This window comes from Pseudomonas sp. NY5710, from assembly GCF_013305665.1.
Lineage (GTDB): Bacteria > Pseudomonadota > Gammaproteobacteria > Pseudomonadales > Pseudomonadaceae > Aquipseudomonas > Aquipseudomonas juntendi.
Genome location: NZ_CP045554.1, coordinates 3081226 through 3530876, shown reverse-complemented (window position 1 = coordinate 3530876; position 449651 = coordinate 3081226). Strand labels below are relative to the sequence as shown.

441 protein-coding genes, 7 tRNA genes, 3 rRNA genes and 10 pseudogenes (2 of these 461 only partly in view) are annotated in these 449651 nt (G+C 62.1%); 271 read left to right on the top strand and 190 right to left on the bottom strand.

Translation table 11 applies throughout. The features are described from left to right. The 30 genes and pseudogenes from GEV39_RS16160 to GEV39_RS16015 form a co-directional block, all read left to right on the top strand. Nucleotides 1-100: the 3' portion of an Ntn hydrolase family protein gene (locus GEV39_RS16160; protein ID WP_173890400.1), read on the top strand. It extends 353 nt beyond the left edge of the window; the window shows 100 of its 453 coding nt (coding positions 354-453); its start codon lies beyond the left edge, outside the window; its stop codon occupies nucleotides 98-100. After that, nucleotides 75-698, top strand: a complete 624-nt coding sequence (locus GEV39_RS16155) for a putative metallopeptidase (protein ID WP_173890398.1) — start codon at nucleotides 75-77, stop codon at nucleotides 696-698. The genes GEV39_RS16160 and GEV39_RS16155 overlap by 26 nt, the downstream gene beginning before the upstream one ends. A gap of 31 nt (nucleotides 699-729) precedes the next feature. Beyond that, a complete protein-coding gene (locus GEV39_RS16150) occupies nucleotides 730-1206 on the top strand; it encodes a DUF2280 domain-containing protein (protein ID WP_173890396.1) in 477 nt (158 codons plus the stop codon). Next, complete coding sequence (locus GEV39_RS16145; protein WP_173890394.1) at nucleotides 1181-2500, top strand: phage terminase large subunit family protein; 1320 nt, start codon at nucleotides 1181-1183, stop codon at nucleotides 2498-2500. The genes GEV39_RS16150 and GEV39_RS16145 overlap by 26 nt, the downstream gene beginning before the upstream one ends. A gap of 2 nt (nucleotides 2501-2502) precedes the next feature. Continuing rightward, nucleotides 2503-3909, top strand: a complete 1407-nt coding sequence (locus GEV39_RS16140; protein WP_173890392.1) for a DUF4055 domain-containing protein — start codon at nucleotides 2503-2505, stop codon at nucleotides 3907-3909. Further along, a complete protein-coding gene (locus tag GEV39_RS16135) occupies nucleotides 3909-4985 on the top strand; it encodes a putative phage head morphogenesis protein (protein WP_173890390.1) in 1077 nt (358 codons plus the stop codon). The genes GEV39_RS16140 and GEV39_RS16135 overlap by 1 nt, the downstream gene beginning before the upstream one ends. Before the next feature lie 31 nt (nucleotides 4986-5016). Continuing rightward, nucleotides 5017-5883: a DUF6651 domain-containing protein gene (locus tag GEV39_RS16130; RefSeq protein ID WP_349306022.1), complete on the top strand. Its 867-nt coding sequence runs from the start codon at nucleotides 5017-5019 to the stop codon at nucleotides 5881-5883. A gap of 9 nt (nucleotides 5884-5892) precedes the next feature. Continuing rightward, complete coding sequence (locus tag GEV39_RS16125; protein WP_013972416.1) at nucleotides 5893-6861, top strand: major capsid protein; 969 nt, start codon at nucleotides 5893-5895, stop codon at nucleotides 6859-6861. 41 nt (nucleotides 6862-6902) lie between these two features. Beyond that, entirely contained in the window at nucleotides 6903-7265 is a 363-nt protein-coding gene (locus GEV39_RS16120; protein WP_173890388.1) for a hypothetical protein, read from the top strand. Then, nucleotides 7265-7636, top strand: a complete 372-nt coding sequence (locus GEV39_RS16115) for a hypothetical protein (RefSeq protein ID WP_173890386.1) — start codon at nucleotides 7265-7267, stop codon at nucleotides 7634-7636. Before GEV39_RS16120 ends, GEV39_RS16115 begins: the two co-directional genes overlap by 1 nt. A 1-nt stretch (nucleotide 7637) precedes the next feature. After that, nucleotides 7638-8024 (top strand): glutamate 5-kinase, encoded by a 387-nt coding sequence (locus GEV39_RS16110; protein ID WP_173890384.1) that lies wholly within the window; start codon nucleotides 7638-7640, stop codon nucleotides 8022-8024. Then, entirely contained in the window at nucleotides 8024-8443 is a 420-nt protein-coding gene (locus GEV39_RS16105; protein WP_173890382.1) for a hypothetical protein, read from the top strand. Before GEV39_RS16110 ends, GEV39_RS16105 begins: the two co-directional genes overlap by 1 nt. After that, nucleotides 8440-8853, top strand: a complete 414-nt coding sequence (locus tag GEV39_RS16100; protein WP_173890380.1) for a phage tail terminator-like protein — start codon at nucleotides 8440-8442, stop codon at nucleotides 8851-8853. The genes GEV39_RS16105 and GEV39_RS16100 overlap by 4 nt, the downstream gene beginning before the upstream one ends. A gap of 66 nt (nucleotides 8854-8919) precedes the next feature. Beyond that, entirely contained in the window at nucleotides 8920-10080 is a 1161-nt protein-coding gene (locus tag GEV39_RS16095) for a phage tail tube protein (RefSeq protein ID WP_173890378.1), read from the top strand. A 70-nt stretch (nucleotides 10081-10150) separates the two neighbouring features. Further along, nucleotides 10151-10624 carry a phage-derived protein YdaY family protein gene (locus tag GEV39_RS16090; protein WP_173890376.1) on the top strand — a complete coding sequence of 158 codons (474 nt, stop codon included), beginning with the start codon at nucleotides 10151-10153 and terminating at the stop codon, nucleotides 10622-10624. A gap of 47 nt (nucleotides 10625-10671) precedes the next feature. Next, the gene (locus tag GEV39_RS16085; protein ID WP_173890374.1) at nucleotides 10672-10881 is read left to right on the top strand and encodes a hypothetical protein; all 210 of its coding nucleotides are present in this window, start codon (nucleotides 10672-10674) and stop codon (nucleotides 10879-10881) included. Between the two features lie 10 nt (nucleotides 10882-10891). After that, entirely contained in the window at nucleotides 10892-11050 is a 159-nt protein-coding gene (locus GEV39_RS16080) for a hypothetical protein (RefSeq protein WP_173890372.1), read from the top strand. 63 nt (nucleotides 11051-11113) lie between these two features. Continuing rightward, nucleotides 11114-11524 (top strand): superinfection immunity protein, encoded by a 411-nt coding sequence (locus GEV39_RS16075; RefSeq protein ID WP_249414282.1) that lies wholly within the window; start codon nucleotides 11114-11116, stop codon nucleotides 11522-11524. Nucleotides 11525-11585: 61 nt separating this feature from the next. Then, entirely contained in the window at nucleotides 11586-15167 is a 3582-nt protein-coding gene (locus GEV39_RS16070; protein ID WP_173890370.1) for a phage tail length tape measure family protein, read from the top strand. Nucleotides 15168-15229: 62 nt separating this feature from the next. Continuing rightward, complete coding sequence (gene gvpU / locus GEV39_RS16065) at nucleotides 15230-15679, top strand: gas vesicle accessory protein GvpU (protein ID WP_173890368.1); 450 nt, start codon at nucleotides 15230-15232, stop codon at nucleotides 15677-15679. A 101-nt stretch (nucleotides 15680-15780) separates the two neighbouring features. Further along, entirely contained in the window at nucleotides 15781-16233 is a 453-nt protein-coding gene (locus GEV39_RS16060) for a transposase (RefSeq protein ID WP_173890367.1), read from the top strand. Beyond that, nucleotides 16230-16709, top strand: a complete 480-nt coding sequence (locus tag GEV39_RS16055) for a DUF1833 family protein (RefSeq protein WP_173890365.1) — start codon at nucleotides 16230-16232, stop codon at nucleotides 16707-16709. The genes GEV39_RS16060 and GEV39_RS16055 overlap by 4 nt, the downstream gene beginning before the upstream one ends. Before the next feature lie 2 nt (nucleotides 16710-16711). Further along, the gene (locus tag GEV39_RS16050) at nucleotides 16712-17116 is read left to right on the top strand and encodes a hypothetical protein (RefSeq protein ID WP_173890363.1); all 405 of its coding nucleotides are present in this window, start codon (nucleotides 16712-16714) and stop codon (nucleotides 17114-17116) included. Beyond that, a pseudogene (locus GEV39_RS16045) lies at nucleotides 17085-20141 on the top strand (host specificity factor TipJ family phage tail protein). Before GEV39_RS16050 ends, GEV39_RS16045 begins: the two are co-directional and overlap by 32 nt. A gap of 56 nt (nucleotides 20142-20197) precedes the next feature. Then, the gene (locus tag GEV39_RS16040; RefSeq protein WP_173890362.1) at nucleotides 20198-22375 is read left to right on the top strand and encodes a hypothetical protein; all 2178 of its coding nucleotides are present in this window, start codon (nucleotides 20198-20200) and stop codon (nucleotides 22373-22375) included. Next, the gene (locus GEV39_RS16035) at nucleotides 22375-23145 is read left to right on the top strand and encodes a hypothetical protein (protein ID WP_173890360.1); all 771 of its coding nucleotides are present in this window, start codon (nucleotides 22375-22377) and stop codon (nucleotides 23143-23145) included. The genes GEV39_RS16040 and GEV39_RS16035 overlap by 1 nt, the downstream gene beginning before the upstream one ends. Nucleotides 23146-23193: 48 nt before the next feature. After that, nucleotides 23194-23625 (top strand): lysozyme, encoded by a 432-nt coding sequence (locus GEV39_RS16030; RefSeq protein ID WP_054912382.1) that lies wholly within the window; start codon nucleotides 23194-23196, stop codon nucleotides 23623-23625. Continuing rightward, complete coding sequence (locus GEV39_RS16025) at nucleotides 23622-24137, top strand: DUF2514 family protein (RefSeq protein WP_173890358.1); 516 nt, start codon at nucleotides 23622-23624, stop codon at nucleotides 24135-24137. Before GEV39_RS16030 ends, GEV39_RS16025 begins: the two co-directional genes overlap by 4 nt. 67 nt (nucleotides 24138-24204) lie before the next feature. Further along, nucleotides 24205-24564, top strand: a complete 360-nt coding sequence (locus tag GEV39_RS16020) for a LexA family protein (RefSeq protein WP_173890356.1) — start codon at nucleotides 24205-24207, stop codon at nucleotides 24562-24564. Nucleotides 24565-24898: 334 nt separating this feature from the next. Beyond that, nucleotides 24899-26011: pseudogene (locus tag GEV39_RS16015) on the top strand (tyrosine-type recombinase/integrase); the annotation flags it as partial. A gap of 746 nt (nucleotides 26012-26757) precedes the next feature. On the opposite strand, the pseudogene GEV39_RS26570 reads toward GEV39_RS16015, so the two are convergent. The 3 genes and pseudogenes from GEV39_RS26570 to GEV39_RS15995 all read right to left on the bottom strand — a co-directional run. Then, a pseudogene (locus GEV39_RS26570) lies at nucleotides 26758-26860 on the bottom strand (IS5/IS1182 family transposase); the annotation flags it as partial. A gap of 92 nt (nucleotides 26861-26952) precedes the next feature. Then, complete coding sequence (locus GEV39_RS16000; RefSeq protein WP_173890354.1) at nucleotides 26953-27318, bottom strand: hypothetical protein; 366 nt, start codon at nucleotides 27316-27318, stop codon at nucleotides 26953-26955. Continuing rightward, complete coding sequence (locus GEV39_RS15995; RefSeq protein WP_457254493.1) at nucleotides 27315-28145, bottom strand: hypothetical protein; 831 nt, start codon at nucleotides 28143-28145, stop codon at nucleotides 27315-27317. Before GEV39_RS15995 ends, GEV39_RS16000 begins: the two co-directional genes overlap by 4 nt. A gap of 505 nt (nucleotides 28146-28650) precedes the next feature. Between GEV39_RS15995 and GEV39_RS15990 the strand changes: the two genes are divergently transcribed. Continuing rightward, nucleotides 28651-28839, top strand: coding sequence for a DUF1737 domain-containing protein (locus GEV39_RS15990; protein WP_173890352.1), 189 nt, complete (start codon nucleotides 28651-28653; stop codon nucleotides 28837-28839). 24 nt (nucleotides 28840-28863) lie between these two features. Here GEV39_RS15990 and GEV39_RS15985 read toward each other — a convergent pair whose 3' ends face one another. The 7 genes from GEV39_RS15985 to GEV39_RS15955 all read right to left on the bottom strand — a co-directional run bounded on the left by GEV39_RS15985 (nucleotide 28864) and on the right by GEV39_RS15955 (nucleotide 34358). Beyond that, complete coding sequence (locus GEV39_RS15985; protein ID WP_173890351.1) at nucleotides 28864-29172, bottom strand: chorismate mutase; 309 nt, start codon at nucleotides 29170-29172, stop codon at nucleotides 28864-28866. A gap of 185 nt (nucleotides 29173-29357) precedes the next feature. After that, nucleotides 29358-30056: an anti-sigma factor gene (locus tag GEV39_RS15980; RefSeq protein WP_009686312.1), complete on the bottom strand. Its 699-nt coding sequence runs from the start codon at nucleotides 30054-30056 to the stop codon at nucleotides 29358-29360. Further along, nucleotides 30053-30601 carry a sigma-70 family RNA polymerase sigma factor gene (locus GEV39_RS15975; protein WP_249414281.1) on the bottom strand — a complete coding sequence of 183 codons (549 nt, stop codon included), beginning with the start codon at nucleotides 30599-30601 and terminating at the stop codon, nucleotides 30053-30055. Before GEV39_RS15975 ends, GEV39_RS15980 begins: the two co-directional genes overlap by 4 nt. A 103-nt stretch (nucleotides 30602-30704) precedes the next feature. Further along, nucleotides 30705-31232, bottom strand: a complete 528-nt coding sequence (locus GEV39_RS15970) for a DUF3455 domain-containing protein (RefSeq protein WP_009686314.1) — start codon at nucleotides 31230-31232, stop codon at nucleotides 30705-30707. A 331-nt stretch (nucleotides 31233-31563) separates the two neighbouring features. Next, nucleotides 31564-33084, bottom strand: a complete 1521-nt coding sequence (locus GEV39_RS15965) for an NCS1 family nucleobase:cation symporter-1 (RefSeq protein WP_173890347.1) — start codon at nucleotides 33082-33084, stop codon at nucleotides 31564-31566. Nucleotides 33085-33361: 277 nt separating this feature from the next. Then, nucleotides 33362-34066 carry an SDR family oxidoreductase gene (locus GEV39_RS15960; protein WP_173890345.1) on the bottom strand — a complete coding sequence of 235 codons (705 nt, stop codon included), beginning with the start codon at nucleotides 34064-34066 and terminating at the stop codon, nucleotides 33362-33364. Between the two features lie 100 nt (nucleotides 34067-34166). Further along, nucleotides 34167-34358, bottom strand: a complete 192-nt coding sequence (locus tag GEV39_RS15955) for a hypothetical protein (RefSeq protein ID WP_173890343.1) — start codon at nucleotides 34356-34358, stop codon at nucleotides 34167-34169. 45 nt (nucleotides 34359-34403) lie between these two features. On the opposite strand from GEV39_RS15955, the gene GEV39_RS15950 reads away from it, so the two are divergent. From GEV39_RS15950 to GEV39_RS15905, 10 genes are all read left to right on the top strand, one after another. Continuing rightward, nucleotides 34404-35750: a glutamine synthetase family protein gene (locus GEV39_RS15950; RefSeq protein ID WP_173890341.1), complete on the top strand. Its 1347-nt coding sequence runs from the start codon at nucleotides 34404-34406 to the stop codon at nucleotides 35748-35750. A 67-nt stretch (nucleotides 35751-35817) separates the two neighbouring features. Continuing rightward, complete coding sequence (locus tag GEV39_RS15945; protein ID WP_173890339.1) at nucleotides 35818-36612, top strand: gamma-glutamyl-gamma-aminobutyrate hydrolase family protein; 795 nt, start codon at nucleotides 35818-35820, stop codon at nucleotides 36610-36612. Nucleotides 36613-36625: 13 nt separating this feature from the next. Further along, nucleotides 36626-37984: an aspartate aminotransferase family protein gene (locus GEV39_RS15940; RefSeq protein ID WP_173890338.1), complete on the top strand. Its 1359-nt coding sequence runs from the start codon at nucleotides 36626-36628 to the stop codon at nucleotides 37982-37984. A gap of 144 nt (nucleotides 37985-38128) precedes the next feature. After that, nucleotides 38129-38683 (top strand): helix-turn-helix domain-containing protein, encoded by a 555-nt coding sequence (locus GEV39_RS15935; protein WP_173890336.1) that lies wholly within the window; start codon nucleotides 38129-38131, stop codon nucleotides 38681-38683. An 83-nt stretch (nucleotides 38684-38766) separates the two neighbouring features. Beyond that, entirely contained in the window at nucleotides 38767-39276 is a 510-nt protein-coding gene (locus tag GEV39_RS15930) for a ProQ/FinO family protein (protein WP_173890334.1), read from the top strand. 120 nt (nucleotides 39277-39396) lie between these two features. Next, nucleotides 39397-39828 carry a GNAT family N-acetyltransferase gene (locus GEV39_RS15925; RefSeq protein WP_173890332.1) on the top strand — a complete coding sequence of 144 codons (432 nt, stop codon included), beginning with the start codon at nucleotides 39397-39399 and terminating at the stop codon, nucleotides 39826-39828. Between the two features lie 239 nt (nucleotides 39829-40067). After that, nucleotides 40068-40706: a response regulator transcription factor GacA gene (gacA, locus tag GEV39_RS15920; protein WP_003251380.1), complete on the top strand. Its 639-nt coding sequence runs from the start codon at nucleotides 40068-40070 to the stop codon at nucleotides 40704-40706. A 5-nt stretch (nucleotides 40707-40711) separates the two neighbouring features. Continuing rightward, nucleotides 40712-42538: an excinuclease ABC subunit UvrC gene (gene uvrC, locus GEV39_RS15915; protein ID WP_173890330.1), complete on the top strand. Its 1827-nt coding sequence runs from the start codon at nucleotides 40712-40714 to the stop codon at nucleotides 42536-42538. A 32-nt stretch (nucleotides 42539-42570) separates the two neighbouring features. Beyond that, nucleotides 42571-43131, top strand: coding sequence for a CDP-diacylglycerol--glycerol-3-phosphate 3-phosphatidyltransferase (pgsA, locus tag GEV39_RS15910; RefSeq protein ID WP_029885978.1), 561 nt, complete (start codon nucleotides 42571-42573; stop codon nucleotides 43129-43131). Between the two features lie 64 nt (nucleotides 43132-43195). Beyond that, nucleotides 43196-43271, top strand: a tRNA-Gly gene (locus GEV39_RS15905). Between the two features lie 102 nt (nucleotides 43272-43373). Here the strand turns inward: GEV39_RS15905 and GEV39_RS15900 are convergent. Continuing rightward, nucleotides 43374-43889, bottom strand: coding sequence for an autoinducer binding domain-containing protein (locus GEV39_RS15900; protein ID WP_173890328.1), 516 nt, complete (start codon nucleotides 43887-43889; stop codon nucleotides 43374-43376). Between the two features lie 188 nt (nucleotides 43890-44077). On the opposite strand from GEV39_RS15900, the gene GEV39_RS26565 reads away from it, so the two are divergent. After that, a complete protein-coding gene (locus tag GEV39_RS26565; protein ID WP_173890326.1) occupies nucleotides 44078-44323 on the top strand; it encodes a hypothetical protein in 246 nt (81 codons plus the stop codon). A 20-nt stretch (nucleotides 44324-44343) separates the two neighbouring features. Here the strand turns inward: GEV39_RS26565 and GEV39_RS26125 are convergent. The 23 genes and pseudogenes from GEV39_RS26125 to tssB all read right to left on the bottom strand — a co-directional run. Further along, nucleotides 44344-44663 (bottom strand): annotated as a pseudogene (locus tag GEV39_RS26125) (phage baseplate assembly protein V); the annotation flags it as partial. After that, nucleotides 44662-45177 (bottom strand): annotated as a pseudogene (locus GEV39_RS15890) (ParA family protein); the annotation flags it as partial. The pseudogenes GEV39_RS26125 and GEV39_RS15890, both read right to left, overlap by 2 nt. A gap of 11 nt (nucleotides 45178-45188) precedes the next feature. Next, nucleotides 45189-45407: pseudogene (locus GEV39_RS15885) on the bottom strand (AlpA family transcriptional regulator). A 602-nt stretch (nucleotides 45408-46009) separates the two neighbouring features. Next, nucleotides 46010-46399 (bottom strand): SMI1/KNR4 family protein, encoded by a 390-nt coding sequence (locus GEV39_RS15880; RefSeq protein WP_173890324.1) that lies wholly within the window; start codon nucleotides 46397-46399, stop codon nucleotides 46010-46012. Further along, entirely contained in the window at nucleotides 46396-47520 is a 1125-nt protein-coding gene (locus GEV39_RS15875) for a hypothetical protein (protein ID WP_173890322.1), read from the bottom strand. Before GEV39_RS15875 ends, GEV39_RS15880 begins: the two co-directional genes overlap by 4 nt. Nucleotides 47521-47524: 4 nt before the next feature. Beyond that, nucleotides 47525-47881, bottom strand: a complete 357-nt coding sequence (locus GEV39_RS15870) for a DUF4150 domain-containing protein (protein ID WP_173890320.1) — start codon at nucleotides 47879-47881, stop codon at nucleotides 47525-47527. A 1-nt stretch (nucleotide 47882) separates the two neighbouring features. Continuing rightward, nucleotides 47883-49238, bottom strand: a complete 1356-nt coding sequence (locus tag GEV39_RS15865; protein WP_173890318.1) for a DUF2169 family type VI secretion system accessory protein — start codon at nucleotides 49236-49238, stop codon at nucleotides 47883-47885. A gap of 14 nt (nucleotides 49239-49252) precedes the next feature. Further along, on the bottom strand, nucleotides 49253-49534 hold the full coding sequence (locus GEV39_RS15860) for a hypothetical protein (RefSeq protein WP_218581694.1): 282 nt from the start codon (nucleotides 49532-49534) through the stop codon (nucleotides 49253-49255). A 177-nt stretch (nucleotides 49535-49711) separates the two neighbouring features. Then, nucleotides 49712-50674, bottom strand: coding sequence for a hypothetical protein (locus tag GEV39_RS15855; RefSeq protein ID WP_173890317.1), 963 nt, complete (start codon nucleotides 50672-50674; stop codon nucleotides 49712-49714). Then, nucleotides 50675-51766, bottom strand: a complete 1092-nt coding sequence (locus GEV39_RS15850) for a hypothetical protein (RefSeq protein WP_173890315.1) — start codon at nucleotides 51764-51766, stop codon at nucleotides 50675-50677. A 2-nt stretch (nucleotides 51767-51768) separates the two neighbouring features. Then, complete coding sequence (locus GEV39_RS15845; RefSeq protein WP_173890313.1) at nucleotides 51769-52125, bottom strand: DUF4150 domain-containing protein; 357 nt, start codon at nucleotides 52123-52125, stop codon at nucleotides 51769-51771. Beyond that, entirely contained in the window at nucleotides 52125-53486 is a 1362-nt protein-coding gene (locus GEV39_RS15840) for a DUF2169 family type VI secretion system accessory protein (RefSeq protein ID WP_173890311.1), read from the bottom strand. Before GEV39_RS15840 ends, GEV39_RS15845 begins: the two co-directional genes overlap by 1 nt. A gap of 14 nt (nucleotides 53487-53500) precedes the next feature. Continuing rightward, nucleotides 53501-55543, bottom strand: coding sequence for a type VI secretion system Vgr family protein (locus GEV39_RS15835; protein ID WP_173890309.1), 2043 nt, complete (start codon nucleotides 55541-55543; stop codon nucleotides 53501-53503). Between the two features lie 71 nt (nucleotides 55544-55614). Beyond that, nucleotides 55615-56139, bottom strand: coding sequence for an Hcp family type VI secretion system effector (locus GEV39_RS15830; protein ID WP_173890308.1), 525 nt, complete (start codon nucleotides 56137-56139; stop codon nucleotides 55615-55617). A gap of 127 nt (nucleotides 56140-56266) precedes the next feature. After that, nucleotides 56267-57130: a type IVB secretion system protein IcmH/DotU gene (icmH, locus tag GEV39_RS15825; protein ID WP_173890306.1), complete on the bottom strand. Its 864-nt coding sequence runs from the start codon at nucleotides 57128-57130 to the stop codon at nucleotides 56267-56269. Nucleotide 57131: 1 nt separating this feature from the next. Further along, a complete protein-coding gene (gene tssK, locus GEV39_RS15820; protein ID WP_173890304.1) occupies nucleotides 57132-58469 on the bottom strand; it encodes a type VI secretion system baseplate subunit TssK in 1338 nt (445 codons plus the stop codon). A gap of 52 nt (nucleotides 58470-58521) precedes the next feature. Beyond that, on the bottom strand, nucleotides 58522-59316 hold the full coding sequence (tssJ, locus tag GEV39_RS15815; RefSeq protein ID WP_173890303.1) for a type VI secretion system lipoprotein TssJ: 795 nt from the start codon (nucleotides 59314-59316) through the stop codon (nucleotides 58522-58524). After that, nucleotides 59313-59867 (bottom strand): FHA domain-containing protein, encoded by a 555-nt coding sequence (locus tag GEV39_RS15810; protein ID WP_173890301.1) that lies wholly within the window; start codon nucleotides 59865-59867, stop codon nucleotides 59313-59315. The genes tssJ and GEV39_RS15810 overlap by 4 nt, the downstream gene beginning before the upstream one ends. Beyond that, nucleotides 59864-60880 carry a type VI secretion system baseplate subunit TssG gene (tssG, locus tag GEV39_RS15805; RefSeq protein WP_173890299.1) on the bottom strand — a complete coding sequence of 339 codons (1017 nt, stop codon included), beginning with the start codon at nucleotides 60878-60880 and terminating at the stop codon, nucleotides 59864-59866. Before tssG ends, GEV39_RS15810 begins: the two co-directional genes overlap by 4 nt. Then, nucleotides 60844-62610 (bottom strand): type VI secretion system baseplate subunit TssF, encoded by a 1767-nt coding sequence (tssF, locus tag GEV39_RS15800; protein WP_173890297.1) that lies wholly within the window; start codon nucleotides 62608-62610, stop codon nucleotides 60844-60846. The genes tssG and tssF overlap by 37 nt, the downstream gene beginning before the upstream one ends. 3 nt (nucleotides 62611-62613) lie before the next feature. Next, nucleotides 62614-63024, bottom strand: coding sequence for a type VI secretion system baseplate subunit TssE (tssE, locus tag GEV39_RS15795; RefSeq protein WP_173890295.1), 411 nt, complete (start codon nucleotides 63022-63024; stop codon nucleotides 62614-62616). Then, the gene (gene tssC, locus GEV39_RS15790) at nucleotides 63021-64511 is read right to left on the bottom strand and encodes a type VI secretion system contractile sheath large subunit (protein ID WP_173891717.1); all 1491 of its coding nucleotides are present in this window, start codon (nucleotides 64509-64511) and stop codon (nucleotides 63021-63023) included. The genes tssE and tssC overlap by 4 nt, the downstream gene beginning before the upstream one ends. Before the next feature lie 16 nt (nucleotides 64512-64527). After that, nucleotides 64528-65031 (bottom strand): type VI secretion system contractile sheath small subunit, encoded by a 504-nt coding sequence (gene tssB / locus GEV39_RS15785; RefSeq protein WP_173890293.1) that lies wholly within the window; start codon nucleotides 65029-65031, stop codon nucleotides 64528-64530. A 369-nt stretch (nucleotides 65032-65400) separates the two neighbouring features. Between tssB and vasI the strand changes: the two genes are divergently transcribed. The 9 genes from vasI (at nucleotide 65401) to GEV39_RS15740 (ending at nucleotide 76381) form a co-directional block, all read left to right on the top strand. Continuing rightward, the gene (vasI, locus tag GEV39_RS15780; RefSeq protein WP_173890291.1) at nucleotides 65401-65982 is read left to right on the top strand and encodes a type VI secretion system-associated protein VasI; all 582 of its coding nucleotides are present in this window, start codon (nucleotides 65401-65403) and stop codon (nucleotides 65980-65982) included. Beyond that, complete coding sequence (gene tssA, locus GEV39_RS15775; RefSeq protein ID WP_173890289.1) at nucleotides 65970-67421, top strand: type VI secretion system protein TssA; 1452 nt, start codon at nucleotides 65970-65972, stop codon at nucleotides 67419-67421. The genes vasI and tssA overlap by 13 nt, the downstream gene beginning before the upstream one ends. 8 nt (nucleotides 67422-67429) lie before the next feature. Next, nucleotides 67430-71017, top strand: coding sequence for a type VI secretion system membrane subunit TssM (gene tssM, locus GEV39_RS15770; protein WP_173890287.1), 3588 nt, complete (start codon nucleotides 67430-67432; stop codon nucleotides 71015-71017). Between the two features lie 228 nt (nucleotides 71018-71245). Beyond that, the gene (locus GEV39_RS15765) at nucleotides 71246-71824 is read left to right on the top strand and encodes a GNAT family N-acetyltransferase (RefSeq protein ID WP_173890285.1); all 579 of its coding nucleotides are present in this window, start codon (nucleotides 71246-71248) and stop codon (nucleotides 71822-71824) included. Between the two features lie 73 nt (nucleotides 71825-71897). Beyond that, entirely contained in the window at nucleotides 71898-72620 is a 723-nt protein-coding gene (locus GEV39_RS15760; RefSeq protein ID WP_009686353.1) for an iron-containing redox enzyme family protein, read from the top strand. Between the two features lie 22 nt (nucleotides 72621-72642). Beyond that, nucleotides 72643-73872 (top strand): MFS transporter, encoded by a 1230-nt coding sequence (locus GEV39_RS15755; protein WP_173890284.1) that lies wholly within the window; start codon nucleotides 72643-72645, stop codon nucleotides 73870-73872. A 45-nt stretch (nucleotides 73873-73917) separates the two neighbouring features. Then, the gene (locus tag GEV39_RS15750) at nucleotides 73918-75168 is read left to right on the top strand and encodes an aminotransferase class V-fold PLP-dependent enzyme (RefSeq protein ID WP_173890282.1); all 1251 of its coding nucleotides are present in this window, start codon (nucleotides 73918-73920) and stop codon (nucleotides 75166-75168) included. Continuing rightward, on the top strand, nucleotides 75161-75388 hold the full coding sequence (locus GEV39_RS15745; RefSeq protein WP_173890281.1) for a hypothetical protein: 228 nt from the start codon (nucleotides 75161-75163) through the stop codon (nucleotides 75386-75388). The genes GEV39_RS15750 and GEV39_RS15745 overlap by 8 nt, the downstream gene beginning before the upstream one ends. Nucleotides 75389-75454: 66 nt before the next feature. Then, nucleotides 75455-76381 carry a dienelactone hydrolase family protein gene (locus tag GEV39_RS15740; RefSeq protein ID WP_173890279.1) on the top strand — a complete coding sequence of 309 codons (927 nt, stop codon included), beginning with the start codon at nucleotides 75455-75457 and terminating at the stop codon, nucleotides 76379-76381. A 2-nt stretch (nucleotides 76382-76383) separates the two neighbouring features. On the opposite strand, the gene GEV39_RS15735 is transcribed toward GEV39_RS15740, so the two are convergent. Further along, nucleotides 76384-77355: a GlxA family transcriptional regulator gene (locus GEV39_RS15735; protein WP_173890277.1), complete on the bottom strand. Its 972-nt coding sequence runs from the start codon at nucleotides 77353-77355 to the stop codon at nucleotides 76384-76386. Nucleotides 77356-77507: 152 nt separating this feature from the next. On the opposite strand from GEV39_RS15735, the gene GEV39_RS26420 reads away from it, so the two are divergent. Both GEV39_RS26420 and GEV39_RS26115 read left to right on the top strand, forming a co-directional pair. Then, a complete protein-coding gene (locus tag GEV39_RS26420; protein WP_349306021.1) occupies nucleotides 77508-77969 on the top strand; it encodes a methyl-accepting chemotaxis protein in 462 nt (153 codons plus the stop codon). Continuing rightward, nucleotides 77887-78132: pseudogene (locus tag GEV39_RS26115) on the top strand (methyl-accepting chemotaxis protein); the annotation flags it as partial. The gene GEV39_RS26420 and the pseudogene GEV39_RS26115, both read left to right, overlap by 83 nt. A gap of 303 nt (nucleotides 78133-78435) precedes the next feature. On the opposite strand, the gene GEV39_RS15725 reads toward GEV39_RS26115, so the two are convergent. Beyond that, a complete protein-coding gene (locus GEV39_RS15725; protein ID WP_173890275.1) occupies nucleotides 78436-79128 on the bottom strand; it encodes a FadR/GntR family transcriptional regulator in 693 nt (230 codons plus the stop codon). A gap of 259 nt (nucleotides 79129-79387) precedes the next feature. Here GEV39_RS15725 and GEV39_RS15720 point away from each other — a divergent pair, with 259 nt between their 5' ends. The 4 genes from GEV39_RS15720 to GEV39_RS15705 are packed head-to-tail and all read left to right on the top strand — an operon-like array spanning nucleotide 79388 to nucleotide 82228. Next, entirely contained in the window at nucleotides 79388-80173 is a 786-nt protein-coding gene (locus GEV39_RS15720) for a transporter substrate-binding domain-containing protein (protein WP_009686363.1), read from the top strand. Nucleotides 80174-80196: 23 nt separating this feature from the next. Further along, nucleotides 80197-80862 (top strand): amino acid ABC transporter permease, encoded by a 666-nt coding sequence (locus tag GEV39_RS15715; protein ID WP_173890273.1) that lies wholly within the window; start codon nucleotides 80197-80199, stop codon nucleotides 80860-80862. Further along, nucleotides 80863-81510 carry an amino acid ABC transporter permease gene (locus GEV39_RS15710; protein ID WP_009686365.1) on the top strand — a complete coding sequence of 216 codons (648 nt, stop codon included), beginning with the start codon at nucleotides 80863-80865 and terminating at the stop codon, nucleotides 81508-81510. After that, nucleotides 81497-82228, top strand: coding sequence for an amino acid ABC transporter ATP-binding protein (locus tag GEV39_RS15705; protein WP_173890271.1), 732 nt, complete (start codon nucleotides 81497-81499; stop codon nucleotides 82226-82228). Before GEV39_RS15710 ends, GEV39_RS15705 begins: the two co-directional genes overlap by 14 nt. A 58-nt stretch (nucleotides 82229-82286) precedes the next feature. Here GEV39_RS15705 and GEV39_RS15700 read toward each other — a convergent pair whose 3' ends face one another. Further along, nucleotides 82287-82802, bottom strand: a complete 516-nt coding sequence (locus tag GEV39_RS15700) for a DUF4880 domain-containing protein (RefSeq protein ID WP_173890270.1) — start codon at nucleotides 82800-82802, stop codon at nucleotides 82287-82289. 433 nt (nucleotides 82803-83235) lie between these two features. Next, entirely contained in the window at nucleotides 83236-83547 is a 312-nt protein-coding gene (locus tag GEV39_RS15695; protein WP_173890268.1) for a DUF6124 family protein, read from the bottom strand. Between the two features lie 130 nt (nucleotides 83548-83677). On the opposite strand from GEV39_RS15695, the gene GEV39_RS15690 reads away from it, so the two are divergent. Further along, nucleotides 83678-84331 carry a LexA family protein gene (locus GEV39_RS15690; RefSeq protein WP_173890266.1) on the top strand — a complete coding sequence of 218 codons (654 nt, stop codon included), beginning with the start codon at nucleotides 83678-83680 and terminating at the stop codon, nucleotides 84329-84331. A 991-nt stretch (nucleotides 84332-85322) separates the two neighbouring features. Here GEV39_RS15690 and GEV39_RS15685 read toward each other — a convergent pair. From GEV39_RS15685 to GEV39_RS15670, 4 genes are read right to left on the bottom strand one after another with little or no spacing between them, the layout of a single operon-like run. After that, nucleotides 85323-87275 (bottom strand): acetyl/propionyl/methylcrotonyl-CoA carboxylase subunit alpha, encoded by a 1953-nt coding sequence (locus GEV39_RS15685; RefSeq protein WP_173890264.1) that lies wholly within the window; start codon nucleotides 87273-87275, stop codon nucleotides 85323-85325. Then, the gene (locus GEV39_RS15680) at nucleotides 87272-88087 is read right to left on the bottom strand and encodes a gamma-carboxygeranoyl-CoA hydratase (RefSeq protein WP_173890262.1); all 816 of its coding nucleotides are present in this window, start codon (nucleotides 88085-88087) and stop codon (nucleotides 87272-87274) included. The genes GEV39_RS15685 and GEV39_RS15680 overlap by 4 nt, the downstream gene beginning before the upstream one ends. A gap of 3 nt (nucleotides 88088-88090) precedes the next feature. Continuing rightward, nucleotides 88091-89698: a carboxyl transferase domain-containing protein gene (locus GEV39_RS15675; RefSeq protein ID WP_173890261.1), complete on the bottom strand. Its 1608-nt coding sequence runs from the start codon at nucleotides 89696-89698 to the stop codon at nucleotides 88091-88093. Nucleotides 89699-89713: 15 nt separating this feature from the next. Beyond that, entirely contained in the window at nucleotides 89714-90877 is a 1164-nt protein-coding gene (locus tag GEV39_RS15670; protein WP_029886664.1) for an isovaleryl-CoA dehydrogenase, read from the bottom strand. A 317-nt stretch (nucleotides 90878-91194) separates the two neighbouring features. Between GEV39_RS15670 and GEV39_RS15665 the strand changes: the two genes are divergently transcribed. Continuing rightward, the gene (locus GEV39_RS15665; RefSeq protein ID WP_173890258.1) at nucleotides 91195-92877 is read left to right on the top strand and encodes an AMP-binding protein; all 1683 of its coding nucleotides are present in this window, start codon (nucleotides 91195-91197) and stop codon (nucleotides 92875-92877) included. Nucleotides 92878-92964: 87 nt separating this feature from the next. Here GEV39_RS15665 and GEV39_RS15660 read toward each other — a convergent pair whose 3' ends face one another. Further along, a complete protein-coding gene (locus GEV39_RS15660; RefSeq protein WP_173890257.1) occupies nucleotides 92965-93126 on the bottom strand; it encodes a hypothetical protein in 162 nt (53 codons plus the stop codon). A gap of 141 nt (nucleotides 93127-93267) precedes the next feature. Here GEV39_RS15660 and GEV39_RS15655 point away from each other — a divergent pair, with 141 nt between their 5' ends. From GEV39_RS15655 to glgB, 3 genes are all read left to right on the top strand, one after another. After that, a complete protein-coding gene (locus GEV39_RS15655) occupies nucleotides 93268-95286 on the top strand; it encodes an alpha-1,4-glucan--maltose-1-phosphate maltosyltransferase (RefSeq protein ID WP_173890255.1) in 2019 nt (672 codons plus the stop codon). 101 nt (nucleotides 95287-95387) lie between these two features. Further along, nucleotides 95388-98708, top strand: a complete 3321-nt coding sequence (gene treS, locus GEV39_RS15650) for a maltose alpha-D-glucosyltransferase (RefSeq protein ID WP_173890253.1) — start codon at nucleotides 95388-95390, stop codon at nucleotides 98706-98708. Continuing rightward, complete coding sequence (glgB, locus tag GEV39_RS15645; RefSeq protein ID WP_173890251.1) at nucleotides 98705-100915, top strand: 1,4-alpha-glucan branching protein GlgB; 2211 nt, start codon at nucleotides 98705-98707, stop codon at nucleotides 100913-100915. The genes treS and glgB overlap by 4 nt, the downstream gene beginning before the upstream one ends. Nucleotides 100916-100970: 55 nt before the next feature. Here the strand turns inward: glgB and GEV39_RS15640 are convergent, their stop codons facing one another. The 8 genes from GEV39_RS15640 to GEV39_RS15605 form a co-directional block, all read right to left on the bottom strand. Further along, a complete protein-coding gene (locus GEV39_RS15640; RefSeq protein WP_173890249.1) occupies nucleotides 100971-101879 on the bottom strand; it encodes an autotransporter domain-containing protein in 909 nt (302 codons plus the stop codon). A gap of 1280 nt (nucleotides 101880-103159) precedes the next feature. Next, nucleotides 103160-105313: a glycogen debranching protein GlgX gene (gene glgX, locus GEV39_RS15635; protein ID WP_173890248.1), complete on the bottom strand. Its 2154-nt coding sequence runs from the start codon at nucleotides 105311-105313 to the stop codon at nucleotides 103160-103162. Nucleotides 105314-105468: 155 nt separating this feature from the next. Then, on the bottom strand, nucleotides 105469-105750 hold the full coding sequence (locus GEV39_RS15630) for a DUF2934 domain-containing protein (RefSeq protein ID WP_173890246.1): 282 nt from the start codon (nucleotides 105748-105750) through the stop codon (nucleotides 105469-105471). 17 nt (nucleotides 105751-105767) lie between these two features. Continuing rightward, nucleotides 105768-108542: a malto-oligosyltrehalose synthase gene (locus GEV39_RS15625; protein WP_173890244.1), complete on the bottom strand. Its 2775-nt coding sequence runs from the start codon at nucleotides 108540-108542 to the stop codon at nucleotides 105768-105770. Beyond that, nucleotides 108539-110620, bottom strand: coding sequence for a 4-alpha-glucanotransferase (gene malQ, locus GEV39_RS15620; protein ID WP_173890242.1), 2082 nt, complete (start codon nucleotides 110618-110620; stop codon nucleotides 108539-108541). The genes GEV39_RS15625 and malQ overlap by 4 nt, the downstream gene beginning before the upstream one ends. Beyond that, nucleotides 110617-112359 (bottom strand): malto-oligosyltrehalose trehalohydrolase, encoded by a 1743-nt coding sequence (treZ, locus tag GEV39_RS15615; RefSeq protein ID WP_173890240.1) that lies wholly within the window; start codon nucleotides 112357-112359, stop codon nucleotides 110617-110619. Before treZ ends, malQ begins: the two co-directional genes overlap by 4 nt. 14 nt (nucleotides 112360-112373) lie before the next feature. Then, entirely contained in the window at nucleotides 112374-113933 is a 1560-nt protein-coding gene (gene glgA, locus GEV39_RS15610) for a glycogen synthase GlgA (RefSeq protein ID WP_173890238.1), read from the bottom strand. 559 nt (nucleotides 113934-114492) lie between these two features. After that, the gene (locus GEV39_RS15605; RefSeq protein ID WP_173890236.1) at nucleotides 114493-117420 is read right to left on the bottom strand and encodes an aminotransferase; all 2928 of its coding nucleotides are present in this window, start codon (nucleotides 117418-117420) and stop codon (nucleotides 114493-114495) included. Between the two features lie 313 nt (nucleotides 117421-117733). Between GEV39_RS15605 and GEV39_RS15600 the strand changes: the two genes are divergently transcribed. From GEV39_RS15600 to GEV39_RS26555, 3 genes and pseudogenes are all read left to right on the top strand, one after another. Then, the gene (locus tag GEV39_RS15600) at nucleotides 117734-119515 is read left to right on the top strand and encodes a sensor domain-containing phosphodiesterase (RefSeq protein WP_173890234.1); all 1782 of its coding nucleotides are present in this window, start codon (nucleotides 117734-117736) and stop codon (nucleotides 119513-119515) included. A 37-nt stretch (nucleotides 119516-119552) separates the two neighbouring features. Next, nucleotides 119553-120128: pseudogene (locus GEV39_RS26560) on the top strand (PAS domain-containing protein); the annotation flags it as partial. Between the two features lie 30 nt (nucleotides 120129-120158). After that, nucleotides 120159-120662 (top strand): methyl-accepting chemotaxis protein, encoded by a 504-nt coding sequence (locus GEV39_RS26555; RefSeq protein WP_502708017.1) that lies wholly within the window; start codon nucleotides 120159-120161, stop codon nucleotides 120660-120662. Nucleotides 120663-120712: 50 nt separating this feature from the next. Here GEV39_RS26555 and GEV39_RS15590 read toward each other — a convergent pair whose 3' ends face one another. The 7 genes from GEV39_RS15590 to gloB form a co-directional block, all read right to left on the bottom strand. Beyond that, nucleotides 120713-122320, bottom strand: a complete 1608-nt coding sequence (locus tag GEV39_RS15590) for an ABC transporter ATP-binding protein (RefSeq protein ID WP_173890230.1) — start codon at nucleotides 122318-122320, stop codon at nucleotides 120713-120715. A 1-nt stretch (nucleotide 122321) separates the two neighbouring features. Continuing rightward, complete coding sequence (locus GEV39_RS15585; protein WP_029886648.1) at nucleotides 122322-123341, bottom strand: ABC transporter permease; 1020 nt, start codon at nucleotides 123339-123341, stop codon at nucleotides 122322-122324. A 1-nt stretch (nucleotide 123342) separates the two neighbouring features. Beyond that, nucleotides 123343-124416, bottom strand: coding sequence for a microcin C ABC transporter permease YejB (locus GEV39_RS15580; RefSeq protein WP_009686399.1), 1074 nt, complete (start codon nucleotides 124414-124416; stop codon nucleotides 123343-123345). A 1-nt stretch (nucleotide 124417) separates the two neighbouring features. After that, nucleotides 124418-126253 (bottom strand): extracellular solute-binding protein, encoded by a 1836-nt coding sequence (locus GEV39_RS15575; RefSeq protein ID WP_173890228.1) that lies wholly within the window; start codon nucleotides 126251-126253, stop codon nucleotides 124418-124420. Beyond that, on the bottom strand, nucleotides 126250-128079 hold the full coding sequence (locus GEV39_RS15570) for an extracellular solute-binding protein (RefSeq protein ID WP_218581693.1): 1830 nt from the start codon (nucleotides 128077-128079) through the stop codon (nucleotides 126250-126252). The genes GEV39_RS15575 and GEV39_RS15570 overlap by 4 nt, the downstream gene beginning before the upstream one ends. A 745-nt stretch (nucleotides 128080-128824) precedes the next feature. Next, nucleotides 128825-130255 (bottom strand): lytic transglycosylase domain-containing protein, encoded by a 1431-nt coding sequence (locus tag GEV39_RS15565; RefSeq protein WP_173890226.1) that lies wholly within the window; start codon nucleotides 130253-130255, stop codon nucleotides 128825-128827. A 100-nt stretch (nucleotides 130256-130355) separates the two neighbouring features. Beyond that, a complete protein-coding gene (gene gloB / locus GEV39_RS15560; protein ID WP_173890224.1) occupies nucleotides 130356-131135 on the bottom strand; it encodes a hydroxyacylglutathione hydrolase in 780 nt (259 codons plus the stop codon). 85 nt (nucleotides 131136-131220) lie between these two features. Between gloB and GEV39_RS15555 the strand changes: the two genes are divergently transcribed. Genes GEV39_RS15555 through dnaQ form a run of 3 tightly spaced genes read left to right on the top strand, consistent with a single transcriptional unit; the run spans nucleotide 131221 to nucleotide 133265 of the window. Continuing rightward, the gene (locus GEV39_RS15555) at nucleotides 131221-131994 is read left to right on the top strand and encodes a class I SAM-dependent methyltransferase (RefSeq protein ID WP_173890222.1); all 774 of its coding nucleotides are present in this window, start codon (nucleotides 131221-131223) and stop codon (nucleotides 131992-131994) included. A 15-nt stretch (nucleotides 131995-132009) separates the two neighbouring features. Continuing rightward, nucleotides 132010-132456, top strand: coding sequence for a ribonuclease HI (rnhA, locus tag GEV39_RS15550; protein ID WP_029886642.1), 447 nt, complete (start codon nucleotides 132010-132012; stop codon nucleotides 132454-132456). A 50-nt stretch (nucleotides 132457-132506) separates the two neighbouring features. Beyond that, nucleotides 132507-133265: a DNA polymerase III subunit epsilon gene (dnaQ, locus tag GEV39_RS15545; protein ID WP_173890220.1), complete on the top strand. Its 759-nt coding sequence runs from the start codon at nucleotides 132507-132509 to the stop codon at nucleotides 133263-133265. A gap of 61 nt (nucleotides 133266-133326) precedes the next feature. Here the strand turns inward: dnaQ and GEV39_RS15540 are convergent, their stop codons facing one another. Then, entirely contained in the window at nucleotides 133327-133545 is a 219-nt protein-coding gene (locus tag GEV39_RS15540) for a hypothetical protein (protein ID WP_009686408.1), read from the bottom strand. A 156-nt stretch (nucleotides 133546-133701) separates the two neighbouring features. Here GEV39_RS15540 and GEV39_RS15535 point away from each other — a divergent pair, with 156 nt between their 5' ends. Beyond that, nucleotides 133702-134262 carry an NADPH-dependent FMN reductase gene (locus GEV39_RS15535; RefSeq protein ID WP_173890218.1) on the top strand — a complete coding sequence of 187 codons (561 nt, stop codon included), beginning with the start codon at nucleotides 133702-133704 and terminating at the stop codon, nucleotides 134260-134262. A 71-nt stretch (nucleotides 134263-134333) separates the two neighbouring features. Here the strand turns inward: GEV39_RS15535 and GEV39_RS15530 are convergent, their stop codons facing one another. Further along, entirely contained in the window at nucleotides 134334-136406 is a 2073-nt protein-coding gene (locus GEV39_RS15530) for a TonB-dependent receptor family protein (RefSeq protein WP_173890216.1), read from the bottom strand. 219 nt (nucleotides 136407-136625) lie between these two features. Between GEV39_RS15530 and GEV39_RS15525 the strand changes: the two genes are divergently transcribed. The 3 genes from GEV39_RS15525 to GEV39_RS15515 are packed head-to-tail and all read left to right on the top strand — an operon-like array spanning nucleotide 136626 to nucleotide 137585. Next, nucleotides 136626-136874: a helix-turn-helix domain-containing protein gene (locus GEV39_RS15525; protein WP_173890214.1), complete on the top strand. Its 249-nt coding sequence runs from the start codon at nucleotides 136626-136628 to the stop codon at nucleotides 136872-136874. An 11-nt stretch (nucleotides 136875-136885) separates the two neighbouring features. Next, complete coding sequence (locus tag GEV39_RS15520) at nucleotides 136886-137230, top strand: head completion/stabilization protein (protein ID WP_173890213.1); 345 nt, start codon at nucleotides 136886-136888, stop codon at nucleotides 137228-137230. Then, nucleotides 137223-137585 (top strand): hypothetical protein, encoded by a 363-nt coding sequence (locus tag GEV39_RS15515; protein WP_173890211.1) that lies wholly within the window; start codon nucleotides 137223-137225, stop codon nucleotides 137583-137585. The genes GEV39_RS15520 and GEV39_RS15515 overlap by 8 nt, the downstream gene beginning before the upstream one ends. Here GEV39_RS15515 and GEV39_RS15510 read toward each other — a convergent pair. Next, nucleotides 137582-137950, bottom strand: coding sequence for a helix-turn-helix domain-containing protein (locus GEV39_RS15510; RefSeq protein WP_173890209.1), 369 nt, complete (start codon nucleotides 137948-137950; stop codon nucleotides 137582-137584). The two genes, GEV39_RS15515 and GEV39_RS15510, sit on opposite strands and share 4 nt — an antisense overlap. 200 nt (nucleotides 137951-138150) lie before the next feature. Between GEV39_RS15510 and GEV39_RS15505 the strand changes: the two genes are divergently transcribed. Further along, on the top strand, nucleotides 138151-138414 hold the full coding sequence (locus tag GEV39_RS15505; RefSeq protein WP_110676793.1) for an Ogr/Delta-like zinc finger protein: 264 nt from the start codon (nucleotides 138151-138153) through the stop codon (nucleotides 138412-138414). Between the two features lie 78 nt (nucleotides 138415-138492). Here GEV39_RS15505 and nuoN read toward each other — a convergent pair whose 3' ends face one another. The 13 genes from nuoN to GEV39_RS15440 all read right to left on the bottom strand — a co-directional run bounded on the left by nuoN (nucleotide 138493) and on the right by GEV39_RS15440 (nucleotide 153455). After that, nucleotides 138493-139962: an NADH-quinone oxidoreductase subunit NuoN gene (nuoN, locus tag GEV39_RS15500; protein ID WP_009686417.1), complete on the bottom strand. Its 1470-nt coding sequence runs from the start codon at nucleotides 139960-139962 to the stop codon at nucleotides 138493-138495. 7 nt (nucleotides 139963-139969) lie between these two features. Then, entirely contained in the window at nucleotides 139970-141502 is a 1533-nt protein-coding gene (gene nuoM / locus GEV39_RS15495) for an NADH-quinone oxidoreductase subunit M (protein ID WP_173890207.1), read from the bottom strand. Nucleotides 141503-141551: 49 nt separating this feature from the next. After that, a complete protein-coding gene (nuoL, locus tag GEV39_RS15490; protein ID WP_009686419.1) occupies nucleotides 141552-143405 on the bottom strand; it encodes an NADH-quinone oxidoreductase subunit L in 1854 nt (617 codons plus the stop codon). Next, nucleotides 143402-143710, bottom strand: a complete 309-nt coding sequence (nuoK, locus tag GEV39_RS15485) for an NADH-quinone oxidoreductase subunit NuoK (RefSeq protein WP_003251446.1) — start codon at nucleotides 143708-143710, stop codon at nucleotides 143402-143404. Before nuoK ends, nuoL begins: the two co-directional genes overlap by 4 nt. Before the next feature lie 3 nt (nucleotides 143711-143713). Further along, a complete protein-coding gene (gene nuoJ / locus GEV39_RS15480) occupies nucleotides 143714-144214 on the bottom strand; it encodes an NADH-quinone oxidoreductase subunit J (protein WP_054913411.1) in 501 nt (166 codons plus the stop codon). Nucleotides 144215-144224: 10 nt separating this feature from the next. Further along, complete coding sequence (gene nuoI / locus GEV39_RS15475) at nucleotides 144225-144773, bottom strand: NADH-quinone oxidoreductase subunit NuoI (protein ID WP_016488223.1); 549 nt, start codon at nucleotides 144771-144773, stop codon at nucleotides 144225-144227. An 11-nt stretch (nucleotides 144774-144784) separates the two neighbouring features. Continuing rightward, a complete protein-coding gene (gene nuoH / locus GEV39_RS15470) occupies nucleotides 144785-145792 on the bottom strand; it encodes an NADH-quinone oxidoreductase subunit NuoH (protein WP_029886631.1) in 1008 nt (335 codons plus the stop codon). Next, nucleotides 145789-148503 (bottom strand): NADH-quinone oxidoreductase subunit NuoG, encoded by a 2715-nt coding sequence (nuoG, locus tag GEV39_RS15465; protein WP_173890205.1) that lies wholly within the window; start codon nucleotides 148501-148503, stop codon nucleotides 145789-145791. The genes nuoH and nuoG overlap by 4 nt, the downstream gene beginning before the upstream one ends. A gap of 132 nt (nucleotides 148504-148635) precedes the next feature. Beyond that, a complete protein-coding gene (gene nuoF, locus GEV39_RS15460) occupies nucleotides 148636-149997 on the bottom strand; it encodes an NADH-quinone oxidoreductase subunit NuoF (RefSeq protein ID WP_009686424.1) in 1362 nt (453 codons plus the stop codon). Continuing rightward, a complete protein-coding gene (gene nuoE / locus GEV39_RS15455; protein ID WP_003251433.1) occupies nucleotides 149994-150491 on the bottom strand; it encodes an NADH-quinone oxidoreductase subunit NuoE in 498 nt (165 codons plus the stop codon). Before nuoE ends, nuoF begins: the two co-directional genes overlap by 4 nt. A 2-nt stretch (nucleotides 150492-150493) precedes the next feature. Then, a complete protein-coding gene (gene nuoC, locus GEV39_RS15450) occupies nucleotides 150494-152275 on the bottom strand; it encodes an NADH-quinone oxidoreductase subunit C/D (protein ID WP_009686425.1) in 1782 nt (593 codons plus the stop codon). 79 nt (nucleotides 152276-152354) lie between these two features. Continuing rightward, complete coding sequence (locus GEV39_RS15445) at nucleotides 152355-153032, bottom strand: NuoB/complex I 20 kDa subunit family protein (protein ID WP_003251429.1); 678 nt, start codon at nucleotides 153030-153032, stop codon at nucleotides 152355-152357. A gap of 9 nt (nucleotides 153033-153041) precedes the next feature. Further along, nucleotides 153042-153455, bottom strand: coding sequence for an NADH-quinone oxidoreductase subunit A (locus GEV39_RS15440; protein WP_003251427.1), 414 nt, complete (start codon nucleotides 153453-153455; stop codon nucleotides 153042-153044). An 885-nt stretch (nucleotides 153456-154340) separates the two neighbouring features. Between GEV39_RS15440 and GEV39_RS15435 the strand changes: the two genes are divergently transcribed. Continuing rightward, a complete protein-coding gene (locus tag GEV39_RS15435) occupies nucleotides 154341-155399 on the top strand; it encodes an IS110 family RNA-guided transposase (RefSeq protein WP_173891654.1) in 1059 nt (352 codons plus the stop codon). An 898-nt stretch (nucleotides 155400-156297) separates the two neighbouring features. Here GEV39_RS15435 and aceA read toward each other — a convergent pair. After that, on the bottom strand, nucleotides 156298-157623 hold the full coding sequence (gene aceA / locus GEV39_RS15430; RefSeq protein ID WP_054913919.1) for an isocitrate lyase: 1326 nt from the start codon (nucleotides 157621-157623) through the stop codon (nucleotides 156298-156300). Between the two features lie 489 nt (nucleotides 157624-158112). Continuing rightward, nucleotides 158113-158877 (bottom strand): secretin N-terminal domain-containing protein, encoded by a 765-nt coding sequence (locus GEV39_RS15425; protein WP_173890203.1) that lies wholly within the window; start codon nucleotides 158875-158877, stop codon nucleotides 158113-158115. Nucleotides 158878-159146: 269 nt separating this feature from the next. Between GEV39_RS15425 and GEV39_RS15420 the strand changes: the two genes are divergently transcribed. Beyond that, nucleotides 159147-160589, top strand: a complete 1443-nt coding sequence (locus GEV39_RS15420; protein WP_173890201.1) for a SulP family inorganic anion transporter — start codon at nucleotides 159147-159149, stop codon at nucleotides 160587-160589. 118 nt (nucleotides 160590-160707) lie between these two features. Here the strand turns inward: GEV39_RS15420 and fusA are convergent, their stop codons facing one another. Both fusA and GEV39_RS15410 read right to left on the bottom strand, forming a co-directional pair. Next, on the bottom strand, nucleotides 160708-162819 hold the full coding sequence (fusA, locus tag GEV39_RS15415; RefSeq protein WP_173890199.1) for an elongation factor G: 2112 nt from the start codon (nucleotides 162817-162819) through the stop codon (nucleotides 160708-160710). 73 nt (nucleotides 162820-162892) lie between these two features. Beyond that, the gene (locus GEV39_RS15410; protein WP_173890197.1) at nucleotides 162893-163318 is read right to left on the bottom strand and encodes a hypothetical protein; all 426 of its coding nucleotides are present in this window, start codon (nucleotides 163316-163318) and stop codon (nucleotides 162893-162895) included. A gap of 243 nt (nucleotides 163319-163561) precedes the next feature. Here GEV39_RS15410 and GEV39_RS15405 point away from each other — a divergent pair, with 243 nt between their 5' ends. Then, nucleotides 163562-163864, top strand: a complete 303-nt coding sequence (locus tag GEV39_RS15405) for a hypothetical protein (protein WP_173890196.1) — start codon at nucleotides 163562-163564, stop codon at nucleotides 163862-163864. Nucleotides 163865-163867: 3 nt separating this feature from the next. On the opposite strand, the gene GEV39_RS15400 is transcribed toward GEV39_RS15405, so the two are convergent. Next, a complete protein-coding gene (locus tag GEV39_RS15400) occupies nucleotides 163868-165118 on the bottom strand; it encodes a 2-aminoadipate transaminase (protein WP_173890194.1) in 1251 nt (416 codons plus the stop codon). Between the two features lie 125 nt (nucleotides 165119-165243). Beyond that, a complete protein-coding gene (gene gcvA, locus GEV39_RS15395) occupies nucleotides 165244-166140 on the bottom strand; it encodes a transcriptional regulator GcvA (protein ID WP_054914150.1) in 897 nt (298 codons plus the stop codon). A 256-nt stretch (nucleotides 166141-166396) separates the two neighbouring features. Here gcvA and GEV39_RS15390 point away from each other — a divergent pair, with 256 nt between their 5' ends. The 6 genes from GEV39_RS15390 (at nucleotide 166397) to GEV39_RS15365 (ending at nucleotide 173665) form a co-directional block, all read left to right on the top strand. Continuing rightward, nucleotides 166397-167779: an amino acid permease gene (locus tag GEV39_RS15390; RefSeq protein ID WP_009684211.1), complete on the top strand. Its 1383-nt coding sequence runs from the start codon at nucleotides 166397-166399 to the stop codon at nucleotides 167777-167779. Between the two features lie 57 nt (nucleotides 167780-167836). Next, on the top strand, nucleotides 167837-168334 hold the full coding sequence (locus GEV39_RS15385) for a PaaI family thioesterase (RefSeq protein ID WP_173890192.1): 498 nt from the start codon (nucleotides 167837-167839) through the stop codon (nucleotides 168332-168334). Nucleotides 168335-168562: 228 nt separating this feature from the next. Beyond that, complete coding sequence (locus GEV39_RS15380; protein WP_173890190.1) at nucleotides 168563-169045, top strand: formate dehydrogenase subunit gamma; 483 nt, start codon at nucleotides 168563-168565, stop codon at nucleotides 169043-169045. Further along, nucleotides 169039-170598, top strand: a complete 1560-nt coding sequence (locus GEV39_RS15375; protein WP_173890188.1) for a formate dehydrogenase beta subunit — start codon at nucleotides 169039-169041, stop codon at nucleotides 170596-170598. The genes GEV39_RS15380 and GEV39_RS15375 overlap by 7 nt, the downstream gene beginning before the upstream one ends. Beyond that, on the top strand, nucleotides 170595-173465 hold the full coding sequence (fdhF, locus tag GEV39_RS15370; RefSeq protein WP_173890186.1) for a formate dehydrogenase subunit alpha: 2871 nt from the start codon (nucleotides 170595-170597) through the stop codon (nucleotides 173463-173465). The genes GEV39_RS15375 and fdhF overlap by 4 nt, the downstream gene beginning before the upstream one ends. Continuing rightward, complete coding sequence (locus tag GEV39_RS15365) at nucleotides 173462-173665, top strand: formate dehydrogenase subunit delta (protein ID WP_009684206.1); 204 nt, start codon at nucleotides 173462-173464, stop codon at nucleotides 173663-173665. Before fdhF ends, GEV39_RS15365 begins: the two co-directional genes overlap by 4 nt. 53 nt (nucleotides 173666-173718) lie before the next feature. Here the strand turns inward: GEV39_RS15365 and GEV39_RS15360 are convergent, their stop codons facing one another. After that, entirely contained in the window at nucleotides 173719-174582 is an 864-nt protein-coding gene (locus GEV39_RS15360) for a universal stress protein (protein WP_173890184.1), read from the bottom strand. A 154-nt stretch (nucleotides 174583-174736) separates the two neighbouring features. Between GEV39_RS15360 and GEV39_RS15355 the strand changes: the two genes are divergently transcribed. Further along, the gene (locus tag GEV39_RS15355; protein WP_173890182.1) at nucleotides 174737-175354 is read left to right on the top strand and encodes a MiaE family protein; all 618 of its coding nucleotides are present in this window, start codon (nucleotides 174737-174739) and stop codon (nucleotides 175352-175354) included. Between the two features lie 26 nt (nucleotides 175355-175380). On the opposite strand, the gene GEV39_RS15350 is transcribed toward GEV39_RS15355, so the two are convergent. After that, nucleotides 175381-175701, bottom strand: coding sequence for an ElaB/YgaM/YqjD family protein (locus GEV39_RS15350; RefSeq protein WP_173890180.1), 321 nt, complete (start codon nucleotides 175699-175701; stop codon nucleotides 175381-175383). A 122-nt stretch (nucleotides 175702-175823) separates the two neighbouring features. Between GEV39_RS15350 and GEV39_RS15345 the strand changes: the two genes are divergently transcribed. Beyond that, the gene (locus GEV39_RS15345; RefSeq protein WP_173890178.1) at nucleotides 175824-176087 is read left to right on the top strand and encodes a hypothetical protein; all 264 of its coding nucleotides are present in this window, start codon (nucleotides 175824-175826) and stop codon (nucleotides 176085-176087) included. A gap of 11 nt (nucleotides 176088-176098) precedes the next feature. On the opposite strand, the gene GEV39_RS15340 is transcribed toward GEV39_RS15345, so the two are convergent. Beyond that, a complete protein-coding gene (locus GEV39_RS15340) occupies nucleotides 176099-176581 on the bottom strand; it encodes an LEA/WHy family protein (RefSeq protein WP_173890176.1) in 483 nt (160 codons plus the stop codon). A 134-nt stretch (nucleotides 176582-176715) separates the two neighbouring features. Between GEV39_RS15340 and GEV39_RS15335 the strand changes: the two genes are divergently transcribed. Together GEV39_RS15335 and GEV39_RS15330 are read left to right on the top strand one after the other, a co-directional pair. Further along, on the top strand, nucleotides 176716-177840 hold the full coding sequence (locus GEV39_RS15335) for a sigma-70 family RNA polymerase sigma factor (RefSeq protein ID WP_173890174.1): 1125 nt from the start codon (nucleotides 176716-176718) through the stop codon (nucleotides 177838-177840). Between the two features lie 124 nt (nucleotides 177841-177964). Beyond that, the gene (locus GEV39_RS15330) at nucleotides 177965-180391 is read left to right on the top strand and encodes a TonB-dependent receptor (RefSeq protein ID WP_173891715.1); all 2427 of its coding nucleotides are present in this window, start codon (nucleotides 177965-177967) and stop codon (nucleotides 180389-180391) included. A 121-nt stretch (nucleotides 180392-180512) separates the two neighbouring features. On the opposite strand, the gene GEV39_RS15325 is transcribed toward GEV39_RS15330, so the two are convergent. Beyond that, nucleotides 180513-181403: a LysR family transcriptional regulator gene (locus GEV39_RS15325; RefSeq protein ID WP_173890172.1), complete on the bottom strand. Its 891-nt coding sequence runs from the start codon at nucleotides 181401-181403 to the stop codon at nucleotides 180513-180515. A gap of 102 nt (nucleotides 181404-181505) precedes the next feature. Here GEV39_RS15325 and GEV39_RS15320 point away from each other — a divergent pair, with 102 nt between their 5' ends. The 5 genes from GEV39_RS15320 to zapE (GEV39_RS15300) all read left to right on the top strand — a co-directional run bounded on the left by GEV39_RS15320 (nucleotide 181506) and on the right by zapE (GEV39_RS15300) (nucleotide 186349). Next, nucleotides 181506-182585 carry an extracellular solute-binding protein gene (locus GEV39_RS15320; RefSeq protein ID WP_173890170.1) on the top strand — a complete coding sequence of 360 codons (1080 nt, stop codon included), beginning with the start codon at nucleotides 181506-181508 and terminating at the stop codon, nucleotides 182583-182585. Nucleotides 182586-182609: 24 nt separating this feature from the next. Then, nucleotides 182610-183575: an agmatinase gene (gene speB / locus GEV39_RS15315; RefSeq protein ID WP_173890168.1), complete on the top strand. Its 966-nt coding sequence runs from the start codon at nucleotides 182610-182612 to the stop codon at nucleotides 183573-183575. 142 nt (nucleotides 183576-183717) lie between these two features. Next, nucleotides 183718-184035, top strand: a complete 318-nt coding sequence (locus GEV39_RS15310) for a hypothetical protein (RefSeq protein ID WP_173890166.1) — start codon at nucleotides 183718-183720, stop codon at nucleotides 184033-184035. Between the two features lie 22 nt (nucleotides 184036-184057). After that, nucleotides 184058-185209, top strand: a complete 1152-nt coding sequence (locus GEV39_RS15305; RefSeq protein ID WP_173890165.1) for a PQQ-dependent sugar dehydrogenase — start codon at nucleotides 184058-184060, stop codon at nucleotides 185207-185209. 33 nt (nucleotides 185210-185242) lie between these two features. After that, a complete protein-coding gene (zapE, locus tag GEV39_RS15300; protein ID WP_173890163.1) occupies nucleotides 185243-186349 on the top strand; it encodes a cell division protein ZapE in 1107 nt (368 codons plus the stop codon). 23 nt (nucleotides 186350-186372) lie between these two features. On the opposite strand, the gene GEV39_RS15295 is transcribed toward zapE (GEV39_RS15300), so the two are convergent. From GEV39_RS15295 to trhP, 4 genes are all read right to left on the bottom strand, one after another. Beyond that, complete coding sequence (locus tag GEV39_RS15295) at nucleotides 186373-187371, bottom strand: alpha/beta fold hydrolase (protein WP_173890162.1); 999 nt, start codon at nucleotides 187369-187371, stop codon at nucleotides 186373-186375. Between the two features lie 74 nt (nucleotides 187372-187445). Continuing rightward, entirely contained in the window at nucleotides 187446-187883 is a 438-nt protein-coding gene (locus tag GEV39_RS15290) for a YqaA family protein (protein ID WP_173890161.1), read from the bottom strand. After that, nucleotides 187883-188311, bottom strand: a complete 429-nt coding sequence (locus GEV39_RS15285; protein WP_173890159.1) for a DUF411 domain-containing protein — start codon at nucleotides 188309-188311, stop codon at nucleotides 187883-187885. The genes GEV39_RS15290 and GEV39_RS15285 overlap by 1 nt, the downstream gene beginning before the upstream one ends. A 45-nt stretch (nucleotides 188312-188356) precedes the next feature. After that, nucleotides 188357-189691 carry a prephenate-dependent tRNA uridine(34) hydroxylase TrhP gene (gene trhP, locus GEV39_RS15280; protein ID WP_173890157.1) on the bottom strand — a complete coding sequence of 445 codons (1335 nt, stop codon included), beginning with the start codon at nucleotides 189689-189691 and terminating at the stop codon, nucleotides 188357-188359. Nucleotides 189692-189826: 135 nt separating this feature from the next. Between trhP and GEV39_RS15275 the strand changes: the two genes are divergently transcribed. The 13 genes from GEV39_RS15275 to GEV39_RS15215 all read left to right on the top strand — a co-directional run bounded on the left by GEV39_RS15275 (nucleotide 189827) and on the right by GEV39_RS15215 (nucleotide 208956). Then, entirely contained in the window at nucleotides 189827-190891 is a 1065-nt protein-coding gene (locus tag GEV39_RS15275) for an AI-2E family transporter (RefSeq protein ID WP_173890155.1), read from the top strand. A gap of 92 nt (nucleotides 190892-190983) precedes the next feature. After that, nucleotides 190984-192006 (top strand): AraC family transcriptional regulator, encoded by a 1023-nt coding sequence (locus GEV39_RS15270; protein WP_173890153.1) that lies wholly within the window; start codon nucleotides 190984-190986, stop codon nucleotides 192004-192006. Nucleotides 192007-192073: 67 nt separating this feature from the next. Continuing rightward, complete coding sequence (locus GEV39_RS15265) at nucleotides 192074-196573, top strand: NEL-type E3 ubiquitin ligase domain-containing protein (RefSeq protein ID WP_173890151.1); 4500 nt, start codon at nucleotides 192074-192076, stop codon at nucleotides 196571-196573. Between the two features lie 99 nt (nucleotides 196574-196672). Continuing rightward, nucleotides 196673-201166, top strand: a complete 4494-nt coding sequence (locus tag GEV39_RS15260) for an NEL-type E3 ubiquitin ligase domain-containing protein (protein ID WP_173890149.1) — start codon at nucleotides 196673-196675, stop codon at nucleotides 201164-201166. A 157-nt stretch (nucleotides 201167-201323) separates the two neighbouring features. Next, a complete protein-coding gene (locus tag GEV39_RS15255) occupies nucleotides 201324-202970 on the top strand; it encodes an acyl-CoA synthetase (protein WP_173890148.1) in 1647 nt (548 codons plus the stop codon). 14 nt (nucleotides 202971-202984) lie between these two features. Next, nucleotides 202985-203752 carry an SDR family NAD(P)-dependent oxidoreductase gene (locus tag GEV39_RS15250; protein ID WP_173890146.1) on the top strand — a complete coding sequence of 256 codons (768 nt, stop codon included), beginning with the start codon at nucleotides 202985-202987 and terminating at the stop codon, nucleotides 203750-203752. Between the two features lie 11 nt (nucleotides 203753-203763). Continuing rightward, nucleotides 203764-204957 (top strand): acetyl-CoA C-acyltransferase, encoded by a 1194-nt coding sequence (locus GEV39_RS15245; protein ID WP_173890144.1) that lies wholly within the window; start codon nucleotides 203764-203766, stop codon nucleotides 204955-204957. Between the two features lie 8 nt (nucleotides 204958-204965). Next, a complete protein-coding gene (locus tag GEV39_RS15240) occupies nucleotides 204966-206093 on the top strand; it encodes an acyl-CoA dehydrogenase (RefSeq protein WP_173890142.1) in 1128 nt (375 codons plus the stop codon). 13 nt (nucleotides 206094-206106) lie between these two features. Next, nucleotides 206107-206880, top strand: coding sequence for an enoyl-CoA hydratase (locus GEV39_RS15235; RefSeq protein ID WP_054911760.1), 774 nt, complete (start codon nucleotides 206107-206109; stop codon nucleotides 206878-206880). Nucleotides 206881-207162: 282 nt separating this feature from the next. After that, complete coding sequence (locus GEV39_RS15230) at nucleotides 207163-207567, top strand: TraR/DksA family transcriptional regulator (protein WP_003250099.1); 405 nt, start codon at nucleotides 207163-207165, stop codon at nucleotides 207565-207567. A gap of 178 nt (nucleotides 207568-207745) precedes the next feature. Further along, the gene (locus GEV39_RS15225; RefSeq protein ID WP_173890140.1) at nucleotides 207746-207940 is read left to right on the top strand and encodes a hypothetical protein; all 195 of its coding nucleotides are present in this window, start codon (nucleotides 207746-207748) and stop codon (nucleotides 207938-207940) included. Nucleotides 207941-208276: 336 nt separating this feature from the next. Continuing rightward, the gene (locus GEV39_RS15220) at nucleotides 208277-208747 is read left to right on the top strand and encodes a hypothetical protein (protein ID WP_033744322.1); all 471 of its coding nucleotides are present in this window, start codon (nucleotides 208277-208279) and stop codon (nucleotides 208745-208747) included. After that, the gene (locus GEV39_RS15215) at nucleotides 208744-208956 is read left to right on the top strand and encodes a hypothetical protein (RefSeq protein ID WP_173890138.1); all 213 of its coding nucleotides are present in this window, start codon (nucleotides 208744-208746) and stop codon (nucleotides 208954-208956) included. Before GEV39_RS15220 ends, GEV39_RS15215 begins: the two co-directional genes overlap by 4 nt. Nucleotides 208957-208968: 12 nt before the next feature. On the opposite strand, the gene GEV39_RS15210 is transcribed toward GEV39_RS15215, so the two are convergent. The 7 genes from GEV39_RS15210 to GEV39_RS15180 all read right to left on the bottom strand — a co-directional run bounded on the left by GEV39_RS15210 (nucleotide 208969) and on the right by GEV39_RS15180 (nucleotide 216126). Beyond that, a complete protein-coding gene (locus GEV39_RS15210) occupies nucleotides 208969-209334 on the bottom strand; it encodes a Na+/H+ antiporter subunit G (RefSeq protein WP_173890136.1) in 366 nt (121 codons plus the stop codon). Continuing rightward, nucleotides 209331-209609: a K+/H+ antiporter subunit F gene (locus GEV39_RS15205; protein ID WP_009684170.1), complete on the bottom strand. Its 279-nt coding sequence runs from the start codon at nucleotides 209607-209609 to the stop codon at nucleotides 209331-209333. The genes GEV39_RS15210 and GEV39_RS15205 overlap by 4 nt, the downstream gene beginning before the upstream one ends. After that, nucleotides 209606-210094 carry a Na+/H+ antiporter subunit E gene (locus tag GEV39_RS15200; RefSeq protein ID WP_173890134.1) on the bottom strand — a complete coding sequence of 163 codons (489 nt, stop codon included), beginning with the start codon at nucleotides 210092-210094 and terminating at the stop codon, nucleotides 209606-209608. The genes GEV39_RS15205 and GEV39_RS15200 overlap by 4 nt, the downstream gene beginning before the upstream one ends. Continuing rightward, entirely contained in the window at nucleotides 210091-211770 is a 1680-nt protein-coding gene (locus tag GEV39_RS15195; RefSeq protein WP_173890132.1) for a monovalent cation/H+ antiporter subunit D, read from the bottom strand. Before GEV39_RS15195 ends, GEV39_RS15200 begins: the two co-directional genes overlap by 4 nt. Further along, entirely contained in the window at nucleotides 211767-212111 is a 345-nt protein-coding gene (locus GEV39_RS15190; protein WP_003250128.1) for a Na+/H+ antiporter subunit C, read from the bottom strand. The genes GEV39_RS15195 and GEV39_RS15190 overlap by 4 nt, the downstream gene beginning before the upstream one ends. Continuing rightward, nucleotides 212111-215026 (bottom strand): monovalent cation/H+ antiporter subunit A, encoded by a 2916-nt coding sequence (locus GEV39_RS15185; protein WP_029885260.1) that lies wholly within the window; start codon nucleotides 215024-215026, stop codon nucleotides 212111-212113. Before GEV39_RS15185 ends, GEV39_RS15190 begins: the two co-directional genes overlap by 1 nt. Nucleotides 215027-215175: 149 nt before the next feature. After that, nucleotides 215176-216126, bottom strand: coding sequence for a DMT family transporter (locus tag GEV39_RS15180; protein WP_173890130.1), 951 nt, complete (start codon nucleotides 216124-216126; stop codon nucleotides 215176-215178). Between the two features lie 84 nt (nucleotides 216127-216210). Between GEV39_RS15180 and GEV39_RS15175 the strand changes: the two genes are divergently transcribed. After that, the gene (locus GEV39_RS15175) at nucleotides 216211-216774 is read left to right on the top strand and encodes a helix-turn-helix domain-containing protein (RefSeq protein WP_173890128.1); all 564 of its coding nucleotides are present in this window, start codon (nucleotides 216211-216213) and stop codon (nucleotides 216772-216774) included. Between the two features lie 78 nt (nucleotides 216775-216852). Here GEV39_RS15175 and GEV39_RS15170 read toward each other — a convergent pair whose 3' ends face one another. Beyond that, nucleotides 216853-217407, bottom strand: a complete 555-nt coding sequence (locus GEV39_RS15170) for a cysteine hydrolase family protein (protein ID WP_173890126.1) — start codon at nucleotides 217405-217407, stop codon at nucleotides 216853-216855. 82 nt (nucleotides 217408-217489) lie between these two features. Between GEV39_RS15170 and GEV39_RS15165 the strand changes: the two genes are divergently transcribed. Then, nucleotides 217490-218473 (top strand): GlxA family transcriptional regulator, encoded by a 984-nt coding sequence (locus GEV39_RS15165; RefSeq protein WP_173891714.1) that lies wholly within the window; start codon nucleotides 217490-217492, stop codon nucleotides 218471-218473. 90 nt (nucleotides 218474-218563) lie between these two features. Continuing rightward, nucleotides 218564-218944 (top strand): antibiotic biosynthesis monooxygenase, encoded by a 381-nt coding sequence (locus GEV39_RS15160; protein ID WP_173890124.1) that lies wholly within the window; start codon nucleotides 218564-218566, stop codon nucleotides 218942-218944. Here GEV39_RS15160 and GEV39_RS15155 read toward each other — a convergent pair. Together GEV39_RS15155 and GEV39_RS15150 are read right to left on the bottom strand one after the other, a co-directional pair. Then, on the bottom strand, nucleotides 218923-219693 hold the full coding sequence (locus GEV39_RS15155; protein ID WP_173890122.1) for an alpha/beta hydrolase family protein: 771 nt from the start codon (nucleotides 219691-219693) through the stop codon (nucleotides 218923-218925). The two genes, GEV39_RS15160 and GEV39_RS15155, sit on opposite strands and share 22 nt — an antisense overlap. Continuing rightward, complete coding sequence (locus GEV39_RS15150; protein ID WP_173890120.1) at nucleotides 219677-220789, bottom strand: DUF3182 family protein; 1113 nt, start codon at nucleotides 220787-220789, stop codon at nucleotides 219677-219679. The genes GEV39_RS15155 and GEV39_RS15150 overlap by 17 nt, the downstream gene beginning before the upstream one ends. Before the next feature lie 186 nt (nucleotides 220790-220975). On the opposite strand from GEV39_RS15150, the gene GEV39_RS15145 reads away from it, so the two are divergent. After that, nucleotides 220976-222784 (top strand): aminopeptidase P family protein, encoded by a 1809-nt coding sequence (locus GEV39_RS15145; RefSeq protein ID WP_173890118.1) that lies wholly within the window; start codon nucleotides 220976-220978, stop codon nucleotides 222782-222784. 39 nt (nucleotides 222785-222823) lie between these two features. On the opposite strand, the gene GEV39_RS15140 is transcribed toward GEV39_RS15145, so the two are convergent. Both GEV39_RS15140 and rhtA read right to left on the bottom strand, forming a co-directional pair. Further along, nucleotides 222824-223105: a hypothetical protein gene (locus tag GEV39_RS15140; protein WP_173890116.1), complete on the bottom strand. Its 282-nt coding sequence runs from the start codon at nucleotides 223103-223105 to the stop codon at nucleotides 222824-222826. Nucleotides 223106-223294: 189 nt separating this feature from the next. Further along, a complete protein-coding gene (gene rhtA, locus GEV39_RS15135) occupies nucleotides 223295-224182 on the bottom strand; it encodes a threonine/homoserine exporter RhtA (protein ID WP_173890114.1) in 888 nt (295 codons plus the stop codon). 538 nt (nucleotides 224183-224720) lie between these two features. On the opposite strand from rhtA, the gene GEV39_RS15130 reads away from it, so the two are divergent. The 5 genes from GEV39_RS15130 to GEV39_RS15110 all read left to right on the top strand — a co-directional run bounded on the left by GEV39_RS15130 (nucleotide 224721) and on the right by GEV39_RS15110 (nucleotide 232337). Next, nucleotides 224721-226258 (top strand): 16S ribosomal RNA (locus GEV39_RS15130). 281 nt (nucleotides 226259-226539) lie between these two features. Continuing rightward, nucleotides 226540-229432, top strand: a 23S ribosomal RNA gene (locus GEV39_RS15125). A 134-nt stretch (nucleotides 229433-229566) separates the two neighbouring features. Next, a 5S ribosomal RNA gene (rrf, locus tag GEV39_RS15120) occupies nucleotides 229567-229682 on the top strand. Together the 16S, 23S and 5S rRNA genes form the textbook arrangement of a ribosomal RNA operon. A 220-nt stretch (nucleotides 229683-229902) precedes the next feature. Next, on the top strand, nucleotides 229903-231711 hold the full coding sequence (locus GEV39_RS15115) for an ABC transporter ATP-binding protein/permease (RefSeq protein WP_173890112.1): 1809 nt from the start codon (nucleotides 229903-229905) through the stop codon (nucleotides 231709-231711). A 65-nt stretch (nucleotides 231712-231776) separates the two neighbouring features. Further along, nucleotides 231777-232337: a histidine phosphatase family protein gene (locus GEV39_RS15110; RefSeq protein WP_173890111.1), complete on the top strand. Its 561-nt coding sequence runs from the start codon at nucleotides 231777-231779 to the stop codon at nucleotides 232335-232337. Here GEV39_RS15110 and GEV39_RS15105 read toward each other — a convergent pair. From GEV39_RS15105 to GEV39_RS15095, 4 genes and pseudogenes are all read right to left on the bottom strand, one after another. After that, on the bottom strand, nucleotides 232319-233104 hold the full coding sequence (locus GEV39_RS15105) for a sulfite exporter TauE/SafE family protein (RefSeq protein ID WP_173890109.1): 786 nt from the start codon (nucleotides 233102-233104) through the stop codon (nucleotides 232319-232321). The genes GEV39_RS15110 and GEV39_RS15105 overlap by 19 nt on opposite strands. A gap of 132 nt (nucleotides 233105-233236) precedes the next feature. Then, the gene (locus tag GEV39_RS26550) at nucleotides 233237-233977 is read right to left on the bottom strand and encodes a methyl-accepting chemotaxis protein (protein ID WP_370593823.1); all 741 of its coding nucleotides are present in this window, start codon (nucleotides 233975-233977) and stop codon (nucleotides 233237-233239) included. Between the two features lie 114 nt (nucleotides 233978-234091). Beyond that, nucleotides 234092-235123: pseudogene (gene mcpA, locus GEV39_RS26545) on the bottom strand (methyl-accepting chemotaxis protein McpA); the annotation flags it as partial. Nucleotides 235124-235265: 142 nt separating this feature from the next. Beyond that, nucleotides 235266-236144 (bottom strand): LysR family transcriptional regulator, encoded by an 879-nt coding sequence (locus GEV39_RS15095; RefSeq protein WP_173890105.1) that lies wholly within the window; start codon nucleotides 236142-236144, stop codon nucleotides 235266-235268. A gap of 101 nt (nucleotides 236145-236245) precedes the next feature. Here GEV39_RS15095 and GEV39_RS15090 point away from each other — a divergent pair, with 101 nt between their 5' ends. Next, nucleotides 236246-236674: a PACE efflux transporter gene (locus GEV39_RS15090; protein WP_173890103.1), complete on the top strand. Its 429-nt coding sequence runs from the start codon at nucleotides 236246-236248 to the stop codon at nucleotides 236672-236674. An 86-nt stretch (nucleotides 236675-236760) separates the two neighbouring features. On the opposite strand, the pseudogene GEV39_RS15085 reads toward GEV39_RS15090, so the two are convergent. The 4 genes and pseudogenes from GEV39_RS15085 to folD all read right to left on the bottom strand — a co-directional run bounded on the left by GEV39_RS15085 (nucleotide 236761) and on the right by folD (nucleotide 240798). Further along, a pseudogene (locus GEV39_RS15085) lies at nucleotides 236761-237430 on the bottom strand (GntR family transcriptional regulator). A 16-nt stretch (nucleotides 237431-237446) separates the two neighbouring features. Next, nucleotides 237447-238151 (bottom strand): FadR/GntR family transcriptional regulator, encoded by a 705-nt coding sequence (locus GEV39_RS15080; RefSeq protein ID WP_173890101.1) that lies wholly within the window; start codon nucleotides 238149-238151, stop codon nucleotides 237447-237449. A gap of 44 nt (nucleotides 238152-238195) precedes the next feature. Continuing rightward, complete coding sequence (locus GEV39_RS15075) at nucleotides 238196-239506, bottom strand: C4-dicarboxylate transporter DctA (protein WP_009682642.1); 1311 nt, start codon at nucleotides 239504-239506, stop codon at nucleotides 238196-238198. Between the two features lie 437 nt (nucleotides 239507-239943). Next, nucleotides 239944-240798, bottom strand: coding sequence for a bifunctional methylenetetrahydrofolate dehydrogenase/methenyltetrahydrofolate cyclohydrolase FolD (gene folD, locus GEV39_RS15070; RefSeq protein WP_173890099.1), 855 nt, complete (start codon nucleotides 240796-240798; stop codon nucleotides 239944-239946). A 270-nt stretch (nucleotides 240799-241068) separates the two neighbouring features. Here folD and GEV39_RS15065 point away from each other — a divergent pair. From GEV39_RS15065 to GEV39_RS15015, 11 genes are all read left to right on the top strand, one after another. After that, a tRNA-Arg gene (locus GEV39_RS15065) sits at nucleotides 241069-241145 on the top strand. A 41-nt stretch (nucleotides 241146-241186) separates the two neighbouring features. Beyond that, nucleotides 241187-241262: transfer RNA gene (locus GEV39_RS15060), tRNA-His, on the top strand. 51 nt (nucleotides 241263-241313) lie between these two features. Next, nucleotides 241314-241398 (top strand) — tRNA-Leu (locus GEV39_RS15055). Nucleotides 241399-241434: 36 nt separating this feature from the next. Then, nucleotides 241435-241510 (top strand) — tRNA-His (locus tag GEV39_RS15050). A 196-nt stretch (nucleotides 241511-241706) separates the two neighbouring features. Continuing rightward, complete coding sequence (locus tag GEV39_RS15045) at nucleotides 241707-242006, top strand: DUF6388 family protein (protein ID WP_173890097.1); 300 nt, start codon at nucleotides 241707-241709, stop codon at nucleotides 242004-242006. 246 nt (nucleotides 242007-242252) lie between these two features. Further along, the gene (gene tig / locus GEV39_RS15040; RefSeq protein ID WP_173890095.1) at nucleotides 242253-243566 is read left to right on the top strand and encodes a trigger factor; all 1314 of its coding nucleotides are present in this window, start codon (nucleotides 242253-242255) and stop codon (nucleotides 243564-243566) included. Between the two features lie 92 nt (nucleotides 243567-243658). Then, a complete protein-coding gene (clpP, locus tag GEV39_RS15035; protein WP_009683825.1) occupies nucleotides 243659-244300 on the top strand; it encodes an ATP-dependent Clp endopeptidase proteolytic subunit ClpP in 642 nt (213 codons plus the stop codon). Nucleotides 244301-244408: 108 nt separating this feature from the next. After that, nucleotides 244409-245692: an ATP-dependent Clp protease ATP-binding subunit ClpX gene (gene clpX, locus GEV39_RS15030; RefSeq protein ID WP_173890093.1), complete on the top strand. Its 1284-nt coding sequence runs from the start codon at nucleotides 244409-244411 to the stop codon at nucleotides 245690-245692. Between the two features lie 163 nt (nucleotides 245693-245855). Next, entirely contained in the window at nucleotides 245856-248252 is a 2397-nt protein-coding gene (gene lon, locus GEV39_RS15025) for an endopeptidase La (protein WP_173890091.1), read from the top strand. A gap of 152 nt (nucleotides 248253-248404) precedes the next feature. Beyond that, the gene (gene hupB / locus GEV39_RS15020; RefSeq protein WP_173890089.1) at nucleotides 248405-248677 is read left to right on the top strand and encodes a nucleoid-associated protein HU-beta; all 273 of its coding nucleotides are present in this window, start codon (nucleotides 248405-248407) and stop codon (nucleotides 248675-248677) included. Nucleotides 248678-248857: 180 nt separating this feature from the next. Then, nucleotides 248858-250729, top strand: coding sequence for a SurA N-terminal domain-containing protein (locus tag GEV39_RS15015; protein ID WP_173890087.1), 1872 nt, complete (start codon nucleotides 248858-248860; stop codon nucleotides 250727-250729). Nucleotides 250730-250795: 66 nt separating this feature from the next. Here GEV39_RS15015 and GEV39_RS15010 read toward each other — a convergent pair whose 3' ends face one another. Further along, the gene (locus GEV39_RS15010; RefSeq protein WP_173890085.1) at nucleotides 250796-251836 is read right to left on the bottom strand and encodes a patatin-like phospholipase family protein; all 1041 of its coding nucleotides are present in this window, start codon (nucleotides 251834-251836) and stop codon (nucleotides 250796-250798) included. Between the two features lie 178 nt (nucleotides 251837-252014). On the opposite strand from GEV39_RS15010, the gene GEV39_RS15005 reads away from it, so the two are divergent. The 3 genes from GEV39_RS15005 to GEV39_RS14995 all read left to right on the top strand — a co-directional run bounded on the left by GEV39_RS15005 (nucleotide 252015) and on the right by GEV39_RS14995 (nucleotide 253962). Beyond that, a complete protein-coding gene (locus GEV39_RS15005) occupies nucleotides 252015-252293 on the top strand; it encodes a hypothetical protein (RefSeq protein ID WP_003259403.1) in 279 nt (92 codons plus the stop codon). 14 nt (nucleotides 252294-252307) lie between these two features. Continuing rightward, nucleotides 252308-253087, top strand: coding sequence for a CHAD domain-containing protein (locus GEV39_RS15000; protein ID WP_173890084.1), 780 nt, complete (start codon nucleotides 252308-252310; stop codon nucleotides 253085-253087). 77 nt (nucleotides 253088-253164) lie between these two features. Further along, the gene (locus tag GEV39_RS14995) at nucleotides 253165-253962 is read left to right on the top strand and encodes an acyl-CoA thioesterase (RefSeq protein ID WP_173890082.1); all 798 of its coding nucleotides are present in this window, start codon (nucleotides 253165-253167) and stop codon (nucleotides 253960-253962) included. Nucleotides 253963-253985: 23 nt separating this feature from the next. Here GEV39_RS14995 and GEV39_RS14990 read toward each other — a convergent pair whose 3' ends face one another. From GEV39_RS14990 to GEV39_RS14980, 3 genes are all read right to left on the bottom strand, one after another. Then, entirely contained in the window at nucleotides 253986-254354 is a 369-nt protein-coding gene (locus GEV39_RS14990) for an Mpo1-like protein (protein WP_173890080.1), read from the bottom strand. Nucleotides 254355-254428: 74 nt separating this feature from the next. Then, nucleotides 254429-255907: a methyl-accepting chemotaxis protein gene (locus GEV39_RS14985; RefSeq protein WP_173890078.1), complete on the bottom strand. Its 1479-nt coding sequence runs from the start codon at nucleotides 255905-255907 to the stop codon at nucleotides 254429-254431. 138 nt (nucleotides 255908-256045) lie between these two features. Further along, the gene (locus GEV39_RS14980) at nucleotides 256046-256840 is read right to left on the bottom strand and encodes a TatD family hydrolase (protein ID WP_173890061.1); all 795 of its coding nucleotides are present in this window, start codon (nucleotides 256838-256840) and stop codon (nucleotides 256046-256048) included. Between the two features lie 153 nt (nucleotides 256841-256993). On the opposite strand from GEV39_RS14980, the gene GEV39_RS14975 reads away from it, so the two are divergent. The 4 genes from GEV39_RS14975 (at nucleotide 256994) to greB (ending at nucleotide 259989) form a co-directional block, all read left to right on the top strand. Then, nucleotides 256994-258397: an MltF family protein gene (locus GEV39_RS14975; RefSeq protein WP_173890059.1), complete on the top strand. Its 1404-nt coding sequence runs from the start codon at nucleotides 256994-256996 to the stop codon at nucleotides 258395-258397. A 113-nt stretch (nucleotides 258398-258510) separates the two neighbouring features. Further along, nucleotides 258511-258948: a DoxX family protein gene (locus GEV39_RS14970; RefSeq protein ID WP_173890057.1), complete on the top strand. Its 438-nt coding sequence runs from the start codon at nucleotides 258511-258513 to the stop codon at nucleotides 258946-258948. A 248-nt stretch (nucleotides 258949-259196) separates the two neighbouring features. Then, complete coding sequence (locus tag GEV39_RS14965; RefSeq protein WP_173890055.1) at nucleotides 259197-259505, top strand: hypothetical protein; 309 nt, start codon at nucleotides 259197-259199, stop codon at nucleotides 259503-259505. A gap of 10 nt (nucleotides 259506-259515) precedes the next feature. Beyond that, nucleotides 259516-259989: a transcription elongation factor GreB gene (gene greB, locus GEV39_RS14960; protein ID WP_173890053.1), complete on the top strand. Its 474-nt coding sequence runs from the start codon at nucleotides 259516-259518 to the stop codon at nucleotides 259987-259989. A gap of 49 nt (nucleotides 259990-260038) precedes the next feature. On the opposite strand, the gene GEV39_RS14955 is transcribed toward greB, so the two are convergent. Next, nucleotides 260039-262546 (bottom strand): ABC transporter permease, encoded by a 2508-nt coding sequence (locus GEV39_RS14955; protein ID WP_173890051.1) that lies wholly within the window; start codon nucleotides 262544-262546, stop codon nucleotides 260039-260041. Beyond that, complete coding sequence (locus tag GEV39_RS14950; RefSeq protein ID WP_173890050.1) at nucleotides 262546-263229, bottom strand: ABC transporter ATP-binding protein; 684 nt, start codon at nucleotides 263227-263229, stop codon at nucleotides 262546-262548. The genes GEV39_RS14955 and GEV39_RS14950 overlap by 1 nt, the downstream gene beginning before the upstream one ends. 10 nt (nucleotides 263230-263239) lie before the next feature. Between GEV39_RS14950 and GEV39_RS14945 the strand changes: the two genes are divergently transcribed. From GEV39_RS14945 to GEV39_RS14935, 3 genes are all read left to right on the top strand, one after another. After that, nucleotides 263240-263845: an arylesterase gene (locus GEV39_RS14945; RefSeq protein ID WP_173890048.1), complete on the top strand. Its 606-nt coding sequence runs from the start codon at nucleotides 263240-263242 to the stop codon at nucleotides 263843-263845. 58 nt (nucleotides 263846-263903) lie between these two features. Further along, nucleotides 263904-264194 carry a hypothetical protein gene (locus GEV39_RS14940; RefSeq protein ID WP_009683845.1) on the top strand — a complete coding sequence of 97 codons (291 nt, stop codon included), beginning with the start codon at nucleotides 263904-263906 and terminating at the stop codon, nucleotides 264192-264194. A 113-nt stretch (nucleotides 264195-264307) separates the two neighbouring features. Next, a complete protein-coding gene (locus tag GEV39_RS14935; protein WP_173890046.1) occupies nucleotides 264308-265285 on the top strand; it encodes a L,D-transpeptidase family protein in 978 nt (325 codons plus the stop codon). A gap of 129 nt (nucleotides 265286-265414) precedes the next feature. Here GEV39_RS14935 and oprI read toward each other — a convergent pair whose 3' ends face one another. Next, nucleotides 265415-265666, bottom strand: coding sequence for an outer membrane lipoprotei OprI (oprI, locus tag GEV39_RS14930; RefSeq protein WP_003259780.1), 252 nt, complete (start codon nucleotides 265664-265666; stop codon nucleotides 265415-265417). A 507-nt stretch (nucleotides 265667-266173) separates the two neighbouring features. Here oprI and GEV39_RS14925 point away from each other — a divergent pair. After that, nucleotides 266174-266455: a GNAT family N-acetyltransferase gene (locus GEV39_RS14925; RefSeq protein ID WP_009683847.1), complete on the top strand. Its 282-nt coding sequence runs from the start codon at nucleotides 266174-266176 to the stop codon at nucleotides 266453-266455. Nucleotides 266456-266509: 54 nt separating this feature from the next. Here GEV39_RS14925 and GEV39_RS14920 read toward each other — a convergent pair whose 3' ends face one another. Beyond that, nucleotides 266510-267586: a 3-deoxy-7-phosphoheptulonate synthase gene (locus GEV39_RS14920; RefSeq protein WP_173890044.1), complete on the bottom strand. Its 1077-nt coding sequence runs from the start codon at nucleotides 267584-267586 to the stop codon at nucleotides 266510-266512. A gap of 232 nt (nucleotides 267587-267818) precedes the next feature. Here GEV39_RS14920 and GEV39_RS14915 point away from each other — a divergent pair, with 232 nt between their 5' ends. The 3 genes from GEV39_RS14915 to cysB all read left to right on the top strand — a co-directional run bounded on the left by GEV39_RS14915 (nucleotide 267819) and on the right by cysB (nucleotide 270492). Continuing rightward, a complete protein-coding gene (locus GEV39_RS14915; protein ID WP_173890042.1) occupies nucleotides 267819-268766 on the top strand; it encodes a putative 2-dehydropantoate 2-reductase in 948 nt (315 codons plus the stop codon). A 126-nt stretch (nucleotides 268767-268892) separates the two neighbouring features. Next, on the top strand, nucleotides 268893-269390 hold the full coding sequence (locus GEV39_RS14910; RefSeq protein WP_173890040.1) for a universal stress protein: 498 nt from the start codon (nucleotides 268893-268895) through the stop codon (nucleotides 269388-269390). A 127-nt stretch (nucleotides 269391-269517) separates the two neighbouring features. Further along, complete coding sequence (gene cysB / locus GEV39_RS14905; RefSeq protein ID WP_003250297.1) at nucleotides 269518-270492, top strand: HTH-type transcriptional regulator CysB; 975 nt, start codon at nucleotides 269518-269520, stop codon at nucleotides 270490-270492. Between the two features lie 52 nt (nucleotides 270493-270544). On the opposite strand, the gene GEV39_RS14900 is transcribed toward cysB, so the two are convergent. The 5 genes from GEV39_RS14900 to rloA all read right to left on the bottom strand — a co-directional run bounded on the left by GEV39_RS14900 (nucleotide 270545) and on the right by rloA (nucleotide 275938). Continuing rightward, complete coding sequence (locus tag GEV39_RS14900) at nucleotides 270545-271279, bottom strand: phosphoadenylyl-sulfate reductase (RefSeq protein WP_009683852.1); 735 nt, start codon at nucleotides 271277-271279, stop codon at nucleotides 270545-270547. A gap of 86 nt (nucleotides 271280-271365) precedes the next feature. Further along, entirely contained in the window at nucleotides 271366-272709 is a 1344-nt protein-coding gene (pabB, locus tag GEV39_RS14895) for an aminodeoxychorismate synthase component I (protein ID WP_173890038.1), read from the bottom strand. 171 nt (nucleotides 272710-272880) lie between these two features. Further along, the gene (locus GEV39_RS14890; protein ID WP_009683854.1) at nucleotides 272881-273861 is read right to left on the bottom strand and encodes an alpha-L-glutamate ligase-like protein; all 981 of its coding nucleotides are present in this window, start codon (nucleotides 273859-273861) and stop codon (nucleotides 272881-272883) included. Beyond that, a complete protein-coding gene (gene rloB, locus GEV39_RS14885) occupies nucleotides 273861-275396 on the bottom strand; it encodes an osmotic stress tolerance membrane protein RloB (RefSeq protein WP_029884945.1) in 1536 nt (511 codons plus the stop codon). Before rloB ends, GEV39_RS14890 begins: the two co-directional genes overlap by 1 nt. Nucleotides 275397-275401: 5 nt before the next feature. Continuing rightward, complete coding sequence (rloA, locus tag GEV39_RS14880) at nucleotides 275402-275938, bottom strand: retropepsin-like aspartic peptidase RloA (protein WP_029884944.1); 537 nt, start codon at nucleotides 275936-275938, stop codon at nucleotides 275402-275404. Between the two features lie 307 nt (nucleotides 275939-276245). On the opposite strand from rloA, the gene GEV39_RS14875 reads away from it, so the two are divergent. The 5 genes from GEV39_RS14875 (at nucleotide 276246) to prpF (ending at nucleotide 283159) form a co-directional block, all read left to right on the top strand. Continuing rightward, a complete protein-coding gene (locus GEV39_RS14875) occupies nucleotides 276246-276962 on the top strand; it encodes a GntR family transcriptional regulator (RefSeq protein WP_173890036.1) in 717 nt (238 codons plus the stop codon). After that, complete coding sequence (prpB, locus tag GEV39_RS14870; protein WP_173890034.1) at nucleotides 276959-277849, top strand: methylisocitrate lyase; 891 nt, start codon at nucleotides 276959-276961, stop codon at nucleotides 277847-277849. The genes GEV39_RS14875 and prpB overlap by 4 nt, the downstream gene beginning before the upstream one ends. A gap of 115 nt (nucleotides 277850-277964) precedes the next feature. Beyond that, the gene (gene prpC / locus GEV39_RS14865) at nucleotides 277965-279092 is read left to right on the top strand and encodes a bifunctional 2-methylcitrate synthase/citrate synthase (protein ID WP_173890032.1); all 1128 of its coding nucleotides are present in this window, start codon (nucleotides 277965-277967) and stop codon (nucleotides 279090-279092) included. A 123-nt stretch (nucleotides 279093-279215) separates the two neighbouring features. Then, entirely contained in the window at nucleotides 279216-281804 is a 2589-nt protein-coding gene (gene acnD, locus GEV39_RS14860; protein WP_173890030.1) for a Fe/S-dependent 2-methylisocitrate dehydratase AcnD, read from the top strand. Between the two features lie 164 nt (nucleotides 281805-281968). Continuing rightward, entirely contained in the window at nucleotides 281969-283159 is a 1191-nt protein-coding gene (gene prpF, locus GEV39_RS14855) for a 2-methylaconitate cis-trans isomerase PrpF (RefSeq protein ID WP_173890029.1), read from the top strand. A gap of 247 nt (nucleotides 283160-283406) precedes the next feature. Here the strand turns inward: prpF and acnB are convergent, their stop codons facing one another. Continuing rightward, nucleotides 283407-286016 carry a bifunctional aconitate hydratase 2/2-methylisocitrate dehydratase gene (acnB, locus tag GEV39_RS14850; RefSeq protein WP_029888008.1) on the bottom strand — a complete coding sequence of 870 codons (2610 nt, stop codon included), beginning with the start codon at nucleotides 286014-286016 and terminating at the stop codon, nucleotides 283407-283409. Nucleotides 286017-286422: 406 nt separating this feature from the next. Between acnB and GEV39_RS14845 the strand changes: the two genes are divergently transcribed. Both GEV39_RS14845 and GEV39_RS14840 read left to right on the top strand, forming a co-directional pair. After that, on the top strand, nucleotides 286423-286890 hold the full coding sequence (locus GEV39_RS14845) for a DUF1289 domain-containing protein (protein ID WP_173890027.1): 468 nt from the start codon (nucleotides 286423-286425) through the stop codon (nucleotides 286888-286890). Nucleotides 286891-287012: 122 nt separating this feature from the next. Beyond that, on the top strand, nucleotides 287013-287609 hold the full coding sequence (locus tag GEV39_RS14840) for a hypothetical protein (protein ID WP_173890025.1): 597 nt from the start codon (nucleotides 287013-287015) through the stop codon (nucleotides 287607-287609). A gap of 8 nt (nucleotides 287610-287617) precedes the next feature. On the opposite strand, the gene queD is transcribed toward GEV39_RS14840, so the two are convergent. From queD to GEV39_RS14795, 9 genes are all read right to left on the bottom strand, one after another. Then, the gene (gene queD / locus GEV39_RS14835; protein ID WP_009685940.1) at nucleotides 287618-287974 is read right to left on the bottom strand and encodes a 6-carboxytetrahydropterin synthase QueD; all 357 of its coding nucleotides are present in this window, start codon (nucleotides 287972-287974) and stop codon (nucleotides 287618-287620) included. Between the two features lie 63 nt (nucleotides 287975-288037). After that, nucleotides 288038-288250 carry a helix-turn-helix transcriptional regulator gene (locus GEV39_RS14830; RefSeq protein WP_012053046.1) on the bottom strand — a complete coding sequence of 71 codons (213 nt, stop codon included), beginning with the start codon at nucleotides 288248-288250 and terminating at the stop codon, nucleotides 288038-288040. 9 nt (nucleotides 288251-288259) lie between these two features. After that, the gene (locus GEV39_RS14825) at nucleotides 288260-288430 is read right to left on the bottom strand and encodes a hypothetical protein (protein ID WP_173890023.1); all 171 of its coding nucleotides are present in this window, start codon (nucleotides 288428-288430) and stop codon (nucleotides 288260-288262) included. After that, the gene (locus GEV39_RS14820) at nucleotides 288427-288660 is read right to left on the bottom strand and encodes a hypothetical protein (RefSeq protein ID WP_173890020.1); all 234 of its coding nucleotides are present in this window, start codon (nucleotides 288658-288660) and stop codon (nucleotides 288427-288429) included. The genes GEV39_RS14825 and GEV39_RS14820 overlap by 4 nt, the downstream gene beginning before the upstream one ends. Nucleotides 288661-288699: 39 nt before the next feature. Then, complete coding sequence (locus GEV39_RS14815) at nucleotides 288700-289122, bottom strand: hypothetical protein (protein ID WP_173890018.1); 423 nt, start codon at nucleotides 289120-289122, stop codon at nucleotides 288700-288702. A 56-nt stretch (nucleotides 289123-289178) separates the two neighbouring features. After that, complete coding sequence (locus tag GEV39_RS14810; protein ID WP_144188868.1) at nucleotides 289179-289463, bottom strand: hypothetical protein; 285 nt, start codon at nucleotides 289461-289463, stop codon at nucleotides 289179-289181. Nucleotides 289464-289506: 43 nt separating this feature from the next. Next, complete coding sequence (locus tag GEV39_RS14805) at nucleotides 289507-290064, bottom strand: hypothetical protein (protein WP_173890017.1); 558 nt, start codon at nucleotides 290062-290064, stop codon at nucleotides 289507-289509. Further along, nucleotides 290061-290312 (bottom strand): hypothetical protein, encoded by a 252-nt coding sequence (locus tag GEV39_RS14800; RefSeq protein ID WP_173890015.1) that lies wholly within the window; start codon nucleotides 290310-290312, stop codon nucleotides 290061-290063. The genes GEV39_RS14805 and GEV39_RS14800 overlap by 4 nt, the downstream gene beginning before the upstream one ends. Then, on the bottom strand, nucleotides 290309-290638 hold the full coding sequence (locus GEV39_RS14795; protein WP_173890013.1) for a hypothetical protein: 330 nt from the start codon (nucleotides 290636-290638) through the stop codon (nucleotides 290309-290311). Before GEV39_RS14795 ends, GEV39_RS14800 begins: the two co-directional genes overlap by 4 nt. A 144-nt stretch (nucleotides 290639-290782) precedes the next feature. On the opposite strand from GEV39_RS14795, the gene GEV39_RS14790 reads away from it, so the two are divergent. After that, nucleotides 290783-290944 carry a hypothetical protein gene (locus GEV39_RS14790; protein WP_173890011.1) on the top strand — a complete coding sequence of 54 codons (162 nt, stop codon included), beginning with the start codon at nucleotides 290783-290785 and terminating at the stop codon, nucleotides 290942-290944. A gap of 18 nt (nucleotides 290945-290962) precedes the next feature. On the opposite strand, the gene GEV39_RS14785 is transcribed toward GEV39_RS14790, so the two are convergent. The 11 genes from GEV39_RS14785 to GEV39_RS14735 form a co-directional block, all read right to left on the bottom strand. Then, the gene (locus tag GEV39_RS14785) at nucleotides 290963-292672 is read right to left on the bottom strand and encodes a DNA cytosine methyltransferase (RefSeq protein ID WP_173890009.1); all 1710 of its coding nucleotides are present in this window, start codon (nucleotides 292670-292672) and stop codon (nucleotides 290963-290965) included. 41 nt (nucleotides 292673-292713) lie between these two features. Further along, nucleotides 292714-293664, bottom strand: coding sequence for a phosphoadenosine phosphosulfate reductase domain-containing protein (locus GEV39_RS14780; RefSeq protein WP_173890007.1), 951 nt, complete (start codon nucleotides 293662-293664; stop codon nucleotides 292714-292716). 88 nt (nucleotides 293665-293752) lie between these two features. Then, nucleotides 293753-294349 carry a hypothetical protein gene (locus tag GEV39_RS14775; protein WP_173890005.1) on the bottom strand — a complete coding sequence of 199 codons (597 nt, stop codon included), beginning with the start codon at nucleotides 294347-294349 and terminating at the stop codon, nucleotides 293753-293755. A 58-nt stretch (nucleotides 294350-294407) separates the two neighbouring features. Beyond that, the gene (locus tag GEV39_RS14770) at nucleotides 294408-294971 is read right to left on the bottom strand and encodes a hypothetical protein (RefSeq protein WP_173890004.1); all 564 of its coding nucleotides are present in this window, start codon (nucleotides 294969-294971) and stop codon (nucleotides 294408-294410) included. Between the two features lie 97 nt (nucleotides 294972-295068). After that, nucleotides 295069-295800 (bottom strand): single-stranded DNA-binding protein, encoded by a 732-nt coding sequence (gene ssb / locus GEV39_RS14765; protein WP_249414280.1) that lies wholly within the window; start codon nucleotides 295798-295800, stop codon nucleotides 295069-295071. After that, complete coding sequence (locus tag GEV39_RS14760) at nucleotides 295797-296582, bottom strand: ATP-binding protein (RefSeq protein WP_249414279.1); 786 nt, start codon at nucleotides 296580-296582, stop codon at nucleotides 295797-295799. Before GEV39_RS14760 ends, ssb begins: the two co-directional genes overlap by 4 nt. An 85-nt stretch (nucleotides 296583-296667) precedes the next feature. Further along, nucleotides 296668-296814: a hypothetical protein gene (locus GEV39_RS14755; RefSeq protein WP_156357124.1), complete on the bottom strand. Its 147-nt coding sequence runs from the start codon at nucleotides 296812-296814 to the stop codon at nucleotides 296668-296670. 120 nt (nucleotides 296815-296934) lie between these two features. After that, the gene (locus GEV39_RS14750) at nucleotides 296935-297105 is read right to left on the bottom strand and encodes a hypothetical protein (RefSeq protein ID WP_167524235.1); all 171 of its coding nucleotides are present in this window, start codon (nucleotides 297103-297105) and stop codon (nucleotides 296935-296937) included. Next, nucleotides 297102-297347, bottom strand: coding sequence for a hypothetical protein (locus tag GEV39_RS14745; RefSeq protein WP_173890000.1), 246 nt, complete (start codon nucleotides 297345-297347; stop codon nucleotides 297102-297104). Before GEV39_RS14745 ends, GEV39_RS14750 begins: the two co-directional genes overlap by 4 nt. Beyond that, nucleotides 297344-297598, bottom strand: a complete 255-nt coding sequence (locus GEV39_RS14740; protein WP_054904603.1) for a hypothetical protein — start codon at nucleotides 297596-297598, stop codon at nucleotides 297344-297346. The genes GEV39_RS14745 and GEV39_RS14740 overlap by 4 nt, the downstream gene beginning before the upstream one ends. A gap of 321 nt (nucleotides 297599-297919) precedes the next feature. Next, complete coding sequence (locus GEV39_RS14735) at nucleotides 297920-298216, bottom strand: hypothetical protein (RefSeq protein ID WP_054914163.1); 297 nt, start codon at nucleotides 298214-298216, stop codon at nucleotides 297920-297922. 51 nt (nucleotides 298217-298267) lie between these two features. Between GEV39_RS14735 and GEV39_RS14730 the strand changes: the two genes are divergently transcribed. Beyond that, entirely contained in the window at nucleotides 298268-298480 is a 213-nt protein-coding gene (locus GEV39_RS14730) for a hypothetical protein (protein WP_044047313.1), read from the top strand. A 351-nt stretch (nucleotides 298481-298831) separates the two neighbouring features. Continuing rightward, a complete protein-coding gene (locus tag GEV39_RS14725; RefSeq protein WP_054914162.1) occupies nucleotides 298832-299149 on the top strand; it encodes a DUF1654 domain-containing protein in 318 nt (105 codons plus the stop codon). Nucleotides 299150-299197: 48 nt separating this feature from the next. Here GEV39_RS14725 and GEV39_RS14720 read toward each other — a convergent pair whose 3' ends face one another. After that, a complete protein-coding gene (locus GEV39_RS14720; RefSeq protein ID WP_054914161.1) occupies nucleotides 299198-299560 on the bottom strand; it encodes a hypothetical protein in 363 nt (120 codons plus the stop codon). Between the two features lie 58 nt (nucleotides 299561-299618). After that, nucleotides 299619-300500: a LexA family transcriptional regulator gene (locus GEV39_RS14715; protein ID WP_054914160.1), complete on the bottom strand. Its 882-nt coding sequence runs from the start codon at nucleotides 300498-300500 to the stop codon at nucleotides 299619-299621. A 105-nt stretch (nucleotides 300501-300605) separates the two neighbouring features. On the opposite strand from GEV39_RS14715, the gene GEV39_RS14710 reads away from it, so the two are divergent. The 53 genes from GEV39_RS14710 (at nucleotide 300606) to GEV39_RS14450 (ending at nucleotide 335349) form a co-directional block, all read left to right on the top strand. Continuing rightward, a complete protein-coding gene (locus GEV39_RS14710; protein WP_041925625.1) occupies nucleotides 300606-300800 on the top strand; it encodes a Cro/CI family transcriptional regulator in 195 nt (64 codons plus the stop codon). A gap of 30 nt (nucleotides 300801-300830) precedes the next feature. After that, on the top strand, nucleotides 300831-301037 hold the full coding sequence (locus GEV39_RS14705) for a hypothetical protein (RefSeq protein WP_019751332.1): 207 nt from the start codon (nucleotides 300831-300833) through the stop codon (nucleotides 301035-301037). A gap of 333 nt (nucleotides 301038-301370) precedes the next feature. Then, the gene (locus GEV39_RS14700; RefSeq protein WP_173889998.1) at nucleotides 301371-302213 is read left to right on the top strand and encodes a transporter; all 843 of its coding nucleotides are present in this window, start codon (nucleotides 301371-301373) and stop codon (nucleotides 302211-302213) included. Further along, nucleotides 302210-302395, top strand: a complete 186-nt coding sequence (locus GEV39_RS14695; protein ID WP_173889996.1) for a hypothetical protein — start codon at nucleotides 302210-302212, stop codon at nucleotides 302393-302395. The genes GEV39_RS14700 and GEV39_RS14695 overlap by 4 nt, the downstream gene beginning before the upstream one ends. After that, nucleotides 302392-302892 (top strand): DnaJ-like cysteine-rich domain-containing protein, encoded by a 501-nt coding sequence (locus GEV39_RS14690; RefSeq protein WP_173889994.1) that lies wholly within the window; start codon nucleotides 302392-302394, stop codon nucleotides 302890-302892. The genes GEV39_RS14695 and GEV39_RS14690 overlap by 4 nt, the downstream gene beginning before the upstream one ends. Further along, nucleotides 302889-303152, top strand: coding sequence for a hypothetical protein (locus tag GEV39_RS14685; protein ID WP_173889992.1), 264 nt, complete (start codon nucleotides 302889-302891; stop codon nucleotides 303150-303152). The genes GEV39_RS14690 and GEV39_RS14685 overlap by 4 nt, the downstream gene beginning before the upstream one ends. A 1-nt stretch (nucleotide 303153) precedes the next feature. Further along, the gene (locus GEV39_RS14680) at nucleotides 303154-304137 is read left to right on the top strand and encodes a phage replication protein (RefSeq protein ID WP_173889990.1); all 984 of its coding nucleotides are present in this window, start codon (nucleotides 303154-303156) and stop codon (nucleotides 304135-304137) included. After that, nucleotides 304124-304930, top strand: a complete 807-nt coding sequence (locus GEV39_RS14675; RefSeq protein ID WP_173889988.1) for a hypothetical protein — start codon at nucleotides 304124-304126, stop codon at nucleotides 304928-304930. The genes GEV39_RS14680 and GEV39_RS14675 overlap by 14 nt, the downstream gene beginning before the upstream one ends. After that, nucleotides 304930-305097 carry a hypothetical protein gene (locus tag GEV39_RS14670; protein ID WP_156357123.1) on the top strand — a complete coding sequence of 56 codons (168 nt, stop codon included), beginning with the start codon at nucleotides 304930-304932 and terminating at the stop codon, nucleotides 305095-305097. The genes GEV39_RS14675 and GEV39_RS14670 overlap by 1 nt, the downstream gene beginning before the upstream one ends. Further along, the gene (locus tag GEV39_RS14665) at nucleotides 305097-305333 is read left to right on the top strand and encodes a phiTE_015 family protein (protein WP_054904557.1); all 237 of its coding nucleotides are present in this window, start codon (nucleotides 305097-305099) and stop codon (nucleotides 305331-305333) included. Before GEV39_RS14670 ends, GEV39_RS14665 begins: the two co-directional genes overlap by 1 nt. Next, the gene (locus tag GEV39_RS14660) at nucleotides 305330-305644 is read left to right on the top strand and encodes a hypothetical protein (RefSeq protein ID WP_054904556.1); all 315 of its coding nucleotides are present in this window, start codon (nucleotides 305330-305332) and stop codon (nucleotides 305642-305644) included. Before GEV39_RS14665 ends, GEV39_RS14660 begins: the two co-directional genes overlap by 4 nt. 7 nt (nucleotides 305645-305651) lie before the next feature. Next, the gene (locus GEV39_RS14655; protein WP_437123815.1) at nucleotides 305652-306053 is read left to right on the top strand and encodes a recombination protein NinB; all 402 of its coding nucleotides are present in this window, start codon (nucleotides 305652-305654) and stop codon (nucleotides 306051-306053) included. After that, nucleotides 306053-306316, top strand: coding sequence for a hypothetical protein (locus GEV39_RS14650; protein ID WP_173889986.1), 264 nt, complete (start codon nucleotides 306053-306055; stop codon nucleotides 306314-306316). The genes GEV39_RS14655 and GEV39_RS14650 overlap by 1 nt, the downstream gene beginning before the upstream one ends. A 214-nt stretch (nucleotides 306317-306530) precedes the next feature. Further along, nucleotides 306531-307136 (top strand): recombination protein NinG, encoded by a 606-nt coding sequence (locus GEV39_RS14645; protein ID WP_173889984.1) that lies wholly within the window; start codon nucleotides 306531-306533, stop codon nucleotides 307134-307136. Continuing rightward, nucleotides 307133-307270 carry a hypothetical protein gene (locus GEV39_RS14640; protein WP_173889982.1) on the top strand — a complete coding sequence of 46 codons (138 nt, stop codon included), beginning with the start codon at nucleotides 307133-307135 and terminating at the stop codon, nucleotides 307268-307270. The genes GEV39_RS14645 and GEV39_RS14640 overlap by 4 nt, the downstream gene beginning before the upstream one ends. Continuing rightward, nucleotides 307267-307812, top strand: coding sequence for a hypothetical protein (locus GEV39_RS14635; RefSeq protein ID WP_173889980.1), 546 nt, complete (start codon nucleotides 307267-307269; stop codon nucleotides 307810-307812). The genes GEV39_RS14640 and GEV39_RS14635 overlap by 4 nt, the downstream gene beginning before the upstream one ends. 92 nt (nucleotides 307813-307904) lie before the next feature. Continuing rightward, nucleotides 307905-308438 (top strand): GIY-YIG nuclease family protein, encoded by a 534-nt coding sequence (locus GEV39_RS14630; RefSeq protein WP_173889978.1) that lies wholly within the window; start codon nucleotides 307905-307907, stop codon nucleotides 308436-308438. Between the two features lie 164 nt (nucleotides 308439-308602). Continuing rightward, the gene (locus GEV39_RS14625) at nucleotides 308603-309112 is read left to right on the top strand and encodes an acyloxyacyl hydrolase (protein WP_047595597.1); all 510 of its coding nucleotides are present in this window, start codon (nucleotides 308603-308605) and stop codon (nucleotides 309110-309112) included. A gap of 174 nt (nucleotides 309113-309286) precedes the next feature. Beyond that, a complete protein-coding gene (locus GEV39_RS14620) occupies nucleotides 309287-309598 on the top strand; it encodes a hypothetical protein (RefSeq protein WP_016711287.1) in 312 nt (103 codons plus the stop codon). After that, on the top strand, nucleotides 309598-309867 hold the full coding sequence (locus GEV39_RS14615) for a hypothetical protein (protein ID WP_173889976.1): 270 nt from the start codon (nucleotides 309598-309600) through the stop codon (nucleotides 309865-309867). Before GEV39_RS14620 ends, GEV39_RS14615 begins: the two co-directional genes overlap by 1 nt. A 48-nt stretch (nucleotides 309868-309915) precedes the next feature. Then, a complete protein-coding gene (locus tag GEV39_RS14610) occupies nucleotides 309916-310149 on the top strand; it encodes a hypothetical protein (protein WP_173889974.1) in 234 nt (77 codons plus the stop codon). A 299-nt stretch (nucleotides 310150-310448) separates the two neighbouring features. Continuing rightward, nucleotides 310449-311849, top strand: a complete 1401-nt coding sequence (locus tag GEV39_RS14605; RefSeq protein ID WP_173889972.1) for a DUF1073 domain-containing protein — start codon at nucleotides 310449-310451, stop codon at nucleotides 311847-311849. 67 nt (nucleotides 311850-311916) lie between these two features. Next, nucleotides 311917-312708 carry a putative phage head morphogenesis protein gene (locus tag GEV39_RS14600; protein WP_173889970.1) on the top strand — a complete coding sequence of 264 codons (792 nt, stop codon included), beginning with the start codon at nucleotides 311917-311919 and terminating at the stop codon, nucleotides 312706-312708. 3 nt (nucleotides 312709-312711) lie between these two features. Then, nucleotides 312712-313821 carry a DUF2213 domain-containing protein gene (locus tag GEV39_RS14595; RefSeq protein WP_173889968.1) on the top strand — a complete coding sequence of 370 codons (1110 nt, stop codon included), beginning with the start codon at nucleotides 312712-312714 and terminating at the stop codon, nucleotides 313819-313821. Next, nucleotides 313821-314336 (top strand): structural cement protein Gp24, encoded by a 516-nt coding sequence (locus tag GEV39_RS14590; protein ID WP_173889966.1) that lies wholly within the window; start codon nucleotides 313821-313823, stop codon nucleotides 314334-314336. The genes GEV39_RS14595 and GEV39_RS14590 overlap by 1 nt, the downstream gene beginning before the upstream one ends. Nucleotides 314337-314347: 11 nt before the next feature. Beyond that, nucleotides 314348-315325, top strand: coding sequence for a major capsid family protein (locus GEV39_RS14585; RefSeq protein ID WP_173889964.1), 978 nt, complete (start codon nucleotides 314348-314350; stop codon nucleotides 315323-315325). A 10-nt stretch (nucleotides 315326-315335) separates the two neighbouring features. After that, the gene (locus GEV39_RS14580) at nucleotides 315336-315728 is read left to right on the top strand and encodes a hypothetical protein (RefSeq protein WP_173889962.1); all 393 of its coding nucleotides are present in this window, start codon (nucleotides 315336-315338) and stop codon (nucleotides 315726-315728) included. Between the two features lie 45 nt (nucleotides 315729-315773). After that, complete coding sequence (locus GEV39_RS14575) at nucleotides 315774-315959, top strand: hypothetical protein (protein ID WP_173889960.1); 186 nt, start codon at nucleotides 315774-315776, stop codon at nucleotides 315957-315959. Between the two features lie 6 nt (nucleotides 315960-315965). After that, nucleotides 315966-316403, top strand: a complete 438-nt coding sequence (locus GEV39_RS14570; protein ID WP_173889958.1) for a DUF4054 domain-containing protein — start codon at nucleotides 315966-315968, stop codon at nucleotides 316401-316403. Then, on the top strand, nucleotides 316400-316897 hold the full coding sequence (locus GEV39_RS14565) for a hypothetical protein (protein ID WP_173889956.1): 498 nt from the start codon (nucleotides 316400-316402) through the stop codon (nucleotides 316895-316897). Before GEV39_RS14570 ends, GEV39_RS14565 begins: the two co-directional genes overlap by 4 nt. Then, a complete protein-coding gene (locus GEV39_RS14560; RefSeq protein ID WP_125920263.1) occupies nucleotides 316897-317316 on the top strand; it encodes a hypothetical protein in 420 nt (139 codons plus the stop codon). The genes GEV39_RS14565 and GEV39_RS14560 overlap by 1 nt, the downstream gene beginning before the upstream one ends. After that, nucleotides 317309-317866 (top strand): phage neck terminator protein, encoded by a 558-nt coding sequence (locus tag GEV39_RS14555; protein ID WP_173889954.1) that lies wholly within the window; start codon nucleotides 317309-317311, stop codon nucleotides 317864-317866. The genes GEV39_RS14560 and GEV39_RS14555 overlap by 8 nt, the downstream gene beginning before the upstream one ends. Further along, nucleotides 317850-318980, top strand: coding sequence for a DUF3383 family protein (locus tag GEV39_RS14550; protein WP_173889953.1), 1131 nt, complete (start codon nucleotides 317850-317852; stop codon nucleotides 318978-318980). The genes GEV39_RS14555 and GEV39_RS14550 overlap by 17 nt, the downstream gene beginning before the upstream one ends. Before the next feature lie 13 nt (nucleotides 318981-318993). Then, a complete protein-coding gene (locus GEV39_RS14545; protein WP_115293808.1) occupies nucleotides 318994-319398 on the top strand; it encodes a hypothetical protein in 405 nt (134 codons plus the stop codon). Continuing rightward, nucleotides 319395-319874, top strand: a complete 480-nt coding sequence (locus tag GEV39_RS14540; RefSeq protein WP_173889951.1) for a phage tail assembly chaperone — start codon at nucleotides 319395-319397, stop codon at nucleotides 319872-319874. The genes GEV39_RS14545 and GEV39_RS14540 overlap by 4 nt, the downstream gene beginning before the upstream one ends. A 148-nt stretch (nucleotides 319875-320022) precedes the next feature. Next, nucleotides 320023-321825, top strand: a complete 1803-nt coding sequence (locus tag GEV39_RS14535) for a phage tail tip lysozyme (RefSeq protein ID WP_249414278.1) — start codon at nucleotides 320023-320025, stop codon at nucleotides 321823-321825. After that, the gene (locus GEV39_RS14530) at nucleotides 321822-322454 is read left to right on the top strand and encodes a phage baseplate protein (RefSeq protein ID WP_054914212.1); all 633 of its coding nucleotides are present in this window, start codon (nucleotides 321822-321824) and stop codon (nucleotides 322452-322454) included. Before GEV39_RS14535 ends, GEV39_RS14530 begins: the two co-directional genes overlap by 4 nt. Then, nucleotides 322451-322753 (top strand): phage baseplate plug family protein, encoded by a 303-nt coding sequence (locus GEV39_RS14525; protein WP_115293816.1) that lies wholly within the window; start codon nucleotides 322451-322453, stop codon nucleotides 322751-322753. The genes GEV39_RS14530 and GEV39_RS14525 overlap by 4 nt, the downstream gene beginning before the upstream one ends. Beyond that, nucleotides 322746-323681 carry a baseplate hub protein gene (locus tag GEV39_RS14520; protein ID WP_173889949.1) on the top strand — a complete coding sequence of 312 codons (936 nt, stop codon included), beginning with the start codon at nucleotides 322746-322748 and terminating at the stop codon, nucleotides 323679-323681. The genes GEV39_RS14525 and GEV39_RS14520 overlap by 8 nt, the downstream gene beginning before the upstream one ends. Then, nucleotides 323678-324364: a Gp138 family membrane-puncturing spike protein gene (locus tag GEV39_RS14515; protein WP_173889947.1), complete on the top strand. Its 687-nt coding sequence runs from the start codon at nucleotides 323678-323680 to the stop codon at nucleotides 324362-324364. The genes GEV39_RS14520 and GEV39_RS14515 overlap by 4 nt, the downstream gene beginning before the upstream one ends. Beyond that, a complete protein-coding gene (locus GEV39_RS14510; protein WP_054904529.1) occupies nucleotides 324361-324726 on the top strand; it encodes a contractile injection system sheath initiator in 366 nt (121 codons plus the stop codon). Before GEV39_RS14515 ends, GEV39_RS14510 begins: the two co-directional genes overlap by 4 nt. Further along, a complete protein-coding gene (locus GEV39_RS14505) occupies nucleotides 324727-325986 on the top strand; it encodes a baseplate J/gp47 family protein (RefSeq protein ID WP_173889946.1) in 1260 nt (419 codons plus the stop codon). It abuts the gene before it with no gap. Further along, nucleotides 325983-326642 (top strand): baseplate wedge 1 family protein, encoded by a 660-nt coding sequence (locus GEV39_RS14500; protein ID WP_173889944.1) that lies wholly within the window; start codon nucleotides 325983-325985, stop codon nucleotides 326640-326642. The genes GEV39_RS14505 and GEV39_RS14500 overlap by 4 nt, the downstream gene beginning before the upstream one ends. Further along, nucleotides 326642-327517, top strand: coding sequence for a tail fiber protein (locus GEV39_RS14495; RefSeq protein ID WP_173889942.1), 876 nt, complete (start codon nucleotides 326642-326644; stop codon nucleotides 327515-327517). Before GEV39_RS14500 ends, GEV39_RS14495 begins: the two co-directional genes overlap by 1 nt. Next, nucleotides 327514-327705 carry a hypothetical protein gene (locus GEV39_RS14490; protein WP_173889940.1) on the top strand — a complete coding sequence of 64 codons (192 nt, stop codon included), beginning with the start codon at nucleotides 327514-327516 and terminating at the stop codon, nucleotides 327703-327705. Before GEV39_RS14495 ends, GEV39_RS14490 begins: the two co-directional genes overlap by 4 nt. A gap of 7 nt (nucleotides 327706-327712) precedes the next feature. Further along, nucleotides 327713-328156, top strand: a complete 444-nt coding sequence (locus GEV39_RS14485) for a terminase small subunit (protein ID WP_173889939.1) — start codon at nucleotides 327713-327715, stop codon at nucleotides 328154-328156. Further along, nucleotides 328153-329766, top strand: coding sequence for a phage terminase large subunit (terL, locus tag GEV39_RS14480; RefSeq protein ID WP_173889937.1), 1614 nt, complete (start codon nucleotides 328153-328155; stop codon nucleotides 329764-329766). Before GEV39_RS14485 ends, terL begins: the two co-directional genes overlap by 4 nt. A gap of 59 nt (nucleotides 329767-329825) precedes the next feature. Continuing rightward, on the top strand, nucleotides 329826-332219 hold the full coding sequence (locus GEV39_RS14475) for a hypothetical protein (RefSeq protein ID WP_173889935.1): 2394 nt from the start codon (nucleotides 329826-329828) through the stop codon (nucleotides 332217-332219). Between the two features lie 74 nt (nucleotides 332220-332293). Further along, entirely contained in the window at nucleotides 332294-333352 is a 1059-nt protein-coding gene (locus tag GEV39_RS14470; protein WP_173889933.1) for a glycosyltransferase family 61 protein, read from the top strand. Between the two features lie 342 nt (nucleotides 333353-333694). Beyond that, on the top strand, nucleotides 333695-334126 hold the full coding sequence (locus GEV39_RS14465) for a lysozyme (RefSeq protein ID WP_054913930.1): 432 nt from the start codon (nucleotides 333695-333697) through the stop codon (nucleotides 334124-334126). Further along, nucleotides 334123-334485 (top strand): hypothetical protein, encoded by a 363-nt coding sequence (locus GEV39_RS14460; RefSeq protein WP_054913929.1) that lies wholly within the window; start codon nucleotides 334123-334125, stop codon nucleotides 334483-334485. Before GEV39_RS14465 ends, GEV39_RS14460 begins: the two co-directional genes overlap by 4 nt. A 125-nt stretch (nucleotides 334486-334610) precedes the next feature. Beyond that, nucleotides 334611-334925, top strand: coding sequence for a hypothetical protein (locus GEV39_RS14455; RefSeq protein ID WP_371262919.1), 315 nt, complete (start codon nucleotides 334611-334613; stop codon nucleotides 334923-334925). A 79-nt stretch (nucleotides 334926-335004) separates the two neighbouring features. Beyond that, nucleotides 335005-335349 (top strand): LexA family protein, encoded by a 345-nt coding sequence (locus GEV39_RS14450; RefSeq protein WP_249414277.1) that lies wholly within the window; start codon nucleotides 335005-335007, stop codon nucleotides 335347-335349. Between the two features lie 5 nt (nucleotides 335350-335354). On the opposite strand, the gene GEV39_RS14445 is transcribed toward GEV39_RS14450, so the two are convergent. Beyond that, nucleotides 335355-336533: a tyrosine-type recombinase/integrase gene (locus GEV39_RS14445; RefSeq protein WP_173889930.1), complete on the bottom strand. Its 1179-nt coding sequence runs from the start codon at nucleotides 336531-336533 to the stop codon at nucleotides 335355-335357. Between the two features lie 236 nt (nucleotides 336534-336769). Beyond that, nucleotides 336770-337849 (bottom strand): patatin-like phospholipase domain-containing protein, encoded by a 1080-nt coding sequence (locus tag GEV39_RS14440; RefSeq protein WP_173889928.1) that lies wholly within the window; start codon nucleotides 337847-337849, stop codon nucleotides 336770-336772. Between the two features lie 201 nt (nucleotides 337850-338050). On the opposite strand from GEV39_RS14440, the gene GEV39_RS14435 reads away from it, so the two are divergent. The 5 genes from GEV39_RS14435 to GEV39_RS14415 all read left to right on the top strand — a co-directional run bounded on the left by GEV39_RS14435 (nucleotide 338051) and on the right by GEV39_RS14415 (nucleotide 342065). After that, entirely contained in the window at nucleotides 338051-338359 is a 309-nt protein-coding gene (locus GEV39_RS14435) for a PepSY domain-containing protein (RefSeq protein WP_173889926.1), read from the top strand. Further along, nucleotides 338359-338673: a PepSY domain-containing protein gene (locus GEV39_RS14430; RefSeq protein ID WP_009685937.1), complete on the top strand. Its 315-nt coding sequence runs from the start codon at nucleotides 338359-338361 to the stop codon at nucleotides 338671-338673. Before GEV39_RS14435 ends, GEV39_RS14430 begins: the two co-directional genes overlap by 1 nt. After that, on the top strand, nucleotides 338674-339342 hold the full coding sequence (locus GEV39_RS14425) for a response regulator transcription factor (protein WP_173889925.1): 669 nt from the start codon (nucleotides 338674-338676) through the stop codon (nucleotides 339340-339342). Continuing rightward, nucleotides 339339-340655: an ATP-binding protein gene (locus GEV39_RS14420; RefSeq protein ID WP_173889923.1), complete on the top strand. Its 1317-nt coding sequence runs from the start codon at nucleotides 339339-339341 to the stop codon at nucleotides 340653-340655. The genes GEV39_RS14425 and GEV39_RS14420 overlap by 4 nt, the downstream gene beginning before the upstream one ends. Nucleotides 340656-340907: 252 nt before the next feature. Further along, nucleotides 340908-342065 carry an HPP family protein gene (locus GEV39_RS14415; RefSeq protein ID WP_173889921.1) on the top strand — a complete coding sequence of 386 codons (1158 nt, stop codon included), beginning with the start codon at nucleotides 340908-340910 and terminating at the stop codon, nucleotides 342063-342065. Here GEV39_RS14415 and GEV39_RS14410 read toward each other — a convergent pair. After that, entirely contained in the window at nucleotides 342039-342905 is an 867-nt protein-coding gene (locus tag GEV39_RS14410; RefSeq protein WP_173889919.1) for a LysR family transcriptional regulator, read from the bottom strand. The genes GEV39_RS14415 and GEV39_RS14410 overlap by 27 nt on opposite strands. Nucleotides 342906-343085: 180 nt before the next feature. On the opposite strand from GEV39_RS14410, the gene GEV39_RS14405 reads away from it, so the two are divergent. Next, nucleotides 343086-344975 carry a propionyl-CoA synthetase gene (locus GEV39_RS14405; protein ID WP_173889917.1) on the top strand — a complete coding sequence of 630 codons (1890 nt, stop codon included), beginning with the start codon at nucleotides 343086-343088 and terminating at the stop codon, nucleotides 344973-344975. Here the strand turns inward: GEV39_RS14405 and zapE (GEV39_RS14400) are convergent. Both zapE (GEV39_RS14400) and GEV39_RS14395 read right to left on the bottom strand, forming a co-directional pair. Continuing rightward, nucleotides 344972-346048: a cell division protein ZapE gene (gene zapE, locus GEV39_RS14400; protein WP_173889915.1), complete on the bottom strand. Its 1077-nt coding sequence runs from the start codon at nucleotides 346046-346048 to the stop codon at nucleotides 344972-344974. The genes GEV39_RS14405 and zapE (GEV39_RS14400) overlap by 4 nt on opposite strands. 130 nt (nucleotides 346049-346178) lie before the next feature. Next, a complete protein-coding gene (locus GEV39_RS14395; protein WP_054913379.1) occupies nucleotides 346179-346421 on the bottom strand; it encodes a DUF465 domain-containing protein in 243 nt (80 codons plus the stop codon). 257 nt (nucleotides 346422-346678) lie between these two features. Between GEV39_RS14395 and GEV39_RS14390 the strand changes: the two genes are divergently transcribed. Continuing rightward, nucleotides 346679-346753 (top strand) — tRNA-Gln (locus GEV39_RS14390). 141 nt (nucleotides 346754-346894) lie between these two features. On the opposite strand, the gene GEV39_RS14385 is transcribed toward GEV39_RS14390, so the two are convergent. The 3 genes from GEV39_RS14385 to GEV39_RS14375 are packed head-to-tail and all read right to left on the bottom strand — an operon-like array spanning nucleotide 346895 to nucleotide 352034. After that, entirely contained in the window at nucleotides 346895-349294 is a 2400-nt protein-coding gene (locus GEV39_RS14385; RefSeq protein ID WP_173889913.1) for a hybrid sensor histidine kinase/response regulator, read from the bottom strand. Nucleotides 349295-349307: 13 nt separating this feature from the next. Next, nucleotides 349308-349769 (bottom strand): response regulator, encoded by a 462-nt coding sequence (locus GEV39_RS14380; RefSeq protein WP_173889911.1) that lies wholly within the window; start codon nucleotides 349767-349769, stop codon nucleotides 349308-349310. A gap of 6 nt (nucleotides 349770-349775) precedes the next feature. Further along, nucleotides 349776-352034, bottom strand: coding sequence for an ATP-binding protein (locus GEV39_RS14375; RefSeq protein ID WP_173889909.1), 2259 nt, complete (start codon nucleotides 352032-352034; stop codon nucleotides 349776-349778). 265 nt (nucleotides 352035-352299) lie between these two features. Between GEV39_RS14375 and GEV39_RS14370 the strand changes: the two genes are divergently transcribed. From GEV39_RS14370 to GEV39_RS14340, 7 genes are read left to right on the top strand one after another with little or no spacing between them, the layout of a single operon-like run. Then, nucleotides 352300-352827 carry a Csu type fimbrial protein gene (locus GEV39_RS14370; protein WP_173889907.1) on the top strand — a complete coding sequence of 176 codons (528 nt, stop codon included), beginning with the start codon at nucleotides 352300-352302 and terminating at the stop codon, nucleotides 352825-352827. A 30-nt stretch (nucleotides 352828-352857) separates the two neighbouring features. Beyond that, nucleotides 352858-353394 (top strand): Csu type fimbrial protein, encoded by a 537-nt coding sequence (locus GEV39_RS14365; protein WP_173889905.1) that lies wholly within the window; start codon nucleotides 352858-352860, stop codon nucleotides 353392-353394. Between the two features lie 18 nt (nucleotides 353395-353412). Then, nucleotides 353413-353943, top strand: a complete 531-nt coding sequence (locus GEV39_RS14360; protein WP_009685920.1) for a Csu type fimbrial protein — start codon at nucleotides 353413-353415, stop codon at nucleotides 353941-353943. Between the two features lie 3 nt (nucleotides 353944-353946). Then, the gene (locus GEV39_RS14355) at nucleotides 353947-354450 is read left to right on the top strand and encodes a Csu type fimbrial protein (protein ID WP_173889903.1); all 504 of its coding nucleotides are present in this window, start codon (nucleotides 353947-353949) and stop codon (nucleotides 354448-354450) included. Between the two features lie 39 nt (nucleotides 354451-354489). Next, nucleotides 354490-355266 (top strand): fimbrial biogenesis chaperone, encoded by a 777-nt coding sequence (locus tag GEV39_RS14350; RefSeq protein WP_173889902.1) that lies wholly within the window; start codon nucleotides 354490-354492, stop codon nucleotides 355264-355266. Nucleotides 355267-355278: 12 nt separating this feature from the next. Further along, a complete protein-coding gene (locus GEV39_RS14345) occupies nucleotides 355279-357669 on the top strand; it encodes a fimbria/pilus outer membrane usher protein (protein ID WP_502707944.1) in 2391 nt (796 codons plus the stop codon). Beyond that, entirely contained in the window at nucleotides 357666-358637 is a 972-nt protein-coding gene (locus GEV39_RS14340) for a Csu type fimbrial protein (protein WP_173889900.1), read from the top strand. The genes GEV39_RS14345 and GEV39_RS14340 overlap by 4 nt, the downstream gene beginning before the upstream one ends. 21 nt (nucleotides 358638-358658) lie before the next feature. Here GEV39_RS14340 and GEV39_RS14335 read toward each other — a convergent pair whose 3' ends face one another. The 4 genes from GEV39_RS14335 to GEV39_RS14320 form a co-directional block, all read right to left on the bottom strand. Next, nucleotides 358659-359807 (bottom strand): M14 family metallopeptidase, encoded by a 1149-nt coding sequence (locus GEV39_RS14335; RefSeq protein ID WP_173889898.1) that lies wholly within the window; start codon nucleotides 359805-359807, stop codon nucleotides 358659-358661. Between the two features lie 94 nt (nucleotides 359808-359901). After that, nucleotides 359902-360705 carry a 2,5-didehydrogluconate reductase DkgB gene (gene dkgB, locus GEV39_RS14330; protein ID WP_173889896.1) on the bottom strand — a complete coding sequence of 268 codons (804 nt, stop codon included), beginning with the start codon at nucleotides 360703-360705 and terminating at the stop codon, nucleotides 359902-359904. A gap of 262 nt (nucleotides 360706-360967) precedes the next feature. Beyond that, a complete protein-coding gene (locus GEV39_RS14325) occupies nucleotides 360968-361462 on the bottom strand; it encodes a DUF934 domain-containing protein (protein ID WP_009685913.1) in 495 nt (164 codons plus the stop codon). Beyond that, nucleotides 361446-363098 carry a nitrite/sulfite reductase gene (locus GEV39_RS14320; RefSeq protein WP_173889894.1) on the bottom strand — a complete coding sequence of 551 codons (1653 nt, stop codon included), beginning with the start codon at nucleotides 363096-363098 and terminating at the stop codon, nucleotides 361446-361448. The genes GEV39_RS14325 and GEV39_RS14320 overlap by 17 nt, the downstream gene beginning before the upstream one ends. Nucleotides 363099-363311: 213 nt before the next feature. Between GEV39_RS14320 and GEV39_RS14315 the strand changes: the two genes are divergently transcribed. Further along, nucleotides 363312-364388: an ABC transporter substrate-binding protein gene (locus tag GEV39_RS14315; RefSeq protein WP_173889892.1), complete on the top strand. Its 1077-nt coding sequence runs from the start codon at nucleotides 363312-363314 to the stop codon at nucleotides 364386-364388. A 276-nt stretch (nucleotides 364389-364664) separates the two neighbouring features. Here GEV39_RS14315 and GEV39_RS14310 read toward each other — a convergent pair whose 3' ends face one another. Continuing rightward, on the bottom strand, nucleotides 364665-364883 hold the full coding sequence (locus GEV39_RS14310; RefSeq protein WP_009685910.1) for a DUF2970 domain-containing protein: 219 nt from the start codon (nucleotides 364881-364883) through the stop codon (nucleotides 364665-364667). A 160-nt stretch (nucleotides 364884-365043) separates the two neighbouring features. Then, complete coding sequence (gene metH, locus GEV39_RS14305; protein ID WP_173889890.1) at nucleotides 365044-368751, bottom strand: methionine synthase; 3708 nt, start codon at nucleotides 368749-368751, stop codon at nucleotides 365044-365046. Between the two features lie 180 nt (nucleotides 368752-368931). Here metH and GEV39_RS14300 point away from each other — a divergent pair, with 180 nt between their 5' ends. The 5 genes from GEV39_RS14300 (at nucleotide 368932) to GEV39_RS14280 (ending at nucleotide 374416) form a co-directional block, all read left to right on the top strand. Beyond that, nucleotides 368932-371232 carry a fatty acid cis/trans isomerase gene (locus GEV39_RS14300; protein WP_173889888.1) on the top strand — a complete coding sequence of 767 codons (2301 nt, stop codon included), beginning with the start codon at nucleotides 368932-368934 and terminating at the stop codon, nucleotides 371230-371232. Nucleotides 371233-371345: 113 nt separating this feature from the next. After that, nucleotides 371346-372380: an acyltransferase family protein gene (locus GEV39_RS14295; RefSeq protein ID WP_173889886.1), complete on the top strand. Its 1035-nt coding sequence runs from the start codon at nucleotides 371346-371348 to the stop codon at nucleotides 372378-372380. Between the two features lie 58 nt (nucleotides 372381-372438). Then, nucleotides 372439-373023 (top strand): Fe-S biogenesis protein NfuA, encoded by a 585-nt coding sequence (gene nfuA / locus GEV39_RS14290; RefSeq protein WP_003250416.1) that lies wholly within the window; start codon nucleotides 372439-372441, stop codon nucleotides 373021-373023. A 301-nt stretch (nucleotides 373024-373324) separates the two neighbouring features. After that, entirely contained in the window at nucleotides 373325-373933 is a 609-nt protein-coding gene (locus GEV39_RS14285; RefSeq protein ID WP_054904128.1) for an SCO family protein, read from the top strand. Beyond that, nucleotides 373934-374416 (top strand): copper chaperone PCu(A)C, encoded by a 483-nt coding sequence (locus GEV39_RS14280; RefSeq protein WP_173889884.1) that lies wholly within the window; start codon nucleotides 373934-373936, stop codon nucleotides 374414-374416. Nucleotides 374417-374448: 32 nt separating this feature from the next. Here the strand turns inward: GEV39_RS14280 and GEV39_RS14275 are convergent, their stop codons facing one another. From GEV39_RS14275 to GEV39_RS14240, 8 genes are all read right to left on the bottom strand, one after another. Next, nucleotides 374449-374676 (bottom strand): hypothetical protein, encoded by a 228-nt coding sequence (locus tag GEV39_RS14275; protein ID WP_029884913.1) that lies wholly within the window; start codon nucleotides 374674-374676, stop codon nucleotides 374449-374451. A gap of 72 nt (nucleotides 374677-374748) precedes the next feature. Beyond that, nucleotides 374749-375582, bottom strand: coding sequence for an AraC family transcriptional regulator (locus GEV39_RS14270; protein ID WP_173889882.1), 834 nt, complete (start codon nucleotides 375580-375582; stop codon nucleotides 374749-374751). Then, nucleotides 375579-375893 (bottom strand): AzlD domain-containing protein, encoded by a 315-nt coding sequence (locus GEV39_RS14265; protein ID WP_009685903.1) that lies wholly within the window; start codon nucleotides 375891-375893, stop codon nucleotides 375579-375581. Before GEV39_RS14265 ends, GEV39_RS14270 begins: the two co-directional genes overlap by 4 nt. Further along, complete coding sequence (locus GEV39_RS14260; RefSeq protein ID WP_173889880.1) at nucleotides 375890-376582, bottom strand: AzlC family ABC transporter permease; 693 nt, start codon at nucleotides 376580-376582, stop codon at nucleotides 375890-375892. The genes GEV39_RS14265 and GEV39_RS14260 overlap by 4 nt, the downstream gene beginning before the upstream one ends. Nucleotides 376583-376703: 121 nt before the next feature. Beyond that, on the bottom strand, nucleotides 376704-377399 hold the full coding sequence (locus GEV39_RS14255) for an SEL1-like repeat protein (protein WP_173889878.1): 696 nt from the start codon (nucleotides 377397-377399) through the stop codon (nucleotides 376704-376706). A 139-nt stretch (nucleotides 377400-377538) separates the two neighbouring features. After that, on the bottom strand, nucleotides 377539-378621 hold the full coding sequence (locus GEV39_RS14250; RefSeq protein ID WP_173889876.1) for a hypothetical protein: 1083 nt from the start codon (nucleotides 378619-378621) through the stop codon (nucleotides 377539-377541). Between the two features lie 39 nt (nucleotides 378622-378660). Continuing rightward, on the bottom strand, nucleotides 378661-379299 hold the full coding sequence (locus GEV39_RS14245) for a LysE family translocator (RefSeq protein ID WP_173889874.1): 639 nt from the start codon (nucleotides 379297-379299) through the stop codon (nucleotides 378661-378663). A 2-nt stretch (nucleotides 379300-379301) separates the two neighbouring features. After that, complete coding sequence (locus GEV39_RS14240; protein ID WP_173889872.1) at nucleotides 379302-380090, bottom strand: YqcI/YcgG family protein; 789 nt, start codon at nucleotides 380088-380090, stop codon at nucleotides 379302-379304. A 160-nt stretch (nucleotides 380091-380250) separates the two neighbouring features. Between GEV39_RS14240 and GEV39_RS14235 the strand changes: the two genes are divergently transcribed. Next, the gene (locus GEV39_RS14235) at nucleotides 380251-381171 is read left to right on the top strand and encodes a LysR substrate-binding domain-containing protein (RefSeq protein WP_173889870.1); all 921 of its coding nucleotides are present in this window, start codon (nucleotides 380251-380253) and stop codon (nucleotides 381169-381171) included. A 118-nt stretch (nucleotides 381172-381289) separates the two neighbouring features. Beyond that, nucleotides 381290-381781, top strand: coding sequence for a GNAT family N-acetyltransferase (locus GEV39_RS14230; RefSeq protein ID WP_173889868.1), 492 nt, complete (start codon nucleotides 381290-381292; stop codon nucleotides 381779-381781). Between the two features lie 52 nt (nucleotides 381782-381833). On the opposite strand, the gene GEV39_RS14225 is transcribed toward GEV39_RS14230, so the two are convergent. Continuing rightward, nucleotides 381834-382922, bottom strand: a complete 1089-nt coding sequence (locus tag GEV39_RS14225; RefSeq protein ID WP_173889866.1) for an asparaginase — start codon at nucleotides 382920-382922, stop codon at nucleotides 381834-381836. A gap of 400 nt (nucleotides 382923-383322) precedes the next feature. Here GEV39_RS14225 and GEV39_RS14220 point away from each other — a divergent pair, with 400 nt between their 5' ends. The 7 genes from GEV39_RS14220 (at nucleotide 383323) to GEV39_RS14190 (ending at nucleotide 390265) form a co-directional block, all read left to right on the top strand. Continuing rightward, on the top strand, nucleotides 383323-384276 hold the full coding sequence (locus GEV39_RS14220) for a sugar ABC transporter substrate-binding protein (RefSeq protein WP_173889864.1): 954 nt from the start codon (nucleotides 383323-383325) through the stop codon (nucleotides 384274-384276). Nucleotides 384277-384302: 26 nt separating this feature from the next. Then, the gene (locus GEV39_RS14215; RefSeq protein ID WP_173889862.1) at nucleotides 384303-385856 is read left to right on the top strand and encodes a sugar ABC transporter ATP-binding protein; all 1554 of its coding nucleotides are present in this window, start codon (nucleotides 384303-384305) and stop codon (nucleotides 385854-385856) included. Next, nucleotides 385853-386845, top strand: coding sequence for an ABC transporter permease (locus GEV39_RS14210; protein ID WP_173889860.1), 993 nt, complete (start codon nucleotides 385853-385855; stop codon nucleotides 386843-386845). The genes GEV39_RS14215 and GEV39_RS14210 overlap by 4 nt, the downstream gene beginning before the upstream one ends. 4 nt (nucleotides 386846-386849) lie before the next feature. Next, nucleotides 386850-387872 (top strand): LacI family DNA-binding transcriptional regulator, encoded by a 1023-nt coding sequence (locus GEV39_RS14205; protein ID WP_173889859.1) that lies wholly within the window; start codon nucleotides 386850-386852, stop codon nucleotides 387870-387872. A gap of 15 nt (nucleotides 387873-387887) precedes the next feature. Beyond that, nucleotides 387888-388796, top strand: coding sequence for a ribokinase (gene rbsK, locus GEV39_RS14200; RefSeq protein ID WP_173889857.1), 909 nt, complete (start codon nucleotides 387888-387890; stop codon nucleotides 388794-388796). After that, complete coding sequence (gene rbsD, locus GEV39_RS14195) at nucleotides 388793-389191, top strand: D-ribose pyranase (protein WP_009685887.1); 399 nt, start codon at nucleotides 388793-388795, stop codon at nucleotides 389189-389191. Before rbsK ends, rbsD begins: the two co-directional genes overlap by 4 nt. A gap of 72 nt (nucleotides 389192-389263) precedes the next feature. Then, entirely contained in the window at nucleotides 389264-390265 is a 1002-nt protein-coding gene (locus GEV39_RS14190; protein WP_029884926.1) for a nucleoside hydrolase, read from the top strand. On the opposite strand, the gene GEV39_RS14185 is transcribed toward GEV39_RS14190, so the two are convergent. Beyond that, nucleotides 390237-390449: a hypothetical protein gene (locus GEV39_RS14185; RefSeq protein ID WP_009685885.1), complete on the bottom strand. Its 213-nt coding sequence runs from the start codon at nucleotides 390447-390449 to the stop codon at nucleotides 390237-390239. The genes GEV39_RS14190 and GEV39_RS14185 overlap by 29 nt on opposite strands. Before the next feature lie 275 nt (nucleotides 390450-390724). Here GEV39_RS14185 and GEV39_RS14180 point away from each other — a divergent pair, with 275 nt between their 5' ends. After that, a complete protein-coding gene (locus GEV39_RS14180) occupies nucleotides 390725-391054 on the top strand; it encodes an I78 family peptidase inhibitor (protein WP_173889855.1) in 330 nt (109 codons plus the stop codon). 443 nt (nucleotides 391055-391497) lie between these two features. On the opposite strand, the gene GEV39_RS14175 is transcribed toward GEV39_RS14180, so the two are convergent. Beyond that, complete coding sequence (locus GEV39_RS14175) at nucleotides 391498-391710, bottom strand: cold-shock protein (RefSeq protein ID WP_003250656.1); 213 nt, start codon at nucleotides 391708-391710, stop codon at nucleotides 391498-391500. A 162-nt stretch (nucleotides 391711-391872) separates the two neighbouring features. Further along, nucleotides 391873-392178 carry a hypothetical protein gene (locus GEV39_RS14170; protein WP_009685883.1) on the bottom strand — a complete coding sequence of 102 codons (306 nt, stop codon included), beginning with the start codon at nucleotides 392176-392178 and terminating at the stop codon, nucleotides 391873-391875. Nucleotides 392179-392512: 334 nt separating this feature from the next. Here GEV39_RS14170 and thrS point away from each other — a divergent pair, with 334 nt between their 5' ends. From thrS to GEV39_RS14120, 10 genes are all read left to right on the top strand, one after another. Beyond that, nucleotides 392513-394435, top strand: coding sequence for a threonine--tRNA ligase (thrS, locus tag GEV39_RS14165; protein WP_173889853.1), 1923 nt, complete (start codon nucleotides 392513-392515; stop codon nucleotides 394433-394435). Then, nucleotides 394435-394986 carry a translation initiation factor IF-3 gene (gene infC / locus GEV39_RS14160; protein WP_012052879.1) on the top strand — a complete coding sequence of 184 codons (552 nt, stop codon included), beginning with the start codon at nucleotides 394435-394437 and terminating at the stop codon, nucleotides 394984-394986. The genes thrS and infC overlap by 1 nt, the downstream gene beginning before the upstream one ends. A 60-nt stretch (nucleotides 394987-395046) precedes the next feature. Then, on the top strand, nucleotides 395047-395241 hold the full coding sequence (rpmI, locus tag GEV39_RS14155; RefSeq protein ID WP_003250667.1) for a 50S ribosomal protein L35: 195 nt from the start codon (nucleotides 395047-395049) through the stop codon (nucleotides 395239-395241). A 27-nt stretch (nucleotides 395242-395268) separates the two neighbouring features. After that, nucleotides 395269-395625 carry a 50S ribosomal protein L20 gene (gene rplT / locus GEV39_RS14150; protein ID WP_003250671.1) on the top strand — a complete coding sequence of 119 codons (357 nt, stop codon included), beginning with the start codon at nucleotides 395269-395271 and terminating at the stop codon, nucleotides 395623-395625. A gap of 109 nt (nucleotides 395626-395734) precedes the next feature. Next, nucleotides 395735-396751, top strand: a complete 1017-nt coding sequence (gene pheS, locus GEV39_RS14145; protein ID WP_173889851.1) for a phenylalanine--tRNA ligase subunit alpha — start codon at nucleotides 395735-395737, stop codon at nucleotides 396749-396751. Nucleotides 396752-396782: 31 nt separating this feature from the next. Further along, nucleotides 396783-399164 (top strand): phenylalanine--tRNA ligase subunit beta, encoded by a 2382-nt coding sequence (pheT, locus tag GEV39_RS14140; RefSeq protein ID WP_173889850.1) that lies wholly within the window; start codon nucleotides 396783-396785, stop codon nucleotides 399162-399164. Nucleotides 399165-399168: 4 nt separating this feature from the next. Next, entirely contained in the window at nucleotides 399169-399471 is a 303-nt protein-coding gene (ihfA, locus tag GEV39_RS14135) for an integration host factor subunit alpha (protein WP_003250679.1), read from the top strand. Further along, a complete protein-coding gene (locus tag GEV39_RS14130) occupies nucleotides 399452-399808 on the top strand; it encodes a MerR family transcriptional regulator (RefSeq protein WP_009685877.1) in 357 nt (118 codons plus the stop codon). Before ihfA ends, GEV39_RS14130 begins: the two co-directional genes overlap by 20 nt. Before the next feature lie 116 nt (nucleotides 399809-399924). Then, nucleotides 399925-400001: transfer RNA gene (locus tag GEV39_RS14125), tRNA-Pro, on the top strand. Nucleotides 400002-400095: 94 nt separating this feature from the next. Beyond that, entirely contained in the window at nucleotides 400096-400824 is a 729-nt protein-coding gene (locus GEV39_RS14120; RefSeq protein WP_173889848.1) for a YuaM family protein, read from the top strand. A 113-nt stretch (nucleotides 400825-400937) separates the two neighbouring features. On the opposite strand, the gene GEV39_RS14115 is transcribed toward GEV39_RS14120, so the two are convergent. Next, nucleotides 400938-401207 (bottom strand): DUF3077 domain-containing protein, encoded by a 270-nt coding sequence (locus tag GEV39_RS14115; RefSeq protein ID WP_173889846.1) that lies wholly within the window; start codon nucleotides 401205-401207, stop codon nucleotides 400938-400940. Nucleotides 401208-401367: 160 nt separating this feature from the next. After that, on the bottom strand, nucleotides 401368-401610 hold the full coding sequence (locus GEV39_RS14110) for a hypothetical protein (RefSeq protein WP_173889844.1): 243 nt from the start codon (nucleotides 401608-401610) through the stop codon (nucleotides 401368-401370). A gap of 481 nt (nucleotides 401611-402091) precedes the next feature. On the opposite strand from GEV39_RS14110, the gene GEV39_RS14105 reads away from it, so the two are divergent. Next, entirely contained in the window at nucleotides 402092-402808 is a 717-nt protein-coding gene (locus tag GEV39_RS14105; protein WP_173889842.1) for a hypothetical protein, read from the top strand. 195 nt (nucleotides 402809-403003) lie between these two features. On the opposite strand, the gene GEV39_RS14100 is transcribed toward GEV39_RS14105, so the two are convergent. From GEV39_RS14100 to GEV39_RS14090, 3 genes are read right to left on the bottom strand one after another with little or no spacing between them, the layout of a single operon-like run. Continuing rightward, nucleotides 403004-403522, bottom strand: coding sequence for a carboxymuconolactone decarboxylase family protein (locus GEV39_RS14100; RefSeq protein WP_173889841.1), 519 nt, complete (start codon nucleotides 403520-403522; stop codon nucleotides 403004-403006). 38 nt (nucleotides 403523-403560) lie between these two features. After that, nucleotides 403561-404325: an SDR family oxidoreductase gene (locus tag GEV39_RS14095; protein ID WP_173889839.1), complete on the bottom strand. Its 765-nt coding sequence runs from the start codon at nucleotides 404323-404325 to the stop codon at nucleotides 403561-403563. 25 nt (nucleotides 404326-404350) lie between these two features. Beyond that, nucleotides 404351-405145: an SDR family NAD(P)-dependent oxidoreductase gene (locus GEV39_RS14090; protein ID WP_173889837.1), complete on the bottom strand. Its 795-nt coding sequence runs from the start codon at nucleotides 405143-405145 to the stop codon at nucleotides 404351-404353. Between the two features lie 105 nt (nucleotides 405146-405250). On the opposite strand from GEV39_RS14090, the gene GEV39_RS14085 reads away from it, so the two are divergent. From GEV39_RS14085 to GEV39_RS14060, 6 genes are all read left to right on the top strand, one after another. After that, a complete protein-coding gene (locus GEV39_RS14085) occupies nucleotides 405251-406195 on the top strand; it encodes a GlxA family transcriptional regulator (RefSeq protein WP_173889835.1) in 945 nt (314 codons plus the stop codon). 253 nt (nucleotides 406196-406448) lie between these two features. Continuing rightward, entirely contained in the window at nucleotides 406449-407504 is a 1056-nt protein-coding gene (locus GEV39_RS14080; RefSeq protein WP_173889833.1) for a zinc-binding metallopeptidase family protein, read from the top strand. A 250-nt stretch (nucleotides 407505-407754) separates the two neighbouring features. Next, complete coding sequence (locus tag GEV39_RS14075) at nucleotides 407755-408447, top strand: lipopolysaccharide kinase InaA family protein (protein ID WP_249414276.1); 693 nt, start codon at nucleotides 407755-407757, stop codon at nucleotides 408445-408447. Nucleotides 408448-408642: 195 nt separating this feature from the next. Continuing rightward, nucleotides 408643-408906 (top strand): hypothetical protein, encoded by a 264-nt coding sequence (locus GEV39_RS14070; protein WP_009685869.1) that lies wholly within the window; start codon nucleotides 408643-408645, stop codon nucleotides 408904-408906. A 355-nt stretch (nucleotides 408907-409261) separates the two neighbouring features. After that, nucleotides 409262-409660: an NUDIX domain-containing protein gene (locus tag GEV39_RS14065; RefSeq protein ID WP_173889831.1), complete on the top strand. Its 399-nt coding sequence runs from the start codon at nucleotides 409262-409264 to the stop codon at nucleotides 409658-409660. 257 nt (nucleotides 409661-409917) lie between these two features. Next, complete coding sequence (locus GEV39_RS14060) at nucleotides 409918-410217, top strand: hypothetical protein (RefSeq protein WP_173889829.1); 300 nt, start codon at nucleotides 409918-409920, stop codon at nucleotides 410215-410217. A 20-nt stretch (nucleotides 410218-410237) separates the two neighbouring features. Here the strand turns inward: GEV39_RS14060 and GEV39_RS14055 are convergent, their stop codons facing one another. Further along, nucleotides 410238-410960, bottom strand: a complete 723-nt coding sequence (locus GEV39_RS14055) for a FadR/GntR family transcriptional regulator (protein ID WP_173889828.1) — start codon at nucleotides 410958-410960, stop codon at nucleotides 410238-410240. 176 nt (nucleotides 410961-411136) lie between these two features. After that, entirely contained in the window at nucleotides 411137-412870 is a 1734-nt protein-coding gene (locus tag GEV39_RS14050) for an IlvD/Edd family dehydratase (protein ID WP_173889826.1), read from the bottom strand. Between the two features lie 185 nt (nucleotides 412871-413055). On the opposite strand from GEV39_RS14050, the gene GEV39_RS14045 reads away from it, so the two are divergent. From GEV39_RS14045 to GEV39_RS14020, 6 genes are all read left to right on the top strand, one after another. Beyond that, nucleotides 413056-414363 (top strand): MFS transporter, encoded by a 1308-nt coding sequence (locus GEV39_RS14045; RefSeq protein ID WP_173889824.1) that lies wholly within the window; start codon nucleotides 413056-413058, stop codon nucleotides 414361-414363. Nucleotides 414364-414394: 31 nt separating this feature from the next. Then, on the top strand, nucleotides 414395-415384 hold the full coding sequence (gene araD1, locus GEV39_RS14040; protein WP_173889822.1) for an AraD1 family protein: 990 nt from the start codon (nucleotides 414395-414397) through the stop codon (nucleotides 415382-415384). A 35-nt stretch (nucleotides 415385-415419) separates the two neighbouring features. Further along, complete coding sequence (locus GEV39_RS14035) at nucleotides 415420-416994, top strand: aldehyde dehydrogenase (NADP(+)) (protein WP_173889820.1); 1575 nt, start codon at nucleotides 415420-415422, stop codon at nucleotides 416992-416994. A gap of 150 nt (nucleotides 416995-417144) precedes the next feature. Beyond that, nucleotides 417145-418053, top strand: a complete 909-nt coding sequence (glsB, locus tag GEV39_RS14030) for a glutaminase B (RefSeq protein ID WP_173889818.1) — start codon at nucleotides 417145-417147, stop codon at nucleotides 418051-418053. A gap of 115 nt (nucleotides 418054-418168) precedes the next feature. After that, nucleotides 418169-419242, top strand: a complete 1074-nt coding sequence (locus tag GEV39_RS14025; protein ID WP_173889816.1) for an aldo/keto reductase — start codon at nucleotides 418169-418171, stop codon at nucleotides 419240-419242. A gap of 279 nt (nucleotides 419243-419521) precedes the next feature. Then, nucleotides 419522-419746 (top strand): hypothetical protein, encoded by a 225-nt coding sequence (locus GEV39_RS14020; protein WP_173889815.1) that lies wholly within the window; start codon nucleotides 419522-419524, stop codon nucleotides 419744-419746. Nucleotides 419747-419795: 49 nt separating this feature from the next. Here GEV39_RS14020 and GEV39_RS14015 read toward each other — a convergent pair whose 3' ends face one another. The 3 genes from GEV39_RS14015 to GEV39_RS14005 all read right to left on the bottom strand — a co-directional run bounded on the left by GEV39_RS14015 (nucleotide 419796) and on the right by GEV39_RS14005 (nucleotide 422054). After that, complete coding sequence (locus GEV39_RS14015; RefSeq protein ID WP_173889813.1) at nucleotides 419796-420560, bottom strand: hypothetical protein; 765 nt, start codon at nucleotides 420558-420560, stop codon at nucleotides 419796-419798. Nucleotides 420561-420711: 151 nt separating this feature from the next. Then, complete coding sequence (locus GEV39_RS14010; protein ID WP_173889811.1) at nucleotides 420712-421482, bottom strand: SDR family NAD(P)-dependent oxidoreductase; 771 nt, start codon at nucleotides 421480-421482, stop codon at nucleotides 420712-420714. A 101-nt stretch (nucleotides 421483-421583) separates the two neighbouring features. Continuing rightward, nucleotides 421584-422054, bottom strand: a complete 471-nt coding sequence (locus tag GEV39_RS14005; protein WP_173889809.1) for a MarR family winged helix-turn-helix transcriptional regulator — start codon at nucleotides 422052-422054, stop codon at nucleotides 421584-421586. 198 nt (nucleotides 422055-422252) lie between these two features. Between GEV39_RS14005 and GEV39_RS14000 the strand changes: the two genes are divergently transcribed. The 5 genes from GEV39_RS14000 to GEV39_RS13980 all read left to right on the top strand — a co-directional run bounded on the left by GEV39_RS14000 (nucleotide 422253) and on the right by GEV39_RS13980 (nucleotide 429542). Continuing rightward, a complete protein-coding gene (locus tag GEV39_RS14000) occupies nucleotides 422253-423083 on the top strand; it encodes a p-hydroxycinnamoyl CoA hydratase/lyase (protein ID WP_009685852.1) in 831 nt (276 codons plus the stop codon). 72 nt (nucleotides 423084-423155) lie between these two features. After that, nucleotides 423156-424604: an aldehyde dehydrogenase gene (locus GEV39_RS13995; RefSeq protein WP_173889807.1), complete on the top strand. Its 1449-nt coding sequence runs from the start codon at nucleotides 423156-423158 to the stop codon at nucleotides 424602-424604. Nucleotides 424605-424678: 74 nt separating this feature from the next. After that, entirely contained in the window at nucleotides 424679-426562 is a 1884-nt protein-coding gene (locus GEV39_RS13990; protein WP_173889805.1) for a feruloyl-CoA synthase, read from the top strand. Continuing rightward, nucleotides 426559-427797 carry a thiolase family protein gene (locus tag GEV39_RS13985; protein ID WP_173889803.1) on the top strand — a complete coding sequence of 413 codons (1239 nt, stop codon included), beginning with the start codon at nucleotides 426559-426561 and terminating at the stop codon, nucleotides 427795-427797. Before GEV39_RS13990 ends, GEV39_RS13985 begins: the two co-directional genes overlap by 4 nt. A 14-nt stretch (nucleotides 427798-427811) precedes the next feature. Continuing rightward, complete coding sequence (locus GEV39_RS13980; protein ID WP_173889801.1) at nucleotides 427812-429542, top strand: acyl-CoA dehydrogenase family protein; 1731 nt, start codon at nucleotides 427812-427814, stop codon at nucleotides 429540-429542. Here GEV39_RS13980 and GEV39_RS13975 read toward each other — a convergent pair. Then, nucleotides 429526-430548: a formylglycine-generating enzyme family protein gene (locus tag GEV39_RS13975; protein WP_173889799.1), complete on the bottom strand. Its 1023-nt coding sequence runs from the start codon at nucleotides 430546-430548 to the stop codon at nucleotides 429526-429528. The genes GEV39_RS13980 and GEV39_RS13975 overlap by 17 nt on opposite strands. Next, complete coding sequence (locus GEV39_RS13970; protein ID WP_173889797.1) at nucleotides 430545-432227, bottom strand: arylsulfatase; 1683 nt, start codon at nucleotides 432225-432227, stop codon at nucleotides 430545-430547. The genes GEV39_RS13975 and GEV39_RS13970 overlap by 4 nt, the downstream gene beginning before the upstream one ends. 249 nt (nucleotides 432228-432476) lie before the next feature. Between GEV39_RS13970 and GEV39_RS13965 the strand changes: the two genes are divergently transcribed. Together GEV39_RS13965 and mhpT are read left to right on the top strand one after the other, a co-directional pair. Next, nucleotides 432477-433868, top strand: coding sequence for an alginate export family protein (locus tag GEV39_RS13965; RefSeq protein ID WP_173889795.1), 1392 nt, complete (start codon nucleotides 432477-432479; stop codon nucleotides 433866-433868). A gap of 33 nt (nucleotides 433869-433901) precedes the next feature. Next, nucleotides 433902-435134 carry a 3-(3-hydroxy-phenyl)propionate transporter MhpT gene (mhpT, locus tag GEV39_RS13960; protein ID WP_173889793.1) on the top strand — a complete coding sequence of 411 codons (1233 nt, stop codon included), beginning with the start codon at nucleotides 433902-433904 and terminating at the stop codon, nucleotides 435132-435134. A gap of 360 nt (nucleotides 435135-435494) precedes the next feature. On the opposite strand, the gene GEV39_RS13955 is transcribed toward mhpT, so the two are convergent. Together GEV39_RS13955 and GEV39_RS13950 are read right to left on the bottom strand one after the other, a co-directional pair. Next, nucleotides 435495-436472: a D-2-hydroxyacid dehydrogenase family protein gene (locus tag GEV39_RS13955; RefSeq protein WP_173889791.1), complete on the bottom strand. Its 978-nt coding sequence runs from the start codon at nucleotides 436470-436472 to the stop codon at nucleotides 435495-435497. A 58-nt stretch (nucleotides 436473-436530) separates the two neighbouring features. Continuing rightward, nucleotides 436531-437439 (bottom strand): LysR family transcriptional regulator, encoded by a 909-nt coding sequence (locus GEV39_RS13950; RefSeq protein ID WP_173889789.1) that lies wholly within the window; start codon nucleotides 437437-437439, stop codon nucleotides 436531-436533. Nucleotides 437440-437535: 96 nt separating this feature from the next. Between GEV39_RS13950 and GEV39_RS13945 the strand changes: the two genes are divergently transcribed. Beyond that, nucleotides 437536-438714: an MFS transporter gene (locus GEV39_RS13945; RefSeq protein ID WP_173889787.1), complete on the top strand. Its 1179-nt coding sequence runs from the start codon at nucleotides 437536-437538 to the stop codon at nucleotides 438712-438714. Between the two features lie 15 nt (nucleotides 438715-438729). On the opposite strand, the gene GEV39_RS13940 is transcribed toward GEV39_RS13945, so the two are convergent. Continuing rightward, nucleotides 438730-439353, bottom strand: a complete 624-nt coding sequence (locus GEV39_RS13940; protein ID WP_173889786.1) for a glutathione S-transferase family protein — start codon at nucleotides 439351-439353, stop codon at nucleotides 438730-438732. Nucleotides 439354-439545: 192 nt separating this feature from the next. On the opposite strand from GEV39_RS13940, the gene GEV39_RS13935 reads away from it, so the two are divergent. Both GEV39_RS13935 and GEV39_RS13930 read left to right on the top strand, forming a co-directional pair. After that, complete coding sequence (locus GEV39_RS13935; protein ID WP_173889784.1) at nucleotides 439546-439848, top strand: DUF3077 domain-containing protein; 303 nt, start codon at nucleotides 439546-439548, stop codon at nucleotides 439846-439848. Between the two features lie 79 nt (nucleotides 439849-439927). After that, entirely contained in the window at nucleotides 439928-440653 is a 726-nt protein-coding gene (locus GEV39_RS13930; protein WP_029886081.1) for a hypothetical protein, read from the top strand. A 30-nt stretch (nucleotides 440654-440683) separates the two neighbouring features. Here the strand turns inward: GEV39_RS13930 and GEV39_RS13925 are convergent, their stop codons facing one another. After that, a complete protein-coding gene (locus GEV39_RS13925) occupies nucleotides 440684-442435 on the bottom strand; it encodes a phosphoethanolamine transferase CptA (protein ID WP_173889782.1) in 1752 nt (583 codons plus the stop codon). Nucleotides 442436-442639: 204 nt separating this feature from the next. Here GEV39_RS13925 and GEV39_RS13920 point away from each other — a divergent pair, with 204 nt between their 5' ends. Further along, nucleotides 442640-442795: a DUF2986 domain-containing protein gene (locus tag GEV39_RS13920; RefSeq protein ID WP_173889780.1), complete on the top strand. Its 156-nt coding sequence runs from the start codon at nucleotides 442640-442642 to the stop codon at nucleotides 442793-442795. Between the two features lie 25 nt (nucleotides 442796-442820). Here GEV39_RS13920 and GEV39_RS13915 read toward each other — a convergent pair whose 3' ends face one another. From GEV39_RS13915 to GEV39_RS13905, 3 genes are all read right to left on the bottom strand, one after another. Then, nucleotides 442821-443195 carry a hypothetical protein gene (locus GEV39_RS13915; RefSeq protein ID WP_249414275.1) on the bottom strand — a complete coding sequence of 125 codons (375 nt, stop codon included), beginning with the start codon at nucleotides 443193-443195 and terminating at the stop codon, nucleotides 442821-442823. A gap of 173 nt (nucleotides 443196-443368) precedes the next feature. Further along, on the bottom strand, nucleotides 443369-443959 hold the full coding sequence (locus GEV39_RS13910; protein WP_173889778.1) for a biliverdin-producing heme oxygenase: 591 nt from the start codon (nucleotides 443957-443959) through the stop codon (nucleotides 443369-443371). 74 nt (nucleotides 443960-444033) lie between these two features. After that, complete coding sequence (locus GEV39_RS13905) at nucleotides 444034-444981, bottom strand: LysR family transcriptional regulator (protein WP_173889776.1); 948 nt, start codon at nucleotides 444979-444981, stop codon at nucleotides 444034-444036. A 92-nt stretch (nucleotides 444982-445073) separates the two neighbouring features. Between GEV39_RS13905 and GEV39_RS13900 the strand changes: the two genes are divergently transcribed. From GEV39_RS13900 to aroE, 5 genes are read left to right on the top strand one after another with little or no spacing between them, the layout of a single operon-like run. Continuing rightward, on the top strand, nucleotides 445074-446021 hold the full coding sequence (locus GEV39_RS13900; RefSeq protein ID WP_173889774.1) for a ketopantoate reductase family protein: 948 nt from the start codon (nucleotides 445074-445076) through the stop codon (nucleotides 446019-446021). Next, nucleotides 446018-446416, top strand: coding sequence for a VOC family protein (locus GEV39_RS13895; RefSeq protein WP_029886075.1), 399 nt, complete (start codon nucleotides 446018-446020; stop codon nucleotides 446414-446416). The genes GEV39_RS13900 and GEV39_RS13895 overlap by 4 nt, the downstream gene beginning before the upstream one ends. Further along, complete coding sequence (locus tag GEV39_RS13890) at nucleotides 446413-446868, top strand: MaoC family dehydratase (RefSeq protein WP_029886074.1); 456 nt, start codon at nucleotides 446413-446415, stop codon at nucleotides 446866-446868. The genes GEV39_RS13895 and GEV39_RS13890 overlap by 4 nt, the downstream gene beginning before the upstream one ends. Then, the gene (locus GEV39_RS13885) at nucleotides 446865-448097 is read left to right on the top strand and encodes a CaiB/BaiF CoA transferase family protein (protein ID WP_173889772.1); all 1233 of its coding nucleotides are present in this window, start codon (nucleotides 446865-446867) and stop codon (nucleotides 448095-448097) included. Before GEV39_RS13890 ends, GEV39_RS13885 begins: the two co-directional genes overlap by 4 nt. Beyond that, nucleotides 448094-448912, top strand: a complete 819-nt coding sequence (aroE, locus tag GEV39_RS13880) for a shikimate dehydrogenase (RefSeq protein WP_173889770.1) — start codon at nucleotides 448094-448096, stop codon at nucleotides 448910-448912. The genes GEV39_RS13885 and aroE overlap by 4 nt, the downstream gene beginning before the upstream one ends. A 352-nt stretch (nucleotides 448913-449264) precedes the next feature. Here aroE and GEV39_RS13875 read toward each other — a convergent pair whose 3' ends face one another. Next, nucleotides 449265-449651, bottom strand: partial view of an 8-oxoguanine deaminase gene (locus GEV39_RS13875; RefSeq protein WP_173889768.1) — the end only. Its footprint extends 987 nt past the window's final position; the window shows 387 of its 1374 coding nt (coding positions 988-1374); its start codon lies off the right edge, out of view; the stop codon is at nucleotides 449265-449267.

The following is a 449651-nucleotide window of genomic DNA, read 5'->3' as shown; positions in this document are numbered from 1 at the left end:
AGAGGCTGTGCGCGCCGCGATGAAGCGGGATATTTACACCGGCGGCAAGGTTCGGACTATGAGGATTGACCAGCATGGAAAGGCCAGTTCCTCCGGCTGATCTCCTTGAGCTGACCGAGCTATCGATGCTCGGAACCAGGCTTCAGCCAGCGCCCGAGGTGGGCGAATGGGTACAGGCAGCGATCCTCAGCGAGAGTGGCGAGCTGCACAACCCTGACCACGCGCACCTGATCGACGCGCCGCTACGCTTCCTGTGGGCGTCTGCCTGCTTCGAGAAGCAAGGTCGAACCGTGGTAGGCCAGGCCGAGGCTGTGATGTTTCGAACTGGCGGGTGGCAGAAGGCCAGGCAAGAGCAGCAGATGATCGACTGGTTCGGCGAGGTGCCGGGCTTCGTCATCACCCTCGCTGCGGATTACTGCTCCCAGTGCTCCGACACCGAGTTCTGCGCCCTCATCGAACATGAGCTGTACCACATTGCCCAGAAGCTCGATCAGTACGGCGCGCCGAAGTTCACCCAGGACGGGCTGCCCAGCCTGACGCTGCGTGGCCACGATGTGGAGGAGTTCGTCGGTGTGGTTCGCCGCTACGGTGCCAGCCACGACGTACAGCAGCTGATCGACGCTGCAAGCCGGCCGCCTGAGGTGGCCAAGATCAACATTGCGAGGGCCTGCGGAACCTGTCTGCTCAAGTCGGCTTGATCCTTGACAGCCCTTGACGGAACCCAAACCTATGGCAGCCCTGAAAAATGAGGTGAAGGCCTTTATTGTTCAGGCCCTGGCCTGCTTCGATACCCCGAGCCAGGTGTCGCAGGCCGTCAAGGATCAATACGGGATCGATGTCTCCCGGCAGCTGTGCGAACGATACGACCCGACGAAGTACTCGGGGCGCGATCTGGCGCAGAAGTGGAAAGACTACTTTCACGAGTGCAGGGCCAGGTTTCGAGAGGAAACCAGCGATATCCCGATCGCCAACCGTGCTTATCGACTGCGCGGCCTGAGCCGAATGGCAGAGAAGGCCGAGAACATGCGCAACCTAGCGCTGACCGCCCAGCTGTACGAGCAGGCGGCCAAGGAATGCGGCGACATGTACGTCAACCGCAAGATCGAACCCGACAAGCCCCTGGGCTCCCAGGCGGACCAGCAGCACGCCATTGCTGAGTACAAGCTGGAGCCAGACGAGAATGCCCCCGCTACCCCGTACCTATGAGGCGCCGGTCAAGCTGACGCCCAAGCAGGCGAACATCTACGTTTGGGGCTTCCAGCGTAACGCGCGCTTCCGCGATGCGGTATGCGGTCGCCGATTCGGCAAGACCTTCCTTGGCAAGGCAGAGATGCGCCGCGCGGCCCGCCTGGCTGCAGAGTGGGGCGTGAGCGTCGAGGATGAGATCTGGTACGCGGCTCCGACGCAGAAGCAAGCCCGCCGGGTGTTCTGGCGCCGGCTGAAGCAAGCCATCCCGCGAGAGTGGCGGGACTGCAAGCCGAACGAGTCGGACATGCTGATCACGCTCAAGAGCGGCCACCTGATCCGATGTGTAGGCCTGGAGAACTACGACGACCTGCGTGGTTCCGGCCTGTTCTTCGTGCTGGTGGACGAATGGGCGGACTGCAAGTGGGCGGCCTGGGAGGAAGTCCTGCGACCGATGCTGTCCACCTGCGAGTACTTCGTGCCTGGTGTCGGCAAGTGCAAGGGAGGCCATGCGCTGCGCATCGGCACCCCCAAAGGCTTCAATCACTGCTTCGACACCTACCGCGACGGCCAGACCGGTGGCGAGCCAGACCACAAGAGCTGGCTCTACACATCGCTGCAGGGCGGCAACGTCCCGGCCGAGGAGCTGGATGCGGCCCGCCGCAAGATGGACCCGCGGACGTTCCGCCAGGAGTACGAGGCCAGCTTCGAGAACTATGCCGGCGTCGTCTACTACACCTTCAGCCGCAGCGAGAGCCGCACAAGCGAGCGAATCAAGCCTGGCGAGGCCCTGCATATCGGCATGGACTTCAACGTCATGAAGATGGCCGCGGTGGTCTACGTCGTCCGCGACGGGCTGCCCCTGGCCCTAGATGAGTTCCACTCGGTGCGCGATACGCCTGAGATGATCGAGAAGATCAAGGCCAGGTTCCCCGGCCACGGCATAGCGGTCTATCCCGACGCCAGCGGTCAGAACACCAGTAGCAAGAACGCCAGCGAGTCTGACCTGTCCCTGCTGCGCAAGGCCGGATTCACGGTGATCGTGGACGCCCATAACCCGAGCGTCAAAGACAGGGTTAACTCGGTCAACGCCATGCTGCTGAACAGCTACGGCGAACGCCGGCTTAAGGTCAACATGGACCAGTGCCCACAGCTGGCGCTGTGCCTGGAGCGGCAGACCTATGACAAGCATGGCGAACCCGACAAGGACCCGAAGAAGGGTCATGACCACATGAACGATGCCGCAGGCTACTTCATCGCCAAGCGATACCCGATCAACGTGGCGACGACCACAAGCCAATCCCTGAGAATGTGACCATGAGCGATAACCCGAGCATCACGCTGCCCGCTGTCGACGCGATGCGCGCCTACTGGGCCGTGATCTCGCCGCTGATGGGTGGGACGATGGTGATGCGGGCCGCAGGGAAGGCCCTGCTGCCGCAGTATCCAGCCGAAGATGACGAGGCCTACAAGGAGCGCCTGCGTCTCTCGACCCTGCTGCCTGCGTACTCCGAGACTGTCGGCAACATGACCTCCCGCGTGTTCGCAGAGCCGCTGCAGGTGGGCGACGATGTGCCAGAGGCCATTGTCGAGATGACAAAGGACATCGACCACTCCGGCAACGACCTCAACTCCTGGGCGGTCGGCTTCTTCACCGAGGGCCTGAGCCACGGCCTGTGCCATGCCTTCGTCGATCACCCGCCAGCGGGAGAGCTGAAGACCCAGGCCGATGAGCAGGCCGCTGGTGTGCGCCCCTACGTTGTGATGGTGAGGCCTGAGCAGGTACTGGGCTGGCGCTCCAAGGGCGGTGTCCTGACCATGGTCCGCTACATCGAGGTGGTCGAGGAGGAGGACGGCGAGTTCGGCGCCAAGTGCGTCGACCAGATTCGCGTGCTGAAACCGGGCTCCTGGCGAACCTACCGCAGGTCGGCCAAGGCCGTGCGTGGCAAGCTGGCCTCAGCTGGCGGTACCTGGGAGCTGCACGAGGACGGCACCAATAGCCTGACCGCGATTCCGTGGGTCACCTTTTACACCGGCCGTACCGGCTTCATGACGGCCAAGCCGCCGCTGATTGAGTTGGCGCACCTGAACGTGAAGCACTGGCAGAGCCAGAGCGACCAGGACAACATCCTGCATGTTATTCGCGTGCCGATCCTGGTTCGCATCGGAATCCAGACCCAGTACGACAACCAGGGGAAGGTGATCCCGCCAGAGTTCAAGGTTGGCACCGGCCAGTTGACCGATCTGCCCAAGGATGGCGACCTCAAGTACGTCGAGCACACCGGCCAGGCCGTCGAGTCGGGACGAACCGCACTGCAGGACCTGATAAACGAGATGCGCATGGCCGGGGCCAAGCTGCTGACGCCGGACAAAACGGCCACTAAGACCGCCACCCAGGCGGAAGAGGAGGCGGCGCAGGAGTTGTCCCCACTGGCGCGCATGGCGCACCACTTCGCCGACTGCCTGGCGCAGCTGCTCCAGTTCATGGCCGATTATCGCGGCCTTGGCGATGGCGGCACGGTCGAGATGCGTGGCAACTTCGACGTGGACTACATGCCTGAGGTTTCACTGCCGACGCTGGTGTCCATGGCCAATGCCGGCATGATCAGCAAGGAGACGCTGTTCACCGAGATGCAGCGCCGAGGCGTGATCAGCGACGAATACAACTGGGAAGAGGAACTGGCGAAGATTGAGGCCCAGGGCCCGGCACTCGGTACGCTGTGATGAAGACGGCCAACGAGAAGCTGCTGGATGAGCTGATTGGGCATGAGGTAGATCTTGCGCACCTGAGCAATGCCCAGGTCGTTGAAATCATCAAGATCCTGAACAGCCAGGACCCTGAGTTGCGAGCCGCGCTCATCGAGGAGATCGACGGAATCGGCCAAGACCTGTCCGAAGCATCCGTAGCGCTGGCCTTGGCCGGCGTACTGGGAATCAACCGGGCTGTGTTCGCCCGAGTCCGGCAGGCCCTGACCCAGTCGACCGATGACCTGATTCGGTACGAGCTGTCGTTCGTGCACCGCGCGCTTCAGGCCGTGCTTCCCGCTCTGGTGCAGGATCAATTTCCTATCAAGGCGGCCGATTTCGCCCAGGTGCAGTCAGCCGCGAGAGCTCTGCCATTTCAGGGCAGGCTGATCAGCGAATGGCTGGCCGGCATTGAGTCTGGGCGTGCAGCCTCTATCCGCGATGCTGTGCGAGCAGGCGTTGTGAATGGCAAGCACGCTGCTGAAGTCGTCCGGTCAATCATGGGAACAAGGGCAGAGCGGTATGCCGACGGCGTCTTGCAGAAGTCGCGCCGTGATCTCGAATCGGTGGTGCGTTCAGCGGTATCGAGCGCAGCGGAAGTGGCAAGCGACAAGGTATTCGAGGCAAACAGCGTCCTCATAAGCCATGTCGAGTGGATCAGCATCCTGGATAGCAGGACCACGGTCATGTGCCGCATCCGTGACCGGCTGCCTTACACGCTGGGTACCTACAAGCCCATCGGTCACAAGATCCCATGGCTTGCCGGCCCGGGCAGGCTGCACTTCTGCTGTCGGTCATCCAAGTGGCCGGTGCTTAAGAGCGCAAAAGAGCTTGGCATCACCGACTCCGAGGCCATGGCATTGATGGACGGCCAGTCGCCCCAGCAGACGACATTCGGGGAGTGGCTGGAGCGTCAGCCAGCAGCGAGGCAGGATCGGATCCTAGGGCCTGAGCGCGGCAAGCTGTTGCGCCAGGACAAGCTGAAGCTGCAGGACTTCTACAACGACAAGGGCAAGTTCCTGACGCTCGATGAGCTGCGGGAGCGGATGTTGTAGCCCGCGCCACAAAACACCAAAGCGCCATTTCGTGGCGCGCAATTGCAAAGCCTCGCCCAGTGCGGGGCTTTTTCATGCCTGCGGTTCGGATGGACGGGGCGACCTGGGGCCGGATGGCTCACCAATAGGCCGGATGGCCCAGAGAGACGAAATGAAACTCAAGACTGTTGAAGTGGATGGCAAGCAGTACGCAGTTATCGAAGATGGTAAGCCCGTCTACACCGATGACGACGGCAAGGACGTCGCCTTCGATGCGGTCGGCACTCGCAACACCATCACCCGGCTGAATGCCGAGGCGAAGTCGCACCGTGAACGCGCGGACAGCTTCGAAAAAACTGCGAAGGCGTTCGAAGGCATCGAAGATGCTGCGGCCGCCAAGAAAGCCCTGGAGATCGTCGCCAACCTCGACGCCAAGAAGCTGGTGGATGCCGGCGAGATCGAGAAGGTGAAGGGCGAAATCAGCAAGGCCTTCCAAACCCAGCTGGACGAAGCCAACGGCAAGGCGCAGACCTTCGAGCAGCAGCTGTATGCCGAGAAGATCGGCGGCAGCTTTGCGCGCTCCCAGTTCATCGCCGAGAAGATGGCTGTTCCCGCTGACATGGTCCTAGCCGCTTTCGGCAGCAACTTCAAGATCGAGGAAGGCAAGGTCGTCGCGTACGACGCCCAGGGCCAGAAGATCTTCAGTCGCGCTCGCCCGGGCGAACTGGCCGACTTCAACGAAGCACTCGAAACCCTCGTCTCGCAGTACCCCCATCGCGACCACATCCTGAAGAGCTCCGGCGCCAATGGCGGCGGCGCGCCGAACGGCGGTGGCCAGCACAAAACCACGAAGGGCAACTTCGGTGGAACCAAGGCTGAACGCCTGGAAGCCATCAAGGGCCTGACCGCAAGCGAATAAGGAGGCCCAATGGCCCTTTCGAACATGAAGGTATTCAACGAATACCTCAAGCGCACCACCATCGAGACCCTGGCTCAGGATGTCGAGAAGTTCAACGCATCCTCGGCCGGCGCCATCCGCCTGACCACCCAGGGCATCGACGGCGACTTCCTGCAGGAATCGTTCTGGGCAGGTCTGCACGGCGCCCAGCGTCGCGTCGACCGCTACGCTGCCAACGGCGCCCAGGCGTCCACCCCGCTGGCCCAGAAGCAGTACGACTCGGTGAAGATCGCCGGCGGCTTCGGCCCGATCCTGTGGGAGCCTTCCCAGTTGTCCTGGATCCAGAAGAACCCGGAAGAGGCGCTGGAAGTGATCAGCCGGAACCTGTCTGAAGCCATCATGGCGGATCAGCTGAACACCGCCATCTCGGCCCTGGCCGGTGCCATTGGCAACCAGCCGACCGCCACCAACGACGTTTCGGCGACTGCTGGCGTGACCTACGTCGCGATCAACAACGCCCACGCGCTGTTCGGTGACGCTTCCCAGCGCCTGGTGGCCCAGGTCATGACTGGTGCCATGTACCACAAGCTGGTCGGCCAGAACCTCGCCAACGCCGAGCGTCTGTTCCAGTTCTCCGGCGTGCAGGTGGTCGACATCCTCGGCAAAGCCGTGATCATCACCGATGCCCCTGCGCTGTACGAGGCCGGCACCCCGAACAAGCAGAAGGTGCTGAGCCTGGCCGACGGCGCCGCGGTGGTGATGGATGGCTCTGACCTGATCACCAACATCGAGACCTCCAACGGCAAGGAACGTATCGAGACCACCATGCAGGCCGACTACACCTTCGGCCTGGGCCTCAAGGGCTACACCTGGGACACCGCCAACGGCGGCAAGTCGCCGACTAACGCCGAGCTGTCCACCGGTACCAACTGGGATCTGGTGGCGAACAGCATCAAGGCCTCGGCTGGCGTACTGACCATCGGTGACGCCACCAAGTAACCGGCACCGCGCCCTTCGGGGCGCCTTCCCAGGAGATCGCCATGAGCGAGAAAGTGATTTACGAGAAACACCCGGTCAGCCCTGAGCGAAAGGCCGAACTGCGTCAGAAGGGCTACAAGATCATCGATGCGCGCTTCGCGCCTGATGGCTATGAGCACCCGGAACCGGCGAAGGAGGAGAAATCCAAGGCCGGTGGTTCGCTGAAGGTGGATGAGATCCGTGCGGCGCTGGACGCCAAGGGTGTCACCTACGGCGATAAGGCTACCAAGCCAGAACTGCAGAAGCTGCTCGACGATGCCGTCAAGGCTGACGACCTGAAGGCCAAGCTGACCGAAAAAGGCGTCGAATTCGCTGCTGCCGTAACCCTGGAAGACCTCCAGAAGCTGCTGGACGAGGCCGCGTAATGACCACCTACATCACCGTCGAGCAGGTAGACACCCTGCTTGGGCCGACCTGGGCGCCCGACGACCAGAAGGCCCGGGCGGTGCTGATGGCCAACACCTGGCTTACCAATCTCGGCCTGCCTGAATTCGATCCGGTACCGGACGACGTAATCCAGGCCGGCGCCGAGATTGCACGAGAGGCTGCGGCAGGGAACATCTACGGCAGGAAGGAGACCGGCGTTCTGAGCAAGTCGGTTAACGCTGACGGAGTTTCCAGCAGCAAAACCTACTCCGATTCCTCCCGCGCCATCAGTGCAGGCGAGTCATTCGCCCTGGCGCTGCTGGCGCATTACCTGAATAGCAGCGGCCAGACCAAGATCGTGAGGGGCTGATATGGGACTTCGAGACGAGCTGCAGGCTGACCTGGCCGAGGCTTTCGATACAGACTTGGCTGATGCGGTCGTGGACTTCACGGGCGAATACATGGGGCCTGGCGATTGGGATCCGGTCGAGGAGGTCAGCACGGCGCAGCCAGTGACGTATGCGGGCCGTGGCGTGCTGTCTCGCTACGAAGACCGGAGGATCGACAATATCAACATCCTAGTCGGGGATCTTCGCCTGACTGTTCTCACCAATGAGATAAACGATGTTCCGGCTGTTGGTCACAAGGTAACCGCGCCTGACCTGATGGACCGTTCGCAGCAGCTCACTTACGAGGTCAAGACGGCCAGGGCTGACCCAGCATCGGCCACATACCGCCTGCAGCTCAGGAGGTCGTGATGGCCGGCTGGTCGCTGTCGCCCGTGTTGTTCGCCGATCAGGTCGAAGAGGACCTAGTGGAGATGCAGCGCAGCATCGTCATCGAACTGGTTCAGGAGATCACGATCCACGCGCCGATCGACAGCGGCAACTACATGGCCGACAACATTGTTTCGATCGGTGCTGAGGACTACAGCGTAAACACCAAGCTGGACATCCTTGGAACCGAGACCCTAAACGCGGCCCGTGCCGCACTGACAGATTTGAAACCTTTCAGCACGGTCTTCGTGCAGAACAACAGCGCGTACGGTGAGGTTATTGAGTTCGGGGGCTACCCCAGCGGCCCAAGTGTCAAGATCACGCCTGACGGATACAGCCGCATGGCGCCTAAGGGCGTGTACGGAATTTCCTTCATCGCCGTAACCGAGAAATGGACATGACCGTACTTTTCGAAACAGTCCACAAGACGCTCACTGCCAGGATGGCTTCGTTCACCGGCATCGAGCAGGCCCGGATTGAATACCCGAACGCCGAATACCCGAATGGGGGGGTGTTCAAGCCTCCCGCAACCGGCCTCTGGTGCGCCTTCGAAATCCAGTACGCCACAGCCGGGTTCGCTGGCATGGCAGAAAAGCCGCATTACCGCCGGCCTGGTCAGGTTGTGATCCAGTGCTTCTGCCGCCGATCAACCGGGCTGTCAGCCATCAACAAGCTGGCCGACGCCCTGTCTGAGCACTTCCAGTCTTGGCAGAGCGGTCATATCGAGTGCCTTGAGGCATCCCAGCATGTTGTGGGCGACTTCGAGAGCTACCATCAGATCAACGTGAACATCCGGTTCCGCGCCGGCTGACCCGCTACACCATGACCCACCCGCCGCGAGCGGGTTTTTTTATGCCCGCAGAAAGGAGACATGCGCATGTCCTCTGGCGCCCGCGTTACCAGTTACCTCATCCCCGAGGTCACCCCCGGCATCACCCCCACCACAGGCAACTGGGATACCCTGCGCCTGACCAGCAACACTCTGTCTCCGACTGTGAACACCCAAGTCAGTGACGAGATCACCGAATCCCGAATCAGCCAAGGCTCGGTGGCCACCAGTGCCGACATTCAGGGCGACCTGGTCGGCGAGCTGTCCTTCGGTTCGTTCGATAAGCTGCTTGAGGCAGCCTTCTACGGCACCTGGACCGGCAACGTCCTGACGGTGGGCGATACCCGTCGCACCTTCACCATCGCCAAAAACTTCAACGACGTGAACGTGTACACCCTGTTCAAGGGCATGCACGCGTCGGTCTTTGCCCTGGACATCCCTTCCGACGGCAAGATCACCGCCACCTTCACCATGGTTGGCCTGGACTACGCCGACGGCGACTCGAACACCGTAACCCCGGTCAATCCGCCGACGACTACGCCGTTCATGTCGAACATCAACGTCGGCACCCTGACGGTTGATGGCCAGTCTCTGGAAGGCGTGGCATGCGTTTCGGCGCTGACCGTGAATCTGGACAACAGCCTCCAGGCGCAGCGTTGCATCGGCACCAGTAAGCTCGGCCCGGGCGCGCAGATCGCCACCGAGGCGGCAATCACCGGCACCATCACCATGGCTTGGTCGAACCGCGCCTGGCAGATCTGGAAGAACACCTTCACCCGCCTGCCGATCGCGCTGTCGTTCCCTATCGAAGACAGCCTGGGCAACCAGTACATCTTTGATTTCCCGGCAATCGAGATCGACGGTGACCTGCCGAACGGCGGTAAGCGCGACCTGATCGAGGTCACGCTGAACTACACCGTGGCCAAGGTTGCACCGACCGTGACCCGCGTTCCTGTCGTTGCTGTGACTGCTGTCGATGTCTCGCCGGCCACCGCCACCTTGGATGTTGGCGATACCCAGCAGATGACCAAGACCGTCACCCCATCGGGTGCGCCGCAGAACGTTATCTGGTCGTCCAGCGCCCCAGGTGTTGCATCGATCAGCAGCAGCGGCCTCGTAACTGGTATCAGTGCCGGCACCGCGACCATCACTGCGACCAGCGTAGCCGACGGCACCAAGACCGACACCGCAACCATTACCGTTTCTTGATCCATTTCGGCCGCTCTGGCAACAACGCCGGCCGGGGCGGCCATTTTATGGCGTGGCGTGAGGATGATTCATGGCTCTCAAGCTGAAAAAGATCGACACCACCAAGAGCGCCGAGGCGCGCTGGGAAGAGTTCGATGCCGATACCAAGATTCTGCTGATGCCGCTGGACAACCAGCAGTACCAGATAGCCCTGGAGCGTATGCGCCGCCGCCTGGCGCGCAACGATGCCCAGTTCGGCCAGGAAGCAGTAGGCGTGATCGAGGGCGAAAAGTCTGAGCATGACAACCATTGCCTGCTCCTGGCGTCGTTTATCGTGCAGGACTGGCAGGGCGCCCAGGACGAGAACGGCAAGCCGCTGGCTTACAGCGAGAACACCTGCACCGAAATGCTGCGCGGTGATGCTGACTTCTTCTACTTCGTCCTGCGTCGCGCCGCAGCCATTGCTGCCGACAACCGGGCGGAGCTCGAGGAAATCAAGGGAAAGCAATCGCCCGCTTCGAATGGGAGCGGGAATGGGGCCAGCGAACAGCGAAGCGAAGCCTGATCTATCGGAAGCTCCGCATTGCTGTACCGGATGAGCCGGACCTGGATGTGATCACCGGCAGCCTGCTGAACGCTTTCCGTAACGCTGCCCGAGGCCGGCGCTATCTGGTTGGTGCCGCCGCAGTGCAGCCGCTGAGGCTATCTGCCCGCGAGATCACTGACTGGCTTGAGGTGCACCCGCTGCCGCTGCCCAGGCGCCTGGTCGACGAGGTGATATTCGCCTTGGATGAGGTCGCGCTGGCAGAAGAAGAGGATTAACGGAGGAGCCATGGCAGAACAGCAGGACCAGACTGGCGATCAAGCGGATCAAGACGATAGCCCGCTGTCGCCTGAGGCGATGATCGAGGAAAAGCGCAAGGCAGATGACTTGCTTGAACGCCGTCTGTCACGCCTTGAAGAGGCTGCGGGGCTGTCGAAGCTGACCTGATCTCTTCGCTGTGCGGCGAGTTGATGGTAAATTGCCGCATAGTCGAATACTTCGGAGTCAGGGATGTTCTTTGTCAGATTCGTAATTCTGGCCTTCTTCGCCGCATACAGCGTATCCATGGGCAGAGAGCCAGCGCTTAACTCTCTTGGCGTAGCCATTGCGTTCAGCGCTTTGTTCTTTGTGCCGGCGCTGTACCTGCTGCCGACGTTTGAGGCGTGGATCAGGAAGAAGAGCAATCTCCAGTCGATCGCCGTGCTTAACCTCTTTCTGGGATGGACCATCATCGGGTGGGTTGCCGCGCTGATCTGGGCGTTCAAGAAGCCAGAAGAGGCCGTAGTGGTCGCTCCTGCGATGGCAGAGCCAGTTACAGCTGCAGACACCCCTGAAAAGAAGACCTGCCCATTCTGTGCTGAGCAGGTGATGGCGGCAGCTATCAAGTGCAAGCATTGCGGCAGCGAGCTTCCAGCCACCTGACAAACAGCAGAACACCACAGAAACCCGCCAAGTGCGGGTTTTTTGTTGCCAGGAGAAAAGCATGGCACTCAAATCCCGCCTTGAGCTCGAGGTAGATGGGCGCAGCGCAGAGCAGCAAGTAACTGATATTCGAGCCGCCCTCGAAGCTCTTGAACAGGCTGGCATCAGGGCAAGCTCAACCCTACGTAAGTCTGGCGGGGACTACTCTAACCTTGCGATGTCCCTGGCAAAGGTCCAGGCGGCCAACGACAAGGCATCCTCTTCGACTGATACTGCTGCAAAAAGCGCAGATGCCGCGGCAAAGGCAGCCGCGAATCAGCGCAAAGAGCTCGACAGTCTGCTGGGCAAGATTGACCCTCTCACCAAGAAGCTCAATGACCTTGCCGCTCAGGAAACAGCTCTGGCCCAGGCTCGGGAATCAGGGCAGATTAATGGTGCAGCGTATGAGGTCTACAACAGAAAGATCCAAGAATCCTTGGCGTCACTGTCTGGCGTTTCTCGAGCGCAGACTGAAGTAGGTGAGACCGCTGAGCAGGCTCGGGCCCGGATCCTTGCGATTGCTGATGCTTCGGTTCGTGCAGCCCAGGAGCAGCGAAATCTCGCCAATGTTGCGACGGGCCTTTCGGAGGCAGAGCAGGGCTTGCTGTCTGGCAACATGGTCCTGTCGTCGAGCCAGGTGCGCCTGGCAGAGTCCACCCAGAAAGTCACAGCAGCGACCAAGCAGGCAGAATCTGCGACCGTCAGCCAGGTCGAAAGTCTGGAAGACCTTCTTGCCAGCATTGACCCAACCACCCGGGCGCTGAACAAGCTGGATGAGCAGGAGCGAAAGCTGGCCCAGCAAAACAAGCTCGGCAACCTCGATGCCGATACTTTCGCATCGTACAAAACACGTATTGACCAGTCGCGGGCCGCGCTCACCGGGTTTGACGATAGCCTCAATCGCACGGGCAACACTGCAAAGCAGAACGCAGCCGCTCTGCGGATGCTTCCCGCGCAGTTCTCTGACATTTTCATCAGCCTGCAAGGCGGTCAAGCACCGCTGACGGTCTTCCTTCAGCAGGGCTCGCAGATCAAGGACTCCTTCGGGGGTATAGGTGATGCAGCCAGGGCCATGGGCGGATACATCCTTGGTCTCATCACGCCTCTTAGCGTTGCGGTGGCAAGCGCCGCAGCACTTGGGTATGCCTTCTATAAGGGATCGGAAGAGGCTGACCGCTTCAATAATGCCCTCATCCTAACGGGGAGTGCGTCAGGGGTTACTGCCGACCGACTTGGTAGCATGGCCCGCCAGATCAGCTCAACCGTCGGCTCCACTGGTGCGGCAGCTGCCGCCCTCGCTGAAATAGCTGGTGGCGGGAAGATCGCCGGCGAAAGCTTCCAGCAGGTCGCCCAAGCTGCGGTATCAATGGAGGTTGCCACAGGAAAGGCCGTATCTGACACAGTGGCAGAGTTCGGCAAACTAGCGGATGAGCCGGTCAAGGCCTCGGCAGCGCTCAACAAGCAATATCACTACTTGACGGCAGCTGTTTACGCCCAGATCACGGCGCTTGAGCAGCAGGGAAAACACGCTGATGCGGTCAAGCTGGCGACGGATGCATTTGCTGATGCGATCAATAATCGCACCCCCAAGATCATTGAAAACTTGAGTTTTTGGGAGCGTGGCTACAACGCTGTGGCAAATGCTGCGGATCGCCTCAAGGATATCGGTCGTCCCAACATTGATGCAGATATCGCGCAGGCCCAAGCCAATCTGGCAAGCGCTCAGCGTGGTGATGTTGGGTTCTTCCAAGACAAAGACAAGATGGTGGAGTTCTACACCGACGAGCTCCAGTTCCTCAAGGACAAAAAGGCCGCCCAAGACGACATCGCTAAGTTCGACAAGGAGGCAGCTGATGCGAACGAGCGAACGGTTAGCGCGATGGCCAAGGTGGATGCGCTTGAAAAGTCTGCTTGGACGAATGCAAGGAAGCGCACTGAGGCCCTTAAGGAATACGAGAAGTCGCTTGAAGTTATCCGGAAAAACAACCCGAATGACTCGCGCCTCGCGCCAGAAACTGTGGCCAGGGTTAGAGCGAACATCTCCGAGCAATTCAAGGATCCAAAGGCACCCACGGTTCGCGATGACGCCGGTCAACGTATGCTGGACGAGGCCCGCCAGCGCTACGCCGTGCTGCAGCAGCAAAGCCGCGTAATCGCTGGCGAGGTAGACCAGACTCAGAGGCTCGGCACCGAAGCCAAAAAGCTGATCGAGCTCGAAACCGAGATCGCCAACCTCAAGGAGAAGAAAACCCTCACCACGTCGCAGAAGCAGGTTCTGGCGATGGCTGAGCTGAACCTGGCGCAGCAGAAGCAGAACGCTGAGCTTGAGAAGGCGAATCAGCTGACCCAAGTGCGGCTTGAGAATAATCGCAAGCTTGTAGCTTTCGCGGAAAGCCTCAAGGCCGAAACTGACCTTGCTCGCCAGGGTCAGGCGACCGAGTTAGCCGGAGCGGGTCAGAGCGACCGAGCCCGCAAGCGACTCCAAGATGACCTGAAAATCCAACAGGACTATCAGCGGAAGCTGGAGAAGCTGACCTACGACTACAACAAGATCAAGAACCCAACCGCTGAGGATTCTGACCTTTACAAGGGCGAGACGCAGGCCCTGCAAGCAGCCCTGGCCACACGCATGGTCGACCAGCAGAACTACTACGCCGCTCAGGATGCAATGCGGTCGGAGTGGCTCACTGGGGTATCGGAGTCGTGGCAGAACTACGTCGATCTCGCCACCAACTACAACGAGCAGGCCAGGAGCGCGACCGAGTCGATTCTGGGTGACGCCACCTCGTCGATTTCCGGCAGCATCCAAGGGTTGGTCAAGGGTACGGAAAGCCTAGGCGATGCATTCGGCAACCTGGCCGGCGACATTGCCAACTCGATGCTCAGCGCGTTCTCGGAAATCACAGCTCGGTTCCTTGTCATGCAGGCCCTCAAGCTTGCCGGGATCGAAGCTGAGGCAACCGAGACAGTAGCCGCGGAAGGCGTCAAGACCACGGCCAAGCTGACTACGGACGCGGTCACGACGGCCAGTAGCCTGTCGTCGATCGGCACTGTCCTGACCGCCAACCTGGCTGCAGCAGCTGAGACGCTGGCGTCGTGGGCTCCCGCCGCGCTTGTTGCCTCTATCGGCTCGTTCGGTGCAGCAGCTGTAGTTGGCGGAACTGCACTTGTGGCTGCATACGCTTTGCTCAAGGGATTCTCCGAGGGCGGCTATACCGGCGCAGGCGGTAAGTACGAGCCTGCAGGGGTGGTGCACAAGGGCGAGGTGGTCTGGTCTCAGGCCGACATTCGCCGCTTCGGTGGCGTGTCGGCTGTGGAGGCGCTGCGAACTGGCAATGTCACGCCGATCTCGTCGACGCGCGTGACCGGCGGCTCTCAGTCCGGAACCGCCAGCGCGTCTGGAATCCAGCAAAACATCAACGTCCACAACTACTCCAGCGCTCGGGTGGAGCAGCGCCGCATGCCTAACGGAGACATCGATTTCATTATCCGAGAGGCAACCGACAGGGCTGTGCAAGAGGTTGCTGGGCAGTTCTCCTCTGGCTACGGCGATGTTGTGGATGCTGGAGAGGGCGCCTATGGATGGAGGCGGAATGGCGGGTAACGTGGGTGGCATATGGCCACGTTTGGTGCATAGAATGCCTATCCACTCACGGAGGATGCTTCATGGAAAATGCAGTGAACCTGGCCGCTGAAGCGGCCAATGTAAATGACAAGGTGGACAGGGATTGGCTGCTGCAGCACCTCGTTACTCATGCGAATCTAGCAAAGGACTTCCATCAGCCGATCACCCTTTGGATGGCCGGAGGCATGATCTCCGGGGTGCTGGTTTCTGGGCAAGAGTACTTCGATGCTTATACCGAGCAGTTCGTGTCCCGCTTCACTCCTGAGGCAGCAGAGGGGACACGTAAAACTCTTCGCAATATTGGCAGCAGGTACTATGAAGAAGATGAATCCCCTGATGCCGGCAACACCATCTTTATTCATCTGATCAATGCTCAGTTTTGGACTCCGAGCGGGTCAATACCTTCGAGCAAGGGGGCAGGGATGGTTTGGCGTGGAAGGCTGAGCCAAGTAACAGGATTCAGCCTTGGCCAGCTAGAAAAAGCAGAGTAAGAAGTAGAAAGCCCCGTCAATCGGGGCTTTTTTATGGGCGCCATTGGGCGCAGGACCGCAGCCAGGCCCGCCCTGTCGGGCGGCTCCTTCGAGGAATGGCAATGATTCAATACCCGGCAGAGTTGCCGCTTCCTCTTCAGGAGGGGTATGGCCTGAGTACGGTGGACCCGATGCGGGCCACCCAAATGGTGACAGGGCGAACGCGGTATCGCGTCCGGCACCGCTACGTTCCCACTGAGGTTCGGTTCAACTTCAACTTCAGCCAGGCCGAGGCCGGACTTTTTGAGGCTTGGTACGCCCGCGCCATCAACAATGGGCTGGAATGGTTCGAGATCCAGCTCCAGACGCCTGCAGGTTTCATGACCTATCAGGCGCACTTCAAGGGGATGTACCAAGGGCCTGAACTCACCCAAATCACCCGCTGGCGCTATTCGGCAGTTGTTGAGCTGAAAGAGCGGCCGCTGATTCCGGCGCCGTGGGAGCAGTTCCCTCAGTACTGGCTAAGCAAAGAAATAATCGACCTCGCCATCAACAGGGAGTGGCCACAAGCATGAGCCTGATCGAGGAGTGCTATGCCTCGGGCAGGGGCGAACTGGTGGACACCATCGAAGCCAGGAAGGAGGGCGACACTGTCTCCCATCTGTACTGCTCTGGCTGGGAAGACCGGGTGTGCACAACCGAGGACGGTCGAACGCTGACGTTTGTGGCCATGGCCATGGACCTGGCCTTGCCGAAGAACGACAACAGCGCGTTCCAGAACCTGGTCCTCGGCCTGGACAACGTGACCGGGGAGGTGCAGGAGGTCGTGGAGGAGGCGAGGGAGGCCGGCGACCGCTTCATCATCACCTTCCGGCGCTACCTGGCTGAAGACCTGTCCTTCCCACAGGAGCGGTACCGGATGACACTGCTGAGCCGGGAGTATGAAGACGACGTGGCCAAGCTCACCGCTGGCTTCTTCGACCTGCTCAACACCAACGGTCTGCGCACCGTGCTGACCACCACCCTGGCACCTGGCCTCAAGTACCTCTAACCATGATCGAGAAATTCATGCGCGCCCCGTATCGCGAGGGTGCACGGGGGCCTATTGCCTTCGATTGCTGGGGGATGTGCATCGCCGTGCGCCACCAGGTATTCGGCCTGCCGCTGCTGCCCAGCCTGGGCGCCGTGGGCAAGAACAAGCCCAGGGCCAACACCGAGGCCTATCACGACCTGCGCCAGGGCATGGAGGAGTGCCAGCCCGAGCCCGGCGCGATCGCCGCCGTGTTCCGCGGCTCGCTGTGCCTGCACGTAGGCGTGGTGGTGGAAAGCGAAGGCAGGTTGAAGGTGCTGGACACAAACCCCGGCGGCGCATGCCTCCGGACAACCGGCGAGTTTGAAGCCGCTCACCCCAAGGTGGTCTATTACCGTGATCGAGTTCTACCCGAACAAGCTGAGTGATACGGCGCCTCTCGGCACCTGGAAGACCGACCGCCGAATGTCGATCGAGGAGTGGCTGAAGTCCCTGGCCCCATCGTACGAGCGCCGGGAAAGCCCGCCAATCAGCGTTGTGCTGAACGACGAGGTGATCGAGCAGCACCTTTGGCACAAGGTAAAGTTCAAGCCCGCTGACCTGCTGCAGATCTACCGCGAGCCGAAGGGCACTGACCCGTTCTCCATCACCTTCGCCCTGTTCAAAGGCGCCAAGGCGGTGCTGAAGTCCATCATGCCCAAGATGCCAGGCATGCCATCCAGCGCCGGCACCCAGCAGGGCGACCCCCTGACCGAGGCCAGCGCCAAGGGCAACAAGGTCAAACTGGGCGACCCTGTGCGGCAGATCGCCGGCCACCAGCGGGTTTACCCGTCGTACCTGACCCAGCCACGCCGCTACCACCTGGCTCCCCGTGACCAGCGCGTCGAAATGCTGCTCTACATCGGTGAGGGTGAATACGAAGTTCCATCGACCAAGGTGAAGGTTGGCGAAACCCCGCTGATATCCCTCGGCGCAGATGCTTCGTTCACGATCTATCCGCGCCAGGCGCTGACCTTTCGGCAGATCCGGCCCACATCAACTGGTTCAACGTGCCGGAAGTGGGGGCAAGCTCGAGCGGTTCGGCCGGCCTGGAGCTGACCATGGCAACCGAACTCACCCGTTCGGCTACTGCCTCCGCATACCAGTTTGTTGGCGACACCATCAGCGTTCCGGCCGGCTCCGGCCAGTTCCCGGCCCGACTGGTCGAACGGCATCATCATTCGGGTTCTGTCCCCCTACACCTACACGGTGATCGACGGCGGCGCCGGGCGCGACATCATCCGCGGCCCGCTGGAAATGCTGAACCCAACGGCTGGCATGCTCATCGAGGTTGCTGGTGCAAACGCCGGCCTATACGTGGTGCACAGCTATACGCCATACAGCCCGGGTGTGCCAGCCAATCCCGGAACTGCCTCAACCATGACCGGGTCGGCCGCGCCAAGTCGATACAACTTTGACGTTACGCCGCTTAGCTTCACATTGGTGCGCAACGCGGTCAGCTACCCGATCACGCTGAATACTGCCACAACCGACCTCAGCGGCCTTGTTTCCACGCTTAATTCACTGCTCGCAGGAGCGCCATTCCAGGCACAGCAGAGCAGTGGCCGTCTTCGCTTTGTGGAAACGACGCCGTTTCTTGGTTTGCCTATCAACCATACCGGGGCTTCGACCATTCTTGGCTCAGCGCCAGTTCGAACCACAGGCACTGCGACAACCAGCGCAATACCAGAGCAGCCAGCTGAAATGACGCTGGACTACGACGGCGGCGCGCCGGTGGTGGGCCTTGCACTTGGCCAAGGCCTGGCCACTATCGGCCCTCGCGGCCTGCGGTACCGGATCACCGCATTCAGCAGCAGCCTCATCGAGGTGGACAGGCTGACCTCGTCTGGTTCGACCGATGCGGGCTGGCCTGGCTTCAACAGCATGCAGACGGTCAATGGCTTGATCACGCTGGACGCCTCGAACCTGCAGGGTGGGTACCGCGGCCCGTTCGCCTGCTGCCCGGAAAACGAGAAGGTGACCGAGCTTGAGTGGACGGTAACCTACGCCAATGGCCTGGCAGGTATCGGCCGGGAAGGGCAGATTTACGAGATCCCGACCTACTACGTCTTCGAGTACCGCGACATGGACGTGGCTGGCGGGTGGACAGTCATCGAGAAGATGAACGTTGGCGGATCGCTGGATGCCCAGGGCTTCACCGAGCGCATCTCGCTCCCGTACGCAATGCGAGCCGAGGCGCGCATCCGCAAGCAGTATGTGGACCGGCCCGGCCGGATCAACGATGAGGCGCGGGATGACGCCACATGGACTGACCTGCGCGGGCGGATGCAGAACTCGCCCACCAGCTACCCAGGACTGACGGTGATCACCTGCAACATTCGGGGCGGTGACCGGCTCTCTGCGCAGTCGGAAAGCCAGGTGAGCGTGGAGGCCACCCGCATTCTTCCGCTGATGGAGGGCGGCACCGGGCCAACTCGCGACATCGTGCCCTGGTGCATCTACCAGCTGAAGCAACGCGGCTACACGGAAGACGACCTGGATATGCCTGAGTGGCAGGCATTCCACGAAATTTGCGTGGCCAGATGGGACACCTATGACGAGACATTGGATTCCACGATCACCGTCAAGGACATGGTCAACAACGCGCTGGCGTGCGGATTTGGTGAGCTGGTGACCTTCCGTGGCCTTCTGCGCCCGGTCCGTGACAGCGCGCGTGCAGCGTTCGATGTGACCTACGGACCGAAGACCCAGACCTACTCGCCACAGAACATGACCAAGATGCTGAAGATCAGCGGCGCCATGCCGTCGATCAACGACTTCGATGGCGTAGACGTGGAGTACTTCTCCCGAGAAACCTGGTCGTGGGAAACGGTCGAGTGCCGCTGGCCAGGCGATCTGGGCACCAAGGTCGAGAAGATCAAGATGCCCGGGTTCAGCGAAAAAGCCAGGGCCTGGCGCTTCGGCATGCGCAGGCGCGGTCACCAGAAGTACCGGACCGACATCTACACCTGGGAAACCGAGATGGACGGCAGCAACAGCGGCTATCTGAGCTTTGCGGCCGTTGCAGACGATGCGCCTAAGCGTTGCCAGAGTGCGATCCTGCTGGACTTCTCGATAACCGGGTCGGGGACCCTTCTGCACAGCTCTGAGCCCCTGGCTTGGTCCTTCACTGAGGCCAACCTGATTGGCTTGCGGCGCCTGGATGGAACCCTCTCCGGACCTTGGGATGCAGTGCGGATCGACGACTACACCGCCGTGGTCGCAGCATTGGACTTCACCCCTGACCTGAACAGCCCGGAGCCGCCGCACATACTGTTCGGCCAGGCGTCCCGATGGGCATACCCAACACTGATCACCAGCTCAGACCCAGGCAAGGACGGAAACGTGTCAATGAAGGGCATGCCATACGACTCCCGCGTTTACACCTACGACGACCTATTCCCGCCGGCCTGACCGGACCCTGACGAGCATGCCCGCCCAGCGCGGGCTTTTTTGTGCCCGGAGAAAACATGGCTAACAACACCAACAACCCACTCGGCTCAAGCGACCCGCGGGACTTGTTCGATAATGCGACGAATTTTGACGAGGGGATGAACAGCACGGCGGACTCGTTCCTTGACCGGTTCGGCAGGCCTCGGGTCACCTGGCAAAAATTCCATAACCTGACTATCGCCGCGGAAAACGAGATCGGAGCTACGGTCACGGATGCCCAGGAAAGGGTGAATACGGCCGCAGACTCTGCCATCGAGGACATGGAGCAGACCGCCGCCGACCTGGGAAGCGACATTGGCAACAAAGGGTTCGACACTTATGCCGAAATGCTCGCCTATGTGCCGATCTATGACGGCCAGCTGGCCTGGGTTCAGTCGGACGCCGACCTGACGAAGAACGGCTTCTACCAATGGAGCGCTGACACCTCTTCCTGGCGTAAACCGTCTCCTCAGCCAGCACTGAGCACAGACATCACGCCGCGCAAGCGGCCCCTTGGGCCTGTGACCGGTCAAGCACCCCTGATCTGGAGCATCGGCAACATGCTGGTATCGCTACCCGTGCAAAAGAAACGCCCGCTTGGTCCAGATCTTCGCCAGGGCCCTTTCCTGACCATGGGTGATTCGGTTCTCCAGCCGGTTGAAGCCCGCAAGCGCCCGCTGACCGAGGCTTACCAGCAAGCGACTCTGTTCCTTTCCGGTGAGTCGGTGATGATGCAATCTGGCGATGCCAGTCCGCCTACCCCGACAGTTAGCTACGATTCGAAGCTGATTCAGGAGCAGAACGACAAGCCATCAAGCAAGCGTCAGGCGGCTATTGCTGATGGGCAGGTCTGGGCCTATGACCCGCTTGGTGCCACCCAGTTGACCCAGGTAGGCACATGGCTGGCCGCCCATGCAGTGGCGTTCGATATGGTCAGGGCGCTCAAGTCCAGCGGTTCGAGCGCGCAACCGCACACGATCACTAAGGATGGGCACATCTACCGTGACGGTAACGTGCTTTTTCACAAGCTGGTCACAGGTCAGAGCCTTGCACTTGCCGCAAGAGGCATAGTTCTCGATGCCAACGGCGAGTACATCATTGAAGGAAGGCGCGGCAATCTGTTCTCGCCATTCACGCCCGCGGGGTATTCCGAATACCTGTTCACTCTTCCCGGCGGACCAAGGCCAACCTCATGGGTAGGCGCCACCGCTCTCGAGCCGGTTAGAGAATACGTTTCTGGAGTTCTGGGTGAAAGCCCGGCTACCTCCTACATGCTCGCCCTGCGCCGCTGGCATGAGAGAACCAGTTCGATAAGCCCGCGTCTGCTCTACAGCATTTCCGCGGTTGGTGGCGTGCCGTATGCAAGCCTGAAAAAGGGCACTACCACCTACAGCAACGCGCTTGCCCACGTGACTGCGGCAAAGAACATCGCAGAAGCAAACGGCTGGGATTACCAGGTGCCAAGTCTGTCGATTGTCCATGGCGAAAGCCAGAAGGACACAACTCAGGCCCAGTACGTGGCAATCCTGGCTGAATGGATCAGTGACTACCGGGCCGACGTGGTGGCAATAACTGGGCAGGCCATTGCGCCAGTTGCTTTCATTTCGCAAATGCTGACCGGTGAAAGCGGCACGATACCTGCCATCCCGCTGGCACAGATGCAGGCCCACAACGAAAACCCAAGCATTGTCATGGTTGGGCCCAAGTACGCTTATGGCTACTTCGACCAGTACCACATGACTGCCGACGGCTACATCAAGATGGGCGAGCTTGAAGCGCGCGCCGAACGCCTCACACAGGTCAGCGGCAAGTGGCAGCCCCTCAAAGTTGTTTCGGCAGTTCGCTCAGGTTCCACCCTGACGCTAAAGCTGAATAACCTGCCCAACGGCAATGCAGCCACACCGGGCCCAATCGGCAGGGTGGTAGTTGATGCGGTGAGTATCGTTGACCCTGGTAATGCCGGCTTCGAGCTATCCGCCGGATCTATTACCTCTGTAGTGGCTGGGGCTGACGGTGCGTCCATCGTTATTACGGCAACCGCAGAAATCGCAGCAGGAACCACCCTGACCTACGCGCTGCAACCAGGCCTCAACTCACCTCAATCTGGCGCAGGCCGGCGCGGCTGCGTGCGCGATTCCGATATGCGCGACTTCTCCCGATATGACAACAAGCCGTTGTTCAACTGGCTGTGTGCCTTCTCAATGGAGCTTCAATAATGCCTCTCTACGCCCTCCGCACCCCAGGTTCAGCATCGGTACCAGGTGCACCGAAGATCGACTATTCCCAGGCTGAGGATGAGGTGGTGAACATCCCGAGCATCAAGTTCTGGCCATGCCTGGCGCCATATGGAGCCAAAAGCGGGGTCGTTCTTGATCGCGTCGAGCAGTTCGCCATCCCGAGTTACGGCTCGTCCAACGCTCTGGCAAACTTCGTCACCATGGTCAACGGCAAGACGGGATACAAGGTCACAGCTATCGCCCAGGCGCTGGGCATGAACCCGTTTGTGAACTCCGGTTCCTTCACCATCGGCTGTGTGTGCGCTGACCAACTTGCATTCGGCAGCCTCACTTCTGGCGCTGCTTCCGATGCGTCGGCACCGTGGGGGGTCTATTCCAACCTCGCCGGATCGGGCGCAATCGTCGCCAACTTCGGCACCTTAGCTCTCTCAGAGGCCACGTCTGGCGCGTGGGCGAAGAAGCTGAGCGCTACCAAGCTGACGGCTGTGGTGCTCATCTTCGATCGAAACCTTGGGCGCATCAGCATCCGCTATGACGGTGTCGAGATGTGGAACTACACGAACGACCTCGTGAAAACTATAGGCCTGAAGCCTGAGCTGAACATGGGTGCGCTGCGGGTTGCAGGCCAGTCATCGGATGCCACCCGCCCTATGGTGAGCAACGCATTCACAGCCTTCGGTTCGGCTCTCGCCGGAACAGAGCTGGCGTCTCTCGAAAAAATGCTCATCGAGGCCGCAGCAGCGGCTTGATCAAATAAAGCCCGCCCAGCGCGGGCTTTTTTCGCCTGGAGAAAACCCATGCGCACATCGCAACGTGGCTTGAGCCTCATCAAGTCATTCGAGGGTCTGCGCCTGCAGGCCTATCAGGATTCTGTCGGCGTCTGGACCATCGGCTATGGCACCACCCGGGGCGTGAAACCGGGGATGACGATCACCAAGGAACAGGCCGAACGCATGCTGCTGAACGACGTGCAGCGCTTCGAGCCAGAAGTGCAGCGCCTGGTCACTGCACCGCTGAACCAAAACCAGTGGGATGCCCTGATGAGCTTCACCTACAACCTGGGCGCGGCCAATCTTGAATCGTCCACGCTCCGCCGTCTGCTCAATGCAGGTAATTACGCAGCTGCTGCCGAGCAGTTCCCGCGCTGGAACAAGGCAGGCGGGCAGGTGCTGGCCGGGCTGGTCCGCCGGCGGGCCGCTGAGCGGGATCTGTTCCTGGAGGCGTCTTGAACTGGCTCGTCACGGTGCCGGCCTGGTGCTGGTGGCTGATCGCGCTGGTGTTGGTCGCTGGCGGCCAGCAGTACCGCGTGGTGGTCGCCCAGGGCGATACGGCCCAGGCCCGAACCGAACTGTCCGATTACCGCCTGCAGGTAGCTGAGCGCGACCGGCGCGCTGCGGCCCAGGCCCGACAGGAAGAACAACGCCGCCAAGCTGTGGCGGACAAGGAGGGCGAAAGTGCACGACAACAACTGGAATTGGCCCAGGGCCGCGCCGCTGCTGCTGAGTCTGCTGCTGGTGGGCTGCGGGGTGAAATCGATCGACTGCGCGCCGGCCGAGCAGCCACCTGCGGTGCCATCGCTACCCAGCAGCGCCAGGCAGGAGCCTCTGCCGTCGTGGTGCTCGGGGGATTGCTTGAAGAAGCTGACCGAATGGCGGGTGACCTCGCAGCAGCGCTTGAGCGAAGCCGAATAGCTGGGCTGGCTTGCGAGGTAGTGATCGACGGCATGAAGGCGAGTCGCTGACCGGCTGTTGCCTGAGTGGGTAGGCCCATAAGATACTGTATCTATATCCAGTTATCGGCCAGCCACCATGCCTTCAACCATACCCTCAGAAACTGACCACCTGCAGGTCTCCATCGACGATCTTCTCCAGCTGCGCGCGCCAAACGTCTACCTGGTCAAGGTGGAAGGCGATAGCATGCAGGGCGGCGGCATCTACACCGGTGACCTGCTGGTGGTCGACCGCCTGGCTGAGCCAAAGTCAGGCAGCATCATCATCGCCGCGCTGAACGGGGAGGCCACCTGCAAGCGGATGGTGATCCGTGACCGCCAGGTGGTGCTGGTGCCGGACAATCCTAAGTTCCCGTCCAGGTACATCTTTGAGGGTGACCACTTCGAGGTTTGGGGCGTTGTGACCCACAGCATTCGGGATCATGACCGACGCCTGTGAGAAGCACCGGCAATGCCAGACCGGAGTGCCACAAATTCCTGACTAAAAAATGACCACTCAACGGGTCATCCTGCCTTACTTGCTGAATTTTTGCTTTAGCAAATCTTCACGCGCCATCAAAGCCCAGTAATTACTGGGCCATCCCGTTTAATCGACCCGATCCATCATGGGGGCAACGCTGAAGCGGCGTGACGGCTCAGGGCGCGTGGTTTGTGGCTTTGAGGCTGATTCTAGGGGCATTCTGGTCTACGCATTTTTGTGCCGTTTTTGGGCGTTTTTGGGGTGACAGTGGAGCGATGTACCACCGCCAATCACGCTTGTACCACCGAAAATCATGGCAACGATCAGAGCAAGGAAAAAGGCCGATGGGACGGTCAGCTACACCGTCCAGATCCGCCTCAAGAAAAAGGGTGTCATAGTTTACCAAGAAGCCCAGACATTCGCCCGTAAGCAGGCCGCTCAGGCCTGGGCGAAGCGACGAGAGACCGAATTGGCGGTTTCTGGCGCGATTGAGCGGGCCAGCCGCAAGGGGCACACGCTCAAAGAAATGATCGAGCGCTACCTGGTAGAAGCCGAGAAAGCCCGGCTGCTGGGGGAGACGAAGCAGCGAACGCTGAATGCCATCAAGAACAGCTACTTGGTCGAGAAGGCTGATTCCGACCTCAGCCAGCAGGTGCTGTTGGATTACGCGCTGTGGCGGATGAGTCCTGAAGGAGGAAGCATTAAACCGCAGACGGCCGGTAATGACCTGGCGCACCTGGGGTCGGTGCTGTCCCTGGCTAGGGCGGCGTGGGGGTATGAAATTGACGCGCAAGCAATGCCAGATGCGCGCCTCGTGCTGAAGAAATTCGGTTACAACCTGAAGAGCAGAGAGCGGGATCGGCGTCCTACGCTGGATGAGATCGATAAGGTGATGGAGCACTTCTTCGAGATGTTGCAGCGGCGTCCGAGCGTCATCCGCATGCCCAAGGTAGTAGCTTCGCGATTTTTTCGACCCGCCGGATGGACGAGATCACACGCATACGGTGGGAAGATTTGGATGAGCACCGGCAGGCAGTGAAGGTCCCGGACATGAAAAAACCCGGCCAGAAGATCGGCAACGATGTCTGGTGTTACGTGCCGGATGAGGCGTGGATCATCGTGCAGAGCATGCCCCGAGAGTGTCTCGAGATATTCCCGTACAACACGGATTTCAATCGGCACAGCCTGGTCGAAGGCATGCAAGATGAAAGGGATAGAGGATCTTCACTTTCATGACTTGCGGCACGAAGGGGTGAGTCGGCTGTTTGAAATGGACTGGGACATACCGAGGGTCTCAAGCGTATCTGGTCACCGTGATTGGAACTCGCTGCGGCGTTATACCCATTTGCGTGGGCAAGGGGATGGGTATAAAGGTTGGAAGTGGCTGGATCAGATCATTCAGGCACCGGTTAAAATCGGCGCCCGAGTGGGTACGCGGGTGGGTAACGGTGCTACCTCTGTTCAGCGCTTACTCGTGATAGGCATCGGCTTTGGGTCGATTGCCGTCAGTCGCGAACGGCTGCTTTCGACCCATTGCAGACACTCACGGAAAGGAGTACTGCAAACCGAGGCCTCCGATCGCCACTCCTGCTGGCTCTGGCTTGACAGCACTCTTCAAATTCACTGCAATGAAATGCGTTTACGGGACGAACCAAGGAACCAGCCATGGGCAAGACGCCATCCTGTTCCCGGGGGACAGCCTCCGTGCCTCGGTTTTCATTCCGGTGGGCTTGTTTCTGGTCTGCTTTACATTTTGGTTAGTTGAAGACCGCTTGGACCGCTTGGGCTTTGTAGTTCACGCCAACCGCGCCCGAGGCAATGTCAGCGCTGTGAACGCGGGCGGCAGTCATCCACAAATCGACTTTAGGGACGCCACTGGCAGAGTGATCAGCTCACCCGAAACTGGGTTGATGTTCGGCTACGCCATTGGCGACCGGGTTAACATGTTGTACCGCCCTGAAGCGCCCGCTACGACCGCACTCATCGATGACCGAGGCGCGCTGTGGGGCGCGAGCCTGCTGGCCGGTCTGTTCGCTTGCGTATTCGCGTTGGGAGGTAGCCGCTACCACTTGGCCGCATGGATTTACCGACGCCGGATGGCGCAACCAGTTAAAATGGTTTGCGACCACCGCCGGCCTTTGGGTAGTGCGCCTCAATCAATGCCACGAATCAGCTCCACTGCAGCATCTGCTCCATCTCGGCCATGAAACGCTCGCGAAGGGTTTGCTTGCGCTTACCGGCGTTACTCGAAATCGGAAAGGCTCATCTGACTCATGAGACGGAGGGCTTGTATAGGGCAGTGGACGGAGGGCTATTTCAGCACAGGTCAGACGGCCTGTGCTGACTTGATTGGAGAATCCCTAAGTTTCAACGATATACATAGTGGAAAATGGTTAGAGCAATGAGCAGTACCATTTGGATGGCTAACATGCTCACCAATAATCGTCTCATGTTGGGCGGAAAACGTTTGACTTCATTCAAGTCAATCAAGCCTCTGCGCAAAAAGATTGACGGTATCGCCAGCACCAAAGAGATCGACCCCGTGCGCATGACTTTGCCAAGTAAGCCTGCATGCTGGAATATTTTTTTATTGCCGGCCACGTACGTACAGTTCGAGAGTAACGACTCAAAGTGCTCAGTGTATTTATGTGCGATGTAACACAGCACGATCATAGACAGAACTATGGGCGCAAGGATCAACAGCGCAATCAATCCAGGGTCAATTGCATTCACTCCGATACCTCACGATATAAAAAATCACTCACCATCTCACCTCCCCAGCTCCCGATGTCTCCGAGGATTTTACCGCCAACTGCACCGCCTATCACAGCACAAACCAGCGCTCCAGGGCCGCCTGTAGTAGCCCCCAGAACGACTACACAAGCACCAGTTCCTGCCATACCTCCCGCATACCCACCGAGGCTGCCACCTCCCAGGCCGCCTAGCAACGCCGAGCTTTCAACGTATTTGGCGCGGCGGCACTGGTCCTCCCGGCCCATTGTGCAGGCTTGATGAATCGACAAGCCTGTGGCAGCCACATCCAGCGCAGTACCGATATACGTGCCTTTCTTGACCAAATTCGACGCTTTGGCAACACCAGACACCTTGTCGGCATAGCCGGCGATCTCGCCTGAGTGGAGGTAGCTGCGGGTCGAGATGCCCAATGCCTGCTTGACCTTTCCTTGGTTACGTAACCCTGAACCGTACGCGATGAAGTTACCCAGCTGCTTTTCGAGCTTCATGAACAAAGCGGTGCGCTTGGCATAAAACGCGTCGCGGGCACTCAAGGTGCCAGAGCCGAGGTAATCGCGATGAAATTTCTCGATCTCCTCAAGTGTGTCCTTGATATTTTGCAGATGCCTGCTCCAGCCGTCACCGACTGCACCAACTCCCATTGAAGCGTTGGCAAGAACGCTTTGCAGCAAGTCGAAGTGCTCCAGGAAAAAATCATCCGCGTCCACCCCACTAGTAAGCAAGCCAGCGTGCACCTGAGCAGCCTTGGCCATGCGAAAAGCTTCGTGGCTGGTGCAAGAGAGTGTATCGGGGTCGCCGACGATCACCAGCTCCCCGCCCATAACCACACTGTTAGCAATGTGCGCATTCAGAACATCGAATTTCCTTGGGCATGCCCCGATACCGGTGTGCTGGCTTTCAAAGACTGGTTCGAGGCGGTTTTACCCAGGCGGTTGGTACAAAGTACCAACCGACATACGACATGTACCAATCTTGGAAAAGGGTCGATGGCAGCACCCGCTACCTCGTCCAGTTCCGCACTGATCGCGACAAGGCGACAGTCTACCAAGAGAGCCGGGTGTTCGCCTGCAAACACGTCGCGAGGGCCTGGGCAAAGCGACGGTACGCCGAGTTGAAAGAGGCGAGGGTTATCGGGGGGCTGCCCCGGTAGCGCGCCTCGACCAGGAAGGCTGAAACGCTGGCGCGATCCACCGGTAGCCAAGCCCTGTTGGCGCGCATACAGTAGAGCACCGATGATCGATGCAACTGTTACCGAATGTCCAACAGGATCATCAGCCACAACGCGCGCCGCGTGAGCCAAGGAAGAAAGCGATGAGCCCACCACCCAATGATCTGCCCATTTACCGCGTGCTGACCGGCCCCGACAACGCCGCCTTCTGCCGGCGGGTCAGCGAGGCCTTGGAAATGGGGTGCCAGTTACATGGCTCACCTGCAGTCACCTTCAATGGCAGCGATGTGATCGTGGCGCAGGCCGTGCTCTGGCCTCGAACCGGTGACTGATCATCGGCCGCCTTGCATGCCTCTTCAATCCCCCGAAGGTGCAGTGGCCAGCTTCGCGTGGGTGGTCAGTTCTTCATTGATGAAGGCCGCGATCATCGTCCGGTAAACCTGCTCCACCACCTCCGCTGAAGCGCCGGTTTGCTCCGCCATTTCGCGAACCTTCGTTATCACCTGCTCGACCCGCGCAGGCGCCCGAACGTCATCGGTCGTCTTTTTGAAGGCGGCCGCTTGCGCCACGAGTCGGCCACGTTGGGCGAGAAGCGAAACCAGGCTGCGGTCGATTGCATCAATCCCGTGGCGGACTTCTTCCAGTGAGGTGCAACGTACTTCCATTGGCGCGACTTCCTTTTCATGAGACTGCGGTTGATTGGGGGCATCAATTGCGCTTACCCGGGCCGGCCAGCTCTGCCGGCTACGGCAATCGAGCAAGGGCCACCATTTAACTCGCTACGGCCCATGATTCCCAGGCTTTCTGTGGCGTACCGTTTCTGTCTCTCGCCGGCCGGCACGCAAAGGGGTCAAATCACTTTCACCGCCCGGCCTATGAACTTGACCGGCCCCGTTGGTAGGCCGGTAGGCGAGCCGCCGGCTTTCTCCAGTGTCAGCTCGAACAACTGGTCGGCTTCCAGCGGTGGCAGGCTCTGCAAGGGGACCCTGTAGGGTTCGCCGGGTTTCACCAGGCCCAGGGATACTGGCGCCCCCCACTGCGGACCCTTGGTCCAGAACTGCAAGGCCATGCCTTCAGGGAGCGCATCCTTGCCGAGCGGGAGAAGCTCGATGGTGCGGCTGTCGCTGGTCTGCACCACCCAACCCGGGGCCTGGCTGCTCGGTGCCACCAGCACCACCACGAATTGCGTCGCGGGTGGGGGCGTTGTCAGCAAGGTGAACGCCAGCACTACACTGGCCGCCAACCCGGCGGCCGTCAGTGCTTGCCACAGGCCCAGGCGTTGCCACCACTTGGCTCGCCGCTCGCTTGCCGGGGGCTCCAGCTCGTTCAGGCTGCGCTGAATACGGCCCCACAGGCGCAGGCTCGGTGGCTGCGGCGCGGCCAGCGCGGCCAGTTCCAGCAGGCGCGACTCCCAGGCATCCACTGCGGCGCGCAGGGCTGAGTCGGTACGCAGGCGCTCAGCCACTGCCGTGTGTTGCTCCGGCGGCAAGGTGCCCAATACGAACTCGCCGGCGAGGGTGTCCAGCGCTTCGTCAGTCTCCGGCTTCATTCCAGGCACTCCCGCAGTGCTTTCAGGCTGCGCTTGATCCAAGCCTTGACGGTGCCAAGGGGGGCGCCCAGCAGAGTGGCGATTTCGGCGTGGCTGCAGCCGTCCACATAAGCATGCAGGATGCAGTGCTGCGGGCCGGGCTGCAATTGTTCCAGGCAACGGTAAATCTTTGCCGAGCCTGACCACAGGGCCAGGTCATCCAGCCTGCCCGGCAAGGTGGGCACGGCAGCCATGTCGGCATCGTCCAAGACAGTTTCACGCCGAGTATCGCGTATCGAATTCAATGCCAGATGGCGTGTGATGCTGTAGATCCAGCCGCGGGCCGAGCCGCGCGCGGGGTCGTAGCTGGCAGCGCCAGTCCAGATGCGAATGAACGCATCGTGGACGATGTCTTCGGCCGTGGCGTTGTCACGCGCGATACGCCGGGCTACGCCCAGCAGGCGTGGCCCTTCGTGGTCGTACAGCGCTTGCAGGGCTCGCCGGTCACCCTGTGCGCAGGCCTCCAGGCACTGGTGGAAGTCGAATGGGGTGACAGGCGAATTCAAGGTGTACGGCTTCCTTGTGTCTGGCGAGGTACCCCGGCCATCCAGCCGGGGGCTTGCCATCGAGCTTAGATCATCCGCTGCTGGATGTTGGCGCCGGCGCGCGTTACCTGGCTGTCCAGAACACATAGTCGGCCTGGTACTGGACGACCTGCCTGGCCCCCTTGTTCTGGGCCGTGCAGTCGCTGGTAGGGGCCACGCCGCCGCGGGTGGCCAGGCGCTGGATGTAGCTGACGCCTTGCATGGCGCCTTTACCTTCGGCCGGGTTGGCCTTGACCAGTTGATAAGGAATGGCGCCTTTGTCTGCCGGGGCCAGCGCCAACTGGTTGCCGGTGACTTTCGAGCCATCCTTCGCTTGCCAGGTGGCGGGAGGACCAAAGTAGTCGCCCACTTGTTTGCCGCTACGGTCATTGAGCACGGCCTTGGGCCCAACGAAGGTCCATTCGGTCTGGCCGGCCGCATCGGCTTTGTCGCGGCACTCATAGGTGATCTCGCCGACCCCGACGGTCTCCAGCATAACGCGATGCCCCTCGGGCACCTGGACGGCAGTGGGCACGGCGGTTTGCGCGTGGGCGGTCTGCAGCGCCAGGGCAAGGCTGCAGGCGAGCAGGCAAGCGGAGTAGGTATGGCTCATGGGTAATGCTCCTGACAGGTCATTTGGCTGGGCGGTCATGGTCCACCCATCAGCAATACCCACCACGGGGCCTATTGGATGCACGGGGACAAAAAAATAGTTGCCTGCAAATGGCCGGCCGGCAGCGGGCAACCAAAGCTTGGGAGTAGGGTGGTGTCGTTTGGCGCGGTTACGCGGGTGGCCCTGCGGGTCAGGCGGGTCGTGGGGCATGCGCGCCGGGAAGGTGCCAGGGGGCCGCGCAGTGGAGGTGCAGACCTCTTTACACGCATGCATCCGTGCGGGCTAAGGGCCAGCATCACTGGCCCTCATCAGTCGGCTGATCGTGCCCCGGTCAGTGATGCGCGCTATCCACCGCAATGCTCTCGCCGCTCACCGCGAGGTAGCTGGCGTTGCGGTTGGCGAGGGCGTAGTGGATCAGCCCACCCAGGCCGGCGCCGAAGAACCAGGAGAACTGCGACAAGGTGTCGAAGGCTGGCACCAGCGCCAGCACGATGGCGATCAGTGCCGCCGGCACGAATGCCGCGACGGCACGCAGGTTGACCCCGCCGCTGTAGTGGTAGGCCGCCTGCCTGCTTTCGCTGTAGAGCTGCGGCAGGTTCACCCGGCTGCGGCGTACCAGGTAGTAGTCGGTGACGATGATGCCGTACAGCGGGCCGAGCAGGGCGCCCAGGCCACCGAGGAAGTACACGATCACTGAGGGGCTGTTGTAGAGGTGCCAGGGCAGGATCACGACCGCAATGGCAGCACTGAGCAAGCCTGCGCGGCGGAAGTTCAGCAGGTTGGGTGCCAGGTTGGTCAGCACGTAGGCCGGGGCGACGAAGTTGGCCATGATGTTCACTGCCACGGTCACGATCAGGAAAGCCAGGCAAGCCAATACCAGGCCGGCGGTGTTGGGGATGGCCGCAACGATTTCGGTCGGGCTCTGCACCAGCTTGCCATCGATGCTGAACTGCGCACCGGCCAGTACCACTGCAATCAGGGCAAAACCAAGCATGTTCACCGGCAGGCCCCAGAAGTTGCCTACGCTGATGGTGCGCCGGTCCGGGCAATTGCGGGTGAAGTCACAGAAGTTGAGGATCATGGTGCCGTACAGCGAGACCCACAGCGCAGCCGCGCCGAGCACCTTCAGCCACATGGCCGAACCGGTAGGGGCGTTGCCGCTGGACCAGGCGATCGACAAGCCGCTGCGCCAGTACATCCAGCCGGCCAGGCTGGCGAAGGCGACCAGAATGATCGGCCCGGCCAACGACTCGAAGCGGCGCACCATTTCCATGCCGTAGGCGAAAATTGCCACCTGCACGCACCAGATGCCGAGGAAGGTGACCCAGCCCAGGCTCGACAGCCCGAGGATGCTGTTCTGGTCGTAGGCCTTGAGGTCTGGGGCGATGGCGGTGAGCAGTACACGCAGCACCACCGAAGCCAGGTAGGTCTGGATGCCGAACCAGGCAATGGCGATCACCGCGCGGATCAGTGCCGGAACCTGGGCGCCATGGATGCCGAAGCTGATCCGGCACATGACCGGGTAGGGCAGGCCGGTTTTCTGACCCATGTAGCCGGACAGGTTCATCAGGCCGTAGATCACCAAGGCACCGAGGGCGAAGGCGGCCAGAATCTGCGCCCCGCTCATGCCCAGGGCGAACAGCCCGATGGCGAACGAGTAGTTGGCCATGTTGTGCACGTCATTGGTCCACAGCGCGAACAGGCTGTAGCGACCCCAGGTGCGCTTGGCGGCACGGGTCGGGGCCAGGTCGGCACTGTACAGGCGCGGGCTCAATGTGACCTGGCCGGCGTCGGCCGTGGCGGTGGGGCATGCATCAAGCTGGCTAACATCGGAACGCGAAATCGACGCCATCGGAACTCCATGATGGTTGTGTACTTTTGTTTTTGGATTTGTATACAAACAAGATTCGTACCAATCGATCAGGCGCAGGTAGTTGCAAGGGGTTCGTGGTGGATCGCCAATGCCTGCCTAGCGGGCGAGTACATGAGTTGGGAATTTTGTGCACATTTCAGGTGCGCAGTTGTTACCCCGTGCGCCAGCGCGAAGCGCTTGCCTGGTTGCCGCCCCAGTGTGGGAGTTGGTTATTCGACCACCAGCAAGTGAGCAAGCGCTTGTCTCGTCAGCGGTCTCAGACGCTACGCGTCAGGCCGCCATCGACCTTGATGTTCTGCCCGGTTATGTAAGCAGCACCCTCGCCGGCAAGAAACGCGATGGTGGCGGCAATTTCTTCGCGGGTGCCGTAACGTTTGAGCGGTACGCTGTCGCGGCGTTGCTCGGTGGCCGGCAAGCTGTCTATCCAGCCCGGCAGCACGTTGTTGATGCGCACGTTATCGGCGGCGTAGGTGTCGGCGAAGATCTTGCTGAAGGCCGCCAGCCCCGAGCGGAACACCGCAGAAGTGGGGAACAAGTCGCTCGGCTCGAAGGCCCAGGCGGTAGAAATGTTGATGATCACGCCACCCTTTTGCCGCTGCATGTGGGGCGTCACCAGGCGTGTCGGGCGAATGACATTGAGCAGGTAAGTGTCCATGCCTTTGTGCCAGTCCTCGTCGCTGATCTCCAGGATAGGCGCACGTGGGCCGTGCCCTGCGCTATTGACCAGCACATCGATGCGGCCCCATTTGCCGACCACAGCGTCTACCAGGCGCTGCAGGTCTTCAACGGATTGGTTGCTACCAGTGACGCCGATGCCGCCAAGCTCGGCCGCCAGGGCCTCGCCCTTGCCCGATGAAGAAAGAATGCCCACGTTAAAACCATCCGCGGCCAGGCGCCGGGCAGCGGCCGCACCCATGCCGCTGCCACCGGCCGTGATAATTGCAACTTTGTCTACTGTCATACTGCCTCCCAGGTTGGCGTTCATTGATTCCGTAAGTGCTTCCACCATAGCAGCGCTCTCGCGTGGCAAGGGAGACAGTCAAGCTTCTAAGAACCAGTAGTTAAGCTACTGGCTTGTTGCGCTTGACAGGAGCCAAGTCGCGCAGGCGCAGCCCGGCGGCACGCAGATAATCTTGACGCGTGAAATTTTTAATGTATTTTTTCATGAAAAATGTATTCGGAAATTTCACGAGCGCCCAGGCTATTGAAGGCGTGCCAGAGGTTGAAGCCCTTGCAAACGCGGCGGCATTCAAGGGCGGGTCTTCACTTGAGTTGGTTCACCTCACAAGGACAAGAACATGAGTGCCCCCTCTGCGGATTTGCTGCTTGAAGTGCGTGCGTTTCGAGCGCAGCACCCGGCCATACGTTATGTCGACTTGATTGCGCTGGACATTCCCGGGCATTTCTACGGCAAGCGCTACCCCATCGACATGCTGGAAAAGGTTGCAGCTGGTGCACCGCTGAAGCTGCCGCAGAACTGCGTGCTGCTGGGTACCCAGGGCGGTCTTTACCCGATAGGTGACTACTGCTTTGCCGACGGTGACCCGGATGCCGTACGGCGGCTGGTGCCAGGTACGCTGAAGCCGGTGCGCTGGGAAAAAGAACCAAGCGCCCAGATGCTGATCACTTCCGACGGCACCGCCAAACCGATCGAGTTCGAGCCACGGGAAGTGCTGGCCCGCGTGCTGCAGCGCCTGGCCAGGCGAGGCATACGCCCGGTGGTGGCGTTCGAACTGGAGTTCTACCTGTTTGATCGCGCGCTGGACAACGGCTTGCCCCGTTACCCGCGTGACCCTGCCACCGGCGACCCAGACGACCAGCCGAACATGCACATCGAGCGCCTCTCGCGCTTTTCCTCGGTGCTGCATGAAATGGTCGACGGCGCCAATGAGCAAGGCGTGCCGGCGAACGTGATCACTGCCGAACTGGGCCCAGGCCAGTTCGAGATCAACTTCTCGCACAGCGACGATGCCCTTGCCGCGGCAGACTGGTCGGCACTGTTCTGCCGCAGTACCCGGGGCATTGCGCTGAAGCACGGTTACCGTGCCAGCTTCATGAGCAAGCCTTACCTGGATGCGCCGGGCAGCGGCATGCACGTGCATGTCAGCCTATACGACAACGCCGGCGACAACCTGCTTGCCGCTGCCGAACAGCGCAAGCTGCGCCATGCGGTGGCGGGGTGCCTTGAGCTGCTGCCGCACTGTATGCCGATTTTTGCCCCCAACCACAACGCCTACCGCCGTTACGGTGCCATGGTCAACGCTGCGAGCAAGGCCAGCTGGGGGTTCGAGGACCGTGATGCGTGCATTCGCATCCCCGAGTCCGACACGCGCAACCTGCGCATCGAGCACCGCCTGGCAGGCGCAGATGCCAACCCTTACCTGGTGCTGGCGGCCATTCTCACCGGTATGGAGTACGGCCTGGAGCGGGGCGTCGAGCCCATCGCCCCGCTGAACGACGACCGCCAGAGCGGCATCGACTTCCCCAAGGATCCGCTCAGCGGCCTGGCCGCGATGCGTCATCACCCGGTGCTGGAGCAAGGCCTGGGCAGCGAGTTCGTGATGGTCTATTGCGAAAACAAGTACCAGGAGCAACTGGACTTCATGCGTCACATCGATGCCCGCGAGTATCGCTGGTTCCTGTAGCGCCTGCAGTTCGCCCCCATCCCTTGCCAACCTAAACCACGCGCAATACCCATTGCCGGAGGACGCTATGCCACGTGTGCCCGTGATCGGCATCACCGCTTGCACCACCATGAGCGGGCAGCATGCCACCCAGACCATTGCCGAGAAGTATGCACGTGCGGCAGCCAAGGCTGCGTGCGGCCTGCCCATCGTGATACCCAGCCTGGGCGAGCTGCTCGACAGCGCCGACATCCTTGAGGTGGTGGACGGGCTGATCTTTACCGGTTCGCCGTCCAATATCGAGCCGTTTCACTACCACGGCGCGGCCAGTGCCGAGGGCACCCAACACGACCGGCTGCGAGACGCCACCACATTACCGCTGATGCGCGCGGCGATCGCTGCCGGCGTGCCGGTGCTGGGCATCTGCCGTGGTTTTCAGGAAATGAACGTGGCACTGGGCGGCACCCTGCATCAGAACGTGCATGAGGCTGGCGCATTCAAGGACCACCGCGAAGGCGCGGGCGAGCCAATTGCCAAGCAATACGGCCCGCGCCACACCATGCATGTGCAACCAGGCGGTTTGCTCGAACGCCTGGGCTTGCCGGCAGTGTTCGAGGTCAACTCCATCCACGGCCAGGGCATCGATGTGCTGGCGCCGGGGTTGAGGGTGGAGGCATTGGCGCCCGACGGCCTGGTGGAGGCGATCTCGCTGGACAACGGCCAGGGCTTCAGCCTGGCCGTGCAATGGCACCCCGAGTACCAGGTCATGGACAACCCGCAGTACCTGACCCTGTTCCAGGCGTTCGGCGCGGCTTGCCGCCAGCGCTGGCTGCTGCGCCAGAACCGCAAGCAACCCACCGCGCAGCGCGCCTGCGCGACCTGATGGAGTGAAGACGATGAGTGCACAGAATTCGCAGAGCCAGGCTTGGCAAGCGCTTAGCCGCGACCACCACCTGGCGCCGTTCAGCGATGCTAAACAGTTGGCCGAGAAAGGCCCGCGCATCATCACCCAGGCCAAGGGCGTATACCTGTGGGATAGCGAGGGCAACAAGATCCTTGATGCCATGGCTGGCCTGTGGTGCGTGGCGGTCGGCTATGGCCGCGATGAGCTGGCGGAGGTCGCCAGCCAGCAAATGAAGCAGCTGCCGTACTACAACCTGTTCTTCCAGACCGCGCACCCACCGGCGCTGGAGCTGGCCAAGGCGATCGCCGACCTGGCCCCGCCAGGCATGAACCATGTGTTCTTCACCGGCTCCGGTTCCGAAGGCAATGACACCGTGCTGCGCATGGTGCGCCATTACTGGGCGCTGAAAGGCCAGCCCGACAAGAAGGTGATCATCGGCCGCATCAACGGCTACCACGGCTCTACCGTGGCAGGCGCTGCCCTGGGGGGCATGAGCGGCATGCACCAGCAGGGCGGGGTGATCCCGGATATCGTGCATATCCCGCAGCCGTACTGGTTCGGCGAGGGCGGCGACATGACCGAGGCCGACTTCGGTGTGTGGGCCGCCGGGCAGCTGGAGCGCAAGATTCTGGAGGTGGGCGAAAACAACGTCGCAGCCTTCATCGCCGAGCCGATCCAGGGTGCCGGGGGCGTGATCATTGCGCCGGACACTTATTGGCCGAAGGTCAAGCAGATCCTTGCCAAGTACGACATCCTGTTCGTGGCCGATGAAGTGATCTGCGGCTTTGGCCGTACCGGGCAGTGGTTCGGTACTGACTACTATGACCTCGAGCCCGACCTGATGACCATCGCCAAGGGCTTGACTTCGGGCTACATCCCGATGGGCGGCGTGATCGTGCGTGACGAGGTGGCGCGGGTCGTCAGCGAAGGTGGCGACTTCAACCACGGCTTTACCTATTCCGGCCACCCAGTGGCCGCGGCGGTGGCGCTTGAGAACCTGCGCATCCTGCGCGACGAGCAGATCATCACGCAGGTTCAGGAACAGACTGCGCCATACCTGCAGCAACGCCTGCGTGAGCTGGCCGACCACCCGTTGGTCGGTGAGGTGCGTGGCCTGGGCATGCTGGGCGCGATCGAGCTGGTCAAAGACAAGGCCAGCCGCACCCGCTACCCAGGCAATGGCGTAGGCATGATCTGCCGCCAGCAATGCTTCGACAACGGCCTGATCATGCGCGCGGTGGGCGACACGATGATCATCGCGCCGCCTTTGGTGATCAGCCTTGCCGAGATCGACGAGCTGGTAGCAAAGGCGCGCAAATGCCTCGACCTCACGTATGAGGCTGTTCGCTGAGCGGCAGGTAGCCTCAGCGGGGCTGCAAAGCGGCCCCGGTTCGCCTGGCGGGCACGCAGCAAGGCGTGGAAGCATTTTGCTTTGCAGGTTGAATCCTGTACTTTTCAGGGCATTGTTTTTCCGTCCGAACGTCGCGATTCAACTATGAAAGTGCACGAAGAAATCGAAGGTCTGGCAGTACTGATTCGCGACCTGCGCAAGTTCAAGGGCCTGACCTTGGGCGAGTTGGCCCAGCGTATTGGCCGCTCGGTGGGGTTCCTGTCCCAGGTCGAGCGCGGTGTTTCGCGCCCGACCGTCGCCGACTTGACGGCCATCAGCGAAGAGCTCGGTGTGTCGACTGCCTACTTCTACAAGCTGGCCAAGCCCCGCGAGCTCGACTGGGTCACCCGCCCGCACGAGCGCCGCACCTTGCACCTGGCCGGTGGCATCACCGATGTGCTGGCATCCCCCAGCATCAGTGGCGCATTCTCCATGCTCGACAGCCACCTTGAACCTGGGGCGAGCAGTGGCGAGGAGTACCTGAACGACAGCTCGGAGCAGGGGTGTTTCGTGCTCGAAGGCGAATTGACCGTGTGGCTCGACGGCGGTGAGCCCGTTACCCTGCGCGCCAATGACAGTTTCCAGCTGCAGCCACATGCCAGCTTTCGTTATGCCAACCTGACCGGCAAACCAACGCGGGTGCTGTGGGTGTTCAGCTGATGGAAAGATGACCTGCAAACACTGGGGTGGCTGCATGGGTTATCCTTGCAGCCCGCAATCAACCACAAGCAGTGAATTGAACGATGGGTTTTGAACAACTAGCAGAGCTACGCGACCGCCTGCGGGCGGAGAAACAGCAGGTAAAGGCCGAAAGCGCGAAACAGCCAAAGCGCAAGCCGTCCCCGCAGGCGAAGCCGCGCGAACACGATCCGGCGGTCGCTGCGATCTGGCCTTTGCAGAAGCATTTTCCCCTGGCCTTCCCGGTCAACCCGGCCCCCAAGGTGCCGCTCAAGGAAGGCATCTTCAAGGATGCCGAGCAACACCTGGAGCTGCTCGGGCTTACCCGTGAACAGCTGAAGCTGGGTATTTCCACTTGGTGTCGCGGCGCCCGGTACTGGGCCAGCATGGTCGAAAATGCACCGCGCCTGGACCTCAGCGGCCAAGCCGCGGGTACTGTGACTGCTGCACAGGCACTGCATGCCAAGCAGCAGGCTGCGCGGCACCGCAGCCAGGAACGCCGTAACCGGGCGAAGGCCAAGGCACAGGCTGCAGCCCCTGCCGCCGAGCCTGCTGCCGAGCAGCCTGAGGCCTGACCCAGCAGCCCCTCGCCAACCTGGCGAACCTACTGATCGCCTCCGTGCATCGGTGCCTGGGACTGCCCTGCTGGCCAGCCCCGGGCACAACGTCAACCGCGACCGCGAGCGTTGATTGACATGTGCCTGCAACTGATTCCTGCCACCACCAGCCACTGCACCTTCGCCCGCGACCTGACTCGCCGCGCCATGCTGCCTTATTACGGCCAATACGGTCTGCTATGGCTGGAAGACGCCTTCGACCAGGCCTGGGACTGGCGCGAACAGTGGCTGGTGGCAGATGGCACCGCGGTGCTGGGTTACTGCAGCCTCAGCCAGGACCGCCAGGCCCTGTTCATCCGCGAGTTGCATTTGCTCCCCGAGCACCGCGGGCGCGGTGTTGGCAGTTGGGTGCTGGAGCAGTTGGCACTGTGGGCCAGGCAGCGGCAGTTGCCGCTGCTCAGGCTGATGGTGTTTCGCAGCAATCCGGCACGCCGCCTTTACCAGCGCCATGGGTTTATCGAGATGGGCGAAGACGATTGCTTCGTGCGTATGCAGCGCGCTATCGAGTGATCGTCAGGCGCTGGCGTGTCCAGCGCGAACGGCGTAGGCATCAAGGATCCATATCGATGATCAGCTGGCGCGTTGCCCACCTGTTGGCGCGCTTGACGGGTCATGTTAAACCCCGGTAAACAGTATGGATTCTCACAGCTGAGTGTCGGACGTTTCTGACGGAAGTAATGCGTTAGGCCCACTGTGAAAAATTTTGTTAAGGTGGCGGGATCCAATCGCCCTGCTGATGAGGTGTGTGCTTGATTAGGGTCTTAGTCGTCGATGATCACGATCTGGTACGAACCGGTATTACGCGCATGTTGGCCGACATTGACGGCCTGCAGGTGGTGGGTGAGGGGGACTCGGGCGAGTCGGCGCTCAAGCTGGCCCGTGAGCTGAAGCCAGACGTGGTGCTGATGGACGTGAAAATGCCCGGCATCGGTGGCCTGGAAGCCACTCGCAAACTGTTGCGCAGCCACCCGGACATCAAAGTGGTTGCAGTCACCGTGTGCGAGGAAGACCCGTTCCCCACGCGCTTGCTGCAGGCCGGCGCTGCCGGTTACCTGACCAAGGGCGCAGGGCTCGATGAAATGGTCCAGGCCATCCGCCTGGCGTTTGCCGGCCAGCGCTACATCAGCCCGCAGATCGCCCAGCAGCTGGCGCTCAAGCCGTTCCAGCCACAAGGCTCGCCGTTCGACGCCTTGTCCGAGCGGGAAATCCAGATCGCCCTGATGATCGTCGGTTGTCAGAAAGTGCAGATCATCTCCGACAAGTTGTGCCTCTCGCCCAAGACCGTCAATACTTACCGTTATCGGATCTTTGAAAAACTCTCGGTCACCAGCGACGTCGAATTGACCTTGCTGGCCGTTCGCCACGGTATGGTTGACGCAAGCCTGTAAACCTCATGTCCCACGTTTTTTTTGATGCCAGCGCATTCCTGGCGACCTGCAGTGGTCGCCCCGGCGTTTATCGGATGTTCGACGTCGACGCCCGCCTGCTTTATGTGGGCAAGGCCAAGAACCTGAAAAAGCGCCTGGCCAGCTATTTCCGCAAGACCGGCCTGGCCCCCAAGACCGCCGCGCTGGTTGCGCGCATTGCCCAGGTCGAGACCACCATCACCGCCAACGAAACCGAGGCGTTGCTGCTGGAGCAGAACCTGATCAAGGAATGGCGGCCGCCTTACAACATCCTGCTGCGCGACGATAAGTCGTACCCCTACGTGTTCTTGTCTGACGGGGAGTTTCCCCGCCTGGGTATTCATCGGGGCGCGAAAAAGGCCAAGGGCCGTTACTTCGGCCCATACCCCAGCGCCGGCGCCATACGCGAAAGCCTCAGCCTGTTGCAAAAGGCCTTTTCCGTGCGCCAGTGCGAAGACAGCTATTACGCCAACCGCACCCGGCCCTGCCTGCAGTACCAGATCAAGCGCTGCAAAGGGCCGTGCACCGACTTGGTAAGCGCCCAGGAGTATGCCGAGGACGTGCGCCATTCGGTGATGTTTCTGGAAGGGCGCAGCCAGCAGTTGGGCAATGAATTGAATGCCGAAATGGAGAAAGCCGCCATGGCCCTCGATTTCGAAAAGGCCGCCGAACTGCGCGACCAGATCAGCCTGCTGCGCCGCGTGCAGGACCAGCAGTACATCGAAGGTGGCACAGGTGATGTCGATGTCATCGCTGCCTTCGTCAACCCGGGTGGCGCCTGCGTGCACCTGATCAGCGTGCGCGGTGGGCGGGTACTGGGCAGCAAGAACTTCTTCCCGCAGGTGGGCATCGAGGAGGACCTGGCCGAGGTCATGGCCGCCTTTCTTTCCCAGTACTACCTGGGCAATGCAGAGCGCGAACTGCCAGGCGAGTTGATCGTCAACGTTGTGCACGAAGACTTCACCGCCATTACCGAGGCCCTGCACACGTTGCGTGGGCGCGAGCTGACCATCAGCCACCGGGTAAGGGGCACCCGGGCCCGCTGGCAGCAACTGGCCGTGACCAACGCCGAGCAGGCGCTCAATGCTCGGCTGGCCAACCGTCAGCACATGGCGGCCCGCTTCGAGGCCCTGGCCGAGGTCCTGGGCCTGGACGAAGTGCCGCAGCGCCTGGAGTGCTACGACATCAGTCACTCCAGTGGCGAAGCCACCGTAGCCAGCTGCGTGGTGTTCGGCCCCGAGGGGCCGATCAAGTCCGACTACCGCCGCTTCAATATCGAAGGCGTCACCGCTGGCGACGATTACGCCGCCATGCACCAGGCCCTGACCCGCCGCTATGGGCGCATCAAGGACGGCGAGGGCAAACTGCCCGACGTGCTGCTGGTGGACGGTGGCAAAGGCCAGCTGAACATGGCCCGCGATGTGATGCAGGAGCTGGGTTTCAGCGAACTGACCCTGCTGGGTGTCGCCAAGGGCGTCACGCGCAAGGCCGGTTTCGAAACCCTGTACCTGAACGACGTGCACCACGAATTCACCCTCAAGGGCGATTCTGCGGCCTTGCACCTGATCCAGCAGATCCGTGACGAAGCCCACCGCTTTGCCATCACCGGCCATCGCGCCCGGCGTGGCAAGGCGCGGCGGGTGTCCAGCTTGGAAGATGTTGCCGGGGTAGGGCCAAAGCGCCGCCGCGACCTGCTGAAACATTTCGGCGGCCTGCAGGAGCTCAACCGCGCCAGTATCGATGAAATTGCCAAAGCGCCCGGCATCAGCAAAAAGCTTGCCGAATCAATTTATGCCAGCCTGCATAGCGAGTAGAATGCCGGCTCAACTTGCGGCCAGTCGTACCGATGAATATTCCAAACTTGCTCACCGTTCTACGCGTCCTGCTCATCCCGTGCTTCATTCTGCTGTTCTACATGCCGTACCAGTGGAGTTACATGGCCGCCAGCAGCGTGTTCGCGGTTGCCGCTGCCACCGACTGGCTGGACGGCTACCTGGCGCGTCGCCTGCAGCAAAGCACGCCCTTCGGTGCCTTCCTCGACCCGGTGGCCGACAAGCTGATGGTGGCGGTGGCCCTGGTGCTGCTGGTACAGACCCACGCCAATTTCTGGCTTACCCTGCCGGCGGCGGTGATCATAGGCCGTGAAATCGTGGTTTCGGCACTGCGCGAGTGGATGGCCGAGCTGGGCGCGCGGGCACACGTGGCCGTGTCCAACCTGGGCAAGTGGAAAACCGCAGCGCAGATGCTGGCGCTGGTGATCCTGCTGGGCAACCCGCCAGCGGTGACCTTCTGGGTGATTCTCGGCTATGCATTGCTGTTGGTGGCGGCGGGGCTCACGCTGTGGTCGATGGCGCACTATCTGCTGGCGGCCTGGCCGCACCTGCGCGAAGGTTCGGAGCAGAAGTAAAAGTTTTTTTGAATCAAGGGGTTGACGCGGTTTTTGAAACCGCTAGAATGGCACCCATCACGACGCGGGAATAGCTCAGTTGGTAGAGCACGACCTTGCCAAGGTCGGGGTCGCGAGTTCGAGTCTCGTTTCCCGCTCCAAATATCGATTTACAGGTTTCGATTGAGGTCTGTAAATCATCGAAAATAGACGCTTCGGCGTCTTTTTTCGTTTCTGCCAGCCACGAAATTCCAAGTACATTTTCAATTATAGCGATTTCGTAGAGCTGGGTTAAAGGCCGGCCCATGTTCGCGTTCAGCCAGGCTTGCCTCCCGGGCGGCGGCCAGATGCAGGCGTTCACCCAGCCACATGACCCACGCGGCTTTTTCGTAATGCTCGGTGATCGACACGCTGACGTGAGGGCGCAGCAGCGTCAGGCTGCTGTGGGCGCTACCGTCGTGAAGCGGCTGGATCCAGCCGTGACGTAGGCCCAGTGCATAAGCCGTCGCCCATGAGCCTGGGGCAGACTGCAATGCGTTTTCGCTCCACATCACGGGCATGTTCGAGTATTGGCGAGTGTCTGGTCGCAAGTCCAGAGCTGCCTGGACCAATTGCGTGCCCTGTGGCGGGAGGTTGCCTGCGCTGAGTTGATGGGTCTGGCTGCTAAAGGTGAAGCTGTAGAAGGGGAACGCCAGTTCTGCAGCGAGGGTAGGTAGCTGTTCAAGCAGCGCCGGCAGGTCTTGCAGGCGCTGCCAGTCAGCCGCTGTTCGGTTAATCATCGCACCTCCGTTCAAGGCCGCCCCGACGTGATCTGGAGGTGTTGTATCCAGGACGAAACTAGCCGTACAACGAGTATGAGCGTTAAATCCTACTCAATTGGTCAACTGTAGCGCCACAGCCGCGATCAAGCAAAGCGCCAGAATGTTGAACAGGGGCACATAACGCTGAGATCGCGGAGAGGCGGTTTTTGCCTCGGAGTGATTTGATCGGTGCCAGCGGCTTCCTCCTGCAAGCGGATGAACTGGCTGCCTTTGTGGAAGACACGGCTCACGCGCCAATGATTCTGGGCCAATTGAAACGCTGGCTGTACAACGTTGCGGAGCGTGCGATCGAGCCATGTGTCATCGGGCGCAGGGCACGGCTGTTCATCGCTGTGCCCAAGGCCGCCAAGGTCAACGGCCAGGAGCTCTATGCGGCTACACTACCTACCTGAGCGCCTGCCTTATGCGTCGTTGGTCGCTGACTATGCCCTTCTGCCTGGAACTGGATTACGTCCTGGCCGATACGCGGGATGGCCACCGCTCCCCAATTGCCACCGGCCCAACCCTGGGATACCCGCACCCAGCAAGAGCTGAGTTTGTTGTTCGTTGCTTTCCCGGTCCTAGGGGAAGCTGACCATGACCCGGCCCCATTCATCGCAATAGATCTCATCACCAGGCGGCCCGAGGACGGTCGCCATGTGCGGGCCGTCCACACGGGGCTTTTCGAGCGGATGGGGGGCACCACTCGGTTTTGGCGGGAACAAGTTGGGCGGTTTGCTCATAGCGCCTGCCTTAATGGACGCCAGGTTCCTGAGCACTGCAGGGTGCCCCGGCTCAGTCCGCGGGCCGCGAGGATTTCCGGCGTAACCGGCGACAGCACCAGGTCGGACGCCAGAATCGCCATCTCCCGCAGTACGCTGCGTGCGCCCTGGGTGTCGATCAACAACAGGTCGTAGTGTGGCTGGAACAATGACAACAGGTTACGCAGTCGCAGGCGGCCGTCCGGTGCATGCAAAAGCAGGGTGTTCAACTGGCCTTGCGCATCATTCGACACCACCAGGTCCAAGCCCTCAATGGCGGTGCGGCAGATCAATTGCGAGCGGCTGGATTCGTTGTAGGCCAGCAGCTCGTAACACCCAGCCGGGGCCCGATGGGGTAGGGTGTAGTAGCTGGACAGGGTAGGCTGCACATCCAGGTCCAACAGCAGCACTCGCAACCCGGCATCGGCGGCCAAGCCGCCCAGGTTGGCAGCGGTGGTGGTCTTACCCACCCCGCCTTTGGTCGAGGCGATCGCGGTCACATGCATGACAGCGCCCCTCAGTCGCGTGGTGAAACACGGTCGATCAGCCAGCGCTCGACCTCCAGGGAGTCCCAGCCGACCGCACGCACACCGAGCTAGATGGGCTTGGGGAACTTTCCCTGGGCGATCAGTGCGTAGATGTGTGCACGCTTGAAGCCGGTTTTGCGCTCCACGTCGGGTCGGCGGAGGATGCGGTGTTCAGTGTCGAGCATCAAGGCCTGGATGGGCTGGGTCATCTTTGACTCTCCTGGGCGACCGTTGACGTCGATTGAGGATGTGCCCGCATTCAGCGCTTGCCGCAGCCACTGCGCAGCAAACAATGCGGAGCACGCACTCACCGGATAGATGACCGCGCCGCGCTCACAAGACGTTAAGCAGAAATCCCCTACGACTTATCCCGTTGTCTTCTGGCATCGATGCGCCGCTATCCAGCGACGAATGCCCTATCCAGCGCCCGCAGCCATATCGCGGCAAGACAAAAGGCGTTTGCCTGATGTTTGTGGGTATGGGTAACGTTCGCCTGTAGCGAGAATAGTTAGTCGGTTGTACCGCACATTATCTATCCGGTCACCTTTTTTTCCTAATGGCAATGTAAGTGTGTAGGGAGTATCAACTTGTCGTCATCGGGCGACAAGTTGAATGAGGAGTATTTCTCTACTCTGGCTTGTTACGCAGGCTAGTGATAATTCGGTTCCAGTACCGCACAGCCTCAAAGTGCTGCTGTCTCGTTAACCAGGTTTTGTTTTCAGGGTTTATCGGATCACCACCAACGATAGCGGGTTTAATCTCGAAGAGCTCCATGCCTTTAGGTCGTGAGTGCTTATTCTTGTCAATCATTTTAGTCCGCCAATTGAGCAAATAGATCGGGAAGGTCACTCGCTACCGAGATGGCATACTGACGATCCATTCCTATAAAGGGAATCCGAACTATCGGCAGTGCTGCATTCAATGTGTCAAATCCATAACCTTCCCCTCCGCCGTTAGAGGCGAACAAAAATATACCTGGCGCATAAGTCTCGACCTCATATTCGCGATTGAAGTCGACTACTTCTTCTGCCTTCCAGAAAATTATGTAATTGTCGCCAATGAATCCTTCGCCACCATCGTGCTTTCTAAGGAATTCAATATAACTCTCGGGTAGTGTCGCTGCCAAGTTTTTTGATAGATTGTCAATGGTCGAGATTTCAGCTGGACCATTGAGTTGTCCCTCTGTTAGGTCGTATTTCATGGTTTTTCTCCTAAGTCTTTCTGCAATTGATTCCACCAAGGAGTTACCTGCTGCCGATGAACATCCCGAGGTAGGATAACTTTATTGGCCGGGTCCGCTGGACTTCCACCAAATTTTACTGGATTTATTTCATGCACGTCCACAGGCTTACCTACGAGGCCTTGTTCTCGGCGGAGAGCTCTATTGGCCTTATTGGCAGCCTCTCTGGCGGAATTGTACTCCGCGCCCTCCAGTAATCTGAATGGCCCTTGCGGTACGGGGACGCCCGTTGGATAGCCTGTCCAATCTGAAATTGAAAAACTTCCGTCCGGTGTATCGTTAGAAAAACGAGGCGAGGCATCTTCAGCAGCACTGGTAGCAGTAGCTTTTGCACCATCCTTGCTATTGGATGCCACGCCATCTGCGCGTTTTATAGCATGCTCGGAGCCTTCCTTAGCTGTCTTTTCAGCGGCTTCCTTAGCGGATCGGTTTGCCATTTCATTGGCGGCCTTGGCCGACGCTTCCGCAGCCGCTTTCGTGCCATATCGTCCGACTTTGCCTGCCGTACCCACGTAACCCACGAACGGAATAGCTGAAAGCAATGACAAGGCTGCGCCCGCATAATCCCCCCGAGAAAGGCTGATGCCCGCGTTGGCAACATCGGCAAACTCACCTATCACTGGAATCAGGCCAACAATATCCAGCCCCAGCTGAAGGCCGTCCAGCATCTGCGCGCCCGTTATGCCTTCTTCCGGTGTCTGGATCTCCACGTCAGCATTTGAGTCATCAGCAGTTTTACCCATCGCGGGCGTTTCCCCGTTTACGCGCCCCAGCGTGTTGCCGTTGGGCGACGTGATGGCGCCACTGTTGCCTGCGAATGGGTAAAGTTCAGTGTAGGTCGGTATGTCCTGTAAGTCTGCCAGTTCTCTGTGAAACGCCTCCTGGCGCAACGCTTCGTATTCTTCCTCGTTGAGTTCTAGGGCTTTGCCCCACTCGTTGGCCCCATCGGCAAAGTCCACCAGCACTTTGCCGGCGCCATCAGTCTGCACAAACATCCTGTCTGGGCCGTTTGGCAGCTTACGTAGCGATACTTCCTGTACCTGGACATGCAGCGTGTCCAGTTGAATGGGTTGCTCACTCATGGCATCAACTTCCATTCATCCAGAACAGGTCCCCATGGCGAACCAAGTGACAGCCTTCCGCACGCACTGAACTGCTGTGCTCCAACGGGTGGCATTTGCCTTCGACGGTATCGCTCTTGACGCCTTTGGCTTGGCCAGCGGCGTCACCGATGGTCTTGGGAGTGAAACTGCGCTTGTAGACAACCACCGGATGGCCATTAGCACGCACGCTTTTCGCCACACCGGTGCTGGTATTCAGCTCTGCCGTGACCGGATAAGGCACGGGTGGAACGCTGCTGCCCATCGGTGTTTTGCAAACGTCTGGCGCGATGCTGATGACCGTCCATTTAGTCTGCTGCCGAGCCATTACGTTATCGGCCATATCAGACGTGCTCCCCGCTGCGGTGTGGGGCGCGCCGAATGATGGGAGCGTCGGGATTGGTTTCAAAACGCGCTTCGAGCACGCGAATATCAAGCGAATTGGACAGGCTGATGCGGTGCGTCATCGACAGGGTCATGGCATCGGTGTCAATGCGCAATGTGTCGGTGAGCATTGGCAGCGGCAGCATTCCGCCGTTGGTCATGCGCATGAGCACGAAGGGGCGGTGACCTGGGAGCTGGACTTCACAGTGCCCATCCTGGCTCAGGGATGGATCAATCAGGTTGAATAGGGCAACGCGTGCATCTGGTGTAGGAAAAGCAACTTGCTGGTCAGCCGGGGCTCCGTTCCAATAGCCAAAATCGAAGTCCTGTGGCAGTCCCGGCCAGTGGTTGTCTTCCCAACTTTCGTCATAAGTGCCAGCAAGTGCCAAGCGCGGTGCCCAGGCGCGACCAACGATGCCGAAGCCGGCCGGCCTGCAGCCATAAGAGGCCGCCACCTCCGCCATGGCAGTGGCATTTAGCGGGCCAGCTGGATGCTGCGAGCGCAACAGGCGCTCGATGGGGGCGTCCAAATGCTCGATCTGGGGCGCCGACAGGCTGGCGAGCTTTTCGCCGGTCTGCTCGTAATGCAGCTTTTCATGGCGATGCTCCAGCCAGCCACAGCCCAGCGGATTACTGAAGCACACTTCGTTGAGCAGGAGCTCCGAGGCGTTGGAGTTATGCCTATATTCGGGATTGGCGAACTGGCTGGTGCCTCCAAAAGCATGTTCCCAGCGCAGAGGAACGCGCGTGGCAAGTTCTGGATCGGTGAGATGCCAGCCGAAGAAGTTATGATGAAACTCTCGTGGACCGTTGAAACGCAGGGTCTTGTCCAGTAACACGATTGGCGTGAGCTGTTCTCTGTTGCGACGGCGAACTTCCAGCACTTCTGCCTGGTGCGCCTGCAATTCATCGGCGGTCAGATAAACATTCGGCGCGCGCTTCGGGGAGGGCGGATCAGGGATTACTTGTTTGGGACGGGTCGATGTAACACGGACACCGGCTTCCCACGAAGTTACAGGTTGTCCTGCCGGTGCATGCGAATGGCCGACGATGATGACATCGCAGCGTGGTTTGAATGGCGCCAGGTCGCTCTCTTCGAATACAGAACTGCTGCCGATTTCTGCATAGTAGGTATCGGCCATGCAAAGCGGCGCGGGTTCGTCATCAATGACGATGGCTCGGAGTTTGCCAGGACAGCCCTCAAACGGTTCAAGTCGATAACCGACCTTCATGGCTATGACAGGATGTTCCTGACCGTCGGGCGCGAGCGCACTGAAGCACATGACGTCAAAAGGCGTCAGGTTGCGAAAATCCATCTTGGGTTATCCCTTCAGTTGAGGTCGACATCCTTGCCGTTGATTTGCACAGGCCCTGTGGCACTGAAGTCAAAGTTGCTGCCATTGATCAGCACGGTTCCGTCGGACTTCATGACCAACGAGGCCTTTCCTACCGTGATGCTGAGTTCGTCGCCTGCTGTGATGTTGAAGCGGTTGCCAACGATTACGGACTTGTGGATGCCTACCTGTTCGCTTTGGCTAAGACCAACTGTCGTGTTCATTGCCGCACCGACACTGACCTGGTAGCCCGCGCCAATGGTCAATGCCTTGGTCAATGCGATGGTCTCGGTCTTATGTGGATAAAGCCTGCTTTTCAGGAGTGAGGTCGTGCTGTTAATCGGGCGCCTACAGTGAGTAATGTTGTAATGTGGTTTGGTATTGTGAAATTATGGTGGTATTTGTACGTACTGCCAGTGCATAGTGATGCCTCTGCACTGGCTTGAAAGATAAGGTTAGTTGTTGTCAATGTGATTAATCAACTTCCAGGTGGTTCCATCGTATCTAATTAATTTTTTAGATCCTAATGCCCAAAGTGTTCCATTCTTTGTCTCTATTGAGTCGATCTCAATGATTTTCTCGGGCAGATTGACCTTTAGTATTTTGCCATAACGCATGTTGTATAACCCGTCGCTTGCGCCAATGTAATATTCATTCTCAAGATTTGCTATAGAATAAAAGTCACAGTCAAGCGTCTTTCGGTAAATTGCTTGAAAGCCATTTATGGCGTTCCCTTTTAGAATGGTGCCATTTGATCCGGCAACCCAGACCTCGCTCTCCGACTGAATAAATATGCCGTACAGGCATGCCCTGGTTACGGGGGGGAGTATTGACCAACTGATTCCGTTGTAGTGAGCAATGAAACCTTCGCTTCCAACAATGTATATATCAGATTGGTGCAGTCCGTGAATATCAATCAAGTCTAAGGGAGTAGCGATGGCAGTGAGGGAGCTGGGGCTTTTGTCTCTGATTCCGGCATCAAAGCGCTCCCACTTTTCTTTTTGCCTCTTGTATACCTGCCCGGCATACCCGCATGCGTATAGCGCATCTCCTATATGTCTGATGCGAGTCATATAGCCTCGGCTCTCCTCTATGTGACCGAGGCCGGCACCTTTGATTTTTTCTATTCTGATTCCTGCGGAGCTATAGAGTTCGACATCACCCTGCTCGCTTAGCGAACAAACGTGCCGGGGAGTTGTGGGATTCGCAGGAACTAAACAGGTAGATATCACTGCCCAACCCGGTAGGTCGTGATGGAACCATTGATTGGAGGGTGTCGCACTATCGTCATAAATAAACATTCTTGTGAAAATTATGTCGCTGGCTAGATTGTCTAGCGTGCCAGTCATGTAATATATGGTTTCGCTTATCGCGGTCCCGGCCAGCATCGTGATGCTGGAATTGTTTGTTTTTTTCATTCAAAGTGGTCCTGTGCCTGAATTGGATTTTGAGCCAACTGACTCTACAGGAATGGTTTTAGTAATATGTCCATATGGGTCGGCTCTGCCTATGAAGTCAAGCTGCAATCCTTTGGATTGGTGATAGCCTCTAAGCTGCGCTAATAGGTTGGCTTCATTGCATTTTGTTACTCTGCTGACTGCTCTGGCGCCAATTTCTTCTAATATAAGCAGTGGGGCGGTACCCCTCGGTGAGTTGAGTAGACCCACAGCCTGTTCTTCCGGATCGTAAATTCGATGAATTCTACCATGCTCACCTGTCCGATCTTTGCCCTGAACGCATATCACTAACCCATCATTTTTGGAAATCCCACCAGGAATTCGCGTCCTTGAGCCTAATCGAAAAACACGGTCTGGGACGACATGGTGGCCGGTCAGGGGCGGGGGACATGTCGGTCTTCCTTTAATTTTATATGGGCGGAGTATGCAGCGCGGGTCTATAACACGCTTGCCTTTTCCTCCATCTCGTAACCTAGCCGTTATTTTGCTGAATTTTCCGCCAGTTTTTCCAATGAGTACTCCACCTTTAATGAGTCCCCCAGCAAACGGAATCATTGCTGCGGCAGATGCCATTGCTTCAGTGTAATTCCCCCGTCCTATGCTCATGGCAGCGTTAGTGCCCCCAGCAATTGTTCCGATCCCAGGGATAATGCTTAACAAGTCAAGACTCAGTTGTATATTGTTGAGTGTGTTGTCTTCAGAGTTGAGCTCAGGATCTAATTCTTCATCGATAGGGGGGTTGTAGTCGCTGTTTTTCTTGTTGGATAAGTCGACTAAGCCTATGACTCGACCTACAGTGTTTCCATTGGGGGTTGTTCCTATATGCTCATCTTTCGTTGTTCTCGGCGGTGCGTAGTCGGGCAATCCATATTCTGGGACGTCTGCGCGAAATTTTGTATATTCTTCGTAAGACAGGTGCTCTCTGGTTGTTAGTATTTTTCCGTTCCAGAATTGAACGACTACGGCATTACCTTCTTGATAGGTGGCGATACTGTGCGTATCGCTTATGTATTGTTGGAACTTACTGATTTTAATTTCTAAAGGTTCGTCCATGACTACGACCCATTCATCCAAAATAGATCATTGTGGCGGACGACCAATTTCCCCTCGGCGCGCACTGTGCTGCTCTTTTCTTGCGGATAACATTTGCCACCAACGGTATTGCTCACGATCCCTTTCGCCGCACCTGCCTGATCCCCCTCAGTTTTAGGTACGAAGCTCATGTCATATACGACAATTGGTTTGCCGTTGACACGCACGGATTTCGCTACGCCAGTTGCTATCTTCAGCTCAGCAGTGACGGGATAGGGAACAGGCGGGGTCGCGCCACCCATGGGAGTTTTACAAACATCGGGGGCGATGCTGACGACTCTCCAGTTTTCTTGTTTACGAGCAAGTATATTCTCTGCCATCAGCCTCTCACCCCTTCAGTTAGTTTTGTGGGGCGGGCGCGTTTTATGAGTGGGGCTGTGGGGTCGATCTCGAACCTGGCTTCCAGTGCACGGATAGGTTCGGTAGAGGGAAGACTGATTCGATGAGTCAACGACAAACTCATTTCGTCTGTGTCGATAACCAGGGTGTCTGTGAGTAAAGGAATGGGAATCAGCGCACCGTTGTGAAGCCGTGCCAGCAGAAATGGACGATGACCTGGTAATTCAATGACCAGACGACCGTTGTGGCCGTTTTCATGTGAGGTCAGGTTGAACAATTCGATCTGTACATCAGGCCTCAAGAAGGCTGTTTGCTGATCTTCAGGAGCACAGTTCCAATAGCCAAACTCAAAGTCGGCAGGGAGGCCAGGCCAGCGAGTGTCCCGCCATTCATCATCATAGGTGCCCGCGAGGGCAAGGCGTGGCGCCCAAGCGCGCCCGACTACTCCAAACCCTGCTGGCTGGTGAGTGAGCGCTCTGGATATCTCGGCCATCTCTTTAGCCGTGACATCACCATCGGGCTGATGGCTACTTGCAAGTTTGGTAATGGGGTCATTGATTTGTTCAATCTGAGGAGCCAGCAAGGCCTCTATCGGCTGCTCAATTGAGTTCGCGAACTCTAAGTGACGAGGGTCGACCCATCCCTGGCCCAGTGGATTGCTATAGCAAACCTGATTAATGATATGAGGCTCAGAGGCACGATCAGGAAATTGAGGGTTATGCAAAATGCTTGAACCGCCAAAAGCGTATTCCCATTGCAGTGGTACGCGCTCGGCAAGTTCTGCTTCAGTCACATGCCACCCTGTAAACAGGCCTGGCTTGAAGATCCGAGGCCCGGTGAAGCGGAGCCGCTTGTTCAACAAGATATTGCGAGTTGGGGCATTAGCGCGGCGCAGTGTTGCCTCCGCTTGTGCATCCCGCCATGCATATAACTGTTGCTCGGTGGGAGGTCCGTCAGCAGTGGACGATTTTGGTGATGCAATATTTATCTCTACTGGCGCCGCAGGTTCGCTCAAGCGAATACCAGCAGTCCACGAGCGCGCAGCTTCCATGCCTGGTGCATAGGCATGTCCATTGACAATAACATCACAGCGAGGTTTGAAAGGTGCTAAATCACTCTCTTCCTTGACGCTACTGCGCCCTTCCTCGCCATAGTATTTATCGGCTAGGCAAAGTGGAACAGGGTCATCATCGATTACTTCAGCGGAAAAGCTCCCTGGTTTCTTGGCAATGGGTTGTAGTCGATAGCCAACTTTCATCACAATCACTGGGTGCTCTATATCCAGTTTGCTGAGCGCACTGAAGCACATGACGTCAAACGGCGTCAGGTTGCGAAATTCCATCCTGGGTTACCCCTTCAGTTGAGATCGACATCCTTGCCGTTGATTTGCACAGGCCCTGTGGCACTGAAGTCAAAGTTGCTGCCGTTGATCAGCACGGTTCCGTCGGACTTCATGACCAACGACGCTTTGCCAACCGTGATGCTGAGTTCGTCGCCTGCTGTGATGTTAAAGCGGTTGCCAACGATCACGGACTTGTGAATGCCTACCTGTTCGCTTTGGCTAAGACCAACTGTCGTGTTCATTGCGGCACCGATACTGACCTGGTAGCCCGCGCCAATGGTCAATGCCTTGGCCAATGCGATGATCTCGGTCTTGTTGGCACCGATGGTCACGCTACGGTTGGCGCCAATGCTGATGGTTTCGTTCTTGCCAACGTCTTCGGTGCGGTGGTCGCCGATGGAGATGGTTTCGTTATGGTCCACCCGCTCGCTGCGGTCATTGCCGACGAAGGTGGTTTCGTTGTGTTTGACGACGTTGTTCTGGTCCCTCTCCGCATGGATAAACACTTCCTGTCGACCCAGCTCGTCCTCAAAACGCAGCTCGTTGAAGCCATCACCCTTGTGGGTCTGGCTCTTGATGGTCATGCGGGTTTTGTGGTCGGGCAGGTCGTAGGGCGGCAGCTGGTTACCGCAATAGGTGCGCCCGGTGATCATCGGCTGGTCGGGGTCGCCGTTGACGTACTGGATGACCACGTCCTGCCCGATGCGCGGGATGGCCATCGAGCCCCAACTGCCACCTGCCCACCCTTGGGATACACGCACCCAGCAGGAGCTGAACTCGTCGTTGTTGCTCTCCCGGTCCCAGGGGAAGCTGACCTTGACCCGGCCCCATTCGTCGCAGTAGATCTCCTCGCCCGCAGGGCCGACCACGGTTGCCATGTGCGGGCCGTCCACGCGGGGTTTTTCGAGCGGAGCAGGGCGCCATTCGGTTCTGCCGGGTACCAGCTGGGCGGTTTGCTCATAGCGCGTGCTTTGATCGACGCCGGCTGCTTCTTCCTGGAGGCTGGTGAACTGGCTGCCCTTGTGAACCACGCTGTTCACACGCCAATGCACATTTAGGTCGTCGCGAGTGTGGCCTGTGAGTGTGAAGCTCAGGCCAGGCTGCAGCCTGACGTCATCGCCCTGCACCTGCGCGATGCGCACATCATGGCGCAGGGCGGTGATACGGTTTTCGGTGAACGGCTTGCCCACGGCATCGCGCTTGTAGCGGCCGGGGTAGTCGAAGCGCTCGTAGTCGCTGGACTGGTGTTCCAGGAAAGCGCCTGAAGCACGGTGTTCCTGGCGATACGCCGGGTTGGTGAAGGTGTAGTCGCGCTGGACCTGTCGCGAGGTTCTGACGTGCTCGCTGTAACGCAAGCGCCACAGGCAAGGCCTTGCCTGATCGCCGCCACTGTCGGACTGATACAGCACGGTGTCGGGGTCGATAACGTCTTCGCCGTCGAAGAACCCTTCGTCACCGTTGTCGGTCTTGAGCGCCCCATGGCTGATCAGCCCCAGGGATAGCAGCTGATCCGTGATGATCAGCTTATGCAGGGTTTCACTGTGCTCGAAGCGATAGACGAAGCCTTCTTCAGCCGCCAGGCGGGCGATGAAGGCAAGGTCAGTCTCGCCCGCTTGTACACAGAACTCGCGCACTTGGTGATCCATGCCCGAGCGAAGCTCGTATTGATCGATGCCCTGACGCTTGAGCATCAGCTCAAGAATCTGCGGGACGGTCTTTTGCTGAAAGATCCGCCAGTTTGAGCGAAGCCCGGCGCGCGCCAGGATGGGCTCTACCAAGGCGTGATAGTAGGTACGGTAGAAGCCGCTTTCGCCCTGGCTGAATCGGCTGACCAAGCCGTGCACGTAACGCACCGGTCGATCTATATCCCAAATAGTGAGCAGCACCGGTTTGTCGAGCAGGTGGCCGAAGTCGATATCGTTTTCGAAGCTGATCAATGTCAGCTCCAGTTCGAAAAGCGTGCTGATCCCCTCCCTGAGTTCAAATGACACCACTTCAAATTCAGCTTTGCCAACCAGAGGTTGGAAGCTGTAACGCAAATCAGATTGGTAGGACATGGGCATTCTAATCCGCAGTTCGAAGTTCTAAAAACCGGGCAGTATTACTGCCCGGCTTTCGCCTATTCAGGTCAAGCGGCGGACTCAATGGGTTTGCGCCAGTCGTCAATAGCCGACGTCCCGGCTACTTTGTGCTCCCAACTGATCTTGCGGTAACTGATCGATACCTCGATGAGCTGCGTGTAATTAGCGTTATCCGGATTCTGTGCATGCGGCAGCACGGAGTTAATGTCTACGATGACGCCGTCAACCAACTCGGTAGTGAAAAAGTGCTCCTGCTTTCCCTCACTCGATGTGCGATACCAACGAATGGTGGTTATTGGTAAAACCTCGCCCGTTACTAGTGCTTGATACAGCAACGGGACCGCCTTGTTCAGTGCGCATGTGAATTTGAACGGTTTGTGAACGCGCTGCCCGGCAGGCTGCCCACTTTGAGGGTCTGTCGGCACGGTTACTCTGTGATTTATTTCTTGAGCTAGAATTTCGTTCTCGTGGCCCTCCACGTAGACGTTTCCGACTGAGTCTGGTGTGAACGCTTTGGCAGTGATAAGGCCTTGAGTGGTGCCTTCAATTACGATGTAAGCGGGTGTTGGCATGGCAGTTTTCTCCTGCGTCCATGTGGAAAAGCACGCGCACAAGCGGCTGCGTGGCCATCGGAATCGATGGGCTTTTTCAACGGGGCAAATGCCCCATCAATTCATTGAATTCGCGTGTGCTGCTTGTTTACTGCTGCAAGATGCCGTTGAGTGACTGCAGCACCTCATGGGTGATCAGGTGCAGGCGGTAGCTGTAGATGCCGTAGGCCGTGGCCATCGCAAGGGCTGAAAGCACCAGAGGGCCCCACCAAGGCCATTGCCGGTTCATGCGGAAGTTTCGCGGGGCAACGTTGGTGTAAGGGTCGCAGACCGTTGTCGGGGTAGGCCCACGCAGCTCCCGGATGATTGCGTGGAGTTGGTGAATGAGGGTATTCAACGTTTCGTCGCCCTTAGGGGCGAGGGCATACTTGCCTTTAAGCCCCAGGCACAGAATGAAGTACATGAACTCCAGCACGTCCTGGTACCGCTGGGGTTCTTGCATCAGGCGCGAGATCACGGTGAAGATCTTTTCGCCGCCAAAGGTTTCGCTGTGGTAGATGCTGAGCAGGGGCTCCTGGCTCCAGAGGCTTGCCTGGCCCCACGGCCTTTCCATCACGGCTTCATCGATGAACAGGCACAGGCCATAGGAATACGCCAAAAGTGGCGTGGTCTCGTAGCCATGCTGACGCAGCTCTTGCTGGATATTTTCGATCTGGTTGCGCACCTGCCGGTGCACCTGTTCGAGGTTGGGCAGTGTATCGAGCGTGCGGATGCGCATGACCAAGCCGAGCAAAGGGGCGGCGGCGTCCAGCATCACGTTGCTGTAGCCGCCTCGCAGTTGGAAATCCGGATCGGCTGGGTAGCCTTCACCCGCCGGATCGGGTTCTGCCGTGGGTGTCGAGCATCCTGCACCCTTGGTGGCTGCAGTTTTTTCAAGCATCCAGCGCAGCTGCTCAGCTTTCATAGGTGCGCGGCCATCACCTGGTTGGTCGTTCGCGTTGTTCGCGTGCATTTCACTCGCTCCTGATCGCCCAGAACTGCAATTCGAGCCCCGGGAATTCCCCGGCGATATGAATCCCGAAACCGCTGGCCGTGTTCATGCAGGCCCAGGCCGGGTCGCGGCGGTCGAGCCCGAAATAGCTGAAGCCTGCATGGAAGGGCAGCTCGCGCGGCGCGACCGGCAGCGGCTGTAGCGCAATACCGGGCAGTTGCTTGTGCACCAGGTCATTCAAGGTTTCCAGGGACGTGACCTTGGCCTTCTGCATGAACAGTTGGCGCAAGGTCGGCGGCGGCATGTCTGCACGCACGGCAAGGATGAAGTCCGCGTCATCGATCAGGCGGCGGTCTTCGAGCGTCGTCGTCATTACCCCGTAGTCCAGCGCGTTAAGGGGTAGAGAGACCGCCCGCGGTTGCAGGACCGTACCCAGGGCGCGGCGCAACGTGTCCTGCAGGGGTTTGAACGACGCACGCAATGCGCTGTGCTGGTAGGCGGGGTACTCAGCAGGCAGCCGGCTTTCGTCGGTGAAGGTCACGAACTCGCCGCAGGCCTGGCTCATGTGCAGGTACAGCTGCTCAGGGTGTGTCTGCCCCTGCCTGGCCAGGTGCTGGAAGCACGGCCACCAGCGGTTCATGGCTTGCAACAGGTTGAAGTCGCGGATATCGGCGATGCCGGATTGGCCAGCAGCACCGATTCGGCTGGCCAGGTTGCGTGAGCGCTCGCGCAGGGTGTTGGTGATTTCTTCGAGGTAACGCTGCAGTGCGGGCACAGCCCGTACCGAGACGCTGGTTGGGTAGAACCCTTCGTCGAGTTGCAGGCTGCCATCGGCTCGCCGCTCCAGAATACGTGCCAGTGCCAGGCGGGTGTAGGCGCTGCTGTCGTCAGCCTTGCGCTTGAGTTGCAGGTTGGGCACTGCCAGATCGACCTGGGCCAAGTCGCCATCGGCGCTGTGGGTGTCCTTGATTTCCTGGGGCTGGGCGCTGTAGCGGAAATTGGCGGCGTTGTCGGGCCAACTCACCTCTCGACCGCCCTCGGTGCGCAGCGGCAGGCACAGGTAAACCTCGCTGTCCTTTGCGCCGTCGTCGTCGATTTCCAGCGGCGGCGGCGGCGGCAGGTCTGCCGGGATGTCGAACACCGTACCGTCCGGCATGATGCCGCGGGCGCGGGTGATCGCGACCTTGCCCAGGCTCAGGTATTCCTCGTTCAGTTGCAGCTCGCTGAAGCCATAAAAGGCCGCGTTCAGGCTGGCAAAACGTTGGTGCTGGGCTGCTTCAGCGGCGCGGGTAGCTTGCTGGAAATGCTGCGGTTTGACGAACAGGCCTTCAGGCCACAGGACGGGATTACGTGAACTCATGAGCGCTCCGTGTCAGCGTGAGTGAGCGAGAAGGGCAGGGTTGCAGGCGCCATCAGTCTTCTTCCTTGAGCAAAACTTGCGTGTCGTTGAGCAACACCGACAGGATGATCTGGTGGCCACGCGGTGGAATGCGCAGTACCTGGCGCCAGGTGGCATCGTCCTGGTTGCGGTAATCGGCGATCACGGCAACGAAGCGGGTCTCGGGCTCGATGGCGGTAAAGGGAATGAACTTGAACTGCCCAGGGTGCAGCAGGTAATCGTCATCGCGAATGTAGGTACTGCGCAGCGCCTTGGCGGGGTCTTTGTCCAACAGCTCATAAAGGCTGTTGCGCAGCAATGAGTCGTCACGCAGTTGCAGGATCTTGATAGCCATGGGCGTAGCCACCGCTTCGGTGGCCAGCGTGGTGTTGCGCGGTAAGGTCAGCACCATGTTCGCGTCTTCGTAGCGGCCGGGTGTGCTGTGCTCGAAGGGCGAGCGAAGCGGGAGATCGGCCTCTTCCTCTGGTAACTCGACAGGCGAGGCCGCCGGGTACTGCTCCTGAAGAAACTCGAAAAGGGTGCCGACCTTCTCGACTAGGGCGTAGGGGTCGCCCGCGCTCAAGGTGACTGCGTAGGGGCTGGGGGCCAGGCTGCTTTCTTGCTCGACCAGCACGTCCACACTGCTGGGGTTGCTGTTGAGTGTGGGGCTGGCGTTGATGCTGAAAGCAATTTCGGTAGGGTGATCCTTGGTCGGCCCGACGGGTATCGAAGGGTTCAGCGCCACCTGGCCCATTTTGCTCAGGGCGGTGCACCCCGTGAGCCCGATCAGTGTTGCCAGAAGCCCGGCCACCAGTGAATGACGCGTCATGGGCGTTCTCCTGCAACCAGGCGGTCCAGCGGGTTCTGCGCCGTGGCTTGCGTCACCGCGTCCAGTGCTGCCAAGGGATCGTTGCCCATACCTTGGGCGAATACCGAGCAAATTTCGGCGACCGGGGCCGTTGCGGGCTGGGCAGGCCAACGTTCTGCAGGTGCATCCAGGATGAATTGGTCGAGCACCCGTGAGTCGGGGTTGAATAACGCCTCCAGCGAACGGGCATCCGCTGGCGAGAGCTGGACCAACAGCCGATAAGCGCCGACACGAAGCCGGTCGCCCTCAAGCAGCCGCCTGGCTGACCGCGTGCCCAGGCTGCCCAGATTGTCGTTCAGGTAGGTGCGCCCGCAGCGGTCGATGACGCAGAAGCTGCCTTCCAGCCAGCGGATCTCGCAGTGGATCGGTGCCACGCTCTGTGCACCGTCATTGATCAGCCACGCGGCCCCCACGCTGCCGATGGTGCCGCCTACGCGATCGAATGTGTGCCGGGCCGTGACGTTGTGCTGCAACTGGTCGAGGTTGGTAATGTTCAAGGTCAATGTGCTCATGAGCGCCCCCGAAAGCGCACCACGGGGCTGATCTGGCCATGGCGGTCATCGGTGAAGCTGGTCCAGCCCAGGTGGGCGCCTTGGCTCGGGTGCAGGCAGAAGGGCGACAGCGCGTTCTGCTGCAGCCGCAATTCCAGGTCGTAGGCCAACCCATCGCGCAGCAGGAAGTCGATCAAGGCGCGCAAGCGATTGAAGTTGATGCCGCTGGGCAGCAAGCCACGCAGCTGGGTTTGGTCCAGCTCGCTGATCACGATGGTGAACTTGCTGCTGCGCGTTCGCGTGCGGCTGCCGACCAGAAACGAAGTGCCCAGCTCGCCGTTGCTGCAGCCAAGGCTTACCAGTTGCCGGGCTGTCGTAGGCACCGAGCGGGTCTCGAACTCCCTTATATGCACCTGTTTCAGGTCGAAGCAGTGGGCGATGATGCCCGCGACGGTGCCCGGTGCGCGGCTGCGGCTGGCGATGACACCGGCGAAGCTGAGCAGGCGGCTCCAGGGCAAAGGCGTGTCGCCGCGCAGTTGTTTGTCATTCAACCCCAGCAGGGCAAAGATGTACTGGGAGAAGCCATCGCTGGCACCTGGCTGGAAGCGAATGTAGTAGCGGTACTTGCGCCACACGCGGTGCAGCAGGCTGAGCAGGTAGTGGTTGAAGAAGTCGAAAAAGGCTGGCCGCACACCGATACCCTGCGCATGTTCGTAGGCCACCTGCTCCAGGTAGTAGGCAGGCAAGGGTGAGTCAGTGCCATGCAGGCCCATGAAGGTGGCGCACACGCGGTAGCGGTCTTCTGCCCCGGGCATGCGTTCGGCTTTGTACACGTCGGAAACCGGAAAGGTCAGCCGTGGGTCACAGGCCAGCCGCACGCGCAGCCGGGTGGCCTGGTCCGGCCAGCGCGGTTCCAGGCCATCCCCGTGCAAGCCGTGCAGACGCTCCAGCAACTGGTAGAAGTTGTACTGGTGTGCCTCGGCGAGCAGCCTGTTGGCTAGATCAGCGGTTGTTTGCCGGTCTGGATGGGCCATGTGTAGTGCTCGTTGTTGGTGATGTTGATCACTTCCAGTTGATGGAAGGAATTGATGCTGGCGTACAGGGCGAAGAAGTGCGCGAGCACGCAGCCGAACAGGTACAGGTCGCCTTCACACAGGAAGGCGGCCTGGTCCAGCTTCAGCCGTGTGCGCAGCCCGCGAATGGGCTGGCCCTTGATCAGCCAATCCAAAGGCTCGGTCTGAACATCGCGAATACCTTCCAGGCGCTTGTGAGTGGTGCGCGTCTGCTGCAGGTCGTGCAAGGCCACGAAGTCATAGGCACGGATCACCGCCTTCAGCGGCTCGGCAGACAGCAGCGAGAGGTAGTTGAGCGACATGTTGGAAACCAGCGCCCACTGCAACTGGCCATCCAGCACTGGCCGGTAGGGGCGGGTGGGTTTGCAGATGTTGGTGTAGGTGGTCAGCGCTGGCGTGGCTTCGCAAACCACATCAATGTCGTCGACGCCCAACGCCAGGGGCAGATCGCGGTTGGTGCAGGTCATGTCGATGGACGCCGTTTCCAGCTCACCGGTGTAAGCGTTGGCATCGGCACGCACGAAGGCGATGCGGTGCGTGACGCCTTCACTGCGCAAGGACTCCTCGAGGGTGTAGCGGTAGTACAACGCCGTGCGCCCTTGAGCATGCTCGATTTCATGGGCGAACGATTCGAACGGGCGGAACGTGCGTAGGTGTTCGCCGTTGCTGCCGTCTGTCGTGGTGCGGGTGCTGACCACCTTGTCGACACTGAAAATCTCATACGCATGCCGCTCTTTCCCTCTGGGGGTCAGCTCGGCAGGGGCCTGCCGGTTGGAAAGGTCGATAGGTTCGGCGCTGTGGCTGAACAGGTTGACCGCCGGCGTGCAGAACAGGCGCAAATCCGCCATGCCGATACGCAACGAGGCAGGTAGCTGGCGGGTGAAGTGAAGTTCGATGCTCACCTGCCGAGTCGCTTGATCGGGCCAGACTTTCTGCAGTGCGCTAACGCTGAAGAAGTGGAAGCGCTTCGCGAACACGAAGTATTCCTGCAGGATCCGATAGCCGTCGAAGACGTTCTGCGGGTACGGCAGCAGCCCTTCATTCGCGCTGAAGCCCGGAAAAATGATGCTGCTGGCCGGCAACCGGCGCACCTGGCCATTGATCGTTACCGCCACATGCTTGAGGTATTGAGCGAGCCACAGGTAGAGCGTGCGGGCTGTTTTGTCATCACCGCTCAAGTGAAAATCCAGGCTGTCGCAGCCGAGCGTGTTCAAGGGGCGCTCGACCAGGGTGCGCAGTTCGATGCGTGCTACCGAACTGTCGAGCGTCTGGGTAGCGCTGACCGATTCGATCTCGAACGGGTGGATGTCCACGGCCGTGCACGTGCGAAATTCACAAGGCACGCCATCCACAGGCCTGGAGAACAACGGTGAGCCCTTGGGAATGCGGTGTGATTGGCTGAGCGCTTGCTTGAGTGGCGTGAACTGAATGATCGTGGCGCTCGGCAGGGGCCGCAGGTAATTGGGCCACAGCAACTGCAGCATGGGGTGCGTCAGCTCTGGCAGGTCATCCTCCAGCTTGAGGCGCAACTTGGCGGTGAGGAAGGCAAAAGCCTCCATCAGCCGTTCAACGTCCGGGTCGCTGCCACCTTTGCCCAGCAGCCGGGCAAGTTGTGGGTTGTCGGTAGCGAAGTCGTTGCCCAGTTCATGCAGGTAACGCAACTCTTCGCTGAATCGATCCTTGAGTGACATCGGTCACCTCACTCGGGTATGGCGGCTATGGCCGTTGACCAGCAGCTCCAGTTGCAGCTGCTCGTGGTGGTTGTTGACCTGCACCTGGCAGTCCAGCCTGAAATGCAGCTCCAGCGGGGCGTGACACGCGGGCATGGCCTTGAGCGCGCGCACGTGCACGCGCGGCTCGAAGCGCTGAATGGTGCGGCGTATGTCGGCACTCACTTGTTTCAACAGGTCGCCACTGCTTGTGGCATGCCCGTTGAAGTCATGCAGGCCCAGTTCAGGGCTGCTTTGTGAGCAGCCCTGACGTGCATTGAGTAGCGTTTCCAGGTGGCGCTTGATGGCGGCAATCTTTTCGGCAGCATTTTCTTGCTGGGAAGGCGTGCGGGTTGCAGACGGGTCCGTCACCAAGCGATTGAAAAACCCACTCATTCGGTATCAAGCCGGCCGACCAGCGAGATTTCGAAGTTTGCGCCCATGTATTTGAAGTGCGGGCGCACGGCGAGCGAGACCTGGTACCAGCCCGGATCCCCGGCAACGTCTGAAACCACGACCTTTGCGGCCCGCAGTGGGCGACGGCTGCGCACATCGGCCGAAGGGTTCTCCTGGTCGGCGACGTACTGCCGGATCCATTTGTTCAGCTCGGCCTCAAGATCGCGGCGTTCCTTCCAGCTGCCGATCTGCTCGCGTTGCAGCACCTTGATGTAATGGGCCAGGCGATTGACGATGAACAAGTAGGGCAGTTGCGTGCCGAGCTTGTAGTTGGTTTGTGCCTGCAGGCCTTCCGGCGTCTTGGGGAACTGCTTCGGTTTCTGGACTGAATTGGCCGAGAAGAACGCGGCGTTGTCGCTGTCCTTGCGCATGGTCAAGGCGATGAAGCCTTCTTTGGCCAGCTCGAATTCCTTGCGGTCGGATATCAGCACCTCGGTTGGTATTTTCGCCTGCAACTGCCCCAGCGCCTCATACAGATGCACGGGCAGGTCCTCGACGGCGCCACCGGACTGCGGGCCAATGATGTTCGGGCACCACCGGTAGCGGGCAAAGCTGTCGTTGATGCAACTGGCCAGCAGGAAAGCGGAGTTGCCCCACAGGTAGTTGTCGTGTCGGCCGTCGATGTTTTCTTCGTAGTTGAAGGTTTTGATCGGCTGTTCCTGAGGGTGGTAGGCCGAGCGGAGCATGAAACGCGGCCCGGTCAGTGCAACGTGCCGAGCGTCTTCGCTTTCGCGGAAGGCGCGCCACTTGGCATGCCGTGGCCCTGCGAAGATGTCTTTGATCTCTTTCAGGTTGGGCAGCTCTTCAAAGCTGCTCAAATTGAAGAAATCCGGTGAGGGGGCGGCTAGGAAGGGGGCGTGCGCCATGGCACCGACAGACGCCATGTAACTCAACAGTTTGATGTCTGCAGCAGCGGGGCCGAAAGGGTAGTTACCCAACATGGCCGCCACCGGCTCACCACCGAATTGCCCATACCCTGCGGTGTAAACGTGTTTGTACATACCGCTGCACGTTATATCGGCCGCATTCTCAAAGTCATCGAGCAGGTCTGCTTTGCTGACATGCAATACTTCAAGCTTGATGTTTTCGCGGAAGTCTGTGCGGTCGACCAGCAGTTTGAGGCTGCGCCATGAAGATTCAAGTTCCTGGAATGCCGGTTGATGGAGGATGGTATCCATCTGCTGGCTGAGCACCCGGTCCAGCTCTGCAATCATCTGGTCGACGCGGTGTTTGTTGATGAGTTGATCTGGATCATTGCTTTTGAGTATTTCGGCAATAAAGGCCGATACACCTTGGCGAGCAACTTGATAGCCCTCTTGTGCGGGCACCAGTTTGGTTTCGGCCATGATCTGGTCGAGCAACGTGGCGTTGCTCAATGTTTCGCCCGACCGTTCAGCGGCGAGGGAAGTGTTGGTTGACTTTGCCATGGGACGCTCCGTTGTCTCAGTCTTCTTTTGGCGCTTCAAGCACCAGGTTCAACTCTTCGGCCAGTTGCTTGCGGGCCTGCTCGTTGCTCAGCAGGTTTTGCAGTTGCTTGCGGAACGCGGGCACGTTGCCCAGCGGGCCTTTCAGGGCCACCAGTGCTTCGCGAAGCTCCAATAGCTTGCTCAGCTCCGGTACCTGGCGAGCGATACCGTCTGGTGCGAAGTCATTGAGCGACCTGAACTGCAGGCGGACTGCCAGCTCCGCATCGGCAGCCGTGGTGAGCATGGAGGGCACCGACATGGCCAGGCGGACGTCGGCGTCATTCAACACATTGTTGAAGGTGTGTTTATCGATGCGCATGACCGTTCGGTCTTCCAGCGCGCGGGCGTCATCCAGGCCGAAATCGCCCATCACCAGCATCTTGTGCGGCAGCTCTACTTCGGCCTGTCCATCACCTGTGGCGGGCACGTATCGGATGTTGATTCGTTCTTTGGGTGCAACCGATCCTGTGGGCTTTGCCATCGCAGAATCTCTCCTTGGTTTGTGTGGGAAGTCCCTGATAGTTGTTCATGAGTTCTGATTTAGTTTGTAGGAAATTTCCTTCAGACTTGGTTATGATATAAACAAGAGCGGGGTAGTCATTGCCGCTTGCGTAAAAACCTTGCGCCTGAAATTGTTATTCGGTCGAGGGGCAAAGTGTAAAAAAATATTTGTTTGTATTCGCGATTTTTTATGAGCTAGGCTCTTGCCGTTCGCGGGTAGGAGTGCCCGTGAATGCGTTTAAGTATCAGCGGAGCTGATGCAGGGCATATGTACTATCGAGAGGGAATTTAATTGCGATGCCTGGCGAAACATACCTCTGGCGCAGGTCTTTTTCTGATAATCAACTGCATGCCACTGCCAGTGCATGCCGATCAGAATTGCTCGCGCATCGTATCCAACGTTGAGCGCCTGGCCTGTTTCGATCAATCCGCCGGAACACCTGCGCACCGCGTGGTCGCGCAGTGGTCGGCACCGGAGCAGGACTCACCCACGGTGCGTCGTGTGCTGGCCTATGAAACAGGCCGAAAGGCCGACGACTTGACGTTCCGGCTCACGCGTGAAAACGAGGGGCTGACGATCTCTGCACCCGCAATCGCTTCGGCTGCACCGCACCCCTACCTGGTAATCAGCTGTTTGCAGAACATCTCCCGGTTGCAACTGATCGCCGCACACCCCGTGGATGCCAGCCGGCTAACGGTGCGCTTGCAGGGGGAGCACGGCGCCACCGCCGCGACGCCCTGGCAGGTAACGGAGAACGGTCAGGTGCTCGATGCCGGCCGCGGCCTGCCCGGAATCGAGCAGATCAGGCAGCTGATCGGGGCCCGGCGCATCCAGGTGCACAGCGAAAACCCTGCCGTTGGCGGGTTGGTCTTCGACGCTCAGGGGCTCGACCCGCTTATCGGCGAGGTGCGCAAGGCATGTCGCTGGTAGCCGAGGTCAATGCACAGGAAATCGCCCGGTTGCTCACAGCCATCGACGCGCAGGCACCGGCCGGCCTGTTCGATGTGGAGGATGAAACCTACCAGGCCATCGACCAGGAAATGGTCAAGCTGGGTGGTCTGCAGGAGGCCACTATCGATTGGGTCTACATCGAGGAAGCGTCGCGCCAGTACCTGGGGCAGCAGTGCAAGCATCTGCGCATCGTGGCGCACCTGGGTGCCGCATGGCTTCGCAGTGCGTGTTGGGAACGCTGGGCGCTCACGTTGACCTTGCTGGCCGGCATGGTCGAGCGCTATTGGGAGACGGCTTATCCCAAGCCAGGGCCCAAGGGTTACCTGGGTAAGCGCAAGCTGGTTGGCTTGGTGCTCAACCGTTTGAACGAGGCCCTGCCGCACCTAGACCGCTTCACCTATAGCCCTGCGCATGCGGCCGGGGCGCAACAGGCCCTGCTGCGGTTGCAACAGCTGCAAGCCGTGGCCCTGCTGGACGACGCCATGCTCGAAGATGTGGCGCGACGGCTACGCAAGCACTCGGAACTGGCGAGTGGCGCAGGCGAGCCTGTTGCGGCCAGGGCTTCGGCGCCCGTCATCAAGCCCGCGCCACTGGCCGAAGTCATCGCCACACCCATGCCCCGCGTGTCCCTGGGCAACGAGCGTGAATCACGAAGGGCGGTACTGAGCATGGCTGAGCTGATCAACCAGCAGGACCCTTACGATCCAACGGGTTATCAGTTGCGTCGGTTCGGCTTGTGGGCTCACATCCAGGCCGCGCCTCAAGCGGGGCAAGGTCACCGCACCGAGCTGATGGCGGTGCCGCTGGAGATCGCCAGCGATTATGAAGAGGCCATTGCCGGCAGCGCGTTCGACGCGGCGTTGCTGCAGCGGATCGAAAAAAGCGTGTCGGCTTGCCCCTTCTGGATACGCGGCAGCTTCCTTGCGGCCACCGCCGCCACCCGGTTGGCAATGGCTGAGGTGGCTGAAGCCATCCGCGCAGCGACTGCCCGGTTCGTACAGCGTATCCCCGCCTTGCAGCAGTTGTGCTTCAGCGACGGCACGGCGTTTCTGGACGACCAGTGCCTGGCCTGGCTCAAAGGCGCAGGCCAGCAACCGCAAGCTGAAACGGCGCAAGAATTCGTGGGCCTGCGCGAAGAACTTGTCAGCCAGCTGGAAAGCGGTGGGGTAGAGCCGGTTTTGCTCAGGCTCCAGGCCATGCAGGCAGATATTCGCGCGCCGCGTGAGCGCTGCCACACCACCGTGATCGCGGCCGATCTGCTGGCCGCGCGCGGCGTCTCGTGGCTGGCCCAGGACCTGTGCGCCAGCGTTGCCCGAACCATGCAGCAAACCATGGCCAGTGCCTGGGAACCGGAGGTGTTCAAACGCCTGCAACAGCATGCCGCCCCTGATGCGTTGGCCGATCAGAACAAGGACTAGGACCCGCCATGAATCAACGATGGACGCTATTGAAACGTTGGCTTTTGCCCCTGGCCACTCGAGTCGGCCTGGCCATGCCTGTGCTGCTCGTGCTGGGCAGCGTGCTGATGCTGGTCGCCATCTGGTGGCTTGGCCCACAGTGGGCATGGCGCGAACAGCATCCGCTGGCGAGCATCGCGCACCGCAGTCTAGCCAGCCTGGTGCTTGTGCTGGTGCCGCTGCTGTGCTGGCTGTTGGTGCTGCGCAGGCGCTACGTGCGCCTTCAGGCAGAGCGCAACGAGGCGGCGGCCGCAGAGCTGGACAGCGTATTGCCGTTGCTTCGGGCGCAGGAAAATGCTTTGGACCAAGGGCTGGCGCGATTGCTTGGCAGTGCCGGAGGGCGGCGTGCCCTGTACCGATTACCTTGGTACCTGGTGATAGGCGACCAGCATGCGGGCAAGTCCAGTTTCATTGACCGTACGGAGCAAAGCTTTTCCCTGACCCGGATCGACACGGTGCAGGCGCGGGGTACACAGGCGCAGGCCCTGGCCTTCCCGATAGGCTGGTGGGTCAGCAACGAGGCGGTGATCATCGATCCGCCCGGGGCCTTTATCAGGCAGGACTCGCCGGCAGGCTCGCTCGCCGGGGCGCCAGGTGCCCCGCAAGTGCCACCGGCTACACCCGCCAGGCTCTGGCAGCACCTGCTGGGGTGGCTCGTACGCAATCGCAGCCAGCGGGCACTCAATGGCATGGTGCTGGTCGTGGACCTGCCTGCGTTATTGCAGGGTACGCCCGAGCAGCGTGTTGCCTTGGCCTACAGGCTGCGCACGCGGCTGTACGAAGTCAGCACCCAGTTGGGCTCGCGCCTGCCGTTGTATGTGGTACTGAGCAAATTCGACCTGCTGGACGGCTTTGACCAGCTCTATGCGGGCCTCCCCGTCGACCTGCGGGAAAACATGCTGGGCTTCACCTTCAAGCTCGATACGGTCGGCACCTTCGATGCCTGGCTGGAGGAGTATGGCGATCATTACCAGCAGTTGCTCAGCCGGCTGTTCGAGCAGGTGGTGGATCGACTCGATACCTTGGCCAGTGCGCCGCAGCGCGCGCGGCTGTTCTCGTTGCATGCCCAGTTGATCGGCTTGCGCCCGATACTGCTGGGTTTCCTGAAAGAAACGCTGGCGAGTGACCGCTACACCACACCCGCCCTGGTGCGGGGGGTGTACTGGTCTTCGGTCATTCAGCAAGGTGACGTGCTCAATGCCTTCGTGCGCGAGTCAGCCCAGCCCTACAACACAGCGCTTCCGTTGCTGGAGGGCAAGGCGCAAGGCAAAGCGTTTGCCTACTTCATCCAGCACGCGTTCGGGCGTGTCATCTACAAGGAGGCGGGGCTTGCCGGAGACAACATCAAGGTAGCGCGCAGCAAGCGCCAGTTGTTATGGGTCGGCTCGGGTGTAGGCGTACTGGCTTTCTGTGTTGCCATAGCCAGCTGGCAGCGCTTTTTCGACATCAATGGCGCCAAGGCCGCCAACGTGCTGGCCAAAAGCCGGGAGTACAGCCACCACCAGGTGGATCAGCGGCTGGACCCGACCGGGCGCAACCTGCTGGAGCCGCTGGACCAGATCCGCGATGCGGTTTCGGTGTTTGGCGACTACCGCGCCGCCTGGCCGGGTATCTCCGATCTAGGCCTCTACCAGGGGCGTATCATTGGCCCGCGTGTCGATGAGGCCTACCTCAGCTTGCTCTCCAGGCGATTCCTGCCGGCCTTGGCCAGTGGCGTGATCGACGCCATGGATGCCGCTACGCCAGGCAGTGAGCGGCAAATGGCTGCCCTGCGGGTTTACCGTATGCTGGAAGACCGCCAGAACCGGCGGCCTGAGTGGGTCGAGACGTGGATGGCCCGCCAGTGGCAGCAACAGTTTCCTGGCCAAGGGCAGCTGCAGCGCGACCTCATGCGCCACCTGAAGTACGCCTTGGCCTATGCCGACACCGAGTTGCCGCAGTACCGCCAGCGTATCGCCATGGTGCAGGCGGCGTTGCGCAAGGTGCCGTTACCGGAGCGGGTATATGCCGGCCTCAAGCAGCAGGCTCAGGAACACCTGCTCACGGGCCTGGATTTGCGTCAGCAGGTCGGCCCCGCGTTCGACGTGGTTTTCCAGCGCTCGGCTGGGGCCAGCGGCGAGGATGTGCGACTAGCGCCGATACACACCGCCAAGGGTTTCAAGGAGTACTTCGAGCCCCACAGCCAAGGCTTCGCCGACATGGCGATGATCGACCAGTGGGCGCTGGGTGAGCGCAGCCAGCTCGAGTACTCGGACGCTGACCGGGCGGTGTTGAACGAGCGTCTGCGCAACCTGTACAGCGCCGATTACATCAACAGCTGGCGGCGTGCATTGAATGCCGTTTCGGTGGCGGATTTTCACGACCTCGAACACGGCGTAATGGTCCTGCAGCAGCTGACCGGGCCCGCGGCGCCGTGGCATCGGCTGCTGGCTACGGTGAACGCCAACACTTCGCTGTCATCGGCTGAGGTACTCGACACGGGCAGCGCCAGCGACACGCTCATGCCCACAGGCAGCGAGCCCGAACGCCAGCAGGCCTGGGCCATCCAGCGGGCTTTTGCGGGGCTGAACGGGATGCTGCATGCAACGCAAGACAAGCCAAGCTACTACGATGAAGTGCTGGCGGCCATGGTGGCCGTGCACGATTACGCCAAGGCCGTGCAGGGCAGCCCAGACCGGGGTAAGGCCGCCCTGCAAGCGGTGCAGCAGCGTTTTGCGATGACCGGCCCGGACCCGATCGGCACCTTGCAACGGGTGGCCACCGGTTTGCCTGAACCGCTCAATCACCACGCCAGGAAAGTGGCCGATGAAACCGCCCGCGTGCTGCACATCGAAGCCCTGCGCGAGCTGGAGCGGCGCTGGGACACCGAGGTCTACAGCTTCTTCCAGCAGCGCCTTGCCGGGCGTTACCCTTTCGTGGCCAGGGCGCCGGATGCGTCGCTGGATGACTTCGAGGCGTTCTTCGGGCCGCAGGGGCGGTTGCAGCGCTTCAGTGATCAATACCTGAGGGCGTTCCTGCACGACAACCTCGAGGCGCTGCGCGCCGGCCCGCAAGGGCAGTCGCTGATTCGCAGCGATGTGATCGAGCAGCTGGCGCTGGCCAACCGCATTCGCGAAACCTTCTTCGACCAGCGTGGCAACCTAAGCGTGCAGTTCAGCATCGAGCCGCTGGGGCTCAGCGCTAACCAGCGCACCAGCCTGCTGGACCTTGACGGCCAGCTGATTGCCTACACCCATGGCCCGCGGCAGCTCACCGGCATCATCTGGCCGAACACGCTTGGCCGGCACGTGCGCAGTAACCTGACCCTGCTCAGGCAGAACGGCAGTAGCAGCCGCCTGGAGTACCGAGGCCCCTGGTCGATGTTCCGCTTGCTCAGCCGCGGTTCGCTCAATGGGCGAACCGCAACCAGCGTGGACCTGAGCTTCAGCACCGGTGATGGCGTGATGCGCTACCGGCTCAGCGCTGAAAAAGCGTTCAACCCCATTACCCAGGAACCGTTCAAGGGCTTCCAGTTACCCCGTGGGTTGCTGCAGCAGCCGCTTGAGGCCCGGCTGTAAGGCGGGGTTCGCAGGGGCGCAGGGATCGTTTGAAAAATGCCACGGCACCGGGCGGGGGCGCGACCCTGCCCGCCGAGCAGGCGGCGCGGTGCAGCACAGCGTCTGCGCCGCGGTTCCCGGGCAGGTTGAGGGTTGTCACTATCTTTCCGTTTTCTGTCCGATTGCCTGCTTACTCCACGTTACACCTAAACGGTTAAATCCCTGCCTGAACGTACACGGGATTTCACCATGAACACTTCCCTCTCCTTGGCGCCACAAGTTTCCACCGAGGCGCAGTTGCAATGGCTACAACGGGCTGACCGTACTGTTGCATTGGACATCATGAAGCTCATCAACAGCACGGTTGAGGATGGCGGGGTGCTGGGCTACGAGCAGGCGATGTCGGTCGACCAAGGTGTCGATTTCGCCGCGGCGTTGCAGGCGCGTATCGAGGGCGGGCATACCTACGCTTTGCTCGGCCGTGCACCTGCCGGCCCGGCGTGCCTGGTCATTCTGTCCCGTAGCAGCATGCCCAACTGCCGCCACATCGCTGACCTGAGCAAAGGCGTGGTACACCCAGACTACCGGGGCTCCGGGCTGGTGGCCCGGGCCTTCGCGGAAATCGTGCGGCTGTGCCAGGCGAAGGGTATCGAACTGCTGACCCTGGACGTACGCGAAGGCACCCGTGCCCACCGCCTATGGCAACGCTTCGGGTTTCAGACCTACGGCGTGCTCGACGACTACGCGCGGGTCAACGGTGAGAAGCACCGCGGCCACTACATGGCCCAGTCAGTACAAAGCCTGGCCCAGCGACTCAACCTGAGCTGAAGCGCCCTCAATCGTTCGCCTGCGGCCATCGCCGCCAAGGGCCCCCCTTTTTCATCATTCAAGGAACGCCACCATGGCCTTGTCGACTGCCGCCTTTCGCGATCAGCTGGAGCAGAAACTGCACCACCATCTGACGCTGTCTCACCCGATCTTCGAAGCACTGCTTTCACCTGAAGGCAACAAGCCGCTGCTGCGCAAGGTTGCGCTGCAAGGTTACCAACTCACCAAGTACTTCCTGACTTATGTGGAGCACCTGTTCTTCCATTGCCCGCTGCCTGCCCACAAGCGCGCGCTGATCACCAACTGCTTCGAGGAGGAGACCGGGCGGCTCTCGCGCACCGATAACCATGTGGTGCTCATGCAGAATTTCTTGCGTGCACTGGGCATCAGCGATGCCGAGCGCGATGCCGAGCAACCGCTGCCGGCCACCTGGGAGCTGATCGACTACCGCCTGCAGGCGGTACGTGACCCGGCGCGCTACCACGTGGGGGCGGCCGCGGTGATGATCGCCAGCGAAGGGCAAAACCTCGAGACCGTTGCCGGTGATGCACGTCACGTGCTGCTCGGCCGGGCGTACGGCCTGACCGAGCACGACTTGCTGTTCTTCTCCGTGCACCAGAAGGAAGACGTTGGCCACGTCAACGAAGGCCTGGATCTGGTTTCGCAGCTGTGCACCACGGCCCAGATGCAACAAGAGGCATTGCAAGCGGTCGATCACACCTGCCAGCTGTTCTACGCGATGTACGAAAACATGTACCAGGTGTATTGCCGGGCTCCCCAGGCCGAAGCGGTGTAATACCCCGCGCAGAGGATTGGCCATGAAACAGAAATTCAGCTCAACCCTGATCGTCTCGGTGCTGGTAGTCGGCTTCGTGGTGATGTTCCTGTCCAGCGCCCTGAAAGGGCTGTATCAAGTGTACTTCGTCGACCTGGCCACGCATTTCGGTGGCGGGCGTGCAGCCTTGGCCACGGCAGGTTCTTTGTTCGTGCTGACCATTGGCCTGGTGTCGCCGGTGGTGGGTTGGCTGAGCGACCGGGTTGGGCCGCTGAGCACGGTTGCCCTGGGCAGCGTAAGTGCAGGGGTGGTGCTGCTGGGGGTGACCTTGGTCGGCAGCCAGCTGATGCTGTTCACCCTGTTGTATGGCCTGCTGGGTGCCTTCGCCCTTGCCGCCATGACTTACGTACCCATGGGCATTCTGGTCGATCGCCTGGTCGCAGAGCGTTTCAAGGCCTTCGCCTTCGCTTTCGTGACCAATGGTACGTCGATCGGCTTCATCGTGCTTTCGCCGCTGTGGATCATGCTGCAGCAGCGCGTGGGCTGGCAGCCGGTGTTCTCCTGGGTCGGCCTGATCTTCCTGGTGCCGTTGAGCCTGGCGCTGTACTGGGTGGCGCGCACCGTTGCGCTCAAGCCCGACCCGCAGGCGGCGCTGGTCAAGCACTCGGTCGCGTTTCTGTTGCGTGATTCGCGGTTCTTCGTATTGGCCCTCAGCTTCGCCAGCTGTGGGGCCACCATGGCGTTCATCGACGTGCACCTGGTGTCGTTTTGGCAGGGCGAGGGGCTGCCTAGCTCGGTACAGGCCAGCGGCCTGAGCTTGCTGGGTGTGCTGGAACTGGTCAGTGGCCTGATGGCAGGGTGGCTGGCTACCCGTTACAACAAAGGGCTGCTGCTGATGATGTTCTACCTGCTGCGTACGGCGGCGGTGATCGTCCTGCTGACCACGCCCGGGCCGCTGGGTACGTACCTGTTTGCTGTGCTGTTCGGTGCCAGTTACCTGGGTACGGTGGTGCTCACGTCAGCATTCTGCTTTGCCCTGTATGGCGCCGAAATCAAAGGCAAGGTGTTTGGCCTGCTGTTCCTCGTACACCAGCTGGGTGCGTTGCTGGCCACACAGCTCGGCGCCCTGGATTTCGACCGGCATCAAAGCTACCAGTTGACCCTGGTTGGCCTGGCGACGGCCACCGTGATGGCTGCACTGGCCTCCCTGTGGCTGGTTTCGGCACGTGTAGTCGCAGAAGCCTCGGCCCCGCCAGTGGCTGAAGCGGAATAGCCCCGATCAACTGCGCATTGTTCAATGCAAACTAGGAGATGCACCATGCAATCGTCTGCGATTGGCCTGGACGGCTTTGACGCAACTTCGGCGCTGCACAGCAATCGGGTCAGCGATTTGTCCGATGTTTTCTGCGAGCCATTGGCCATGACGTCTGCTTATACCTTTGCGTCGGCGCAAGAGGCTGCAGAACGTTTCAGCGGGCAACAGCAGGGTAATGTGTACAGCCGCTTCACCAACCCCACGGTGCAAGCCTTCGAAGGCCGCGTGGCGGCGCTCGAACAAGCGGAAGACGCGGTGGCGTTCGCTTCCGGGATGGGCGCGTTCACCGCGCTGTGCCATGGGTTCCTGCAGCAGGGTGACAACATTGTCTGCAGCCGCGATGTGTTCGGTACCACCGCCAGTGCCTTCAGCGTTTACATGGCGCGGTTCGGCATCGAGGCGCGGTTCGTCGACCTTACCGACCTGGGCCAGTGGCAGCAGGCGATCGACGACAAGACCCGCCTGGCGGTGCTGGAGTCTCCCTCCAACCCGCTGCTGAAAATTGGTGACATCCGTGCCATCAGCCTTCTGGCGCACGCCAAGGATGCGCTGGTCGTGGTGGACAACACCCTGTTGACGCCGGTGCTCCAGCGCCCGCACAGCCTGGGTGCGGACTTGGTCATCCATTCGGCGGGCAAGTACATGGACGGCCAGGGGCGTGCGCTGGCCGGTGTAGTGACCGGTTCCAAAAGCCTGATGCAGGTGTTGAGGGGCGTGTTGCGCACGTTGGGTATTTCCTGCAGCCCGTTCAATGCCTGGTTGTTGCTCAAAAGCCTGGAAACCCTGGAAATCCGCATGCTGCGCGTGCAACAGGGCGCCCTGGAGCTGGCCCAGTGGCTTGGCGAACAACCCCTGGTCAGCGCTGTGCATTACACCGGCCTGGCGCAACACCCTCAGCATGCCTTGGCGTGCAGGCAACAGGACGGCCATGGCGGCTTGCTGAGTTTCGAGATCTGCGGCGGCCAGGCAGCGGCCTGGCAATGGATCGATCAACTGCAGTGCGTGGCGCGCTGCACCAATATTGGTGATACCCGCAGCATGGTCACGCACCCGGCCAGCACCACCCATGGCCGCCTGGATGCGCAAGCGCGGCGCCACGCCGGCATTTCCGACGGGTTGATCAGGCTGTGCGTCGGCCTGGAGCGGGTGAGCGATATCAAGGCCGACCTGCAACAGGCCTTCGATGCCGTGGCCTACCAACCCACGGTACAGGCAGCGCCGGGCCGCCCCCGCAGTGTGGTGGCCAATGGCTGAACTGCTCGCTTCCGGGTTCTCCATCGGGGTGTTTGCCGTGGGCATGCAATTGCTCGCCCTGGTCGCGGTGTATGGCGCGTGCACCGCCCGGCAAGTGCGCGGTTATGCCGTGGCGTTCGGCTTGGGGTGCTGTGTGCTGATCGCAATGGTGGTGCTGGACCCGATGGCGCTTGGCCGCTGGCCCATCGAGGGTGTGGCCGCGATGACGATGTGCGGCTGAGACGGGCGTCCGTTCTTTGTGAAACAGCAGCAATAAGAGCCCGTAGGGGCATTCAGGAGTCGTGAAATGTATAAAAAATTGGCCATCAGCCTGTTGTTGGGGTGTGCGCTGCCGTTTGCAGCGGCCCAGGCTGAGGTTGCATCCAACGCTGGCGAGACTGTGGCCAGCGTCAGCAAACGGCTGGTTTCGTTCTACAGCCAGCCCCTGCCTTCTGCCGGCAAACTGAAACCGATCAGGGTGCCAGCGGTACTGTCTATGCCGGCCAACCAAGCCGGGCCAGCACCGGCTGTGGTGATATTGCACGGCTCGGCGGGGATGGACTCACGCGGGCCGTTGCACGCGGCCGACCTCAATGCCCGCGGCATCGCCACGTTGGAACTGGACATGTGGGGCGCGCGCCGGCTGGCTGGCGGCGCACAGGGGCGGCCGCCCCGGGTTCACGATACCTTGCCGGACCTGGCGGGCGCCTTGTCTTACCTGGCCAATCAGCCAGGGGTCGATAGCGAGCGGGTAGGGGTGCTCGGGTTTTCATGGGGTGGCGCCCAGGCGATGCTCGCGGCGTCTGCGTCCATCGACGATGAGCTGCAACAGGCCTCTGGGGTACGCCCCGTAGCCTTGGCAGCATTCTATCCCGTGTGCTGGGGATACAACCGTGTGCCAGGCTATGACTTGAAGCACCTGGCGCCGGCCCGCCTGCTGGTGCTGGTCGGTGAAAAGGACCAGTACGATGATGACCCCAAGGCTTGTACCAAACTGGTTGCAAGCCTGCCTGCCGAAGACCAGGCACGGGCAAAGGTGCTGGTCTACCCTGGTGCCGAGCATGGTTTCAATGGCCTGGAAGCCGCGCAGGAATACAAGGACCCGTTCCTGCACCGTGGCCAGGGCGGCTTGGGGCGTTCGGCACCGGACCCAGCAGCCCGGGAGGCGTCGCGCAAGGCTGTGGTAGCGTTTTTCACAGACAGTTTCGCCACCCCCACCGTGAGTGGTCGCTGATACTAGGTGTTGTCTTGGGTGATCACGCTGCGAAACTGCAGTGGCGGTTGCGGCATTTCCCGCCGCCAGGCCAGGCGAAAGGCATGGCTGCTGCCGTAACCGCAACGTTCGGCGATTTGTTCCACATTCAGGCGGCTCCCGCGTAAGAGGTCACGGGCCAGGTCAATGCGTTGGGCGCGCAGGTAGTCCTGCAGGGTTTGCCCCGTGTTCTCGCGAAACAGGCGTGCCAGGTGCCGGTAGCTGACATTGAACTGGCTGGCCAGTTGTTCAAAGCTGAAACTGCTGCCCAGGTGCGTATCGATATAGTCCTGGGCCGCGTGTACCAGCGGGTGGATGTGGTTGCGTGCCAGGTCTGCCGCGCGCAGTTGCACATCTTCGCCGGCACGGCGACGGTAGATCACCAGTTCCTGGGCCACCTGGTTGGCCACGGCTTTGCCGAAGTGCAGCGACACGATATGCAAGGCCAGGTCGGTGCCGCTGGACACGCCCGCCGAGGTGAACACACCGTCGTCCTCCACGAAAAGGCGATTTTCCAGCACCCTGGCTTTTGGGTAGCGTGCCTGCAGCAGGCCGACATAGCGATGATGGGTGGTGCATTCACGGCCGTTCAACAGCCCGGCTTCGCCCAGCAGGAACGCGCCGGTGCAGATGGAACACAGTTGCACGGTTGGTGTTTGCCCCATCACGTTCGCCAGCCACTGCGCGGTTGCGGCCAAGGTCGCAGCATCGCTGGGGCTGGTAGACAGCTTGTTGCCGACCACGAACAGCAAATCTTCGGGCGAAAGCTGCTCTGGCAGGGGATGCAAGCCGCTCAAGGTCACACCTTGATAGCTGCTCATCTGTTGTCTGGCTGCGATGCAACGGACGCTGACCGGCGCCAACCGGAGCTCTTCCAGGCTGGCCATGATCTGCAACGGCCCGCCGAGGTCCAGAATGTGTGTGCCCGGGAGTAACAAGAACCAAATGGTGCGCATGACGGTATTCCTTTGATGTTCAAGCGCCTGACGTAAAGCGGCACCTCAGCAAAATAGCGTCAAAAGGCCATGCAGTGAAAGCCTGCCCCGATCGGATGCAGGCAATAGGGAAACGCCGTGAATAGCTGCTATTAATTCCGCATTCGCAACAATTGCTTCGATATTTGCATTTGATTGATTTATGTGACCCTGTCACGCTCTCGCGCTGCCTCAAATATCGCCTGAGCCCGGCCCGGTCCGCTTTATCGCCTGGACGGCGCGCCCAGCTGCCCATTCGCATTCATTTCATTGCGACCGCCTACCGGGCCTCGCTGGACACTCACCGCGCGGCGTTGACCCGCATCGACACCCTGCTCAAGGACATCCAGAAGCAGGGTGATGCATTGCTGCGGACCAGCCAGGCCCTGTACGACCAGCAGATGCAGATGCGCCAGGACGATACCCGTGATGCGGCAGGATGTGGCCCGCAACGCGGTCGAAACCGCGCGCTCGGTCAACCAGGCGGCGCAGGATGCTGTCAGTGGCGGCGACATCGTCAAAAGCGCGATTGCGCGCATCGAGAACCTGTCTGCCGAGGTGGAGCTGACCAGCGCAGCGGTGAGTACACTGGCTGAAGAAAGCGGGCGCATTGGCAGCATGCTCGACGTTATCAAGGCGGTGGCCGAACAAACCAACCTGCTGGCATTGAACGCGGCGATCGAGGCCGCGCGTGCAGGCGAGGCCGGGCGTGGCTTCGCTGTAGTCGCGGACGAGGTGCGTGCCTTGGCGCAGCGCACTGGCCCGCGATGCAGGCATTGCGCTCATCACCCACAGCATCGGCGGCATTCAGGGCATGACCCAGCAGATCGCGGCGGCTGCCGAACAGCAGGGTGCTGTCGCCGAAGAAATCAATCGCCATGTGCTGAATGTGCGCGACATCACCGAACAGGCAGACCGCCAGCGAACAGACCAGCAAGGCCAGCCTCGAGTTGGCCGGTTTGGGCAATTCACTGCAGGGGCAGCTGCGCCGGTTTCAGCTCTGACCAGGCCTGGTAAAGCTGCGGAAAACCACGGGCTCGGCGGCTGCAAGATGGCTGGGTGTCAGGCCGCAAATACCACACCGGTACGGGCAGCCGCATTGCGGATATGCTCTTGCATGGCACGCTGTGCACCGGCCTGGTTGCCACGGGCCAGCTGGCGCAGGATCTTGCGGTGTTCTTGCCAGGTTTCCATGGCCCGCTCTGGGCGAATGAAGGGCAGTTTCTGGCTTTCCAGGAAAATGTCCTGGCTGGCGGTGATCACCTGCAGCATCGCCAGGTTGCCGCTGGCTTCCAGCAGGCGCCGATGGAAGGCGTAGTCGAGGCGGGCGGCGGCGTCGAAACGGCCGGCACGCAGCTCCTGGCGCATCGCCTCGACATTCGCCTCCAGCGCATCGATATCCGCACCGGTCAGGTACAGGGCCGCCAGGCCTGCAGCGAACCCTTCCAAGGCATAGCGCAACTGGAAGGTATCGACCGCCGATACCTGTTCGGCGTATGGCCAGGAAAACGTGGCCGCCGGGGGTGCCGAGGGCGCCTGGACGAAAACGCCCTTGCCCGGTTGCACGCTCACCACCCCCAGCGCACTCAATGACGACAGCGCTTCGCGCAGCGACGCACGGCTGATACCCAACTGCTCGGCCAGGTCGCGTTGCGAGGGTAGGGCATCGCCGGGTTGATAGTCGCCTGCCTCGATCAGCTTGCGAATGGCCTGCAAGGCTATTTCCGGAACGGCGCGGGGGAGCGTGTCGAGCATCTGTTCAGACCAGTTGGTAAGCGGTCTGCGCTTTGTAAAGGCTTTACCGGGTGTCTGGCAAGCCTCGCTCCGTGCTGGCGCAAGGGCAGGGCAGGCTGCACGAAAGCGGGGCACGGCCAGGGCTGATGGGCTGACTGTTCAGACCAGTAAGACCGCAAACAGCCGCATGCCCAGGGCTTTTCCGGGGCCAGGCGCCAATGCTGGCACGGGCTGTGCAGTTTCAGCGCTAACGACCTTCTGCATACCCCGAGGCTTTCCCATGAAAAACATCCGCTCCCTGTTGCTGGCGACGCTGCTGTGTGGTGGCGCACTGGGCGCTGCCCAGGCCCAGGCCGACGCCCTGGCCGACATCACCGCCCGTGGCGTGCTCAAAGTGGCCGTGCCCCAGGACTTTCCACCGTTCGGCTCGGTTGGCCCCGACCTCAAGCCCCGCGGCCTGGACATCGACACGGCGCAGTTGTTGGCGGACAAGCTGGGCGTCAAGCTGGCCCTCACGCCCGTCAACAGCACCAACCGCATTCCGTTCCTCACCACGGGCAAGGTCGACCTGGTGATCTCCAGCCTGGGCAAGAATGCCGAGCGCGAAGCCGTGATCGATTTCTCCCGCCCTTATGCGCCGTTCTACCTGGCCGTGTTCGGCCCGGAGCAGACCTCGATCAGCGACATCGGTGCCATTGCCGGCAAGACCATCAGTGTGACCCGCGGCTCGATCGAGGACATGGAACTGACAGCGGTTGCCCCCAAAGGCGCGGTCATCAAGCGGTTCGAGGACAATAACTCCACCATCGCAGCGTACCTGTCTGGCCAGGTCGAACTGATTGCCAGCGGCAGCGTGGTGATGGCTGTCATCGCCGAGAAGAACCCGGCCAAGGTGCCGGTGATGAAGGTCAAGCTCAAGGACTCGCCCGTGTACGTCGGGCTGGCCAAGCAGGAGCCTGCCTTGCTGGCCAAGGTCAATGCCACCCTCGATGCCGCCAAGGCAGACGGCAGCCTCAACCGCAATGCTGAAAAATGGTTGAAGCAACCATTGCCGGCCGACCTCTGAACTGCCTCTGGATTCGCTGACTGATGGCCTACCAATTCGATTTCGCGCCCGTGTTGGCCCAAGGCGACCTGCTGCTCAAGGGGGCGTTGTTCACCCTCCAGCTGACCGCAGTGGGCACCCTGTTCGGGGTGGCCCTGGGCGTACTTGGCGCTGTGGCGCGTGCCTGGCGGCTCAAACCGTTCGATGTGCTGTTCGGCGTGTACGTGGAGCTGATCCGTAACACGCCCTTCATCGTGCAACTGTTTTTCATCTTCTTTGGCTTGCCCGCGTTGGGGGTGCGCCTGACAGAATGGCAAGCCGCGGTGCTGGCCATGGTGATCAACCTGGGGGCTTATTCCACCGAGATCATCCGCGCCGGTATCCAGGCCATTCCCAAAGGGCAACTGGAGGCGGCGGCGGCACTGGCCATGAGACGCGCCGAGGCGTTTCGCCATGTGGTCCTGCAACCGGCGCTGGCCAAAGTCTGGCCGGCCCTGTCGAGCCAGATCGTGATCGTCATGCTGGGCTCGGCGGTTTGTTCGCAGATCGCCACCGAAGAGTTGTCGTTTGCAGCCAACTTCATTCAGTCGCGCAATTTCCGGGCGTTCGAGACTTACCTGCTGACCACGGGCCTGTACCTGATCATGGCCATTGCGGTACGCCAGGTGCTGCTGTGGTTCGGGCAGCGCTTTCTGATGGGGAGGCGATGAATGGAGTTCACCTTATGGGACATCGTCCGCAACTTGCTGGTCGGCATGCAGTGGACCCTGCTGCTGTCGCTGGTGGCGTTCATCTGCGGTGGCGTCGCCGGCCTGCTGGTGCTGCTGGCGCGCCTCTCTGACAACTTCGTGCTGCGCGGGGCCGCCAAGGGCTATATCGAGCTGTTTCAGGGCACGCCACTGCTGATGCAGTTGTTCATGGTGTTTTTCGGCATTGCCCTGTTCGGCGTCGATATTTCGGCCTGGATGGCGGCGGCCATCGCCTTGACGTTGTTCACCAGTGCCTTTCTCGCCGAAACCTGGCGCGGCTGCGTCGAGGCCATTCCACGTGGCCAATGGGAAGCCTCCGGCAGCCTGGCCATGACCCGGCTGGAGCAGATGCGTTACGTGATCCTGCCCCAGGCGCTGCGGATTGCCGTGGCACCCACCGTTGGCTTCTCGGTGCAGGTGGTCAAAGGCACGGCGGTCACTTCGATCATCGGCTTTACCGAGCTGACCAAGACCGGCGGCATGCTCGCCAACGCCACCTTCGAGCCCTTCCTGATCTACGGCTTGGTAGCCGTGGGTTATTTCATGCTCTGCTACCCGCTCTCGCTGAGCGCCCGTTACCTGGAAAGGAGGCTGCATGCCCCTGCTTAGAGTGTCTGCGTTGCACAAGTACTATGGCGACAACCACGTGCTCAAGGGCGTAGACCTGAGCATCGAAGAGGGTGAAGTGGTCGCCATCATTGGCCGTAGCGGTTCCGGCAAAAGTACCTTTCTGCGTACGCTCAACGGCCTGGAGTCGATCAGTGACGGCGTGATCGAAGTGGATGGCGAGTACCTGGATGCCGCGCGCGCCGACCTGCGCACACTGCGGCAGAAAGTCGGCATGGTGTTCCAGCAGTTCAACCTGTTCCCGCACCTGACGGTAGGCGAGAACGTCATGCTCGCGCCGCAGGTGGTGAAGAAGACCAGCAAGGCCCAGGCCCGCCAACTGGCTGAGCAAATGCTGGCCAGGGTTGGCCTGGGCGACAAGTTCGACGCCTACCCGGACCGCCTTTCTGGCGGGCAGCAGCAACGGGTGGCTATCGCCCGCGCCCTGGCGATGTCGCCCAAGGTTTTGCTGTGCGACGAGATCACCTCGGCGCTCGACCCGGAACTGGTCAACGAAGTGCTCGGCGTTGTGCGGCAATTGGCCAAGGAAGGCATGACCTTGATCATGGTGACCCATGAAATGCGCTTTGCCCGGGAAGTGGGTGACAAGCTGGTGTTCATGCACCACGGCAAGGTTCACGAAACCGGTGACCCACGTGATGTATTCGCCGCGCCGCGTACGGCGGAGCTGGCGAATTTCATTGGCAGCGTAATGGGCTGAGGGGGCAGGCTTCAGAGGGGCTGCAGTTGGCGGGCCTGAAGTGAACCGGCAGCGGGCATCAGCTGCACCATGCCCACACCAGTAACGCCGCCAGCCCAGCCCCGACCGCCACCGAGCAGCCGCCTAGCGACAGCGCCGCCCGGCCTTGCCGGTACCAACCCTCCTGGCCAAGCTGGCGTGCCGGCCCCAGCAGGCTGCGCCAGCGTAATTCCGTTTGGTGAAACGCCTGCAAGTTCGCGGCATCTGCGTCCAGCCAGCGGCGGAAGTCGATGCGCTCGCATGCGGTCACCTGGGGGCTCTGCAAGCGCACGTACCATTGGCTGGCCACGCTTGCCAGCACATCCCGGCGCGAGCGCCCGGCCATCAGGGCCTGGTCCATGTTGCGTTCGACAGTGGCCAGTGGCAGGTCTAGGCGGGTGGCAATGCTGGCGAAGTCCAGCTGGTCGAGGCGGCTCAGCAGCATCACTTGCTGCACCCGGCGTGGCAGCCGCTTCAGCGCGTGCAGCAGGGCATTGTCGGCATCAGGGCCATTGACCGCGGTGGGATGTTCGAGGGGCAGCAGCAGACGGGTCATGACCGGCTCCTTGCGCTACAAAGGGGAAGGGGGGCATCTTCCGTGATGCGTGAGCAGCGTAGGCGAAACGAGATTGATTCTCAAGTGCTGATTGCGCAAAGTTTTGTAATGAGCGTTCACGCCCTGAAACACATTTGCTACCATGCGCGCCATCACGATCTTCATTAGCCTGAAGAGCCCAAAAAAAGACCCGGCAAAAAGCCGGGTCAAAAACCGTGATTAGCCTGATGAGGAGATAATCTGAAAGCGACCTAAGCTTTCAGGTTATCCAGCAGATCTCGCGATCAGCTGAGTGCAATAATAATCGTTATCATTTGCCAGTCAAATGAATTTTCATCATCCCGGTAAAAAAGTTTTACCGGTGCGCTTCCTTGTCCCGGCAATCGGGGCCTTTGCCGTTACGCGGCCATCACGTGCTCTCCCTTCCGTTTACCTACAAACCCCGGTCTTCACGTTGCTTGTGCTCCAGCAGCGCACGTGCCATGTCCATCATGTGCATCAGCGCGAAGGTCAGCTCGCGCTGGCTGCCGTGCTGGTGCGTGGCGGTTTCCTGTGCGGTGGCCGCAGCGCAGCGCAGCAGGGCGATGGCGTGTTCCTCGGCCTGCTCGCTGGTCACGCCTTCGTGCAGGGTCCAGATCTTGTTGTCCAGCGTAGGGCGCGGCGGGTTGGGGTTGAGGTAGTAGTCGAGGGCGCGGCGGGCTGCTTCGCTGTCGAGATCTGTTTCGTCGTTTTTCGGTAGTTTCATAGCGACACCTTCTGATTTCCCTTCAAGCACACTGGAATCACAGGATAGGTCAATCTGTACTATTATTTGTCGAATAAATAATTCAATTTGTGTATTGCTGCGGCTAATACAGTCCGTATTGTTGCCGCTCATGGAAAACTGGAACGCATTTCTCAAGCGCTATAAGCGCGAACACAACCTCAGCCAACTGAAGCTGGCTGAACGTCTGGGCATGACTCAGGGCGGCGTGGGTCATTGGTTGCGGGGCACGCGGCGGCCAACGTTGGAGACGATAAACGAGAAACTCGAGAAACTTGGGCTGGTGTTTCTGGAAGCACAAGTCATGGTTGTTGAGCGTGACATCGTTCGTGAAGCGCCTGGTCGCTATGCGGCCCAGCAGCCAGTGTCGGCCGAAGCGCTGCGCTATGCGAGCTTTCGCTTCCCGGTGCTGAGTTGGTCCGACTTGCACGGGCCTTTGCCTGAAACCAGCGAGATGCACGAGCAGACGGACTACATGCCTGCAGGTAATGCGTTCTGGCTGGTGGTTGAAAATGACTCGATGAATGCAACCAGCGGCAGGAGCGTGCCTGAAGGCATGCGTGTGCTGGTGGATACTGGCTTGCAGGCGGAGCCTGGCCGGCTGGTGATTGCGCGTCAGCCCGGGCGGCCAGCAGTGTTACGGCAGTTGGTCGAGGAGGGCGGAGACAAGATGCTCAAGCCGCTGAATACTCGATACCCAACGGTTCTGTGTGAAGACGGTTGTGAATTTCTGGGGGTGGTTGTGCGGGCGCACGGCTCCTTCTAGCTGTTTTTAGGTTGTTGTGAGGCTGGTGGGTGTAGGGCTTGGGTAGTGGGGCGCCTGTGAGATCGAGCGCCGCCCGCGCGGCGCTTCGCGGGTAAACCCGCTCCTACGTTTGTTTCGGGCCAGTATTGCCTGTGACAGGCGCGCGCGACCGCCTTGTTCGTACGACGCGATATCGTGGTGGGCGCCAAGGCGTTCGCGCGCAAATCCCACAGGCATAATTGGCCCGAAACAGATGTGGGAGCCGGCTTGCCGGCGATGCGCCGCGCGGGCGGCGCTCGGTCTCACAGGCACTGCAAAAGGTATGGCGAACACCTACGTTTGTTTCGGGCCAGTATTGCCTGTGACAGGCGCGCGCGACCGCCTTGTTCGTACGACGCGATATCGTGGTGGGCGCCAAGGCGTTCGCGCGCAAATCCCACAGGCGTAACTGGCCCGAAACAAACGTAGGAGCGGGTTTACCCGCGAAGCGCCGCGCGGGCGGCGCTCGGTCTCACAGGCACTGCAAAAGGTATGGCGAACACCTACGTTTGTTTCGGGCCAGTATTGCCTGTGACAGGCGCGCGCGACCGCCTTGTTCGTACGACGCGATATCGTGGTGGGCGCCAAGGCGTTCGCGCGCAAATCCCACAGGCATAATTGGCCCGAAACAGATGTGGGAGCCGGCTTGCCGGCGATGCGCCGCGCGGGCGGCGCTCGGTCTCACAGGCGCTGCAAAGAGTATGGCGAACACCTACGTTTGTTTCGGGCCAGTATTGCCTGTGCCGGACGCGCGCGACCGCCTTGTTTTTACGACGCGATATCGTGGCGGGCGCCAAGGCGTTCGCGCGCAAATCCCACAGGCATAATTGGCCCGAAACAAGCGTAGGAGCGGGTTTACCCGCGATGCGCCGCGCGGGCGGCGCTCGATCTCACAGGCGCTGCAAAGGGTATGGCGAACACCTGGCAGCCCCACCCCGGCGCCCCATCAACCAGCCAACCCCCGCTAGACAACTCACTCCGCCAATTCGACCAGCACCGTCCCTTCGCTGACCATATCCCCTTCCTGGCAGAACAACGCGTTCACCGTACCGCCATGAGGCGCGCGAATGCTGTGCTCCATTTTCATGGCCTCCAGCACCACCAGCGCGGTACCGGCCTCCACCGCCTGCCCCGGCGCCACCAGCACCCGCACGATACTGCCGTTCATGGGGGCACCCAAGCCGCCCTGGTGACCGTGGCTGGCCTCGGCCTCGGCGATCGGGTCGAAGGCTTCGATGGCATGCATCTCGCCGCCCCACTGCAAGTACAACGTAGCCCCGCGGCGCATCGCCAGGTGCTGGCGACGCACGCCGGCGTGGTCATGCACCAACTGCTCGCCCAGTAACTGCCAGGTGGGCGCCGCACTGTGCTCCAGGCCCACAGCGTGGTCCTGGCCAGCACTGACCAAGTGCAGGCTACTGCGCGCTGGCAGGCCCAGGCGCAGGCCGCTGCGCTCGGCCCATGGCGAACCGGGGTCATCTTCGCGCTGTTGCCCGGCCTGGCCCTGCCGCCAGGCTTCGGCTGCGGCCTCCCAGAAGCTGACCGGCAGCGGCTGTGGTGCCGGCAGCAAAGCGGCCTGGTGCCGCGCAATGAAGCCGGTATCCAGTTCCGCCGCGGCGAACGCCGGGTGCGCCAGAATGCGCCGCAGGAACGCGAGGTTGGTCTTCACCCCACCAATGGCGAATTCGTCGAGCATCGCCAGCAAGCGCAGGCGTGCCTGCTCGCGGTTTTCGCCCCAGGCAATCAGCTTGCCCAGCATCGGGTCGTAGAACGGCGACACCGCATCGCCTTCGCTCACGCCACTGTCCACCCGCCGGCCTTCGCCAGCTGCCGATTCACGGTACAGCGCCAGCGTGCCGGTCGCCGGCAGAAACTCGTTGGCCGGGTCCTCGGCGTACAGGCGAACTTCAATGGCATGGCCGATCAGCGGCACCTGATCCTGGGTGATCGGCAGGGCCTCGCCGCACGCCACACGAATTTGCCAGGCCACCAGATCCAGGCCGGTAATGGCCTCGGTGACCGGGTGCTCCACTTGCAGGCGGGTATTCATTTCCATGAAGAAGAACGCGCCACGGGCGTCGAGCAGGAATTCCACCGTACCGGCACCGACATAGCCAATCGCTTGCGCCGCCCGTACCGCCGCCTCGCCCATGGCCTGGCGCAGTTCGGCCGACAGGCCGGGGGCGGGGGCTTCTTCGACCACCTTCTGGTGGCGGCGCTGGATCGAGCAATCGCGCTCGTTGAGGTACAGGCAATGGCCGTGCTGGTCGGCGAACACCTGGATTTCCACATGGCGCGGCTTGAGCACGTACTTCTCCACCAGCATGCGCGCATCGCCGAACGACGCCTGCGCCTCACGCTGGGCCGACGCCAGGGCATCGGCCAGCTGGCTTTCCTCCTCGACGACCTTCATGCCCTTGCCCCCACCGCCAGCGCTGGCCTTCAGCAGCACCGGGTAGCCGATACGCCTGGCCGCATCGCGGAAGGTGTCGAGGTCCTGGGCTTCGCCGTGGTAACCGGGCACCAGGGGGACCCCGGCGGCCTCCATCAACGCCTTGGCCGCCGACTTGCTGCCCATGGCGTCGATGGCGCTGGCCGGTGGGCCGAGGAAAACCAGCCCCGCCTGCTCGATGGCGCGGGCGAAGCCTGCGTTCTCGGAGAGGAAACCGTAACCTGGGTGAATGGCCTGGGCCCCGCTGGCCTTGGCAGCAGCCAGCAGCTTGTCGACCAGCAGGTAGCTGTCGGCGGCCTTGGTGCCGCCCAGGTCCACGCGGATATCCGCTTCCCGGCTATGCCGCGCGTCACGGTCGATGGCGCTGTGCACGGCGACGGTGGTCAGGCCCATGGCCTTGGCGGTGCGCATCACGCGGCAGGCGATTTCGCCGCGGTTGGCGACCAGCAGGGTGGTCAAAGCGGGGCGGCTCATGGGCGCGGCTCCTTGGTCTCAGCGGTTTGCCAGGCGGGTGGGCGTTTCTCCAGGAAGGCGCGCAGGCCCTCCTGGCCTTCGGCGCTGACGCGGATGCGGGCGATGGTGTTTTCGCAGTAGCGGCGCAGCGCCGGGCTGAGTTCGCCGTCGTCCACTTCACGCAGCAGCTCTTTCGTGGCACGCAGGGCCAGCGGGGCGTTGTGCAGCAGGTTGTTCACCCATATCGCCACCTGTGCGTCCAGCTCGCTGGCGGGGTATACCTCGGCCAGCAAGCCCAGTTCGCGGGCCCGTGTACCGCTGAAGCGCTCGGCAGTCAGGGCATAGCGGCGCGCGGCACGCTCGCCGATGGCCTTGACCACGAACGGGCTGATCACCGCCGGGGCCAGGCCGATGCGCACTTCCGACAGGCACAACTGGGCGTCTTCGGCGCCAATGGCCATGTCACAGCAACTGATCAGGCCCAGTGCGCCGCCAAACGCCGCACCTTGGACAACGGCCAGGGTCGGTACCTTGAGCCGGTGCAGGGCGTACATCAGTTCGCCCAGTTCATGGGCGTCATCCAGGTTGGTGTTGAAGTCCAGCTGCGCCGACTGCTGCATCCAGGCCAGGTCGGCACCGGCGCTGAAGTGCCGGCCACGCCCGCGCAGCAGTACGAAGCGCAAGCCGGTATCGTCGGCCAGCCGATCGATGGCGACGATCAGCTCGCGGATCATCTGCGCGTTGAACGCGTTGTTCTTGTCCTCGCGGCTAAGCCACAGGGTGGCGAAGCCGCGCGGGTCGCGAATCACTTCGAGGGTGCTGAAATCGCTCATAGGTCACATCCGGAAAATGCCGAAGCGGCTCGCTTCGATCGGCGCGTTCAGCGCAGCGGACAGTGCCAGGCCCAGTATGTCGCGGGTTTGCGCCGGGTCGATGACGCCGTCGTCCCACAGCCGGGCACTGGAGTAGTAGGGGTGGCCCTGCTGTTCGTACTGGTCGAGAATCGGCTGCTTGAGCCTGGCTTCGTCTTCGGCACTGAACGGCTGGCCACTGCGCTCGCTTTGCTCGCGCTTGACCTGGGCCAGCACACCGGCGGCCTGCTCGGCGCCCATCACACCGATCCGCGCGTTCGGCCACATCCACAAAAAGCGTGGGTCGTAGGCACGGCCGCACATGCCATAGTTGCCGGCACCGAAGCTGCCGCCGATGATCACCGTGAATTTCGGCACCTGGGCGCAGGCCACCGCGGTCACCAGCTTGGCGCCATGCTTGGCGATACCGCCTTCCTCATACTTCTTGCCCACCATGAACCCGGTGATGTTCTGCAGGAACAGCAGTGGGATGCCCCGCTGGCAGGCCAGCTCGATGAAGTGCGCGCCTTTTTGCGCCGCTTCGGCGAACAGGATGCCGTTGTTGGCCAGGATCGCCACCGGGTAGCCATGCAGGTGGGCAAAGCCGCAGACCAGGGTGGTACCGAACAACGCCTTGAATTCGTCGAACAGCGAGCCGTCGACCAGCCGGGCGATCACTTCGCGCACATCGAACGGCTGCTTGGCATCGGCGGGCACCACGCCATACAGCTCGTCGGCGGCGTACAGCGGTGCCACCGGGGCCAGGCGTTGCAGCTTGCCCAGCTTGTGCCAGTTGAGGTTGGCCACGCAGCGCCGGGCAATGGCCAGGGCGTGTTCGTCGTTGTCGGCGTAATGGTCGGCCACGCCGCTGGTACGGCAGTGCACATCGGCCCCGCCCAGGTCCTCGGCACTGACCACTTCGCCCGTGGCGGCTTTGACCAGCGGCGGCCCTGCGAGGAAAATGGTCGCCTGCTGGCGCACCATGATCGCTTCGTCGGCCATCGCCGGCACGTAGGCACCACCGGCAGTGCACGAGCCCATCACCACGGCGATCTGCGGGATGCCCTGGGCGCTCATGTTGGCCTGGTTGAAGAAGATCCGACCGAAGTGCTCGCGGTCAGGGAACACCTCGTCCTGGCGGGGCAGGTTGGCACCCCCCGAGTCCACCAGGTAGATGCACGGCAAGCGGTTTTGCTGGGCGATGACCTGCGCACGCAGGTGCTTTTTCACCGTCAGCGGGTAGTACGAGCCACCTTTGACCGTGGCGTCGTTGGCCACGATCATGCATTCCACGCCTTCTACGCGGCCGATGCCGGCGATCACCCCGGCAGCCGGCACGTCCTCGCCGTACACCTCGTGGGCCGCCAGCTGGCCAATCTCGAGGAACGGCGAGCCCGGGTCCAGCAGGCGGTCGATGCGCTCGCGTGGCAACAGTTTGCCGCGGGAGGTGTGTCGTTCCTGAGCCTTGGGCCCGCCGCCCTGGGCGACCTGGGCCAGCAGGCCGCGCAGGGCCTGGACCTGGGCGGCCATGGCGGCATGGCTATGGGCATAATCCGCCGCCTTGGTATTGAGCTGTGACTTGAGAATCATCATGACCTCTGGCGCAGATCAGCGCGTCTCGTTGAACAGTTCGCGGCCGATCAGCATCCGACGGATTTCGCTGGTGCCGGCACCGATCTCGTAGAGCTTGGCATCGCGCAGCAGGCGGCCAGCCGGGAATTCATTGATATAGCCGTTGCCGCCAAGGATCTGGATGGCTTCCAGGGCCATTTGCGTAGCACGCTCGGCGGTGTACAGGATGACCCCGGCAGCGTCCTTGCGGGTGGTCTCGCCACGGTCACAGGCCTGGGCCACGGCATACAGGTAGGCGCGGCTGGCATTGAGCTGGGTGTACATGTCGGCGATCTTGCCCTGAATCAGCTGGAACTCGCCGATGCTCTGGCCGAACTGCTTGCGGTCGTGAATGTACGGCACCACCAGGTCCATGCAGCTTTGCATGATGCCGGTCGGCCCGCCCGACAACACCACGCGCTCGTAGTCCAGGCCGCTCATCAACACGCGTACGCCGCCGTTCAGCTGGCCGAGAATGTTTTCTTCCGGTACCTCGACGTTGTCGAAGAACAGCTCGCAGGTGTTGGAACCGCGCATGCCCAGCTTGTCGAACTTGTTGCTGCGGCTGAAGCCTGGCCAGTCGCGCTCGACGATGAACGCGGTGATGCCGTGGGCACCCTTGTCCAGGTCGGTCTTGGCATAGATCACATAGGTATTGGCGTCCGGGCCGTTGGTGATCCAGGTCTTGCTGCCGTTGAGTACGTAGCGGTCGCCGCGCTTTTCTGCGCGCAGCTTCATCGACACCACGTCGGAGCCGGCATTGGGCTCGCTCATGGCCAGTGCGCCGATGTGCTCGCCGCTGATCAGCTTGGGTAGGTACTTGAGTTTCTGTGCGTGGCTGCCGTTGCGGTTGATCTGGTTGACGCACAGGTTGGAGTGGGCACCGTACGACAGTGCCACCGACGCCGAGGCCCGGCTGATTTCCTCCATGGACACCACGTGGGCCAAATAGCCGAGGCCGGCGCCGCCATATTCTTCCGAAACGGTGATGCCCAACAGGCCCATGTCGCCGAACTTGCGCCACATATCGGCAGGGAACAGGTTGTCGTGGTCGATTTGCGCGGCACGCGGGGCCAGCTCGGCGGCGACGAAGGTGCGCACCTGGTCACGGAGCATGTCGATGGTTTCGCCCAGGGCGAAGTTCAGGGTGGGGTAATGCATGCTGGGGCACCTTGTTGTTCTTGAAATGGGTTAGACCGTAGCTCATGGAGCTGTCGGACCCTGTGGGAGCGGGCGCGACCGCGAATGCATCAGCAGGGCCGCCGTCATTTCCTGAATGATCGCATTCGCGGGCGCGCCCGCTCCCACGGGGTTCGGCTTCATGCCTGAGATCGGTATTGTTCATTACCTTTACGTTAACGTAAACCTGAGTGCAGTGGCTGTCAATCCAATCGTCACCTTTACGTAAACGTAAATCTACGCCAGAGTATCTCCGCTTGCTTCAGCCGTGCCCAGAACAACCACAAGAAGGGACACCCATGAGTCAACCAAGCTATACCCGCGGCCGCCAGGACCAACCGTTGCTGACCCAGACTATCGGCCAGGCCTTTGACGCCACCGTGGCGCGTTGCGCCGGTGGCGAAGCCCTGGTTTCGCGCCACCAGGGCGTGCGCTACAGCTGGCGGCAACTGGCCGAACAGGTCGACGCGTGTGCCCGCGCCTTGATGGCGCTGGGCCTGAACCGCGGCGACCGGTTGGGCATTTGGTCACCCAACTGCGCCGAATGGTGCGTGTTGCAACTGGCCAGCGCCAAGGTCGGGGCGATTCTGGTCAACATCAACCCGGCCTACCGGGTGGGTGAGTTGGAATACGTGTTGCGCCAGGCCGGGTGCGGCTGGCTGGTCTGCGCCGATGCTTTCAAGAGCTCCGATTATCACGCCATGGTTCAGGCGCTGGTGCCAGAGCTGGCGAGCGCCCCCGCGGGCGCACTGGCCAGCCAGCGCCTACCCGAGCTGCGCGGGGTCATCAGCCTGGCAGCCCGCCCCCCGGCCGGTTTCCTGGCATGGCAAGCCCTGGCCGGGCTGGCCGGGCAAACCTCGAGCGAAGCCTACCTGGCCCGCCAAAGCGGGCTGCAGTTCGACCAACCGGTGAATATCCAGTACACCTCCGGCACTACCGGTGCACCCAAGGGCGCCACGCTGAGCCACTACAACATCCTCAACAACGGCTTCATGGTCGGCGAAAGCTTGGGCCTGGGCGAGCGCGACCGCATGGTGATCCCGGTGCCCCTGTACCACTGCTTTGGCATGGTCATGGCCAACCTGGGTTGCATCACCCACGGCAGCACCATGATCTACCCCAATGATGCCTTCGATGCCGAACTCACCCTGCGTGCGGTGGCCGAGGAGCGTGCCAGCATTCTCTATGGCGTGCCTACCATGTTCATCGCCATGCTCGACCACCCGCTACGCGCCCAGGTGGACCTTTCCAGCCTGCGCAGCGGCATCATGGCGGGGGCGACTTGCCCGATCGAGGTGATGCGCCGGGTGATCGACCAGTTGCACATGGCCGAGGTGCAAATCGCCTATGGCATGACCGAAACCAGCCCGGTTTCGCTGCAAACCGGGCCGGAGGATGAGCTGGAGCTGCGTGTTACCACCGTTGGCCGTACGCAGCCACAGCTGGAAAACAAGCTGGTAGACGCTGACGGCTGTATCGTTTCGCGCGGCGAGATCGGCGAACTATGTACCCGCGGCTACAGCGTGATGCTCGGCTATTGGGACAACCCCGAAGGTACCGCGGCAGCCATCGACCCAGCCGGCTGGATGCACTCGGGTGACCTGGCGGTGATGGACGAGCACGGCTACGTGCGGATCGTGGGGCGCAACAAGGACATGATCATTCGCGGTGGCGAGAACATCTACCCGCGCGAGCTGGAAGAATTCTTCTATACCCACCCGGCAGTGGCGGACGCCCAGGTGATCGGTATCCCGTGCAGCCGTTATGGCGAGCAGATTGTCGCATGGGTCAAGTTGCACCCTGGCCACACGGCCACCGCCGAAGAGCTGCAATGCTGGTGCAAGGCCCGCATAGCCCACTACAAGGTGCCGCGGCATATCCGTTTTGTAGACGAATACCCGATGACAGTAACCGGTAAGGTGCAGAAGTTTCGCATGCGCGAGATCAGCATCGCCGAACTCTGCGCCGATGGCGCGAGTTGACTGACCGGGCTGTCCGGTTCGCCCGCACCCGCGGCTGCGCGCCCGTACCGACCTTGCAGGCGGCAAGGTCGGTAAGCTGGTCTACCCTTAGGCTTTCACCGGTGGTTCCTGGTTCGGCGGGTCGCCCACCGTCGGCGGTTCGGTTGGCTTGATCGGCAGCTCGTCCGGTTCTTGTTCCGGCACGGGCGGCGGCAAGCTCGGGTCGTCGATGTTCGGATCGGGGGTTTCCGGTGGCGTTGGAATGTTCATGGCCTGACCTCGCGTGGGTGGTTTGAAGAGGTACTGCAGGCTTGGACTTCGGCCAGCTGCGATTCGCTCAGTTTTTTTGAACCCTCACGCCCGCGCCCGGCTCTGAACCCTTACCGCCACCAGCCTGAGGGAGCAAGGTCGATGTCACGAAACGAGCTTTTTGAAAGCGTGCCAATGGCCAACGATCATCCTGACCAGGCCATCAGCCTGGCCCAGGCGCTGCTGGCCCCACGCATCGTGATCGAGGACACCCAGCCGGTGCTCGACGCCGGCACCTTCGCCGCCAAGGCGATCAGTGGTCAACCGGTTGCCGTCAGCAGTAAGGTCTACAGCGATGGCCACGACCGCCTGGCCGTGGTGCTCAACTGGCGCCCGGCGCACAGCCAGCGCTGGCACTCGGTGCCGATGCAGTCGGCGGGTAATGACCTGTGGTTGGCCGAGTTCACCCCCACCGAGCTGGGGCCGCACGTGTTCGGTATCCAGGCCTGGATCGACCCGTTCGCCACGTACTGCCACGACCTGGAAAAAAAGTACCATGCCGGCGTCGAGGTCAGGCTGGAGCTGGAAGAGGGGCGGCTGATGCTCGGCCAGGGCATTGCCCTGTGCGATGGCGCCGTGCGCAACGAGCTTGAGGCCGTGCTGCAGCGCCTGGCGCAGGTGGGCAGTGACGATCAGGTGGCGCTGCTGCTGGACCCGCGCACCGCCCGGCTGATGGCCGAGGCCGAGCACCGCAGCTACCTGGCCCGCAGTTGCGAATTCCCGCTCGATGTGGACCGCCCGGCAGCGCAGTTCGCCAGTTGGTACGAACTGTTCCCGCGCTCGATCACTGACGACCCGCAGCGCCATGGCACCTTCAACGATGTGCACCAGCGGTTGCCGATGATCCGTGACATGGGCTTCGACGTGCTGTACTTCCCGCCCATTCACCCTATTGGCCTGCAGCACCGCAAGGGGCGCAACAATGCGCTCACGGCCGAACCGGGTGACCCGGGTAGCCCGTATGCCATCGGCAGTGCAGAGGGTGGCCACGAAGCGATTCACCCGCAGTTGGGCAGCCGCGAAGACTTCCGCCGCCTGGTGGCGGCCGCTGCCGAGCACGGCCTGGAAATCGCCCTCGACTTCGCCATCCAGTGCTCCCAGGACCACCCCTGGCTGAAACAGCACCCGGGCTGGTTCAGTTGGCGCCCGGACGGCACCATCCGCTATGCCGAGAACCCGCCAAAAAAATACCAGGACATCGTCAACGTCGACTTCTATGCCCCCGACGCAGTACCCAGCCTTTGGTTGGCGCTGCGCGATGTGGTGGTGGGCTGGGTCGAGGAGGGCGTGAAGACGTTCCGCGTCGACAACCCGCACACCAAGCCGCTGCCGTTCTGGCAATGGCTGATCGCCAATGTGCGCAGCCAGTACCCGGAGGTCATCTTCCTCGCTGAGGCGTTCACCAAGCCCGCCATGATGGCGCGCCTGGGCAAGGTCGGCTATGCGCAAAGCTACACCTACTTCACCTGGCGCAACACCAAGCAAGAGCTGCGCGAATTTTTCGAGCAACTCAACCAGCCGCCATGGAGCCAGTGCTACCGCCCCAATTTCTTCGTCAATACCCCCGACATCAACCCGTTCTTCCTGCACACCTCCGGGCGTGCCGGTTTCCTCATTCGTGCAGCATTGGCGACCATGGGCTCAGGGTTGTGGGGCATGTATTCCGGTTTCGAACTGTGCGAAAGCGCCGCTTTGCCAGGCAAGGAGGAATACCTGGACTCGGAGAAATACCAGCTGCGCCCGCGCGACTTCAGCCAGCCCGGCAACATCATTGCCGAGATCGCCCAGCTCAATCGCATCCGCCGGCAGAACCCGGCCTTGCAAACCCACCTCGGCGTCGCGTTCTTCAACTGCTGGAACGACAACATCCTGTACTTCGCCAAGCGTACGCCCGAGCGCGACAACTACATCCTCGTGGCAATCAGCCTAGACCCGCACAACGCTCAGGAGGCGCACTTCGAGCTGCCGCTGTGGGAGCTGGGGCTCGATGACAACGCCCAAACCCATGGTGAAGACCTGATGAATGGTCACCGCTGGTCGTGGTACGGCAAGACCCAGTTCATGCGCATTGAACCTTGGCACCAACCATTCGGCATCTGGCGTATCGAAAAGGCCGGTTAGGGCATATGTACCGGGCCGCCTTGCGGCCTATCGCGGCAAATAGGCTGCACGGCAGCCGCAACGCCAGCCAACACGGTCCACAGACATGCAAGGAGTCACTCATGGCCAAGCGTTCCCGCCCGGCAGCCTTCATCGACGACCCGCTGTGGTACAAGGACGCTGTCATCTATCAGTTGCACATCAAGTCGTTCTTCGACTCGAACAACGATGGCATCGGTGATTTCGCCGGCCTGATCAGCAAGCTGGACTACATTGCCGAGCTGGGCGTCAACACCCTGTGGTTGCTGCCGTTCTATCCTTCGCCGCGGCGCGACGACGGCTATGACATCGCCGAGTACAAGGCCGTGCACCCGGACTACGGCAGCATGGCCGATGCCCGTCGCTTCATCGCCGAGGCGCACAAGCGTGGTTTGCGGGTCATCACCGAACTGGTCATCAACCACACCAGCGACCAGCACCCTTGGTTCCAGCGCGCCCGCCACGCCAAACGCGGCAGCAAGGCGCGCGACTTTTACGTATGGTCCGATGACGACCAGAAGTACGATGGCACCCGCATCATTTTCCTCGACACCGAAAAGTCCAACTGGACCTGGGACCCGGTGGCAGGCCAGTATTTCTGGCACCGCTTCTACTCGCACCAGCCAGACCTCAACTTCGACAACCCGCAGGTGCTCAAGGCGGTGATCGGGGTGATGCGCTTCTGGCTCGACCTGGGCGTGGACGGGCTGCGCCTGGACGCCATTCCTTACCTGATCGAGCGCGACGGCACCAACAACGAGAACCTCACCGAAACCCACGGGGTGCTCAAGGCCATTCGCGCCGAGATCGATGCCAACTACCCAGACCGCATGCTGCTTGCCGAAGCCAACCAGTGGCCGGAAGACACCCGCCCGTACTTTGGCGAAGGCGACGGCGACGAATGCCACATGGCCTTTCATTTCCCGCTGATGCCGCGCATGTACATGGCCCTGGCCATGGAGGACCGTTTCCCGATCACCGACATCCTGCGTCAGACTCCGGAGATCCCGGCCAACTGTCAATGGGCGATCTTTCTGCGCAACCACGATGAGCTGACCCTGGAAATGGTCACCGACCGCGAGCGCGACTACCTGTGGAACTACTACGCAGAAGACCGCCGCGCGCGCATCAACCTGGGCATTCGTAGGCGCCTGGCGCCCTTGCTGCAGCGTGACCGCCGGCGCATCGAACTGCTCACCAGCCTGCTGCTGTCAATGCCCGGCACGCCCACGCTGTACTACGGTGACGAACTGGGCATGGGCGACAACATCTACCTGGGCGACCGCGATGGCGTGCGCACCCCCATGCAATGGTCGCCGGACCGCAATGGCGGTTTTTCCCGCGCCGACCCACAGCGCCTGGTGCTGCCCCCGGTGATGGACCCGTTGTACGGCTACCAGACGGTCAACGTCGAGGCACAAAGCCATGACCCGCACTCGCTGCTCAACTGGACCCGGCGCATGCTGGCGGTGCGCAAGCAGCAGAAAGCCTTCGGCCGTGGCACGCTGCGCACGCTGAGCCCCAGCAACCGGCGCATCCTGGCCTACATTCGCGAATACACCGATGCCGATGGCAACACCGAGGTCATCCTGTGCGTGGCCAACGTTTCCCGCGCCGCCCAGGCGGCAGAACTGGAATTGTCACAGTACGCCGACAAAGTACCGGTGGAGATGCTCGGCGGCAGTGCCTTTCCGCCGATCGGTCAGCTGCCGTTCCTGCTGACTTTGCCACCTTATGGCTTTTACTGGTTCCTGCTGGCATCGCACGACCGTATGCCCAGCTGGCACGCCCAGCCCACCGAGGGGTTACCCGAATTGATTACGCTGGTATTGCGCAAACGCATGGAAGAACTGCTGGCGGCGCCTGCCAGCGACACTCTGCAAACCAACATCCTGCCCCAGTACCTGCCGAAACGGCGCTGGTTCGCGGGCAAGGAAGGGCCCATAGACCAGGTACGGCTGTGTTATGGCGTGCGTTTCGGCACCGCCCCTACACCGGTATTGCTCAGCGAGCTCGAAGTGCTCAGCGACGGCGTGGCCACCCGTTATCAATTGCCGTTCGGGCTGCTGCCCGAGGAGCAGATCAACAGTGCGCTGCCGCAGCAACTGGCGTTGTCCCGGGTGCGCCGGGCCCATCAGGTGGGTCTGATTACCGATGCGTTCGTGCTCGAGCCGTTCATCCGCGCCGTATTGCGTGCGTGCCAGGAACGCACGCGGCTGGCGTGCGGCGACGCTGATGGCGAGCTGCGTTTCGACTGCACCGAGCAACTGGCCGGCCTGGGGCTGAATGAAGAAAGCGAGGTGCGCTACCTCAGCGCCGAACAGTCCAACAGCTCGGTAGTCATCGGCGACCGCGTGGTGCTCAAGTTGATCCGCCGGGTCAATCCGGGCATTCACCCGGAGCTGGAAATGAGCGCCTACCTGACCGCCGCCGGCTTTACCAATATCTCGCCACTGCTGGCCTGGGTCAGCCGCGTGGATGCGCAGGCAGCCCCGCACCTGCTGATGATCGCCCAAGGCTACCTGAGCAACCAGGGCGATGCCTGGGCCTGGACCCAGAATACCCTGGAGCGCGCCATCCGTGACCAGATGGAGCCCACCCGGTCGGATGCCGAAGTACATACCGACGCCCTGGCCGAACTCACAGCCTTCGCCGCCTTGTTCGGCCAGCGCCTGGGCGAGATGCACGTGTTGCTGGCAGCACCCACCGATGACCCGGCCTTCCAGCCGTGGCCCAGCGATGCCCAGGACCGCGAACGCTGGGTGACCCAGATCAGTGCCGAGTTGACCCATGCCCTTGACCTGCTGGCGCAGCACCGCGATCACCTGGACCGCGACAGCCAGGCGCTGGTCGATGATCTGCAACAACAGCGTCATGGCCTGGTCGAGCATGTTCGCCAGCTGGCCGAGCAGGCCGAGGGCGGCTTGCTGATGCGTGTGCACGGTGACTTGCACCTGGGCCAGGTGCTGGTGGTGCAGGGTGATGCCTACCTGATCGACTTCGAGGGTGAGCCGGCCCGGCCCCTGGAAGAACGCAGGGCCAAACACAGCCCCTACAAAGATGTCAGCGGCGTACTGCGGTCGTTCGACTATGCTGCTGCGATGATCTTGCGCAGCGCGTCTACGGTGGACCTTTCCGAGGCGGCACGGCAGGCCCGGCAACGGGTGGCCCGGCAGTACCTGCACCAGTCGCGGCATGCCTTTATCGAGGCGTACGGCCTGGCCACCGCTGCCATGCCCCACGCCTGGCAGCAGGCGGAAGGCGAGCGCGCTGCGCTGGAGCTTTTCTGCCTGGAAAAGGCGGCCTACGAAATTACTTATGAAGCCGAGAACCGGCCGAGTTGGCTGGCCGTGCCTTTGCATGGCTTGCATGGACTGATCAGTACCTGGGGAGAGTCAGAATGAACGTAACAACGCGTGAAAACGGTGGCCTTCGGCAACGGGACCTCGACGCCCTGGCCCGCGCCGAACACGCCGATCCATTTGCGGTACTCGGCCCCCATGACGACGGCGCTGGCGGGCAGGTGGTCAACGCCTTCCTGCCCAGCGCCCTGAATGTGCGCATTCTTGCCCGCGAAGACGGGCGCATCCTCACCGAAATGGCGCAAGGCAGCCTGCCGGGCTTGTTCACCGCGCACCTCGATACAGCACAGCCTTACCTGCTGCAGATCGGCTGGGCCGGTGGCGAGCAGGTGACCGAGGACCCGTACAGCTTCGGTCCGCAATTGGGCGAAATGGATCTGCACCTGTTTGCTGAGGGCAACCACCGCGACCTGTCCGGGCGTTTCGGCGCGCAGCCGGTGCAGGTCGAGGGGGTCGACGGGGTGTGCTTTTCGGTGTGGGCCCCCAACGCCCGGCGGGTATCGGTGGTGGGGGACTTCAACAACTGGGATGGGCGCCGCCACCTGATGCGTTTGCGTCATGGTGCCGGGGTGTGGGAGCTGTTCATCCCACGGCTGGGCGTGGGGGAAACCTACAAGTTCGAAGTGCTCGGCAAGGATGGCATCCTGCCGTTGAAGGCCGACCCCCTGGCCCGCGCCACCGAATTGCCGCCCAGCACGGCGTCCAAGGTAGCGGGTGAGCTGGGCCATGCTTGGCAAGACCACGACTGGATGGCGCAACGGGCGCAGCGCCATGCGTACAACGCGCCATTGTCGATCTATGAGCTGCACCCCGGCTCCTGGCGCTGCGAAATGGACGAGGCCGGCGAGGTCGGGCGCTACTACAACTGGCGGGAACTGGCCGAGCGCCTGGTGCCGTATGTGCAGGCGCTGGGCTTCACTCATATTGAACTGCTGCCGATCATGGAACACCCGTTCGGCGGTTCCTGGGGCTACCAGCCACTGTCGATGTTCGCCCCCACCTCGCGCTACGGCAGTGCCGAGGACTTCGCCGCCTTCATCGATGCCTGCCACCAGGGCGGCATCGGGGTATTGCTGGACTGGGTACCGGCGCACTTCCCGACAGACGAACATGGCCTGGCGCGCTTCGACGGCACGGCCCTGTACGAGTACGACAACCCGCTGGAAGGCTACCACCAGGACTGGAACACGCTGATCTACAACCTGGGCCGCAATGAGGTGCGCGGGTTCATGATGGCCTCTGCGCTGCATTGGTTGAAGCATTTCCACATCGACGGGCTGCGCGTCGATGCGGTGGCCTCGATGCTGTACCGGGACTATTCGCGCAAGGCCGGCGAGTGGGTGCCCAACCGCCACGGCGGGCGCGAAAACCTCGAGGCCATCGACTTCATTCGCCACCTCAACGGTGTGGCGGCCCATGAGGCGCCGGGGGCGTTGATCATCGCCGAGGAGTCCACCGCCTGGCCCGGGGTCAGCCAGCCGATCGAGCAGGGCGGGCTGGGCTTTGCCTACAAATGGAACATGGGCTGGATGCACGACACCCTGCACTATATCCAGAACGACCCGGTCCACCGTGCGCACCACCACAACGAGATGAGCTTTGGTCTGGTGTATGCTTACTCCGAGCATTTCATCCTGCCCATTTCCCACGACGAAGTGGTACACGGCAAGCACTCGCTGATCGACAAGATGCCCGGCGACCGCTGGCAGAAGTTCGCCAACCTGCGCGCTTACCTGGCCTTCATGTGGACCCACCCCGGCAAGAAGCTGCTGTTCATGGGCTGCGAATTTGGCCAGTGGCGGGAGTGGAACCACGATAGCCAGCTGGACTGGTACCTGCTGCAGTACCCTGAGCACCAAGGCGTGCAACGCCTGGTGAGTGACCTCAACCGGCTGTACCGCGAAGTCCCGGCGTTGCATGAGCAGGACTGCCAGCCACAGGGCTTCCAGTGGCTGATCGGTGACGATGCGCAGAACAGCGTGTTTGCCTGGCTGCGCTGGAGCAGCAGTGGCGAACCCGTGCTGGTGGTCGCCAACTTCACTCCGGTTCCGCGTGAGGGTTACCGCATTGGCGTGCCGTTCGGCGAGCGCTGGCAGGAGCTGTTGAACAGCGATGCCGAGATGTACGCCGGCTCCAATGTCGGCAACCTTGGGCTGGTGCACAGCGAAGACATCGCCAGCCACGGCCAGCCGCAGTCGCTGGCCCTGAACCTGCCCCCGCTGGGTGTGCTGGTGATGAAGCCCGTCTGATGCATCTGCTGTGCTGGCCCCGCCGCTGGTTTGCCGGCGCCAGGGCCAGCGCAGGCTACCATCGCATGCGCACCCCAAGGCTGCCAATCAGCCCATTGAGGTCATTGCCATCCACATCGCTGCTGTAGTCGGCACTGACGAACATGGCCACCGAGGGCGTTACCCGCGCCACCAGCCCCAGGCCCAGTTCCACCGTTGTCGAAAAGCGCGAACTGGAGATCTTGTCGACCTGTTCCAGCTTCACTTCGTCAGGGTTGCTGAAGTCATACCACACGTTGGTCCGCACATAAGGCTCCAGGGGCATGCCGCGCATTTCATAGCGCCCGGACAATGTGGCGCCGACTCGGCCGCTCCAGCTGGGCTGGCTGTCGTAGGCCTGCCGGGTTGCGTGCTGCCCTTGGCTACCGGGGAAGAACTGCTGGTTCATCAATTGCGCCTGGGGTTCGATCACCCAACTGCCAGCCAGGGGGATCGGATAGCCGCCCTCCACCGAGAAAGTCATCGCGTGGCCGCTGTCGCCCGGCCGTTGGCCGGTGTCACCCCCGCCATCCACCTCGATGCGCGAACCCACGGCCACGGCATCCAGGTGCCAGCCCTGTGCGTGGGCCATGCTCCAGTACATGCCCAGGCTTTCCCCGCTCAGTTGCGTAGCATTGCGCGGCTTGTCGCCCAGCAGCGGGCGCATGCCATTGAAGCTGCCTTGCAGGTTGTTATGGCCGACCACCCTCCCGGCGCGTTGCACCTCGCCTGCTGGCGTTGCACGCACGAACAGCTCGGGGCCGGTCATCAGCTGCTGGTCGGGCGCTGCGAGCGGTTCGGGCGCTTGTGTGCCGTTGCGGGGTAGGGGCGGATAAAGCTGTGACCACTCATACGCGAACGTTTCCACCGGGGTTGCCAGAAGCAGCGACGTGGAAACCGCGTAGAAAAGACGGTCGATGCGCACGGGGCTCGAAGTGGTTTTCATGGCGGGTCTCCTTTGCTCTTGTGAAGTACAGCTTGAGGACCTGGTCTGTTGTCACAGGCTGTACGGCAAAACAGAGGGCGACCCAAACCAGCACGCCCGCTTCGGCACACGCGCCCAAAGGCGCGCGCTAGAGGCTCGGCGCGAGATTTTTACTGCTCGGTAATCTTCAGCTAAGGAGAGGGGAGGGCCTGCGTCAAGAAAACGTGAAAGGCCCGTTCACCTTTTGTGGGGGTGACCAAAGCGCTGATTCAAAAGAAAAACTGTGAGGCTATAGCGGCGTTCGCTATTTCCCGCGAGGGCGCTATGAAGAATGATTGCTAGCGCCACGCTCGGGCAGTGGCGGCGTGTTTGCCGCAGCATATGCGGCGGTTGTGAGATCGAGCGCCGCCCGCGCGGCGCTTCGCGGCTAAAGCCGCTCGTCGGGCGGGGTACACCGCCCAATGTAGGAGTGGCTTTAGCCACGAATACAGTGGTGGCGGCAACGGTGAATACCCAGAAGACATTGGCCAGCAGGCCCGGCCCCTTCGCGGGTGAACCCGCTCCTACATCGGGCGGGGTACACCGCCCCATGTAGGAGTGGCTTTAGCCACGAATACGGTGGTGGCTGCAACGGTAAATACCCAGAAGACATTGGCCAGCAGGCCCGGCCCCTTCGCGGGTGAACCCGCTCCTACATCGGGCGGGGTACACCGCCTCATGTAGGAGTGGCTTTAGCCACGAATACGGTGGTGGCTGCAACGGTAAATACCCAGAAGACATTGGCCAGCAGGCCCGGCCCCTTCGCGGGTGAACCCGCTCCTACATCGGGCGGGGTACACCGCCCCATGTAGGAGTGGCTTTAGCCACGAATACGGTGGTGGCGGCAACGGTGAATACCCAGGAGATATTGGCCAGCAGGCTCGGCCCCTTCGCGGGTGAACCCGCTCCTACATCGGGCGGGGCACCACCGCCCAATGTAGGAGTGGCTTTAGCCACGAATACGGTGGTGGCGGCAACGGTGAATACCCAGGAGATATTGGCCAGCAGGCCCGGCCCCTTCGCGGGTGAACCCGCTCGTTTGTTTCGGGCCAGTATTGCCTGTGCCAGACGCGCGCGACCGCCTTGTTTTTACGACGCGATATCGTGGTGGGCGCCAGGGCGTTCGCGCGCAAATTCCACAGGCATAACTGGCCCGAAACAAACGGAGCGAGCAAAGCATCACGATGCGCCGCGTGGGCGGCGCTCGATCTCACATGCACTCAAGAGGCCGCGGCGGGCACTGCCCACCGCGCCTACCCGGTTCACTCGTCTTCGCGTTGCAACACCATCAACACCATGGAGCGCCCCTTCACCTCGAAGGTGCTGTCGAACTGTAGGTGCTGGCCCTTGCGCAGTTCGGGCCGGTCAGTGTCGATCAGGCAGTTCCAGTGATCGCCATCCGGCACTGTCGGCAGCTTGAACGGCACCACATCATGGTGCGAGTTGACGATCAGCAGCACGGTTGCCTCGGCGCCGGGCCGGGCAATACCGCTGACCTGCGCGCGGCCATCGATCAGCATGCCCAGGCAGCGGCCGTGCGGGTCTTCCCACTGCTCCACGGTCATCTCGCCGCCATCCGGCGCCAGCCAGGTCACGTCCTTGACCCCGATCGCTTCGTTGTAATCGCCAACCAGGAACCGCGACCGGCGCAGTACCGGGTAGGTGAGGCGCAGGCGAGTCAGGCGCTTGACGAAGGCCAGCAGCTCTTTGCCTTCCTCGTCGAGGTCCCAGTTGATCCAGCCGATCTCACTGTCCTGGCAGTAGGCATTGTTGTTGCCGTGCTGGGTGCGGCTAAACTCGTCGCCCGCCACGATCATCGGCGTGCCCTGGGCCAGCAGCAAAGTGGCGAAGAAGTTGCGCATCTGGCGCATGCGCAGGGCGTTCACGGCCGGGTCTTCGGTCGGCCCTTCGGCGCCGCAGTTCCACGACAGGTTGTTGTCGGTACCGTCCTGGTTGTTCTCGTCGTTGTCCTCGTTGTGCTTGTGGTTGTACGACACCAGGTCGCGCAAGGTAAAACCGTCATGGGCGGTGATGAAGTTCACCGAGGAGTACGGCCGGCGGCCACGGTTGTTGAACATGTCGCCTGAGGCCGTCATGCGCGCGGCAAAGTCGGCCAGCTGGCCTTCATCGCCTTTCCAGAAGGCGCGCACGGTGTCGCGGAAGCGGTCGTTCCATTCGGCCCAGCCGGGGGCGAAGTTGCCCACCTGGTAGCCGCCTGGCCCGCAGTCCCACGGCTCGGCAATCAGTTTGACCTGGCTCAGCATCGGGTCTTGGCGGCAGGCCACGAGGAAGCCGTGGCGCTCGCTATAGCCGTCATGGTACCGGCCAAGAATGGTCGCCAAGTCGAAGCGGAAGCCGTCCACGTGCATTTCGCCGGCCCAGTAGCGCAGCGAGTCGGTGACCAGTTGCAGCACGCAGGGGTGGCTCAGGTCCAGGGTGTTGCCGGTGCCGGAGTCGTTGATGTAGTAGCGCTTGTCATCCGGCATCAGGCGGTAGTACGAGGCGTTGTCGATACCGCGCATAGACAGGGTCGGGCCGCGCTCGTTGCCCTCGGCGGTGTGGTTGTAGACCACATCGAGAATCACCTCCAGCCCGGCGTCGTGCAGGTGCGCGACCATCTCCTTGAACTCGGCGATCTTGCCGCTGGCCAGGTAGCGCGGGTGGGGGGCGAAAAAGGCAATGCTGTTGTAGCCCCAGTAGTTGTTCAGCCCCTTGTCCAGCAGGTGCTGGTCGTTGACGAACGCGTGAATCGGCAGCAACTCGATACTGGAAACACCCAGGTCCTTGATGTGCTTGAGCAATTCGTCGTTGGCCAAGCCGGCGAAGGTACCGCGCAGCTCCTCCGGCACGGCGGGGTGGCGCATGCTGATGCCGCGGGTGTGCGCCTCGTAGAGGATGGTGCGCTCCCAAGGTACTTGTACGCGCTCGTCACGGCCCCAGGTGAAGGCCGGGTCGATCACCTTGCACTTGGGCACGAAGGGGGCGCTGTCACGTTCATCGAACGACAGGTCGTCGTCGGGGTGGCCGATGGTGTAGCCAAATAGCGCCTCGGACCACTTCAGTTCGCCGACCAGCTGCTTGGCATAAGGGTCGATCAGCAGTTTGTTGGGGTTGAAACGGTGACCGTTTTGCGGCTCGTACGGGCCATAGACGCGGTAGCCATACACCAGGCCCGGGTGCGCATCGGGCAGGTAGCCATGGTAGATCTCGTCAGTGTATTCAGGCAGCTCGATGCGTTCGAGCTCATGCTCGCCGGTGGAGTCGAACAGGCACAGCTCGACCTTGGTGGCATTGGCCGAAAACAGGGCAAAGTTGACGCCCAGCCCATCCCAGGTGGCGCCCAGGGGAAAAGGTTGGCCTTCGCGGATGCGGGTTGGGGCAACCGAGCGGGTTTTCTTCGGGATACGGGGGCTCATGGCAATCCTCAAATGGCCGTGGTGGAAGGTATGGGGTGATGCTGTGCTGCCCTGGTGCCCTCTTGGTGGCGCCCGCTCCCCCTAAGTCAGCCATGACCGCCAGCCGTGTGGCAATCGTGGGGGAGCGGGCAGGCCGCGAAGTGGCCGCAACCGGTTTAACCGGCAGTAGGCTTTTTCACCGCCCGTGGTTTCTTCGCCGCAGCGGGTTTTACCCCCGGCAGGGCCGCTACCTTGGGCTCGGCCGGCGGCTTGGGCTGGGCTGCTGGCTTGGCTTTGGCAGGGGCCCGCTTGCGCGGTGCGGCTTTTGGCGCCAGGGCCTCGGCCTCGGCCAGCTTGCGGGCCATTTCCCAGTGACGGTCTTCCTGGCCGGCGGGTTTACCTTCTGACTCCCAGATCTGGTAGGCAAATTCGCGAATACGCTTTTCATCGACACTCATCGAAACGCTCCTGATGCTCAAGATTGTTGGATCAACAGGTTGACCGGAAACTCCGCCAGCACGGCGCTCAACATCAGCTCCCTTGATGAGCTGACCGCCGCGCATGGGAAAAGTCCCGTCGAATTGGCAGGTGATACGGCAAACGGTAAAACCAGCCGGGTGTCGTCCCAGTTCTGTGCCGGGATCAACGGTGTTGGCGCGCTGCCGAGCAGGCTGTTGGCCAGGCGTGGGGCCACGACGATGGCGCGTTCGCCTTCACCCAGCCGGGCGAAGGCGACGACCTTGTCGGCATGCCGGCCCTGTACCGTCAGCGGCAGGTAGGCACCGCGGCGGAACAGCTCGGCGTGCGCCTGGCGGCAGTCCAGCACACGGGCGACCAAGGCCTGCTTGAGGCGGCCGTCGCGCCAGTGCGACAGCAGCTCGGCCACGGGTGTGGCACTTTCCAGGGTGGCACGCCGCAAAGCGTAGTCCACGGCGCGGCGGTTGTCCGGGTCGACCAGGCTCAGGTCCCAGTATTCGTTGCCCTGGTACAGGTCGGGCACGCCCGGGGTGGTCATGCGCAGCAGGGCCTGCACCAGGCCATTGAGGGCGCCGGGGCAGGCGAGCAGTTGTGCGGCATCGGCCACCGATTGACGCAACTGCTGGTTTTCACTGCCCAGCAGCAAACCGTCCAGGTAGCGGGCACAGGCCGCCTCGTAGGCTTCGTTCGGTGCGTTCCAGCTGCTGCGCAGCTTGGCCTCGCGCAGGGCCTTTTGCTGCCACTGGCGCACGCGGTCGGCGTATTGGCGCAGGGCGTTGGCGTCGTGCAGGTCAAGGTCCAGCGGCCAACTGCCGAGCAGCGTCTGCAACAGCATCAGCTCGTCGCAAGGGCTGGGCGCCAGGCCGTCCTCCAGCGGCGCACGCAGCGGCGCCGCCAGCTCGCGCCAGTGCTCCACGCGGCTGGCCAGCCACGGCCCACGCTCGCTGAGCACGGCCAGGCGGGCGCGTGTGTCTTCGCCACGCTTGTGGTCATGGGTGGCGGTGGCCAGCAGGTTGTCGGGGAAGTCGCGCAGGCGCCGTTGCGCTTCGTTGTGGAAGTGCGCCATCGGGGCACTGAAACGCTCGGCCTCGAAGCCCACATCGTTGCGCGACAGCAGCCGCGCGCTGCGGTAGAAGGCCGTGTCTTCCACCGCCTTGGCGGCACTGGGCGCGGTCAGTTGCTGGAAGCGCACGCAGGCATGGCGCAACTGCTTGCGCGCGCGCCCCGGCGGCAATTGCCGCCAGCCTTGGCCACCCAGCCATTGTTCCAGGTGGTCGAGCAACGGCCAGTCGGCTTCGGCCAGGTCCTGGCGGGCATTGGTCAGGGCTTGCTGGAAAAACACTTCGTCTTCAGCCGGGCGCCCGCAAGCATTGAAGTAGGTGCGGTACACCGGATAGTGCGCCACCAGCGCCTGCAAGGCACGGCGGATCGCGCCCAAGGTCAGGTCGCGGGTCATCAGGTCGTTGCGGGCGACCTGCAACAGCGCCTGGGCTACCGACTCGCAGTCGCCTGCCAGGCTGGCGTTGAGCACCAGGTGGCGCGCCTGGCGCACTTCTTCAGCAAAGGCCGGGCGCTCGCTGATGTTGGCCCACAACTCGGTCAGCGGTGCCTCACCGGCCGGGTCGTGCTGCAGCAGCGACACCTGGTTCATGAACTCGTAGCCAGTGGTGCCGTCGGTGTGCCAGTCGAGGTGCAGGTGTTCGCCGCTGCCGAGAATCTTTTCCACGTAGATCGGGAAGTGTTCGACCGCCGCGTTCAGCGGCCGACTGGCCAGCAGGCCGTCGACGCGCCGGCGCAGTTTGCGGCAATAGCCGCGCGGGTCGGCCAGGCCGTCGATATGGTCAATGCGCAGGCCGTCTACCAACCCGCGTTCGATCAGCTCGAAGAGCTTGGCGTGGGTCGCCTCGAACACCACCGCGCGCTCAACCCGCAGGCCACCCAATTCGTTGATGTCGAAGAAGCGCCGCCAGTTGATGTCGTCGGCGGCGGTGCGCCAGCTGGCCAGCCGGTAAGTCTGGCGCTCCAGCAGCAGGTGCAGGCGTTTAAAGCCGCTTTCGGCACGGCTGTCGAACGCCACCAGCGCCGACTCTAGGTCGGCACCTTGCTGTACCAGGCGCGCCAGTTCGGCGTGCAACGGCAGGGCGTCAGCCAGTGGCGTGGCAGCCTCGCCCAGCGCGGTGAAGTGCTGCGCCAGGGCCTGCAAGGCGGGGTCCGGGCTCAGCGCCAGGATCCAGCCGTAGTCGATCGGGCAAATCGGGAAACGGTGCTGGTAGTGGGCGACTTGCAGCACCCCCCGGTCCTTGTCGAACTCCAGCGGGAGTTCGCCGTTTTTCAAGCACACGCCATAGTCGTTGCCCAGGAACGGCAACAGCAATTGCCCGGCCAGCAGCGGATCGCTGGAATGCCACTGGATGTCGAAGAATTCTGCGTACGGGCTACGCCGGCCCCAGGCCAGCAGGCATTGCCACCACGGGTTGTCCGCACCGCCTACCGCCATATGGTTGGACACGGTGTCGAGGATCAGCCCCATGCCATGCTGGCGCAAGGCCGCGACCAGGCGCTGCAACGCCGCCTCGCCGCCCAGCTCGGGGTTGACCTGGGTCGGGTCGACCACGTCGTAGCCGTGGCGTGAACCGGCACGGGCCTTGAGGATGGGTGAGGCATATAGGTGGCTGATGCCCAGTTGAGCGAAGTAGGGCACCAGCGGCACGGCGTGGTCGAGGGTGAAGTCACTGTGGAACTGCAGGCGCAAGGTGGCGCTCAAGGGCTTCATCGGTCACGCTCCCAGGCTTGTTCGCGGGCTTGGGCAAGCAGCTCCAGGCGCCGCGCGGCATCGTCGTCATTCAGCAGTTCATGCACCGGGCGGGCGAAGCGCCGGCGCCAGTTGGGGTGGCCGGTGGTGGTGCCTGGCAGGTTGGGTTGCTCGTCGCAGCCCAACAGGTCTTCCAGCGGTATTAGCACCAAGGGCGCCCGGGTATGGCCCACATAACGGATGGCGGCATCGATCACGGCGTCATCGTCCTTGAGCACGCCATAGTTGGCTTGCAAGGTGCGGCGCAGGCCGTCGTGTTGTTTCTGGCGGTCGTGGCGCCAGTGCAGTTCGGTGGCAGCGTCAATGAGTTGCAAGCGGTGGCTCCAGTCGATATCGCGGTTTTTCAGCCAGCCGGCCAGGGGCGCCAGGTCGTGTGTACCGGTAGTGGCCAGGGCGTTGTCGGGCCAGTCGAGTATGGGCGTGAACTGCCCAGGCTGGCGCTGCTCGAAAGGCAGCACGCGCATGCCCAGCACGGCTTTCTCGGCCAGGGCTTCGCGCAGGCCGGCGGGCACCGTGCCCAGGTCTTCACCAAGGATGATGGCCTGGTGGCGTAGCGATTCCAGCGCCAGTAGCCGCAGCAGGTCCTCCAGCGGGTAGTTGAGGTAGGCGCCTTCGCTGGGCTCGGCGCCTTGCGGTATCAGCCACAGCCGACGCAGGCCCATGACGTGGTCGATGCGCAGGCCGCCGGCATGCGCCAGGTTGGCCCGCAACATTTCGATGAACGCGCGGTAGCCGTTGCGCTTGAGGCCTTCGGGCGAAAAGGCGCAAATACCCCAGTTCTGTCCGGCCCGGTTGAGAATGTCGGGCGGTGCGCCCACATTCAGGCCCGACAGCAATTCGTCCTGGCGGCTCCAGGCCTGGCTGCCGGCACCGTCGGCGCCAACTGCCAGGTCGGCGATCAGGCCCACCCTCATGCCGTTGCCGCGGGCGGCCTCGTGGGCGCGTTGCAGGCCACGCTCGGTGAGCCATTGGCAGAACGCGTGGAACTCCACCTTGGCCGGGTAGGCCTCGGCGATGGCCTGGACTTGCGGGTGACAGGGGTCTTGCCAGGGCGCGGGCCAATGCCGCCAGTCGGCGCCCAGGCCATGCTCCACGGCATGGGCTTGCAGCACTTCGAAGCGGCAATGATGCTCCAGCGCTTCACCGGCGGCTTTGCGGAAGCTGTCGAAGTCCTCGCGCAGCGGGTGGCTGCCTTGGCTGAACCCTTGGTACAGCGCCTCCAGCACACGCAGCTGGGCGCTGGCGGCCCGGGGCCAGTCGACCAGCGGGCGCTGCTGCAGCTCTTCCAGCAGTTGTTCCAGGCCGCAGGCTTCGATGGCCATGCGCACTTCCCGTTCGCCCAGCAGGGCGGCGGGGCTGGCGTACAAGGTATTGAGCAGCAGGCGGCTGGAGGGCGAGTAGGGGCTGTAATGTTCTTGGTCGATGGCCGACAGGGCATGGATAGGGCTGATGGCCAGGGCATCGGCGCCGCGCTCTGCGGCCGAGCGGGCCAGTTGTTCAAGGGCCAGGCAGTCGCCATAACCACCGTCGCCAGGGCGGCGCAGGCTGTACAGCTGAACCGCCAGCCCCCAGCAGCGCGCGGGTGGTTGCTGCGCGCTGTGCTCAAGGCTGTCGTCAAGGCTATGGCAACGGGGCGGCGCTACGGCCACCGTGAAGCGGCGGCTGTCGATCTCGACCTGGTGGTAACCGACAGGCAGTTCACCGGGCAGGCGCGCCTGCCGGTCAAGTTCCAGCACAAGCGTGGCGCTGTCCTCGAGGGTGCAGCGGGCGACGCTGGCCGCGCTGAAATAGCGCGACAGGTCCAGCGGCTGGCCATGGTCGGCCGTCAGCAAGGGCGGCAGGTGTTCACTGTCGTCGGCGGCTTCCAGGGTCTGTAGGCTTGCGGCGATTGCCGCATCGTCGCCGGCCGGGTGGCCCAGGTTTTCGAGCAGGTTGCGCAGCACGTGGTCGCTCACGCGCTGAGGGCGGTCATTGGCGTCGATCCAGTCACGGCTAAGCCCGACGCGGTTCGCCAAGCGGTGCAGGGCGGTTTCGCTCATGGGCGCTCCTGGGTAGGGGGAAGCAGGCTGACCACGCAGCTGTACGCCGCCAGTTGGCTGTCGGGGTGGCGAGCATCGCCGCTGTCGAACAACCGCAAAGGCGGTGGCGGCAGCTCGACCAGCTGCGGGCTGTCGGCCAGGTTCAGGTCGATGCGCAAGGTGTTGCCATTGCCCAGTCGCCAGCGTGCGGTCACTGCCTTGTCACCGTGCACCTCGGCGCCCAGCGCGCAGCTGCCAGGCAGGTACGGGATCACATGGTGGCGGCGCAGGGCGAGCAACTGCTGATACAGACCGTGCCAGCCGGCCAGCACCTGCTTGCTGTGGGGGCGTGATGCCTCGAAGGTCTGTTTGGCATTGGGGTCAGGAATGTGCTCGCGCTGCTCGGGGTCAGCGAAGGCCTTGAAATGGGCGAACTCGCCACGGCGGCCTTCGCGCACTGCATCGGCCAGTTCGTCGTGGAAGTCGGTAAAGAACAGGAAGGGCTGGCAGCTGCCTTCTTCGTCCCCCATGAACAGCAAGGGGATCATCGGTGCCATCAGCAGCAAGGTGGTGGCAGCGCGCAGCGCCTGCGGTGGGCACAGGCGGGTCAGGCGCTCGCCCAGGGCGCGGTTGCCTACCTGATCGTGGTTCTGCAAGAACAGTACGAAGGCACTGGGTGGCAGATGCGCGCTGGGTTCGCCGCGCGGCGTACCGTGGCGGTTGGCCTGGCCCTGGAACACGAAGCCTTCGGCCAGGCAGCGTGCCAACTGGTCGATGGGGCGGTCCTTGTAGTCGGCATAATACCCTTCGGTCTCGCCGGTGAGCAGCACATGCAGGGCGTTGTGGCCGTCATCGTTCCACTGCGCGTCGAAGCCCTGTTGCAACAGGGTGGCCTGGTTGTGCTCGTTCTCCAGCACCAGCCACACGTGGCGGCCGGGCTCCACTGCGGCACGCACGCGGTCGGCCAGTTCCACCAGAAAATCGGGTTGGTCGATGGCATGTACGGCATCCAGGCGCAGGCCGTCGCAGCGGTAGTCGCACAGCCACATCAGTGCGTTCTGGATAAAGTATTCGCGCACCTGCGGGCGGCGGAAGTCGATGGCCGCGCCCCAAGGCGTCTGCCGATCTTCCCGGAAGAACGGGCTGGCATACTGGTGCAGGTAATTGCCGTCGGGGCCGAAGTGGTTGTACACCACGTCCACCAGCACCATCAGCTTTTCACCATGGGCCTGGTCGACCAACGCGCACAGTTGCTCTGGGCTGCCGTAGGTGTGCTGCGGGGCATAGGGCAATACGCCGTCGTAGCCCCAGTTGCGCTCGCCGGGGAACTGCCCCAGGGGCATCAGCTCTATTGCGCTGATACCCAGCGCGGCCAGCTTCGGCAGTTGCCGGGCTACGCCTTGGTAGCCATCGAGCAGCCCCACATGCAGTTCCTGAATGACCGCCTCGTGCCAGGGGCGGCCTAGCCACGGGTGCTGCCAGGGGTAGCTGGCCACATCCACCACCTTGCTGGGGCCGTGCACGCCAGTAGGCTGGTAGCGCGACGCCGGGTCGGCCACCTGCAGTTCATCATCAATTCGAAAGTGGTAACGGTCGCCGGCCTGGCAGGGCGCCACGCCGCTGAACCAACCGTCTTCATCGCGCTGCAGGGCGATAGCCGGCTGCTGCTCCAGTTCCACGCTCACGCTGCGCGCATCGGGTGCCCAGAGGGCGAAGCGCGCCGACGTGGCGTCCAGCAAGTGTGCGCCATGCCTGTGCATCTTACTGCCCTCGCTCAGTAGTGGCTCAGTTGTGCTTGCTTGACCAGGTCTTCGTACAGCCGGGCGTAGGGTTCCACCGCCTGGCACCAGTTGAACGGCTGGGTCATCGACAGGCAGCGCATGGCGTTGAGCAGGTCCTTCTTGCCATATACATAGAAGGCGCGGCCAAGCGCTTCGCGGTAGCTGTCGACGGTCGACTCGTTGAACAGGAAGCCCGTGACCCCGCACTCGATGGTGTCAGCCAGGCCGCCGGTATTGCGCGCCACTGGCAGCGAGCCAAAGCGCTGGGCATACATCTGGCTGAGCCCGCAGGGCTCGTAGCGCGAGGGCATCAGCAGGAAATCACTGCCGGCGAACATGCGCCGGGCGTCGGTTTCGTTGAAGCCGATGCGTACCCCGATACGGCCTGGGTGGCGCAGCGCAAGCTCACGCATGGCCTGTTCTTCCTCCGGCTCGCCACGGCCGATGATCGCAATCTGCCCGCCCTGTTCGACGATGTAGTCGGCCACGCCCAAGGTCAGGTCCAGGCCTTTCTGGTAAACCAGGCGCGAAACCACTGCGAACAGTGGGCCTTCGGAGTCGTCCAGGCCGAACAGTTGGCGCACTTCCTGGGTGTTGCGTGCCTTGCCTTCCCAGTCATTGATGCTGAAGTTGTGCTGCAAGTGCTTGTCGGTGGCCGAATCCCAGCTTTCGTCGATACCGTTGGGGATGCCGCCAAGCAGGCCTTGCTGGGCTTTGCTGGCGAGGAAGCCATCCAGGCCGCAGCCGAATTCCGGGGTGGTGATTTCCCGCGCATAGGTGGCGCTGACCGTGGTGATGTGGCTGGAGTAGGCAAGGCCAGCCTTGAGGAACGACAGCTTGCCGTAGAACTCCATCCCTTCCTGCTGCATGGCATGTTCCGGGATGGCCAGTTCGGGGCTGCACCCACGGCTGTACACGCCTTGGTAGGCCAGGTTGTGGATGGTGAACAGGGTTGGCGTGTTGAGGCCGCGCCAGTGCATGTAGGCTGGCGCCAGGCCGGCAGGCCAGTCATGCGCATGCACCACTTCGGGCTTCCAGTGGATCATGCCTTCGCCGGCTGCGATTTCCGCTGCGGCCAGGCCCAGGCGAGCGAAACGGATGTGGTTGTCTGGCCAGTCGCGACCGTTGTTGGCGCCATAGGGGGTGCCGTCGCGCTGGTACAGTTCGGGGCAGATGAGCACATAGATGACCAGGCCGTCGGGCATGTCCATGCGGCCGATCTTGCATGGCGGCAAGGCTGCGTGGCCGCCCAGTTCGCCGACGATATGGATCGGGTTGTCGCTTTCGACCACCTGCGGGTAGCCCGGGATCAATACCCGAACATCGTGCAGGTGCGCCAGGGCGCGCGGCAGCGCTGCAGACACGTCACCCAGGCCGCCTGTCTTGACCAGGTCGGCGATTTCCGAGGTCACGAACAGAATCTTGCGCTTGTTGGGGTTGTGCTGGCGCTGGGCGCCGGGTGCCTTGGCTGTCGTGGCGAAATCCGGGGTGAGCGGTTCGCGCTTATCGGTGGTGAAGGTGTTTACGTGTGGCTCGACAGCGGCACTGATCATACTTCTCTCCGTCCCTATGCTTGCCGGGTGCTGGCACCCGTGGCGTTGTTTCGTACTGGTTCTCTCTGCTTGCTGAATACGTACTGCTTTCCATGCCCCAAGGTCGTGCGCGCAGGCACCGCGCTCTCGGCGTTCCGGCCGAAGGCGTTTGAGCGGGTAGGGGTGGTGGCCGAAGCTGGGAGATCCCGTTGCGTTTGGCCTACTTAGTTCCTGACCTGCCCGCGTTCCGTAAAGTTCGACTTATTTTCGTCACTCTTCCATTGAGCAAATCGCGGGCCGAAAACCGAGTGTAGGAGAGAAAAGGCAGAAAAGGTGACCCACTGGTCACATTTGAGAGCATGCGGGCTAGACGCAAACGTTGGCGTTTGTGAATGGATGTGAACAAGCATGAAGCGGGGTGGGTAATTGCGTGCTGATGCCGCGCCTTTTTGTGGCGGGATGGAGTGCGTGCGCCATATTGGTGCGCCTGTGCTCGCCCGAAAAAGGGCCGCCAGGTGGGCGTGGAGTTTATCTGCGAAGCGCCGCTCGCGCGGCGCTCGATCTCGCAGAAGGTGAGCCGCTACAGCCCTTCACCCAGCACCCGGTCGATGCTATCGACGAAGTAATCCACGCTGGCCCGGCTGGTGCACATTGGCGGCTTGATCTTGAGAATGTTCAGGTGATCCCCTGTGGGTTGCATGAAGATGCCCAATTCCCGCAGCCTGTCGCAGAGCAGCTGGGTTTCCTGCGTCGCGGGCTCCAGTGTTTCGCGGTCACGCACCAGTTCCAGGCCCAGGTAGAAGCCCGAGCCATGCGCGGCGCCGGCCAGCGGATGCTTGTCGACCAGCGCCTGCAGGCGCGCCTTGAAATAGCGCCCGGTGTCGCGGGCGTTGTCCCACAGGCCTTCTTCCTGCATCACGTCCAGTACTGCCATGCCAATGCGGCAACTGACCGGGCTGCCACCGGCAGAGGAGAAGAAATAGCCCTCGGCCTCCAGTGCTTCGGCAATTTCGCGGCGGGTAATGACCACCCCCAGCGGCTGGCCGTTACCCATGCCCTTGGCCATGGTGATGATGTCGGGCACCACGCCTTGCTGCTCGAAGCCCCAGAAGTATTCACCCAGGCGGCCGTAACCGACCTGGACCTCGTCGGCGATGCACACACCGCCCCTGGCCCGGACCTTGGCATAGGCCTCGCGCAGGTACCCCGCTGGCAGCGCGATGCCACCGGCATTGCCGTACACCGGTTCGCAGATGATGCCGGCCAGCTGTCGGCCACGGGCATCGAGGTCGGCCAGCTTGGTGTCGACATCGCGCAGGTAGTCTGCTGCGCTGTCGGCGCCACGGTAGCGGCCGCGGAAGGTATTCGGCGCCTCGACCGGGTGCACCCAGTCCGGGCGGGTGTGCAACGCCTGCGGGTTGTCGGCGATCGACGTGGAGATGGCATCGGTGGCCACCGACCAGCCGTGGTAGGCCTCCAACACGCTGAGCAGGTCGCGCCCGCCGCTGTAGGCCCAGGCCAGCCGTATCGCCAGGTCGTTGGCTTCGGTGCCGCTGTTGACCATGAAAACCCGGTCGAAGCCTTCGGGTACCAGCTTCAGCAAACGTTCGGAAAATTCGGTGACGGCCGCGTAGTGAAAGCGCGAGTTGGTATTGAGCAACGACCACTGCCGCGCCGACTCGGCGACCATGCGCGGGTGGCCGTGGCCCAATACCGCAACGTTGTTGAGCATGTCGAGGTAAGCGCGGCCTTGCATGTCGAACAGGTAGTTGCGCCAGCCACGTTCGATGTGGGGTGGCTGCGCGTAGTAGTGTTTCTGCGAGCGCGCGAAGCTGGCGTCGCGACGGGCCAGCAGGGCCTGTGGGTCAGGCAGTGGCTCGGCATCGCAGTCCAGGCCCAGCAGCGGCGCGGGGGAAGGGCACAGGGCCAGCCAGGCATCGGCATGGGACGGGGTGGCGAAGAAAGGTGGCTGGGTGTCGGTGCCCAGGCACACTTGCACGCGAAGCACGCCGCAACTACGGCCCAGCGCCTGGCCCTGGGCCACGGCCTGGCCAGCGGCTGGCGCATCTTGCAGGCCTTGCAGCCACAAGGCCCAGCGCGCAGTACGCAGGCAGCCGCCAGTATCGCCATGGCGCTGCCAGGTGCCGGCCGCCGGTGCCTGGAGCAGGCTGGCGTGGGGCACATGCAGTTCAACGCCCAGGGCGCAAGTGGCCGGTTCTGCGGCGCGGTCGATATGGGTTTGCGACAGGCGATATTGCCCGTAGAGGGTGCAGGCCGGGGCAGGTTGCCGGGTGAGCAGGTGCTGGTCGAAGCCAGGTTGCTCCCAGTTGCCCGCCTCATAGTGCGCACTGAGCACGCCGAGGTCGAGCCGGTGCACCGCCTGCCCTTGCAGTTCGGGAAGCAGCGGCGCGCAGCCGCTCATGTCTGGCGTGGCGACCGGCAACCCGGCAGCCCGCAGGATCGCTGCCTGCATCAGGGCGAAGGGCACGGCGGTGGCGGTGTCGAAAATTTCCCACTCATGGGCGACATTGTCGCGGGTGTACTGGTTGTCTGGGTCCACTGCCAACTGCTGTGCGCTGCTCAGCACCAGTACGGCGGCGCGGTTCAGTACCAATGGCCACAGGGCGTGCAACTCGGCATGGGTCAGTGGGTTGAGGGCCTGGTAGGCACTGACCGCCGGGAGGATCCGCAGCGGGTCGCCTTCGGCGTGGTGCAGCAGCGCCGCACAGGTTACCGACAGGTCGGCGATGCGCCAGGTACGTAGCAGGTCGCCGAAGTCGATCAGCCCTCGCAGTTGCCACTGGCGCTGGTCGTCGCGCGCCCACACGGTGTTGTCGTCGGTGATGTCCAGGTGCACGGCTTGGCTTGGCAGGCTGCCGATCAGGGGGGCCAGGTGTTCGGCAGCCACGGCGGTGGCCTGTGCGATACGGCGGCGCTGGTCGGCATCGTTCAGCACGGGAAGCAAGTGCTCTATCAGCGTTTGCGCATGCTTGGGATCCCATTGCAGGGTGCGCTCAAGGCCAGGGTGGTCAAAACCGGCCAAGGCCTGGTCAAGCTTTGCGCAGAGGCCGCCCAGTTCGGCCATCAGTTGCGCCGGGAGGTGGGCAAGGCGCGTCAGCGGTTGCCCCTCGATGTATTCCAGCAGCCTTACCCGCAGTGGTTGCGCTTCGACGTCCAGGGCCAGCAAGGCTTCGCCGCTGAGTGCCCGGCGCACGCCTGGCACAGGCAGGCCATGCTCGCGCAGGTAGGCGAGGGCCGCATGCTGGGCCTCCAGTTCGACCTGGGCATAGCTGCCATGGCACGCCTTGAGCACGAAGCTGCCTTGCGGCGCGACCACGCGCAAGTTCAGGTCCTGTTGGCTGCCAAGGGCCGACAACTCGCCCGTCAGGCCGTAATGGGCCTGTAGCAGGCTTTGCGCCTGGGTGGTGCCGAGCACGGGGCCTGGCAAGCTGGAGCGCTGAACCAGCAGGTGGAGGGCAGGGGAGGCAGTTGGGTGGTGACTGGACATGGGCTCTACCGTTGAGGCGGGTGGACGGAGCGACTTTATGCGCTAGCTGGCTGATGACTAAAGACGATCGTCGTCAATTTTTCTGATGATCCTCAGCGTGGCTTGTACAACCTGAGCGCGGGTATTCCAGCCCGTGAAACGGGAGTGGTGAACTTCCCTGATGGCCTGATCTCTTAGGAAACAGGTGCTGCTGCCGCACCGTTTGTCGAAATATAATACGAATAGTTGTACAAAAATTTCTCTCTGTACAAGTATTGATGTAGCGTAGTGCTATTACTCTATGCTTGGGTCCGCGTGGGACAGGTGAGATGTCATGAAAGTTGCCCCCGTTCCGACCAATGAACCCGACCGTTTGGCGAAGATCGCCGAATGGTGCGTATTGCACCAGCCGCAGAGCTGCGAACTTACTGCGCTGGTCGAGATGGCCCGCCGCTACTTTTCCATGCCGATCTGCCTGGTTTCGATCGTAGGGGAGTGTGAGCAATGGTTCACGGCCAAGGCCGGGCTGGCCGCCGATGCCACCCCACGGGATGTTTCGTTCTGTGCACACACCATTTTGCAGGCGCAGCCACTGGAAGTGCTGGACGCTGCCCTGGATCCGCGTTTTGCCGACAACCCTCTGGTCACGGGTGAGCCCGGCATTCGCTATTATTGCGGGGCCCCGCTGCTGGTCGACAGCCGGGTGGCCATCGGCAGTTTCTGCATCATTGATACCGCCCCTCGGCCCGCCCTCGATGAGGCGCAACGGTCGATGCTGACATCCTTCAGCGAAATGGCCATGCACATCATCGCCGGCATGCGTCGCAACAATTTTCACGACCAGGCCACCGGCCTGTTCAACCGCCTAAAGCTCGAATGTGATGTGGTAGCGGGCCTGGACCGCGGCAAGTCGCTGACCCTGCTGGCGGTGGACATCATGGCCGCCGAGGCCCTCAGCGATATCATCCGCGGCCTGGGTTACAACTTCGCCCACGACCTGACGTTGCAGGCCAAGGCGCGCATCGCCAGCCAGTTGGATAACGGCCTGTCGTTGTACAAGATCAGCCCCACCCGCTTCGGTGTGCTGCTGGAAGACGCAGACGACGTAGAGCCGTTGTGCGAACGGATTGTCGACGCCCTTCAGGCGCCTGCGCAATGCCACCAGATTCCGGTGTTGCTGGACGCCGGTATCGGCATTGCCCCTATCACGCAGCAGGGCGAAGACCGTGACGGCATGGAGTGGATGCGCCGGGCAGTTGCGGCAGCAGATACCGCGCGGCGCAGGCCTGGCCGGCATGGGTGGTACGAGCCGGAAGTGGACGCTGCGCAACGCCGGGCGTTCCTGTTGCTGGCGTCGTTGACCCAGGCGCTGCAGAGCGACGATGAACTGAGCCTGCACCTGCAACCGCGGATCGAGCTGCCTTCGGGCCGATGCTGTTCTGCCGAAGCCTTGCTGCGCTGGCGCCACCCGTTGCTGGGCGAGGTGGCCCCGGCAGAGTTCATTCCTTTGGCTGAAAAAACCGCGCTCATGACCAGCCTCAGCCTTTGGGTGATGCGCGCAGCCTTGCGCGTGCTGGCCTGTACCCGGGACCTGGATTTCAGTCTCAGCTTCAACGTCACCGCGCGCGACCTGGAAAGCGCAGGGTTCATGGATGCACTGCTGCACAGCTTGCAGGCCCAGGCCATCGAGCCGCAGCGGGTACAGCTCGAGTTCACCGAGAGTGTCTTGATCGAACAGCCCGAAGAAGTGCTGCAGCAACTGCTGCGCGCGCACCAGGCAGGCATCGTCATTGCCATCGATGACTTCGGCACGGGCTACAGCAACTGGGTTTACCTGACGCAAATCCCCGCCAGCATCGTCAAGCTCGACAGGTCGCTGGTACACCGCGCCGCTTCGGGCACGCGTGAAGCATTGTTGGTCCAGTCGGTGGCAGGGCTGGCCAACGAACTGGGCTATCAGGTGGCCGCCGAGGGGATCGAGACCGCCGAACAGCTGGTCCAGGCCTGTGCCTGGGGCTGCGTTGAAGCGCAGGGCTATTTCATCGCCAGACCGATGCCTGTAGCCGTTTTCAAGGCGTGGTTTCACGACACTCAACAGAAAGTGTCTGTCGCTTGATTTCCATTCATGATGCATAACATCGCAGGTCTTATTGATGTTTAATCGCCACCTCAAAACTGCACTGGCAGCGCAACAGGCCGAGCTCGTGCAACTGCGTCAGCGCCTGGCCGAACTCGAGCAGGGTCCCATGCTGCGCCTGGACGCGCAGAACCGTATCGCGGAGTGCACCGCGGGTTTTGCCCAGGCACTCGGCGCCGCGCCGGGCGATGTCGTGGGCATGCCCCTGCAACAGTGGCTGGCCGCGCCTGGGCTGGAAAGCCAGGCGTTGCTCGAGGCCTTGCTGCGTTCCACGGCGATGATCCAGTTCGGCCTGGACGGCAGGGTGCAGGCTGCCAACCCGATGTTTCTCGCCGCCATGGGCTACCGCCTGGAGCAGCTGGTCGGCCAACATCATCGAATCTTCTGTGATGCCAAGGAAACCGCCAGTGCCGAATATACGGCGTTTTGGCGCACGCTCAATGCTGGCCGGTACGTGACCGGGCGATTCCGGCGTATTGACAGCCAAGGGCGCGAGATCTGGCTGGAGGCCAGCTACAACCCGGTCCATGATGCCAGCGGCAAGCTGGTGAAAGTGGTCAAGTTCGCCACGGTCGTGACCGCCCAGGTCGAGCGTGAACAGGCGGTAAGGCAGGCGGCCAACATGGCGCTGGACATTTCCCGGCGCACGGACGCCAGCGCCAGCGATGGTGTCACGGTGATGCAGGGCATGCAGCAGGCCATGCAAAACGTGGCGAGCCAATTACACTGCGCCGGCGATACCATCGCTGCCCTGGGTCAACAGTCGACGGTCATCAGTACGATCGTGCAGACCATTGGGGCCATTGCGTCGCAGACCAACCTGCTGGCCCTGAATGCCGCGATCGAAGCTGCGCGCGCCGGCGACCAGGGGCGCGGCTTCGCCGTGGTGGCCGATGAAGTGCGCAAGCTGGCCGGGCGCACCAGCACCGCCACGGCCGAGATCGATGCGGTGGTCGCGCACAATCACCTGCTGGCTAACCAGGCGGTCAGCGAGGTTGAGCGCAGCCGCCAGGAGGCGGCCAACGCGGTGGATTTTGTTACCCAGGCGAGTACGGCCATAGGCGGTATTCAGACCGGTGCCAGGCAAGTGGTGGCGGCCGTTGGGCGGGTGAGCGAAGACCTGTAGCCAGGCAGCGGGCAACTCGCCGCCCAGGCTCGCATCACCCCAGGGCGGCTTCACGAAGGCTCCACCTCCAGAAACGCCGCCTCCAATAGCTGCCGGGTATACGGATGCTGCGGTGCATGGAAGATTGCCTGGGCATCCCCTTGTTCAACCACCTGCCCATGCTTGATCACCATCAACTGATGGCTCAGTGCCCTGACCACCGCCAGGTCATGGCTGATGAACAGGTAAGTGAGGTTGTATTTTTGCTGCAGATTACGCAGCAACTCCACCACCTGGCGCTGCACCGTGCGGTCCAGCGCCGAGGTTGGCTCATCCAGTAGAATCAGCGCCGGCTTGAGCACCAGTGCCCGGGCGATGGCAATGCGCTGGCGCTGCCCACCCGAAAACTCATGCGGATAGCGGTGCCGGGTACCCGGGTCGAGCCCAACCTCCTCCAGCGCCGCAATGATGGCCGCTTCCTGCTCCTGGGCATTGCCGATACCGTGAATGCGCAAGCCTTCCCCAACGATGTCTGCCACGCACATGCGCGGGCTGAGGCTGCCGAAGGGGTCCTGGAAGACCACCTGCATCTCGCGCCGTAACGGGCGCACGGCTTTCTGGTTCATCCCCTGCAGGTCTTGCCCATGGAAGCGGATACCCCCCTGGCTGGCAATCAGCCGCAGGATCGCCAGGCCCAATGTCGACTTGCCCGACCCGGACTCCCCGACGATGCCCAGCGTTTGCCCCTGCGGCAAACTGAAGTTGACCCCGTTCACTGCCTTGACATGGTCGACGGTACGCCGCAGCAGGCCCTTCTTGATCGGGAACCAGACCTTGAGCTCATCGACTTGCAGCAGCGGCGCGCCTACCGGGTTATGCGCCGGCAGCCCGCTGGGCTCGGCATTGATCAGCATCTGCGTGTAGGGGTGTTGCGGCGCGCTGAACAGGGTCGCGCAGTCAGCCTGCTCGACAATCTGCCCGCGCTGCATCACGCACACGCGGTGGGCAATGCGCCGCACCAGGTTCAGGTCATGGCTGATCAGCAGCAGCGCCATGCCCAGGCGTGCCTGCAGTTCCTTGAGCAGGTCGAGAATTTTCAGCTGCACGGTCACATCCAGCGCCGTGGTCGGTTCGTCGGCAATCAGCAGTTCCGGCTCGTTGGCCAAGGCCATGGCGATCATCACCCGCTGGCGTTGCCCGCCGGACAGCTCGTGGGGCAGGGCCTTGAGGCGTTTGCGTGGCTCCGGGATGCCGACCATTTCCAGCAGCTCCAGGGTGCGCGCAGTGGCTTGCTTGCCGGTCAGGCCCTTGTGCAGCAGAAGGATTTCGTTGATCTGCTTTTCGATGCAGTGCAGCGGGTTCAGCGACGTCATCGGCTCCTGGAAGATCATCGCAATGCGGTTGCCGCGAATGCGCTGCAGGGTTTTTTCGTTCTGCTGCAGCAAGTCCTTGCCTTCATGGTGGATGCTGCCGCGGGGGTGCTGGGCCAAGGGGTAGGGCAGCAGGCGCAGGATCGAGTGCGCTGTCACCGACTTGCCCGAGCCGCTTTCACCGACCAGCGCCAGCGTCTCGCCTTTGCGGATGTCGAAACTGATGCCATCGACCACCCGGTTGACTTGGTCGCCGGTTACAAACTCGACGACCAGGTCGCGCACTTCGATCAGGTTCTGTTCACTCATGTCACTTCCTCGGGTCGAAGGCGTCGCGGGCGGATTCGCCGATGAATACCAGCAGGCTCAGCATCAGCGCCAGCACCGCAAAGGCGCTGATGCCCAGCCAGGGTGCCTGCAGGTTGGACTTGCCCTGGGCCACCAGCTCGCCCAGCGAGGGCGAACCGGCGGGCAGGCCGAAGCCGAGGAAGTCCAGGGCCGTGAGGGTACCGATGGCGCCGGTGAGAATGAACGGCATGAAGGTCATGGTCGAGATCATGGCGTTGGGCAGGATGTGCCGGTACATGATTGCGCCATTGCGCATGCCCAGGGCTCGGGCGGCACGCACGTACTCCAGGTTGCGGCCGCGCAGGAACTCGGCGCGTACCACGTCGACCAGGCTCATCCAGGAAAACAACAGCATGATGCCCAGCAGCCACCAGAAGTTCGGCTGCACGAAGCTGGCAAGAATGATCAGCAGGTACAGCACCGGCAGCCCCGACCAGATTTCCAGAAAGCGTTGCCCGGCCAGGTCGACCCAACCGCCATAAAAGCCCTGCAAGGCGCCGGCGAGGACGCCGATGATGGAGCTGGCCACGGTCAGGGTCAGGGCGAACAGCACCGATATGCGGAAGCCGTAGATCACCCGCGCCAGCACATCGCGGCCTTGGTCGTCGGTGCCTAGCCAGTTGTCCGCCGAGGGCGGTGCCGGGGCCGGAACGCGCAGGTCGTAGTTGATGCTCTGGTAGCTGAACGGGATCGGCGCCCACAGCACGAAGCTGTCTTTCTTGGCCAGCAGCTCGCGGATGTAGGGGCTCTTGTAGTTGGCTTCCAGCGGGAATTCGCCGCCGAACGTGGTTTCCGGGTAGCGCTTGAAGGCGGGGAAGTACCACTGGCCGTCGTAGCGCACGGCAATCGGTTTGTCGTTGGCGATCAGTTCGGCACCTAGGCTGAGGCCGAACAGGATCAGGAACAGCCACAGCGACCACCAGCCACGGCGGTTGGCCTTGAAGCGCTCGAAGCGTCGTCGGTTGAGGGGGGACAAGGCCATGTCAGTGCTCCCGGCTGGCAAAGTCGATGCGTGGATCGACCAGGGTGTAGGTCAGGTCGCCGATCAGTTTCACCACCAGCCCCAGCAGGGTGAAGATGAACAGGGTGCCGAAGACCACCGGGTAGTCGCGGTTGATGGCCGCCTCGAAGCTCATCAGGCCCAGGCCGTCGAGGCTGAAGATCACCTCGATCAGCAGGGAGCCGGTGAAGAAGATACCGATGAACGCCGAAGGGAAGCCGGCAATCACCAGCAGCATGGCGTTGCGGAACACATGGCCATACAGCACCCGTGGCCGGCTCAGGCCTTTGGCCTTGGCGGTCACCACGTATTGTTTGTTGATTTCGTCGAGGAAGCTGTTCTTGGTCAACAAGGTCATGGTGGCGAAGTTGCCGATGACCAGCGCGGTGATCGGCAGCACCAGGTGCCAGAAGTAGTCCAGCACCTTGCCGGTGGTGCTCAGCTCGTCGAAGTTGTTGGAGGTGAGGCCGCGCAGCGGGAACCAGTCGAAGTAGCTGCCGCCGGCGAACAGCACGATCAGCAGGATGGCGAACAGGAAGGCGGGGATCGCATAGCCGACGATGATCGCCGAGCTGGTCCACACGTCGAAGTGGCTACCATGGCGTACCGCCTTGGCGATGCCCAGCGGGATCGACACCAGGTACATGATCAGGGTGCTCCACAGCCCCAGCGAGATCGACACCGGCATCTTTTCGATGATCAGGTCGATGACCTTGGCATCGCGGAAGAAGCTGTCGCCGAAGTCCAGTCGGGCGTAGTTCTTGATCATGATCCACAGGCGCTCGGGCGGCGATTTGTCGAACCCGTACATGCGCTCGATTTCGGCGATCAGCGCCGGGTCCAGGCCTTGGGCTCCACGGTAGTTGGAGCCCGCCACGGACACCTCGGCGCCGCCGCCGGCGATGCGGCTGGTGGCGCCCTCGAAGCCTTCGAGCTTGGCGATCATCTGTTCGACCGGGCCACCGGGGGCAGCCTGGACGATGATGAAGTTGATGATGAGGATGCCGAACAGGGTCGGGATGATCAGCAGCAGGCGGCGCAGGATGTAGGCCAGCATCTCAGTTGGCCTCGTCCGCAGGGGTTGCGCTGACGGCCGGGCTTACCCCGGGCTTGATCCACCAGGTGTCGATGCCGATGTCGTACTTGGGCGACACTTTCGGGTGCCCGATGTGGTTCCAGTAGGCTACCCGCCAGGTCTTGATGTGCCAGTTGGGAATCACGTAGTAGCCCCACAGCAATACCCGGTCGAGGGCGCGGCAATGGTCGATCAGGCTCTGACGCGAGTCGGCATTGATCAGCTGGTCGACCAGTTGGTCGATGGCCGGGTCGCGCAGGCCAATGAAGTTGCGGCTGCCGGGGTTGTCGGCGGCGGCACTGGACCAGAATTCGCGCTGCTCGTTGCCGGGCGAGTTGGACTGCGGATAGCCGCCGACGATCATGTCGAAATCGCGCGAGCGCAGGCGGGTGATGTACTGCGAAACATCGACCCGGCGGATGTTCAGCTCGATACCCAGGTCAGCCAGGTTGCGCTTGAACGGCAGCAGGATGCGTTCGAACTCGGTCTGCGCCAGCAGGAACTCGATGCTTACCGGCTTGCCCTGGGCATCGACCATCTTGTCGTCGACGATCTTCCAGCCGGCCTCCTGCAGCAGCTTGTAGGCCTGGCGCTGCTGCTCGCGGATCATGCCGCTGCCGTCGCTGACCGGGTTGTGGAAGGCCTCGGTGAACACCTGGTCGGGTACTTTGCCGCGCAGCGGCTCAAGGATCTTCAGTTCGCTGGCGCTGGGCAAGCCACGGGCGGCCATTTCCGAGTTTTCGAAGTAACTGCCGGTACGGGTGTAGGCACCGTTGAACAGTTGCTTGTTGGTCCATTCGTAGTCCAGCAGCAGGCTCAAGGCGTGGCGTACGCGCACATCCTGGAATACCGGCCGGCGGATGTTGAAAATGAAGCCCTGCATGCCAGTGGGGTTGCCGTTGGGCAGCTCTTCCTTGATCAGCCGGCCCTCGCGCACGGCGGGCACGTCGTAGGCGGTGGCCCAGTTTTTCGCGCTGACTTCCAGGCCATAGTCGAACGCCCCGGCCTTGAGCGCTTGCAGGGCTACGGTAGTGTCACGGTAGGAGTCGAAGGTCATGACATCAAAGTTGTAGAACCCGCGGTTGATCGGCAGGTCCTTGGCCCAGTAGTCCTTGACCCGCTCGTAGCGCACCGAGCGCCCGGCCTTGACCTCGGCCACCTTGTACGGGCCGCTGCCCAGTGGAATTTCCAGGTTGCCGCGGTTGAAGTCGCGGTTTTCGTACCAGTGCTTGGGCAGCACCGGCAACTGGCCGAGGATCAGCGGCAGCTCACGGTTGTTCTGGTGCTTGAACTTGAACAGCACTTTCAACGGGTCTTCGGCGACCACCTCGGCGACGTCGGCGTAGTACTGGCGATACAGCGGCGCACCATCCTTGATCAGGGCGTTGAAGGTAAACACCACGTCGTCGGCACGCATGGGGTGGCCATCGTGGAAACGTGCCTCCGGGCGCAGGTAGAAGCGCACCCAGCTGTTGTCCGGGGCTTTCTCGATCTTGCCGGCGACCAGACCATATTCGGTGAAGGGTTCGTCCTGGCTCTGGCGCATCAGGGTGTCGTAGATGATGCTGATGTTTTCGGCCGGCACGCCCTTGTTGATGAACGGGTTGAGGCTGTCGAACCCGCCGAAACTGGACTGGCGGAAGGTGCCACCCTTGGGCGCCTCGGGGTTCACGTAGTCGAAGTGCTTGAAGTCGGCAGGGTATTTGGGCGGCTCGTCGTACAGGGTGAGCGCATGTTGCGGTGCGGCCAGGGCGGGAAGGCTCAGGCAGGCGAGCAACAGGCTGCCAGCCAGCCGGCGCAGGCGGTGCGTTGGCATCATTGGGCTTTCTCCGAAGTCTTTATCCACCAGCTGTTCAGCCCAAGGGTATAGGGCGGTGTGGTGACGAAGGCGAACCGGTTGCGGTAGGCCAGGCGATGGTTGTCCAGGTACCAATTGGGGATCATGTAGTACTGCCATGAGAGGACACGGTCCAGGGCGCGGGCGGCAGCCACCTGGTCGTCGCGGGTGCGTGCGGCCAACAGGGTATCGAGCAGGTGGTCGACCACTGGGTCCTTGACCCCCGCATAGTTCTTGCTGCCCTTGGTGCCGGCCTGGCTCGAATGGAAGTACAACCACTGTTCCAGGCCGGGGCTCAGGGTCTGATTGAGGGTCATCAGAATCATGTCGAAATCGAACTGGTCCAGGCGTTGTTTGTACTGGGCACGGTCCACGGTGCGCAAGCGCGCATCGATACCGATGATGGACAGATTTTCGACATAAGGTTGCAGGATGCGTTCAAGGTTGGGGTTTACCAGCAACAGCTCCATGCGCAACTGCTGGCCTTTGCTGTCGACCAGGCGCTGGCCGTTCAGCTTCCACCCCGCCTCGGCGAGCAGGGCCAGTGCCTGGCGCAAGGTTTCGCGGCTGACGCCACGGCCGGCGGTGTGGCTGACCTGGTACGGTTCGCTGAACAGTTTGGCGGGTAACTGGCCACGCAATGGCGCCAGCAGCAGCCATTCCTTGCCGGTGGGCACACCGCTGGCGGCGAACTCACTGTTGGGGTAGTAGCTGGTCGAGCGCCGGTAGGCGTTGCTGAACAGTGCGCGGTTGGTCCACTCGAAGTCGAGCATCAGCCCCAGTGCCTGGCGTACCCGCGGGTCGCTGAAGGTCGCCCGGCGGCTGTTCATGAACAGGCCCTGGGTTTGCGTGGGGATGCGGTGCGGGATCTGCGCCTTGATCACCTCGCCACGGCGCACGGCCGGGAAGTTGTAGCCGTTGGCCCAGTTTTTCGCCTGGTGTTCGATATAGATGTCGAATTCACCGGCTTTGAACGCTTCAAAGGCCACCGTGGCATCACGGTAGAATTCGTACTCCACGCGATCGAAGTTGTACTTGCCTCGGTTGACGGCCAGGTCCTTGCCCCAGTAACGCTTGACGCGCTCGAACACCAGCCGGCGCCCTGGCTGCACCTCGGTGATGCGGTACGGGCCACTGCCCAATGGCGGCTCGAAGGTAGTGGCCTTGAAGTCACGGTGCTGCCAGTAGTGCTTGGGCAGCACTGGCATCTCGCCCAGGCGCAGGATTAGCAATGGGTTGCCAGCGCGCTTGAACACGAAGCGGATGCGCAGCGGGCCGAGGATGTCGACCCGCTGCACCTCCTGGAGGTTGGTGCGGTAGATCGGGTGGCCGTCCTTGAGCAACGTGCGGTAGGAGAAGGCCACGTCTGCCGAGGTGATCGGCTTGCCGTCATGCCAGCGGGCTTCCGGGCGCAGGTTGAACACCACCCAGCTACGGTCCTCGCTGTATTCCACCGAGCGGGCAATCAGGCCGTAGCTGGAGGTGGGCTCGTCGCCGGACGGGTCGTATTGGCCGGTACCGATCATCAGCGGCTCGTTGAGCTCGCTGATGCCGTACTGCTGGAAGTTGGGCGTGGTAACCGGGCTCGACCCCTTGAAGGTATAGGGGTTGAGGGTGTCGAAGGTGCCAAAGGCCATCGCCCGCAATGTACCGCCTTTGGGCGCTTGCGGGTTGACCCAGTCGAAGTGGGTGAACGTGGCTGGGTACTTGAGCGTGCCGAACTGCGCGTATCCGTGGCTTTCGCTCACCATCGCGACTGCGGGAAAGCTCAAGGCCAGGCTGATTGACAGCAGGAGGGGACGTATCAAGTCGGCATCCGATCCAGAGGCGTTGGGCTTTTGTCGGCGTACAGTAACAGCTTGGGGGGGTGGGAAAAAGAGAGCGGCAAGCTTCAAGCTTCAAGCTTCAAGCTGCAAGCTGCAAGCTGCAAGAAAAAGCGGCGGTGTACGCGAATTGCTTTTTTCTTGCTGCTTGTAGCTTTCAGCTTGAGGCTTTCGGTGCCCGGGGAAAAGAGAGCGGCAAGCTTCAAGCTTCAAGCTGCAAGAAAAAGCGGCGGTGTACGCGAATTGCTTTTTTCTTGCTGCTTGTAGCTTTCAGCTTGAGGCTTTCAATGCCCGGGGAAAAGAGAGCGGCAAGCTTCAAGCTTCAAGCTGCAAGAAAAAGCGGCGGTGTACGCGAATTGCTTTTTTCTTGCTGCTTGTAGCTTTCAGCTTGAGGCTTTCGGTGCCCGGGGAAAAGAGAGCGGCAAGCTTCAAGCTTCAAGCTGCAAGAAAAAGCGGCGGTGTACGCGAATTGCTTTTTTCTTGCTGCTTGTAGCTTTCAGCTTGAGGCTTTCAATGCCCGGGGAAAAGAGAGCGGCAAGCTTCAAGCTTCAAGCTGCAAGAAAAAGCGGCGGTGTACGCGAATTGCTTTTTTTCTTGCTGCTTGTAGCTTTCAGCTTGAGGCTTTCAATGCCCGGGGAAAAGAGAGCGGCAAGCTTCAAGCTTCAAGCTGCAAGAAAAAGCGGCGATGTACGCGAATTGCTTTTTTCTTGCTGCTTGCAGCTTGCGACTTTCAATGCCCGACGTAGACGGTCAGGGTCTGCCCGGGCTTGAGGGCATGACCACTGCGCGGGTTCCAGCGCTTGAGGTGCTTCATTTCCACGTTGAAGCGCTTGGCCACCAGGTACAGCGAATCACCTTTGCGAACCTTGTACTGGGTGGAGCGCTTTGCAGAGGCGGCTACCCGGTTGCCAGCAGCGCTTGGTGCATTGCCACCGCGCAGCGCCAGTACCTGGCCGGCACGCAGGTTGTTGCCAGACAGACGGTTCCAGCGCTTGATGTCCTTGACCGAAACGCGGTTGGCCTTGGCGATGGCACCGAGGTTGTCACCCCGCTTGACCCGGTAGCTACGTGTGGCCATCGGTGCCTTGGCTTCTGCCACGGCGCGGGCGAATGCGGCTTTTGGCGGTTGCAGGCTGACCAGTTGCTCGGGGTTGAGGTTGGACAGGCTGGCACTAAGCAGCTGTGCTTTGGCGGTCGGCACCAGCAGCTGTTTCGGGCCATCGACGGTCATGCGTTTCTTGAACGCAGGGTTGAGCTGGATCAGCTCGTCCTCGTCGATGTTGGCGAAGGCGGCGACCCGGGTCAGGTCCAAGCGTTCGTTGATCGCCACTGCTTCGAAGTACGGTTCGTTGGCGATCGGGGTGAGATTGACGCCATAGGCTTCAGGCGTGGACACCACCTGCGACAGCGCCAGCAACTTGGGTACGTAGTCACGGGTTTCCTGCGGCAGTGGCAGGTTCCAGTAGTCGGTCGGCAGGCCAAGCTTCTCGTTGCGCTCGATGGCGCGGCTGACCGTGCCTTCGCCGGCGTTGTAGGCGGCCAGGGCCAGCAGCCAGTCGCCGTTGAACATGTCATGCAGGCGGGTCAGGTAGTCCAGCGCAGCATTGGTCGAGGCGGTGATGTCGCGGCGGCCGTCATAGAAATTGGTCTGCCGCAGGTTGAAGTGGCGACCGGTTGCCGGCATGAACTGCCACATGCCTGCGGCGCTGGCCCGCGAATACGCCATCGGGTTGTAGGCGCTTTCGATGGCTGGCAGCAGCGCCAGCTCCAGGGGCATGTCACGCTCCTCGAGACGCTCGACGATGTAGTGCAGGTACAGGCTGCCGCGCTCGCCGGCGCTTTCGATGAAGGTGGGGTTGCTGGCGAACCACAGGCGCTGCTGCTCGATGCGCGGGTTGACGTCGATGCTGTCCTGCAGGGCAAAGCCCTGGCGCATGCGCTCCCACACGTCCTGTGGCGCCTGCTCGGCCGGCTTGACCAGCAGCGGCGCGGGCTTGTGCTTGATCCGCGCCTGGTAGTTGTGCGCGCGAACGCTATCGGATTCGTCGAGCTGACGGGTGCTCTGGCAACCCACCAGAGTGGCGGCCAGAGCCAGCGCACTGATTTGGGCCAGGCGCGTCAGGGCGACTGAATGAGAGGTTCTGCGGCTACGGGAAGACATCGGCTGAGACAGGTATCCGGGCAAAAAATTTCGGCGATTCTAGAAACCGCTCCGGGCCGGGTCAACCGTTGAACACACATTGCGATATATCTTGCGGTTATCAGAAGGTGTCTTTCCAAGACCTCAAGGCAGCAAAAACAGCGACATGCGTAGCGTTTGAATGTCCCTTCCATTCGTCTGCTTTTTGTTTAACTAATGTTTCAGAGGTGCGCAAAAAAGGGTTGGTCAGGCGCTCCAGGCCAATCGTTGACGGCAAGGTGATGCGCTTCTCGGCGCGCAACCGGGTCACCTCGTCGAAGCGCTGCTGCACATGCGGGTTGTCAGGCTCGACGGCCCTGGCGAAGCGCAGGTTGGCAAGCGTGTATTCATGGGCGCAGTACACCTGCGTGTGCGCGGGCAGAGCCGCCAGGCGGGCCAGGGCGGGTTGCATCTGCTCGGGAGTGCCCTCGAACATGCGCCCGCAACCGGCCGCGAACAGGGTATCGCCGCTGAACAGGAGCGGGGTTGCCGGCTGCTCACTGAAGAAAGCGATATGGCCCAGGGTGTGGCCGGGCACCGCCAGCACCTGGAACACCACGCCCAGCACTTTAACCTCGGCGCCCCCGTCCAGCGCCAGGTCACGGCAGGGAATCTGTTCGTTGGCCGGGCCACAGACCCGTGCGCCGGTCAGTTGCTTGAGCCGTGCCACGCCGCCGACGTGGTCGTTGTGGTGGTGGGTAATGAGGATGTCGCTCAGCGCCCAGCCGGGATTGGCGGCCAGCCAACGCTCCACCGGGCCGGCGTCGCCGGGGTCGACCACCGCACAACGGCGTTTGGCAGTATCCTGTAACAACCAGATGTAGTTGTCGGAGAAAGCGGGAAGAGCATCGATCTGTATCATGGTGCGGATCCGATTCACCTAGCGTGGCACATGAAGGCATCTTAGCCGCGATGGCGCGGTGGGAGAACCTTCGAGGGAGATCGCAATGACCGACCAAGCCTTTGCCCAGGCCGATCCGGACTGGGTCGAGCTGATCAGCCTGGCCCGTGAGTGGTTCAATGGCCCACTCGGCCAACTGATGCTCAAGGAAGAAGACCAACTGCTGGAAGAAGAGCTGGGGCGCTTTTTTGGCGGTTACCTGGTGCATTACGGGCCCTGCGCCGAAGCACCGCCCAAGGCGCCCCAGGTGCAGCGCAATGTGCGCCTGGGTGCGCCGTTGCCGGGGGTTGAAATTGTCTGCGAGGAACAGGCCTGGCCGCTCAGCGAGCATGCTGCCGACGTGGTGGTGCTGCAGCATGGCCTGGACTTCTGCCTGTCGCCGCATGGCCTGCTGCGCGAGGCAGCCAGTGCCGTGCGCCCGGGTGGGCACTTGCTGATCGTGGGCATCAACCCGTGGAGCAGTTGGGGCATGCGTCATTTCTTCAGCCATGGCGCCTTGCGCAAGGCGCGCTGCATCTCGCCGTCGCGGGTTGGCGACTGGCTCAACCTGCTGGGCTTCGCGCTGGAGAAACGCCGCTTCGGGTGCTATCGTCCGCCGCTTGCCTCACCCGCCTGGCAGCAGCGCCTGCAAGGCTGGGAGCGGCTGGCCGGCGGCTGGCAAGGCTCCGGTGGTGGGGTATACCTGCTGGTGGCGCGCAAGATGGTGGTCGGGCTGCGGCCATTGCGTCAGCAGCGCCGCGAACCCATGGGCAAGCTGCTGCCGCTGCCGCTGGCCAAGGTCAACCGCACGGCAGCCAACCCTGAAACTGACAAGCACTGAATTCAAGAGTGGTACATGAGCGATAGCGTCGAAATGTTTACCGATGGTGCCTGCAAGGGCAACCCTGGCCCGGGTGGCTGGGGGGTGCTGATGATCTACAAGGGCGTCGAGAAGGAACTGTGGGGCGGCGAACGTGAAACCACCAACAACCGCATGGAGCTGATGGCGGCGATCCAGGGGCTGATGTCGCTCAAGCGTGAATGCGAAGTCGTGCTGACCACCGACTCGCAGTATGTGATGAAAGGCATCAACGAGTGGATGGTCAACTGGAAGAAGCGCGGCTGGAAAACCGCGGCCAAGGAGCCGGTTAAAAATGCCGACCTGTGGCAACTGCTCGATGAGCAGGTCAACCGCCACAAGGTCACCTGGAAGTGGGTGCGCGGGCACATCGGCCACCCCGGCAACGAACGGGCCGACCAGTTGGCCAACCGTGGGGTCGATGAGGTGCGCGCCCAGCGTTGAGCTGGGGTACAATCGCCGCTTTGTAACTGATGCAAGTTGGAGCGCCCGGCGTGGAGCAGCAGCAAGATAAACGGTACGTGATTCTCGATACCGAGACCACGGGTATGCCGGTTGGCGAAGGTCACCGGATCATCGAAATCGGCTGTGTCGAGGTGATCGGCCGGCGGCTGACCGGGCGGCATTTCCATGTCTACCTGCAGCCGGACCGCGAGAGTGACGAGGGGGCGATCAACGTCCACGGCATCACTGATGCGTTTCTGGTCGGCAAGCCGCGCTTTGCCGATGTGGCCGATGAATTCTTCGAGTTCATCCAGGGCGCTACCCTGGTCATCCATAACGCGGCGTTCGACGTAGGCTTCATCAACAACGAATTCGCCTTGCTGGGCCAGCAGGATCGCGCGGACGTTTCGCAGTACTGCACCATTCTCGATACCTTGCTGCTGGCGCGTTCGCGCCACCCGGGGCAGCGCAACAGCCTCGATGCCCTGTGCAAACGCTACGATATCGACAACTCGGGCCGTGAGCTGCACGGCGCACTGCTCGACTCGGAACTGCTGGCCGACGTCTACCTGGCGATGACCGGTGGCCAGACCAGCCTGTCGCTGGCCGGCCATGGGGCGGATGCCGAGGGTGACGGGCAGGCTGGCGGCGGCAGCGAAATCCGCCGGATCACCGGGCGAGCGCCGGGGCGCGTGATCATGGCCAATGCCGAAGAGCTGGAAGCGCATGCCGAGCGGTTGGCAGCCATAGCCAAATCGGCAGGCGGGCCTTCGATGTGGCAGGTGCTGACCGAATCAGCTGCCGGCTGATTGTGGCGATCTGTCTTGCTGCTGCCGGTTATCCATCACCGGCCATGCGCCACGGCTTGCTTCACGGAATGCGGATGAGCTCGACACCGCTGCGGGCCAGTTCGAAGCGGTTTTCGCCCAGGTAATTGACCTTGTCGCCGATGGCCAGGCGGTAGGTGGTGATGGGGGCGCCCAGTGTGCTGCCGTCAAGTTGCAGGGTCGACTCCTGAAACTCGTGCACGGGGTAGATGCGGCCTTCGGCGTCACGGGCGTGGAATTGGCCGACCATTACTGCTGCCATTTGGGTGGAAACCTCTGAAATACGTAGGAAATGTCTGTAGTCATAGACCGTGCAGGAGGGCTGGAAGTTTTCGCGTCGATGAAAAAAAACCAAAGCGGCGAGAAACGGTCATCTATAACTACAACGTCCTTTAACCCGTATAGGTAGGAAATTGCCATGAGCCAGGTGTATTCGGTTGCGGTTGTCGTCGGTAGCTTGCGCAAGGAGTCCTACAACCGTAAGGTCGCCCGCGCGCTTGCGGAGCTGGCGTCGTCCAGTCTAGCCCTGAAAATCGTCGAAATTGGCGATCTGCCGCTGTACAACGAGGATGTCGAGGCCGAAGGCGCTCCTCAGTCCTGGACACGGTTTCGCGAGGAGATCCGCCGCAGCGATGCCGTGCTGTTCGTCACCCCTGAATACAACCGCTCGGTCCCCGGCTGCCTGAAGAACGCCATTGACGTTGGCTCGCGGCCTTACGGGCAAAGTGCCTGGAGCGGCAAGCCCACCGCAGTGGTAAGCGTTTCGCCAGGGGCTATCGGCGGCTTTGGTGCCAACCATGCCGTGCGCCAGGCGCTGGTATTCCTGGACATGCCGTGCATGCAGATGCCCGAAGCCTACATTGGCGGTGCCGCCAACCTGTTCGAAGAGTCGGGCAAGCTCAACGACAAGACCCGGCCATTCCTGCAGGCCTTCATCGACAAGTTTGCTTCATGGGTGAAGCTGAACCGGTCGGTCTGAACCGCCAACCCACTATTGCGATGCCTCTTGCCGCAGTGGCCTGGCCCGCTGCTGCAAGGGGCACTCATGCGTCAGCGGAAGCTGTAGGAAACCCCGGCGTATACGCTGAAGCCTTCGCCCGGTGTGGAGCGCGCATTGTCATTACCGGCATCGTTGTAGGCGGGCGTCACCGTCGCTGCATAACGCTGGTTGGTGAGGTTGCGCAGGTCCAGCCAGGTCTGCCAGTCCTGGCGGGGTGAATCCCAACCGATGCGCGCGCCGAGCAGGGCATATTCATCAGCGTGGTAGCTGTTGGCATAGTCCACCTGCACCTTGGACGCCAGCTGGGTATTCACCCCGGCATGGAAACCGCTTGGCCAGTCGTAGCGCAGCTCGGCCTGGTAATAGTGCATGGGGATGCCGGGCATGCGATTGTCACCGAACGCCTCGTCATCGCGGTAGTGGAAGTCACTGAATGTATAGGCCTGGCGCAGGCTCAATTTGCCCGTGCCTGAGCGTTCCCACAACGTACTGACAAGGCCGGCTTCCACACCTTGGTGCACCGTGGCGCTGGCATTGAACTCGGAGGTGAAGTTCGGCACCACTTCCACGGCGAGCAGTTCGTGGCGCACCTGTGCATAGTACCAGGCCAGGTCCCAGCGGCCGATGGCCGAATCGCCACGTGCGCCCAGCTCCAGGGTAGTTGCAGTCTGGTTCTGCATTTCGATCGGCTGGATCTGTTTGCCGCCAGTACTCGGTGCGCTCCAGATCAGCGACCAGGGGTGTGGCGGCTCGACCGAACGGCTGAGGTTGCCATACACCTGCAGGTCCGGCCGGAGGTCGTAGCGCAAGCCCACACGGGGGGCGTAATCCCAGTCATGCATGCTCACTTTGCCGCCCTCGGCAGGGTAGGTGACGTCGCTTTCACGCCGGGTGTAGATCATCGCCAGGCCGGTGGTCAGCCACAGGTTGGGCACCAGTTCCAGGTCATTGCCGGCATGCAGCACGGTATCGGAGCCCTGGTACGTGAAGTCCCGCGTTCTTGCACCGAACACGTCGCCAGTGCGGGCGAACTGCGACGCGCCGCTGTTTGGCAGGTGTTTGGTGGTGCGCCAGCCGAGGGTGGTCTTGCTCTCGTGGCCGTACAGGCTGGCGCGGCGCGAATAGTTGAGCGTGCCGCTGACGTCGGTATAGGCCACCTTCAAGCGCATCGGCCCTTCGCGCAGGTCCATGGGGTAGTCGTGGTAAACCAGGCCGGCTTCCACCCGCGCGTCATCGTCGAGGTAGAAGGTAGTCTTGTTGCCTACCCAGGTGCTCCCCGGTTGCGGGCGGCTATCGTCACGGGCCAGGTAGGCCGGGTTGGCCGCCCGGGGGTGGTGTTTGATCTGGTCCTTGGTCAGGCGCCCGGCCAGTTCGTTCTCGGTTTCCCGGTAGCGCAAATAGAAGCGCGTTTCGAGGTTGGGGTTGAAGCGGTAGCCGACATTGGCAGCCACGCCCTTGGCACTGCCGCTGCTGTGAGCCTGGTAACCGTCGTATTCGGCATCGGTCAATGCGACGTAGTAGTCGAGGTTGCCCAGCACCTGGCCCGAACTGATATGCCGATGCTGGTAGCCGCGGCTGCCCACCTCGTAGCGTACCTGCAGCGGTGCAGCGTCATAGCCGGTGTGGGTGACGTAGTTGATCGCGCCACCCAGTGCCAGCGCGCCCAGATCGAAGCCGTTGGCGCCGCGCAACACCTCGGCGCGGCTTAGCCACAAGGGTTCGAACAGCTCGTAGGGGGTGCCCCCCGGGCCGGTCAATGGCAGCCCGTCGAACATCGTGTACACGCCAGAGCCATGTGCCCCCGGGGCACGATTGAGGCCTGAGCCGCGGATCGACAACTTGATCCCGTCGTTGCCTGCCGATTGTGCGAACACACCGGGCTGGTAGGCCAGCACGTCCTGGTTGCTGGCCACCCGGCCTTGGCCGACGCGTTGCATGTCCACCAGGTTGCTGGCGCCCGGTATTTCGCGCAGCCGCTGGGTTGCCGCCGTCAGTTCGGTCTGCTCCTCGTCGGTGATCAGGACCTGGTCGAGCTCGACCGAGGGTGCCGCCACGGCAGGCTGGGTGGCGCCGATGGCAGCCAGCAGGCCCAGGCAGGATGACAGGGGCAAAACGCGACGCATTGTACGACTCCAGGCGAAAGGCGAATGGACAACGGCGTTGAGACGAGCGAAATGCCGCCGGGAGCACGAAGAAAAGCACTAATTTTCCCGCTGCTTTCGTCAGACGCTTTTGTACGAAAGTTCTTTACAACCGGCGGCGATGGAGGCTGCTGCCCGGGCTTCGTAAGGTGAACGCAGATCGGCAAGCGTGCCGTGCTCATTCACCCGTGGAGTTCAAACATGACCGACAACGCTCGACATTCGCAGCACCCTCCGACGGACGCCCCGGTGCGCCTGACACCACGTGAACAGCAGGTGCTGCTGTGGTGCGCCTATGGCAAGAGTTCCTGGGAAATCGGGCAGATCCTGGAGTGCAAGGAGTCGACCGTGAATTTCCACGTGTCCAACATCCTGCGCAAATTCGATGTGCCCACCCGGGTAGCTGCAGTGATCAAGGCTATTCGTTACGGCATGCTGGCCGAGCAATGAGGAGGTGACACATGAGTACCGATCGCCTACCGCGCATTGCCGATAGCCACGACCCGTTCTGGCCACGGGTGGACTTGGGCAGGTTGCATGAACGCCTGAAGCTGCAGCAGCCAGTCAGTGATGCGGCGCTGGAGCTCGCCGCGCGCTGTGCCGTGATTGCCGCGGCAAGCGAGTTCGCCCGCTGGCGAGCGGCGCTGCGTGAGCGGGGCTACCAACGCCTCGAGGACGTGGCCGGGCATGACCATGGGCGCGCCTTGCGCGTGTGTTACACCCGTTTTGTCGAAGCCGCGATCCTGCACACCTTCGGTTGCACGCCTTGCCGGGATAAATCGCGACGAGGGCTTGAACATGCCTGAACAATGGTTCTGCGACCCCTTGGGTTCAACCTTGGCACAGATGCTGGGGGTGGAAGGCAACGTGTTGTTCGCCGCGCTGCTGGGGGCGTTGCTGGTCAGCGCTGCGCGCGACCGGTTGATCACCAACACCGCCAAGCGCCTGACACTGGCCAAGAAACTGTTGCTGGTGTTCGTCACCGTAGGCGTGGGCCATTTGTTCGAGCCGCTGATTTCGGAGTCGGTGCCTTTGCTGTCACGTGGCATGGCCGGTTTTGTGGCAGCGGTAATCGTCATTCCGGTGAGCCTGAAGGTCATGGTGCTGGTCGACACCCTCGACCCGCGTGAACTGATCCAGCGCTGGCGAAAACGGGGTTAGCCCGTCAGCTCGCTCAACTGCTGTTCCAGTTGCCGGATACGCTGCTTGTCTTCGATGAACAGCAAGATGGCTTGGCGGTCGCTGGGCGACAAGGTGCGCAGGCGCTCAAGCACATCGGCTTCCCAACCTCCCAACCCTCGGCTTGCCGGGGCCTGCTCGCCATGGCCTAGCAGAAGCCAGTCCAGCGAGCAGGCGTGTTGCCTGGCGATCTCGATGCAAAGGGAATAGGGAATGCTATCGCGCACCTTCCAACTGCTGAGCGTCTGCGGGCTCACCGACAGTGCGCGCGAAAGCTCGGCGTCGGACTGCGCGCCAGTTAGAAGCTTGAGCCGCGTGAGCACCGCAGCCAGTACGTGAGTACTCATAACAAATATCCATGACTGGTTTAATGATATTCCATGGGCTTAAACTACTCGTTATGAATACAGCCCTGCGTTTTAAGGAGCATTTCTGCAATGAGAAACACCAACCTGAAGAATAGTCCCGCTTTTGTGGCCAATACTGACACACTCCGGCGAGCATTCTCACTGAAGTTGAACCTGAACAGTGCTTGCAGGTATTTGCCGTGAGTACTTACAAGCTTGTCTGCCCGCACTGCCACAGCCGGATGCGCATACGCACCAGTGAAGGTCGCCATATTTTCCTGCGCATCGCTTATTTGCAATGCACAACCGAGGCCTGTGGCTGGTCGGTGCGTGCCGAATTCGAAATGACCCATGAACTGTCGCCCAGCGGCATGCCCAACCCGGAAGTCTACCTGCCTTCAGCCAATGGTGATTTGCGCAAGGCGGCCCTGCCGGGCGCAGGGCTGGGTAGCCCTGGTGAATGAGCTGGCATGCTCAGCGACCTAAAACGCGCACATAAAAAAACACCCCGCATCAGCGGGGTGTTTTCATTGCCAGGGCAATCAGCCGATCAATTGCAGGCCGGCTTGCTGGACCATTTCCAGCAGGGGTTGCGGGTACACACCCAGTACGAAAGCAAGAATGGCGATGGCCAGCAGCATGACGCCACCGGTGCGCTGCTCCCACTTCAGCGGTGCGTCGTGGCGACGCAGGTTCGGCTCGACCAGGTACAGGGTGACCATGACACGCAGGTAGTAGTACACGCCGATGGCGCTGCCGATCACCAGCGCCCCAACCAGCCACCACAGGTGCGACTCGACGCCAGTGGCGATGATGTAGAACTTGCCGATGAAACCGGCGGTCAGCGGGATGCCCGCCAGTGACAGCATCATCACGGTCAGCACTGCGGTCAGGTACGGGCGGCGCCAGAACAGGCCGCGGTATTCGTACAGGGCATCGGCGTCACGGCCACCATAGGGCGAGGACATCAGGGTGATGACCCCGAAGGCGCCCAGGCTGGTGATCACGTAGGTGACCAGGTACACGCCCATGGCTTCCAGGGCCAGGCCCTTGCTCGCGATCAGGGCGATGAGCAGGTAACCGAAGTGGGCGATGGACGAATAACCGAGCAGGCGCTTGAGGTTGCTCTGGGTCAGCGCCAGCAGGTTACCGACCAGGATGGAGGCAACGGCGATGACCGCCAGTACGGTGCTCAGCACGCCGCTGCTGGCAGCAGGGGAGAGCATGAACAGGCGCACGACCACGGCGAACACCGCGACCTTGCTGGCGGTTGCCAGGAACGCGGCAACCGGCGCCGGGGCGCCTTCGTACACGTCCGGGGTCCACAGGTGGAAAGGTACCAGCGACAGCTTGAAGGCCAGGCCGACCAGCATCATGCCCAGGCCCAGTTGGGCGACCAGGCTTGGCATGCTGGTAGCCGCCAGGGCCTTGCCGATCTGGTCGAAGCTCAGGCTGCCGGCGTCGGCGTACAGCAGGGCCATGCCGAACAGCAGGAACGCTGACCCGGCGGCCGACAGCACCATGTACTTGATACCGGCTTCCAGCGAGCGCTTGTTGAAGAACGCATAGGCCACCAGGCCGTAGACCGGCACCGACAGCAGCTCCAGGCCGATGAACAGCCCCGCCAGGTGGTTGGCGCTGACCAGCACCAGGCCACCGAGTGCCGACATCAGCAGCAGCAGGTAGAGCTCTTCACGGTTGCCCGGGAAGCCTTTGGAGCCTTCGCCCAGGTAGGCGTGGGCCAGGGTGACGCAAGCCAGCGTGGCCACCAGGATGATCGCCATGTACAGGCAGGCGAACTTGTCGATGGTCAGCAGCGGGGTGACCGCCAACGGTGCCACCTTCAGCACCGGCAGGATCGACAGCAGCGCCAGGTTCAGGCCCACGGTGGACAGCAGGAAGGTTTGCGAGTGGTTGCGCTTCCAGGCGATCGCCAGCATCACCACCACCGTGGTGATGGTGGTGATCAGCATCGGCGCCAATGCGATGAAGTGTTGAGTGGTGAATTCCATAGCGCTCTTACCGGGCCGAAGCGAGTTGAGTGAAAGCGGAGCCGAGCCACTGCTGCACACCACTCATGGTGGCGGCAGAGGTGTCGAGGAATGGCTGCGGATACACGCCCAGCAGGATCAGCAGGACCGCCAGGCCCAGCACCATGATCAGCTCGCGACCGTCCATGCCGGCCAGTACGGTGTCGCTCTTGGCCGGGCCGAAGTAGGCGCGGTGGATCATGATCAGCGAGTACACCGAGCCAAATACCAGGCCGGTGGTGGCGATCACGGTGATCCACGGTACATGCACGAAGCTGCCGAGCAGGATCAGGAACTCGCCGACGAAGTTGCCGGTGCCGGGCAGGCCCAGCGAGGCGGCGGCGAAGAACAGGCTGATGGCGGGCAAGTAGGCGATACGGTGCCACAGGCCGCCCATCTGGCGCATGTCACGGGTGTGCAGGCGCTCGTACAGCTGGCCCGACAGGATGAACAGCGCCGCAGCCGACAGGCCGTGGGCCAGCATCTGGATTACCGCGCCTTGCAGGGCCTGCTGGCTGCCGGAGTAGATACCGATCAGCACGAAGCCCATGTGCGAGACGCTGGAGAAGGCGATCAGGCGCTTGATGTCGGTTTGCGCGAAAGCCAGGAACGCACCGTAGAAGATGCCGATCAGGCCCAGGGTCATGGCAATCGGCGCGAACTCGGCCGAGGCGTTCGGGAACAGCGGCAGGGCGAAGCGCAGCAGGCCATAGGCCGCAGTCTTCAGCAGGATACCGGCCAGGTCCACGGAACCTGCAGTGGGCGCCTGGGCGTGAGCGTCAGGCAACCAGGAGTGGAACGGCACCACCGGCAGCTTCACCGCAAAGGCGATGAAGAAGCCCAGCATCAGCAGGTATTCCACGCCCGCAGGCAACTGGGCCTTGAGCAGGTCGCTGTAGTTGAAGGTCAGCACGCCGGTGGTGTTGTAGTTGACCAGGACCAGGCCAAGGATCGCCACCAGCATGATCAGGCCGCTGGCCTGGGTGAAGATGAAGAACTTGGTCGCCGCGTAGATCCGGGTCTTCTTGCCATCTGCCGAGCTGTGACCCCAGAGCGCGATGAGGAAGTACATCGGCACCAGCATCATTTCCCAGAAGAAGAAGAACAGGAACAGGTCCAGTGCCAGGAACACACCGACCACGCCGCCCAGGATCCACATCAGGTTGAGGTGGAAGAAGCCGACATGACGCTGGATTTCTTTCCACGAGCACAGGACCGACAGCACACCGAGCAGGCCGGTAAGCAGGACCATCAGCAGCGACAGGCCATCGAGGGCCAGGTGGATGCTGATGCCGAAGCGCTGGATCCACTGGACTTTGTATTCCAGGGCCCAGGCCGGTTCGGCGCCAGGCGCGGGGGCGAGGGTGTAATCGCCGTGAGCCCACAGCCACAGGCCGATGCCTAGCAGCAGGGACATGGTCAGCAGCGCGATCCAGCGTGGCAGGGTGGCGCCGAAGCGCTCACCCAGCCAGCACAGGAAGCCGCCGATGAAGGGGATCAGGATCAGCCAAGGCAAAATCATGACGGGTTCGTTTCCTTTTGCAGGGTCGCAAGGTTCGCAAAGTTCATGGTCATACCGCAGCCACTACCACAGCGCCGAGTACCAGCACTGCGCCAACGGCGATCGAGGCGGTGTACCAGCGCAGTTGGCCAGTCTCGGTCTTGCTCATGGCGACGTGGCCGCCGCGAGCCAGGCGAGGGATGAGGCCAATGCCGCGGTCAACCGGATCCTTGCGCAGCATGTGGCTGATCAGCAGGTAAGGTTTGACGAACAGCTTGTCGTAGATCCAGTCGAAGCCCCAGGCAGCGAACCACCAGGCCGAAAGCACGCGGCCGATGCTGCTGTTGGCCACCGCACTGACGAAGCTGCGCTTGCCCAGGAACAGCAGGGCTGCCAGCAGGATACCGGCAATGGCGATCGACCCCGAGGTGATTTCCAGCGCGTGCTTGGCTGCGCCACCGGCATGGCCGGCGCTTTCAGGCAGCACGCCGGCCAGCGGTGGGGTGATCCAGGCACCGATGAAGGTCGACAGCACGATCAGTACGCCCAGCGGCAGCCAGTGGCTGATGCCGTGGCCGGCATGCGCTTCGGTCTTGGCTTCGCCGTGGAAGGCGATGAAGATCAGGCGGAAGGTGTACAGCGAGGTCATGAACGCGCCCACCAGGCCGGCGTACAGCAGGCCGGTGTTGCCGCTGGCGAAGGCTTCCCAGAGGATCTCGTCCTTGGAGTAGAAGCCTACCGTCACGATCGGCAGGGCGGCCAGGGCCGCGCCACCGACCACGAAGCTGGCATAGGCCAGGGGCAGTTTCTTCCACAGGCCGCCCATCTTGAAGATGTTCTGCTCGTGGTGGCAGGCAACGATCACCGCACCGGAGGCCAGGAACAGCAGTGCCTTGAAGAACGCGTGGGTCATCAGGTGGAAGATCGCCGCGTCCCAGGCACCGACGCCCAGGGCCAGGAACATGTAGCCGATCTGGCTCATGGTCGAGTAGGCGAGGATACGCTTGATGTCGGTTTGCACCAGCGCGGCGAAGCCGGCCAGTACCAGGGTCACGCCACCGACTACGCCTACCAGGTGCAGGATGTCGGGTGCCAGCAGGAACAAGCCGTTGGTACGGGCGATCAGGTACACGCCCGCAGTCACCATGGTCGCGGCGTGGATCAGTGCCGAAACCGGGGTAGGGCCGGCCATCGCGTCCGCCAGCCAGGTCTGCAGTGGCAGCTGGGCCGATTTACCCACCGCACCACCCAGCAGCATCAGCGTTGCCAGCACCATCCAGGTGTCGCCCGCCTGGAATTTCTGTGGTGCCAGCACCAGCAGCTCCTGCACGTTCAAGGTACCCAGCTGGGCGAACAGGATGAACAGGCCGATGGCCATGAACACGTCGCCGATGCGGGTGACGATGAATGCCTTGAGTGCGGCATTACCGTTGTTGCGGTTGCTGTAGTAGAAACCGATCAACAGGTACGAGCACAGGCCCACGCCTTCCCAGCCGAAGTAGATGAACAGCAGGTTATCGCCAAGGATCAGGAACAGCATGCTGGCGATGAACAGGTTGGTGTACGAGAAGAAGCGCGAGTAGCCGGCTTCGCCACGCATGTACCAGGAGGCGAACAGGTGGATCAGGAAGCCGACACCGGTGACCACGCCAAGCATGGTGACCGACAGGCCGTCCAGGTACAGGGTGAAGTTCGGCGCGAAGCCGTCCACCGACATCCACTGCCACAGCAACTGGCTGTAAGCGCCGCCTTCAGGTGGGGCGACGTTGAATTGCCAGATGACGTAGGCGGCCGTGGCCGCCGACAGGCCTACCGAGCCGACGCCGATCAGCGCGGACAGGTTCTCCGAGAACCGTCCCCGCGAGAACGACAGCAGCAGGAAGCCGATGAGGGGAAAGACGAAAGTCAGGAAGAGAAGGTTCATCCGCGCATCTCACTGGCAGCATCGATGTCGAGAGTGTGGAACCGGCGGTACAGCTGCAGCAGGATGGCCAGACCAATGCTGGCCTCGGCAGCTGCCAGGCTGATCACCAGAATGAACATCACCTGGCCGTCGGGCTGGACCCAACGGGCCCCGGCGACGACGAACGCCAGGGCAGAGGCGTTCATCATGACTTCCAGGCTCATGAGCACGAAGAGGATGTTGCGGCGGACCATCAGGCCAACCAGACCTAAACAGAACAGGATGCCGGCGACTGCCAGGCCATGTTCGAGAGGGATAGCACCCATGATTTACTCCTTCGCCTCGTTGCGGCCCAGGTGGAAGGCGGTCACAGCTGCCGCCAGCAGCAGCATCGACGCCAGTTCGACCACCAGCAGGTAAGGGCCGAACAGGCTGACCCCCACGGCTTTCGGGCCCACGGTGGTACCGCTGATGCCAGCGCCGCTCGGGCTGACGAACAGCACATACAGCAGCTCTGCCAGCAACAGGGCGCCAAGGATGACCGGCCCGGCCCAGATGCCTGGCTTGAGCCAGCCGCGCTCCTGGGCGACCGAGGCCGGCCCTAGGTTGAGCATCATCACCACGAACACGAACAGCACCATGATGGCGCCGGCGTAGGCGATCACTTCCAGGGCACCGGCGAACGGCGCACCGAGGGAGAAGAAGATCATGGCCACGGAAATCAGCGAAATGATCAGGTATAGCAAGGCGTGCACGGGGTTGGTGCCGGTCACCACCCGAAGGGTGGAAACCACGGCGATCCCGGATGCGAAGTAGAAAGCGAATTCCATCTTTCTGTCCTTATGGGAGCAAGCTCTTCACGTTGATCGGCTCGGCTTCGTTCTGTGCAGCACCTTTCGGCTTGCCAGCGATGGCCATACCCGCAACACGGTAGAAGTTGTAGTCAGGGTTCTTGCCGGGGCCGGAGATCAGCAGATCTTCTTTCTCGTACACCAGGTCCTGACGCTTGAACTCGGCCATTTCGAAATCCGGAGTCAGCTGGATCGCGGTGGTCGGGCACGCTTCTTCACACAGGCCGCAGAAGATGCAGCGCGAGAAGTTGATGCGGAAGAACTCCGGGTACCAGCGGCCGTCCTCGGTTTCGGCTTTCTGCAGCGAGATGCAGCCGACCGGGCAGGCCACCGCGCAGAGGTTGCACGCTACGCAGCGCTCTTCGCCGTCGGGGTCGCGGGTGAGCACGATGCGGCCGCGGTAGCGCGGCGGCAGGTACACGGGCTCTTCGGGGTACTGCAGGGTGTCGCGTTTGCGAAACCCGTGGGAGAACACCATGGCCAGGCTGCGCAGCTGGGTGCCTGTGCCCTTAACGATGTCGCCGATATACTTGAACATGGGTCAAATCCTCACTGGGCCGCGACGGCTGGCGTGTTGTAGAGCACGAGCGCAGCGGTCACCAGCAAATTGATCAGGGTCAGCGGCAGGCAGAACTTCCAGCTGAAGTCCATCACCTGGTCATAGCGTGGGCGCGGGATCGAGGCGCGCAGCAGGATGAACAGCATGATGAAGAACGCGGTCTTCAATGCGAACCACAGGAACGGCAGTTGCGGCAGGATGCCGAACGGGCCGTGCCAGCCGCCGAAGAACAGGGTTACTAGCAGCGCCGAGATGAGGATGATGCCGATGTACTCACCGACGAAGAACATGCCCCACTTCATGCCGGCATACTCGATGTGGTAGCCGTCGGCCAGTTCCTGTTCCGCTTCCGGCTGGTCAAACGGGTGACGGTGAGTCACGGCCACGCCAGCGATGAAGAAGGTGCAGAAGCCGAAGAACTGCGGGATGATGAACCACAGGTTCTGCGCCTGGTACTCGACGATGTCGCGCATGTTGAACGAGCCCACCTGCACCACCACGCCCATCAGCGCCAGGCCCAGGAACACTTCGTACGACACGGTCTGCGCCGACGCCCGCAAGCTGCCCAGCAGGGCGTACTTGTTGTTCGACGACCAGCCGGCAAACAGCACTGCGTAGACCGACAGGCCGGCCATGGCGAAGAAGAACAGCAGGCCGATGTTCAGGTCGGCGACGCCCCAGCCCGGGGTGATCGGGATGATCGAGAAGCCGATCAGCAGGGCGCTCATGGCCACGACTGGCGCCAGGGTGAAGATCATCTTGTCGACGAAGGGCGGGTTCCAGTCTTCCTTGAAGAACATCTTCAGCATGTCGGCTGCGATCTGGAACATGCCGAACGGGCCGACACGGTTCGGACCGTAGCGGTCCTGCCACCAGCCCAGCAAGCGGCGTTCGACGAAGCTGAGCAGGGCGCCGCAGACCACCACGGCCAACAGCACCACGATAGCCTTGACGACCTGGATGATCACATCGATCACTTCGGGGGTGAACCAGCTCATTGTGCTGCCTCCTGCAGACCTTCGACGGGGGCACCGAAGATGGCAGGCGGAATGCCGGCCAGGCCTTTCGGCAGCGCGACCAGGCCAGCGCCCAGCTCTTCATTGATACGCAGCGGCAGGCGCAGGGCCACACCGGCAACGGTCAGGCTCAGCAGGGCACCTTCGTTGACGCCCAGGCGGTCGGCCTCGGACTTGGCCAGGGCCACGTAGGCCGCCGGAATACGCTGTTGCACCGGGGCGGCGCGCGAGGAGCTTTCTTCACTGCCGAACAGGTGGAAGAACGGCACCGCCGTCCAGGTGCCACGGGCCGGGTTGAAGGCGCCCGGAATGGCGCTGAACCAGTTCAGGCGGTCGCCTTGCGACTCGATCAGGCGCACGCCCGGGTCACCAGCACGCAGGTGGCCACCGACCTCGTCCTGGAACTTGTTCCAGGCTTGCGGCGAGTTCCAGCCCGGGGACCAGGCGAACGGCACCTGCTGGCGCGGTTCGGCCGAACCCGAGTAGCCTTCCATGGAGAAGGCGAACGCGGTGTCCTTGTCTTGCGGGGTACGTGGCTCGTGCACGCTGATGTTGGCGCGCATGGCGGTACGGCCGGAGTAGCGCAGCGGCTCGCGGGCCAGCTTCATGCCCTTGATGCGGAACGCGGCGCTTGGCGCCGCATTGACGATGCCGGCCAGTTGCGGCGCGGCAGCAGCACAGGCGCTGGTCACGTGGTCCAGTTGCGTCCAGTCGACCGGCTTGTTCAGCAGGGTGGCACGCAGGGCGTGCATCCAGCGCCAGCCTTCGTGGATCTGGATGCTGCTGTCCAGGTACTGCGGGTCGAACACCTGGAAGAAGCGCTGGGCACGGCCTTCCTGGCTGACCAGGGTACCGTCGCCTTCGGCGAACGAGGCGGCCGGCAACACCAGGTGGGCGCGGTCGACCGTCGGGGTTTTCGAGTGGTCGGCGACGATCACCACTTTGGCGGCCGCCAGTGCTGCGTCGACCTTGGCAGCCGCTACCCGGGCGTACAGGTCGTTTTCCAGCACCACGATCGCATCGGCTTTGCCGCTGATGACGGCGTCCAGCGCGGCATCTACCGACTCGCCACCGAGCATGGCCAGGCCGATGCTGTTGGCCTCTGGCACCACCAGGCTCAGGGAGCCGCTTTTCTCGCGCAGCTTCAGGGCCTTGGCGATGTTGGCGGCGGCTTCGATCAGGGCCGGGTCGGCCAGCGAAGTGCCCGCTACCACCAAGGGGCGCTTGGCGGCCACCAGGGCGTCGGCGATGCGCTGGGCCAGGGCTTTGGCTTCGGCGTCCAGGCCTTCGACGGCCGGGGCGCTCGGGTCGATGGCGTGGGCCACGGCGAAGCCGAGGCGGGCCAGGTCGGCGGGGGCTGCGTGCACACACTCTTGCGCCACGTCGTCCAGCTTGGTTTCAGCCAGCGAAGCGATGAACAGCGGGTACAGCGCGTGCTGGCCGATGTTCTTCACGGCAGCGTCGAGCCAAGGCTGCACCTTCATCGCTTCGGCCATGGCCTCGGCCTTGCCCTTGGTCGCCTGGCGCACAGCCAGCGCGACGCGGGCAGCGGTCTGGGTCAGGTCTTCACCCAGCACGAACACGGCGTCGTGGTCTTCGATGTCGCGCAGGGTCGGCACCGGCAGCGGGCTGTTGTTCAGCACGTCCAGGGCCAGGCGCACCCGGGCCAGCTCGCCAGCTTCCATGCCCGAGTAGAAGTACTCGGCACCGACCAGCTCACGCAGGCCGTAGTTGCTTTCGAGGCTGGCGCGTGGCGACCCGATACCGACGATGGTGCGGCCGCGCAGCAGGTCGGCGGCCTTGTCCAGGGCGGCGTCCAGGCCCAGCTTGGTGCCGTCGGCCAGTTTTGGCTGGCGCGGGCGGTCCGTGCGGTTGACGTAACCGTAGCCAAAGCGGCCGCGGTCGCACAGGAAGTACTGGTTCACCGAACCGTTGAAGCGGTTTTCGATACGGCGCAGCTCGCCGTAGCGCTCGCCCGGGCTGATGTTGCAGCCGCTGGAGCAGCCATGGCAGATGCTCGGGGCAAACTGCATGTCCCACTTGCGGTTGTAGCGCTCGGAGTGGGTCTTGTCGGTGAACACGCCCGTTGGGCAGACTTCGGTCAGGTTGCCGGAGAACTCGCTTTCCAGCACGCCGTCTTCGACGCGACCAAAGTACACGTTGTCGTGGGCGCCGTAGACACCCAAGTCGGTCCCGCCGGCATAGTCCTTGTAGTAGCGCACGCAACGGTAGCAGGCGATGCAGCGGTTCATCTCATGGGCGATGAACGGGCCGAGGTCCTGGTTCTGGTGGGTACGCTTGGTGAAACGGTAGCGGCGCTCATTGTGGCCGGTCATTACCGTCATGTCCTGCAGGTGGCAGTGACCGCCTTCCTCGCACACCGGGCAGTCGTGCGGGTGGTTGGTCATCAGCCATTCGACGACGCTGGCGCGGAACGCCTTGGACTCTTCATCATCGATGGAGATCCAGGTGCCGTCGGAAGCAGGGGTCATGCAGGACATGACGATACGACCACGGGTGTCGTTCTCGTCGGTGTACTGCTTGACCGCGCACTGCCGGCAGGCACCCACGCTACCAAGCGCGGGGTGCCAGCAGAAATAAGGGATGTCGAGGCCGAGTGACAGACACGCCTGTAACAGGTTGTCAGCACCGTTGACTTCGAGCGCTTTGCCGTCTACGTGGATAGTGGCCATTGTTCAAAGTTCTTCGTTGGCCCGCGTGAGCGGGCGTGGCTAATGGAAATCGGTGAGCCTGCGGCACGCCACGAGTCATTCGGGCCTGCCGGCGGGCTGGCGGGTGGCACGGACCACCCGCGTTCTATCTTTTTATGCGCCGACCACAATCGGCTTCGCCAGGTTCGGGCGCAGGGTGCCAGCGCTTTCAGGCGCCACACCGGCCTCGAACTCCGAGCGGAAGTATTTGATGGCACTGCCCAATGGCTCGACGGCACCTGGTGCGTGAGCACAGAAGGTACGGCCTGGGCCAAGGAAGTTGACCAGCCCCAGCAGCGTCTCGATGTCTTCGGCGCGGCCCTGGCCGTTTTCCAGTGCGCGCAGCATTTTCACGCTCCACGGCAGCCCGTCACGGCAAGGGGTGCACCAGCCGCACGACTCGCGGGCGAAGAACTCTTCCATGTTGCGCAGCAGCGACACCATGTTGACGCTGTCGTCGACCGCCATGGCCAGGCCCGTACCCATGCGGGTGCCGACCTTGGCGATGCCACCGGCGTACATCTGCGCATCGAGGTGCTCGGGCAGCAGGAAGCCGGTACCGGCGCCGCCTGGCTGCCAGCACTTGAGCTTGAAGCCGTCACGCATGCCACCGGCGTAGTCCTCGAACAGCTCGCGGGCGGTAACGCCGAACGGCAGTTCCCACAGGCCCGGGTTCTTGACCTTGCCGGAGAAGCCCATCAGCTTGGTGCCGTGGTCTTCACTGCCTTCACGGGCCAGCGACTTGTACCAGTCGTTGCCGTTGGCAACGATGGCGGGCACGTTGCACAGGGTTTCGACGTTGTTCACGCAGGTCGGTTTGCCCCATACACCCACCGCAGCAGGGAAGGGCGGCTTGGAGCGCGGGTTGGCGCGGCGGCCTTCCAGCGAGTTGATCAGCGCGGTTTCTTCACCGCAGATGTAGCGCCCGGCACCGGTGTGCACGAACAGCTCGAAATCGAAACCGCTGCCCAAGATGTTCTTGCCCAAAAGGCCTGCGGCCTTCGCTTCATCGATGGCGCGGTTGAGGTTTTTCGCGGCGGTGGTGTATTCGCCGCGCAGGAAGATGTAGCCGCGGTAGGCCTTCAGGGCGCGGGCGCTGATCAGCATGCCCTCCACCAGCAGATGGGGCTGTTGCTCCATCAGCATGCGGTCCTTCCAGGTGTTGGGCTCCATTTCGTCCGCGTTGCACAGCAGGTAGCGGATGTTCATGGATTCGTCTTTGGGCATCAGGCCCCACTTCACCCCGGTGGGGAAGCCGGCGCCACCACGGCCCTTGAGGCCCGAGTCCTTGACGCTTTGCACGATATCGTCGGCGGACATGTCTGCCAGCGCCTTGCGCGCGGCGGCGTAGCCGTTCTTCGATTCATACTCGGCCAGCCATACCGGTTCGCCGTCATCACGCAGGCGCCAGGTCAGCGGGTGGGTTTCGGCCGTGCGCGCGATGCGGTTGGCCGGGCCGAAGGAAGTAATGGTCATACGTAACCCTCCAGCAGTTTGGAAACGCCAGCCGGCTGCACGTCACCGAAGGTGTCGTCGTCGATCATCAGCGCCGGGGCTTTGTCGCAGTTGCCCAGGCAGCATACCGGCAGCAGGGTGAAGCGGCCGTCTGCGGTAGTCTGGCCAAGGCCGATGCCCAGTTCGCTCTGGATCTGGCTGACCACCGATTCGTGGCCGCCGATGTAGCAGACCATGCTGTCGCACACGCGGATGATGTGGCGGCCGACTGGCTGGCGGAAAATCTGGCTGTAGAAGGTGGCTACACCTTCGACGTCGCTGGCCGGAATGCCCAGCACTTCGCCGATGGCGTGGATGGCGCCGTCCGGCACCCAGCCGCGTTCCTTCTGAACGATCTTCAGGGCTTCGATGGACGCCGCGCGCGGGTCCTCGTAGTGGTGCATTTCGTGCTCGATGGCCGAGCGCTCGGTTTCGCTCAGGGCGAAACGGTCTGTCTGGATAAGCGTGCTGTTCATGCTTAGCGGTCCACGTCAGCCATAACGAAGTCGATACTGCCCAGGTACGCAATGAGGTCGGCGACCATGCTGCCTTTGATCACCGAAGGGATCTGCTGCAGGTGCGGGTAGCTCGGGGTACGGATCCGGGTGCGGTAGCTCATGGTGCCGCCATCGCTCGTCAGGTAGTAACTGTTGATGCCCTTGGTCGCCTCGATCATCTGGAACGACTCGTTGGCCGGCATCACCGGGCCCCACGAGACTTGCAGGAAGTGCGTGATCAGGGTTTCGATGTGCTGCAGGGTGCGCTCTTTCGGCGGGGGCGTGGTCAGCGGGTGATCCGCCTTGTACGGACCTTCCGGCATGTTGCGCAGGCACTGGTCGATGATGCGGATACTCTGGCGCATCTCCTCGACACGGACCATGCAGCGATCGTAGGCATCGCCGTTGTGGGCCAGCGGTACTTCGAACTCGAAGTTCTCGTAGCCGGAGTAAGGGCGGGCTTTGCGCAGGTCGAAGTCGCAACCGGTGGCGCGCAGGCCGGCACCGGTGGTGCCCCAGGCCAGTGCTTCCTTGGTGTTGTATGCAGCGACGCCGATGGTACGGCCCTTGAGGATGCTGTTCTGCAAGGCCGCTTTGGTGTACTCGTCGAGGCGCTTGGGCAGCCATTCGACGAAGTCTTTCACCAGTTTGTCCCAGCCGCGCGGCAGGTCGTGGGCGACGCCACCGATGCGGTACCAGGCCGGGTGCAGGCGGAAACCGGTGATCGCCTCGATCACGGTGTAGGCCCGCTGGCGGTCGGTGAAGGTGAAGAACACCGGGGTCATGGCACCCACGTCCTGAATATAGGTGCCCAGGAACAGCAGGTGGCTGGTGATGCGGAAGAACTCGGCGAGCATGATGCGGATCACGTCGACCTTCTGCGGCACCTGGATGCCGGCCAGCTTCTCCACCGCGAGCACGTACGGCAGGTTGTTCATCACCCCGCCGAGGTAGTCGATACGGTCGGTGTAGGGGATGAAGCTGTGCCAGGACTGGCGCTCGGCCATTTTCTCGGCGCCACGGTGGTGGTAGCCGATGTCCGGTACGCAGTCGACGATCTCTTCACCGTCCAGCTGCAGCACGATACGGAATGCACCGTGCGCCGAAGGGTGGTTGGGGCCGAGGTTGAGGAACATGTAGTCCTCGTTGGCGCCCTGACGCTTCATGCCCCAGGCTTCGGGGTTGAAGCGCGCCGATTCCTCTTCGAGCTGCTGCTTGGCCAGGGTCAGGCTGTACGGGTCGAACTCGGTGGCACGGGCCGGGTAGTCCTTGCGCAGCGGGTGGCCTTCCCAGGTGGGGGGCATCATGATGCGGCTGAGGTGCGGGTGGCCGGCAAAGTCGATGCCAAACATGTCCCAGACTTCGCGCTCGTACCAGTTGGCGTTCGGCCAGATGCTGGTCACCGATGGCAGGTTGAGGTCGCCTTCGCTGAGCGACACCTTGATCATCACGTCGCTGTTACGCTCGATCGACAGCAGGTGGTAGAACACGCTGAAGTCGGCGGCTGGCAGGCCGCGGCGCTGGGTACGCAGGCGTTCGTCGACGCCGTGCAGGTCATACAGCATGCTGTACGGCTTGGCCACGCCACGCAGGAAGCTCAACACTTCCTTGAGTTGGGCGCGCTTTACCCACAGCACGGGCATGCCGGTGCGGGTTTCCTGGGCGACGAATGCTTCGGCGCCAAAACGGTTGTGGAGTTCGACGACCACATCCTGGTCGTCAGCCTTGTAGGGCGGAATGAAAATAGCGTTGTCCGCTGTCATGGTCTCGGTCGCTTTGGGTCAACGTTAAGAATGAAGCCAGGCCGCCGGCTCCATGGGGAGCGGGCGGCAGGTCGCTGGATCAGACTTCGTCGGGGCTGCGCAGGTTGGTTACGGCAATGCGCTGCTCGCGACGCAAGTCTTTCTGGGCTGGCATCTCGGCACGGTAAATACCTTGATCACCAACAACCCAGGAAAGCGGGCGTCGTTCTTGGCCGATCGACTCCTGCAGCAGCATCAAGCCTTGCAGGAAAGCCTCAGGGCGTGGCGGGCAGCCAGGCACATAGACGTCCACGGGGAGGAACTTGTCGACCCCCTGAACGACCGAGTAGATGTCGTACATGCCACCGGAATTGGCGCACGACCCCATGGAGATCACCCACTTGGGCTCGAGCATCTGCTCGTACAGGCGCTGGATGATCGGCGCCATTTTCACGAAGCAGGTACCGGCGATGACCATGAAGTCGGCCTGACGCGGCGAGGCCCGAATGACTTCGGCGCCGAAGCGGGCGATGTCGTGGGGGGCCGTGAAGGCCGTGGTCATTTCCACGTAGCAGCAGGACAGGCCGAAGTTGTACGGCCACAGTGAGTTCTTGCGACCCCAGTTGACCGCGCCACGCAGCACATCTTCGAGCTTGCCCATGAAGATGTTCTTGTGGACCTGGTCCTCCAGCAGTTGATCGGTGACGGTTTCCCGTTCACCGACCGGGTACTGCTCGTTAGGCGCATCCGGATCGATTCTGGTTAGATTGTATTGCATGCCAAAGCCTCATTGTTTCAGCTTCGCTTGCCGCTTGCGGCGACCTTCGGGAGCCCAATCAAGTGCCCCGACGCGCCATAGGTAGACAAGACCTGCCAACAGAATTGCTATGAAAACGAGTGCTTCGACGAACCCGGTCCAGCCGCTTTCGCGGACGGACACAGACCATGCAAAGAGAAAGAGGGCTTCGATATCGAAGATCACGAACAGCATCGCGACCAGATAGAATTTGGCAGACAGGCGCAGGCGGGCGCTGCCGACGGGCAGCATGCCGGATTCGAAGGGTTCGTTCTTGGCGCGGCCCCATGCCTTGCTACCGAGCAGGCTGGACAGGCCGAGCATGAAGGCGCACAGGCCGACGACACCCAGGAGGAAGATGGCAAAGCCCCAGTTGTGGGCGATGAGTCCTGCCGAATCGGACATGCTAGAAATCCTTATACAGAGACCCAGCTCTGCAGTCTGAAATAAGTGTAGAGCGGCGACCTGGTGTCGCACATGCAGTGACCAAATGTCGCAGCTGAATCAATCGCGCTGATTTTATGGGTAAACCTGGTGCAAGTAAAATTTCTGTAGCAAATTTATCCGTAGGATTTAGTACAACAGCAGCGTGTAAATGGCTGAAAGCCTTGAAATTCGGGCATTGGGTGAGCTTTTGTTAATTATGTTTCTTGCGAGTGGTAACGAATTACTAGTTTCGGAATGATAATTGATATCATTTGGCCTGATGCCATTTAATTCGGCTGCTCTGAGCCTTGTAAAGTTCATCTGGCGAGTCGCCTCACTTGTAAATGCGAAAGGGCCGTGTTCTAGCAGCTTTGCGCAGCGGTTGCACCGCTCTGGGTCAATACTTTAGTGGTTGGGTCATGACTGGCTGATGAAGCGGCCGGCCAACGCTGCCGTGGGTGCGGTGCTGCCACAAGCATAGACGTGATTGTGGGGTTTGTTGGGCTGGCGTGGGTCGCGTGAGGGCGGCCATTTGCATGGCGAAAGGAATGCAGCGCCTGTGAGATCGAGCGCCGCCCGCGCGGCGCTTCGCGGCTAAAGCCGCTCCTACGTTTGTTTCCGGCCAGTCCATCCTGTGCCAGGCGCGCGCGACCGCCTTGTTTGTACGTCGCGATATCGAGGCGTGCGCCAAAGCGTTCGCGCGCAAATCCCACAGGCATAACTGGCCCGAAACAAGCGTAATCGATGGACTCGCCCCCGCCGAGGCATCACAGTGCCACGGTGGCGTTCGAAGAAGCCAACGGCAGCGAGGGCGAGACCATGAAAAAGCATAGTTCCAAGCAAGCTTCTCTGTCTTCCACTGATGTGGAATCTTGCACCACCATTGCGATCGACCTGGCCAAACAGGTCTTTCAATTGGCAGGTGAGGATGCTACTGGCAGGGTTATCTACGAAGATCGCATTAAATCGCGGCAAGCTTTCCACGATTTCCTGATCAGATTGCCCTCCACAATGGCCGTCTTGATGGAGTGCGGCCCTGGTGCACAAGCCTGGGCAAGGCTGTTGCAGACCCAAGGTAACCCAGTGCGTATTCTTCCTGCGCAGCGCGTTGCCGAACACCGCAGCGGTGCAAAGAACGACCGCAACGACACCCATGCCATTTTGCGTGCCGGCCGAGATAGCAGCATCGCGGCGATACCCATCAAGAGCACCGCAGCATTGGCCATCCAGGCCCTGCACCGTGTTCGGCGCGGCAGCATCAAGCGGCATACAGCCTTGGGTAATCAGATGCGTGGCTTGCTGCTTGAGCACGGCGTATCCATGCCGCAGGGCGATGCAGCGATCATCAAGCATGTGCCGCGGTGCCTGGAGGATGCTTCTTTGCCTTTGCCAGACTTGTTGCGCGAGCTGCTCGATGAGCTGTTGGCTGACTGGCTGTCCCTGGGTGAGCGCATCGCCCGGTTGAGTAAGCGGCTGGAAGCGACAGCTCGCGAGGACAAGGTTGCGCAGAGACTGATCACCATTCGTGGCGTCGGCGCCATCACCGCCACCGCGATTGTCGCGAAGCAGACAGAGCCCAGCCGTTTCGCCAGTGGCCGAATGTATTCAGCCTTCTTCGGCATCGTGCCCGACCAGCACAGCAGCGGAAACAAGGTCAGATTGGGCAGGATGAGCAAACGAGGTGATGGCTACATACGCAGCCTGATGATTCAGGGCGCGCATGCTGTCTTGAGTCAGCTAAAGCCTGATTCCGATCAGCCAGACGATCGCCGCCTCTTACGCTGGCTGTCTCGCCTTGGACGCAAGGAGGCGGCGATCAGACTGGCTAATCGGAATCTGCGCATCATCTGGGCGCTATTGCAGAGCGATCAGGTTTATCAACGCAAACCGAACAGCAAGCCGGAGGCGGCTATGAGCCTCTGACCAACCGAGTAATGCCACCGGGGCGCTAAGCGCTCCAACCCCTGCTAGTGAACATCGACCCTTGGTAAGACCGTCGCAGATTGATGCCTCCGCTCCTACAGGCCTGTTAGTGGCCTCAATGTAAACGGCACTCTGCGAGCTCACCACGATGGTGGCCAGAAGCAAAAAGCTTCCTCGAATAGGCCTGATACATAGATGCAACCGGGTTCCTATGTTCAAAAGCAGCTAGACAGTGTGGGCGAGTCCATACATAGGAGCGGCTTTAGCCGCGAAGCGCCGCGCGGGCGGCGCTCGATCTGCGCAACACCGCAAAAACCAAGGCAGGCACCTCGCCGCCCTGATGCGGTCCTTGCTGGTTTGTTGCCTCAACATAGACCTGATTATGGGGTTTGTTGGGGCTGCCGTTGGGTCGCGTGAGGGCTGCCATTTGTATGGCGAAAGGAATGCAGCGCCTGTGAGACCGAGCGCCGCCCGCGCGGCGCATCGCCGGCAAGCCGGCTCCCACATCTGTTTCGGGCCAATGATGCCTGTGTGATTTGCGCGCGCCCCCTCTGGCGCATGGCTCGATACCGCGCCGTATGTACTAGGCGGTCGCATGCGCTGGCCCAGGATGGACTGGTCCGAAACAAATGGGGAGCCGGCAAGCTGAACTGGCATGCAGCACAGAAGCACCCTTGATAGGCGCGATTCGTCTGTAGGAGCGGCCTTGTGTCGCGAAAGGGCCGCAGAGCGGCCCCGGCAATTTTGCGGTGGCGCACAGATCCCGGGGGCGCTACGCACCCCTTTCGCGACACAAGGCCGCTCCTACAGGGTTCATCCGCGAAAGGGCCGGTACCGGCAAAAACGAAGGCCCGGCGCTTTTACAAGCGCCGGGCCTTCGTTCAACCGCAAGCCACTATCAGTGGAATTGCTCTTCTTCGGTCGAACCCGTCAGGGCAGTCACCGACGATGCCCCGCCCTGAATCACGGTGGTCATGTCGTCGAAGTAGCCAGTGCCCACTTCCTGCTGGTGCGCGACGAAGGTGTAACCCTTGCTGGCGTCAGCGAATTCCTGCTCTTGCAGCTTCACATAGGCGGTCATGTCGTTGCGGGCGTAGTCGTGCGCCAGGTTGAACATGCCGTGCCACATGTTGTGGATGCCGGCCAGGGTGATGAACTGGTGTTTGTAGCCCATGGCCGACAGTTCGCGCTGGAACTTGGCAATGGTGGCGTCGTCCAGGTTCTTCTTCCAGTTGAAGGAAGGCGAGCAGTTGTACGACAGGATCTGGTCCGGGTACTCCTTCTTGATCGCTTCGGCGAAGCGGCGGGCTTCGTCCAGGTCCGGTTTGGCAGTCTCGCACCAGATCAGGTCGGCATACGGCGCGTAGGCCAGGCCGCGGGCGATGGCCTGGTCGAGGCCGGCGCGCACTTTATAGAAGCCTTCACGGGTGCGCTCGCCAATCACGAATGGCTGGTCGTAAGGGTCGCAGTCGCTGGTCAGCAAATCGGCGGCGTTGGCGTCGGTGCGGGCCAGGATGATGGTCGGCACACCCGACACGTCAGCAGCCAGGCGCGCGGCCACCAGCTTCTGCACGGCTTCCTGGGTGGGGACCAGTACCTTGCCACCCATGTGGCCGCATTTTTTCACCGAGGCCAGCTGGTCTTCGAAGTGCACGCCGGCGGCGCCGGCCTCGATCATGTTCTTCATCAGCTCGTAGGCATTCAGCACGCCGCCGAAACCGGCTTCGGCGTCGGCCACGATCGGGGCGAAGTAGTCGATGTAGCCGTCGTCGCCTGGGTTCTTGCCCGCTTTCCACTGGATCTGGTCAGCGCGGCGGAACGCATTGTTGATGCGCTTGACCACGGTGGGTACCGAGTCGACCGGGTACAGCGACTGGTCCGGGTACATGGACTCGGCCGAGTTGTTGTCGGCGGCAACCTGCCAGCCGGACAGGTAGATAGCCTGGATGCCGGCTTTTACCTGCTGGACTGCCTGGCCGCCGGTCAGGGCGCCCATGCAGTTGACGAAGTCTTTCTCGGGGCGGAAGGACGGGTGGGCACCTTCGGTGACCAGCTTCCACAGTTTTTCTGCACCCTGGCGGGCAAAGGTGTGCTCGGGTTGCACGGAGCCACGCAGGCGAACGACATCAGCGGCGGTGTAGGTACGGGTCACGCCTTTCCAGCGCGGGTTCTCGGCCCAGTCTTTCTCGAGGGCTGCAATTTGCTGTTCGCGTGTCAGTGCCATGGAAATAAACCTCGTCGCATCGATCTTGAGTTAATTGTGCTGATGCTCGGAGCAGATCAGGTGCCTGGCGGCTGTCCTGTTCGCAGGCGTGCGGCGGCGAACGCGAAGGCTCGAAGGGGAAGGAGAGTGCAGGCCAGGCGAAGGGCGCCCCGGCAGGTCGGCTCGTGGATGCCTAACTGCGGTGCTACGCGATTGCCAGTACTGCGGTGATGCGCTTCCGTCCTCGGGACAACTTCTTCGTTGCAGTCGCAATCCCGTCGAACCGCCTTGTGGGCCGTATAGACACAAGGCGCCTCCGGGGGTGGGAGGAGCGCGCCTCGAAGGCCCTTGCCAGGGCCCCTGATTAGCGGGAGCGAGGCCATCATGCCCTTGGGAAAAACACCCTGTCAAATGTTTTGTAGTGGTTTTTTGTGCTTACTACATCTTTGGTCTAATACGACTTGTCAGTCAGTTTCAAGGCCTTTGGTCGAGGCCTTGAATTGCCTAGGATCAGTCCAGAACGTCGACTTTTACCCGCACAGTCATGTTTTCACCGCGCTGGGTGCTGTAACTGCGGTTGGCGGGGCTGCGCTCGGCTTGGCTCTGCTGGTTGTAGCCTGCCAGTGGGAGCCACTCGCCGAGCTTGCCCGTGATGGTTGTGTCGGTGCTTTGCACTTTCACTACATCTGCACGTTCGTTGCTGATGCGGTCATTATTGCTACTGATTTGCAGGCGAACCGTATCGCCACTCACGCTTGGGGTTACATAGAAACCCTGGGTCACGTTGCGGTATTCGGTGTTGCTCTGGATACGCCCGTAGCTGTCGGTGCTGGTGCTGGTAACCGGAATGCTCTGGCCCACCTGGATGAGCGCCGGCTGGCCTTCGCTGGCCTGTACTTGCTGCATGCCCCCGTCGCGGTTGCTGGTGCCGTAGCGAATGACCCGGCCGTTGCCCCGGTTGTCCTGGAAGTTGCTGTCGGTGTTGTCCACGCTGATCAGCAGGCGTTTGGGCAGGGTGTCGAGCTGTTGCAGCAGGGCGCGCAAGTCATCGATGCGTGCCGGGCTGGCGTTGACGATCAACTTGTTCTCGAAGGCGCTGACCGTGCCGTCTTTGGCGATGAATGCCTGTGCGGCAGGCAGCAGTTCGGCACTGCTGCGGTGCTGCAGCGGCAATACCTCGGTGGCGGCCTGGGCGGTGAGGCTGGCGGCCAGCAGCAGGGCGGCGCATAGGGGGCGTAGCGGCATGTCCATGATCTCCGCAGGTGGGGTTGCCATGATGGCAAAGGCGTCCTGCCTGTGCTGGATGCACATCAAAAAACTGCCTTTTATCCTGGCTTTATCCAGTAAACTATAAATTATAGTCAGCGAGATAATTGCAGATAATCGCCCTCCACAGGCCCTGCCAGGCAGCCTGAGAGCCCTTCGGCTACATTGCGCGGTGGCTGCTGTCAGACAAATTCCGTAACATCCCGCCTCAGAATTTTGCCCGCTCTAAAGGCCGTACAAGTGCCCCAGGCTGTTGTCCGGCTAATTACAGGATGCCCATGAAACCCGCCCGACTTCGCGCCGACCTGCTCGCCGGCCTGACCACTTCGTTCGCCTTGGTGCCCGAGTGCATCGCCTTTGCCCTGGTCGCCCACCTAAACCCGCTGATGGGCCTGTACGGGGCGTTCATCATTTGTACCTTGACCGCACTGTTCGGCGGTCGGCCGGGGATGATATCCGGGGCTGCCGGCTCTATGGCGGTGGTGATCGTGGCGCTGGTGGTGCAGCACGGCGCGCAGTACCTGCTGGCAACGGTGCTGCTGGGCGGGGTGGTGATGATTCTTTTCGGCCTGCTGCGCCTAGGCAAGCTGGTGCGCCTGGTGCCGTACCCGGTCATGCTGGGCTTCGTCAACGGCCTGGCCATTGTCATTGCCATGGCCCAGCTGGAGCATTTCAAAAACGGTGAGCACTGGCTAAGTGGTACGCCGCTGTACCTGATGATCGGCCTGGTGGCGCTGACCATGGCGGTGGTCTACCTATTGCCGAAGCTCACCCGCGCCGTACCGCCGGCATTGGTGGCGATTCTCGGCGTTGGCTTGCTGGTGTACCTGCTCGGCTTGCCCACCCGCACCTTGGGCGATATGGCGCACATCGCTGGCGGCCTGCCGGGGCTGGCGCTGCCGGATGTACCGTGGAACCTGGAAACCCTCAAGATCATCGCCCCCTACGCGGTGCTGATGGCCATGGTCGGCTTGCTGGAAACCCTGCTCACGCTGAACCTGACCGACGAAATCACCGAAAGCCGCGGCTACCCGGACCGCGAGTGCGTGGCATTGGGCGCCGCGAACATGGTGTCGGGCCTGTGCGGTGGCATGGGGGGTTGCGCGATGATCGGGCAAACGGTGATCAACCTCAGCTCCAATGGCCGTGGCCGGCTGTCGGGTGTGGTAGCCGGGGTGATGATTCTGCTGTTCGTGTTGTTCCTGTCGCCGTTGATCGAGCGTATTCCGTTGGCGGCGCTGGTTGGCGTGATGTTCGTGGTGGCCCAGCAGACGTTTGCCTGGGCGTCCTTGCGGGTGTTGCACAAGGTGCCGGTCAACGATGTACTGGCGATCATCGCGGTGACCGTGGTCACGGTGTTTACCGACCTGGCCATGGCAGTGCTGTTCGGCATCGTGATCGCGGCGCTGAACTTTGCCTGGCAGCATGCCCGGGAGTTGTACGCCGACAGCCATGAAGACGCCGATGGCAGCAAACGCTATCAAGTGCATGGCACGCTGTTCTTCGCCTCGACCACTTCATTTCTCGACCAGTTCGATGCCGCCAGCGACCCGGCCCAGGTCACGCTGGACTGCCAGCACTTGAGCTTTGTCGATTATTCGGCGGTTGCCGCACTGCAGACCTTGCGCGAGCGCTATGCTAAGGCGGGCAAGCACCTGCGCGTGGTGCATTTGTCGGAGCGGTGCAAGAAGCTGTTGAAGCGGGCAGGGGAGCAGCACTGAGAAAGGTTATTGTCTGTGCTGGCCTCTTCGCGGGCATGCCCGCTCCCACAGCAATGGCGCAGGAGCTGTCCCTGTGGGGGCGGGCGTGCCCGCGAAGAGGCTGGCACAGGGGAATGAATCACTCCCCACGGTTCTTCTTGACGATGCCATCGGCAATGCTGGCTGGAGCCTCGGCATAGCGGGTGAACTCCATCGAGAAGCTGGCCCGGCCCTGGGTCATCGAGCGCATCGAAGTGGCGTAGCCGAACATTTCGCCCAACGGCACCTCGGCGCGGATCACCTTGCCCGCCGGGGTTTCGTCGCCGTCCTGGATCATGCCCCGGCGCCGGCTCAGGTCGCCCAGGATATCGCCCTGGTATTCCTCGGGGGTGACCACTTCCACCTTCATCACCGGCTCCAGCAGTACCGCGCCGCCTTTTTGCGACAGCTGCTTGGTGGCCATCGACGCTGCGATCTTGTAGGCCATCTCGTTGGAGTCCACATCGTGGTACGAGCCGTCATACACCGCTGCCTTCAGGTTGATCAGCGGGTAGCCGGCCAGCACGCCGTTCTTCATCTGTTCTTCGATACCCTTCTGGATCGCCGGGATGTATTCGCGGGGCACCACGCCGCCGACGATCTCGTTGACGAATTCCAGGCCTTCCTTGCCTTCGTCACCGGGGGCGAAGCGGATCCAGCAATGCCCGTACTGGCCGCGGCCGCCGGACTGGCGGACGAAGCGGCCCTCGATCTCGCAGGTATTGCGGATTTTCTCGCGGTAGGCCACCTGCGGTTTGCCGATATTGGCCTCGACGTTGAATTCACGGCGCATGCGGTCGACGATGATGTCCAGGTGCAACTCGCCCATGCCGGAGATGATCGTCTGGCCGGTTTCTTCGTCGGTGCGCACCCGGAATGACGGGTCTTCCTGGGCCAGCTTGCCCAGGGCGATGCCCATTTTTTCCTGGTCGGCCTTGGTTTTCGGTTCCACGGCTACGGAGATCACCGGGTCGGGGAAGTCCATGCGCTCAAGGATGATCGGCTTGTCCATGTCGCACAGGGTGTCGCCGGTGGTCACGTCCTTCATGCCAATCAGCGCAGCGATGTCACCGGCGCATACGTCCTTGATCTCCGCGCGCTGGTTGGCGTGCATCTGCACCATGCGGCCGATGCGCTCTTTCTTGCCTTTGACCGAGTTGAGCACGGCATTGCCGGAGCTGAGCACCCCGGAGTACACCCGGGCGAAGGTCAGGGTGCCGACGAACGGGTCGGTGGCGATCTTGAAGGCCAGGGCCGAGAACGGCTCCTTGTCGTCGGCGTGGCGTTCCAGGTGCTTGTTTTCGTCGTCGGGGTCGGTGCCCTTGATTGCCGGGATTTCCGACGGGGCAGGCAGGTAATCGATCACCGCATCGAGCATCAGCGGCACGCCCTTGTTCTTGAACGAGGAGCCGAGGATGGTGGGTACGATTTCGTTGTTCAGGGTGCGTTTGCGCAGGCCGGCCTTGATTTCGTCGATGCTCAGCGCTTCGCCTTCAACAAACTTCTCAGTCAGTTCGTCATCGGCCTCAGCCGCGGCTTCCACCATCTTCGCGCGCCATTCATCGGCCAGCACCTTGAGCTCGGCAGGTATCTCTTCTTCGCGATAACTGGTGCCGTTATCGGCATCGTTCCAGTAGATAGCTTTCATCTTGACCAAGTCGATCTGGCCGATGAAATGCTCTTCACTGCCAATCGCCAGCTGGATTGGCACCGGGTGGTGGCCCAGGCGCTGGTCGATCTGTTTGACCACCCGCAGGAAGTCGGCGCCTTGGCGATCCATCTTGTTGATGTAGGCCAGGCGCGGCACATGGTACTTGTTGGCCTGGCGCCAGACCGTCTCGGACTGGGGCTCGACGCCGTCGGCGCCGCTGAAGACCACAACGGCACCATCAAGTACGCGCAGCGAGCGTTCCACCTCGATGGTGAAGTCGACGTGGCCGGGGGTGTCGATGATGTTGAACCGGTACTTGTCGGCGAACTGCTTGGTCGAGCCTTGCCAGAAGGCCGTGGTCGCCGCCGAGGTGATGGTGATGCCGCGCTCTTGCTCCTGCGCCATCCAGTCCATGGTCGCGGCGCCATCGTGCACCTCGCCCATCTTGTGGTTGACCCCGGTGTAGAACAGGATTCGCTCGGTGGTCGTGGTCTTGCCGGCGTCGACGTGGGCGACGATGCCGATGTTGCGGTACAGCTCGATGGGCGTTGTGCGGGCCATGGCGGACTACCTGCGGCTGGGCGGATTCCACCACGTTAGCAGACCCGTGGAATCCTGCCGTGCCGCCGGGCTGTCAGTCGGCCTGGGCCTGCAGCAGCCACTGGCCATCCACTTCGCGAGCCAGGCCACACGCCGGTAGCAGGGCCAGCAAGCGTGGGTGCAGGCCGGCTTCGGTGAAGGTCTTGAGCGTGGCCAGGTCCAGCGCGCCGATCAGGTTCAGGTCAGCCTTGGTATAGGACAGCCAGGCTTTCTTCAGCACCTGGGCCACATCGCTGCCGGCGGTGCTGGCGAAACGGCGGTGCCACGGGCGGCCGTCGAAGGTGAAGGTGTGCGCGGGGCTATAGGTGCTGGGGTCGGCACCTTCGACGCAGCGGTGGCAGCGGCACGGGCCCTCGCCGAAAGCGTTGCGCAGGTAGCTGTTGAAGTCCACCACCGGCTTGAGGGACAGACGTTTGTCGACATCGAACAGGTCGGCGATCAGGGGTTCTTCGGCGCTCACTCGGGATCCTCGTGTGGTGTGGCGTGCATCGGCGGGCACCCTAACAGATCGGGGCGGCCAGATCACCTGTTGCAGGGCTGGCCGCTTCGCGGGTGAACCCGCTCCCACAGGGGCTGCAGCGTATTCAAGGGTTGTATACCTGTGGGCGCTGACTTGCCAGCGATGAGGCCAGTAGAGACAACAGGCAACGCCTGCCGTACTCTACGCGCCCGTACGCCCACCCACCCATTGAGGTAACCCCGCTTGAGCACCCAGTACCCGTACATCGCCACCGTCACCATCAGCGCCGAGGACCGTGGGGGCGATACCGAGGCCTCGGAGAACCCCAATATGCGCGTTGGCCTGGAGGCGGTGACCGAAAACCTGAAAAAGGTGCATTTCGTCGGTACGCTCGCGGCGCCTGAAAAGAATGCCACGCACATTTGCGTCACCCTGGAGAACGGCCTGACCTACTACGGCCCGATCGTCAATGGCCATGCCGAACTCGAAGGCGGCTGGATCGCGTTCGAGTCCGACATGCTCACCCCGGCAGAACTGGGCCTGTAACGCTCAGTTCAACTCCGCCAGGCACTGCTCGAGGATATCCAGCCCTTCTTCGAGCACCTCGGCCTCGATGGTCAGCGGTGCCAGCAGGCGAATGATGTGCCGCGCCTTGCCGCTGGGCATCAGCAGCAGGCCTTTGGCGCGCGCCGCGCCCAGCACCTTGGCCAGTTGCGCCGGGGCCGGGCTGCCGTCTGCATTGACGAATTCAATCCCGCGCATGGCGCCCACGCCGGTCAGGCGCCCGATGAACGGGTACCGGCCCGAGGCCGTCCAACGCTGGTGGCGGCTGACGATGGCCTGCTCCTGGCGCTCACCCCAGGTAGCCACGTTCTCGTCGGTCATCTGCGCCAGGCTGGCCAGTGCTGCCGCACAGGCAATGGGGTTGCCCGAGTAGGTGCCGCCGAGGCCGCCCTTGGGTAATGACCCCATCAGGTCCTTGCGCCCGACCACCGCACCCAAGGGCATGCCCCCGGCAATGCTCTTGGCCAGCAACAGCAGGTCGGGCTCGAGCCCCAGGCGCGGGAAGGCGAAGCGCTGGCCGGTGCGGCCAAAGCCTGACTGGATCTCGTCGATGATGATCAGGATGCCGTGCTGGTCGCAGAAGCGGCGCAGGGCTTGGGCGAAGGCAGGGTCGAGGGCCAGGAAACCACCTTCTCCCTGCACCGGCTCAAAAATGAACGCCGCCACGTCTTCCACGGCCAGCTCGACGCTGAACAGGCGGTCCATGGCTTTGAGTGCCTGTTCGCAGGTGACCCCGGTGTCGACGCTGGGGTAGGGCAGGTGGTAGACGGGCCCGGGAAGTTCGCCCACCCGTTGCTTGTACGGGGCGACCTTGCCGTTGAGGTTCAGGGTAGCCAGGGTGCGGCCGTGGAAGCCCCCGTCGAAGGCGACGATGGCCCGTTTACCGGTGGCGCCACGGGCCACTTTCAGGGCGTTTTCCGCGGCTTCCGCGCCGCTGTTGGTGAGCATGCCGGCCAGCGGGTAGCTGACCGGTACGAACTGGCTCAGTTGCTCCATCAGCGCCAGGTACGGACCATGGGGGGCGGCGTTGAAGGCATAGTGAGTGAGGCGGGTGGCCTGGGCCTGGATGGCCTCGACCACGGCCGGGTTGCAGTGGCCCAGGTTGAGCACGCCGATACCGCCGACAAAGTCGATGTAACGTTTGCCGTCAGTGTCCCAGACTTCGGCATTGCGACCATGGGAAAGTGTGATTGGGTGAACGATGGCAATTGATTGGCTGATACTTTCCTGGTTCATGGTGCACGCGGACCTTGTTCGAGTTTCTTATTATCCAAACGTGTTCGCAGGTTATTCCGCAAACGAATTATTCGATTGCGGTCATTCCATGGATTCGTGATCTGGCCGATACTTCGCCATTCAAATCAATCCCCCTCAGCTACCCGCTCCCGTATCCACTGCACAAAAGCCCTTATCTTGGGCACTTCGGCGGCATGTTCGGCATGGGCGATGAAGTGCCGGCCATTGCTTGGCACCGGGTGGTCCCAGGCCACCACCAGCTTGCCTTCGCTCAATTCCTCGGCCACCAGGTAGCGTGGGATCAGGGCGATGCCACAACCGGCGATGGCCGCGCGGATGCACAGGTAGAAGGTGTCGAAACGCGGCCCGTGGTAGCTGTTCTGGCTGTGCAAGCCCAGCCCCAGGAACCACTCATGCCAAGCTTCGGGCCGCGACACGCACTGCAACAAGCGGTGCTCGGTCAGTGCCTGGGCACTGTCGAAAGGGTGGCTGGCCAGTAGCTGCGGGCTGCACACCGGCACGACCTCTTCACTGAACAATTCGATGCAGGTTGCCCCGGGCCAGGTGCCCTGGCCGAAGAAAAAGGCGATGTCGGCCTTGGCCTGGACCAGGTCGAACGGCTCCAGCTCGTTGCGTATGTCCAGGTGAATACGCGGGTAGCGGTCGCCGAAGCCCTTGAGCCTGGGCACCAGCCAGCGCGCGCCGAAGGTGGGCTGGGTAGCGATGCGCAGCACTTCGGTTTCGTCGCCATAGCTGAGGATGTAGCGGCTGGAAATATCGATCTGGGTGAGGATCTTGTTCACTTCGGTGAGGTACAGGGCGCCGGCCGGGGTCAGGTGCAGGCGCCGGCGAATACGCTGGAACAGCGAGTGCGAGAGCATGTCTTCAAGCTGCGCCACCTGCTTGCTGACTGCGCTCTGGGTCAGGTGCAGCTCTTGCGCCGCACGGGTGAAGCTGAGGTGGCGGGCGGCCGCTTCGAAACACTGAAGGGCGGTGGTCGAGGGCATCAGGCGTTTGGACATGACGGGCGAATACCGAGCAAAAAAGTGAGGAGTTCATTCCAAAACGGAATCATGTGTTTCGAAAAGGTCGTTTGTTGACCCCGGCCTATAGATTAATACTGACCTGGATCAACAATGACAACCGGTCATGTAAAGAGGAGGTCGTTAACCCGCTTTTGGTCTTTGCAAAACAACAACAACGCGCATCAGAAATTTAAAAGAATTCTGCTCCGACCTTCAGCCGCCATGCCGCGGCCGACCCATTCGAGGGTTCTTCATGGCTTCTCACGACAACAAGAAACAGCGCTCCTTGCAGCACGGCCTGACCTCGCGCCAGGTGTCCATGATTTCCATCGCCGGCATCATCGGCGCCGGCCTGTTCATCGGCTCGTCCAATGCCATTGCCACCGCTGGCCCGGCGATCCTCATCTCCTACGCCATGACCGGCTTGCTGGTGCTGCTGGTCATGCGCATGCTGGGTGAAATGGCCATCGCCAACCCCAACAGCGGCTCGTTCTCGACCTATGCCAGCGAGGCCATCGGCCCGTGGGCTGGGTTTACCATCGGCTGGCTGTACTGGTGGTTCTGGGTGCTGATCATTCCGGTCGAAGCCATCGCCGGCGCCGACATCCTGCATGCCTACTTCCCAGGCGTGCCCTCGTGGCTGTTCGCCTTCCTGATCATGCTGGTGCTGGCGGGCACCAACCTGGTCAGCGTGAAGAACTTCGGTGCGTTCGAGTACTGGTTCGCCTTGGTCAAGGTGGTGGCGATCATTGCGTTCATCGTGGTCAGCGGGCTGGCGGTGTTCGGTTTCTGGCCGCTGGCCGAGGTGTCCGGGGTCAGCCGCCTGTGGGACCATGGCGGCTTCATGCCCAACGGCTTCGGCACCGTACTGGGTGGCGTGCTGATCACCATCTTCTCGTTCTTCGGTGCCGAAATCGTCACCATCGCCGCTGACGAAACCGCCAACCCGAAAGACAAGATCCGCCGTGCCACCAACCTGGTGGTCTACCGCATCGCCATCTTCTACCTGGCCTCGATCTTCCTGGTGGTGTCGCTGGTGGCCTGGAACGACCCGGCGTTGAAGGCGGTCGGTTCATTCCAGCGGGTGCTGGAGGTGTTGAACGTGCCGGGGGCCAAGCTGCTGGTCGACCTGGTGGTGCTGGTGGCAGTGACCAGCTGCATGAACTCGGGCCTGTACACAGCCTCGCGCATGCTCTATTCGCTGGGCGCGCGTGGCCAGGCGCTGAGCATGACCAAGCGCATTTCTGGCTCTGGGGTGCCGACCGTGGCCGTGCTGTTCTCCACCTTGGCAGGCTTCGCCGGTTGCCTGGTCAACTATGTATTCCCTGGCAAGGTGTTTGGCTTCCTGTTGTCTACCACCGGTGCCATCGCGTTGCTGGTGTACCTGGTGATCGCCGTGTCGCAGCTGCGCATGCGGGCGCGCGCCGAACGCGAAGGGCGCCCGCTGGAGCTGAAAATGTGGCTGTTCCCCTACCTTACCTGGCTGGTGATCGGCACCATTGTCATGGTGCTGGGCTACATGCTGTTCAGCGATGCCTACCGCTACGAAACACTGATGACCGCCGCGGTGACTGTGTTCATCCTGCTGGTGTCGCTGACCCAGCGGCGCGGCCGCGTGGTTGCGCAGGCCGCCTGATGTTTCTGCTTTAATGGGGGCGTTGCGCGCCCCCTTTTTCATCAGCACAGGAAGCGTATGAACGACCAGCCCCTTTCCCTCCAGGCCATGGCGGCACCAGACGGTACCTGCTACGGCTGCGGTTGCTCCCACCCCAGCGGGTTGCACCTGCAAAGCCATTGGCATGCCGATGGTATCCACCTGGTCTGCAGGCATGCCCCGGACAGCACCTTCAGCGGTTGGCCAGGCCTGGTCTACGGCGGCCTGCTGGCGATGTTGGTCGATTGCCATTCCAACTGGACCGCCATGGCCTACCACTACCGGCACGAAGGCCGCGCGCCGGGCAGCGTGCCGCGCATCGACTGCGTGACCGGCACTCTCAGCTTGACCTACCTGAAACCCACCCCGATGGGCATCGAATTGCTGCTCAAGGCCCGGGTAGAAGGTGAAGTAGGGCGCAAAAGCCGGGTGATCTGTGAAGTCTGGGCTGGCGATGTGCTGACCGTGACGGCGGACTCGGTGTTCGTCCGCGTCGATACCGAAAAACTCAAGCTCAAGGCCCACGGCCAGGGCTGACCAGCGTCGGTTTCAGGATGCGCCTGGTCGCTCGTACGCAACCCTTCGGCGGCATAAGTGCCATGCTTGCAGGATGCCGTCGGACCAGCGCACGCAGATGCGCGGCCGTCAGCGAGGAGGCCGCCGCCATCGCGCAACCGTGACGTTGCCGGCGTGCCGCAGCAGAACACGCTGGATACCTGCCATTACAAGAAAACAGGCAGGGTCCGTGATGCCGAGGTCCGCTGTATGCCTGATGAATTGCTCCAACTGCCCGTTATCCAGCGCATTCTGGCGCGCGACAAAGACACCCCGGGCGCCCTGTTGCCGATGCTGCATGCTATCCAGCATGACCTAGGCTACATCCCCGATGCCGCCGTTCCCGAACTGGCCCATGCCCTCAACCTCAGCCTGGCCGAGGTGCGTGGGGTAATCAGTTTCTATCATGATTTCCGCACTGCGCCGCCGGCACGCCATACCTTGCGCCTGTGCCGCGCCGAGTCGTGCCAGAGCCGTGGCGCCGAAGCACTCGCGGCGCAGCTGCGTGAACAGCTGGCACTCGACGACCATGGCACCAGCGCAGACGGCGCCATCAGCCTGCGCCCGGTGTACTGCCTGGGCGCCTGCGCCTGCTCCCCCGCGTTGGAACTCGACGGCCAGGTGCACGCACGGCTCACCCCCGAGCGCTTGCGCGCCTTGGTCAATGCCTGCCAGGAGGATGCAGCATGCTGACGCTGTTCATTGCCTGTGATTCGGTCGCCCGCGCCGTGGGCGCCGACCAGGTCGCCGAGGCCTTCCAGCGCGAAGCCGAGCGGCGCCAGTTGCCGCTGGAAATCCAGCGCACCAGCTCGCGTGGGCTGTACTGGCTGGAGCCGCTGGTCGAGTGCGACAGTGCGCAAGGCCGCCTCGGCTTTGGCCCGGTTACCGCACAAGACGTGCCGGCGCTGCTCGATGCCCTGGCCGGTGAGCCCGCCGAGCACCCGCTGGCGCTTGGGCCGGTCGAGGCCATCCCCTACCTCAAGACCCAGCAACGGCTGCTGTTTGCCCGCGCCGGCATTACCCGCCCGTTGTCGCTGGACGACTACCGGGCGCACGGCGGTTTCGCCGGCCTTGAAGCCGCGGTAGCGCTGGACGGCGCCGAAGTGGTCGCTGCCGTGCTGGACTCCGGCTTGCGCGGCCGCGGGGGGGCGGCCTTCCCGGCGGGTATCAAGTGGCGCACCGTGCGGGACGCTGGCGCAGGCCAGAAGTACGTGGTGTGCAATGCCGACGAGGGCGACTCCGGCACCTTTGCCGACCGCATGCTGATGGAGGGCGACCCGTTCCTGCTGATCGAAGGCATGATCATTGCCGGCCTCGCCGTGGGCGCCGACATGGGCTACATCTACGTGCGCTCGGAATACCCCGACGCCATCCGTGTGCTCGAGCAGGCGTTTGCCGTCGCCCGCGCGGCCGGTTACCTGGGGGCCAACGTGGCCGGTAGCGGCCGGGCCTTCGAGCTGCAGGTACGGGTGGGGGCCGGCGCCTACATCTGTGGTGAAGAAACCGCACTGCTCGAATCGATCGAGGGCAAGCGCGGCATCGTCCGCGCCAAGCCGCCACTGCCCGCGCTGCAAGGCCTGTTCGGCTTGCCGACATTGGTGCACAACGTGCTCACCCTGGCCTCGGTGCCGATCATCCTGGCCAAGGGCGCGGCGTTCTACCGAGACTTCGGCATGGGCCGCTCACTGGGGACCATGCCGTTCCAGCTGGCCGGCAATGTGCGCCACGGTGGCCTGGTGGAGCGGGCTTTTGGCCTGACCCTGCGCGAGCTGGTAGAGGGCTACGGGGGCGGCACGGCCAGTGGCCGGCCGCTGAAAGCTGCGCAGGTCGGGGGCCCGCTTGGCGCCTGGGTGCCGCCCAGCCACTTCGACACGCCGCTGGACTATGAAGCCTTCGCCGCCATGGGCGCGATGCTCGGCCATGGCGGTGTGGTGGTCGCCGACGACACCCTGAACATGGCCAGCATGGCGCGTTTTGCCTTGCAGTTCTGCGCCGAGGAGTCGTGCGGCAAGTGCACCCCGTGCCGCATCGGCTCGACACGGGGCATGGAGGTGGTCGACCGCTTGATCGCCAGCAGCGAGACGGGCGAGCGCCATGACCACGCCCTGTTGCTGCGCGACCTGTGCGACACCATGCAGTACGGTTCGCTGTGCGCCATGGGTGGCATGACCGCCTACCCGGTCGCCAGCGCCCTCAAGTACTTCCCCGCCGATTTCGGGCTGACCACCACGGAGGCCGCACAGTGATCAACTTCTTCGACCCGCAAACCGACCTGGGCACCCCGGCTCGCGACAGCGACGTGCAGGTCAGCCTGAGCATCGATGGCCGTGCCATCAGCGTGCCGGCCGGCACCTCGGTGATGCGCGCCGCGGCCATGCTCGGCACCAGCATCCCCAAACTGTGTGCCACCGACAGCCTTGAAGCCTTTGGCTCGTGCCGCATGTGCATGGTGGAAATCGAAGGCATGCGCGGCTACCCGGCGTCGTGCACCACGCCGGTCAGCGAAGGCATGGTGGTGCGCACCGAAACCCCGCGCCTGGCCGGCTTGCGCCGCAACGTGATGGAGCTGTATATCTCCGACCACCCGCTGGACTGCCTGACCTGTTCGGCCAACGGCAACTGCGAACTGCAAACCGTGGCTGGCCAGGTTGGCCTGCGCGAGGTGCGCTACGGCTACGAAGGCGCCAACCACCTGGCGGAGAAAAAGGACGTTTCCAACCCGTATTTCGACTATGAACCGAGCAAGTGCATTGTCTGCAGCCGCTGCGTGCGCGCCTGCGAGGACATCCAGGGCACCTTCGCCCTGACCATCACCGGGCGTGGTTTCGAGTCGCGGGTGGCGGCGGCCGGCGGGGACAATTTCCTGGCTTCGGAGTGCGTGTCGTGCGGCGCCTGTGTGCAGGCCTGCCCAACGGCGACCCTGACCGAAAAAAGCCTGGTGCAACTGGGCCAGCCCGAGCGTTCGGTGGTCACCACCTGTGCCTACTGCGGTGTGGGCTGCTCGTTCCGCGCAGAAATGAAAGGGGACCAGCTGGTGCGCATGGTCCCGGACAAGAACGGCGGCGCCAACCATGGCCACGCCTGTGTCAAAGGGCGTTTCGCCTGGGGCTACGCGACCCACCCGGACCGCATCACCAAACCGATGATCCGCAAGCGCCTGGAGGACCCGTGGCAAGAGGTCAGCTGGGACGAGGCGGTGAACTACGCCGCCAGCGAATTGCGCCGTATCCAGCTCAAGTATGGGCGTGACTCCATTGGCGGCATTACCTCCAGCCGCTGCACCAACGAAGAGGCGTACCTGGTGCAGAAGCTGGTGCGTACGGCGTTCGGCAACAACAACGTCGACACCTGTGCGCGGGTCTGCCATTCACCGACCGGTTATGGCCTGAAGCAGACCCTCGGCGAGTCGGCAGGTACGCAAAGCTTCGACTCGGTGATGCAGGCCGACGTGATACTGGTGATCGGTGCCAACCCTACCGACGCCCACCCGGTGTTCGGCTCGCAGCTAAAGCGCCGCCTGCGCCAGGGCGCGCGGCTGATCGTGATCGACCCACGGCGCATCGACCTGGTCGACGCGCCGCACGCCCGTGCCGAGCTGCACTTGCAACTGCGCCCTGGCACCAACGTGGCCATGCTCAACGCCTTGGCCCATGTGATCGTCACCGAGGGCCTGCTGGCCCAGGGCTTCATCGATGCCCGCTGCGAAACCGAAGACTTTGCCCGCTGGCGCGACTTCGTCAGCCGTGCCGAGAACGCCCCGCAAGTGCTTGGCCCGGTGTGTGGCGTAGCGCCAGAGCAGATCCGCGCCGCCGCCCGGCTGTACGCCACCGGCGGTAATGCGGCCATCTATTACGGCCTTGGGGTGACCGAGCACAGCCAGGGCAGCACCGCGGTGATGGCCATCGCCAACCTGGCCATGGCCACCGGCAACATCGGCCGTGAAGGGGTAGGGGTCAACCCACTGCGCGGCCAGAACAACGTGCAGGGTTCGTGCGACATGGGTTCGTTCCCCCATGAGTTGCCCGGTTACCGGCATATCTCCAACCAAGCGGTGCGTGAAGAGTTCGAGCAGGCCTGGGGCGTGACCTTGCAGCCCGACCCGGGCCTGCGTATTCCCAACATGTTCGAGGCAGCGCTGGACGGCAGCTTCAAGGCGCTGTACTGCCAGGGTGAAGACATTGCCCAAAGTGACCCCAACACCCAGCACGTCACGGCCGCCTTGCTCGCGATGGAGTGCGTGGTGGTACAGGACATCTTCCTCAACGAAACCGCCAAGTTCGCCCATGTGTTTTTGCCAGGCAGTTCGTTCCTGGAAAAAGACGGCACCTTCACCAACGCCGAGCGGCGTATTTCACGGGTGCGCAAGGTCATGGAACCGCTTGCCGGCAAGGCTGACTGGGAAGCTACCATCGCCCTGGCCGACGCCCTGGGCTACCCGATGCACTACCGCCACCCGTCCGAGATCATGGATGAAATCGCCCGCCTGACCCCGACCTTCCGCCGGGTCAGTTACGCCGAAATCGAACGCCATGGCAGCCTGCAATGGCCCTGCAACGAGGCGGCGCCGGATGGCACGCCAACCATGCACATCGACCAGTTCGTGCGGGGCAAGGGCCGCTTCATGCTTACCGGCTATGTGCCAACCGACGAAAAGGTCAACAGCCGCTACCCGTTGTTGCTGACCACCGGGCGCATCCTCAGCCAGTACAACGTCGGCGCGCAGACGCGGCGCACCGGCAACGTGGCCTGGCACGACGCCGACCGCCTGGAAATCCACCCTACCGATGCCGAAAGCCGGGGTATCCAGGATGGCGACTGGGTTGGCATTGGCAGCCGTGCCGGGCAGACGGTGCTGCGCGCCAAGGTCAGTGCGCGAGTGGCCGCGGGGGTGGTGTACACCACGTTCCACTTCCCCGAGTCGGGGGCCAACGTGATCACCACCGACAACTCCGACTGGGCCACCAACTGCCCCGAGTACAAGGTCACGGCGGTGGAGGTGGTCAAAGTGTTCCAGCCCTCGCAATGGCAGCAGCGCTATCAGGACTTCAGTGACGAACAGCGGCGCCTGCTGCAGGAGCGCCGCACAGCGGAGAAAGCCGAGGTACGCCAATGAGCAGCGCCAGCCTGGTCAAGATGGCTAACCAGATTGCCCATTATTTCGATAGCGAGCCTAACCGAGCGCTGGCCGTGCAGGGGGTACGCCAGCATCTGCAAAGCTTCTGGACGCCGGCCATGCGCAGGCAGCTGCTGGAGTGGATTGCAGCCAACGACGGGGAGGGGCTGGACCCGAAGGTGCGTGAAGCATTGGGCTGACGGGTACCTGCGCCCGTGTGCAGGCTCGCCCCCGTGGCGCGCCTGCAGGGGCGTCAACCCCGGACCCGTTCGGCCAGATTGGCGCTGGTTTCCTCGAGCTTGAGCACCAGCACGTCGCCCTTCAGCTTATCGAGTACCACCTCTGCAGTATTGCCAATCAACGCCCCGATAATCCCTGTGCGGCACACCGTACCGATCACGGTCACCACCGCATCCAACCCCTGCTCGGTGTGGGGGATGAGTACATCTGCCGGCCCTTCGGCCACGTGCAGGCATTGGTCGCTGATGGCGTACTCGGCCTGGAACGCCTTGCACGCTTCACGGTAGCGTTCCTCGATGGTTTCGCTCAACTGGTAGACCGGGTCGGCCGCCGACAGCATGGGCGACGGGTGTGCGCTGATGACATGCAGCTCGCCCTTGGCCAGCGCGGCGATGTCATGGCCATGGTCAATGATGCTGGCGTGCAGGCGGCGGTGATCCTCGTCCTGGTTGCCCACATCCACCGCGGCCAGAATCCTGCCGCCAGTCCACGGCCGCTCGCTCTTGACCATCAGCACGGCACACGGGCATTGACGCAGCAGTTTCCAGTCACCGGGGGTGAGCAGGGCCTTTTTCAGCGGGTTGTCGGGGCGGTGTTCCTTGATTACCAGCTCACAGCCTTCGGCCTGCTGCACGTCGATGATGGTGTCGTGCAGGTTATCGCGCCAGGCTTCTTCGTGGGAGACATTGTCATAACCGTCGTCGTGCAGTTGGCGGCTCAGCACACTCAACAGCGCGCTGTGGTCATGCCGTTTGTCGCACATCAGCAGGTGCAGGCGCGCGCCGGTGACGCCTGCAATCAGCTTGGCCCGGGTCAGTGCCCGGCTGTGGGCGTGTTCGGGGTCGAGCACCACCAGAATGCTGCGGATGGCTTGCATGGGCGTTAACTCCAGTCAAAGGGGGCGACCAATGCCTGACTATAGTCCCCGCTGCCCGGTCGGGTGCTTGATACACATCAAGCATAGCCACTGGCGCCGACCGCCGCCGCCGGTATAATCGCCAGCCCTGCCTGTTCCGTGTGGTTGCATGCTCATGTCCCTGACCCCCGAAATCGATGCCTTCCTGGGCTGCCCGACGCCAGACGCCTGGATCGAAGCAGCGCTGGCCGACCAGGAAACCTTGCTGATCGACCACAAGAACTGCGAATTCAAGGCCGCCAGCACTGCCCTGAGCCTGATCGCCAAGTACAACACCCACCTTGACCTGATCAACATGATGTCGCGCCTGGCGCGCGAGGAGCTGGTGCACCACGAGCAGGTGCTGCGCCTTATGAAACGCCGTGGTGTACCGCTGCGGCCGGTGTCGGCGGGGCGCTACGCATCGGGGCTGCGCCGGCTGGTGCGCGCCCATGAGCCGGTCAAGCTGGTGGATACACTAGTGGTCGGGGCGTTCATCGAAGCGCGCAGCTGCGAGCGCTTTGCCGCGTTGGTGCCGCACTTGGATGAAGAATTGGGCCGTTTCTACCACGGCCTGCTGAAAAGCGAGGCGCGCCATTACCAGGGTTACCTGAAACTGGCGCACCACTATGGTGAGGTGGCGGACATTGCCCGCCGCATTGAACTGGTGCGTGCGGCGGAAGCGGAGCTTATCCAGTCACCGGACCAGGAGTTGCGCTTCCACAGCGGGATTCCGCTGGCGCAGGCCGCCTGATTCGTGCCGCCGGCGCGGCCGCTCGGTCAGTTGCGCCGGCCCAGTAGCAGGCCCACCACCAGGCCGAGGCCGGCGGAAATGGCCACGGTTTGCCATGGGTGGCCACCGATGTAGTCCTGTGTGGCATTGACCATGGGCTGCGCTTTGTTACGCACGTTTGCGGCGGCTTGGCGTGCCTGTTTCAGCTTCAGGCTGACCTGCGCGCGCAGGCTGTCGGCTTCTTCGCCAACCAGGGCAGCGCTGTCGTTGAGCAGTTTCTCCGATTCTTCGATCAGCGCCTGCAATTCGCTGAAGACCTGGTCCTTGATTTGGTCGCTGTCGGCCAGCGTGGCTTTTTTCCGGGCCATGAAAGTGTCCTCGTCGATGGGTGGTTTGAACAATGGATACTTGCGCGCCGGAAAAGTTGCTTCGGCGTGAGGTTGGCGCGTTGGTGTAACATAGCCGCCATTTACGGTCTAGCAGGTGATGCATGAGTTTCAATCTGGCCAACATGAGCTTCGAGGAACGGGCGCAGATCGAGGCAGAGAAGGCCCGGCTGTTCGAACTGTGGCAGACCAACCTGGGCAAGGCCAAGGGCGAAGCCGCCCGGCTGATCGCCGAGAAGCCACGGCGCAAGGGCAAATGGGCCGAGTGGGTACGCGCTGAGCTGGAGGGCATGTCGCCGCCCGAATACGCCAGCATGGTCCGCAGCGAAGTCAACAAGCTGATGGCAGCAGCCAGCGCCAACCGCTAAGCGCCCGCTGTTTACCAGTTGGCCCCTTTGGGCAGGTCCAGCTTGCCCTCGTCGGTGAAGCGCACGGTGCCCAATGGCCCGCTGGCCAGCTTGCCGCGCAGCTTGTAGGGCAGGCCCTGCAGGGTACCCACCTGGCCCAGCCCGTAGGCCTGGCGCAGGAAAGAGAACGCCGTGATGCTCACCGGCACCACGATCACCGCCTCGTCGTAGCGGCCAATGTGCCCCTGCTGGTCACTGACCCCGGCAGCCAGTGGCTGGCCGTTAACCGCCAGGTCGAGGGCGATGCCGTTGTAGTCGATTGCCTCTTCGTTGGGGTTCTGCACCCGCATTTTCACGGCCATGCGCAACTCCAGTTCCTGCCCCGGCAGCGGTTCTATGCCGATCACGCTGATGTTCAGCGGGTCGCGTGGCTGCAAGAGCGCGCAGGCCGCCAGGCTGCTGGTCAGGCACAGGGCGATGAGCAGGCGGGTGTAGCGGTGCAGTCGGGCAACCATGGGTACGACCTTGCCTAAGTGAACGAGCCGTCAGTGTGGCAAATGCGCGCCGGCGTTGAAAGTGTTGGCCTAGATGAAAGATACTGTTTCTCATTAACAGCCGATAACTTCTCTTACTGGTCGTTCCCAAACCCATGCTGACTTCACCTGTGTCGGGCCTTCTGGCGAGTTTCCAGGAGCACTACGACGACTTGCTGCAGTTCCTGACCCGGCGCATGAGCGACCGCCAGCGTGCCGCCGACGTCGCGCAGGAAACCTACCTCAAGCTGGTGCACATCGACGAGCAGGCTTTGCCGGTGCTGCACGCGCGCAGTTTCATCTTCCGCGTGGCGGGTAACCTGGCGATCGACGCCCTGCGCCGCGAGCAACGCATTGCGGCCAGCCACGATGATTGCGACGGGGCAGGCGAGCTAGCCTGCCCAGCGCCAGAGCCCGAGGCGGTGTTGCTGGCGCGTGAGCGCCTGCAACTGCTCGATCAGGCGCTGTTGCAGTTGCCCTGCAAGGCCCGCCAGGCGTTGTTGCTGAACCGCGTAGACGGCCTGACCCAGAAGCAGGTCGCGCAACGCCTTGGCGTGTCGCAAAGCATGGTGGCCAAGTACATTGGCCAGGCCCTGCGCCATTGCCGCCGGTGGCTGCAGCAGGCGGGCGTAGCGGCCTGCGGGGTGTTGCTGATTACCGCCTTGGTCGCCTGGCAGCAGGCGCCGATGTTGCTGGCCGATTACCACACTGGCGTGGGTGAGCGGCAAGTCGTGACGTTGGCCGATGGCACGCGGGTCACCCTGAACAGTGCCAGCGCCTTGCGCGTGGTATTCAGCGAGCATGAGCGGCGCGTGGTGCTGGCTGCAGGGGAGGCGCTGTTCGAAGTGGCGAATGATGCCCGGCCGTTCGTGGTGGACACGGCCGGTGCAGCGGTGCAGGGGCGTGCCGCCACCTTCAGCGTGCGCCGTGATGGGCACGTGGTACTGGCACGTGGCGAGGCCAAGGTCGGCGAGCAGCCGTTGGCAGTAGCGGCGGATGCCGGTGCCCAGTTGGCCTGGCAGCGGGGCAAGCTGATCTTCAATGGCAAGCCGTTGGGGCAGGTGCTGCAAGAGCTGGAGCGTTACCGGCACGGGCGCATCGTGCTGTCCGACAGCAAGCTGGCGGCGTTGGAGGTGAGTGGGGTCTTCGACCTGGATGAGCCGCAGGCGCTGTTGCGCAGCCTGGAGCAGCGTTATGGGCTGAAGGTGACCTACCTGCCTTGGTTGGCCGTGGTGCATTGAGCGGCCAGCGCAGAAAAAATTTGCAGTGGGCACTGCAAGTTCCTGCAAGCCAGATCGTCGTAGTGAGACTGATCAGCAACTCATTCTCATTTACGACTTGTCAGGAAGCGCCTACGTGTCTCTGATGCCCAAGCCTTTGCCCCGCCGCCGCGGTTCACTTCACCATGCCCTGTTGTCTTGCAGTGCCCTGGCCATGCTGAGCGGCCCGCTGCATGCGGCCGCTTCGACTACCACCGAAAACGCCCAACTGCAGGCCCGGCAGGTTCAGCTTGACCTGCCTGCCCAGCCGCTGGACCAGGCCCTGACCGCGTTTGCCGACCAGGCTGGCCTGCACTTGCTGTACACCACGAGCGATGTCGCCGGCCTGGCCGGCCCGGCCCTGCGCGGCAGCTACAGTGTCGAGCAGGCGCTGCAACAATTGCTGGCCGGTAGTGGCATGGGCTGGCAATTCAGCGATGCCCGCACAGTTACCCTGCGCAAGGCCGAGGCTGCGCCGCAGGCGGTCAACCTCAAGCCGATCGAAGTCAGTGTGGCTTCGCGCACCAGCACGGCAATCAGCGAAATCCCCGGGACCGTGTGGGTGGTCGACCAACAGCAACTGCGCGAACAGATCGACAGTGGCGTCAGCCTGAAGGAAGCCATCGGCAAGCTGGTGCCGGGCCTGGACCTGGCACCGGAAGGGCGCACCAACTACGGCCAGAACATGCGTGGGCGCAATGTGCTGGTGATGATCGACGGGGTCAGCCAGAACAGTTCAAGGGGGCTGTCACGCCAGTTCGACAGTATTTCGCCGTTCAATGTCGAGCGCGTCGAAGTGCTGTCTGGTGCCAGCGCCATCTACGGCGGGGGCGCCACCGGCGGTATCATCAACATTGTCACCAAGAAGGGCGAACCCGGGCCGGCCCGTTTCGAGACCCAGTTAGGTGCCAGCAGCGGCTTCAACAACAGCGACGACCTGGCCACCCGCTTTGCCCAGTCGATCAGCGGCGGCAACGAGCGGATCAATGCCCGCCTGGGTATCTCCGGCGAGCAGAACGAAGCGTTCTACGACGGATCGGGCGAGCAGATCTTCATCGACAACACCCAGACCGACCTGCAGTACAACCGCACGATCGATGTGCTCGGCAGCTTGGGCATGCAGTTGAACGAGCAGCAGAGCCTTGACCTGCTGGCCCAGTATTACGACTCGGGCAACCACGGCAGTACCGGTATCTACTTCCCCAACCTGAACTACAACGCGCCCTCCGACCTGGAAGATGCCGAGCTGCGCAGCGGCTATTCAGCCGGCCTGGAGCCGCGCACCCGGCGCCTGCTGCTCAATGCCAACTACCACCACAGCGACGTGCTCGGCCAGGACTTCTACCTGCAAGCGTCGTACCGCAAGGAAGACGACAACTTCTACCCGTTCCCGTACTACAACCGGGCCACCCCTACGGGCTCACGCGGGGTGTACTTTGCTGCCTCGCAGCAGAACTTCGAGGTTTCCAGCCTCAAGGGGTTGTTCGCCAAGCAATGGGACACGCTCAAGCTGACCTATGGCGTTGACCTGGACCGCGAGCGCTTCAGTGCCGAGCAGACCACCTTCAACGCACAGACCTCGTCCGAATCCGGTGGCCTGGACCTGGAGAAGGAGAGCAAGGCCGCACGTTACCCGAGCTATCGGGTGGACGGCGTTTCGCTGTATGGGCAGCTGGACTGGCGCGCCACTGACAACCTGACCTTGTCTGGCGGCGCCCGGCGCCAGCAGATGGACGTGGATGTCAGCGACTTCAAGGGCGTGCCCGGCGGCAGCAACGATTACCAGGTCAACCTGTTCAACGTCGGCGCCATTTACGACTTCAAGAATGGCCATCAGGTGTGGACCAACTACGGCGAAGGCTTCGACCTGCCAGACCCGGCCAAGTACTACGGCAAGCCGGGCCTGAGCGTGGCAGACAACCCCCTGGCCGGGATCAAGAGCCGTCAGGTGGAACTGGGCTGGCGCTATGCCGACCTGGACTGGGACGCCCAGGCAGCGCTGTACTACATCTGGTCGGACAAGATCATCAACGTCGACTCGCAAACGCTCACCATCAATGTCGAAGAGCAGAAGAGCCGTGACTTCGGCTTTGAAGGGGCATTGACCCGCCACTTCCAGAGCGGTTGGGAAGCGGGCGGCACGCTGCACCTGACCCGCTCCGAGGAAGAGGCTGTCGACGGCGGCTGGATCAAGCGCGATGCCCGCTATGCCTCGCTGTCGAAGGCCACCGGCTTCGTTGGCTGGAAGGGAGACGGCCGCAGCGCGCGGCTGCAGGCCAACCACGCGTTCAGCCTGAAGGACGACGCCGACCATGAGATCGACGGCTACACCACCTTCGACCTGCTGGCCAGCCAGGACACCGGTTTCGGCACTTTCAGCGCGGGTATCCAGAACCTGCTGGACAAGCAGTACAGTACGGTCTGGGGGCAGCGCGCGACGCTGTTCTATTCGCCGACCTACGGGCCGGCGTACCTGTATGACTACCAGGGGCGCGGGCGCACCTATACGCTGACCTGGAGCTTGGCTTACTGAGCCTGGGCGCATGGCAGGGGTGCCTGGGGCCCTTTGGGTTGAGCATTCAGTATTGGTTGCCGGGGCCGCTTTGCGGCCCTTCGCGACGCAAGGCCGCTCCTACAGGCACCGTGCTTGGCTTTCAGGCGAAGGCCGCCAATACATCTTCGGCAAACGCCTGCTGTGCCTCGCCGGCCACCTGGCCCCGGTGCCGGGCAAGGGTAAACGGCACGACAAAATCCAGCCCCGGGTCCAGCGCCCACAGCTGCCCTTCGGCCTCCCACGCCAGAGCGGTGTGACATGGCAGATAACCAATGTGCCTGCCCGATAGAATGAACGTCAGCACGCTCTCGATCTGTTCTGCCACCGCCATGCCGTGCCTGCTCTGGAACGGCTCGTCGCCTTCGATGAAACGGTACGGGTGGCGCACCTGGTCCTGCTCCAGCAAACGCTGGTGCGGCACCTGCGGCACGCCGAACAAGGGATGCCCTTTGCCGCAATACAGCCGCTGCCGTTCCTCGAACACGGGCTGGTAGTCGAACGCTGCCTGTTTACCGGAAAAATAGCTGATGGCGTAGTCCAGCCGCTGCTCCAGCAACAACCGCTCCAGCTCCGCCGGTGGCGCACTGATCAGTTCCAGTTGCACCGACTCGTCACGGCGGCGAAATGCCGTGATCGCCGCCGCCAGCTTGAGGCTCACTTGCTTGTCCTGGTTTTCCGCCAGGCCGATGCGCACGGTGCCCAGCAGTCGCCCGGCAACACCGTTGGCCTGCTGGCGAAACTGCTCGATGTTCAGCAGCAGCGCGCGCGTGGCTTCCAACAGCATCCGGCCTTTCTCGGTCAGCCGGAAACCACCCTTGCCCCGGCTGCACAGGCGGTAGCCCAGGCGTGTTTCCAGCTGGGCCATGCGTTGGCTGATGGTGGGCTGGCTCAAGCCCAGCAGCCCCTGTGCAGCGCTGAAACCACCGGCCTCGGCTACAGTGACGAACAGCCGCAGCAGGTGCAGGTCGGGGTCATGCACTTGTCCGAGCATTGCATTGCTCCTGATGAATGTCAGCTTTGCAAACTTGCCATTTCTTCAATGTAACCCGGCTGACATGCTCGCGGCATCCACCCATTTGCCGAGGTGTCTGTCATGCGTTCATCGTTGTGCCTGTTGTCGCTGGTACTGGCCTTGCCGCTGCAAGCCGAAGAGAAAGTCGTGAACCTTTACAGCTGGGCGGACTATGTCGCCCCGCAGACCCTCCAGCGCTTCGAGCAGGAGACCGGCTACAAGGTCCGCTACGACACCTTCGATACCACCGAGGTGCTGGAAACCAAACTGCTTACCGGGGGCAGCGGTTACGACGTTGTCGTGCCGTCCGCCACGGTGCTGGCGCGGGCGCTGAAGGCCAATGCCCTGCAGCCGTTGCAGGCCCAGGCCATGCCCGGCTACGCCAACCTCGACCGCGACCTGCTGGCCAAGCTCGCCGCGGCCGACCCCGGCAACCGTTACGCAGTGCCTTACACCTGGGGCACGCTGGGCCTGGGGGTGAACGTACAGGCGGTGCGCCAGCGCCTGGGCGAGGTACCGCTGGACAGCCTCGACCTGCTGTTCAAGCCTGAGTACGCCAGCCGCCTGAAAGACTGCGGGATCGCCATGCCCGACTCGCCGCAAGAGGTGATCGGCGTGGCCTTGCACTACCTGGGCAAGGACCCGTACAGCCAGAACAAGGACGACCTTGCAGCAGCTCAGAAGCTGCTGGGCCAATTGCAGCCGTCGATCAGCTACGTTGCCAATGGCCGGCAGATCAGCGACCTGGCCAACGGCAGCGTGTGCCTGGCGCTGACCTACAACGGCGATGCCGCCATGGCCGCCGACCAGGCCCGGCGTGCCGGCAAGCCGTTCGAGCTGATCTACCGCATCCCCCGCGAGGGCACGCTGGTGTGGCAAGACAACCTGGCCATCCCCAAGGATGCACCTCACCCGGAGGCGGCGCGGGCGTTCATCGCCTTCATGCTCAAGCCCGAGTCGGTGGCGGCGCTGACCAACACGCTGTTTTTCGCCAACGCCAACCAGGCCGCCACGCCGCTGGTGGATGAAGCCGTGCGCACCGACCCGGATATCTACCCGCCGGCCGAAGTCCGTCAGCGGCTGTTCGCCGACCGCAGCATGGCCCTGGCCGACCTGCGCCAGCGCAACCGCCTGTGGACTGCCTTTCGCAGCCGGCAATAATCCTGCAGACCGAGGAGCCCGACCGTGGAGCAAGCCTTGAACAACGACCAGGCCATTACCCGCGACAGCCTGTATGGCACTGCCGCCGAAAGTACCTATGCCGGCATCACCAGTTTTTCACGCCGCCGCTACAGCCGCGACCTGCGTGGGGTGGATGTGGTGGTCAGCGGCGTACCGTTCGATACCGCCACCAGCAACCGGCCCGGCGCACGCTTCGGCCCCAGGGCCATTCGTGCCGCCTCGGTGCAGCAGGCGTGGGCCCGCCACTGGCCGTGGGCGTTCGACCCCTTCGATCACCTGGCGGTGATCGACTATGGTGACTGCGCCTTCGACAGCGGCACGCCGCAGTCGGTACCCAATAGCATCGAAGCCCATGCCGAACACATTCTGCAAGCCGGCTGCGCGATGCTCACCCTGGGCGGCGACCATTTCATCAGCTACCCACTGTTGAAGGCCCATGCCCGCCACCATGGCCCGCTGGCGCTGGTGCATTTCGATGCGCACAGCGACACCTGGCCGGACGAGGAGGGCAAACGCATCGACCATGGCACCATGTTCTGGCATGCCGCCCGTGAAGGCCTGGTCGACCCCGCCCACTCGGTGCAGATCGGCCTGCGGACCACCAACGACGACAGCCAGGGCTTCGCCATCCTGGACGCCCGGCAGGTGCACCGGCAGGGCACCGAGGCGGTCATTGCGGCCATTCGCCAGCGCGTGGGCGAGCGCCCGGTGTACCTGACCTTCGATATCGACTGCCTGGACCCGGCCTACGCGCCTGGCACCGGCACGCCGGTGTGTGGTGGCTTGAGCACGGTGCAGGCACTGGAAATTCTCGGCGGGCTTCGCGGCATGAACCTGGTAGGCATGGACTTGGTGGAAGTGGCACCGGCTTACGACCATGCCGACATTACCGCACTGGCTGGGGCAACCCTGGCGATGGAGATGCTGTGCCTGTATGCCGCGCGGCACAAGGTCGATACCGGCCAATGAGGGCGGGGCCGCCAGCGGCCCCAGGCGCCTGCTGAAACATCAGGATGCAACTCCACCTGCTTTCACACATCTGGCCGCGAACCCCTGGCGCCTTCGGCTATCAAAGCCAGCAGGCGCCGCGTTTTCGTACAGGAGGTGAAGCATGAGTCCGACATTGCCCACGCTGGCCCTTGGCCTGGCCTTGTGCCTGCCCGTGCAAGCGGCTTCGCAGCCGCCGTTGCAGCTCGCTGCCGACTACCGGAACCCGTACAACAGCCCGATTCAGCGCGCCAACCCCAATAGCCGCCAGGGCAGCCTGCCGGCCACCCCGCCGGTGCGCGGCCCGTCTACCGAGCCGCAACAGCGTGTGCCCACGCTGGACAACCGCGGCATCGGCAACGGCGACAACCTGCGTCGCCAGCAGCAAACCCCGAACCTGGAACCGTCCCGGCCAGCGCGCGACAACCCGCGTGCGCCATAAGCCCACTTGAAAGGAATTGTGCATGCTCCGAGCACCCTGGCTAGCCACCCTGACCGCCGCTGCGCTGCTGCCCCTGCTGGCCCAGGCCGCGTCCGAACAGCAGTTTCCCAGTGAAGAAGGCAGCCTGACCGTCAGCACCGTGGCCGATGGCCTGCGCAACCCATGGGCGCTGGCGTTCCTGCCGGGTGGCAAGGACATGCTGGTCACCGAGCGTGCCGGCAACCTGCGCCTGGTCAACGCCGAGGGCAAGGTCGGCCCGCCCATCAATGGCGTGCCGAAAGTGTGGGCCGAGGGCCAGGGTGGCCTGCTGGATGTGGCGTTGTCGCCAGACTTCGCCAAAGACCGCACGGTCTACCTGTCCTTCGCCGAGGAGGGCAGTGACGGCAAGGCCGGCACGGCGGTCGGCCGCGGGCAATTGTCCGAAGACCGCGCCCGGCTGGAGAACTTCAACGTGATCTTCCGCCAGCAGCCCAAGTTGTCGGTGGGTAACCATTTCGGCTCGCGGCTTGTGTTCGACCGTGATGGCTACCTGTTCATCGCCCTGGGCGAGAACAACCAGCGCGCCACCGCGCAGGACCTGGACAAACTGCAGGGCAAGGTCGTGCGAATCTGGCCGGATGGCAAAGTGCCCAAGGACAACCCGTTTGTCGGCAGGGACAATGTGCGGCCGGAAATCTGGTCGTATGGCCATCGCAACCAGCAAGGCGCCGCGCTCAACCCCTGGACTGGCAGGCTGTGGACCCACGAACACGGCCCGCGCGGTGGTGATGAAATCAACATTCCCGAGGCCGGCAAGAACTACGGTTGGCCGGTCGCCACCCATGGCATCAATTATTCACTGTTGCCGATTCCCGAGGCCAAGGGCAAGCATGTCAAGGGTATGGTCGACCCGCACCATGTCTGGGAGAAGTCGCCGGGCATCAGCGGGATGGCGTTCTACGACAGCCCCACCTTCAAGGCGTGGGACCACAACCTGTTCATTGGTGCGCTGGCCACGCAGGAACTGATCCGCTTGCAATTGAAGGGTGACAAGGTGGTGCATGAAGAGCGCCTGCTTGGTGATCTGAAAGCGCGCATCCGCGATGTACGGGTGGGGCCGGATGGGTATTTGTACGTACTCACCGATGACAAGGATGGGGCGCTGCTCAAGGTCGGCCTGAGCAAGGAGCCCTGAACCTGACGCGGCCTTGGCCGTGTAGAATGCGGCATGGCCATGACCCCGCAATCCCTTTACCAGCAAGCCTTGGCTACCCAGGGCTATATCGCCGACCCTGCCCAGGCGCGGGCCGTTGACGCCTTGCAGGGCTGTTTTCAGGCCGTTGAACAGGGCCGCCCGGCCCAGGGTATCTACCTGTGGGGGCCGGTCGGCCGTGGCAAGACCTGGCTGATGGACCAGTTCCATCGCTGCCTGACCGTGCCCAGCCGACGCCAGCATTTCCACCACTTCATGGCTTGGGTGCACCAGCGCCTGTTCCAGCTCAATGGCACTGCCGACCCATTGCAAGCGCTGGCCCGGGAGCTCGCCGGCCAGATTCGGGTATTGTGCTTCGACGAACTGTTCGTCAGTGACATTGGCGATGCGATCATTCTTGGCCGGCTGTTCCAGGTGCTGTTCGACGGGGGGGTGGTGGTTGTCGCCACCTCCAATCAGCCACCCGAGCACCTGTACCGCGACGGTTTCAACCGCCAGCGCTTCTTGCCGGCTATCGCCGCAATACAGCGGCACATGCAGGTGCTGCCGGTGGCCGGCGGCCAGGATCACCGCCTGCATCCCGGCGCAGCGCGGCAGCGCTACTGGGTGGTGGAGGCGGGGCAGGCCAGCCGGCTGGGCGAGGTGTTCCGCCAGCTTGGCCCGGACGATAGCGGCACCGACCGGCCGTTGTTGATCGGCGCCCGGCAGATCCAGGTGGTGCGCCGCAATGATCACGCCATCTGGTGCCGTTTTGCCGACCTGTGCGAGCAACCCCTGGCAGCCGTGGACTTCATGGCTTTGTGCGACCGTTTTGCAGCCATTCTGGTATCGGCAGTGCCGGCACTGGGCGGTGAACAGCGGGCGGGGCGCATTGCCCGTGGCACCGAGGATGCGGCGCTGCGGGTAGCGGCGGGCGATCGCCAGCTGCCCGCCTTGTCGCCCAACGACGACGCGGTGCGCCGGTTCATTGCCCTGGTCGACGAATGTTATGACCGCCGGGTGGCGTTGTACCTGGAGGCGCACGTACCGCTCGATGCGCTCTACACCCAGGGGTACCTGGCGTTCCCTTATCAACGCACCCTGAGCCGGCTACGGGAGATGCAATTGCAGCGGTTTGGATGACGGGGGCCAGGCCCGACAGCCGCTCACCGCCCCAACCATTCGATCAGCGTGCGGTTGAACCTGACCGGCTCTTCGATCTGCGGCGCGTGCCCCATGCCTTCGAAGGTGATCAGCTCACCCTTGGGGATCAGCTTGGTCACCTGCGGCCCCAGTTCGGCATACTTGCCCAACCTGGCCTTGACCTCCGGCGGCGCGATATCACTGCCGATCGCCGTGCTGTCCTTGTCGCCGATCAACAGCAAGGTGGGCATCTGCAGGTCCTTGAACTCGTGGTACACCGGCTGGGTGAAGATCATGTCGTAGATCAGTGCCGAGTTCCACGCTACCGCTTCATGCCCGGGGCCCTGGTTGAGCCCCACCAGCATCTGCACCCAGCGCTCGTATTCCGGCTTCCAGCGGCCCGCGTAATACGTTTTGCGCTCATATTCGCGTACACCTTCGGCATTGAGCTTCAGCTCGCGGGCATACCACTGGTCCACGGTGCGGTAGGGCACGCCGAGCGCCTTCCAGTCCTCCAGGCCGATCGGGTTGACCATCGCCAGCCGCTCGACCTGTTGCGGATACATCAGCGCGTAACGGGTGGCGAGCATGCCCCCGGTGGAGTGGCCGAGCACGCTGGCACGCTTGATTCCCAGGCGCTCCAGCAGGGCATGGGTGTTCTCTGCCAGCTGCTGGAAGCTGTACTGATAGTGCGCCGGTTTGCTGGACGTGCAGAAGCCGACCTGGTCGACGGCGATCACTCGGTAGCCGGCCTTGCTCAGCGCCTCGATGGTGGTTTCCCAAGTGGCGGCGCAGAAGTTCTTGCCGTGCATCAACACCACGCTGTGGCCGTTGGCCTGGCCTTGTGCAGGCACGTCCATGTAGCCCATCTGCAGGGCCTGGCCCTGGGACTTGAAGTCGAAATGCTGGAGCGGATGCGGGTAGCGGAAACCTTCGAGCTGGGGGCCGAAGGTGGGCGATTCGGCAGCGAAGGCCGAACCGCCGGCCAGGCACGCCAAGGCCAGAGCTGTTGCGCGCAACATGGGGGAACTCCCTGTAGAACCTTGTAGGAAAAAGCACTGTAACAGCCCCTGGACCAGGGGGCGGGTGAAAGGTGTTACCGAGCGTGAAACCAGCCCAGGGTGATCATGGTGAGCAGCGCATAGCGCCCTGCTTTGGCAACGCTCACCAGCAGCAGGAAACGCCAGAACGGTTCGCGCATGATCCCGGCGATCAGCGTCAAAGGGTCGCCAATCACCGGCATCCAGCTGAGCAGCAGCGACCATTGGCCCCAGCGCTGGTAGCGCTGCTGCGCACGTGCCAACTGCGCGGTGCTGAAGGGGAACCAGCGCTTGTCGCGCAGGTGCTCGATGGCCCGGCCCAACAGCCAGTTCACCACCGAACCAAGCACGTTGCCCAAGGTGGCGACCAGCAGCAGGGTGGCCCAGGCCTCGGGCTGGCCCAGCAACAGCCCGACCAGCACGGCTTCCGATTGCAGCGGCAGCAGGGTGGCCGCGCCAAAGGCACTGAAAAACAGCGCCCACAGGCCGAGCATCAGTAGCTGGCGACCACGGTGTCCTGGCCGCCCTGGGTTACCCCGATCACCTGGTAGGCATCCTTGTGGTCGCCCATTTCCATGCCCGGTGAGCCCATCGGCATGCCCGGCACGGCCAGGCCCTTGAGGTCGTTGCGCTGGCTCAACAGGCGTACCTGTTCGGCCGGCACGTGGCCTTCGACGAACTTGCCGTCGATCACCCCGGTATGGCACGAAGCCAGGCGTGGGGCCACGCCCAGGCGCTGCTTGACCGCGCTCATGTTCGGTTCGATATGGTCGTTGACGGTGAAACCGTTTTCGCGCAGGTGGCTGATCCAGGCTTTGCAGCAGCCGCAGTTGGGGTCGCGGTACACGTCGATGGTGTCGCCAGCCTGGGCCAGGCCGCTCATGGCCAGCAGGCCCAGGGTCAACAGATGTTTACGCAGCATGTCGCACCACTCCTTCAGAGCAAACCGCTCCATAGTACAGGATTCTCAGTGGGTGGCTTCTTCGGGGGTAAGGTCACGCATCAGCAACGCGTGGTCGAGGGCGACCTGCTCCGGAATCGGCAGGTAGACCACGTGACCATCGCCCGGCGCTACCTCGATGGCCTGCCGCTGCACATTGCACAGGCGCTGCAAGTCGAAATGGTAGTTGCCACGTGGGGTCATCAGCTCGAGGTGGTCGCCCACCCTGAAGCGGTTCTTCACCTTGACCTCGGCCAGGCCGTCGAGGCGCACCCCGGTCAGCTCGCCAACGAACTGCTGGCGCTCGGACACCGAGTTGCCACGCTGGTAGTTCTGATACTCGTCGTGCACGTGGCGGCGCAGGAAACCTTCGGTGTAGCCCCGTTGTGCCAGCGATTCCAGGTTGTCCATCAGCGCGTGGTCGAAGGGGCGGCCGGCCACTGCGTCATCGATCGCCTGGCGGTACGCCTGCACGGCGCGGGCGCAGTAGAAATGCGACTTGGTGCGGCCCTCGATCTTCAGCGAATGCACGCCCATGCCGACCAGGCGTTCCACGTGTTGAATGGCGCGCAAGTCCTTGGCGTTCATGATGTAGGTACCGTGCTCATCTTCGAACGCCGGCATTTCGGTACCGGGCCGGTTGCTTTCCTGCAGCAGGAACACCTGGTCGGTAGGGGCGCCCAGGCCCAGGGTGGGCTGCACTTCGCGAACGATGTCGCCCACGGCGTTCTCGGTGGCGGGCGTGGCTTCGTACTTCCAGCGGCAGGCATTGGTGCAGGTGCCCTGGTTGGCATCACGCTTGTTGAGGTAGCCCGACAGCAGGCAGCGGCCGGAGTAGGCCATGCACAGGGCGCCATGCACGAACACTTCCAGCTCCATGCCCGGCACCTGTTGGCGGATTTCGCCGATTTCTTCCAGCGACAACTCGCGTGACAGGATCACCCGAGCAAGGCCCATGCCTTGCCAGAACTGCACGCTGGCCCAGTTTACCGTGTTGGCCTGTACCGACAGGTGCACCGGCATGTCCGGAAAGTGCTGGCGCACCAGCATGATCAGGCCGGGGTCGGACATGATCAGCGCGTCCGGCGCCATGGCGATCACCGGTGCCAGGTCCTTGAGGAATGTCTTCAGCTTGGCGTTGTGCGGGGCGATGTTGACCACGACGTAGAAGCGCTTGCCCAGCGCGTGGGCCTGGGCAATGCCCAGCGCCAGGTTGGCGTGGTCGAACTCGTTGTTGCGCACCCGCAAGCTGTAGCGCGGCTGGCCGGCATAGACCGCGTCGGCGCCATAGGCAAAGGCATAGCGCATGGTCTTGAGGGTGCCGGCAGGGGCCAGGAGTTCGGGCTTGCTGATCAGGGTCATGGTGCGCACCGGGGCAAAGGGCGCGGATGCTAAGGCACGCGGCCGGTGCAGGTTTTGATATATATCAACGGATGTAGCGGCACTTTTGGCCAAGCGGCGCGAACTAATATCGCACACGCCATTCGAGGACCTGCAATGAACGAAACTGCCCTACAGAACAAAGCCCTTGCGGTGCTCCTGGCGCTGGTGACCATTGCCTTCGTGTGGATCCTGCTGCCGTACTACGGCGCGATATTCTGGGCGGTTGTGCTGGCTATCCTGTTTGCCCCGCTGCAGCGCAACCTGGTGATGCGTTTTGGTCGCCGGCGCAACCTGGCAGCGATCACCACGACCATGATCTGCCTGCTGGTGGCGGTGCTGCCGGTGATCATCACCAGCCTGCTGCTGGTGCAGGAAGGCGCGACCCTGTACCAACGTATCGAAAGCGGGCAACTGGACATTGCCGGTTACGTCGAACGGGGCAAGGAGATGCTGCCGGCGTTCGCGCAAAACGGGCTGGACCACCTGGGCGTGGGCAACCTCGATGGTTTGCGCGACAAGATCACCAAGTGGGCGACCCAGGGCAGCCAGGTGCTGGCCAGCCAGGCCTTCAGCTTTGGCCAGGGTACGTTCGAGTTCCTGATCGGCTTCGGCATCATGATGTACCTGCTGTTCTTCTTCCTGCGTGAAGGCGCCGATGTGGCCCGCCGTGTGCGCCTGGCCGTGCCGCTGCCCGAGCACCAGAAACGCCGCTTGCAACTGAAGTTCAACCGCGTGGTTCGGGCCACGGTCAAGGGCAATGTGCTGGTGGCCGTGACCCAAGGTGCATTGGGGGGCTTCATTTTTTGGGTGCTGGATATTCCCAGTGCCCTGGTCTGGGGGGTGCTGATGGCGTTGCTGTCGCTGCTGCCGGCGGTTGGCGCGGGCATTGTCTGGGCACCCGTGGCCGTCTACTTCCTGCTGACCGGGGCGATATTGCCGGGCATTATCCTGACCGCGTTCGGGGTGCTGGTCATCGGCCTGGTGGATAACCTGCTCCGGCCGATTTTGGTAGGCAAGGACACGCGCATGCCGGACTACCTGATCCTGGTATCCACATTGGGTGGGTTGACGGTGTTCGGGCTCAACGGCTTCGTCATCGGGCCGTTGATTGCGGCGCTGTTCATGTCCAGCTGGTCGATCTTCGCCGAGGCCAAGCCACAGGTGCAATTGCCGCAGTGACGGCCTGCCATGGCAGTTGCGCGGTGTGCCCAAGGGCTGGTGTTTTCGCGCCAGCGGCCTAAGATGGCCGGTGAATGGGCCCGGAACAACCGATGAGCACGAAAGACACGATTTCCATGCAACTGGTGCGTGAGGCGTTGATGCAGACCTGCCCAACGAGCGAAGCCAATGCCGCCCTGCTGGCGCGTGCCGGCATCGATGCCAGTTGCCTTGAGATGCCCGAGGCGCGCGTTGCCGCGCAATCCTATGCGCGCCTGTGGCGCTTGCTGGCCCGGCGCTGCAATGACGAGTTCTTTGCCATGGACCCTCGCGGGCTGCGCACGGGTAGCCTGGCGTTCATGTGCCGTGCGAGCATGGCTCAGCCAACCCTGGGGCAGGGCTTGGAAACGGCCCTGGGCTTTCTGGCACTGATGCTCGAAGACCTGCAGCCGTGCCTGGTGCGCCAACCGGGTCTGGCCGAGATCGTTATCAACGAACCGCGCGCGGAGCCGCGCCGTGCCTTCACCTACTTCACCTTCTGGATGATCGTGCATGGCGTGGCCTGCTGGCTGGCCGGGCGGCGCATCCCCATCCTGGCGATCGACCTGCGCTGCGCCGAGCCACCATTCTGTGATGATTACCGGGTGATGTTTTCCGAAAGCCTGCAGTTCGGGCGCCCGCGTACGCGCATGATCATCCCCGCCGATTGCCTTGGCCTGGCGGTGCGGCGCAGCGAGCAGGAATTGCAGCGTTTTCTTGCCGAAGCGCCCGCCAACATCCTGGTGCGTTACCGCGACCCGTCCAGCCTGGCGCGGCGCATTCGTACCGATCTGCTGCGCCAGGCACCTGCACAATGGCCAGCGCTGGAGCACCTGGCGCAAACGCTGTGCCTGTCTGCTTCTACGCTGCGCAGGCGCCTGGCCGAAGAGGGGCAGACCTACCAGGGGCTCAAGGACAGTGTGCGGCGCGAGCTAGCCACCACTTGGCTGGTTGGCGCCGAGCCAGCCATGGGCGAGATCGCCGAACGGCTGGGTTTTGCCGATGCCAGTTCGTTCTACAAGGCTTTTCGCAAGTGGTTCGGCTGCAACCCGGGCCAATACCGCGCGGTGATCCAGGCGCGCCACGCTGGCAACTGATTCCGTCTGCTGCACACAGTGCCAATGCTTCAGCGTCGGGGGTTTCCAGCCAAAGGAGTGCCCCTTCATGCCACAGGTGCCACTGCACCCCAAGCTCGAACGCGCGACGGATGATTTCATCAGCCAGATTCTGCCTGATTGGTTGAGGCGGGCCAGCGCCTCACAAATCATGGCGCTGCGCGATGCCTATAGCGCCTACCTCGCAAGCCAGGCTGAAATGTCGGCTGTACTCCGCCAGTTGAAGCCGATCGATGCCTTTGCCCGCCGCTTGCTGACCCAGGGCCTTTACCGGGAAGGCGGCACGCTGCTGGATCTCGACCGCTTGGAATGGCGCGAGCAGCGGCGCAGGTTCAAGGTCGAGCCAGGAAAATTGCCCACGGATGAGTCTTACTTCGTGAGGGTGCCGGCGTTGCAGAGGTTGATGCAAAACTTTGCCAGCGGCGACTCCTTTTATCTGGAGACGGCACTGGTATACCCCGCAAACCCCGCTACCGATGTGCCGGAACAGGTGGCCTTCGATGATGCGGCACGACTTGTCCAGGCCTGCCGCAGTACCGATGTGGGCGCACGTTATCAGGAACACCTGGCCCGGCTGTTCACCCCTGCCTTTGAGCAAACACTGGCCACCAGCCTGCGCCGAACCCTGGCCTTGCAACTGGAGATAGCCGCCACCCGCGGGCTTCTGCCGGCAGAGGAAGTACAGATAGTGCGCGATATCGTGGCGGGCCGCAAAACTGCCCTTTCGAGGGGACGTACTGTGCGCTGTGGCCCATTGCAGGTGCTCGGCTGCACGGTGCATGGGGCACTGGTGGTGGAGGTTGGCAACGACAACCAGGGATATGCTGGCAGCGTCATGTTGGTGCTGTCGGACGATGCCCCCGCTGCCCTCCGGCATCTGGTCACCTGGCGTGCGATCAACTTCGAGCTGGTCGAGATGTTCAAACATCCCGCGCGGTCTGCGACGCTGGTGGAACGTATTGCTTTGCACGAGCGGGCCGGGTTCGTGGCTACGCTGGCCAAGCGGCTGGCCGATGAAGATCCTGATCTGGAACCGACGTTCGCCAACCTGCCGCAGGGGCAGTTCGAGGGCTTGGCGTTACAGCAGTTGCAGCGGATCCGCGAGGATGCGCGGTTCCTGGCGGTACCCACCGCTGATGCCGATTCCAGCCAGACGCTGGCACGTGAGCAAGCGTTGGCGTCGGCAGGGTTGGCACTGCTGAACCTGGCGGGGTTGTTCGTGCCGACGGTTGGCGCATTGTTGCTGGCGGACATGGTCGTGCAGACCTTGGCGGAGGTCTACGAAGGGGTCAGGCACTGGAGCCTGGGCCATCAGCATGAGGCCATCGAGCATTTGCTCGGGGTGGCGGAGAACCTGGCAGTAACGGCGGCTGTAGCCGGCGGCGCCACGGTGGTGTCGCGTGCCTTCGTGCGCAGTACTTTTGTCGATGGCCTGGAGCCCGTCACCAACGATGCAGGGCAGCAACGGCTGTGGTCGAACGACCTGACGCGGTACCAGAGTGCACGGCCGAGCGGAACACTGCGCGAACTGGACAATGGCCTGCTGACCGATGGGGGGCGGCACTGGTGGTACCACCACGGTCGCTACTGGCGGGTACGAGCGCAGGGTGAGCATGGCCCTTGGCGGTTGCAGGACGTCACCGATGACAAGGCCTTCGGTCCTTACCTGGAGTGGAACGCTGAAGCTTCCTGGCAACTGGCCAGCGAACGGCCGCTGGAATGGCAAGGCACCCAGATGCTGCTGCAGCGCCTGTGGCCTGCATCATCATCGTTGGGCCCGGCGCGCATTGCGCAGGTGCTCAAGGTGGCTGATGTATCCGAGGCGCATTTGCGCGGCTTGCTGGTGGAGAAGCGTCCGTTGCCAGTCGCCCTACGTGACACTTTGGAGCGCTTTGGCGCAGATGAAAGGATCGAGCGTTTCTTCGCCCGTGTCGGCAGCTCAGACGGCCAGCTTTGGCAATGGTGCCTGGACGCCCTCGGGCTGCAGGCACTGTCGCGGGATGAGCAAGTGGAGCGGGTTACCGAGCATGCGGCCAGCCTGCGCCCCCAACTGCTGGATTACCTGGGCGGTCGCCGTCTGAAGGTTGACGCCCAGGTCTGGCTGGTACAGCGCGATTTTCCGGGCTTGCCAGACGCTTACGCGTTGGATGTGCTGCAGCACATCACGACCGAGCAGCGCGGTATCCTGCGCACGCAGGCGCGTTTGCCATTGGCAGTGGCGCAGCAGGCACGTGAGCTTTTGCAGGTGGCCAGGCTGACGCGCATGCGTGAAGGGCTGTTTCTGGCTGGCAGCCACCATCCCGGCCTGGACGAGTTGGTGTTCTGCCTATTGCGCGAGCACGCCAAGTGGCCAGCAACAGCGCAGGTGGAGCTACGCGAGGGGTCGATTGCGGGTCGTCGGCGGGCGGCACTGCCTGGGCCGGAACAAACCGCCGCCCACGTGGTGATGGTCCGGCACGAGGGCCACTACCGGCTGTATGACGCAGCCGGTACCGAGCTACAGGCCAGCGCGCAGCGGCCACTTGAGCTTTACGAAGCGCTGCTGGCCTGCCTGCCCACGGCTGACAGGCAACGCCTGGGTTGGCAGGGCGACGAGGCGTGCAGTGCACTGCGCCTGGCCCTGCAACGCTGGCTACCGCAGGGGCGTGGTGCGCTGTTGAAATTACTGGGTGTCAGTGATGTTGGCATGCCGCCAAACCCTGTTCGGCGCCTGCCCGATGGCCGGGTTGGCTACGTGCTCAGCGGCAGGGGCGCAGCGGGTAACTTCAGCCAGCGCGTGTTGCGTGCCCGCATTCGAAGCCTCTATCCAGGTTTCAATGAAGAAGAAGTGGAGACCTTTCTGGAGCTGCTGCTGGAGCGGCCAGGTTCGGCGTTCTGCAATCTGTTGCGGCAGGAACAGCAGTACCGCAGGTTCAGCGACGCGTTGGCACGTTGGGTGGAGGGTACCCGCAACAGTGCCAGCCAGGCGGCGCGCCTCTCTGTTGCCGGCGAACTGCGACGCAGCTGGCGCCTGATCGGCGAGCGGATCGTCGACCAGCACGGGACGTTCCATGGCATGCGCCTGAACCTGACGGGCATACCCTTGCGCAGCCTACCGGAGCTGCCGCCCGGCACCGACTTCAACCATATCGCTGAACTGATACTCAGCAACCTGGCGGTGGAACATGTGCCGGCCAGCTTTTTACGCTGTTTTGCTCAGCTGCGCTGGTTGAACCTGAGTGGCAATCGCCTGAGCGAGGTGCCCGCCGACCTCGGGCATTTGTCGCACTTGACCAACCTCAGCCTGGCTGGCAACCACATCCGCATGACCGCGGCGGGTGTTGCAACCCTTGGCAGCCTGACACGCCTGCGTATGCTCGATCTGAATCACAACCCTTTGGGCGCCATTACACTGCAGTTGGACACGTTGGGCCGCCTGCGCGAACTGCACATGCGCGGTGCCAACTTGCTGACGGTGCCTGCACAGTTGCACCGTTGTCGGTTGCTGGAGCTCGCGGATTTGCGCGACAACCATATCGGTGCTCTGCCAGAACCGCTGCTGCAAGCGCCTGAGGCCTTGCGGCTGGCGGTGCAGTTATCTGGCAATCCGTTGTCCTTGGCCGTCAGGCGGCGCATGCTTGCCCTGGGCGCAGCCGAGGCTGCGGTGGATGCACCTTTGCTGGCCATCGCCAGCGCACGCGAACGCTGGCTGGCGTTGGTCGCGGCACCGCAGCGTGGTTTGAGTGAAGCCCGATGGGATGGCGTACAGCGTGAGGAGGGCAGCAGCGCGTTCTTCCGGTTGCTGGCGGAGCTGACCGAGACGCGTGATTACCAGGTCATTCCCGAGGATCTGGGGCGGCGTGTGTGGCGCATGCTGGAGGCGATGCAGAACGACACGGTATTGCGCGAAGAACTGTTCAACCTGGCTGCCGACCCGCGGACCTGCGCCGACAGCGTCGCGAGCTGTTTCAGTGCCTTGGAAGTGCGATTGTATCTGCGCCAGTCATTGCAACAGGCTGAACCCGTGGCCGCACGGCTCACCCGCTTGCGTGTGGCCAGGCAGTTGTTTCGTCTGGAACAGGTGGAGCGCCTGGCCCGAGAGGATGTGAAGGCGCGCTTGGCGCAAGGGCAGCATGTGGATGAAGTCGAGGTCAGCCTGGCGTATCGCACCGGCCTGGCTGAAGAGCTGGACCTGCCAGGGCAGCCGAGAACGATGCAGTTCGAGACCATCGCCGCGGTCAGCCGGCAGCAACTGACTGCAGCGGCTGCAACGGTGCGTGAAGCGGAGGCTACCGAGCAGTTGCCCCGCTTCATCGCGCAACGTGATTTCTGGCAGGAGTACCTGCGGCGCGAACAACCTGCAGCGTTCAACGCCGTGGAAGCGCCTTTCTGGGGCCGCATGGAGGGGCTGAGTGCGGAGGCGGCCAATGAAGGCGCCTACCTGCGCGATTTCGATACGCTGGCGCAAGAGCGCAAGGCGGCGATCGAGGCGTTGCTGTTGCGTTTGACCCGCGAGGCGATGGACCTGTCCACGGGGTCGGGCAGCAGGACTGAGCGCGCTTCAGGATGACTGCCGGGCATTGGCGGCTGGCGATCGTTTCCTGCTGCCACCGCCGCTGGGGGAGGCGGCACAGTCGGGGATCATGATCCCCGTCAAGGAACACTGACCATGCCCTCGCAACCTGCAAAACCTTGGCTCCAAAACCCGGTAGAGCGCTTCATTGCCAACCGCTTGCCTGACTGGCTAAGCAAGGCCAGCCCTGCGGGCCTTGCTGCGCTGCAGTCTGCACTGGATGCGCACCTTGCCAGCCAGCGCACACTCAGCAGCGCTACCGCACACCTGCAGCCATTGATGGCGTTTGCCGAGGCGCGTCTGAACGGCGCCCTGGGCCTTGCTGTACCGCTTGATCGGCTGACCTGGCGTGAGGAGCGCCGGCGCCTGCGCGTGGACCTTGGCGGCATCCGTCAGTTCGAATCGTACTTCGTCAGGGTGCCTGCGCTGGAAAAGCTGTTGCAGAACTTCAAGGCCAGGGAGTCGTTCTTCGAGCAGACCGCACTGGTACGGCCGCCTGTCGCGCCTGAACGTGACGAACAGGTCCTGGCTGCGAATATCGACGCGGTCGTGGCCGCTTGCCGAGAAGCCGATGTCGGCAAGGCGTACCAGGTGCATCTGGCGGCGGTCATGAACGCTGCCTTCGAACGCGACCTGGCCGTGGACAAGCGCCTTGAACTGGCGCTCGCCACAGAGATTGCCACCCTCAAGGGGCAGCTCAAGATCAATGAGGCACGGATGCTGCGCCAACTGGGTCGTGGCGCTACCCCTACGCATCCTGCTAGTCATTTTGTACGGGTGGGTGGGCTGCAGGTGCTGGGTTGCCGGGTGGACGGCGCCCTGGCCATCGAGTTGCAGGATTCGTGGTCACCTGGGGTCGGTGGGGTGGGTAGGTTACTGCTGCTAAAAGGGGTGCTGTTGTACCTGCCGGATGATCAGGCTCGGCCACTGCAGTATTACCCTGACTGGCCCAGCGCCAACCGGGCTTTGGTCGCGGCAATGGCCGCTCCCCAGTACCGCGGCGCGTTTGCGCGGCGAATTGCGCTCAGCGAGCGTGCTGGCTACCAGGCGTTGCTCGCCACACGCCTGCAAGATGATGAACCTGATCTGCAACCGCGCGGGCTCGCGACGGCAGCGCCGATTTTCGAGCAAATGGCCGCCTGGCATATTCAGCGACTCAAGGCGGATGCCCGATACCTGGCGGTACCTACCGAGCAAGCCGATAGCAATGCGGCTGCTGAGCGATTGCGTGCCCTGGAGGGCGTCGGCGAGGTGTTGCTGAACCTGGCCGGGTTGTTCGTGCCGGTGGTTGGCACGCTGTTGATGGCCGACATGGCAAGGCAGCTGCTGGGGCAGGTGTTCGAAGGTTTCTGTGACTGGAGCCAGGGCCATCAGCACGAAGCCTTGCAGCACGTGATGCAGGTTGCCACCTCGCTGGCGGTCAACGGCGCTGTGCTTGGCGGGGCCTATGCCTTGCACAGCGCCTTTGTCGGGCAACTGCACCCGGTGACCAACGAGGCGGGCCAGGCACGCTTGTGGCACGATGATCTGGCCCCTTACCGCCAGGCGCTGCCAGCAGCGCCATTGACCACGCTGGAGAACGGTCTGCTGACCGATGGCAGCGGCCATTGGTGGCGTTGCGATGAGGCATTGTACAGCGTGCGCGAGGATCGCAACGGTACCTGGCGGTTGTTGCACCGAGAGGGTCCCGATGTTTACGGACCAGCCCTGCGAACCAATGGCGAGCGCGCCTGGCGCCTGGTGACCGAGCGGCCATTGGAATGGCAGGGCACGGCACGTTTGTTGGCGCGGTTATGGCCGGCCGCGCAATCGCTTGCCCCAGAGCGGTTGGCGCAAATATTGAAAGTAACGGAGGTGGACGAGGCTTTTCTGCGCGGTTTGCTGGTCGAGGAGCGGCCGCTTCCGGTTCAGCTGCGCGACACCCTCGAGCGCTTTGCGGTGGATGCCAGGATCGCGACGTTTTTCCAGCAGCTCGATACCGCCGTGAGCGATACCGAGCTGTTGCAGTGGTGCGTGCATGAGCTGGATATCGAGGCGGATACGCTGCCAGCCCAGCTCGCGCTGATTGAGCTGCATGCGCAGCGCCTGCGCGAACGGATGTTCGAGTACTTCTCGTGTTGCTACCTCGGTGAAGATGCTCTGCAAAGCCTGCTGGTGCGGGACTATCCCGGCTTGCCGCACGCCTATGCGCTGGACGTGCTGAGCCACGCCAGCGATGCCATGCGGGCGCAGATGGAAAGCACAGGCCGGGTACCCCTTGGCCTGGCGCAACGGGCCCGTGCCTCGTTGCAGCAGGCCCGGCTGACCAGGGCGCGCGAATCGTTCTACCTGCGCAGCAGCTGCCACCCCGATGCGGTGGCACTGGCTTTTGCCCTGCTGCGTCGGCAAGGGTTTGCGCAAAGCATGCTGAACCTCGAGTTGCGGGACGGTTCAGTGTTCGGGCCGTTACAGGAGCGGTTGCTGCCCCAAGCGGGTGGCCAGCGAACGCTGGTGATGGTCTGGCGCGAAGGGGCCTTTACCCTGTATGACCAGCAGGGCCTGCCTGCCGACCTGCAGGTGGCAGAACCCGCCGGGCTGTTCGAGGTACTGGCGACGTGCATGCCGAGCGCGTCTCGCCAGCGCCTGGGCAATACGGGTGGGTCTGCTGCCGAAAGCTTGCGCCTGGCCCTGCAAGGCGCGATACCCGCGCGTTGCTCGGAGCTGATGAAGCTGCTTGGGTGGCGTGAGGCTCGAGCACTGGGCGCCTCGATGCGACGGTTACCTGACGGTCGCCTGGGTTACCTGCTCGGTGGTGGCGTCAGCAGGCTACCATCGGCCTCGTCGATCGAGCAGATGTTGCGCAACCGCCTGCGTGGCCTTTATCCGTCGTTGAGCGATGACGATGTCGATCGCTACCTGGGGATCATGGCGGAAATCGACGGCTCGGCCTTCGACAGCCTGTTGCGGCAGGAGCAGGAATTCCGGCGCCTCGACGAAGCGCTGCAGCGCTGGATGTTGCGCGTGATGGGCCCGGCCCGGCATGCGCGCCGCCGGTTGGCCTCTGCCCTGCTCCGCGCCTGGCGACTGGAAGGTGAACGGGTGTTCGATGCGCAAAACAACCCGGTCGGCCTAAGGCTGCGTGTGACTGACATGGCTGTGGAGGCGTTGCCGACGTTGCCGCAGGGGACCAGCTTTGGCCATGTAGCGGAACTGACATTGACAGGTTTGCACGTTCCAGCGCTGCCCACGGGTTTTTTGGGCTGCTTCCGGCACCTGCGCACGCTAGACCTGAGCGACAATGCCTTGCGTGAGCTACCCGAGGGCATCGAGGAGATGCCGGAGCTGAATCAGCTGATACTGCGCAACAACCGCATCCGCCCCAGTGCCGGGCAAGTGGCTGTGTTGTTGCGCTGCGTCAATTTGCGCCGGCTGGACCTGAACGACAACCCGCTGGGCGCTCTGCAGCTGGATGTATCGGGGCTGCACCGGCTGCAGCGGCTGCGCTTGCGGCGTACCGGGCTGACGAGCATGCCTTCAGGCCTGCAATGGTGTGCGCGCCTGGAGTATGCCGATCTGCGCGACAACCAGATTGCCGAGCTGCCCCAGGCATTGCTCGACGCCCCGGTCGCGGTGAGGCAAGTCGTGGACCTGGAAGGCAACGCGCTGCCCACTGCGTTGCGCGAGCAACTGTATGCACCTGAAATCGTGCCCGTCCCGCTCATGCTTGGCGAAGGTGCAGAAGCGCAGGCCATGCACGCATGGCTGGGCACGCGCGCAGAGGCTGACCAGGCCCGCGGCCGCGAGCAGTGGCAGGCCTTGCGCAGCGAACCGAGCAGTGATGCATTCTTCGAACTGTTGGTGGGGATGACCCAAAGTGCCGAGTTTCGCCTTGCGCCTGAACAATTGGGCGCCAGGGTGTGGACCCTGGTCGAGGCGCTGTCGTGGGACCGCGACCTGCGCGAAGCCTTGTTCGCGCTGGCCGACGAACCACGTGCCTGCGCCGACAATCTCGCCAATTGCTTCAGCAACCTGGAGGTCCGGTACCAGGTACTCCACGCCACCCAGGGCGGTGAGCCTGTGGCTACCGGTGATGCGCGGCTGTTGCTGGCACGGCGCCTGTACCGCCTTGACACCGTACTGGCACTGGCCAGGGCGGACATCGACAGCCGCTACGCGGATGGCCGTTGGCAGCGCGGCGATCATGCCGAAGAGGAAGTCGAGGTCAGCCTGGCCTACCGAACAGGACTGGCTGAACGCTTGAACCTGATCGGCCAGCCACGCTACATGCTGTTCGGTGCGTTGGCCGAGGTCTCTGAAGCCGACCTCGAGCGTGCCTGCGATGCAGTGCTGGCCGGGGAGGCGAGTGAAGACATCACGCGCTACATCAGCCAGCGGGACTTCTGGATTGACGTGTTGCGCGCCGAACACCCACAGGACTTCGCCCTGATCCAGCAGCAATTCGAGCAGGCCATGGAGGCGCTGGAAGAGCGTATGCAGCAGTTGGGCAGTGGTGCCTACGACGCCCAGGCCCGAACGCTGATGCGCGACCGCCAGGAGGCACTGGAAGCCTTGGCCCTGCGCTTGACCCGGGAACGTCTGAACAGGGCTTGACCCGTCGCAGGGTAGCGCACGAGCGCATTGCACGGCCTGCGCACGGCCAAACCGGTCACCCAGATTGACAGCTTTGGCCATTGCCGCGGGTGACGCGCGGCGCGAACATCGTCGGACCGATGGTTAACTCCAAAAACAACAAACCAGGAGTCCGACGATGCGTGATTACGCCGAGGCTGTTCGCCTGTTCGAGCTTGGCAACACCGTAGCTGGGGCGCTGCACGGCAACCTCGAAACCCTTAACGCGTGTGTCGAGTGCTGTGACCGCCACGTAGGCGGTGGCAAGGTGGCACTGCTGCATGTTGATCGCGATGGCCACACTGCCCGCTACAGTTTCGAGCAATTGCACATGCTGGCCGCCCGGTTCGCCAATGTGCTCAAGGCGCAAGGCGTGCAGGCGGGCGACAGGGTGGCTGGGCTGTTGCCACGCACCCCCGAGTTGCTGGTCAGCATCCTGGCCACCTGGCGCCTCGGGGCGGTGTACCAGCCCTTGTTTACCGCCTTCGGGCCCAAGGCCATCGAGCACCGTCTCGAACAGTCTCGCGCCCGTGTCGTGGTCACTGATAGCGTCAACCGGGGCAAGCTGGACGATGTGCACGCCTGCCCGACGCTCATCACGGTGAACGCCCGCAGTGGCGAGCTGGATTTCCACCAGTGCCTGGCCGGCGCCGCGCCTGAATGCGAGCCTGTGATGCGCTCGGGCAACGACCCGTTCCTGCTGATGTTCACGTCCGGTACCACCGGCCCGGCCAAGCCGCTGGAAGTACCGTTGCGCGCCATCGTCGCCTTCCAGGGCTACATGCGCGATGCCATCGACCTGCGCCGCGATGACAACTTCTGGAACCTGGCCGACCCCGGCTGGGCCTATGGCCTGTACTACGCCGTCACCGGGCCGTTGGCGATGGGCCATGCCACTACCTTCTACGATGGCCCGTTCAGTGTCGAAAGCTGTGTGCGGGTGATCGAAACGCTGGGCATCACCAACCTGGCCGGGTCGCCCACCGCTTACCGTTTGCTGATCGCGGCCGGCAATGCCTTCGCGGCGCCGATCAAGGGCCGCCTGCGTGTTGTCAGCAGTGCCGGTGAGCCGCTGAACCCGGAAGTGATTCGCTGGTTTGCCGACGAATTGGGGGTGACCATCCACGACCACTACGGGCAGACGGAACTGGGCATGGTGCTGTGCAACCATCATGGCCTGCAGCACCCGGTGCATCCGGGTTCGGCCGGCTTCGCCATTCCAGGCCATCGGATCGTGGTGCTGGACGAGCAGGGGCGCGAGCTGCCGGCCGGCGAGCCGGGCATTCTCGCGGTCGACCGCGAGCGGTCGCCGCTATGCTGGTTCGCTGGCTACCAGGGTTTGCCGACCAAGGCCTTCGTCGGCAAGTACTACCTGAGCGGCGATACCGTCGAGTTGAACCGCAACGGCAGCATCAGCTTCGTCGGGCGTAGTGACGATGTGATCACCACCTCTGGTTACCGTGTTGGCCCTTTCGACGTGGAAAGCGCGTTGATCGAACACCCGGCAGTGATCGAGGCTGCGGTGATCGGCAAGCCGGATCCGGAGCGCACCGAGTTGATCAAGGCGTTCGTGGTGTTGGCCAGCGGCTATCACGGCACCCCCGAACTTGAAGAGGCATTGCGTCAGCATGTGCGTCAGCGCCTGTACGCGCACGCCTACCCCCGCGAAATCGAATTCGTCAGCGACCTGCCCAAGACCCCGAGCGGCAAGCTGCAACGCTTCATCCTGCGCAACCAGGAAGTCGCCAAACAACAAGCGCAGCAGGCCACCCCTGCCAGCGCCTGAAAGGAAAACCGACCATGCAAATAGCGAACAAACACTTCATCGTCAGCGGCGCGGCATCCGGGCTGGGCGCTGCCACTGCGCAGATGCTGGTGGAAGCGGGTGCCAAGGTCATGCTGGTTGACCTCAATGCCCAGGCCGTTGAGGCCAAGGCGCGTGAACTGGGCGAGCATGCCCGTTTCGCGGTGGCTGACATCAGCGACGAGCAGGCTGCTCAGGCAGCAGTCGATGCAACCGTAAGTGCCTTCGGTAGCCTCCACGGGCTGATCAACTGCGCCGGTATCGTGGGCGCCGAGAAGGTGCTGGGCAAACAGGGACCGCATGGCCTGGCCAGCTTCGCCAAGGTGATCAACGTCAACCTGGTCGGCAGCTTCAACCTGCTGCGCCTGGCTGCCGCCGCCATGGCTGAAGGCGTTGCCGGCGAGGATGGCGAGCGTGGCGTGATCATCAACACCGCCTCCATCGCGGCGTATGATGGCCAGATCGGCCAAGCGGCCTATGCCGCGTCCAAGGGCGCCATTGCCAGCCTGACCTTGCCGGCAGCCCGCGAACTGGCCCGCTTCGGTATCCGTGTGATGACGATCGCCCCGGGCATCTTCGAAACACCGATGATGGCCGGCATGAGCGAAGACGTACGCGCTTCCCTCGCCGCTGGGGTGCCGTTCCCGCCACGCCTGGGCCGCCCGCAGGAGTATGCCGCGCTGGCGCGGCACATCATCGAGAACAGCATGCTCAACGGTGAGGTGATCCGCCTCGACGGTGCGTTGCGCATGGCTGCCAAATAAGGAGGATGACCATGACCCTCAGCAATGACCCGATTGTGATCGTCAGCGCCGTGCGCACGCCCATGGGCGGCCTGCAAGGCGACCTCAAGAGCCTGACCGCGCCGCAACTGGGCAGTGCCGCCATCCGTGGTGCAGTCGAGCGCGCCGGCATCGATGCCGCCAGTGTCGAGCAGGTGCTGTTCGGCTGCGTCCTGCCGGCCGGCCAGGGCCAGGCCCCGGCGCGTCAGGCGGCGCTGGGTGCCGGGTTGGACAAGCACACCACCTGCACCACCCTGAACAAGATGTGCGGTTCGGGCATGCAGGCCGCGATCATGGCCCATGACCTGCTGCTGGCCGGCACCGCCGAGGTGGTGGTGGCCGGTGGTATGGAAAGCATGACCAACGCCCCCTACCTGCTGGACAAGGCCCGCGGTGGTTACCGCATGGGCCACGGCAAGATCATCGACCACATGTTCATGGACGGTCTGGAAGATGCTTACGACAAAGGCCGCCTGATGGGCACCTTTGCCGAAGACTGTGCCCAGGCCAACGGCTTCAGCCGCGAGGCCCAGGACCAGTTTGCCATTGCCTCGCTGACCCGCGCCCAGGACGCGATCAAGAGTGGCCGTTTTGCCGCCGAGATCATTCCGGTGGAGGTCACCGAGGGTAAGCAAACGCGGATCATCAAGGACGACGAACAGCCGCCAAAGGCGCGGCTGGACAAGATTGCACAGCTCAAACCGGCCTTCCGTGAAGGCGGTACGGTGACCGCGGCCAACGCCAGCTCGATCTCCGATGGGGCTGCGGCACTGGTGCTGATGCGCCGCTCCCAAGCCGAAAAGCAGGGGCTCAAGCCTTTGGCGGTGATTCACGGCCATTCGGCCTTCGCCGATACCCCGGCCTTGTTCCCCACTGCGCCCATCGGCGCTATCGACAAGCTGCTTGTGCGCACGGGCTGGAAACTGGCCGAGGTCGACCTGTTCGAGATCAACGAAGCCTTTGCCGTGGTCACCCTGGCTGCCATGAAACACCTCGACCTGCCCCATGACAAGGTCAACATCCACGGTGGCGCCTGTGCCCTCGGCCACCCGATCGGGGCATCCGGGGCACGCATCCTGGTGACCTTGCTGTCGGCCCTGCGCCAGAACAACCTGCGCCGGGGTATAGCGGCCATCTGCATCGGTGGTGGCGAAGCCACGGCCATGGCGGTCGAATGCCTGTACTGAGGTGAACCATGCTGGTAACTGACGAGCAACAACAGATTTGCGACGCGGTCCGTGCTTTCGCCCAGGAGCGCCTCAAGCCGTTTGCAGAACAGTGGGACAAGGCGCACCGCTTCCCCAGGGAGGCGATCGACGAAATGGCCGCGCTGGGCCTGTTCGGCATGCTGGTGCCGGAAGCCTGGGGTGGCAGCGACACCGGCTACGTGGCCTATGCCATGGCCCTGGAGGAGATTGCTGCAGGTGATGGCGCATGCTCGACCATCATGAGCGTACACAACTCGGTGGGCTGCGTGCCGATCCTGCACTTTGGCAGCGAGCAACAGAAAGCGCAGTTCCTGACGCCGCTGGCCAGCGGCGCGATACTCGGTGCCTTTGCCCTGACCGAACCGCAGGCGGGTTCTGACGCCAGCAGCCTGAAGACCCGCGCCCGTCTGGATGGCGACCATTACGTGCTCAATGGCAGCAAGCAATTCATCACTTCCGGCCAGAACGCCGGGGTAGTGATCGTGTTTGCTGTAACCGACCCGGATGCCGGCAAGCGCGGCATCAGCGCCTTCATCGTGCCCACCGATTCACCCGGCTACCAGGTGGCACGGGTAGAGGACAAACTCGGCCAGCACGCTTCCGACACCTGCCAGATCGTCTTCGACAATGTGCGGGTGCCGGTGGCCAACAGGCTGGGTGCGGAGGGTGAGGGCTACAAGATCGCCCTGGCCAACCTTGAGGGTGGCCGTATCGGCATTGCTTCCCAGGCGGTGGGCATGGCCCGGGCGGCGTTTGAAGTGGCGCGTGACTACGCCAACGAGCGGCAAAGCTTCGGCAAGGCGTTGGTCGAACATCAGGCGGTGGCGTTCCGCCTGGCTGATATGGCGACCCAGATCGCGGTGGCCCGGCAGATGGTGTTGCACGCCGCTGCGCTACGCGATGCCGGGCGCCCAGCCCTGGTGGAAGCATCGATGGCCAAGCTGTTCGCCTCGGAAATGGCCGAAAAGGTCTGTTCGCACGCCTTGCAGACCCTGGGCGGTTATGGCTATCTGAGCGACTTCCCGCTGGAGCGGATTTACCGCGACGTTCGGGTTTGCCAGATTTACGAAGGCACCAGCGACATTCAGCGCATGGTCATTGCGCGCAACCTTTGAAGGAGCAGATTGCATGGCATTCGAAACCATCCTGTTGGATATCCACGGCAAGGTCGGCCTGATCACCCTCAACCGCCCGCAGGCGCTGAACGCGCTTAACGCGCAGATCGTCGGCGAAATCAACCAGGCCCTCGACCAGCTGGAGCGCGATGCGAATATCGGCTGTGTGGTGCTGACCGGCTCGGCGAAGGCGTTCGCCGCGGGTGCCGACATCAAGGAAATGGCCGAGCTGCAATACCCGCAGATCTACGTCGATGACCTGTTCAGCGATGCCGACCGTATCGCCAACCGCCGCAAACCGATCATTGCTGCGGTGTCCGGCTTTGCCTTGGGCGGCGGCTGTGAGCTGGCGATGATGTGCGATTTCATCCTCGCCGCCGACAATGCCAAATTTGGCCAACCGGAAATCAACCTTGGCGTACTGCCGGGCATGGGCGGTACCCAGCGCCTGACCCGGGCGGTCGGCAAGGCCAAGGCGATGGAGCTGTGCCTGACCGGTCGCCTGATGGGCGCTGAAGAGGCGGAGCGGGCCGGGCTGGTGGCGCGGATCGTGCCGCAGGCCGAGCTGGTGGAGGAGGCACTGAAAGTTGCGGCGACCATCGCCAGCAAGTCGATTCCGGTGAGCATGATGGTGAAGGAAAGCGTTAACCGCGCGTTTGAAGTCACCCTCAGCGAGGGTGTTCGGTTTGAACGCCGTGTGTTCCATGCGGCATTCGCCACCGAAGACCAGAAAGAAGGCATGGCCGCTTTCATTGCCAAGCGTGAGGCACAGTTCAACGACCGTTGATTGAAGTGTGTGACCAACTGTTCGCGCCTGGGCGGCTCCGATCCGCTCGGCGCGCAACCCATCTGGGCGCTGGCCCCAGCTGCCAGCTCGACACCGACCAGCGGATTCTGGTGCCGGAAAGCAAATTCGCAGCCTTTTGCAGTTGCTCCACGCGACGTGGCGCCTTAGACTGCCGCCCCCTGTAAAAGAGTGCCGATTGGCGCTTGAAGAATTCCGTTGCCGATGCCGAGGCGTCGGCGGCACCTGAATCGCCCAAATGCACATTTTTTCATAGAGAAATCGATGACCAAGGAACAGTTGCTGGCCATGTCGGCCGATGACTACATGAACGCCGACCAGCTCGCCTTCTTCACTGAGCTGCTGCAGGCGATGAAAGTCGAAACCCATGAACGCATCGAGCTCAGCCGCACCACCATCGAAGGCCTGGACACGCCGTCGGACCCAGCCGACGTGGCTTCGGTCGAAGAAGAGCGCAGCTGGCTGGTAAACGCCATCGACCGCGACCAGCGCCTGCTGCCTCAGCTGGAAATGGCCCTGGACCGTATTGCCGACGAAAGCTTCGGCTGGTGCGACGACAGCGGTGAGCCCATCGGCCTGAAACGTCTGCTGATCAGCCCGACCACCAAGTACTGCATCGAAGCCCAAGAGCGCCACGAGCAGCTCGACCGCCACCAGCGCCAGGTCTAAGCCCGCGCACGGTGCCAAGCCCCACGGAGCGATCCCTGGGGCTTTTTGCGTTTGTTGTCGCCCCGTTTTTTGTTGCTGCAGGCGTAACACAGCTGTACCGGGCGGCGCTGTTTCATCCTTGGGCGCAGGCGTATCATGGCTATATCGTTAGGGTGCTACTTAAATCCCGGAGGGAATCATGCATAGCCGAGTCGATGTGGCCGTGATGATCGGTTCAGGTGTGCCCGCCACAATGCAGGCACTGGGCAAGCGTGTCTGCTGGGTGGTGCTGGTCAACGGTGAGCGGCGCGGTACCGCTTTTGCCACGCGCGAGGAAGCGTTGGAGTGCCAGGCTGCCTGGCAGCAACAAATGAAAAGAGGGCTCGCCGCCTGAAAATGTTGTTTGCCTCTCGACGGGTTTCAGTGTTTTCGGGCATATTTGTCCTACAGTAATGCGCACCAGGGCCTACCTTCTTGCAGGCTCACGCCCTGGTCGTGTTTTCTGGCGAGTGATCTCAGGCATCACGTTTCCCGTGCCGGGAATGGGCCAAACGTCTTCGGTTGAAGGCGAATCTGGCAAACCAGAGTAAAGTTTCCTGCGCGCCGCATCGTCGGCGGGCACAGACATTTCGTATATCGCTTTATTACTCTTTTCGCCTATCGATAAGACATGGCCGTGCCTCCCCGAGCTTGGGTGAGGGCGGGTTGTAACCGGTTGAGGATTACTTCATTGGCAGTCAGCACACTTGATACCCATGCGTTGTTCGCCCTCGGCGATTTGCGCGGTAAATTGGCCCAACTGTTCCAGGGCCGCTTCATCTATGTAACCGAACAGAATCCCGAAGGCCTTTACATGGCCGAAATCGACACTGAAAGTGCCTTGGTCGTCGACGATAAACAGCGCTTGGAACTGAAAGTTGGCGACCATTTCCGCGCTGCCGTATTGCCCAGCCGCGAAGGCGGCAAGTTGGAAATGCGCTTCCGGGAAATCAAGTTGAATGTCTATGGCGTGGGTGATTACGCCTTCGTTTCCGTACCGGAAGGCGAAGGCATCGTATTTCGCGAAGGCCAAGGGGTAATGTTGGTGTTCGCCGCGCAGCAGCAGATACAGGAAGGCCTGGGCAAGTTGCTCAAGGCGGTAACCGGCAAGGTTGCCAAATGGCGCAAGGGCGAGCTGACCACGTTCAAGGCCAGTGAATGACTGCAGCTGATGAGGCGCCCGTCAGCCGGGCGGAGTTTCATCGGCAGCACCACGCAGCTGCCGTAGCCGAGGCGCAGCGTATGCTGGCCCGGCGCGAGACACTGCAAGGGGCCTGGTTGAACTGGGTGGCGGCAGAGCTGTACAGGCTCGGCCCGCCCCCTTACGCCGCCATGGTGCGCCGCGAGTTGCAGCGCCTGAGCCAGGTGTGAGGCGGCAGACCTTCAGTTGCCACTGTCGCAGCCGCTGCTGACCTCTTCAGGCACTGGCTCTTTGGCCACACGCTTGCGGAACAGCGCTGCCCGGGCGAGCAGCAGCGTGGTCACCGGCACAGTGATCGACAGCAGTACGGGAATCAGCCAGGCGTGCAGCACCGCCGCGTCCTTCAACCACGAAAAATAGATGATCGAGGCCAGTGCCACGCACCAGGCGCCAATGGTCGAGGCCAGTGCCGGTGGGTGCATGCGTTGGAAGTAGTCTTTCAGGCGTACCAGGCCCACTGCACCGACCAGGGCGAACAGGCTGCCTGTGATCAGCAGCGCGGCGGTGATCAGTTCCAGCCAGAATGGCAGTACCAGGGTTTCAGTCATTCGATCACCTCACCGCGCAGCAGGAACTTGGCCAGGGCAAACGAGCCCACGAAGCCGAACAGCGCAATCAACAGGGCGCCTTCGAAGTAGGTGTCACTGGCATAACGGATACCCAGCACCAGCATGGTCAGCATGGCCAGAATGTACAGGTAGTCCAGCGCCAGGACCCGGTCCTGGGCAGACGGGCCACGGAATAGCCTGAACAGCGCCAAGGCCATGGCCAGGGCGAAAATGAACAGGCTGGCGAGGACAGCGTTGGCGAGCAGGCCTGTCATTGGAAAATCTCCATCAGTGGGCGTTCATACGTGTCCTTGAAGTGCTGGACGAAGGCCGCTTCATCGTCCAGGTCGAACACATGCAGCAGCAATACGCTGCGGTCCAGAGCCAGTTCCGACCAGATCGTGCCAGGCACCACCGTGGTGATCATCGCCAGTGCCGCCAGGCCGTGCGGGTCGCGCAGGGCCAGTGGTATATGCACGAACGCCGAGCGTGGCGGCTGCTTGCCGGCCCGCAGCACGCCGCGGGCAACCAGCAGGTTGGACATGATGACATCGACGCCGACCCGGCCGATAAGCCGGGCCACGGCCAGCGGCCGTTTGACGTGTGCGTGCTGCGGCCGCAAGGGAGCCATCAGCAGTGGCGCCAGCACGCCCAGGGCAGCGCCCAGCAGCAGGTTACCGGGGCTGAGCGAGAGGTTAAGCAGCAGCCACAGACCGAACAGCGAGACCGAGAGGAGCGGGGCGGGGAACATGCGGCTCATGGCAGCACCTCGGCGCCGGGCGAAGTCGGGCCAGGGATCGGCCGGGCGGCCATTACGGCATCGATATAGGCATCTGGCGCCTGCAGGCTGGCGGCGGTGTCCTGGGTGTAGCGCAGCAATGGCTCGGCCTTGAGGCTGAGGAAGATGCACAGGCCGAGCAAGATGACGATCGGCAGGCATTCGAACCGGCGCAGTACCGGCGACGGGCGCTCTTCGGGCTTCCAGAAGCGTTGAATGCCAACCCGGCCGAAGGCGATCAGCGAAGCCATGCCCGAGAGTATCAGCAACGCTACCAGCCCCCAGCCGGCGGCACTCAGGGGCTGCTCGACCGGGCCGCCCAGGCCGTGTGGGTTGAACAACGCGCTGATCAGGTTGAGCTTGCCGACGAAGCCCGAGAGGGGCGGCATGCCGATGATCAGCAAGGCGCAGGCGATGAAACTCAGGCCCAGGAAAGCCATGGTCCAAGGGATGATCTGGCCGATCACCGCCTTTTGCTCGTCATCGAGGTTGATCCCTTTGGGTGGGTGCAGCGACTCCAGCGGGGGCGGCATTACATCTTCTTCTTCGTCCAGCGGCGCTTCGTTGGCCGAGCGCGAGCGTTCGACCAGTTCGGCGAGCAGGAACAGTGCGCACAGGGCCAGGGTCGAGTTGACCAGGTAAAACAGCGCCGCCCCGGTCAGCGCAGGCTGCGCAAAGCCGACCGCGCCGAGCAGGGTGCCGGCCGAGACCAGGATGCTCAGGGCTGCCATGCGTTCCAGGCGCTGCGCTGCGAGAATGCACACTGCGGCCACCGCCAGGGTCACCAGGCCACCGTACACCAGCCATTGACCGCCGAAATGGGCCGAAGCCCCCGCCTGGCCGGAGAACAGCAGCGTCCACAGGCGCAACAAGGCGTACAGGCCGACCTTGGTCATGATGGCGAACAGCGCCGCCACGGGGGCACTGGCCGACGCATAGGCCGGTACCAACCAGAAGTTCAACGGCCAGATGCCGGCCTTGACCAGGAAGGCCATGGCCAGGATGGCTGCACCGGCGTGCAGCAGGCCACGGTCAGCTTCTGGCACCAGCGGAATCTTCAGGGCCAGGTCAGCCATGTTCAGGGTGCCGGTCACGCCGTACAGCATTGCTGCGCCAATCAGGAAGAGCGACGAGGCAAACAGGTTGATGGCGATGTAGTGCAGGCCGGCACGCACTCGCGCGCGTCCCGAACCGTGCAGCAACAGGCCGTAGGAAGCGGCCAGCAGCACTTCGAAGAACACGAACAGGTTGAACAGGTCGGCGGTCAGGAACGCGCCGTACAGGCCCATCAGCTGGATCTGGAACAGTGCGTGAAAACTGGCCCCGGCACCGTCCCAGCGGGCGCGGGCAAACAACAAGGCACTGAAGCCGATGACCCCGGTCAGGGTCAGCAGCAGCGCAGACAAGTGGTCCAGCACCAGCACGATACCGAATGGCGCTGGCCAGTTACCCGGCAGGTACACGCCGATCGACTCCGCCTGGCCTTGGGTACGTACCCATAGCAGCAGGCTGACGGCGATGGCCAGGCCGGTGAGGGTCGACAGCAGGTTCAGACGGGCTTTGATGCGGCGGTGTTTTTCGCCCAGCAGCAGCATCATGGCCGCCGTGACCAGCGGTAGCAGGATGGGCGCGACGATCAGTTGACTCATGTCGCTCATTCGTCACGCTCCCGGCCATCGACGTGGTCGGTCCCGGTCAGGCCCCGCGAGGCCAGCAGCACCACCAGGAACAGCGCGGTCATGGCAAAGCTGATCACGATGGCGGTCAGCACCAGGGCTTGCGGCAGCGGGTCGGTGTAATGCAGCAAGTCTTGGGTCACGCCGTCCTTGATGATCGGCTCTTTGCCGATGAACAGGCTGCCCATGCTGAAGATGAACAGGTTGACGCCGTACGACAGCAGGCACAGGCCCATGATGACCTGGTAGGTACGCGGGCGCAGGATCAGCCACACGCCCGAGGCGGCCAGCACTCCGATGGCGACTGCAATGACTTCTTCCATCAGGCGGCTCCTGCTTGGTTGGTTTTCGCCGGGTTACCCGGGCGGTAGGCACGCACCGACTGGTGCGCCAGCGCAGTGAGGATCAACAGGGTCGAACCGACCACTACGGTGTACACGCCGACATCGAAGAACAGCGCACTGGCCACGTGCACGTCGCCCAGCAAGGGCAAGTGCAGGTGGGCGGTATGGGTGGTCAGGAACGGGTAGCCGAGCAACATGGCGCCGCCACCGGTGAGGGTTGCGCAAAGCAGGCCGGTACCCATCCAGCGCAGCGGCCGCAGGCTCATCTGCGCCTCGACCCATTGGGTGCCCGCCACCATGTACTGCAGGATGAACGCCACCGACATTACCAGGCCAGCGACAAAACCGCCCCCTGGCTGGTTGTGCCCGCGCATGAACAGGTACATCGAGACCAGCAGGGCGATGGGCAGCAGCAGGCGCACCAGCACCGCTGGCACCATCATGAAGCCCAGTGCGGTATCGGTGGCATGCCGCGGGTTGATCAGGTCGGTGACCACGTCAGGCGCCAGTTGGCGCTGCTGGGCCGGCAACTGCATGCTCTCCTTGGGTGGGCGGAAGCGCCGCAGCAAGGCGAATACGGTCAGCGCCACGGCCACCAGCACGGTGATTTCACCGAGGGTGTCGAAACCGCGGAAGTCGACCAGCATGACGTTGACCACATTGGTGCCACCGCCCTGCGGCAGTGCGCGGCTGAGGTAGAACGAGGAGATGTCATTGGGTGTCGGCCGGGTCAGCATGGCATATGACAACAAGGCCATACCGCCACCAACCAGTACCGCCAGCAGCAGGTCGCGCAAGCGGCGTATGCGCGCACGCTCCAGGCTGCCGGGCGATGGCGAGACGCCTTCGATACGCCGAGGCAACCAGCGCAAGCCGAGCAGGATAAGCACGGTGGTGACGACTTCCACCACCAACTGGGTCAGGGCAAGATCGGGTGCGGAGAACCAGACGAAGGTAATGCAGGTCATCAGGCCGCAGACGCTGACCATGGTCAAGGCTGCCAGGCGATGGTACTTGGCCTGGTAGGCAGCGCCAATGGCGCAGGCGATTGCGATCAGCCACAGCGCGACGAATACCCCTGACCCGGGAATTTTCGGCCGCTCGCCCCAGCTCAGGCCGCTGTAGAGCATGGGCGTGAGGCCGGCCAAGAATGCGGCGACCACCAGCATGAATAGCTGCGACTGCAAGCGCCGGCTGGTGAGCAGGCGCTCGATGCGCCGGGCAAGCAGCATCAACTGCACCTGGCCGTATTCGAACAGGCGCTTGCCGTTGAACCGCTCGATCACCGGCGGGGAAGGGAAGCGGCCCCGGCGCAGCTGTTTGCGCAACATGAGGTACAAAACGATACCGCCGCTCATGGCGAGCAGGCTCATGATCAGCGGCGCATTCCAGCCATGCCAGATCGCCAGGCTGTATTCCGGCAGGGTGCCGCCAACCACCGGCAGTGCCGCGGCAGCCAGCAGCGGCCCGACCGACTGCGCGGGGAAAATGCCCACGACCAGGCAGGTGAGTACCAGTAACTCCACCGGTGCACGCATCCAGCGCGGCGGTTCATGCGGGGTGTGCGGCAGGTCTTGGGCCGTCGGGCCGAAGAATACATCGACGGTAAAGCGCAGCGCATACGCCACGCTGAACGTGCCGGCGAGAGTGGCGACCACCGGCAGCGCGGCTTCGACCCAGGCGGTGGAGCTGATGAACACCGTTTCGGCGAAGAACATTTCCTTCGACAGGAAGCCGTTCATCAAGGGCACGCCAGCCATCGAGGCACTGGCCACCATGGCCAGGGTGGCGGTGTAGGGCACCAGGCGGATCAGGCCACTGAGGCGGCGTATGTCGCGGGTGCCGCTTTCGTGGTCGATGATGCCGGCGGCCATGAACAGCGAGGCTTTGAAGGTGGCATGGTTGAGGATGTGGAACACCGCGGCGACCGCGGCCAGCGGGCTGTTCAGGCCGAGCAGCAGGGTAATCAGGCCGAGATGGCTGATGGTCGAGTAGGCCAGAAGGCCCTTCAGGTCATTCTGGAACATCGCGGCGAAGGCGCCGAGCAACAGGGTGATGGCGCCGGCGCCGCCGACGATCCAGAACCACTCCTCGCTGCCGGAGAGCACTGGCCACAGGCGGGCCAGCAGGAATACCCCGGCCTTGACCATGGTCGCGGAGTGCAGGTAGGCCGATACCGGCGTTGGCGCTGCCATGGCGTGTGGCAGCCAGAATTGGAAGGGGAACTGGGCGCTCTTGCTCAGAGCGCCGATCAGGATGAGCGGCAGCAGCACCGGATACAGCGCGTGCTGGCGGATGGTGTCGCCGGCAGCCAGGACCTTGTCCAGGTCGTAGCTGCCGACCACATGGCCGAGCAGCAGCGCCCCCACCAGCAGGCATAGGCCGCCTGCGCCCGTTACCATCAGTGCCATGTAGGCGCCGCGGCGGGCGTCTGCACGGTGGTGCCAGTAGCCGATCAGCAGGAAAGAGAACAGGCTGGTGAGCTCCCAGAAGAACACCAGCTGGATCAGGTTGCCGGAGATCACCAGCCCCAGCATTGCGCCCATGAACGCCAGGAAAAAGGCGAAGAAGCGCGGCACCGGGTCTTGGGGTGACATATAGTAGCGCGCGTACAGAGACACCAGCGTGCCGATGCCCAGTACCAGCAGCGAGAACAGCCAGGCGAAGCCGTCCATGCGCAGCACCAGGTTCAGGCCCAGGCTGGGCAGCCACAGGAACTCTTCGCGAATCACCCCGCCGTGGGCTACCTGAGGGTAAAGCAGTGCTACCTGGACGGTACCGACCAGGGCTACGAGCCCGGCAAGGATGGACTCGGCGTTTCGTGCGTTGTGCGGCAGCACGGCTGCCAGGCAACTGCCCACGAACGGCAGAAGCAATAGCACTATCAAAGACATAGCGGCCTATTCTGGAGAAGTTTGCAAGGATCATACGTGCCGGGGGGGGGATCACCAACACGCAAGCTGTCGCAGAATCCTACAAATAGACTGTGACAAGTGATTTTTTTATAACAGTTTTTTACAAAGCATAGCTGCAGTTGGCTGCTTCATAGGCCTGCCTGCCCCTCACCCGATACCTGTTCGCCATCCGCTGTGGCGCTTTCGCTGCGCCGCCGTACCTTGAGTTCACTGACCACCACCGCGATCACGATCAGCAGGCCGCCCAGCAGCGCCACGCCGGGGAGCCGTTCGCCGGCGATACGCCCGACGATACCAGCCCACACCGGCTCACCGGCATAGATAAGCGTTGCCCGGGTGGGCGAGACCGACTTCTGCGCCCAGTTCATCGCCACCTGGATTACCGCACTCATCGCGCCCAGGCCTACGGCGCTTGCCAGCAGCAGCCAGGAAAAGTCGGGGATGCGCTCCTGGGTCGGGACGATCATCAAAAACGCCAACACTGACGCGGTCGCCAACTGGACAACGGTGACCCGACGCACATCGACCTGTCCGGCGTAGCGGCTGATCAGGATGATCTCGCCGGCGATCGCCACAGCGCTGACCAAGGTCACCATTTCGCCTTCACTGAAATGCAGGCTGCCGCCTTCCGGGCCGGCCAGCAGCATCAGGCCGGCGAACGCCAGGCAAATGCCGATGCTGGGCATCAGGCCTGGCCGGCGGCCGAGTACCAGCCACTGCAACAGGGGCACGAACGGTACATACAGCGCAGTGATGAACGCCGACTGGCTGCTGCTGATGGTTTGCAGGCCCATGGTCTGCAAACCATAGCCGAGCATGATCGTGACACCGATCAGCATGCCGGCCTTGAGCTCGGTGAAGGTCAGCCCAGGCAGCGCTCGCGCTGACACCACGCCCACGAACAACGCCGCTGCCGCAAAGCGCAGGCCGACGAAGAACATCGGGCCGCTGACACTCATCACGTTATGGACGAGCAAAAAGGTGCCACCCCACAGCATGGTAATGAACACCAGCACGACTTCTGCCTTGCTCAGGCGAAAGGTAACGGTAGGGGTTGGCTTGCTGCTGGGCTGGATCATGGTCTTGCACACTCGGCGTCAGGCGGCGCACAATCGCCGCAAAGTGGGCAGTATACTGCGCAATACAGAACGGTGAGCAATATAGTGCACAAAGATTCCGCGCACCGTGCTTCGGTGCTGCAACACGTCAGCCTCAATGTTCGCAGCCTGCGCAACGCCGCCGGAATGAGCCAGGCGGTGCTGGCTGAACGCTCGGGTGTCAGCCGGCGCATGCTGGTGGCCATCGAGGCGGGGGAAAAGAACGTCAGCCTGACCACCCTGGATTTGATCGCCGAGGCGTTGGGGGTAGCCTTCAGTACGCTGATCCAGGCGCCGGACCGGCGTGATCCAGGGCGTATCGAAGAGCTGGCCTGGGCGGGCGAGCACCCGCAGAGCCGGGCCGTTTTGCTGGGCACCAGTTCGGCGCGGCGCGAGGTCGAGCTGTGGGAGTGGACCCTGGCGCCAGGCGAGCGTTATGCCAGCGAGGCCGATGCCGAGGGTTGGAGTGAGCAGATCTATGTGTGCGCAGGGCAACTTACCCTGATCATCGAGGGGATGGAACATCGCCTGCAGGTGGGGCAGTTCCAGGTATTCCCCAGCAATTGCCGGTACGCCTACCGGAACGATGGCGCCGTGCCGGTGCGGTTTGTGCGCAATGTGGTGATCTGAGGCCGCGCAAGTTCGCCGCCCCGTGGTGGTTTGCAAGTGATCTGCCGGCGGGGTGGGGCGCAAAGCGCCCCGAGCACTTCATGCCTGGCCGGGCACCCATTCGCTCGTCTTCACGACTTTGGCGTAGGCGAAGGCCAGCGCTGCCATGGTCGCATCTTGCACCTGGGCCGCTGGCACCTGGTTGCCGTCGAACGCCAGTGCCAGGGTCGCGCAGGCATCGTCCACCACGGTCACTTCAAAGCCCAGGTCGGCGGCTGCCCGGGTAGCGGCATCAATGCACATGTGGCTCATGCTGCCAACGATGGTCACGGCTTCGATGCCATGCGTTCGGAGCGTTTGTTCAAGGCCAGTTTCGAGAAAGGCGTTGACCTTGTGCTTGAGTATCACCGGCTCGCCTGCAGCCGGCTGGACCTTGCTGTAGAAGGCGGCGCCCGGCGAACCCGGGGCAAAGAATGGCGCATCGGCGCTGGTGAACTCATGCCGCACGTGCACCACCAGGTCGCCGCGCGTGCGGGCCGCGGCCAGCACGCGGGCCGCGTTTTCGGCCGCTGCCTCAGCCCCATCGAGGGGCCTCTTGCCGCCTGGGAAGTAGTCGTTCTGGATGTCGATGATAATCAGCGCGTGCTTGTTCATGCTGCCTCCTGTGGCAGTAGTCGTGGGTTGGCGTTAGTTATAGGCTGTGGGGCCCGACCTGAGGATTGGCGTGAACGACACTATGCGGGTGAAAACTGACAACACGGCCAGGCTGGACATCGGCTTGCTGCTTTACCCTGGTGTACAGCAGGCTGCCCTGTATGGCCTGCGCGACCTCTTTACCGTGGCCAATCGGGTCGCAGCCGAACTGGGTGCTGTCGCGTTGCCGCAGGTGCGCATCAGCTGCTGGCAGGCCGACGTCGCAGGTCACTTGCAGCTGGCCCCTGGCAGCCCGGCTGTCGACCTGGCAGGTGTGCGTGTCCTGATCATCCCGCCAAGCCTGGAATCGATCCCGCATGGCGACTTGCTGGAACAGCATCGGTCGTGCCTGTGCCTGTTGCACGGGCGTGGCGCGGTGCTGGCGTCGGTGTGTATCGGCGTGTTTTTCATCGCCGCCAGTGGCTTGCTGGATGGTCGCCCGGCCTGTACCCACTGGAACTACGTGCAGGCGCTGGCGCAGCGGTTCCCCAACGTGCGCGTGCAGACCCAGCAGCCGGTACTGGACGACGGCGACATTGTCACCTCGGCGGGGTTGATGGCCTGGACCGACCTGGGGGTGCGGCTGCTCGAACGTTTTCTGGGGGCGACGGTAGCGCGGGAAACTGCCCGCTATCTGGCAGTCGAACCTGTCACCGCGGCATTGCCCGGGGCGTTGTTCAACCCTCGGCTGGACCATGGCGACGAAGCCATCCTGAAAGTGCAGCATTGGCTGCAGGGCAGTGATGGGCAGCATGCAGACCTGGCTGCAATGGCGGCCTGCGCGGGCTTGGAAGCGCGCACGTTCCTGCGGCGTTTTCGAGCCGCCACCGGGTTGCGCCCCACCGAATACTGTCAACAGGTGCGCGTAGGGCGCGCGTGCCGGTTGCTGGAGTTCACCCGGCGCAATGTCGAGCAGATCGCCTGGGGGGTTGGCTATCAGGATCCGGGAGCGTTTCGCAAAGTCTTTCAGCGCATCACCGGGTTGACGCCGAGTGAGTACCGGCGACGCTTTGCGGTAACGGCGTAGCGCGTGCACAAACTGCTTGACCTTGACTTAACTTGAGGTTTTACCCTGCTCGGCATCGCGCTGCATGCGCCCGTAGCCAGGAGACTGTCGATGTCGGCAAACCCTCAAGCCCTGTGGTTCACCCAGATGATCGAATACGAAGTGCCAAGCCCGTGCCAGCAGGCGCTGGCTCAAGCGCTGGTGGCGCGCAGCGAAGTGTTGGCGGTGCGCTGCGAAGGCCTGCAAGGCGTCAGTATTCAGGCAAGCGACGATGGCAGCCGGGTGCTGCAGTACCTGCAATGGCAGTCACGCCAGGCCTGGTCGGCGGCGGCCGAGTATTTCAACGAGGAACCCTTCCTCGAGTTGTTGCGCCGCCACCAGGCACGGGGTGTCAATTTTGCAGCCTACCAGACCCTGCGCAGCCTGGCGCGCAGCGCCGATGGCGGCCTGCATTGCCAAGTGGGGGAGGGTCAGGCGTACCACGGTGCGTAGTGTGGGTAGCGGTCCAGGCGGGCACCGATGACCATTTCGCTGATCCATGCCGCCAGAATCGAGCTGTAGGCTTTCTGGCTTTCTTCACTGGATAACGCGTGGTCGGCGCCGTCGACCATGCGGTGGGTCAGTGAGTGGGCGCTGACGAATGCCGAGCGGTAGCTCATCAAGGTGCTGTGCGGTACATAGTCGTCGTGTTCGGACTCCACCAGCAGCACATCACCGACGAACTCGGCGCAGGCGGCCAGGGCGCGGTTGTCGGCCGGGCCCAGCGGGCGCTGGCGGTAGGCGTTCAAGCGCTGACGATCAAGGGCTTGCTTGGGACTGTCCCATTCTTCGTCCCAGTACATGGCCGGTACCCGCAGGGCCAGCCATTTCACCGGGCGTTCGCTGGTCAGCAAGGTGGCCAGGTAGCCGCCATAGCTGCTGCCGATGATGGCGATGGCGTCGCTGTCGACCGCCGGATGGCTGATCAGGCGGTCGTAAGCCACCAGCAGGTCTTGCAGATTCTGCTCACGGGTAACGGTCAGGCGCTGGCTTTGGGTCTTTTCATGGCCGCGCAGGTCGAAGGTCATGCACACGCAGCCCAGGCCGGTGATGTGCCGGGCGCGAGCCAGGTCACGTTGCTGGCTGCCACCCCAGCCGTGGACGAAGAGAATACCTGGCATCTTGCTGCCGGGGCTGACCAAGGTCCCGGCAATGCGGTCCTTCTCCACCTGCAGCTCAACGGTTTCACTCTGAATGGCCATGCTCGCGAATCCGCGCAAATTTGCTGAGTTGTCCGAGTTCACTGTCGTTTCCTTGATAGAAAAGGGTGGCATCGGCGGGCAGGTCGGCGCCGCCGAACACTTCATGGGTGGATGCACGTACCTGCTGCAGTGCCGGGTCGTCGGCAAACGCCTGCAAGGCCAGCAGCTCGGCGCTGCTGGCACCGCCCATGCGCCAGGATTGTTCGAGCACCCCGCTGCATAGCTGGCCTGAGGCAGTGGTGCCGCGGGCGATATCGTAGTTGCGCCGCGACGCCACAAAGCCCGGAAAATGCCGTTCGGCAGCCTGCTCATAGGCCATGGCCTGGTTCACGGCCAGCCGCAGGTGATCTTCAAGGGGGCGTTGCAACAGGGCCTGATAGTCACCACGGACTACTATCAGGTCAGACCCCCCGTACACTTCGCAGCCCTGATGGTCACGGGTGAGTTGTTGGGTGCCATGGTAACTGCAGATGAGGCCTGCCACCCGTACCTGGCCAACGCTGAACGTCTGAACTTGGCTCAGGTCTTCTTCCAGCACCAGCCCCCATACCGCCAACTGCTGGTCGTCCATAGGGCTCAGTAAAGGCGTCAGCTGTTCCAGTGCGGTGATCACCTGTTGACCGCGGCCTGCGCTGGCCCGTACCGGCTTGATGCGCACAGGGCCAGCGCGCAGCAGCAAGGCTGCAGCATGGTGGGCATCGGTTTTGCTGAACACCGTAAAACCGCGCAGCAAAGCGCCGCCCGCCTGGCGGGCGAAGCCATCGGTCCAGCCCACTGGGCCGCAGGCTCCCGCAGGCAGCGGGTGGGAAATGGCTTTGGTGGCCATGTAGGGGCAGGGTACCAAGCCGCCGAATAGATCGGACTCACTGACAATGCCCAGGCTGGCAGCCTGCTCGGTGTCGGTCAGGGTTTCGGTCGGAATGCAATAGTAGTTGTCGGTGGCGACAGGCAGCCGCGCGGGCTGCACATGGGGGCAGCCCAGCAAGCGCGCCAGACCCTCGGCGAGCTTCAGGTGCACAGCCCGCTCATGCTCGGGCGTATGTTCCCGAGTGTCGAGCAGCACGACTGCAGTTTTAGCGGGGCAGGCACTGGGCATGGTCTGCTGCCTGTGTGTGGCGAATGTACAGTGTGTGAAGCCATGACCTTGCGGAAGTTCAGCAATACTGGATCGGTGGTCCTGGTGTAGGACGGTTCCGGTTCACGCCTGGGCGATTGCAGGGCTTTGGCGCCTGCTCCATTATCCGCCTATTGGATAAACCCTGATGTAGCCGCAGGAGAGCGCATGAACGTGCATACCCCCTTTGAACAAAGCGTGCCACAGCGCCTGGTGCGGGTGCGCCAAGCCATGGCCGCAAGGCACATCGATGCCCTGCTGGTGCCTTCGGCCGACCCGCACCTCTCCGAATACCTGCCCGGCTATTGGCAAGGGCGCCAGTGGCTGTCGGGGTTTCATGGCTCGGTGGGTACGCTGGTGGTCACCTCGGCGTTTGCCGGGCTATGGGTCGATAGCCGCTACTGGGAACAGGCCGAGCACGAATTGGCCGGCAGTGGCATTGAGCTGATGAAGCTGTCGCCGGGTAAGCCTGGCGCGCTGGAGTGGCTGGGCGAGCACGCCGAGCCCAACGGCACCGTTGCAGTCGATGGTGCCGTCATGGCATTGGCCTCGGCGCGGCAATTGGCAGAGCGCCTGAAGGCGCGCGGGGCGCGGCTGGTAACCGACCAGGACCTGCTAGGCGAGGTGTGGGACGGGCGTCCGGCGCTGCCTGGCAATCCGGTCTATCAGCATTTGCAGCCGCACGCCACGACGAGCCGGGCGCAAAAGCTCGCGCAGTTGCGCCAGGCCATGCAGGCCAAGGGGGCCGACTGGCACTTCATTGCCACCCTCGATGACATTGCCTGGCTGTTCAATCTGCGCGGTAGCGACGTCTCATACAACCCGGTGTTTCTGGCCTTCACCTTGGTCAGCCAGCAGCAGGCCATGCTGTTCGTTGGCCAAGGCAAGGTGGATGCGCACCTGCGCCAGGTACTGGCGAGCGACGGTGTCGAAGTGCGCGACTACAGCGAAGCAGGGCAGGCGCTGGCTGCCGTGGCGGCAGGCAGCCGGCTACTGGTGGACCCGGCACGCGTCACCTGCAGCCTGTTGGCCAACTTGCCGGCGGATGTGGAGCTGGTCGAGGGGCTGAACCCCACCACCCTGAGCAAGGCCTGCAAAGGTGACGCTGATCTTCCCCACATCCGTCAGGTCATGGAGGAAGACGGGGCGGCGTTGTGCGAATTCTTCGCCTGGCTGGAAGCCAACCTTGGCCGAGAGGTCGTCACCGAGCTGACAGTGGACGAGCAATTGAGTGCTGCACGTGCACGGCGGGCGAATTTCGTGTCGCTGAGCTTTTCGACCATTGCAGCCTTCAATGCCAATGGTGCGATGCCGCACTACCGCGCCACCGAGCAGTCGCATGCACGCATCGAAGGCAACGGGCTGTTGCTGATCGATTCGGGTGGGCAGTACCTGGGGGGCACTACTGACATCACTCGCATGGTACCGGTGGGCGTTCCCAGCCACGCGCAGAAGGAAGACTGCACCCGCGTGCTCAAAGGCATGATCGCCCTGTCGCGGGCTACGTTCCCCCGCGGAATCCTGTCGCCGCTGCTCGATGCCATCGCGCGCGCGCCCATCTGGGCTGATCAGGTCGACTACGGGCATGGGACCGGGCACGGGGTGGGCTATTTCCTCAATGTGCATGAGGGGCCGCAAGTGATTGCCTACCAGGCGGCACCGGCGCCCCATACGGCCATGCAGGCAGGTATGATCAGCTCGATCGAGCCGGGCACTTACAGGCCTGGGCAATGGGGGGTACGCATCGAGAATCTGGTGGTCAACCGCGAAGCAGGCACCAGCGCCTTCGGTGACTTCCTGAAATTCGAGACCTTGACACTGTGCCCGATCGATACCCGCTGCCTCCTGCCCGAACGACTGACCCAGGGCGAACTGGAGTGGCTCAATGGCTATCATGCCCACGTGCGGGAGCGTTTGGCCCCGTTGTTGAAAGGGGATGCGCTGGGTTGGCTCAAAGCGCGTACAGCGCCGCTGTAAAGCGCGGCGAAGAGGGCAGCCGATGCGCTGCCCTTGCTACTATTTGCAGATGACGATCATGCTGCGGCTGGTATAGCCCGCTGGATTGATGCCGAACAAATAGTCACCTTCTTCTTCGTCGCTGTCACCAGACCGCGCGACCACTCGGTAACCGCGGGTGCTGCAAGCGCTTGCAGCCTTGCTGTAGCACTTGTCCCACGAGGATGAAAGGCCGGAGCAATTGATATGCAGGCCCTTTTTGCCCTTTTTGACCTCGGTCTTGGCCGTGGCGGCACATCCAGCAATAGCCAAGATGGCCAGGATGAGAAAAATACGTTTCATTCCTGTCCTTATATGCAGGGCGAATCCAATGTCAGACCCTGTCGTTATCGCTTCGGTTCTTCCTGAATGTCCTCAGCGTCGGTGTTCGCTTCAGTAAATAGCATAAAAATTATGATGCTGTGACAGCTTAATCAGCGGGGCCGATCGCGACAATCACTAATACGCTCTCAAATGGAAATATTTCTCATATCAATCGGCGGCGATGGGTGGGCTGGTTTCCTTGCGCATAGACAGCGTGGTGCCCACAGAGGCCGCAATGATCGCCAGGATCGCCAGCCACTGTGTAGTTGTCAGCACTTCACCAAGGAATACAAGGCCCGATAACGCCCCGAATGCAGGCTCGATGCTCATGAGGGTGCCGAAAGTACGCGCCGGAATGCGCGTTAGGGCAACCATTTCCAGGCTGTAGGGCAAGGCGGTGGACAGCACTGCAACGGCCAGTGCTACGGGAATCAGCGCCGGTGTGAGCAATGCGCTGCCGGCATGGGCGATGCCGATAGGTGCGACGAACAGGGCGGCTACTACAACGCCCAAGGCGGCACTCTGGATGCCGTGCTCGGCCCCGGCGCGTTGCCCGAACAGGATATACAGTGCCCAACAAACTCCCGCGCCCAGGGCATAGGCTGCACCCACAGGGTCAAGTGCTTGTCCGCCATGGCCGGCTGGCAGCAAGAGCAGCAAGCCAATAATGGCCAATGCGATCCAGAGGAAGTCAGTGGGTCGACGCGACGATAGCAGTGCCACGGCTAGCGGACCGGTGAACTCAAGGGCCACGGCAATGCCGATGGGCACCGTTTGCAGTGCCATATAAAAGAGGAAATTCATGCCGCCCAGGGCCATGCCATAGATGATGACGTTGCGCAGGGTTTTGGCGGTCAGGCGAACCCGCCAGGGGCGCAGTATCAGCAGCATGATGATGCTGGCGAAGATCAGCCGCAGGGTGGTGGTGCCCTGTGCGCCAACGATGGGGAACATGCTTTTGGCCAAGGAAGCGCCTGACTGGATAGATGCCATGGCAATCAGCAGCAAGCCTATCGGAAAGAGGGTGGCGGCCAGGCTGCGGGGCTGGGTGTTCATTTAAGGGCGGCATTCCTTGGAAGGGGGGGGTGAGCAATATAGTGCGCAATTAGCAGGGTAGTGGGCAAGGTGCCCTGCAGAGGTTTTGTAGCGCTGACTAGCGTGCAGGGCAGGGTGCAGGGCGAGCACGCTGTTGCTCGGCTGCCGGGATTCTGCGGAAAACCTAAATTATTGAAATTAAAGGTTGACCTACAAAATCGCCGCCCTATAATGCGCACCATTCCAACGCGGTAGCAGGCACTGCCAGCCACTGTGTTGAGTCAAGTGTTTGAAGCTAAACGAGTTTCTCGCAAAAAACTTCAAAATAAACGCTTGACAGTAAATGAGGAAGGCGTAGAATGCGCGCCTCGGTTGAGACGAAGCACTCTCAGCCAATCGCTCTTTAACAAATCGAATCAAGCAATTCGTGTGGGTGCTTGTGAGTATGGACTGATAGTCAAAAAGATTATCAGCATCACAAGTGGCCATGCGAGAAATCACATAGTCATTTGAGGTTGCTGAGCCAAGTTTAGGGTTTCTTAAAAACCCAAGCAGTATTGAACTGAAGAGTTTGATCATGGCTCAGATTGAACGCTGGCGGCAGGCCTAACACATGCAAGTCGAGCGGATGACGGGAGCTTGCTCCTTGATTCAGCGGCGGACGGGTGAGTAATGCCTAGGAATCTGCCTGGTAGTGGGGGACAACGTTTCGAAAGGAACGCTAATACCGCATACGTCCTACGGGAGAAAGCAGGGGACCTTCGGGCCTTGCGCTATCAGATGAGCCTAGGTCGGATTAGCTTGTTGGTGAGGTAATGGCTCACCAAGGCGACGATCCGTAACTGGTCTGAGAGGATGATCAGTCACACTGGAACTGAGACACGGTCCAGACTCCTACGGGAGGCAGCAGTGGGGAATATTGGACAATGGGCGAAAGCCTGATCCAGCCATGCCGCGTGTGTGAAGAAGGTCTTCGGATTGTAAAGCACTTTAAGTTGGGAGGAAGGGCAGTAAGTTAATACCTTGCTGTTTTGACGTTACCGACAGAATAAGCACCGGCTAACTCTGTGCCAGCAGCCGCGGTAATACAGAGGGTGCAAGCGTTAATCGGAATTACTGGGCGTAAAGCGCGCGTAGGTGGTTTGTTAAGTTGGATGTGAAAGCCCCGGGCTCAACCTGGGAACTGCATCCAAAACTGGCAAGCTAGAGTACGGTAGAGGGTGGTGGAATTTCCTGTGTAGCGGTGAAATGCGTAGATATAGGAAGGAACACCAGTGGCGAAGGCGACCACCTGGACTGATACTGACACTGAGGTGCGAAAGCGTGGGGAGCAAACAGGATTAGATACCCTGGTAGTCCACGCCGTAAACGATGTCAACTAGCCGTTGGAATCCTTGAGATTTTAGTGGCGCAGCTAACGCATTAAGTTGACCGCCTGGGGAGTACGGCCGCAAGGTTAAAACTCAAATGAATTGACGGGGGCCCGCACAAGCGGTGGAGCATGTGGTTTAATTCGAAGCAACGCGAAGAACCTTACCAGGCCTTGACATGCAGAGAACTTTCCAGAGATGGAATGGTGCCTTCGGGAAGCTCTGACACAGGTGCTGCATGGCTGTCGTCAGCTCGTGTCGTGAGATGTTGGGTTAAGTCCCGTAACGAGCGCAACCCTTGTCCTTAGTTACCAGCACGTTATGGTGGGCACTCTAAGGAGACTGCCGGTGACAAACCGGAGGAAGGTGGGGATGACGTCAAGTCATCATGGCCCTTACGGCCTGGGCTACACACGTGCTACAATGGTCGGTACAGAGGGTTGCCAAGCCGCGAGGTGGAGCTAATCTCACAAAACCGATCGTAGTCCGGATCGCAGTCTGCAACTCGACTGCGTGAAGTCGGAATCGCTAGTAATCGCGAATCAGAATGTCGCGGTGAATACGTTCCCGGGCCTTGTACACACCGCCCGTCACACCATGGGAGTGGGTTGCACCAGAAGTAGCTAGTCTAACCTTCGGGAGGACGGTTACCACGGTGTGATTCATGACTGGGGTGAAGTCGTAACAAGGTAGCCGTAGGGGAACCTGCGGCTGGATCACCTCCTTAATCGACGACATCAGCCTGCTGATGAGCTCCCACACGAATTGCTTGATTCATTTGCTGATGAGAATTCAGAAATGAACATTCGTTGATGAATGTTGATTTCTGACTTTTGTCAGACCGTTCTTTAAAAATTCGGATATGTGATAGATATAGACTGACATGCACTTTCACTGGTGTGTGATCAGGCTAAGGTAAAATTTGTGAGTTCTGCTCTTAATTGAGCGAAATGCGAATTTTCGGCGAATGTCGTCTTCACAGTATAACCAGATTGCTTGGGGTTATATGGTCAAGTGAAGAAGCGCATACGGTGGATGCCTTGGCAGTCAGAGGCGATGAAAGACGTGGTAGCCTGCGATAAGCTTTGGGGAGTCGGCAAACAGACTGTGATCCAGAGATCTCTGAATGGGGGAACCCACTCAGCATAAGCTGAGTATCTTGTACTGAATACATAGGTGCAAGAGGCGAACCAGGGGAACTGAAACATCTAAGTACCCTGAGGAAAAGAAATCAACCGAGATTCCCTTAGTAGTGGCGAGCGAACGGGGACCAGCCCTTAAGTTGATTTGAGATTAGTGGAACGCTCTGGAAAGTGCGGCCATAGTGGGTGATAGCCCCGTACACGAAAATCTCTTATCAATGAAATCGAGTAGGACGGAGCACGAGAAACTTTGTCTGAATATGGGGGGACCATCCTCCAAGGCTAAATACTACTGACTGACCGATAGTGAACCAGTACCGTGAGGGAAAGGCGAAAAGAACCCCGGAGAGGGGAGTGAAATAGAACCTGAAACCGTATGCGTACAAGCAGTGGGAGCCTACTTTGTTAGGTGACTGCGTACCTTTTGTATAATGGGTCAGCGACTTATATTCAGTGGCGAGCTTAACCGAATAGGGGAGGCGTAGCGAAAGCGAGTCTTAATAGGGCGTTTAGTCGCTGGGTATAGACCCGAAACCGGGCGATCTATCCATGGGCAGGTTGAAGGTTAGGTAACACTGACTGGAGGACCGAACCGACTACCGTTGAAAAGTTAGCGGATGACCTGTGGATCGGAGTGAAAGGCTAATCAAGCTCGGAGATAGCTGGTTCTCCTCGAAAGCTATTTAGGTAGCGCCTCATGTATCACTGTAGGGGGTAGAGCACTGTTTCGGCTAGGGGGTCATCCCGACTTACCAAACCGATGCAAACTCCGAATACCTACAAGTGCCGAGCATGGGAGACACACGGCGGGTGCTAACGTCCGTCGTGAAAAGGGAAACAACCCAGACCGTCAGCTAAGGTCCCAAAGTCATGGTTAAGTGGGAAACGATGTGGGAAGGCTTAGACAGCTAGGAGGTTGGCTTAGAAGCAGCCACCCTTTAAAGAAAGCGTAATAGCTCACTAGTCGAGTCGGCCTGCGCGGAAGATGTAACGGGGCTCAAACCATGCACCGAAGCTACGGGTATCATCTTATGATGATGCGGTAGAGGAGCGTTCTGTAAGCCTGTGAAGGTGAGTTGAGAAGCTTGCTGGAGGTATCAGAAGTGCGAATGCTGACATGAGTAACGACAATGCGAGTGAAAAACTCGCACGCCGAAAGACCAAGGTTTCCTGCGCAACGTTAATCGACGCAGGGTTAGTCGGTCCCTAAGGCGAGGCTGAAAAGCGTAGTCGATGGAAAACAGGTTAATATTCCTGTACTTCCAGTTATTGCGATGGAGGGACGGAGAAGGTTAGGCCAGCCTGGCGTTGGTTGTCCAGGTTTAAGGTGGTAGGCTGAAATCTTAGGCAAATCCGGGATTTCAAGGCCGAGAGCTGATGACGAGTTGCCTTTAGGCGACGAAGTGGTTGATACCATGCTTCCAAGAAAAGCTCCTAAGCTTCAGATAACTGGGAACCGTACCCCAAACCGACACAGGTGGTTAGGTAGAGAATACCAAGGCGCTTGAGAGAACTCGGGTGAAGGAACTAGGCAAAATGGCACCGTAACTTCGGGAGAAGGTGCGCCGGCGAGGGTGAAGGACTTGCTCCGTAAGCTCATGCCGGTCGAAGATACCAGGCCGCTGCGACTGTTTATTAAAAACACAGCACTCTGCAAACACGAAAGTGGACGTATAGGGTGTGACGCCTGCCCGGTGCCGGAAGGTTAATTGATGGGGTTAGCGCAAGCGAAGCTCTTGATCGAAGCCCCGGTAAACGGCGGCCGTAACTATAACGGTCCTAAGGTAGCGAAATTCCTTGTCGGGTAAGTTCCGACCTGCACGAATGGCGTAACGATGGCGGCGCTGTCTCCACCCGAGACTCAGTGAAATTGAAATCGCTGTGAAGATGCAGTGTATCCGCGGCTAGACGGAAAGACCCCGTGAACCTTTACTATAGCTTTGCACTGGACTTTGAATTTGCTTGTGTAGGATAGGTGGGAGGCTTTGAAGTGGGGACGCCAGTTCTCATGGAGCCATCCTTGAAATACCACCCTGGCAACTTTGAGGTTCTAACTCAGGTCCGTTATCCGGATCGAGGACAGTGTATGGTGGGTAGTTTGACTGGGGCGGTCTCCTCCCAAAGAGTAACGGAGGAGTACGAAGGTGCGCTCAGACCGGTCGGAAATCGGTCGTAGAGTATAAAGGCAAAAGCGCGCTTGACTGCGAGACAAACACGTCGAGCAGGTACGAAAGTAGGTCTTAGTGATCCGGTGGTTCTGTATGGAAGGGCCATCGCTCAACGGATAAAAGGTACTCCGGGGATAACAGGCTGATACCGCCCAAGAGTTCATATCGACGGCGGTGTTTGGCACCTCGATGTCGGCTCATCACATCCTGGGGCTGAAGCCGGTCCCAAGGGTATGGCTGTTCGCCATTTAAAGTGGTACGCGAGCTGGGTTTAGAACGTCGTGAGACAGTTCGGTCCCTATCTGCCGTGGACGTTTGAGATTTGAGAGGGGCTGCTCCTAGTACGAGAGGACCGGAGTGGACGAACCTCTGGTGTTCCGGTTGTCACGCCAGTGGCATTGCCGGGTAGCTATGTTCGGAAGAGATAACCGCTGAAAGCATCTAAGCGGGAAACTTGCCTCAAGATGAGATCTCACTGGGATCTTGAATCCCCTAAAGGGCCGTCGAAGACTACGACGTTGATAGGTTGGGTGTGTAAGCGCTGTGAGGCGTTGAGCTAACCAATACTAATTGCCCGTGAGGCTTGACCATATAACACCCAAGCAATTTGCTAGCGCAGATTGCGGTGGTGAAGATGACATGAACCGAAAGTTCGCAACGCATCACAAACATCACATATCCGAATTCGCTGGGCTGTCCATCTGGACATTCTGGCTACAGAATTTCTTGACGACCATAGAGCATTGGAACCACCTGATCCCATCCCGAACTCAGCAGTGAAACGATGCATCGCCGATGGTAGTGTGGGGTTTCCCCATGTGAGAGTAGGTCATCGTCAAGATTCATTTCGCAAAACCCCTATCTGCACAGGCAGGTAGGGGTTTTGTCTTTGTGCTCCCAAAAAGTCCCCTGGCCTCACAACAATCCCTGTGGGAGCGGGCGTGCCCGCGAACACCGGCGCAGCGGGTGCCAGCCAGCTTTCATGAAATGTACGTCATGTATGCTTGAAGCGTTATAGGGCAGTGCTACGCTCGCGGAAATACTCAGCACGGACTTTCACCATGGACATGAACTGGCACCAGGCCTTGCAAGAGAGCCTGAGTTGGCTGGCAATCGCCTCGTTCATCACCTTTGTCGGCTTCACAGCCGCCGCTATTCTGGCCATACGCTACGCCCGCTGGGGCAGCCAGTTTTGGCAACTTGCGGGGCCTTATTTCAGTTACAAACGCAGTTGGCGGCCACTGCTGGTGTTTGCCTTGCTGCTGGTCCTGACGTTGTTTTCCGTACGCCTCAATGTGCTGTTCTCGTTCTGGTACAACGGGTTCTACAGCGCTCTCCAAGGCTTGAATCAAGTGGCATTCTGGTACCTGCTCGGGGTCTTCGCCGTGCTGGCTAGCATCCATGTGCTGCGATCACTTTGCACTTTCTACGTGACCCAAGCCTTCAGCATCACCTGGCGGGTATGGTTGACCGAGCGGCTGACCCGTGACTGGATGCACGGTGATGCTTACTACCGTGGTCAATTTCTTGCCGAACCAGTCGACAACCCCGACCAGCGTATCGAGCTGGACGTGAACGCCTTCGTCAGCAACTCCCTGTCCTTGGCCTTGGGGGCAGTCAGTGCGCTGGTGTCCTTGGTGGCGTTCACCGGGATCCTCTGGGGGTTGTCGGCGCCGTTGGCCGTGGCCGGTGTTGAAATTCCCAGGGCGATGGTGTTTGCAGTGTACCTGTATGTGATCATTGCCACCTGGATCGCCTTCCGCCTGGGCCAGCCTTTGATTCGCCTGAACTTCCTCAACGAAAAACTCACCGCCAACTTCCGCTATGCGCTGATGCGCCTGCGTGAAAATGCCGAGAACGTCGCTTTCTACCAAGGTGGCGAGGTTGAGCGGGGCACCTTGCTGGGGCGCTTCGCGGCACTGATCGTGAATGCCTGGGCACTGGTATTCCGAAACCTCAAGTTCAGTGGTTTCAACCTGGGGGTCAGCCAGGTGGCGGTCGTATTCCCGTTCATTCTGCAGGCACCGCGCTTCTTCAGCGGGGCAATCAAGCTGGGTGACGTCATGCAAACGTCTCAGGCATTTGGGCAGGTGCAGGATGCACTGTCGTTCTTTCGTGAATCGTACGACGCATTCGCGCAGTACCGGGCTACGCTGGACCGTCTGACCGGTTTTCTCGATGCCAACGCGCAGGCAAGGGCATTGCCGCGGGTACTCACCGCGGAGCGGGCCCATGCGCTGCAGATTGCCGACCTGAAGGTGCTGCGCCCGGATGGACACGCCCTGATCACTGATCTGAACCTGAGCCTGCAAGCTGGCCAGGCGCTGTTGATCAAGGGGCCTTCAGGCAGCGGCAAGACCACTCTGCTGCGCGCCCTGGCTGGCCTATGGCCCTATGCCGAAGGTGAGGTGCGGCGCCCGCTGGGCCATCAGGCGCTGTTCCTGTCGCAGCGTCCCTATTTGCCTTTGGGGGACCTGCGCACGGTGATTGCCTACCCGGTAGTGGGTCAGCCAGAGGATCAGGCGCGTATGCAGCAAGTACTGCACCAGGTCAATCTTGGGCATCTGGCCGAGCGCCTGGAGCTCAGCTGCGACTGGTCGCATATTCTGTCGGTGGGTGAGCAGCAGCGCCTGGCTTTTGCCCGGGTCCTGTTCAACCGGCCGCAGGTGGTGTTTCTTGATGAGTCCACCTCAGCGATGGATGAGGGGCTCGAGCATGCCCTGTATGCGCTGCTGCGCTCGGAAATGCCTGGTGCACTGTTGCTCAGTGTCGGGCACCGCAGCACCCTGGCAGGTTTTCATACACACCGGCTGGAGGTGGATGGGCGTGGCGGTTGGTCATTGGTGGCGCAGGAGCCAGAGCTGGCATAGTGTTCAGCTTGCCTGCCTCGCAGCATGCCAAACACTGTGCACCAGCCAGCCACCCGAGACACTTGATGAAAGCTACCCGCTTGACCCTCATTTGCCATGCCCTGACTCGGGCCCAGAAGACCGGGCGCCTGCACCGCGCCGATGACGGCATATTGCCGCTTTCGCAACCGCCAGCGCCTGTGCTGCCAGCTGTGCAGCTGCTGACGGCACCAGAGCGGCGCGCCTGCGAAACAGCGGCGTGGTTGTCGAGCACAGTGCATGTCGAGCCCGCCTTGGCCGATTGCGACCTCGGGCATTGGCAGGGCATGGCGCTTAAGCAGTTGCAGGCCGAGCAACCAGAAGCGTTGACCGATTGGCTGCAGGAGCCAGCCAGTGCCGTGCATGGTGGGGAGTCGTTCGCTGCGCTGTGCCAGCGGATGGCCGCCTGGCTGGCGGCGTTCGACAGGCCGGGTGAATGGCTGGCGGTCACCCATCCGCAGGTCATGCGTGCCGTGCTGGTGCAGGTACTAGGCTGCCCGATGAGTGCCGGGCAGCGTATCGATGTGTTGCCGTTGTCACGCCTGGAACTGAGCCATACCGGGCAGTGGCGGCTGCGCCTGGGTGAATTTCAAAACGCCAGCTTGTAGCCGATCAACAACAGCATGGCGGCCAGGCACGGACGCAGCACGCGGTCGGAGATCCGCCCGGTGAGGTGGCTGCCCAGGTAGATGCCCGGCAGTGACCCCAGTAGCAGGTAGCCCAGTAGCGGCCAGTCCATATTGCCCATGCCGGCATGGCCAAGGCCTGCCACCAGCGTTAGCGGCACGGCATGGGCGATTTCCGTACCGACCAGGCGACGGGTGACCAGAAACGGGTACAGCAGGAACAACGCCACGGTACCCAGGGCACCGGCGCCGATGGAGGTCAGGGTGACCATCACCCCCAGTACCACGCCGGTCAGCACGGTGAGGGTGTTCAGCGCACCTGCGCTGAGGTGGTAGTGATCGCCGGCATGGTGGCTGGCGAAAGCCTGCAGCCGCGATTTGAACAGAATGGCCAACGCGGTGAGGATCAACACCACAGCCAGGCCTTGTTTGATGATGGCATTGAGCGCCGAGGTGTCGGTATGCAGGGTGCTCAGGAACCACAGGGTCAATGCGGCCGCAGGCACGCTGCCGAGGCTGAGCAGGCCAGTGATCTTCCAGTCGATGTTCTTGTTGCGTGCATGCACCCAGACCCCACTGGCCTTGGTGATGGCGGCATAGAGCAAATCGGTGCCGACAGCCGTTGCCGGGTTGATACCGAACCACAACAGGATCGGGGTCATCAGCGAGCCGCCGCCGACGCCGGTCATGCCGACGATGAAACCCACGACCAGTCCCGCAATGGTGAAACCAAAAGAACCTACATCCATACGCTACTCGACCGCCCAACATTGCCCGTTATCGGATGCAGCCAGCATATAGATTTTTTTATAGCCAAATAGACTTGTTCGTTATTAGGTTATAACCGCGTAAAGCTAGGGGCGCTGGGCGCCCCCGGCTTCTCAGATCCGGAAACTCCCCACCAGCTGCTTCAAGCGGCCGGCTTGCTGCGCCAGTTGATCGCAGTGGCGCAGGGTCTCATTAAGGTTCTCCACCCCTTGCTGGTTCAGCGCATTGATCTGGGTGATGTCCAGATTGAGGCTTTCCACCACGGCTGTCTGCTCTTCGGTAGCGGTGGCCACCGACTGGTTCATACCGTCGATCTCGCCAATACGCTGGGTGACGCTGGCCAGGCGCTCACCGGCCTGGTTAGCCACTTGCACGGTTTGCTCACTGGAAACCTGGCTCGTATTCATGGTGTGCACCGCTTCGCGTGAACCGACTTGCAGGCTGGTGATCATGCGGTGGATTTCTTCTGCCGATTCCTGGGTCCGGTGGGCCAGGTTGCGTACCTCGTCGGCCACCACGGCAAAGCCTCTACCCGCTTCGCCGGCGCGTGCCGCCTCGATCGCCGCGTTCAGTGCCAGCAGGTTGGTCTGCTGCGAGATGCCTTTGATCACGTCGAGAATCTTGCCGATTTCATCCGTGCTGGCATTGAGCGTTTCAATCTGTGCGCACGATTCGCTGATACGCTGCGACAGCGCAGTCATGGCGTTGATCGCTTCTTCCACCACTTCCCGGCCACCGTGGGCCTGCTCGCTGGCACCGCTGGCATGCTGCGAGGCATCTGCGGCGTTGCGCGCGATTTCCTGGGTCGCGGCGCCCAGCTCGTTGATGGCTGCTGCCACGCTGTTGGTGCGCATGCTCTGTTCTTCGGAGCCACTGATCGACGCATTCGACGCGCTGACCACTTTCTCTGACAGGTCATGCACCAGGCGGGTGGCTGACGACACTTCGCTGATCGAGGCGTGAATGCGTTCGACAAAACGGTTGAACGACGTTGCCAATTCGCCGAATTCGTCTTGGTTCTGCACCACCAGACGGCGGGTCAGGTCGCCTTCACCCTCGGCGATATCGCGCATGGCGCGGCCCATGGTGGTCAACGGGCGCATCAGTACCGGAATCAGCAGGCCCAGCAGGCCGGCAATGGCCGCCACGGCAATCAACATGGCGATGATGGCCGATGTGCGGAACTGGCTGAGTGCAGCGTAGGCCTTGTCCTTGTCGATCGACAGGCCGATGTACCACTGGGCCGAAGGCAGCCCGGCGACCGGCGCGAACGAAATGATCCGGTCCTGGCCGTTCAGGGTGACGTCCTGCATGCCGGCGGCAACGCGCAGGTCGCTGCCGGGGTAAATATCCTTCAGGTTTTTCATGACCTGGTCTTTGTTCGGGCTGACGATGACCTGGCCATTGGCATCGGCCAGGAACGCGTGGCCGAGGCCACCGAAATCGACCGAGTTGATGATCTCCACCAGAGTATCGAGGGTCAGGTCGCCGCCAATTACACCGACCATTTCACCCGTGGCCTTGCTTTTCACCGGGGTGGCGATAGTGACCATCAGGCCACCGACCGCGCCCTGGTAAGGTGGCGTCAGCACCGTTTGCCCGGCATTGGCCGCCGCTGCATACCAGGGCCGCTGGCGTGGGTCGTAACCGGCAGGCATCTGAGCGTCCGGGCGCTGGGTGAATACGCCGTTGGCCTGACCCAGGTAGGTGAACAGAAAGTTGCGCGTGTAGGAGGGTTGCTCGATCAACCCGGCCAGGGTCTCGCCGGCACCCTGCTGGCCGATATCCTGTGCCAGGTTTTCCAGCACCAGGATGCGCCCGCTCATCCAGTTTTGCACGCTGCTGGCGGTCAGGGCCCCGGACTGCTGCACCGAGGCTTCTATGTTCTGGCGGATAGTGTTGCGTTGCAGGTAGTCGTTATAAAGCGTGAACAGGGCGAATGCCAGGACCACGACGCCGCAGGCGCTGAGCAGGATTTTGTGGCGAAATTTCAGGTTCATGTTTCGAGACCTTGAGCCAATGTGGGGAGGACGCAGGGCGCTTATGACGTTCTGCGGGGCCTATCGACCGGGATATCGGCTCCGGGGGTAAAACATTGAAGTACTTACAGTAATTTCTTACAGGCCTTTCGACAGACGGCGCTTAGCCCTTGGCCAATTGCTCTATCAGCAATCTCGCTGCTTGCTGCAATGGCTGTTGTTTTCGCCACAGGATATGCACCGGCAGTTGCAACTCGTTGTGGGTATTACGAAAGGCGAGACGCACCAGGCGCCCGGTTGCCAACAGTGGGGCCACCCGAGATAACGGCAGGTCGCCCCAGCCCAGGCCGGCTTCGACCATCTGCAGGGCCAGGTCGAAGCTGTCGGTAGACCAGTGCGTAGCGCCGATCAGCGGGCGTGGATCGGCCAGCGGCAGGTCACGGCTACGCACCAGGATCTGACGCACGCGGGTCAGGTCTTCGAGGTAGTGGATGCGTGCTTCACGCAGCGCCGGGTGGCTCGGGGCGAGGGTGGCGACCAAGGCTTCCATACCGATGTGCTGAAAGCCCCGGCGCGCATCCACCTGCAGGCCAGCGAAAGCCACACAAAGATCGGCGCGGCCGCTGTCCAGCAAGTGCAGGGCCTCTTCCTGCGGGGCGCTAAGCAAAGCGATATCGAGCAATGGGTGGCGCACACCGAGGTCGGCGATAGCCGCCAGCAACGGGCGGTGATTGATGTCAGGCACCACCGCCAGCGTCAAGCTGCTTTCAAGGCCCTGTGATAGCTCCAAGGCATGGACTTGCAGCAGCCCCAGTTGCTCGGCAATCAGCCTGGCGTGCGGTTCCAGGGCCAAGGCCCGGGCGGTGGGCCGAACTTCGCGCGGCCCGCGTTCGAACAGGCCGTATCCCAGCTCCGCTTCCAGATTGCCAATAGCCATACTGACCGCCGACGGTACCCGTTTGAGGGCGCGAGCGGCGGCGGAGAACGAGCCGCGGTCGAGCACGGCAAGAAACAGCTGGATGTTGTCGCTGGAAAAATTCATGGCAGCCTCCTGTCAGTAGATCTGACAGCTGCTGACTTTTGCTGTCAAGCAAAGTGAATCATTATCGCGCCCTTCTTTATTGTGATTGGAGGTAAATGTAGGTGCAGGGTCTGAAGCGCAAACTGGTGTACGTGACGTGCTATGAGCTGATAGGGCTGAGCATGTCGACCCTCGGGCTGGCTTACCTGTCGGACAGCCAGGCGTCGCATACCGGGCCATTGGCGGTGATGATCACAACCATTGCCATGCTCTGGAACCTGATTTTCAACACGTTGTTCGAGCGCTGGGAAAGCCGCCAGGCCAAGCGCGGACGCAGCGTAGCGCGACGGGTGGCGCATGCGGTCGGCTTTCAGCTGACCCTGGTGGTGTATCTGATTCCGCTGATTGCCTGGTGGCTGGACATGACGCTGGTAGAGGCATTGCTGGTGGACATGGCGTTCATTGTGCTGATCCCTTGCTACACCTTTGCCTACAACTGGATGTTTGACCAAATCTTCGGCTTACCGACCTCGGCCATGGCCAAGGCTTGACGCCGGCTCTACAGTCCACCGCGTGGTACACCCGCTGCTGGACCGGTGCATAGCCTTCAGTAGCGGGCTTGGCCTTTGCGCTCGGGCTACGCCAGGTCGAGTTTCTCTTCCAGCCGGTCGAGGTGGGTGTGCATCAGCCCCAATGCCGCCTCGGCATCGCCTTGCTCCACGGCATCGATGATCGCCGCATGCTCTTCCCACGCACAATGTTCGCAGCACGGCGATTCGTAGCGGGCAATGATCAGCGAGGTCATCGGGACCAGGCCGTTGAGAAACCGTGCCAAGGGCGCATTGGCCGCCACTTGCGCCAGTTTGAGGTGGAACTCGCCACCCAGACGGATCGCCGCGCAGCGCTCGCCACTTTCATGGTGCTGGCGCTCACGTTCAACCAACTGGCGCAGTTGACGTATCTGCGCAGGGCGTGCGCGCTGTGCGGCCAGGGTGATCAGGGTGGTCTCCGCCAACCGCCGGGCACTAAGTACCTGCCGCGCTTGCTCGGGGCCGGGCGCTGCCAGGTGCGCGGTGTGGCTGGGGCGCTGCACCACCACTTGCTGATCACACAGGCGCCCGAGCACGCGGCGGATTACAGTACGGCTGACCCCAAAGGCCTGGCCCAACGCCTGCTCGGGCAGCAGGCTGCCGGGGGGGCAGGCGCTGTTCGAGAATGGCGTCGAATAGCCGTGGGTAGATTTGCTCGGCCGACAGGCGGGTTTCGCCGGCCGCGAGCAGGGCAGGCAAGTGGGGGGCGGCGTTCATGGTCGCTCTCCTCAGGTCATGGATGCAGGTGTTCTTCCGGGATGTTCAGCGGGATGCCCATGCGCGAGCCTTCGGCCAGGATGTGCTGGCGCATCTGGGCACTGGCAAGGGCACTGTTGCGTTCGCGAATGGCGCGTACCACTGCCTCGTTCTCCTTCAGCCTTGCGGCCAGATGCTCCGGTGAATTGCGCAGCATGTCGGCGCTCTGTTTAAGGGCGTTGCCGGTCTGCTGCACGACACTTTGGAAGATCGGGTTGGTGGTCAGGGCGAAGAGGGCCTCATGGAAAGCGATATAGGCCCTGACCCCAGCTTCGCTGTCATCGGCCTCCAGCGCTTCGCGCATGTCCATCAGGGTGAGGCGCAACTGGCCAATGTCCTGGCTGTTGGCCGATTGTGCCACCAGGCCGACGATGAACGGTTCAAGGGTGTAGCGCAGTTCCAGTACATCAGCCAGGCTGGCGGCGGCGCTGGTATCGAGCCCCGGCTCAAGGGCGGCAGCTTCGGCATCCAGCACCAGCACGCCCTTGCCCGGCAGCGCGCGCACCAGGCCCAGGGTTTCCAGCACGGTTACCGCTTCGCGCAGGCTGGGCCGGCTGATGCCCAGTTGTTCAGCCAGCTCGCGCTGGCCCGGCAGCATGTCGCCGCTGCGCCACTGGCCGCGGGCCAGGGCCTGGCGGAGTTTTTCCACCACTGAGTTGACGACGGTCGATGAGCTGATCACGGTTCGCTCCTTGAAGGGCCGGCATCAGTGCCGGCCACGTTCACTCAGAATTCCTGCTGATGGGCATTGGGCTGTTTGCGTGGCAACGGGGCAAAGCCGGGTTTGCCTGCCAGTACGTTGTTGGCACGCTCCAGGTCGATGTCCTTTTCCCAACGGGCAATTGCCACGGTGGCTACACAGTTGCCGATCAGGTTAGTCAATGCCCGGCCGATGCCCATGAACCAGTCCACCGCAAGTACCAGCACCAGGCCGACAACCGGAATTGCCGGTACGGCAGTCAACGTGGCCGCCAGGATCACCAGCGCCGAGCCAGGGATGCCGTGCGCGCCTTTCGAAGTTACCAGCGACACCAGCAGAATGGTCAGCAGGTCAGTCATCTCCAGCGGTGTGCCGGTGGCGTTGGCGATGAACACGATGGCCAGCGTCAGGTAGATGGAGAAACCGTCCAGGTTGAACGAGTAGCCGGTGGGAATCACCAACCCCACCGTGGAACTGCCGATGCCCAGGTGTTCCAGCTTGCGCATGATCTGCGGCAGAACGGCGTCGGAAGAGGCGGTGCCCAGCACGATGGTCAGCTCTTCACGCAGGTACTTGATCAGTGGCAGCAGTTTCAGGCCCGACAGGCGCATCACGGTACCCAGCACGATCAGCACGAAGCCTGCACAGGTCAGGTAGAACAGCGCTACCAGGCCGCCCAGGTGCTGCAGCGATTCCAGGCCGTACTTGCTGGTGGTGAAGGCGATGGCACCGAATACACCGATCGGCGCCAGGCGCACGATCATGCCCATGATGCGGAAGATCACATGGCTCAGTTCGTTGATCAGCCGCGAAATGCCGGCGGCCGAGTCGCCCACCAGGTTCAATGCGCTGCCGAACAGCACCGAAAACAGCAGCACCTGAAGGATGTTGTTGTCGGCGAAGGCGCCGATCACCGAGGTAGGGATCAGGTCCATGAAGAACGCCGCGGCGCCATGGATGTGTTGACCGCGCTCGGCCAGGCTGCTGGCATCAGCACTGGACAGTTGGTCCAGGTGAATATTGGCGCCGCTGCCGATGCCGCTGCTGAAGGCGAATACCAGGCCGATCACCAACGCCAGGGTGGTCAGCACTTCAAAGTAGATCACCGACTTCAAGCCGATGCGCCCGACCTTTTTCAGGTCGCCCGCGCCCGAGATACCACTGACCACCACGCAGAACACGATCAGGCCGATGAGCATCTTGATCAGCTTGATGAAGCCGTCGCCGAGGGGTTTTAGTTGTAACGAAAGGTCGGGGAAGCTGAGGCCGCAGGCAATGCCGAGGGCAAGGCCAAGCACGACTTGCAGGAATATCGAACGCGAGCACCATTTGAGCATGGGAGAAGTCTCAGATCGGTGTCCTTGCTTCGGTAGCCGCACGGGGCGAAAGAGCGCAGGACTTAATTATTGTGGTCTTACCGGTTTGTTCAGCGCCAGGCCATAAAAGCGCGAAAAATCGTTCTTTGCAAGGGTTTTTGGCCTTACCGGTCTGACCAGTTATGGGGCGAGTGGGCCTGCCGCGCTCTAGTTCGGTGCGCGGCGTAAAGTTCGTGGTTTGAGCAGGGCACGTGAGCGAACACGCCCCCCGGTGCCGGTGATACCCTTGAACCAGATTCGAACAGGGCCGACCCATACGGCCAATGCAAGCTCCCTGCCAATTGCGCTGTGCGTTTGGCCTTTCTCCAGGTTGCATCAAGCCCAAGCCCTTGAAACCGGGCAAAAAAAACGGCACCTGCCAGAGGTGCCGTTTTCGCCATGTGCAATCTTTACTTGCTTTACTTGTGCAGCTCTTGCGCCGCGTACAGTGTGTTTTCCAGCAGGCACGCCCGGGTCATCGGTCCAACTCCGCCCGGCACTGGGGTGATCCAGCCGGCGCGGGGCAGGGCAGTCTCGTAGACCACATCGCCGACCAGCTTGCCATCTGCCTGGCGGTTGATGCCCACGTCGATCACGATGGCGCCTTCCTTGATCCACTCTCCTTTGACCAGGCCCGGCTTGCCTGCGGCTACCACCACCAGATCGGCGCGGCCGACATGGCCGGCCAAGTCCTTGGTAAAGCGGTGGCAAACAGTCACGGTGCAGCCGGCCAGCAGCAGCTCCATGGCCATTGGGCGGCCAACGATGTTGGAAGCGCCGACGATGACGGCGTTCATGCCGTACAGATCCTGGCCGGTACTTTCCAGCAGGGTCATGATGCCTTTTGGTGTGCAGGGGCGCAGCAGCGGAATACGCTGGGCCAGGCGGCCGATGTTGTACGGGTGGAAGCCGTCCACGTCTTTGTCAGGGCGAATGCGCTCGAGCAGCAGCGACGCCTCCAGGTGCGCCGGCAGCGGCAACTGCAGCAGAATGCCGTCGACGGCCGGGTCGTCGTTAAGACGGTCGATCAGCTCGGTCAGGGCTTCTTGCGTGGTCGCGGCGGGCAGGTCGAAAGCCTGCGAAATGAAGCCGACCTCTTCGCAGTCCTTGCGCTTGTGCGAGACATAGACTTGGGAGGCGGGGTCGGTGCCGACCAGGATCACCGCCAGGCCCGGCGTACGCAGGCCTTGCTGGCGACGCTCCACGACACGTTGAGCGATCTGCTGGCGCAGGCTGGCGGCGATTGCCTTGCCATCGATTAGGTGTGCAGTCATAGACGCGTGATTAACCATCGAGAAGGAAACAATAAAGAGCGCGCATTCTCGCACGACATGGGCGAAGGGCAAAGGCGGGTGGTCGGGCAAATCCCCTAAGCCCTTAAATAATTTAAATTTTTTTGAAAAAGGTGTTGACGACTTTCGGGGTCGCCTATAAGATTCGCCGCACTTGTCGGGCACAGCCTAGCACTGGTTGGCTAAGTCGGGCAGAATGGGTCGTTTGGCAGTTAGCTGTTGAATACTTGTTCGGTTAGGCTTGAAGCTTAAGCGCCCGTAGCTCAGCTGGATAGAGCATCCGCCTTCTAAGCGGATGGTCGCAGGTTCGAGTCCTGCCGGGTGCGCCATTAGGCAGCTTTGGCAAGCAAGTTGGCTGTAATGCAATATGGTGGGCGTAGCTCAGTTGGTAGAGCGCTGGATTGTGATTCCAGTTGTCGTGGGTTCGATTCCCATCGTCCACCCCATATTTTCGAAGGCGCCTCGATAGCATCTGGCGCCTTTGTTTTAAGCGTTACGCGGACGTGGTGAAATTGGTAGACACACTGGATTTAGGTTCCAGCGGCGCAAGCTGTAAGAGTTCGAGTCTCTTCGTCCGCACCATGTTTTTGTAAGGTTGTACCGTAACACCGCACTATGGTGGGCGTAGCTCAGTTGGTAGAGCGCTGGATTGTGATTCCAGTTGTCGTGGGTTCGATTCCCATCGTCCACCCCATATTTTAAAGAGGCGCCTTGGTCGTGAGACCAGGCGCCTTTTTTGCTTTCATTGCTCCGTCATGTCGGTACTGCAAGGTTCAGCACAAATTCTTCGTGATTCTCCCCTTGCAATGCTCTGGTGGCAGCCCAATAAAAGCTGTTAGATTTCAGCCGGTTGAAGCGCCGGCCCAGTTGGCCGGCAGAGGAACAGCCCGATGATTGCAAAAGAAGCCCGTCAGGCCTTGGCGCTGCAGCGCTTTGCCGAAGCCAACCCGCAGCTGCTCGAGGAAATTCGCGAGCTGGATGCGCGCGAGCAGGCCCAGCAGATCGAGTGGGCGTTCGAAGATATGGCCCAGGAGCAGGGGCTGCAGCCCTGGGAGCTGGCGCTGCAACTGATAGCCGAAAGCCCGGAACAGTTGCACGCCATGCGCCTTGAAACGCACCGCGAGGTCGCCGAGGCGCTGGGCCTGGAGTGGGAAGAATACTGCCAGTTCAACGAAATCGACCCTGAATAAAGGCAGCGAATCGCCACTGGCAGTTGTTTGACAAGTTATTACGGCTGCACTGCGCCATGGGCAGGGTGCCGCTCTTGATGAAGGAGGCTCGGCGGCGCGCCGTGCGGGCCTTGAAAGCTAATCGACCGGCGTGGTTTCCCGTCGTCCCGTGTGGGGTGACTTCTGCCGCGCGACTCACTAGAATGCTTGCCCTTGATTCTGGAGTCGGGCTAACGCCGGCTAACGTCTGTGCAACGAGGAATATCCATGCAAATTTCTGTTGAAAACACTTCCGCTCTCGAGCGCCGCATGACCATCGCCGTTCCGGCCGAGCGCGTCGAGAACGAAGTCAACAAGCGTCTGCAACAGACTGCCAAGCGCGCCAAGGTTGCCGGCTTCCGCCCAGGCAAGGTGCCAATGAGCGTGATCCGTCAGCGCTTCGAAGCCGATGCACGCCAGGAGGCGTTCGGTGATCTGGTCCAGGCTTCCTTCTATGAGGCCATCGTTGAGCAGAAGCTGAACCCTGCAGGTGCCCCGTCCGTTGAACCCAAGTCGTTCGAAAAAGGCAAGGACCTGGAGTTCGTCGCCATCTTCGAAGTGTTCCCGGAGTTCACCGTTTCCGGCCTGGAGTCGATCAACGTCGAGCGCCTGAGCGCCGAAGTGGCCGACGCCGACCTGGACAACATGCTGGAAGTGCTGCGCAAGCAGAACACCCGCTTCGAAGCTGTCGAGCGCGCCGCGCAGAACGACGACCAGGTCAACATCGATTTCGTTGGCAAGGTCGACGGTGAAGCGTTCGCCGGTGGCTCTGCCAAAGACACCCAGTTGGTACTGGGTTCCGGCCGCATGATCCCGGGCTTCGAAGACGGTCTGGTGGGCGCCAAGGCTGGCGAAGAGCGCGTTGTCAACGTGACCTTCCCAGAGGACTACCAGAACCTGGACCTGGCCGGCAAAGCCGCCGAGTTCACCATCACCGTCAACAGCGTTTCGGCCCCTGTGCTGCCTGAGCTGAACGAAGAGTTCTTCGCCCAGTTCGGTATCAAGGAATCGACCCTGGAAGGCTTCCGCGCCGAAGTTCGCAAGAACATGGAGCGTGAGCTGCGCCAGGCAATCAAGACCAAGGTGAAGAACCAGGTCATGGACGGTCTGCTGGCCGCCAACCCGATCGAAGCACCGAAGGCCCTGCTGGAAAACGAAGTCAACCGTCTGCGCGTCCAGGCTGTTCAGCAGTTCGGTGGCAACATCAAGCCTGACCAGCTGCCTGCCGAGCTGTTCGAAGAGCAAGCCAAGCGCCGTGTAGTGCTGGGTCTGATCGTCGCCGAAGTGGTCAAGCAGTTCGAGCTCAAGCCGGACGATGCCAAGGTGCGCGAGATGATCGAAGAAATGGCTTCGGCTTACCAGGAGCCTGAGCAGGTCATCGCTTGGTACTACAAGAACGACCAGCAAATGAACGAAGTGCGTTCGGTTGTGCTGGAAGAGCAAGTTGTAGATACTGTTCTGCAGAAAGCGACTGTGACCGACAAGTCGGTCTCGTACGAAGATGCCGTAAAACCAGCCCAGGCTCCTGCCGAAGCTGAGTAATACGTTTTCTCTCGTAGGAAAACCCCACAAGCCAGCCTTCGAGCTGGCTTGTGCGTTATCAAGCCATGACTATTTGGGAGTGAGCGCAGGACATGTCCCGCAATTCTTATATTCAGCAGAGCTCTGACATCCAGGCCGCAGGCGGCCTGGTCCCGATGGTTATCGAGCAGTCCGCCCGTGGCGAGCGTGCGTACGACATCTATTCGCGCCTGTTGAAGGAGCGAGTGATTTTCCTGGTTGGCCCGGTTGAAGACTACATGGCCAACCTGGTCGTAGCGCAGATGCTGTTCCTCGAAGCGGAAAACCCGGACAAGGATATCCATCTCTACATCAACTCCCCGGGCGGCTCCGTCACCGCGGGCATGTCGATCTACGACACCATGCAGTTCATCAAGCCGGACGTCTCGACCATCTGCATCGGCCAGGCCTGCAGCATGGGCGCCTTCCTGCTGGCCGCAGGTGCCAAGGGCAAGCGTCACTGCCTGCCGAACTCGCGCGTGATGATTCACCAGCCGCTGGGCGGCTTCCAGGGCCAAGCGACCGATATCGAGATCCATGCCCAGGAAATCCTCAATATCAAGGCGCGCCTGAACGAGTTGCTGGCCTACCACACCGGCCAGGATCTCGAGACCATCAAGCGTGACACCGAACGTGACAACTTCATGAGCGCCTCGCGCGCAGCCGAGTATGGCCTGATCGACTCGGTCTACGACAAGCGGCAACTGGCCTCCTGAACCGGGGGGTCAGAGCAGGTGGGTGCCCAAAGCGCCCACCTGCGGACTTGAAAAAGCCCGCAATTGCCTTCATCTTGTGTTGCAAGCCTACCGGATTGGATCGATCGAATGACTGACACCCGTAACGGCGAGGACAGCGGCAAATTGCTCTATTGCTCCTTCTGCGGCAAAAGCCAGCACGAAGTGCGCAAATTGATTGCCGGGCCCTCGGTATTTATCTGCGACGAGTGCGTCGACCTGTGCAATGACATCATCCGTGAGGAGGTGCAGGAAGCCCAGGCCGAGAGCAGCGCGCACAAATTGCCTTCGCCGAAAGAAATCAGCGGCATCCTGGACCAGTATGTCATTGGTCAGGAGCGCGCGAAAAAGGTGCTGGCTGTAGCGGTGTACAACCACTACAAGCGCCTGAACCAGCGTGACAAGAAGGGTGACGAAGTCGAACTGGGCAAGAGCAACATCCTGCTCATCGGGCCTACCGGCTCGGGCAAGACCCTGCTCGCCGAAACCCTGGCACGCCTGTTGAACGTACCGTTCACCATTGCCGACGCCACCACCCTGACCGAGGCCGGTTATGTGGGTGAGGACGTCGAGAACATCATTCAGAAGCTGTTGCAGAAGTGCGACTACGACGTGGAAAAGGCCCAGATGGGCATTGTCTACATCGACGAAATCGACAAGATCTCGCGCAAGTCGGACAACCCGTCCATCACCCGTGACGTCTCGGGCGAGGGTGTGCAGCAGGCGCTGTTGAAGCTGATCGAAGGGACCGTGGCCTCGGTACCACCGCAAGGGGGGCGCAAGCACCCGCAACAGGAGTTCCTGCAGGTTGACACCCGCAACATCCTGTTCATCTGCGGTGGCGCGTTCTCGGGCCTAGAAAAGGTCATCCAGAATCGGTCCACCAAAGGTGGCATCGGTTTCGGCGCTGAGGTGCGTAGCAAAGAAGAGGGCAAGAAGGTTGGCGAGTCCCTGCGTGAGGTCGAGCCGGACGATCTGGTCAAGTTTGGCCTGATTCCGGAGTTCGTCGGCCGCCTGCCGGTGCTGGCTACCCTGGACGAGCTGGACGAGGCTGCGTTGATGCAGATCCTCACCGAGCCGAAGAACGCCCTCACCAAGCAGTATGCAAAGCTGTTCGAGATGGAAAGCGTCGACCTGGAGTTCCGCAGCGATGCACTCAAGGCCGTGGCACGCAAGGCTCTGGAGCGCAAAACCGGCGCCCGTGGCCTGCGTTCGATTCTCGAAGGCGTGCTGCTCGACACCATGTACGAGATCCCTTCGCAGAAGGATGTCAGCAAGGTGGTGATCGACGAGAGCGTCATCGACGGCACTTCTCAGCCGCTGATGATCTACGAGAACAGTGAACCGCAAGCCAAGGCTGCGCCAGACGCCTGATACAGGCAAAGGCCAGTCTGTGGTTGCAAGTATGAAGGGGCCTACGGGCCCCTTCATGCTTTTCCTGAGCTGATGCTTGTAATTTCCACAGCCTGCCCCCACATTAGGTCCAAGCATCATTTCCACCGGTTTCCGGCCACAAGGCCGCTGTAGAGGCGAAATCATGAAGACCACCCTCGACTTGCCTCTTTTGCCATTGCGCGATGTCGTTGTATACCCGCACATGGTTATCCCGCTGTTTGTGGGGCGTGAAAAGTCCATCGAAGCCCTCGAGGCAGCGATGACGGGCGAAAAGCAGATCCTTCTGCTGGCCCAGAAAAACCCAGCCGATGATGACCCTGGCGAAGACGCCTTGTACCGTGTCGGTACCGTGGCCACCGTGCTGCAACTGTTGAAGCTGCCTGATGGTACCGTCAAGGTGCTGGTCGAAGGCGAGCAGCGCGGCGCGGTCGAGCGCTTCACCGAAGTGGAAGGGCACATCCGTGCCGAAGTTTCGCTGATCGACGAAACCGACTCTGCCGAGCGCGAGTCGGAAGTTTTCGTGCGCACGCTGCTGTCGCAGTTCGAGCAGTACGTGCAGCTGGGCAAAAAAGTCCCTGCCGAAGTGCTGTCGTCGCTGAACAGCATCGAAGAGCCAGGGCGGCTGGTCGATACCATGGCTGCGCACATGGCCCTGAAAATCGAGCAGAAGCAGGAAATCCTCGAAATTGTCGACCTCACCGCCCGCGTGGAACACGTGCTGGCACTGCTGGATGCCGAAATCGACCTTTTGCAGGTGGAAAAGCGCATTCGCGGTCGGGTCAAGAAGCAGATGGAGCGCAGCCAGCGCGAGTACTACCTGAATGAGCAGATGAAGGCCATTCAGAAAGAGCTCGGCGATGGTGACGAAGGTCACAACGAAGTCGAGGAGCTGAAAAAGCGCATCGAAGCTGCCGGCCTGCCCAAGGATGCCTTGACCAAGGCCCAGGCTGAGCTCAACAAACTCAAGCAGATGTCGCCCATGTCGGCCGAAGCCACCGTGGTGCGCTCTTACCTCGACTGGCTGGTGCAGGTGCCGTGGAAGGCGCAGAGCAAAGTCCGCCTGGACCTGGCCAAGGCCGAGGAAATCCTTGATGCCGACCATTATGGTCTGGAAGAGGTCAAGGAGCGCATCCTCGAGTACCTCGCCGTACAGAAACGGGTGAAGAAAATCCGCGGTCCTGTGCTGTGCCTGGTAGGCCCACCCGGCGTCGGCAAGACCTCGCTCGCCGAATCGATCGCCACCGCCACCAACCGCAAGTTCGTGCGCATGGCACTGGGCGGGGTACGTGACGAAGCCGAGATCCGTGGTCACCGTCGTACCTACATCGGTTCGATGCCTGGCCGCCTGATCCAGAAGATGACCAAGGTGGGTGTGCGCAACCCGCTGTTCCTGCTCGACGAAATCGACAAGATGGGCAGCGACATGCGTGGCGACCCTGCCTCGGCGTTGCTCGAAGTGCTCGACCCGGAGCAGAACCACAACTTCAACGACCATTACCTTGAGGTCGACTACGACCTCTCGGACGTCATGTTCCTGTGCACCTCGAACTCGATGAACATTCCACCGGCGCTGCTGGACCGCATGGAAATCATCCGCCTGCCGGGGTACACCGAGGACGAGAAGATCAACATCGCCATCAAGTACCTGGTGCCCAAGCAGGTCAAGGCAAACGGCTTGAAGAAAGACGAGTTGGAGGTCGATGTCTCGGCGATTCGCGACATCATCCGCTTCTACACCCGTGAGGCCGGTGTGCGTGGCCTGGAGCGGCAGATCGCCAAAGTCTGCCGTAAAGTGGTCAAGGAACATACCGGGCAGAAGCAGGTCAAGGTCAAGGTGGCCAGCGAGCAGCTGGAGCACCTGCTGGGCGTGCGCAAGTTCCGTTACGGCCTGGCTGAGCAGCAAGACCAGATCGGCCAGGTTACCGGCCTGGCCTGGACCCAGGTGGGCGGCGAGTTGCTGACCATCGAAGCCGTGGTCATCCCGGGCAAAGGCCAACTGATCAAGACGGGTTCGCTGGGCGATGTCATGGTCGAATCGATCACCGCCGCGCAAACCGTGGTGCGCAGCCGCGCCCACAGCCTGGGTATAGCCGCCGGTTTCCACGAGAAGCACGACGTGCACATCCACATGCCCGAAGGGGCCACGCCGAAAGACGGCCCGAGTGCCGGTATCGGCATGTGCACGGCGTTGGTCTCTGCCCTTACGCAGATCCCGGTGCGCGCTGATGTCGCCATGACGGGTGAAATCACCTTGCGCGGCCAGGTGCTGGCAATTGGCGGGTTGAAGGAAAAACTGCTGGCAGCACACCGGGGCGGTATCAAGACGGTCATCATTCCGGAGGAGAACGTTCGCGATCTGAAGGAAATTCCGGAAAATATCAAACAGGATCTGCAGATCAAACCCGTTAAATGGATTGACGAAGTCCTGCAAATTGCGCTGCAATACGCCCCGGAGCCCTTGCCAGATGTGGCTCCCGAGATCGTCGCGAAAGAAGAGAAGCGCGACGGCGATGCCAAGGAAAGAATCAGCACGCATTAGTGGTTTTTGTCTGGGAGGCTTTCCTTGACAGTTTTTTCGAGGCCTTGCTATAAAGCGGCTCGTTATTGTCAACAAGCCTCCCAACGTACGTTTCGTAAGCTTTCCATTACATACTTAGAAACAAACTCAATAGAGAAATAAGGGGACTTAGAGTGAACAAGTCGGAACTGATTGACGCTATCGCCGCATCGGCTGACATTTCCAAAGCTGCTGCAGGTAAAGCTTTGGACGCTGTGATCGAGTCCGTAACCGGTGCCCTGAAAGCAGGCGACGACGTCGTTCTGGTTGGCTTCGGAACCTTCTCGGTCAAAGAGCGCGCCGAGCGTACTGGCCGTAACCCACAAACCGGCAAGGCGATCAAGATTGAAGCCGCCAAGGTTCCAGGTTTCAAGGCAGGCAAAGGCCTGAAAGACGCCGTCAACTAAGTCGTCTTCAGCCGGACCCGGCCAGGCCAGGTCCGAGCACGCTGATGGCGGGGCGCAAACGTTCCCGCCTGACACGTTTGCTAAGCAAAGGCGCATCCTCGGATGCGCCTTTCTTTTATCAGGATTCTACCCACGCTCCGCGGTTGTCGACGCAGTGGTACAGCCGTTTCTGGGGGACGCATGCTGCAAAATATCAGGGACAATTCACAAGGTTGGATTGCCAAGTCCATCATCGGCCTAATCGTCGTATTGATGGCGTTGACCGGTTTCGAAGCCATTTTTCAGGCCGCCACACATAGCCAGGACGCCGCCAAGGTGAACGGCCAGACCATCAGCCAGAACGAGCTGAGCCAGGCGGCCGACATGCAGCGCCGCCAGCTGATGCAACAGCTGGGCAAGGACTTCGACCCAGCGCTGCTGGATGAAAAACTGTTGCGTGAAGAGGCCCTCAAGGGCCTGATCAGCCGCAAGCTCTTGCTGCAGGGCGCTGAGGACGCCAAGTTCGCCTTCTCCGATGCCGCGCTGGATCAGGTGATCCTGCAAACGCCGGAGTTCCAGGTAGACGGTAAATTCAGCGCCGACCGCTTCGACCAGGTCATTCGCCAGATGGGTTATGGCCGCATGCAGTTCCGCGACATGCTGGCCGAGGAAATGCTCATCGGCCAGTTGCGCACCGGCCTGGCCGGCAGCAGCTTCGTCACCGACCAGCAGGTCGATGCCTTCGCCCGCCTCGAGAAGCAGACCCGCGACTTCGCCTCCCTGACCTTCAAGGCCGACCCGGCTGCGGTCAAGGTCAGCGACGCCGAGGTCAAGGCGCACTATGACCAGCACGCCAAGGAATTCATGTCGCCTGACCAGGTGGTGATCGACTACATCGAGCTGAAAAAGTCTGCCTACTTCGACCAGGTCAAGGTGACCGACGAAGAGCTCAAGGCACAGTACGAGAAGGAAATCGCCAACCTCGCCGAGCAACGCCACGCGGCGCACATCCTGATCGAAGTGAACGACAAGGTCAGCGACGCACAGGCCAAGGCCCGTGCCGAAGAGATCGAGCAGCGCCTGGCCAAGGGTGAGAGCTTTGCCACCCTGGCCAAGGAGTTCTCCCAGGACCCGGGTTCGGCCGGCAACGGTGGTGACCTTGGTTTCGCCGGCCCGGGTGTGTACGACCCGGCCTTCGAAGAGGCGCTGTACAAGCTGCAGGATGGCCAGGTATCGGCGCCGGTGCGTACCCAGTTCGGTTACCACCTGATCAAGCTGTTGGGCGTACAGGCGCCAGAAGTGCCGAGCTTCGCCAGCCTGAAGGACAAGCTTACCCGTGATCTGAAGACCCCACTGGTCGAGCAGCGTTACGTGGATGCCAGCAAGCAGCTGCAAGATGCTGCCTATGAGGCTTCCGACCTGGCCCAGCCGGCCCAGGACCTGAACCTCAAGGTACACACTTCTGCACCATTCGGTCGCGAAGGCGGCGAAGGCATCACTGCCAACCGTTCGGTGGTGCAGGCTGCGTTTTCCGAAGAAGTGCTGGATGAGGGGGCCAACAGTACCGCCATCGAGCTCGACCCGGAAACCACCGTGGTACTGCGTGTCAAGGAGCACCGCAAGCCTGAGCAACTGCCGCTGGAGGCAGTGGCCCAGAATATCCGCGAGCACCTGGCCAAGGAGAAGGCCACGGCCGAACTCAAGGCCAAGGCGGACAAGCTGATCGCCGGCCTGCGCGACGGTTCCATTGCTGCTGGCAGTGTGCATGAGGGCCAGGGCTGGAAAACCCACGAAGCCGTGACCCGCGGTGAGGAAGGCATCGATCCTGAGGAGCTGCAGGCGCTGTTCCGCCTGGCGAAACCGCAAGCCAAGGACAAGCCGGTGTATGGCAGCATCGTGCTGCGTGACGGTAGCCTGGTGGTGCTGCAGCTCAACGGCGTCAACGAAGGCACTACCGCCACCGACGAAGAGAAGCAGCAGATTCGCCGCTACCTCGCCTCGCGGGCCGGCCAGCAAGACTTCGCGGCCTACCGCAAGCAGCTGGAAGCCAATGCCGACATCACCCGTTACTGACGTGATCGCTGCATGACGAACGGGCCGCCTAGTGCGGCCCGTTCTGTTTCTGTTGCCTGCTCCGGCCTAGCGCTTCACCCCTTCATGATTATCCAGCGTGTCCCGCGCGATCTCGCGCCCCAAGGCGATCAGCTCGGGCGCCTTGTAGAATTCAAAGAACCGGCATACCCGTTTCGGCACGTTGATCAGCACATCCGGCGGATAGCCGGCGATCTTGTACTGCGCCAATGAGGTCTGCATGACCTCGAAACTCTGGTTGATCAAGTCCAGCAGCGAGGCTGGGCCCACGTTGTCGATGATGAACGAACCGGTAGCCGACTTCGGCGCGCCTTCGCGCTCTGGCGCAGCCGCCGGCTGCTGTGCGTCCGGGCTGGCGGTTTCGCTTTGCCATGGGTTAGGCTGTGCCAACCCTTCGGCGACGATTTCCTGTTCGATGCGGATCAATTCTTCGGCCGGTTTGCGCCGGAACGGCAGGTGTGCGCCCAATGAACTGAGCAAGGCATCGAAGCGCATCTTGAACGCTGCCGGGCGCTCGATCACGGGCAGCTGGTACTGCTTCTGGTTGGTGGCGTTGAGGTTGACTGCGATGATCAGGTCGCAATGGCTGGACACCACCGGTACGATCGGCAGCGGGTTCAGGATACCGCCATCAACCAGCATGCGGTTGCCCTGCATTACCGGCGTAAACAGGCTGGGAATGGCCGCCGAGGCGCGCATGGCCTGGTGCAGGCAGCCCTCCTGAAACCAGATTTCCTGCTGGTTGGTCAGGTCGGCGGCAACCGCCGTGTAGGGGATGCGTAGTTGCTCGATATTGATCTCGCCCACGATCTTGCGGATCTGCCCGAACACCTTGTCACCGCGAATGGCGCCCAGGCGAAAGCTGACATCCACCAGGCGCAACACATCCAGATAGTCGAGGCTCTCGATCCAGTTGCGGTACTCATCCAGCTTGCCGGCGGCGTAGATGCCACCGATGACCGCACCCATGGAGCAACCAGCGATGCAGGCGATATCGTAACCCCGGCGCTCGATTTCCTCGATCACGCCAATGTGTGCATACCCTCGGGCCCCGCCCGATCCCAGTACCAGCGCCACGCGTTTACTCATCAACTTTCCCCGGCCAGTGCCATCATGCTTCTACAATGCACCCATCGTCGCCTCTGCTTCAATGTAGATTGTGTGCAGCTACTGTAGTAAAACCGCTTTGGCAAAGCCTACCGGGCAGGGCACTTTTGAACTGCCGGGGCGTCGAAATGCCACCGTTTTTTTCCTTGAGGTATCAACGATGAAAGCCTGGATTTGCCTTCCCCTGATTGCTCTGGCCCTTGCCGGCTGCGCAGGCAAGACGGCCTACCGAGAAAGTTGTGCGACCCAGCTGGATGCCGCCTGGAAGGAGCTTGACCTGGCCAAGGCCGAAGGCTTTGCCGGGGCCGTGAGTTATTCCAAGGCTTTGTCATTGCTGACCGGTGCTAAAACCCAGCAGCAGTTTGAAGGTTATGAAAGTTGCACCCGTAAAGCCGAGAAGGCGCGCTTCTACATTCGTGAGTCCCGCGCCGGGCGTTGATCGAGGAGCGTTCCATGTCTGGCATGCTTGACTCCGTCGTTGCCCAGATACTGGCCTTGCAGGTTCGCCTGCTGGCGTGTCGCGAACGTCTGGCTGCCGATACCGACAGCGAGGCCCTGCATGACCTGCGCATTGCCGTACGGCGGCTGCGCAGCCTGCTACGGCCCTTGAGGGCGCTGCCAGGCGTGGAGCAGCTGGAGGCCGCTGCAAGCGCGCTGGGGGCTCTGACCACGCCCTTGCGTGACCAGGAAGTTCTGGCAGCGCAACTGATCGGTAGCGGTTACACCGAAGCTGGGCAACGCCGCATGCAAGGCCGCGGCAGTACCTACGCCAGCGTTGCCCACAGCCAGCAGCTGGCCCGGGTGCTGGCGATTGTCGACGCCTTTCCACTGTTCCTGCGCGCAGCTGGCCGCGAAGGCTTGGCCAAGGCATTGGGCAAACGCATCGACAAGCGTTTGGTCAAGCAGTGGCGCAAACTGCACCAAGCCTTGCAGGACCCCAAGCACGACCGTCACCGCCTACGTTTGCTGATCAAGCGTGCGCGCTATGGCGACGAGGCCTACCCGCAACTCCAGCATGCCAACCAGAAACTGCAGCGTCTGCTGAAAAAAGCGCAAGCCGACCTGGGCGACTGGCACGATCGCCTGCAGTGGTTGCTACAGGCGCGTGAGCACGCCGACCTGGCACCCTGCCAAGCCGTTTGGCAGCAGCAGTTGCAGGAGGCCGAGCAACGAGCCGATGTGACCTTGGCCGCGCTGGCCAAGGCCATTGCACGGCGCCAGCCCGGGAAATGACCGAAATAGGGGCTGTTCGTCCCGCGTTTGCTGGCTAGGATGGGCACACCCTTTTCGCCGCAGGCAGGAGCCGGCCCATGAATTTCAATCAACTGCTCGACGCCGTGCGGGCCAACCCCGACGCAGTCAGCATTCCGCCGACCTGGGCGCAAGGCCGAGCGGCCTTTGGCGGCCTCATGGCGGCCCTTGTGTACGAGGCGATGCGCCTCAAGCTGTGTGACAGCCGCCCAGCGCGCTCCCTGGCCATCACCTTCGTGGCCCCTGCAGCGGCAGATATACCCATCCGCTTCGAGGTGGAGGTGCTGCGCGAGGGCAAGGCGGTCAGTACCTTGCTTGGCCGCGCGGTGCAGGCAGGCCAGGTGGTGACGGTGGTACAAGGCAGCTTCGGGGCAGGGCGGCCTTCGGTCGTGCAGGTGCCGGCGTTACCGGCCACGGAAATGAAGGCACTCGAAGAGGCGGCTCCGGAGCTGCCCTATATCAAGGGGGTCACGCCGGAATTCATGCGCCATGTGGCCTTGCGCTGGGCGGTGGGCGGGCTGCCGTTCAGTGGTAATCAGTCGAGGAAGATGGGCGGTTGGGTGCGCTTGCGCGATGTCGCCGAAGAAAGCGTCAATGAAGCGCACCTGCTTGCCTTGGTCGATGCATGGCCGCCGAGCCTGATGCCGTTCCTGAAGCAACCCGCAGCTGGCAGCACGCTGACCTGGACGATCGAGTTCATTCAGCCTGTGGTCAAGGTCTCTACCCAGGACTGGTGCCGCTATTGCGTTGAGACCGAATATGCCCGGGATGGCTATGGCCATGCGGCAGCAGCACTGTGGACCGCCCAAGGTGAATTGCTGGCGCTGAGCCGGCAGACTGTCACCGTGTTCGCCTGACAAGCCGGCACCGGACCATCGGCTCAGCGTCGGTGCTTGTGACGCTCCCGCCATGCCTTCAGCCAGGCGCCACTGAGAACAAAGCGCGGAAAGGTGATGAACTGCTCCGTCAGCAGCCGCTGCACGGCATCCTGGCGGTTAGCGAACGGCTCAGGTCGCTGGGCTTCCAGGCGGTGGCCCTGGCGCTGCAGGCCCAAGCCGGCAACCAAGGCAATGATACCCACCGCGATCTGGCTCAAGTCGAGCCCGAACAGGCCCGACAGTACCAGCAGCGCGCCCAGGATGAACAACGGGACGGCAATCAGGTGCAATACCAGGTTGGTCGGGTGACGGTGGTTGTGGTGGTAGCCGCGCCATTGCCAGGCGGGCAGGTTGGGCAGACGTTTACTCATGGGCATTTCCTCATCCAATGCCCAAAGCTTAGTGCTGCCCGCGCATGGGGGTCAATCGAGGCTGGCTATGGTAGCTATAGCTTGAGCTGGCCGATGGCCTTGTTGAGCGCCCCGGCCAAGGTCGCCAGCTCGCTACTGGTGGTGGCCGAGCCCACCGTCTGTTGCACGGTCTGTTCGGTGACGTCACGAATGCTCACCACCGCGCGGTTCATTTCCTCGGCCACCTGGCTTTGTTGCTCGGCTGCCACGGCAATCTGCGTGTTGCTCTCGCGCATCTGCGCCACGGCACCGGTGATCTCGGCCAGGGCTGCACCGGCTTCCTGAGCCTGGCGCACGCAATCGTCAGCCTTGTACGAACTTTCCTGCATGAACTCCACCGCATCACGGGTACCCGACTGCAAAGCCGAGACCATTGTGGTGATTTCGTCAGTGGAGGTTTGCACGCGCTTGGCCAGGTTGCGCACCTCATCGGCGACCACGGCAAACCCGCGCCCTAGGTCGCCGGCGCGTGCGGCTTCGATGGCGGCGTTGAGCGCAAGCAGGTTGGTTTGTTCGGCGATGCTGTGAATCACATTGACGACCCCGTTGATGTTCTGACTGTCATCGGCCAACTGGCGAATCATCTCGGCGGTTTGCTGAACACCGCTGGACAGCCCGGCAATCGAATCCTGTACCCGGCTTACCACCTCTTTGCCGCTGCCGGCCAGGGTGTCGGCGGTTTGGGACAGGTCACGGGTAGCGCCAGCATGCTGGGCGATGTGGTGCACGGTTGCCGACATTTCGTTGATGGCGGTGGCCGCCTGGTCGGTCTCGCTTTGCTGGCCAAGCATGCCGTGGCGCACATCGTTCATGCTGGCGGCCAGGCGCGCAGCGCCTGAGTCCAGCTGCGCGGCAGTGTGGGCGACGGTGCTGACGACGCGGTGGTAAGTGGCCTGCATGGCATTGAAGGCACCGGCCATCTGGCCGACCTCGTCACCACAGGCCAGTGGCACACGGGCTGCCAGGTCGCCGGTTTTTTCCACGTGCAGCATCACATCCTTGAGGGTATTGAGCTGGCTGAGCAGAAAGCGGATGAGCAGTTGCGAGGCAGCGAGCATGGCCAGCATCAGAATCAGGACACATACCGCGTAATTGCTGAAGCGTTCGAAGAACACCTGGCGCAGGCTGGGCGACTGGGCCACTACCGCCATGTACTGATCGCCCTTGTGCACGACCTGTGCGCCACGCAGCGGGTTGTCGCCCAGCACCCAGGCACTTGGCAGGTCCACCCAGCCCTGGCCGTCGCGCAGGCGCTCGAGCGGTTCACCGGCAAAGGTAGGTGTTTGCCCGGCTGACCAGCTAATCACATTGGCATGGCGCGGTATTGGCTGCTGGCTTGGCCAGGCAGCCAGCAGCTCGGCTTGCTGCACCGCCTGTACCTGGGCCACCTCGGCGCGGGCGCGTTGCTCCAGGTGCACGGCATACAACACCAGCAGCAAGGTCGTGACAAAGGCCACCGCGTTGACGGCCCAGAACTTGTACTTCAAGGAAACATTGCTAAGCCAGGCACCCATGGGCAGGTCTTCTCTGAGTTGAGCGAAAACAATATCGGCAAGGTGCCATCATTGTCCCGGCTCGTGCCAGAGCCGTTGTTGACTTGTATCAAGAAAAAACAACGGTGTTGTTCTCCTGCCTCAACCGGCCCCGCCAGCTCAGATCTGGAAGAACGCCCGTGCCGTGGCTGTGGTGTGCGCTGCCGTATGTTCGACCGATTCACCCCGGTGCAAGGCTACTTCATGCAGTACGTGCGGCAAGAAGGCCGGCTCATTGCGGCCGTTCTTGGGTTTGGGGCGCAGGGTGCGGGGTAGCAGGTAGGGGGCATCGCTTTCCAGCATCAGCCGGCCTTCGGCAATGTTGCCCACCAGCGCGTGCAGGTGCGTTCCCCGGCGCTCGTCGCATATCCAGCCGGTGATACCGATGTGCAGGTCCATGTCGAGGTAGGCGAACAGCGCCTCACGCTCCCCAGTGAAACAATGCACGACCGCCGCGCTCAGATGGTCGCGGTAATCCTTGAGAATGGCCAGCAAGCGCTCGCTGGCATCGCGCTCATGCAGGAACACCGGCAGGCGTAGCTCAACGGCCAGCGCCAACTGGGCTTCCAGGGCTTTTTCTTGCAGGGGCCGAGGGGAGAAATCACGGTTGAAGTCCAGGCCGCATTCGCCCACAGCACGTACCCGTGCCTCGCTTAGCAGTTGGCGCAGCCGGCCTTCGCTACCGGCCTCCCATGCCTTGGCATCGTGGGGGTGCACGCCGGCAGTGGCAAACAGATGCGCGCCACTGGCGTCCAGTTGCTGGCACAGCTCCAGTGCCTGTTCGCTGACTGCCAGGCTGGTGCCCGTCAGCACCATCTGGGTCACCCCGGCTTCGATGGCGCGCTCGACGACGGCCGCCTGCTGGTCGTGGAAGCTGCTGTTGGTCAGGTTGACGCCGATATCGATCAGTTGCATGGTGGTATCTCGTGCCGCGGAGCGGCCAGCATAGCAAAAACCGGGTTTTTCTGAACAAAACCAAGAACTTCATGCTGTGTCCGGGGTCTTTTTCCGTCATTTATCACTTGGCGTGCGACCCTGTATGCCGCCCCCGAATGGATCTTTTTGCGCATGCGATTCTGGCTCACTTTCCTGTTGGCGCTCGGGCTGGTCTTGTCCGGGGCCGCCCTTGCGCAAACCCAAGGGCCGCAACAGAACCCTGCGCCCGCCAAGGTTCGCGACTTGCAGCAGATCCGCAGCAGCAAGGTGCTGCGGGTGCTGGTCAACCAAAGCCGCAATAGCTCGGGCGAGGTCAAGGGTGAACCGGTCGGCATCGAGTATTACCGCCTGCGCGCCCTGGAACACTTCCTCAACGCGCGCAGCGACGACGATCAACAGATCGAGCTTCAGCTCATACCGCGGGCCAAGGAGCAATTGCTCGGCGCCCTGGCGCGTGGCGAGGGCGACCTTGCTGCACCGGGCGAGCTGCTGGACCCCGGCACTGTACGGGGTGTCAGCAGCAGCGCACCGCTACTCGATCATGTGCCGCTAACACTGGTTGGGCGCAAAGGCGAGCGCAGCTTCAGCAAGCTCGAGCAGCTGTCGGGGCGAACCGTGGCACTGACCACTGCCAGCGCGGCGGGCCCATTCATCCAGCAGGCCAACCAGCAATTGGCCCTGCGCAAGCGGCCGCCGATCAAGGTGGAGTGGGTCGACCCGACACTGGCCGTGGAAGATGTGCTGGAGATGGTTCAGGCCGGCATCTACCACCTGACTGTGGTGGAGCAGCCAATCGCTCGGCGTTGGGCGCGGGTGATGCCGCGCCTTCGCCTGCACAGCGGTGTGCGATTGGGGCCGCCGCAGGCCATGCGCTGGTATGTGGGGCGTGATGCGCCGCAGCTGCTCGCTGCAGTCGATCGTTTCCTCAAGGGTTATCGGGCGCCAGACAACCAGGATGCCGCGTTCGAGCGGATTTACCGCCGCCAGTATCGGGTGCACAACCCGTTGGCCAGCAAGGACCGCCGGCGTCTGGCAGCGCTGCGGGCGGTGTTGCAGAAGCATGGGCAGGCGCAACAGATCGACTGGCTGAACCTAGCGGCGCTGGCGTTCAAGGAGTCGACGCTGAACCCGGCCGCACGCGGCAGCGGTGGCGCCCACGGGCTGATGCAGATCACCCCGACAGCAGCCCTGCGTGTGGGGGTGAGCAACACGGCCACGGTAGACGGCAACGTGCTGGCCAGCGCGCGTTACCTGGCGCTGATCCGCCGCACGTTTTTCGCCAGCCCCAAGATCAACGAGCGCGAGCGCATTGCGTTCGTGCTTGCTGCGTACAACCTTGGCCCCGAACGCGTTCAGGCCATGCGCGCCGAAGCTCGCCGACGCGGGCTCAATGGCAATCAATGGTTCTTCCAGACCGAGCGTATTGCCATGGAGCAGGTGGGCATGGGGCCGGTGAACTTCGTCAACAGTGTCAACAAGTACTACCTGGCATTCAACCGCGAGCGTGCCGCGCTTGAGCGTTTAACCAAGCGATGAAGTATCGAATTCATAGATGAGTAGGCTGGGTTTTTTGCGATTTTAATATCTGCTAAACTGATTAAGATGGCGTCCATCTCAACACAACTGCACCGCCTCAAGGACGCTTCGCTATGAACAACACCACGCTCAATGCCCTGTTTTCCACCCGTGCCGGCGCCGGCCTGAGCATTATCCGTATACTGGTCGGCATCATCTTCATGGCGCATGGTGCGCAAAAGCTGTTCGGCATGTTTGGCGGCTATGGCCTGGAAGGCACCGGCCAGTGGATGGAAAGCATCGGCCTGGCGCCGGGTTATCTGATGGCCCTGTTGTCCGGTAGCGCCGAGTTCTTCGGCGGCTTGGCCCTGGTGCTGGGGCTGCTGGCGCGCCCGGCGGCACTGGCACTGAGCGTAACCCTGATAGTGGCGATTTTCTCGGTTCACATTGGCAATGGCTTGTTCATGTCCAACAACGGCTACGAGTTTGCCCTGGCGCTGCTCGCCGGTACCGTTGCCGTGATGATCGAAGGCGCCGGGCGCTTCTCGCTGGACCGCCTGATCGCCCGCTGACCCGTTGCAAGCTGTGAGCGACAAGCCGCAAGCAAGGGCGGGCCTTTCTTCGGCCTGCTTCTGCTTGCGGCTTCTCGCTTGCAACTTGAAGCTCATCGCTCTAGCATACCGCCTGCGCCGATTTAAACAGCTACTTGCGGGGCGCAGGAAAGCCCCTTGTGCGGCTCATCCGAAATACCGCTAAAGCGCTGGTTCGGTGACGCCTCCCACCGCTGCCCAGCGGGATTCGCGAGGCGGAGAGAAGCACCATGAGTTGCCCACGTACCAGTGTCTGTTTGAGCCCTCTGCCTGCACACCAGGCGTCCCGCACGCCGCGCATCCTGCTCGGCGGCCAGCATCAGCCCACTCTTTTGCGTCACCTCGAAGGCCTGTCCCGGCGCAAGGGCCAGGCACGCGCATTCCTGATCCAGTTCGCCGATGACACCTGCAATCTTGCGCAGTATGGGCAGGACCGTTTCGACCTCGCGGTCATTCAGTCGCCCGGCCCGCAGGACGCTGCCGAGGTCATCGGCCACCTCACCCGTATCGCGCGCCAGGGCCTGATCACCCGCCGCTGAGGAGCGCCTGTTGAGTACCAACATCATCACCACCGAAGGCCACGCGGCGCTGAAGGAAGAGCTGGACCACCTGTGGCGGGTCTATCGCCCCGAGATCACCCAGAAGGTCACCTGGGCGGCGTCGCTTGGGGACCGTAGCGAGAATGCCGACTACCAGTACAACAAGAAGCTGCTGCGCGAGATCGACCGCCGGGTGCGGTATTTGCGCAAGCGTCTTGAGGATGTGAAGGTGGTGGCCTATTCGCCCGAGCAGGAAGGCAAGGTGTTTTTCGGTGCCTGGGTCGAGGTCGAGAACGACGACGGCGAGACCATGAAGTTTCGCATCGTGGGTTATGACGAGATCTACGGGCGCAATGACTACATCTCGATCGACTCACCCATGGCCCGCGCCTTGCTGAAGAAGCAGGAGGGTGACGAAGTGCTGGTACACACACCTACCGGTGAAGCCACCTGGTATGTGAACAGCATCAGCTATGGGCAGTGAATTGAGGCTGCTTGTGCAGGCCCGGATGCCGGGCCTGCACAGTGTCGCCTCAACTGTCCCGCAGTACCGCTAAAGGGCTGGCATTGAGCGCCCGCCGCGTGCCTATCACCCCCGCACCGCCTACCAGCAAAGCCCCTATCAATGGCAGCAAAAGCAGCCAGGGATGCGGCCCCCACTGCAAATTGAAGGCATAGCGGTAAAGCACCAGTGTGATCAGTTCGCAACCCACCGCCGCCAACAACCCGCTGGCTGCGCCGAGCAGGCCGAACTCGATCCGCCGTGCCCTGACCAGCAGCGGCCTGGGCGCGCCGAGCGCACGCAGCAGGGCACCTTGGCGAATGCGCTCATCCAGCGTTGCCTGCAAACCGGCGAACAGCACCGCCAGCCCTGCCGCCAGCACGAACAGCAGCACATATTCCACGGCCAGAGTCACCTGGGCGAGGATGCTGCGCAGTTGGTCAAGCAGGGCATCGACCTGCAGGATGGTCACTGCCGGAAACGCACGTGACAGGCTCACCACGTCCAGGTCATGCCCCGGCGCCAGGTAGAAGCTGGTCAGGTAGGTGGTCGGCAGACCTTGCAGGGTGCCGGGTTGGAAGATCATGTAGAAGTTGGGCTGGAAGCTGTCCCAATGCACGCTGCGCAAGCTGCTGACCCTGGCTTGGCGCTGTTGGCCGCCGATATCGAACGTCAGCATGTCGCCAGGCTGAAGCTTCAGGCTCTTGGCCAGCTCTGCTTCCACCGATACCCCGGGGGTTTCGTGTTCGCCGGGCAATGCTTGCCACCAGGTCCCGGCTGTCAACGCATTGCCTTCGGGCAGTTCGGCGGCCCAGGTCAGGCTGAGGTCGCGCTGCACGGCGCGCTCGCCTGCCGAATCCTTGCTGACGATCTGCTGTACCGGTTGTTGGTTGATCTGCACCAGCCGCCCCGGTGTCACCGGGTACAGCGGCGCCGCGACGGCGTTGACCTGCTGCAGGTGCTGAGCAAACGGCGCGCGGTCGTCTGGCAGGATATTCAGGGCGAAATAGTTGGGCGCATCCTTGGGTAGCTGGGCCTGCCAGGTGTCGAGCAATTCTGCCCGCAGCAGGGCGACCAAGGCCATGGCCAGCAGGATCAGGCCGAACGCCAACGCCTGGCCAGCGGCGGCCATGGGGTGGCGCAGCAACTGGCCCAACCCCAGGCGCCAGGTCAGCGGGGCGCCGGCCAGCAAGCGGCGCAGGCTGCGCAAGCCGAGCAGCAGCAGGCCACCGAGCAACAGCGCAGCAACCAAGCCGCCAGCCAGCAGGGCGAAGGTCAGCAGCAGGTCCAGGCTCAGCCGCCACATGATCAGGCCTAGCGCGAACAGGGCTGCGCCGTATACCAGCCAACTGCTGGGCGGTATCGGCAATAGGTCGCGGCGCAGTACGCGCAATGGCGGCACCTGGCCCAGCGCCGCGATCGGTGGCAGGGCAAAGCCGGCCAGTGCTACCAGTCCTGTGGCGATGCCGGCCAGGGCCGGTATTACGCCCCCGGCTGGGACCACGCTGGGAAGCAGGCCGTGCAGTACGCGGAACAGGCCCAGCTGGCCGAGCCAGCCCAGCAGCGCGCCGGCCAGCGCCGCTACTACGCCGAGCATGGTCAGTTGCAGGCAGTACAGGCCAAGGGCCTGCCGGCGCGACAGGCCCAGGCAGCGCAGCAGGGCACTGGCGTCCAGGCGCCGTGCAGCGTAGCGGCTGGCCGACAAGGCTACGGCCACGCCGGCCAGCAACACTGCCACCAGGCTGGCCATGTTCAGGTAGCGTTCTGCCTTGCCCAGGGCGCCACCGATCTGCTGGTTGCCATCGCGGGTATCGCGCAGGCGCTGGTTGGCGGCCAGGTCTTTCTCAATTGCCTGGCGGTACTGCGCCAGTGCTTCGCCGTCGCCACGCCACAGGTCGCGGTAGGTCACCCGGCTGCCGGGCTGGATCACCCCGGTTGCCTGCAGGTCGGCCAGGTTGATCATCACCCGCGGCGTGAGGCTGTAGAAGTTGTTGGCTCGGTCTGGCTCATAGGTCAGTACCCGGCTCATGCGCAGGGTTTTCATGCCGACGTCGATGCTGTCGCCTATCGACAGCCCCAAGGCCGCCAACAGCCGCGGTTCCACCCATGCTTCACCGGGCGCCGGCCCGCCACCTGGGCGCTCAGCACCATACGGGGCCGCGGCGCTGCGCAGTTGCCCACGCAGGGGGTAGGCGCTGTCGGCTGCCTTCACGCTGGACAGCTGGATACCGCTATCGCCGCCGACCACACTGGTGAACTCGACCACCTGAGCATGGCGCAAGCCCAGCGCCTGGCCGGCCGCGAGTTGCTGTTCACGGGCCGGGGCGCTGCCCTGCAACACAAGGTCGGCGCCGAGGAATTCGCTGGCGCGCAGTTGCATGGCGCCGTTCAGGCGGGCACCGAAATAGCCGATGGCGGTGCTGGCTGCCACCGCCACCAGCAGGGCGAAGAACAACACCCGCACTTCGCTGGCACGAAGGTCGCGAAGCAACTGGCGCAGGGCCAGGCCCCACAGGCGGAACAGCGGCATGTGCTTCATCAGGCCTCCACCGCTGCCACCAGGCGGCCTGCGTCCAGCCGGATCTGGCGGCGGCAGCGGCGGGCCAGGCGTTCGTCATGGGTAACCAGCACCAGCGTGGTGCCACGCTCCTGGTTCAGCTCGAACAGCAGGTCGCTGATACGTTCGCCGGTGTGGCTGTCCAGGTTGCCGGTGGGTTCATCGGCGAACAATACTGCAGGGTGCGCGGCGAAGGCGCGGGCGATGGCCACCCGTTGTTGCTCGCCCCCTGACAGCTGGCGTGGCGTGTGGCTGAGGCGCGCGCCAAGGCCGACCCTTTCAAGCAAGTTGCGCGCTTGTTCGCGGGCATCGTTGCGCCCGTCAAGCTCCAGCGGCAGCATGACATTCTCCAAGGCGTTGAGACTGTCCAGCAGTTGGAACGACTGGAACACGAAGCCGACGTGTTCGGCGCGCACCCGGGCGCGCTGGTCTTCATCCAGCGGCCCGAGGTCGTGGCCGGCAAGTATTACCTTGCCAGCGCTGGGTTGGTCCAGACCCGCGAGCAGGCCAAGCAGCGTCGACTTGCCCGAGCCCGAGGCGCCAACGATGGCCAGGCTGTCACCCTGGGCCAGGTCGAGGGACAGGGCGTGCAGGATGGCGAGGTCACCTTCCGCACTGGGGACCACTTTGCTAAGGTTCTGCGCAACGAGAATGCTGGGGCCCATGGAGAATCCGATGCGAATAAGGTGGTTGAGTGCCGGTCTGGCCCTGTATTGCCTGGCCCAGAGCGCGGCGGCGGGAACGTTGCTGGTGGTTGGCGATAGTATCAGCGCCGGTTTTGGCCTGGATAGCCGCCAGGGGTGGGTCTCTCTGTTGCAGACCCGGCTGGAGAAGGAAGGTTTCGACGGCAAGGTGGTCAATGCGTCGATCAGTGGCGACACCAGTGCAGGTGGCCTGGCGCGCTTGCCCGCGCTGCTTGCAGCGCATAAGCCCAGCGTGGTGGTACTGGAACTGGGCGGCAACGATGGCCTGCGCGGGCAGCCGCCTGCGCAATTGCAACAAAATCTTGCTTCGATGATCGAGCGCTCGCGACAGGCTGGCGCCAAAGTGGTGCTGCTGGGGATGCGCCTGCCGCCCAATTACGGCTCGCGCTACACAGGTGCGTTTGCCAAGGTGTATGAGCAGTTGGCAAAGGAAAAAAAGGTTCCGCTGGTGCCGTTTTTCCTTGAAGGGGTAGGGGGTGTGCCAGCGTTGATGCAGGCTGATGGCATTCATCCGGCCCAGGGTGCCCAGCAGCGCTTGCTGGAAAATGCCTGGCCGGCGATAAAACCGTTGCTGTGATGCTTTAAACGGGGGCAGCTTTCGGCTAATGTTGCGCCCCCCGTTTCGAGTGCCACCGATGCCGCGCCCCGCCTGGTCCCTATACGCCTACCAATTGATCGAGCCCGATGAGCAGCTTGACCTGTTTGCCTGCCAAGAGGTCCGCGTGCACCTGGTGGCCCGGCAGCTCGAGCTGGGTGTGCCGGTAGACCGTACCTTGTGCGGTGGGCTGCTGCCTGCGCAGCCGCGCTGGTCGGGGGTGCCGCGCTCGATCTATCGCGATGGCCGCCTGTGCGAGCTGTGCCGGGCCATCCTCGATGCCCAGCGGCGTGGCATGCGCCCGGTATGGCCTGAGCTGCACGGCAGCTGAACGACCCGCACCTTTCATCATCTGAAACGCTTGCCGCTCAGCAATGCCTCCCGCTGGCACCAGTGCAGGTGTACAATCGATTCTCTTGACCCACCTTTCGAAGGATTTACCGGATGTTGCCGCGCTTTCCTGCCGTCACCCGTAGCCTGTCCCTGGCCGCCCTGCTGGTAGCAGGCCCCGCTGCTGCGCTGGAGCTGCCACTGCCACCTCCTGGTGATGACATCGTCGGCCAGGTGCATGTGATCAAGGCCAAGTACGAGGACACCTTCGCCGATATCGGCACCGCCAACGACCTCGGCTACCTGGAAATGATCGCTGCCAACCCGGGCGTGGACCCGTGGTTGCCCGGCGCCGGCACCGAGATCATCCTGCCCACCCGCTACATCCTGCCACCGGGCCCGCGCGAAGGCGTGGTCATCAACCTGGCCGAGTACCGGTTGTACTACTACCCGAAAGGTCAAAACGTGGTGTACACCTTCCCGCTCGGTATCGGTCGTGAAGGCTGGGGTTCGCCGATCGCCAACACCAAGATCATCGCCAAGACGCCGAACCCGACCTGGACCCCGCCCGCATCCATCCGCAAGGAGCATGCCGCAGACGGCGATATCCTGCCTGCGGTGGTGCCGGCAGGCCCGGACAACCCGCTGGGGCCGTTCAAGTTCACCTTGGGCGTGCCGGGCTACCTGATCCACGGTTCGAACAAGAAGTTCGGTATCGGCATGCGCACCAGCCACGGTTGCTTCCGCATGCTCAACAACAACGTGCTGGAGCTGTCCAAGCTGGTGCCGGTGGGTACGCCGGTGCGCATCATCAACGAGCCTTACAAGTTTGGTATCAGTGGCGGCAAGGTGTACCTCGAGGCACACACTCCGCTGGATGACCAGGGCAATCCGTCGGTAGTCGACAAGCATACCGCTGTCATCAATGCTTTGCTCAAGCGCGAAGACCTGGCCAACAACCTGCGCATGAACTGGGACATGGTGCGTGATGTGGTGGCTGCAGAAGATGGCATGCCGGTAGAAATTGCCGTACCGGTCGAAAACCAGGCAGGCACACCGGTGGTTTCCAGCATTCCCCCAGAACTGCAGTAAGGTATTGGCGGTACAGGGAGGCCCGCCTTTGTGCGGCCCTTTTCGTTACAGTCGCAACGCCCGGCAAAGAGCAGGCAAAAAAAAGCCGACCCACAAGTGGGTCGGCTTTTTAACAATCCGTGAGGATTATTACTTGCGGCTGGCTTTGTCCAGCATACGCAGAGCACGCTCGTTGGCTTCGTCAGCGGTCTGCTGAGCCTTCTGAGCGGCTGCCAGTGCGTCGTCAGCCTTACGGTAGGCTTCATCGGCACGGGCTTGAGCGCGAGCAGCTGCGTCTTCAGTCGCAGTCAGACGAGCTTCAGTTTCTTTGGAGACGCTGCTGCAACCGGTAGCCAGAACTGCGGCCAGAGCCAGAGCAGAGAATTTCAGAACGTTGTTCATCGTGTTCCCCTTCAAGGACTTTCTATTAAATAGCCATCTCTCGGAAAAGAGAAACTGGCCGGCGTACATAGTACTCATTACTTGTAGTAAGTAAACTGACTGAGCGCAAGAACTGCAAAAAAAATGTTGCTTGACGTGGCCACGGCACGCTGTGCGAGCTGGGCGTGAACAAAAACCTGCCGTGATCGCAAGCAATTGTAGTAGAGCAACTTTTTTGTTGAACTACCGGTGACTTACACGGTCTTTCGGCGTCTTAAGGGCTAGAGCATCCGGCGGCTGCGGGGACCACGGCACTAAGTGAAGAGGGTAGCACCTGGCCCTTTTTAACTACCGAAACCTTGAGTAAATCCGCATGCCGCGCCTACTATCTTGTGAGCGCCAGAAGACTCGAACGATTGCAATCGTCCAGCGGTCGTATGGGCAACAGGTGGCGTAGAGCATTCTGTGCCGGATAAACCACCATCGGTTAAGGGAAGGGTCTACCTGAAAGACCTGCGAGGAGTAGTGATGAGCGAATCGTTGACCATCCACCATGACCAGGCCGGTCATCAGTTCGAGACCACCGTGGACGGTCATCGTGCCTACCTGACGTACATGGACCTGGGCAAGCAAACGCTGGATATCTACCGCACATTTGTGCCTAACGCCTTGCGCGGCCGTGGTATCGCTGCCGCGCTGACCGAGCAGGCCTTGGCTTATGCCGAGCAGATGGGCTACACGGTGATACCGTCGTGTTCATACGTAGAGCGCTACATGGAGCGCCAGCAGCGGCACTCCACCAAGGCCTGAGCCAGGCCATGAGGAGCGGGCCATGGTGAGCCCGCTCGCTTAGCAGGGCGTCAATCAGCCACGCTTGCGCTGCGGCAATACATCTTTCAACTTGGCATGCATGCTGCGCAGCGTTTTTTCGGTTGCCGACCAGTCGATGCAGGCATCGGTAACCGACACGCCGTATTGCAGGTCTTCCAGATTCTTCGGAATCGACTGGCAACCCCAGTTCAGATGGCTTTCGACCATCAGGCCAATGATCGACTGGTTGCCTTCGAGAATCTGGTTGGCGACGTTCTCCATCACCAGCGGTTGCAGGGCCGGGTCCTTGTTGGAATTGGCGTGGCTGCAATCGACCATGATGTTTGCCTTGATCTTGGCCTTGGCAAGGTCTTGCTCGCACAGCGCAACGCTGACCGAATCGTAGTTGGGTTTGCCGTTACCGCCGCGCAGTACCACGTGCCCGTAAGGGTTGCCTTTGGTGGTGACGATCGACACGCCGCCTTCCTGGTTGATACCCAGGAAGCGATGTGGCTTGGACACCGACTGCAGGGCGTTGATGGCGACGGTCAGGCCGCCATCGGTGCCGTTCTTGAAACCTACTGCTGACGACAGCCCCGAGGCCATTTCGCGGTGGGTTTGCGATTCGGTGGTACGGGCGCCGATCGCCGACCAGCTGATGAGGTCCTGCAGGTATTGCGGGGAGATGGGGTCCAGCGCTTCGGTCGCGGTCGGCAGGCCCATTTCTGCCAGGTCCAGCAGCAGCTTGCGGCCGATGTGCAGGCCGTCCTGGATCTTGAACGAGTCATCCAGGTACGGGTCGTTGATCAGGCCTTTCCAACCGACCGTGGTGCGCGGCTTTTCAAAGTACACGCGCATGACCAGGTACAGGGTGTCGGACACCTCTGCCGCCAGTACTTTCAGGCGCTCGGCATATTCGTGAGCGGCCTTGATATCGTGGATGGAGCAAGGGCCGACCACGACGAACAGGCGATGGTCCTTGCCGTCGAGAATATTGCGCACCACTTCACGGCCGGCAGTCACGGTCTGCAGGGCCTTGGCGCTGAGGGGTATTTCCTTCTTGAGCTGATCAGGGGTGATCAGGGTCTCGTTGGAGGCAACGTTCAAGTCATCGATCGGTAAATCAGCCATCGTGTTACTCGTCAGGTCACGGGTGCCGGCCGCCAACAATCCCCGTGCGGCCCAGCAGCAAGAATAATCGCAACGGGGAGCCGAACCTTAGCGCGTTACAAGGGGCGGGACAATGGGCTGAGCCCAGTCATTGTGGGGTTTTTACCTGTACCAAGGGTTCAAGCGCGAATGGCCTGCCCAGCGTTGCCCAACCGGTGTAAAAAGAACGCCTACCTGTTAGCTGGAGATTGGCATGCATTCGCGCGCACTACGTATTGGCATCATTGGCAGTGGCGCCATTGGCGGCTTCTATGGGTTGATGCTGGCCAAGGCCGGTTTCGATGTGCATTTTCTGCTGCGTAGCGAGTACCCGACGGTATGTGAGCATGGCCTGAGCCTGGACAGTGCCGAGCACGGCACCCTGCAAATGAAGGTGCAAGCCTATGCCAGGGCCGCCGATATGCCGCCCTGTGACTGGTTGTTGATCGGGGCCAAGGCTACCAGCAACGACCACCTGGCCCCGTTGATTGTCCAGGCTGCCGCACCGGGTGCCAAAGTGGTGCTGTTGCAGAACGGCCTGGGGGTCGAGGAGCAGCTGCGCCCGGCACTGCGCCGCGACATGCACCTGCTGGGCGGGCTGTGTTTCATCTGTGTCAACCGGCAGGGGCCAGGGGTGATCCGGCATCAGGCCTTGGGTACCGTAAACCTGGGTTATCACAGCGGGCCTGCCAGCGATGGTGGTACGGCGCTGGTCAGTGAGGGCACAGGCTTGTTCCAGGCGGCGGGCATCGACTCGCACGCCATGCCGAATCTGGCGCTGGCGCGCTGGCAGAAGCTGGTGTGGAACGTGCCTTATAACGGCCTCTCGGTATTGCTGGGTGCCAGCACCACTGCATTGATGGGCAACGCCGCCAGCCGTGAACTGGTCCTGTCGCTGATGGCAGAAGTTGTGCAAGGTGCCGCAGCATGCGGCCATGTGCTGCCGGAAGGCTACGCCCAACACCTGTTCCAGGTCACCGAGCGCATGCCTGAGTACTGGCCCAGCATGTACCACGACCATGCACACAAGCGCCCATTGGAGTTACAGGCCATTTATGCCGAGCCGCTGGCGCAGGCGCGGGCGGCTGGCTGCCGCTTGCCGCGCATGGAAATGCTGTACCAGGCGCTGTTGTTCATCGACCGGCACCAAGGCCGGCTGTGAGCGTTTCCGGGGTGTATTCCCAGCCCGGTACAGCTCACCCGTGCAGCGCGCCGGACGGCGAAGCGTGCCTCTGCCGCGCTGCTAAGCTGAAGCTTGATCTGCCGCAGCGGCAGTCCAGGAGGTCGAATGATCCGCTCCATGCTGTACGCCACCGACCTCGGTGTCTATGCCCCGTTTGTCATGCAACATGCGCTGGCGCTGGCGCGGACATTCGGGGCTGAGTTGTACGTGATCCATGCGGTCGAGCCCATGGGCCAGTTCGCTGAATCTCTCCTGCAAAGCTACCTCGACGAGCAAACGCTCGACCAGTTGCACAGCCAGGGGGTGAATACAGTAATGGCCAATATAGAGCAGCGCGTGCTGGAGAGCTTTCGCGATGAGCTGGGCGAGGAGGCCGACCTTGCCGTCATCAAGGCCGTACGTGTTCGCCAGGGCGACCCGGCGCAGGTCATTCTGGATCAGGCGCAACGGCTGAGTGTCGACCTGCTGATTTTTGGTAGCCACAGTGCCGGTGCCGGGGTGGATGTGCCAATCGGCCGCACGGCGGTGCGGCTGCTGCAACTGTCGCCGGTCCCGGTCTACATGGTGCCGTTGGCGCAGCATTTGGGGCGTAGGAAAACGTGAGAGTGGCTGTAGGGCAAATCCGCAGCATGTAACAAAATTGTTCTAGATTTATTTCCGGAACCACTAATATAGTTATATATCGTCGCTGCTTGCTGCCGCTGACTCATCGCTGAACCGAGGGAAATCTATGAAGCTTCAACAACTGCGCTACATCTGGGAAGTGGCGCATCATGACCTCAATGTCTCCGCGACGGCGCAGAGCCTGTATACCTCCCAGCCGGGTATCAGCAAGCAGATCCGCCTGCTGGAAGACGAGTTGGGTGTTGAAGTATTCGCGCGCAGTGGCAAACACCTGACCCGCGTGACCCCGGCGGGTGAGCGCATCATCAATACCGCCGGCGAAATTCTGCGCAAGGTCGAGAGCATCAAGCAGATCGCCCAGGAATTCTCCAACGAGAAAAAGGGCACGCTGTCCATCGCCACCACCCATACCCAGGCGCGCTACGCGTTACCGCCGGTGATCAGCAGCTTCATCAAGCAATACCCGGAAGTGTCCCTGCACATGCATCAAGGCTCACCGATGCAGATTGCCGAAATGGCCGCAGACGGTACGGTCGACTTTGCCATCGCCACCGAGGCGCTGGAACTGTTCGGCGACCTGATCATGATGCCATGCTACAAGTGGAACCGCTGTGTGGTCGTGCCGCAAGGTCACCCACTGGCCAAGCTGCCCAAGCTGACGTTGGAGGCCGTAGCCGAATACCCGATCGTGACCTATGTGTTCGGTTTCACCGGGCGCTCGAAGCTGGATGAAGCTTTCAACCACCGCGGCCTTACGCCGAAGGTAGTGTTCACTGCCGCCGACGCCGACGTGATCAAGACCTATGTGCGCCTGGGGCTTGGCGTGGGCATCGTTGCCGGCATGGCAGTGGACGCCAAGCTCGACAGCGACCTGGTGGCACTCGATGCCAGCGAGCTGTTCGAGGCCAGCATCACCAAAATCGGTTTCCGCCGTGGCACCTTCCTGCGCGGCTTCATGTGTGACTTCATCGAGAAGTTCGCGCCGCACCTGACCCGCGAGGTGATGGCCAAGGCAATCCAGTGCCACAACAAGCAGGAGCTGGAAGCGCTGTTCGAAGGGGTCGAACTGCCCGTGCACTGAAACGCGAACACCGGGGGCTGTGCGCCCCCGGTTCTACAGCGGCGTTAGGGATTCAAGCCTTGCTGATCAGGTTGCCAGCGTGCAACCCGCACTCCTTCTGGGTGGACTCTTCCCACCACCAACGCCCTTCACGTTCATGCTGGTTCGGCAGCACCGGGCGCGTGCAGGGCTCGCAGCCGATGCTGATGAAGCCACGTTCATGCAGGCTGTTGTACGGCAGCTCCAGCATGCGGATATAACCCCACACTTCTGCGCTGCTCATCTGCGCCAGCGGGTTGAACTTGTACAGCGTGCGCTCGGGCGTGGAGAAGGCGCTGTCGATTTCCAGCGCTGCCACCTGGCTGCGAGTGCCAGGGCTCTGGTCGCGGCGCTGGCCAGTGGCCCAGGCGCTGACAGTCGCCAGCTTGCGCCGCAATGGCTCGATCTTGCGGATGCCGCAGCACTCGCCATGGCCGTCCTTGTAGAAACTGAACAGGCCCTTTTCCTTGACGAAGGGGTCAAGCTGGGCGCGGTCCGGGCTGAGGATTTCGATCGGCAGGCCATACTGCTCGCGCACCTGGTCGATGAACCGGTACGTTTCCGGGTGCAGGCGGCCTGTGTCGAGGCTGAATACCTTGACCTGCTTGTTAAGCTTCCAGGCCATGTCGACCAGCACCACGTCCTCGGCGCCGCTGAAGGAAACCCACAGGTCGTCGCCGAAGTGCTCGAAGGCAAGCTTGAGGATGTCTTGCGGGGATTTGTTGGCATAGGTCGCGGCCAGGGCGGCGACGTCGAAGGGTTGGCTCATCAGGCAGTTTCCGTCTTGGCTGTGGCGCTGTGCGCTCGTAGTGGGGGTGATGGTAACAAAAAAACAGGGTCTGGACGGGCTGGCGCTCACAGGCCTTGCAGTGTCTGCAGCAACACCCGCACCTTGGCAATCGACTCTTCGTACTCAGCCTGCCACTCGGAATCGGCCACCACTGCGCCGCCACCCCAGCAGCTGACCTGGCCATCCTTGACCAGCAGGCTGCGAATGGCGATCGAGCTGTCCATTTCGCCGCGCACGTCCACATACAGCAGGGAGCCGCAGTACAGTGCCCGCCGCGTGGGCTCCAGCTCGTCGATGATCTGCATGGCGCGGATCTTCGGCGCGCCAGTAATCGAGCCGCCAGGGAAGCTGTCGGCGATCAGGTCCAGCGCGTCCTTGCCGCTGGCCAAGCGGCCGGTAATGCTACTGACCAGGTGGTGCACGTTGGGGTAGCTTTCTAGGCTGAACAGCTCCGGCACTTTCACCGAACCCACCTCGCAGGTACGCCCCAGGTCGTTGCGCAGCAGGTCGACGATCATCAGGTTTTCCGAGCGGTCCTTGGGGCTGTGTAACAGCGCCTGAGCATTGCGCTGGTCTTCGCCTGGGTCGCTGGCGCGTGGGCGGGTGCCCTTGATCGGGCGGGTTTCAACCTGGCGTTGGCTGACGCGAATGAAGCGCTCGGGTGAAAAGCTAAGCAGGGCGCTGCCGTCGGCCAACTGCTGATAGCCCGAAAAGGGCGTCGGGCAGGCCTGGCGCAGTGCCTTGTAGGCCTGCCACGGGTCGCCCTTGCACGGCGCGCGAAAGCGTTGGGTAAGGTTGATCTGGTAACAGTCACCGGCCTGGATATAGCGCTGCACCTGGTCGAAGGCGGCCTGGTATTGCGCAGGCTGCAAGTCGCCGGCCATGGGTGCTAGCAGCTGAAAGTCGCCATCAGGCGTGTGCTCGCTGCCGGCGAAGAGGCTGATCAGGCGTTCGCGCTCGTGCTGCGCCAGGCTTGGGTGAAACACCAGCTGGCTGGTACCGCACTGGTGGTCGCTGACCAGCGCCCAGGCATACAGGCCCAGTTGCGCGTCGGGCAGGCCGAGGTCATCCACGGCGCTGCTTGGCAGGTGTTCAAGGCGGCGGCCGAAGTCATAGCTCAGGTAGCCGATCAGGCCGCCGGCGAAAGGCAGCTCTACGCCGCTGGGCAAATCGGCACTGCCCAGGCGCGCCAGGCCCTCGCGCAGGCGGGCGAGAAACGCGCGGCCATGCTCTGCGGGTTCGGCTTGCAGTTGTTGCAGCGGCCAGGCACTGAGCAGATCGAAGCGCCCACGCTCGGCGCCAGGGCGGGCGCTGTCGAGCAGGATCGCGCCGGGCGCCTGGCGCAGGCGGGCGAAATAGGCGGCTGGGTCGGGTTGGTAGGGCAGGGGGTGGAGCGTACAGGTCGGCATCAGTATGGACGGCGATGTAAAAGCGAGGAGGGCGATTGTAGACCTGTGCGGGAGCAGCGCCTAGCGCTGGGCGCGACATTCAACCGTGTGTTTGGCGCCTGGGGCTGGTCGCGACGCAAGGCGGCTGCCCCAGGAGATTACCTACCCCTTGTGGCAGCCGCCCCGGCGATGTCAGCCCGGGTGTACGTGCCCAAACAAGCCCTGCGACACCTTCACCCGCTGCTCGACGTCCTCCGTCAGGCCGTCCTTTGCCAGTGCTTCGATGTGCGCTTCGATGGCATGGGTGCGCTGGGTCAGCCCGCAGTCGTTGGCGATCTGGATGTTCAACCCTGGGCGGGCGTTAAGCTCCAGAATCAGCGGGCCTTTGTCCTGGTCCAGGACCATGTCCACGCCGATATAGCCCAGCCCGCACAGCTCGTAGCACCCGGCGGCCAGCTTCATGAAGCCGTCCCAGTTCGGCAGTTGCACGCCGTCTACCGCGTTGGTGGTGTCTGGGTGCTTGCTGATGATGTTGTTCAGCCAGGTGCCGCGCAGGGTCACGCCGGTAGCCAGGTCGACCCCCACACCGATGGCGCCCTGGTGCAGGTTGGCCTTGCCGCCGGACTGCCGGGTGGGCAGGCGCAGCATGGCCATGACCGGGTAGCCCATCAGCACGATGATGCGGATGTCGGGCACGCCTTCATAGCTGATGCTCTTGAAGATCTGGTCGGGTGTGACCCGGTATTCGATCAGCGCCCGGTCACGGTGCCCGCCCAGCGAGTACAGGCCGGTGAGGATGCTCGAGACCTGGTGCTCGATTTCCTCGTGGCTCATGATCTTGCCGGAAACGGTGCGGTAGCGGTCCTCAAAGCGGTCGGCGATCACCAGGATGCCGTCACCGCCGGCACCTTGTGCCGGCTTGATGACGAAGTCGTTGCGGCCGCCGATGATCTCGTGAAGCTTGTCGATCTGCTTCTCTGTCTCGATGACGCCGTACATTTCCGGCACGTGGATACCTGCCGCGAGGGCACGCTCCTTGGTGATGATCTTGTCGTCGACAATCGGGTACAGGCTGCGCTTGTTGTACTTCAGCACATAGTCTGCGTTACGCCGGTTGATGCCCATGATGCCCCGGGCCTCCAGGGCTTTCCACGTCTTGATCAGGCCAAACATCACACGTCTGCCTTTTTCACGAATGCCTTGAAGCGCATCAGCTCGGTCAGACGGTAGCCGCGATAACGGCCCATCGCCAGCATGAAGCCGACCAGGATCAGCAGCACGGCCGGGAAGGTGAACACGAAATACACCAGCTCTGGCACCATCATCAGCAGGTGTGCCAGCGATGCGGCAAACAGGGTGCCGATGGCCACTTTCATGGCATGGCCGCCGCCACGCTCTTCCCAGGTGATCGACAGGCGTTCGATGGTCATGGTCAGGATCACCATCGGGAACAGGGCCACCGACAGCCCGCGTTCAAGACCCAGCTTGTGGCTGAACAGGCTGATCGCCGCGATCAGCACCACGACGAAGGTCAGCACCACGGACAGCCGCGGCAGCATCTGCAGTTTCAGGTGTTCCAGGTACGAACGCAGTGACAGGCCCAATGCCGTGATGACCGTGAACAACACGATACCGAAGCCCAGCTGGGTTTCGCGGAAGGCCAGGGCGATCAGCACCGGGGTGAAGGTGCCCAGGGTCTGGATACCGATCAGGTTGCGCAGCACCAGGATCACCAGCACACCGATCGGGATCATGACCATGATCATGAAGGTCTGCTGGGTTTGCAGGGGCAGGCCGTATAGCGAATATTCGAGGAAGTCGGCGTCGGTGTTCTCGTCAGTCAGCTTGGCCAGGCGAATGGCATTCATTTCACTGTTGTTCATGCTGAACGTGACGTTGGCCTTCTTGCCGCCATCGACGGTGATCAGGTTGTCGTCACCGGTCCACCACAGCAGGCGGTCGCTGGGCAGACCCTGCTCGCCCGTGTCCGGGTTGAAGTACAGCCAGTCGTTACCGTTGTAGCTGCGCAGCCACAGCTCGGGGGTTTGCGGGGTATCGGCCACCAGGCGGATGGTGTGCACCTTTTCCATCGGTACGTGGGCAATCGACAGCAGCAGGTCGATCACCTGGGCCTTTTTCATCGGTGAGGTATCGCCGGCCAGCAGCAGCTTGACGTTGTCATCGTTGAGGTTGTTGACCCGCTTGATGGTCTCGCTGACGAACGTCTCGACATCGGCTGAATGCTGGCGGATGGGCGCCATCAGCGCCTCGGCGGCGATTTTTTCGGGGCCGTCGATGGCCAGGCTGTCACGGAAGGTCGGGCCTTTCACCGCGGTTTTTTCGTTGCTGTAGCGCTTGGTCAGCACCAGGCGGTAGTACAGCGTCTGGTTGCCGCTGGCGCGACGGGCCGACCAGGTGACCTTGCGGTTGCCATCGGCACGGTTGACGCTGACCCCGTAGTTGTTGGAGATGAAGCTCTCGTTGAGGCTGACGTAGTCGCGGTTCAGTGGCGGCACGAACATCTGCACCTTGACCGGGTCCTTGGTGCTGGCCACGAACTCGACCTTGGCGTCGATGTTCCATAGGTCGTCGGTTTCATCCTCGGTCACCGGGATGCCGAGGAAGAAGATCTGATAAGCCGTGACTGCCACGCCCAACAACACCAGTACGGTGATCAGGACTTTCAGATGGAGGGTAAGAGAGCGCATCGGGATTACTCTGCTTTGGGAGCGTCGGTGGCACAGGCAGGTTTGCCGGCCGCGTATTTAAGGCTTGGGTCGACCAGCGCGTCGAAGTGCTTGAGCGCCTCGGAGCCGATCAGCAGCGGGAACTGGAAGGCGCTGCGGTCGGTGAGGTTGACTTCGATGGTGCGCAAGGCCTGGCCCATGCAGATTTCGAGTTCGATGACCGGGCGGGCGGTGTAGGCCTTGCCCGATTCAGCATCATAGTCGCCTGCTCGGCGCTTGATTTTGCTGACGCGGGCAAGAGGCCGTTCGATCGGGTGCGAGTGGGCGGCATCGATGGCCAGGTAGAAGCGCACCCAGCTTTCGCCGTTGCGCTTGAAGCGCTTGATGTCGCGGGCGCTGAGCGAAGCAGTTTTGGCGCCGGTATCGAGTTTGGCCGCCACTTCCAGGTCCAGGTCGCCCAGGCGTGCGTATTCATTGAGACCGTACACGGTCTTGCCGGCCGCCTGGCCAATGGCCGGCAGCAGGGTGAGGCAGAGCAGCAATAAAACGGGTGTGAGTCTCATAATCCTGGCGCGATGCAGTGTAAGGTTCTAGGCAAGGTTCAGGTCAAGGTGACTGGCAACTACTGCGCAAGCTTCCTCGTTCATCTGTCAACAAGCATGAATGCATGACAGACAGGCTATCCATACCCCATCGGAGGCGCGGCATTCTATCACGACGACGTATTGACGCCAGCGGTGCGCGATCTGACAGCGCTTGGCTGGCGTAAGTTCGTTCTTAGACGATTGTCGACAATATTGATTTTGTCTTTGACTTGATTGGCTTAAATGATTAACTTCTGGCGAAGAGATTTACCAAGGTGTCGACAATATGCAAGACCTTTCCACCCCTGGCCCGATGCTGGCAGACGATTCGGAAACCTTGTCGGAAAACGTCTTCCGGCGTATCCAGGCGGCCATCGTCAAAGGGGAAATTGCCCCTGGCAGCAAGATCTCCGAGCCAGAGCTGGCACGCACCTATGGCATCAGCCGCGGGCCGCTGCGCGAGGCCATCCACCGCCTGGAAGGCCAGCGCCTGCTGGTGCGGGTGCCTCATGTAGGCGCACGGGTGGTGTCGCTCAACCATGCCGAACTGATAGAGCTCTACGAGATTCGTGAGTCCCTGGAAGGCATGGCCTGCCGCCTGGCCGCTGAACGCATGAGCCAGGCCGATATCGACGAGCTGCGCCGGGTGCTCGATACCCATGAGCGGGATGCCGCGTTCCAGGCTGGCCTGGGTTACTACCAGCAGGAGGGCGACTACGACTTCCATTACCGCATCATCCAGGGCAGCGGTAACCAGACGTTGGTCAAGATGCTGTGCGGCGAGCTGTACCAGCTGGTGCGGATGTACCGTATCCAGTTCTCGGCCACGCCCAACCGGCCGCGCCAGGCCTTTGCCGAACACCACCGCATTCTCGATGCCATCGCCGAACGTGACGGCGAACTGGCCGAACTTCTGATGCGCCGTCACATCGGTGCGTCCAAGCGCAATATCGAGCGTCACTATCTGGACGCCCACAACAATAACCCACGAGGTGAGAAATGACTGTGAACAGCACACCCGGTCAGCGTTTTCGCGATGCTGTCGCCGCTGAACGCCCCCTGCAGGTGGTTGGCGCCATCAATGCCAACCATGCCTTGCTGGCCAAGCGCGCCGGTTTCAAGGCCATCTACCTGTCCGGTGGCGGCGTTGCCGCAGGCTCCCTGGGCCTGCCGGACCTGGGTATCACTGGCCTGGACGATGTGCTCACCGACGTGCGCCGTATCACCGATGTGTGCGACCTGCCGCTGCTGGTGGATGTCGATACAGGCTTCGGTGCCTCGGCCTTCAACGTGGCGCGCACCGTGCGCTCGATGAGCAAGTTCGGTGCGGCGGCGATCCATATCGAGGACCAGGTTGGCGCCAAGCGTTGCGGCCACCGGCCGAACAAGGAAATCGTCAGCCAGCAGGAAATGGTCGACCGCATCAAGGCGGCCGTCGATGCCCGTAGCGACGACAGCTTCGTGATCATGGCACGTACCGACGCCCTGGCCGTCGAAGGCTTGAACGCTGCCCTGGACCGCGCCGCAGCGTGCATCGAGGCGGGTGCCGACATGATCTTCCCGGAAGCGATCACAGAGCTGCAGATGTACAAGACCTTCGCTGACCGGGTGAAGGCCCCCATCCTGGCCAACATCACCGAGTTTGGCGCCACCCCGCTGTTCACCACCGAAGAGCTGGCGGCGGTCGATGTTTCGCTGGTGCTGTACCCGCTGTCGGCGTTCCGCGCCATGAACAAGGCCGCCGAAAATGTCTACACCGCGCTGCGCCGCGACGGCACCCAGAAGAACGTGATCGATACCATGCAGACGCGCATGGAGCTTTACGATGCCATTGGCTACCACGCCTTCGAGCAGAGCCTCGATGCGTTGTTTGCCCAGAAGAAGGGCTGAGCCAGTGACAACACCAGCCCCGCATGGCAGCGGGGTTGCCCGCGAAAAGGCGGGTACAGGCAAACCCGATTAGCCAGCCAGATTTCCATAACAAGTTCAAGAAAGGAGAAACACCATGGCCGAAGCAAAAGTACTCAGTGGCGCAGGCCTGCGCGGCCAGGTCGCCGGCCAGACTGCACTGTCCACCGTGGGCCAGGCCGGTGCCGGTCTGACCTACCGCGGTTACGATGTGCGTGACCTGGCCGCTGGTGCCGAATTCGAAGAAGTCGCCTACCTGCTGCTGTACGGCGAGCTGCCCTCCCAGGCTGAACTGGCCGACTACAAACACAAGCTCAAGGGCATGCGTGACCTGCCACCGGCACTCAAGGAAGTGCTCGAGCGCATTCCCCGCGACGCCCACCCCATGGACGTGATGCGCACCGGTTGTTCGGTGCTCGGTACCCTCGAGCCCGAGCTCACCTTCGAAGCCCAGCGCGACAAGACCGACCGGCTGTTGGCCCTGTTCCCGGCGGTGATGTGCTACTGGTACCGCTTCACCCACCATGGCGTGCGCATCGACTGCAGCAGCGACGAAGACACCTTGGGCGGCCACTTCCTGCACCTGCTGCACGGCAAGAAGCCCAGCGAGCTGCACGTCAAGGTCATGAACGTGTCGCTGATCCTCTACGCCGAGCACGAGTTCAACGCCTCGACCTTCACGGCCCGGGTGTGCGCTTCGACCCTGTCCGACCTGTATTCCTGCGTTACCGCAGCCATCGGCACGTTGCGCGGCCCGCTGCACGGGGGCGCCAACGAGGCTGCCATGGAGCTGATAGAGCGCTTCCAGAGCCCGCAGGAAGCCACTGCCGAGCTGCTGCGCATGCTCGAGCGCAAAGACAAGATCATGGGCTTCGGGCATGCCATCTACAAAGAGTCCGACCCGCGCAACGAGGTGATCAAGGGTTGGTCGAAACAATTGGCCGATGAGGTGGGCGACAAAGTGCTGTACCCGGTTTCCGAGGCCATCGACAAGACCATGTGGGAGCAGAAACGCCTGTTCCCCAATGCCGATTTCTACCATGCTTCGGCTTACCACTTCATGGGTATTCCGACCAAGCTGTTCACCCCGATTTTCGTCTGTTCGCGCCTGACTGGCTGGGCGGCGCACGTGTTCGAGCAGCGCGCCAACAACCGCATCATCCGCCCGAGCGCCGAGTATGTCGGCGTCGAGCAGCGTCAGTTCGTGCCGATCGAGCAGCGCTGAGGCATAGATCGCCAGGGCTGCTGTGCAGCCCAATCGCGACACAAGGCCGCTCCCACAGGGACTGCGCAGCACCCCATTGGCCAGATCTGTATACCGAATACCGTGACCGAGCCTGATAACGATATGAATACTGCATACCGCAAGCCCCTGCCAGGCACCGACCTGGACTACTTCGATGCGCGCGCGGCGGTCGAGGCGATCAAGCCCGGCGCCTACGACGGCCTGCCGTACACCTCGCGCGTTCTCGCCGAAAACCTGGTGCGTCGCTGCGACCCGGCCACCCTCGACGCCTCGCTGAGCCAACTGATCGAGCGCAAGCGCGACCTCGATTTCCCGTGGTTCCCGGCGCGCGTGGTGTGCCATGACATCCTCGGCCAGACCGCGCTGGTCGACCTCGCCGGCCTGCGTGACGCCATCGCCGACAAGGGCGGCGACCCGGCCCAGGTCAACCCGGTGGTGCCGGTACAACTGATCGTCGACCACTCGCTGGCTGTCGAGTGCGGCGGCTATGACCCGCAAGCGTTCGACAAGAACCGCGCCATCGAAGACCGACGTAACGAGGACCGCTTCCATTTCATCAATTGGACCAAGAAAGCGTTCAAGAATGTCGACGTGATCCAGCCGGGTAACGGCATCATGCACCAGATCAACCTGGAGAAGATGTCGCCGGTGGTGCACACCGACCATGGCATCGCCTACCCGGATACCTGCGTGGGCACTGACAGCCACACCCCGCACGTCGATGCCCTGGGCGTGATCGCCATTGGCGTGGGTGGCCTGGAAGCGGAAAACGTGATGCTTGGCCGAGCATCGTGGATGCGCCTGCCGGAAATCGTCGGCGTCGAGTTGACCGGCAAGCTGGCGCCGAACCTCACCGCCACCGACCTGGTGCTGGCCCTGACCGAGTTCCTGCGCAAGCAGAAAGTGGTCGGCGCCTACCTGGAGTTCCACGGTGAAGGTGCGCGCGCCCTGACCCTGGGGGACCGCGCGACCATCTCCAACATGGCCCCGGAGTACGGCGCCACGGCGGCCATGTTCGCCATTGACCAGCAGACCATCGATTACCTGCGCCTGACCGGCCGTGAAGAACAGCAGGTCAAACGGGTGGAAACCTACGCCAAGGTCGCCGGCCTCTGGGCCGACAGCCTGGCCGGCGCAGTATACGAGCGTACCCTGAGCTTCGACTTGTCGAGCGTGGTACGCAACATGGCCGGCCCGTCCAACCCGCATGCCCGCGTGGCCACCAGCGAGCTGGCGGCCAAAGGCATTGCCGGCAGCTGGCAGCAAGTGCCAGGGCAGATGCCTGATGGTGCGGTGATCATTGCCGCCATCACCAGCTGTACCAATACCAGCAACCCGCGCAACGTGATCGCCGCAGGCCTGATTGCACGCAACGCCAACAGGCTGGGCCTTACCCGCAAGCCGTGGGTCAAGTCATCGCTGGCCCCGGGCTCCAAGGCGGTGCAGCTGTACCTGGAAGAGGCTGGCCTGGAGAAGGAACTGGAGCAACTGGGCTTTGGCATCGTCGCCTTCGCCTGTACGACCTGCAACGGCATGTCTGGTGCCCTGGACCCGGTGATCCAGCAGGAAATCATCGACCGTGACCTGTACGCCACCGCCGTGCTGTCGGGCAACCGCAACTTCGACGGGCGTATCCACCCGTATGCCAAGCAAGCCTTCCTGGCCTCGCCACCCTTGGTGGTCGCCTATGCGATTGCGGGCACCATTCGCTTTGACATCGAGAAGGACGTGCTGGGCGTGGTCGATGGCCAGGAAATCCGCCTCAAGGACATCTGGCCCAGTGATGAAGAGATCGACGCCGTGGTGCGTGCGGCGGTCAAGCCGGAGCAGTTCCGCAAGGTGTACATCCCTATGTTCGCCATCGAGGAAGACCGCGGGCCGAAAGTGGCACCGTTGTATGAGTGGCGACCCATGAGCACCTATATTCGCCGGCCGCCGTACTGGGAAGGCGCCCTGGCCGGTGAGCGTACCCTGCGTGGCATGCGGCCGCTGGCGGTGCTGCCGGACAACATCACCACCGACCACCTGTCGCCATCCAACGCGATCATGCTCGACAGTGCTGCGGGCGAGTACCTAGCGAAAATGGGCCTGCCAGAAGAAGACTTCAACTCTTACGCCACCCACCGCGGTGACCACCTGACCGCCCAGCGCGCGACCTTTGCCAACCCCAAGCTGTTCAACGAAATGGTGCGCAACGCAGACGGCAGCGTGAGGCAAGGCTCGCTGGCGCGCATTGAACCGGAAGGCCGGGTGACCCGCATGTGGGAGGCGATCGAGACCTACATGCAGCGCAAGCAGCCGCTGATTATCGTGGCCGGTGCCGATTACGGCCAGGGCTCGTCGCGTGACTGGGCGGCCAAGGGCGTGCGCCTGGCCGGTGTCGAGGCCATTGTCGCAGAAGGTTTCGAGCGCATTCACCGCACCAACCTGGTAGGCATGGGCGTGCTGCCGTTGGAGTTCAAACCCGGTACCGACCGCAAGACCTTGGGGCTGGACGGTAGCGAAACCTATGACGTGCTGGGTGCGCGTACGCCGCGCGCTACGCTGACCCTGGTGATTACCCGGGCCAGCGGCGAGCGCATCGATGTGCCGGTGACCTGCCGCCTGGACACGGCCGAGGAAGTTTCGATCTACGAAGCGGGCGGGGTGCTGCAGCGCTTCGCCCAGGACTTCCTCGAAGCTACCGCCTAACCCCAAGAGCAGGGGCCGCGTTGCGGCCCATCGCCGGCGAGCCAGCGCCCACAGGAGTCGCGCAATCTCGATGGCAGCACGGTCCCTGTGGGAGCTGGCTTGCCGGCGATGGGCTGCAAAGCAAGCCCGAGGGTCTCATGCCTATCAGACAGGACAGCAAAGCAATGGCTCATGTACCGCAAACAAGAATACCCGCCACCTACATCCGTGGCGGCACCAGCAAAGGCGTGTTCTTCCGCCTGCAAGACCTGCCCGAGCCGGCGCAGGTCCCAGGCCCTGCCCGCGACGCGCTATTGCTGCGGGTTATCGGCAGCCCCGACCCTTACGGCAAGCAGATCGACGGTATGGGCGGCGCGACCTCCAGCACCAGCAAGACCGTCATCCTGTCGCCCAGCATCAAGCCGGGCCATGATGTCGATTACCTGTTCGGCCAGGTCAGCATCGACAAGGCCTTTGTCGACTGGAGCGGCAACTGCGGCAACCTCTCTGCTGCGGTCGGGTCGTTCGCCATCAGTAGCGGCCTGGTCGACAGCGCGCGCATTCCACGCAACGGCGTGGCCACCGTGCGGATCTGGCAGGCGAACATCGGCAAGACCATCATTGCCCACGTGCCGGTCACTGAAGGTGAAGTGCAGGAAACCGGTGACTTCGAGCTGGATGGGGTAACGTTCCCGGCAGCGGAAGTGCAGTTGGAGTTCCTTGACCCGGCTGCGGACGAGGACGGTGCCGGCGGTGCCATGTTCCCGACCGGCAAGCTGGTTGACGACCTTGAGGTGCCGGGTGTCGGCACCTTCAAGGCCACCTTGATCAATGCCGGCATCCCGACCATTTTCGTCAATGCTGCCGATATCGGCTACACCGGTACGGAGTTGCAGGACGCCATCAACGGTGACCCGCAAGCGCTGCTGCGCTTCGAGGCCATCCGTGCCCATGGTGCCGTGCGTATGGGCCTGATCGACCATGTCGACCAGGCTGCCGGGCGTCAGCACACACCGAAAGTGGCCTTCGTCGCACCACCCAGCACCTACACGGCGTCCAGTGGCAAGGCGGTACTGGCAGGCGAGATCGACCTGTTGGTACGTGCCTTGTCGATGGGCAAGCTGCACCATGCCATGATGGGCACTGCGGCGGTGGCGATCGGTACGGCGGCGGCCATTCCCGGTACGCTGGTCAACCTGGCCGCGGGCGGGGGCGAGCGCAGCGCCGTTCGTTTCGGCCATCCTTCGGGCACGCTGCGGGTGGGCGCCGAAGCCCGCCAGGTAAACGGCGAGTGGACAGTGACCAAGGCAATCATGAGCCGCAGTGCTCGCGTGCTGATGGAGGGCTGGGTTCGCGTGCCTGGCGACAGCTTCTAAGCCACCCCTGGCGCTCGGCCTCAAGCGGGGCCGCTGCGCGGCCCTATCGCCGGCAAGCCAGCTCCCACAGGGAGCGCACCAGGGCTGACAGGTGCTCGCCACAAGATGTTCAGCGCCTGACAACCCTGATGGACCCCCTGTGGGAGCCGGCTTGCCGGCGATAGGGCCGGTGAGGAACAAAAAAAAGCCCCGGCATTTCTGCCAGGGCTTCTTCTTGTAGCTTGCAGCTTACAACTTGCCGCTCAGCTTACGCCTGTACCACCGGGATCTTGGCGTTGGCAGCCGCTTCGCGGAACTCGGCGATCTGGTCGAAGCTCAGGTAGCGGTAGACGTCGGCAGCCATGCTGTCGATGTCTTTGGCGTACTGCATGTACTCTTCGACGGTCGGCAGTTTGCCAATGATCGAAGCCACGGCAGCCAGCTCGGCCGACGCCAGGTACACGTTGGTGGCGTCGCCCAGGCGGTTCGGGAAGTTACGGGTCGAGGTGGAGACCACGGTCGAACCGGTCTGCACACGTGCCTGGTTACCCATGCACAGCGAGCAGCCTGGCATTTCCATGCGTGCACCGGCCTTGCCGTAGATGCCGTAGTAGCCTTCTTCGGTCAGCTGGTGAGCGTCCATCTTGGTTGGCGGGGCCAGCCACAGACGGGTCGGAATACCGCCCTTGACCTTCTCCAGCAGCTTGCCGGCAGCGCGGAAGTGCCCGATGTTGGTCATGCACGAACCAATGAACACTTCGTCGATTTTCTCGCCTTGAACCGAGGACAGCAGGCGTGCGTCGTCCGGGTCGTTCGGCGCGCAGAGCACAGGCTCTTTGACGTCGGCCAGGTCGATCTCGATGATTTCGGCGTACTCGGCATCGGCGTCGGCCGATAGCAGCTCAGGCTTGGCCAGCCAGGCTTCCATGGCTTGGGCACGGCGCTCGAGGGTACGGGCGTCGCCGTAACCTTCGCCGATCATCCAGCGCAGCAGGGTGATGTTGGACTTCAGGTACTCGGCGATGGCCTTTTCTGGCAGCTTGATGGTGCAGCCGGCAGCAGAGCGCTCGGCCGAAGCATCGGACAGCTCGAAGGCTTGTTCGACAGTCAGTTCGTCCAGGCCTTCAATTTCCAGGATGCGGCCGGAGAAGGCGTTTTTCTTGCCTTTTTTCTCGACGGTCAGCAGGCCTTGCTTGATGGCGTAGTAAGGGATGGCATGGACCAGGTCACGCAGGGTGATACCAGGCTGCAGTTTGCCCTTGAAGCGCACCAGGATCGACTCTGGCATGTCCAGCGGCATGACGCCGGTGGCTGCGGCGAACGCGACCAGGCCGGAACCGGCCGGGAACGAGATGCCGATCGGGAAGCGGGTGTGCGAGTCGCCGCCAGTACCCACGGTGTCGGGCATCAGCATGCGGTTCAGCCAGCTGTGGATGATGCCGTCGCCTGGGCGCAGCGACACGCCGCCACGGGTGCGGATGAAGTCTGGCAGGGTGTGGTGGGTGGTGACGTCGATCGGCTTCGGATAGGCCGCGGTGTGGCAGAACGACTGCATCACCAGGTCAGCGGAGAAGCCCAGGCAAGCCAGGTCTTTCAGCTCGTCACGGGTCATCGGGCCGGTGGTGTCTTGGGAGCCGACGGTGGTCATCTTCGGTTCGCAGTAGGCACCTGGGCGCACGCCCTGGCCTTCAGGCAAGCCACACGCACGGCCGACCATTTTCTGCGCCAGGGTGAAGCCCTTGCCGCTGTCGGCTGGCTGCTCCGGTTTCTTGAACAGCTCCGATGGGCCTTGGCCCAGCTCGGCACGGGCTTTTTCGGTCAGGCCACGGCCGACGATCAGCGGGATACGGCCGCCAGCGCGCACTTCATCCAGCAGCACTTCGGTTTTCAGGGCAAAGGTGGTGACCAGCTCGTCGCTGCCATGGCGGCGCACTTCACCTTTGAACGGGTAGACGTCGATCACGTCGCCCATGGCCAGGTTGGTGCAGTCGAACTCGATCGGCAGGGCGCCGGCGTCTTCCATGGTGTTGTAGAAGATCGGGGCGATCTTGGTGCCGAAGCAGAAACCACCAGCGCGCTTGTTCGGCACGTACGGGATGTCGTCGCCGAAGAACCACAGCACCGAGTTGGTGGCGGATTTACGCGAGGAACCGGTACCGACCACGTCACCGACATAGGCAACCGGGTAGCCTTGGGCCTTGACCGCTTCGATCTGGGCCAGCGGGCCTACCGAACCCGGCTGCTGCGGCTCGATGCCGTCACGGGCCATTTTCAGCATGGCCAGGGCGTGCAGCGGGATGTCAGGGCGCGACCAGGCATCTGGGGCAGGGGACAGGTCGTCGGTGTTGGTCTCGCCAGGCACCTTGAACACGCTCAGGGTGTACTTGTCGGCGATGGCCGGGCGCGAGGTGAACCACTCGCCGGCAGCCCAGGACTCCAGCACGGCTTTGGCATTGGCGTTGCCAGCCTTGGCTTTTTCGGCCACATCGTGGAAGGCATCGAACATCAGCAAGGTGTGCTTGAGCTGTTCGGCCGCGACGGCGCCCAGTTCGGCGTCATCCAGCAGCGCGACCAGCGTTTCGATGTTGTAGCCGCCCTGCATGGTGCCCAGCAGTTCGGTGGCGTGCTTGCGGTCGATCAGTGGCGATTGGGTTTCGCCCTTGGCGACGGCAGAGAGGAACGCAGCCTTGACGTAGGCAGCTTCGTCGACCCCTGGCGGTACACGGTGGGTGATCAGTTCTACGAGGAAGGCTTCTTCGCCGGCCGGGGGGTTTTTCAGCAGCTCGACCAGGCCTGCGGTTTGTTCGGCGTTCAGCGGCTGGGGCACGATGCCCAGGGCGGCGCGCTCTTCGATGTGTTTGCGGTAGGCTTCAAGCACAGTTATTTCCCTCATCAGTGGTCCCTAAAGGGGGTCCGGGACGCTCATCCAGCATTCGATGCACCCATGCGCCGCCACGGCTTTTTGAGCCGCCCGGCCAGGGTCGCAAAGAATCCTTACGGAAGCTGCTTTCAAAGTTTTACGCCTGCAGAACGGGGTGCTGATGAGGGCTGGCGCGGGCATGCGAGGGATGCATGGCCCGGGCCAACGCCGTTCTACCGGATCAACTGTGCTCGTGACGCTTTGAAAACAGCTTCCTACGGACATTGTTGCCTGTGAAAAGGCCGGATGATTCTACGGCAAAAAAAGCTCGAAGGTAAGGCGCAGAACATGACTTTAACGAGTGACCCTGGTTAGACAAAGGGCTAACATGGGTGCGTGTTCCACCGCCAAGCTGTTGTTTTTCATGTCCAACAAGTCCATCAAGACCCCTTGCGTCGGCCTGTGCTCCACGGTGTATGGGGACACGGTTTGCCGCGGCTGCAAGCGCTTCCACCACGAAGTGATCCACTGGAACGGCTACGATGACGCGCAAAAGCGCGCCGTGTGGCTGCGCCTTGAGCAGTTGCTGGTGCAGGTCATGATGGCCAAGCTCGAGGTGTTCGACAAAAGCCTGTTGCGCCAGCAACTGGAGCAGCGCTCCATCCGCTTCGTCGACCAGCAGTCGGAATATTGCTGGGCGTACCAGTTGATCGCCCGCGGTGCGCGGATGATCCGTGATCTGGAAGCCTACGGCATGGTACTGCTGCCGGAATTCCGCGATTGGGAACTGCCGCAATTGCGCGATGCCATCGACCGCGAATTCTTCCTTTTGTCCGAAGCGCACTACCAGCGTTACATCGCCCCTGCGTTTCTCGACAGCTCGCTGGGCTAGGCGAGCGCCCTCGCCGGGGTTCGAGGCTATTCGTACACGGCCTGGGAGCGGGTTCCGGCTGCAAGTGGGCGACAACACTCACTACTGTCCTCCTTTTCCGCCAGTGAAGAGGGCTCGACGGCATGTCCCACTACCAATTCCAACCTCAGAAAAGCTTCATTGCCAGGCTGTACTGGCAGCCACGCTTGAGCACGCAAGGGCAGATTGAAGGCGTGCCCATTGGTGACACCGGTAATGGCGATTCGCCGTTTACCAGTGGTGGCTGGCTGCACGCCGGCGAAGACCATTACACCGACACGGTGGCACCGGCGTATGTGATCTCACGTCGCAAATTCCGCACGCTGTTCTGGTTCGGCTGCTACGAGACCGATGGTGAGTACGACTTCGAGATCCGCGCCGTGGGTGACGAAGACAACCATCCGCACTGGCGGCGGCGCGGTCACCGCCTGGATGTCAGCCGCAACGGCTATCTGGCCCTGTACTCGGCCACGGAGGCCGTTGGCCATGACGCCTTGGCCGCCGGCACCATGCTCTGGCGCCTCGATGGCCTAATGCCAGAGCAGCTTGCCGAAGGCGATTCGGTCAGCGACGTGAGCCTGGTCAGCCTGCATGGCAAGACGGTCAGGCGGCTGGTCGAGGACGGCTTTCCCTACCTCAGCGAGGTGCAAGGTGAAGCAGGCTACCTGCATCTCCAGGTGCTGAGCATAGGGGCCGCCTGACCCTCGTTTCAGTCGCCGTAGTATTCGCACCCGCTGGTGCAGGTCTCGTGGATGCGGACTTTGGACAACTCAGGCAGCAGCGGCTTGACCTGATCCCAGATCCACTTGGCGATTACCTCGCTGGTGGGGTTTTCCAGGCCGGGAATGTCGTTAAGGTAATTGTGGTCCAGCTGCTCGTAGATCGGCTTGAAAATGGCCTTCACCTCGGCGAAGTCACGGATCCAGCCGGTGTGCGGGTCCAGCGGGCCGGTCAGGTGCAGGCCGACCTTGAACGAGTGGCCGTGCAGGCGGCCGCATTTGTGCCCGGCAGGCACGTGGGGCAGGCGGTGGGCCGATTCGAATGTAAATTCCTTGAAGATTTCCACTGGTGGACCTGTAAAGCTGATGGGATATGGGCTTGAGCGGAATCTGGCGTTTCAGTGTACTGCTCAATGTACTGATTGGTCGTCGCTGGGGTTAAGTGAGGCCATCCACTGGTTGATGTCTGACTGACGCCAGGCGACCGATTTTGGTCCTATCTTAACCTGTTTTGGGAATGTTCCTTCCTTAATTCGTGTGTACACGGTGTTGCGCCCCATGCCAGTGATGCGGAGCACATCGGGCAGGCGAAGCAGGCGATCAATTCCATCTAACTGTGCCATATAGCCTCCTCAGGCCGTGAAGTGATATCCGACCTTCGCCGCCCGGGCGGCTTCCTCGGTGCGGAACATGAGCTGTGTTTTGCCTGGGCGGCCTTCCGATTCGTACTCGGCCGATACCCACCAGTGGCCGAACTTGCGGTACGGCTCGCCGAGGATCTTCGTGACGTAGCACAGGTTCATGGATGGTCGCCTCCCTCAACAATCGAATGCTCGACGGTTCGCGATCGGGGATCGGCATCACCCAGGAAAACCATGTTCAGCGCGGTTTCCTGCAGGCTGCCCACCTCATCGGTGCCTTCTTCGTCCTCGGACAGCACGGGCAGTGCCTGGTGGCGGATCATGTCGATGCTCAGGCCCTCGGGAATGTCGAACCTGGTGGTGATGGTGGTCTTGACAGTAATGATTGGCATAGGATGGTCTCCACGCCGCCGGCGGCGGCAGGTTGGTGGTCAGGCCAGATCGGCCAGGGCAAATACGATGCCGCGGCAGTAGGGCTCGCCATCCTCGACCACCTCGAAGGAGGCATGCGGGATGTCGGTCTTATAAGTCCAGCTGTAGCCTTCTTCCTTGCACCAGTAGGCCTCAATCGGCATGGCATTGGCCTTGCGCTGGTAGTACTTCATGGCCCCATCGCTGTCGCGATCGTCGAGGCAATCAGGGTCGGGAAGCGGGCCATCCTGATCGACATAGGCATAGCCACCGTCGTAGCAGCCGATCTCCTCCCGGCGGGCGCCGTAGAACTCCATCAGGTCGTCGCTGGCACCGCAGAGGATCACCAGGCCAGCGCTCTGTGCTGAGATGATCAGCGGGTCGGGGATGCGGGTCGGGTATTCGAGGCCGTTCAGTTGGGCGGCCAGTTCTTCTTTGGTCATGGCAATAGCTCTCCATGCCCGCGCATGTCGGCGGGCTTGAGTAATTGGGGGTGTGGTTAGGCGCCCTTGAACGGAACGACGTTTTCGAGCTCGCGCTTCACGCCGCCGGCGTCGCGGAAGGCTTTCCACTCAGCATGGTGGGCCGCGCAGTAATGGACGTCAGGGGCAACTTCGGTTGAGCAATGTCGGCACAGGCTGCGATCGCAGGTCTTGCCATCGCCAACCGGGTAATCGCACAAGTTCGCCGAGACATCGCCGCATCCAGAACAGTGCGGTCCCAGGTCGCCGCAGATATGTCCCCTTGGGTTGCGGTTTTCGTCGTACAGCGTGTAACAGCTCATCGCGGCCTCCTTGCGATCAGGTAGGCCATGTAGGCGAGGGCGATCATGGCGCCACCTGCTTGCGGTAGCCGGCGTCGTACAGCGTCAATCCCATTTTGATCTGCCCGGGAGTTGGGGATTCATGCCCGGCGTCCAGGCACATTTGTCGCGCAGCCCGCTGGCGTTCTTCCGCCGCCCGTTGCTCAGGAGAACTGAGCGGCCGAAATTCGTATTCACTAAGGTGGCCGCAGTTTTCTTCGCCACCCTCGCGGTAGGTGACCAGGAACAGCTGCGCGCCCATGGCGGTGATGATCACCTCTTGGAATCCAGGCCGAGCCCAGTCTTCCGTGGAGCGCTTGTGCTTCATTTCTATTTTTTGGCCTATTGGAGGAAGGCCTTCACCATCCCATCGCGACGGCCGCGGCGTGATGTACTGGATCTGGCCCTGCGTGAAATTGTGCCGGTGATCGCCGGTGCCGCCGCCATAGGGATAAGCGCGATCCTCGGCGCCGACCACGGCGTACTGCTCCATGTTGATCCACACCTCGGTAATGCCGTGGTGGGCCACAAGGCCGTGACCGTCTGCCCACTCAGGCCCTTTGCTCCAATCGATCTTGCTCACAGCTCATACCTCTCATCAATCCAGCGCCCAGGCGCCAGTGCGGGTGTAGGTTCGGGTTGTGTTTCGTGCGGGGAGAGCTGGCGCTCCTTGCCGGCCTGCAGGTGGCTGTCGGGGATGCAGCTGATGCCGACCCCGTTGAGCAGGTAGCAGGTGACGCCGCGCTGGCTGTCGTGCTGCACGTCGATGACTTTCTCGGTTGCGCTGGCGCCGGTGGCCAGCAGCAGGAGGCAGAGGGCGAGGCGGTTCATGGCGTCACCACTCGACGACCCCACCAGCAAACCGGGCCGTCGTCGGTGTCATGAATGGCCAGGCAGAACCAGCCATCCCCTTCAGGCATGCCCGGCTCCCAATAGCCGCAGTGCGGCTCATCGGACTGGAAGTAGCGATCTGCGATCTCTTCCGGCGCATCTGTCTCCAGATGGACCATAACGAGCTGCAGGCCCTGCTGCGCGACCCAAGCCTTGCACTTCTCGCCGTCGCCCTCGTCGAAGTCGGGCAGCTCCGGGTGTTCGTACATTCCGTATTCGTCGCGCACGACCGGCGCCGGCTGGATCAGCTTGATTTCTTCAGGCATGACGATTCCTTGGCCGCCATATCGCGGCAGTGAATAGAGGGGAGAGGGGTTACTGTTGACTGTTCTTCAAGTAATGGCGCAGTCGTTAGCCGCTGGCGCGCAAAGATCCGTTAACATCGAGGCTCATCCAACCTGGAGGTGTGTATGAAATACGAGCTCAAGACGATGAAAACCGCAGATGGCACCATTGTTGAATACGTCCGCCGCTTCGAGCAGCACGGCAGATGCACGGTTGGTGCATCGATCGGACTATGGCGTTTTACACCTGAGCAGCGCGAGGCTATACGCGCCGGCAGGAGCATTTAAGCCGAGGCGTAGCGGTGGCTAGGCAGCCACCGCATCCCGCTGCAAAGCACGCCAAGGATCATTCGCCCGCGCCAGCGCAGCCATAGGTGGCGGACTGACGCTGTTGCCGCACATGTGCACCTGCTCGGTCTTGGTGAACGGCTTGCCGTCTGCGCCTTTGTCGATGATGTAGCTGGCCGGGAAGCCCTGGGCCCGGTACAACTCGTGCGGCTGGAGCATGCGCAGGCAGATGTCGACGATCACATACGGCGTGCCCTTCACGAAGACCGTGACCAAGCCCAGACGGTCCTTGGTGGTCACGGTGGGTGCTGGCGCGTCTGCTGCGCTGGTGTTTTCAGTGCCGTAATAGCTGATCAAGAACGCTGCGACGCGCAGCGCGCCTTCTTCATGCTCGGGTGACAGCTTGTACTCGACCAAGGCGTGATGTTCGGCGCCGGCGGTCATTGTCGGCACCAGGTCATCTACGGGGCGGCCCACGCAGTTGCGCCGGAGCGTGGCCAGACTGGCCGTCACCAGGCGCTGCTGGCTGCCGGTGTTGGTGACCGTGGTCAGTGGCTCGTCCGCGCCCTTGGCTGGCGTGGTGTTGAACCCGCCATTCGCTTGCTCAATGAAGGCGGTGACCAGGGCGCGATGGTTCTGCGTCATCAGCGTGCCCATAGGTTGATCGGCTGGCGCAGGCTTGCCAGCGTACACCGGCCCACCTGCCCCGATCATCACTGGGCTGGCCATGGCGAAAGATCCGCCGCGTGGCCACGAGGTGACCGTGCGAAGAGGTTCGTTGGCAGACTGGGCCAGCTCGCCCGACCAGTTCGCGATCGGCACGATGAAAGGCTGCGGGTTGTCCAGCACGAACTTCTTCATGCCCTTGGCCACGCGTCGAAGCGTTGCAGCTGCCAGCTCCTTCTTGCGACCGAAAATGCTCTTGCTCGGCACGCTCCAGTCGATGCAGTCGGCTGCCGTGCGCCACTTCTGCTGGCCCTTGGCTGGGTGCTTGGCGTGGGTAGGCTCAGGCCACACGATGGGCTGTCCGTCGCAGCGAGCGATCATGAACAAGCGTTCGCGGCTGGTCGGCGCGCCGAAATCACAGGCCTTGATGATGCGCCATTCCACCTGGTAGCCCATGCCTTCGAGCAACTGCACGAAACGACGCCAGGTGATGCCGCGGCGCTTCGGGTCTGGCACGAGGAACTGCTGCTGCACCGGTACCCGCTCACCAACGGCGGCCACGCTTCCGTCCAGCTTCATCACCCGGCCGGTGGCCTTGTCGCGCTTGGCGATCAGCGGCCCCCATTGCAGGATCTGCTTCACGTTCTCCAGGCTGATCACCCGGGGCTTCTTCTTGCCGCCCCACTTGAGGCCGATCCACGACAGGTTGCGGATCTCGCGCTTGCGCGGCTGGCCGCCGGCGGCCTGGCTGTGGTGGGTGCAGTCGGGGCTCATGTGGAACCAGCCAACTGGTAGGCCCTGGCATTCCTCGTCAGGGTCACCCTCGAACACGTCAGTGGTGAAGTGACGCGCTGCAGGGTGGTTGGCGGTGTGCATGCTGATGGCTGCAGGGCTGTGGTTCTTGGCCACCGTTACCGGCCGGCCCAGGCCCATTTCCAGCCCAGTACCGGCGCCGCCGCCACCGCAGAAGAAGTCCACTACGATCTCATCGTCTTGCGGAGCGAAGCCAAGGCCGTACTGGGTTTTGAAGTCGAGCGGGTTCTTTTTCAGAAATGCAGACATGGGCGATCCTCGCCGGGGAGGCGTGAAATTGATAAGGGGTGTTATTCGCAGAGGCCGTAGGCCGAGGAGCAGCTTTTCTGGCTATCGGTGCGAGCGATCAGGTCGACCATGTCGAACTGGCGACCGCCGCGTGCTGTGTTGGCCCAGGAGACCATGCGATCAATACCGTGGGTGGCAGCGCTCACCTTGTCGGCGGGGCTGACGGTCGGGTCGGTAACGGCAGCAAAGAAGGTCGCGGCACCGAGCTTGCTGGCGATGCTTACCAGGCGCTCCCACTCGCGGACCCTGGCAACCTCTTCCGGCCACCTGGAAGCGATCTCGCGCAGCTCGTCCTTTGCGCACATGATGCAGGGCATGCAACCCACACGATTGCAACCCTGCAGGTATAGCGGGTTCGGCTTGATGCCTGCTGCGCGGTGCGCCTCGAACACTGCTTCAACAGGCCACTTGAGAATCGGGCGATAGTTGAAGAGACCGCCGCCAACCTCATCGCACTCGGTCAAGTAGCGTCGATTCGGCGACTCATCGGCCCTGACCCCCTGCCACGAAAGTAACAGTTTCTCCCCGGTCATGAGCGGCATGAACACGTCTTCAATGATAGGGTTACGCTTCAGCTCGTCTGTGCAGAATCGTGCCTTGGTGCTGGGGAACCGGCCTTTCCAGAGGCACATATCGAGGAACGGGTTGCCCGTGGGGTGCAGAACCTCCAGCGCGCCGAGCACCACCGCCTCGGGGACTCCCTTCTCACGCCATTTCGTTTCGATGAACTTGCGCTTGCCTGCGATCTGCCTGGTGAAGTCGGCCCTGACCCAACGGATCGGTACGCCCGTGGCTTCTGCCAGGTAGTGCACATAGTCGTATGTGGCTGGGTGCTCATGCCCTGTGTCCGCGAATACGCCGCTGAGATTCGGAACCTCCAGCTCACGCGCTACAAGCAGGGTAGCCGCACTGTCTTTGCCGCCGCTGATACTGACGATGTTGTATTCGGCCATCGTGTGGTCCTTGCGTGCAGGCGCCGCCCTCGCCGGGGAGGCGTTATCGTTGAATAGGGGGGAGGCGCTGGCGGGCAGCGCGGGAGGGTCAGGCCAAAACTCGCTCGCCAATGACCTTGGTGCTAAAGGTGACCTCGTAGTTGAGGGTCAGCTCAAAGTCACCATTGCAAACGTCGCAGGACATCGATTGGTCGCGGTAGTCCTCGGTTTCGATGTGGATGACAGAGGCGCAATGCGGACACTTGCATTCATCCTGATGCTCGAAGTCCGAGTCGTCGTACTCAGCTTCTGCGAACTTGGCCAGGGCCTCTGCTTTGGCTGCTGCGTCGATACGCTCTTGGCACGGTTTGCAGTTGAATCCGTCTCGAGTGCCCCACGGGGTGTCCGTCAGCTGGGAGCGATGGGTTCCGCAGCAGTTGCAGACGTTGTGCACGTCGCAGACGATGTAACTCCATTTGCCCACTTCGCCATTGCACTTGTTGCAGCCAGATACCCAGTACCAAGCGCCGTCGATGCTTTCGGCGTACAGGCCCTTCTCTGGCGGATCGAGTCTCACCTCGGGAAGGCCGTTATGGTGCGGCCGCTCGTGGTCCTTCGCGTTCCAGATATTGGTATGACCGGACCTGGTGCGATCGGTCCATTCACCGGGAATCTCCTCGATGAGGATCTTGGTGTGCTTGTCCATGGCTTTCTCCATGCATGCGCCGCCCTCCGTGGCCGGAAGCGGCATGATTCGGTGGGGTTCAGCCGGTGCCGAGCAGCAACAGGCCGGTGTCGTCTGGGTCGTCTTCCAGCGGGATGTCTTTCGCTCGAATTTGACGCTGAATTCGCCACTCGTAGAGGGTGCGCGCCACGGAATCGCTGATTGCGAATTTGTGGCGCGGAGGCAGAGACAGCAGTGTGAGGGCCTGAATCGGCCCCAGTGCATGGGCGCGCTCTATCAGCAGGCGGATGACGAAGCTTCGGTCGGACGTATTGATCCATCCGCCCATTTCCTCGATCTGCCGGGCAGTGCCGGGCCTGGCCATCAGCCTGATCTCGGTGCGCTGTGCCTTGATTTGCTGGTCGCTCTCAATCTCAAGCTGTGCACCTGCGGCGAAGAAGGTGAACTTCTCCCGCCCCAGCTTGTGTGCGTGGTAGATCAGCAGGGTGAGCGCCTCGCCGCTTTCGGTTATCTCGCCCCAGGCCATCAGGTCAGCAAGTTGTGCGGCGTGCGCTGCAGTGGCCTTGATGCGCAAGTCCTGCTCGCCCAGGCGCTCCTGCTTCTCTCGCCGTTTCTTGTCGCGCTCCTTTGGTGACATCGCCATACGGCACCTCCTTCAATCCGCTGGGCGGCATGTGTATGTGCAGCTGGCGGCGACGCTGCTGCGTGAGTTTCTGGATGCGTCTCATGGGTGGCACACCTCAATTGGCGTCTTCTTCGTCGAGCCAGACGGCATAACCACCAGTAGACGCTTGTTTCCTCGGTATACGCCCCAAGGCTGACCAGTGGATCTGGCCATGGCCGCCGCGTACTTCACGGCGGGCACAGGCTGAGACATGGTGGCAATCATGCGCCCGCCAGGTGGTGGAGCGGGGCGAATGGGATATCGTCGTCGAAGCTTTCGGGGTCCGGCCCATACCCTGCTTGCTGGTTCTGTTGCTGCGGCGCCTGGCGCGGCTGTTGGTACTGCTGGCGCTGCGGTTGCTGACGTTGTTGCTGTCGTTGCTGCTGAGGCTGGCGTTGTTGCTGAGGCTGGCGTTGTTGCTGTTGCTGGCGTTGTTGCTGTTGCTGCTGGCCGCCGCCTTGGTTGTCCGGCCGCCCCCGAGCAGCTGCAGGGTGCCGTTGATGTCGACGTGCACCTCTGTGGCGTAGCGTTTGATGCCGTCCTTTTCCCATTCGCGGGTTTTGAGCTTGCCTTCGATGTAGCACTGCGACCCTTTGCGCACGTACTCGCCGGCGATCTCGGCAACCTTGCCGAACAGCACCACCCGGTGCCATTCGGTTTTCTCGACCTTCTGACCGGTATGTTTATCGGTCCAGGCCTCGCTGGTGGCCAAGCTCAGGCTGGTGACCGCGTTGCCATTGGGAAAGTAGCGGACCTCGGGATCCTTGCCACAGGTGCCGACCAGGATGACTTTGTTGATGCCCCTCATGCTGCTTTCTCCGCGAGTTCGGCTTTGCGTTGGTCTTTGGCGGCATTCAGCTGCGCCAGGTGGTCGGGTGACTGCTCAAGGATCCGGTACGCTGCCGAGTACACGCTTTGCAGCTCCTGCATGGTCTCGGTCACCGGGATCTTCGATAGGGCATCCTGCAGCGCAGTGGCCTGCAGGTCGGCCTGCGACTTGCCGTCATTGAGCCAGGCCAGCAAACGACGCCCGGTTTCCTCGCTGATCACCTCAGGCTGGTCGAACAGCTTTGTCCGGTCCTTGCTGGCGATCGCGGCGTGGCCGTCGTGGGTTATATCAAGCACCACGGTGAACTCGTAATCGGTGCCGTCGCGCTGCTCAGACTTCATGCCGAGCTTGATCACCTTCTTGCCTTCGCCCTGGACCGTCTCGGTCTTGCTCCGCATGGTGCAGATGATGTGCAGCGGGCTGGTCAGGATCTTGTCGGTCAGCTTGCGATGTCGCGGCGTGGTTTCGTTCCAGGCCGCCCAGGTGTTGCCCTTGAACTTCTGGTGAGCAAGCTTCTCGTTCGACTCGAGGCACCCGCCGGAGCCGGTCCACTCGTGCGAGTAGCTGTCGATGATCAATACGCTGTAGCCGGCCTGTTCGGCGGCGGTGATGGCCTCGGCGTACCGCTCAGGCGAGTAGGGCGCGTGCAGCTCCAGCACATCGAAGTCGGCGATGTCGGCGTACAGCGACGCGCTGCCGTGCTCGGTGTCGATCACCGCGATCCGGCCGCCCAGGCCCTTGGCCATGAGCAGCGCTGACATGGTCTTTCCAGACCCGGATGGCCCAGCAAGTGCCAGCCGTAGCTTGGCCTGCTTGCGTTCGGCTTTCTTGAACATGGGGGCGACCTCAGTTCGGTTGGTTGTCCCACTGCCGCTCAATGCGGGCAGCTTCGTCTTCGTACTCTTTGCGCTCGTCGCCCTGGTATTGCTCAGGCGAGAACGAACCGACCGTCATCCAGTCGAGCTGGGCGGCCAGGCGGGGTGTTGTGTTCATGGTTACCTCAGGAGGTGATGCTGCCGGCTAGGGCGCTGGCAAGCATGAAGGCGGTGCAGGCGAAGAGGGCAGAGAAGGAGCCGCGCCAGATCACCAGGCGGCGGGCGCGCTGGTATCGGGTCATCGCGCTGGCCTCACGGCGATCTGCCCAGCCTTGAGCGCCGCGACGATCTCTGGCCGCAGCTGCTGAACTGGAAGTTCGCGGGGCACGCCTGCGCCGATGATGGCCAGGCTGCGCTCGATCTGCTCAAGTTGCTCATCAATCAGCGATTTGACCGGTGCAGTGCTCATGAGAACCTCCGGGCTTGCTGCTCCCACTGCTGGTGATTGTGGGCGATCATGCGGTCACGGCGCTGGATGAAGTGGTTGCGCAGAGGGAGGTCGATGGCGCCGGTGAGGTGCGCCAGGTCGATGGCGATTTCAATCTCACCCTCGAGCCGTGCACGACCGCTCAGCGAATCCGAACCCTTAGCCATGGCCTCAAGGCGAGATTCGATCATGCCGATCACATCGTTACGCGTTGAATTGTTCATGCTGTCCTCCGGGCGGCGCCTGAGCCGCATATGGCTTCCATCTTTTCGAGGGCCGCGCCGATCACGCGGCGGCTTTCGGCTTTCTGGTGCTCTTCCTGCTTCCGGATCATGGCGAGCCAAGCCCGGTTGTTAGCTGCAGCCTGCTCGGGCGTTATTCCGGCAGCCCAGTACACTTCAAAATCACCTGACAGGCGCCGATCCAGGGCGCGCGCCTGGGCGCTGTCAGCGTAGAGATCGAGCTGATCACTCATGGCCACCTCAAAATTGTGTTGAGCAACCGCATTGATCAGGTGCCGGGCACCAGGGACCAAGCTGGGCGTGAAGAGCAAAGCCCGGCACCTGTCGATGCGGTCGTATGTGAAGGGAAGGGGGTGCGGGGTGTATCGGTGATGCGACTTGGCGGGGATTCGAACCCCAAAGACTTACGCCAGCTTCGGCAGCGCTACCTGACTGGCCGCACCAGCTTGGTGTGGCGCCCCTGATCCACCGAGGCAAACTACAAGTCGCATCCCGATCACACCCTGCGATGGGGAGCAGGGCATCGGGCAGTTAACGTCAGGCTGACGAGGCGCTCACTCGTTGTTGAGCCAGCGCAAAACCTCTTCCTCGCCAATGGCGCTGAGGAATTCCGTCGGATCGACATCGCTGCTGGTCAGCCATTCGGAGATCTCGGCCTCGTCCATGGTTTCCAGCAGATTACCCGCGCCGATGTGGTTCACGATTTCGTGCGGATCCAGGTCGTGCAGGCGGTCGTCGATGTGGAGCGACTCAGCAATGTCGCTACCTTTGCCTTCAACCGTCACGCGCACCTGACTGTTCCGGCCAATGCTCTCAACGCTGACGCTATCCGCGTCGAATGTGATGCTCATGCTGTGCTCCTCCAGTGGATTCCCAAAGCACCCGGTAGCCCAGGTGCTTCAGTGAATCTCGTGGTGCACCGCGACCCGCTACTGGCGTCGGTCGCGGTTTGTTGCGTCAGCAATGTGGGCGCCATTCCCGCTGCTGATCGCAGGTCAGGCGCCATCCTTGGGCTTGGTTCGGGCGGCGAGCTTCCTCCCCAGGTCGGCAATCAGCATCTGTTCGCCTGGATCAAGGGTCCTTACAACATGCACGCTGCAGCTCTGGTGCCCTGATTTGATGGGGCAGGGTGCATGAGGTCCGGCGCCCATCTGTGCCGAAGCTCAGGGCGCTAATTCAAAAATTCGTGTTGCCGCTCCCGCTTACCGAGGTCGATACGGCCAATCCCAGGGAGCCGCATGGCTATGTGGATTCGCTAACGCCTTTCCCGGCAGGAGCTTGAATCGGTTGAGTTGTGTAAAGAGCGGTGAGCCTTGAGGGCCTCCCGAGGGGCTGTGTAGCGCCTCGATGGATGTAGTTAACCATCGGTATAGATTTGTCGTCAATACCGATGGTTAATTTATTTTTTGAGGGCGTGCGCTATGATTCGAATAACTGGATGCATATACAGTCGTTAAGGAGGTGTCATGGCCAAGCAAAACAAGACGGCGCCAACGCAGCAGCGCCAAGGAATGACCGCGCTAGAGCGGCTGGGCTTGAGGATGTCCAACATGATCAACCATCCAAAAGCGCAGGAGCAGCGCTGGGTTGCCATTCATCGACTGGACACGGATGGGGATGCTGAATGGGACGAGATGATGCGCATCCTTGGCGAGACTGACGGCTTGGAGATCACGCAGCTGGAGGAGGGCGGGATAAAAATCGAGTGGGAAATGCAGAGCGATGAGGATCGCGAGGCGCCCATTGAAGAGCTGGAGGCTGTTGAGGAAGAAGCTCCCTTCTGAAACGGAAGAGCCCGCTCTAGGCGGGCTCAATATTGGCGCTCGGAAAGGCTACCGGCATCCGCTCAAGGCGAATTGCATGATCTGCGCTTGATTGGAGGTGGTATTTTTTGGCTTGAGGTAGACCTTCTGGCCAGCCGCAGAAATCGAGTAATCAAGCGCAAGAGCTCGGCCATTCGCTCCAGAAATGTAAATTGAGGCCGTGCCAGAACTCGAAAAAGGGGAATCGGTTTTCACAACGATCGAGTCAATATTTACGGATCTCTGACAGTCCGGTCCGGCATCAGCTAGGCTATCAATAATTTCGGCGCCAAGCTGCCTGGCAAGTTTTTCACTTGTTTCCACCAGGCCCTTATGGGCATCCCATATGATCGCAAGGTATCCGGCGGCAGCCATGAGGATCAGCACGATCACTAGCTTCTTTATGAATGACACAAGATCCCTCTCAACGCTGCAGTAAATTCCCGGCCAGCTACGCCTTTTTGGCGTTCCAGATGAGCAAGACCTTGGCATGGATTGTAACGTCATCGATCCTGGCCTGCTGATCCTTGTGCTTCTCGTTATCCGAGATTAGCCAGAAATGGTCTTCATCGAAGAACTGCAGGCGCTTGATGTACAGGTGTCCATGCCATGTCAGCACGTAGATACCGTCTCCCACGAATTCGTTCACGCCACGGTCCACGATGAGCGGGTCTTTATCGTTGATCGTGCCCTCCATGCTCTGGCCCCAGCCGAAGATCATGGCCAGCGCAGACTGGGATGTGTACGTCACGCCCTTCTCATGAAGAACCGATTCCTTCACGATGACATTGCGCATGACCTCCGTGTAGTCCGGGGGCACCTGGCCGTGGCCCATCGAGGCGCGAATGTCGTATTGAGGGATGAAAATTTCGTCCTTCTTGACCTTGAGTCCCGAGAAGTCCGCAGACACGACATTGCTCGGGCGTTCATCCACCAGGGAATCAGCCACGGCCGCCGCGATTTTCTGCTGGGCCTCATCGTCCAGCTTCTTCCCCGCATGCTGGCGCAGCATAGCCATGACCTTTTCCGCAGCTCCGGCCTTGTGGTCGGCATCGGCAGACGGAGCCATGCGCATGCCGCGTATCTCATCGGCAAGCCGAGGGCTGAATTTCTCTACCGGCACGCCTAGTAGGCGCGCGAGCACCGCGGCGAACTTGGCGTTCAGCGGGTTGATGCCCTTGAAGTAGAGATTCACCGCAGCCGGCGTCATTCCTGCCTCGTCGGCGATTTTCTTCTGGCTGAGCTTCAACTCGTTCTTGCGCGCCAAGAAAAGAGCGTGCGCCGCCTCGCATTCAGCCAGGCGGTCAGGGGGGAGGATTCGTTTCTTAGTCATGGCGCGAACATATACCAACGGTTAAATAAATGGCAGAAACCATCGGTATGGACAAAGAATCAACCGATGGTTAATATCTGGCTCATGAACAACCGAGGCCAGACCATGAACGCGACCCCCCTCGACAAATTCGTTGCTGAAAAAGGGCAGTCCGAAGCCGCCAGGCTTCTTCGTGTGACGGCCCCGGCAATCCACAAGGCGCTGATCGCTAAGCGCGACATCAGCGTGTTCCAGCTTCCCGATGGCGGATTCGAAGCGGTTGAGCAACGCCCGTTCCCTTCCCAGAAATCCGCCGCCTAACAAATTCCAACCGCAAGGAGCAGTACCCCTATGGGATTCAAAGACCCACTGACACAACGTCGAGACCTGGCGAGGAAGGTCCGGCTTTATCCACTGCTTGATCGGCAACTGCAGCGCGCTGCCCACAAGGCTCGCCGCGAGTACGCGACCTACCTGTTCGAGATGCTCGAGTGGGCCGCTGTGAATGGCGGCATCGAAGCCCTCATGCCTGACGATCTGAAGGATATCGCGGGCTAGAGGCCCTCAGGAGGGCACGATGGAATTTTGTGAAGAGAACGTGCCGCCAGAAACCAGAACCAAGATTCATCGCCTGATGGAAGCCAGGGGTTGGACGTTTGAGGAGGCCGTGAATGAGGTCTTGCTCGAAGCAATTACGTCCGGCGCAACTGTATTCGTAGGAAGGCGAAAGGCCCCGGTTTTGGAGCTGGTGGGACTGAAGAGGCCCTCTACCGGATAGGTGAGGCCCTCACATAGGGGCTCAAGAGACCCTCAAATGGCAGGCACAAAAAAACCACCGGGCAGGGTGGCTTCTTGTACTGCATTCGTAACGCTTGTGTGAGGTCATCATATATGCACCAGACCATCCAAAGCAATACCGTGGCCCTCGCGCCACAAAATGCGAACCACGATTTCGTGGCGCCGATGATGACGAGCCTTGAACTCGTTGACTTCATCAATGACGACAGGAAGGCCAAGGCCTATGCCGCCGGCATGAGCTTCCCTTGCGAGGGATACCCAAAGCTGATGCACAAGAACTTCCTGGCCAAGGTGCCGGAAGTGCTCGGCGCGACATCGGCTGATTTTTCAGCCGATCTCCCTGACGGCTATGGGCGCGCTCGTCGCGGCTATTCATTCCCGAAGCGGGAAGCGTGCTTGATGGCAATGTCGTACAGCTACGAGCTGCAGGCCAAGGTTTTCGATCGCATGACTGCGCTTGAATCCAAGCCAGCCGCACCTGCCGACCTCAGCAAGCTGGAAATCCTCCAGATGGCCCTGGAGTCGGAGAAAGCCCGCGTCCTGCTCACCGTCCAAGTCGAGGCCCAGGCCAAGAAGATCGACCACCTGGAGAACCTGTTCAAGGAAGGCATGAGCCACGTGCAGTTCTGCAAGGGCCTCAATGGGGTCAACGTGATGCAGGTCGGGCACTTCCTCGAAGGTCGCAACTGGCTCTACAACGAGAGCAAGTCCGGTACCCGTTACCGCGTAGCCGCCTACGCCCGCGACAAGTACATGACCGAGCACCAGCAGGAGATCACCCCGCACGGGAAAGAGGCGTTCATCAGCTACACGCCGATCCTCCTGCGCAAGGGCGCCGTGCGCCTGTACGAGCTCTACCTGGCCGGCGAGCTGCCCATGAAGAAGAACTGGGACGGCCTGCACACCCACGACAAGGCAGTGCGGGGTGCAGCATGAGCGCGCCGAACTGGAATGAAGCCCCTCAAGACGCGCAATACGCGCGGCACTGGCTGGGCAAATGGCACTGGTTCAAGCGCCACCCGACGCTCAAAAACATGTGGCAAAAATTCGACAGTGGCAAGTGGTGGCTCACCTCCATGGACAACTGCACTTTCACTTCTCTGGAGAGCCGGCCATGAGCAAAGACGGTATCAACATCAGCGATTCGCCTGATGGCTTTGAGCGTCCGTCATCGCCGCCACCCGCTCCGCCATCCTCGCCCCTGCAGACAGAGCCATTGTGCCCTGCCTGCAAGGGCTCTGGAGAGGGATGGGCGCTTTCCGACTCCAGCCCTGATGGGCACTTTGTGCAGGTCACGTGCGGGGAGTGTTCCGGTTCCGGCACGCTGCTGGGCGCATACGAGACAGCCAAAGTTCAGCGAGAGAGCCTTTACAAGCGGCTGAACGATGCGGGCCGCGACCTCCTATTCATGCGTACCGCGCGTGACGGTTTCGAGGCCATGGCTGATGGTCTTCGGCTTGATGCCGAGCGCTATCGCTGGATACGTCACCGCAACCTCGACACGATCAGCCAGGGCGGCGTGTTCGCGGGAATCACCCCGCAGAACCTGGTGATTAACGAGGAAACACTCGACGAAGCCGTTGACGCGGCCATGGCCAAGGAGTGCGGTCAATGAGCATCGTCGTCCAACAAACCACCGTCTACCTGGCCCCGACTGCTGGCCGCCGCTTCCTGACCAAGGCTGCCGCGATCAACAAGGAAGCCCGCGCGATCATCAAGAAGCACTTCCCTGATGAGCGCGGGTGCCGTGGCGAAATCGACGGCTGCGGCCCTTATGGCTGCGGAGATCTTGGTTGGAGCCTTGAGGTGGATGAGCCTGAACGCTTCCAGCGCTACTACCGGCTGCTGACCGCAGCACTCAAGAAAGGGGCGTGACATGCAATTCACCCTCACCATCAACCAGGTGAAAGCTCTGGAATGGGGGCTCAACTCCCAGCAGGCGCTGCTGTTCTCGTTCGTCTACGGCTGCCCGAGCTGGGCCAAGCCTATGCAGACGCCGGACGGGATCTACTTCGCCCTGAGTAAGGCCAAGATCACCGACGAGCTGCCGCTTCTCACCGGAAAGCCTGACACTGCCTATCGCATGCTGAAAGCCCTGGAAGAGGTAGGCCTGATCGAGCTTTCCAGCACCTCCAGCATCACTCTGTTCCGCCTGACGGAGAAGGCTACCGAGTGGAACCAGAAGCTCGATGGCTCGGAAAAATATCCGACCCCACCTGCTGGCCCTGAAGGTCGGAAAAAAATCCGATCTAGGTCGGAAAAAAATCCGAGCAAGGTCGGAAAAAAATCCGATCCAAGGTCGGAAAAAAATCCGACAAATCAGGATACCAATAATCAGGATACCAATCAGGGTACCAGTCAGTGTTCGCAGGAAGGTTCGGACGAGCCGAACCAGCCTGCCGGAAAAGTGGTTGCGTTGATCCCTCTTGGGAGCGAAGAGCCGCGCTGCGAAATCCCAGCCGATATGCCAGGGCCGAAGGATCAGTCCTGCAAAACCTTCAAGGCCTGGGCCAACTACGCGATGGCCTACCGCAAGCGCTACAAGACCTGGCCGGTGTGGAACGCGAAGGCCGGCGGCCAGATGGGCCAGCTGATTGACCGCCTGGGGATTGAGAACGCCCACCACGTCGCCGCGTTCTACCTGCGGATCAACGACGCCAAGCTGATCAACGGCTGCCACAACCTGGGCGACCTGCTGGCCAAGGCCGAGGCCTACCACACTCAGTGGGTGACCAACCGCCAGATGAACGCCACGACTGCCCGCCAGCAGGAGCAGACCCAGGCAAACATCAACGCGGCACAGGAAGCGGCTGACGCGATCCTCAACGGCAAGGGAGGGCAGCGCAATGCTTTCCTCTGAGCAGCAAGCCGAACTGGCCGGCGCAATCTGCGCCACTGCCGAGGCAATGGGGCAGACCATCAGCGCTGGAGGCGCTCAGCTCATCGCTGAGGACCTTTCGGCCTATGAGCCTGGCGTGATCATTGGTGCACTGCGCGCGTGCCGTAGAGAGCCTGCTGGGCGCCTTTCGCTCGGCATGGTCCTCAAGCACATCCACGCGGCTGATAGCCGTCCTGGCAAGGATGAGGCGTGGTCGATCGCCCTGGCAGCCAGTGATGAGCACGAGACCGTGGTGCTCACCACTGAAATCCGCCAGGCCATGATCGCCTCCGAGCCGATCCTCGAGGCCGGCGACAAGGTCGGCGCCCGGATGGCCTTCATGAGCGCCTACGAACGTCTGGTCAGCTTTGCCCGGGCCGAGGATCAGCCGGCCAAGTGGGAGGTTTCGCTGGGTTACGACCAGGGCCGCCGCGTCACTGCGATTGAGTCGGCAGTTCGGGCCCAGCTCATCACCCACGAGACCGGGGCCAAGTACCTGGCCGATCTGCGTATCGCGCCAATCACCCAGGACGGTCAGGCCATTGCCGGCCTGCTCACCGGTGAGGTGCGTCCGCAGGCCAGCGCCAAGACTCGGGAAAAGCTCGCCGAGGTGCGTTGCATCCTCAAGGCCGCCAAGGCCAAGAAAGACCGCGAACGAGCCAAGGAAGACCAGCGCCGCCGCATCGAAACCTATCTGCGCAAGCGGCAGACACGCGCCGCAGTCGCTCAGTTGAACATCAAGCGCGCCGGGCTGCCGGCCGGGGAGGGGGTGTGATGGATTCCGGAATAAAACCGAAGGCCGTTGCCACGTTCTTCTTCGTTGCCTTCTGGGTCATGTTCGTCATCGCCACCGGGGCGGTTTACCAGCGCGATAAGGCTCTCGAAGTTCGTTCTGAGCTTGATGGGAAGACCCTGGTCTGCCGGTTCGAGGAGAAGCACTGATGGACACCAACAAGATGCGCGACCTCAGCCGCGAGCAGTTCGAGGCGTGGTTCGAATCCTCTGGCATGGAGAAATTCAAAGAGACGGCCTGGGCATCCTGGCAGGCAAGCCGCGCCGCCGTGGTGGTGGAGTTGCCCGAGGCTCACATGAATGGCTCGTACACGGACCCTCAAGTTCTTTACGCGGAGGAGGTTCGACATGCAATCGAGGCCCAGGGCCTGAAGGTGGCGTCATGACCATCGACCTTTTCAGGAAAGACCTGATTGTTGAAGTGCTGCACATGGGCGAGGGCGACGAGACCTTCATCACGGCAGTCAGTGGCCGCATCACTGTGGAGCGTCTGCAGGAGATTGAAAAGCAAATGGCTGACGGCGAGGGGTTCGATAAGGGCGCCGGATCGTACGTGTTCGACTGCGCTTACTTCCCAGGCCAGTACGGTGAGTTCGGCTACTGCGAATTGCCGCCGTGCTGGGAACTGACTCCCGTCGGGTTCGTATCTCTTGAGCAACTGGTCCTTGAAACGGCCGAGGAAGGCGACGATGACTGACTTCGTGATGCACAGCATGGCCGACGCCAACCGTTTGTTCGGTCTCCTTCAGGCGCAGGACTTCACCCGTCCCAAGAAGATCGTGATCAAAGACCAGGACCGCAGCGGCGAGCAGAACAAGAAGCTCCACGCCTGCCTCAGCGATATCGCCAAGCAGGTCGAGCACGCCGGCAAGAAATGGGACGTCCTGATCTGGAAGCGCCTCTTGACGGCTGCCTGGCTCCGTGAGAGCGGCGAACAGCCCCAACTGATACCGGCGGTGGACGGCAACGGCTTCGACGTCGTGTACGAGCGCACAAGCCAGCTGAGCGTGAAGCAGTGCGCCAGCCTGCTGGAGTGGATTCAAGCATTCGGCGCCGAGCACCAGGTGCGGTGGAGTCAAAAGGATCTGTGGGAGGGGCGTTACTGATGAGCAACTTCAACGTAGGCGACCTGGCACTGACCATTTACCCGGTTCCCGGCGTGCCTGCTGGCACGGTGGTTGACCTCCTCCACAAGCTTTCCCCAGGCGAAGCGTTCAAGGGGCCTGATGGCTTGACCTACACGGCCCTGGCCCTTGGCTGGATCTGCGCCCGACCTGGTGATGACCGCAGCGTGGCATACGCAGAGACGAGCCTGATGCCCCTGCGCGGAGACTTCGAGCCCGAGCAGCAGAAAGCCAAGGAGGCCTAACCATGCGCGTAGTCATGCCTCACCAATGCGAATGTCACCGCTGCATCAAAGATCACCGGTTAGGCATGGAAGGTCCATTCGGCTGGGTGCCGTTGTCGTCCACCAAAATGATTCTGTGCCCGGTGTGTGGCTGCAAGCGCTGCCCCCATGCGAGTGATCACGACCTGGCGTGCACCGACAGTAACGCGCCTAGCCAGCCTGGGAGCGTGTACCAATGACCGCCACGAAAACGCCGAAGCCGAAAAGGTGCAAGGCACCAGGTTGCGGCAAGCCATTCAAGCCGACCATGACCACGCAGAAGGTGTGCAGCATGGCCTGCGCCAAGGCCATGGCCAAGGACCCGAAGCTGCAGAAGATTGCGGCCAAGGCCATCAGCAAACAGGCCCGCCAGGACCTGCAGGAGCGCCGGGAGAAGCTTAAAACCCGCCGAGAGCACATGGCCGAGGCCCAGACCGCGTTCAACGCCTACATCCGCGAGCGCGATGCCGGGCTGCCGTGCATCAGCTGCGACTCGTTGTCGAGCGACCACGACCTCATCACCGGCAGCCGCTGGGACGCCGGACATTACCGGTCGGTGGGCGCCTGCCCGGAGCTGCGCTTCGAGCCGCTCAACGTCCACCGGCAGTGCGTGAAGTGCAACCGGAACCTGTCGGGTAACGCAGTCGAGTACCGCATTCGGTTGGTGAAGCGCATCGGCGCCGACCAAGTGGAATGGCTCGAGGGGCCTCATAAGCCTCAGCGCCTGACCATCGAAGACCTGCAGGCCATCAAGGCCCTGTACAGGCAGAAGCTCAGAGACCTACGGAGGGCAGCAGCATGAACTGGACACCAACCGACAGCGGCCAGCTGCTCATGCTGGGCGTGTTTATTTTTACCACTTACTCAATTGCTGGGTACGCGATAGTGCGTGGCATCTTCATCTCGAGTCGCCGCAAGAAGGAGAACGGGCAGTGAACTATCAGAGCGTAGTGTCGGCAGTAGTTCGTGCCCTTGCGGCCGAAACGATCAACAGCGCAGGCGGGTTCGACTTCGAACCCAAGGTGCAGGCTGCAAAGCAGAAGGGTGCAATTGTAGGCAAGGAGGCAGCCTTTCTCTTCGACTGCATGGTGTTCAGTCGCCTGCACAAGAACCTAAGCCCATCGCACTGGCGTCACTTGGTGGCGAAGTACTCGACGCACGTTGATCGCAAGCACTCTGCCATCGAGGAGCTGACGCGCACCCATCGCTCGCCAGCCCCGGACCGATTTCGTCAGTGCGCCATTCTGACCTGGGCCATGCCCAAGCTGCCTGGCGTAGACGGTAAGCGTAGCACGAGCGTTTTGCCGGCGGCCTGGTATGAGATGGATAACTGGAGTGATGATCCACACCCAATCAAGACCCAGGAGCGCTGGAGGCGCGACATCCGTAGGGCCTTGGAGCGCGAAGTAGACGCTGCACTGGTAGAAGCCCAGCACATTCTCGACCATGAAGGCCTTTTGGTAGCAGATGTCGCTTGACGCCGATTGAGCCAATGAGCCAATATACGTCCATCCTGTGATTCCTGCGCCTGATGATGGCAGCAACGATCATAGGATGGTCTGGAGATTTCATGACCCAGATCCATCGCTTCCCCTTCATCGAGACGTCCAGTCTCCCCAGCTACAACATTTGCCAGCGCTCACGCTGCCTCCGAGACGCATTGGAAGGCACCCATTACTGCGCAGGCCATCAGCCGAAGCCGAAAGCTCCTGATTCCGCCTGGGCTGGCATGAAAGTCGTCTACATCATTGGCGCTGCCGGAGACGAGTTCGTCAAGATCGGCTATGCCACAGACTTGAGCGCTCGCTTGGTCAACATGCAGGTAGGGTCAGCGCGAGAGCTGCTGGTGCACTGCGTGCTTGAAGGTGGCGTCAAGGTCGAATCCATTCTCCACCTGGAGATGCAGGCGCATCATGTGCGGGGAGAGTGGTTCAAGGCCGAGCCAGTCAAGGCGTTGTGCGAGAAGCTCCAGAAGTGCCGCCACACCCGCATGAGGCTCAAGGTTGAGTCGGTCATCAGTGAGTGGAACGAGTCTGGCCACCCTTGGGATGGCCGGGGCGTAGCGCAACGCCGTAAGCGACCAAGATTCACAATTAGCACCTAATCAAGGCCCGGCCCCAAAAGCCGGGTTTTATTGCCCAATGAGGCCCTCAAGAGGCCCGACGCCACCTCTGGCGAGGTCAGATTTTTTTTGTGTAGCACGGAACGTTTTGATGGCGCTATGATTCTGATAGGTTGCTAACTAAACAAACATGGAAGACCGTGATTATGAAAACCGTTCTAGCTGCTGCAGTACTGTCCCTTTTTGCTGCGTCTGCCGGAGCAGCTGAGCTTTCCGGTGCGCTGGGTGCGACAAGTCAAGGCGGCATTACGGCGCGTGCAGGCGTTGGCTTTAACTGGGACAAAAGCTGGTTTGAATCCAGTACTGGCCGTCTAACCGGTTACTGGGATGCTGGGTATACCTATTGGGAAGCAGGAGATGCTTCCGGTGGCGCTCACTCGCTGTCCTTTGCGCCAGTTTTCGTTTACGAGTTCGGCAGCGGTAACGTGAAGCCATTCGTTGAGGCTGGCATCGGCCTGGCGGTCTTCTCTGGTACGTCCGCAGGTGACCAGGACTTTGGTTCGGCCTTCAACTTCGAAGACCGCATCGGTGCGGGCTTGAAGATCGGCGAGACGCAGAAGGTTGGCATCCGAGCGATTCACTACTCCAACGCTGGCATTAAGCAGCCCAACGACGGTATCGAGTCGTACTCGCTGTTCTACAGCCACCAGATTTAAAAAAGCACGATCCCTCTTTGCCCGCCCTGTGCGGGCTTTTTTGTGCCTAGGTAATCATACCGGCCGATGCCTGGCATAGAGCCTGTTGGCCATGTAACTGACTCTCTGTGTACCGTTTTTACTTGCCCGCGCCCTAATAAGGGTCTAAATCGGGTCATTTTTTAGGAACCACTCATGGCCGAACCAGCAAGCACGACTGCCGGCGTCCTGCTGGTGAAGTACGGTGTGATCATTGGCGGCTTCGCAGGAGCGATCCTCTCGCTGACCTTCCTGCGCGGCCTCACCCGGGGCCAGGCGGTCGCCGCCTTCTTCACCGGCTTCGCTTCGGCAGTCTTCTGCACCCCGCTCGCCATCAGCTACTTCAGCCTAGGCACCAGCGGAGAAACCCAATACGGCGTGGCCTTTCTGATAGGCCTTCTGGCAATGAACATCATCCCGGTGCTGAAGTCGCTCGTGGGTCAGTTCGGAGCCAAGGGAGCTACCTGATGAGCTCGACCCTAATTTCAATGCTGATCGGCACCAATGCCTTCCTGAGCGTGCTAGTGGTAATCGCCGCGTGCGACTACCTGCGCCGGATCAGGCCAATGGATGCGCCACTGCTGGCCATCGCGTTCTACCTGGTGGCCATCGGCGCGTTCGGCGCGTTCGTCTTGGCCATGAACGGTCATGTGCCCACCCTGTACGGCGTGATCCTCAAGCTGGGGATTGTCCTGTACGCGGTCGCCCGGCGCGGCCACGTGCTCCAGCCCGGGTAGGGCGCCACAAATTCGAAATGCGCCGTTTCGTGGCGCGAGGAAATCCCCATGACCCCTGAACAATTCGCCTACTGGCTGAATGGCTTCGTCGAATTATCCGCAGGCGAGAATCCTACGCCTGAGCAGTGGATGTCGATCACGGAGCACCTGAAAACAGTATTCAAAAAGGTGACGCCCGCATATCAGTCGCCAAGCCTTGGATCTCCAGGGCTTCGAACCTTGGATCTTCGCCCGAGCGACATTGCATGGCCTGGCGGCGTTGCCCCAGTAATTACCTGCTGACCCGCGCCACGAAATCATGAAGTGCCATTTTGTGGCGCGGGGGCAGTAAATGATTGGGAAGTCGAAATACGTTTCGGTGTCGGCCGCCCAAGAGGTCATGACTCTCCATTCGCCTGCAGCGCTGCGCTGGGCTATGGAGTGCATCATGGCACGTCGGCCCATCTTCCGAAGAGGGATGCATTGGATGGTGGTGAGGGCACAAACAAGCGTCTCAGGCCTTCAGGTGCACCTAATTGAAATCCGGCTGCTTGCACGCCCTGGACTGTAAAGCGTCCCACCGTGGCGCGGAGTAAAAACCTGTGACCACATCAAAACCGCGAATTCAAGTGCCGTCTGGCGGAATTGTCACAAGCGACAGCCTCCAGAACCTGGTAGCCAACATAGGCACCAACCGGGACAAGCGCACGCACAACCAGTTCGGGTTCCAGTTCGTCACACCCTACGAGCTCGAAGCGGCCTACCAGTCGAACTGGCTGGCCCGCCGCATCGTGGACAAGCCGAACGAAGATGCCCTGCGCGAGTGGCGCCGCTTCAACGGCAAGGACGCGAGCAAGATCGCTGCCGAGGAGCGACGCCTGGGCGTGCAGCAGAAGTACCTGGATGCCTGCTGCTGGGCTGACCTCTACGGCGGCGCGGCCATGCTGATGATCACCGGCCAGGACCTGAGCAAGCCCCTCGACCTGAACAAGGTTAAGAAGGGCGGCCTGAAGAACATCGTCGTGTTCGACCGCTGGGACATTCAGCCGAGCCAGTTCAACTTCACCGACCCCCTGGCGCCCAACTGGATGCTGCCAGAGATCTACACGGTGGTGAACGGCCAGCAGCCTATCCACTACTCGCACGTCATCCGCCGCACGGGCGCCCGCCTGCCGCGCCGTATGGCTCAGTTCGAACAGGGTTGGGGTGACAGCCGCCTGCGTCGCTGCATGGAAGACCTGCGCGACGTGGTGGCCACCAAGGGCGGTATTGCCTCGCTGGTGCTTGAGGCCAACGTAGACACCATCAGCGTCAAGGGCCTGCAAGGCGCCCTGGCCAGCGCTCAATGTGATCAGATCACCGAGCGCTACCGCATGTTCGGCATGCTCAAGGGCATCATCAACCTTGGCCTGCTTGACCAAGACCATGAGAAGTACGAGCGCAGCAGTGTTGCCTTCTCCGGCCTCAGCCAGATCATGGAGCAGTTCATGGTGTGGACGGCAGGCGCGGCAGAGATGCCCGTCACCGAGCTATGGGGGCAATCCGCTGCAGGGCTCAACTCCACCGGTGACGGCGACCTCAAGACCTACCACGGCACGATCAAGGGCAAGCAAGACGGCCAGATGCGCCGAGACCTGGAACGCTTGGATGAGGTGCTGATTCGGTCCGCCCTTGGCACCTACCCCGACGACATCGAGTTCGAGTGGAACCCGCTCTACCAGAAGTCGAGCGTGGAAGAAGCCCAAGAGGATCTGGCAGACGCCCAGGCCGATGCGATCAACATCGAGAACCGCATCATCCGCCCAAGCCACGCCATGACCCGCGCGCAGGCCAAAGGTCGATACGCCATCACCGACGAGCAGATCGCCGCCCAGGTGCAGCGAGAGAAGGACGAAGACAATGGCCTTGGCTCCGATGAAAACCTCGAAGCCTTCACCCTTGGAGGCCCTGACGGCGACGACCAAGGCCCTGATGGCAAGAAAGCGCAAGCCACGGGCGCCTGATCCGGTAAAGCCAAGTGAGGGCGCAGAGCGCTTCTATCGGGGCGAGCTAAACGCCCTGGTGCGCAATATGTCGCAGCAGCTGTATGCAGTGCTGGGCCCCGAGCTGGCTCGACTCAAGCCGCAATACACCGCCGACAGCCTGGTGACCCTGGATGGCTGGACTGACGAAATCCTCGCGGTAATACGCCGGGTGTCGTCGACATTCACCACCAGCCTGTTCGATCAGCAGGCCAGTCGGGTGGCGGCCGGCACCATCAGTCGGGCCGAGGCCGACAACGCCGAAGATTTCCGCAAGTCGGTCAACCGCGCCGTGGGTGTGGACTTCGAGCTGATCACCAAGCCCAAGGGCATGGTCGACTACCTCGAAGCCTCGACCGCCGAGAACGTCAACCTGATCAAGTCCATCCCCGCCGAGTACTTCCAGCGGGTAGAGACAATCGTTCTTGGCGGCATGAAGAGCGGCCTCGCTCCTACGGCCATCGCCAAGCAGATTCAGGAGCAGACCGGTGTCAGCTCCAGGCGCGCCAAGCTGATCGCTCGGGACCAGGTGTCGCAGCTGAACAGTGACCTGACGCGACAGCGGCAGACGGCAGCCGGCATCGAGTTCTACCGCGTCGAGACGGCCAACGATCAGCGTGTCTCTGGTGACCCCAGCGGCAAGTACCCCAACGCCAAGATCAGCTGCTATGGCATCGCCAAGCAGGACATCGGCTATGGCCCTGGCGTGTACAAGGTCAGCGAAGGCGCCACCTGGCGCGGCGTGACCAACCTGCACCCTGGTAAGCACCACCCGCTCTGCCGGTGCGTAGGGATATCCCTCATCCCCGGCGTGAACTACTTCCCCGACAAGAACGGGTAGCACATGAAAAAAATGACCTTGGACGAGGCCTTCAAGCCTACGTCCCGCACCCGCACGCCTGAGGGCTACCTCTGCGTGAAGGGCATCGCGGCCCGCACGGGGGTCTACCAGTACGTTTCGACTGAACTGGACCTGCCGGGCCCGGCCCGAATCGTCAACGTCTACAAGCCCGCCGAGGAGCTGTTCAGTCCTGAGTCGATGGCCACAGCGATCGACAAGGACGTGACCAACGACCACCCCGAGGACCTGGTCGACTCGACCACCTTCCGTGATGTGTCGGTCGGCCACGCCCGCGGCTACGAGCAGGACGGTGAAAACGCGGTCGTCGACATGATCATCAAGGATCAGTCGGCCATCGACGACATCGAGTCAGGCAAGGCTGAGCTCTCGCCTGGCTACACCGCAGAATACGTTCCCGAGGCTGGCATCGCACCTGACGGCCAGTCGTACGAGTACGTGCAGCGGATCATCAAATACAACCACTTCGCGGTTGTTGATGCAGCGCGGGCCGGCAAGGTCGCCCGCATTTTTGACCACAAACCGAAAGGTATCCCCCCAATGGCGACCCGGAAAGTCTTCCTAGACTCCAAGAAAAGCCGCTCCGTCATCCTCGACGAAGAGACCGCAACGGTAGTCGAAGACGCCGTGTCAGGCCTCATGAAAACCCTGGATGAAGCCAACGAGCGCGCAGACAAGGCCGAAGCGGCCAAAGACGAAGCCGAAGAGAAGGCAGAAGAGGCGAAAAAAGCCACCTCTGACGCCGCTATCGGCGAGCGCGTCAAGCTCACCCTCGACACCATCGCCTCCGCCTCGAAGATCGTGAAGAACTTCGACAGCAAGGGCCTGGTATCCCCGCTGGAGATCAAGCGCGCCGCGCTGGCCCAGTTGAAGCCTACCCGTGACTGGGCCGGCAAGTCCGAGGCCTACATCACTGCCGCGTTCGACTCCGCCGAGGAGGATGCGAAGGAAACCACCGATGAGGATGACGAGGACGACAAGAAGTCGACCAACGACAGCCTGCGCAGCCTGGCCAATGACCTGAAAAACCGTCCGAAGCTGACCAATGACGGCTCCGAGGCCTACAACAACTTCCTGAACGGGGTGACCAAGTAATGGCGACCGCAATCGACACCTTTGGCCAGTACGCTGGCAAGGCCTTCGAGGGTCAGATCAATGACCTGTCGATGGCCGACATCACCTCTGGCGTGGCAGATGTTGCCATCCCGTTCGCCCGCGCCGTTGTGCAGGGCTCCGGTGACAAGCGCGACGCACTTCCAGGCGCAGGCGCAGCTTTCTTCAAAGGCATCTCGGTTCGCAAGACGGTCGGCGTCAGCTCCAGCTACGTTACCGGCTCCACTGCAAACCCCACCAACGGCAACGCAGTGGGCGGCTATCGCATCGGCGAGGAAGTGAGCCGCGTATCGAACGGCCGCGTCTGGGTTCGCACCGTTGACGGCGCAACCATCGGCGCCCAGGTCTACGCCAAGCCAACCACTGGCGAACTGACCAACGCTGCCACCGCAGGCAACCACGTGCTGCAAGGCTGCACCTTCCTGACCGCTGCTGCGGCCGGCGAGTTGGCCTTGATGCAAGTCAAGGCTCTCAACCCAACCACCATTGCCGCCTAAGGAGCGCTCACATGAGAACAATGGACGCTGCGGCCCAGGCGCAACTGGGCTTTCTGGTCGGTAACCTGACCTACATCGAGCAGGAGGTTCTGCGACAGCCGTACCCGGAGATCAAGTATCCCCGCGTGCTGGCCGTAGACACCTCCGCCCCGGACTACATCGAGTCGATCGGCTTCAAGGTGCTGGACTACAAGGGTGAGCCGGCTCCTATCGGTGACCTGTCGCACGACTTTCCACTGGCCGAAATCGCCTCGAAGATCGGCGGTGTCGACGTTGTCCAGGCTGGCCTGGGCTACACCTACACCCAGATCGAAGTCGGCAAGGCCATGGAAATGGCCAATGCCCAGGGCTTCGGCGGTGCGATCAACTACCTGGCCGAGAAGCCAATCGCGACCCGCACCCTGACCGAGCAGTGGCTTGACCGCGTGGCCTTTGTCGGCGATGCGCGCTGGCCTTCGCTGGCTACCGGCGGCCTGATCAAGTACCCCGGCGTTCCGGTGCTCGCTACTGGCACCCTGCTGGGTGGCGCGAACAAGACCTTCGCCCAGATCCTGGCGCAGGACCCGGACACGGCCGCAAGCGAGATGCTGACCCTGCTGAACAACCTGATCCTTCAGGTTTACCAGGTGCAGACCAACAGCATTTTCCGCCCGACCCACATCCTGCTGCCGCTCAAGCAGTACGGCCAGCTGACCACCTTCCGCATTCCGAACACCTCGGAAACGTTGGTGAGCTACCTGGAGCGCGTGCTGAACATCACGTTCGAGCCGATCCTGCAACTGGCCGGTGCCGGTGCTGGCGGCACTGACCGGATGATGGCCTACACAAAGAACGCCCAGTTCGCGAAGTTCCACCTGCCGATGCCGTTCCAGCTGAACGCGCCGATCCCGTCGCACGGCGGCCTGCGCTTCGAAGCTGCCGGCGTCGTACGCACCGCAGGTACCGAACTGCGGGTTCCGCTGAGCCACGCCTACGTAGACGGCATCTGAGGGGGTCACCATGTCTTCGAAGAAGATCTACACCAACGTCAGCGCCAACCCTGTCGTCCTATCGGATGGCAGTTCTGTGCAGCCAGGCGGGCAGACCACCGAGGATCAGTTCGAACTGGCCAAGGGCTCGTTCTGGGAGCAGCACGGCCTGCTTGTGGCCGGCGCCCCGGAGCAGCCTGACGACGCCAATGGCGACCTGCAGGTGCTGACCGAGGAGAACACCCAGCTCAAGGCTGACCTGTTCGCCGCCCAGGCCAAGCTGGCCGATCTGGAAGCCGCCACCAAGGGGCATCCCGAGCAGATCAAGACCCTGGAAGATCGCCTCACCCAGGAGTCGGCGCGTGCCAGCAAGCTGGAAGGCGAGCTGAAAGACACCCAGGCCAAGCTGGCCGCCAAGAAGTAACCCAGTGTCACGGCCCCTCATTGGGGCCTATGACTGGAGACCCTGATGGCTTCCATCACGAACATCAGCTCGCATCGCATCGACCTTGCCGACCTCTCTTTGGCCCCTGGCGAAGCGATCGAGAACTTCGACGACCGAGAGGCTGAGCACCTGAAGTCGACGAACTACTACCGGGCCGGCTGGATAAAGGTTGGCCCATCGCCTGAGCCCGAGCCGCCCACCGAGGAATGACCCGCCATGGCCGAACTGAACATCCCAGTGACGCCAGAGATGGTCGCTGAATTCCGCGAGTTCTACGAAGAGTTCGCCGACCCGGCCAAGTGGTCAGACGCCAAGATCACCAAGGCGCTGAACATCGCCAAGGGCGAATTCGGCACCTGCGGCAACTGGGGCCTGTATGGCCCCTGTTCGTTCTTGCAGCGCGGCTGGTTCGCTCTGGCGGCGCACTACCTGACCTGGAATGCGGCTACCACTGCCGCTACCGGCACCGATGGCAGCGCCACCACGCCCTACGCCGTGGCCAGCAAGAGCGTTCGCGATGAGTCGGTGTCCTACGCCGTCCCAGGCGCGAACGCATCGCTCACAGTTTGGGAGGCCGCTCTTGCGCTAACCCCGTACGGGCTTGAGTACCTGCACCTGCGGCAGCGGGCCGGAATGGGAGCGATCTGCGTATGATTCGGCCAACCGTCAGCCTCATCGGTCGCCAGCAGGCCGAGCAGGCTTTGAAGGATCTATCCAAGAGCCTGGAGCGCGAGCAGCGTGTGCTGGTCGGTGTGCCCAAGGGCGCTGGCGAGTACGAGGATGGCGTCAACTACGCCACCATCATGGCCGTGAACAATTTCGGGTCGGCGGACGGCCTCATACCGGCCCGCCCGGTGCTGCAGCCTGCCGTTGAAGAAGGTGCCCCGGTCTACCGCCGCCTTGCTGAGGTCATGCTGCCAAAAGTCCTCTCTGGCGACATGGAAATGCGCGTCCTGCTCGAGCAGATGGGCAGCCTGGCCGAGGGCCACGTCAAGCAGTACATGACCGACCTGCGCACGCCTCCGAACGCTCAGTCGACCATCGATAAGAAGGGTTCGGACAACCCGCTGATCGACACCGGAGCCCTTCGCCAGTCGATCCGCTACGTCATCGACGACAGCACCGATCCCCTTGAGGAGGGCATCTGATGGGCCTGAACATGCGCGGCCACGTCAGCGGCCCCTTTGTGTCGCATCGCGGCGTGCAACGCATGCGCTACAGCAGCGAGATCATCGACTTCGAGCCGAAGCTGACCATGACGCTGCTCGACACATTCGACGCCAACGTCCAGCCGGCCAGCGACAAGGAGATTGAGTTTCTCCAGATCGGCGCCGAGCGCATCAACGACATCAGGGTCATCCACCGAAACGACGGCAAGGGGATCGAGGTTTCCACCCCCGGAAATCTGGCCGACATCCTGGTATTCGCCGAGACGCCAGGCCAGCCCGCCACCTGGTGGAAGGCCATGGCCACCGACTACCGGCCCTGGCACAACTTCTGCCGGGCGGTGATCGCCAAGCTTGACCCGGCCGAAATCGAGAAGCTGCAGGGGTACGCCAATGGTTGACACCATCGCCCTCACGAAGGTCGTGTGCCAGGTGGTGGTCGCGGCCACCGGCCTGCCGGCCAACAAGGTGATCGTCGGCGACCCGGGCACATCGGCCCCAACCGGCACCTACGCCGCAGTGCGCATCGACAGCCCGGCCCAGTTCGGCCAGGCACTCAAGACGCAACGCAACGTGCCAGCCACTGATGACCCGCGCTTTGAGGACATCATCGAGCGGGTGGCCACCCAATTCACCATCGGGTTCAGCGTCAACATCTACCGCGCCGGCGCCATGGGCATGGCCATGACCCTGTGCGAGGCGAACAAGCGCGAGCCGATCAAGAGCATCCTGCGCCGCGCCAAGTTGGGCTGGTCCCGCATATCACCGATCAACAACCTGACCGGCCTCTACCAAGCGGCAATGGAAGAGCGCTCCCAGGTCACCCTGTACCTCTACGGCGAATCCGTGGCTGAAGACCGAATCAATCGGATCTACCGCGTCGGCTTCGAGGTTCAAACCGAACAATCTGGCGCCATCGCGCAAGGGGAAGTAAATGCCTTATCCGGCTGAGAACATCATCAACATTGTCACGAACATCCGTGCGGCCGGCCTGGGCACTGCCAACTTCGGCGCTGGCATGGTCTTCGCCGACTTCGACTCGTCCACCGACACGACGTTTGCCGAGGGCAGCTACCGGGACTACGGAGGCGCTGCGGCGGTGGCGGCAGACTTCAACATCGCGTCCGATGTTTATCTGGCGGCCCTGGCCTGGTTCTCTGCCGTGCCAAAGCCAAAGTCCCTGCGCATCTACCTACGGCAGGAGGATGACAGCCCGGTCGAGTCGATGAATGATGCGATCAATAAGCGCATCTGGTTCTACTGGTACGAGTTCGAGACCACCATCCGGGCCAACGACGCCGACGTCCTGGCGCTGATCGTTGCCGGGGATGCTGCTGGCAAGTTCTACGCCGGCACCACCAACCAGGCAGCCGTACGCGATCCGAGCCTTTCCACTGACATCGTCAGCAAGGCCAAGCTGCAGGGCTCGCGCCGGGCATTCCTGCTCAGCCACGCCACCGCCCCCTATGCCGGCTTCGAGCTGGGCGCCGTGTTCAGCCGCGTCAACTTCAACGCGGCCAACTCGACCATCACCGGCGAGTTCAAGAAGCTGCCAGGAATCACTGCGGAAGACCTGACCATCACCGCGTACAGCGCGATGAAGCAGAAAGGCGCCCCGTTCTACACCGTGGTCGAGACCGGTGGCCAGGTTGACGCCGGCCGGGTGATCAACTCGAAGTCCACGTCGAGCTTTGGCGAGTACATAGACGACGTGTTCAACCTGGATGGCTTCGTGAACTCGCTGCGAGTGAACCTGTACAACGCCCTGGCCAATGTGCCAACCAAGCTGAAGCAGACCTCAGAGGGTCAGCAGGTCCTGATCGATGCTGCTGCGCAGATCGGCCAGCGCTTCATCGATAACGGCTACCTCGGCGCTCGACAGTACACGAGCGACGAGACCGGAGAAGAGGTCTTGAGCGATGGCTACGAGATCCTCAGCAAGGCTGACGACATTCTCGACCTCACCGACGCCGAGCGCGCAGAGCGCCTGGCTGCCCCAATCATCATGCGCCTGTTCCGTGCCGGCGCCATCCACGCCGTAGACGTGACCGTCAACGTCGACTGAGGAGAGCCAGAGCATGGCACTGAGTGACCTGTCTGTAGAAAACACCATCGTGGTGATCACTGGCGTTGGCGTGCTGGACGACTGGGGGCGCACCGACCCCCCATTCACTGTTGAGCCAATCGATGACCAGGCGATCCTGAGTCGGGGCCTGGGCGGCAACGCTGTCCGCTTTCACCGCAAGAACCCGGGCCTGCGCTTGACCGTCAACCTGATGCCAGGCAGCCCGCAGGCCCTGGCATTGCAGGCCCAGGTCAACGCTAAGTCCGAAGTTTCTGGCTCCTACGCCTCAATTGCCGGCCTGGAAGGTGCCGTCTTCTCAGAAGGCGTCATCACTCGCGGCAAGTCGATGGCGCGCGGTGGCCCCGGCATGAACGACGCTACGTTCATCATGGAATTCAACAAGGACAAGGTGGTATGACCCAGGCTCAAGATTACGTTCGAACCATCGAACACGAGGGTGTGACCTACACCTTCGGCATGCCCAGCGCCGAAAAACAGCGCGCCGTGCTGTTCCGTCTCGGCAAATACGGGGTCGAGCCGCTGATTCGCGGCCTGGCCCAGGCCGAGCTGGGCGCCGCGTCTTCTGTGGCCATCGCCGGCCAGATCGTTGGCGTCATGCTGTCGCGCATCCCAGAGGATGACTTCAACTTCATCTGCGACACGATGCTGAGCCAGCTGCACAAGGACGGCCAGCTGGTCGGCATGCAGCAGTTTTCTGGCCGCCTGAAGACCTACTTCACCCTGGTGGTGCTGGCTCTCGGGAACGTGTTCGAGGATTTTACCGGACTCCTGACCCTCTTCCAGAACTCTACCGCTTCAGCCGGGGAGCCAGGGGCGAGTCAGGAGAACGCCTCAACCCAGCCATCGACTGGGACCTCTGGCGACCCTGCGTAGGCATCCCTGGGGTTTGTCCTCCGCTCTGCACCTACAAAGACCTCACTGACGGCACCTACTCGCTGGGCTGGGTCAAGCGCGCCAACCTGGCGATGGATGAAATGCTCTACGTGCGGCAGCTGCACGACGAGATCCGGAGAGCGAACCCGTGAAAGTACTTGAGAGCTTCCTGATCGCCCTGGGCATCAAGGTCGACGAGAAGTCATTCCAGAAGGCCGATGCGGCTTTTGGCGGCCTCACTAGGTCGGCTCTGCAGTTCGGCGCCGTGCTGGCAAGCAAGCTGGCCATTGACAAGGTGGTGGGCGACTTCAAGAACGCCGGCACCGCGCTGGACAACTTCAACCGCCTGACCGGGCTAAGCACGCAAAATGTGCAGGCGCTGGGCCAAGCACTGGCCGCCCAAGGCGGGAATGCGCAAGACGCCTTTGCGGCCATGCAGAAGATCCAGGACCTGATGGCATCGCCCATCACCGGTAACGTCGGCTGGTTCGGCGACGTAGCCAAGCTGGGCCTGGACCCGAACGCTATCATTGGCGCGCAGGACACGGCAGAGGCCCTGGCCAACATCGCCGGCGCCTTCGAGAAGATGACGCCGCTGAACCAGCGCCTCGCCGGCCAAGCGCTGGGCTTCGACGAGAACACCATCCGCCTGCTGATGAAGGGGCGCGACGAGGTAGAGAAGCAGCTGGATTCCCGCAACAAGCTGGGCATCATGACCCAAAAGCAGGTCGAGGACGCGGCACGCCTCACCAAGGCGAACGCCGAGCTGAACCTAGTGTTCACCGATATGGGCAATACCATCGCTGGCGAACTGGTGCCGGCCTTTGCCGAGTTGGCCGAGGACTTCACCGCCTTCTACCGCGACAACAAGGACCTGGTGGATTCTGGTCTGGAGGCCTTCTTCGGTACTCTTGCCAAAAACATCGAACTGGTCTCAGCCGCCCTTGTGCTCATGGGCGGCGCCAGCGCCTTGAAGGGGCTTGCCGCTCTGCGTGCACTGGTAGGCCTGGGCGGTGCTGCAGGCGCTGCTGGTGCCGCCGGCGCGGCCGCGGGCGGTGCAGCTGCAGGCGCATCTGGCCTGGCCATTGCCGGCGGTGGTGCGGCTGCGCTGCTGTACTCCGGCAGCCTGAACGCTGGTGAAGACCAGGAGCTGCTGAATAACCGACTTCGCAAGGGCGGATCTGAGGCTGCTGCAGCCGTCATGGACTTTTTCCGCGCCAAGGGCTGGTCTGCCGAGCAGGCCGCCGGTATTGCGGCGAACCTGGAGCAGGAAAGCGGCTTCCGACCAGATGCCGTGGGCGACGGCGGAAATGCCTACGGCCTGGCCCAGTGGCACCCGGACAGGCAGGCGAACTTCGCCAAGTACTCCGGCAAGGACATTCGCAGCTCCACCGCTACCGAACAGCTCGAGTTCATCAACCACGAACTGACCAACGGGGCCGAAAAGTCAGCTGGCGAGCGGCTGAAGTTGGCAGCAAGCGCCAGGGAGGCCGCGGGCATCGTCTCGCGTTACTACGAGCGCCCGGCAGACGCCGATGGCGAGGTTTCAAGGCGAGGCGATATTGCTGACAACTACGGACTGCCTCAGGCGCCGGCATCTGCTGCTCCGGTTGTGGACCTGCGCGACCCAGAGCAATGGGCCAAGGTCCAGGCTGACCTTTCCAAGTCTGGGCAGCAAGGCCCAAGCATTTTGGAGCAAATCGACGCTTGGGCGAAAAAGCAGCGCCGGGCGCCAGAGCAGTATTCGGCAAGCGATGTGGTTACGCCTGCGGGCTCAACAGTATCCGCCGCTGCAAGCCCATCAGCACCCGCTCAGCAAGTGCAAAACGTGGACAACCGCCAGTTCCATATCCACGGTGCGGATACCGGCAAAGTCGAGCAGCTGTGGAACGAGAAGCTGAGCAAGCTGATTGACCAAACTACCCAAGACTTCAGGAGCCCGGAAAAATGAGTATTGCCGATGGGGTCATGAGCATCTTTTCCAAAACGCTGCCCATGCTTGGCCCCATTGAGTTCGATGCCAAGCTTGAGGGGGCGACCAGCAAGGCTGTTCAGCTCACCGAGTTTCCTGTGGAGTTCGGCACCAACGGCAACGACCATGCCCGCTTGCTGCCTGACCGCTACCTGCTGACCGGTGCGGTATCCAATACTCCGCTGGGCATCGGCCTGGATGACTTGGGCATGATGGGCGTCGGCGCGATCTCCAGCGCCATTGGCGGCGTGGCAGGGGCGGCGATTTCGACTGTTTCGGCCTACCTGCTGTCTGGCAGCGAGGCTACCCGTGCCGCAACCGCTTGGGCCGCCCTGACGGCGCTCCTGCAATCCCGGTCCCGATTCGACTTGGTCACCGAGTACGAAACGCTCAAGAACATGGTCTTGATCAGGCTGGATCAGCGTACGAGGCCCGATGATGAAGATGGCTTGGTCTTCGTTGCCGAATTGCAGCAGGCCAGGGTCATCAGCTCACAAGTAACCCGGGGCGTTACCTCAGCAGACCAGCTGCTTCAGAACGACCCAGTGGCCACACAGGGCGCCCCGATGGTTTCTTCTGGGTTTGCATCTGTCGAGGTGATCCAGTGAGCCGGTACAGGGTTGAGGTTCAACCCCTGCCGGCTCAGACCTTCAGCGCCCCGCTAGGCAGCAACACGCTGACATTGGAGTTGCAGTGGATGGCCAGGCTTGAGGTCTTCCGCGTCAATATCAGTACAGCTGCCGGCTTGAATCTAACGTCTGGGCGCTTCCTTCTGCCAGGTGTAGATCTGCTGGCCGGCCTGTACCCGCCGCCCAAGGTGAATTACGGGTCTCTCACCCTTGAGGGTAAGCAGCCGACCCCTAACAACCTGGGCATCGACAATACGCTGGTGTGGTCCGATGAGTGATGAAATCTACCTGCGCCGGTACCGGCTGAAGCTTGGCCGTGACTCGGGCGGCAAGATCTACGAGATGCGCCCTGACGGTGACGGCCTGCGCATCACGTTCCAGATCATCCACTTCGCCGGCAATGCGTTCAGCGTGGCCGAGATCACCATCTACAACGTGTCCGACTACTCGACAAGGCAGATGCTGGGCGACGGCACGGCCAAGAAATACGAGTTCATCTCGCTGGAGGCCGGCTATTCCAGCACCTTCGGCAGCGTGTTCCTGGGCCAGATCACCAACGTGCAGAAGGTCATGGAGGACGGCGGCTCAACGCGGGGCGTCAAGTTCTTCTGCCGCTCACAAGCCAAGGAGCGGGACGAGCGAATCATCAATCTGACCCTGTCCCCCGAGACGGACCCGGTCCAGATCATCGAGGAGTGCGCCGAGCGCTTTGGCGGGGAAATCCAGTTTTTCGGGGACTTCTCAGACCTCAAACGCCGATCCGGGGGGACCGTACTCCAGGGCAGCCCGGTCGCATGCATGAACGAGCTCGCCAGCACTTGGGGGTTTGACTGGATGATCGAGAACGGCGCCACCAAGATCATCAAGAATGGCTTCGCCATGCCCAACGAAGTGTTCGTGATCAGTGCCGCCAGCGGAATGATCGGCTCCCCAGTGGTGACCGACACCGAGGTCGGAATCAGGTGCACCCTGAACCCCAAGCTAAAGCTGGGTGACACCATCAAACTCGAGTCCATGGCCCCGCAGTTCGAATTCTCCGGGGCCTTTTTCTACGAGGTTCCCCGCACGATCGGCGAGGGCTTCTACCGCATCAACTCCCTGGCCGTCATCGGTGACTCCCACGGCGACCCGTGGGAAACCCAGATCAGCTGCTTGCGGCTCGACACGATGGCCCAGTCCGGAATCTCTGATAGGGCGACCCGATGAAAGACCCATTGGCCTCCCGCACACGGGAACAGTTCGCCAAGATGCTGCGCGAGATCTTTGGCGAGTACCTCAAGGACAACGTACGCACCAGCGTTCCTGGGCACGTTCTGAGCTTCGACCCCGCTACGCAGCTGGCCCAGGTGCAAATCGGCCTGATGATCGAAGACCGGCTTGGCAACGCCGAGCCACGCCTGCCTATCGTCCGCGTTCCAGTTCAATTCTGGGGCGCTTCCGGGGGGACTTTGGAGTGCCGGGTGGCCGAGGGCGTCGAGGGGTCGATCATGTTCTCGCAAGAGTGCATCGACTCCTGGGTCGACCAAGGCGGCGTAGCGGCGAAGTCCGAGCCGCGCCGGTTCTCCATGAACGATGCCTACTTCATGCCCGGCGTGCGATCTGTACCAGGGGCGATCACCGACTTCGCCAATGACGGCATCCGCCTGCGCAACAACAGCGGGTCGATGTACGCCTGGCTTAAGGATGACACCTCAATATCGCTCAGCAACGGCGCCGGGTTCATCACTATCGGCGCCGACGGCACGGTGAACATAAATGGGGTGACCATCAGTCCTGCCAGCCTGGTAACCACGCCGAGCGACGTTTTCGCCGGCCCGATCAGCCTGAAGCTGCACAAGCATTCCGGAGTTCAGCCAGGCACTGGCACCAGTGGGGTATCTGTTCCATGACCGTGCGCAAGCTCGATGCCAACGGCGACCTGGCCATGGGCCAAGAAAAGCTGCTGACCGGCTATTCAGCCGAAGAGGTGGCGCAGAACGTCCGCACCCGGCTCAAGTTCTTCCTGGGCGAGTGGTTCCTGAATACGGCTGACGGAACCGACTGGTTCGGCGGAGTCCTGGGTAAGGGATCGCGCTTGGCGACCCGCGAGTCGATCATCCGCCGGCGCATTCTGCTTACCCCTGGGTGCGTGGGCATGACGGCCTTCAGCGTCACCTCGGATGCGGTAACCAGGCAGCTGACCGTGGCCGCGACCATCACCAGCGCCTCAGGCGAGAGCGCAGACATTAACTTCGTACAGGCAATCGTCTAAATGGCTGAGATCACCGACCAGGGCATCACAGGCGCGTCGCTCAACGACTACCTGGCCGATATCAATGCGCGCACGCTGGCGATCGACCCAGACTGGAACATCGACGCCGACTCACCAGATGGCCAGCGCATCGGCATCGAGGCCGAGATGATGGCGAACCTGGACGAGGGCCTCGTGGCCGCCTACCGTGCAAAGGACCCCGACAGCGCCACCGGCGAGGCCCTGCGAAACATCGGCAAGATCTCCGGCGTGGCCATTCGCGATGCCACCTATTCGGTCGCGCCGATCACTATCACAGGCCAGGCCGGTACCGTGCTTCCGGCCAACTCGCAGATCCGAAGCAGGATCGATAACACGCTCTGGCTGACCACCGCGGCAATCGTGATCGGCGTCTCGCAGAGCGCCACAGGATTCGCGACCTGTGTAACGCCAGGCCGCGTCCTGGCGGGAGCCGGCGAGCTCACAGTGATCGGTACGCCGTACCCTGGCTGGTCCTCGGTTACCAATGCTGCTGCTGCCCCAGGCGAAGACGCCGAGTCGGACGTTGAATTCCGCGCCCGCCGGAACAACTCGGTATCTCTGCCCGGCAGCAACATGAAAGACAACATGCTGGCAGCCGTTGCAAACGTCGCCGGCGTGACCGACGTGAAGATTCTGGAGAACAACAGCGACGACCCGGCCGACCCTGACGGCATTCCATACACTGCCATCGCGGTCATCGTGAACGGCGGCACTGACCAGGGCATTGGCCAGGCCATGTACTCGAAGTACAACCCAGGCACCCCGATGTATCCCCGCTACAGCACCAAGACCGATACCTGGGTTGATCCGCCGGGGGCGACAGGCGTCAAGGTTCAAATCACCTCGCCATCGACGGGCAACATCGAGACCATGACTTTCCAGCGCGCAGTGGCTCTGCCGATCTACGTTTCGGTCACCGTCCAGCGCAAGGGAACCCTGCCAAGCGACATCGAGCAGCGGATCAAGGACGCCATCGTCGAGGATTCGACCAAGAAGCTGTTCTCCGGTGACCAGGTGAAGGGCTTCAATCAGGGGGGGTACGACATTGGCGAGGTAGTGCCCGTGGGGCGCCTTTACACCCCGGTCAACAAGGTGCTTGGTCAGTACGGCGACAGCTACATCACCAGCCTGACGATTGGCCTTAGCGCCGGAAGCCAGGGTGTAACGCCAATCCAGCCGGATATCGCAGAGTTGGCCACCTTCGACCCTGACAACATCACGGTATCGGTGCCGCTATGAAAATGGACCACGTAGCGCGCGCGAAAAAGCGGATCATCAACCAGTACCGCGGCAAACAGCGGATGACGCGGTGGCTCACGCTGACACCGACCATCGCCAACGAGAAGCTTGAACAGCCGATCAGCCAGATCTACTCGGCCTACGACGTCGACACGGTAACCGGTGAGGACTTGGATGTCATCGGCCGCATCGTCGGCGTGCCGCGGCCAATACTGCGCGGCGCGGCCTATGACGTCTTTGGCTATGCCGGGAACGACAACTACACCAACTACAACGTCGCGCCCTACATCGGCGACGGCGCGTCGATCGATGCCCCCCTAAACAATGATCTGTACCGCAAGCTGATCAAGGCGAAGATCGCCAGAAACGTCAGCGACGGCACCAGCGACAGCATCATCAAGCTGCTCGAGGTCGTTATAGGGGTAAAGGTCACAGCCCTGAACAGCAATGGCGACAAGTCGTTCGACATTGGCATCGCTTCCGAACTGGACAACACCACGCAGTTCTTGCTCGAGAACTTCGACCTCATCCCCAGGCCGCAGGGTACCCGCATAGGGCAAATCTACGTGCTCCCGACCAACATTGATGAGATCGAGCGCACCTCAAGCTTGATCTTTAACTACGCCAACTTCACCTTGCCCGGAGACGTTTCCTGATGGCACGACAGCCTTTCAACCGCCGCTGGGCAGAGAATGTCGAGGGCCAGAGTTCCTCCACTGTGTTTCAAGAGCCGGCCGAAATCAGGATTGTGACGGGCTGGGAAGGCGGTCAGGACAAGGATGCGCCGCCGGCGGGCCAGGAGAACTGGTGGCACAACCGGGTTGACTCGGCGCTGCAGGACCTCGAACGAAAAGGGGTTATGCAGTATCACGCCCAAGCAATCTATTCCGTGGGCGCCCCGTGCTACACACCAGAAGATGGCCTGTTCTATGAGTCGATCGCCAACAACAACGCTGGCAACCCGCCGGCCAGCAGCCCGACGTTCTGGAGGTTGATAGGAGCAAGCCTCTATTCGTCATTCAGCGTTGGTGAATACAAGGATGTGGCCCATAACGGTTCGCCTGACCCTGGGTGGCTGAAATGCACAGGTTCAACGTTGCTCCGGTCAGCTTACGCCAAGTTGTTCGCGGTAATTGGGACCAGGTTCAACACTGGTGGCGAGTCAAGCCTTGAGTTCCGGCTTCCTGACTGGCGCGGGATGTTTCCTCGCTGCCTTGATGACGGAAGGGGCATTGATACCGGGAGGGTCATGGATGGGTTTCCTCAGCCCAGCCAAAACCTCGGTCACTCGCATAGCGCCTCAACCGGATCGGCCGGTCTTCATCGGCACACAATGACGTTTCCTCGTGACTTGGTATCTGGCGTTCCTCAAGACGATGCAGTTCTTGGCGACCAGATCGAGCAAGGAACTCAGACGCTCAACACCAGCGATGCCGGGTCCCACACCCACACTGTCAGCATCGGCTCCAATGGGGGCACTGAAGCGAGATCGGTAAACCTGACCCAGGTGAGATGGATTCGATACCTATGAACCAGAAAATCGTTTACCAGTACGACCTTAACGGGTTCTACCTGGGCGAGACCCTAGCAGAGCACGACCCGCAAGTGCCTGGCAACTGGCTGCTTCCAGCGAGGTGCACCGAAACGAAGCCTCCGATCTTCACTGCCGGCAAGCTGCCGAAGTGGGTCGGCTACAAGTGGAAACTGATCAGCCCGTAGGTGAGATATGGAACGCAAGCCGAAGAGACGCTTCACCGACAAGATGGAGCTTTTCTGCCTCGCCTATGTCGAGACCGGGAACGCCTCCGAGGCCTACCGGCGGTCCTACAACACCTCCAACATGGCCGACAAAACAGCCCAGCGGGAGGGTTACAACCTTCTACAAAACCCTCTCGTTCAGGCACGCATCGAAGAATTAAGGATCAAGGTCATGGAACGTCACGAAATCACCGTGGACACGCTCCTGGCTGAGCTGGAAGAGGCTCGCCTGCTCGGCAAGGAGACCGGCAAGGCCTCGGCCATGGTCACGGCCTCGATGGGCAAGGCAAAGCTCCTGGGCCTCGACAAGCAGATTGTTGAGTTGACCGGCAAGGATGGTGCGCCCATCGAGACGAAATCCACGGTCAAGGTTGACCAGGAAGCCCTTGAGTCGGTACTGGCCCGCCTATGAGTGCACTCCTCGATTGGGAAACCATGAGCATCGAGGAGAAGCAGGCCGCCAAAAGTATAAGTGAACACTCGCCGCTTTCGTTCATGAGGGTGTGGTTCCAGCTGAACCAGGGCATGAAGATGCTCTGCAACTGGCACCACCGGTACATGGACCACACAGCGCTGCGCGTGCTCAGTGGCGAACTGAAGAACGTCGTGTTCAACATGCCACCAGGTGGCACCAAGACCGAGTACTGGTCAATCCACCTTCCAGCCTACGCCATGACAGTGCGCGACAGAACGCGCACGCTGAACGTCTCCTACTCCAATTCTCTGGTGGTGGAGAACTCCGGCCGCATCCGGTCGATCGTATCCAGCCCTGAGTACCAGGAGCTCTGGCGCGTTTCGATGGGAAAGGCCGATGTCGAGAACTGGTCGCTGATCGACGGCAAGGGCCGCATCAGGCACCAGCTGTTCAGTCGCTCCACCGGCGGCCAGATCACCGGCTGCAGGGGCGGCTACATCTCCAAGGACTTCACCGGCTTCATCAACCTGGACGACCCGGAGAAGGCCGACAGCGCGTTCTCGGCGACCATGCGGGCCAAGGCCCAGCGTATCGTCACAAATACGCTGCGCAGCCGGCGCGCATCGCCTGATACCCCCGTCATCTGCACCCAGCAGCGCCTGCACACGGACGACGTGTCCGGTTTTTTGCTCAAGGGTGGTATGGGCTTGGACTTCGCGCACATCAAGGTGCCGGCCCTGGTCACCCGCGAGTACATCGCATCTTTGCCCGATGGCATCCGCGAGCACGCGGAGCGCGACGTGTTCAGCGGACCCTCGGTGGTGCGTGGCGGCGTCGAATACTGGTCCTACTGGCCGGCCAAAGAGTCGGTCTACGACCTGATGGCCCTGTGGGACAAAGATGCCTACACCATGGTCAGCCAGTACCAGCAGGAGCCCGTGGCGCTCACGGGCGGCATGATCGACCCGGACTGGTTCAAGACCTACGAGCAGCTGCCGTTCTTGGTCTGGCGTGGCGTCTACGTGGATACCGCCCAGAAGACCGGTGAGCAGCACGACTTCTCGGTATTCAGCCATTGTGGCCTGGGCATCGACGGAAACCTGTACATCATCGAGATCGTGCGCGGTAAGTGGGACGCTGGCGATCTGGAGGCCGAGGCGCTGCGCGTTTGGGAGCGCTGGAAGCCGTGGGACCAATTCCGGCCCGCGGCCCTGCGGTACATGCGCGTCGAGGACAAGTCCAGCGGCACCGGCCTCATCCAGACCATCAGCAAGAAGGGTTCTATCCAGATCGAGCCCCAGCCGCGCGGCCCGGCCTCCAACAAGGTCACCCGCTGCATGGACGCCGTGCCCTGGTTCAAGTCCGGCCGTGTATTCGTGCCTGCGATCTACGACGAGCAGGGCAAGTCCATTACGCACGTCAAGGATCACCGGGGGCAGGACCTGTGCACCACTGATTGGGTCACCACCTTCCTCACCGAGGCCGCAGCTTTCACGGCCGACGACAGCCACGACCACGATGACCAGGTCGACACCATCTTCGATGCCGTGGCCGACATGCTCATCAACGATACCAGCAGCTTCTTCTCCGGCGGCTGGATCTCCTAACACCTCGTTTCGCTGACCGCGCCCAGGCGCGCTCTACAAACTCGCCCAAAGGAAATGACATGGCTGATCAAACTCAGCGCCTTGAGATCGCGACTGTGCGCGCGGAAGTCGGCAGCAACATCGTTTTCCGCTTCGCCAACGATGCTGCGAATGCCGACAGCATCCCTACCCAATCGGGCGACATTCAAAATCTGAAGCAGGTGGTTCTGGAAATACAGCAGGACGCTGCCGAGAAGATCAGTATCTCCACGACCATCTACCCGAATGTGTCGGCCGGCCTGGCAGAAACGGCCGATCAAGGCATCTTCTTGGTGCAGTCGAACGACGCAGATGAGATCTATGCCGTATGGCAGAATCAGAGCGGCACGGCAGTAAATACCGGCAAGACAGCTCTGTCAGCTACCGCCATTCAAGCGGCGCTGGACGCCTCCAACCAAGCTGCGCAGGCCGCAGAAGATGCCGCGGACGTTGCGACAGCTCGGACTGCGGGCTTCTTGGCTCCAGCTGCCACTGCTCCGGTTCTCCGCGACAATGGGCTTCCGCTTCAGCCGGGCGACCGTTATTTCAACACCGCCGAACAGGTCGAGTACATTTACAAGTCGGAAGGCTGGATTGCAAATGACAGCCTTGCTGCAATCGCCTCTTTGGAGGAGAAAATTACAGAAGATCCTGCCCCTGGAAATACCCCGCGCGCCTCTAGCGATGGCAGAATAGGGGTAGACTGGCTAGACCCAGTCGAGCTTGAGCTATTCACTGAAAACGTCATCGTGACAGCTGATGAGCTGAACTCGGTGAATGACAGTGATTTTTTTTCGGCTTCCAGGCCGGATGGCGTTCGAAAGTTTAGCGCCTTGAACGTTTGGAACTACATTAAGTCCAAAGTTTACAACCTGTTAGGCTTAATTTCCGTTGACTTCAGCTCGTATTCGGGCATTGACCTAACGGGCGCCACCGATAGTACAGCAGCGCTTCAGGCTGCTCTGAATAGCGGGGTCACCAGGTTCACTGGTAAAGGCGTAATTTCCTCTGGCCCAGTGACCTTGCCTATCGGCGTGATTATCGACGGGAACGATCAGCTCAGGATTAGGTATATCGGGCCTGCTGGCGGTGACTTCTTCACCTACATTGATGCGAACTCTGGATTCAAGCAGTTGAGTGGAATCCGGAATACTCGAATCACTACGACAGTCGCAGGCGGAAGAGCTGTTGTTACGCCAAAAAGCGCAAATGCTTGGAATCGGCAATATCGTTTCGACTTCTCCGGCCTGCAATCTAGCGACGATAACCTGTCTTTGACTATCGCAACTAACTATTGGAGCGAAGTTCTTAGCATTGGCGATTGCCGTCAGTTCCGTCTGAACAGGTACTCTTTTTTTGGCGGGTGGAACCCAGCGGATACAGATGGCAGCGCTCACCCATGCAAAGGGGTAGTGTTCTCATCCGCAACCGGTGCTATTGGAATTTCAATCTATGATGGGTCGTGTACAAGCATGTCCAAAGCGTGGGAGCTTGGGGACGGCGTAGAGGGCCATGAGATACACGGAAATGAAGCGGTAAGCTGCTGGATTGGATTGCACTATTCAAACTCTGGCGAAGAGCCTGGTGGTTTTGTCCATAATAACCACTTCAATTGCTCCTATCGCGGAATTATTGGCACGAAGCGGGTAGAGCTGAATATCGGCCCAAACAGCTACTACAGATCTTCGGCGATGGCTTCTCACTCAGCAGGCTGGTCAGCTGTAGATCTATCTCAGTGCAACTACAAGGTTACTATAGGAGCAATACATGGCGTGCCTGGAAGCGTTGTAGCTCTTGCGGACTCCTACGCGATAAGGCTTACCAATTGCGCTTCTACATTTTTGCGCATTCAGGATTTCGATCTTTCTTTACAGATGACGGGAGCAATACTTCTTGACAGCGTCAGTGGACTGCGGATGCGCGGAGGTTCGGCGAGGGGAATGAATGAGTTCTGCAGAGTGCAGAATACATATTTCAACACTACTGATGTAAAGATGCTAGATATCGACGCATCCAACACAGATTCCAGCCTGGTTATTTTGCCAGCTGGTTTCAACCCAACAGGAATTTATGTTGAGCGCTCCAGCCGAGGAGCTTTAAACTCCCCAGGTTCGCTTGTCATAAACTCTAATTCTGACTTTGCAATGCAGCCAAAGTCTGGGATGACTACCGTTTCACTTAGTGGAACGTCTCTGACAGCTAATTTGGTTCTTTCTAAGATTGGCGCAACTGCAGGCGACAAGATCCGAATTAAATATGTAAACGCATCTGCTGCTGGTCACACCGTCAGCATACTAAATGGTTCTGGCGGCACAGTTCTGAACGTCATCCGTTCTGGTAACACCAATCGATATTACATGGAGTATGAGTTCAACGGCACAAACTGGGCGTGCAACTACCTAATTCTCGATCTTGATGCAACGCTCAGGACCTAAAGGGAAAGTGGTATTGACCCAGGGTTTAGCCCAGCCTATCGTACCTGCTTTTGATGCGTCGAAGGGGAAGGATGATGGCTGTCAAAATCAGGTTCGACCTGCCAGGTTGCGAGGTCTATGAAGGCGCCGTTGCCATGCCTAGCAAGGCGATTCCAAGGACTGGGCCGCAGGAGATGCAGGGCGGAATTTTCACCAGCGATGGGGACTTTATTGCGAGCTCTGGGCTCTTTCGTGGCGTAAAGTCCCCGATTATGGCTTACGGCAGATGCGAACCTGAATCAGCGGAGGACTTTGATGGAAATGCTGTGTATGGAGGATTTCTCTATCGAGGGCACTACGGCCACTTCCTGATTGAATCAATGACGAGAATGTGGCGAATGCTCAATCACCTCGAATTTGACAAAATATTCTTTCATGCGCATCCAGGTCATTCTGCTCCATGTAAAATTGGGGAGTACCTATTTAAAAAAATGGGTATTCCTCTAGAAAAGATTGCAATTATCACTAGGCCTTTGAGGTTTTCTAGGATAACCATTCCTGACCCATCTCTTAGGCTTGGGGGAGAAGAAGCGTTCCTCTCTCACCGCAACGTCTGCGCCACGATAGCTGAAAATGTTTCTGGCAACTACTTTGATAGGCCCGAAGAAAATGCCAGGCCAATTTATTTCTCAAGGACAAAGTTTAGGGTAAGGCCTGTTTTTGGCGAGGATGAATTAGAGGCTCAGCTTCGAGAGAATGGATGGGAGATTGTGTATCCAGAGTCTATGAGCATAGAGGATCAGATAAAGATTTCGAGAAAGTCGAAAGTCTATTGTGGCGTCATCGGAAGCGCTATGCACAATCTTATTTTTTCTCGGCCTGGGACAAAGGTGTTCTACATAGAGCGTGAGCCTAGTCAAAAATCTACCTACAACACACTCGAAGCTCTTGATAAGGTAATAGGGCTTGATCCATATTACATTCCGGCAAATGTTAAATCGCATACAATGGCAGGCCCGTTCTTGATTAATCCAGAGATTGTTCTTGATCGTCTTCGTGAGGCAGGGCTTGTTTCAAAAATAGTTAAAATTGATATGTGTTCAGTAGATAGTAAATACGAAGATCACGTAAAAAACATTCAGTCGAAGAAGTGAATATTATGAATGTTTATTCATCGATTTTTGAATCTATAGAACTGGTTCGCAGGCTAGACTCACCAGACCAAATCAAAAAAGAATGTGATCTGCTTGTTTCTAGATTATATAAAATGTTTTCCGATGGTTCTATTTCAGCTAGTCATCACGAACTATTTATGAAGATGATATGTACAGAAGAGAATCGTAGTATTTCATTTATTGATAGGAGCTCCCGTGAGGGTGTAAGTCAAGAGTTTTCTAATTCGTACTTTCTCATCAGAAACATGAGCTCAGAATAGATAGTTTAAATCTATAAGCGTGCCCGCCCAGCGCGGGCTTTTTTTCGCCTGGAGAAAACCCATGCGCACATCGCAACGTGGCTTGAGCCTCATCAAGTCATTCGAGGGCCTGCGCCTGCAGGCCTATCAGGATTCGGTCGGCGTCTGGACCATCGGCTATGGCACCACCCGGGGCGTGAAACCGGGGATGACGATCACCAAGGAACAGGCCGAACGCATGCTGCTGAACGACGTACAGCGCTTCGAGCCAGAAGTGCAGCGCCTGGTCACGGCCCCAATGAACCAAAACCAGTGGGATGCCCTGATGAGCTTCACCTACAACCTGGGCGCGGCCAATCTTGAATCGTCCACGCTCCGCCGTCTGCTCAATGCAGGTAATTACGCAGCTGCTGCCGAGCAGTTCTCGCGCTGGAACAAGGCCGGCGGGCAGGTGCTGTCCGGGCTGGTCCGCCGGCGGGCCGCTGAGCGGGACCTGTTCCTGGAGACGGCATGAAAGCCTGGCTGCTTCGCCTCGCCGGCGCCGGCCTGCTGGTTCTGCTCGGCATGGCCGTCGGTATCTGGGCAACCACAAACCACTTCCGGCCGCTGCTAGATGCGGAGCAGGACCAGGCAACCAACTGCAAGGCCGCCCGTGACAACCTCGCCGGCCTGGCGCAGGAGCAGGCCAAGGCCCTGGGCGACCTGACCCTGGCGGCGAATGAGCGCCAGGCCAGGGCAGAGCAGGCGGTGAGTGAGGCCAGGGCCAGCGCCAAGGACGATTACGCAGCGGCAAACCGCCTGCAGCAGGAGCGAACCGGTGGCGACCTATGCGCGGCCGCCACCTCGATCATCGATCAGGAGCTAGGGCTATGACCGATTTAGGGGTGGGCCTGCCCGGCCACCAAGCAGGCGAAATTACCACTGAAACCCGCATGACTTCTGGGATTGAGGGTGGTCACCAAGGTGGACCCTGCAGGAGCATCGAACAAGTGCAGGTCTTGCACAAAAGTGCAGGCGGTGCAGGCGGTGCAGGTGCTGCAGGTCGAATCCTGCGCGGGGTGGGGGTGCTCGCAGGCATCGCTCTGATTGCCGGCTGCGCAGGGAAGGTCGCGCCAGAGGTCCAGTACGTGCGCGTCGAGGTGCCAGTGCAGGTGCCGTGCCGGGCGCCGGAGGTAGCTGTTCCGCCTTGGGCAGCTGCCGGCCTGCGAAAGACCGACAGCCTGGAAGTGAAGGTGAGGGCGCTGCTGGCCGAGCGCCGGCAGCGGATCGGTTACGAGAAGGAGCTGGAGGCCGCTGTTGAATCCTGCCGCTGACCGGCTGTTGCCTGAATGGGTTGGCCCATAAGATACTGTATCTATATCCAGTTATAGGCCAGCCACCATGCCTTCAACCATGCCCTCAGAAACTGACCACCTGCAGGTCTCCATCGACGATTTGCTCAAGCTGCGCGCGCCCAACGTCTACTTGGTCAAGGTGGAGGGCGACAGCATGCAGGACGCCGGCATCTATACCGGTGACCTGCTGATAGTCGATCGCCTGGCTGAGCCCAAGTCTGGCAGCATCATCATCGCCGCGCTGAACGGAGATGCCACCTGCAAGCGGATGATGATCCGTGACCGCCAGGTGGTGCTGGTGCCGGACAACCCCAAGTTCCCGTCCAGGTACATCATGGAGGGTGACCAGTTCGAGGTTTGGGGGGTGGTGACCCACAGTATCCGGGACCATGACCGCCGCTAGACTCGTCAATGACGATCCGGCAATACCATGTCAGCCCATTCCTGCATCATCCCGCGGCGCTGCTCTATATAGGTGGCGTGGTTGTACACGTCGCGGATTGTACTGCTGTCGGCATGGGCAAGCTGGCGCTCGATCCAGTCCTTGTTGTAGCCGCGGCTGTTCATCTCGGTCGAGAACAAGTGCCGGAACCCGTGCGGCGACTGGCGGCCGGTATAGCCACACCGATCCATCAGGTTCACCGCGTAGTTGATGCCGATCGGCCGAACGGCGTCCGTCCGGTTCGGGAAAACGTACTTCAGGTTCCCGGATATCGGAAGCATCAAGCGCAGAATCTCGACCGCTTGGCGCGATAGTGGCACCACGTGGTCGCGGCGCATCTTCATCTTGGCGGCCGGGATGGACCAGGTCGCGGTTTCTAGGTCGATCTCCGACCACTCGGCCTTGCGCACCTCTGCCGGGCGGCAGGCTGTAAGGATGAGCAGCTTGGTGGCGCACTGCAGCTGTAGGCCTGACTGGCTCTCCTCAATAGCCTTGATGATGCTCGGCATCTCGTCGAAGGTCAGGAACGGTCGGTTCTTGTGCGGCGCCATCTTCTCTGTCACAGCGTGCATTTCCGCCGTGGGGTTTACCTCAATCATTCCGATCGCAACCGCATAGCGGAAGACCTGGCCCGTCCACTGCCGAGTCTTAACGGCGGTAGTGATCGAGCCGCGCCGCTCTATGCGGCGGATCAGCGTAATCACGTCGGCGCGCCTGATGCTGTCGATCTGGCGCGGGCCAAATGCCGGAAGTACATCCAGCTCCATTGCGTTTGAAATAACCTTGACCGTCGACTCGGTCAGGCCTCCCTTCCTGAATTCAAGCCACTCTTCATAGACGCGGCGGAATGTCCTTTCTTGGGCGCCCAGGCGCTCAATCTTCTTCTCCCTCCTCGATTCGCGCGGGTCCTTACCTTGCGCAACCTCTTCGCGCGCCTCATCCCTCCGCGCACGCGCTTCCTTCAAGCCGATCTCCGGATAAGTCCCAAGCGAAATCCTGGCCTGCTTTCCAAGCCAGGTGAACCTAAAGTGCCAGCTCTTCACGCCGCTCTCGGCCACGTAGAGAGTTAGCCCGAGCGAGTCCGCCAGGGTGTATCCCTTTTCCCGGGGCTTGGCCTGCCTGGCCGCAGTGTCCGTGAGTGCCACTAGTACATTGCCTCTGTCTGTTCGTTGGATGTACTGGATGATGTACTAATTAATAAAGGATGTGGAGAGTCATAACGGGACGAATCAGGACGGCATAAGCGCCCATATACGGGCGCCTTGCCTTCTGTCGAGATTGTCCGGTTTTAGGCGGGAATCCACTGTGGAATCCTTGAAGATTTCCACGCTATCAGAACTCTGAGTGAATCAATAATGCGCGCAGTTTAACAGCATGACCGCTACAAGGCTTGCAGGCGTTCATGCAGTCGCCCGGTGGCGACCAGTTCCAGCAATTCGTCGCCCAGCCGCTGGCTTTCGGCAATAGCCTTGTACCAATAGCGTTTGCGCCCCGCGGCATCGCCCATGAAACGCTTGAAGTCGTTGCGGTCTGGCAACTTGCCGAAGGGCAGGGCGGCCAGATAGTGCGGTGAGGGCGTCATCAGCAACACGTTCTGCAGCCGCCTGGCATCGCCCTTGCGCCAGGGCAGCGCCTTGTCGAACCAGCCGGGTATGACCTTGTCGGTGAAGTGCGGGTACAACACCAGGTCGTCGCCGTGGTAGGGCAGGTCGAGGTGGTAATCGAGCAAGCCGCCGTCGCGGTAGGTACCGGCGCCCGCCCCGGGAATGTCCTTCACCCCCTGCATGACCATCGGAATCGAGCCCGAGGCCAGCAGGGCCTGGCGCAGGTTGGCCAAGTCCAGCGGCAGGCAGCGCGAAGGGAAGTCGGTCAAGGCATCGAGCGGCGGCGCGCTACGCGCGTCATGCAGGATGATGCGCTCGAAGTGGCGGGCCAGGCGTGTCCGGCCCAACAGATTGCTGGCGGCCACCGAGCCCAGGCCGAGGCCCAGGCGGGCGCGCTGGTCGTGGGCGAGCTGACCGTGGCTTTTCACCACCAGAATGTTCAGGCGATAGTGCGGGTTGGCCAGCAACTGGGCGTCGCGGCCCTGCAGCAGGTCATCGAGCATTGTTGCGCAACTGCGGCTGATTTCTGCCGGTGTAACCCCTTTGGCAAAGTCTTGCTCGGTATACAGTTCGCCAAGCCGGCGGATGCCGGCCACCGGGTCTTGCAGGCAGGCACTGGCGAAGCGCCAGGCGCCGATGGAGGCGCCGATCAGTGCGCGTTGGCGCGGTGCCGACGGTAGCCACTCACCGAACAGGGCCAGGTCCAGGCCTTGGATGCCGAGTGGCTTCGGCCCGCCTGCCGCGCCTGGCAGCACACCCACATCGGCCGCCTGTAGCCCGCGCTCGCGGATATGCTGCAGGGCACGTTGGCCCGCCTTGAACGTGAGCGCAGGGTATTTGATGTGGATGGCGCTCATGACGGATCTCCTGGGTATCGAGCCGGTGATTATAAGGTTCGGTGAAGCTAATACTGCGTGCCGATGCAACGGCGCGGTGGAACATCACACGGCCCCGCAGGCTGCGCTATCATGCCGCCCGTTGCTTTCAGGTTGAATTAAGGACCGCCGGGTAATCTTAACCCCGTAGACAACTTGTACAGCTCTCAGGAGAGAAGCACGATGAAAACCTTGACTGCCCTGTTCACCGCCGCCGCCCTTGCCCTGGGCGCCAATGCCGCTTTCGCCAAGGATGTGCAGCCCGACGAAGTGGTCAAACTGGTAAACGCCAAGACAATCAAGTCGCTGGACGAACTCAAGGCCACTGCCATGGCCAAGCACCCCGGCGCCACCGTTACTGATTCCGAGCTGGAAGACGAGTACGGCCGTTACATCTACAAAGTCGAGCTGCGCGATACCCAGAACGTGGAATGGGACGTGGCACTGGACGCCAAGACCGGTGAAGTGGTGAAGGACGAGCAAGACAAGTGATGCGTCGCTTACCACGGCCAGCGCGCTACCTGGCGCTGGCGCTGCTGGCCGTGTGCTCGCTGGCAGCCGCCCGCGACCTCGACCAGGATGAAGCCCTGAAGCTGCGGCAAAAGGGCGTCATCCTGCCACTCGAACAGCTGCTGGAAACCGCCCTGGGGCGTTACCCCGGGGCGCGTTTGCTGGAAGCCGAACTGGAAGAGGACGATGATCGCTACGAATATGAGGTCGAGCTGCTGACACCTGCTGGCGTGGTTCGCGAAATCAAGCTCGACGCCAGCACCGGCGCCCTGCTTAAAGATGAGGAAGACGACTGAATGCGCCTGTTGCTTGTCGAGGACAACGTACCGCTGGCCGATGAGCTGATCGCCGGTTTGCAACGCCAGGGCTATGCCGTGGACTGGCTGGCCGATGGCCGTGACGCGGTGTACCAGGGCCAGAGCGAGCCTTATGACCTGATCATCCTCGACCTCGGCTTGCCGGGCATGCCGGGCCTGGAGGTGCTCGCCCAGTGGCGTGCCGCTGCGTTGGCCGCGCCGGTGCTGATCCTGACCGCGCGCGGCTCGTGGGCCGAGCGTATCGAAGGGTTGAAGGCGGGGGCCGATGACTACCTGAGCAAGCCGTTTCACCCCGAAGAGTTGCAGTTGCGCATACAGGCGCTTTTGCGCCGTGCCCGCGGCCTGGCCAACCAGCCCAGGCTGGAAGCGGCCGGCTTGCACTTGGATGAAGGCCGCCAATGCGTGAGCCGCGACGGTGTAGATATCCAGCTGACTGCTGCCGAGTTTCGCTTGCTGCGCTACTTCATGCTGCACCCGCAGCAGATCCTGTCCAAAAGCCACTTGGCCGAACACCTGTACGACGGTGAAACCGAGCGTGATTCCAATGTATTGGAGGTGCACGTCAATCACTTGCGCCGCAAGCTGGGGCGCAGCGTGATCGAAACCCGCCGTGGGCAAGGTTACATCTACGCCGGGAGCGCCGAGTGAAGTCGATCCAGGCACGTTTGAGCCTGGGCCTGGTCGCTGTGCTGGTGGTGGTGGGCGTGGTGCTGGCACAACTGACCCTGTGGTTGTTCGAAGCCGGCCTGCAACGCTACCTGGAAAACGGCCTGCGCAAGGAAAGCGAGAACCTGCTGGTGGCCCTGGTGCGGGGGCCGTCCGGCCTGCAGCTGGACGAGCGGCGTATCTCGGCGGCTTATCAGCGGCCGTTTTCCGGCTACTACTTCCGCATCGACTTCGATCAGGGCACCTGGCGTTCTCGCTCGTTGTGGGACCTGGATATGCCCAAACCGGCGGCGCCAGGGCTTTCCGACAGCCATGAGCTACGGCCGGAAGGGCAGCACCTGTTGGCACTGCGTGCCGACTACCGGCGCCTGGGGCAGGATATTTCCATTAGCGTGGCGCAGGACTATTCCCCGGTACGCCAGGGGTTCCGACGCCTGCAACAGATCGGCCTGGGCATGGGCCTGGTGGCGTTGATCCTGGTGCTGGTGCTGCAGCGCATCACCGTCACCCGCTCGTTGCGGCCGCTGGAGCGGGCTCGTCAGCAGATCGCCCAGCTGCAGCAGGGGCAGCGTTCGCAACTGGATGCCGAAGTCCCCAGCGAGTTGGCCCCGTTGGTGGGGCAGATCAACCATTTGCTCAGCCACACCGAAGACAGCCTGCGCCGTTCACGCAATGCCCTGGGCAACCTTGGCCATGCGCTGAAAACCCCGCTGGCGGTGCTGCTCAGCCTGGCGTCGAGCGAGCGCCTCAAGGGTTTGCCGCAAGTCAGCGCGCAGATGCGTGAGCAACTGGAGCAGATCCAACAACGACTGGCCCGTGAGTTGAACCGGGCGCGCTTGGCCGGCGACGCCCTGCCAGGCGCGCAGTTCGATTGCGATGCCGAGTTGCCCGGGCTGCTCGAAACCCTGGGCATGATCCACGGCGAAGGCTTGCTGTTGGCCAGTGATGTGCCGCCCGGGCTGTCACTGCCATGGGACCGTGAAGACGTTTTGGAATTGCTGGGCAACCTGCTGGACAACGCCTGTAAATGGGCTGACAGCGAAGTGCGCCTGGGGGCCGAGGCGGATGCCGAAGGGTATCGGTTGTGGGTCGATGATGATGGGCCAGGCATTCCAGAGGGGCAGCGCCAGCAGGTGCTGGGGCGCGGGTCGCGGCTGGATGAACAGGTGGACGGGCACGGCCTGGGGTTGGGCATCGTGCGCGACATCGTGGAGGCCTGGGGAGGGCAGCTGGCGTTGCAGCAAAGCCCGTTGGGCGGGCTGCGGGTGAGCCTGAACCTGCCGCGCAAGGCCTAGTGGTCCCGAGCCGCTCCTGCGGCTGCGGCGGCCTGCTTTGCCGATAGGCACTGCAAAAAAATTGCAGTACAGGCGCATTTTTTTGAATTGGCCCATTCGCGCCGCGCTCGGCACAATGCCTTCACGAAGCCGCGTGGTTTCCATCTCTCCACGGACGGAGCCCCTTGTGATATTGCCTGCGCAATACCAGGCCCAGGCAGCTGCCCTGGGCTTTCTTTTCAAACCGAAAAAAACACGACCCCGATAGTTCAAATGCCTGCCTCGCGTTCCGAAAGTCGTCTGCTGCGGCTATTGCCGCCCGCCCTGAATATCCCCCCCAAAGAATGGTTGCGTGCCGGTATTGGTGCACTGCTTGGCTTGTTCCTCGCCGGCTGGCTGACCAGCATGGTCTACGGCCCGGGCATCGCTCTGCACTTGCTCGGCCCGTTGGCCGCGTCGGCTGTGCTGGTGTTCGCGGTGCACTCTGGCCCGTTGGCCCAGCCTTGGCCGGTGCTGGGCAGTTACGCCCTGGCAGGCGCTGTTGGCCTGGCCATGCGCCAGGGGTTGGGCCCCGAATTGTGGGTGGCCGCCGTGGCGCTGGGGATCTCGATCCTGGTCATGTGCCTGCTGCGCTGCCTGCACCCGCCGGGTGGCGGGGTGGCCGTCAGTGCGGTACTGGCCGACCCGGGCCTGACCGCCCTGGGTGACCACCTGTTGCAACCGGTGTTGCTCAATGCACTGATCCTGGTAGCGGTGGCAGTGCTCTACAACCGTCTGACGGGTGTGCGCTACCCCAAAGGCGCGGTAATCCGCAAGGACCTGCACCATACCCATGACCCGCTGCCTACCGAGCGCGTTGGCGTGCGCGGCGAAGACCTGGACCATGCCCTCGAAGAGCTGGGCGAGTTCGTCGACGTCACCCGGGACGAACTGGAGCGCATTATCCTGGCCACCGAGCAGCATGCCTTGCAGCGCAGCCTGGGCGGCATCACCGCGGCGTCAGTGATGTCTCGCGATGTGCAATTCGCCAGCCCCGACACGACGCTGGAGCGGGCCTGGGCCATGCTGGCCAGCCATCATCTGAAAACACTGCCGGTGCTGCAGCAGGGCAAACTGGTGGGCATTGTCAGCCTCAGCGATCTGGTCGGCCCGGCCATGCAACGTGGCCGTTTCACCTGGCGCGGACTGTTCGGCCGCCCGCCCGTGCGCCTGGCCCAGGTGATGATGCAGCCAGTGGTCACCGTCAGTAGCCAGCATCCGCTGGAGCGCCTGCTGCCGCTGCTGTGCGAACAAGGCCTGCATTGCCTGCCGGTGCTCGACGATGGGCGCCTGGTGGGGGTGATCACCCAGACCGACCTGATTGCCGGCCTCCAGCGCCAGTTGCTCAGCAAGGCCCAACAGGTTTCAGAGAACAGGGTCCCAGCGTTGTGACCAGTCGCTTGCGCCGGCGGCCACCAGCCGGCGCAGCACGCTGAACGCCTGTTGCAGGGCCTCGCTGTCGCGTTTGCGCGGGTAGACCAGATAGGTTGGGTAGGTGAATTCCGGCGCCTGCGGGACTCGCTCGAAAACCCCACTGTCGAGGTAGGCTTGAACCACTCGTGTGCGGAAGTAGCCGCTACCGCCTTGGTCGAGGATGAACTGCAGCGCCAGTGGTCCGAGGTTGAAGCTCAGCGCCGGGCGCGCGCAGTCGGGCAAGGCCGCGTCATGCTGGCGGCGGAAGGCTTCGCCCCAGTCGATGTAGATATACGGCTCGGGTCGATCGACCCGGCGCACGCGGATCAGCTTTTCTTCCATCAACTGCTCGACCTGCAAACCCGGGCCATAGGTTGGCTGGTAGACCAGCGCAGCGTCCAGCAGGCCCATCTCGACCTTGCGCAGCAGCGCCTCGCCGTCGCTGACCTCGCTGCGGATCGCGTGGCTGGGCAGTTCGCGATGCAGGGCGCTGACCCAATCGAGCATCATCGGGTTGCCCAGGCTCACTTCACCCCCCACATGCAGCACCTGCTGGCAGCCCACGGGCAGCGGCAGGTCACGGCGCGCCGCCTCCCAGGTTTGCACCAACTGGTTGGCATAACTGACGAAAGCTTCGCCATCGCAGGTCAAGCTGGCGCCGCTGCGGCTGCGCACGAACAACTGACAACCCAGCTGCTGTTCTAAGCGCTGCACCCGGGCGGTGATCGCCGTTTGCGAAACGAACAGGCGCTCGGCGGCAGCGACCAGGCTGCCGCAACGCACGATTTCCAGAAAGGTACGGGCCTGTTCGATATCCATGGGCTGCTCGTTGGCTTGAGGGGGAGCCTATTGTAGGGGGGTTGCACCGAAATAGGGCGCATTGGCGCGTTATGCAAATTTGCAGGTCGGTTGTGACTTTAGTCGCCTGGCGAGGTGGTTGGTGCAGGCCATACTCCAGGTTCGCCCTTCAATAACAACAAGTACCGGGTTCCTTTCGATATGAGCTACCAGCACACTTACGCCCAGTCCATTTCCGACCCTGCCGCTTTCTGGGCGGAACAGGCCACCCACCTGGCCTGGTATCACAAACCTGCCCAGGTCTTGCAAGAGAACGCCGATGGTACCCACCGCTGGTTCGCGGATGGCCGGCTCAATAGCTGCTACTTGGCCCTCGATCACCAGATCGAGCAGGGCCGTGGCGAGCAACTGGCGCTGATCTACGATTCGCCGGTGACTGGCGTGCAGCAAACCTACACCTACCTGCAGTTACGCGACGAGGTGGCGCGCCTGGCCGGCTTGCTGCGCGAACTGGGCGTTAACAAAGGCGACGGCGTGATCATCTACATGCCCATGGTGCCGCAGGCGGCCATGGCCATGCTGGCCTGTGCGCGGATTGGCGCCGTGCATTCGGTGGTGTTCGGTGGCTTCGCCGCCAACGAGCTGGCGCTGCGCATCGATGACGCGCGGCCGGCCCTGCTGCTGACGGCTTCCTGCGGGCTGGAGTTCGACAAGGTCATCCCCTACAAGCCACTGGTCGACCGTGCGCTGCAACTGGCCAGGCACCAGCCGCGCTCGGTACTGGTGCTGCAGCGGCCGCAGGTGAAGGCCGAACTGCTGCCAGGGCGCGACCTGGATTGGCAGGTGGCGGTGCAGACCGCCAAGGCGGTGGAGCCGGTGGCGCTGGACGCCGGTGACCCGCTGTACATCATGTATACCTCAGGCACCACGGGCAAACCCAAGGGTATCGTCCGCGAAAACGGTGGCAACGCAGTGGCACTGTGTTACGCCATGCGCCACATCTACGGCATGCAAGCCGGTGATGTGTGGTGGGGTATTTCCGATGTGGGCTGGGTGGTGGGACACTCGCTGATCGTCTACGGGCCGTTGATGAGCGGCTGCACCACGATATTCTACGAGGGCAAGCCGATTCGCACGCCAGACGCCGCTGCCTACTGGCGGGTGGTCGAGCAATATCGGGTCAATGCGCTGTTCTGTGCGCCCACGGCCATGCGTGCCATTCGCAAGGAGGACCCGCAGGGCGAGCGGGTGCGCAACCATGACCTCAGCTCGCTGCGCCATGTGTTCCTGGCGGGTGAAAAGCTCGATTCGAGCACCCATCAATGGCTGGAGCAGGTGAGTGGCAAGCCTGTGCACGACCATTGGTGGCAGACCGAGACCGGCTGGCCAGTCACTGCGCCCTGCGTGGGGCTGGAGGGCAGCGCGGCCCGGCCGGGTTCGAGCAACCGCGCCGTGCCCGGCTATCACGTACGTGTGCTGGACGACGAAGGGCGCCTGCTGGGCCCCCACCAGCAGGGCTCGATCGTGATCGCCCTGCCATTGCCGCCCGGTTGCAGCCAGACGCTGTGGGGCGACCACGCACGTTACCTGCAGGCCTATCTGCACAGCTACCCTGGCTACTACCACACGGGCGATGGCGGCTACCTGGACGATGATGGCTTCGTTTACATCATGGGGCGCACCGACGATGTGATCAACGTATCCGGCCATCGGCTTTCCACGGGGGAAATGGAAGACTTGGTGGCGCGCCACCCGGCAGTGGCCGAGTGCGCGGTGGTTGGCGTGCATGATGAAATAAAGGGCCAGGTGCCGTTGGCGCTGGTGGTGCTCAAGGACGGCGAGGGCATCGCCGAGGCGCAGTTGCTGGTCGACCTGGTGGCCAGCGTGCGCGAGGAAATAGGCCCGTTGGCGTGCTTCAACCGGTTGCGGCTGGTGAAGCGCCTGCCCAAGACCCGGTCCGGGAAGATCCTGCGGGCGGTGTTGCGCAAGATTGCCGATGGGCAGGACTACATCCCGCCTTCGACCTTGGACGACCCGGCAGTGCTGGGTGAGATCGAGGCGCTGCTGGCTGACTTGCCCAGGGCGGTTTAGCCCTGGGGCCCGACCACCTGCAGTTGCCCCAGGCGGCTGCGGGTGCGCATCAGGTCGGCAAGCGGCCCACCCAGGCTTTGTTCCAACGGCCGTTTGCCGATCACCGTCACCTGCCTGTCCTGGTCGTACAGCACATCCACCAGGTTGACGAAACGTTGTTGCGCCGCCAGGGAGCAGTCCGCCAGGTCATCCAGCCCATCGATGACCCATTCGTCGTACTGCTCGGCCAGCACCAAGTAGTCGATCACCGCCGTGGCCTTTTCGCACAGGTCGTCAAAGCCAAGCACCACGCGCCGGCCATCCACCGCCAGGGCGCGCAGTGGGCGTTTGTTCACGTCCAGCTGCACGGGCTGCGGGGCGGGTACCTGCAATGCCTGGCGCTGCGCCGCAGTGCCGGGCCATACATAATGCCCCTGGGTGAACTGCTGCTGCTCGCGGTTGGCCGGCAGGCTGCGAAAGTCGGTATCGCCACCGACTTCGAGGACCTCCATCGCGCTATTGATCAGGCGGATCACCGGCAGGAAACGCTCATGGTACAGAGGGTTGGGCAGCAGCCCCTCAGGCGCGTAGTTGGACGTCACCAGCAGGAACACCCCGCGGCTGAACAAGGCATTGAACAGCCGGGTGAGCAACATGGCATCGCCAATGTCATGCACATGGAATTCATCGAAACACAGCACTCGGCAATCGCCAATCAGCTCGTCCAGGGTCGCACCCAGTGCGTCGTCCAGCGCGCGATGGCGGTGCATGCCTTGGTGCAGGCGGGCAAAAAAATCATGAAAGTGCAGGCGCTTCTTGGCCTCGACCGGTACGGCCTGATAGAAGCCGTCGAGTAGCCAGCTTTTGCCCCGGCCGACCGAGCCGTACAGGTACAGGCTACGCGCTTGGCCTTGCTCCAATTGTGCCAGTTGCCTGGCCATGCAGTGGATCACCCGGCGCTGGCCATCGCTGAGCTGATAACCGCGGCTGTGCGCCTTGTCTTCGAACCAGTCGAGCAGTTCGCTCTGATGCGCGGCAGCGCCGCGCAGGCGTTGGCCAAGTTGGCGCAGCGGGGTAGGGATCCAGGCAGGCAAAAGCACAGCTCCTTGGGCATTGACGGGGCAGTGTGCAGCTTGCCCGAGGGCGGCGATTTTGACCAATAGAGAAATTGCGCGGCAATCATCACTTCTCGCGATAGGTGTCGCCGCCACCGCTGCCGCTGGGCTATGCCTTGCGTTCCAGCTGGCGCTCGATCATGTACTTCACCGCCAGGCGGCGCTCTTTCAGGTGGCGCAGGTCCTCGTCGACGAAATTGCCTGCCGAGATGGCCTCGGCGGCCAGTACCTGGTTGTCGATATCGACGTACTCATCCAGCAAGCGATCCAGTGCCTTGTCGACCTGGCGGCGTTGTTGAACGATCTCGCGTGGGTAGTGCAGGTCCTGGTAAAGGTCGTGAGAGACAGGCATGGGTTCCTCCTTGGTAAATGCAGATGGGTTATCTGATTTGAAGGGAGGAATACGAATGTGTTGAAGCGAAGCGAGAAGAAAACGACGGATGGTATGCGGCGGCGGCAGAAATGACTAAGCCGCTGTTTTTTGGCAATTTTTTTTCATCAGGGGGTTCACAGACCGAAACTTTGTTGTTAAAGTGCCGCGCATTCCAAGACAACTCGCAGTTGTCACTCACTTGGAATTGTCAGAGCAGCCCACGCTGCATCCGATACAGGGGCGTCGCCAAGCGGTAAGGCAGCAGGTTTTGATCCTGCCATGCGTTGGTTCGAATCCAGCCGCCCCTGCCATTTCTTAGTTTCAAACGTAACTTGCCCGGTGCTTATTCTGATGAGCGTCGGGTTTTGTCGTTTTTGCGCGCGTGAAATGCCACACCCACTGTGGCCGCAGCGTTGCGATGGCCCCGGGCCGCAAAGCGGCCCAGCCATTGGTCAGCCCTGGCGCACTGCCAGGCCGCCCAGCATCTCGTTGAGCACCCGCGCCAGTTCATCGGCTTGCACCGGTTTCTGCATCACCAGGCTGCCCGGCAATTCCAACCCTTGCAACTCCGCATAGCCGGTGAGAAACACCACCGGCAGGTGCGGGCGCCGCTCGCGGGCCGCCAAGGCGAGTTGCCCACCGTTGAATTCCGGCATGGCGAAATCGGTCAGCAGCAAGTCGATCTCGTCATCCAGCAACGCCAGTGCCTGTTCGCCGCTGTGCGCCTGGCGTACCTGATAACCGTACTGGCGCAGTACATCGCCGAGCATGTCACGTACCAGGTGGTCATCGTCCACCAGCAGCACGGTCCGGTTACGGCCGCTATCGTTGATCGAAAGGCTGAGCATGGCTGCTGCCGGTTCACTGACCGCGCGGTCTTTCACCGCTGGCAGGTATACCGCCACCTCGGTACCACGCCCCGGCTTGGTATCGATGCGCACACCACCGCCGGACTGCTTGGCGAAACCGAAGACCTGGGCCAGCCCAAGGCCTGAACCCTTGCCGATATCCTTGGTGGTAAAGAACGGCTCGAACACCTTGGCCACCACCTCTTCGCTCATGCCGCACCCGGTGTCGCGAATACTCAGCATCACGTATTCGCCTCGCTCCGGGTCTTCCGGGCGCTGAGGGGGGGTGTCGATGCAGGTGTTGTGGGTCGCCAGGATCAACTGGCCGCCATCGGGCATGGCATCGCGGGCATTGATGGCCAGGTTGAGGATGATCATTTCAGTCTGGGTAGGATCGGTCAGCGCCTGCCACAGGCTTGGGTCCAGGTCCAGGCGCACCGAGATGTTGCCGCCCAAGGTACGGCGTAACAGTTCCTCGAGGCCCGCCAGGGTGCGGTTGAGGTTCAGCGGTACCGGCTCCAGGCGCTGGCGACGGGAGAAGGCCAGCAATTGCGAGGTCAACTTGGCGCCGCGCTCACCCGCTTCGCGAACATGCTTGAGGCGCGACCGGGCCTTGTCCAGGTCGCCCCTGGTCAGGTCGCGCTCTAGGAAACTGGCACCGGTGAGGATCACGGTCAACAGGTTGTTGAAGTCGTGCGCCACGCCGGCAGTCAGCTGGCCGACCGCTTCCAGGCGTTGCATCTGCTGCAAGGCGGCCTCGATACGCTCGCGCTCATCGATCTGCTCGCGCAGGCGGGCATTGGCTTCGGCCAGGCCCAGCGCGGTTTCGCGCTCACTGGTAATGTCGCGGGCGACCACGTAAAGCAGGGTGTCTTCGGGCACCACGACCCACGACAGCCAGCGTTGCTGGCCACTGGCGTGCAGGATACGGCCAACGAAACGTGCGCTGGTTCGGCCGTGCGCGAGCGCGGCCAGTTCGGTCAACAGCAGTTCCTGATCGCTTTCGGGCAGCAGGTGCAACAGCGACGACTGGCTCAGGCGCTCGCGGGAAAAGCCCAGGCTGGCTTCCCAGGCGGGGTTCAGCGCCACCGGGGTGAGGTCCTTGTTCAGCACTGCCAGCAGATCCTGTGACAGCTCCCAGGCGCGGTCGCGTTCCCGCGTACGGCGCTCGACCCGTTCGCCCAGCATTTCGTTGAGCTGGCGCAGTGCCTGGGTGGCCAGGCGCTGGGTGTTGATGTCTTGCAGCACGCCGGAAAAGCGCACGCACTGGCCGTTGACGAACTGGCTCTGGCCGCTGCTGAGCAACCAGCGCGGGTCCTGGCCACTGGGTTGGGCAGTGCGAAACTCCACCCGGTACTGGCCACCGCTTTCGGGCAGCATGGCGTATTCGACGGCATCGCGCACCAGCGCCAGATCGTCAGGGTAGATGCCGTCGTAGAATACCTGCATGGTCATGTCGGCGCTGGCGGGCAGGCCGAACAGGGTCTTGCAGCGCTCGTCGCATATCAACAGGCCATCTTGCGGGCGCAGGTCCCAGGTGCCCATACCCGCGGCGTCGATGGCGATGCGCGCCCGCGCCTCGACATCGACCAGCGCCTCTTCGGCGCGGCGCCGGCGCTGGCGCTCCTGCACTTCGGTCAATGCCCGGCGTACCGCCTTGGGCAGTAGCGGCAGGTTCTTCTTCAGCACATAGTCGGTAGCGCCCAGGCGGATCATTTCCACGGCGTGCTCTTCGCCGTAGATCCCGGAGAGAAAAATGAACGGGGTGTCTGCAGCCAGGCGCTGGGCGATTGCCAGCACCTCGGTGCCGGACGAGCCCGGCAGCACGCAGTCGCAAAGGATCAGGTCGTAGTGGTCCTGCTCCAGGGCACGCTCGACGCCCGTATGGTCGAATACCAGATGCGATTGCACATGCAGCCCGCTGCGTTCCAGGCGCATCAAGGTCAGCTCGGCGTCCATCGAGCTGTCTTCGACCATCAGTAGTTTCAACGGCGTTTGCGGCATCGTTGCGGCGGCCTCAATTGCTACCGCGACGGTTCAGCCGCAGTGAGCCAGGTGGTGGTTCATTCAGTACGGCCCAGAAGATCCCCAGGTCGGAGATGGCGGCGACGAATTCCTTGAATTCCACTGGTTTGACCACATACGCGTTCACCCCTAGCTCGTAGGCGCGCAGCAGGTCGGGTTCTTCGCGTGAGGAGGTCAGCATGACCGTGGGGATACTACGCAGCTCGGCAGTGGCGCGCACTTCCTTGAGCACTTCCAGGCCATCGACTTTGGGTAGCTTGAGGTCCAGCAGCAGGACCGCAGGGTTGCCGTCATCACGATCGACATAGGCGTTGCGGCGCAACAGGTAGTCCAGCGCCTCGGCACCGTCGCGCAGGACGATAACCTCGTTGGCCAACTGGCTACGCTCCAGAGCCAAAAGCGTAAGCTCCAGGTCCCTTGGATTGTCTTCGACCAGCAGGATGGGTTTGAGCATGATTGTTCAGGTACCTCGGGTAGTCGCGGGTTGGCGCGGTAGAGAAAAGTGGAAACTGGCGCCATGGTCGATCTGGCCCTCGGCCCAGACACGGCCATCATGGCGCTCGATGATACGGCGCACGCTTGCCAGGCCAATCCCAGTGCCTTCGAACTCTTCCATGCGGTGCAGGCGTTGGAATACCCCGAAAAGCTTGTTGGCGTAGGCCATGTCGAAGCCCACGCCGTTATCGCGGATACAGATTTCGGTTTCGTCCGGGTGTTGCTTGGCGCTGATCGAAATGCGCGCGGGCTCACGACCGCGGGTGTACTTGATGGCATTGGCGATCAGGTTGTGCAAAGCCAGGTTGATGAACGCCGGGTCGCCGATCACCTTTGGCAGTGGCGCGATGTCCCAGACGATCTCGCGGCCTTGGTAGTCGGGCGCCAGTTCACTGCGGATAGCCTCGACCAGGGCGTTCAGGTCGACATCGGACATGCGCAGGGCAGAGCGGCCCATTTGCGAGAAGTTGAGCAGGTTGTCCACCAGGCTGCCGGCGAAATTGGCGGCTTCACCGATATGCTGCAGGAAGCGCTTGCCACGCTCGCTTAACCCTGCGCCCTCGATTTCGCCGAGCAGCTCGGTATAGCCGGCAATGTGCCGCAGCGGCGCGCGCAGATCGTGGGAAACGCTGTACGAAAACGCCTCAAGTTCCTTGTTCGAGCGGCGCAGTTCACTGGCCAGCTGTGCCAATTCCTCGGCCTTGCGCAGCACAATGCCCAGCACCGCCGTGCGCAGCTCTTGCACGCCCTCGACCACCAGTGGCTCCCAAGGTGCGCAGTAGCCATGCAGTTGCTCCTGCCAGCGCTCGAAACTGTGCCGCGGGTCGAGGTTGCCCTGTGGCCCCACCTGCTTGGTCGGCTGGCCCGCCCAATCCACCGTGCGTACCTGTTCGGGGCGGAACCACAGCAGGTAGTGCGAATGGATCTGCGAAATGGCGACGGCCAGCACGCCACCGGCATGGTCTGCCAGCTCGGGCAGTTCGTCGATGTCGCGGCGCACGTTGTCGGTGCAAAATACATGTTCGTCGTTACGTTGGCTCAACCAGTGCACCAACGCCGTGACCTGGGCGGTGGGTGGCGTCTGGCCGAACAGGTCGCAGCGCTCCGCCGAGATCACCGCGGCGCCCTGGGCGTCGGCAAAGGCCAACAGGACTTCGGGCACGTCGCGCAGGCCATCGCTGACGCTGTCATGGTCGGCCATGGACGAAATCATGCGGACAATGTGCTGGCGCAGTTCCAATACCTTACTGGTGCTGGCATGCGACTCGCGGGACTCGATCTGCAACGACAGCACGCTGGCCAGCAGCTCGCACGCGGTACGCGTACGCAGGTCTACAGGCCTGGGCTGCTGATGGTGGCAAGAGATCAGCCCCCACAACTTGCCATCGGCCACGATCGACAGTGACATCGACGCCAGGGTACCCATGTTGCGCATGTATTGCAGGTGCACCGGTGAAACGCTGCGCAGTGTCGCAAAGCTCATGTCCAGCGCCTTGCCGGTACGCGGGTTGGCTGCCGGCAGTAGCGGCGAAGGGTGGTAGTTGGCATCCTCGATCACGCGGATACGGTTGACCCGGTACAGTTCGCGCGCCTGGCGCGGGATGTCCGAGGCCGGAAAGCACAGCCCCAGGTAGCTGGGGTAGCCCGGGTCGGCGACCTCTGCCAGAACTTGGCCATTGCCTTCGGCATCGAAGCGGTAAGCCTTGACCCGGCCAAAACCGGTGATGCGCTTGAGTTGAACCACCGTTTGCTGCAGCAGCTCTTCAAGGCTGCCGGCCAGGTGCAGGGTGCTGACGAAGTTGCGCACCAGCGGGTAGTAATCGCCTTGCCCGGTGAGGTCGGACGGAAGCCGCGGTGGTTCCAATTCAGTGATTAGCACCTGGTCGTGACGGTGGGCCAGCAGGTGCAGGGCTGTAGTGTGCGGTGCTCCTTCGCGCAGGTGCACATCACTGATATGAAAGGGGAACACTTCATCGTCGGGTAACCGTGAAAGGTGCATGCGCAGGTCGAAACCGTCGCTGACCAGCTCTGTAAAATGGCAACCGATAAGTTCTCTGGCCGGCTTGCCTAGCCACTGTTCGACATTCTCACTGGCCTGGAGTACCCGTAAGTCGGCTTCGTCGACGACCAGCAGGAACCCGTGGGGCTGGACGCTGCCGGGCACCTGGATCGGTTCCTGAGCGCAACGCTCCACGGCTTGGGCGAGCGTGCTATCTGCAGTCATCAATTGAAAGCTCCTGTCTTGTCGGTCCATGCTTGCCGCACGAGTTTGAGGCAGGATGATGGAGGTACACCTTATCAGAATATCGGACCATTCGCCGGCTTCTGCCTATTGGAGGTCCATGAAACACGATGGGTTCTGCGCCCCGCGGTTTTTTTTATCGAACGCTATCGCTTTGTTGCTAATACCAAAAAACGGTCGGCCTCAGCATTTGGCGCCGTGCCTCGCTGCTACGCTCAACTGAGCATAGGGCGATAAGGACAGCAAGGTGAAGGAGCGCTTACTGGCCGGGTTGTTTGGCCTGTTACTGAGCAACGCTGGCGTAGCGGCAGACTTTCTGGTGGAGGTGCGGGTGCTGGTGCAGCGCGGCTGCATGCTGGTCAGCCAGACCCGCGATGCGGGCGCGCAGGCTGCTGGGCGAATCGACCTGGGTGCTGTACCGCGGCTGGACGGCCCGGCCGCACCGCTGACTGGGGTATTGCTGAGCCAGCGCCCACCGCGCCTTGAGTGCAACCCCGACACCCCTTATCAAATACAGGTCGACGGCGGCCAACATGGCGGCGCTGGCGACGTGCGCTTCCTGGCCAGCGACGATGCCCAGGGCCGGCCTATTCCTTATCGGCTCTATCGCGATGCGGCCTGGCGCGAGCCACTGCCAGTGAACGTTGCGCAGGCTGCCCGGGTGCCCGATAGCGGCGCGGCCGAATTGCCGCTGTATGCGCGAATCGACACGTTGGCCTGGGTGCCCAGAGCCGGCCTGTACGCCGACCTGTTGAAAGTCACGGTCACTTGGTGAGGATGCCGCCATGCACAAGGACGCGCAGCTGTGAACCGCACCTCGATCCTGCTGTTGACCCTAGGGCCGTTACTGGTGCCAGGCGGTGCAGCGCATGGCAGCTCCACTGGCTTCATTCAGGCGCGGCTGGTGATCAGCGCCGCCTGCCAGATCAGCAGCAACGAGGCGCAGCCGGCGAACCTGGCCAACCCGGGCTTGCTGGATTTCGGCGAGCGGGGCCCGAACTGGGACCAGCCGCTGCTTAGCCGGGTGGATGAAGCGGGCGGCGAGGGCAGCCTGCAGATCAGTTGCACCCCCGAAGTCCGTGCATTCAACGTGCGCATCAATGGTGGCATGCATGGCGACGACGGCATTCGCCGCCTCAGCAACGGCAGCCAGCTGATTCCTTATCAACTGGCAGTCGACCCAGGCGGCAACAGCCGCTACGGCATTGGCCAAGCACGGGCCTTCACCATCAGCAGCACGCAACAGATTCCGATCCCCATCTATGGCGTGGTGGTGGCGCAACCGCGCGCGCTGCCAGCCGGGCTGTACCGCGACACCCTCCGGGTGACTCTGGACTGGTAACCACGCAAGGAGACTCCGATGCGAACGAACCTTTCATGCTGCATCCTCGCCGGCCTGGGTTTGGCCCTGGCCACGCAGGCCCAGGCCGCCACGGTGACCGGGACCATCAACTCGACGCTGACCTTGACAGCTGCCTGCCAGGTGAATGGCAGTTCAGGCACCTCGGGGTTGAACTTCGGCTCGCTGGATTTCGGCACCCAGGATGCCTTGTTCACCACGGCCAACGCACAGGTGCTGGGTAGCGGTGGCGCGTTGAGCATCCTGTGCTCGGCGGGCACGGTGCCGGCGATTCGTGTGCGTGCAGGGTCGCATGACGGCCAATCGACCGGCGGCACCCGTGCACTGGCTGATGGCGCGGGGAATTTCGTGCCCTACGACTTCTATACCGACTCCGGGCGCACCACCGTGTTGGCCATCGATGGCACCATCACCCTGCCAACCAGTACCGGTGTGGCACAAACCGTCAACCTTTACGGCCAGGCGCGTGGCAAGGCCGGGTTGCCGGCTGGCGTGTACACCGACACGGTAGCCGTCGAGTTGTCGTTCTGAGCCATGCGCCATTGGCTGACGGTGGGCCTGGCTGGCCTTGGTGCGCTACTGGCGGCGCCACTGGATGCGGCCACTACCAGCACCTTCACGGTCGCGGCGCAGGTCGCTGCCGGGTGTCTGGTGGTGGGCGGTGTCAGCCAGTATGGGGTACTGAACTATGGCACCCAGTCGGCGTTGTCCACCAGCGTGGTCAGTACTTCGCTGGGTGGCACCACGGTGACCTTCCAGTGCACCCCGGGTGTGGCGGTGAGCATGAGCCTGGGCGGCGGCCAGAACAGTACCAGCGGCACGCGCTATCTGAAGAACACCAGCGGCAGCCAGGTCCTGGCCTACCAGTTGTACCGGGATGCCGCCTACAGCCAGCCGTTGGGCATAGGGCAGAGCGCCACCGTGAGCTACAGCGACGCCACGGCGATCAAGCTGCCGGTGTATGGGCGGGTTCAGCTGACCGGCAAGCTGCCGGCAGGGACTTATACCGATGTTGTGCAAGTGATGGTGACCTGGTGAACGCCAGCGGCGCCAATGACACGTGCTAAGGAGAGCTTAATGGCGGTAGGCGCGAAGTGGGCGGGTGGGCTGATCGGGTTGTGGTGGTTGGCAAGCCTGCCGGCTGCGGCAGCCACCTCGGTGTTGATCTGGCCGATCGACCCGGTGCTGGAGGCCGACCAGAAAGCCGGCGCACTGTGGCTGGAAAATCGCGGTACTGAGGCTGCCAACCTGCAGGTGCGGGTGTTTGCCTGGCACCAAGGGCGATACCAGGAGCAGTTCCAGGCCCAGCGCGAGATCATCGGCAGCCCGCCGGTGGCCAATATTCCTCCTGGGCAGAAGCAATTGATCCGCCTGACCCGCACCGGCCCTTCACCTGCCGGCCAGGAAAAGGCCTATCGCATCATCATCGACGAAATTCCGCCGGCCATCCCGCTCGACAAGGCCGGCCCCGGCACCACGGCCGCCATTCGGCTGCAGATGCGCTATTCCGTACCGCTGTTCGTCTACGGCGAAGGGCTGTGGGGCAAGGCGGACCCCGAGGGCCAGCGAAAGGCCGAAAGCGTGGGCAAGCCTCAGTTGAGCTGGCGGCCGGTCACGGTGCAGGGCAAGCCTTATGTGGAGCTGCGCAATACCGGCCCGGTGCATGCACGGCTGACCGACGTGGTGCTGCAGCAGGGCGGCCAGCGCAAGGCGCTGGTCGAAGGTTTGCTGGGCTATGTGCTGCCGGGTTCGAGTATGCGTTGGCCGGCACCCATGGCGACGAATACAGGCAGTGTGCTGCAAGGCCGGGTTAACGGCCAGGCCACGGCCGGCACCATACCCCAAGGGCAGTGAACCAGCACCTGAATGCAGCGCAGGGGCCAAGGAGGACCCGGCAATGGTTGGATACCGTGTGTGAAATGGCTAGCGCTGAGGTTGCGCCGCGGGTGCCTGCAGTTGGCCGTGCTTGGCCCAGCGTTGGCGCTGGCCGACGACCTGCCGCCGCCGCCCACGGAGCTGTCCGCCATCGCCGACGCCACGCTGTTCCTCGACCTGATGGTGAACCGCATGCCCAAGGCTGAGCTGGTGCCGGTGCAGCAGCGGGCCGGGCAGTTGTACCTGGACAGCGCCGTGTTGCGTGCGGCGGGTGTGACACTGCCCGGCGACCCGCAGGGCGAAGTCGCCCTGGACGCGGTGAGCGGGCTGCACGCCGATTATGACAGCCGGACCCTGCGGCTGTTGCTGCAAGTGCCCCCGGCCTGGTTGCCCGAGCAGCAGGTCGGCGATCGTAACCTGTACCCGCCCAACGATGCGCGGAGCAGCTTCGGCGCGTTGTTCAACTACGACCTGTACCTGAACGACACCGATGACGGCGGCACCTACCTGGCGGCGTGGAACGAACTGCGGGTGTTCGATGACTGGGGCACCTTCGCCAGCACCGGGCAATGGCGCCAATCGTTCAATGGCGCGCAGGCCGACCCGGCAAGGCGGGGCTTCCTGCGCTACGACACCACCTGGCGCTTCACCGACGAGCAGCGCCTGTTGACCTACGAGGCCGGCGATTTCGTTACCGGGGCACTGCCCTGGACCCGTTCGGTCCGGGTGGGCGGCGTGCAACTGTCGCGCGACTTCGCCGCACGGCCGGACCTGGTCACCTACCCCTTGCCGGCGTTTGCCGGCGAAGCCGCGGTACCGACCTCGCTCGACCTGTTCATCAACGGCTACAAGGCCAGTTCCAACGAATTGCAGCCAGGCCCCTACACGCTGACCAACGTGCCGTTCATCAACGGTGCCGGCGAAGCGGTGGTGGTCACCACCGACGCCTTGGGCCGGCAGGTTTCCACCACCTTGCCGTTCTACGTCACCAGCAGCCTGTTGCAAAAAGGCCTGTCAGACTATTCGATAGCGGCCGGGAGCCTGAGGCGTGACTACGGTGTGCGGGACTTTGCCTACGGCGCGGGGGCGGCCAGCGCCAGCCTGCGCCATGGGGTAAGCGACACGTTCACCGTGGAAACCCACCTTGAAACCGCTGCCTCGCTGATGCTGGGTGGCCTGGGTGGCAACCTGCGGCTGGGCAACTTCGGTGTGCTCAATGCCGCGCTCGCCCAGAGCCGTTTCGACGGCGATCAGGGGCAGCAGGTCGCGCTGGGTTACCAATACAACAGCCAGCGCTTCGGTTTCAGTTACCAGCGCCTGCAACGCCGTGCCGACTATGCCGACCTGAGCCGGGTCGACACCCCGGACATACAGGCAAGCACACGCAGCGAGCAGGTCAGCCTCAGCCTCAACCTTGACAGGTACGGCAACGTCGGTGCCGGCTACTTTGACGTGCGCGCTGCCGACGGCACGCGAACCCGGCTGATCAACCTAAGCTACAGCAGGCCGTTGTCGGGCAGCAGCAGCGTGTACCTGTCCGCCAACCGCGAAATCGCTGGCGGCCAGTGGGCCGTGCAGGCGCAACTGGTGATTCCCTTCGACACCCATGGCACGCTGGCGCTAGGCCTGGAACGCAGTAACACCGGTGAAACCCTGCAACGGGTCAATTACGGGCGCGCCGTGCCGGTAGGCAGCGGCGTGGGCTATAACCTCGGCTATGCCCAGGGTAGCGACCGCGATGCCTATCGCCAGGCCGATGTGACCTGGCGCTTGCAGTCGGTACAGCTACAGGCCGGCGTATATGGCAGCAGCGGCGAAACGACCCGCTGGGCCGATGCCAGTGGCTCGCTGGTTTGGATGGATGGGCTGTTCGCCGCCAACCGGATCGACGACGCTTTCGTTGTGGTCAGTACCGACGGCTATGCCGATGTACCGGTGCGTTATGAAAACCAGGAGGTCGGCCGCACCGATGCCGGCGGCCACCTGCTGGTGCCGTACAGCAGTGGTTACTACCGCGGCAAGTACGAGATCGACCCCATGGACCTGCCGCCCGATGTGCTGGCGCCGAATGTGGAGCAGCGTGTGGCCGTGCGCCGCGGCAGTGGCTACCTGCTGGAGTTCCCGCTGAAACGGGTACTGGCGGCCAGCATCGAGCTGGTTGATGCCAACCAGCAGCCGCTGAAGCTGGGCAGCCGGGTGACCCACGAGCAATCGGGCAGCCAGGCTGTGGTCGGTTGGGACGGGCTGGTGTACTTGGAGAACCTGTCGCCACGCAACCGCCTGCGGGTCGTGCTGGAGGGGGGCGGGCGCTGCCAGGTCGAGTTCGACTTCCCCGAGGCGCAAGGTTCGATCCCGTTGCTTGGGCCGCTGGTGTGCCGATGACGGCCTGGCAGCGGGGCCTGCTGGCGAGCTTGCTGTGGTTGCCGATGGGGGGCGCCTGGGGGCTGTGCTCATCGGTGGCGACCCTGCCGGCCGCGTTCGGCAGCCCCAATTCTACGCAGGTGCGCACCACGGCACAGAACGCCTCGACCCTGAACTCGGGGTTGCAGTGCACAGGGTCGCTGCTGAGCGTGCTGAGCAACAGCGACCATTTCTATCTCACTATCACATCGCCCAGCAGTGGCCTGGTCGGCCCGACGGGGGATGTGATTCCTTACACGGTGTATGGCGACAACACCACCAATTACCCGATTGCCCGCGGCGTGGCCTACGACTTTGCCCGTACCGGCATTCTCGACCTGTTGGGTTTGCTCGGCGGCACCACCCCCAAGTCGGTGCCGCTGTACATGCGCACCCAGGTGGGCAGCAATGTCGCCGCTGGCCTGTACCAGGAAACCCTGACCGTTGCCTGGAGCTGGGACTACTGCTCGGGCATTGGCTTGCTCGGCGTGTGCCTTGGGCGCGACATCGGTTCAGGTAGCAAGACAATGACCGTGAGCCTGACAGTGACCAACGATTGCCAGATCACCACACCCAACATCAACTATGGCAGCGCCCCGGTGGTGGCAGGGTTCGCCACGGTCAGCCAGAGCCTGAGTGTGTCGTGCACCAAGGGCAGCAACTACACGGTGGGCCTGGACGACGGGCAGAACGTGGCCAATGGCAGGCGGCGCATGAAATCTACTACCAGCAATTACCTGGCATACGACATTTTCAAGAGTGCCGGTGCGGTGCGGTGGGGCGCGGTCGGTGCGGCACGCCGTGCGAGCACTGATGCGGATGTGAACCCCGGTGCTGGTACCGGCACCGGCAGCCAGGTGTTCAACTATAACGCCAAGGTCTACACCGACCAGGCCACGCCCCCCGCGGCGAGCTATACCGACAGTGTGATTCTGGATGTGCAGTTTTGAAGGCGTTAAGCAGCCGCAGGGTCAGCGCAAGTCGCCAAGCATGCGTGCCAACGTCTCCAGCACGGCGCCGGCCAGTGCCTTCGAGCGCGCGCCAGACCAGCCATTGACGGGGTCTGGCGCATCGTCGTGGTCCTTGAATGGCATCTCCAGGGTCAGCGACAGACAGTCGTACGCCATGCCCACCGCATTGCAGGCCAGGGTGGTGTTCGCCTGGCCAGGCTCGTCCCGGGTGTAGCCATGTACGGTCTGGAAGTCGCGAGTAAGGCTGCACAAGGTGCTGCGGAACTGCGCCTCAAGCTTTGCCAGCCGGGGCGTGTAGCCTGGGTTGCCCTCGCACGCCGCCGTGAATACATGGGGGATTTCTTCATCACCGTGTACGTCGATGAAGGCATCCACACCATATTGCTTCATCTGCGCCTGGGCGAAGAACACTTCCGGGGTGAGTTCGACACTGGCGTCCTGCCAGGCACGGTTGAGGTCCTTGCCTTTGAAGTTGGTGCGCAAATGGCCAAGGAAGGCGCCGTCGGGGTTCATGTTGGGAATCAGGTACAGATCGGCTTTGCCCAGCAGTTGCTGGATCACCGTGTCGTTAGCCTGCAGGCGGTCTATCACGCCCTCCATGAACCATTCGGCCATGTGCTCGCCGGGGTGTTGCTGGGCGATCAGCCATAGCTTGCGCTTGCCCTCGGCACCATCACCCGCCCGCAGCAAGGGAATGTCCCGGCCTTGCACACTGCGGCCGCTGGCCAGCAATTCGACACCGGGCAGTTGCCGGGCCCGCTCGATCAACTGGTTGTGGCGGGCGCGCGGGTACGGTTCGAAGTAAGCGAACCAGACCTGCGGCTGCTCAGCCTTGAGCTCGAACGAAAGCGCGCTGCCATCGAACTGGCTGGGCACCCGGAACCAGCGTTGCTGGTCGTAACTGGCAACGGCGTTGTAGCCGCTCCAGGCATGCTTGTACGAAGCGCCAGAGGCGTTGTCGAGGCTGAAACGGTGGACCTGGCCCGGCGTCAGCCCGCTGACCCTGAAGTGGAACCACTGGTAATGGTCGCTGTGGGTGTCCGGGCGGATGGCCAGGCGCACCTGGGCCGGGTTGCTGGCATCCAGTACCTGGATATTGCCGGAATCGAAATCGCAGTCGATGTGCAGGGGGGACAGCGTTACGCTCATGGGCCGGGCTCCTTTGTGGGCATTGTTGTAGGCGTACTGTACACGGCTTGGCCGTGCAAAGTGGCGCTCGGTCCAATGCCCCCTGCAGAGTGACTCAGTCCCAATCAGGGGCAAGGCCCGGCGGGCTGACTTCACGGCCATTGCGTTTCAGCGTGGCGATGCGTGCCATGTCCTGGTTATCCAGCTTCAAGCCACGGGCCAACAGGTTGCTGGCCAGGTTCTCGCGCTGGGTCGACGAGGGGATCACCGCGTAGCCCAGTTGCAGGGCCCAGGCCAGGGCAACCTGGGCCACGGTGGCCTTGTGCTTGGTGGCGATCTCGGTCAGCACCGGGTCCTTCAGCACCTTGCCGTAGGCCAAGGTCATGTAGGACGTGACAGTGATGCCTTGCGCCTCGAGGTAAGCAGCCAGCTTGCTGTTCTGCAAGTACGGGCTGAGCTCGATCTGGTTGGTGGCGATTTCGCCTTTGCCCACCACCTTGATGGCTTGCTCGGTCAACGCGATGTTGAAGTTCGACACCCCGATCTGGCGGGTCAGGCCCGCTTTCTTGACGTCGGCCAAGGCGGCCATGTAGTCGGGCAGGTCAACGCCATTGCCCGGGGCTGGCCAGTGAATCAGCAACAGGTCCACGTAGTCGGTGCGCAGGTTTTTCAGGCTTTCCTTCAAGCTGTCTTGCAGCTTGCCAGGGGCATAGTTGTCGACCCAGATCTTGGTGGTAATGAACAACTCACCGCGTGCTACACCGCTCTCGGCGATGGCCTGGCCGACCTCTGCTTCGTTCTTGTAGATCTGCGCGGTGTCGATGGCCCGGTAGCCCAGCTCGAGGGCGGCCTTGACCGAGTCGATGACCGTCTGGCCTGTGAGGCGAAAAGTACCGAGACCAAAAGATGGAATGCTCATGAGGTGGCTCCTGATAGGTGAGGGAAGGGGCTGGGTTTCAGCCAGAGGGTGCAGCCCCGTCCGTTGTTTGAGTGTGGAGCAGTGTGCAAGTTTGACGGGCTTTGATTAAGGCGGGATTCGACCAAGGACATTTGAGCCTCAGGCAAAAAAGGGCGCAGGCGTGGGTGGGCGGGGAGGAGGCTGGGGCAGGGTTGAGCGGTACAGGCGGGCGCAAATGAAACGGCCCGCCATCGCGGCGGGCCGTGGGTGTTGCAGGTGGCAATCAGCGGCGACGGAACAGCGGCAGCGGCTCGTCGGTAGCGGCCTGGTAGGTCACCGAGAAGTCCTTGAGGCCCTGCAATGCGTCTTCCGGGTCCTTGTCGGCACGGATGGCGAACGCATCGAAACCGCAACGGGCCATGTAGAACAACTGGTCGCGCAATACGTCGCCAATGGCACGCAGCTCGCCCTTGAAGCCGTAGCGGTCACGCAACAGGCGCGCATTGGAGTAGCTGCGCCCATCGGTGAAGGCGGGGAAGTTCAAGGCGATGACCTGGAAGTACTGCACGTCTTCGCCGATTTCTTCGGCTTCCTGGTCGCTGTCAAGCCACACGCCAAGGCCGCCGTCGCGGGCCTTGAGCACATGGGCATGGTCACGCCACATCTGCAGCGGAACGATGTAGTCGTCGCAGTTGGTCAGCTCGTCGAAAGACGTTTCCTTGGGCAGCAGGTGCCAGGTTTCGTCGACGATCTGATTGTTCTTAATGATTCGCTGCATAGACGCGTTCCTTGAAGGGGTCGATACCGATACGCTGGTAGGTGTCGATGAAACGCTCTTCCTCGGTACGTTGCTCGACGTACACCGCGATCAGCTTTTCGATCACATCGGCCATGTCATCCTGGGCGAAGGACGGGCCGAGGATCTTGCCCAGGCTTGCGCCGCGTGCAGCGTTGCCGCCCAGCGACACCTGGTAGAATTCCTCACCCTTCTTGTCCACGCCGAGGATGCCGATGTGGCCCACGTGGTGGTGGCCGCAGGCGTTCATGCAGCCGGAAATGTTCAGGTCGATTTCGCCGATGTCGAACAGGTAGTCCAGGTCGTCGAAGCGGCGCTGGATGGACTCGGCGATCGGGATCGACTTGGCATTGGCCAGCGAGCAGTAATCACCGCCCGGGCAGCAGATGATATCGGTCAGCAGGCCGATGTTCGGGGTGGCGAAGCCGCTTTCGCGCAATTCCAGCCACAGCGCGTGCAGTTGGCGCTGCTCGACATCGGCCAGAATGATGTTCTGCTCGTGCGAGGTACGCAGGAAGCCGAAGCTGTAGCGCTCGGCCAGGTCGGCCACGGCGTCCAGCTGCTTGTCGGTCAGGTCACCCGGGGCCACGCCGGTGGGTTTGAGCGACAGGGTCACGGCCACGTACCCCGGGCGCTTGTGGGCACGGGTGTTGCGCGAGCGCCAGCGGGCGAAGCCTGGGTACTCGGCGTCCTGGGCGGTGAAGTCGACGTTGTCCAGGGCCAGGTATTCGGGGTCGACGAAGTGGCGCGATACCCGCTGCACTTCGGCTTCGGTCAGGGTAGTGCTGCCGCCACGCAGGTGAACCATTTCGGCCTCGACCTTTTCGGCGAACACTTCCGGGGTCAGGGCCTTGACCAGGATCTTGATCCGCGCCTTGTACTTGTTGTCACGGCGACCGTAACGGTTGTACACGCGCAGGATGGCGTCGAGGTAGCTGATCAGGTCTTGCCACGGCAGGAATTCGTTGATGAACGAGCCGACCACTGGGGTACGCCCCAGGCCGCCGCCTACCAATACGCGGAAGCCCAGCTCACCGGCCGCATTGCGCACCGGCTCCAGGCCGATATCGTGCACTTCGATGGCGGCACGGTCTTCCTGCGAGCCATTGATGGCAATTTTGAACTTGCGCGGCAGGAAGGCGAATTCCGGGTGGAAAGTGGTCCACTGGCGCACGATTTCGCACCATGGCCGCGGGTCGATGACCTCGTCTGCAGCAACCCCGGCGAACTGGTCGGTGGTGGTGTTGCGCAGGCAGTTGCCGCTGGTCTGGATCGCATGCATCTGCACTTTGGCCAGCTCGGCAAGGATGTCCGGAACATCTTCCAGCGCCGGCCAGTTGTACTGCACGTTCTGCCGGGTGGAAATGTGGGCGTAGCCCTTGTCGTAGTCGCGGGCGATCTTGGCCAGGGTGCGAACCTGGGTGGCGTTCAGCTGGCCGTACGGCACGGCGACACGCAGCATCGGCGCGAAACGTTGGATGTATAGGCCGTTCTGCAGGCGCAGAGGGCGGAATTCTTCTTCGCTCAGCTCACCGGCCAGGTAGCGGCGGGTCTGATCACGGAACTGCTTGACGCGGTCCTCGATGATCCGCTGATCGTACTCGTCGTATACGTACATATAAGTCCTGTCTCAGGCATGCAGCTATTCGCGCGCACGGCCGCGCACTCCGGTACGGAGCCGGGGAACGATAGCAGGTTGCGTTTATGCGCTAAAGTGATGTTTTTGCATATGAAAAGAACCAAATGGACTATGTGAGATTGACTGCCATTTGTGCCCGGTCTATGGCGTGGCGGGTATAATCCGCGGTTTGCGTTACAGAGATGTCAGCCCATGCTCAAGGCGTTGTGCCAAAGCGTTTGTCTTGCCTTGCCGCTGGCGGCGAGCGCACAGCCGGCTTCGGTGGTATTCCTCAACCCGGGGCTGTCCAGCGAGACGTTCTGGAACAGCTACAGCCGGTTCATGCAGGCCGCCGCCCAGGAGCTGGGCATGACCCTGCGCGTGCAATACACCGAGCGCAGTGCCGACCAGGCGTTGATCCAGGCCCGGGCGATACTCACCGCGCCGCAGCGGCCCGATTACCTGGTAGTGGTCAACGAGCAATACGTGGCGCCGGAAATCCTGCGCCTGTCGCGCGGCACGGGGGTGAAGCTGCTGCTGGTGAACAATGGCCTAACTGCCAGCCAGGAGCGCAGCATCCTGGCCCAGCCCGACAAGTTCGCCGCGCCACTGGGCACACTGACCAGCAATGACGAACAGGCTGGTTTCGAGATGTTGCATCAGATGGTCGCGCAATTGCCACGTGGCCATGGCCCGGTGGAGTTGCTGGCGTTTGTCGGCGTCAAGACCACGCCGGCCTCGCAACTGCGCGAGCAGGGCATGCGCAGGGCGCTGGCCGATTTCCCCCAGGTGCGCCTGCGCCAGGTGGTGTATGGCGGCTGGAGCCGACAGCGGGCCTACGAGCAGGCACAGCTGCTGCTGCAGCGTTACCCGAACATCGGCTTGGTGTGGTCGGCCAATGATGAAATGGCCTTCGGCGCCATGCAAGCCTTCCAGGAAGCAGGCCGCACGCCGGGGCGTGACGTGTTGTTCGGTGCTGTGAACAGCTCGCCTGAGGCGCTGCGTGCGCGCATCGACGGCCGCTTGAGCGTGCTGTTGGGTGGGCACTTCACCCTCGGTGGCTGGGCCATGGTAATGCTGCACGATGATGCCCAGGGGCTGGCGCTGAACCGTGATGGCTTGCGCGAACACACGGCGCCGGTCATGCAGGTGATTGACCAGGCCAAGGCCAGGCGTTGGCTGAAACTGCTGGAGCGGGACGACTATGGCGTGGATTTTCAGCGTTACAGCGCCGAAGGGCGGCCTGCCAGTTACCAATACCCGTTTTTGACGTCGCCGGTCGAATATTGAAAGACCCTGCTTGAGAGAAGGGCATTGCTCGTCTTAACTGCTGGTTGTGAAGTGCATTCCCATAACCACTACAAGAGGCAATGCAATGGGAAACTCAACCAAGGTCCGCAAAGCTGACAGCAGCGTCGATGCCTGGGCGATCCTCTGCCTGATCGTGCTGGTGGTCGTCACCGCCGTGTACTGGGTCAGCCACCAGTGACTCGCACCTTCCAACCGTGATGCAGCCAAGGCGCCTGCGGCAGCCATTGCGCAGGCGTTGTGCTTTGCGCCAGGTGATTAACGCGCGGTAAGGTGCAGCGCCAGTTGCACCAGGCCAATCAGCACGGCAATGAACACCAAGGTGAACAGCGTGCCCATGACGATGAAATGGCTTGCCTTGCCATGGGTGAAGTCGCGGGCGCGGTTCTTGCCGCTTTGCACGCCGAAGGCGGCGGCGAGGATGCTGTGCAGCATCTGCCAGAAGGTCGGCGGTTTGCCTTGGCTGGAATCGTCCATGGTGGCTCCTGAATAATCAGAGGCAATCAGGGACAGTGTAGGTGGGGTTTGCCGCTACCGTGCAACCCGTTCGCGACCTGAGCCCGCGCATGCCGAAGCAAACGGGCCCGGGCAGCCGCCACCGGGGGGCGCGAAGGGCCGCAAGGCGGCCCCGGCAGACTCAGCTGTCGTAACCCAGGTTAGGGGCCAGCCAGCGCTCGCTGACGCTGACGTCCTGGCCTTTACGCGCGCTGTAACACTCGATCTGGTCCTTGTCGACCTTGCCCACGGCAAAGTACTGCGCCTGCGGGTGGGCGAAGTACCAGCCACTGACCGCCGCGGCCGGGAACATCGCGAAGTGCTCGGTGAGGAACACCCCGCTTGGCCCGGTTTCGCCAATGGCTGTTCCGTCGAGCAGGCGGAACAAAGTTTCTTTTTCGGTATGGTCCGGGCAGGCCGGGTAGCCCGGTGCCGGGCGGATGCCGCGGTACTGCTCCTTGATCAGCGCTTCGTTGTCCAGTTGCTCGTCGCGGGCATAACCCCAGTGTTGCTTGCGCACCTGTTCGTGCAGCCATTCGGCACAGGCTTCGGCCAAGCGGTCGGCCAGGGCCTTGACCATGATCGAGCTGTAGTCGTCGCCTTTGTCCTGATAGGCCTTGGCCACTTCCTCGGCACCAATGCCGGCCGTGGTGATGAAGCCCCCCACGTAATCGGTCACGCCGCTGCCTTTGGGCGCGACGAAGTCGGCCAGCGACCAGTTGGCCTTGCCGTCCGGCTTGATGGTCTGCTGGCGCAGGTGGTGCAGGGTGGCCAGGGTCTGGCCATCTGCACCGTAGACTTCGATATCGTCATCGGCGACCTGGTTGGCTGGCCAGAAGCCGAACACCGCCCGGGCACTGATCAGCTTTTCGTCGATCAGCTTGTCGAGCATTTCACGGGCATCGGTGTACAGCGCCGTGGCCGCTTCGCCGACCACCTCGTCGGTGAGGATGCGCGGGAACTTGCCGGCCAGGTCCCAGGAAATGAAGAACGGTGTCCAGTCGATGTATTCGGCCAAGGTGCGCAGATCGATGTCTTCCAGCACCTTCACGCCGGTGAAGGAGGGCACGGCTGGCTGGTAGCCGGCCCAGTCGTATTGCGGCTTGGCGGCGATGGCCTGGGCGTAGCTCAGGCGCTCGGTACGGGCACTGCGGTTGGCGGTGCGTTCGCGTACCTCCACGTACTCCTGGCGGGTCTTCTCGATGAAGCCTGGCTTGAGTTCCTTGGACAGCAGCTGAGTAGCCACGCCAACCGCGCGCGAAGCGTCGGTAACGTAAACCACGGCATCGTTGCTGTACTTCGGTTCGATCTTGACGGCGGTATGCGCCTTGGACGTCGTGGCGCCCCCGATCATCAGCGGCAGCGTGAAGCCCTGGCGCTGCATTTCGCGGGCAACGTGGACCATCTCGTCCAGCGACGGCGTGATCAGGCCGGAGAGGCCGATGATGTCGCACTTTTCGTCGCGAGCGGTTTGCAGAATTTTCTCGGCCGGCACCATCACGCCAAGGTCGACGATATCGTAACCGTTGCAGCCCAGCACCACGCCAACGATGTTCTTGCCGATGTCGTGCACGTCGCCTTTCACCGTGGCCATCAGGATCTTGCCTTTGGCTTCGGGCTTGTCACCTTTCTCGGCCTCGATGAAGGGGATCAGGTGCGCCACGGCCTGCTTCATCACCCGGGCCGACTTGACCACCTGGGGCAGGAACATCTTGCCCGCGCCGAACAGGTCCCCGACCACGTTCATGCCGTTCATCAGCGGGCCTTCGATCACTTCGATCGGGCGTGCGCACTGCTGGCGGCACGCTTCAGTGTCCTCGACGATGAAAGCGGTAATACCCTTGACCAGCGCGTGCTCCAGGCGTTTTTCCACCGGCAGCGAGCGCCACTCCTCGTTTTCCACCTCTTTGGTGACACCACCGCCGCGGTAGTCTTCGGCGATTGCCAGCAGGGCGTCGGTGCCGTGCGGGGTGCGGTTGAGCACCACGTCCTCGACCTTTTCGCGCAGCGCAGCGGGAATTTCGTCGTAGATTTCCAGCTGGCCGGCGTTGACGATACCCATGGTCAGGCCGTTCTGGATCGCGTGGTAGAGGAACACCGAATGGATCGCCTCACGCACCGGGTTGTTGCCACGGAACGAGAACGACACGTTGGACACACCGCCCGAGCTCAGCGCATGCGGCAGGTGGTCGCGAATGTAGGCACAGGCCTCGATGAAATCGACGGCGTAGTTGTTGTGCTCTTCGATACCGGTGGCGACGGCGAAGATGTTCGGGTCGAAGATGATGTCTTCCGGCGGGAAGCCCACTTCGTTGACCAGGATGTCGTAACTGCGCTGGCAGATTTCCTTCTTGCGCGCAGCCGTGTCGGCCTGGCCGACTTCGTCGAAGGCCATGACCACCACGGCGGCGCCGTAGCGTTTGCACAGTCGGGCGTGGTGCTTGAACTGCTCCACGCCTTCTTTCATGGAAATGGAGTTGACGATGCCCTTGCCCTGGATGCACTTCAGGCCCGCCTCGATCACTTCCCACTTCGACGAGTCGATCATGATCGGCACGCGCGAGATATCCGGTTCGCCAGCGATCAGGTTGAGGAAGCGCACCATGGCGGCCTGGGAGTCGAGCATCCCTTCGTCCATGTTGATGTCGATCACCTGGGCGCCGGCTTCGACCTGCTGCAGGGCGACTTCCAGGGCTTCGGTGTAGTTCTCTTCACGGATAAGCCGGGCGAACTTGGCGGACCCGGTGATGTTGGTACGCTCGCCGACGTTCACGAACAGCGACTGGCGGTCGATGGTGAACGGCTCCAGGCCCGACAGGCGGCAGGCCTTGGCGATTTCCGGAATCTCGCGTGGTGGGTATTTGGCGACCGCTTCGGCAATGGCCTGGATGTGGCCTGGGGTGGTACCGCAGCAACCGCCGATGATGTTGAGGAACCCACTGGCGGCGAACTCCTCGACCACCGCAGCCATTTCGGCTGGGCTTTCGTCGTATTCACCGAAGGCGTTGGGCAGGCCGGCGTTGGGGTGTGCCGAGACATGGGTGTCGGCCTTGGTCGACAGTTCTTCCAGGTACGGGCGCAGGTCCTTGGCGCCCAGGGCGCAGTTCAGCCCCACGGAAATCGGCTTGGCGTGGCGTACCGAGTTCCAGAACGCTTCGGTGGTCTGGCCCGACAGGGTGCGCCCGGAGGCATCGGTAATGGTGCCGGAGATCATGATCGGCAGTTCGATGCTGTCCTCCTCGAACACCTGTTGCACGGCGAAGATCGCCGCCTTGGCGTTGAGGGTGTCGAAGATGGTCTCGATCAAAATCAGGTCGGCGCCGCCTTCGATCAGGCCACGGGTGGCCTCCACATAGTTGACCACCAGCTCGTCGAAGGTGACGTTGCGGTAACCAGGGTCGTTGACGTCGGGTGAAATCGAGCAGGTGCGGCTGGTAGGGCCGAGCACGCCAGCAACGAAGCGCGGCTTGTCGGGAGTTTCCAGCGTCTTGGCATCGGCCACCTGGCGGGCAATGCGTGCGCCTTCGACGTTCAGCTCGTACACCAGCGATTCCATGCCGTAGTCGGCTTGGGAGATTTGCGTGGCGTTGAAGGTGTTGGTTTCGAGAATATCCGCGCCCGCATCCAGGTAGGCTTTCTCGATGGCAGCGATCACGTCTGGGCGGCTGAGCAGCAACAAATCGTTGTTACCCTTGACATCGCTTGGCCAATCGGCGAAACGCGTGCCACGATAGTCGTGTTCCTCGAGCCGGTAGCTTTGGATCATAGTGCCCATGCCGCCGTCGAGGATCAGGATGCGCTCTTTGAGGGCGTTCTGGAGTGCTTGGAGACGAGCGCTGCGGTCGGACATAGGAACTACCTGGTCGGGCGAATATCAGAAGGGGCCGAATCATAACAAAGCTGCGCGGTTTTTAGGTGCATCGCCCATTTCCATGAATTCTGCTCATGTTGGCCTAGCCGGTGAAAAACCGCGGCCAAGGACGACCAGGCAACAAATCGTGATGGCTTCAAGAACCAGGACTTTCCGCACATGGTGCAACGTATCCTTGCCGGCGCTTTCGCCCTGCTCCTCAGTGGCGCGGTGCTTGGGCAAGCCCCCCAGTCGAGCCCGGCGATATCCTATACCCGGGACATTCAACCCATTTTCACCGAGAAGTGCGTGGCCTGCCACGCCTGCAACGATGCCGCCTGCCAGCTGAAGCTGGAAAGCCCCGAAGGCGCGGTACGCGGGGCCAGCAAGGTACCGGTGTACCAGGGCGAGCGCAGCCAGGCAGTGCCCACCACTCGGCTGTTCTACGACGCCCACAGCGAAAGCGAGTGGCGCAAGAAAGGGTTCTATTCGGTGCTCGACAACCAGGGCAGCCAAGCCGCGCTGATGGCGCGCATGCTCGAACTGGGGCACAAGACGCCACTCACGCCCAATGCCAAGGTGCCTGACGAGATCGTCCTGGGCCTGAACCGCAACAACATGTGCCCCTTGCCCCATGAGTTCGATGCCTACGCCGGCGCACATCCCAAGGAAGGCATGCCGCTGGCCGTGACCGGGTTGACGGACCAGCAATACGACACCATGCGCCGCTGGCTGGCCGCCGGCGCACCGGTCGAATACCAGCCGATTCAACCCAGCGCTGCCGAAGCCCGGCAAATCGTCGAATGGGAGGAGCTGCTCAACCGCCCAGGCTCCACCGAAGCGCTGGTTGGCCGCTGGCTGTACGAGCACCTGTTCCTGGCGCATATCTACTTTGCAGGGGGCGAGCAGGGCCACTTCTTCCAGTGGGTGCGCTCGCGCACGCCAAGCGGCCAGCCGGCTGACATCATCGCCACGCGGCGGCCCAACGACCCGCCAGGTACCGACTTCTATTACCGGTTGATCCCGGTGCAGGGCGTGATCGTGCACAAGACGCACATCACCTACCCAATGGGGCCGCAAAAGCTCAAGCGGGTGAAGCAGCTGTTCTATGCCGGTGACTGGCATGCCAGCGCGCTGCCCGGCTATGGCCCACGCCACCGCGCCAACCCGTTCGAAACCTTCGAGGCCATCCCGGCGGTGGCGCGCTACCAGTTCATGCTGGATAACGCCGAATACTTCGTGCGCACCTTCATCCGCGGGCCTGTTTGCCGGGGGCAGATCGCCACCGACGTGATTCGCGACAACTTCTGGGCGTTGTTCCAGGAGCCCGCGCACGACCGCTACATCACCGATGCGCACTACCGCGGCGAAGCCACGCCGTTGCTGGCCATGCCAGGCCAGAACGACGACGTGGGCAGTGTGCTGAGCCTGTGGCACGCGTACCGCGACAAGCGCAACGCGTATGAAAAGCTGCGCCGGGAAGCCTATGCCGAGATGCCGGCCCCAGGCTGGGCGACGCTGTGGGCCGGTAACGACAATGCCCTGCTGAGCATATTCCGTCATTTCGACAGCGCCTCGGTCACCAAGGGCCTGGTCGGCGATGTGCCCCTTACCGTCTGGCTGTTCGACTACCCGCTGCTCGAACGCACCTATTACCAGCTGGCAGTCAATTTCGATGTGTATGGCAACGTGTCCCACCAGCTGCAGACGCGCCTGTACTTCGACCTGATTCGCAACGGTGCCGAGGTCAATTTCCTGCGCCTGATGCCGGCAGACCAACGCAAGGCGATTCTTGGCGACTGGTACCAGAACAGCGGCAAGGTCAAGATGTGGCTGGACTACGAGGACATTGACAGCGACACGCCGAGCGGTATCAAGCTTGACCCGCGCAACCCCACGCGTGACTTCGGCCTCAAGCTGTTGCAGCGCACCGGCAGCCTGAATGCCGCGCCCGACCCGATCAACCGCTGCCAGGGCGCCTTCTGCTCGCGGCCGCAAATGAGCGAAGAGTTCCGCAATGCCGAACAGTCGCTCAGCCGCCTGGTCTCGCGCCCGGCGGCCGGGCTGAAGGTGATCAACCAGCTGCCTGAGGCGACGATGTTGCGCATCGAAGGGCAGGGCGGCCAGCGTCAGGTGTACAGCCTGCTACGCAACCGCGCGCACAGCAACGTGGCCTTCCTGCTTGGCGAGGCCTATCGCTACCAGCCTGGCCTGGACACCCTGACCCTGTACCCCGGTGTGCTCAGCAGTTACCCCAACTTCATGTTCAACATCCCGACCAAGGATGTGCCGGAGTTCGTCGAGGACATGGAGTACGCGAAGGACGATGCGGCGAAGTTCGAACGCATTGTCATGCGCTGGGGCGTGCGCCGCAGCCACCCCGAGTTCTGGCACTACTTCCATGACCTGAGCAGCTACATCAAGGAAACCGAGCCGCTCGAGGCCGGGGTGCTGGACATGAACCGCTACGAAAACCTCTGATCGGTTTGGCTGACCTTTCCGATACACCTGCGGTCGGAAAGGGTTAGGTGGCCTGTATCGGTGCTCACACAGCCGATACGGGCCTCAATGCACCGAAAAGCGCAGGTTATTTCATGTTGTATTCGCTTCAGGCATTGCGGGCGTTCGCCGCTTGGGTGGTGGTCTGCCACCATTTCATGCAGATTTTCTTCGACTTCCATGCCACCGGCCCCGTCGGCCAATTGCTCACTGACCGCGGCGCTGTGGGCGTGGACATCTTCTTCGTGATCAGTGGGCTGGTCATCTACCTGTCGACCTGCGACAAGCCGGTCGAGCCGCGCCAGTTTCTACTCAACCGGGTGCTGCGCATCGTTCCCGCCTACTGGTTCTATACGGCCCTGATGGCCTTGCTGTTGCTGGCGTTCAGCCAATGGATGCCGCACCAGGTGTTCAGTTGGCATCACTTGCTGCTGTCGCTGCTGTTCATCCCGGCGGAGAACCCCGGCGGTTATGGCCTGTATCCCACCTTGAACGTGGGCTGGACGCTGAACTTCGAGATGTTCTTCTACCTGTTGTTTGGCCTGGCTTTCCTTGTGCGTAAACGTCACCACTTGCTGCTGGTGGCTGCCGCCTTGCTGCTGGTCAGCGAGGTGCTGGGGCGGTTCGGCTTGCTCAGCCGCTTTTACAACAACGACATCATCTATGAGTTTTTGCTCGGCATCGGCCTTGGGGTCTTGTACCGCCATGGGCTGATCCGCCAGGGCCGCGTTCTGGCGTTGCTGCTGCTGGGGGCTGCAGGGCTGGCCATCTATCACCTTGATGCATCGCAGCGCTTGCTGCATTGGGGGGTGCCGAGCGCAATGATCGTGCTGGCCTTCATCGCCCTGGAACCGATGTTCAAAGGTAACCGGCTGCTCAAGGCGCTGGGCGACTGCTCGTATTCCGTGTACCTGATCCATGTGCTGGTGCTGTACGCCGGTTGGTTCGCCAGCCAGCGGTTGCAATTGAATCCTTACTGGGTATTCGCCGTGTGCGTGCCGTCCATTGGACTAATGTCGTGGTTCAGCTACTGCTGGCTGGAACGTGGCCTGTACCGGCGCATGCAAGCGTGGCTGGCGGCCCCGCGAGGGGGCGAGCCGCACTACGCGCTTTCCCGAGTCAAATACTAGGACTTTGTTCGATGCGCCGGTTGGCGTACACTTGGCGGCAAGTCTGTGAGGAACCTACATGAGCGCTATAACCATTACCGACGCCGCCCATGACTACCTGGCCGATCTGCTCTCCAAGCAGAACACGCCTGGCATCGGCATTCGTATTTTCATCACCCAGCCGGGCACCCAGTACGCCGAAACCTGCATCGCCTACTGCAAGCCGGGCGAAGAGAAGCCTGACGACACCGCCGTTGGCCTCAAGAGCTTCACCGCTTACCTGGATGCGGTCAGCGTGCCGTTCTTGGAAGATGCCCTGGTCGACTACGCCACCGACCGCATGGGTGGCCAGCTGACCATCAAGGCGCCGAACGCCAAGGTGCCGATGGTCAATGAAGACAGCCCGATCAACGAGCGCATCAACTACTACCTGCAGACCGAAATCAACCCTGGTCTGGCCAGCCATGGCGGCCAGGTCAGCTTGGTAGATGTAGTGGACGACGGCATTGCTGTGCTGCAGTTTGGCGGTGGTTGCCAAGGGTGCGGCCAGGCTGACGTAACCTTGAAAGAAGGCATCGAGCGCACCCTGCTCGAGCGTATCCCTGAGCTGAAGGGCGTGCGTGACGTGACTGACCACAGCCAGAAAGAAAACGCCTACTACTAAGCCTTCCGGCGGCTGCTGGGCTGCATCAGCACCGTTGCCTTGGCGCATGCTTGCTCGGGCTGCGTTGCAGCCCGATCGCGACACGAGGCCGCGCCTGAACAGGCCGCTAAAGTCCGCGCACTTAGCAATAAAGTGTTACGTTTTCAAGCCCTGCGACAACAGGCCGCAGCCCGTATTTCAAGGGCTGCAGGCCTTACCTGCCCAGGTCGGGTAGAACCCCTCTGGGTGTCATGCCAGAATGCCCCGGTTTTTCGACTGGCCCATCCCGAGGGCCGGCACCTTCCCTGTAAAGGATGGTTTCATGAATGATCTATACAGCCGGCGGGCAGTCGTCGCCGGCATGGGCGTTCTCGGGCTCGGCCTGCTGGCGGGCTGCAGCCCGGCGCGGGGGCTCGAGTTCAAGTACGGCAAGAACATGAGCAACGAGATCCTCGGGCGCAAGTTCAGCCTCAAGGACCCGCAAGGCAACGTGCGCACCCTGTCGAGCTTCTACGGCAGCATGCCCATGATTTTCTTCGGCTTCACCCAGTGCCCGGCGGTCTGCCCCACCACGCTGGCGCGTGCGGCGCAGATCCGCAAGACGCTGCGCGGCCGCGACCGCGATCTGTTCCAGGTGGTGTTCATCACCCTGGACCCGGAGCGCGACACCCCCGAGGTGCTCGATGCCTACGTCAAGGCCTTTGACCCCACGTTCATCGCACTGACCGGCACCCCTGAAGAAATTGCCGCAGTAGCCAAGGAATTCAAGGTGTTCTACGAGAAAGTCCCGGCCGGGGACACCTACACCATTTCTCATTCGTCCACCAGCTACGTCTACGATACACGTGGCACCCTGCGCCTGAGCCTGGGCCATTCCCTGACTGCCAAGGAATGCGCCGAAGACCTGGTCACCCTGATGGAGATCTGCTGAATGTTGATGCAACCGATCAAACGTGGCCTGGCTGCCCTGGCCCTCGCCGGGCTGGCACTGCCGGCCCTGGCCCAGACCACCGTGAGTGAAGCCTGGGTGCGCGCCAGCGTGCCGCACCAGCAGTCCACCGGGGCATTCATGACCCTGACCGCCAGCAGCGACAGCAAGCTGGTGAGCGTGGCGTCGCCAGTTGCCAATACCGTTCAGGTACACGAAATGACCATGAACGGCGATGTGATGGGCATGCGTGAGGTGAAGGCTGTCGAGCTACCCGCGGGCAAAGCCGTTACGCTGGACCCGAATGGGCTGCATGTGATGCTGATGGGCCTGAACGGCCAGGTCAAGGAAGGCGAAAAAGTACCGCTGAGCCTGACCATCGAAGACGCCAAAGGCGCCAAGGAAACCGTGGAAGTGCAGGCTGAAGTGCGCGCGCTGACCGCCGGGGCGGGCGGCGGCCACGATCACATGCACATGCAGCACTGACCGGCTCCCGCAAGGTAGCCTTGGCGCGCCGGTCAACTGCGAAACTTGGGCAGTGGCCGGTCGAGGGTCAGCGAGGTCAAGGTCTTGCGGACCTGCGCTTCGTCGGCTTCCAGCGCCCGTAAACTCGCGCGAATCTTGCCTGCGGCGGGCACATCGCCCTGCCGGTCGATCCAGTCGGCAATCTCCTTGCACGCGCTACTCAGGCAGGCCTGGCGCTGGTTCATCAGCGACAATAGGGTGGTGAGCTCTCTTTGGGACATGGCAGGATCCTCCGTTCAGCCCTGTTAGTGTAGCAGTGGCTAGGCGGCCTGCCTGTGGCGAGGTGCCACAGCTCAGCCTGACCACCAGGCGCTGCGATAAACGCCCGGCGGCACGCCGTAGGCCTGCTTGAACTGCCGGCTCAGGTGGCTCTGGTCGGCGAAGCCCAGGTCGAACGCGACCTGCGACGCCACCAGGCCGCTTTTCAGCATTTCCCGTGCACGGGCCAGGCGCCGCTGTTTGAGCCAGGCATGCGGCGGCAGGCCGGTAGCCTGGCGAAACACCCGGGCGAAGTGAAATGGCGACAGGTTGACCGCCGCTGCCAGCGCCTCCAGCGAAGGCGGGTCGGCCAGCCGGCTTTCCAGCAGTTCGCGCGCGCGGGCCACTGCCAGGGGCTCTTGGCCGGGGGCCGAAGGCGCCGCGCATTGCCCATGGCGCTGCACCAGCGCCAGTACCGCCTGGCGCCAGGCGGTTTGCTGCTGCAGGGCGCTGGCACCGGCTTCTGACAACTGGTGCAGTTGACTGAATGCAACGGCCAGCGCCGGGTCTTGGATCACGCTGGCCTTGAAGCTGGGCATGCCGTGACGCCCTAGCTCCAGTTCCTCGAGCACCCCTGTGACCCGTTCATGGTCGGGGTAGAAACCGCGATAGCGCCAACCTGCTTCGTGAGCGGTGGCGCCGGTGTGCAGTTCGTCCGGATTGATCAGCACCATGCTGCCGACCGGGGCCAGGTGCTCGCTGCCGCGGTGCCAGAAACGCTGGGCCCCGGACTCGATCACGGTGAACACATAACCCTCGTGGACGTGCGGCGCAAAGCGCTGCTGAACGTAACGCGCGTGCAGCATCTCGACGTCACCCAGCGCTGGCGCCTGCCAAAGGTGTGTCTGCTCGCGCAGTGCCTCGCTCATGCCAGCCAACTGCGTAATAGGAAAAAGATCAACATGCTCACCAGCATGCTCAGCACTACGCTGCGGGTCAACAGCACCAAGGTGATGGCCGCCAGTGAGCCCAGCAGGTAGGGGTTGAGCAGGCTCAGTTCGAGCTGGTGCTCGGGCAGGAAAATGATGGGGCCGCAGATGGCCGTGAGCATGCCCGGCACGGCAAAGCCCAGAAATTGCCGCGCGTTGGAGCTAAGCCGTAAAGGCAGGCGCGGTTCCAGAAACGCGTAGCGGTTGAGAAACACGATGGCCCCCATGGCAAAAATCAGCACCCAGGTCATGTGCGTGCTCCGGCAAATTTCTGGCAGATGAAACCGGCGCTCATGCCCAGCAGCCCGGCGGCGACCAGGGCGGCCTCCCAGTGCCAGTAGCTGAACAGTACCGAGCAGAACAGCGACACGGCTACGCACGCCAGCGTGGCGAGGTTGCGCACCAGCGGCGCGATCAAGGCCACGAAGGTGGCGACGATGGAAAAGTCCAGCCCGTACTGGTCCAGGTGTGGAATGCTCTGGCCCAGCAGGATACCGGCCAGGGTGAACAGGTTCCAGGCAACGTAGAAGGTCAGGCCCACCCCTAACGCGTACCAGCGGTTGAACTGCTGCTGGTCGTACTGGCTGGTAAGGGCGAAGAATTCATCGGTCAACAGAAAGCCCAGGCCCAGCCGCCAGCGCAGCGGTTGGTTGGACACCACAGGGCGCATCGACAGGCCATACAGCAGGTGCTGTGAGGTCAACAGCAAAGTGGTCAGCAGTATCGATGCCAGGTTGGCGCCCGCCTTGAGCATGCCGATGGCCACCAGTTGCGCGGCGCCGGCAAAGACAATGGCCGACAGCCCTTGGCCCTGCCAAGGGCTGAGGTTGGCCTCGATGGCCATCGACCCGGCCAGCAGGCCCCAAGGGGCGACAGCAAGGGACAGCGGCAGTATGGCGATGGCGCCGTGGAGAAAGGCTTGGCGGGCAATAGGGGGCATGATGTCTGCATTGCGTTTACAGGGCAGGCCAGCATGCCAGACGGGCAGGGGGATGGCTTGAACGATCTTGCTGGTCGACAGCGCCCTTGGCGTCGACGCCCATAATGCCCCCAGGCACCGGCTAGGGGTGCCGGGTCAGGTGTTGTTGTGCTGTCACGCAGCCATTGATGTCGACCGCCTTCTGCAGCAGGCTCAACCGCTGCTGTGGGTCGAGTTCGCTGAGCAGGCGGTACACCTCGGCTTGGTAGTCACGCTGTCGCCCCCAGAGCATTTCCAGGCCTTGTGGCTGGTTGCGTCGGCAGGCCAAGTGGGTGGCAGGCTGCGGGTAATAGGGGGCGTACACGGTGGCCATGCTGGGGATGGCCTCCAGGGCTGTGCGGTAATCGCTACTGGTATTGTAGGGCTGGCACCAGGTAGCAATGGCCGGGGCGGGGGCGGCAAAGCCCTGCTTGAGGCTGGCTTCGAGCAATGGGCAGGCAGCTTCAGGGATCTGCGCTGCGGGAAGGTAGGTCATGTAGTACAGGGCCAGCCGGTACTGGGCGACCGGGTGGCCCAGCTCGACCGACTTTTTCAACAGGGCAACCGCTGTAGGCAAGGTGTGAGCCATTGCCTGCCCCTGGCGGCTGAGCTCCGGGTCGGTGCCCAGCGACGTGCGCAGGGTGCTGCTGCCTTCTTCCTGATTGTCGGCCTGTTCCAGCAATGGCAACGCCTGGCGGTAGAGTAGGTCGGCATGCGGGTCGATAGTGACCTCAAGCGCCTGGGCAGCCAGCGGCAGTAACGCAACCAGTAGCGCGGGCAGCCGCGGGACCAGGCTCACGGGTGAACCCCATGGGCGGCCAGGTGAGGGTGGACGGTTTCGACAGTCATGGCGGTCAAGCATTGCGCCTCGGGGAAATCGGAACGACCACGTATTCTAGCCAGCCAAGGGGGCTGGCCGAAAGACCGCTGTGCAATTGTCAGACGAGCCTGATAGGGGTGACATTACGCTGGGCGTGTTTTTCCTGGGCCAGGCCGAGCTTGGCGGTGATCACCTTGGCCAAGGCATTGTTGCCCAGGTCGTTCAGGTGCAGGCGATCGATGAACAAATCTGCCCCGAACACGGGTGAACTGCTGAGCATGCCGTTCATGTCGTAGCAGGGGACCGGATCGGCCTGGCTCTTGATGCGGCGAAAAAACGCCGAGTGCAGTTGGCTGTCGAACGCGCCTTCCAGCAGCCGGTCGAAGTTGGCCGGCTGCTGCTCCAGTGCCGCCAACATGGCCTGTTCGCCGGCCGGCAGGGTTTCCCGGCACCAAGGCAGCAACGGTTGCAGGATGAAGGTCAGGGTGGCGTGGCTGTCGGCCAGCAACCGGTCCCACTGCCGCAGCGTGCGGCCAATGTTGTCGGCAGCGCGGGCCAGGCGCTTCTCCGGGGGAGATAGCGGCCAACTGCCCACGGCTTCGGCTGGCGGCGGCGGCGCCAAGGCTTGACCGATGCGCCGCCACAACGATTGCCGGCGGGCGGCGGTGGCAGGCTGCAGGCCTTCGCTGAAGCTGTTGAGAAAGTCCTGGTAAGCCTTGCCATGGGCCGCTGCGGGGCTGGCGAGCACTTCGCACAGGGCTTCGTGGGCCAGGGTGTTCAGGCCGCTGAGCACGACCACGTGGCCGAGCTGGCCCAGGCGATGCTGGTGGGTCAGGAACAACAGCAGCTCCTGGCTGGCATTGAGCCCGCAGCCGGCCAGGCTCAGCCAGACTTCGCCAGTGAGCATTGACAGGTGCGAAGCCACGGTGTGCTCGTCGGAGCTGGCGCCGATGCCCAGGGCAGTCGAGCCACCGACCAGCAAGTTGATGCGTGAAGCGCCGCCGCGCTCGCCCGCAGAAAAGCGCTTGCCGGCGCAATGGCTGTAGCGCAGGCCCAGGGCATCGGTGTTGATGGTGCCAGAGCGGTAGCCGGTTTCGTGCACATGCACGGTGTGTGGCGCACGGCGGCTGCCGCGTAGCAGAAAGCGCTGGTAGTCCTGTGGCAGCGGCGAAGGAGGCGGGCTGGTATGGGTGGGGTTCATGAATGCTCCTTCAATGGCGCCGTAGGTTGCACAGCAGTTTCAGGCCGCCAGTTCCTTAAGGTTGTACAGCAGGCCGCCTGCGGCGATCAGCAGCAGCGCCACGCCTGACGCCAGGCTGATGACCCGGTTGCTACGCTGCGAGGCGATCTTGCCGATGGCGAAGATGTACAGGCTGAGCACGGCGAAGTCGATGGCCACCCAGAGCAGCGACAGGACCACCATGCTTTTGCCGAACGACTCGGTGATCTGGATGAACTGCGGGAAGAAGGCGATGAAGAAAATGATGTCCTTCGGGTTGGAAATGCCCACCATGAACCCTTGCAGCAGCCCGCCACGGCCGGGCTTGGCCGCCTCGTTCGGGGCCTCGTTCGAGGCCGCTGCAGCCGGCACCTGCAGCGCCTCGCGCAAGGTGCCCACGGCAATGTGGCCGATGAACAGGCAGCCCAGCAGGCTCATGATATTGAGCCAGGTCTTGTCGATGGCCGCGCTGGTGAGGATGATCCAGGCGGCTGCGCCGATCAGCACCAGGGACGCCCAGTTGGTGCCAACGGCGGTGAACATGGCCTTGCGCGAGCCCGAAGCGGCCGCAGTATTGACGATCAGTGCCACCACGGGGCCGGGCGTGGCGATCAGCAGCAGGACGGTGAGGGCATAAGTGGCGGTGAGTGCGGTATTCACGGTCAGTTCTCGATCAGTATGTCGGGTGTCGGCTGGTGTGCGGTGTGGGTATGAAACGGGCAGCGCGACGGGTTCAGCGAACCTGCCTCCTGCAGCTGGTACTGCTTCCATTCGTAGTTGTCGGCATCGCCGAACGCGCCAAGGGTGTCGGGCACGACGCCGTCGTTGTAGTGGTGCACACGCTCGCGGATGCGCGCGCGGATGCGCCGGCCGCTTTCGCTGCGGGTGTCGGCCACTTCGTCGAAGTTTTCCCGGGGGTTGATGACGAAGGTGATGTGCTGGCCCAGGTTGCGGCTTTTCATGCGCTGGTGGCCGGGGAAGTTCATGTTGATGAACAACGGCATGCCGGCGTAGCAGAACGACCAGCCGGTATCGGCGGGGTCGGTCGGTATCCCCTGTGGCCAGGGGTGGGGGTCGCGTGCATGTACCCCACGCAGCACCTTCCAGGCCAGTGCCTGTTGTTCGCTCAGGCTGCTGTCGGCTGCTGTCTGCAGAAACACCACCAGTGGGCTGCCGATGCGCTGCCGGGGTGCAATGGGTGCGATGAGGTGCACATAATCGGCGAGGCCCTGTGCGATATCATCCGCCAGCTGCTCGGCGCGTGCGAACAGGATGTAACAGGTTTCACCGTTTACCGCCTTGCGGCCGAACAGGCACGGAAATTCGGGGTTGGCGAGAACGGTGCGAAATTGTTGTACGGTGGTGTACGTCCAATGTTGCATGTCATGACCATGTTCAGCGGTGAGCTCTAGCGCGTCCAGGCGATAGCAATTTCCATATCCCGTAAACATGATTTCCCCAGGCGTGAATTTAAATGAACATTCCAGTCATATGCAGGCAGGATCTTGGTTATATTTGTTTTTTACCTGCATTTTCCGAGACGCACTTAGCGTTGTAAAACGCGTGGAACTATGACCTACTATTAGTCTCACTCATGCTCGGGATATCGACATGTCGGAACGCATCCAGGCCCTGCACGCACTGCGTGCCTTCGAGGTGGCGTCACGCTATGGCTCCTTCACTCGCGCGGCCGAAGAGCTTGCCTTGACCCAGGGTGCAGTCAGCCACCACATCAAAACCCTCGAAGCCATGTTTGGCTGCGACCTGTTCGAGCGCCGTGGGCCCAAGCTGAGCCTGACCGAACACGGCCGCGTGCTGGCCCAAGAACTGAAAGTGGGCTTCAAGATCATCGAAAATGCCTGCGCGTTGTTGCGCCAGGACCGTTACGGGTTGCGCCTGAAGGCGCCTTCCACGCTGACCGTGCGCTGGCTGCTGCGAGCGCTGGATGGGTTCAAGAAGCACGAAGACCACTGCAGTGTGCAGCTGTCGAGCGTGTGGATGGACATCGACAGCGTCGACTTCTATTCCGAGCCCTACGACTGCGCCATTCTTTTGGCCAGCGGGCGCTTCCCTGCCGATATCGACAGCTTCAAGCTGTTCGACGAGTGGCTGATACCGGTATGCCACCCCGATTACATGGCGCAAGCGCAGCCAGCCCTCAGCGACCTGCCGCAGTGCGAGTTTCTGCACCCATCCCCCGACCGGCGCGACTGGCGGCGCTGGTTGGCACGGATGGACGCACTGCACATCAGTATCGACCAGGGGCAGGTATTCGACACGCTGGACCAAGGCATTTCGGCTGCCCAGCAGGGCCTGGGCATTTCGGTCGTCGACCTGGTCCTGGCCAGTGCCGACCTGGCGGCCGGGCGCCTGGTTACGCCGTTCAAGCATGCCGTGGCCACCGGAGACGGGTACTACATGACCTGGCTCAAGGCCAGCCCCAAGGCGCGGCAGATGCACAAGCTGCGTGACTTCCTGATGGGCCAGGTGCCGCCGCTGGCCTACAAGGATATCGACTACCTGTACGGTTGAGCCGTACTGCTTCGCGGTGGCAGAGCGCTGTGGCCAAAGTGCCTTGCAACGGCTGCGCGCGTGCCTGCCAGCGGTTTAGAATGGCCGGCTTGCCATTCTGTTTCCCGGAGCCTGCCCCATGAGCAACCTGCAATTCCGCCAGCCCGTCATCACCGACGCCGAGCGCTGCTACCAGATTGAGGTGAGTGCCTACGAGGGCGACGAGGCGGCCACCCTGGAAAAGATCCGCACCCGTATCAGCCAGTATCCACAGGGCTTCCTGTTACTCGAAGAGCAGGGCAGCATCGTGGGGTTCATCAACAGCGGCTGTGCCCATGCCGTGGTGATGGCTGACGAGGCGTTCAAAGAGTTGGTTGGGCATGACCCGCAGGCAGCCAATGTGGTGATCATGTCGGTGGTAGTGGACCCCGCGCACCAAGGCAAAGGCTACGCCAAGCGGCTGATGAATGAATTCATTGCGCGGACCAAGGCGCAAGGCAAGCGAACCATTCACCTGATGTGCAAGGAGCAACATGTCGAGCTGTACCGCAAGATGGGCTACCAGTACGTGCAGCCTTCGCCCTCCGATCACGGCGGCATGGCCTGGCACGAAATGGTCATGGCCCTCTAGGCAACCGTGAAGCGGGCCTCAGCAGCCTGTGGCTGCTGAGGTTGCTTGGGTATCAGTACTCCCAGAAGATCCGCTGCAGCTCCTTGCTGTCCTGGGTCTTGGTCATCGCCACCATCGCCAGAATCCGCGCCTTCTGCGGGTTCAGGTCGTGTGCTACCACCCAGTCGTTCTTGTCATCTGGCTGTTCGGCGTTACGCAGCACGAGACCACCCTGATTGACGTGCGACGAGCGAATGATCTGCACACCCTCCTTGCGCAGTGCCTGCAGCGCCGGCACTACCCGTGAAGACACCGAGCCATTGCCGGTACCAGCGTGGATCAATGCCTTGGCGCCATGTTGCGCCAACGCTTTGTAGGCGGTGTCGGTCACGTTGCCATAGCCATAGGCAATGTCCACCTGCGGCAGGCTGCTGATCTGTTTAATGTCGAACTCGGAGTTGACCGTGTGACGCTTGGCCGGCAGGCGGAACCAGTACGACTTGCCTTCCACGACCATGCCCATTGGCCCCCAGGCGCTCTTGAACGCTTCGGTCTTGATGTTGACCGCCTTGCTCACGTCACGGCCAGACTGGATCTCGTCGTTCATGGTCACCAGCACGCCCTTGCCTCGCGACTGTTGGTCGCCGGCCACGGCCACTGCGTTGTAGAGGTTGAGCATGCCGTCGGCGGACATGGCGGTGCCCGGGCGCATCGAGCCGACTACCACGATCGGCTTGTCGGTCTTCTCTACCAGGTTGAGGAAGTAGGCGGTTTCTTCCAGAGTGTCGGTACCGTGGGTGATGACGATACCGTCCACATCCTTGCTGTCGGCCAGTTCGGCGACGCGTTTGGCCAGCTTCAGCAGGTCATCGTTGCTGATGCTTTCCGAGGCGATCTGCATCACCTGCTCGCCGCGCACATTAGCGATGTCGGCGAGCTCCGGCACGCCGGCGATCAGCTTGTCCACTCCCAGCTTGGCAGCCTGGTAGGTGGCGCTGTTGGCGGCGCTGGCGCCAGCGCCGGCGATGGTGCCACCGGTAGCGAGGATGACAACGTTGGCCAATTTCTGCCGGGTTTCGGCTTCCTTGGCCGAGGCGGCGGTGGGCAGGGCCAGCAGCAGGGCGAGTGCGCAGGGGGCAAAGGTTTTCAGTGCGGCATTCATCGTTCTTGTGCTCTCTTCCAAATGAGATGGTTTTTGAATCGCGCAGCTTGCAAGGCATCTTTCATACCAGCTTGCGCGCGCTAGGGTGCAGGCACGGCCTTAAGTCGCAAAGGCGCTACGCAGTAGCCCGCAAATCACGGCGGCAGCGCAGGTTGGCGCAGTTGCAGCGCAGCCCGGCGCGACCCAGGAGTGCCATTGCGGGGGGTAGTGTTCCATTCGAGAAACCGAACAGGCGTAGGAAAAGGTGTTCGGTTTTACGGAAAGATTCTGGATAATCAGCGCCAACGGTTTCGACCGCTGACCTGAAAAACGGATTTGACAAACCCCGGTACTGTTTCCATAGTTACGTACCGCAAACGTTTGCGATCCGATAAAAAAACAAGATTCGGAGTCATCGTCCATGAAACTGCCGTTCCCCGGTCGTCTGCTGGCCCTCGCTGTCGTTTCCTCACTCTCCCTTGCCCTGCCGTTTTCTGCCGCCCACGCCGAAGACAAGCCCAAGGTCGCCCTGGTCATGAAATCGCTGGCCAACGAGTTCTTCCGCACCATGGAAGACGGTGCCAAGGATTACCAGAAAAGCCACGCCGCTGAGTTCGACCTGATTGCCAACGGCATCAAGAACGAAACCGACACTGGCGAACAGATCCGCATCGTCGAGCAAATGGTCAACGCCGGCGCCAAGGCGCTGGTGATTGCCCCGGCCGATTCCAAGGCGCTGGTATCAGCGGTGAAGAAAGCCATGGACAAAGGCGTGGTGGTGATCAACATCGATAACCGCCTGGACCCTGCGCTGCTCAAGAGCAAAGGCATCAGCGTGCCCTTCGTTGGCCCCGACAACCGCAAGGGGGCGCGTATGGTAGGTGACTACCTGGCCCATCAGAAGCTCAAGGCCGGGGACCAGGTGGGCATCATCGAAGGGGTGCCGACCACCACCAACGCCCAGCAGCGCACGGCAGGCTTCAAGGACGCCATGGAAGCCGCCGAAATGAACATCGTCTCGGTCCAAAGCGGTAACTGGGAGATCGACAAAGGCAACGCCGTCGCCGCTTCCATGCTCAACGAATACCCCGACCTGAAGGCCCTGCTGGCCGGTAACGACAGCATGGCGCTGGGTGCGGTTTCGGCTGTGCGTGCCGCCGGCAAGGCGGGCCAGGTGCAAGTGGTCGGCTATGACAATATCAACGCCATCAAGCCGATGCTGACCGATGGCCGCGTGCTCGCCACCCTTGACCAGGCCGCCAGCCAGCAAGCCGTATTCGGTATTCAGGCCGCATTGAAAATGGTCAAAGGCGAAAAGCCTGACGTGGATGCCGACAACGTCATCCAGACTCCAGTCGAACTCATTACCAAGTAGCCCCGACCCTGCCAGGAGAACCGGCCATGCCTGCATCGGCCAATGAAGTGGTGCTCGCTGCCAGCGGCCTTGGCAAGACCTATGCCCAGCCGGTGCTGGGCGAGGTCAGCCTGAACCTGCGGGCCGGCGAAGTGCTGGCCCTGACCGGCGAGAACGGTGCGGGCAAGAGCACGCTGTCCAAGTTGATCAGCGGCCTGGAAACCCCCACCACCGGGCACATGATCTACCGCGGCCAGGCCTACGCCCCTGCCAGCCGCAGCGAGGCGGAGCGCCTTGGCGTGCGTATGGTCATGCAGGAACTGAACCTGCTGCCAACCTTGACCGTGGCGGAAAACCTGTTTCTCGACAACCTGCCTAGCCGTTTTGGCTGGATCAGCCACAAACGCCTGCGCCAGTTGGCAACGGCGGCCATGGCCAGGGTCGGGCTCGATGCGATCGACCCGGATACCCCGGTCGGCGAACTGGGTATCGGCCACCAGCAAATGGTCGAAATCGCCCGTAACCTGATCGGCGACTGCCACGTGCTGATCTTCGACGAACCCACCGCGATGCTGACCGCGCGTGAGGTGGAACTGTTATTTACCCAGATCGACCGCCTGCGCGCGCGGGGGGTGGCCATCGTGTACATCTCGCACCGCCTGGAAGAACTGCAGCGCGTGGCCCAGCGGATTGTCGTACTGCGCGACGGCAGGCAGGTGTGTGACGAGCCCATCCAGCGCTACAGCAGCGCCGAACTGGTCAACCTCATGGTGGGCCGCGAACTGGGCGAGCACATCGACCTGGGTCGGCGGCAGCTTGGCGCCCCCTTGCTCAAGGTCGACCGGCTTACCCGCACCGACAAAGTGCGCGAGGTTTCTTTCGAGGTCAGGGCAGGGGAGATATTCGGCATCTCTGGCCTGATCGGCGCGGGCCGCACCGAGTTGTTGCGCCTGATCTATGGCGCCGACCGTGCTGACAGCGGCAGCATTGCATTGGGCCAGCCACCGCAGCCGGTGACCATCGATTCGCCCAAGGCGGCCGTGCGCGCCGGCATAGCCTTGATCACCGAAGACCGCAAAGGCGAGGGCCTGCTGCTGAGCCAGTCGATCAGCGCCAACATTGCCTTGGGCAACCTTGGCGCTGTGTCACGGGCCGGCGTGCTCGACGGCGAGGCGGAAAGGGCCTTGGCCGAGCGTCAGATCCAGGCCATGCGTATTCGCAGCGCCGGTGCGCAACAGGTGGTTGGCGAGCTGTCTGGTGGCAACCAGCAGAAGGTCGTGATCGGCCGTTGGCTGGAGCGCGACTGCCAGGTGCTGCTGTTCGACGAGCCCACCCGGGGTATCGATGTCGGTGCCAAGTTCGACATCTACGGCCTGCTGGCCGAACTGGCTCGCCAAGGCAAGGCCCTGGTGGTGGTGTCCAGCGACCTGCGCGAATTGATGTTGATCTGCGACCGCATTGCCGTGCTGTCTGCCGGCCGCCTGATCGACACCTTCGACCGTGAGCACTGGACGCAGGATCAACTGTTGGCGGCAGCCTTTGCCGGTTATCAGAAACGTGACGCTCTGCTGCATGAGGCAGCCCCCAGGATGGACGTATGAAAACCACACCGCTCGACAGCCAAGGCGCCGCCGTGCGCCGCAACGGTTCCTATTATGGCCTGGGCACCTACCTGGGCCTGGCCGGCGCCTTGCTGGCGATGATCGTGCTGTTCTCGTTCCTCAGCAGCCACTTTTGGTCTTACAACACCTTCAGCACATTGGCCAACCAGATCCCGGACCTGATGGTACTGGCGGTAGGCATGACCTTCGTGCTGATCATCGGCGGTATCGACCTGTCGGTGGGGTCGGTGCTGGCCCTGGCTGCGTCGACGGTGAGCGTGGCCATGCTCGGTTGGGGCTGGGGCGTGCTACCCGCCGCGCTGCTGGGCATGGCCGTGGCTGCGCTGGCCGGCAGCATTACCGGCAGCGTGACCGTGGCCTGGCGCATCCCGTCGTTCATCGTCTCGCTCGGCGTGCTGGAAATGGCCCGCGGCCTGGCCTACCAGTTCACTGACTCGCGCACCGCCTACATCGGCGATGCCTATGCCTGGTTCTCCAACCCGGTCGCCTTCGGCATCTCGCCAGCGTTCATCATCGGCTTGCTGGTGATCGTGCTGGCCCACCTGGTGTTGACCCGTACAGTGTTCGGCCGCTACCTGATCGGCATCGGCACCAATGAAGAGGCCGTGCGCCTGGCGGGTATCGACCCACGGCCCTACAAAGTGCTGGTGTTCGCGCTGATGGGCCTGCTGGCCGGGCTGGCTGCGCTGTTCCAGATCTCCCGGTTGGAGGCGGCCGACCCCAATGCGGGCTCTGGCCTGGAACTGCAGGTCATTGCCGCCGTGGTGATCGGCGGCACCAGCCTGATGGGCGGGCGCGGCTCGGTCATCAGCACTTTCTTCGGCGTGCTGATCATTTCCGTGCTGGCCGCTGGGCTGGCGCAGATCGGTGCCAGCGAACCGACCAAGCGCATCATCACCGGGGCGGTGATCGTCATTGCCGTGGTGCTCGACACTTACCGTAGCCGGCGTGCAGGCCGGCGGAACTGACAACATGGCAACCATCAAAGATGTCGCGGCACTGGCGGGTATTTCCTACACCACGGTGTCCCATGTATTGAACAAGACCCGACCGGTCAGCGAGCAGGTGCGGCAGAAAGTGGAGGCTGCGATTGTCGAACTCGACTACGTGCCCAGTGCCGTGGCGCGTTCGCTGAAGGCTCGTAGCACGGCGACCATCGGCCTGCTGGTGCCCAGCAGCGTGAACCCTTACTTTGCCGAGCTGGCGCGGGGCATCGAGGATGCCTGTGAACGCAACGGCTATTGCGTGATTCTGTGCAACTCCGACGACAACCCGCAAAAGCAGCGCAGCTACCTGCGCGTGTTGCTGGAGAAGCGCATCGACGGGCTGGTGGTGGCTTCGGTGGGCGAGGACAGCGACCTGCTGCAGAGCCTGGCCGGCGTACGTACGCCCATGGTGATCGTCGACCGCGAGCTGGAAGGGGTGGACGCTGACCTGGTGCGCATCGACCATGAGCACGGCGCTTACCTGGCCACCCAGCATCTGCTGGCCCTGGGGCATCGCGACATCGCCTATATCGGCGGCCCCGCCGATACCGGGGTAACCCAGCTGCGCCTGCGCGGTTTTCATCGGGCCATGGCCGAGGCGCAGGCGCCGGTGCACAGTGACCGTGTGCTGCACTGCGACTTCACCAGCCCGGGCGGCCATGCCGCCGCTGCGCAAATGTTGCAGGGGCGGCGACCTACGGCCATTTTTGCGGGCAACGACATGATCGGTTTCGGCGTGCTGCGCGCTGCCGCCGAACGCAATATCAACGTGCCCGGCGAACTGTCGGTGATCGGCTTCGACGACATCGAGCTCAGCCGCTACGTGTACCCGCCGTTGACCACCGTGGGCCAGTCGATCCGCGAACTGGGCGAGAGCGCTGCCTCGCTGTTGCTGGCGCGCATCGGCACACCCCGGCAAGGCATGGCCGAGCAGCGCATCGTCGCCCCGCGCATTGTCTTGCGCGAATCCACCGGGCCGCGCCCGGACCTGTTCAACGATTACCGCTAACGCTAAGGAACTGTCATGAATGCCAAGGTTGTGGTGGTCGGCAGCCTCAACATGGACCTGGTGGTCCGCGCCCAGCGCTTGCCTCGCGCCGGCGAAACCCTGCCCGGTGAGCATTTTTTCACGGTGCCGGGCGGCAAGGGGGCCAACCAGGCCGTAGCGGCTGCGCGCCTGGGCGCCAGCGTGGCGATGATTGGCAATGTCGGTGATGATGATTATGGCCGCCAGTTGCACCAGGCATTGTCCGCAGAAGGTATCGACTGCCAGGGCGTCAGTACCTGCCCGGGCGTGTCCAGCGGTGTAGCCCTGATCACCGTGGATGCCGCCAGCCAGAATTGCATTGTCATCATCCCCGGCGGCAACGGCCTGCTAACGCCGCAGTCGGTGCAGCACTTTGAGGCGTTGTTGCAGGCTGCGCAGGTGGTCATCTGCCAGTTGGAGGTGCCGTTCGAGACAGTGGCCTGGACGCTGAAGCGGGCGCGCGATCTGGGCAAGCAGGTGATTCTCAACCCGGCGCCTGCCACCGGCCCGTTGCCTGTGCAATGGTTCGCGTTCATCGATTACCTCACTCCCAATGAAAGCGAGGCCGAAGCGCTGACCGGCATTGCGGTGACCGACCAGGCTAGCGCGCAGCTTGCCGCAGAGCGCTTGCTGCAGGCGGGGGCGGGCAAGGTGATCGTCACGCTGGGCGCGCAAGGGGCGTTGCTGGTAACGCCCGAGGGGCACCAGCATTACCCCGCGCCGGTGGTGCAGCCGCTGGACACCACTGCTGCTGGCGACACCTTCATTGGCGGCTTCGCTGCGGGCCTGGTGCGTGGCCTGGAGGAGGGCGAGGCCATCGCCTTCGGCCAGCGTGCTGCGGCGCTGTCGGTGACACGCGCTGGCGCGCAGCCATCAATCCCTTACCTGGCGGAGCTGGTGCCATGAAGAAAACCCCGCTGCTGAACGTTGCCCTGTCGCGCACCATCGCCGGCATGGGCCATGGCGATATCCTGGTGATCGGCGATGCGGGCCTGCCGGTGCCGCCAGGCGTGGAAATGATCGACCTGGCGATCACCCCTGGCTTGCCGGACTTCGCCAGTGTGTTGCGGGCCGTGCTGAGCGAGCTTCAGGTGGAGCGGCATGTGCTGGCCGAGGAAATGCAGAAAGTGGTGCCGCCAGCGCTGGTCGAGCTCGAGCGTCTCAAGGGCAAGCTGGGCAAGCGCGAATGGCTTAGCCATGAAGCATTCAAGGTGCTGTCGCGCAGTGCGCGCGCGGTGGTGCGTACCGGTGAGTGCCAGCCCTACAGCAATATCGCGCTGGTTTCCGGCGTCACGTTCTGACCCGTTGACCAGCCGCCGGTGCCGCCCGGCGCGTCGGCCGTTTTTCACCAAAGGCAACAGGAGTGCCATTCCATGCTCAAGCCCTGGCTTCAAGGACTCGCTTTCATGCTCACTGCCACCAGCTTGCAGGCTGCCCCCATCGACCTGATCATCGACACCGACCCCGGTGCCGACGACGTGGTCGCGTTGTTCCTGGCCCTGGCCTCGCCAGAGGAACTCAATATTCGCGCCATCACCACCGTGGCCGGCAATGTGCGCCTGGATAAAACGTCCCGCAACGCGCGGCTGGCGCGCGAATGGGCTGGCCGCGAAGACATCCCGGTTTACGCGGGGGCCGGCCGCCCGCTGGTGCGCGCACCTGTCTATGCCGCAGAGGTGCACGGCGAAGAAGGCCTGGCCGGCGTTCAAGTGCATGAGCCGAAAGCCCCGCTGGCCGCCGGCAACGCCGTGCAGTACCTGGTAGACACCTTGGCGGCTGCCAAGCCGCACAGCATCACCGTGGCCATGCTCGGCCCACAGACCAACCTGGCCCTGGCGCTGATCCAGCGCCCGGAGATTGCCAAGGGCATCAAGGAGGTGGTGGTCATGGGCGGCGCCCACTTCAACGGCGGCAACATCACGCCGGCGGCAGAATTCAACCTGTACGCCGACCCCCATGCAGCCCAGGTGGTTCTGGCCAGCGGGGTGCAACTGACCTATCTACCGCTGGACGTCACCCACAAGCTGCTGACAAGCGACGCCCGGCTGCAGCAGTTGGCGGCGGTGAATACACAAGCCAGCAAGCGGGTGGTGGACATTCTCAACGTGTATATCAAGCACGACATGGCGTTGTACGGCATGCCCGGCGGTCCGGTGCATGACGCCAGCGTCATTGCCTACTTGCTCAAGCCCGAACTGTTCAGCGGCCGGCGCATTCACCTGAGCATCGACAGCCGCGAAGGCCCGACCTTTGGTCAGACCGTCGCTGACTGGTACGGCGTGCTCAAGCAGCCGGCCAATGTGCTGTGGGTGGAGCAGGGTGACGCCCAAGGCCTCTTCGACCTGCTTAGCGCCCGGTTGGCGCGGCTGCAATAGCTGCGTGCGGGGCGTAGCGCTCCAGCACCTGCTCGATGAAGCTGCGTGCTGCCTCGGGGCCGCGGTCGCGCACCAGCAGGTCGATGCCGATCAACAGCAACTCCTCTGGTGTGCCAGGGCTGTACGCACTCTGGCCCTCGGCCCACTTGACCTTGATATCGGCATCGATGGTGTGGCTGCTCATGAAAAGCTCTCGCTAGGGGCCCGGAACGAAGGGGTGAACACCTGACCCTGGTGTTCGATGGAGGCGGGATGCACTCCACTTCTTGCAGCAAATCATGGCTTTGCGCCAGTGACCGTGCGCGCTAAGCATATGGCAAACGCAGCGGGTTGTGCAAAATCCGGTCACGATTGCTTTTCCCCTTCGTTGATCGAGTTCAGGTAGACTTGACCGGTTTTGCAACAAACGATGAGCGGAACTGTCGGATCAGACATTCCCATACCGATTTAGGAGGCTTCATGTTCCGTACCCGTGCTTACCTGGCAACCCTGGCGATGGCTGCTGTCCTGGCTGGTTGCAGCACTGGTGGCGATGCTGGTGGTAACGCCGGTGGGGCTGCACCGGCTGCGCCGGCCGGCAACGACGGCCGCTGCGATGCCAGCGGCGCAGACTTTGCCATGGGCAAGCAAGCCAGTGCCGAGTTGCTGGAGCAGGCGCGCAAGGCCAGTGGTTCGCAAATGGCGCGTATTCTCAAGCCGCACGACGTGGTAACCCTGGAGTACCGGTCCGAGCGCCTGAACCTGAACGTCAATGAGCAGGGTGTGGTCAACCGCGTCAACTGCGGCTGATTCAGCTCGTAGGAGCGGGTTTACCCGCGAAAGGGCCAGGCCTGCTGGCCAGTTTCTGCCAGGCATTGTGCGTTGCCGGCAGCACCGTATTCGCGGGTAAACCCGCTCCTGCATCGATCGATGATACCGGCCCGGCTCCGCAGGACTCTCGGCCACCCCCGCCCGTTGTAGGAGCGGATTCACCCGCGAAAGGGCCGGCCCTCCTGGCCAGTTTCTGCCAGCATTGTGCGTCGCCGGCACCACCGTATTCGCGGGTAAACCCGCTCCTACATCGTTCGATGATACCGGCCCGGCCCCGCAGCACTACCGGCCAAATCGCCGGGGCCGCTGCGCTGCCCATCGCGACACAAGGACGTTTGTACAAAAAAGCGGAGCGCCATGGGCCTTGGGCGCGCCCATAAAAAAACCCGCCACGAGGGCGGGTTTTTTTACAGCTATCCGAATTACTCCGGACGAACCTGTGCAGCCTGCATGCCTTTCTGGCCGCGCTCGGCGACGAAGGAAACAGTCTGGCCTTCTTTCAGGCTCTTGAAGCCGTCAGATTCGATGGCTTTGAAGTGAACGAACAGGTCGTCGCCGCCGCCTGCTGGGGTGATGAAGCCGTAGCCTTTCTCATCATTGAACCATTTGACGGTGCCTTGTTGGCGATTGGACATGGGTGAATCTCCAGAACATTTAGTTTTTTCGGTGGTGCAATGCGGCCGAGGCTACGGAGCACGGGACGTATCATAGTCCATTTCTGCGCATCTAGCGCCTTTTACCTTCGCCGGATATTGATCCAGCTCAAAGATTTACCGGCCGACTTTGGCTTTAAGGTTTCAGCCCTTTGGTGCGCAGGCCTGTTTCACAACCGTTTGCGCTTTCTGCATCAGCTTGGCGTCCACGCCATCCTTGCTGTCCAGGTCGGCAATTTCGGCATCGGTGAAGTTCTTCTTGATGGCTTGGGCGCCACAGTCGCAGTGTTTCTTTGCAGTCGCAGCATCAACGCCCTGGCCGCTGGCCACCTGCGTGCACTGGGCCATGTAGCCGGCCTCTTTCCCCGGTGGGAAGTTGCCAGCGTTCGCGGCTACCGGCAGCAGCAGGGCAGCAGTGGCCGCCAGGGCCAGAAGAGACGGAACTCGCATAACCAGTTACTCCTTGGGTTAAGGTCTCATCAAGAGTAGGTTGCTTCCCAAAGTCTGATAGGGCTTTTTCCGGGTTAGTTCACCCCAACCCTGTAATTTCCAAATATTTCTGCCGGCGATGCAACCCGCGTGCTAGCATGCTCGGCTTATGTTCGCGCCTTTGCCGGGCGCAGCCATTTTTCTTTCCAGTCACTCTGGTTCGTCCCTCGCAAGCCGAAAGGCTTCTGCCACTGTGAGGCAGGCTTCCTTTGCAGGAAGGCAGGTTGGATCTTGTACTGGCTCATCCCAACCCACGTGACCTTTGGTAGGGGTCACCACTAGGAGAGGAGGCGCCATGCCCGTTATTACTCTTCCCGATGGCAGTCAGCGTTCGTTTGATCACGCCGTATCCGTAGCCGATGTCGCCGCATCCATTGGTGCAGGCCTCGCCAAGGCCACCGTGGCCGGCAAGGTCGATGGCAAGCTGGTCGACGCCTGCGACCTGATCAGCCACGACGCCACCCTGCAGATCATCACCCCTAAAGATGCAGAGGGACTGGAGATCATCCGCCACTCGTGCGCCCACCTGGTCGGCCACGCGGTGAAGCAGCTGTACCCGACCGCCAAGATGGTGATCGGCCCGGTGATCGACGAAGGCTTTTATTACGACATCGCCTACGAGCGCCCCTTCACCCCTGAAGACCTGGCTGCGATCGAAAAGCGCATGATGGAGCTGATCGACAAAGACTACGACGTGGTCAAGAAGGTCACCCCGCGCGCCGAAGTCATCGACGTTTTCACCGCCCGTGGCGAAGACTACAAGCTGCGCCTGGTCGAAGACATGCCGGACGAACAGGCCATGGGCCTGTACTACCACGAAGAATACGTCGACATGTGCCGTGGCCCGCACGTGCCCAACACCCGCTTCCTCAAGGCTTTCAAGCTGACCAAGCTGTCCGGCGCCTACTGGCGTGGCGATGCCAAGAACGAGCAGTTGCAGCGCGTGTACGGCACCGCCTGGGCGGACAAGAAGCAGCTGGCAGCCTACATCCAGCGCATCGAAGAAGCCGAAAAACGCGACCACCGCAAGATCGGCAAGCAGCTCGACCTGTTCCACCTGCAGGAAGAAGCCCCGGGCATGGTGTTCTGGCACGCCAACGGCTGGACCGTCTACCAGGTGCTTGAGCAGTACATGCGTGGCGTGCAGCGCGAAAACGGCTACCAGGAAATCAAGACCCCGCAGGTTGTCGACCGTATTCTGTGGGAGCGTTCCGGCCACTGGTCCAACTACGCCGAGAACATGTTCACCACCTCGTCGGAAAGCCGCGACTACGCGGTAAAACCGATGAACTGCCCGTGCCACGTGCAGGTGTTCAACCAGGGCCTGAAAAGCTACCGCGACCTGCCGCTGCGCCTGGCCGAGTTCGGTGCCTGCCATCGCAACGAGCCATCCGGCGCCCTGCACGGCATCATGCGTGTACGTGGCTTCGTACAGGACGACGCACACATCTTCTGCACCGAAGAGCAGGTGAAGAAAGAAGCAGCCGACTTCATCAAGCTGACCCTGGACGTGTACAAGGACTTCGGCTTCAGCGACATTGCCATGAAGCTGTCCACCCGCCCGGCCAAGCGTGTCGGTTCCGAAGAGCTGTGGGACCGTGCCGAAGGTGCATTGGCCGACGCCCTCAACGAATCCGGCCTGGAGTGGGAATACCAGCCAGGCGAAGGCGCCTTCTACGGTCCGAAGATCGAGTTCACCCTGCGTGACTGCCTCGGCCGTAACTGGCAGTGCGGTACCCTGCAGTACGATCCGAACCTGCCAGAGCGCCTGGATGCCAGCTACATCGCCGAAGACAACAGCCGCGTGCGCCCGGTGATGCTGCACCGCGCCATCCTCGGCTCGTTCGAGCGCTTCATTGGCATGCTGATCGAGCACTACGCTGGCGTGTTCCCGGCCTGGCTCGCACCGACCCAGGCGGTGATCATGAACATCACCGACAAACAGGCCGATTTCGCCCTTCAGGTGGAGAAATCTCTGAACGGTAGCGGTTTCCGTGCCAAGTCGGACTTGAGAAATGAGAAGATCGGCTTTAAAATCCGCGAGCATACTTTGCTCAAGGTCCCGTACCTTTTGGTTATAGGGGACCGCGAAGTCGAAACGCGAACCGTCGCTGTGCGCACTCGCGAAGGTGCTGACCTGGGCTCCATGCCCGTCGCCCAGTTCGTTGAGCTGCTGAATCAAGCGGTTTCCCGGCGTGGTCGCCAAGAATCGGAGTAATGACTATTAAGCGTGAAATGAGAAACGATAAGCGTGCTGTACCGAAGGCCCCGATCAACGAGAATATCTCGGCCCGCGAGGTTCGGTTAATTGGCGCAGACGGCGAGCAAGTTGGCATCGTCTCGATTGATGAAGCGCTGCGTATCGCTGATGAAGCGAAGCTGGACCTGGTAGAAATCTCTGCAGACGCAGTACCACCTGTCTGCAAGGTGATGGACTACGGCAAGCACCTCTTCGAGAAGAAGAAGCAGGCTAACGAAGCCAAGAAAAACCAGAAACAGATCCAGATCAAAGAAATCAAGTTTCGTCCAGGGACGGAGGATGGGGATTACCAGGTAAAACTACGCAACCTGGTACGTTTCCTTACCGATGGGGACAAGGCCAAGATCTCTCTGAGATTCCGTGGTCGTGAGATGGCCCACCAGGAGCTGGGCATGGAGCTGTTGAAGCGGGTCGAAGCCGACCTCGCCGAATACGGCACCGTTGAGCAGCATCCTAAGATGGAAGGACGCCAGCTTATGATGGTCATCGCCCCCAAGAAAAAGAAATAATCTCCCGGGCACGGCAGGCCTGATGATTATGTGTAATTTTATCGAATGCGGAGTTCCAACATGCCAAAAATGAAAACCAAGAGCGGTGCTGCGAAGCGCTTCCTGAAGACTGCTTCGGGCTTCAAGCACAAGCACGCTTTCAAGAGCCACATCCTGACCAAAATGTCGACCAAGCGTAAGCGTCAACTGCGCGGTGCCAGCTTGCTGCACCCGTCCGACGTGGCAAAAGTCGAGCGCATGCTGCGCGTACGTTAATTCTGGTTAAGATAGAGGAAGTTACTCATGGCTCGTGTTAAGCGCGGCGTTATCGCTCGTAAGCGTCACAAAAAAATTCTGAAGCTGGCTAAAGGTTACTACGGTGCACGTTCGCGCGTATTCCGTGTAGCCAAGCAAGCGGTCATCAAGGCTGGCCAATACGCCTACCGCGACCGTCGCCAGAAGAAGCGTCAGTTCCGCGCACTGTGGATCGCTCGTATCAACGCCGGTGCCCGCACCAACGGTCTGTCCTACAGCCGTCTGATTGCTGGCCTGAAAAAGGCTTCGATCGAAATCGACCGTAAGGTTCTGGCCGATCTGGCAGTGAACGAAAAAGCGGCGTTTGCTGCGATTGTCGAGAAAGCTAAAGCCGTTCTGGCTTAAGTACCCGCGACAATCACCCGGCGGCGCTCGCGGCGCCGGGCATTGAACGTCATCGATAGGGGAAGAGCCTTCAAAGCTCTTCCCCTATTTTCGTATCTGGAGTCTGTACATGGAAAACCTGGATGCGCTGGTCTCCCAAGCCCTAGAGGCCGTGGAGCGCGCTGAAGACATCACTACCCTGGAACAGATCCGGGTTAACTATCTCGGCAAGAAAGGCGAGCTGACCCAGGTGATGAAGACCCTGGGCAACCTGCCAGCCGAAGAGCGGCCGAAAGTCGGCGCGCTGATCAATGACGCCAAAGAGCGCGTTACCGTTGTGCTCAATGCCCGCAAGGCTGCCTTTGAAGAAGCCGAGCTCAGCGCTCGCCTGGCTGCCGAATGCATTGACGTCACCCTGCCAGGCCGTGGCCAGGCCACCGGTGGCCTGCACCCGATCACCCGTACCCTCGAGCGCATCGAGCAGTTCTTCACCCACATTGGCTACGGCATTGCCGAAGGCCCAGAGGTGGAAGACGACTACCACAACTTCGAAGCGCTCAACATCCCCGGCCACCACCCGGCCCGGGCGATGCACGACACCTTCTACTTCAATGCCAACATGCTGTTGCGTACCCACACCTCGCCGGTGCAGGTGCGGACCATGGAGTCCACCCAGCCGCCCATCCGCATTGTCTGCCCGGGCCGCGTTTACCGCTGCGACTCGGATATCACCCACTCGCCGATGTTCCACCAGGTCGAAGGCCTGCTGATCGACCGCGACATCAACTTCGCCGACCTCAAGGGCACCATCGAAGAATTCCTGCGCGTGTTCTTCGAGAAAGAACTGGCGGTGCGTTTCCGCCCATCGTTCTTCCCCTTCACCGAGCCGTCCGCCGAAGTCGATATCCAGTGCGTGATGTGCTCCGGCAACGGCTGCCGGGTGTGCAAGCAAACCGGCTGGCTGGAAGTGATGGGTTGCGGCATGGTCCACCCGAACGTGCTGCGCATGTCTGGTATCGACCCGGAAGCGTTCCAGGGCTTCGCCTTTGGCATGGGGGCCGAGCGCCTGGCCATGCTGCGCTATGGCGTCAACGATTTGCGTCTGTTCTTCGACAACGACCTGCGGTTCCTGGCGCAATTCCGCTAGGCCCAATCGACGCAACTTTCAGGAGAACAGCATGAAATTCAGTGAACAGTGGCTGCGCGGTTGGGTAAACCCGCAAGTCTCTCGTGACGAACTGGTTGCCCGCCTGTCCATGGCCGGCCTTGAAGTCGACAGCGTTACCCCCGCTGCCGGCCAGTTCAGCGGCATCGTGGTAGGCGAGATCCTGGCCACCGAACAACACCCGGACGCCGACAAGCTGCGCGTGTGCCAGGTAACCAACGGCCAGGAAACCTTCCAGGTCGTGTGCGGCGCCCCTAACGCCCGCCCAGGCATCAAGGTGCCATTCGCCATGATCGGCGCCGAGCTATCTGGCGACTTCAAGATCAAGAAGGCCAAGCTGCGTGGTGTCGAGTCCTTCGGCATGCTGTGCTCGGCTGCCGAGCTGGAAATCAGCGAAGAAAACGACGGCCTGTTGGAACTGGCAGCCGATGCCCCGGTAGGCGAGAACATTCGTACCTACCTGAGCCTGGACGACGCCAGCATCGAAATCGGCCTTACGCCGAACCGCGGTGACTGCCTGTCTATCGCCGGCCTGGCGCGTGACGTCAGCGCCCTGTACGACACCCCGGTCAGCCGCCCGGTAGTGCCTGCCGTACCACCGGCCCACGACGAAGTGCGCCCGGTCGACGTCAGCGCCCCGGCTGCTTGCCCGCGCTACCTGGGCCGCGTTATCCGTAACGTCGACCTGAGCAAGCCAACCCCGCTGTGGATGGTCGAGCGCCTGCGCCGCAGCGACGTGCGCAGCATCGACGCCGCCGTAGACGTCACCAACTACGTGATGCTCGAACTCGGCCAGCCGATGCACGCCTTCGACCTGGCAGAAATCAACGGCGGTATTCGCGTACGCATGGCCGAAGAGGGCGAAAAGCTCGTTCTGCTCGACGGCCAGGAAGTGGCCCTGCGCGCCGACACCCTGGTGATCGCCGACCACACCCGGGCCTTGGCCATCGCCGGCGTCATGGGTGGTGAGCACAGCGGTGTAAACACCGAAAAAACCCGCGACCTGTTCCTGGAAAGTGCCTTCTTCGAGCCGATTTCCGTTGCCGGTAAAGCCCGTTCCTACGGCCTGCACACCGATGCCTCGCACCGCTACGAGCGCGGCGTCGACTCGCACCTGGCCCGCGAAGCCATGGAACGCGCCACCCAGCTGCTGCTTGACATCGTCGGCGGCGAAGCCGGCCCGGTCGTCGAAGCGGTCAGCGAGCAGCACCTGCCGCAGGTGGCCCCGGTTACCCTGCGCGCCGAACGCATCACCCAGATGCTTGGCATGGAAATGGACCCAGCCCAGGTCGAGCAACTGCTCAACGCCCTGGAACTGACCACCAGCAAGGCAGCCGAAGGGGAGTGGACCGTCACCGTACCAAGCCACCGCTTCGACATCAGCCTGGAAGTGGACCTGATCGAAGAACTGGCCCGCCTGTACGGCTACAACAACCTGCCGGTCCGCTACCCGCAAGCGCGCCTGGCGCCACAGGGCAAGCCGGAAACCCGCGGTGACCTGCCGACCCTGCGCCGCCTGCTGGTTGCCCGCGGTTACCAGGAAGCCATCACCTACAGCTTCATCGACCCGAAACTGTTCGAACTGTTCAGCCCGGGCGTAGAGCCGCTGCTGCTGGCCAACCCCATTTCCAGCGACATGGCCGCCATGCGTGCTTCGCTGTGGCCGGGCCTGGTCAAAGCCCTGCAGCACAACCTGAACCGCCAGCAAGACCGCGTGCGCCTGTTCGAAAGCGGCCTGCGCTTCGTCGGCCAGCTGGGTGACCTGCAGCAGCAGCCAATGATCGCTGGCGTGGTCACCGGCAGCCGCCTGCCAGAAGGCTGGGCGAACGGCCGCGACGGCGTCGATTTCTTCGACGTTAAAGCCGACGTGGAAGCCTTGCTGGGTTATTCCGGTGCCCTGAGCGACTTCACCTTCAGCGCCGGCAAGCACCCAGCCCTGCACCCAGGCCAGACCGCCGCCATTGAGCGCGACGGCAAGCTGGTCGGTTACCTCGGCGCCATCCACCCAGAGCTGGCCAAAGCCCTGGACCTGGACCGCCCGGTGTTCCTGTTCGAGCTGGTGCTGGGCGACGTGGTCCAAGGCCGCCTGCCGAAATTCAGCGAACTGTCCAAGTTCCCGGAAACCCGTCGTGACCTGGCCTTGATCGCCGGCCGTGACGTGGCAGCCAGCGCGGTGCTTGAATTAATTCGTGACAATGCAGGCGAATGGCTCACAGACCTCAGGCTGTTTGATGTCTACCAGGGTAAAGGTATTGATCCTGATAGAAAAAGCCTGGCCGTCGGCTTGACCTGGCAGCATCCATCGCGCACTCTTAACGACGATGAGGTGAACACTACCCTGCAAAACATCCTCACCTCGCTCGAACAAAGGTTGAACACCACGTTAAGGAAATAACGGCATGGGTGCTCTGACGAAAGCTGAGATGGCCGAAAGGCTGTACGAGGAGCTGGGGCTTAACAAGCGTGAGGCCAAGGAGCTGGTCGAGCTGTTTTTCGAAGAAATTCGGCACGCACTTGAAGAGAACGAGCAGGTCAAGCTGTCCGGTTTCGGCAACTTCGACCTTCGCGACAAACGCCAGCGGCCGGGCCGCAACCCCAAGACTGGGGAAGAAATCCCGATCACCGCACGGCGCGTCGTCACCTTTCGTCCAGGGCAGAAGTTGAAGGCCCGGGTTGAGGCCTATGCTGGAACCAAGCCATAACGACGAACTGCCCCCCATACCGGGCAAACGCTACTTCACCATTGGTGAAGTGAGCGAGTTGTGTGCCGTAAAGCCACACGTGCTGCGGTATTGGGAGCAGGAGTTTGACCAGCTCAACCCTGTGAAGCGGCGGGGGAACCGGCGGTATTATCAGCGGCAAGACGTGCTGATGATCCGGCAGATTCGCGCGCTGCTGTATGAGCAGGGGTTCACCATTGGCGGGGCGCGGTTGCGGCTCTCCAGTGATGAGGCTAAAGATGATTCGAGCCAGTACAAGCAGCTGATCCGGCAGATGATTGTCGAATTGGAGGATGTGCTGGTGGTGTTGAAGAAGTGAGCTTGGGCTTTTCTGGTGAGTGAAAATTTTTTTGAGAAAAAGCTTTCATTTATCAGAGGGTTAGGGTACATTCTTCAACGTTCTCGGCAGTATTGAGAACATGCTTCAAGCCCAGTCGGGGCGTAGCGCAGCCCGGTAGCGCACTTGCATGGGGTGCAAGGGGTCGAGTGTTCGAATCACTCCGTCCCGACCATTATTGAAACGAAAAAGCCCAGTCGGTGACGACTGGGCTTTTTTTTGCGAGTTGGCTAAGGAGTACGCCAGCGTCTAGTATCATGGAGGAAAAGGTGTCAGTGTCGATTGATAATACGATCAAGGTTTTAGAAATACTGAACAGCTGTGAGCCGCGCAAAGTACGTCGTACCGATTTAGAGGCTAAGGCGCAAATAATAGCTAATTGGTGCTTAGGGGCTTCGTTTATTTTCTTGCTAATGAATGGTCTTTTCGTATTTTTTTATGATATTAGACCTCCGTCCACAGCCGCCAAAATATTTGTAGTGGTTTTGTTTGTGCTTACAACGTTTCTGGCTTTGGCTGCACTAATAATCCCCATGATAGCGTCATTGATGCTGCTCAGGAAATGGAAGGCTCTTGCCCTTATTGGCTTGTGTGAGGATGTCCGTCATGAGCGCAATTTGGCAAGTCAACTGGATGGTTATGAGCGTGTTGTTTTGACGGAGGCAAAGTTTTGGCTCGAAAGGAGAATGAGTCGAATACATGCTAAATCGGGGCGATTTTTTGGTGAGAAAACAGCAGTTGTGGGTCTGCTAGCAACCTCATACTCATTTGTCGGGGAATTTGGAGGTTTTGGCTGGGTCGGCCAGACAGTCGAAGCAGGCTTCAAGCTAGATAATCTTGGCAATACAGTATTACTTTGGGTTGGAGCCTTCTTGTTTGGGTTCTCAATAGCAGCGATATTGTTAGGGTTTCTTGCGGCTCGCTATCGTTATCAGGTAGAAATTCTTGATGTGGCGTTGAGGAGCAACAGCGAAGAGCGTGCGCTATCGAGTGATTGATTAAGCCATTCGCTAGTTGGTCAGTTATGTTCTGAAAAGTTCACGGGGCCGCTGCGCGGCCCTTTTGCGACGCAGGATAGCTCACACATAGGGCGATGCCCTGCTGCCAACCGTTAGCAGTTCTTCATCATCCCCAACTCTGCATCATCCATTAGCGCTTTGGCCAAAGCGCATAGATAATGCGAAGCCCATATCAGCTGCGGTTTGTCTTCCATCAAACCGTCCAAGGTCATATCCCGTGCATAACCCATCAGTTCCGAGGCCTGCTCACGGGCGCTCTGGCACGGGATGCCAGCTTCGATGCGGAAAAGGGGATGGGTTTGGTTTGCACCTTGGTAAAAGGTAGTTTTGCCAACGGTGAATCTGGTTTCTTCTGTAGACATTGTTCAATCTCCCAGAAATCTCAAGTACCTGGGCTGGCCTTATTGCCAGCAATCTCCACACTTCTTCACAAGCGCCAAAGCCTGCGACGTAGGTCAGTTAACTGTCGGGAGTTGGCTTGCCGGTGATGGATCATGCCCAAGCGGCACAATCAACTAGGCCTCAGTGCGAAGTGCTGGGCTCGGTGGGCACCTGCAGCTGAGCCAACGCGGACTCAAGCAAAGCGCGCAGCGTCTCCAATTCATGCATCGAAGTCGTCATCAGAATCGAGAGTGGCGACTTGGGCTGCAGCAGTATCGCTTGATGCACAACGGTCGCAGCGCATAGCGCGTATTCCGTCGCCTGGATCAAGGTTTCTTCAAGGCAGAGAGTTTTGAGGGGAGGATCAGGGACTATCTTCAGCATGCTCACGCTCCAACAATGGTTGAGCCGCACACCAGTTAGCCGTCAAGCAGGAAGGGTGGCAGCTGTACGTAGGTTGACGGACCGAGATTGTTGGCACTCGGCGCACACAATGTGCCCGTACGTACAGCCGCCATTAAGCGTATGCACACGAACAACAATTAGCGGCCCGTCAAGGTCGGTCGCTGAATTGGCAGCGACGGATCGAGACTATGTCCCACGATTTGCGTGTGCAACGAAAATCAGGCCCAGGGAGTATCTTTGGGAAATGCCCTACAAGGAAGTTCTTTTTTCTGATGCTTTCCCCGTATTTGCCGTCAATTTTCGCAGTGTTCTCTGTTCTGCCAACCCAACAAACCTCTCGAAAAGCAAACCCCCCCATCCCTGTATCCAGTCATGTCCCAATGATGGCAAACGGTCACCATGGACTTCCGCCCTCGAATCCCCCGAAACTGCCCCCATCGCACCCAGACCAAGGCAGGTCATGACCAACCTCAAGCGCGCCACCTCCCTCCTGCTGTTGCTGGCCACAGCCTCACTCACCGCGTGCCTCCCCTGGAAACGCGAACGGGCCGCCTACGCAGACCTTTGCGAATCCGAGTTCCAGTTCAAAGTGCCAGGCCCGCAGGGCGAAACCACGCTCTACCTGGAAACCTACCTCTACGACCACGCGGCACAGTGGGGTGAAAAGCGCTACGAGCAAGGCCTGCACGTGCAGTACCCAGGCGAGGAATACCCGCGGCCAGAGTTCTTCGTGCAGATGATCGCTTACAACAAAGACCGCCAGCGCCCGTCCACCGACTCAAAACGTGGTGAACCGCCGATTCCGGTGCTGTACGACAGCCGCCAGGCCTACATCATTTTCGAAGACGGCTCGCGCCTGAATGCGCGGCCCGAGGTGTACGTGGGCCTCAACGATATCTACGACTATCCCTCAGTGAATGAGCGGGCTGCCAGGCCGTCCCCGTACGACATCAACAGCGATGAAGTGCACCGGATGATTCCCAAGCTCACCAACAACAAGCGCTACGGCTCGGCGTATGTGATCTTCCAGACGGACAAGCTGAACGCTGATTCCAAGTGGACCATTCACCTGGGCAGTTTGCAGGTGCAGGGGCGCACAGTGGCGATTCCGCCACTGCAGTTGTGTTATCACCCGGTGAAGAAATGGATCGGCATCGAGCCGCTGATGAAGCCGTGAACCTTCGGCTAGATTGGCTTGGTGATGTATTACTGGGGGCGTACGGGGAAATTTTGTCAGGAGTGCTGATTTTTTTCTTGAGGTTGGCATTGCTGTAAGGGGCTGGTGAGCAGGGGACCGCTATGCGGTCCGGTCGCGACGCAAGGCCGCTCCTACAGTAGAGCGTGCGTGCTTCATGGCGGTGTTTGAGGCAGGTCAGGTCGCTTTCGGTGGAAAGTCGATGTCTGTTTGCGCCACGTTGTTCAGGTAGTTCGTCAACGTCAGCAGCGAGACCTGCGCGATGACGTCGACGATTTTTGCATCGTCCAACCCTCCTGCCCGTGCGTTCGAGAGATGCTCGTCACTCACTTGGCCGCGGCTGAGCGTGATAGCCCGAGCCAGTGCAGCGACTGCATTCAGCGTGCCGGCCCGCGCTGCCAACAGGTCATCAGCGCTCAGTCCGGTCTTCCCACCGAAGAAGCTGTGAGCCGCGACGCAATAGTCGCATCCATTAACTTCAGAAGCCGCCAGTGCCGCCACTTCACGTTCGGCAGGTGTGAGGCTGTTCTTGCTCAGTGCTTGTGACAGGGCGAGATAGCCTGCCAAGGCTGCTGGCGAGTGAGCCAGGGTAGCGAAAGCGTTGGGGAGGAAACCCAAGCCTTTTTCAATGCCCTGAAGGGCAGTGCGCGCAGCGGCTGGCGCTCGGTCAAGGGGCAAAGCAGCAATTCGGGTCATGATTTTGCTTCCTTCCAGGTTGTCCAATACGTGCCTGTTCAGGCCACAGGGATAGGGTTGTCGGCCAGCGCCTGATTGAACTGGTTGATCAGTTCGTGCTCGTTTGGCCCTTGGTTGGCGCGCAGTGGCACGACGCGGTCAACCAGTACTTCGGTGGTTGCTGTCTCCAGTTTTTCCAGGGTTTCCTGGATAAAGTCGTCCAGCGGCATGGCGCGTTCATCACCACTTTTGTGGATCAGATCGGTGTCGACCCACGGCGGTGCTATTTCCAGTACCTTGACGCTGGTATCGCGCAGGGCAAAACGTTGCGACAGCGAGTAGGAGTGAATCGCGGCTTTGGTTGCCGAGTAGAGGGCTGTCGCCGCCAGTGGCAGATAGGCCAGTACCGAGCTGTTGTTGATGATGTAGGCATCAGGCTGGCGCTTGAGGTGTTCGACAAACGCGGCGCTAACACGCACCGGGCCCAACAGGTTGGTCTGCAGCAGCCCTACAGCCTGCTCATCGTCAAGATCGCCAGAGCCAGGGTTGTCGAAAGGCATGATGCCGGCATTGTTGATGATGACGTTCAGCGAGGGATGGCGACGGATAACCTCCTGTGCCACATCCTTGATTTGCTGGGGGTCATTGATATCCAGCAGAACGGTGTCGATGCCGGGATGGGCGCTGGCGATTTCATCCAGCAACGATTGGCGTCGGCCCGCGATGATGACCTTGTTTCCACGCTGGTGGAACGCTTGGGCCAACGCGCGGCCGATGCCCGAGGTACCGCCAGTGATGAAGAGGGTATTGGCGCTGGTTTTCATGATTTGTTTCCTTTCAATGGAGTGATCAAACGCCATAACGCGGGGCGAGTTTGTTGCTGGAGAGGTGTCCGAACAGCGCCGTGCGGCTGCTTTCGTACCGCTCGAAATGCTGTATGTCCTGCATGGCCGGGATGGAGATCAGCACACCGCTGTCGAAGTCTTGAAGGGCGCCACTTACCAGGTCGCTTGCCGACATCACGATGTTGGGATCAAGGTTCTCGACGGGCAGCCCCCCGATCTCCCAGAAGTCGGTAGCCGTAGCGCCTGGCAACACCGCCTGAACCTTGATCCCCTGGTCTGCCAGCTCTTTGTGCAGTGACTGTGTGAAGGCCGTGACGTACGCTTTGCTTGCGCCGTACACGCCATTGAGCATTTCCGGTGCCAGGCTGACGATCGATGAGATATTGATGATCGCGCCTTGTTGGCGAGCGATGAAGCCTGGAACTGCGGCGTAAGTCAGCCGAGTGAGTGCAGTGACGTTGAGGCTGATCATCTCGGCCATGCGCTCGACGTCGCTGTCCAGCAAACGGGTGTGTGTGCCAATGCCGGCGTTGTTGACCAACAGGTTGATGCTGGCGTCTTCGCGCAACTTGCGTTCCACCCGCGCCAGGTCCGCTGCGTTGGCCAGGTCAGCGGGGAACACTTCAACGCTCTGCTGAGTCTGGTTGGTGATGCGGCTGGCAAGCGCGTTCAGGCGGTCACGATTGCGGGCGACCAGTACCAGGTCATAGCCACGTTGGGCCAGTCGGTCTGCAAAAATGGCGCCGATGCCGGTGGATGCGCCTGTGATCAGGGCGGTGCCTTTGTATTCCTGGGTCATGGTCCAGCTCCGTTGGTTGGGTGTGGAGCCATGATGCAAAAAAACAGATTTGTCTTAAATGACGCTTATAGTCATGTTTTAGGACATTGCTTATGGAGCGGGGTCATGCATCGAATCGGCTACTTGGTCACAGACGGATTTCAGGTCATGTCACTGGCCACCCAGGCGGTTTTTGAGTTCGCGAACCTGGTCGCGGGCGAGCCTGTGTACCGGATCCAGAACTATTCGGTATCAGGCGGGATCATTCGGTCATCCCTGGGCATGCACATCGACACGCTGGCATTGGATGCCCCAGGGCTTGCAGATAGCTGGATGATCACAGGAACACTCACGCCGCTTACGCCTCCCGCTGCCCAGGTGCTGTCGAGCGTACAGGGGTTTGCCCAGAGCGCCAGGCGCATCGCGGGCATCTGCACCGGCACTTTCATCCTGGCTCAAGCGGGTGTGCTCGATAACCGGCGCGCGACTACCCACTGGGCCTATGCCAAAGCCCTTCAAAGCATGCACCCGAGCATTGAGGTGGAAGAGGATCGGATCTTCATTGTGGACGGCCCTGTCTGGACCTCTGCGGGAATGACCGCAGGTCTGGACATGGTATTGGGGATGGTGGAGAAGGATTTGGGGGCGGAGGTTGCCAAATCGGTAGCTCATAGGCTTGTCATGCACCAGCGCCGGTCGGGGGGGCAATCCCAGCACTCTGAGTTGCTTGCCCTGGCGCCCAAGTCTGACCGCATTCAAAGCGCTTTGGACTATGCAAGCAAGCATTTGAACAGGGCGTTGAGTGTTGAGGAGCTTGCAGAGGTTGCGCACCTGAGCCCAAGGCAATTCACCCGGGTGTTCACCGCCGAAACCGGGCAGTCTCCTGCAAAAGCGGTGGAAAGCCTACGGCTGGAGGCCGCTCGGCTAATGATCGAACAGAGTCGCCACAGCCTGGACACGGTCGCAAGGGAAACCGGGTTCAGGGATCGTCGACACATGCGTGAGGTATTTATCCGAGGTTTTGGTGTGCCCCCTCAAGCAGTGCGCCGTGATGCGAGGCGGATCGGATAGGCGCGCTGCCTTGGCGATGGGGCTGTGCCCATCGATGACAAACGCTGGAAGTGCCCTGCAAGCAGCGGATAGGTTTGCCGCCAGCGGTGCGGGTTATCAATCCAATTGAATTCCATCCCTTTCGCATTTTCTACCGAATTCAGCTTCGGGCTCATCTCAGCGCTCGGAGCCCAATTTCCGCAGTAGCGTGTGACTACTCGGTCTACATCCAGCTGGCTTGTATACATGTGCGTGCGAACATGGAGGTAACGTTTTGGAAACCGAGGCATTGCTGACCGAACTCCTCAACGCCCGAGGGCCGGGCGGGCAAGAAGATGAAGTACGGGCCATTTGTTATCGCGAGCTGCGCATATTCTGTGACGAAACGCACATCGACCGTGCTGGCAATGTGGTGGGGGTGATTCGTGGCACCCGCGCTTGTCGCCCAGAGGCGGCCATACGCGTTATGGCCCACCTCGATGAGATCGCGATGATCGTCAAAAATGTGCAGAGCAACGGCTCACTGGAGGTGCTCGCTCTAGGTGGCGCGCAACCGATAAGCTTTGGCGTCTGTCCTGTCGATATCTTGGGCGATGGGCATATCCTGCCCGGGGTGTTGTCCTACGGCTCAATGCACAACAGCGGTCGGACTCCGGATGGAAGAGACGTGCTGGCAGGTAATGTGCAGTGGAAAGATGTCCACATCGTCACCCGTAAGACCCCGTCAGAGCTCCAGGCGCTTGGCGTTCGGCCTGGTACTCGAGTGGTGCTCAGTCAGCACTGGCGTAAGCCCTTCAGGGTACATGACTGTATTGCCGCTCACTTTCTCGACGACCGAGCGCCGCTAAGCGCTGTCATTCTCTGTGCGAAGCTGCTGAGCGCGCAGCGAGAACAACTCGAGCAAGATGTCTGGTTCGTGCTTACAACGCTGGAGGAAGAATCGAATGCCGGCGCCATGTATGCAGCGTCCCGGCTGCCCGGCGACACTACAATCGCCGTTGAGGTGGGCCCGGTACTTGAGGAGTATGGCACCGAGCTGTCGGCCAACCCGATCATCAATACTGGCGACCAGAAGGGGTACTACAGCCGCACTGTGGTGCAGGACCTGATCGCCGCCTGCCGAAGGGCAGGTCATGAAGCCCAGTGTGCACTGCTCGTCGATTTTGCGTCTGATGCGAGTGCGGTACTGAGTGCTGGGATCGATGCACGGGCCGGTTGCATTGCGATACCGACCGAGAATACCCATGGCTTTGAGATGGTGCTTCTGGAGGGGATTAGCGCCTGCGCCGAGACCTTATTCCAATTCCTTACCGGCAGTGGCGGCAAATAGGCCTGACCATGGTGTCAGATGCCGCCCAGGCGCCAATGTAGCTCGCTGGCACCTGTATGGCGCGGTTATAGGTGAAAGGAAGGGGGGAGGGCTGGAGCACAGCCTGCAAGATGAGAATCGCCACGGCGTTGGCCGAATGGATAGGTGTTGTGTCAGTTCTGCCACCCTGATTTCCCTTCGGTTTCCATATACTTTCACTTTTGTTTTCAAGATATTTCAGCCAAATTGGCGCCAAGCGTGAAGGTGTTCCGTGACTGCAAATCCGACCGATGTGAAGCTTGGCGAGTTACTGCTGGCTGATGTTCTCAACGCTCCCGGCGTGTGGGTAGAGCCGCCTAATGTCCGCAGGGGAGGTGAGAGCGGTGTGTTACGGGTGGAGCTGGGCGGGCTGACGTTCTATAAAAAGCAGCAAGTCGGGCATGTCTATCGAAGCCTGCGTCACCCTTTCGGCCACCCAACCGTTGCACGCGAGGCAAAGGCTGTGCGTGCCGCCGCAGCGCTGGGCGTGGGTACGCCCGAGCTTGTGTACAGCCATATTCATAAACACCAGGGAGAGTGGCAGGCCGTGATGGTCACGGCGGCGCTGGAGGGCTATGTGTCGCTCGAAGACTTCCGTGCCCGGCAGCTGGAAAACACGCTAGGGCATCATCGCTATCTCGAAATCCTTGAAGCGTATGGCCGAGCACTTGGCAAGCTGAATCTTGGAAAGTGGCAGCACGGTTGCTTGTATCTGAAACATGTCTTCGTCGATTTCAGGGCGCCAGGCGTGATTGTCGCCTTGCTAGACCTGGAAAAGGCCAGGAGGCGCTTCAGCGCCAAACAGGCCGCCCGTCATGACTTGCGGCAGGTCAAGCGTCGGTCAGGCTGGGATGGCGAAGAGTGGGGGGCGTTCTGCCGGGGCTACAGGCATTCGTTCGGCAAAAACGCCGATGTATTGCTTTGACGGCCCGTTGTGTTTGAACGTGGAAGTGAGGCGGGGCTGTTCGTAGCGCGGCGTCCACGACCTGCCCACCCATCCAGCCTGGATGCAAAGCCAGTAGCGACTTCCCTGATGGCATAGTACGGTCCGCCTTCAACAACCCCCCGGTGCGTTGTCGCCAATCCCACGGACCGGGACTCTCATGACCTGGGAGGTCGAATGGAAGTCGCTCGAAAGATCAGCCAACAAGCATTGGATAACGCTCTGGTAGCCTTCGCCCGCTACAAAATCGGAGAGATCAAAATCTTCGACCTGGAACAGGCAATGAGCTTCGAAGCGGGCGAAGCCCTATCCGAAAGCGGTCTGGTCCAGTTCACAATCGCCAAGATGGCGTCTGGCCGGTATCGCATCAGCGATGAAGGGGAGAACGCCATCACACAGGCTGGTCGGGATCGCCTCGAGGCCATCCGCGGCAGATCCTAATCTATCCAGCGTCGAGACGGCCGCAGTGGTGTACTGCGGCCGTTCGCGCCTGCCTCAGGTTCATTCAAACTGCAAAACTGGTAGCCGACACTGCCTTTGACTCATTCGACACCGAAGGCATTGTGTTTCTCGCAGGCAAAAGAAAGCCCGCTGCTAGTCGGGCTAGAGGTGCTTCACATGGGGATGGCTTGATTGTCCCTCTGCAAGCGTGAAATTGAGGTGAAAATAAAGTACTCAGCGTGTGATTTGTGCCGTTCAGGGTGAACGAGTCGTCCCCAAAGTGAGTCTTCAGGAAGCAAGTCTCTATTGGCTAGAACGATACGGGCATGGACCTACTGACGAGCTGAGTGTGTGTATGCGGGACAAGAAGGCGCGCGGAGCCAAGATCAAAGACAGGGCAACGGTCCTCTGCCTGCGAAGCGGCAGGATCTTGCTGGTACGGAAAAAAAGCGGAAAGTGGAACTTCCCCGGCGGCGCTATCGAACCGGGCGAGTCGCCTGTGGCAGCGGCTGCGCGGGAGCTGCAAGAAGAAACGTCCATCGAGAGCCACGGTCTCTTTCACCTGTGCACCCTACAGTTGGGGTCGACCATTCACCATGTGTTCACTACGCATGTCGATGATCAGGAAAAACCCGTGGCTCGCAATGAGATCGTGGCCTGCAAGTGGGTCCTCAGAGACAAGCTGAGCCCAGCCATTCTCAATACTACGGCCGCTGAGCTGCTATCAAGCCAATTGCCGGCGTTGACCGCTTAGTTGCGCCCGCGCAGCGGCATCGCGCCTGGTCTCATCTTTCTCCTATCTTGTTCATCATTGGCCCCTGCAGGTTGCCAGGGCTGAGCGTGCACGCAGCGCACCCAGCCCAATTGACGGTAGTTCATGGCAAATGCGGCTCATAAATAATTGCAGCACATACGCACGCTCGGCGGTCGATCCAGTTGTATCGGTTTAATCCCAAAGTAGGGTAAGCCGCACGGCTTGGGGTACGGCCAATTTCGATCGCTGGAGGCGCTATGCGGATGAGGGGTAACGTGTACTGGGCGTGGGTCGACCCTGCGCTGAACCATCGCAGCCATGAAGAAACCCTGGCAGACGGCAGCCGGATAGATGTACAGGTCAGGCTTTCGCGCGGGGGGACCACGCAGCTGTTCCTGGGGGTGTATGCCCGTTCCGGGATGGCATTGCACGAAGAGGCCTACGACGACTGGCCGAAGCGCTCATTGGTTCGTGCCTTGGCCTGGGACAGCATGCGTGCGCGGCAGATAGCCGAAACAGGGGTGTCTGCCGTGCCCCTCAAGGCCGCCCTGCAATAAGCACCCGGCGGCCTTCTGCCTTAGCTGGTCGGGTCCTGCCCCAATACTTTGCTCAGTGCCACGCGGGCATCCTCAAGCTGTACCAGCGAGGCATGGCGTGCACCGAGTGCGTCGCCGTTCTGGATGGCGGTCAAAATGGCCTTGTGCCGGGGCAGGGCGAGCTGGTCGAAGTTTGGCCGCTGGTTGGAATAGCGCACCGATTCGCGCAGGGCCATGGACAACATGTTGCACAGGTAGGCCAGCAGGTCATTGTGGGTGGCGTCGGCGATGCGTGCGTGAAAGTCCAGGTCCGGTTGCAGCCGCTCTTCATGGGTGCGCGCGGCTTCCATGCGTTGATACGCTTCGCTGATCGACTGCACATCTTCGGCCGTAGCGTTGGTGGCGGCCAGCGCGGCGGCAGCGGGCTCGATGACCCAGCGTACGCTGGACAAGGTATTGAAAAAGTCCTTCTGCGGCGTGGCCTGCATCAGCCAGTGCAGCACGTCTGGGTCAAGCATGTGCCAGTCATGGCGTGGCCGCACCAGGGTACCGACCCGCGGGCGGGCTTCGACCAGGCCTTTGGCAGTCAGCGCGCGCATCACTTCGCGGAACACCGGCCGGCTGATCGCGTAGCTTTCGCACAGGCTGGCCTCGTTGGGCAGCTTCTGCCCGGGCGCCAGTTGACCGGAGACGATCTGCAGGCCGAGGTCCTGTACCAGAGTGGTGTGCATGCTCTTGCGCGTGGAGGGCTGGCGGTAATTCATGGGGGGCGCGGGTGGTCCTTCAAGCGGGGGAGAGCATCATAGCATCAGTGGATGGGCCGGCGGCCGTTTGGCCAGGTTGCAGCAGTTGGCTTCGTTGGCGGGAAATAGCGTGGGTGGAACGGGCTTCGCCGGTGTACTTGGCTGAGCCCGCTCCTTCATTGGCGGGGTGCGGCTGGTCAGTGTGAATGCTTGGGCACCGCTGCCCCACGGCAGCCCACCAGGAAGTCGAAATCGCAGCCTTCATCGGCCTGCATCACATGGTCCAGGTACAGCTTGGCATACCCGCCGTTGATCAACTGCGGCGGGGCTTGCAGGTCGGCCAGCCGGCCGGCCAGTTCCTCGGCACTGATATCCAGGTGCAGCCGGCCCTCCTTGCAGTCCAGTTCGATCCAGTCACCTTCCTGCACTGCGGCCAATGGCCCGCCTGCTGCGGCCTCGGGCGCCACATGGAGTACCACGGTGCCGTAGGCAGTGCCGCTCATGCGTGCGTCCGAAATACGCACCATGTCGGTTACGCCCTGGGCCAGCAACTTCGCCGGCAGGCCCATGTTGCCGACTTCGGCCATGCCCGGGTAGCCCTTGGGCCCGCAGTACTTCATCACCAGTACCGAATTGGCGTCTACATCCAGTTCTGGGTCGTTGATGCGTGCCTTGTAGTCTTCGAAGTTTTCGAACACCACGGCGCGGCCACGGTGCTGCATCAGCGCCGGGGTGGCGGCTGACGGTTTGAGCACCGCGCCCTTGGGCGCTAGGTTGCCGCGCAAGATGCAGATACCGCCATCGGCCACCAGTGGGTTGGCCAGCGGGCGTATCACTGCTTCGTCATATAACGGCGCGGCCTCGCAGTTGGCCCACAGGCTTTTGCCGTTGGCCGTCAGCGCGCCGGGGTTGGGCAGCAGGCCATGTTCGCCCAGGCGGCGGATGACCGCGGGCAAGCCACCGGCGTAATAGAACTCTTCCATCAGGAAGCGGCCCGATGGCTGCAGGTCGACCAAGGTCGGCGTGCCGCGGCCAACGCGGGTCCAGTCTTCCAGTTGCAGGTCTACGCCAATGCGCCCGGCAATCGCCTTCAGGTGGATAACGGCGTTGGTCGAGCCGCCGATGGCGGCGTTGACGCGAATTGCGTTCTCGAAGGCTTCGCGGGTGAGGATTTTCGACAGGCGCAGGTCTTCGCGAACCATATCGACAATGCGCATGCCGGAAAGGTGGGCAAGGACATAGCGGCGGGCATCCACTGCCGGGATGGCGGCATTGTGGGGCAGGGAGGTGCCCAGTGCCTCGGCCATGCAGGCCATGGTCGAGGCGGTGCCCATGGTGTTGCAGGTGCCGGCCGAGCGCGACATGCCAGCTTCGGCGGAAAGGAACTCGTTGAGGTCGATCTGGCCGGCCTTGTAGGCCTCGTGCATCTGCCAGACGATGGTGCCGGCGCCAATGTCCTTGCCCTTGTGCTTGCCGTTGAGCATCGGCCCGCCGGTCACCACGATCGCCGGCACATCGCAGCTGGCAGCGCCCATCAGCAGCGCTGGGGTGGTCTTGTCGCAGCCTGTCAGCAGCACCACGGCGTCCACCGGGTTGCCGCGGATCGCTTCCTCCACATCCATGCTCGCCAGGTTGCGGGTGAGCATGGCGGTGGGGCGCAGGTTGGACTCGCCGCTGGAAAACACCGGGAACTCCACCGGGAAGCCGCCAGCCTCCAGCACGCCCTTTTTCACATGCTCGGCAATTTTGCGGAAGTGCGCGTTACACGGCGTCAATTCCGACCAGGTGTTGCAGATGCCGATGATCGGCTTGCCCTGGAACTCATGGTCCGGAATGCCCTGGTTCTTCATCCAGCTGCGGTACATGAAGCCGTTCTTGTCGGCGGTTCCGAACCATTGGGCAGAGCGCAGGGGGCGTTTGGCGTCAGACATATCGGGAGACCTTATTAGTATTACTATTAGTTGGCTATTGCCTAACTGTACTGCGTGAAATCGCGCATGTGAAGGCTTGTTGTTCCAAATAGTATTACTATATGATCCTGTCGCCAGGTTAGCGGTCTGCCAAAAAGCCCCGGCCGGGTGCTGTGCTCATTACAAGAACAATTGGAGACATCGCCATGATTCAGGAGCAGCGGCTTGTCCGCCTGATCACACTGAAACTCATCCCTTTTCTGGTTCTGCTTTACCTGGTGGCCTACGTCGATCGTTCGGCGGTGGGTTTTGCCAAGCTGCACATGGGCGCCGACATCGGCCTGGGTGACGCAGCCTATGGCCTGGGTGCCGGGCTGTTCTTCATCGGCTATTTTCTGTTCGAAGTGCTGAGCAACCTGCTGCTCGATCGCTTTGGCGCGCGACGCTGGTTCGCCCGCATCCTGGTGACGTGGGGTGCAATTACCATCGGCATGGCCTTCGTGACCGGGCCCAATGGCTTCTACGTGATGCGCTTCTTGCTCGGCGCAGCCGAGGCGGGCTTCTTTCCGGGGGTGCTGTACTACATAACGCAGTGGTATCCGGTGCGGCATCGCGGCAAGATCCTGGGCTTTTTCATCCTCTCGCAGCCCCTGGCCATGCTGATCACCGGGCCGCTTTCCGGCGCGCTGCTGGGGCTGGAAGGCAGCTACGGCCTGCATGGCTGGCAGTGGCTGTTCATCTGCATCGGCACCCCGGCGGTGCTGCTCGCCTGGCCTACCTTGCGCCTGCTGCCGGACGGGCCTGCCCAGGTGCGCTGGCTCAGCGAGGCACAACGCAGTTGGCTACAGGAGCAACTGGCCAACGACCTGCGTGATTTTGGCCAGACCCGCCATGGCAACCCGCTGCATGCGCTCAAGGATGGGCGCGTGCTGTTGCTGGCGCTGTTCTACCTGCCGGTCACCTTGAGCATCTACGGTCTCGGCTTATGGCTGCCAACGCTGATCCACCAGTTTGGCGGCAGCGATCTGGTCACGGGTTTCGTTTCGGCGGTGCCCTACCTATTCGGCATCATCGGCCTGTTGATCATGCCCCGCAGCTCCGACCGCCTCAACGACCGCTACGGGCACCTGGGCCTGCTGTGTGCGCTGGGCGCCATAGGCCTGTTCCTCAGTGCCTGGCTGACGGTGCCGGTGCTGCAGTTGGCCGCGCTGTGCGTGGTGGCGTTTGCGCTGTTTTCCTGCACGGCCATCTTCTGGACGCTGCCTGGGCGGTTCTTTTCAGGTGCCAGCGCAGCCGCCGGCATCGCCCTGATCAACTCGATCGGCAACCTTGGCGGCTATCTGGGGCCGTTCGGTATCGGCGCGCTCAAGGAACACACCGGGCAGTTGTCTTCGGGGCTGTATTTCCTTGCCGTGGTGATGCTGTTCGGCGTGCTGCTCACCGGCGTCGTCTACAACCGCCTGGAGCGTCGCCAACGCCTGGCTTCCACGCGGGCCGCCGAAGGCGCCCGCTGAACTTTGCAACCGACAAGCGAGCACATCAACCATGCGACTGATTCAATTTGAAAGCGCCGCCGGCGCACGCCATGTGGGCGTGGTGGAAGGCGAGTACGCCCTTGAAGTGCTGGGCGCCAGCAGCACCCGTGAGCTGGCCTTGCAGGCCATTGCCGCAGGCCGCGATCTGGCCAGTGAAGTCCAGGCCGCGGGGCTGGGTGAGCGGCACGACTACCTGGCCTTGCTGGCCCAGGGCCGTGTGCTGCCACCTTTGGACCACCCGGACCCGGCGCACTGCCTGGTCACCGGCACCGGCCTGACCCACCTGGGCAGCGCCGCCACCCGCGACAAAATGCACCAGCAACAGGCCGAAGGTACCTTGACCGACAGCATGCGCATGTTCCAGTGGGGCCTGGCGGGCGGGCGGCCGCCAGCGGGTGAGGAGGGTGCGCAGCCGGAGTGGTTCTACAAGGGCGACGGCGCGATCGTGGTGCGCCCCGGCGCCGACCTGCCGCTACCGCCCTTTGCCGAAGACGCCGGCGAGGAGCCAGAGCTGGTCGGGCTGTACCTGATCGGCCCGGGCAATACCCCGTACCGTCTTGGCTACGCCTTGGGCAACGAGTTTTCCGACCATGTGCTGGAGCGGCGCAACTACCTCTACCTGGCGCATTCCAAACTGCGCGCCTGCAGTTTTGGCCCGGAGCTTCGCCTGGGGGCGTTGCCAGCGCACCTCGAAGGCACCAGCTGCATTCTGCGCGATGGCCAGGTGCTGTGGAGCAAGCCGTTCCTGTCTGGTGAGCAGAACATGTGCCACAGCTTCGAGAACCTGGAGTACCACCACTTCAAGTACGGCCAGTTCCTGCGCCCTGGCGATGTGCATGTGCACTATTTCGGCACCGCCACACTGTCGTTCGCCGACGGCGTGCAGGCCCGACCGGGCGATACCTTCGAAATCAGCCTCGACGCCTTTGGCCAGCCGCTGCGCAACGGCATTGCCGCAGCGCCCGGGCAGGTTCGCCCGGGGCTGGTGAAAAGCCTGTGAGGGCCAGGCCTTCTTTCTTGTTACAGGAGTCAACCATGTCTGCAAGCAATTTCATTGGCGGCCAGCGCAGCGCTGCTGGCAGCGTTCACCTGCAAAGCTTCGATGCCCGCACCGGCGAAGCCTTGCCGGGGGTCTTCACCCAGGCCACCCCTGGCGAGGTGGCTGCCGGTGCCGAGGCCGCCGAAGCGGCATTCGTCGAATACAACGGCATGGCGCCCGAGCGTCGCGCGCAGTTTCTCGATGCCATTGCCGACCAGCTGGATGCGTTGGGCGATAGCTTCATCGCCACGGTGTGCCGCGAAACGGCCTTGCCTGCTGCGCGCATCCAGGGCGAGCGCGGCCGAACCAGCAATCAGCTGCGCCTGTTCGCCAAGGTACTGCGCCGCGGCGATTACCTGGCGGCGCGCATCGACCGCGCCCAGCCACACCGGCAGCCACTGCCACGCCCGGACTTGCGCCAATACCGTACCGGCGTAGGGCCGGTAGCCGTGTTCGGTGCCAGCAACTTCCCCCTGGCGTTCTCCACTGCCGGCGGCGACACCGCAGCAGCGTTGGCCGCTGGCTGCCCGGTGGTGGTCAAGGCGCACAGCGGCCATATGGCCACGGCAGCGCAGGTAGGCGAAGCTATCGAGCGGGCGGCGCAGGCGACCGGCATGCCTGCCGGGGTGTTCAACATGGTCTACGGTAGCGGTGTGGGTGAAGCGTTGGTGCGCCACCCGGCCATCCAGGCGGTGGGGTTTACCGGTTCGCTCAAGGGCGGGCGGGCCCTGTGTGACCTGGCGGCAGCACGCCCGCAGCCGATTCCGGTGTTCGCTGAAATGAGCAGCATCAACCCCGTGCTGGTCTTGCCCGCGGCGTTGCGCGCGCGCGGCGAGCAGGTGGCCGAGGCGCTGGCGGCGTCGGTGGTGCTGGGCTGCGGGCAGTTCTGCACCAACCCCGGGCTGGTCATTGGCATTGCCGGTGAGGCATTCACCGCCTTCACTGCGGCGCTGGCTGCGCAACTGGCCGACCAGCCCGCGCAAACCATGCTCAATACCGGCACCTTGCGCAGCTATGCCAGTGGCGTGCAGCGCCTGCACCAGCACCCAGGCGTGCGCCACCTGGCCGGTGCCGAGCAGGTTGGCGACCAAGCCTGGGCCCAGCTGTTCCAGGCCGATGCGAGCCTGCTGTTGAACGGTGACGAACTGTTGCAGGAAGAAGTGTTCGGGCCTGCCACGGTACTGGTCGAAGTCGCCGACGAAGCCGAGCTTCGCCGCGCTGTGCAAGCGTTGCACGGGCAGCTCACCGCCACCCTGATCGCTGAGCCGCAAGACCTCCAGCAGTTCGCCACGCTGGTGCCGCTGCTGCAGCGCAAGGCAGGGCGCCTGCTGCTCAACGGTTACCCCACCGGTGTCGAAGTGTGCGAAGCGATGGTGCATGGTGGGCCCTACCCGGCCACCTCCGATGCCCGTGGCACCTCGGTCGGCTCCTTGGCCATCGACCGCTTCCTGCGCCCGGTGTGCTATCAGGACTACCCCGATGCGCTGCTGCCCGATGCGCTGAAAAATGCCAACCCGCTGGGGCTGCAGCGCTTGGTCGACGGCCAGCACAGCCGTGAGGCATTGAGCTGACGCTGGCTTGAGCATGGCGGCAGCCCACGCCTTGCAGGGCGCACGGCGCCGACGGGGGAGTTTGTTGCCAAATGTGTGATTTCCTTCACGCACTCGGCGTCAAGAATGCGACCCCCGCCGTCGTCGAGGGGGACTGAACCAGGGCCCGCCATGCAAACGCTGTTGAACGAGATCCTTGAACAAGTACGCCCCTTGATCGGCACGGGCAAAGTTGCCGATTACATTCCTGCGCTGGCCGACGTGCCGGCCAAGCAACTGGGCATCGCCGTCTACAGCAACGATGGCAGTCACTACTGTGCAGGCGACGCCCTGGAACCGTTCTCGGTGCAGAGCATTTCCAAGGTGTTCAGCCTGGTTCAGGCGATAGGCCATTCGGGTGAAGCGATCTGGGAGCGGCTTGGCCATGAGCCGTCCGGCCAGCCATTCAACTCGCTGGTGCAGCTGGAGTTCGAGCGCGGGCGCCCGCGCAACCCGTTCATCAACGCAGGGGCCTTGGTCATCTGCGACATCAACCAGTCGCGCTTCGCTGCGCCAACCTTGTCGATGCGCGATTTCGTCCGGCGCCTGTCCGGTAACCCGCACATCCAGATCGACACTCGCGTCGCCGATTCGGAGTATCAGTTCCGCGCGCGCAATGCGGCCATGGCTTACCTGATGCAGTCGTTTGGCAACTTCCACAACGAGGTGGAAACGGTGCTGCGCAGTTACTTCAGCTACTGCGCACTGCGCATGAATTGCCTGGACCTGGCGCGGGCATTCTGCTTTCTGGCCAATGATGGCTTTTGCAAACACAGCGGTCAGCAAATCCTCAGCCGTCGCCAGACCCAGCAGGTGAACTCGATCATGGCCACGAGCGGCCTGTATGACGAGGCAGGCAACTTCGCCTACCGGGTAGGGTTGCCGGGCAAGAGTGGCGTGGGCGGCGGTATCGTCGCCATCGTACCGGGGCAGTTCAGCGTGTGCGTGTGGTCGCCGGAGCTGAACGCGGCGGGCAACTCGCTGGCGGGCATGGCCGCGCTGGAGTTGCTGAGCGCACGCATTGGCTGGTCGGTGTTCTGAATACCAGGCTGGCCTTGCGCGTGGTCGCTTGCCCCAGCCGGTTAGGCCAACCTGATTGAACGTTTCAGCGCCATGGGCCGTCGGTATTGCATGTCTTATGCAATGGAGGTAGCCCATGAAATACAGCGCACTCGGCAACACTGGCCTGCTGGTTTCGGAGCTGGTGGTTGGCACGGTCCCGTTCGGCGGGCGTGGCGCATTCGAAAAAACCGGTAGCGTGGATGTCGACCAGGCACGGCGCATGTTCGACATGGCCTTCGATGCCGGCGTCAATATGGTGGACACGGCCGACTTGTACTCGCACGGCCTTGCCGAAGAAATCGTTGGCCAGGCGCTGGCCCAGCGCCGCCAGTCGATCATCCTTGCGACCAAGGCGCGCAGCCCGATGGGCGACAACCCCAACGACAGCGGGGCGTCGCGTTACCACTTGATTCGCGCCTGCGAGGCCAGCCTCAAGCGCCTGGGTACCGACCATATCGACCTGTACCAGGTACACAACTGGGATGGTATGACGCCAGTGGAGGAAACCCTGGCGGCCTTGGACCACCTGGTGCAGAGCGGGAAGATCCGCTACTTCGGTACGTCCAACTACACCGCCTGGCAAATGATGAAAACCCTGGGCAGCGCGCGCGTGAATGGCTGGCAGCAGCCGGTATCGCAGCAAATCTACTACACCCCCGAGGCGCGCGAAGCCGAGTACGAATTGCTGCCCATGGCCATCGACCAAGGGGTTGCAACGTTGGTGTGGGGGCCCTTGGGCGAGGGGTTGCTGACCGGCAAGGTGCGGCGCGGCCAGCAGACCCCCAAGGGCACCCGCCAGGGCAATGACTGGCCAGAACCCTACGTGCATGATCGCGAGCGGGCCTATGACATCATCGAAGCCTTGATCACCATCGGCCAGCGCCATGGCTGCTCGCCGGCACGGGTATGCCTGGCCTGGCTCAAGGACCGCCCAGGCATCACCAGCGTGATCACGGCGGGGCGCAGCTTCGAGCAGTTGCATGACAACTTGCAGGCGACCGAGCTGGTGCTTTTGCCAGAAGACCTGGAACAGATGGAACAGGCCACGCGGATCGCGCCCCAGTATCCCTACTGGCACCGGATCGCGGCCGAGATGGACCGCATCGACCCTGCCGAGGCGCCATTCATCGCATTGCACCGCAAAACGATGCAGCTCCAGCAACCGTGACGAGTGCCGGTAATCGTTCAGCCACCATCGAAGAGGACATGCCCATGGCCGAGCAGCAGAAAGACCAGCAGACCCAAGTGCCAGCCCATTCCACGGAAGAGGAGAAGGCCCGTTTGAAAGACAAGAACAAGGAAGGCATACCGCCGGGCGCCGAGTAAACGCAGGGCAGCGCCAACCTGGCGGTCGTTTGGTTCTAAGGGCCAGGCGGCCGCTATTTACCTGAATTAATTTCTGCCCGACCGGTCAGGTATTGAGTCCTTGTTCAATCAAGAGGTTCTTATGCACGCCTATACGGTCCGCTATCAACTCAATGGCCAGCCTTGCACCCACACCTTCGAGCTCGAACAGACCGAGCTTGCCCTGCACCAGGCAGCGCTGCACCTGATGGTGCTGCACTTCGGCGACGGCGAGAACAGTTTGCTGATGCCGCCCGCTGATGCCAGCCCGGAAGAAGTCCTGGCCCAGGCCAAAGTAATGGGGCTGACCCAAATCGACGTGGCGTGACCAAGCCCACCGGGTGAGCCCGCCACCCCTTGGCGTGGCAGGCTGAACTTCAGCGCCGCCGTAATGCGGCGGCAAGCCCTATGGTCAGCACCACGGCACTGGCGATTGCCAGGCCGATGGCAGCCGCGGCGCCCCAGGCTTGCAGCAGTGCTGCCAATACCAGGTAGAACGCGATCACCCCCACCGCGCCAATCGCATTGCCCCGCACCATCGCGGCCATTCCGGGCCGGCCATTCTGAAGGTAGGCAAACACGACCAGCGGCCATGCGATTACCGGTATCGGTGCCAGCATGCCGCTGGTTGCCGGGCCCAGCCAGTCGGCCAGGCTTGTGGTCAGCATCAGCAGGCTGGTCGCGGCCACCATGCGCAGTGGAATTTCCCAGTATCGGTGCTTGGGGCGGGCCAGCATGTCCGGGCTGGGCTCGCGACCACTGGCGCGTATCAGCACCCCGATCAGAACCAGCGCTGCGGCAACCGACAGGTGCAGGTTGCCCCAGTGGGTAAATGCGTAAGCCACCAGGCCGTAGGCCAGCAACGCCAGCAGTACGGCGGGTACCAGCGCTGCCCGACGGGTGCTCCACATGAAGCAGCAGTACGTCGCCTGCACCGCCACCAGGCCGCCCAGTGCGCCAGGCACTGCAGCTACAGCAAAGGTGCTGCCCTGTTCCAGGCACAGGAAGGTCATGACCAGTGCCGAGGTAATGGGCATGCCGGACAACAGCCCGCCCAGCAGGCCGCCCCATCGGCGCGACGCCAGGGAAATGGCCCACATCAGCAAAGGGGTGACGATTAGCTTCAGGTACAACAGCGTCATTGCGCGAATGGGCCCAGGCCCAGCTCGGTGTGGGTGGCCAGGGGCTGCAGCAGCATGCAATCGTTCCTTGTACGTGGGGGCAAGCCTGCGAGCATGCGGCGGCGCAAGGGCCGGGGTCAAGGCTCGGGCCGGCCCTGCAGCCCGAAGCGGCTCACCACGGGATCCGCTGGCCGTCCCATCCCCAGAAGCTGCCACTGTCGGCTGGGTCTGTCCGGCCTACCTGGTCGATCACGCACTGAGCGGCAAACGCCGGCTCGAACAACTTGCCCGGCGGCACATTGCTTTGGAATGGGCGCGACAACGCGGTATCGGTGGTGCCTGGGTGCAGCGCCAATACCGTAGCCGCCGGGTTCAGGCGTTGCAGCTCGATACTTGCCGTGTGCAACAGCTGGTTCAGCGCCGCCTTGCTTGCGCGGTAGCTGTACCAGCCGCCCAGGCGGTTGTCGCCGATCGACCCCACCCGCGCCGACAGTGCGGCAAAGGTGGCCGGCTGTTGGCGCAGCAGGGGTAGCAAGTGCTTGAGCAGCAGAATGGGGGCGAAGGCATTGGTCACGAAGCTGGCCTGCAACCCGGCCAGGTCCAGCTGGGCCAGGGATTTTTCCGCCTTGGCGCCTTGCTGGTGCAGAATGCCCAGCGTGCTCACCACCAGGTGCAGGTGCTTGCAGCCAGCGCTGACCGTGCTGGCCAGTGCTGCGAGGGCCGCCTCGTCGCGTGCATCGCAATCCACCAGCCGCAGGCGTTGGCCGTGTGCGGCCGTCAGCGCAAGCAATGCGCTGCTACGGCTGGCACTGCGCGATACCGCCCACACCAGGTCGATATCGTCGCGGGCCAGCAAGGCCTGGCACAGTGCCAGACCGATGCCTTGGCTGGCGCCGCCTATCAGGGCATTGGCTTGCCCGGTCAATCCAGGGATCAGGTGCATGGGGCGCCCTCGGCACTGCGGGGTACTCCCAATGAGTACACCGGGTCATTGCAGATCATGCGCTACCGGCAGCAGTACCGCGGTAGCACGGCTCACAGGTTTTACGCCTGGTAGATCCTGGTCAACAAGCGCAGTAATTGCTCGCGCTCCTCGTCATTCAGTGCCGCGGTCGCTTCCCGGTCGCTGTCGCTGGCGATCTGCTTCAACTCCTTGAGCAGTACTTCACCGGCCTTGCTGAGAAAAATCCCGTACGAGCGCTTGTCCGGTTTGCAGCGCACCCGTACGGCCAGGGCGCGTTCTTCCAGCTTGTTCAACAGCGGCACCACCTGGGGTGGCTCGATGGCCAGCGAGCGAGCCAGGTCCGCCTGCATCAGCCCTGGGCTCTGCTCGATCACCGCCAGCGCCGAAAACTGCGCCGGGCGCAGATCATGGGCAGCCAGCCGGCCGATAAAGTTCTGAAACAGCTTCAACTGGGCACGGCGAAGGGCATAACCGATCAAGTCTTCAAGCACGACATCCGCCCCGGAAACGGCGGTGGCAGCGGTATCGGTAGTGCGGGCAGACCTTCCCATCGGGTGAATGGCTCCTGGGGCATGGGTAAGAAAGTTACCTAGTTTGCCTGCCTTGGCAGGATCCGGCTAGAGGAGGGCAGGTGAAAAAGAGCGGTGGCTGAAATGCTGCAAAGGATAATTTTCATAATAGTTAATTGACATAACTAATTTGCTCCCTTAGCTTGAAGGCATCACCCCGAACAACAAGAGTGCAGAACCATGAGCAAATACGCAGGCCGTTGGGCTACCGTGAAAGTCGAGTTGGAGTCGGGCATTGCCTGGGTCACGCTCAATCGGCCAGAAAAACGCAACGCCATGAGCCCCACCCTGAACCGGGAAATGATCGACGTGCTGGAAACGTTGGAGCAGGACGCCGAGGCTGGCGTACTGGTCCTGACCGGTGCCGGGGAGTCGTGGACGGCCGGCATGGACCTCAAGGAGTACTTCCGCGAGGTGGACGCCGGGCCGGAAATCCTTCAGGAAAAAATCCGCCGCGATGCCTCGCAGTGGCAGTGGAAGCTGCTGCGCATGTACGCCAAACCGACCATCGCCATGGTCAACGGCTGGTGTTTCGGCGGCGGTTTCAGCCCGCTGGTGGCCTGCGACCTGGCCATCTGTGCCGACGAAGCCACGTTCGGCCTGTCGGAAATCAACTGGGGCATCCCGCCCGGCAACCTGGTCAGCAAGGCCATGGCCGATACCGTGGGCCACCGTCAGTCGCTGTACTACATCATGACCGGCAAGACCTTCGGTGGGGCAAAGGCGGCCGAAATGGGCCTGGTGAACGAAAGCGTGCCATTGGCGCAACTGCGCGAAACCACCCGCGAACTGGCGCTGAACCTGCTGGAGAAAAACCCGGTGGTGCTGCGTGCCGCCAAGAACGGCTTCAAGCGTTGCCGCGAGCTGACCTGGGAGCAGAACGAAGACTACCTGTATGCCAAGCTTGACCAGTCCCGCCTGCTGGACACCGAAGGGGGGCGCGAGCAGGGCATGAAGCAGTTCCTCGACGACAAGAGCATCAAGCCAGGCCTGCAGGCTTACAAGCGTTGAGTGCCAGCGGGCCGCGCCGCCCCTGGCGGCAGCCCGCGAATAGTGCCCATGAATACAACGAGAGGAATGAGCATGTTGCAGGTGCCTTTGCTGATTGGCGGGCGGTCGTGCCCCGCCAGCGATGGACGAACCTTCGAGCGACGCAACCCGGTCAGTGGTGAAGTGGTATCGCAGGCGGCCGCGGCTTCGCTGGGCGATGCCGATGCCGCTGTGGCAGCCGCCAGCGCGGCATTCCCGGCGTGGGCAGCGCTGGCGCCCAGTGAGCGACGTAGCCGCCTGCTGGCCGGCGCAGACCTGCTGCAGGCACGCGCCGGCGAGTTCATCGCTGCGGCCGGTGAAACCGGGGCGATGGCCAACTGGTACGGCTTCAATGTGAAGCTGGCGGCCAACATGCTGCGTGAAGCCGCCGCCATGACCACGCAGGTCACCGGCGAGGTGATCCCTTCGGATGTGCCTGGCAGTTTCGCCATGGCCTTGCGCGCACCGTGCGGGGTGGTGCTGGGTATCGCGCCCTGGAATGCCCCAGTCATTCTGGCCACGCGCGCCATCGCCATGCCCCTGGCGTGCGGCAATACCGTCGTGCTGAAGGCGTCGGAGCAGAGCCCGGCGGTGCACCGGTTGATCGGCCAGGTGCTTCAGGATGCGGGGCTGGGCGACGGCGTGGTCAACGTCATCAGCAATGCCCCGGAGGATGCGCCAGCGGTGGTCGAACGCCTGATTGCCAACCCCGCTGTGCGGCGGGTGAATTTTACCGGCTCCACCCAGGTGGGGCGCATCGTCGGCGAGTTGGCCGCACGCCACCTGAAACCGGCCTTGCTGGAGTTGGGCGGCAAGGCGCCGTTGCTGGTGCTGCACGACGCCGACCTGGACGCCGCGGTCGAAGCGGCGGCCTTTGGTGCTTACTTCAACCAGGGCCAGATCTGCATGTCCACCGAGCGCTTGCTGGCCGATAGCCGCATTGCCGATACCTTTGTCGATAAGTTGGCAGTCAAGGTCAGCGGGCTTCGTGCTGGCGACCCCCAGGCCAGCGACTCGGTGCTCGGTTCGCTGGTCAGCAGTGCGGCGGGCGAACGCATCAAGGCGCTGATCGACGATGCCGTGGCCAAGGGCGCTCGCCTGGTCTGCGGCGGCCAGCTGGACGGCAGCATCCTGCAGCCGTCGCTGCTCGACCATGTCGACAGCAGCATGCGCCTGTACCGCGAGGAGTCGTTCGGGCCGGTGGCTGTAGTGCTGCGCGCCGAAGGTGACGAGGCCTTGCTGCAACTGGCCAACGATTCGGAGTTTGGCCTGTCTTCAGCCATTTTCAGCCGGGACACCGGCCGGGCGCTGGCCCTGGCCCAGCGCGTGGAATCGGGTATCTGCCACATCAACGGGCCGACCGTGCACGATGAAGCGCAAATGCCCTTCGGCGGGGTGAAGTCCAGCGGTTATGGCAGCTTCGGCAGCCGCACGGCCATCGACCAGTTCACCCAGTTGCGCTGGGTTACCTTGCAACAGGGCCCCCGGCATTACCCCATCTGAGCAACACGCAATGGGCCGCCCCGGGCAATGCCCGGCGGCGGCAGCCTGTACAACAAGAACAAGGAGCAACCTGCGTGAATACCCAAGCCCGCCTGCGGTCATCCGATCCTGGCCAACCGCCGCGCTACCGGCAGGTGTCCATTGGGCACCCACAAGTGCAGGTCAGTGAAACCGACGGTGTGCTGCGCATGCTGCCGCTGGAGCCGTTGGCGCCTTTGCCGGCGCGCCTGCTCGACCGCCTGCTGCACTGGGCGCGCGTGCGCCCGCACACCACCTTCATCGCCGCGCGCGAGCCCAGCGGTGGCTGGCGTGAAGTCAGCTATGCGCAGATGCTCGACCAGGTACGTACCATCGCTGCCCACTTGCTGGGGTTCGGCCTTGGCGCCGAACGGCCGCTGGTAGTGTTTTCCGGCAATGACATCGAGCACCTGCAGCTTGCCCTGGGGGCCATGTATGCCGGCATTCCTTACTGCCCGGTGTCGCCTGCCTACGCACTGCTGTCGCAGGACTTCGCCAAGCTGCGCCACGTTTGCGAGGTGCTGACCCCTGGCCTGGTGTTCGCTACCGACAGCCAGCCGTTCCAGCGTGCCTTCGATACCGTGCTGGATGAGTCGGTGCCGGTGGTCAGCGTGCACGGCCAGCCGCCACGCCGCCGCCATTTCAGTTTTGCCAGCCTGCTGCAGCCCTGTGATCTGGCGCCGGCAGACGCTGCGTTCGCCGCCACCGGGCCCGATACCATTGCCAAGTTCCTGTCCACCTCGGGTTCCACCAAGCTGCCCAAGGCGGTGATCACCACCCAGCGCATGCTCTGCGCCAACCAGCAGATGCTCCTGCAGACCTTCCCGGTGTTTGCCGAAGAGCCGCCGGTGCTGGTCGACTGGCTGCCCTGGAACCACACCTTCGGCGGCAGCCACAACCTGGGCATCGTCCTGTACAACGGCGGCAGTTTCTATCTGGACGCCGGCAAGCCGACCCCGCAAGGCTTCGCGGAAACCTTGCGCAACCTGCGCGAGATTTCGCCCACGGCCTACCTCACCGTACCCAGGGGCTGGGAAGAGCTGGCCAAGGCGCTGGAGCAGGACGCCCAGCTGCGCGAGGTGTTCTTCGCCCGCATGAAGCTGTTCTTCTTTGCCGCAGCGGGGCTTTCGCAAAGCGTTTGGGACCGCCTGGACCGTATCGCCGAGCAGCACTGCGGCGAGCGTATCCGCATGATGGCGGGCCTGGGCATGACCGAGGCGGCGCCGTCCTGCACCTTTACCACCGGGCCGCTGTCGATGGCCGGCTACGTCGGCTTGCCGGCACCAGGTTGTGAAGTGAAGCTGGTGCCTCAGGCCGACAAGCTCGAAGCGCGGTTTCGCGGCCCGCATATCATGCCGGGCTACTGGCGCTCGCCGCAGCAGACCGCCGAGGTGTTCGACGAGGAGGGCTTCTACTGCTCGGGCGATGCCCTGAAACTCGCCGATCCGCAACAGCCGGAGCAGGGCCTGATGTTCGACGGCCGCATCGCCGAGGACTTCAAGCTGTCGTCGGGTGTATTCGTCAGTGTCGGGCCACTGCGCAACCGTGCGGTGCTGGAAGGCTCGCCCTATGTGCAGGACGTCGTGGTCGCGGCGCCCGATCGCGAGTGCCTGGGCATGCTGGTGTTCCCGCGGCTACCCGAGTGCCGGCAATTGGCGGGGCTTGGGGCAGAGGCCAGCGACGCCCAGGTGCTGGGCAGCGACGCGGTGCGCCAGTGGTTTGCCAACTGGCTGACGCACCTGAACCGGGACGCCCAAGGCAACGCCAGCCGCATCGAATGGCTGGCCCTGCTCGAAGAGCCGCCCTCGATCGACGCGGGCGAAATCACCGACAAGGGCTCGATCAACCAGCGTGCGGTGTTGCAGCGGCGCGCTGCCCTGGTCGAGGCGCTGTATCGCCGCGAAGCCCCGGGCCAGTTGCACGCACAGGCGCGGCCATGAGCGGCGGGCTGTGCACTGTGTTCGACGACGTTGCCATCGTCGAAATGGTGCGCACCCCTTGGGTTGACCTTGGCGGTGCGCTGGCAACCGTGTCACCCATTGACCTGGCCATCAAGGCCGGGCGGGCGGTGCTGGCGCGTGCCGGTAGCGATCCGCAGGCCGTGGGCAGCGTGCTGGCCGGCAGCATGGCCCAGGCCAGCTTCGATGCCTATTTCCTGCCAAGGCATGTCGGCCTTTACTGTGGCGTGCCGCTGGCAGTGCCGGCCTTGGCGGTACAGCGCATCTGTGGCACGGGGCTCGAGCTGTTGCGCCAGGCGGCCGAGCAACTGCGCAGCGGGGCGCCACAGGTGCTGTGCGTAGGTGCCGAATCCATGTCCCGCAACCCGATCGCGGCCTATGAACACCGGGGCGGCTTCCGCTTGGGGGCGCCGGTGGGGTTCAAGGACTTTCTCTGGGAGGCGTTGTACGACCCGGCGGCCGATGTGGACATGATCGGCACCGCAGACAACCTGGCCCGTGAGCATGGCCTGGCGCGGGAAACCGTGGATGCCTGGGCCTTGCGCAGCCATCAGCGCGCGTTACAGGCCCAGCAGGCCGGTTGGTTCGCTGAGGAAATCGTCAGCATCAGCAGCGAAAGCTTCTTCGCCGAAGGCTACCAGCCACGCGGTATCGAACTGCCACGCGGGCTCGCCGAAGTGCGCCGCGACAGCCACCCACGGCCCACCGATGCTGCAGCGCTGGCGCGGCTGCGTACCGTGCACCCTGGTGGGGTACAAACCGCAGGCAACAGTTGCGCGGTGGCCGATGGGGCGGCGGCGGCGGTGGTGGCGCCCTACGCCAGTTGCACGCGACCGCCCCTGGCGAAACTGTTGATGGCCACGGCGGTAGGCGTATCGCCGCACACCATGGGTATCGGGCCGGTGCCGGCCATCGAGCTGCTACTGCGCCGCAGCGGCTTGCGCGCAGACCAGATAGACCGCTTCGAAATCAACGAAGCGCAAGCCGCGCAGGTGGTGGCGGTGGCCCAGGCGCTACAGCTCGATGTGGCAAAGCTCAACGTTCACGGTGGCGCCATTGCCCTCGGGCACCCGCTGGCCGCCACCGGGTTGCGGCTGGTGCACACACTGGCCCGGCAACTGCAGCAGGGCAACCTGCGCTATGGGGTGGCTGCTGCGTGCATAGGCGGCGGCCAAGGCATGGCGCTGCTCATCGAAAACCCCCGTTTCACTGCCTGAACAAGAGGTGTTCCATGGCCTGGAAGGCCCCCCTGCTGGACATGCAATTCGTGCTGCAACATTGGCTCCAGGCTGATAAGGCCTGGCAGGCAATGCCGCCTCATGCCGACCTTGACTTGAACCTGGCGTGGCAGGTGCTGGAACAAGCCGCCCGCTTCACTGAACAGGTGCTGGTGCCGCTGAACGCCACAGGTGATCGCCAGGGTTGCCGTATGGAGGAGGGGCAGGTGCGGACCCCGCACGGTTTCCCGGCGGCCTACCGGGCTTATATCGAGGCAGGGTGGCCGGCACTGGCCTGTGCCCTGCAGTTCGGCGGCCAAGGGTTGCCGCTGGTGCTCGACGCTGCGCTGCAGGAAATGCTCTTCGCCAGCAACCATGCCTGGGCCATGTACACCGGTATCGCCCATGGCGCGTACCAATGCCTGCAGGCGCATGCCAGCGGACAACTGCAGGCACGCTACCTGCCTGGTATTGTCAGTGGCGAGATCCTGCCCACCATGTGCCTGACCGAGCCCCAGGCCGGCAGCGACCTGGGCCTGTTGCGCTGCCGCGCCGAGCCGTTAGGCGACGGCCGTTATGCCATCACGGGCAACAAGCTGTTCATCTCCGGCGGCGACCACGACCTGACCCGCCAAATCGTGCATCTGGTGCTGGCGCGGCTGCCGGGCGCGCCGACCGGCAGCCGCGGTCTGTCGCTGCTGCTGGTCCCCAAATGGCTGGAAGACGGTCAGCGTAATGCGGTGCAGTGCGAAGGCCTGGAGCACAAGCTGGGTATCCGCGGTAGCGCCACCTGTGCATTGCGCTTTGAAGCGGCCAGCGGCTGGTTGGTGGGGCAGGCGCACGGCGGCCTGGCGGCGATGTTCGTGATGATGAATTCGGCCCGGCTGCACGTTGGCTTGCAAGGGCTGGCGCACGCCGAGGCCGCCTGGCAATGCGCCCGGGAATACGCCATGGCGCGTAGGCAGATGAATGCGCCCGGGCAGCCCAAGGGCCAAGCCGACCCCATTCACTTGCACCCCGCCATGCGCCGGGTGCTGCTTGAGCTGCGGGTGCGCAGCGAAGGTATGCGCGCACTGGGCTACTGGGCGGCGCACTGGCTGGATGTGGCCGCAGCGGCCACTGATCCCGGGCAACGGGCCAAGGCGGCGACGCTGGCGGCGCTGCTGACACCGGTCATCAAGGCCGCCTTCACCGAGCAAGGTTTCACCCTGGCCAGCAAGGCCCTGCAGGTGTTTGGCGGTTATGGCTACACCTGCGAGTTCAGTATCGAGCAAACGCTGCGCGACAGCCGCATCGCCATGATCTACGAAGGCACCAACGAGGTGCAGGCCAACGACCTGCTGCTGCGCAAGGTGCTGGGTGACGGCGGGGCGGGCATGGCACTGCTGCTGGGCGAACTGCGTAAAGAAGCCGGCACCGGCATGGCGGCTGCGGTTCTGCAGAAGGTATGTGCGGTGCTGCAAGGGCTACTTGCCGAGGTCATGGCCAAGGCGGCCGCTGACCCCGAGTACCCGTACCGCGCGGCCGGCGACTTCCTGCAACTGTGTGCCACGGCGTTGCAGGCGTTTGCCTGGGCGCGCACCGAGCGTTGCCTGCAGGCCCTGCCGGTGGACGCGCCACTGCGCCTGCAAAAGCAGGAAAGCATCGGCTTTTTCTGCAACTACCTGATGCTCGATTTCGACCGCCAGGTAGCGGCCGTGGTGGCGGCCGCTGCCCCGTTGCCCAGCATTACCGCACCGTTCTGAAGCCCACGTGTGAAGTGGCCATGAACACCGGCTGAGGTTGCCGCGCCGAAGGCCGGTAGCGCAGGCAGCGGTCTGCCGAACACAGGTGCGACCCCCCCTTGATCACTGCCACTTTCACGCCGGGGTCGGCAGGGTCTTGGCTGTCGTCCAGGCTTGGCCCGGGCGGGTCCAGGCCAGCGTCGCGCTGCGGCGCATGGCCAGGGCGGTAACCCGTGCGGGTCAACTCCCAGACATTGCCCCCGGCATCGAACAGGCCAAAGCCGTTGGCCGGGAAACAGCCCACCGGCGAAGTGCCGGTGAAACCGTCGGTGGCGGCGTTGTGGTACGGGAATTGGCCCTGCCAGGTATTGGCCATGGCTTTGCCCTTGGGCAGTTCGGTCATGCCCCAACTGAAGTCGGCATCCTGCAGGCCGCCGCGCATTGCATATTCCAGCTGCGCCTCGCTGGGCAGCCTGCGCCCGGCCCAGCGCGCATAGGCCTGTGCATCCTCCAGTGCCACTTGCACCACCGGGTGGTTATCCAGCCCTTGCAAGTCGCTGCCCGGGCCTTGCGGGTGGCGCCAGCTTGCCCCGGGCACGAACTGCCAACCCGGGCGCAGCACATCCGGCCCTTGCTTGAACACCATTGCCCCCGGCACGCGCAGGTGCTGGGGCAGGCTGGGGTCGTCGGCCGTGTCGATCCCCCGCTCGGCATGGGTGAGGTAGCCGGTCGCCGCGACAAAACGCGCGAACTGGGCATTTGTGACCGGGTGTACATCGATCCAGAACGCCGACACTTGCGCCAGGTGGGCGGGGCCCTCCTCGTCGTAGTAGCGGTCCGAGCCGAAACTGAACTTGCCGCCGGGCAGCTGCACCATGCCGTCCCGCCAGGGGCCTTCACGGGGGGCGGGTACACCGCCATAGCCATCACACAGCAGCGCCGGGGCCGCCGCTTGCGGCCAGGCGCTGTAGCCAATGGCGAGCAAACCGGCGGCGAGCAGTGCGCAGCCGGCTGCACGCCCGATCATTGCTTGCTGGCCACCGCCGGGCTCGCCACTCTGGCAGGGCTGGCGGGGCGGCCATCGGCATCGGTCACGATATTGCTGCGCTGGGCGTAGGCCTTCCAGTCGCGCAGCATCTGTGCCACTTGCTCGGGGTGCACAGCGGCGATGTCGTGGTGCTCACCTGGGTCTTTGCGCAGGTCGTACAGGTGCCACGCCGGTTTGCCGTCGGTGGCATCCCACAGCAGCTTCATCGGGCCCTTGCGCAGCGAAGCACTGCCGTTGATTTCCCAGCCCAGGGCTTCGTCACCGGCATGGATGAGCGTGTCGTCGCCTTGCAGGTAGTCCAGTGCCGAACTGCCCTGCGGCGGCACGATATCGCGGTCGCGGTACTTGATGCCGGGCATCGGCGCACCGGCCAGTTGCAACAGGGTGGGCATGATGTCGCGCACGCTGGCCAGCGCTTCGCTGCGCCCCGCTTTGATCGTGGCCGGGTAGTAGACAAAGGCCGGCACGCGGATGCCGCCCTGGTAGGTGGTCATCTTGTAGCGGCGGCTGGGCAAGGCGCTGACCTGGGCCCAGGCCGAGCCGATCATCAGGAACGAGTCGCGTCGGCCGTAGTTGTCCAGGCGGTTGTCGAAGTGCTGGCTGATCCACGTCGGGTCCACCCGTGAGGCGTTCTCCGGGCCATTGTCGGACATGAACAGGATCAGCGTATTTTCCAGTTCGCCCCGCTGGCGCAGGTGCGCTACCAACCTGCCCACCTCGGCATCCAGGGCGCTGACCATGGCGGCGTAGACCTCCATGGTGCGCGCCGATTGGCGTTGCTGCTCGGCGCTGAGCGATGCCCAGCTCGGCACCCCTTCCAGTTGTGCGTCCAGCGGGAAGTCGGCCGGTACCAGGCCGGCCTTGCGCTGGCGCTCCAGGCGCTGTTTGGCGATGGCCTCGTAGCCCTGGTCATAGCGGCCGCGGTATTGCGCCAGGTACTGGTCCGGTGCCTGCAGCGGCCAATGCGGCGCGGTATAGGCGGCGAAGGCGAAGAACGGTTTGTTGCCAGGGTTGGGCTGGTCAATCGCGCCAATGAGGCGGTCGGTGAACCAGGTGCTGGAGTAGAAGTCGGTGGGCAGCGCGATGGGTTCACCGTTGTGCAGGAAGGTTGCGCTGTAGTTCGGCTGCAAATGCATGTTGGCTTGCTTGAAGTGCGCGGCGCCGCCTTCGAGCAGCACGTAGGCCTGGTCGAACCCGCGGTTCTGCGGCTGTTGCGCAGGTTGCATGCCCAAATGCCATTTGCCGGAAATGAAGGTCCGGTAGCCGGCATCGTGCAGCAGCTCGGCGAGGGTGGCGACATTGCCTGCCAGCACACCCTCGTAGCCGGGGCGCACTTCAGTGCCAGGCGGCAGGCGCTTGCGTGCCTCGGCCATCATGCCCAACCCGGCCAGGTGTGGGTCGTTGCCGGACATCAGCATCGCCCGCGTAGGGGAGCAACTGGGCGCGGCATGAAAGTCCAGCATCAGGCGGCCGTCGGCCAGCAGGCTGTCCAGGTTGGGGGTCTGAATTTCGCTGCCCAGTGCTGACAGGTCAGAAAACCCGAGGTCGTCAGCCACGATGAGCAGAATGTTTGGTTGTTTAACGATAGGGACGGCCATGGCTTGGCTGGTGCCGAGCACCAGCAGGCCGAGCGCGGCAAGGGATTTTAGGCAGTTCATTGAGATGCTCTTGTTGTTTTGGTAGGTGAAGGGCAGTGCTTACCCTCAGGTTAGACACCACGCAGCTTCGATATTAGCGGCCAAGGGCGGATTTGCGCAGGCGGTTGGCGCATAAGCGTTCGATCAGCGAACGCTTATGCGCGCAGGTCGCTTGTCGGCAGCACTTAACCATTGACGGCACTATGGTTAATAAAAATAATAGTTAACAGAGTTATCCAATTTTATAAGAACAAGTAAAGGAAACTTCTGATGACCAAGCCGTTGAACCGGGCATGGGTGCCCGTTGTGCTGCTTTCGCTATGCCAGTACACGTATGCTGCGAACCCGTTGGAAGGGAGCCGGCCAGGCCGGCCCGGCGCGCCGCGCTGGGTCGAGGACTACCGCTTCCTCGATGACCCCGCCAAGGCCAGTGACCCGCTCGATGGGCTGCGCTACCACCGGTTGTCCGAGTCGGCCTGGCTGCAGCTTGGCGCGGAGGCCCGCTACCGTGCCGACGCATTGAACCAACCCTTCTTCGGTTTGCGGGGCCTGAAAGACGACTCCTACCTGCTGCAACGCTTGCAGGCACATGCCGACTTGCACCTGTTCGATGACAGGCTGCGCACGTTCTTGCAGGTGGAAAACACCCGCGCCTTCGGTAAGGACCTGTATTCGCCCAACGACGAGGGCCGCAACGAAATCCGCCAGGCCTTCATCGACTTCAATCATGACTTTGCCGCAGGCCGGTACACCACCCGCGTCGGTCGTCAGGAAATGGCCTATGGCGATCAGGTCTTCGTCACCTACCGAGACGCGCCGAACCTGCGCCTGAGCTTCGATGGCGTGCGCGCCAGCCTCAACCTCAAGCGCGGCTACAAGCTCGACGCCTTCGCCGTCAGGCCACTGAAAACCGGTGAGGACAGCTGGGATGACGGCAGCAACAACGCGGTGAAGTTCTATGGGCTGTACAGCACGTTGCCGCTGACCCCCAGCTGGAACATGGACCTGTTCGGCTTTGGCCTGCAGACCGACGCGCGCAGCCTGGCTGGCGAGGTCGGCGACGAGCAGCGCTACACCTTCGGCACTCGCCTGTTCGGCCGCTATCAAGCGCTTGACTGGAGCTGGAACCTGGCTGGCCAGCGGGGCCACCTGGGCGGCGCATCGATCCGCGCCTGGGCGCTGTCGAGTGACAGTGGCTATACCTTCGCCCACCCGTGGCAACCCCGCCTGGGGCTGCGCGTCGATGCTGCCAGCGGCGATGGCGAGCCTGGCGATGGCAAGGTCGGTACGTTCGACCCGCTGTTCCCGCGCAACGGCGTGTATGGCGAAGCCAGCCTGACCACCTTGAGCAACTTGATCGTGGTCGGGCCCACGTTCGGGTTTTCGCCTTCGCGCACGGTGCGCTTCGAGCCGGCCGTGCTGGCGGTGTGGAAGCAACGCGAAGAGGACGGGGTGTACATGCCGGGCATGAGCATGCTGGCCAACACCCGGGGAACCGGGCGCCATGTCGGCACTATCTACCGGGCCAACGCCCGTTGGCTGGCCACACCCAATCTCACGCTGGACCTGGACCTCAAGTACTACGACGTTGGCGCTGGCATCAAGGAGGCCGGCGGCGAAGATTCTTCGATCGTTTCATTGCGTGCCACATTCAGGCTTTGACTTCTCGACCCATAACAACAACAGGGGCCACACATGAGTCATTCATCCACAGCTGCAAGAAAGCCGGTGCTCACCATCGGCCTGTGTTTTCTGGTGGCATTGCTTGAGGGCCTGGACCTTCAGGCCACCGGCGTCGCTGCACCGCACATGGCCAAGGAATTCGCGCTGACCTCGGCGATGCTCGGCTGGGTATTCAGCGCAGGGTTGCTCGGGCTGTTGCCGGGCGCGTTCATCGGCGGCTGGCTGGCCGACAGGCTGGGCCGAAAAGCGGTGTTGATCGTCGCGGTATTGCTGTTCGGTGGTTTTTCGCTTGGCACTGCGCATGCCGACAGCTACAGCACGCTGTTGATCGCACGGCTGGTGACAGGGTTGGGGCTTGGTGCAGCGCTGCCGATCCTGATCGCCCTGGCCAGCGAGGCGGCGCCGGAGCACCTGCGCAGTACTGCGGTGAGTGTGACCTACTGCGGCGTGCCGCTGGGTGGGGCGATCGCTTCGGTGATCGGCATGGCCGGGTTGGGTGAAGACTGGCGAGTGGTGTTCTACGTGGGCGGTATTGCGCCGATCGTGATTGCCCTGGTGCTGATGCTGTGGCTGAAAGAGTCCCAGGCGTTTCGCGCCCGGCCTGCTGCCAGCGCGGGTGATGCGGGGTTGCTGACCCAGCTGTTCGGGCCGGGGCAGGTTAGCCGCACGCTGCTGCTCTGGCTGGCGTGCTTCTTCACCCTCACTGTGCTGTACATGCTCCTGAACTGGTTGCCGTCGTTGTTGATGGGCCAGGGTTACAGCCGGCCGCAGGCGGGTGCGGTGCAGATCCTGTTCAACCTTGGCGGCGCAGCAGGCTCGTTCCTGACCGGGCGCATGATGGACCGCGGGCATGCCGGGCGTGCGGTGTTCATCGCCTACGCCGGGATGCTGGCCTCGCTGGCTGGGCTGGGGCTGTCGAGCAGTTTTGCGCTGATGCTGGTGGCGGGCTTTACCGCCGGTTATTGCGCCATTGGTGGGCAACTGGTGCTGTATGCGTTGGCACCCACGCTGTACCCCACCCACGTGCGCGCCACAGGCGTTGGCGCGTCTGTGGCAGTAGGTCGACTGGGCTCGATGGCCGGGCCGTTGGCTGCCGGGCAAATCCTGGCGGCGGGGGCGGGGGTAGGGGGCTTGCTGCTGGCGGCCTCACCCGGCCTGGTGGTGGCTGCGTTGGCAGCGCGCGCGTTGCTGGGGCAGCGTAAGCGCGCAGTTCTGCCTGCTGCGGCGCAGAACGCCGCGCCGTAGGCCTGCCTGTAGTGCAGGGGCTTTGCGGCCCATCGCAGGCAAGCCAGCTCCCACAGGGATCGCGTCAGGGCTGACAGGTGTTTGTCAGCAGATATGCAGCGCCTGTGAGATCGAGCGCCGCCCGCGCGGCGCTTCGCGGGTAAACCCGCTCCTACGTTTGTTTCGGGCCAATTATGCCTGTGGGATTTGCGCGCGAACACCTTGGCGCCCACCACGATATCGCGTCGTAAAAACAAGGCGGTCGCGCGCGTCCGGCACAGGCAATACTGGCCCGAAACAAACGTAGGAGCGGGTTTACCCGCGAAGCGCCGCGCGGGCGGCGCTCGATCTCACAGGCGCTGCATATCTGCTGGCAAACACTCAGTTCCCTGCTGCCAGCACCTGCGGGTTGGCCACGTTCTGCGGTGCCCCCCCGAAAAACGCCAGCACATTGTCGAAGGCATCACCGAAATACAGCTCGTAGCCGGTCTTTTCCACATACCCAAGGTGGGGCGTGGCCAGCACACGCGGGTGGCGCAGCAAGGGGTGGCCGGGGTCGAGCACCGGCTCCTGCTCGTACACATCCACCGCCGCATAACCTGGCCGGCCTGTATCCAGTGCTTGCAGCAACGCCCCTGGCGCAATCAGTTCCGCGCGGCTCACGTTCACCAGCAGGGCGTCCGCCTTCATGCGTGTCAGGTCGTCCAACGTTACCCGGTGCCGCGTTTGCTCGGACAGGCGCAAGTTCAGGCTGACAACATCCGCTTCGGCAAAAAACGCCTCGCGTGACGCCGCGGCCCGGTGCCCATCCGCCGCGGCTGCAGCCCGGCTGCTGTCGCTGCCCCACACCAGCACCGGCATGTCGAACGCCTGCGCATAGCGGGCCAGGCGTTGGCCGATCTTGCCGTAGCCCCAGATACCCAGCACCTGGCCAGCCAGTGCCTGCCCCAGGTTGACTTGCCAGTGGCCTTGGCGGAAGGCATCGATGGCCGGCACCAGTTGGCGGCGGGCATTGAGTATCAGCGCCCAGGCCAGCTCCGCTGGGGCGACTGGCGAGCCCCGGCCCTCGGTCACCACGATGCCACGGGCGGTACAGGCGGCCAGGTCGAGGTGGCTGGAGACCTTGCCGGTCTGGCTGATCAGCTTGAGGCTTGGCAGGCGATCGAGCAGGGCTGCGTCGATGCGGGTGCGTTCGCGGGTCAGTACCAGCGCGTCAGCGTCGGCAAAGCGTGCCGCCAATTGCTCGAGCGTCGCTGGCTGGGGGGCATGCAGTACGTGGACATCGTGCCCGTGCAGGCGACTGAAGCAGTCGAGGGTACGGATCACGTCCTGATAGTCGTCGGGGATGACAATGCGCATGGTGGTCGAGCCCTGGCAGTACTATGGGGGACCCACGATAACCCAACCTTCCCTGCGTTCAAGTGCCTACAAGGGGGGGTGACAGCTGCTCCACCAGAAAATCCACGAACACCCGCACCCGCGCCGGCATCGACGGCCCGCCCACGAACACGACATGGATCGGCTCGCGGTCGTCAGGGTTGTAGGCTTCCAGCAGCGGAAGCAGGCGCCCGCTGGCCAGGTCATCGGCCACCGTGAAGGTGCCGATGCGGGCCACGCCTGCCCCCAGCCTGGCCAGCTGTGCCAGTGCTTCGCCGCTGCTGCATTCGATGTTGCCCCGCACCTTCAACGCAAAGACCTCGCCGTCGCGGCGGAACGGCCAGTCTGCTACGGCCCGGCGGAAATTGAAGTGCAGGCAGTTGTGGCCGGCCAGGTCTTCAGGCACCAGCGGCGTACCGCAGCGCGCCAGGTACTCGGGCGAGGCCACGACCACCTGGCCGGTTTCGCCAATTGGGCGGGCGCTGAGCGAGCTGTCGGGCAGGTGGCCAAAGCGCAGCGCAACGTCGGCCTGGCCGGCGTGAATGTCGGCCACCTCGTCGCTGATGGTCAGGTCGACCAGTACCTGCGGGTAACGCGCGCTGAACGCCGCCAACAGCGGCACCACGGTCAAGCGGGCATGCCCTTGCGCGGCGCTGATGCGCAAGCGCCCGCGCGGCACGCCCTGGTCGGCGATCGCATCCTCGACTTCCTGCAGGTCGGCCAGCACCCGCCGCGCGCCGCGCAGGTATGCCTCGCCCTCGGGGGTCAAGGTCAGGGCGCGGGTGGTGCGCAGCAGCAGGCGGGTGCCCAGCCGGTGCTCGGTGCGGGCGAGAATGCGGCTGACCGCCGAAGGGGTCAGGTTCAAGGCGCGGGCGGCGGCAGACAGGCTGCCCGCGTCCGCCACCTTGGCGAAAACCGCCATTTCACCGGATCTACCGCTGAAGTCCATTTGTGCCTCGCAAGCAAAGGTGATTGGCAAAAAGGCTGTCTAGTGCGCCAGGGAAGCAGATCGTAGCATTTGCCGCACAGCTAAGGAGTTTTTGCCATGCGTATCAATCCACCTCTGGTCGCACTTGCCATCGGTGCCTTCGGCATCGGTGTCACCGAGTTTGCCCCCATGGGCATGTTGCCCAGCATCGCCACTGACCTTGGCGTTTCCATACCTGCTGCCGGGCTGTTGGTTAGTGCCTATGCCCTCGGTGTGCTGATCGGCGCACCGCTGATGACCCTGGCCACGGTAAGGATCCCGCGGCGTTACCTGTTGATCGGCTTGATGGCGATCTTCACCCTGGGCAACCTGATGTCGGCACTGGCCAGTGACTACGCCAGTTTGCTGGTTGCCCGCGTGGTCACGTCACTGAACCACGGCGCGTTCTTTGGCATCGGCTCGATCGTCGCCGCCAGCGTGGTACCGCCCGAGAAGCGCGCCGGGGCAGTGGCAGCGATGTTCATGGGCCTTACACTGGCCACCATCGGCGGGGTGCCGCTGGCCACCTGGTTTGGTGAAATGCTGGGCTGGCGCACGGCATTCTGGGGCATCGCCGGGCTTGGCCTGATCGCGATGACCACGCTGTGGTATGCACTGCCGAACGTACCCTCGCCCAAAGGCGACGGGGCCATGGCCGAAATCCGCGTGCTCGTGCGGGGGCCGGTGCTGGCGGCGTTGTTGCTGACCGTGGTGGGCTCCAGCGCCATGTTCACGGTGTTCACTTACATTGCGCCGATCCTGCAGAACGAGGCTGGCGCGTCCACCACGTTCGTCACCGCCATGCTGGTGCTGTTCGGTGTCGGCCTGACCTTGGGCAACGTGTGGGGCGGCAAGGCAGCGGACCGCTCAGTCGAGCGCACCTTGATCCTGTCGTTGGCGGTGCTGATTGCCGTGCTGCTGGTGTTCCCGCTGGTGCTGGACTGGCCACTGCCCACGGCACTGGCGATCCTGGTCTGGGGGGCGGCCAGCTTCGCCCTGGTGCCACCACTGCAGATGCGCGTGATGGAAGCGGCCAAGGATGCCCCCAACCTGGCCTCGGCGGTGAACATCGGTGCATTCAACCTGGGGAATGCGATCGGTGCGGCGCTGGGGGGCGCGGTGATCAATGTGGGGTTGGGCTACGCGGCGATTGCCCTGGCAGGGGCGACGATGGCGGCGCTGGGCCTGGTGTTGGTGCTGCTGTTTGCCTGGCGTGGCCGCGGGGCGGCCGTGGCACATTGCAATGTGCCAGGCTGACCGCGCCGAGTGGCTTTACGGGGTGCCGTTACGGCCATGCAGATGGTAAGCCGGGCGCTCGCTCAGGCGCTCGTAGTAGTCGCGCACAGCCGGTAGGTGCGGGTGCTCGAACGGCGTTTCGAACCAGCGGTTGACCGACAGGCCGATAGGAATATCGGCCAGGGTGAACTGGGCACCGGCCACGTAGGCCCCGGTGGTGGCCAGTTGCCGGTCGAGGATGTGCATGTAACGCGCCCAGTCCGCACAACCCGCCGCCAGCGCCACGGGGTCCTGGTGGGCGGGCGAATGCCTGACCAGCGACATGAACGCGTAGCTCCAGGCGCGGTTCAAGTCTGACGCTTGCCAATCGATCCATTGGTCGATCCTGGCCCGTGCCTGTGCTTCGCCGGGGTAGAACGCGGTGGCGCCATAGCGGTTGGCCAGGTAGCGGATGATGCTGTTGGACTCCCACAGGGTGAAGTCGCCATCCTGGATCACCGGAACCATGGCGTTGGGGTTCAATGCCAGGAATTGCGCGGTGTCGGTGGCCTTGAAGCCCGAACCCCAGTCTTCGCGTTCGAAGGCGACCTCGAATTCGGCACAGGCCCACAGGACTTTTCGCACGTTGATGGAAGAGGCTCTGCCCAATATCCGTAGCATGATGTTCGTCCTGAGTGGGGGTGGTTGATCGTCCGCCACTGCCCGGTCTCGGTCAAGGGGCAGGGTGCAAGGGGGGGGCGGCACGGTAATTTTGTAGGGCATTTCCGAAAATGAGCCGTTCCAGGCTCAAGTCATTGTGGTGGCCCAGGCCGCCGCCTAGTCTCGGCACGCTCAACCCCCCGAGGAATGAACATGGAAAACGACACCCCCGAAGACAACAACACGCTCAATGTGGTGGCGGCGGCCAGCCGTTTCGGCCACCCCGATGCCGAACTGGTGCACATGCGGCCGCAGTTGCCGATACGAACCGCGCTGACGGAAGCCTCGGCCATCATGGGCTGCATTACTGAAATCACGCGCAAGGCCATCGACCGGCCAAGTGACCGCAAGGTGATGATCAAGGCCACGTTCTACCTGGCGGGCATGGCCAAGGCGCTGGTCGATGGCCAGCTGCTGCAGATGCGCCAGGCGCGCGAGAAGGAGAGCATCGAGTAGACAGGGTTGCCTGGGGGCCATGAACTTGGCACCCTTGGGCGGTTTGAATCGTCTGCATCACCTCAAAAGGAGGTTCGCATTGAGTTGGGACAAGGTGGGGAAGCTCCTGGTCGCGGTGCTGGTTGGCCTGATGGTCCTGTCGGCCGCCTACGCGTTGTTCAGGGGCAACCCGCGGCTGGAAGCGTCACTGACGTATGCCTACCTCACCTATCCTGGCCAGTTCAGCGAGCGCATCAGCAAAGCCAGCGACCAGCTCAAGTATGAGCAGTTGCAGGGGCGCATCAACAGCATCAGCCAGGGGCAGTTGAGCCACGATCAGGTCGAGCGCCTGGTCGAACTGGCTCAGTTGCCGTACGCCCAGCTGTTCGCCAAACCGTTCGAGGCGGGGTTGGTGGACCACCGTACCGGCTTGCTCATCGAGCTGCACAACAGTGGCGATGCGCCGGTGCGCCAGGTCAAAGTGCGCCTGCCAGGCAAAGGCCTGGTGCAGGTGCGCGATGCTGCTGGCAACGACACACTGCTGGAGCAGGCTACCGCGCAAGTCGACATCCCTGTCATCGAGCCGGGTAGCCGGTGCAAGGTGTGGGTGTATTTCGACGCCGATTATTCCCAGATCCGCCAGGGCGGCGTCAGCATTACCCATGCCGACGGCGCAGCCAATGTGCAGGTGTATCACGAAGTGATCGGCTTCCCGGCAACCGTGGCCCGCTACAGCCGCGAGCTCATGGGGCTGCTGGTGGTACTGGCGCTGGGTGTGCTGGGCCTGGGTTACGCGCTGCTGGCTCGCCGCGCAGCGCAGCGTTAGGCGCTGCGCCGCAGAGCCCAGGCGCCTGCCTTACTGTTGAGCCTCGCGACTGGCCGTCTGCTGCTCACCCGCTGCCTTGCCCCCAGGCAACTGATCGAACGGGTGCAAGCCGGCTTTGCGGTAGGGGTCGCCGATCCAGCGCGGTGCCGCCACGAATTGCGCGCTCACCAGGCTCTTGGCCGGCTCGAAGCCGTCATAGCTCAAACCGGCAAGATCCGACAGCGTATGGATCAGGTGCGAGCTGCTGTACGGGCGCTTGGCCATCGCCTGCAGGTCCCGCGGGTGCTGGGCCTGCCAGCTGGGTGAGGTCCACACCAGGAACGGAATGGTGTACATCGGCCGGGTCGGCGCGCTTTCGTTGCGCCCCAGGCGGTCGTGGTTGCCAGAACTGTATACGTCCTCACCATGGTCGGACAGGTAGACCAGAAAGCCATTCGGGCTGCCGGCAGCGTAGCGCTTGATCAGGCTCGACACCACGAAGTCGTTGTAGCGCACTGCGTTGTCGTAGAAATTGTAGGTTTTCACCTGGTCATCGGTCAGTGCACTTGGTGCGCCCTGCTTGTCGGTGAAGTGCGCATAGGCGTCCGGGTAGCGGTAGCGGTAGTCCATGTGGGTGCCCAGCAGGTGCACGATGATGAACTTGTTGGGGGCCGGGTCTTGCAGGGCCTTCTCGAACGGTGCGAGCACCACGTCATCGTACTGGCTGGCATTCTGGTTGCGCTGGTTGTTCAGGTACACCGGCACGTCCGTCTGCTGCGAGAAGGTGGTGAGCATGGTGTTGCGCTTGGTCATGGTTTGTTGGTTGGTGATCCAGAAGGTCTTGTAGCCTGCCTGTTTCATCAGGTTGATCAGCGATGGGTCGGTGAGGAACCGGTCCGGGGCCTGCTCGTCGCCGAAGGTCAGAATCTGCTGCATCACTTCGATGGTGTAGGGGCGGGGTGACACCACATCGCGGAATACGGTCAAACCCTTGTCGTCGGCGGCCAGCGCGTCGAGGTTGGGGGTGGTGTCACGGTTGTAGCCATACAGGTGCATGTGCTCGCGGGTGGTCGATTCGCCCAGCACCAGGACCAGCGTACGCGGTGCCGAACCGCTGTTGTCACGCAGGTTCTGCAGGGGCGGCAGGGCAGCATTCTGCGCCAGCAGCGCCTGCATGTTGTCCAGTTGCTGGCGGTACTGGCGGTAGCCGACCAGCAATTGCCAAGGCACTGCAGGTTCCATGCGCTGCTGTACCTTTTCCAGCGCATCGGCAAAATTGCGCTCCTGGGTGACCATTTGCTTGTAGAACGGCAGCACCAGGTTGGCTGCCAGCAACAGCACCACCACTGGCAGGCGGCTGCGCAGCGGCAGGTAGACCGGGCGCACGCGGCGCCACAGCAGCACTGCCCCCACGGTGTACAGCAGCAACGCTAGGCCCAGCCAGGCACTGAAGTACTGGCTGAAGTACTCACCAGCCTCGGCGGTGTTGGACTCGAACATCACGAAGATGACGCTCTGCGAAAACTCCTGGCGATAAATGCCGAAATAGCTCAGGCCAACCAGCGAAGCAGCCCACAGCAGCAGGCCGATGAGCGCCGCAGTGGCGCGGGTAAGGCGGGGCAGCAGCAGCACCGGGGCCAGCCACAGGCTGCTGAGGAAGAACGCATCACGGAAACCCGAGAAACCGGTAGTGCCACTGAACAGCAGCAGTGCCTGGGTGACGCCAGAGAAATACCAGAAGAACAGCAAGAGCCAGCCCAGGCCGGCCCAGTCCACGCGGGAAGGGGAAGTGGTATGTGACACGTGTGCCTCGTCGTACCTTGGTAGCCCGCAAATATGTGCGTGGCCGGAAAGGGCGTGACGCTAATCTGTGGACTGTGAAAATAACGTCAAGGCGAGAAGCCATCGGGCCTTGGTCGTAGCCCGCTGCGCAGCAGCCGTGCGCAGCGGGTTGCTTGCACGGGTATGATGGCGGCAGCTAAACCGTACTCAAAGGCCGTGTGGACCATGAACCGTCGTAAGAAGATCAAGCAGCTGTTGCAGGCGCACCAGAAGAAAGCCAGCGCCAAACTCGCGCCGCGCAAGCCCAGGTACATCTGCAAGGCTGACCGTTTGAAGCTGGAAACAGAAGGGGTGGGTGCTGCCCCACTCCAGGCTGACTGAAGCGCCAGCAGCCGGTGTGTCGGCTTCAGCGGCGGTAGTGCCGGTGCTCGTCATAGTGGCGTTGGTGCATCGCCCGCTCATGGCGGCGCTCCCAATCCCGGCGGCGTTCCCAGTCACGTCGCCGCTCCCAGTCGCGCCGGGCCTGCTCGCGGCGCCACTGCTCGCGGCGCCAGTCGCCCCTGTGGTCGTGCCAGCGGTGGTCATCATGGGCCAGCAGGGTCGCCGGCTGAACAGCGGCCGCACTGGCCACGCTCGGCCAAGGGTTGCTGGCCGCAGGCAACGCTGGCTGAACGGCCGGGGCCGCCACCTCGACCGGTTTCAGTGGCAGGGCCGAAGCCGTGCCCGCTGCTGCAAGCGAGAACAGACCGAACAGCATCCACCTGGCGACTTGTATTTTCATGAGCGAAGCCCACCTCTGATCACAATTGAGCTATCAGGCCAGCGGTGAGGCAAGCCGCTTCGCCTGCCGTGACCGTTCTGAGCCACTCTCATAGACCAGTAACCAGGAAAAAGTTCGCTGCAGCAATAACTTGTACAACTCTGCGGCATGCAACCCGCGCCGCCCAAACCGGATCAGCGTTCGGCAAACACCGCGCGCAGGTGGCTGCGGTAATGCTCGAACGCAGCGATTGCGCCGTTTATCGCCTCGGCCTCTTGCTGTTCATCCAGCGCCAGGGCGTCCAAACGGGCCACAAACTCACGCCAATGCAGTGCACGGCCATCAGGGTGCGGGGCCAAGTGGCTGGCGCCCTGGTCTTCACCCAGGCCCAGGCGTTGGGTGTACTTGAACAGAAACGCAGCCCCCAGGTTCGACCCCTCGCTGCAATACAGCCAGCCCAACGCCTGCGCCGGGCTGGCGCACACCGCAGGTGGCGGCGGTGGCGTGGGCAGGCCCAGGTCCAGCAGGTCGGCCTGCACCGCGGCAAACCTTGACAACGCCGACAGCCCCGGCAGTTGCCGATTGAGCTGCGGGTCCTGATACAACGCCAGCAAGCTGCCATGAAAACCATGCTGCACCTGCAGGAACCGGCCGTAGCGCTCGCGGCTCTCAAACGGCCGTGCCGCCATGACCAGCTGATCGACGCTGTCATGGTCGCGGCTGCTGGCCGCTTTCAAGCGTTGGCAGCGGCCTGGCTGCGAAACGGAGGGGGGGGCTGCGGTCATCGGTATATCCGTGGCATGAACGTAATGCGCCCATCATGCTTGCCACCCCGGCCAGCAGCAAGCATTGCGCGGTGTCAGGCGCCTGCACGGCTGGAGCCCTTGCGCGAGCCGGCTGAGCCGTCGCGGGCAAACAACCCATGGACCACTGCGCGCAACCAGCGGTTACCCCCGTCCTGGTGGTAGCGGGCGTGCCAGTGCTGCTTGACCGTGAAACCCTCGACCGCGAACGGGCAGTCGTGCACCTGCAAATCATGCATGTCGGCCAACGTCTGCCCGATATGGCGGGGCAGTGTGGCGATCAGGTCGGTGCTCCGGAGGATCATGCCCAGGCCCAGGAACGCCGGTAGCTCCAGCACGATGCGGCGCTCGATGCCGGCCCGCGCCAGTGCCGTTTCCAGCAGCTTCTGGCCGGTGCCGGCGCTGATCTGCACATGGCCTTCGGCGTGGTAGCAGGCCATGCTCAGGCCGCCGGCCAGGCGCGGGTGCCCGCGTGCGCTCAGGCACACCCAGTCCTGGTCGAACAGCACTTGCTGGTACATGCCACCGCCCAGCCACGGTACGAAGCCGATCGCCAGGTCAGCTTCACCCGACTCCAGCGCGCTTTCGCTGTTGCCATCGATGCGTACCGCCTCCAGGCGAATGCCGGGCGCGTGGCTGCGCACGTGGTTGAGGATGCTGGGCAGCAAAGTGATGTGGCTGGCGTCGCTCACACACAGGCGAAAGCGCCGTTGTGCGGTAGCGGGTTGGAACTGCGGTTCCCAGGCCGCCAGCCGGCGCAGTGATTCGAGGACTTCGCGGCACGGCCCGATCAACTGGTCGGCGCGCGGGGTGGGCGCCATGCCCCCAGGGGTGCGCACGAACAGCGGGTCGTTCAGTTGTTCGCGCAGGCGGCCCAGCCAGATGCTGATGGTCGGCTGGCTCTGCCCCAGCTGTTCAGCGGCGCGGGTAACGCTACGGCAGTGATAGAGCACGTCGAACAGTTGCAGCAGCTTGGGTTCGGGCAGTACCGGGGCAGCGGTCATTATTGCAAATCTCAATGGGGCTATTTGCCGCATTGTATAGCGCTAATAAGCGTGGCTGCATAATGTGATCGCAAACCACGGAGGTCTGCGATTTGAAAATCTGCATTCTGGGCGCCGGCGCCCTGGGCTGCGCCATCGGCGCGGCATTGAGCGAAGCCGGGCATGAAACCTGGCTGCTCAACCGAGGCCGTGCGCATGTCGAGGCCATCAACCAGCACGGCCTGCAGGTGCAGGATGAGCGCGGCCAGCGCCAGGTCCGCGTGCACGCGGCGACGTGCGCCGATGAGGTGGGGGTGGCCGACCTGGTGGTGGTCCTGGTGAAGTCGTTCCACACCGCCGAGGCGATCGCTGGGGCCACGGCGCTTCTGGGCCCGCAAACGCTGCTGCTGTCGCTGCAGAACGGCCTGGGGCACGAAGATATCCTGGCCCAGGCGGCCGGCCGCGAGCGGGTACTGGCTGGCAAGACCTATGTCGGCGGCGTGCTGCTGGCGCCGGGGGCGATCCGCGCCGGGGTGGCCGGCAAGCAGACCCACATCGGTGAACTGAACGGCCAGCGCAGCCCCCGCGTGCAGGCTATCGCCGAGGTATTCAACGGTGCAGGCCTGGCCACCACGGTCAGCGACAACATCCTCGGCACCATGTGGGACAAGCTGCTGGTCAACGTCGCCACCGGTGCGCTCAGTGCCATCACCAGGCTCAGCTATGGCCAGCTGTACAGCGAGCCGCTGCTGGCGAGCACCGCCAAGGCGGCCGTTGCCGAAGCGATCGCGGTGGCCGAGCGCGCCGGTATCCGCCTGAGCCTGACCAGCCCCGAGGCAGCCTGGCAACTGGCCGCCGAAGGCCTGCCGGCGAGCTTTCGCACCTCGATGCTGCAAAGCCTGGAAAAAGGCTCGATCACTGAAATTGACTTCATCAACGGTTCCGTCGTGCGCTGGGGCCAGCGCCACGGCGTCGCCACCCCCGTCAACGCCACCCTGGTGGCGTGTATCAAAGGCATCGAACGTGCGATGGCCGACCAGCAGAACAAGGACAACCCATGAGCCAGCCGAAAGCCTACCTCGAACACGTCGCCTTCTGGGTGCGTGACATCAACTGGCATATCCGCTTTTTCAGTGAGGTGTGCGGCATGACCCTGCGCGAGTCGCAGGGTGACCCCGAGCAGCCGACCCAGTACTGGACCCTCGGCGGCCTGCAGTTCATCCACCAGCCCGACTTTGCAGGGCCTGAAGGGCGCATGGCGCACTTGGGGATCATGTGCGAAGACCTGGAAGCGGTGCTGGCGGCAGCACAGCGTTTCGGCGTCAGTGCAATGCCGCAGGGCCGCAACTGGCTGCGCTTGCCCGACGGCCTGGCGGTGGAGTTCATCCAGGCATTGCCGAAGGCGACGGTGGCCCAGGCACTGGCTATCAACCCACGTGCGCAGGTGCAGCCATGAGCGTGACTGAAAAGTACTGGGACGACGCCCGCGAGGGCGATGAATGCATCAGCCCGAGCTACACCGTCACCCGCGAACGCATCCTGGCCTATGCCGACCTGACCGGTGACCATACCCCGGTGCATGTCGATGAGGCGTATGCCAATGCCAGCCACTTTGGCTGCCTGGTTGCCCACGGCCTGTTCGGCCTGTCGATCGCCGATGGCTTGAAGACCCAATGCGATTACCGCTTCGTGCCGGGCATGTCACTGGGCTGGACCTGGGATTTCGTGTTGCCGATCAAGGTCGACGATGTGCTGCATGTGCGCATGCGCGTTGGCGCGATGCGCCTGAGTAAAAGCCGCCCGGGTTGGGGCATCGTGGTCCTGCCGTCGGAGCTGATCAACCAGCACGGCCAGGTCGTGCAACGCGGCGAGCACCGGCTGATGGTGCCGTGCAAGGGGGCAGCATGAGCCAGGCATTGCCATTGGCGGGTATCCGCGTCATCGACTACAGCCATTTTCTTGCCGGGCCTTATGTAGGGCGTTGCCTGGCGGCGCTGGGCGCCGAGGTGATCAAGGTTGAACGGCCAGGCAGCGGCGACGCCGGTCGCCAGCACGCATTCACCCTGGATGACCAGCAAAGCGGTTACTTCCTGCAACTGAACATGGGCAAGCAGGGCGTCAGCGTCAACATGAAGGACCCACGCGGCAAGGCCTTCATGCAGCGCCTGTCCGATTCGGCCGACGTGTTCATCGAAAACTACCGGCCGGGCGCGCTGGACAAGCTGGGGTTGGGCTATGCCGAGCTGGCGGCGCGCAACCCGCGGTTGGTGTACTGCTCGATTTCCGCCTATGGCCACACGGGGCCGGATGCACACCGTGCCGGCTTCGGGCTGATCGCCGAGGCCAAGAGCGGGATCATGCAGATGGTTGGCGTGCCGGGCGAAGCACCGCCGTTGCTGCGCATTTCGCTGGGCGACATGTACACCGGCATCCACGCCGTGGCAGCCATCAATGCCGCCTTGCTTGGGCGCCTCAGCAGTGGCCGTGGCCAGCACATCGACATGGCCTTGTACGACACGCTGGTGTCGATGCATGAGTACGCGGTGCAGTGCTTCACGCTGTCCAACGGCACCGTACTGCCCGAGCAGACTGGCCATGACATGCCCACCTCGACATTGTATGGGGTGTTCCGTGCCGCCGACGGCGACCTGGTCATCGCCGCCCAGGTCGATGACGCCTGGCGGCGCTTTGCCGCCATGCTTGAAGCCAATGGCGGCCCGGCAGGTTTTGCCAGCGACAGCCGCTACCACAGTGTGAATGGCCGCAATGCCCACCGCGAGGCAATTCTGGCGGTGGTGCGCGATTGGGTAGGCGCGCGGCCAGTGGCGGCTATCCTGGCCTTGCTCGATGCCATCGACGTGCCCAGCGCCAAGGTACAGCGTATCGACGAGGTGCTGGCCGACCCGCAGATTCAGGCGCGCAACATGGTCGTCGAACAGCATCACCCGCGCTATGGCACCCTGCGCCTGCCCAACCTGCCGTTCCGTTTTTCCGACTGCGACACCACCATCCACCAGGTGGCCCCGGACCTGGGCCAGCACAACGCCGAAGTCGCCGCCGGGCTTGGCTTCAGCGCCGAAGAAATCACCGCCATGCAGGCAGACGGGGTGCTGTTCACCCATGGAGAGGCACGATGAGCGACCGCTATGCAGTGATCGGCCGACCGATCAACCACACCAAGTCTCCGCTGATCCACGGGCTGTTCGCCCAAACCTGTGGCCAGCAGCTGGAATATGGCGCAATCGAGGGGTCGCTGGAGGGCTTCGAGGCCCAGGTGCTGGCGTTCCGCGGTGAGGGCGGGCTGGGCATGAACATCACGGCACCGTTCAAGCTGCGCGCCTTCGAACTGGCCGAGCGCTGCAGCGAACGGGCGCAGCTGGCCCGCGCAGCCAACGCCCTGAAGTTCGAGAACGGCGGCATCGTGGCAGAGAACTTCGATGGTATAGGCCTGCTGCGCGATATCGAGGTCAACCTCGGGGAGCCGCTGCGTGCGCGTCGTGTGCTGGTGCTGGGGGCGGGCGGCGCGGTGCGTGGGGCGCTGCTGCCGTTCCTGCAGACCGGCCCTGCCGAGCTGGTGATCGCCAACCGCGACATGGCCAAGGCCGTGGCGCTGCGCAATGAGCTGAATCACCCGCGGCTGCGTATCAGCCGGTACGAAGAACTGCCGGGGCAGGCTTTCGATATCGTGGTCAACGCCACCTCTGCCAGCCTGGTCGGTGAGTTGCCACCGCTGCCTGCCGAGGCCTTGGCCAATACCCGGCTGGCGTACGAACTGGCTTATGGCAAAGGCCTCACGCCATTCCTGCGCCTGGCCCGTGAGCAAGGTGTGGCGCGCCTGGCCGATGGTGTGGGCATGCTGGTGGAGCAGGCGGCAGAGGCGTTTGCCTGGTGGCGCGGGGTGCGCCCCGAAACCGGTGCCGTGATCGATCGCCTGACCATCGCGCTGGAGTAGGCCTATGGTTGCCAACGTGCCCGTGCAGCTCCGCGCCCACGAACGGCGGCTCGGTTGCCCATGACCGGGCCGCCAACGCAACGCCCTGGCACCCTGGCCCACCCGGCAGCCGCCCAGCGCTCGCGCCAGACCACCTGCACTGCCTTGCTGGTTGCCATCACGTTCTTCATGGAGACCCTGGACGCCACCGTCATTGCCAACGCGGCGTGGCCCTGCTGGACGGCCTGCGTTTGCCGGCCAATGCCGGCGACCAGGTGTTGCGCAACTGAGGCAATGGGCTGCGTTGCAGCCCATCCCGCCGGCGAGCCCACAGCACGCGGGTGCAGCGCAAACGGCTGGCTTGCCGTAGTGTTCAGGCGCCGCTGACCAATTGCAGGGCCAGCTGGTTGTGGCGTTCCAGCACCCGTGGCAGATCGACAGTGGCCAGCTGGCCGTCCTTGACCACCACGCGGCCATTGATGACGCTGGTGTGAACCTGGGTCGGGGTGCAGAACACCAGAGCGGCCAATGGGTCGTTGTGGCCGCCGGCATAGGCCACATGGCCGAGGTCGAACGCGACGAAGTCGGCGACCATGCCCGGTGCCAGAGCGCCGATGTCGTTGCGGTTGAGCACTTTGGCGCCGCCCAGGGTCGCGATTTCCAGCGCTTCACGGGCGGTCATGGCGTCGGGGCCGAAGCCAACCCGCTGCAGCAGCAGGGCCTGGCGCACTTCGCCGATCATGCTGGCGCCGTCATTGGA

Coding starts and splice junctions, on each gene's coding strand:
- GEV39_RS16155 (WP_173890398.1), top strand. CDS start 75: ATGGAAAGGCCAGTTCCTCCGGCTGATCTCCTTGAGCTGACCGAGCTA.
- GEV39_RS16150 (WP_173890396.1), top strand. CDS start 730: ATGGCAGCCCTGAAAAATGAGGTGAAGGCCTTTATTGTTCAGGCCCTG.
- GEV39_RS16145 (WP_173890394.1), top strand. CDS start 1,181: ATGCCCCCGCTACCCCGTACCTATGAGGCGCCGGTCAAGCTGACGCCC.
- GEV39_RS16140 (WP_173890392.1), top strand. CDS start 2,503: ATGAGCGATAACCCGAGCATCACGCTGCCCGCTGTCGACGCGATGCGC.
- GEV39_RS16135 (WP_173890390.1), top strand. CDS start 3,909: ATGAAGACGGCCAACGAGAAGCTGCTGGATGAGCTGATTGGGCATGAG.
- GEV39_RS16125 (WP_013972416.1), top strand. CDS start 5,893: ATGGCCCTTTCGAACATGAAGGTATTCAACGAATACCTCAAGCGCACC.
- GEV39_RS16120 (WP_173890388.1), top strand. CDS start 6,903: ATGAGCGAGAAAGTGATTTACGAGAAACACCCGGTCAGCCCTGAGCGA.
- GEV39_RS16115 (WP_173890386.1), top strand. CDS start 7,265: ATGACCACCTACATCACCGTCGAGCAGGTAGACACCCTGCTTGGGCCG.
- GEV39_RS16110 (WP_173890384.1), top strand. CDS start 7,638: ATGGGACTTCGAGACGAGCTGCAGGCTGACCTGGCCGAGGCTTTCGAT.
- GEV39_RS16105 (WP_173890382.1), top strand. CDS start 8,024: ATGGCCGGCTGGTCGCTGTCGCCCGTGTTGTTCGCCGATCAGGTCGAA.
- GEV39_RS16100 (WP_173890380.1), top strand. CDS start 8,440: ATGACCGTACTTTTCGAAACAGTCCACAAGACGCTCACTGCCAGGATG.
- GEV39_RS16095 (WP_173890378.1), top strand. CDS start 8,920: ATGTCCTCTGGCGCCCGCGTTACCAGTTACCTCATCCCCGAGGTCACC.
- GEV39_RS16090 (WP_173890376.1), top strand. CDS start 10,151: ATGGCTCTCAAGCTGAAAAAGATCGACACCACCAAGAGCGCCGAGGCG.
- GEV39_RS16080 (WP_173890372.1), top strand. CDS start 10,892: ATGGCAGAACAGCAGGACCAGACTGGCGATCAAGCGGATCAAGACGAT.
- GEV39_RS16075 (WP_249414282.1), top strand. CDS start 11,114: ATGTTCTTTGTCAGATTCGTAATTCTGGCCTTCTTCGCCGCATACAGC.
- GEV39_RS16070 (WP_173890370.1), top strand. CDS start 11,586: ATGGCACTCAAATCCCGCCTTGAGCTCGAGGTAGATGGGCGCAGCGCA.
- gvpU (WP_173890368.1), top strand. CDS start 15,230: ATGGAAAATGCAGTGAACCTGGCCGCTGAAGCGGCCAATGTAAATGAC.
- GEV39_RS16060 (WP_173890367.1), top strand. CDS start 15,781: ATGATTCAATACCCGGCAGAGTTGCCGCTTCCTCTTCAGGAGGGGTAT.
- GEV39_RS16055 (WP_173890365.1), top strand. CDS start 16,230: ATGAGCCTGATCGAGGAGTGCTATGCCTCGGGCAGGGGCGAACTGGTG.
- GEV39_RS16050 (WP_173890363.1), top strand. CDS start 16,712: ATGATCGAGAAATTCATGCGCGCCCCGTATCGCGAGGGTGCACGGGGG.
- GEV39_RS16040 (WP_173890362.1), top strand. CDS start 20,198: ATGGCTAACAACACCAACAACCCACTCGGCTCAAGCGACCCGCGGGAC.
- GEV39_RS16035 (WP_173890360.1), top strand. CDS start 22,375: ATGCCTCTCTACGCCCTCCGCACCCCAGGTTCAGCATCGGTACCAGGT.
- GEV39_RS16030 (WP_054912382.1), top strand. CDS start 23,194: ATGCGCACATCGCAACGTGGCTTGAGCCTCATCAAGTCATTCGAGGGT.
- GEV39_RS16020 (WP_173890356.1), top strand. CDS start 24,205: ATGCCTTCAACCATACCCTCAGAAACTGACCACCTGCAGGTCTCCATC.
- GEV39_RS15990 (WP_173890352.1), top strand. CDS start 28,651: ATGAGCCCACCACCCAATGATCTGCCCATTTACCGCGTGCTGACCGGC.
- GEV39_RS15985 (WP_173890351.1), bottom strand. CDS start 29,172: ATGGAAGTACGTTGCACCTCACTGGAAGAAGTCCGCCACGGGATTGAT.
- GEV39_RS15980 (WP_009686312.1), bottom strand. CDS start 30,056: ATGAAGCCGGAGACTGACGAAGCGCTGGACACCCTCGCCGGCGAGTTC.
- GEV39_RS15970 (WP_009686314.1), bottom strand. CDS start 31,232: ATGAGCCATACCTACTCCGCTTGCCTGCTCGCCTGCAGCCTTGCCCTG.
- GEV39_RS15965 (WP_173890347.1), bottom strand. CDS start 33,084: ATGGCGTCGATTTCGCGTTCCGATGTTAGCCAGCTTGATGCATGCCCC.
- GEV39_RS15960 (WP_173890345.1), bottom strand. CDS start 34,066: ATGACAGTAGACAAAGTTGCAATTATCACGGCCGGTGGCAGCGGCATG.
- GEV39_RS15950 (WP_173890341.1), top strand. CDS start 34,404: ATGAGTGCCCCCTCTGCGGATTTGCTGCTTGAAGTGCGTGCGTTTCGA.
- GEV39_RS15945 (WP_173890339.1), top strand. CDS start 35,818: ATGCCACGTGTGCCCGTGATCGGCATCACCGCTTGCACCACCATGAGC.
- GEV39_RS15940 (WP_173890338.1), top strand. CDS start 36,626: ATGAGTGCACAGAATTCGCAGAGCCAGGCTTGGCAAGCGCTTAGCCGC.
- GEV39_RS15935 (WP_173890336.1), top strand. CDS start 38,129: ATGAAAGTGCACGAAGAAATCGAAGGTCTGGCAGTACTGATTCGCGAC.
- GEV39_RS15930 (WP_173890334.1), top strand. CDS start 38,767: ATGGGTTTTGAACAACTAGCAGAGCTACGCGACCGCCTGCGGGCGGAG.
- GEV39_RS15925 (WP_173890332.1), top strand. CDS start 39,397: ATGTGCCTGCAACTGATTCCTGCCACCACCAGCCACTGCACCTTCGCC.
- uvrC (WP_173890330.1), top strand. CDS start 40,712: ATGTCCCACGTTTTTTTTGATGCCAGCGCATTCCTGGCGACCTGCAGT.
- pgsA (WP_029885978.1), top strand. CDS start 42,571: ATGAATATTCCAAACTTGCTCACCGTTCTACGCGTCCTGCTCATCCCG.
- GEV39_RS15900 (WP_173890328.1), bottom strand. CDS start 43,889: ATGATTAACCGAACAGCGGCTGACTGGCAGCGCCTGCAAGACCTGCCG.
- GEV39_RS15880 (WP_173890324.1), bottom strand. CDS start 46,399: ATGAAATACGACCTAACAGAGGGACAACTCAATGGTCCAGCTGAAATC.
- GEV39_RS15875 (WP_173890322.1), bottom strand. CDS start 47,520: ATGAGTGAGCAACCCATTCAACTGGACACGCTGCATGTCCAGGTACAG.
- GEV39_RS15870 (WP_173890320.1), bottom strand. CDS start 47,881: ATGGCCGATAACGTAATGGCTCGGCAGCAGACTAAATGGACGGTCATC.
- GEV39_RS15865 (WP_173890318.1), bottom strand. CDS start 49,238: ATGGATTTTCGCAACCTGACGCCTTTTGACGTCATGTGCTTCAGTGCG.
- GEV39_RS15855 (WP_173890317.1), bottom strand. CDS start 50,674: ATGAAAAAAACAAACAATTCCAGCATCACGATGCTGGCCGGGACCGCG.
- GEV39_RS15850 (WP_173890315.1), bottom strand. CDS start 51,766: ATGGACGAACCTTTAGAAATTAAAATCAGTAAGTTCCAACAATACATA.
- GEV39_RS15845 (WP_173890313.1), bottom strand. CDS start 52,125: ATGGCAGAGAATATACTTGCTCGTAAACAAGAAAACTGGAGAGTCGTC.
- GEV39_RS15840 (WP_173890311.1), bottom strand. CDS start 53,486: ATGGAATTTCGCAACCTGACGCCGTTTGACGTCATGTGCTTCAGTGCG.
- GEV39_RS15835 (WP_173890309.1), bottom strand. CDS start 55,543: ATGTCCTACCAATCTGATTTGCGTTACAGCTTCCAACCTCTGGTTGGC.
- GEV39_RS15830 (WP_173890308.1), bottom strand. CDS start 56,139: ATGCCAACACCCGCTTACATCGTAATTGAAGGCACCACTCAAGGCCTT.
- icmH (WP_173890306.1), bottom strand. CDS start 57,130: ATGCACGCGAACAACGCGAACGACCAACCAGGTGATGGCCGCGCACCT.
- tssK (WP_173890304.1), bottom strand. CDS start 58,469: ATGAGTTCACGTAATCCCGTCCTGTGGCCTGAAGGCCTGTTCGTCAAA.
- tssJ (WP_173890303.1), bottom strand. CDS start 59,316: ATGACGCGTCATTCACTGGTGGCCGGGCTTCTGGCAACACTGATCGGG.
- GEV39_RS15810 (WP_173890301.1), bottom strand. CDS start 59,867: ATGAGCACATTGACCTTGAACATTACCAACCTCGACCAGTTGCAGCAC.
- tssG (WP_173890299.1), bottom strand. CDS start 60,880: ATGGCCCATCCAGACCGGCAAACAACCGCTGATCTAGCCAACAGGCTG.
- tssF (WP_173890297.1), bottom strand. CDS start 62,610: ATGTCACTCAAGGATCGATTCAGCGAAGAGTTGCGTTACCTGCATGAA.
- tssE (WP_173890295.1), bottom strand. CDS start 63,024: ATGAGTGGGTTTTTCAATCGCTTGGTGACGGACCCGTCTGCAACCCGC.
- tssC (WP_173891717.1), bottom strand. CDS start 64,511: ATGGCAAAGTCAACCAACACTTCCCTCGCCGCTGAACGGTCGGGCGAA.
- tssB (WP_173890293.1), bottom strand. CDS start 65,031: ATGGCAAAGCCCACAGGATCGGTTGCACCCAAAGAACGAATCAACATC.
- vasI (WP_173890291.1), top strand. CDS start 65,401: ATGCCACTGCCAGTGCATGCCGATCAGAATTGCTCGCGCATCGTATCC.
- tssA (WP_173890289.1), top strand. CDS start 65,970: ATGTCGCTGGTAGCCGAGGTCAATGCACAGGAAATCGCCCGGTTGCTC.
- tssM (WP_173890287.1), top strand. CDS start 67,430: ATGAATCAACGATGGACGCTATTGAAACGTTGGCTTTTGCCCCTGGCC.
- GEV39_RS15765 (WP_173890285.1), top strand. CDS start 71,246: ATGAACACTTCCCTCTCCTTGGCGCCACAAGTTTCCACCGAGGCGCAG.
- GEV39_RS15760 (WP_009686353.1), top strand. CDS start 71,898: ATGGCCTTGTCGACTGCCGCCTTTCGCGATCAGCTGGAGCAGAAACTG.
- GEV39_RS15755 (WP_173890284.1), top strand. CDS start 72,643: ATGAAACAGAAATTCAGCTCAACCCTGATCGTCTCGGTGCTGGTAGTC.
- GEV39_RS15750 (WP_173890282.1), top strand. CDS start 73,918: ATGCAATCGTCTGCGATTGGCCTGGACGGCTTTGACGCAACTTCGGCG.
- GEV39_RS15745 (WP_173890281.1), top strand. CDS start 75,161: ATGGCTGAACTGCTCGCTTCCGGGTTCTCCATCGGGGTGTTTGCCGTG.
- GEV39_RS15740 (WP_173890279.1), top strand. CDS start 75,455: ATGTATAAAAAATTGGCCATCAGCCTGTTGTTGGGGTGTGCGCTGCCG.
- GEV39_RS15735 (WP_173890277.1), bottom strand. CDS start 77,355: ATGCGCACCATTTGGTTCTTGTTACTCCCGGGCACACACATTCTGGAC.
- GEV39_RS15725 (WP_173890275.1), bottom strand. CDS start 79,128: ATGCTCGACACGCTCCCCCGCGCCGTTCCGGAAATAGCCTTGCAGGCC.
- GEV39_RS15720 (WP_009686363.1), top strand. CDS start 79,388: ATGAAAAACATCCGCTCCCTGTTGCTGGCGACGCTGCTGTGTGGTGGC.
- GEV39_RS15715 (WP_173890273.1), top strand. CDS start 80,197: ATGGCCTACCAATTCGATTTCGCGCCCGTGTTGGCCCAAGGCGACCTG.
- GEV39_RS15710 (WP_009686365.1), top strand. CDS start 80,863: ATGGAGTTCACCTTATGGGACATCGTCCGCAACTTGCTGGTCGGCATG.
- GEV39_RS15705 (WP_173890271.1), top strand. CDS start 81,497: ATGCCCCTGCTTAGAGTGTCTGCGTTGCACAAGTACTATGGCGACAAC.
- GEV39_RS15700 (WP_173890270.1), bottom strand. CDS start 82,802: ATGACCCGTCTGCTGCTGCCCCTCGAACATCCCACCGCGGTCAATGGC.
- GEV39_RS15695 (WP_173890268.1), bottom strand. CDS start 83,547: ATGAAACTACCGAAAAACGACGAAACAGATCTCGACAGCGAAGCAGCC.
- GEV39_RS15690 (WP_173890266.1), top strand. CDS start 83,678: ATGGAAAACTGGAACGCATTTCTCAAGCGCTATAAGCGCGAACACAAC.
- GEV39_RS15685 (WP_173890264.1), bottom strand. CDS start 87,275: ATGAGCCGCCCCGCTTTGACCACCCTGCTGGTCGCCAACCGCGGCGAA.
- GEV39_RS15680 (WP_173890262.1), bottom strand. CDS start 88,087: ATGAGCGATTTCAGCACCCTCGAAGTGATTCGCGACCCGCGCGGCTTC.
- GEV39_RS15675 (WP_173890261.1), bottom strand. CDS start 89,698: ATGATGATTCTCAAGTCACAGCTCAATACCAAGGCGGCGGATTATGCC.
- GEV39_RS15670 (WP_029886664.1), bottom strand. CDS start 90,877: ATGCATTACCCCACCCTGAACTTCGCCCTGGGCGAAACCATCGACATG.
- GEV39_RS15665 (WP_173890258.1), top strand. CDS start 91,195: ATGAGTCAACCAAGCTATACCCGCGGCCGCCAGGACCAACCGTTGCTG.
- GEV39_RS15660 (WP_173890257.1), bottom strand. CDS start 93,126: ATGAACATTCCAACGCCACCGGAAACCCCCGATCCGAACATCGACGAC.
- GEV39_RS15655 (WP_173890255.1), top strand. CDS start 93,268: ATGTCACGAAACGAGCTTTTTGAAAGCGTGCCAATGGCCAACGATCAT.
- treS (WP_173890253.1), top strand. CDS start 95,388: ATGGCCAAGCGTTCCCGCCCGGCAGCCTTCATCGACGACCCGCTGTGG.
- glgB (WP_173890251.1), top strand. CDS start 98,705: ATGAACGTAACAACGCGTGAAAACGGTGGCCTTCGGCAACGGGACCTC.
- GEV39_RS15640 (WP_173890249.1), bottom strand. CDS start 101,879: ATGAAAACCACTTCGAGCCCCGTGCGCATCGACCGTCTTTTCTACGCG.
- glgX (WP_173890248.1), bottom strand. CDS start 105,313: ATGAGCCCCCGTATCCCGAAGAAAACCCGCTCGGTTGCCCCAACCCGC.
- GEV39_RS15630 (WP_173890246.1), bottom strand. CDS start 105,750: ATGAGTGTCGATGAAAAGCGTATTCGCGAATTTGCCTACCAGATCTGG.
- GEV39_RS15625 (WP_173890244.1), bottom strand. CDS start 108,542: ATGAAGCCCTTGAGCGCCACCTTGCGCCTGCAGTTCCACAGTGACTTC.
- malQ (WP_173890242.1), bottom strand. CDS start 110,620: ATGAGCGAAACCGCCCTGCACCGCTTGGCGAACCGCGTCGGGCTTAGC.
- treZ (WP_173890240.1), bottom strand. CDS start 112,359: ATGCACAGGCATGGCGCACACTTGCTGGACGCCACGTCGGCGCGCTTC.
- glgA (WP_173890238.1), bottom strand. CDS start 113,933: ATGATCAGTGCCGCTGTCGAGCCACACGTAAACACCTTCACCACCGAT.
- GEV39_RS15605 (WP_173890236.1), bottom strand. CDS start 117,420: ATGTCCAGTCACCACCCAACTGCCTCCCCTGCCCTCCACCTGCTGGTT.
- GEV39_RS15600 (WP_173890234.1), top strand. CDS start 117,734: ATGAAAGTTGCCCCCGTTCCGACCAATGAACCCGACCGTTTGGCGAAG.
- GEV39_RS26555 (WP_502708017.1), top strand. CDS start 120,159: ATGGCGCTGGACATTTCCCGGCGCACGGACGCCAGCGCCAGCGATGGT.
- GEV39_RS15590 (WP_173890230.1), bottom strand. CDS start 122,320: ATGAGTGAACAGAACCTGATCGAAGTGCGCGACCTGGTCGTCGAGTTT.
- GEV39_RS15585 (WP_029886648.1), bottom strand. CDS start 123,341: ATGGCCTTGTCCCCCCTCAACCGACGACGCTTCGAGCGCTTCAAGGCC.
- GEV39_RS15580 (WP_009686399.1), bottom strand. CDS start 124,416: ATGCTGGCCTACATCCTGCGCCGCCTGCTGCTGATCATCCCGACCCTG.
- GEV39_RS15575 (WP_173890228.1), bottom strand. CDS start 126,253: ATGATGCCAACGCACCGCCTGCGCCGGCTGGCTGGCAGCCTGTTGCTC.
- GEV39_RS15565 (WP_173890226.1), bottom strand. CDS start 130,255: ATGTCTTCCCGTAGCCGCAGAACCTCTCATTCAGTCGCCCTGACGCGC.
- gloB (WP_173890224.1), bottom strand. CDS start 131,135: ATGATACAGATCGATGCTCTTCCCGCTTTCTCCGACAACTACATCTGG.
- GEV39_RS15555 (WP_173890222.1), top strand. CDS start 131,221: ATGACCGACCAAGCCTTTGCCCAGGCCGATCCGGACTGGGTCGAGCTG.
- rnhA (WP_029886642.1), top strand. CDS start 132,010: ATGAGCGATAGCGTCGAAATGTTTACCGATGGTGCCTGCAAGGGCAAC.
- GEV39_RS15540 (WP_009686408.1), bottom strand. CDS start 133,545: ATGGCAGCAGTAATGGTCGGCCAATTCCACGCCCGTGACGCCGAAGGC.
- GEV39_RS15535 (WP_173890218.1), top strand. CDS start 133,702: ATGAGCCAGGTGTATTCGGTTGCGGTTGTCGTCGGTAGCTTGCGCAAG.
- GEV39_RS15530 (WP_173890216.1), bottom strand. CDS start 136,406: ATGCGTCGCGTTTTGCCCCTGTCATCCTGCCTGGGCCTGCTGGCTGCC.
- GEV39_RS15525 (WP_173890214.1), top strand. CDS start 136,626: ATGACCGACAACGCTCGACATTCGCAGCACCCTCCGACGGACGCCCCG.
- GEV39_RS15520 (WP_173890213.1), top strand. CDS start 136,886: ATGAGTACCGATCGCCTACCGCGCATTGCCGATAGCCACGACCCGTTC.
- GEV39_RS15515 (WP_173890211.1), top strand. CDS start 137,223: ATGCCTGAACAATGGTTCTGCGACCCCTTGGGTTCAACCTTGGCACAG.
- GEV39_RS15510 (WP_173890209.1), bottom strand. CDS start 137,950: ATGAGTACTCACGTACTGGCTGCGGTGCTCACGCGGCTCAAGCTTCTA.
- nuoN (WP_009686417.1), bottom strand. CDS start 139,962: ATGGAATTCACCACTCAACACTTCATCGCATTGGCGCCGATGCTGATC.
- nuoM (WP_173890207.1), bottom strand. CDS start 141,502: ATGATTTTGCCTTGGCTGATCCTGATCCCCTTCATCGGCGGCTTCCTG.
- nuoL (WP_009686419.1), bottom strand. CDS start 143,405: ATGAACCTTCTCTTCCTGACTTTCGTCTTTCCCCTCATCGGCTTCCTG.
- nuoK (WP_003251446.1), bottom strand. CDS start 143,710: ATGGGTGCTATCCCTCTCGAACATGGCCTGGCAGTCGCCGGCATCCTG.
- nuoJ (WP_054913411.1), bottom strand. CDS start 144,214: ATGGAATTCGCTTTCTACTTCGCATCCGGGATCGCCGTGGTTTCCACC.
- nuoI (WP_016488223.1), bottom strand. CDS start 144,773: ATGTTCAAGTATATCGGCGACATCGTTAAGGGCACAGGCACCCAGCTG.
- nuoH (WP_029886631.1), bottom strand. CDS start 145,792: ATGAGCTGGTTCACCCCCGAAGTGATCGATGTGATCATCCAGGTCGTC.
- nuoG (WP_173890205.1), bottom strand. CDS start 148,503: ATGGCCACTATCCACGTAGACGGCAAAGCGCTCGAAGTCAACGGTGCT.
- nuoF (WP_009686424.1), bottom strand. CDS start 149,997: ATGACCATTACTTCCTTCGGCCCGGCCAACCGCATCGCGCGCACGGCC.
- nuoE (WP_003251433.1), bottom strand. CDS start 150,491: ATGAACAGCACGCTTATCCAGACAGACCGTTTCGCCCTGAGCGAAACC.
- nuoC (WP_009686425.1), bottom strand. CDS start 152,275: ATGACAGCGGACAACGCTATTTTCATTCCGCCCTACAAGGCTGACGAC.
- GEV39_RS15445 (WP_003251429.1), bottom strand. CDS start 153,032: ATGCAATACAATCTAACCAGAATCGATCCGGATGCGCCTAACGAGCAG.
- GEV39_RS15440 (WP_003251427.1), bottom strand. CDS start 153,455: ATGTCCGATTCGGCAGGACTCATCGCCCACAACTGGGGCTTTGCCATC.
- aceA (WP_054913919.1), bottom strand. CDS start 157,623: ATGGCACTGACACGCGAACAGCAAATTGCAGCCCTCGAGAAAGACTGG.
- GEV39_RS15425 (WP_173890203.1), bottom strand. CDS start 158,877: ATGGCAACCCCACCTGCGGAGATCATGGACATGCCGCTACGCCCCCTA.
- GEV39_RS15420 (WP_173890201.1), top strand. CDS start 159,147: ATGAAACCCGCCCGACTTCGCGCCGACCTGCTCGCCGGCCTGACCACT.
- fusA (WP_173890199.1), bottom strand. CDS start 162,819: ATGGCCCGCACAACGCCCATCGAGCTGTACCGCAACATCGGCATCGTC.
- GEV39_RS15400 (WP_173890194.1), bottom strand. CDS start 165,118: ATGAACCAGGAAAGTATCAGCCAATCAATTGCCATCGTTCACCCAATC.
- gcvA (WP_054914150.1), bottom strand. CDS start 166,140: ATGTCCAAACGCCTGATGCCCTCGACCACCGCCCTTCAGTGTTTCGAA.
- GEV39_RS15390 (WP_009684211.1), top strand. CDS start 166,397: ATGGCTTCTCACGACAACAAGAAACAGCGCTCCTTGCAGCACGGCCTG.
- GEV39_RS15385 (WP_173890192.1), top strand. CDS start 167,837: ATGAACGACCAGCCCCTTTCCCTCCAGGCCATGGCGGCACCAGACGGT.
- GEV39_RS15380 (WP_173890190.1), top strand. CDS start 168,563: ATGCCTGATGAATTGCTCCAACTGCCCGTTATCCAGCGCATTCTGGCG.
- GEV39_RS15375 (WP_173890188.1), top strand. CDS start 169,039: ATGCTGACGCTGTTCATTGCCTGTGATTCGGTCGCCCGCGCCGTGGGC.
- GEV39_RS15365 (WP_009684206.1), top strand. CDS start 173,462: ATGAGCAGCGCCAGCCTGGTCAAGATGGCTAACCAGATTGCCCATTAT.
- GEV39_RS15360 (WP_173890184.1), bottom strand. CDS start 174,582: ATGCAAGCCATCCGCAGCATTCTGGTGGTGCTCGACCCCGAACACGCC.
- GEV39_RS15355 (WP_173890182.1), top strand. CDS start 174,737: ATGTCCCTGACCCCCGAAATCGATGCCTTCCTGGGCTGCCCGACGCCA.
- GEV39_RS15350 (WP_173890180.1), bottom strand. CDS start 175,701: ATGGCCCGGAAAAAAGCCACGCTGGCCGACAGCGACCAAATCAAGGAC.
- GEV39_RS15345 (WP_173890178.1), top strand. CDS start 175,824: ATGAGTTTCAATCTGGCCAACATGAGCTTCGAGGAACGGGCGCAGATC.
- GEV39_RS15340 (WP_173890176.1), bottom strand. CDS start 176,581: ATGGTTGCCCGACTGCACCGCTACACCCGCCTGCTCATCGCCCTGTGC.
- GEV39_RS15335 (WP_173890174.1), top strand. CDS start 176,716: ATGCTGACTTCACCTGTGTCGGGCCTTCTGGCGAGTTTCCAGGAGCAC.
- GEV39_RS15330 (WP_173891715.1), top strand. CDS start 177,965: ATGCCCAAGCCTTTGCCCCGCCGCCGCGGTTCACTTCACCATGCCCTG.
- GEV39_RS15325 (WP_173890172.1), bottom strand. CDS start 181,403: ATGCTCGGACAAGTGCATGACCCCGACCTGCACCTGCTGCGGCTGTTC.
- GEV39_RS15320 (WP_173890170.1), top strand. CDS start 181,506: ATGCGTTCATCGTTGTGCCTGTTGTCGCTGGTACTGGCCTTGCCGCTG.
- GEV39_RS15310 (WP_173890166.1), top strand. CDS start 183,718: ATGAGTCCGACATTGCCCACGCTGGCCCTTGGCCTGGCCTTGTGCCTG.
- GEV39_RS15305 (WP_173890165.1), top strand. CDS start 184,058: ATGCTCCGAGCACCCTGGCTAGCCACCCTGACCGCCGCTGCGCTGCTG.
- zapE (WP_173890163.1), top strand. CDS start 185,243: ATGGCCATGACCCCGCAATCCCTTTACCAGCAAGCCTTGGCTACCCAG.
- GEV39_RS15295 (WP_173890162.1), bottom strand. CDS start 187,371: ATGTTGCGCGCAACAGCTCTGGCCTTGGCGTGCCTGGCCGGCGGTTCG.
- GEV39_RS15290 (WP_173890161.1), bottom strand. CDS start 187,883: ATGCTCGGCCTGTGGGCGCTGTTTTTCAGTGCCTTTGGCGCGGCCACC.
- GEV39_RS15285 (WP_173890159.1), bottom strand. CDS start 188,311: ATGCTGCGTAAACATCTGTTGACCCTGGGCCTGCTGGCCATGAGCGGC.
- trhP (WP_173890157.1), bottom strand. CDS start 189,691: ATGACCCTGATCAGCAAGCCCGAACTCCTGGCCCCTGCCGGCACCCTC.
- GEV39_RS15275 (WP_173890155.1), top strand. CDS start 189,827: ATGAACGAAACTGCCCTACAGAACAAAGCCCTTGCGGTGCTCCTGGCG.
- GEV39_RS15270 (WP_173890153.1), top strand. CDS start 190,984: ATGAGCACGAAAGACACGATTTCCATGCAACTGGTGCGTGAGGCGTTG.
- GEV39_RS15265 (WP_173890151.1), top strand. CDS start 192,074: ATGCCACAGGTGCCACTGCACCCCAAGCTCGAACGCGCGACGGATGAT.
- GEV39_RS15260 (WP_173890149.1), top strand. CDS start 196,673: ATGCCCTCGCAACCTGCAAAACCTTGGCTCCAAAACCCGGTAGAGCGC.
- GEV39_RS15255 (WP_173890148.1), top strand. CDS start 201,324: ATGCGTGATTACGCCGAGGCTGTTCGCCTGTTCGAGCTTGGCAACACC.
- GEV39_RS15250 (WP_173890146.1), top strand. CDS start 202,985: ATGCAAATAGCGAACAAACACTTCATCGTCAGCGGCGCGGCATCCGGG.
- GEV39_RS15245 (WP_173890144.1), top strand. CDS start 203,764: ATGACCCTCAGCAATGACCCGATTGTGATCGTCAGCGCCGTGCGCACG.
- GEV39_RS15240 (WP_173890142.1), top strand. CDS start 204,966: ATGCTGGTAACTGACGAGCAACAACAGATTTGCGACGCGGTCCGTGCT.
- GEV39_RS15235 (WP_054911760.1), top strand. CDS start 206,107: ATGGCATTCGAAACCATCCTGTTGGATATCCACGGCAAGGTCGGCCTG.
- GEV39_RS15230 (WP_003250099.1), top strand. CDS start 207,163: ATGACCAAGGAACAGTTGCTGGCCATGTCGGCCGATGACTACATGAAC.
- GEV39_RS15225 (WP_173890140.1), top strand. CDS start 207,746: ATGCATAGCCGAGTCGATGTGGCCGTGATGATCGGTTCAGGTGTGCCC.
- GEV39_RS15215 (WP_173890138.1), top strand. CDS start 208,744: ATGACTGCAGCTGATGAGGCGCCCGTCAGCCGGGCGGAGTTTCATCGG.
- GEV39_RS15210 (WP_173890136.1), bottom strand. CDS start 209,334: ATGACTGAAACCCTGGTACTGCCATTCTGGCTGGAACTGATCACCGCC.
- GEV39_RS15205 (WP_009684170.1), bottom strand. CDS start 209,609: ATGACAGGCCTGCTCGCCAACGCTGTCCTCGCCAGCCTGTTCATTTTC.
- GEV39_RS15200 (WP_173890134.1), bottom strand. CDS start 210,094: ATGAGCCGCATGTTCCCCGCCCCGCTCCTCTCGGTCTCGCTGTTCGGT.
- GEV39_RS15195 (WP_173890132.1), bottom strand. CDS start 211,770: ATGAGCGACATGAGTCAACTGATCGTCGCGCCCATCCTGCTACCGCTG.
- GEV39_RS15190 (WP_003250128.1), bottom strand. CDS start 212,111: ATGGAAGAAGTCATTGCAGTCGCCATCGGAGTGCTGGCCGCCTCGGGC.
- GEV39_RS15185 (WP_029885260.1), bottom strand. CDS start 215,026: ATGTCTTTGATAGTGCTATTGCTTCTGCCGTTCGTGGGCAGTTGCCTG.
- GEV39_RS15180 (WP_173890130.1), bottom strand. CDS start 216,126: ATGATCCAGCCCAGCAGCAAGCCAACCCCTACCGTTACCTTTCGCCTG.
- GEV39_RS15170 (WP_173890126.1), bottom strand. CDS start 217,407: ATGAACAAGCACGCGCTGATTATCATCGACATCCAGAACGACTACTTC.
- GEV39_RS15165 (WP_173891714.1), top strand. CDS start 217,490: ATGCGGGTGAAAACTGACAACACGGCCAGGCTGGACATCGGCTTGCTG.
- GEV39_RS15160 (WP_173890124.1), top strand. CDS start 218,564: ATGTCGGCAAACCCTCAAGCCCTGTGGTTCACCCAGATGATCGAATAC.
- GEV39_RS15155 (WP_173890122.1), bottom strand. CDS start 219,693: ATGGCCATTCAGAGTGAAACCGTTGAGCTGCAGGTGGAGAAGGACCGC.
- GEV39_RS15150 (WP_173890120.1), bottom strand. CDS start 220,789: ATGCCCAGTGCCTGCCCCGCTAAAACTGCAGTCGTGCTGCTCGACACT.
- GEV39_RS15145 (WP_173890118.1), top strand. CDS start 220,976: ATGAACGTGCATACCCCCTTTGAACAAAGCGTGCCACAGCGCCTGGTG.
- GEV39_RS15140 (WP_173890116.1), bottom strand. CDS start 223,105: ATGAAACGTATTTTTCTCATCCTGGCCATCTTGGCTATTGCTGGATGT.
- rhtA (WP_173890114.1), bottom strand. CDS start 224,182: ATGAACACCCAGCCCCGCAGCCTGGCCGCCACCCTCTTTCCGATAGGC.
- GEV39_RS15115 (WP_173890112.1), top strand. CDS start 229,903: ATGGACATGAACTGGCACCAGGCCTTGCAAGAGAGCCTGAGTTGGCTG.
- GEV39_RS15110 (WP_173890111.1), top strand. CDS start 231,777: ATGAAAGCTACCCGCTTGACCCTCATTTGCCATGCCCTGACTCGGGCC.
- GEV39_RS15105 (WP_173890109.1), bottom strand. CDS start 233,104: ATGGATGTAGGTTCTTTTGGTTTCACCATTGCGGGACTGGTCGTGGGT.
- GEV39_RS26550 (WP_370593823.1), bottom strand. CDS start 233,977: ATGCGCACCAACAGCGTGGCAGCAGCCATCAACGAGCTGGGCGCCGCG.
- GEV39_RS15095 (WP_173890105.1), bottom strand. CDS start 236,144: ATGAATTTTTCCAGCGACAACATCCAGCTGTTTCTTGCCGTGCTCGAC.
- GEV39_RS15075 (WP_009682642.1), bottom strand. CDS start 239,506: ATGCTCAAATGGTGCTCGCGTTCGATATTCCTGCAAGTCGTGCTTGGC.
- folD (WP_173890099.1), bottom strand. CDS start 240,798: ATGACTGCACACCTAATCGATGGCAAGGCAATCGCCGCCAGCCTGCGC.
- GEV39_RS15045 (WP_173890097.1), top strand. CDS start 241,707: ATGATTGCAAAAGAAGCCCGTCAGGCCTTGGCGCTGCAGCGCTTTGCC.
- tig (WP_173890095.1), top strand. CDS start 242,253: ATGCAAATTTCTGTTGAAAACACTTCCGCTCTCGAGCGCCGCATGACC.
- clpP (WP_009683825.1), top strand. CDS start 243,659: ATGTCCCGCAATTCTTATATTCAGCAGAGCTCTGACATCCAGGCCGCA.
- clpX (WP_173890093.1), top strand. CDS start 244,409: ATGACTGACACCCGTAACGGCGAGGACAGCGGCAAATTGCTCTATTGC.
- lon (WP_173890091.1), top strand. CDS start 245,856: ATGAAGACCACCCTCGACTTGCCTCTTTTGCCATTGCGCGATGTCGTT.
- GEV39_RS15015 (WP_173890087.1), top strand. CDS start 248,858: ATGCTGCAAAATATCAGGGACAATTCACAAGGTTGGATTGCCAAGTCC.
- GEV39_RS15010 (WP_173890085.1), bottom strand. CDS start 251,836: ATGAGTAAACGCGTGGCGCTGGTACTGGGATCGGGCGGGGCCCGAGGG.
- GEV39_RS15005 (WP_003259403.1), top strand. CDS start 252,015: ATGAAAGCCTGGATTTGCCTTCCCCTGATTGCTCTGGCCCTTGCCGGC.
- GEV39_RS15000 (WP_173890084.1), top strand. CDS start 252,308: ATGTCTGGCATGCTTGACTCCGTCGTTGCCCAGATACTGGCCTTGCAG.
- GEV39_RS14995 (WP_173890082.1), top strand. CDS start 253,165: ATGAATTTCAATCAACTGCTCGACGCCGTGCGGGCCAACCCCGACGCA.
- GEV39_RS14990 (WP_173890080.1), bottom strand. CDS start 254,354: ATGAGTAAACGTCTGCCCAACCTGCCCGCCTGGCAATGGCGCGGCTAC.
- GEV39_RS14985 (WP_173890078.1), bottom strand. CDS start 255,907: ATGGGTGCCTGGCTTAGCAATGTTTCCTTGAAGTACAAGTTCTGGGCC.
- GEV39_RS14980 (WP_173890061.1), bottom strand. CDS start 256,840: ATGCAACTGATCGATATCGGCGTCAACCTGACCAACAGCAGCTTCCAC.
- GEV39_RS14975 (WP_173890059.1), top strand. CDS start 256,994: ATGCGATTCTGGCTCACTTTCCTGTTGGCGCTCGGGCTGGTCTTGTCC.
- GEV39_RS14970 (WP_173890057.1), top strand. CDS start 258,511: ATGAACAACACCACGCTCAATGCCCTGTTTTCCACCCGTGCCGGCGCC.
- GEV39_RS14965 (WP_173890055.1), top strand. CDS start 259,197: ATGAGTTGCCCACGTACCAGTGTCTGTTTGAGCCCTCTGCCTGCACAC.
- GEV39_RS14955 (WP_173890051.1), bottom strand. CDS start 262,546: ATGAAGCACATGCCGCTGTTCCGCCTGTGGGGCCTGGCCCTGCGCCAG.
- GEV39_RS14950 (WP_173890050.1), bottom strand. CDS start 263,229: ATGGGCCCCAGCATTCTCGTTGCGCAGAACCTTAGCAAAGTGGTCCCC.
- GEV39_RS14945 (WP_173890048.1), top strand. CDS start 263,240: ATGCGAATAAGGTGGTTGAGTGCCGGTCTGGCCCTGTATTGCCTGGCC.
- GEV39_RS14940 (WP_009683845.1), top strand. CDS start 263,904: ATGCCGCGCCCCGCCTGGTCCCTATACGCCTACCAATTGATCGAGCCC.
- GEV39_RS14935 (WP_173890046.1), top strand. CDS start 264,308: ATGTTGCCGCGCTTTCCTGCCGTCACCCGTAGCCTGTCCCTGGCCGCC.
- oprI (WP_003259780.1), bottom strand. CDS start 265,666: ATGAACAACGTTCTGAAATTCTCTGCTCTGGCTCTGGCCGCAGTTCTG.
- GEV39_RS14925 (WP_009683847.1), top strand. CDS start 266,174: ATGAGCGAATCGTTGACCATCCACCATGACCAGGCCGGTCATCAGTTC.
- GEV39_RS14920 (WP_173890044.1), bottom strand. CDS start 267,586: ATGGCTGATTTACCGATCGATGACTTGAACGTTGCCTCCAACGAGACC.
- GEV39_RS14915 (WP_173890042.1), top strand. CDS start 267,819: ATGCATTCGCGCGCACTACGTATTGGCATCATTGGCAGTGGCGCCATT.
- GEV39_RS14910 (WP_173890040.1), top strand. CDS start 268,893: ATGATCCGCTCCATGCTGTACGCCACCGACCTCGGTGTCTATGCCCCG.
- cysB (WP_003250297.1), top strand. CDS start 269,518: ATGAAGCTTCAACAACTGCGCTACATCTGGGAAGTGGCGCATCATGAC.
- GEV39_RS14900 (WP_009683852.1), bottom strand. CDS start 271,279: ATGAGCCAACCCTTCGACGTCGCCGCCCTGGCCGCGACCTATGCCAAC.
- pabB (WP_173890038.1), bottom strand. CDS start 272,709: ATGCCGACCTGTACGCTCCACCCCCTGCCCTACCAACCCGACCCAGCC.
- GEV39_RS14890 (WP_009683854.1), bottom strand. CDS start 273,861: ATGTTTGGCCTGATCAAGACGTGGAAAGCCCTGGAGGCCCGGGGCATC.
- rloB (WP_029884945.1), bottom strand. CDS start 275,396: ATGCGCTCTCTTACCCTCCATCTGAAAGTCCTGATCACCGTACTGGTG.
- rloA (WP_029884944.1), bottom strand. CDS start 275,938: ATGAGACTCACACCCGTTTTATTGCTGCTCTGCCTCACCCTGCTGCCG.
- GEV39_RS14875 (WP_173890036.1), top strand. CDS start 276,246: ATGCAAGACCTTTCCACCCCTGGCCCGATGCTGGCAGACGATTCGGAA.
- prpB (WP_173890034.1), top strand. CDS start 276,959: ATGACTGTGAACAGCACACCCGGTCAGCGTTTTCGCGATGCTGTCGCC.
- prpC (WP_173890032.1), top strand. CDS start 277,965: ATGGCCGAAGCAAAAGTACTCAGTGGCGCAGGCCTGCGCGGCCAGGTC.
- acnD (WP_173890030.1), top strand. CDS start 279,216: ATGAATACTGCATACCGCAAGCCCCTGCCAGGCACCGACCTGGACTAC.
- prpF (WP_173890029.1), top strand. CDS start 281,969: ATGGCTCATGTACCGCAAACAAGAATACCCGCCACCTACATCCGTGGC.
- GEV39_RS14845 (WP_173890027.1), top strand. CDS start 286,423: ATGTCCAACAAGTCCATCAAGACCCCTTGCGTCGGCCTGTGCTCCACG.
- GEV39_RS14840 (WP_173890025.1), top strand. CDS start 287,013: ATGTCCCACTACCAATTCCAACCTCAGAAAAGCTTCATTGCCAGGCTG.
- GEV39_RS14830 (WP_012053046.1), bottom strand. CDS start 288,250: ATGGCACAGTTAGATGGAATTGATCGCCTGCTTCGCCTGCCCGATGTG.
- GEV39_RS14825 (WP_173890023.1), bottom strand. CDS start 288,430: ATGAACCTGTGCTACGTCACGAAGATCCTCGGCGAGCCGTACCGCAAG.
- GEV39_RS14820 (WP_173890020.1), bottom strand. CDS start 288,660: ATGCCAATCATTACTGTCAAGACCACCATCACCACCAGGTTCGACATT.
- GEV39_RS14815 (WP_173890018.1), bottom strand. CDS start 289,122: ATGACCAAAGAAGAACTGGCCGCCCAACTGAACGGCCTCGAATACCCG.
- GEV39_RS14810 (WP_144188868.1), bottom strand. CDS start 289,463: ATGAGCTGTTACACGCTGTACGACGAAAACCGCAACCCAAGGGGACAT.
- GEV39_RS14800 (WP_173890015.1), bottom strand. CDS start 290,312: ATGAACCGCCTCGCCCTCTGCCTCCTGCTGCTGGCCACCGGCGCCAGC.
- GEV39_RS14795 (WP_173890013.1), bottom strand. CDS start 290,638: ATGCCTGAAGAAATCAAGCTGATCCAGCCGGCGCCGGTCGTGCGCGAC.
- GEV39_RS14790 (WP_173890011.1), top strand. CDS start 290,783: ATGAAATACGAGCTCAAGACGATGAAAACCGCAGATGGCACCATTGTT.
- GEV39_RS14785 (WP_173890009.1), bottom strand. CDS start 292,672: ATGTCTGCATTTCTGAAAAAGAACCCGCTCGACTTCAAAACCCAGTAC.
- GEV39_RS14780 (WP_173890007.1), bottom strand. CDS start 293,664: ATGGCCGAATACAACATCGTCAGTATCAGCGGCGGCAAAGACAGTGCG.
- GEV39_RS14775 (WP_173890005.1), bottom strand. CDS start 294,349: ATGGACAAGCACACCAAGATCCTCATCGAGGAGATTCCCGGTGAATGG.
- GEV39_RS14770 (WP_173890004.1), bottom strand. CDS start 294,971: ATGGCGATGTCACCAAAGGAGCGCGACAAGAAACGGCGAGAGAAGCAG.
- ssb (WP_249414280.1), bottom strand. CDS start 295,800: ATGAGGGGCATCAACAAAGTCATCCTGGTCGGCACCTGTGGCAAGGAT.
- GEV39_RS14760 (WP_249414279.1), bottom strand. CDS start 296,582: ATGTCAGCGCTGCTCATGGCCAAGGGCCTGGGCGGCCGGATCGCGGTG.
- GEV39_RS14755 (WP_156357124.1), bottom strand. CDS start 296,814: ATGAACACAACACCCCGCCTGGCCGCCCAGCTCGACTGGATGACGGTC.
- GEV39_RS14750 (WP_167524235.1), bottom strand. CDS start 297,105: ATGAGCACTGCACCGGTCAAATCGCTGATTGATGAGCAACTTGAGCAG.
- GEV39_RS14745 (WP_173890000.1), bottom strand. CDS start 297,347: ATGAACAATTCAACGCGTAACGATGTGATCGGCATGATCGAATCTCGC.
- GEV39_RS14740 (WP_054904603.1), bottom strand. CDS start 297,598: ATGAGTGATCAGCTCGATCTCTACGCTGACAGCGCCCAGGCGCGCGCC.
- GEV39_RS14735 (WP_054914163.1), bottom strand. CDS start 298,216: ATGAGCATCACATTCGACGCGGATAGCGTCAGCGTTGAGAGCATTGGC.
- GEV39_RS14725 (WP_054914162.1), top strand. CDS start 298,832: ATGGCCAAGCAAAACAAGACGGCGCCAACGCAGCAGCGCCAAGGAATG.
- GEV39_RS14715 (WP_054914160.1), bottom strand. CDS start 300,500: ATGACTAAGAAACGAATCCTCCCCCCTGACCGCCTGGCTGAATGCGAG.
- GEV39_RS14710 (WP_041925625.1), top strand. CDS start 300,606: ATGAACGCGACCCCCCTCGACAAATTCGTTGCTGAAAAAGGGCAGTCC.
- GEV39_RS14705 (WP_019751332.1), top strand. CDS start 300,831: ATGGGATTCAAAGACCCACTGACACAACGTCGAGACCTGGCGAGGAAG.
- GEV39_RS14700 (WP_173889998.1), top strand. CDS start 301,371: ATGCACCAGACCATCCAAAGCAATACCGTGGCCCTCGCGCCACAAAAT.
- GEV39_RS14695 (WP_173889996.1), top strand. CDS start 302,210: ATGAGCGCGCCGAACTGGAATGAAGCCCCTCAAGACGCGCAATACGCG.
- GEV39_RS14690 (WP_173889994.1), top strand. CDS start 302,392: ATGAGCAAAGACGGTATCAACATCAGCGATTCGCCTGATGGCTTTGAG.
- GEV39_RS14685 (WP_173889992.1), top strand. CDS start 302,889: ATGAGCATCGTCGTCCAACAAACCACCGTCTACCTGGCCCCGACTGCT.
- GEV39_RS14680 (WP_173889990.1), top strand. CDS start 303,154: ATGCAATTCACCCTCACCATCAACCAGGTGAAAGCTCTGGAATGGGGG.
- GEV39_RS14675 (WP_173889988.1), top strand. CDS start 304,124: ATGCTTTCCTCTGAGCAGCAAGCCGAACTGGCCGGCGCAATCTGCGCC.
- GEV39_RS14670 (WP_156357123.1), top strand. CDS start 304,930: ATGGATTCCGGAATAAAACCGAAGGCCGTTGCCACGTTCTTCTTCGTT.
- GEV39_RS14665 (WP_054904557.1), top strand. CDS start 305,097: ATGGACACCAACAAGATGCGCGACCTCAGCCGCGAGCAGTTCGAGGCG.
- GEV39_RS14660 (WP_054904556.1), top strand. CDS start 305,330: ATGACCATCGACCTTTTCAGGAAAGACCTGATTGTTGAAGTGCTGCAC.
- GEV39_RS14655 (WP_437123815.1), top strand. CDS start 305,652: ATGCACAGCATGGCCGACGCCAACCGTTTGTTCGGTCTCCTTCAGGCG.
- GEV39_RS14650 (WP_173889986.1), top strand. CDS start 306,053: ATGAGCAACTTCAACGTAGGCGACCTGGCACTGACCATTTACCCGGTT.
- GEV39_RS14645 (WP_173889984.1), top strand. CDS start 306,531: ATGACCGCCACGAAAACGCCGAAGCCGAAAAGGTGCAAGGCACCAGGT.
- GEV39_RS14640 (WP_173889982.1), top strand. CDS start 307,133: ATGAACTGGACACCAACCGACAGCGGCCAGCTGCTCATGCTGGGCGTG.
- GEV39_RS14630 (WP_173889978.1), top strand. CDS start 307,905: ATGACCCAGATCCATCGCTTCCCCTTCATCGAGACGTCCAGTCTCCCC.
- GEV39_RS14625 (WP_047595597.1), top strand. CDS start 308,603: ATGAAAACCGTTCTAGCTGCTGCAGTACTGTCCCTTTTTGCTGCGTCT.
- GEV39_RS14620 (WP_016711287.1), top strand. CDS start 309,287: ATGGCCGAACCAGCAAGCACGACTGCCGGCGTCCTGCTGGTGAAGTAC.
- GEV39_RS14615 (WP_173889976.1), top strand. CDS start 309,598: ATGAGCTCGACCCTAATTTCAATGCTGATCGGCACCAATGCCTTCCTG.
- GEV39_RS14610 (WP_173889974.1), top strand. CDS start 309,916: ATGACCCCTGAACAATTCGCCTACTGGCTGAATGGCTTCGTCGAATTA.
- GEV39_RS14600 (WP_173889970.1), top strand. CDS start 311,917: ATGTCGCAGCAGCTGTATGCAGTGCTGGGCCCCGAGCTGGCTCGACTC.
- GEV39_RS14595 (WP_173889968.1), top strand. CDS start 312,712: ATGAAAAAAATGACCTTGGACGAGGCCTTCAAGCCTACGTCCCGCACC.
- GEV39_RS14590 (WP_173889966.1), top strand. CDS start 313,821: ATGGCGACCGCAATCGACACCTTTGGCCAGTACGCTGGCAAGGCCTTC.
- GEV39_RS14585 (WP_173889964.1), top strand. CDS start 314,348: ATGAGAACAATGGACGCTGCGGCCCAGGCGCAACTGGGCTTTCTGGTC.
- GEV39_RS14580 (WP_173889962.1), top strand. CDS start 315,336: ATGTCTTCGAAGAAGATCTACACCAACGTCAGCGCCAACCCTGTCGTC.
- GEV39_RS14575 (WP_173889960.1), top strand. CDS start 315,774: ATGGCTTCCATCACGAACATCAGCTCGCATCGCATCGACCTTGCCGAC.
- GEV39_RS14570 (WP_173889958.1), top strand. CDS start 315,966: ATGGCCGAACTGAACATCCCAGTGACGCCAGAGATGGTCGCTGAATTC.
- GEV39_RS14565 (WP_173889956.1), top strand. CDS start 316,400: ATGATTCGGCCAACCGTCAGCCTCATCGGTCGCCAGCAGGCCGAGCAG.
- GEV39_RS14560 (WP_125920263.1), top strand. CDS start 316,897: ATGGGCCTGAACATGCGCGGCCACGTCAGCGGCCCCTTTGTGTCGCAT.
- GEV39_RS14555 (WP_173889954.1), top strand. CDS start 317,309: ATGGTTGACACCATCGCCCTCACGAAGGTCGTGTGCCAGGTGGTGGTC.
- GEV39_RS14550 (WP_173889953.1), top strand. CDS start 317,850: ATGCCTTATCCGGCTGAGAACATCATCAACATTGTCACGAACATCCGT.
- GEV39_RS14545 (WP_115293808.1), top strand. CDS start 318,994: ATGGCACTGAGTGACCTGTCTGTAGAAAACACCATCGTGGTGATCACT.
- GEV39_RS14540 (WP_173889951.1), top strand. CDS start 319,395: ATGACCCAGGCTCAAGATTACGTTCGAACCATCGAACACGAGGGTGTG.
- GEV39_RS14530 (WP_054914212.1), top strand. CDS start 321,822: ATGAGTATTGCCGATGGGGTCATGAGCATCTTTTCCAAAACGCTGCCC.
- GEV39_RS14520 (WP_173889949.1), top strand. CDS start 322,746: ATGAGTGATGAAATCTACCTGCGCCGGTACCGGCTGAAGCTTGGCCGT.
- GEV39_RS14515 (WP_173889947.1), top strand. CDS start 323,678: ATGAAAGACCCATTGGCCTCCCGCACACGGGAACAGTTCGCCAAGATG.
- GEV39_RS14510 (WP_054904529.1), top strand. CDS start 324,361: ATGACCGTGCGCAAGCTCGATGCCAACGGCGACCTGGCCATGGGCCAA.
- GEV39_RS14505 (WP_173889946.1), top strand. CDS start 324,727: ATGGCTGAGATCACCGACCAGGGCATCACAGGCGCGTCGCTCAACGAC.
- GEV39_RS14500 (WP_173889944.1), top strand. CDS start 325,983: ATGAAAATGGACCACGTAGCGCGCGCGAAAAAGCGGATCATCAACCAG.
- GEV39_RS14495 (WP_173889942.1), top strand. CDS start 326,642: ATGGCACGACAGCCTTTCAACCGCCGCTGGGCAGAGAATGTCGAGGGC.
- GEV39_RS14490 (WP_173889940.1), top strand. CDS start 327,514: ATGAACCAGAAAATCGTTTACCAGTACGACCTTAACGGGTTCTACCTG.
- GEV39_RS14485 (WP_173889939.1), top strand. CDS start 327,713: ATGGAACGCAAGCCGAAGAGACGCTTCACCGACAAGATGGAGCTTTTC.
- terL (WP_173889937.1), top strand. CDS start 328,153: ATGAGTGCACTCCTCGATTGGGAAACCATGAGCATCGAGGAGAAGCAG.
- GEV39_RS14475 (WP_173889935.1), top strand. CDS start 329,826: ATGGCTGATCAAACTCAGCGCCTTGAGATCGCGACTGTGCGCGCGGAA.
- GEV39_RS14470 (WP_173889933.1), top strand. CDS start 332,294: ATGGCTGTCAAAATCAGGTTCGACCTGCCAGGTTGCGAGGTCTATGAA.
- GEV39_RS14465 (WP_054913930.1), top strand. CDS start 333,695: ATGCGCACATCGCAACGTGGCTTGAGCCTCATCAAGTCATTCGAGGGC.
- GEV39_RS14460 (WP_054913929.1), top strand. CDS start 334,123: ATGAAAGCCTGGCTGCTTCGCCTCGCCGGCGCCGGCCTGCTGGTTCTG.
- GEV39_RS14450 (WP_249414277.1), top strand. CDS start 335,005: ATGCCCTCAGAAACTGACCACCTGCAGGTCTCCATCGACGATTTGCTC.
- GEV39_RS14440 (WP_173889928.1), bottom strand. CDS start 337,849: ATGAGCGCCATCCACATCAAATACCCTGCGCTCACGTTCAAGGCGGGC.
- GEV39_RS14435 (WP_173889926.1), top strand. CDS start 338,051: ATGAAAACCTTGACTGCCCTGTTCACCGCCGCCGCCCTTGCCCTGGGC.
- GEV39_RS14430 (WP_009685937.1), top strand. CDS start 338,359: ATGCGTCGCTTACCACGGCCAGCGCGCTACCTGGCGCTGGCGCTGCTG.
- GEV39_RS14425 (WP_173889925.1), top strand. CDS start 338,674: ATGCGCCTGTTGCTTGTCGAGGACAACGTACCGCTGGCCGATGAGCTG.
- GEV39_RS14415 (WP_173889921.1), top strand. CDS start 340,908: ATGCCTGCCTCGCGTTCCGAAAGTCGTCTGCTGCGGCTATTGCCGCCC.
- GEV39_RS14410 (WP_173889919.1), bottom strand. CDS start 342,905: ATGGATATCGAACAGGCCCGTACCTTTCTGGAAATCGTGCGTTGCGGC.
- GEV39_RS14405 (WP_173889917.1), top strand. CDS start 343,086: ATGAGCTACCAGCACACTTACGCCCAGTCCATTTCCGACCCTGCCGCT.
- GEV39_RS14395 (WP_054913379.1), bottom strand. CDS start 346,421: ATGCCTGTCTCTCACGACCTTTACCAGGACCTGCACTACCCACGCGAG.
- GEV39_RS14385 (WP_173889913.1), bottom strand. CDS start 349,294: ATGCCGCAAACGCCGTTGAAACTACTGATGGTCGAAGACAGCTCGATG.
- GEV39_RS14380 (WP_173889911.1), bottom strand. CDS start 349,769: ATGCTCAAACCCATCCTGCTGGTCGAAGACAATCCAAGGGACCTGGAG.
- GEV39_RS14375 (WP_173889909.1), bottom strand. CDS start 352,034: ATGACTGCAGATAGCACGCTCGCCCAAGCCGTGGAGCGTTGCGCTCAG.
- GEV39_RS14360 (WP_009685920.1), top strand. CDS start 353,413: ATGCGAACGAACCTTTCATGCTGCATCCTCGCCGGCCTGGGTTTGGCC.
- GEV39_RS14355 (WP_173889903.1), top strand. CDS start 353,947: ATGCGCCATTGGCTGACGGTGGGCCTGGCTGGCCTTGGTGCGCTACTG.
- GEV39_RS14350 (WP_173889902.1), top strand. CDS start 354,490: ATGGCGGTAGGCGCGAAGTGGGCGGGTGGGCTGATCGGGTTGTGGTGG.
- GEV39_RS14345 (WP_502707944.1), top strand. CDS start 355,279: ATGCAGCGCAGGGGCCAAGGAGGACCCGGCAATGGTTGGATACCGTGT.
- GEV39_RS14340 (WP_173889900.1), top strand. CDS start 357,666: ATGACGGCCTGGCAGCGGGGCCTGCTGGCGAGCTTGCTGTGGTTGCCG.
- GEV39_RS14335 (WP_173889898.1), bottom strand. CDS start 359,807: ATGAGCGTAACGCTGTCCCCCCTGCACATCGACTGCGATTTCGATTCC.
- dkgB (WP_173889896.1), bottom strand. CDS start 360,705: ATGAGCATTCCATCTTTTGGTCTCGGTACTTTTCGCCTCACAGGCCAG.
- GEV39_RS14325 (WP_009685913.1), bottom strand. CDS start 361,462: ATGCAGCGAATCATTAAGAACAATCAGATCGTCGACGAAACCTGGCAC.
- GEV39_RS14320 (WP_173889894.1), bottom strand. CDS start 363,098: ATGTACGTATACGACGAGTACGATCAGCGGATCATCGAGGACCGCGTC.
- GEV39_RS14315 (WP_173889892.1), top strand. CDS start 363,312: ATGCTCAAGGCGTTGTGCCAAAGCGTTTGTCTTGCCTTGCCGCTGGCG.
- GEV39_RS14310 (WP_009685910.1), bottom strand. CDS start 364,883: ATGGACGATTCCAGCCAAGGCAAACCGCCGACCTTCTGGCAGATGCTG.
- metH (WP_173889890.1), bottom strand. CDS start 368,751: ATGTCCGACCGCAGCGCTCGTCTCCAAGCACTCCAGAACGCCCTCAAA.
- GEV39_RS14300 (WP_173889888.1), top strand. CDS start 368,932: ATGGTGCAACGTATCCTTGCCGGCGCTTTCGCCCTGCTCCTCAGTGGC.
- GEV39_RS14295 (WP_173889886.1), top strand. CDS start 371,346: ATGTTGTATTCGCTTCAGGCATTGCGGGCGTTCGCCGCTTGGGTGGTG.
- nfuA (WP_003250416.1), top strand. CDS start 372,439: ATGAGCGCTATAACCATTACCGACGCCGCCCATGACTACCTGGCCGAT.
- GEV39_RS14285 (WP_054904128.1), top strand. CDS start 373,325: ATGAATGATCTATACAGCCGGCGGGCAGTCGTCGCCGGCATGGGCGTT.
- GEV39_RS14280 (WP_173889884.1), top strand. CDS start 373,934: ATGTTGATGCAACCGATCAAACGTGGCCTGGCTGCCCTGGCCCTCGCC.
- GEV39_RS14275 (WP_029884913.1), bottom strand. CDS start 374,676: ATGTCCCAAAGAGAGCTCACCACCCTATTGTCGCTGATGAACCAGCGC.
- GEV39_RS14270 (WP_173889882.1), bottom strand. CDS start 375,582: ATGAGCGAGGCACTGCGCGAGCAGACACACCTTTGGCAGGCGCCAGCG.
- GEV39_RS14265 (WP_009685903.1), bottom strand. CDS start 375,893: ATGACCTGGGTGCTGATTTTTGCCATGGGGGCCATCGTGTTTCTCAAC.
- GEV39_RS14260 (WP_173889880.1), bottom strand. CDS start 376,582: ATGCCCCCTATTGCCCGCCAAGCCTTTCTCCACGGCGCCATCGCCATA.
- GEV39_RS14250 (WP_173889876.1), bottom strand. CDS start 378,621: ATGAACCCCACCCATACCAGCCCGCCTCCTTCGCCGCTGCCACAGGAC.
- GEV39_RS14240 (WP_173889872.1), bottom strand. CDS start 380,090: ATGTTTACGGGATATGGAAATTGCTATCGCCTGGACGCGCTAGAGCTC.
- GEV39_RS14235 (WP_173889870.1), top strand. CDS start 380,251: ATGTCGGAACGCATCCAGGCCCTGCACGCACTGCGTGCCTTCGAGGTG.
- GEV39_RS14230 (WP_173889868.1), top strand. CDS start 381,290: ATGAGCAACCTGCAATTCCGCCAGCCCGTCATCACCGACGCCGAGCGC.
- GEV39_RS14225 (WP_173889866.1), bottom strand. CDS start 382,922: ATGAATGCCGCACTGAAAACCTTTGCCCCCTGCGCACTCGCCCTGCTG.
- GEV39_RS14220 (WP_173889864.1), top strand. CDS start 383,323: ATGAAACTGCCGTTCCCCGGTCGTCTGCTGGCCCTCGCTGTCGTTTCC.
- GEV39_RS14215 (WP_173889862.1), top strand. CDS start 384,303: ATGCCTGCATCGGCCAATGAAGTGGTGCTCGCTGCCAGCGGCCTTGGC.
- GEV39_RS14210 (WP_173889860.1), top strand. CDS start 385,853: ATGAAAACCACACCGCTCGACAGCCAAGGCGCCGCCGTGCGCCGCAAC.
- GEV39_RS14205 (WP_173889859.1), top strand. CDS start 386,850: ATGGCAACCATCAAAGATGTCGCGGCACTGGCGGGTATTTCCTACACC.
- rbsK (WP_173889857.1), top strand. CDS start 387,888: ATGAATGCCAAGGTTGTGGTGGTCGGCAGCCTCAACATGGACCTGGTG.
- rbsD (WP_009685887.1), top strand. CDS start 388,793: ATGAAGAAAACCCCGCTGCTGAACGTTGCCCTGTCGCGCACCATCGCC.
- GEV39_RS14190 (WP_029884926.1), top strand. CDS start 389,264: ATGCTCAAGCCCTGGCTTCAAGGACTCGCTTTCATGCTCACTGCCACC.
- GEV39_RS14185 (WP_009685885.1), bottom strand. CDS start 390,449: ATGAGCAGCCACACCATCGATGCCGATATCAAGGTCAAGTGGGCCGAG.
- GEV39_RS14180 (WP_173889855.1), top strand. CDS start 390,725: ATGTTCCGTACCCGTGCTTACCTGGCAACCCTGGCGATGGCTGCTGTC.
- GEV39_RS14175 (WP_003250656.1), bottom strand. CDS start 391,710: ATGTCCAATCGCCAACAAGGCACCGTCAAATGGTTCAATGATGAGAAA.
- GEV39_RS14170 (WP_009685883.1), bottom strand. CDS start 392,178: ATGCGAGTTCCGTCTCTTCTGGCCCTGGCGGCCACTGCTGCCCTGCTG.
- thrS (WP_173889853.1), top strand. CDS start 392,513: ATGCCCGTTATTACTCTTCCCGATGGCAGTCAGCGTTCGTTTGATCAC.
- infC (WP_012052879.1), top strand. CDS start 394,435: ATGACTATTAAGCGTGAAATGAGAAACGATAAGCGTGCTGTACCGAAG.
- rpmI (WP_003250667.1), top strand. CDS start 395,047: ATGCCAAAAATGAAAACCAAGAGCGGTGCTGCGAAGCGCTTCCTGAAG.
- rplT (WP_003250671.1), top strand. CDS start 395,269: ATGGCTCGTGTTAAGCGCGGCGTTATCGCTCGTAAGCGTCACAAAAAA.
- pheS (WP_173889851.1), top strand. CDS start 395,735: ATGGAAAACCTGGATGCGCTGGTCTCCCAAGCCCTAGAGGCCGTGGAG.
- pheT (WP_173889850.1), top strand. CDS start 396,783: ATGAAATTCAGTGAACAGTGGCTGCGCGGTTGGGTAAACCCGCAAGTC.
- ihfA (WP_003250679.1), top strand. CDS start 399,169: ATGGGTGCTCTGACGAAAGCTGAGATGGCCGAAAGGCTGTACGAGGAG.
- GEV39_RS14130 (WP_009685877.1), top strand. CDS start 399,452: ATGCTGGAACCAAGCCATAACGACGAACTGCCCCCCATACCGGGCAAA.
- GEV39_RS14115 (WP_173889846.1), bottom strand. CDS start 401,207: ATGTCTACAGAAGAAACCAGATTCACCGTTGGCAAAACTACCTTTTAC.
- GEV39_RS14110 (WP_173889844.1), bottom strand. CDS start 401,610: ATGCTGAAGATAGTCCCTGATCCTCCCCTCAAAACTCTCTGCCTTGAA.
- GEV39_RS14105 (WP_173889842.1), top strand. CDS start 402,092: ATGACCAACCTCAAGCGCGCCACCTCCCTCCTGCTGTTGCTGGCCACA.
- GEV39_RS14100 (WP_173889841.1), bottom strand. CDS start 403,522: ATGACCCGAATTGCTGCTTTGCCCCTTGACCGAGCGCCAGCCGCTGCG.
- GEV39_RS14095 (WP_173889839.1), bottom strand. CDS start 404,325: ATGAAAACCAGCGCCAATACCCTCTTCATCACTGGCGGTACCTCGGGC.
- GEV39_RS14090 (WP_173889837.1), bottom strand. CDS start 405,145: ATGACCCAGGAATACAAAGGCACCGCCCTGATCACAGGCGCATCCACC.
- GEV39_RS14085 (WP_173889835.1), top strand. CDS start 405,251: ATGCATCGAATCGGCTACTTGGTCACAGACGGATTTCAGGTCATGTCA.
- GEV39_RS14070 (WP_009685869.1), top strand. CDS start 408,643: ATGGAAGTCGCTCGAAAGATCAGCCAACAAGCATTGGATAACGCTCTG.
- GEV39_RS14065 (WP_173889831.1), top strand. CDS start 409,262: ATGCGGGACAAGAAGGCGCGCGGAGCCAAGATCAAAGACAGGGCAACG.
- GEV39_RS14060 (WP_173889829.1), top strand. CDS start 409,918: ATGCGGATGAGGGGTAACGTGTACTGGGCGTGGGTCGACCCTGCGCTG.
- GEV39_RS14055 (WP_173889828.1), bottom strand. CDS start 410,960: ATGAATTACCGCCAGCCCTCCACGCGCAAGAGCATGCACACCACTCTG.
- GEV39_RS14050 (WP_173889826.1), bottom strand. CDS start 412,870: ATGTCTGACGCCAAACGCCCCCTGCGCTCTGCCCAATGGTTCGGAACC.
- GEV39_RS14045 (WP_173889824.1), top strand. CDS start 413,056: ATGATTCAGGAGCAGCGGCTTGTCCGCCTGATCACACTGAAACTCATC.
- araD1 (WP_173889822.1), top strand. CDS start 414,395: ATGCGACTGATTCAATTTGAAAGCGCCGCCGGCGCACGCCATGTGGGC.
- GEV39_RS14035 (WP_173889820.1), top strand. CDS start 415,420: ATGTCTGCAAGCAATTTCATTGGCGGCCAGCGCAGCGCTGCTGGCAGC.
- glsB (WP_173889818.1), top strand. CDS start 417,145: ATGCAAACGCTGTTGAACGAGATCCTTGAACAAGTACGCCCCTTGATC.
- GEV39_RS14025 (WP_173889816.1), top strand. CDS start 418,169: ATGAAATACAGCGCACTCGGCAACACTGGCCTGCTGGTTTCGGAGCTG.
- GEV39_RS14020 (WP_173889815.1), top strand. CDS start 419,522: ATGCACGCCTATACGGTCCGCTATCAACTCAATGGCCAGCCTTGCACC.
- GEV39_RS14015 (WP_173889813.1), bottom strand. CDS start 420,560: ATGACGCTGTTGTACCTGAAGCTAATCGTCACCCCTTTGCTGATGTGG.
- GEV39_RS14010 (WP_173889811.1), bottom strand. CDS start 421,482: ATGCACCTGATCCCTGGATTGACCGGGCAAGCCAATGCCCTGATAGGC.
- GEV39_RS14005 (WP_173889809.1), bottom strand. CDS start 422,054: ATGGGAAGGTCTGCCCGCACTACCGATACCGCTGCCACCGCCGTTTCC.
- GEV39_RS14000 (WP_009685852.1), top strand. CDS start 422,253: ATGAGCAAATACGCAGGCCGTTGGGCTACCGTGAAAGTCGAGTTGGAG.
- GEV39_RS13995 (WP_173889807.1), top strand. CDS start 423,156: ATGTTGCAGGTGCCTTTGCTGATTGGCGGGCGGTCGTGCCCCGCCAGC.
- GEV39_RS13985 (WP_173889803.1), top strand. CDS start 426,559: ATGAGCGGCGGGCTGTGCACTGTGTTCGACGACGTTGCCATCGTCGAA.
- GEV39_RS13980 (WP_173889801.1), top strand. CDS start 427,812: ATGGCCTGGAAGGCCCCCCTGCTGGACATGCAATTCGTGCTGCAACAT.
- GEV39_RS13975 (WP_173889799.1), bottom strand. CDS start 430,548: ATGATCGGGCGTGCAGCCGGCTGCGCACTGCTCGCCGCCGGTTTGCTC.
- GEV39_RS13970 (WP_173889797.1), bottom strand. CDS start 432,227: ATGAACTGCCTAAAATCCCTTGCCGCGCTCGGCCTGCTGGTGCTCGGC.
- GEV39_RS13965 (WP_173889795.1), top strand. CDS start 432,477: ATGACCAAGCCGTTGAACCGGGCATGGGTGCCCGTTGTGCTGCTTTCG.
- mhpT (WP_173889793.1), top strand. CDS start 433,902: ATGAGTCATTCATCCACAGCTGCAAGAAAGCCGGTGCTCACCATCGGC.
- GEV39_RS13955 (WP_173889791.1), bottom strand. CDS start 436,472: ATGCGCATTGTCATCCCCGACGACTATCAGGACGTGATCCGTACCCTC.
- GEV39_RS13950 (WP_173889789.1), bottom strand. CDS start 437,439: ATGGACTTCAGCGGTAGATCCGGTGAAATGGCGGTTTTCGCCAAGGTG.
- GEV39_RS13945 (WP_173889787.1), top strand. CDS start 437,536: ATGCGTATCAATCCACCTCTGGTCGCACTTGCCATCGGTGCCTTCGGC.
- GEV39_RS13940 (WP_173889786.1), bottom strand. CDS start 439,353: ATGCTACGGATATTGGGCAGAGCCTCTTCCATCAACGTGCGAAAAGTC.
- GEV39_RS13935 (WP_173889784.1), top strand. CDS start 439,546: ATGGAAAACGACACCCCCGAAGACAACAACACGCTCAATGTGGTGGCG.
- GEV39_RS13920 (WP_173889780.1), top strand. CDS start 442,640: ATGAACCGTCGTAAGAAGATCAAGCAGCTGTTGCAGGCGCACCAGAAG.
- GEV39_RS13915 (WP_249414275.1), bottom strand. CDS start 443,195: ATGAAAATACAAGTCGCCAGGTGGATGCTGTTCGGTCTGTTCTCGCTT.
- GEV39_RS13910 (WP_173889778.1), bottom strand. CDS start 443,959: ATGACCGCAGCCCCCCCCTCCGTTTCGCAGCCAGGCCGCTGCCAACGC.
- GEV39_RS13905 (WP_173889776.1), bottom strand. CDS start 444,981: ATGACCGCTGCCCCGGTACTGCCCGAACCCAAGCTGCTGCAACTGTTC.
- GEV39_RS13895 (WP_029886075.1), top strand. CDS start 446,018: ATGAGCCAGCCGAAAGCCTACCTCGAACACGTCGCCTTCTGGGTGCGT.
- GEV39_RS13890 (WP_029886074.1), top strand. CDS start 446,413: ATGAGCGTGACTGAAAAGTACTGGGACGACGCCCGCGAGGGCGATGAA.
- GEV39_RS13885 (WP_173889772.1), top strand. CDS start 446,865: ATGAGCCAGGCATTGCCATTGGCGGGTATCCGCGTCATCGACTACAGC.
- aroE (WP_173889770.1), top strand. CDS start 448,094: ATGAGCGACCGCTATGCAGTGATCGGCCGACCGATCAACCACACCAAG.